Raw genomic sequence first — 442,230 nt, 5'->3', positions numbered from 1 at the left:
TGCTTGCCGGGCGCTTTCGTCGGCTTTCGGATGACGTAGCGTTTTTTTATAGGTCAATCCCAGCTTTTTAAGAGCTGGCCAAATGGCCTTCTGACAAACGCCAAAACGCTCTGCACGTTCTTTTTGGTAAGCATCTGGATATGGTTCAACATCTTTTATCAACTCGGATTTATCGATCTTTCGCTGACGCGTGGTCGATGCTTTTGACGCTATTTGATTAATCCAACGCAATACAGAGGCAGGGCCAATCCGAAATTGCTTCGCTGTTTGGCTTTGTTGAATAAACATATTTTATGCTGCACCCCCGGTGAAACGACAGATCCTCGCAACGCAAAATCATGCAGTTAGGCCTCATAAGAAAACTGTAAACCTGAGGTGAAAAGCATTTTCTACCAAAACTGGCTTGGCAAAACAGCATGACTCACTATTATTCAACAAAGCCTCGCTGTTTCTCGGATACTCAACCCTTCTTCTTCCCGTGTAGATATCACTTTACGTCTAAAATCAATTGAATAGCTCATTTAAATAATGTGTTCAAAATTAAGTCGTTTAGCTATATCTAGCCGAATATTCGGAACCTCCGTACATCGACGAGGTCGGAAAATGGGCCTATGAATAATTCAGGGAATTTTATCAAAGGATTGTTGTGTGTCGTTGTGTTGTCTCGATACCCGCAGTTATAGTAGTCGCGCATTTACGATTAATGTTTCTGGAACCTGTCGTTTCAGACCGGGAGATGATAGATGAGATCACTATTTAAAGTAACGCTGTTAGCGACGACGATGGCACTGACGCTGAATGCTAACTTGGTAATGGCAGCAGAAGCGACCAAAGCGTCCGATGCGGCCCCAGCGGCAAAATTCAAGAGCGATGAGGATGCCGCCGCTTATGCACTGGGGGCTTCCTTGGGGCGTTACATGGATAATTCCCTGAAAGAGCAAGAAAAACTGGGCATTACGCTGAATAAAGACCAGTTGATTGCCGGCGTTCAGGACGCGTTCGCTGACAAGAGCAAGCTGAGCGATGAAGAGATTGAGAAGACCCTGCAAGGTTTCGAAACGCGCGTGAAAACCGCAGCAGAAGCGAAAATGAAGCAGGATGCTAAAGAAAGCGCAGAAAAAGGTACCAAATTCCGTGATGCATTTGCCAAAGAAAAAGGCGTGAAGAAAACGGAATCTGGCCTGCTGTATCAGGTAGAAAAAGAGGGTACGGGCGCAGCGCCGAAAGAGAGCGATACCGTAGTGGTTAACTACAAAGGTACGCTGGTTGATGGTAGCGAGTTTGATAACTCTTACAAACGTGGCGAACCGCTCTCCTTCCGTCTTGACGGCGTTATCCCAGGCTGGACTGAAGGGCTGAAGCAGGTTAAAAAAGGCGGGAAAATCAAACTGGTTATTCCGCCAGAGTTAGCTTACGGCGAAAATGGCGTCCCGGGTATTCCGGCGAACTCTACGCTGGTGTTTGAAGTGGAACTGCTGGATATCAAGGCAGACGCTGATGCTAAACCGGCTGCTAAAGCAGAAAAACCTGCTGCCAAGAAAAGCGCAAAGTAAGCCGTGGTGGCTAACTAACAACATCCATCCTTATCCCTTCGTCCCCGGCGTAGGCCGGGGGCACGGTACAGAGGGTGTGCGTTTAGCGTGAAAGAGATTCGCGCTTGCACGGGAATGACAGCGTTAAGGCAGTTTGTCAGTCACGTAGCCGTGGGGTAGAGCCTGTTTAAGATTTTGTGTAAATGCCTTTCCTCAGAAGTGACCGTCAAGGCGGTCACCGAACTCGATATAGCCAACCGACATTACTTTGATAACAGCCAGCTATGCTTTTTTGCCGCATATCAGGGCATCTGTTGTAATCATTTTTAAGTCGGTTGGCTATAATAAAGCGACTCATTGCCATACGCCAGTCCTGTAAGGGCATCGTCCATTTCTGTGATGCCGCCTGGATTGCCAGCCATACGACCTTCTTCACCGAGTCATCAGTTGGGAACACCTTGCGTTTCTTGATTGCATGCCGGAGCACGCTGTTCAGTGATTCTATAGTGTTCGTCGTGTAGATTACCTTGCGAAGTTCCTGCGGGTACGAGAAGAATGTCGACAGGTTGGCCCAGTTTGACTGCCAGCTCCGGCTTATCTGCGGATAGCGGTGATCCCATGTCCCACCGAACGTCACCAGCGCCTGAAGCGCGGCCTCTTCGGCTGGAGCCTGATACACTGCTTTGAGGTCGCGTGTTACCGCCTTATAGTCCTTCCAGGCAACGAAGCGCAGACTGTTGCGCACCATGTGCACGATGCACAACTGGATGCGGGCTTCCGGGTAGACCGTGTTGATGGCATCCGGGAACCCTTTCAGGCCGTCCACACAGGCAATGAGGATGTCGGTCAGGCCACGGTTTTTCAGTTCTGTCAGCACGTTCAGCCAGAACTTTGCGCCTTCATTTTCGGCCAGCCACATCCCCAGTAGCTCTTTCTGGCCTTCGATATTGATACCCAGCGCCAGGAACACAGACTTATTGATAACGCGGCTGTCCTGCCGGACTTTCAGAACGATACAGTCAAGGTAAACAATGGGATAAACCGCATCCAGGGGGCGGTTTTGCCATTCAACAACCGGCTCCATAACGGCATCGGTGACCTTCGATACCAGGGCGGGTGAGACATCCGCGTCATACAGTTCTTTGAACGCAGCGGCAATTTTGCGGGTGGTCATCCCTTTGGCATACAACGATAAAATCTGGTTATCCATCCCGGTGATCCGGGTCTGGTTCTTCTTCACCAGTTGCGGTTCAAAGGAACCATCACGATCACGTGGTGTACGCAGTTCCAGCGGACCATCGCCGGTGGTAACAGTCTTTGTGGAGTAGCCATTGCGCGTGTTAGTTCCAGATTTGGACTGGGGCTTCTCATGCCCGAGGTGATGGGTCATTTCAGCATTAAGGGCAGCTTCAACGCTGATCTTTTTCAGCAGGCGATCAAACTGGTTGAGAGCGTCAGGGGTTTTGAGATTTTTGGCCAGCTCGTTAGCCAGAGCCTGTAACTGTTTTTCGTCCATAAAGTAACCTGCTTTTGATGTTGGATTGAACATATCAAAACTAGGCAATTACACAATCTCGTGTACAGGCTCTTGCATCATGCAGCAAATTGCCCTGGCACCGTCACTCTTGAGGATTAATATTGCCAGGAATAACACCTTGGGGTGAGAATTCACCGTAGGCTGCATTGACACTATGCTGCTTAACTGACGCTTGCATTAATGAACTCAGCTCATCCATGCGTTTTTGCAGTAACTCTTTTATTTGCGCTTCACTTTCTATGATTTCTCGCAAAATTTTGCGAAATTGCAACTGCATCACACTGTCCAGATTATCGGGAATCGGCATCTTGCTCAGATTCTTCACCGACTGGATGTAGATAATCTCTTGTTCGACCACTTCATCCCATGCGCCGTTGTTAGCAAGAGCCAATATATGTCGGCTCAGTAGCTGAAGTTGCTGATAATCCTTTAGCAGTTGCGAAGGCGTTGTCATTTATGCTGCTCCGCTCTGTACCGCTTGCGGTGTAGGGCCAATCTGGCGCCAAGCATCAGAGATGCTATTAAGCAATGTTTCAACTTCGTCGATAATTTTTGCATCATTATGCAAGTTAGCAATCATTAAACGTTGAACCATGTAATCATAAAGGGCTGCAAGGTTCTCTGCCAACTCACCGCCTTTTTCTATGTCCAAGCCCGCTTTAAGGCCATTCGTGATGATATCGATAGCTTTGGATAAAGCGTAACCTTTACCAACAATATCATTCTGCTGTAATAAAATCCGCGCACGGACCAACGCACTGCACGCACCGTCAAAAAGCAGAACAATGAGCTGATGTGGTCTGGCGCTCATCACACTGCTTTCCAGGCCAACTTGGGCATAGGCCTGGCTGCCATTTCTGCTGTACATCAGTGACTTTCTCCATTAACTACTTTTGCTTAAGGCAGCGAGTTGTGTTGCCAGATATTCGCTGGTGCTATTCATTTTAGAAACCAACATATCTAACTGGGCAAACTGCGCTTTATAGCGCGCAATAGTATCTTCGATACTTTGCTGAGTGCGATCGTAGGTTTTCTTAATGGTTTTCAGCGTCGCTGCAATACTGTCTTTGGCGGTTTGGATTGCCCCTTTGCTGGAATCAAGAACGTTGTCTAAATAATTAGTGACTTGTGTAGCGTAGCCGGTGGTTTTTCCGTCGCCGACGAAGAAATCTAATACCTGACTGGAATTATCTGTCAGTGCAGTTGTTAGCTTATCGCTATCAATCTCAAGCATGCCGGTTTTGGGGTTTTGTTTAACGCCCATTTCGTTAAGCGTACTGATATCCATACCGCTCTGAGCGGAGGAGATTTGTGTTTTCAATGAGGTCTGGATACCACGGACAGTCCTGTTACCAAGCAATACACCGTTACTGGTGCTTTGTGCATCAGAACCAGGATCTACCTCTGTGTATTTGGTCAAGGTACCAATTGTCGTCTGCAGTGCATTGTACGCATCGACGTAATTTTGAACGGCTGTCTTCATCGGCGCAATATCAATGGCGATTGATAATGTCTCTGATGAGTTCGTCGCTGTTTGGGATTTCAAGGTTAATGTAACGCCGTCAATAGCGTCAGAAATCGTGTTACTTTGACGCTCAATCGTCATGCCATTAAGCTTTATTGATGCATTTTGCGCGGCAGTCTGCTGCGTCATTGCACCACTGCCAGCACCTGTATCGGAGGTATAATTCAATTTGCTATTCAGCGTGTCATCACCGGTGACGCTGATAGTCATCTTGGCATCGCTGCCAGTGTCTTTGGCCGTGATAGACAAATAATAAGTATCGTCATCCACTTTGATGATACTCGCACCAACATTGCCATTAGCCTTATTAATTGCATCACGGATGCCCACTAATGATGTTTGGTTATCGGTCAGTTTGATTTCAAGTGGTTTATCCTGACCTGGCTGGCTGATAGTCAGGGTCCGGGTATTGTTTTCTGTCGCTGAACCCTGCTGTGCTGTATTGCTGGCAAACTCACCCGAGATCAAGGATTGCGCGGTAGCAAGTGTCTTCACTTCTACACTGTAATTGCCGTTAGTTGCTTTGCTATCCGTTGTTGCAGTGAAGGCGGTATTGGTGCTGCTGACACTGGTTTTATTGATGCTGCTTGCTTTGGTCAATGCTTCTGCGGCAGTGTTCAGCTTTTCTAGTGCACTCTTAAGGGTGTCAAAGGCTTTATCTCGGTTTTCGTAAAGCGTTTGTTGTGCCTTTACCGAGGTTAAGCGAGTCTGTTCATTGGTTGTTAATTTCGAAAGAATATCGCTCATTCCGCTGGTGGAACCTGTGGAGCTGATGCTTGCCATGGTAATTCCTTATGAATAGGTTAATGCCTTCTAGAAGCTTATCGGCAAATAATGAACAAAGTTTAAAGTTATGCTCATTTCTGGTGTACGGGGTTTCGGGGAGGGTGGCGTATCCTGCTGATTGATTTCGTGGATGATTTCAACAACAGAGAGGTGATACCCCATGAAAAAGTCTACCCTACAGCTCTCCGCAGAACCAGATATTGCCGGTGATCCCTTGCATGAACTCATTCGTAATGGTGCCAGGTAACTGATAGCTGCCGCCGTTGAGGTTGAGCTCGAAGCCATGCTGCAACAACATGCTGAACGCCGCCTTGACGACGGGCGTCATCCTGTCGTTCGTAACGGCTATTTGCCCCCGCGAACCATACAGACGGGTATTGGGGATGTTGAAATTAAAGTACCTAAGGTCAGGGAGCGCAGCGGCAACGGAATATGCTTCAACAGCGCGTTGTTGACGCCTTATCTGAAACCTGCAAAAAGCGTCGAAGAGTTGCTACCATGGCTGTACCTGCGAGGCATATCCACCGGTGATTTTCACGAAGCCCTGAGGGCGCTTCTCGGTGAAAAAGCTAATGGCCTCTCTGCCAGTACCATCAGCAGACTGAAACAGCAATGGCTTGAAGAGCACAGGCAATGGTGCCTGCGTGATTTAAGCGATACGCGCTATAGCCAAGCGATTTAATTTTGATTACACCATATGGACTGAGAACAAAATCTCTGTATCGCAACCACTCTCTCTTTTTTTGCTTTTTGCTTGTGCCCATTTATGCTCAATGGGGTTAAGATCTGGCGAATATGTAGGCAAATACTCCACCATATACCCTGCATCGATGATGACTTGTTGAATATTATGTTTTTTGTGAAAAGTTGCATTGTCCATCACGATTACCCTGTTTTTAGGGAGTACTGGGATAAGAACTTGTGTGACCCAAGAATAGAAAACATCGCTGTTAATATTGATATCAAATAATCCGATAGCAAACAGCGTTGTGCCTAATATAGCCAAGCGACATTATTTTGATAACAATTAGCTGTATTTTTTTGCCACATATCAGGGCATTGGCTGTAATCATTTTTAAGTCGTTTTTCTATAAAGCGCCGATAACATTTGTTCTTCCCTTGGCTCCCCAGTTCTTCAGGCCAAAACACCGTTGACCTTTTGGGGAATAGCCGTGAGTCCGTGGGGTATCGTGTGGAAAACCACTTTCATCAATAAAAACAATAGGTTTTCCTTTTTTTCATACTGTTGTATTTTTTGTTGAAATGCTTGCAGGGCGCTTTCTTCGGCTTTCGGATGAGGTAGAATTTTTTTTATAGGTCAATCCCAACTTTTTAAGAGCGTGCCAAATGGCCTTCTGACAAACGCCAAAACGCTCTGCACGTTCTTTTTGGTAAGCATCTGGATATGGTTCAACATCTTTTATCAACTCGGATTTATCGCTCTTTCGCTGACGCGTGGTCGATGCTTTTGACGCTATTTGATTAATCCAACGCGATACAGAGGCAGGGCCAATCCGAAATTGCTTCGCTGTTTCTCGGATACTCAACCCTTCTTCTTCCCGTGTAGATATCACTTTACGTCTAAAATCAATTGAATAGCTCATTTAAATAATGCAATCAAAATTAAGTCGTTTAGCTATACGTTTATTTCTGGGCCGATGGCATATACAGCCATGTCAGGCAAGATGATTGCCTTTGCCTGCTGGTCATTATCGGCGCCACTGAGCATGGACGTAAGGAGCTGGTTGCGGTCGAAGATGGTTATCGAGAGTCAGAAGCAAACTGGGCCGAACTTCTTAATGGCCTGCGAGCACGTGGCCTAACCGTATCTCCCAAGCTGGCTACGGGAGACGGTGCCCTTGGTTTTTGGAATACAATGGCAAAGATATTCCCGGACACGCAGCACCAACGCTGTTGGGTGCACAAAACCGCTAATGTGTTGGCTTCACTCCCCAAAGCCATGCAACCGAAAGTTAAGGCTGAGCTGCGGGAGGTTTGGCTAGCAAAGAGCCGCGATGCCGCTAATGAAGCCTTTGATGTTTTGTTGGCAAGGTTTTCAGCGAAGTATCCTGCAGCGATGAAGAAGCTGGAGAAAGCTCGAGAAGAACTGCTGGCATTCTACGACTTCCCGTCAGAGCACTGGGCGTCAATAAGAACGACAAATCCGATTGAATCGGCTTTTGCGACTGTGAGGCTACGAAGCAGACGCGCGAAGAACGATGGTTCGAGAGAAACAACCCTGTCAATGGTATTTAAGCTGCTCCAGTCAGCTCAGAAAAGCTGGAATCGACTAAGAGGATTTGACCTGCTGACCCTGGTTGTAAGCAACGTCCAATTTAAGGATGGAGAACAGATTCACGAAGCATCAGAGCGGAACGTAGCCTGATCGCCATACACCAGATTTGCTAATAACTCCAAAGTTTAGTATAATCTTTCAGCAGAACTGAGATGGCACGATGGCATCCGCTACAGCGTATTTTAATCAGTGTACTAGCTCAGACCTGATCTGACAGTTATCGATTATTTATACAGGTGTCTGTCAGATTACATCTGCTTCAGATTCTTTTCTGCCCAGATCCGTTTTCCATCGAGTAAAGTGGACATCGGCGTACGCCCGCAGCACATTTTTCCCTGATGAGTTCGCTCATTATTGTAATGCCACAACCAGTTGTCCAGATCTACCTGCAGGCTTTCCAGGTCTCCATATAACTTCTTGCCGAACGTAACCTGATAAAAATCCTGCAAAATGGTTTTATGGAAGCGCTCGCAGATGCCGTTCGTCTGCGGAGACATCGCCTTCGTTTTCGTGTGCCCGATATCGTTGATAGCCAGATAAAGCTGATAATCATGCTGCTCCACTTTACCACAGTACTCCGTACCCCTGTCGGTCAGTATTCTCAGCACCGGCAGTCCCTGAGCCTCGTAGAACGGGAGTACGCGATCATTGAGCAGGTCGGCGGCGGTGAGCGGTGTTTTATTCGTATACAGCTTGCAGTGTGCCACTTTCGAGTACGTATCCACGAACGTCTGCTGGTAGATACTGCCCACCCCCTTCAGATTGCACACGTAGAAGGTGTCCTGCGAGCCCAGATACCCGGGATGTGCCGTCTCGATTTCACCGCAGGCCTCATCATCGTGCGCCTTCTTCTCCAAGGCTGCGATTTGAGCGTCGGTAAGGACAATGCCTTCTCTGGCGACCTTTTCCTCAAGCGCCTTCAGGCGTTTACGGAAGTTCTCCAGGTCGTGTCGTTGCCAGATGGAGCGCACGCCGCTGCCGGAGATAAACACGCCTTTTTTACGCAGCTCATTACTGGTCCGGTGCTGCCCATGGGGCGGGAACTCAATAGCATAATCAACAACCGCGCGTTCAGTGGCTTCGTCGGCGCGGTTCTTCAGGTTCGGAACCCGGCGGTTCTGGTTAACCAGCGCATCAATGCCGCCTTCAGCAGCCAGTTCCTGATAACGGTAAAATGTATCGCGTGACACGCCCATGCTCTTGCAGGCTTTTGATACATTACCGAGTTCTTCGGCGAGATTGAGCAGGCCGGCTTTGTGTTTGATAATGGGATTGTTAGTATGAAGCATGAGAGTTACCTCGCGTTTTGTTTAAGGATTAGACACCCATATCAAAACCGGTAACTCTCAACCTTTCAAGGTCCAGTGTCAGATCTAGTCGCGACTAATACAAAGGAAATTTTAAAAAATCATTAAAGCTTCCGAAAGGAGCGCCGATATCAGGTAGGACGGTGATGAAACCGTGGGCGGCAGACGCTGTCCCCCTAACTGACTTGAATTGAAAAAGGAATACAACTATGGCAGTGATCAACACTAACAGCCTGTCGGTGGTAGCACAAAATAACCTGAATAAATCTTACTCCGCACTGGGGACATCTATTAAACGTCTGTCTTCAGGCTATCGCATCAACAGCGCTAAAGATGATGCAGCTGGTCAGGCGATTGCTAACCGTTTCACCGCGAACATCAAAGGTCTGACTCAGGCTGCTCGTAACGCCAACGACGGTATCTCAATCACGCAGACTGCTGAAGGTTCTCTGAACGAAATCAACGACAACCTGCAACGTATCCGTGAACTGTCTGTTCAGGCACAGAATGGTACTAACTCTGCATCTGACATCGACTCCATCCAGTCTGAAGTTAACCAACGTTTGGAAGAAATTGACCGCATTGCTTCTCAGACTCAGTTCAACGGTATCAAAATGCTGTCCAAAAGCAATGCTGATACGTCTATTTCCATCCAGGTCGGTGTTAACGATAAAGAAGCTATCAGCTTCATCCTGAAAGGCAACTCTGGCTGGAACAAATTTGATCCCGCTGGTTCTGCCGCTGCTTCTGGTGGCCAGGTTACTGTTGCCGGTAAAGGTACTGCTGCTGGTCAACGTCAAGTTGGCGCCAAAGGTGTTGACGTTTTGGGTACTACCGTATTGGCTGATGTGTACGCTGCACTGAAAGCCGTTGATACGCAACGTAGTGATCTGGGTGCGATTCAGAACCGTTTTGAATCCACCATCACTAACCTGAACAATACCGTAGCTAACCTGACTGATGCACGTAGCCGTATTGAAGATGCTAATGTGGCGACCGAAGTGTCTAACATGAGCAAAAACCAGATTCTGCAACAGGCTGGTACTGCTGTATTGGCTCAAGCTAACCAGGTTCCGCAGACTGTTCTGTCTCTGCTGCGTTAATTGAGCCTGTTTAAGATTTTGTGTAAATGCCTTTCCTCAGAAGTGACCGTCAAGGCGGTCACCGAACTCGATAATAAAGCGACTCATTGCCATACGTCAGTCCTGTAAGGGCATCGTCCATTTCTGTGATGCCGCCTGGATTGCCAGCCATACGACCTTCTTCACCGAGTCATCAGTCGGGAACACCTTGCGTTTCTTGATTGTGCATGCCGGAGCACGCTGTTCAGTGATTCTATAGCGTTCGTCGTGTAGATTACCTTGCGAAGTTCCTGCGGGTACGAGAAGAATGTCGACAGGTTGGCCCAGTTTGACTGCCAGCTCCTGCTTATCTGCGGATAGCGGTGATCCCATGTCCCACCGAACGTCTCCAGCGCCTGAAGCGCGGCCTCTTCGCTTGGAGCCTGATACACTGCTTTGAGGTCGCGTGTTACCGCCTTATCGTCCTTCCAGGCAACGAAGCGCAGACTGTTGCGCACCATGTGCACGATGCACAACTGGATGCGGGCTTCCGGGTAGACCGTGTTGATGGCATCCGGGAACCCTTTCAGGCCGTCCACACAGGCAATGAGGATGTCGGTCAGGCCACGGTTTTTCAGTTCTCTCAGCACGTTCAACCAGAACTTTGCGCCTTCATTTTCGGCCAGCCACATCCCCAGTAGCTCTTTCAGGACTTCGATATTGATACCCAGCGCCAGGAAAACAGACTTATTGATATAGCCAACCGACTTAAAAATGATTACAGCCAATGCCCTGATATGTGGTAAAAAAATACAGCTAATTGTTATCAAAATAATGTCGCTTGGCTATAACGCTGCTGTCCTGCCGGACTTTCAGAACGATACAGTCAAGGTAAACAATGGGATAAACCGCATCTAGGGAGCGATTTTGCCATTCAACAACCTGCTCCATAACGGCATCGGTGACCTTCGATACTAGGGCGGGTGAGACATCCGCGTCATATAGTCAACCGACTTAAAAATGATTACAGCCAATGCCCTGATATGTGGCAAAAAAATACAGCTAATTGTTATCAAAATAATGTCGCTTGGCTATACAGTTCTTTGAACGCAGCGGCAATTTCGCGGGTGCTCATCCCTTTGGCATACAACGATAAAATCTGGTTATCCATCCCGGTGAGCCGGGTCTAGTTCTTCTTCACCAGTTGCGGTTCAAAGGAAGCATCACGATCACGTGGTGTACGCAGTTCCAGCGGACCATCGCCGGTGGTAACAGTCTTTGTGGAGTAGCCATTGCGCGTGTTAGTTCCAGATTTGGACTGGTGCTTCTCATGCCCGAGGTGATGGGTCATTTCAGCATTAAGGGCAGCTTCAAGGCTGATCTTTTTCAGCAGGCGATCAAACTGGTTGAGAGCGTCAGGGGTTTTGAGATTTTTGGCCAGCTCGTTAGCCAGAGCCTGTAACTGTTTTTCGTCCATAAAGTAACCTGCTTTTGATGTTGGATTGAACATATCAAAATCAGGCAATTACACAATCTCGTGTACAGGCTCGCCTCCGGGCTGGCTTTTTTTGTTTAAAAGGGCTTTGTTGAATAAATCAGAACTTGTAACGACTGCGCCCCATACGGGTCGATTGTTACGTGATGCGAATACTGTTCGGCATTCCTAATAGCGTGATCAGGTTAAGCGCTTTGACCATGGCCATGGCTTCACCCACCTGACCATCGTAGTCTCTCAGACTTAGATAACCACCCAGAAGCCTTTTGAACCGGAACATGGCCGTTTCAGCCACTGAGCGCCGGTGATAGCCCACTTTCTTTTTCCAGATATCGTTACTACCGCTAATGCGCTGATTTGCAACAGCGTGGTTACGCTCGTGGTAGCGATCTTGCCAATATTGCGCCCCCCTTCGTGGCGGGATAAGCGGCCTTATTTTCTTCCTCAGCAGAGCATCATAGCAGTAAACTGTATCCTAAGCGCCGTCAGCCGATGCCTCTCTGATTTTCCGGTGGGTCTGGTTTATCAGCGCTGGTAGAGCTTGGGCATCAGTCGTACCACTGAGCGACAAATCCACACAGATAATCTCATGCGTCACACTGTCTACTGCCAGGTGCAGCTTACGCCATACCCTGCGTCTGTCGGCACCATGCTGCCGGACTTTCCATTCGCCTTCGCCAAAGACCTTCAGGCCGGTTCCATCAATGACCAGATGTGAGATTTCACCACGGGTTGGCGTTTTTATGCTGATGTTCACTGTCTTTGCTCGCTTGCTGAGCAGCGAATAGTCTGGACAATGGAGCGACAATTTAATCAGTTTAAAAATCGAGTCACCAAAGCCCTGTAAAGCCCTCAATGAAAGGCCAAACACGCGTTTCATCATCAGGACTGTGGTGATGGTCATATCTGAGTAGTGGAGCGGTCGTCCACGCCGTTCAGTAGTGTTTTTTTCCGTCCATGCAGCAATGGCTGATTCATCTAGCCATACGGTTAAAGAAGCGCGCTGCTTGAGGGCCTTGTTATAAGAGGGCCAGTTGGTGATTTTAAAATTTTGTTTTGCCATGGAGACCTGATTTTGAAACAACTGTGTTGATCTGCTCCGATGATTACCCAAAAGTTCTATTTATTCAACAAAGCCAATGTAATCCCACTTACCTACAGACGCTTTGCTAATTTCTGATACTTTGATATTCTTCATGCCTAAACCTTTTTCAGTAAATTCATTAAGCGCCGCTTACTACGGCGCTTTTATTTAGTTCATGGTTTATTCATTGGTATTAGTGGATTCTGATATGGTTTTTTTCGTAGCCATTTATTACACATTCCCATCTCTGTTACTTCCTGCAATACAGCGGCGATATCATCATTGATATAGCTCAAGATATCAGGAACTAATAAAGGAGGAATAATGTCTATCGTCGTTCCACGAATAAGTAATTCCATATTAAAGGCAGTGTTTTTTGAGCGATTTAATTTTTTAAATCCCTTAAGGCTAAGGTGAGCAGGTTTTATATGATGAATATTGTTAGAAATACCCATTTATCATTCCTTTTTCTGTAAACGTGTTCATCCGCCGAAAATATATTCGGTTTATATTGATACAGGCTAATTACAGGTTATCAGCGTCGTTTTCTGATAATCGGCATGCTTATATCCAGTACCTTTAAGGCTTTAAAATGCGTTAATCCCTCCCTGCGTAATTGCGCCGCTGCGCGGATTATTGCATCGTCAGGACTAATTGCCTCAATCATAACCTGTGCACTGCGTGTATAGCCTTTAGGTGTTACCGCATAGCCAAAAACCTGATACGATTTATTCCGTGTGATTTTACCGCGAAATATATCAGCCACGTTTCACCTTCATTACCTTTACGGTGTACTCATTCTCGTCAGCGTATGTTCCATTGCAGGTAATATCATTCATTAATCTACGGGCAAGCTTTGCAGCTTTGCCGGGAGAATTATATTTCAGTGGACTTTGATAATATTTCTCTTCCCCCGTCATTACGTTACGGAAGATAACGAGTATTTTATACATTTCTGTCCTCCACAATTCTCACAATATATTCATGCGTGACTGCTTCTCCGGCATTCTTATGCACATAAGCCATTTTCTGCGCGTCTTTCCATGCTGATTCTCGGGTATTGTAGCGTCCGTTATGCACCAGTTCGCGCCGGTCGCCAGCTTCGTGATTAATCAGGGTGATAATGAGCTTAAACATGCGTCACCTCACGAACTGGCAGACGGCCAGCAAAGGAGGCAACGAAATCACGCGCTATAGTGCGTCGTGCGCTTATGAAATCAGGGGCGGTGATTCCTCGCGGTGGGGTTTAGCCGACGCGTCAGAACGGCGTACAGCGAGAAAAAGCCAGACAAACTGAGGATGTGAGTGAATTGGGGTAGTAGCCATAAGGCAACCTCCGATAACAGCATAATCATTGCTATCGCCGAAGGTGGAATTCTTCATGGTGGCGATAGCCCAGACGGGGATTCCACTACCGGCGTTATCGGAGGCCGGCCAGCCCGAAAGCTGCCCCGCCTGAGCTACCATTGACTTGACGGAGTGATGCGTTATCTGTTCATGCCCGGTGATAACGTGCCCGGAGTGAACGCACCACGCCATAATCTGGCGCTCTGTGGCGTTGGTTGCGACGTAAAAAAAGACGCATGGCGCGTCTGTCGTCGCCGATAACATACACGGGGTGGAATGCCCGGCTGCCCATTGAGGGGCAACGTCTGGATTCTGCGATCCATCGGGCGCAGTTGTCAAACAGTATTTTTTATTATTTTTCGCGCATGGCATAGTGGTCTCGCTTTAGTTGTACTTCATGATGTAAGGTTTTCCGGCTCAAATGAAAACTATCCGGAGAGATGATCCCCAACCCTGCCTGTTTTTTCTGGTGATATTTTTATAGTGAGTCATGCTGTTTTGCCAAGCCAGTTTTGGTAGAAAATGCTTGTCACCTCAGGTTTACAGTTTTCTTATGAGGCCTAACTGCATGATTTTGCGTTGCGAGGATCTGTCGTTTCACCGGGGGTGCAGCATAAAATATGTTTATTCAACAAAGCCATTGATGTCCCTCATGCCGACCATCACGTGATGCGGATATTTGCTCTTTAATCCAGTGTTCGACTTCGCTTTCGATAAATGAAATTGAGCGAGTACCTATTTTTACCGAACGCGGGAAAGCATTTTTAGAAAGCTGCTTATACAGCCATGCTTTACTACGCTGCACGCGACGCAAGACCTCTTTTGCAGAAATAAGAGACTGATAAAAATCAGGATTATTCGTGTATTCCATGTTAATTCCTCGTGTTCTACTCAAGTACACAATGACTGTAAACACTAGGAATGCCCGATTCTAGTGATAATAGAATCTATCGAAATTAAAATTAATTCTACTGAAACCTTTTGGATTATATCGAAATAACAATGCACTTAAAAACTACGTTAAAATTATCTGAATGTGACATGGGATAATACATATAAAATTAAATTTTTTACAAATCAATATCTTATATATAAATTACATGAATTTAATATTGACATTTTGAATTAATGACAGGAAATTTCTGGTATTTAATGAGGTTTACAGGGGTTTGTAGGTGTACGCTGATGCTCCAACATCGGCGGAGAAATATTATCCTTTTTATTCAGTTCGTTACAATTAATCGATCGAAATTACTCGAAATTCGATCGAAATAATTACACCTCTGTCCACTCTGAGCCACGTACATCTCGGTACTTGTCGGTCATGGTTGCTGATTTATGCCCTAATAGTTTTTGTGCGTAGTCTTTCCCTTTCTCTTCAGTATATAAGCGAGCTGACAAACTTCTGATTTCATGAAAAGAGGGAGCAGTGCCTTCCCATTTCAACCCTGATCCACGACGCGCTTTCATAAATGCTTCAGATAATGTTCTCTTAGCGAGAACACTGTGTTTTTCATCCGCCACAATGTGAGATTTACCATTATTTAATATTCTTAATTGCTGAAGCACATCTAAAAGGGAAAGATTCAGACATTCAAGGCGGGTTGTTTCCGCGATGGCCAACATCATGCCCGTTTTTTCTTGTCTGACGTAAAGACGTCCATCCCGGTAATCACTCCAGCACATGCCCTGAACATCGCTTAGGCGTTGTCCTGTGAGTAGAGCCAGGTCAAGGCAGGGGCCAACCCATGCGGGTAATTTATCTGCTGCTTTACGGATAGCCTTCCAATCGTCCAACGTTATGCGCTCGCGTTGAATGTCTACACGCTGGTTGCGCGTAGCTTCGGCCGGATTGCTTTTGGTGACCCCTTCAGCAATGGCCTCACGAAACAAGTCAAGCAGCAATGTTCTGATGCGGTTTGCCATTGTCGGTTTTCCTGCCTTTACCCACTGATTAAGGAACGAGGCAATGTCTTTGGTTTCTACTTTATGAAGAACAAATTCCCCTAAATTGGCATTAACGGCTTTCAGGTATTTATGGTACTCGTTCATCGTTGTCAGCTTGAGTTTCCGTCCTTCGAGTATCGTCAGATAGCGTTCAGTCCATTCGCTAACTGTGGTCACCTGTGTGTCGTTGATGCGGTCAACGAGCGGTGACGGTTTTGATGAGCCATAAATCGCCATATTAGCGGCGATGGCTTGTGTAATGGCCTCTTGTCGATGGCGGCCCAGGCCATATTCTTTTCCGGTGCGTGGGTCGCGGTAGCAAAAATAGCCGCCATTGCGCGGTTGCAGGTTTGGCGGCAAATCGCGATTCTTATGGTTTCTCCGGCGTGCCATGTCTTATCCTCGATAACAGGGTGGGGTGAAGGGCGCTGGATGGGCCAATGTTTTTGTTCTGGGTGAGCTTGCAGGCGTTTTCCTCAACCAGATATTCGCGCCCATCTCGTATCGGTGCGGGAAAAATCATTCCGCTCCTGACCAATCGCCTGACGGTTTCCATACAACGCGGGCGGGGTTGCCGCCGATTCCACTCGGATAAGGTGATGTATGCCATAATTGACCTCTGCTAAAATTAAGCCACTGCGCCGTTCGTCATGACGGCGGGCAGGCGGGGGAATGACCAATCGAAGAAATGCGGGGGTGAAGGGGATTTCAGGCTGTAACAGCCTTGATTAAGGTGCTGGGGCAGGTCGTAGAGGCTTGCCTTGCTGTTCGAGGATAGCGATAAGCTTTCGGTATCCGTTTCGCAGCCATTTAACCCATTTATCCAGGTGGGTTTCTTGCGGGTGATAGCTCCCCATGAGGGCAGCATGACCATGACCCGCGAATGCATAATTCATGGGGTGCTCCTGTTTTTATATTGCTATTTGGGTGTCGTATGTCGCGTGACTCATGGTTTTCCAACTCAGGCCGTTATCTTTGGATAACATGCGCCAGTAGTGAGAAAGCCGCATTGATAAATAACCGGTTCGTCGTATGCGTCTTGCATGAATAAGTCCTTCACGGTATAAGCGTTTAAATAGCTTCTCCCGCTCCTTTATCCTGTTAGGTATTTTAGGTTTCATTCGTTGCTCCTCTCACGATGCAAGGCTGACGTGCTTCTGGTGGGTAAAATCGCCGTTCCAGTTGAGTTTCATGGGCACTTTGCCACGGCGGTAAAGGACGTAGAGGCGCTCAGCGCCTTTGCGAAGGAGTACCGGCTGGTGCTTAATGAAGTCATCGGCACCATGAACGCTAATCAGATGCTGGTGCTCAGTCAGGTATCTGTCGCGAGCGTAGGATGTTGCCCGCCAACGGGTACCGGATTGGCTTTCGTTGTAGAGCCAGTTACGGTCTGCTAACCAGTGGTTCACTTTCTGGGTGTTAACACCATTGAGCATTTTACAGAACTGGGTCGGGGTCATGCCCTCCTTGAACAGGCTCTTGAGGTCGTGGAGTTCTGCTTCCTGCTCTTTGTTGACCAATGCCAGTGCAGCTTCACTCTTTTTCGATTCCAGCAGGGCTTCCAGGGCGGAGATGTAGTTTTCCGGTAATGCGGGGACTGTGGTGATTGCCTGCGATTTTGAGGCAGCCAGTTGCTCCAGCTTATCAATCAGCGAACGACGAACTGCCTTCGACTCACGCGCTGCGACACGGAGAGCTTGTTTGAGCGTCATGTGGATAATCTCAGACTCAGTATTGTTCGTTTTTTGAACTACGGAAATTTCGTAGTGCTCTCCTTCAAGCTCATCTTTAATTTTTTCAACGAAGTCGTTATTGCGGATAGGTTTCTCTCCGTATTGCTTGCGCGTTTCGTTGACCATAATCAGCAACCGCTGAGAGTCGATTCCGTTGTCGCTACTTGTGGTTAAATTTTGCACGTTCATTAAATTTTGCACACAGATATACCTCGTTGGTTAAAACGATAATGGAACCCCGGCACGTTACCGGGGCGGGATTAGTGGTTAATGGGGCTTTGTTGAATAAATAGATTTTATGCTGGCAGTCCAGTGAAACGACGGATCCTCGCAACGCAAAATCATGCAGTTAGGCCTCATGAGAAAACTGTACACCTGAGGGGACAAGCATTTTCTACCAAAACTGGCGTGTCACAACAGCATTATTCCCTATTATTCAACAAAGCCGCCGTCATGATGAATGCCCCCCACTGGATCACGCTCTGAAGAGGTGGTTTATGGTGGGTTGTGCAGGATTCGAACCTGCGACCGAAATTTTTTATCTTATTGATTATAAATAATTTATTAAAAAGTGAATATACTGCGGCTCTTTTACGGCGCTTCCTCTGTCCGGGTGTAGTCGTCTAGCTCATAGCATTTTTAATGGCAGGTGCTTTTACCTTAGTTGGATCATCGGTTTTAAAGACCTTCAATCGTTTACTGAAGAACATCACTTCTGAGCCCTTATATCGATCTTGAGCACTGTAGTTTATTCCATAGACTAATGATGATGCCTTATACATACCTTGGATCTCAGGAGTATTATCGTAAGAAACAATCCATGGTGTTTTAATATCATTCTGTACTACTTTTGCAACATTAACATGGTCACCATGTTCATAATGGTTGATATATAATCCCTTACCTTTTATGTAATATGGCGGGTCTAAATATGTTAATGATTTCTTCGGCAATTGAACAACTATTTTTTTTATGAAATCAATTGCATCCATGTTATACAAGTCTATTCTTTCACGGTTTTTTGATATTTTCTTTATCCGAGAAATTAACTCACTTTTGTTATAGCGAGCATCAAGCTTCCATTGCCCTTCTTGATTTTTACCACCAATCACACCGCCTTTTAATATTCCAGAACGATTTGTTCTATTAAGAAAAAAGGAAGAAAAACCAATTGTTAGCATATCATGGCCTTTGGGATTATTAATTATTTCTTTCTGTTTGAACCACTCATTCATTGTGACTTCAGTTCCTTCAATTAAAGCACACAGGTGGTCTGCATTATTTAATACAGTGTGCCAAAAGGCATAAACAGAAATATTAATATCATTAAGAATGATTTTTTCAGCTACATTTAAATGTAAAAGCTTCAGCGCTAAACCAGCCCCTCCAGCATATGGCTCTGCATAATGTATAGGCGAAAGCTTATTATCTTCAATAATCCGAAGCATGAAATTTGAAAGCTTGCCTTTGCCGCCAGGATAGCGAAGTGGGGTGTTAAAACGCATATGATACCTCTAAATGGCTTTGTTGAATAAATAGATATTATGCTGCGTAGCCATAAAGGCTGCGGATTCCCTTGACGTAAAATCAGTATGTTAAATCCAGAGCGTGGTGATGCATCCCGGAGCGATCAGCATTTTAATCCCAAACAGGCGTGTCATAACAGCATGATCACCTATTATTCAACAAAGCCTAAAAACCGTTGTAGAACCCCGGCGCGATCCCGGGGCGGGATTAGTGATTAGTGGCGTTGCAGGAACTGGTTAATGTTCGCCTGTTGCCATTTTTCGAGCGCATGGGTTCTCCTTGCGTCAATGAGGTGTATGACTCTATGAACGCTTTTGCCGCCTCCACGTTGATAGCGTTTCCGTAGGCGCGCACTCGTCCCACGCGGTTGGTAACCCCATAAGCCAGCGGGAATGCGCCGGGTTCAACTGGCCGCCACTTTTCATCCCGGCACAGGAGCCAGTCAGCCTCTCGCCAGAAGCCGTTAACCGCACTGGGGTTGTCAGCCACACTACGCGCCCCAGCAATGCATTGAGCTGCACATTCGGGCATTCCCTGCCATCCTTCCCGTCCCGCGTGGTCGGCGTAGGCCACCCAGTACGCCCGGTCGCGGATATGCGGGGCACCGACGCCCGCAGACGGAAACGGCACACACCCGAAGGCGTAGTCCACGGCTTCCAGGTCAGCCTGTACAAGGTCGAACCAGAGGTTTGCATGGCTGCTTGCAACCTGTTCACCAAAAACGTACTCAGGGCGGCACTGGCTGATGAGCCAGTGAAAAGCGGGCCAGAGATGCCGCTCGTCATAAAACCCGCCGCCCTTGCCTGCCGCGCTGAAAGGCTGGCAGGGGCAACTGCCCGTCCACACGGGTTTATCATCGGGCCATCCTGCTTTTCGCAGGGCATACGACCATACGCCGATCCCGGCAAAGAAATGGCATTGCGTGTAGTTTTGTAAGTCATCGGGAGTGACATCCTCAATCGAACGTTCATCAACATCGCCTAGCGCAATATGACCGGCGGCAATCAGGTTTCTCAGCCACTGTGCTGCATAAGGGTCAATTTCGTTGTAGTAAACTGCTGCCATCATCCAGTCACCATGTATCGAATCCGGCAGGGACAGCACGGGGTAATGATGTAGTTATCTGCTCTGGTTATTTTTGTCATAACAATTTCTCCATAATTAAACGGATGTGGTTATCAGAGGGCTAACGGGTAAAACTTTGCAGATTGGCGGTCAGATCGCTTACACTTGGCTTAATACAGGAGGATCCGCTATGGGCCAGGTTGCATTTGATACATTGCAGGCGTCAGAAGAGCTTCAAACCGCCGGGCTTACCAGTCAGCAGGCCAAGGCGATTTCGCTCGTCGTACGCAAGTCTCATGAGGTGGCGGATGTTGCTACAAAGGCTGATATTGCCGAGGTAAAGCGCGATATCGCTGATGTCCGTAAGGATCTATCCGCAGAGATAGCCGATGTGCGTAAGGACCTGTCCGCAGAGATAGCCGATGTACGTAAGGACCTGTCCGCAGAGATAGCCGATGTACGTAAGGACCTGTCCGCAGAGATAGCAGATGTCCGTAAGGATATGACTGCCGGTTTTGATAAACTTGGCATGCAGATGACCATCCGACTTGGGCTAATGGTCGCCGCCGCTGTCAGCATCATTGCTGCCATTCTCAAAATGTGACGGTGTACTATACCCCTTGGGTCAGGCTGAACCTGATTGTGTACCCGCCCGACGACGTGCATGCACTCATGCTGCCACCTTGGATAATTTCCTGATAGCCTCAAGTTCGTTTTCAAGCTCAGCCAGAAACTGCCTTAACGCCTCCTCTATTTCAGCAACCCGTTTATCCTCCTGATGAATTCTCAACTGGTAATAGGCAAGGTCTGGCGGTAGCCTGTCGTCATAGCTGACAAAATCACACCATTTCCTGCCCGTACACATCATTTGGGCGTGCATCTGTAGGAGGTATTGGTTTTTCAGCTTACCGGTCTTGATGGTTTCTAAATGCGTCCATGTGTTGGGGCATTTTATTTCTATCAGGCCATCATTTCCGACCAGGCCATCAGGCGACGCCCCAAATCCTACGATCTCTGGATGGGGAATAAATCCCACTTCTGTAACTTCTGCGTCAAACTGGTTAAGCAGGTACATCTCCCGCGCCACCGGTTCAAGTTCAGTGCCGTGCTGCATGGCCGAGTTTGCGTAACTTTCTTCCACCTTTCCTGTTAGGCGCTGGCAGATAAGCTCTGCCATGTAGTTCTGGCGGCTGGCGGAATAGCCCGATTGGGTTTTTGCCATTACGTCAGACAGGCGACTGGCGGTCACGTTGCCACAACGGGCGGAAAACCATTCATCACTGCGCTGTTGCATGATCCACCTCGCTATATTCTGCATCGACGGGAATGCTTTTTTTGATGCGCTCCTTCTCTGCATTGCCGATAATCTGGCGCTCTTCGTGGGTCAGGTTTTTCCATGTTTCTGCGAAGACTTCCATGCTTAGCTGAGCCGCCTCTTCGCACCGGGCAATCAATGCCGGTCGGCGCTCGTCTGTTTGTTGTCCAACAACAACGCTTGCCGGGCTGCTTTCGATGATCCGCTCTGCTTCGTCGCTGTCGTAAATGCCAGCAAACCCAAATGCCATGCGTGCACACTGAATAAGTGACTTGTGGCGCAGCATACGGGTGGGGTGTGATTGCCACGGCTGGGTATTGCGCTTACACTCGCCCATGTATTCGGTGACTACAGTGGGGTGTTTGCGATCTTTGCGGTAAATCTTGCAGGTGCAAGCCCCCTCTTTCTTGTCGTAGCCGAATTCCATTCCGTCGAACTGAGGATGTTCGTTAATGATCCGCGCCCAACCATCTACACCAACAACCGGGACAATGCCGCCCTTATCAGGGAATGCGTAAATCTCTTTCGTCCACGGGTTAAGCCCGTACTGGTTGGCAACGATAAGTAGGGCGGTAAATTGCTCGTCCGTGACGTTACCCCCCTTGAACGCCGTATTCTTAAGGGTATTCATCAAGTCCGTACCGGGCTGCATACCGAGACGCTCAGCCAGCTTCCCTGCCATTGTTGTTAATGCCGTGCTCATGCTGCATCCTCCTCATCTCTCATTCTCAACCACAACTCCGTGGCGTATTCGTATTTTGCAAGCAGCTGAATAAATCTATCCGTGAATGTCTCAAGGGCTATTTGCTGCTCAGGGTCATTGGCCAGAATGTCAACCACGCTTTCGTCAACGCCGGTCATCCTGCGAATCGCAGTAAAAATTTCATCTTGCTTTACCCGTTTATCAGCAAACGCGTAATAGGTGTTAACCACATCCAAATCGGCATCTGAGAATGTCGAGATAATTTTTTCTATCTCTCGTTGTCCTGATTCGCTGATTTTCATATCGGGTTCCCCTTCTGATTAACCGTTGCAATAAGCTGCTCGAATAACCGTTGCAGCCCGCTTTTGTTTTTGAAGCTCTGGCCCGTGACGATATTTGAGCAGTGATGTTCGATTGACCGAATCGGGTAAAATTTAATTTCAGGACGCACGATGGGGGCGCCCGCGATAGTAAGTTCCATCGTGGCTTTCCTTAATTTGGATTGATGTATTAATTGATGCCGAAAAATATCGCCGAGGGTTAAATATTCATCTCTTTATGACAGGTTAAACCGTAATTTCAGCAACGAAATGACATGACGATAAATTTCACCGTGCTTATTGTCGTAATGGCGCTTATTAACTGCCGATTCGAATTCTTCAATAGTTCCAGAGAAGCACCCGCGCCTAACAATGACACTGCCGTCTTTCTTCCTGAATGCGGTTAGTACTCCGTTTTCTGAGCCAATGGGGGATAGGGTGATCCAGTCCGCATCGCCGTACACCCGCGCATCGCCGTACACCCACGCATCGTCGTACACCCGCGCATTGCCGGACACCCGCGCATCGCCGGACACCCGCGCATTGCCGTACACCCGCGCATTGCCGTACACCAGCGCATTGCCGTACACCAGCGCATTGCCGGACACCCGCGCATCGCCGTACACCCGCGCATTGCCGTACACCAGCGCATTGCCGGACACCCACGCATTGCCGTACACCCGCGCATTGCCGGACACCCACGCATTGCCGGACACCCGCGCATCGCCGTACACCCACGCATTCCCGTCCTGAGCCAGATTCGATTCTTTTTCTACCCAGCCGCCTAATTCGCCAGCTCGAACATTACCGAAGGCGATAAGCGCTTTAATGCGAAACAATTTGATGCCGAAAAACGCTTTCACTTCGGCAGTGAGTTCGAATTTTTTCATTTAAAATTCCCTGGATTCAGGCGTAAAAAAACCACCGTCCGATGGCGTTATTGAGTATGGGGGGGAGATTGCGGCGATAAGCGGATAATGGGAATGCTGAAAGTGTTTCAGTCATAGATACCCGTTAATTTTTTCACCTGCTTTTTAAGCCACTTATTTTCCTCCACCAGAAAGGCGATGGTTGATTTGTATACCAATGTTTCGTGGTCGTCATATGGGTGAGTATTGATGCTCATCAAATAACGTGAATCATTAATATTATTGCTGCCGTTGGTGACAGCGACCATGTCACCGAAATTAGGGTGATTGAAGGTCGTGATATAAGGTTTATTAAGTTGCATCATTCAATCCTCCGTTGGTTATCAAAATATTTTCGCTTCTCCCAATCTTCTCGACATTCTTTGCAGCAGAAATTACCCTCGGTTGGCCCCTCGCAATTATAGCAGCGCCCGTTAGCCGGTAATTCCTTCTCTCGATGATTGGTGCTCAGGTGTTGGCGAAAGGCTTCTTCGTTCTGGCTGGCTATATCTACATCATCTGCCATTTTTTATTAAATTCCCTGTACTCCTTTAAATCTTTCACATCAATGCATGGTATTAAGCCATTGGCGAAAACTATTTCACCATCAATAGTCTCGATAAAGCACCAGTTTTTAAATATCCAGGGTGAAACATTATTGTTTATGTCATTCTCTATGGCTGTTGGAAAATCTACGACGTTTTTATCTAGCCATTCCAAGGCATCACACCACTCATCATAATCAGAAGGGGCAATTGGTTTTAAGCATGCTTTAATCGTGGTCCGATTTTCATTTTCCATAAATACATACCTCAATCGTTTAATAACTTCCGGGTATTGTCCGTGAGTTGTGCTTGATATTTCTCAAGCATCCTCGCGGCATAAGCGAGTGCGTCCTCACGGTCGGAGAGGTCACCGATGGCCTGTAGCAAGCCGTCGCTGCCTCGGATATAGACGCTGAAAAAGTCAGGGGTATCATTCTATTGCATTAAATAGCCGCAGTCGTCTACAACGCCCGACAGGATGATATCAGTAACAATCGTCCCCGGCGCTATCAAGTGGTCGAATTCGTCAATGAGCTTTTGCATGGTGGCCTCCGTGTTAAGTACCTGCTTTGGTGACCCTCTCAGGCGGCGAGGGTCTCGGTGTACCCCTACAACGAGAAATTTAAATATGTTAAAATCAGTGTACCCCTACAATGCAAGAAAGGTTTAGACCGATGTCTGAAAAGAAAGCAGTTACCCCCCGGGAAAATTGATTGAGAAACACATGCCGGAAAAAGCTGTAAGACCTATACCGCAGCCGGAATATACACCACCGCCACCGAAGAAAACCGGAGGCTGACAACCATAAGGAATCGCTATGAGCAGAGATGAAATTAAAGACCGCATCCTGTACGGGTATTATCTTGAACAGTTGTACACCACCGCGACGGGGCGACTTGACCGACTCTTTTCGGTGTTAACGTTGATTTTCGGCTCAGCGATAGTGCTAAAAGCGAACCCATTTTTCTTTGGGGTGATGATCGTGATTATTTCAGCGGTGCAATCGACTTACCAATTTGGCAAGCAGTCCGCCGGAGCCGCGAAACAATCCTTTGAGTATCTTCGATTATTCACAAATGAAGCCCGGTTCAGTGATGCAGACCTGAAAGCAAAACTTATTGAACTTGAGAGCATCGATAACAACATCTGGTCTTGTCTGAAGCCTATAGCATTGCGGAAAACGCAAATAAAAATGGATCTTCCTGTTGAAAATCAAGAAAAGCTTTCCAGGCTATCAACGTTGTTACGGTTACTTTGTGGTTAAATATTACAAAAATTATCCTCTATGCGGTGAGTATTACCTTGCCGCAAATGTCCCCGCCTGTTTCCTGTCCCCCTCCTGAAATAACGCCACATTCTCCAGGCAGCACGCCCCCTACTCAAATTCAATGAACGGGCCGCGATGTATGCGTCTGCTTTGCTCTGGCGGTAATGCCATAGTCTGTTTTCGGTTTGCGGTACCAAATACGATGGCTAATACGCTTAACCCTGTCGTACTTTTCGGCGAAACGGTTAATTTGCTCTCTGAATCCAGCCAGTAAATTGAAATTAATTCGTGGCGCCCGTTTGCGCTTGAAGGCTAATTCGATTCGGTTAAGCGCTTTGCGTTTCTCTGGCTTCTGCCCCAATACCTTATAAATACGGGATGACACCAGTTCACGCCGGATCGCTTCTGCCTTGCGTCTGGCATGACGGCGAATAGCGGCGTTGGTTTTGCTAACACAATTAACGGGATTAACGGATTTACGGTAAATGATAGTAGCCATGCTCCCCTCCAATAGATGGTTTTGGTGGTGTGGTGAACGGGTATAGTCCTGGTGTTGGCTATAATTTTTATTCAGCCCACCACACCCCAAAAACATCTGGGCAAAGGTTCGGCACGTTGTCGGTGCCTTCCGTAGAGCGCGAGGCTCGTTTTGAAAGAGCGCTTAAAACAGAGCAGACTCATTAATCTGCTGTGGTTTAATGCCTGGTTTATTTCTCCACCTCAGGCGGCAGTGGTATCCTTGGCGCTCTCACACAACCAAGAAGGTTTTCTATGACTGATTACGACAATCTTTACCTTACGTTAAAGCATGATCTCATCAAGTTTTACGACACCAATGAATACGATATCAGAGAGAAACCATCTACTCTGAAAGTCCTTAAATGCCATACCCACTTACATCATTTGCTTTTAATCGAAATGGTTTTTAAAAATCATAGGGATAAATATAAAAAATCAATTTCTGATCTTTCTGGTATTAAAGCTCTGCATCACATGGTTTTCTTAAAAACCAACTGGAGACCAGAAGAAATAAGATCTACTTCAGTTCATGACCTGCTTTTTGTCCTTCAGGAAGAAATGAATTCTGAATATCTGCCGGAAGAAGAGCGCAAGTATCTAAAAACGATTTTAAACTACGACAATCCGCCAAAAATTGACTTAGCGAGTTACGCTGGTTGGTCGATAGGTGAAGGAGATCAGTATGTAAGGTCTGATCAGTAACAGCCTCAGCTTCTGTTATGCTCATCTTCAGTGAAGAAAGCTCACAGACTACACCGCGAATAGCTGAATCCTGAGATTTAACTATTCCGAGTTGGGCATTGTGCTTATCTTTCAACTCGTCAAGCAGCAGGCTCGCAATGTACATACTACCGGCTGAAAACACTGTGCTGATTGCGTCTTTATCAAAGCGCCGGGTCTCAATGGCGCTATTTGTATTTGTTACCATCTTCCATCTCCTCTTTCGTTAGCTATCCCAACCGCCGTCATGTTCGTGCGCCTCGGGCTGGCTACTTACGCTCAGGCAATCGGCGGGTAACTCGAGGTCTTGCCTGCCGGGGTATTGCCGTTGCGGGTTGGTGTTCCACCCACCGTCTAGCGTCCGATTGTGGGTCTTCTAGGAACATAATGTATCCATAGGGTACATTTGTCAAGCATAAAAAAACCCGCACTTGCGGGCTTTTATCAATAACCTTTCTTATTTAAGATAACGTCTTGCTTTTCCAGAAAAAATTACAGTACCTATTATTGAGCAACGACCATTTACTTGTATGTACTGTTCTGGCCAGTTTTTATTTAGTGCCTTCAAATATTTTTTGCCACTATCTTCAATAAGTCTCTTAAATGTAGCTTCACCCGAGTCAAGCAATAAAGCTATTACATCATCACCATGAATGGCTTCAACTTCTGGATCAACAAAAATCATATCGCCTGGCGAGTATTCTTCTATCATCGAGTCACCGACAACTCTTAAAATGTACGTCATCTCACTACAAGGAACAGGACATGGATACTGTTGCAAAAAGTTATCATCCTCTTCGGTATCTTGAATAGAAGTCCACGAACCAGCTTGTACCCAAGAGATGAGAGGAACCATTCGTATTGCAAGATTGGTTTCAGAGATGTTATTAACAGCAGCATGATTGCTTACCTGATGTTCGCTGTCTAGCCAGCCTACACCTAAAGAGAAACATTTTTCAATATGACGAGCTAAGTCATCACCTATTTTTTTTGTGGGGTTTTTCCCGATGATACGACTAACTTGAGTGGATTCACGGTCAATAAAAGCAGCGAAGGAATTATTTCCCCCAACACTATCACGAAGCTTTCTGGCGTTATCTCGCCTGATTTCATCATTAGTTTTCATATTGCCAACATTCTATCGATATGTATCAATCAGGTACAAGTGCCTTGCGTGTTCATTTTTATTCTGTATAATGTACCCAGGAGGTACCAATGAAAGAGTTTTGGGATACGTTAACAATCGCAGAGCAACATAAGCTTGCTCATAAAGTTGGCAGTAGCCGTGGATACTTGCGACTAATATTTAATGGTTACAAAAAAGTAGGTTTTTCTCTTGCCAGAAGTTTGGAGGAAGCAACCGATGGTGCTGTAACCAAAGCTCAATTACGTCCTGATATTTATGAAAACCTAGTGGGGGCACCACAGAAAGCTAAATATTATCAATACTTATCTGCCTAACCCGCAGTACCGCTCTTTACAACGGACACTCGTCCTACGGAAGCCACCGACAACGTGGCGAACGCAACATCCCACAGTAACAAACTCACTGTGACTGGCTCACGGCTTCGTCACGTCTGTTGATCACCAAAACACAGGTGCCGTGTCTCTACACGCGCATCCGATAACCTGTTTTTTTCAACAAGGAAATTATCACACATGAACCACGCAACACAAAGCAAGAAAGCCGCTCACATCGAGTCGGCGCTACTCAACAAGTTAGCCCTGATGGGACAGAAAGCCTTTGCCGCCGCCATGAACGTACCGGAGTACCAAGTCAGTCGCTGGAAGAACGGTCTGTTTCGACAGGTGAGTCTGATGTTAGCCGTGCTGAACTGCGGTGTTGCCGATGATGAAATGGCTGAGTTAGCCAAGCGGCTGGCGGGGTATCTGAGCAAAGAAAAAGCCGGTCAGTGGGAGAACACTTTTCCGGCTTAAAATTGCAACAACAAATTGATTTCAGGAGGAATTATGGCACGAAACAGCCGGAATTTCAAGCAAAAGGGCACCTGTCGCCATCATCCTGAACCCCAAACATTGATGCCAGAGGATGCGACGAAGAAATTCGCCGAACTCTTCCGCCTGCAACAACAACTTTACCTGGCTCTGCATGAGTCCGGGGAGAAACGCAAATGAGCATGTCATTGATGGCTAGGGCCATGAATATCAAAGTCGGTAACCCGATACGTAAGCTGGTTCTCCTGAAGCTGGCTGATAATGCCAATGACAAAGGGGAGTGCTGGCCTTCGTATCAGCATATTGCCGATCATTGTGAATGCAGTAAAAGCACTGTTCGAGATCACATTGATGCACTGGAAAAGGCGGGTTTGTTGGTAAAAGAAAATCGTACCGGTACGAATAATGGCAAGGGTAATGCATCCAATGTTTACTATCTGAAATTGGATAACCCTATGCCGACTACCAGCACACCCCCTGTGCCGGGAAATGGCACCCCTATGCCGGTAGGCGGCACACCCCCTATGCCGACAGGCGGCACCAGAATCAGTCACTCTTTTGAACCAGTCATAGAACCTAAAACCCCCTTACCCCCTACGGGTGAAAGTGTGAAGGGGGGTAAACCCTCCAAACGAAAATCAAACCCAATCAAATACGACGACTACCTGAACGCCTACAACGAAGCCGTGGGTGACAGACTGCCTCACGCTGTTGAAGCCAATGACGAGCGAAAACGGAAACTTGCTGCTCTGGTTAAATCTCTGGCCACGCCAAACCTGGACGGCTTTAGGTCCTACGTCAGGGCGTTTATGGCTGCTGCCAGGCCGTTCCACTTTGGCGACAACGATCGCGGCTGGGTGGCTAATTTTGATTACCTGCTTCAACGCAAGACCCTGACGAAAATCAGGGAGGGTACGCTATGAGACAGGATATCGAGGCCAGCGTGATTGGTGGTTTGCTGATCGGCGGTTTAACGCCAACGGCAACTGACGTTCTGGCAACGCTGGAGGCGGAAACCTTCGAGATCCCGATTTACAAACGAGCCTATGAGGTGATCCGTAAACAGGCTCGCACCAGAAACATGATTGATTCCCTGATGGTTGCCGAGGAATGTGGCGATGAGCATTTTGCCGACATCATGGAAACGGCGCGTAGCTGCCCCAGCGCTGCAAACCTGCGGGGCTATGCCGACACGGTGACTGAAATGTACCAGCGCCGGATGTTCGTTTCGGCTGTTGACGAGATGCGCGGGACAATCGGAAATTCATCGATTGAAGTGGCTACCGTGGCGATGGACGAACTTATCGGCAGACTGTCAGGCATTCGAAAGCCGAAGCAGGAAGTGAAGCCGGTTCGCCTTGGAGACATCATCTCCGAATACACCAACACGTTAGCGCGCCGCCTGAAAAACGGGGAAGAGTCCGACACGCTGAAAACAGGCATTGACGACTTGGACGCGATCACCGGGGGGATGAACGCTGAGGATTTAGTGATCGTCGCCGCCCGGCCCGGAATGGGGAAAACTGAACTGGCGCTTAAGGTCGCCGAAGGCGTGGCAAACCGGAAGTTACCCGGGGAGAACCAGCGGAGGGGCGTTCTGATTTTCAGCATGGAAATGAGTTCTCTACAGGTAGCTGAGCGTTCGATAGCCGGGGCAGGGCGGATGTCGGTAAGTCTGCTGCGTAACCCTTCAAACCTTGACGATGAGGGATGGGCGAGGATTGTTGACGGGATTAACCGACTGGCAGATCTTGACGTATGGGTCGTTGATGCTTGTCGCCTGACGGTGGAGGAAATCGTAGCCATTGCCAGGCGGCACAAACAGGAGCACCCAGCGCTATCGCTGATCATGGCAGACTATCTCGGGCTGATCGCCAAACCGAAAGCGGAGCGTAACGACCTTGCCATAGCCCATATCTCATGGAGCCTAAAGGCAATGGCCAAGACGCTGCGAACGCCAGTGATCGCGCTTGGTCAGCTATCACGAGACGTTGAGAAGCGACCTAACAAGCGCCCGACCAACGCCGATTTGCGTGACTCTGGCAGCCTTGAACAGGATGCCGACTCAATCATCATGCTCTACCGCGACGCGGTGTATAACGAGAATTCACCCGCCGCTCCATTCGCAGAAATCATCGTCACAAAAAACCGCTTTGGCTCACTCGGCACCGTCTATCAGCGATTCGTTAACGGTCATTTCATTGAGTGCGACCAGGACGAAGCGCGGGAGAAGTGCACGACAAGGCAGCAGACAGAAACCAGCGTACGCAGGTACGCAAAAGGCGCTGACGTCTAGGCAAACAAACAGGAGGAGTGATGAAAAGGGATACACGGAAAGCCGCTGAAAGAAGTTATGGGTTTTTAAAGCGAGGGAAACAGGAATGACAGCCTATCTAACAGAATGCATCGTGGGGCTGCTGGCAATGGCAGCCCTTTTGGTTTGGGTGGGTAAAAACGCCCCCCATGGTTAACCATAGCGATTGGAGGGGCGAGGTGTCGGTCAAGGTACTTCATCGACAGGACACAAAAAACCCGGCGCGGGGCCGGGTGGGGGGGTTAGTTCATTTTATTTTTGTCTGGCGAAGGAATGTCATGAAGAAGATTTAGTGGGAACTGGTCAGATAAGGAGATGGGTTGTATTTCAGATATGAGCCTGTTTAAGATTTTGTGTAAATGCCTTTCCTCAGAAGTGACCGTCAAGGCGGTCACCGAACTCGATAATAAAGCGACTCATTGCCATACGCCAGTCCTGTAAGGGCATCGTCCATTTCTGTGATGCCGCCTGGATTGCCAGCCATACGACCTTCTTCACCGACTCATCAGTCGGGAACACCTTGCGTTTCTTGATTGCATGCCGGAGCACGCTGTTCAGTGATTCTATAGCGTTCGTCGTGTAGATTACCTTGCGAAGTTCCTGCGGGTACGAGAAGAATGTCGACAGGTTGGCCCAGTTTGACTGCCAGATCCGGCTTATCTGCGGATAGCGCTGATCCCATGTCCCACCGAACGTCTCCAGCGCCTGAAGCGCGGCCTCTTCGGTTGGAGCCTGATACACTGCTTTGAGGTCGCGTGTTACCGCCTTATAGTCCTTCCAGGCAACGAAGCGCAGACTGTTGCGCACCATGTGCACGATGCACAACTGGATGCGGGCTTCCGGGTAGACCGTGTTGATGGCATCCGGGAACCCTTTCAGGCCGTCCACACAGGCAATGAGGATGTCGGTCAGGCCACGGTTTTTCAGTTCTGTCAGCACGTTCAGCCAGAACTTTGCGCCTTCATTTTCGGCCAGCCACATCCCCAGTAGCTCTTTCTGGCCTTCGATATTGATACCCAGCGCCAGGAACACAGACTTATTGATAACGCGGCTGTCCTGCCGGACTTTCAGAACGATACAGTCAAGGTAAACAATGGGATAAAGCGCATCCAGGGGGCGATTTTGCCATTCAACAACCTGCTCCATAACGGCATCGGTGACCTTCGATACCAGGGCGGGTGAGACATCCGCGTCATACAGCTCTTTGAACGCAGCGGCAATTTCGCGGGTGGTCATCCCTTTGGCATACAACGATAAAATCTGGTTATCCATCCCGGAGAGCCGGGTCTGGTTCTTCTTCAGCAGTTGCGGTTCAAAGGAAGCATCACGATCACGTGGTGTACGCAGTTCCAGCGGACCATCGCCGGTGGTAACAGTCTTTGTGGAGTAGCCATTGCGCGTGTTAGTTCCAGATTTGAACTGGTGCTTCTCATGCCCGAGGTGATGGGTCATTTCAGCATTAAGGGCAGCTTCAACGCTGATCTTTTTCAGCAGGCGATCAAACTGGTTGAGAGCGTCAGGGGTTTTGAGATTTTTGGCCAGCTCGTTAGCCAGAGCCTGTAACTGTTTTTCGTCCATAAAGTAACCTGCTTTTGATGTTGGATTGAACATATCAAAATCAGGCAATTACACAATCTCGTGTACAGGCTCTCAGATATTGATTTAACATCAATTCCAGCCTCCTTACCTTTCTTGATCACTTCACCATCAGAACTCCAAATTTCTGTGATCCCATTTGCTTTAGCAATGGATATTATTTGTCTATCGAATCGGATCTTATTAGCGGTTTGGTTTGAATTTATCTGTTTGGAAAACTGCTTAAACTCTTGAATAGATGGAAGTAATGAGCACTCTACTGCTGCTAACTCTTCAAAAGGAATTATTTCAAAACAGTTCATGCTCGATATTCTTTCTACGTGAGCGTGCTTGTTTCTTTCACCGTCAATTCCAAGCAAATACTCAGCAAGAACAGGTGCTGGTATCGCTATGGTGCCGCCTTGGCGTTCAATGTGCTCAAGAAGTGTTCGTGACCTCAATTCAAGATTTTCTATCTTTGAGAACCCATCATCACCAAGCAGGTTAGTGCTTGGTGAATTCTTTTCCATAAGGCAAATTAGGATGTTGGTGTCTACTATTATTTTTTTCAACTGAAACTCCTGTATTTCAGTATCAGCTCAGCCTGAGCTTCTATTTCACCCCATTTATTTGCAGGATCACTAGACAAGCGGCCAAGCCCTTCTGATAACGTTGTATCTTGAAGTTCAACGAATTTTTCTATTTTTAGGTTTTTCAATTTCCATACACCATCCTTTTTCTCGTGCTGAGAGTCTCCATACACTCTGATTTTTTTAAACAAATACTTAGCTAGCCTAACTGCATCAGGTTTCGTTGCGGTACAGATTAGTATCTCTCCACCATTCCCTCTAAGCCTTACTGAAACCAGGTCATGGTTCTTTTCAACGATGTGATACAACTCGCCTTGTATTTTTGTGTTTTTCTTTGTGACCAAGATTGGCTTATCGTCACTTATCGCTCTAATTGAGCTTAACAAGTTGTTATTAGAGTATATTTCTGCTGAAAAATTATCTTTTGATATGCGTTTTGCTAGTTTGCTCGTGTCAAGGTTTTCTATTATGTTTGCGCAAATGACGTTGTGCGATGTTGTGTTGGTTGTGTAAGTGTGAATTTCAACACATCCATCTGTGACCGCTTTGAATCTGACATCCTTTTCCTCTCCATAAAGCGTAGCGAGATCGGCAAGATAACCAGCCAGCTTATTCATTGGGATCTCGCTGGGGCTAATGCCGTTTATTACTAGTTTTAGGCTAAGTAACTCGCTCATAAAAACGCTCATAAAGTAAGAATGCTAAAACATCACTATAAAGCATACGCCTGTGTTGTAAACAACGTTCGGCCGCATCTCTGCGACCTCTCACCCACCTGCTTATGCCGTGGCTAGATTAGCCGCATTTTGGTTTCGACAGCCACACCAATGAGGCGGCAACTTCCATCGATCGGCACCATAGGCCATTGCGGGTGTAGACCCTTTAAGTATACCCCGCCTATGTTCACGAACCCCCTATGACACTGCATTTTCTTTCAAGCAGTGAGGACAGGTTGTATTAAAGGAAAGCATACCCATGAATAAGTTAACTCCCTATTTGAATGATATATCCACGATATTGAGTAACGCAGACAGGCCTGAGGTGGCGTTGTTACAACGCTATGAGATAACCTCAAGCGAGCAAAAAATTAACTTCATTCTATCACTTATTGGAAAGTTGATAGAGCAGGACAGAAGGCTTCGCGCCAGAAGTGGAGGGTGACATGGATAAAACACGCTTCCTGCTGCGTGATGAACGAATACGAAAAAACCTGAAAGCCTTTATTGATTCCCTGCCCACCGACCCACACCGCCCTCTCGAAATTACCGTCAACGATGCTAAACGGACATTACCGCAGAACGACCTGTTCCATGCGTTATGCACCGATGTTTCGCGTCAGGTGGTGTGGGCCGATAAACCCCGCCCGCTGCTGGACTGGAAGGCGCTGTTTGTCTCGGGACATGCCATCGCTACCGGCAGGCCGGGGGAGGTGGTGACGGGGCTGGAGGGGGAGTTTTGCAGCATCCGCGAGAGCACGGCTCAGATGGGCGTAAAGCGCATGAACAGTTTGATTGAGTATGCCCAGGCCTGGTCGGTCGGCAACGGCGTCAGGCGGCGGGAGGTGCGTTATTCCGGGGATTATTTTGGGAGAGTCGGATGAAGAAAACCAGTTTCAAGTACGACGGGTTAACCGGTGAAGAGGCGGAGCTACTCGTCAGGCACTACAAAGACAACGGCTATCGCGCTGCCAGGTCACTGAGCCGCGACCCCAAATACTGGGATGTCGTTGTCACCCTTCCCGAACAGCAGTACCTCAAACCAACACCACGCTCAATGCTCAACAAGGTGTGGGGGTAGATATGGCACTCAAATCACACACCAGACCAGAGCACAAGGACACATGGCGAACCCCGCCCGAGGTCTTCCAGGCGCTGGATGCGGAGTTTGGCTTCTACCTCGATGCCGCCGCGGACCACGACAATACCCTGTGTCGTCTGTATCTGACGCCAGAGGATGATGCCCTTGCCTGTGACTGGAGTAGCACCGGCGCCATCTTCTGCAATCCCCCGTACAGCAATATCCGCCCCTGGGTTGATAAAGCTGCTGAGCAGAGCCGCAAGCAGAATAAAACGGTCGTTATGCTGCTGCCTGCGGATACCTCGACGGGATGGTTCGCACTGGCTCAGAAAACGGTTGATGAGGTGCGCTTCATCACCGAAGGGCGATTGTCGTTTATCAGCGCTGAAACGGGCAAACAAGGCAAGGCGGGTAACAGCAAGGGCAGCGTGTTGTTCATCTGGCGACCGTGGCGCACAACCCCTAAAGGGATGACTACGGTAAGCAAGCACGCGCTGATTAACCGGATGTGGAGGTAGCTATGGCGAATCTTAAAAAAGAGGCCAGAGGCCGAGAGTGTCAGGTGAGGCTCTCGGGTATCTGTAACGGCAACACTGAAACCGTAGTGCTGGCCCATTACCGAATGTCCGGCATTTGCGGCACAGGCATGAAGCCTGACGACCTTTTTGGCGCATGGGCCTGTTCTGCCTGTCACGACGAAATCGACCGCCGCACGCGTATCACCGATGCCGATTATGCCCGGCTGCATCATCTGGAAGGCGTCATGCGCACACAGGTGATTTTACTGGCGCAGGGGAAGATTAAGCGATGACCGAATATCACCTGAAACTGCCGTGGCCACCATCGTTAAACACCTACTGGCGACACGCACGACATCGGCACTACATCAGCGAGAAAGGCAAAGCATACCGACAAGGCATCATCCAGATAATTCAACAGCAACACCTCGATATCAACACTCCCGCAAGACTGAAAATTTCCATTATCGCCCACGCGCCAGACAAACGACGCCGTGACCTCGACAACCTGCAAAAGGCGGTTTTCGATGCGCTCACGCACGCCGGATTCATGCTGGACGACGAGCAGATAGACGATTTCAGGGTAAAACGCGGGCAGCAAGAGCGTGGAGGCAGTCTGGATATCGTCATCACGGAATTGGAGGTGGCATGAAATTCCTTCACGACATCCTCAACCTCTTCACGCACATCACCTCAACTATCCAGCCAACGCATTATCGAGGCTGGGATGCCAGTCCTCGGAGGAAAGCCAAGTGAATTTAGAGTCGATACCGAAATACTTCTCACCGAAATCACCGAAACTTTCCGACGGATCCCCGGCAACACGAACAGACTCACTATCGATAACTGATGTGATGGCCGCCATTGGCATGACACACCAGGAGGGCGGTATAGGGTTAGATTTATTCCTGGCCAAGATTGGCGTCAGCAGCCCGGATAAAGCGATTGAGGGATTGGTAGGCATTGCTAATGGTCTGGCGGGACGACGCAGGCCTATCTCAGAACTCGATGAAGATACTAAATCGAAGCTACTGCAAGTGCTCGCAACGTTTGCATATCAGGACTATGCGCTTAGTGCTGCGAGCGTTAAACCGTGTCCAGATTGCACTGATGGGTTTATCGATACGGAGGTGTTTACGACAAAATCCCATATGCCACAGAGAGAAAAGGAATTCGTGAAGATGTCTGTATTCATGGAAGTAAAGGATTTCATCCCATCAGCTTATGAAGTGCATCGCAATGTGCGTGAAGTGGTTCGCGTGCAATGCCCGACATGCTGCGGTAAAGCGGTCGTCAGCAATTCATGTCGCTGCAAGGGAAGAGGGAAGGTAGTCGATGAAGTAGCAACCAGGGCTAACGGCGGATTGCCCGTCTACAAAGAGTGCCCGAAGTGCAAAGGGAATGGATACCGTAAAATGCCCTCTGAGAACGTCAGGCGAGCTGTGTGTTTGCAGGTGATGGAAGTATCACAACCAAGCTGGTCACGCCACTACAAGCCATTCTATGAGGCTATTGTGGGCGAATGCTTCAAAGAGGAATCAAAAGCATCTACCGCGCTGCATAAAATTACCCGATAGAAGCACGATTGCCACGGATGCATCATTTTAAAAGCAAGGTCTTGACATCTGAATGAAAATGCCCATAATGAGTCTAACAATGGCGAAATTGCATATTGTTGGTGGTGAGATAAACGAGGCGGCGCTCACCATGGAACCGCCAAGCGGGTATGTTCAGCCGATGGCTTGCTGCTCCCGCCGCATAGGCTGAGAGGTCTTGTTAACGGATAATACTCCGTCAAACCGCCTGAAAGGGGCGGTGCCAATTCAGGCACCAGCCTGACAGCTGGGGCTTTTTCCTGTTGACAGCTGCTGATTGCTGAATAAAATTATTCCGTCGCACATCTCGCTTGCTGTTTCGTCCATATCAGCTTGGCTTAGATGTGCGATAAGGCCCCGGTTAATGCCGGGGTTTTCGCTTTCTAGCGGTTTCTACTCTGGCTATCGATTTTGCATTTTGTACAGAAGCGCGACAGAAAATCGCAAAGCCCTGTTGTTTTATCATTGGAGCCTGATGAGTGAAGTAATGCGCTGAATTCTGATTCCAGCTGTTCAAATCTCTTCAGGTAATCGGTAGGGCTTAGCTCCTCGGACAGTCTGCGAAGATATTCAAACGCAAGTTGGCGGGCTGTTGGTTTATTGTTCATTGCGGTGTCCTTCTCGTTATGACTCGGCAGTTTGGTGCAGCACTCCACAGTAACACGACTTAATCATAATTCTTGTTTAATAAATATCCTAAGGCTGAGCTATTGCTCGGCCTTTTTGTTTCCTGTAAATCACACAGCGCCCACTTAGCGGGTGAGGCTATGACACGAATGAGCACTCTCTACAGCAGGCTTTCATACGGAAGCGGGACGGGCTTAATGGGCCTTGGCGCGTCTGCCAGAGCCTACGCCGCATCAACTACAGAGAGCGTATGGTTGCTTGCAGACAAAATGGCCGGGTTAACGCTCGGTGACTGGGCTATTATTGTCGGTATGGTCTGCACAATCGGCACTTTTGCTATCAACTGGTACTACCGCAGGAAGGAGTATCAGCTGAGGGAAAAAGGCGGTGCGTAATGTCAAAAGCAAGCAAACTCAGTGCGGCAATGCTGGCGCTCATCGCTGCTGGCGCGACTGCTCCCGTGATGATGGCGCAATTCCAGACTGAAAAAGAGGGGATGCGTATAAACGCTTATCCTGACGGCGGCGGCATCTGGACGATTTGCGGTGGCGTGACACGGGTAGATGGCAAGCCGGTAGTGAAGGGCATGAAGCTGACCGCCGGGCAGTGCGCAAAGATTGATGCCGCAGAACAGCAAAAGGCGCTCGATTGGGTGGATCGCAACGTTAAAGTGCCGCTCACTGAGACTCAGAAAGTCGGCATTGCCTCATTTTGTCCGTGGAATATCGGTCCCGGTAACTGCTTCACCTCAACGTTCTACCGCAAATTGAATGCCGGTGATCTCATTGGTGCCTGCAAAGAGATTAAGCGCTGGATTTGGGACGGAGGCAAAGATTGCCGTATCCGCGCCAATAACTGTTACGGGCAGATAGCGCGGCGTGACCAGGAGGCGGAATTATCGTGCTGGGGGCTGGGCGCATGAGGCTATATTTCTACGCCGCTCTCGTTGCTCTGCTGGCTACACTGTCATTTGGCGTCTACTACTACCACGACGCATACAGTGATAAAGCGAAAGACCTCGAAGCAGCAGAGCGGCAACAAAAGCAGGTCGAAACCATCGCTGGAAATCTGATCCAGTCGATGCGCATCTTCACCGCCATCACGCAGGCCAATCACGATGAAAAACAGCAGATACAGCAGCGGTCGGAAAATACCGGGGTTTACATCCGTGAAAAATTATCGACTGATGAGTGTGCTAGTCGGCCTGTTCCTGATAATGTCGTTAACAAGCTGCGAGAGCACGCGGACAGAATACGTAACGGCACCCGTCGTACCGATCCCCGCTGAACTTCTACAGGACTGCCCAGCGCCTGAAATCGCTCATCAAATGACATACGGCCAGAGCGTAGCGCTGAATGAAGAATTGCTGACCGTTATTGAGAAGTGTAACGCCGACAAGCGAAGCATTCGGGAAATCGAAGGATCCCGGAAGAATTTACCTGCCAGGTAGCTGTGCAACTCTGTGAAGAAGTGGCAAGGCTGTGAAACCAAACAATGAGGCTCGGTGAATCCGGGCTTTTTTTGTGTCTTGCAATATCCCCGCGCACCGAAAGCGCATCTAAAAACACCGAACCTGAACCTATGGAATGAGCCTTTGAGGGCGTCAGTTTGTGCTGGCGAGCCTTCGGTGGGCTGACGTTCTATTTCGGCAAAGGTTCATTTCATAGAAAAGGTAAACGCTATGACAGCATTAACGTTTAAAAATCACTCCGTGTCTACATATGATCGTGGAGACGGTGGCTTATGGTTCACCGCCCAGCAATCATCGAAAATGCTAGGTTATGCAAATGTAAAATCGGTGACCAATCTATACAACGCAAACAGTGACGAGTTTTCTCCAAGCATGACCGAGGTCATTGTTACAGTGACCTCGGGAAAATCAAAGGGTTGCGGAAACTTAAGAACAAAGACTCGTATTTTCTCGTTACGTGGCCTACATCTACTCGGTATGTTGGCAGAAACTGAGGTGGCAAAGGCACTTCGGCGCTGGGCTCTTGATCTGATGGAAAATGAGTACCAACCGAATGATGTGCGTCATACCATCCAGCAGATGCAGAATATCGTTGCTTCAGCTCGTAAAGCATCCGATGAAGATTCATCTGATGCCGGTCGCCGCTTACGTAAGCGCCAGGATGATCTCCCCGCGTTGGAAAAAGCACAGAAGTTGGTAACCGAAATAGGCCAGATATCCTTCGAGTTGATCGGAGGAGGCAAATAATGGAACAGATTCTCCAACCTCATGAGTTTTTCTGCTGGCGCGTTGCCGAAGCTTATATGTACTACCTGATGGCAACTAACCGTCGTCCCGTCTACCGTTACGAGACCGGTGATATAGAAGTGAGTCGTCATTTTTTGATGCCTTTGCTTGATGGCTATCTAGGAGACAGAAAACCACCAGAATGGCGAGCCAGGTTTTATGTGAAACTTATGACCCCATTCAGTGAAAAACCAGATCCACGAGCAATAATCTGCGTAGGCAAAGTTCCACAGTTAAATCAACGTGGCATCAAATATATGAACGCCTTGCTTCATGAGTTTGGAGACATGCTCTCGGATATTGCTGTTAAAGATGAGCGAGGCGTACTTGTTTTACCACCGGAAAGCGACTGGGCAAACCTGAAATTCAGCGATGTCTTTTTTGAATAAGGGAAGCCGAATGAAAGACTACACAGCATTCATTGAAAAGCATGTGGTCGCCGAACTGCTGAAACAGGGCTATGCGCCATCGGTCGCCCTGAAGGGGGCAGACAGGGCGCTAGATCACTACCGCTGTTCAAGCTCAGCATCAGGGAAGGGGAAGATGTTTGACGATTGCTTTCGCATAGCAAAGGCATGGGCGATGAAATACCAGCCCAAAAAGAAATGACGAAATCCAGGGCATTCTCCCGAGAGTGTTCGATATTTCATTCAGTAGCGTCACTCCCGTCGCTGTCCTGCTGTGTTAGCCAAGACCTGACTTCTCCTTGCAGTTAGCGCACAGAGGGGATCAATAACGGGATATACCGCGTTTCTCCGCACACCAAGGCGGGGTTATCGCTTATGTCAGTCTAACTGGAACTAAAGAGGGGGATGAGTCTTGAAAGGACCCCACATCTACAACAGCAGGTGGGACAAAGCGCGTGTTTCATTTTTGCGCGCTCATCCGTTATGCCGTATGTGCCACGAGCAGGGACGGATAACACCCGCTGTCGTTGTTGACCACATCATTCCGCACAAACTTAAAGAAGCGTTGAAGTCTGGCGACAAGGCGGCGATAGCAAAGGCACAAACATTATTCTGGAATAAAGAGAACTGGCAGGGACTGTGCGTCCCGCATCACTCATCGACTAAACAAAGAATGGAAAAGCGGGACAAGGTCATCGGCTGCGATGAGAATGGTATGCCTCTCGATCCCAATTCAGACTGGTTCAAACACAGCTAACCCCATAGGGGGGCGGGGGAAAAGTTCAGGGCGCTTGCTGTTCCTGACCGCCCGCCCTCCTCAACTTTAACGCTAACCCGATTTTTTTAGTTTTCAAGGTGCTCTCAAATGGCAGAAAAACGAAACCGCTCTGACAGTGCGACGGCGGCGATCCAGGCCATGAAAAATGCGACCGGGGACACCCTTCAGCCCCCGGCGCACGCGGGTTTGGAAAAAAAAGCCGAGCCTTTTTGGCATGACAATATTCGATCCAAAGCATTGGATAGCTGGACACCCGCTGACCTGTTAGCCGCTGTTGAGCTGGCAAATAATCAACACTATATCAACATGTTACGGCGTGATTTACGTAACGAAGAGCGCGTGCGCGGTGAGGCGAGAAACATGGTTGAAATTAAAGAATTGCGCAAACAAATCGTAGAATTACAGCGCGCGATTTTGGCACAGCGACGAGATCTGCAAATCCATTCCCACGCTACCAACGGTGAAAGCCGCGACCAGCGTAACAAAAACAGGAATGACAGGAACGCCAGAAGCACGGTCAGTGGTCATCAACGCGAAGACGATAATCTGATCGCGTTTCCAAAACATTAAGGGGCATTCATGACGCGAGGTGAGCGCGTGATAGCGTTCATTGAGCGCTATTGCATTGTGCCGGAAGGCAAGTTTATCGGACAGCCGATGAAGCTTGATGGCTTCCAGAAAGACTTTCTGCTTGATGTCTATGACAACCCGGTGGGCACCAGCAGGGCAATTTTAAGCATCGCCCGAAAGAACGGGAAAACCGGGTTAATTGCTGGAATACTTCTTGCTCACCTGGTTGGCCCAGAAGCGGTGCAAAACTCTCAGATCGTCAGTGGGGCGATGAGCCGAGAGCAGGCTGCGCTGGTCTTTAGCCTGTCGGTCAAAATGATTAATCTTAACCCCGCGCTACAGGACATTGTGCATATCATTCCCAGCGGTAAGCGGCTGATTGGTACCCCTTGTAATGTTGAGTACAAGGCGCTGGCCGCCGAGGGTAAAACCGCACACGGTCTTTCTCCAGTGCTGGCCATTCTGGATGAAGTGGGGCAGGTAGTAGGTCCGCGCAGTGATTTTGTTGACGCCATTGTTACCTCACAAGGGGCGCATGAGACACCTTTGCTGATTGCTATCAGTACCCAGGCGGCCAACGACGCCGACCTGTTGAGCGTGTGGATTGATGACGCGGCAACTTCTGGCGATCCACATATTGTTTGCCATGTGCATACTGCCGAAAAAGACGCCGACATTATGGATCGGGCTGCATGGCGTGCCGCTAATCCGGCGTTGGGAACCTTTCGTTCACTGGACGAGATGGAGCGCCGGGCAGAAGAGGCGACGAGGATGCCCAGCAGTGAAAATACCTTTCGTAATCTCAATCTAAATCAGCGCGTATCCACTGTGTCACCGTTCGTCTCCCGTAATGTTTGGGAAGCCAGTATTCTGAAGGACATTCGTCCGGGCATGATTGTTGGGGAGTGCTACGCGGGGCTCGACCTGTCAGAAAAGAACGACCTTACCGCGCTGGTGATTGTGGGACAGGATAAAGAGCGCGACTGGCTGGTATTCCCGTTCTTCTGGACACCGGGTAAGACCTTGCTCGACCGGGCCAGGCGAGATCGCGCCCCTTATGATGTTTGGGCCAGGCAAGGTTACCTCGAAACGACGCCGACTACCTCAGTGGAATATGATTTTGTGGTGCTAAAAATCGCAGAGTTACTCAGTGATTTTGATGTAAAAGCTATCGCCTTTGACCGCTGGCGTATCGATGTTTTCAAAAAAGAAGTAGACCGCATCGGGTTAACGCTTCCCCTGGTGGAATTCGGTCAGGGGTATCGGGATATGGCTCCCGCCATCGACACATTGGAAACTGTGTTACTCAACAACCGGCTTCGGCATGGTGATCATCCCGTGATGACGATGTGTGCCGCCAACGCCACGGTGATCAAAGACGCGGCGGGTAACCGCAAGATAGATAAATCCAAGGCGACAGGCCGCATGGATGGCATGGTGGCCCTCACGATGGCGATGGGGGCTGCAAACGGTGAAGTTGTCGATAGGGGTGGCGACTTTGAAGACTTTTTATATCAACCATTGAGCATGTAATGTCAGATACCCAATACTCGATAGACTTGCGTACCAACAATGGCTGGTGGGCGCGGGTGGCGTCATGGTTCGTCGGCGGCAGGCTGGTAACCCCAAATCAGGGATCGCAAACCGGCCCCGTTTCTGCGTCCGGCAGTCTCGGCGATTCCTTGATCAATGATGTACGCCTTCTGCAAATTTCTACCGTGTGGCGCTGTGTGTCATTGATTTCGACCTTAACGGCGAGTCTGCCATTAGATGTATTGAAAACAGACGGTAACGATAACCGTGCCAAGGTGGGGTTGGATAATCCACTGGCCAGGCTGCTGCGTTATTCTCCCAATCAATACATGACCGCGCAGGAGTTTCGCGAGTCAATGACTATGCAACTCTGTTTCTACGGTAATGCCTATGCGCTGATTGAGCGCAATGGGGTTGGCGATGTGGTTAGCCTTATCCCGCTGCTGTCGGCCAATATGGATGTCCGGCTGGAAGGGAAACGTATCGTTTATCGATACCAACGCGATCATGAATTTGCCACTTTCAGCCAGCGAGAAATTTTTCACCTGAAGGGTTTCGGGTTTAACGGGTTAGTGGGCTTATCTCCCATAGCGCATGCCTGTAAATCGGCTGGCGTAGCCGTAGCGATGGAAGATCAGCAGCGTGATTTTTACGCCAACGGCGCTAAGTCACCCAAGATCCTCTCTACAGGAGAGAGGGTACTTTCTAAAGACCAGCGCAAACAACTGGAACAGAACTTCAGGGAAATCGCTGGCGGTCCGGTAAAAAAACTATTGTGGATACTGGAGGCAAACTGTCAGGCTCATGATATCGGTGTGAGTCCGCAGGATGCCGAAACGATGGCGTCTCGTAAGTTCCAGGTCAGTGAACTGGCGCGATTCTTTGGTGTACCACCACACCTCGTAGGGGAGGTGGAAAAATCGACCAGCTGGGGAACTGGCATCGAGCAACAGAATCTGGGGTTCCTCCAGTACACACTGCAACCCTATATTTCACGCTGGGAAAACAGCATCCAGCGCTGGCTGTTAAAGCCGGAACAGGTGGGTGTTTATCATGCTGAACATAACCTTGATGGCCTGTTGCGGGGGGATTCAACTTCACGTGCTGCGTTTATGAAGGCCATGGGGGAATCCGGGTTGCGTACCATCAACGAAATGCGCCGACTGGATAACCTGCCCCCCCTACCGGGCGGCGATGTTGCCATGCGTCAGGCGCAATATGTGCCCATCACCGAACTGGGAACCAGCCACCAACGGCCTCGCGAAAGCGGGGTTTAGTTTTTTATGGGGTCAGCAATGCCAGACATTAACAAAACGCTTTCTTTTGAGCAGACAGAGATCAAGTTTGCCGGTGATGGCTCGAAGGGCATTTTTGAAGGGTACGCCTCTGTCTTTAACAACACCGACTCAGACGGCGACATCATCCTGCCCGGTGCCTTTAAAGGCGCGCTTGAAGCGCAGACGCGCAAGGTGGCGATGTTTTTCAATCACCGCACCTGGGAAATCCCGGTGGGTAAGTGGGAAGCACTACAGGAAGACACAAAAGGTCTCTTTGTGCGTGGGCAGCTCACGCCGGGTCACAGCGGCGCAAGCGACCTGAAAGCCGCCATGCAACACGGCACGGTTGAAGGAATGTCCGTGGGATTCTCGGTCAGCAAAGACGACTACAGCCTTGTCGCCAGCGGTGGGCGCATCTTCAAAAACGTCTCTCGCCTGCGCGAGGTCAGCGTATGCACCTTTCCGGCTAATGACCTGGCGGGGGTTTCCGCCATGAAAAGTGCTGAGGGGATAGAAACCCTTCGTGACGTGGAAAACTGGCTGAGGGATTCAGTCGGTGTCAGCAAGTCACAAGCAGTGGGGCTCATTGCCCGGTTCAAATCAGCCATTCGGAGCGAGTCCGAAAGCGACGAGAACAAAACCGACATTACCGCGCTTATCTCGCGCATCAATACATTTTCAGCCACGTTAGGAAATAACCATGTCCGAACTTGAACAAATCCAAAAGGCTCTGGAAGCATCACAGGCCAAAGTACAGCAACTGTTTGATGCCCAGAAAGCGGAAATCGAAAGCACTGGCCAGATCTCCAGACAATTGCAATCTGACATCGTCAAGGTGCAGGCCGAAATGACCCAATCTGGTCAACGCCTGTTTGACCTGGAACAGAAACTCTCCTCAGCGCCGGACGCCCCAGATGAGAAAAAATCGTTTTCTGAGCGCGCTGCTCAAGAGCTCACTAAGTCTTGGAATGGCAGCAAAGGCCGCTTTGAAGCCAATACCTTCAATAAGTCCCTTGGCAGTGATGCAGGGTCCGCGGGGGCGCTCATTCAGCCCATGCAAGTGTCGGGGATCGTCGTGCCGGGATTGCGCCGCCTGGTGATCCGCGATTTGCTGGCGCAAGGGCGTATTTCCAGCAACTCGCTGGAATATGTGCGCGAAAAGCTGTTTACCAATAGCGCCAGGCCAGTGAAAGAAAAAGCGCAAAAACCTGAATCAGATATCACCTTCGAAAAAGACACGGCCAACGTGAAAACCATCGCGCATTGGGTTCAGGCATCACGTCAGGTGATGGATGATGCGCCGATGCTGCAATCTTATGTAAACACCCGCCTGCTGTACGGTCTGGCACTGGTGGAAGAAGCTCAGCTGCTCAATGGCGATGGTGCCGGGGATAACCTCAAGGGGATTAATACCGTTGCCACGGCTTACGACACTACCTTAAACGTCAAGGGTGACACCAAATCTGACATGATCGCCCACGCGATCTTCCAGGTAACGGAGTCCGAGTTCAGTGCTTCCGGTATCATCCTCAATCCGCGTGACTGGCACAACATCGCGCTGCTAAAAGATGGCGATGGGCGCTATATCTTTGGCGGTCCGCAAGCCTTTGCCAGCAATATCATGTGGGGGTTGCCTGTGGTGCCCACCCGGGCACAGGCACAAGGTACCTTTACCGTTGGGGGGTTCGATTTGGCCTCCCAGGTCTGGGATCGCATGGATGCTACTATCGAGGTGAGTCGTGAAGATCGCGATAACTTTGTGAAAAACATGCTCACCATCCTATGTGAAGAGCGTCTGGCATTGGCACACTACCGACCACAGGCAATGATAAAAGGCGCTTTCGCGACCCCTGCTGGCAGCTAATCAACCCGGAGAGGGCGGTAAACGCCGCCCTGTTGAATGATGGCGATTAAGGTCACTGATGTTGTCCCTATAGAAGAGTTACGCCAGCATCTTGAGTATGACGATGAGGACAGAGATGCTCTGATACTGCGACAGGCTCAGTCATCCCTCGATTATTGCCTGCGCTTTTGTGATGAGCCGCGTTGGAAAGGCGTTAAAGATCTCCCCTCACAGATTGTTCAGGCAATGCTGTTATATCTCTGCGATGCGTTCGAGCACCGAGGCGCACAAACAGAAGTTCAGCTCTACACCAACCAACGGGCAGAAGACTTACTGTTTCAGGTGAGGAACTGGCGCGGAACGGAAGAGGTCTCCTGATGGCGATACGGTTAGCGCAAACCAGTGCACTCTATCAGTTCCCTGACCCCGGCGAACTGCGCCACAAAGTTTTTCTACGAAAACGCATTGATTTACCTGCGGCTGATATGGGAACGGTCTCCTCTTACTCAGAAACGTTTTGGACTAAAGCCAGGGTCAGGCAAGTAAGCGCAACAACCTGGTATGAGAGCGTTCAGATAAATCAGGTCATTACACATTATTTCACGATCCGCTTTCGCTCTGGACTGACTTCTGATTATGAAATTGTCCACAAAGAAAAAGTTTATGCCGTAAAGCGTTTTCGTGATCTGAATGAAGCAGGGAAATACATGCTACTTGAGTGCGAACAACTGACCGATGAATCAATCCCCCTGAGAGGCGGTAACGATGGCAACTCCCTATTTACACGTTGATTTTCAGCAACCGGAAGAGCTGGTTTTCAACCGCGCGAGGTTGCGACGGGCGTTTGTGAAGATCGGCCAGGTGCATATGCGTGATGCACGCCGTCTGGTGATGAAGCGCGGTAAGTCTGCGGCGGGGGATAATCCGTCATACCGCACTGGGAAATTGGCCCGTTCTATCGGCTATTACGTGCCGCGTGCGTCAAAACGGCGCGCCGGGTTGATGGTGCGTATTGCCCCAAACCAGAAAAACGGCAAGGGCAACCGGTTGATAAACGGGGCCTTCTATCCTGCGATCCTGTTCTATGGCGTACGCAAGGGGGCCACGCGCAAAAAAGGTCATCATCGCGGTGCCTCTGGTGAGCGTGGTTGGCGCATTGCTCCGCGCAATAACTTTATGGAACAGACATTGCAGAATAATAACGCCTGGACCCGTTATTACCTCGCCAGCGAACTGCGTAACTCCCTACGTACTCAGAGAAAATATAAAAAACGATGAAACTCACACCGATTATTGCGGCCCTACGCACCCACTGTCCGTACTTTGAAAACAGGGTTGGCGGGGCGGCACAGTTCAAGAGCCTGCCAGAAACCGGGAAATTACGTTTACCCGCCGCCTATGTGGTGCCGGGTGACGACGCTCCCGGCGAGCAAAAGAGCCAGACGGATTACTGGCAGGATCTAAGGGAAAGCTTTTCCGTCATCGTCATGCTGAGTAACGGACGTGATGAGCGCGGGCAGTGGGCGGCGTTCGACGTCGTCCATGATGTGCGGCATATGCTGTTCACCGCGCTGTTGGGATGGGAGCCTGAGCCTGGCGGCAATCCCGTCACCTATGACGGCGGCACCTTGCTGGACCTCAATCGTCATGAATTGATGTACCAGTTTGATTTTGTCGTTGATACCGAAATCAATGCCGAAGACACACGGCAATACGCCGAGCTGAATAATTTACCTGACTTACACACCGTGGCGATTGACGTGAATAAATCGTCAAACAGCGTTAATCCGAATATGGAGATAAACCTGAAATGATAGGTGCCCAACCAGAAATTGTTTTTATTAAACCCAAACACGGTCGAAAAGTGCCTATTCCACAATATATGCGCGATACCAAAGAGTATTTTGGTGAATATTTGCCAGAAGAAGGATTACGTGTTGAAAAAACGCTTTTTTGGATAAGAAGAAAACAGGACGATGATATTGAGGAAGTGAGTGAATCCGACCATCCCCCTCTTGCCATCAATCAAGAGACGATTGATCCCACAAAAAATAAGCTAAAAAAGGCTAAAGAGGAGACGCAGGAATGACCATTAGCTTTAATACCATGAACGCGAACCTGCGTGTGTCTGGGGTCTATACAGAAATGGATAACAGCGCTGCCAATACGATGCAAGCCAGCGGCCCGGCACTGCTCATTGGCCATGCATTACCGAATGCAAAAATGCCCCTGAATGCACCGATGATCATCCCCTCGTCAGAAATGATGCAACAGTTAGCCGGTCGGGGCAGCCAGTTGGACCGCATGGTGCAAGCCTACCGTCGGATTGATGCGATAGGTGAATTATTTGTCATTGCGGTACCTGCTGTACCTGAAACCAGGGGGACGAAAGCAACAGGCGAGATTGCCATTAGTGGCACCGCCACCGATCCCGGTGTCGTTACGCTGTATATCAGCAACCAGCGTATTTTATCTGCCGTCAAGAAATCGGATACCGCCAATACCGTTGCTGCCGCCCTTGGTAAAGCGATCAATGTCAACGAAGATTTGCCTGTCACCGCGGCAATTTCAGCGGGAAAAATCAGCTTGACCGCAAAGCATAGAGGGGCAACGGGCAATGATATTCCATTGATGCTGAACTATTATTCGCCGACAGGCGGTGAGAATACCCCTTCTGGTTTGAATATCAGTCTTACGCCAATGCGTGGTGGGGCTGGTTCGCCGAATATGGACAGTGTTATCGGCGCAATGGGTGACTTGTTATTTGATTTTATTGGCTTGCCTTTCTCCGATTCTGCCTCACTGGAAAAGATGGGCGCGGCGATGAACGACACCAACGGTCGCTGGAGTCCTTATCAGCCGTTGTACGGTCATGTTTATACTGCCAAAAAAGGGACGGTCGGCGAACTGATCGCTTTTGGCAATTCGTTTAATGATCCGCATCTCACTATCGCTGGATACGAACCTGCAATACAAACCGCGCTTGATGAACTGGTAGCGGCACGACTGGCACGGTGCGCGATATTTTTGCGTAATGACCCCGCCAGACCGACCCACACGGGCGAGTTAAACGGGGTGTTACCCGCACCGTCTGGCAAACGCTTCACCTTGACAGAGCAGCAATCCCTGCTTTCACACGGTATCGCCACCACCAATGTGGAAGGCGGCGTATTACGCCTTCAGCGCGATGTGACGACCTACCAGAAAAACCGTTACGGGGTGGCGGATAACAGCTATCTGGACAGTGAAACACTCTATACCAGCGCTTATATTTTGCGGCGATTGAAATCCGTCATAACCAGCAAGTACGGACGGCACAAACTGGCCGATGACGGTACCCGATTCGGGGCAGGTCAGGCGATTGCTACGCCCGCCGTGATTAAGGCCGAACTCTGTGCGGTGTATCGCCAGTTGGAAAATGAAGGGATTGTCGAAAATTTCGATGCTTTTCGTCAACATCTCATCGTTGAGCGCAACGCCAATGATCCCAACCGGATTGATGTGGTCTTTCCGGCGGATTATATCAATCAGCTGCGGGTATTTGCGTTGGTGAATCAATTCAGGCTGCAATATAACCAGGGTGAGGTGGGGTGATGACGGGAAAAAGAAGAATAGGCGGCACCTGCTATTTTAAGGTCGATGGGCAGCAACTCTCATTGAATGGCAGTGTGGAAGTGCCGATGAATCTCACCGTGAGAGAGGATGTGGTGGGGCTTGATGGCAGTGTGCATTACAAACAAACGCATCGTGCGCCTTATATCAAGGCGGAATTTAAGGTCGAGAGACAGTTTCCCCTCCAAAAACTCACCACAGCCGATGAAATGACCCTCACCGCTGAATTGGCTAACGGCATGGTTTATGTTCTGTCGGGCGCGTGGCTGTCGGGTGAATCTTCCTATAACGCTGACGAAGGTACGGTTGAGATGGAATTTCACGGAAATGAAGGATTTTATCAATGAAATCAATTACACTGAGCAAACCTATTCAGATACACAACGAAAAAATTTCAGTACTGGATATTCAGGAACCGACGTTTGATCAGGTCGAAAAGTTTGGCATTCCTTTCAGTTACTCTGAGCGAGGCGAGATGCGGCTGGATACCCGCTCCGCCCTGTCTTATTTGCCTGAACTGGCGGGGATCCCCCGCTCTTCTGCGCAACAGATGGCGCTACATGATGTCTTTCTCGCTTCAATGACCATCGTGAGTTTTTTTACCGGTGCCCAGAGCCTGGCAGTCTCAGACGACGATTCTACAACGTTGCCTGGTTCTGGCGCATAAACCCCTTCGAATTACGCCGACATCCGCTGAGTCAGTTTCTTGAACTGGAGGGAGAGGCTGTTCGCATCAATAAGGAACGACACAGTGGCGAATAGTTTTGAGTTAAAAGCGATCATCACTGCCGTTGATAAACTCTCCGCCCCGTTAAAGGGGATGCGGCGTGAAATGAAGTCCTTCAAAAAGGAGGTTAGCGCGGGATTGGCGGGGGCTGCTGCATTAGGGGCTGGCGTTGTTACTGCCATGGCAGGTCCCATCAAACAGGCGATAGACTTTGAATCAACAATGGCCGATATCCGCAAGGTGGTTGATTTTGATACGCCAGAACAATTCAGGCAGATGTCAGAAGATATCCTTAAGCTGTCGACAGTACTCCCCATGGCAGCCGATGGCATTGGGCAGATTGTGGCCGCGGGGGGGCAGGCGGGGATCGCGAAAGAAGAACTGATGTCCTTCGCCCAATCCGCGGTAAAAATGGGTATCGCCTTTGACCAGACGGCTGAGCAATCCGGGCAGATGATGGCACAGTGGCGGACGGCATTTCGGTTGACGCAAAATGATGTGGTCTCCCTTGCCGATAAAATCAATGACCTTGGCAACAACGGTCCCGCCAATGCCGCTAAAATTTCCGATATTGTGACCCGCATTGGCCCATTGGGTGAAGTCGCGGGCCTGGCATCGGGTGAAATTGCGGCACTTGGCGCAACCATTGCCGGGATGGGGGTTGAGTCAGATGTGGCGGCAACCGGCATCAAGAACTTTATGGTGGCGTTAACCAGGGGAAAATCCGCGACAACCTCGCAAAAAATAGCCTTAAGAGCCTTAAAAATAAGCCCCAAAAAACTCGCGACACAGATGCAGAAAGACGCAAAAGGCGCGATGCTGATGGTGCTAAAGGCAATAGAAAAAGTCCCTAAAGCAGAGCAAACCTCCTTATTAAATTCACTGTTTGGCACTGAATCACTTTCAGCCCTTGCCCCGCTGCTGACCAACCTTGAATTACTGGAAATTAATCTGGATAGGGTCGCAGACAAACAAAAGTACGGCGGCTCGATGCAGAAGGAATACGCCAGCCGTGCGGCCACCACGGCAAATGCTATCCAACTGTTTAAAAATCAGATGCACGTTGCGAGTGTCAGTCTGGGGTCAATTTTTTTGCCCACACTTGTTGAAGTGACAAAGAAAATCCAGCCGTTGATTGAACAATTTCGCACCTGGGTAAAAGCCCATCCAGAACTGATTAAATCCTTCGCCAGGTGGGGGGCTTATCTGCTGGGAACCGCGACAGCGGTAGGGGTTGTCACCCGTGCTTTCAGGCTTTTTAACAGTGTGATGAAAATGTCGACGCTGGGTAAGCTGGTCTCGTTAATGGTCATAGGCGGTGGGCTTATCGTCGATAATTGGGAAACCACGGGTCCAATGGTTAAAGAAGTCTGGCGAAATATTGACGGCGTAGCACAAGCCCTGGGGGGGTGGGAAAACATCCTGAAAGGCATTGTGGCATTTGTGGCGACAAAATGGGCGCTCGATATGGTTTCCTCTATTGGCAGCGTCACAAAAGAAATGCGTCAGCTAGGGAAGGCAACGAAGGCAACGGGGTTGTTTGGCCTGGGAAGTAAGGCAGGATTATACGGTGCAGTAGGGGCCATGCTCTATGACCCCGTGGAAAGCGCACTGGACAGTACCCTGGGCAAAACAGGAGCAGGAAAATGGATGAAGAACACGGGCCTGTTCCTCGCGTCTGACTGGACGCCGTTCTTTAACAAAGACAGGTATGAGCAATATCAGGCGGGTCTTGATGCCGCAAAAAGTCACGAAAATCCCCCGTCTGGCCCTCTCCCTTCCTCCCTGTCAGCGCGAGAAAGGGAGAATGTCGGTCTATTGGACTCCCCCTTGCGTCGAGATGAGCAGGCAAACCTGAAACTGACGGTGGATTTTCGCAATATGCTGACCGGCACGCAGGTGCAAACCGAAGGTAAGTCACCCTCGTGGTTTAACTATGACGTGGGTTATACCCGCTTCGCCAGACAATGACCGCTTCGGCGGTTTTTCTTTTTAAGGAGCGGTGATGATGAACTGGAAGGAGCAGCTGCGTCCTGCGTCTTTTCGTGGCGTACCGTTTCAGGTAGAGGACGACGAAGGGACGTTCGGACGGCGGGTACAGGTGCATGAATACCCCAATCGCGACAAGCCGTATACGGAAGATTTAGGCAGGGCAACGCGGCGCTTTACTATCAGCGCGTATCTGGTCGGTGATGATTTCTTCGAGGCCAGAGATCGGCTCATTGTGGCTATCGATACGCCGGGGCCGGGCACGCTGGTACACCCCTACTACGGTGAGATAGCCGTCTGTATTGACGGTGAAGTCAGAGTGAGCCATAGCGGACGAGAGGGGAGGATGTGCCGCGTCAGTTTTAGCGTGGTCGAAGCCGGTGAATTATCTTTCCCGACTGCGGGTATCGCCACCAGTCACACCCTGATTTCTTCCAGTTCCGCGCTCAATGATCGGATTGAGGCGGTTTTTGCTGATTTAGGCTTAAAAGGATTGGCCGATTTTGCACAGGCTGATGTGTTGGTACGAGCCAAAGAGATGATTGGCAATATCACCAACGCCTTTGACACTATCGATAGCGGGATCACGGCGGCTTCCCGCCTGCTACAGGGGGATATTTCGGTGATCTTGACGCCCGGCTCACCCGGTAAAAACCTGGTTGAATCGATACAGAAAATGTGGAGGGCGGGACGGCGTACCGCGCAGGATGCGTCCACACTGGCACAGCAAATCAGGACGCTATCCGGTGTGACGCTGGGGCATGATTTAGCGCCACGCGGCGTCTGGAAAAGCGACAGGCCAAGTATACAGTCTGAACGTAGGCGAAGTAATCGTATTGCCGCTTTGTTGCGTACCACGGCCATCCATGAGGCGACGTGGCGATTAACACAACTCCCCCCACCACGTACCGCTATGTTACCGGTTAATCAACGTGCAAAACGTCAGCTACAGGTCAATATTTCCCATCCCGCATTACACGCGGTTTCCCATACCGCAGGCAGTCACATTGAAGGACTCGCGGCGGTCACGTGGGAGGCGTTGGTCAGGGTGCGGGAAACGCTGAATCAGGCTATCGGGCACGAACAGGCGTTAACGCTTGACGATACGCTGTTCCTTGCCTTGCAACAGGTGAAAACCGATGCCAACCGGGATATTGCCACACGACTGGCACAAGTTGAAAAAACCGTCACCCGTACACCCGAAACGGTGCTGCCTGCGCTGGTTCTGGCGGCCAACTGGTATGACAACGCGGCACGGGAAACCGATATCACCCGCCGCAATACCGTTAACCATCCCGGTTTTGTGCCGGTACACCCCTTAAGGGTTCCTGCAAGATGAGCGATCATGTGATATTGCGCGTCAACGGGCGCGAATGGGGCGGTTGGACACGCGTCCAGATTTCAGCAGGGATAGAACGACTCTCACGCGATTTCAATGTCGAAATCACCCGCCAATGGCCGGGTGAATCAGGAAGCGTAGCGTTACAGCCCAGAATTAAAAAAGGTGAATTGGTCGACGTCCTCATCGGTCAGGATAAAGTCCTGACCGGCTGGATTGAAGCGATCCCGATACGCTATGACGCAAAAAGTATCAATGTTGGTATCAGTGGTCGCAGCAAGACGGCGGATTTAATCGATTGTGCTGCCCATACCACGCTTTTTACGGGCAACACCTTGCATCAGATAGCCTCAGCACTGGCAAAACCCTTTGGCATTAAGGTGATTAACCAGAAAGCCCCCCAAACGCCGCTACAGGCTTTTCAGGCGGATTATGGGGAAACCGTACACGAGGTACTCAACAAAGCGCTGGGAAGCCAACAGGCGCTCGCCTGGGACGATGAGGAAGGCAATCTATTGATTGGCACGGTCGGTAATGATCGTGCAACAACGGCGCTTGTCTGGGGTGAGAATATTCTCACCTGTGATACCGAACAGAGTATCCGTGAACGTTTTTCAGAATACCAGGTCGCAGGGCAACGGGTAGGTGATGACTCAGATCACGGCGAAGCCACACTGACAGCACTGCGCGCCAGAGCCAGGGATAGCCAGATAACGCGCTATCGTCCGCAACATATCCAGCAATCCGGTAATGCCACTGGGGCCAGCTGTCGCGCACGGAGTGAATTTGAAGCAAAGCAACGGGCAGCCAGAACCGAGGAAACGACCTATACCGTTCAAGGTTGGCGGCAAGGTGATGGCAGTCTGTGGAAACCTAACCAGCGGGTGATTGTGTTTGATCCGGTGCTGGGGTTTAACAACCGTGAACTGGTCATTAGCGAGGTGGTGTATACGCAGGATGAAGGCGGTACGTTATGTGAACTGCGAGTCGGGCCAGAAGCCGCCTATATTCCAGCGCTTGAGGAATTGAAAGCGCCAGACGACGAGGATTAGCGATTCGTCCTGTACCGATCACCCATTTTGGGGCATTGACCGCTTTTATTCTTTTGTTCAGCTGGAGACGTATTAAATGAAAAACGTTGTATCCATGCTACAGCGCAGCTTGTCGCGTCTATGGTCAAGGGCAGTCGTGCGAGGGGTAAATAGTGCCATGGCTTGCCAGCAGGTAGATATCGCAATGATAGCGGGCGAAACAAAAGCCGGTGTGGAATACCTTGAGCCTTACGGCTTTACCTCGACCGCGCATTCTGGCGCGGAAGGGGTTGCGCTATTTCTCGCTGGCGATCGGTCACACGGCATTGTCATTAACGTTGCAGACCGACGCTATCGGCTTAAGGGGCTGAAAGAAGGTGAAGTCGCCATTTATAGCGATGAAGGCGATAGCATCGTGCTTAAGCGTGGCCGGTTAATCGAAGCGACAACAGAGACGTTCATCCTGAATGCTAAAAACAAGGTGGTACTGAATACCGCCTTAATTGAAACATCGGGTGCAATCAAGGCGGAGAAATCGATTACGTCTGCGGCGGAGGTGCAAGATAAAATCGGTTCATTAAGCACAATGAGGAAACAGTACAACAGCCATGCGCATTCAGGCGATAGCGGCGGCATGACCGGTACACCTACTCAAGGGATGAAATAAGATGACCGGTATGCCTATTGAACATGATGACCGGGTAAGCCGTGCCGTGATTATCTCGCTGTTCACCTGGCGACGGGCTGAACAGGATGACGACACGGATACCCCGATGGGATGGTGGGGTGATACGTGGCCGACGGTACAAAATGACCGGATTGGCTCTCGATTGCATCTGCTGAAACGCACAACCTTAACCCCTCAGACGGCGCAAAAAGCGAAGGAATATATCGCTCAGGCGCTCAAGTGGATGACGGAGGACGGTGTAGCGCTTCGTGTTGATATTGAGGTAGTGCGCTCAGGTACCGATAGATTAAGCGCAACCGTCATCCTGACCTTACCTGACCATCACATAAAAACGATGCCCCTCAACAACCTGTGGAGCGTGATCCATGCAAACTAGCGGTTTTTCGCGCCCGACCCTGCCACAACTGATAGACACCGTTCGCGGTGATTTGCTGACACGATTTAACGAGGACGGTGTGTTACGCCGTCTGGATGCAGAGGTGTACGCCAGAGTGCAGGCGGCGGCCATTCACACCTTGTACGGAGATGTGATATATCGCTCGCACTCATTTCCAGACGTTCACATATAGACGATAATTACTATTATTTACAATGGTTTTTATGATTTACCCCTTCATTCTCATTTCCTTTTATTCACCCTCTTACAGTAAAATGTGTATAAACTTTCGCGTAAAACATTGAGGTAAATTGTGGGCGGAGACCTGAACAAACTTTCTGACAAACGGCTTAAAAATCTGATGGGAACGACCCGTGATAAACCTGAGTTCTTCGCAGATGGTGCAGGGCTTAGCGTGAGAGTGTCACCAGTCGGCGGCATTAGCTGGACGTTCACCTATCGTAACAACGGAGTGCTACAACGCATGACTCTCGGGCGCTATCCTGATATGAGTCTCAAACGGGCGAGGGAGAAGCGTGACGAGTGCCGTACATGGCTATCTGATGGTAAAGACCCAAAGCGCCAGCTTAAGCTCAAAAAACAAGAATCACTCAAGCCAGTAACGGTTAGGGATACAATTGAGTATTGGGTAAAACACTATGGGATTGAGAGAAGAGCAAAAATTATCAACGATACTGAAAGATGTAAAAAGCACATTTATCCATATATCGGTGACATGGCCTTGTCTGATTGTGAAACTCGCCATTGGTTGCAATGCTTTGACCGTATGAAAGATATTCCTGTGACGGCAGGAATGTTATTTCAACAATGCAAACAAGCACTAAAGTTTTGCAGAGTACGGAGGTATGCTGTCAGTGATGTGTTAGATGACTTAACTATATCTGATATAGGGAAGAAGGGAGGGAAAAGAGACAGGGTATTAAGTGATATTGAAATAGGGCAGTTATGGAAATTCGTAAATAATAAAAACGCGATATTACCTTATTATTCCATACTTATAAAAGTATTGATTGTATTTGGCTGTAGGAGTTGTGAAGCAAGATTATCCCGTTGGGATGAATGGGATTTAGATAACGGGTTATGGACTGTTCCTAAAGAGCATAGCAAAACTGAGACGCCTATAATTAGACCTATACCTGAAAAGATACGACCATGTATTGAGATATTGCGCGCCCATAACTTACGAACCGGGTATTTACTTGGTGAGCTAAAGACGCAGAACTGTACTTCATCAACAGGTAGAAAACTATGTAAAACTCTCGGTCATGATAAACACTGGACGCCTCACGATCTGCGCCGGACGCTGGCAACCAAGCTAAATGACATGGGGGTAATGCCGCATGTGGTAGAGCAGCTTCTAGGACATGCTATGCCGGGAGTCATGGGTATCTACAACCGTAGTCAGTACTTACCGGAGAAGCTTGACGCACTAAATCGGTGGATGGACAGACTCGATGAACTGGCGGCGAAGAGCGTACTACCAGGTGGATTAATTAAACGGTAGGTGAACGGGTTTTTATTTATTGAAAATATTTTCATGTCAAAAATAAATAGATGGAAATAGAGATAAATAAATCTGAATGTCCTATTCCAGGGTGAGGAAGAATAACTGCTTTTCCGCCCTGTTTACTTTCTTATCTAACTTTGAAAACATACTTAAAAATACTGAAATATGGAGATAATGAAATGGTTCATAAATACGTTTACCCCACGGAAGAAGAGCGCCGCAAGTTGCTTAATTCCGTCAACGAACCCTACGAACGTTTTATTCGTGAAGATGAAAGACATAAGCTTACCGCAATAGGAAAAATCAGTGCATGGAAGTGGGAACAGGAAGGGCGTTTTCCCAAGCGAATTAAACTTGGCGCAACCTCGAATGCGTGGCGCTTGAGCGAAGTGTTGCACTGGATGCAAGATCCGCCTGTCAGGGATTTAAGCAAAAACAAGCAACCTACCGTCAATTAAAAATAAGGTTTAGCCATGTTAACTATAATTTCCGGTAATAACCGGGACGGGTATCCCTGCGCCTTAAATAAAGTGAGCGATATATTCCAGAGTGGCATTTCTCTGTTTGAAACGGAGGGATTGGCAGACGTAGGAGAAGCCAGCCAGAAAGGAGGCTTCCCATTGGCTGGCTCATTGAGCAAAATATTTTGCTCAGTCAACGTGGCGAGTTCGTATAGTGCCGAGGTCACTGTATCGATGACCTCGGAGAATTTGGTGGGTTACATCAATTTGTTCTCGCCAAAATCGGCGAAAACCCTCACTAGCGCAAAATCTCGCCAACGTCGTAGCTCCATGCAAGGGGTCACTGTGACCTCTCGCAATGCAATCAATGAGTTAGAGTGCGGCTCTCTCATGGGGGTATGTGCGGGTAACTGTCTGAATATCAAAGTGAATTCGGCGTTTGTGCAGACGACAGGCAAAGAAAAAGGGCCACGTCCGGCCCTTCGAGTCATGCAGTTGATTACTTGTGAGGAATCGAACGAATTACACCATAATTCTCACTTGCAAGCTACCGGCAATCTGTCTTATAGTCGTGACCAGCACCTTAACAAAACGGGTGCCGGGTTTGGAATCCCGATCCATGAAGCGGACATCAGCCGCGATAAGCGGTTTTTTTGCGTCCGTAACCAGCGTTGCGCCCCTATAATGGTGGGACGTAGCGGGGGAGCGCTTGCGCTCGCCGGGTTCTTCGTGGCCGGTATTCCAACTCCGTTACGTCTCGCCACCCTGCTTGGAATCAGGGAGCGAGGTTCGATAGAACCCACGAAGGAGGCCACCGCTATGGTTGCTACCACCCAAACTCGCCCCGAGTTTATTGATACCTACTGGATTATCCCCGAATACTCATCTGAGCCCTACGGCAAAGTGTCGTTCACACGTCAAGATCGCTGCATCTACAATTCCCTGTTCAAAGACAGCCGCCTAATCTGGGCTGGACGTCAACCTGTGAATCGCTTCACTCAGGGTCTTAAAGACCCCAAGTCGCCAAAGCTGCCCGTCGAAGGCATAGAGGAAATCTCTACGGTTCTGGCAACCATAACGGAAATCGTTACCGTTCAGGGGGTGGCCCATGTCTAACTTCGTCGCCATCCAGAACACCGCTATGCCGGTAGTCGAGTACCAAGGCCAGCGTGTCGTCACCTTCGCCATGATTGATAAGGCGCATGGTCGCCCGAAGGGAACGGCAAGAAAAGCTTTTAATCGAAACCGTTGCCGCTTTACTGAAGGTAAGGATTTCTTCGATGTGACTCTGTCCGTTAAAGGGACCGAGTCGTTGCAGGGTGTTTTCCCCACGCGAACTCCGAAAGGGATGCTTGTCACCGAGCGGGGCTACCTGCTTCTGGTTAAGCCGTTTAACGATGAGTTGTCGTGGGATGTTCAAAACCAGATGGTCGAAGTCTACTTCCGCCGCAACACTCTGGGCGACCTCCGCCACGTCGAGATCCCCAGCCTCGAAGAGTTGCGCGAGATGCCAGCGGAGAAAGCCCAGCATATTGTTGCAAAGGCTGAGAAAGAATCCTCTCACTGTCACGGTAAACCCGGTAGTGCTGCCATGACCCTACGCAGCAAGGAATTAAAGCAGATACGTCCGGCAATCAGGACATTAATTGACCTGCATCAGATTTCTATCTGTGATTTGGGCGACTTTGCGAAGGGGGTTGCCTATGCGTAATACACCCATCCCTCTCGATACCGCCGCATACCGGGTAAGCGTGGCCTGTTCACTGTACGAGGTCATTCTTGATAAGGCTAATGATGAAAAATCTTCACCTGTACCCATCGACTTAATCAGTCTGGCTTGCGATCTCAACTCTGAAGTCAGCCGCTCACTAGAAGCGATGATGGAGGAGGAACATCATGGCTGATATCTACAACCAACTTATTCGCTACGATTTTCAGCGGATGGATACGGATAGCCTGAGGGAGGCCCGTAACCAGTACAGCGATGCGTTCGATGGCATTATGGCAGCACTGCGCACGATGGGCAGCATGGCGTTCTTGGCGCGCAGCAGTGATGCGTACGGCGATGACCTTGTCCTTGAAGATTTACGGACAGTAGCTGAATCATTGATGTACCTCCCGCGCATTGCTGAAGCGCTCAAATTTAATGAAATCGATGCAGATTTTGAACTCCGGAGCCGTGAAGGTCTGCCTGCATCCTGCAAAGCTAAAACGGAGGATGCCGCATGAGCCGCTATCACCTCGAGAATACCCCGGACGGCATCAACATCTCGCAGCACACCGCCGAACGCCTGTACGAACATGTAGCCCTCATCCCCTACGCTAACGTCATGACGCGCCTGGATGCCGGGGAATGGGACGATGACCTCGATTTGGCGTTTGAGATCACCCGTAAATGGGGGCAGTCCGACTACGACTATACCCACAATGACGTGCTGCTGCTCTGGCGCTGGGTGATTGCCTTTGCCTTTAACCATGAGCAGCGGGAAGCCAACGGCAGTGTGACTGTTGAGTGGAGGCCGGGCGAGTACCTGGAATGTGCGGTTTATCGCGGCGAATATGGCGCGATGAACCTTTATCTGTCCACTGAACGTTTCGCGATGGCTAACAACATTGAGGGGGCGTTGATTAAGAAATACGGCGCGGAACAGGGAACGATAAACGCCATCGAGTTCTATGCCGCAATGCGGGGTGAAAACGGCGGCCTCTCCGAGATGGGGCGTGAGGTGCTATCCGAGTTACACGATGGCTTTATCAAAACGCTGAACGATTCCGGGATGCCGGAAGCGCCAACCGCACATTGAGGGGGAAATATGACACTGGTAACAAAAAACTTCCGCCTTAATGCGCTGGCTAACCAGTATTCGGCGGTGCTGTATGACCATCTGACCAAGACCAATGGTGGGGAGCACTTTGTGATTGAAACTATACCCCCCATTGAAGTTCAGATAGTTGGTGGGGTGAAAGGTGTCCGTGACCTCGTGGATAGCTATTTTCTGGAAGCCTTGCAGCAGAACTACAGGCTATGGGAGGACGCTGCCATACGGTTATTGGAAAAGTGCGTCACCGAGTACGGATTGACGGCCCCCGGTGCTGAAATCTGGCAGTCGATGCTGGCGGATATGACGTCAACGCTCGGAGGTGGGGTATGACCACTTTTGTCGATGATGTCCGCCTCAAGGCCAGCGGGCATTGGGACCCAATTCTGGAGCGCCTCGGTATATCAACCAACCGCAAGGAAAGCGAATGTCCTCACTGTGGTGGTAATACCCGCTACCGCTTCGATGATTTGGAGGGACGAGGAACCTATCTTTGTTCGCACTGTGGGGCGGGTACAGGGCTGGATTTGGTGATGAAGGTGTTCCAGTGCAGCGCTCCTGAAGCCGCTGGAAAGGTAGCTGAAGCTATGGCAATGCCGTTGCCGGAACCAAAACAAGCCAAAGAGAAGCCTCAAACGGATATCGCCGGGAAAGTTGCGGCGCTGGCTGCAAAAGCCTCTACGGGGCAGTCTGCTTACCTTGCATCAAAGGGGCTTCAATGCCCCTTCCCGATACTGTCCGATGGATCGCTGCTGCTGGTACTGAAAAACGGCGCTGGCGCGACGACAGGCGCACAGGTGATTAAGCCCGATGGCAGTAAACGGCTGGTAGCCGGAACGGTGAAGAAAGGCGCTTTCTGCAAGGTCAATTCCGTTGAATCGACAGAAACGGTGATTATCGCCGAAGGGCTGGCAACGGCGCTTTCGGTTCAGCAGTTCCGCCCTGATGCGACAATTATCGCAGCGGTTGACGCCGGGAACCTGCTGCCAGCTGCTCAGGTGATGCGACAGCGTTGCCCGGATGCGCAGATCATCATCGCCGCAGATAACGACATTAAGCCCGATGAGCGCAACACGGGTAAGGAGAAGGCTGAGAGCGCCGCTACGGCTGTCTCTGGTTGGGTAACGTTGCCGCCGACTGACCATAAGGCCGACTGGGATGACTACCGCCAAAAAAACGGGCTAGCCGCCACCACAGAAGCATTTACCAGCGGGTTGTATCAGCCAAAGGGTTCCAGTATGAAAGAAGCAACAATCACGGTGATTAGGAGTGGCAAAGAAGACCGCCGCCCGGAACTGAGTCAGATGGCGGCAAGTCAACGTGGGGAACTGCTGGCTGCGCGTTATGGTCAGGTTGCGGTAAATCCAGAGAGCAATACAGCGTATTGTTATGATGGGACTGTCTGGCAAAAAATAGCCGATACTGACTTACAGCGCGATATGGTGGCAATCTTTAATGCGTACCAGACACCCTACACACCGACAGGCATCAAAAATGCTGTTGAAGCGATGAAACTACAGGTTCCGGTTATGGGTACTCCATCTGATGATCTTATCGGGTTCAGTAATGGTGTTTACGATTTAAAGAACAAACAATTCAGGCAGCACAATGGCGAAGACTGGTTATATAACCATAATGGCGTTGAATATATGTTGCCTGTACCTGGTGAAAACCTGAAAGATAACGCGCCTAATTTTTATAAATGGCTTGCACATTCAGCCGCTGACGGTGTGAAAAAGATGGATGCGATATTGGCGGCGCTCTATATGGTGCTGGCGAATCGTTATGACTGGCAACTGTTTATTGAAATCACGGGTAAAGGAGGCAGCGGGAAAAGTATTTTTACCCGGATTGCGACACTGTTAGCGGGTGAGCACAACACGGTAAGCGCCAACATGAAATCACTGGATGATGTTGGCGGACGGGCGCAACTGGTCGGTAAACGATTCATCATACTGCCGGATCAGGTTAAGTATGTGGGAGAGGGCGCAGGCATTAAAGCCATTACAGGGGGCGATCTGGTTGAGATTAATCCGAAGTATGAAAAACGGTTTAGTACACAGATTAAAGCCGTTGTGATTGCAACCAACAACGACCCGATGATATTAACCGAACATCAAGGCGGTATTGCACGGCGGCGGGTGATCTTCCCGTTCAATGCGGTAGTGGGTGATAAAGATCCGCTGATGGCAGACAAAATAGCCACTGAACTTCCCGTTATTATTCGTCATCTGCTGGCTAAATTTGCCAGCCAGGAAGAACATGCCAAGACGCTACTAACCGAGCAACGCAATTCTCAGGAAGCGCTGGTAGTTAAAGCTGAAACCAATTCAGTCATAGCGATGTGCGCCTCGTTGTACTTTATGGAAAAGGCGTGTGGTCTGATGATGGGTGGAGGAAAATGCATCCGCTCAGAACCGAAAACCTATCTGTACCACCTGTATAAAGAATATCTGGAATATTACGGGCTGGGGAAACCTCTCAGTGTACAAAATTTTAGTAAGGCGATGACGGAGGCCGCGATGGAATTCGGACGGGAGTATAAAACCCGATGCATCAAAGGGGTGACGCAAACCAACGTTCAGTTAACAGATTTAGTGAATGCATTTCTGCCACACACTTATGGCAATAGCATTCCCAATGAATGACCCCCTCCACCTATAAAGAGTTTACCCATAATGCTCTCTACCTTCTCTACCTAAAACCTATTAAAGCCAGACAGGAGAAGGGTTTCAGTGAGGTAGAGAGCGAAAGATTTACTCTCTACCTGTTGTCTACCTCTCTCTACCCAGCCATTTCGATTAGGTAGAGAGGGGTAGGGAGGAGGTAGAATAGAAAAATGGGCGTTCTCTACCCCTCAAAGCCGCGCCACTTCTGGCTTGAGCCGTTTAGGTAGAGAGGTAGAGGGGGAAAAGCCAAAACTTTCTAGGGGTGGGGGGTAAGCACTGAGCGCATGACTTCGATGTTAACGTATTGGCCAAAAATTAACCACATTTGCCAGCGTGAAGGCTTTCTCTTGGCTGGCAATCAATAGGGATGGGAAATGAAAAGATTGATGGAAATTAAACGCCGTGTTGATGATATTGCCGAGGACCTAAATAAGATGTATCCACGGTATAGGCAAGATAAAGCTATTAGCGATAAGGTTAGTGGACTGAAAGAATATGCTCAATCTGCCCTTAAAGAGATTCAAGGACAACTTAAGCGCGGAGAGTTAACTGATTTTGAAAGGGGATTTGTGGAGCCTGCTATTTACAATGCCTATATGAAAGGGATCACAAAAATAAGAAAAGGGTCAAGACCAAGCCAAGAACTCTGTGATTTTATTTTTGAGACAGACAACACGATAGGTTACTGGTTATGTGAAATTGAAGCATTTAAAAATAAAGAAATATAAATTATTTATTCTCATATTTACCCATACTACCCCTGTCTCTGATGGGGGGTTATTATTTCCATGTATATCTTGAACAGTGGCACTCAGACGTGATGTCACTACCAAAGTAAATCTGACCCACTTTGTGATTAATCCTCAGCGTCAGACAGAAGTGATTTAACGACCTAACTTTTCTCTGCATTGGTTGTATAAAAAGATTGAGAACGCGCCGTGGAATATTAATAATAGATAACCATGTTAAAATACCCCATCCTCTTTTGACATTAAGGCCCTATTATGCGGGATATTCAGCTTGTGCTTGAAAGGTGGGGAGCGTGGGCAGCAGATGACCGCATTGATGGTAAATGGAAGACCGCGTCGGTATTCATGAAGGGTGTTATTCCCTCCACGAAAAAATCACTCCCCAGTTGCTGTGATGATGACGGTATAAAGATAGATGCGGCTATTAGACGGCTAAAGCATTACAACAGTTATTACCATCAACTGATTCACATGCACTATTTTAAACGCCAGCCACAGCGCGCCATTGCTAACCGTCTCGGTATCTCACGGACAACGCTCATCAAGCGGCTACAGCCTGCTGAGGGCTTTGTTGAAGGCTGTCTGGCAATGGTTGATATCACCCTTGAGAGGGATAAATCGGTACAAAAGGAGAATATTTACGAGCACTAAAGATAAAAACAACCGCCTCTGGATAAATAAATGCTTTTCATATTCGTTCGTGAGCATTTATTTTTACTCACTTTAAATGGTAGTGTCAGTGATTATATTTATTTCTGCATTCGGCAGGTGTAAAATATTTTCTGTTCTGACATAACTATATCCTTGCAATACTTTTTGTGGTAGCGGCGGTTATCTTTCTGACAGTAACCGCTGCACTTTTTTCTGGTGTTGCAGGTTTATTTCCAAACAAACAGAGATGCCATGAAAAAATTAATTGAATTGCGCCAGCAAAAAACGGCGATTGCTGAACAGATGCGAACCCTATTAACGCAATCTGAACAGGAAAAACGCAGCCTGAATGACGAAGAAGCGAAACAGTTTGATGAATTACGCTCACAGGCTGATTCCCTGAATACCGATATTGCCCGCTATGAATCTATTGCTGAAGAAACACGATCCAAGGCTGATATCACTCCCCCGGCGAGCCAGCCGCTCACCAATGAAGAATTACGCCACTACGTGATGACGGGCGATACTCGCTCCTTATCAACCAGCGTACCGGCTGATGGCGGCTACACAGTTATTCCTGAACTCGACAAACAGATTATGCGCCGCCTGACGGCTCATTCCGATATGCGCCAGATTTGTACGGTGAAGCGGGTTCACAGCAACGAATATAAAAAACTCGTCTCTGTTGGGGGCGCGGCGGTAGCTCACGGCGAAGAAGGTAAGAAACGTGGCGAAACCGCGTCTCCGAAGCTGGAAGAAGTCAGCATCAAGCTCTTCCCGGTATATGCCTATCCGAAGACCACACAGGAAATTATTGATTTTAGCGATGTTGATATTTTCTCTTGGCTGACCGAGGAGATCGCCGAAACCTTCACCGAGACGGAAGAAACGGATTTGGTTACAGGTGATGGCAGCAAGAAGGCAAAAGGTTTTCTGGCCTATCCCCGTGATGCCAAAGCCGACAAGGAACGGGCATTCGGCACACTGGAAAAGCGGGTAACTGCCGCAACTGCGCCAACGTCCGATGAGCTAATCGACCTGATATTCAAGCTCAAGAAGCAATACCGCAAAAACGCCGTATGGGTGATGAACTCCAATACCGCAGCCCTGCTGCAAAAGCTGAAGAACGGTAACGGTGATTACATCTGGCGCGACCGGATGCAAGCGGGCGACCCCGATATGCTGTTGGGCCACCCGGTACATTACCTCGAATACATGCCGGATGCCGCAGCGGGTAAGCCCGTGTTGGCGGTTGGTGACTTCAAGCGCGGCTACACCATCGTTGATCATGAGACCGGCACCCGTACCCGTCCAGATGCGATCACCGAGCCGGGCTTCTTCAAGCTGCACACCAGTAAATATCTGGGCGGCGGGCTGGTTGACTCCAACGCTATCAAGGTGCTGGAAATCAAGGGGGCATAAGATGGCCTCGACGGATATCGAAATCCGCACAGCCACCCTTACCCGGAAAGACCAAACGCTGACCGGGTATGCGGTGAAGTGGAATAGCCGTTCACATGTGCTGTTCGATGAATTCGTTGAACAGTTCGCCCCCTATGCCTTCCGTGAGCATCTGGCGGCGGGTCAGGATGTGTTGGCGCTGTGGGAGCATGACCCCAAAAGTCTATTGGGCAGAACGGCTTCCGGTACACTGGCCTTGCATGAAGATGAAACGGGGCTGCACTTCGCCCTGAATCCCCCGGATACGCAGCTAGGCCGGGATGTGCTGACGATGGTAGAGCGTGGTGACATTACTGGGATGAGCTTTGCTTTTCGCTCACTCAAGGATGCATGGGATACCGCCAGCCAGCCGTACGTAAGAACGGTTCACTCTGCCGAGCTACGGGAAATTACGATCACCAGCCTTCCCGCTTACCCGGAAAGTGCAGTGGAGATAGCCAAGAGGTCACTGAGTCAATCAGCTAAAAATTTAGCCGATGACCGCCGCCGCTGGCTGCAATGGGTGGAGGTGTGAACATGTGGCCTTTTCGAGCTAAAAGCGAAGCCCGCAGCCTGACGATAGATGAGTTCCTTTCTCTGGCGGGCATCCCTAACTCCGCCTCCGGGGAATATGTATCGCCGATAACCGCAGAATCGCTACCCGCCGTGATGAATGCCGTCACGGTGATTAGTGAAGCCGTGGCAGCGATGCCTTGTTACCTGTATCGGGTAACACACCACGACGGACAGGAAGCGCGGGAATGGCTTAGTGACCACCCGGTTGATTACCTGCTGAACGAAGCGCCTAACGATTGCCAGACGGCCTACCAGTTCAAGCGGACGCTGATGCGCCATTGTCTGCTGAACGGTAATGCCTATGCCGTCATTGAATGGGGGAAGGACGGACAACCCAAGAGTTTGCACCCTTACCCACCGCAAGCCGTTACGGTGAACCAGATTGGCGACCATCGTTACGCCTACACGGTGACAGAGCCATACAGCGGCAAATTGAGAACTTATCTGCAATATGAGGTGCTGCATCTCAGATACGCCACTGATGATGGCTTTATGGGCCGCTCACCGATTACCCAATGCAGAGAAACGCTAGGACTTGGCCTAGCCCAACAGCGCCACGGAGCCAGCATCATGAAAGATGGAATGATGGCGGCGGGAATTATCAAGTCTGGTGATTGGCTGGATGATGCAAAGGGAGCCAAGGCCCTTCGAGCCTTAGACCGTTATAAAGGTGCGAGGAATGCGGGTAAAACGCCGATCCTCGAAGGCAACATGCAGTACGAAAAACTGGGGATGAGTAATCAGGATGCGGAATGGCTCGCCTCTCGCCGCATGACGATTGAGGACGTAGGCAGAATGTTCAATGTGAGTCCTATCTTCCTGCAAGAGTACAGCAACAGCACCTACAGCAATTTTAGTGAAGCGAGCCGCGCTTTCCTGACCATGACGATCCGTCCGTGGCTGACCAACTTTGAGCAGCAAATTAAAGCGGCGCTACTGGTGGAGTCCAGCATACCCGGTGTGCGCTATCAGATGGAATTTGATTCTGCTGACCTGCTGCGCTCGAACCCGCAAGAACGATTCCAGAGCTACGAGACAGCGATTAAGTCCGGAGTGATGAATCCCAATGAAGCGCGTGAGCGTGAAGGGCTATCTCCTCGTGAAGGTGGCGATGAGTTTAGTCAGGCTTGGCGGCAGTCCATGGAGGTGAAAAACGCCTATGGATAAGTCGGAAATCGGGCTGGATGAGATTAAACAGCACTGCCGGATAGAGGCGGAGTTTCAGGACGATGACAGTTTGCTAACGGCTTACGCTGAGGCGGCGCTGGAAGTCTGTCAGAAACATATTGGCAAGCAGTTTGGCGATGAGATGGCATTCACTCCGGCGCTAAAAGTGGGATGCCTGTTGCTCATTGGCTTCTGGTATGAAAGCAGAGAAGCCGTGAGTGCTGGCGATAAATCTAACGAGTTACCGTTTACCACAAAGACACTGTGGAATTATTACCGTGACGTGGGAATTTATTAATGCCGTATCAACCATTAAGGCGATGTACAGAGCCGGGATGCTTTAAGCGTGTGAAGTCCGGCAAGTGTGAACTGCATAAGCGGGCAGCTAACCGCCGACTGGATAAGCGCCGGGGAACTCATACCCAACGCGGCTATTCCAGCCAATGGGCAAAGTATCGCCTGATGTATCTCAATGAGCATCCGCTGTGTGTGATGTGTGAGAGCAAAGGGATCTATACCCCTGCCAAGGTTGTAGACCACATCATCCCGATTGATGGCGATAAGGATGTTCTGTTCTGGTGGCAAGAAAATCATCAAAGCCTCTGCATGAGTTGCCACTCTCGCAAAACGATAACGAAAGATCCGCTCACCAAGGAGCAGCGCAAGGCGGGCATGTTCCGCGAGCAGGAAGAGAAAGCGGCGCACCGTTGGGACTGGATATACGAGATTGATATTTAAGGGGAAGGGATGAGCAGGTCATTTGATATTAATGCGAGATACCGTTTCCCTGATATCGGGGAGCTCAATAAACGAGTGTTGTTTCGCAAACACCGCGATGAGCCAACGGGTGAAGCAGAGTTAAAAGATGTCTATACAGATGAGTACACAACATGGGGAAAGGTATCACCGGTAGGCGAAACTATCCGCATTGGTTCAGTACAAATCAATGACGTTATTACACATCGAGTTATCGTGCGCTACAGGAAGCAACTTTACAAGAGTAATCAGATAGTTGTTGATGATTGTATCTATAACATCAAAGGGGTAATTGATGTCAACTCAGCCAGGCGCTTTCTGGCGTTCTCATGTGAAGAGCAATCGGAAGAGAAAGTTAACAGGCGAAAATTTGGCGGTTTTGGTTATCAAAATGATGGGGTGGGGGCGTTTGAATGACGAATGGCTACCCCTGCCGGGACCGCCCGCCTCCTCAAATTTTTATGCGCGGCAATTTTTTGAAATGCAGAAATTTTATAGGAAACAGTAAGTTATGAAAAGATCACCTAAAGCACCTGACTACCTCGACGAGATAGCCGCTACAGAGTGGAAAGCCAAAGCAAAATTCATGGCAGAACGAGGAGATTTGAACCCGGCTGACTGGAACAGTCTTGAGTTATATTGCGTCAACTATTCCATTTACCGTAAAGCGATAGCGGACATTGCTGAGCGTGGTTTTTCGGTTGAAGGCAGCCGTGGCGCGGAGTCCCGCAATCCGTCGTTGGCAGCAAAGGCCGATGCCGAACGCATCATGATAAAAATGGCCTCCCTGCTGGGCTTTGACCCCGTATCCCGCCGCCGCAATCCGGTAGAGACTGAAGAAGAAGATGACATTGAGAAATTATTGAATGCCAGAAAATGCATGGCATAAATACGCTGAGGGGGTCATGAATGGCAATATTCCCGCCTGTAAACGCCTTAAAGAGGCTGCTGAAAGGTACTTTAAGGACCTGCGTAACCCCCTTTACCGCTTCGATACAGAGTCTGTAGCGCGCTTTATCGCGTTTGCCACCCTTTGCCCCCATGTCAAAGGACCGCTTCGAGGCCAACCGATTCATCTTGCGCCGTGGCAGCAATTCGCCCTCGCCAATATTATTGGTTTCAAGGATGCGGAAACAGGCAGGAGGAAATACCGCAGTGCCTACATTCAAGTACCGCGCAAAAACGCTAAATCAACACTGGCGGCGATCTTGGCTAACTACTTTCTCGTCATGGAGCAGGGGCAGCACGATATCTACACGGCAGCGGTAAGTCGAGACCAGGCACGAATTGTGTTTGACGATGCCCGCCAGATGAGTTTGATTTCTCCCGCGCTAAGAAAGCGGCTAACCATTCAGCAACACAAGATGATTTACCCCAAATCCCACAGCTTGCTAAAGCCGCTGGCGGCGAAAGCGTCCACCATCGAAGGGACAAACCCAAGCCTCGCCATAGTGGATGAATATCACCTACACCCAGATAACGCCGTGTACTCCGCACTTGAGCTTGGCATGGGCGCACGTCCCGAGGGGCTGCTGTTCGCTATCACCACAGCCGGAAGCAATGTGGTTTCCGCTTGTAAGCAGCATTACGACTACTGTTGCCAGATATTGGCGGGCGAAGAAACGAATGAGTCCCTGTTTGCGCTGATTTATGAACTCGACGACGAAAACGAAGTGGACGATCCCGATCAATGGATAAAGGCCAATCCCAACCTGAACGTATCCGTCGATCAGGCGGCACTGGTTGATACGATTCAGAAGGCGCGGGGCATTCCTTCGCAGTGGGTGGAGATGCTGACCAAACGCTTTAACCTCTGGTGTCAGGGGGCGACTCCATGGATGGGAACGGGCGCATGGGACGCCTGTAAAACTGACTACAGCGAGGAAGATCTCAACGGGAGGGATTGCTATGCCGGGCTGGATTTGTCGTCTACAGGCGATATCACCAGCGTCTGCTACGCCTTCCCCGGTGAAAATGACATATTGCTACTCACTCGTCACTACCTGCCAGAGGCACAGCTTGAGAACGTCGCCAACAAGAACCGGGCTATCTATCGCCAGTGGGCCAAAGCTGGCTGGATACGCACCACGAAGGGGGATTGCATCGACTATGACCGCATCCGGGATGACATTCTCAAGGACAGTGAACGATTCACTATCCGGCTGATTGGCTTTGATACATGGAACGCTACCCACCTGAGAACCCAGCTACAGGGCGCGGGACTGGATGTAGAGCCGTTCCCGCAAACCTATATGCGGTTCAGTCCGGTGGCCAAGTCTGCCGAGGTATTTGTTAACCGCCAGATTATCCGGCACAACGGCGATCCGGTGCTGGCATGGGCGATGGGTAACGTGGTGATGGAGAGTGACGCCAACGCCAATATCAAGCCGAACAAGAAGAAGTCCGCCAACAAGATTGACCCTGCGATCGCGTTCCTGATGGCGTTCGGTACGCTCCAGGCCGAGCATGAAGAGTTCGCCTACTCCTTGAGTGATGACCAGAAGCAACGACTTGCAGAATTCAGCGGGGTGTGAAGTGCTTAAACTACGGGAAAATCCCGGGGTTTATACCGGTGCAACGATTATTGCATCGCCGATAGGGATTTGAAATCCGCATGGGGGTGTGCCCAGATAACCTGTTGAATATCAATGACGATTTCGGATTTGTGCAGCGACCTAAGCGTGTGACTTAAAGTCACGTGGTTCAGAACTACGAAAGTTTTGTAGTGCAGAAAATAACCAACCCTCTTTAAGAGAGGAGCCTGTCCTCAACCGCGTCGCTAAAAGATACGTGGTTCATCCTTACCTGCCTGCTTTGTCAAAGCCTCTTCTCTGGCTGGCCTACCTAAGCGTCATATCTCCCCGGCATCCATGTCATCGCCGATGTGCCAGACATCTCCCTATTTCGATTTTTTCCCTCTCCCTGACTGATTTAGGCATTCAGATTCGTTCACTTTTCTGCATATTTGTTCAGGCAATTTTGGATAACACCATGTATAACATTATTGTGATTTTTGGCTTTTATATTAGTTAACTTTATGTTTTTAGTGTTTTTATTTTAGAAAATCACACCTTGTACGGCTATATCGATTATTTAGCGCGTAATATCTTGCCGGATTTAGCCGATGAAGACTGGTTGACCCGACATGGAAATATCAAGCGTTGTCCACGAAAAGGGGCCACCAAGGCGAGCGGATTTGTTCGGTGGGAGGGGGTACAACATGCCATATCGATGCCCGCTGACACTGAAATACACCGTGATGATGGTCAAATATACACCACAACGGCCCCAACAACATCCGCAAAGGGTGTACTTCGCGTGCCGATCATTGCAAAAAGCCGCGGTCAGGCGGGTAATTGCGAAGACGGTATCGCACTGCGTCTGGCAACCCCGATAACGGGACTGTCGTCTACCGGCTATGCCGATAACATCAGGACAGGCACCGATATTGAAGCGCTGGATAGCTGGCGACAACGCATCATGGCGCGCTGGTACGATACGCCGCAAGGGGGGGCGGATAGTGATTATGTTCGCTGGGCGAAAGAAGTCCTGGGAATAAGTCGGGCATGGACACATCGACACAAGAACGGTATCGGCACAGTTGGGGTCATGGTTGCCAGTGATGATGTAGACCATCCGGCCCCCACACAGGAAATATTAACTAAAGTCAAAGCGCACATCTTACCGCTTGCCCCCGTTGCCGGAAGTGGCTTAACGGTATTTCCCGTCACGGCAAAAACCGTTCTCATCTCGATAGCCTTATCAACCGATACGCCAGACATTCGGGCGGCAGTTATTGCTGAAATCAAAGCGTTCTTACATCGAGAAGGAGAACCCGGCAGCCAGCTTTTTCTCTCAAGGCTCGCTGAAGTGATTAGTCTTGCTACAGGTGAAGTCGCTCATCGCCTGATTGCGCCAACGGCAGACATTGAATTAACCCAGACGGAAGTACCGGTATTGGGTGAGCTCACGTGGGCAAAATATAAGGAATGAGCGTAATGAGTCAACTCGACGAGGAATACACACAGCTACTGCAATCGCTGTTACCGCCGGGGCCTGCATGGGATAAAGAAGATCCGCTCATTAAAGGGCTGGCACCGTCACTGGCACAGGCTCATCAACACGCCGATAGCCTGATGATTGAAATTAACCCGGCCCAATCGGTTGAATTAATTAATCGCTACGAAAAATTATGCGGGTTGCCGGACAAATGCCTGGCAAATAGACAGCAGACGACAGGAGAACGGCAACAAGTCCTTGATGCCAAGGTGAATACGGTGGGTGGTATAAGCGAAGCATTCTTTAAAAAGCAGTTAGAAATATTGGGTTATCCCACGGCAACAATAGAACAATTTCAACATCTTGACAGTACACCCGATCCGTCTTGGGGGGACAAGTGGCGCTACTACTGGCGAGTGAATATTCCTGCGCAAGCGAATGTCCGCTGGATGACCTGCATCAGTGATTGCCCCTCACCTATTCGCACGTGGGGAGACAGCGCCGTTGAATGCGTTATCAGACGCCAGTGTCCCTCCCATACCCACGTCATTTTTGCTTACCCAGAAGGAGCACGAGATGCATCGCATTGATACGCCGACGGCACAAAAAGATAAATTTGGTCAGGGGAAAAACGGGTTTACCAACGGCGATCCGACAACAGGAACACCGTCAACCCATTTGAACAGTGACATTTTTGATGCGCTACAGGAAGAGCCTTGCACGGTCATTGAGAAATCGGGCATTAAACTCGATAAAAACAGGCATGATCAGCTTTATGAAGCGATAAAAAAGTTAGCGAGTGATGCCGTTGATAAAGCAAAAGCAGAGTTGATTGGATCATTAAGACAAAAATTAACAAAAAATGAAAATGGCACTGACATCCCCGATAAAAATCAATTTGTGAAGAACCTCGGTTTAACGGAAACGGTAGATTGTGCAAAAAACGCACTGGATAAACGTACTGGCGGAACGGTCAATGGCAACATTATTTCACAGGGTGGCCAAATCGGACTGAAGGGGGATAACCGTAAGCATTTTATTCTCGCGAATGCTGATGGTAAAGTGTGCGCCTATATCTGGAAAGACAAGGGCGGTGATGGAATACACATCAATAACGGTATTGATGGCGGCGGCGATTATATTTTTCATAAAGATGGCGGTTTTCGTGCCCCTTCTTCCGTGTATGCCGGGGCGGCAAGAATGGCCGCTGACGGCAATATTCTCGGCAGCAAATGGGGTAATCAGTGGCTGGATGTTTACCTGAAAAAGACCTTCCAGCCCAAAAAAACCGGTGTAGTCGATATCGTAGAAACGGGGTCTGGTACAGGGTATTACTGGCGAAAATTTTCGGACGGGAAGATAGAAATTTTTGGGCGTCTGGATTCAACATATGGTGCGCCGCTTGATGTTGTTTTCCCGAAAGTATTTACCGAAATCCCGTTTCTTTTTGTGAAAGAAAATGGCGACCCCAAAATTAACGGCTGGGTGATGAGAGCCAGAAATTTGTCAAAAACAGGGTTTTCAGTGCAGTGGAATCTGTGGAGTGATTCCGGGCGGGGGCGTGCAATGGAGGTTTGCTATCATGCCATTGGGGGGTGAGAGAGTGCCTCCACCGCTATTGCCCCCCTTCAGGAGTAGACCCCGATATGGCCACGGAGGCAGAAAAGGCCCAGCTTGTCGCGTGGAAGAAATACCGTGTACTGCTAAACCAGGTGGATATCAGCACAGCGCCGGCTATCATCTTGCCGGAAGCGCCCGAAGGTGAAAAAACGGGGAATTAGCGTCGGTCGTCGAACAGAGTGGCCAGTTCATCATCGGACAGGCCGGTCGACATTTTGACGATGGTGCGTTCAACACCGTTGGCGATAAGTTGCCTTGCAATGTTGAGCGAGGCGCTATGCTCGCCTTCCTGGCGACCTTCCTGGCGACCTTCCTGGCGACCTTCCTGGCGACCTTCCTGGCGACCAAGAAGTATTCCTTTTTCAATGCCGCGTTGTTCACCTTTGGCTTCAAGCTGTTCTGCGATAGTCATCACGTCCTCCCGGTAATCCGTGGTTTTGGTGGCGATCCCCTGCAAGAACTGCTCGGCGTTCGAGGTATTGCCACGTTCGAGAATATAATACATCAAGCCCCGGAACTGCTCTTTGGGCACTGCCCATTGCTCAAGCAGACAGGCCAGCTCGTTAACCAGTTCCAGCATATCCCGTGTACGAATATGTTTCTGCACCAGCTCCAGCAGCGCTACCCGCCTATGCGTCAGGATTTCGTCATCCGGTATTGCGGTAATATCGACCAGCGGGAATGCCTGTGTATAGACTGATTCTGCCAGTTCAGGGTCAGCAAAGCAATCGAGCCATTGGGTGCTGTAGGGGTAGGGCGACGTGGTGCCGTGGTAGAACAGGAGCGGGATGACCACGGGCAAGGTCTCGTTGCCTTGCTCCAGGTGCCGCTGCATGGCTGCCATGCTATAACGCATTAAACGCCACGCCATCAACTTCTCGGGCCTACTCTGGTGCTCGATCAATGTGTAGATATAGCCTTTCCCCGTTTTTGTCTGCACGGAATAGAGCATATCCGAACACTGGGTGCGCAGGTCGTCTTCGATAAAACTGCCCGACTCCATTGCCAGCGTACTGAAATCGCAGCGTTCCCGTAGATGAGGCGGCAAATGGATTTCCAGAAAGTCTCGGGCGACCGTGATATCGCCGAGGAACTTTTTGAACAGGGAGTCATGTTGGGAGAGTGAGGATGTTGTCATTGGCGCAGTATACCTTGCTCAGGTTACGGTATGCCATCGGGATTTCCAGCTCGGGGTGAATGTGATTTTTCACGTCTAAGGAAGGGAGTCTGCAAGTCGAAATGGACGGTAACGTATTGATAAAAATGTCGTGTATTGTCGTGCTTTGTTGTTTTTTGTCGCCTATTTTTTGAGCACAAAAATAACATAAGCATATGATAAATATCATTTTATAACTTTAGAGCTTCGCTGATGCTCCATCACCAGCTATCACCCTTTACAGCCACTTATTAGCTAATATCGGAGCTTCAAACGAACAGTTAATCTTTTAAAGTGAATTACTTATCATATTTAATAATATCTCTGGAAATTTTTATTTTTTTATAAAATGTTGCTTGCTTTATTCCATCAAGTGATATATTTCTCTCCTAGCATAACGAAACAATATCATTATAAATCACACTTAGATCTTTATAGTTAGCTTTCCCATGCTCACTCAAAAGCTCTACCAGCAATGCAATTAGTTTCCAACTATTATTTTCCTGTATTGCCCTCTAGCATTATTTCGAATTCTTTTCCCTATTTAATATAACTCACAACCACCTAGCTTTGTTAAAATATTAGCCCAATCTTTATTTTTAACCTGCTGTTGTAAAGCAACATAAATCCTTTCTTTAACTTCAACAGGAACAATCCCTTCTCGCTGAAAAATATAAGCTGCCGTTAATGCTAAATCTGCTTCTACTCTTTTTTTTGCACTTGCATTTTTATACTCATCAAATAACTGTAGGTTTCTTGTTATAGCAGATCTTAACTTATGAACATTTTTTAACTGCTCAGTCGATAACTCTTTTTCGTTAATATCATAATCAAAGCCATACATTACCAGTGCAACTTCATGCGGCATAAGATATAGCTAAACGACTTAATTTTGATTACATTATTTAAATGAGCTATTCAATTGATTTTAGACGTAAAGTGATATCTACACGGGAAGAAGAAGGGTTGAGTATCCGAGAAACAGCGAAGCAATTTCGGATTGGCCCTGCCTCTGTATCGCGTTGGATTAATCAAATAGCGTCAAAAGCATCGACCACGCGTCAGCGAAAGAGCGATAAATCCGAGTTGATAAAAGATGTTGAACCATATCCAGATGCTTACCAAAAAGAACGTGCAGAGCGTTTTGGCGTTTGTCAGAAGGCTATTTGGCAAGCTCTTAAAAAGCTGGGATTGACCTATAAAAAAACTCTATGTCATCCGAAAGCCGACGAAAGCGCCCGGCAAGCATTTCAACAAAAAATACAACAGTATGAAAAAGAAGGTAAACCTATTGTTTTTATTGATGAAAGTGGTTTTCCACACGATACCCCACGGACTCACGGCTATTCTCCAAAAGGTCAACGGTGTTTTGGCCTGAAGAACTGGGGAGCCAAGGGAAGAACAAATGTTATCGGCGCGTTATTAGGCACAACGCTGTTTGCTATCGGATTATTTGATATCAATATTAACAGCGATGTTTTCTATTCCTGGGTCACACAAGTCCTTATCCCAGTACTCCCTAAAAACAGGGTAATCGTGATGGACAATGCAACTTTTCACAAAAAACATAATATTCAACAAGTCATCATCGATACAGGGTATATGGTGGAGCATTTGCCTACATATTCGCCAGATCTTAACCCCATTGAGCATAAATGGGCACAAGCAAAAAGCAAAAAAAGAGAGAGTGGTTGCGATACAGAGATTTTGTTCTCAGTCCATATGGTGTAATCAAAATTAAGTCGCTTGGCTATAATCTACACGACGAACGCTATAGAATCACTGAACAGCGTGCTCCGGCATGCAATCAAGAAACGCAAGGTGTTCCCGACTGATGACTCGGTGAAGAAGGTCGTATGGCTGGCAATCCAGGCGGCATCACAGAAATGGACGATGCCCTTACAGGACTGGCGTATGGCAATGAGTCGCTTTATTATCGAGTTCGGTGAGCGTCTTGACGGTCACTTCTGAGGAAAGGCATTTACACAAAATCTTAAACAGGCTCAAAGCGCCGATAACATTTGTTCTTCCCTTGGCTCCCCAGTTCTTCAGGCCAAAACACCGTTGACCTTTTGGGGAATAGCCGTGAGTCCGTGGGGTATCGTGTGGAAAACCACTTTCATCAATAAAAACAATAGGTTTACCTTCTTTTTCATACTGTTGTATTTTTTGTTGAAATGCTTGCCGGGCGCTTTCGTCGGCTTTCGGATGACGTAGCGTTTTTTTTATAGGTCAATCCCAGCTTTTTAAGAGCTTGCCAAATAGCCTTCTGACAAACGCCAAAACGCTCTGCACGTTCTTTTTGGTAAGCATCTGGATATGGTTCAACATCTTTTATCAACTCGGATTTATCGCTCTTTCGCTGACGCGTGGTCGATGCTTTTGACGCTATTTGATTAATCCAACGCGATACAGAGGCAGGGCCAATCCGAAATTGCTTCGCTGTTTCTCGGATACTCAACCCTTCTTCTTCCCGTGTAGATATCACTTTACGTCTAAAATCAATTGAATAGCTCATTTATAGCCAACCGACTTAAAAATGATTACAGCCAATGCCCTGATATGTGGCAAAAAATACAGCTAATTGTTATCAAAATAATGTCGCTTGGCTATAGGTTAAACGCTTAAAGTAAAAATATTTATCTTCTGTATTTACATTATCCATTTGTCACCTCAACTATAGCTAACAATTAATTAAGCACTCAATCTACTTCCCATGAATACATGCAAAATCATATGGCGAAGTCGGGTTTGCCTTATTTACATCTATATAATCAGCCCACCATTGAAGCATTAACTTCCTTTCTTCTATGTATTCAGATGTATTCAGATGTATGCATATATGAACCTTTAACATGTTTACGTTCAACGTGGCTTAATTGTCTTTCAATAGCATCATCATTCCACAGCTTTGATTCACTTAAAGCACCTCGCGCCATCGTTCTAAATCCATGTCCGCAAACTTCAGTTTTGGTGTCATATCCCATAACACGTAAAGCACTATTTATAGTATTCTCGCTCATTACTTTTTTGGGGTCATGGTCACTTGGAAATATAACCTCACGATTGCCACTCAATGTATATAGCTGTTGAAATACATTTAAAGCCTACTTACTGAGAGGAACGATATGTTCAGTTTTCATTTTCATTCCACGTTCAGAATGCTTTACGCCGGGTATGGGTTTACGGATACCGGGTATAGTCCATTCACTGCGATCAAAATCAATTTCATTCCACCGGGCAAACCGCATCTCACTTGAGCGAATAAAAGTCAGCAATGTTAATTCAACTGCAAGCCGCGTGATTAATCGCCCTCTGTAGTTCGATAGTCGTTCTAGAAGTTCAGGTATTCTTTTTGAGGGTAGTGCTGGATGATGGGTTGATTTAACGCTTAAAAGCGCTCCAGCCATATCATTGGCGGGATTAAATTGTAAAAGGTCATTCTGGACACCAAAACGCATAATTGCCGTCACACGCTGTTGAAGTCGCTGTGCAACGTCATGTTTACCAGCGGCATCGACAGCTTTAACCGGCATAAGGAGCTGGCTGGTTCTCAACGTTCTGGCATCAAGCTGACCAATCGAAGGGCTTTGTTGAATAAATAGAACTTTTGGGTAATCATCGGAGCAGATCAACACAGTTGTTTCAAAATCAGCTCTCCATGGCAAAACAAAATTTTAAAATCACCAACTGGCCCTCTTATAACAAGGCCCTCAAGCAGCGCTGTTCTCTAACCGTATGGCTAGATAAATCAGCCATTGCTGCATGGACGGAAAAAAACACTACTGAACGGCGTGGACGACCGCTCCACTACTCAGATATGGCCATCACTACAGTCCTGATGATGAAACGCGTGTTTGGCCTTTCATTGAGGGCTTTACAGGGCTTTGTTGACTCGATTTTTAAACTGATTAAATTGTCGCTGCATTGTCCAGACTATTCGCTGCTCAGCAAGCGAGCAAAGACAGTGAACATCAGCATAAAAACGCCAACCCGTGGTGAAATCTCACATCTGGTCATTGATGGAACCGGCCTGAAGGTCTTTGGCGAAGGTGAATGGAAAGTCCGGCAGCATGGTGCCGACAGACGCAGGGTATGGCGTAAGCTGCACCTGGCAGTAGACAGTGTGACGCATGAGATTATCTGTGCGGATTTGTCGCTCAGTGGTACGACTGATGCCCAAGCTCTACCGGCGCTGATAAACCAGACCCACCGGAAAATCAGAGAGGCATCGGCTAACGGCGCTTAGGATACAGTTTACTGCTATGATGCTCTGCTGAGGAAGAAAATAAGGCCGCTTATCCCGCCACGAAGGGGGGTGCAATATTGGCAAGATCGCTACCACGAGCGTAACCCCGCTGTTGCAAATCAGCGCATTAGCGGTAGTAACGATATCTGGAAAAAGAAAGTGGGCTATCACCGGCGCTCAGTGGCTGAAACGGCCATGTTCCGGTTCAAGAGGCTTCTGGGTGGTCATCTAAGTCTGAGAGACTACGATGCTCAGGTGGGTGAAGCCATGGCCATGGTCAAAGCGCTTAACCTGATCACGCTATTAGGAATGCCGAACAGTATTCGCATCACGTAACAATCGACCCGTATGGGCGCAGTCGTTACAGGTTCTGATTTATTCAACAAAGCCCAATCGAAGGGAAAACATACTGCTCGAGTGTCAGCAGTACACGACAGTGGTGGTCTTCACTCCATGTGAGATTACTTGCATGCCATTGTCTGGCGATGGTTTCAAATAAATATGCCCCCTCAATTTCAGCTTGTGCTCCCTTCTGTTCAACTTTTGGATCAATTCCTTGTGACAGTAGCTTCTTCGCAGTATCACGCTTTACTCGGGCTTCTGCGAGTGTGGTTGTGGGGTAAACACCGAAAGCAAGCCGATCCTCTTTCTTATCAGATGGACGGCGATATTTCATACGCCAGTATTTTGAACCTTTTGGGGATACTTCAAGGTACAACCCGCCGCCATCAGCCATCTTGTAGGCTCTGTCCTTTGGCTTTGCAGTATCAATTTGTCGAACATTAAGCTTCATTTTGGGGGCACAAATCCTGATCGAAGTGGGGTGCCCCCAATTATGCCCCCAAAGGGGGATAGACCACAAGATACCTGAAAAGACTAGTAAAGACAGTAATCTATTAGTTTATAAGGATTTTTTTGATAAAGGTAGACTTCAGAAAACGTCAAAAGAAGAGTGGTTTATGCCGAAGGCCGGACTCGAACCGGCACGTCTTTCAACGGTTGATTTTGAATCAACTGCGTCTACCGATTTCGCCACTTCGGCACTGAAGTAGTATGCGGAAAACGAGGTGCATTATACCGTTTGAGATTGATGACACAACACTATTCCGCACTCTGGCGCGTTGAATGCTGAAAAAAACAGCGCCAGCACACTTTTCTGCGCATTTTACCGGCACGCGATGACGTGCCGGATGCACTCAGCGTCGTGTTATAGCCAAGCGACTTAACTTTGATTACACTATATGGACTGAGAACAAAATCTCTGTATCGCAACCACTCTCTCTTTTTTTGCTTTTTGCTTGTGCCCATTTATGCTCAATGGGGTTGAGATCTGGCGAATATGTAGGCAAATACTCCACCATATACCCTGCATCGATGATGACTTGTTGAATATTATTTTTTTGTGAAAAGTTGCATTGTCCATCACGATTACCCTGTTTTTAGGGAGTACTGGGATAAGGACTTGTGTGACCCAGGAATAGAAAACATCGCTGTTAATATTGATATCAAATAATCCGATAGCAAACAGCGTTGTGCCTAATAAAGCGCCGATAACATTTGTTCTTCCCTTGGCTCCCCAGTTCTTCAGCCCAAAACACCGTTGACCTTTTGGGGAATAGCCGTGAGTCCGTGGGGTATCGTGTGGAAAACCACTTTCATCAATAAAAACAATAGGTTTACCTTCTTTTTCATACTGTTTTTTTTTGTTGAAATGCTTGCCGGGCGCTTTCGTCGGCTTTCGGATAACGTAGCGTTTTTTTATAGGTCAATCCCAGCTTTTTAAGAGCTGGCCAAATGGCCTTCTGACAAACGCCAAAACGCTCTGCACGTTCTTTTTGGTAAGCATCTGGATATGGTTCAACATCTTTCATCAACTCGGATTTATCGATCTTTCGCTGACGCGTGGTCGATGCTTTTGAGGCTATTTGATTAATCCAACGCGATACAGAGGCAGGGCCAATCCGAAATTGCTTCGCTGTTTCTCGGATACTCAACCCTTCTTCTTCCCGTGTAGATATCACTTTACGTCTAAAATCAATTGAATAGCTCATTTAAATAATGCAATCAAAATTAAGTCGTTTAGCTATAACAGCAGCAGCAGACTGATAACCATAAACAGCAGGCTCGGCACCAGCGCGCCCAGCAACGGTGGTAGACCATACACCAGACTGAGCTGACCAAATACCTTGTCCAGCACGTAAAACAGGAAGCCAAAGCTGATACCGGTGACGATACGCACGCCCGCAGGCACATTGCGCAATGGCCCAAAGATAAAGGAGAGCGCCATCAGCATCATCACCGCCACCGACAGCGGGGCGAACGTCTTGTTCCACATGTTCAGCTTGTAACGGCCCGCTTCCTGCCCGCTCTGCTTCAGATAGTTGATGTAGTCGTACAGGCCGCGAATCGAGAGTGCGTCCGGGTCCAGTGCCACGACGCAGAGTTTGTCTGGCGTCAGGGTGGTTTTCCACTCTCCGCTGATGGTCTGGCTGCCCGAAATCTGTTTGCCATCGCGCAGGTTAGATTCATCAACCTGAGAGAGTTGCCACAGCTTGGCATCGTCATCAAATTCCGCAGAGGCAGCGTAGCGCACGGAGAGCAGTTTTTGTTCCGGGTCGAACTGGTAGATATTCACTCCCGCCAGCTCTTTATCCCCCACCACACGTTCAATATAGATAAAGTCGTTGCCGTCTTTCGCCCACAGCCCGTTCTGGGTCGAGAGCATCGAGCCGCCGTACATCATCTGCGAGCGGTAGTTGTGCGCCATCTGTTCACCAGCAGGTGAAATCCATTCGCCAATCGCCATGGTAAGCAACACTAACGGAATAGCGGTTTTCATCACCGCCCCAGCAATCTGTAAGCGGGTAAAACCAGAGGCCTGCATGACCACCAGTTCGCTGCGTGTCGCCAGTGTCCCCAGCCCCAGCAGCGCACCGAGCAGCGCCGCCATCGGGAAAAAGATTTCAATATCCTTTGGCACGCTCAGCAGGGTATAGAGGCCCGCGCACAGTGCGGTATAGTCGCCGCGCCCTACTTTGCGCAGCTGATCGACAAACTTGATGATGCCCGAGAGCGAAACCAGCATGAACAACGTCATCATGATGGTATTAAAAATAGTTTTGCCGATATAGCGATCCAGTACCCCAAACATCAGGCGGCTCCTTGTACTTTCACCCGCGCGCGCAACCGGCGCAGAGGCACGCTGTCCCAGACATTAAGCAGCAACGCAATCCCGATATAGGCCAGATTGGTCAGCCAGATCCACACCATTGGGTCAATTTTCCCCTTGCTGACATTGGAACGCAGCGAGCTTTGCAACAGGAAGAAAATCAGATAAAGCAGCATGGCGGGCAACATGCTCAGCACGCGCCCTTGGCGTGGGTTTACCGCACTGAGCGGCACCACAATAATCGCCATGATCAGCACCGAAAGCACCAGCGTAATGCGCCAATGAAACTCGGCACGCACGGCGTTCTCATCCGACTGCCACAGCTGGCGCATCGTCATCTGTTCTACGCCGGTGTTCTGGAGCGACACATTCTGGTGCCCGATAACTGCCTGATAGTTGGTGAAATCCGTGATACGGAAATCCCTCAACATTGCCGTGCCTTCGTAGCGGGAGCCCTTGTTGAGCATCACCACCTGTGCACCGTTTTGGTCAACGTCCACACGCCCACGGTCGGCAATCACTACCGAAGGACGCGCGTTGCCGCTCGGGCGCAACTGTGCCAGAAACACATGCTCAAACTCCTGCCCTTTGACATCGCCGACAAACAGCACGGCATTGCCGCCCTGCGCCGATTGAAACTGGCCTTCCACCAGAGCCGCGACGCTCGGGTTGGCCTTGGCTTCTGCCATCACGATATCCTGATGGCGCGAAGACCATGGGCTGACCCACAGCGCATTGATCATCGCCACCGCACCGGTCATCACCGCCAGAATAAAGGCGGCCTTGAGCAGCACCGTTTTGCCCAGTCCACAGGCATACATAACGGTGATTTCGCTCTCGGTATACATGCGGCTGAATGTCATCAGCAGCCCTAAAAACAGGCTCAAGGGCAGAATGAGCTGCGCCATTTCAGGCACGCCCAGCCCCAGCAGGGAGAGCACTAAGTTTGCCGGAATTTCACCATCAACTGCCGCACCCAATATCCGCACCAGCTTCTGACAAAAGAAGATCAGTAACAGAATAAAAAGGATGGCCAGTTGGCTCTTAAAGGTTTCCCGTACCAGATATCGAATGATGATCACGCTTAATTAAACCTGTGAAAACTTGTCTTTTTGCAGGAAAGTCGATAATTTCATCGCTAACTCGCCATTTATACGCATTTGTGGCAACCTTTTTCGCTATGATGCATTACAGCATACCGCGCGCCCGGCGTTGTATCAGAACCTGCTTATCATCACCAAAACAGATTCGTCGCGCCGTTAAGATTAACACAGGTTAGGTAAGTGTAACGGCGGGAAAGTATTACGGAGTGTCACATTCTAGCCATTGGCACCGTCTTTGTCTTTAAGATTCAGGAGAGTACATGGAGTTCAGTGTAAAAAGCGGTAGCCCGGAAAAACAACGCAGTGCCTGCATTGTCGTCGGCGTGTTTGAGCCTCGCCGCCTGTCCCCTATTGCCGAACAATTGGACAAAATCAGCGACGGTTATATCAGCGCACTCCTGCGCCGCGGCGAGTTGGAAGGCAAAGTGGGGCAATCCCTACTGTTGCACTACGTGCCGAATATTCTGTCAGAACGTATTCTGCTGATTGGCTGCGGGAAAGAGCGTGAACTGGATGAGCGGCAATATAAGCAAATCATCCAAAAAACCATCAATGCGCTGAATGACACCGGCTCAATGGAAGCCGTTTGCTTCCTGACCGAGTTGCATGTCAAAGGACGCAACACCTATTGGAAAGTGCGTCAGGCGGTAGAGACAGCAAAAGAGACGCTCTACACCTTCGATCAGTTGAAAAGCAATAAGGTCGAACTGCGTCGTCCGCTGCGCAAACTGGTGTTCAATGTGCCAACGCGCCGTGAACTCACCAGTGGCGAGCGCGCCATTCAGCACGGACTTGCCATTGCCGCAGGCATCAAGGCCGCGAAAGATCTCGGCAATATGCCGCCGAATATCTGTAACGCTGGCTATCTGGCCTCGCAGGCACGTCAACTGGCGGACACCTACAGCCCGAACATCGTGACGCGCGTGATTGGCGAACAGCAGATGAAAGAGCTAGGCATGAACGCCTATCTGGCCGTTGGGCAAGGCTCGCAAAATGAATCGCTGATGTCAGTGATTGAGTACAAAGGCGATCCTAATCCGGAAAATCGCCCTATCGTGCTGGTTGGAAAAGGTCTGACCTTTGATTCCGGTGGTATCTCGATCAAGCCAGCCGACAGCATGGATGAAATGAAGTACGACATGTGCGGTGCCGCTACGGTATACGGCGTAATGCGCATGGCCGCCGAGCTGGCGCTGCCGCTGAATATTGTTGGGGTATTGGCTGGCTGTGAAAACATGGTTGATGGCCGCGCCTATCGTCCGTGCGATGTGTTAACTACCATGTCGGGTCAAACGGTTGAAGTGCTGAATACCGATGCCGAAGGCCGTTTGGTGCTGTGCGATGCACTGACCTATGTGGAACGCTACGAGCCGGAACTGGTGATTGATATCGCCACCCTGACCGGTGCCTGCGTGATCGCGCTCGGTCATCACCTTACCGGATTGATGTCGAACCATAACCCGCTGGCGCACGAACTGCTCGGAGCATCAGAGCAAGCGGGCGACCGCGCCTGGCGTTTGCCGATGGGCGATGAGTTTCAGGAGCAGTTGGAGTCGAACTTCGCCGATGTGGCGAACATCGGCGGACGTCCCGGCGGTGCAATTACCGCCGCGTGCTTCCTGTCGCGCTTTACCCGCAAATACAACTGGGCACACTTGGATATCGCGGGCACAGCCTGGCGTTCCGGTAAGGCTAAAGGGGCAACGGGCCGTCCAGTGGCCATGTTGTCGCAGTTCCTGCTTAATCGCGCCGGGTTAAATGACGTAGAATAAAAAGAGGCCGTTCTCTGTGGTCCTCGGCAACAGCCGGGGACCTCTTACAAGAAGTACGAGTTTCCTCTGCGAGCGATTCCCGCCTACGCAGGAATGACGGTAAGTTCGCGAGAATGAGAATAAGTTTGTAGGAATGCCTCAGAGAACAGACATTGTCAGCAACCTAGGGCCGGTTTATATCGTCCCCTCACCTACAGTAAACAATGAAAAACGCAACGTTCTACCTTCTCGAACACAGTGACGATGTCGATGGGCTTAGTGCCTGTGAGGCGCTGGCCTGCGAGCTGGCAGCGGAACGTTGGCGCAGCGGGCAGCGTGTGCTGATCGCCTGTGAAGATGAGCAGCAAGCGTTGCGACTGGACGATGCACTGTGGCAGCGCGACGCCAGCGCCTTTGTGCCGCATAACCTTGCTGGCGAAGGCCCGCGACAGGGCGCGCCCGTCGAGCTGGCCTGGCCTCAACGCCGGGGCAGCACCTCACGCGATGTGCTGATCAGCCTCCTGCCGCAGTTCGCAGATTTTGCCACCGCTTTCCATGAAGTGATAGACTTTGTCCCTCATGAAGAATCCCTGAAACCGTTGGCGCGCGATCGCTACAAAGCGTATCGCAGCTTCGGCTTTCAATTGACTACGGCGATGCCGCCAACGCACTGAATAGTAGACATAATGGATACCAAATATAACCCGAAAGATATCGAACAGCCGCTCTATGAGCGCTGGGAACAGCAAGGCTACTTTAAGCCAAACGGTGACACGAGTAAGGAAAGCTTCAGCATCATGATCCCGCCGCCGAACGTCACCGGCAGCTTGCATATGGGCCATGCGTTCCAACAAACCATTATGGATACCCTGATTCGCTATCAGCGTATGCAAGGGAAAAACACGCTGTGGCAGGCGGGTACTGACCATGCGGGTATCGCCACCCAGATGGTGGTTGAGCGTAAAATCGCTGCTGAAGAGGGCAAAACGCGCCACGATTATGGTCGCGATGCCTTTATCGAAAAAATCTGGCAATGGAAAGCAGAGTCCGGCGGCACCATTACCCGCCAAATGCGTCGTCTTGGTAACTCGCTGGACTGGGAGCGCGAGCGCTTCACCATGGATGAAGGTCTGTCCAACGCGGTGAAAGAGGTATTCGTTCGTCTGTATAAAGAAGACTTGATCTACCGTGGCAAGCGCCTGGTGAACTGGGACCCGAAACTGCGCACCGCCATCTCCGATCTGGAAGTGGAAAACCGCGAGAGCAAAGGCTCCATGTGGCACCTGCGCTACCCGCTGGCCGATGGCGCAAAAACCGCTGATGGCAAAGACTATTTGGTGGTCGCCACCACACGTCCGGAAACCGTGCTGGGGGATACCGGTGTTGCGGTCAACCCAGAAGATCCTCGTTACAAAGATCTGATCGGCAAGTTCCTGATCCTGCCGCTGGTGAATCGCAGTATTCCGATCGTCGCTGATGAACACGCCGACATGGAAAAAGGTACAGGCTGCGTGAAGATCACGCCGGCGCACGATTTTAACGACTATGAAGTCGGTAAACGTCACCAGTTGCCGATGATCAACATCCTGACGTTCGATGGAGACATCCGTCAGGAAGCTGAAGTGTTTGATACCAACGGCGAAGCCAGCACGGTATACAGCAACGACATTCCTGATTTCCTGCGTGGCGTCGAGCGTTTCGCCGCTCGTAAAGCGGTGGTTGCCAAGCTCGATGAGTTGGGCTTGCTCGATGAGATCAAACCGCACGATCTGACCGTTCCCTACGGCGATCGCGGCGGCGTGGTCATCGAACCGATGCTGACCGACCAGTGGTACGTGCGTGCTGGCGTACTGGCGAAACCGGCGGTGAAAGCGGTGGAAGATGGCCGTATCCAGTTTGTGCCGAAGCAGTACGAGAATATGTATTTTAGCTGGATGCGTGACATTCAGGACTGGTGTATCTCGCGCCAATTATGGTGGGGTCACCGTATTCCTGCGTGGTACGACAGCAGCGGCAAGGTTTATTACGTAGGCCGCGATGAAGCGGAAGTGCGCCGCGACTATCAGCTCGCCGACGCGGTTGAACTGCGCCAGGATGAAGACGTGCTGGACACCTGGTTCTCCTCCGGGCTGTGGACCTTCTCCACCCTCGGCTGGCCGGAACAGACGCCAGAGTTGAAAGCGTTCCATCCGAGCAGCGTGATGGTGAGCGGCTTCGACATCATCTTCTTCTGGATTGCGCGCATGATCATGCTGACCATGCACTTCGTGAAAGATGACGAAGGCAAACCGCAGGTACCGTTCCATACCGTCTACATGACCGGGCTTATCCGCGATGAAGAAGGGCAGAAGATGTCCAAGTCCAAAGGGAACGTGATCGATCCGCTGGACATGATAGACGGCATCTCGCTTGAGGCGCTGCTGGAAAAACGAACCGGCAACATGATGCAGCCGCAGCTGGCGGAGAAAATCCGCAAGCGTACCGAGAAACAGTTCCCGAACGGTATCGAACCGCACGGTACGGATGCCCTGCGCTTCACGCTGGCGGCACTTGCATCGACCGGTCGTGATATTAACTGGGACATGAAGCGTCTGGAAGGTTACCGCAACTTCTGTAACAAACTGTGGAACGCCAGCCGTTTTGTGCTGATGAACACCGAAGGGCAAGATTGCGGTTTTAACGGCGGTGAGAAAGTGCTGTCACTGGCCGATCGTTGGATTTTGGCCGAATTCAACCGCACGGTGAAAGCCTTCCGCGACGCGCTGGACGGTTACCGCTTCGATATTGCTGCCGGTATCCTGTATGAGTTCACCTGGAACCAGTTCTGTGACTGGTATCTGGAGCTGGCTAAACCGGTGATGAACGGTGGCAGCGAGGCGGAGCTGCGCGGCACGCGGCACACGCTGGTTACCGTGTTGGAAGCACTGCTGCGTCTGGCGCACCCGATCATTCCATTCATTACCGAAACCATCTGGCAGCAGGTCAAAGTACTGAAAGGCGTTACCGACGATACCATCATGCTGCAACCGTTTCCGACCTATGATGCCACCGCAGAAGATGCGCAGGCGCTGGCCGCTCTGGAATGGATCAAGCAGGCGATCACCGCCGTGCGTAATATTCGCGCCGAGATGAACATCGCGCCGGGTAAACCGCTCGATGTGCTGTTGCGTGATGCAACGCCGGAAACGCAACGCCGCGTGGAAGCGAACCGCAGCTTTATCCAAACCCTAGCGCGTTTGGCAAGCGTTCAACTGTTGCCTGCCGGTGAAAAAGGCCCGGTATCGGTCACTTCCCTGCTGGACGGCGCGGAGCTGCTGATCCCGATGCTGGATCTGGTCGATAAAGACGCAGAGCTGGAGCGTTTGGCGAAGGAAGTTGCCAAGGTTGAAGCGGAAATCAACCGCATCGACAGCAAGCTCTCCAATGAGGGCTTTGTTGCGCACGCACCAGAGGCAGTTATTGCCAAAGAGCGTGAAAAACGTGACGGCTATGCGGTAGCGAAAGCCAAACTATTGGAACAGCAGGCCACCATTGCCGCACTGTAATCCATAAGTATCTTGTGCGAATAAAAAGCCCGGGCCGCTAAGTCCGGGCTTAATGAGATGGTCACCCCCACTCTGTGAGCGGTACGCTGGCAGGGTGTTTTTCTTTCAGGAGAGGCCATCATGGAAAACGTTACTCTTATTGGTATCGATCTCGGTAAACATTCTTTCCACATTCATTGCCAGGATAAGTCAGGTAAGGCGCCTCTGCGTAAGAAGTTTACACGCACAAAGCTAATGCAGTTTTTGGCGACGTGCCTGTTATGGAAGCTTGTGCCAGGGCACACTTTATGGCGCGGCGTATCAATGATAGCGGCCATGAAGCAAAACTTATTTCTCCGCAGTTTGTGCGCCCGTTTATCAAGAGCAATAAAAATGATTTTGTTGATGCAGAGGCGATATGTGAAGCTGCATCGGGTCAGGGAATCTCTTATCAGAGATAAAGTAAAAACCACTAACCAGATCCACGGTTTTCTGCTGGAGTTTGGGATAAGCCTGCCAATCGGCGAGGCGGTAATAAAGCGACTGTCTCTGGTGCTGGCTGAGCACGAAACCCCCGAATATAGCCAAGCGACATTATTTTGATAACAATTAGCTGTATTTTTTGCCACATATCAGGGCATTGGCTGTAATCATTTTTAAGTCGGTTGGCTATATATGGTGGAGTATTTGCCTACATATTCGCCAGATCTTAACCCAATTGAGCATAAATGGGCACAAGCAAAAAAAGAGAGAGAGTGGTTGCGATACAGAGATTTTGTTCTCAGTCCATATGGTGTAATCAAAATTAAGTCGCTTTTCTATACAGCCATTCTAGCAACTCTTCGACGCTTTTTGCAGGTTTCAGATAAGGCGGCAACAACGCGCTGTTGAAGCATATTCCGTTGCCGCTGCGATACCTGACCTTGGCACTTTAATTTCAACATCCCCAATACCCGTCTGTATGGTTCGCTGTAGCAAATAGCCATTACGAACGACAGCATGACGCCCGTCGTCAAGGCGGCGTTCAGCATGTTGTTGCAGCATGGCTTCGAGCTCAACGTCAACGACGGCAGCTATTAGTTGCCTGGCACCATTACGAATGAGTTCATGCAAGGGATCAGCGGCAATATCTGGTTCTGCGGAGACTTGTAGGGTAGACTTTTTCATGGGGTATCATCTCTCTGTTGTTGAAATCATCCACGAAATCAATCAGCAGGATACGCCACCCTCCCCGAAACCCCGTACACCAGAAATGAGCATATAGCCAACCTACTTAAAAATGATTACAGCCAATGCCCTGATATGTGGCAAAAAATACAGCTAATTGTTATCAAAATAATGTCGCTTGGCTATAACTCCCGCTAATGTGTTGGCTTCACTCCCCAAAGCCATGCAACCGAAAGTTAAGGCTGAGCTGCGGGAGGTTTGGCTAGCAGAGAGCCGTGATGCCGCTAATGAAGCCTTTGATGTTTTGTTGGCAAGGTTTTCAGCGAAGTATCCTTCAGCGATGAAGAAGCTGGAGAAAGCTCGAGAAGAACTGCTGGCATTCTACGACTTCCCGTCAGAGCACTGGGCGTCAATAAGAACGACAAATCCGATTGAATCGGCTTTTGCGACTGTGAGGCTACGAAGCAGAGGCGCGAAGAACGGTGGTTCGAGAGAAACAACCCTGTCAATGGTATGGTATTTAAGCTGCTCCAGTCAGCTCAGAAAAGCTGGAACCGACTAAGAGGATTTGACCTGCTGACCCTGGTTGTAAGCAACGTCCAATTTAAGGATGGAGAACAGATTCACGAAGCATCAGAGCGGAACGTAGCCTGATCGCCATACACCAGATTTGCTAATATGTATTAGTCGCGACTAGATCTGACACTGGACCTTGAAAGGTTGAGAGTTACCGGTTTTGATATGGGTGTCTAATCCTTAAACAAAACGCGAGATAACTCTCATGCTTCATACTAACAATCCCATTATCTGTATTAGTCGCGACTAGATCTGACACTGGACCTTGAAAGGTTGAGAGTTACCGGTTTTGATATGGGTGTCTAATCCTTAAACAAAACGCGAGGTAACTCTCATGCTTCATACTAACAATCCCATTATCAAACACAAAGCCGGCCTGCTCAATCTCGCCGAAGAACTCGGTAACGTATCAAAAGCCTGCAAGAGCATGGGCGTGTCACGCGATACATTTTACCGTTATCAGGAACTGGCTGCTGAAGGCGCCATTGATGCGCTGGTTAACCAGAACCGCCGGGTTCCGAACCTGAAGAACCGCGCCGACGAAGCCACTGAACGCGCGGTTGTTGATTATGCTATTGAGTTCCCGCCCCATGGGCAGCACCGGACCTGTAATGAGCTGCGTAAAAAAGGCGTGTTTATCTCCGGCAGCGGCGTGCGCTCCATCTGGCAACGACACGACCTGGAGAACTTCCGTAAACGCCTGAAGGCGCTTGAGGAAAAGGTCGCCAGAGAAGGCATTGTCCTTACCGACGCTCAAATCGCAGCCCTAGAGAAGAAGGCGCACGATGATGAGGCCTGCGGTGAAATCGAGACGGCACATCCCGGGTATCTGGGCTCGCAGGACACCTTCTACGTGGGCAATCTGAAGGGGGTGGGCCGTATCTACCAGCAGACGTTCGTGGATACGTACTCGAAAGTGGCGCACTGCAAGCTGTATACGAATAAAACACCGCTCACCGCCGCCGACCTGCTCAATGATCGCGTACTCCCGTTCTACGAGGCTCAGGGACTGCCGGTGCTGAGAATACTGACCGACAGGGGTACGGAGTACTGTGGTAAAGTGGAGCAGCATGATTATCAGCTTTATCTGGCTATCAACGATATCGAGCATACGAAAACGAAGGCGATGTCTCCGCAGACGAACGGCATCTGCGAGCGCTTCCATAAAACCATTTTGCAGGATTTTTATCAGGTTACGTTCCGCAAGAAGTTATATGGAGACCTGGAAAGTCTGCAGGTAGCTCTGGACAACTGGTTATGGCATTACAATAATGAGCGAACTCATCAGGGAAAAATGTGCTGCGGGCGTACGCCGATGGCCACTTTACTCGATGGAAAACGGATCTGGGCAGAAAAGAATCTGAAGCAGATGTAATCTGACAGACACCTGTATAAATAATCGGTAACTGTCAGATCAGGTCTGAGCTAGTACACATAAAGTAACCTGCTTTTGATGTTGGATTGAACATATCAAAATCAGGCAATTACACAATCTCGTGTACAAGCTTCCCGAGAATTATTTCTGGTAGATGATCTCGACGCCTTCGTCGTCATCTTCGTCCCAGTCGTCATCCCATTCTTCTTCGGCTTCATTTTCCACCGCCGCCAGCTGTTCACGATGGTAGTCATCCCACATGAACTCAACTTTTTCAGGCCCTTTCTCTTCGATGGACATGGCTTTCGGCTGTGCTTCCAGGAAGTTCATCACATCCCAGCACAGTGCGTTGACGCCAGAACGGTTGGCAGCAGAGATCAGGTAGTATTTACCTTCCCAACCTAATGCTTCCGCAATCGCTTTGGCACGCTGTTCAGCATCCTCTTTCTCGATCAGATCGACCTTGTTGAACACCAACCAACGCGGTTTTTCTGCCAGAGAAGCGCTGTATTGTTGCAACTCATTGACGATCACTTTGGCATTTTCTACCGGATCGGATTCGTCGATCGGCGCAAGGTCGATCAGATGCAGCAGCACGCGACAGCGTTCTAGATGTTTGAGAAAACGAATCCCCAGACCAGCGCCTTCGGAAGCACCTTGGATCAACCCAGGAATATCGGCCACGACGAAGCTTTTCTCGCTGTCCATGCGCACCACACCCAGGCTAGGCACCAGTGTGGTGAAGGGATAATCCGCCACCTTGGGCTTAGCGGCAGACACCGCGCGAATGAACGTCGATTTACCGGCATTCGGCAGCCCCAGCATCCCAACATCCGCCAGCAGCAACAATTCCAGCATCAGAGAACGCTCTTCGCCTGCGGTACCGCTGGTTTTCTGGCGCGGCGCGCGGTTAACCGACGATTTGAAACGGGTATTACCCAGTCCGTGCCAGCCGCCTTTCGCCACCATCAAACGCTGCTCGTGGCGCGTCATATCATCCAGCACCTCTCCGGTGCTTTCGTCCAGCACACGCGTACCAATCGGCACCTTGATGGTGATATCTTTACCACGCTTGCCGGTGCAATCACGGCTTTGCCCGTTCTGACCGCGCTCTGCGCGATAAGATTTCTCAAAGCGAAAATCGATCAGCGTATTCAAGCTCTCATCCGCCAACAGATAAACGTCACCGCCGTCGCCGCCGTCGCCGCCGTCCGGACCACCATTGGGGATATATTTTTCACGACGGAAGCTGACACAGCCATTACCGCCGTCACCAGCCACCACCAGAATGGTAGCTTCATCTACAAACTTCATTCACTCTCTCCGCAACAACCCATAGAGATCACCGATCATCAGACGCCATGCATCAGGACATTGTCGGTGCTCTTTGGCGTGATGCTTTCATGGCATGAGGCGTGAATGATCGCCGCGCATCATGCAAAAAACGGAACGTAACAGAACCAGCCTCACAAGGGAGCGGCATTGTACCCGCTTCCCGCGTTGATTTCATCTGTATTAAAAATAAACAGCGCACACCACCATCGGTAGTGTCAGGCTAACACGCGTTACTTTGGCACCGGTATAGCCAAGCGACTTAATTTTGATTACACCATATGGACTGAGAACAAAATCTCTGTATCGCAACCACTCTCTCTTTTTTTGCTTGTGCCCATCTATGCTCAATGGGGTTAAGATCTGGCGAATATGTAAGCAAATACTCCACCATATACCCTGCATCGATGATGACTTGTTGAATATTATGTTTTTTGTGAAAAGTTGCATTGTCCATCACGATTACCCTGTTTTTAGGGAGTACTGGGATAAGGACTTGTGTGACCCAGGAATAGAAAACATCACTGTTAATATTGATATCAAATAATCCGATAGCAAACAGCGTTGTGCCTAATAACGCGCCGATAACATTTGTTCTTCCCTTGGCTCCCCCGTTCTTCAGGCCAAAACACCGTTGACCTTTTGGGGAATAGCCGTGAGTCCGTGGGGTATCGTGTGGAAAACCACTTTCATCAATAAAAACAATAGGTTTACCTTCTTTTTTATACTGTTGTTTTTTTTTGAAATGCTTGCCGGGCGCTTTTGTCGGCTTTCGGATGACGTAGCGTTTTTTTATAGGTCAATCCCAGCTTTTTAAGAGCTTGCCAAATGGCCTTCTGACAAACGCCAAAACGCTCTGCACGTTCTTTTTGGTAAGCATCTGGATATGGTTCAACATCTTTTATCAACTCGGATTTATCGCTCTTTCGCTGACGCGTGGTCGATGCTTTTGATTCTATTTGATTAATCCAACGCGATACAGAGGCAGGGCCAATCCGAAATTGCTTCGCTGTTTCTCGGATACTCAACCCTTCTTCTTCCCGTGTAGATATCACTTTACGTCTAAAATCAATTGAATAGCTCATTTAAATAATGTAATCAAAATTAAGTTGTTTAGCTATATCTGGCTGCATTAGCAGACGACAGCGAAAATGCGCTTCATCTCTGGCCGGGTGCCTTCCCGGAAAACATGATCAACGTCAAACGTAGCTCTCCGTCTGGTGCTCAGATGGCGATGGCACGCAATGACCCGGAGAAAATGCGTGCGCTTGCCGATGGCCGCGAACCGTGCAGGGGCATGGGCTGACAACAGAGAGGGGAATGTTATGGACTTTGCAGCACGTATCCGGACGCTTATTCAGCGCAACAGACAGCTAGCGAATGGCGCATCACCGAAAGACAGAATTCTGATTGAGCAGGAAAATAATAAGCTGGAAGCCGAACTTCACGGACGGAATGACGGCGGGCATTCAGGACAGTGGTTTTCTGTGGGCGGTGAGAGCGATACTTCTGAACCCGATATTTTCCTTCCCGGATCTTCTGGTGGCAATGACGTTTTGCCACCGCCGGTCATGTTGACCGGTGAGAAGCCCCGCGCAGTGGCGACGGTTATCACGCGCGTGGTTGAAGCACTGACCGGCGAGAAAAGCGGGGCCATTAACTTCACGTCAGGCTCTGTGTCGGTGAATTACAGCGATGTCGGCCCGTCACCGGTGCAGTCCGGGGCGCTGGCAGCGAACTACAGCGCGGAGTTTTTGACCCGGATCAACGTCCTGCCCGTTAAGGCTGTGGAGGGCGAAAGCGTTATGGTGGGCTCAGGTGGGCCGCTGGCTTATGTCAATAACCGCGCAGAACGCCGCAACCCACAGGCCGGGGCGGTAATGACGCCTCACCGTTACCAGTGCCGGAAGGTGAATTTTGACACATTCATTAATCATGACGATCTGGATGCATGGGCGCACCTTGAAAACTATCCAGAACTGGCAAAGGCGGCGGTTGATCAGCGCCGGAACCTTGACCGACTGTTAATTGGATTTAACGGTACGCACTATTCATCACCATCGAATCCCGAAACGTATCCAGAGCGCCATGATTGCGGCGTCGGCTGGCTGGAGGGAAGTGCTCGGACATTGGCGAAGGACGAGCCGGAATATAACCGCCTGTCCGTGTATGAGTCCTGGAACGAAGCCTACATGGTGGAGAGGTACGAAGCCGGTTGCCTGATTGATGGGATAGTCTGGAAAAAATAATCTCATTGTGGGTGTCGAGCACGTGTATTGATACTTTCGAATTCACCTCATGCTACACGAGAGAAGAATCTTCTGACCCGATAGAAATAGCGAGGTAAAATTGTACGGAATATTTCTTTACAAAGGTAGCAAGCATTATGTTCAGATGCCCACGTTGCGGCGCGTCAGGCCGTATCCGAACCAGTACAAAAATGAATGACACCAATACGGTACGACGCAAGTACTACCAATGTAACAATCTGGCGTGCGGTGTGTGCTTTACAACGATGGAAGCCTTCGAAAAGTTCACATCAAAGCAGAACAAAGGTGAGTCCGCGCTTCCTGATGATTTCATTCCACGTGATGCATTCCCCACATCACACTACGATAGTAAAGCAACTTAATCGATGACTACAAAAGCCCCGAAAAACGGGGCCATGACGTCATTTATAGCAGCCTTGTCTGTGCTTAACCAACAACGACGCCAGCTTGTCGCTTAAACGCTCGCACGCCTCAATATCCTTGATATCACGTAGTTTTACCTTCTCTGTTTTAGGTTCATCATCGCGAGTACAAAGACTGATTTCAATTTCAATATCGTTCCTGTTCAATAATCTCATGATAGCTCCTTGTTTCCTTGTTCTGCGCCTATTTGTTACTGGGGGGACAACTACCTTGACACTCACCGATTATGAATAACAATACGTATAACATAAATAGAAAATTTAACATTTATTAAAATCAAGTTATTGTTCTTATTTAAGTTTTTATAATTGATTAATTTATGTTACGAAGCCTACATGGTGGAACGGTATGAAGCAGGTTGCCTTATTGACGGGATTTCATGGCGAAGCTGATAAAATGCTGTATTTGAGCGGGTAGAGGGACTACATCCCTCTACTTGTTCTGGGTTGGATCCGAGATACGATCCAAACCGACGTAATTAACTGAAATGTGCTTGATAATGAATCAACTTAGCAATGTGAAAATATTTGTGGGGGCATAAAAAGGGGCATATTAAATTTTAATTAAATAAATAATCAATAAAAACAATTAATTGTTGTTTGTTTTGATTCTGCCTTCGCACCAAAAGCATATTTACAGAAGTCTTCCAAAGTTCACAATCACCCAGCAAACCCTCACCACTAAAGAAAATTCACTCTATAGCCAACCGACTTAAAAATGATTACAGCCAATGCCCTGATATGTGGCAAAAAAATACAGCTAATTGTTATCAAAATAATGTCGCTTGGCTATACTGGCGCATGAAGTACCGACGCCTAGGAGACAAAAAAGAGGATAAACTAGCTTTTGGGGTTTACCCCACAGTCTCATTGGCAGAGGCAAGAGCAAAACGGGATGAAGCCAAAAAGCTATTGGCAAAAAACGTAGATCCAAAGAAAGTTCAACAGGAGGAGATGGCCGAAGCAAAAGGAGAATTTACATTTGAGTACATTGCTCGAGAGTGGCATGCCAATAACAAGCGCTGGAGTGAAAGTACAAAAGCAGGATACTCAGCAATCTTGAGCGATATGTTTTCCCCTACATTGGTAGTGCAGATATTAGGCAATTGAAAACTCGCCAACTATTAGCTGTATAGCCAAGCGACTTAATTTTGGAGCCTGTTTAAGATTTTGTGTAAATGCCTTTCCTCAGAAGTGACCGTCAAGACGGTCACCGAACTCGATAATAAAGCGACTCATTGCCATACGCCAGTCCTGTAAGGGCATCGTCCATTTCTGTGATGCCGCCTGGATTGCCAGCCATACGACCTTCTTCACCGAGTCATCAGTCGGGAACACCTTGCGTTTCTTGATTGCATGCCGGAGCACGCTGTTCAGTGATTCTATAGCGTTCGTCGTGTAGATTACCTTGCGAAGTTCCTGCGGGTACGAGAAGAATGTCGACAGGTTGGCCCAGTTTGACTGCCAGCTCCGGCTTATCTGCGGATAGCGGTGATCCCATGTCCCACCGAACGTCTCCAGCGCCTGAAGCGCGGCCTCTTCGGTTGGAGCCTGATACACTGCTTTGAGGTCGCGTGTTACCGCCTTATAGTCCTTCCAGGCAACGAAGCGCAGGCTGTTGCGCACCATGTGCACGATGCACAACTGGATGCGGGCTTCCGGGTAGACCGTGTTGATGGCATCCGGGAACCCTTTCAGGGCGTCCACACAGGCAATGAGGATGTCGGTCAGGCCACGGTTTTTCAGTTCTGTCAGCACGTTCAGCCAGAACTTTGCACCTTCATTTTCGGCCAGCCACATCCCCAGTAGCTCTTTCTGGCCTTCGATATTGATACCCAGCGCCAGGAACACAGACTTATTGATAACGCAGCTGTCCTGCCGGACTTTCAGAACGATACAGTCAAGGTAAACAATGGGATAAACCGTATCCAGGGGGCGATTTTGCCATTCAACAACCTGCTCCATAACGGCATCGGTGACCTTCGATACCAGGGCGGGTGAGACATCCGCGTCATACAGTTCTTTGAACGCAGCGGCAATTTTGCGGGTGGTCATCCCTTTGGCATACAACGATAAAATCTGGTTATCCATCCCGGTGATCCGGGTCTGCTTCTTCTTCACCAGTTGCGGTTCAAAGGAACCATCACGATCACGTGGTGTACGCAGTTCCAGCGGACCATCGCCGGTGGTAACAGTCTTTGTGGAGTAGCCATTGCGCGTGTTAGTTCCAGATTTGGACTGGGGCTTCTCATGCCCGAGGTGATGGGTCATTTCAGCATTAAGGGCAGCTTCAACGCTGATCTTTTTCAGCAGGCGATCAAACGGGTTGAGAGCGTCAGGGGTTTTGAGATTTTTGGCCAGCTCGTTAGCCAGAGCCTGTAACTGTTTTTCGTCCATAAAGTAACCTGCTTTTGATGTTGGATTGAACATATCAAAATCAGGCAATTACACAATCTCGTGTACAGGCTCTTTGCTATCGGATTATTTGATATCAATATTAACAGCGATGTTTTCTATTCTTGGGTCACACAAGTCCTTATCCCAGTACTCCCTAAAAACAGTGTAATCGTGATGGACAATGCAACTTTTCACAAAAAACATAATATTCAACAAGTCATCATCGATACAGGGTATATGGTGGAGGATTTGCCTACATATTCGCCAGATCTTAACCCCATTGAGCATAAATGGGCACAAGCAAAAAGCAAAAAAAGAGAGAGTGGTTGTGATACAGAGATTTTGTTCTCAGTCCATATGGTGTAATCAAAATTAAGTCGCTTGGCTATAACAGTTCAGTACTGTTACCTAGTCCACAGCCCAGATCGCTGACGGTGTTGGGATTCTGATGGGCAATGCGGGCAACCAACTCCTGTGCCGGGCGGGTACGTTCGTTGACAAAGCGTAAATAGAGTGCGGGGTTCCAATCTTTCATCGTTGCTCCTGATGGGTAGCAGACGCGGCAGGGTGAAAACAGCATGCCAGATTTCTTTCTCTGGTGCTTGTGGGGATACGTTGCCTTTTATTTCCAACGTATTGCGCGAATATGTGCCGATTGATTGTGTCTCACCCACAAATCAGGGAAAATACCCGGCTAATACGTTTTTTCCCCACTTTGCCTGACGCGAACATCCTGATTCCGATGCTCTCGCAGGGTGGTTAACATAAGAAACCTGAAAATCATGTCTCCAAGTGAATACGCCCGCGAAGTTGCGAAACGCAGAACGTTCGCCATTATCTCTCACCCCGATGCCGGTAAAACCACCATTACCGAGAAGGTTCTGCTGTTCGGACAGGCCATTCAGACCGCCGGAACGGTGAAGGGGCGCGGTTCGAGCCAGCACGCTAAGTCAGACTGGATGGAGATGGAAAAGCAGCGTGGTATCTCCATCACCACTTCCGTGATGCAGATCCCGTATCGGGAGGCGCTGGTCAATCTGCTGGATACCCCGGGGCACGAAGATTTCTCTGAAGATACCTACCGCACGTTGACGGCAGTGGACTGCTGCCTGATGGTGATCGATGCTGCAAAAGGCGTCGAAGATCGTACCCGCAAGCTGATGGAAGTAACGCGTCTGCGTGATACACCAATCCTGACGTTCATGAACAAGCTTGACCGCGATATCCGCGATCCGATGGAGGTGTTGGATGAGGTCGAGAGTGAGCTGAAAATCGACTGTGCGCCGATCACCTGGCCGATTGGTTGCGGCAAGCTGTTCAAGGGCGTTTACCATCTGTACAAGGATGAAGCCTATCTTTATCAGAGCGGTAAGGGCCACACGATCCAGGAAGTGCGTATAGTCAAAGGGTTGAATAACCCGGATCTGGATAAAGCTGTCGGTGAAGATCTGGCCGCACAGCTGCGTGAAGAGCTGGAACTGGTGCAGGGCGCTTCTCATGAGTTTGAGCTGGAGGCTTTCCTGTCTGGTGCGTTGACGCCGGTGTTCTTCGGCACCGCGCTGGGTAACTTCGGTGTCGATCATATGCTGGATGGACTGCTCGCCTGGGCACCTGCGCCGATGCCGCGCAATACGGATACCCGCACCGTTACCGCGCAGGAAGAGAAATTCACTGGTTTCGTGTTCAAGATTCAGGCGAACATGGACCCAAAACACCGCGACCGCGTCGCCTTTATGCGTGTGGTGTCCGGCAAGTATGAAAAGAGCATGAAGCTGCGTCAGGTGCGTACCGGCAAGGATGTGGTCATTTCCGATGCGCTGACCTTTATGGCAGGTGACCGTTCTCATGTGGAAGAGGCATTCCCCGGCGATATCATTGGGTTGCATAACCACGGCACCATCCAGATTGGTGATACCTTTACCCAAGGTGAAGAGATGAAATTCACCGGTATCCCGAATTTTGCGCCGGAACTGTTCCGCCGTATCCATCTGCGTGATCCGTTAAAGCAGAAACAACTGCTCAAAGGGTTGGTGCAACTCTCGGAAGAGGGGGCAGTACAGGTGTTCCGCCCACTGGCCAACAACGATTTGATTGTCGGGGCTGTGGGCGTGTTGCAGTTTGACGTGGTGGTGGCGCGCTTGAAGTCAGAGTACAACGTGGAAGCCATCTATGAATCGGTCAACCTCTCCACCGCACGTTGGGTTGAGTGTGCCGATGCGAAGAAATTTGAAGAGTTCAAGAGCAAGAATGAATTGCATCTGGCGCTCGATGGTGGCGACAACCTAGCTTATGTGGCACCGACCATGGTGAATCTGAATTTGACGCAGGAACGCTACCCAGACGTCACTTTCTTCAAAACCCGAGAGCACTAATTTTCGGCTACTGCGGCTTAGTCGGTTAAAAAAACGGCGTTTAAAAGGATTCGGGCATAGCGTCCGGCTTTTTAAACGCCGGTTTTTTATCTATCAATAAGTTAATCTAATTTTGTTTAATTTCCTCTCGCCCTTTTTCCCCACGGAAAAATCCGAAATGCCGCCGGAAAGGGACTTTTCCTCCCTATTCCGCTAGTAATCGTCATTCCATGCACTATAGTTAATATCGCGTTAGCAATTAGTGAGTTTCACTGCTGGTGATAAATTATGTAGTGCGTTATATCGACTACGTGATATTTGGTAACGTTAAACGCCTGTTTTTTTGCTGCGTTGCATTGAGTGCCAATACCAGCGTGATTGATGTCCGCGTGGACCCTAGCAAAAGGAAATAATCGATGAAAAACATCCTTAACGCAAAAACGATGATGGCTGTTGTACTGGGTACTCTGCTGACGGCGGGGAACGCACTGGCAGAAGAGATGCTGGGGCAGAAAGTGCAGCAGGCGGCGACAACGACGGGTGCAAAGATTGACAGTTCTCTCCAGAAAGCCTCTGGGTATATGGATGACAGCACTGTCACCGCCAAGGTGAAAAGTGCCCTGATGGATGATAAGGGGATCGAGAGCGGAGATATTTCCGTCTCGACCACCAAAGGCGTGGTTACGCTGACCGGTTTTGTTCCTAGCCAGGCCGTGGCCGCACAGGCTGTCGCGGTGGCGATCAAGACCGAAGGCGTGCAGTCGGTGAGTGATAAACTGCAAATCAAGGATAACGCCACCCAGTCAGTGGATTCTTATACCGATGATGCGGTCATCACCAGCAGCATCAAGGCCAAACTGTTGGCTGATAAAATTGTGCCGTCGCGCCACGTGAAAGTGGAAACCCAGGAGGGGGTGGTGCAACTGAGCGGTAACGTGAAAAACACTGCTCAGTCAGCGCGTGCAGAGAGTATCACCAAGGCGGTATCTGGTGTGAAAAGTGTTAAAAATGATCTGACCGTCACCCATTAACGGGCCTGTTGCCCTTTAATGCTCACGTATTCGGCGGAGGGTAACCTCCGCCATCCTCAAGCCAATTAGCACTTGGTGTCGTAAGAATCAAACACAGGTGGAAACGCAGCGGTATGCGTAATTAACCTCAGGACGAGCGCCGCTCACCCTCATTAAGGCAAGGAGAGCGTATGTTTCGTTGGGGCATTATTTTTCTGGTGATTGCGCTGATTGCAACGGCGCTGGGATTCGCTGGACTGGCAGGGACCGCAGCGGGTGCGGCCAAAATTGTCTTCATTGTCGGGATCATTCTGTTTCTGGTCAGCCAGTTCGCGGGACGTAAGCGACCTTAGCTATACTATACCCATCATACTTCAAGTGACTGGTGCGTTGGCTGCGTTTGTTATCGGCCCATCCCTAGGCCTCACCTCTTACGAGGCCGCCGCCAGCGGCGTTCAAATTTGTTCCAGACAAATTTGTCCTTCACTTGGCGCTTTCCTGTAACTCGAATTATTTTGGGTATAGACGCACTCACAAGCGCCATTTATCTGAAATTTTAGTCTGCGCACGGGGTGTTAACGAAAATCAATCTGAACCATAATAAAATTGTCATCGTCACCCCGCATACTGTTTGCGATGCTTGCTGAACGTTGGTGTGATTACGATGCGGTTTGTTCGGGAGGTTCGTGATGAATAGCGATATCGTGGTAGGTCTATGGAAGCAGCTGAGAGGGAACTTCTGGGCGCTGTGGGCCGAGTGGTTTGACAGCGATTGTGCCTGGCTGGAAAGTAACAATGATTATCTTGCCGGCATCTTGCAGCAAGATTACAGCCTGCAAGAGGGCGATGAGCTGTCTGATACTACGGTGCAGGCGGGAAAGGGTTCGGCAACGCTGCACTGATTTAACGCTTACTGATTTTACGCCGCGCTTGTTTAACGTTGCGCGAAGGCCGCGTTATACTAAGGCATGGATCATTTCCTCAGGCCGTTTTCCTTTATAGATACCCATTGTCACTTTGATTTTCCGCCGTTGAGCGAAAATGAAGTGGCAAGTATTGCGCTCGCCGCAACGGCAGGGGTAACGTATATCTTGGTGCCTGCGGTGGAGTCCCGTTATTTTGCGCGCATCACGGCACTTTCTCGCACTCACTCAGCGATCTTTGCGGTGCTTGGCCTGCATCCACTCTATGTTGCCCATCATCAGGACAGCGATCTGGATCTGCTTGAACAGCAGCTACTCCAACGCGATGACAGGCTGATCGCGGTAGGGGAAATAGGGCTGGATTTGTATATGGCCGAGCCTCGTTTCGAACGCCAATGTGAACTTTTGGAAGCGCAACTGGCGCTGGCGAAGCGCTATGACTTGCCGGTGATGCTGCACTCGCGACGCACTCACGATCGTTTGGCGCAGTTATTACGCCGTATCGATGTGCCGCGTAAAGGCGTGGTGCATGGTTTTGCGGGCAGCGAGCAGCAGGCGCTGGCCTTTATCAAATTGGGTTACCGCATTGGCGTCGGTGGCACCATCACTTATCCACGCACCAATAAAACTCGTCAGGCGATTTCTCGCCTGCCTCTCGATAGCCTGTTGCTGGAAACCGATGCGCCTGATATGCCGATTAATGGTTTTCAGGGGCAACCCAATCGCCCCGAGCGCGCGGCCAATGTGTTTCATACCCTGTGTGAGCTGCGCTCAGAGCCGCCGGAAGTGATCGCAGACGCGTTATATCGCAACACTTGTCGCCTGTTTACCTTGCCCGGCATTGACGCCAACGGTAGGCTAGCAAACGCCGTTTCTCAAAGCGAGAAATAGCAACACCTTATTGCTACTCTGGTTAATAGTGCAAAAAATCGACGCTCTGCACCGCTACATCGCGCGATTGCTCGCAAACACGCTGCGCTCATAGCCAATGGATAGCGATTTATTATTGCTCAATGCGCAACAACGGCAGCAGCGCGGCGGTTTCTCGTTTTGAGAAAGCAACTGTCTTAAATCAGTAACAAGCAGGTAACCCGGTTGGCGTCACTCTTGCAAAAACACCCTGAACCAGGATGAACGATGATCCTTGTATTCCTCCTTTTATTCATGGTGTGGAGAGTAACATGACGCGTTTACTTGCAAGACGGCTACAACAATATAGCCAAGAGACTTAATTTTGATTACACCATATGGACTGAGAACAAAATCTCTGTATCGCAACCACTCTCTCTTTTTTTGCTTTTTGCTTGTGCCCATTTATGCTCAATTGGGTTAAGATCTGGCGAATATGTAGGCAAATACTCCACCATATACCGCCTTTGTTGAATAAATAGAACTTTTGGGTAATAATCGGAGCAGATCAACACAGTTGTTTCAAAATCAGGTCTCCATGGCAAAACAAAATTTTAAAATCACCAGCTGGCCCTCTTATAACAAGGCCCTCAAGCAGCGCTGTTCTCTAACCGTATGGCTAGATGAATCAGCCATTGCTGCATGGACGGAAAAAAACACTACTGAACGGCGTGGACGACCGCTCCACTACTCAGATATGACCATCACCACAGTCCTGATGATGAAACGCGTGTTTGGCCTTTCATTGAGGGCTTTACAGGGCTTTACAGGGCTTTACAGGGCTTTACAGGGCTTTGGTGACTCGATTTTTAAACTGATTAAATTGTCGCTCCATTGTCCAGACTATTCGCTGCTCAGCAAGCGAGCAAAGACAGTGAACATCAGCATAAAAACGCCAACTCGTGGTGAAATCTCACATCTGATCATTGATGGAACCGGCCTGAAGGTCTTTGGCGAAGGCGAATGGAAAGTCCGGCAGCATGGTGCCGACAGACGCAGGGTATAGCGTAAGCTGCACCTGGCAGTAGACAGTGTGACGCATGAGATTATCTGTGCGGATTTGTCGCTCAGTGGTACGACTGATGCCCAAGCTCTACCGGCGCTGATAAACCAGACCCACCGGAAAATCAGAGAGGCATCGGCTGACGGCGCTTAGGATACAGTTTACTGCTATGATGCTCTGCTGAGGAAGAAAATAAGGCCGCTTATCCCGCCACGAAGGGGGGCGCAATATTGGCAAGATCGCTACCACGAGCGTAACCCCGCTGTTGCAAATCAGCGCATTAGCGGTAGTAACGCTATCTGGAAAAAGAAAGTGGGCTATCACCGGCGCTCAGTGTCTGAAACGGCCATGTTCCGGTTCAAAAGGCTTCTGGGTGGTCATCTAAGTCTGAGAGACTACGATGGTCAGGTGGGTGAAGCCATGGCCATGGTCAAAGCGCTTAACCTGATCACGCTATTAGGAATGCCGAACAGTATTCGCATCACGTAACAATCGACCCGTATGGGGCGCAGTCGTTACAAGTTCTGATTTATTCAACAAAGCCGGTATATGGTGGAGTATTTGCCTACATATTCGCCAGATCTTAACCCAATTGAGCATAAATGGGCACAAGCAAAAAAAGAGAGAGTGGTTGCGATACAGAGATTTTGTTCTCAGTCCATATGGTGTAATCAAAATTAAGTCGCTTGGCTATATCTGATGCGTGTGATATTTACCCTTTTCCCTTTTCTGTTCTCGCTTTCTTCTCTCGCTGCCCCAACGGATTCCGCCGTGGAAATGTCGAAGGAGTCTGTGCAGAGCAATGGGCAGGGCAGTTGGTGGCAAAAAGCCAAATTTAATCTGTCAGAAACCTGGTCGAATTCGTCAAGTCAGGATCTCTATATCCCGGCTATCACTTGGCATAACCGCTGGACTTACGACAAAGAGAAAACCGACAAGTACAATGAACGTCCCTGGGGTGCAGGCTATGGTGTGTCACGTTTGGATGCCGACGGCGATTGGCACGGTCTGTACCTGATGGCGTTCAAGGATTCCTTCAACAAATGGGAGCCTATCGGCGGTTATGGATTTGAGAAACGCTGGACGCCTACCACGAATCCGGATTTCCAATTGGGTGCGGGTTTCACCGCTGGCGTTACTATGCGGGACAACTGGCACTATATCCCGATTCCGGCGCTATTGCCGCTGGTCTCGGTGAACTATCAGCGCCTCTCTTTTCAGGCGACCTACATTCCTGGCACCTACAACAACGGCAACGTCTTTTTTGCCTGGCTGCGCTGGCAAATCTGATTGTTGGTATATAAACCAAATGTAAACCGCATTGGTAGAGGATTATGCAGCCAATGACCTGATATGTGGCAAAAAATACAGCTAATTGTTATCAAAATAATGTCGCTTGGCTATATCCATCCCGGTGAGCCGGCTCTGGTTCTTCTTCACCAGCTGCGGTTCAAAGGAACCATCACGATCACGTGGTGTACGCAGTTTCAGCGGACCATCTCCGGTGGTAACAGTCTTTGTGGAGTAGCCATTGCGCGTGTTATAGACAACCGACTTAAAAATGATTACAGCCAATGCCCTGATATGTGGCAAAAAATACAGCTAATTGTTATCAAAATAATCTCGCTTGTCTATAGTTCCAGATTTGGACTGGTGCTTTTCATGCCCGAGGTGATGGGTCATTTCAGCATTAAGGGTAGCTTCAACGCTGATCTTTTTCAGCAGGCGATCAAACTGGTTGAGATCGTCAGGGGTTTTGAGATTTTTGGCCAGCTCGTTAGCCAGAGCCTGTAACTGTTTTTCGTCCATAAAGTAACCTGCTTTTGATGTTGGATTGAACATATCAAAACCAGGCAATTACACAATCTCGTGTACAGGCTCTAATAACGCGCCGATAACATTTGTTCTTCCCTTGGCTCCCCAGTTCTTCAGCCCAAAACACCGTTGACCTTTTGGGGAATAGCCGTGAGTCCATGGGGTATCGTGTGGAAAACCACTTTCATCAATAAAAACAATAGGTTTACCTCCTTTTTCATACTGTTGTATTTTTTGTTGAAATGCTTGCCGGGCGCTTTCGTCGGCTTTCGGATGACGTAGAGTTTTTTTATAGCTAAGCGACATTATTTTGATAACAATTAGCTGTATTTTTTGCCACATATCAGGGCATTGGCTGTAATCATTTTTAAGTCGGTTGGTTATATCACTTTACGTATAAAATCAATTGAATAGCTCATTTAAATAATGTAATCAAAATTAAGTCGTTTAGCTATATGTCACAGGGGGTGTGCGAGCAGCGAACTCTGCACAGCCAGATTGATGTCAGCGGGGCGGATGTCTACGTGGCGTCGTGCCGGGTTGGGACTGATCCAGTCTCCGCGCTATGGCGTGCGGCACTGGCTGGAAAGCGGTGAACTGGTGGAGGTTCTGCCTGAGATGCCGCCACCGGATATGCCGTTGTACATCATGTACCCTGCCGGGCATTTCTTGGCGCCGCGCGTCAGCGTGTTTATCGATTGGCTGCGGGAGTGCTTCGCGCGTCCCTTATAAGGTCAATATGACGATTTTTGCAGCAAACCCTGCACCCAAGCGGAAATAATCATTGACGTTGTTGAGAAAATCTCTAGAATTCGCCCCCGTGGTGACACGATGCAGATCGTGTGACTGCGTTGCGAAGGTGGTGGAATTGGTAGACGCGCTAGCTTCAGGTGTTAGTGTCCTTCGGACGTGAGGGTTCAAGTCCTTCTCTTCGCACCATTTCTTAATGCTTTTCCCTTCTTTTTTATTTCTTCGTGTCGATCAAACATTTTTCTTGGTACTGCATGACGTATTGTCCGTTATGGCCACGTCGTTTGGAATGCCACCACCAACGCGCTCAATCCGCCCGCCAGTGCAATGCAGGAAGGCAGCAGCAGGTAATGGCGCAAACGAGGATGGAACAGCATGACGGCGGTCGCCAGTAGCGCAATCGCTACGATCAGCTTCCAACTGTTGAGTTGAAGATCGAGCAGAGCAAGCAATGGCATCAGTGCTGCGGGTAGCAGAATACCCCAAGCACTGCTCAGGCGTTTACCCAGACACCAGCTGGCACTCCATAACCCGCATGCGGTAATCATTGCGGTTAGCATGGCTGTGCTCCTCTATGGATGATGAAACCCATGACTGATAATGATAACCACTATCGTATGTGAGTTTATATCATTTACGGACGGGCGTAAACCCCGGCAAGCGATGCCGGGGGAGTGGAGACAATGAAGGGAAACAAGCGGAGAGAGAATCAGTATAGCTAAGCGACATTATTTTGATAACAATTAGCTGTATTTTTTTGCCACATATCAGGGCATTGGATGTAATCATTTTTAAGTCGTTTGGCTATATTCCTGGCGAAAGGGAACCCGAACCGATACCGGGCTCTGTTCAAGCCCAGTAGCGCGGCGGATCGAATAATAGTTTCAGCGTGCACTTGTACACTGAAACTATTCTCGATTACACATCTTCCCGATGAGATTGCATGAAGTTTGTACAGCCAATCGTGCCGGGAGTAAAAACGGAATATGGTGAAATTAGAAAGTAATGCGGGTTATACGTTGGCGGAAGAGATAGCCAACAGTATCAGTCACGGTGCTGGCGTGGTGTTGGGGATTGTCGGGTTGGTGCTGCTGCTAGTGCAAGCGGTGGACAATGGCGCGACGAGCACAGCTATCGCCAGCTACAGTTTGTACGGCGGCACCATTATTCTGCTGTTTCTGGCCTCCACGCTCTACCATGCGATTCCCAGCCCACGGGCTAAACTCTGGCTCAAACGGTTCGATCACTGTGCCATCTATCTGTTGATAGCGGGCACCTACACGCCGTTTTTACTGGTGGGGTTGGATTCGCCGTTGGCGCATGGCTTGATGATTGTCATCTGGAGCATGGCGCTGGTTGGCGTGTTATTTAAACTGGCCTTTGCGCATCGTTTTGAAGTGCTGTCGCTGGTGACCTATCTGGTGATGGGGTGGCTGTCACTGATTGTGATTTATCAGTTGGTGCAGGTGTTAGCACCGGGTGGTGTCACCTTACTGGCGGTGGGCGGCACAGTGTATACCTTAGGCGTGGTTTTTTATGTGTGTAAACGTATCCCGTATAACCACGCCATCTGGCATGGCTTTGTGCTGGGTGGCAGTCTGTGCCATTTTCTGGCGATCTACCTTTACGTTTAGCCGCTAAATATCACTCTGGCACCGTTTCTTGATGAAACAGAAACGGTGCTCTGCGGTGAAATTATTCAGACAATGAATAAGGCAGTGGTTGCAGACTCAACTGACTTTCCGCTGCATCGCGCACGCGCAATACGCTATCCGCTTCCAGATCGTTATTCAGTACCGCTTGCACCCAAAGTGTGCCATCGCTTAACTGGCTGGCGGCGAGTATCGTACCGGTGCGACGCCAGTTTTCACCCATTTTCAGTTCTAGGTCTTCGCCCGCTTCTGGCACGCGCGGTGAAGTACCCGCTAGCCAATAGAGTGCCCGCTTGTTGGCGCCGCGAAATTTTGCCCGCGCCACTATCTCCTGACCTGTGTAGCAGCCTTTATTAAAACTGATGCCGTTAAGTGCCTGTATATTCGTTGCTTGCGGGATAAACTGCGCGCTGTTTACGTTGTCAATAATCGGCAGTGCGGATTCAATATCCAGTGCCAGCCACTGTTGACTGTCGGCCCATTGCACGTTGTCTGCCAGTGTGGCACTCAGCGCGGCGACACCTTCGTCGTTCAGTACCAAAAGAAAACGCTCAGCAGGAAGGGCAAAATGCAGCAGTGTACCGGAGGGGTGGCTGACAACGGGATGCTCACTGTCCGGTACTGCAGAGAAGACCTCGGCTAAAAGTTCGCGTATAGTGCTTCCCGTAGCACCGATAAGCTGGAGATTGTCCTCTGCGGTGATAGTGGTTTTGGCAAAGACGGCGTATTTTTTTAACTCGTTTAACTGCGTATCACGCAGATTGCGACGTACCAGATAGGCGAAGCCATCGTTGTGGGCAAACAGACGCAGTGCGCTCCACATTTTGCCCTTGGCATCACAATGGCCGCAAAGTACATGTTGATCGGGGGCTAACGCATTAACATCGGCCGTCACCTGGCCTTGCAGGTAAGTGCGAGTGTCCGGACCGGTAAGTGTCACCAGTGCCCAGTCATCAAGTGCTATCAGCGTAGCGGGAAGCTGCGCCGAGGCCGTGATGGCGTTTGATTTAACCGTTTGTGCAGCAAAGGGAAGTGGGGTAGCCATGTAACCATCCTCGCGAAGGTTTGCGTTTTGCCTAATGGTAAAAGAGCTTGCAGGGTTTGCAAGCAGTTATTCGTGCGACCCCATGATTTTCAGTTAGCATATTTGAAAGCGTTACTGAGCGTGCGCACGATCGATGACCTTCTGCGCGATACGCTGATATGCGCTAAAATATGTCAAAATGTTACATTTAGTTGAGTGTTCATCTAAAGATCCGAGTTACACTACACGTTGGCGTCGATAAAAAGTAGGAAAAGCAATGGATATCGATAATAAGGCGCGAATTCACTGGGCGTGCCGCCGAGGAATGCGAGAGTTGGATATCGCCATCATGCCTTTTTTTGAACATGAGTATGATGTGCTAAACGATGATGATAAACGCGCGTTTGTGCGCTTATTGCAGTGCGATGACCCTGACTTGTTCAACTGGTTGATGAACCACGGTGAACCGGAGGATGGGGAACTGAAACGCGTGATCTCTCTTATTCAGACGCGAAATAAAGATCGTGGCCCTGTGGCGCTGTGATTTACGCGTCTCTTGGCGCATGCAGGTATTTTCTTTGCTGGTGCACGGGTTGTTGCTGCTGTTGATTCTGCTGGCACCGTGGCCGGACGGTTATGCGGTGCTTTGGCTATCGCTAATGACGCTGGTGGTGTTCGGGTTTATCCGTAGTCAGCGTAATATCAAAGCGTGTCACGGTGAAATCGTGTTGCAGGCTGAAGCGAACCTTGAATGGCAGCATCATCGCTGGCGCATTATCCGCCGTCCTTGGATGTTGAAAAACGGCATATTACTGTCGCTGCGGCGCAGTGACGGCAAACGACGACAGCGGCTCTGGCTGGCATCCGACAACATGGATAAGCAGGAATGGCGGCATTTGCGTCAGTTGTTGTTGGAGAGTAAAGCGTGGGCGGAAGAAAACCCGGACGTGCACTAGGCTGTGTCCCTTAATTGCGTAACCGGCGGTAAAACAAGCGGATGCAGCCCAGTTTCACCATTGCTATAGCCAAGCGACTTAAAAATGATTACAACCAATGCCCTGATATGTGGCAAAAAAATACAGCTAATTGTTATCAAAATAATGTCGCTTGGCTATAGATAGTTTCTTGCCATTTTTTCATAACGTGTGGCGATCCGTCGATATTCCTTTAAACAGCCAAAACACCTTTCCACAACGTTGCGACGGCGATAAGCATCACGATCAAGTTGCGAGCGTCCATCTGAAGCCAGTTTTTCATTTGATTTTCGGGGAATAACCGTTTTTATCTCTCTTTTTTTCAACTCGTTACGTAGTGCATTCCCAGAGTAGGCTTTGTCAGCCAGTACTGCATGGCCACGACGCTTCATGCTGCCGTTCTGGCGTTGCACGCCAATTCCGTCCAGGAGTCGTAACGCAAACAGGCTTTCGTGACCCTGCCCAGCACTCAGTACGATGTTTAGTGGGATGCCGCTTTCGTCAGTCGCCATGTGGATTTTGGTGCCATAACCACCTCGTGAGCGACCCAGGCTATTATCGTTGGTAATATCGAGATGTTTTTTTGAGCGCCAGCTGTACATTTGAGCGCACGAATATTACTGCCATCCAGCGCAGTGGCTGACCAGTCAACAAGTCCATGAGCATCAAGAAATGAAAGTAACTTATTGAAAATAATCTTAATGATTCCAAACTTTGACCATCTATTGAAACGGTTATAAACGGTTTTCCATGGGCCGTAACGTTCAGGTAAATCACGCCATGGTGCGCCTGAACACAGTATCCAGAACATGCCGTTGAAGATTTTTCGATGTTCTGCCCACGGCCGGCCGGCCCGCGGAGATGTCAAAACGGTTGGCAACAAGGGCTCAATGATTGCCCATGCTTCATCAGAAAGATCGTAGCGAGCCATAATCAAAAGTGTCGTAGAAACAGATGGATACTATAGCTCAGGCAATTAAGGGACACAGCCTGGTTTCAGGTTCAGTCGGCAGCACGCTGCCGGCTGATGTCTATCGGGATATCTCCCGATAGACATCAGCTGCTCTGCCATTTCCTGTAAAATCTGCTCGCACCACTGCTGCAAGCGCTCATCGCTCAGGTCATACTGATTCACTTCATCATCAAGCGCCAGCCCGACAAAGTGTTTTCCATCTGGTGTGAGCGGCTTGGTGGTGATGAACTCATAGCCTTCGATGGGCCAATAGCCAATAAAGGTTGCGCCGCTCGTGGCCAGCTGCTGATGCAACATACTGAGGGCATCAAGGAACCATTCACCGTAGCCTAGCTGGTCACCCATGCCATACAGCGCAACGATTTTTCCTTGTAGATTCAACGAGGATAGCTGTCCCAAAATGGCTTCCCAATCCTCCTGAATTTCACCGAAATCCCACGTTGGGATACCCAGAATCAGGAATGCATACTCTTCCATCTTCTGCGGATCGACATCTTTTACGTTATGCAGGTCGACCAGCGATTCGCCCAAAATATCGCGAATCTTTTCCGCTGCCATCTCGGTGTAGCAGGTGCTGGAGCCGTAGAACAAACCAATTTTCATATGCAATTGCAGCGTGTTAAACAAACTTGCCACTAGCCTAACTGAATCTTACAGCGAGGTATATATCCGTCATACTTCAAGTTGCAGGTGCGTTGGCCGCGTTCACTTATAGCTAAGCGACTAAGCGACTTAATTTTGATTACATTATTTAAATGAGCTATTTAATTGATTTTAGACGTAAAGTGATATCTACACGGGAAGAAGAAGGGTTGAGTATCCGAGAAACAGCGAAGCAATTTCGGATTGGCCCTGCCTCTGTATCGCGTTGGATTAATCAAATAGCGTCAAAAGCATCGACCACGCGTCAGCGAAAGAGCGATAAATCCGAGTTGATAAAAGATGTTGAACCATATCCAGATGCTTACCAAAAAGAACGTGCAGAGCGTTTTGGCGTTTGTCAGAAGGCCATTTGGCCAGCTCTTAAAAAGCTGGGATTGACCTATAAAAAAACTCTACGTCATCCGAAAGCCGACGAAAGCGCCCGGCAAGCATTTCAACAAAAAATACAACAGTATGAAAAAGAAGGTAAGCTTATTGTTTTTATTGATGAAAGTGGTTTTCAAGACGATACCCCACGGATTCACGGCTATTCCCCAAAAGGTCAACGGTGTTTTGGCCTGAAGAACGGGGGAGCCAAGGGAAGAACAAATGTTATGAGCCTGTACACGAGATTGTGTAATTGCCTGGTTTTTATATGTTCAATCCAACATCAAAAGCAGGTTACTTTATGGACGAAAAACAGTTACAGGCTCTGGCTAACGAGCTGGCCAAAAATCTCAAAACCCCTGACGCTCTCAACCCGTTTGATCGCCTGCTGAAAAAGATCTGCGTTGAAGCTGCCCTTAATGCTGAAATGACCCATCACCTCGGGCATGAGAAGCACCAGTCCAAATCTGGAACTAACACGCGCAATGGCTACTCCACAAAGACTGTTACCACCGGCGATGGTCCGCTGGAACTGCGTACACCACGTGATCGTGATGCTTCCTTTGAACCGCAACTGGTGAAGAAGAACCAGACCTGGCTCACCGGGATGGATAACCAGATTTTATCGTTGTATGCCAAAGGGATGACCACCCACGAAATTGCCGCTGCGTTCAAAGAACTGTATGACGCGGATGTCTCACCCGCCCTGGTATCGAAGGTCACCGATGCCGTTATGGAGCAGGTTGTTGAATGGCAAAATCGCCCCCTGGATGCGGTTTATCCCATTGTTTACCTTGACTGTATCGTTCTGAAAGTCCGGCAGGACAGCCGCGTTATCAATAAGTCTGTGTTCCTGGCGCTGGGTATCAATATCGAAGGCCAGAAAGAGCTACTGGGGATGTGGCTGGCCGAAAATGAAGACGCAAAGTTCTGGCTAAACGTGCTGACAGAACTGAAAAACCGTGGCCTGACCGACATCCTCATTGCCTGTGTGGACGGCCTGAAAGGGTTCCCGGATGCCATCAACACGGTCTACCTGGAAGCCCGCATCCAGTTGTGCATCGTGCACATGGTGCGCAACAGTCTGCGCTTCGTTGCCTGGAAGGACTATAAGGCGGTAACACGCGACCTCAAAGCAGTGTATCAGGCTCCAACCGAAGAGGCCGCGCTTCAGGCGCTGGAGACGTTCGGTGGGACATGGGATCACCGCTATCCGCAGATAAGCCGGAGCTGGCAGTCAAACTGGGCCAACCTGTCGACATTCTTCTCGTACCCCCAGGAACTTCGCAAGGTAATCTACACGACGAACGCTATAGAATCACTGAACGGCGTGCTCCGGCATGCAATCAAGAAACGCAAGCTGTTCCCGACTGATGACTCGGTGAAGAAGGTCGTATGGCTGGCAATCCAGGCGGCATCACAGAAATGGACGATGCCCTTACAGGACTGGCGTATGGCAATGAGTCGCTTTATTATCGAGTTCGGTGACCGCCTTGACGGTCACTTCTGAGGAAAGGCATTTACACAAAATCTTAAACAGGCTCCTTTATTAGGCACAATGCTGTCTACTATCGGATTATTTGATATCAATATTAACAGCGATGTTTTCTATTCCTGGGTCACACAAGTCCTTATCCCAGTACTCCCTAAAAACAGTGTAATCGTGATGGACAATGCAACTTTTCACAAAAAACATAATATTCAACAAGTCATCATCGATGCAGGGTATATGGTGGAGTATTTGCCTACATATTCGCCAGATCTTAACCCCATTGAGCATAAATGGGCACAAGCAAAAAGCAAAAAAAGAGAGAGTGGTTGTGATACAGAGATTTTGTTCTCAGTCCATATGGTGTAATCAAAATTAAGTCGCTCGGCTATATCTTCCAGCCGTACACGGTGCGAACCGCCATCGAGCTTTTCTGCGTCAACCGGATTTTTTTGTGCTTTTTTTCCATAATCATACACAGTCATCAAGGATTAAGAGGCTTACTTACTCTACTGTGAAGCCATGAAGCCTGTCAGCGTCTTTCACATTGATTTGTTAGCCTTTCGCGTGAATAAGGAGAAAAATCGCCATGATCGAGACGGAAAGATTGATTCTGCGCCAATGGCGCGATGAAGATTACCCTATTTATGCACAATTGAATGCCGACCCGGAAGTGATGCGCTATTTCCCTGAGCTGATGTCGCGCGAAGAAAGCGATGCACAGATAGGCCGTTTCACAAGACATATTGCCAACAAAGGATGGGGCTTCTGGGCCGTGGAATTGAAATCAAGCGGCGAATTTATCGGCTTTATTGGTTTGCATAGGCAGCAGGAAGAGAGCGGCATTCTTCATGCGCCGCTTATCGAAGCGGGCTGGCGCTTACAGGCGCGGCAGTGGGGAAACGGCTATGCCACGGAAGGGGCAAAACGCGTAGTCCGTTATGCCTTTGAGCAACTTGAGTCACCAGAGGTCTACGCCTATACCCCGCTGCAACATATGGCTTCACAGCGTGTGATGATAAAGGCAGGCATGACCAACATCGGTGAAGATTTTAATTATCCCAAAATACCAGCGGGTCACGCACTAGAGTGGTTCTGTTTATACAAGATTACGCGATAGCAGCATCACACCTCGATATCCGCCCGATCGCCCTTCTCTTGCAGCCAGTTGCGGCGATCTTCCGAGCGTTTCTTCGCCAGCAGCATATCCATCACCGCCAGCGTTTCGTTCACATCGTCTTCGCTGATGGTGAGCTGCACCAAGCGGCGCGTATTGGGATCAAGTGTGGTTTCGCGCAGCTGTAGCGGGTTCATCTCGCCCAACCCTTTAAAACGTTGAACGTTAGGCTTGCCCTTCTTGCGCTTAAGCTGCTCCAACACCCCGGCTTTTTCTTCTTCATCCAGCGCATAGTACACCTCTTTACCCAGATCGATACGGTAGAGCGGCGGCATGGCGACGTACACATGGCCGCCTGCGACCAACGGGCGGAAATGGCGCACAAACAGCGCACACAGCAGCGTGGCGATGTGCAAACCGTCCGAGTCGGCATCCGCCAGAATACAGATCTTGCCATAGCGCAGCTGGCTGAGATCGTCGCTGTCGGGATCCATGCCGATTGCGACAGAAATATCATGCACTTCCTGCGAGGCCAGCACTTCATTGGAAGAGACTTCCCAAGTATTGAGGATCTTGCCCTTGAGCGGCATGATGGCCTGAAACTCACGCTCACGCGCCTGCTTGGCGGAGCCGCCCGCAGAATCCCCTTCCACTAGGAACAGTTCGGTTTTATTCAAATCCTGTGAGGTGCAGTCCGCCAGTTTCCCCGGCAACGCCGGGCCGCTGGTCAATTTCTTGCGCACCACTTTTTTGGCCGCGCGCATGCGACGCTGGGCACTGGAAATTGCTAATTCGGCCAGCATTTCAGCCTCTTGCACGTTCTGGTTCAGCCACAGGCTAAACGCATCCTTCACCACGCCAGACACAAACGCGGCGCACTGACGCGAAGAAAGGCGCTCTTTGGTCTGCCCGGCAAACTGCGTATCCTGCATCTTCACCGACAGCACATAAGCACAGCGTTCCCAGATATCTTCGGCACTGAGTTTCACGCCGCGCGGGAGAATATTGCGGAATTCGCAAAACTCACGCATGGCATCCAGCAAGCCCTGACGCAGGCCGTTAACGTGCGTTCCGCCTTGTACCGTGGGGATCAGATTGACGTAGCTTTCCGTCAGCAATTCGCCCCCTTCCGGCAGCCACAGCAACGCCCAGTCCACCGCTTCGGTATCGCCAGCGATAGCGCCGATAAACGGTTTTTCCGGCAGCGTCGGCAAACCGTTAACGGCTTCGCACAGGTAGTCGTTCAGGCCATCCTGATAGCACCAACGCTGTTCGGTATTGTTGACCTTGTCTTTAAAGGTGATTTCCACGCCGAGGCACAGCACCGCTTTGGCTTTCAATAAATGCGTCAGGCGCGAGACAGAAAAACGTGGGCTGTCAAAAAAGCTGGCATCCGGCCAGAAATGCACACGTGTACCGGTATTGCGCCGTCCGCAGGTGTCGCTCACCGTTAACGCTTGCACCTTCTCGCCGTTTTCGAAGGCAATGTCGTAAACCTGCCCGTCGCGGCGCACGGTCACTTCCACCCGTGAAGATAACGCGTTCACCACCGAGATGCCCACACCGTGCAAACCACCGGAGAACTGATAGTTTTTGTTGGAGAATTTCCCGCCAGCGTGCAGGCGACACAGAATCAGTTCAACGGCGGGCACCCCTTCTTCAGGGTGGATATCCACAGGCATACCACGGCCATCGTCAATCACTTCAAGTGACTGATCTTCATGCAGGATAACGTCAACACGGCGCGCATGGCCCGCCAGCGCTTCATCGACGCTGTTATCAATCACTTCCTGCCCCAAATGGTTGGGGCGTGTAGTATCGGTGTACATCCCCGGACGGCGGCGCACCGGTTCTAAGCCGCTGAGCACCTCAATGGCATCAGCGTTATAACTTGATTGACTCATATTCGCGTTAGTAGTTGTTTAAATGTGTAAAACGGAATGGCGCTGAGAGGATGCACTGCCCACGGACCACGCATTGTCGCTGTCCGTGTCAGTAAGGGCAGTGCAGTACAGAACGGGTCAATCGTCGCTCAATCCAAGGAAACGCACAATGGGGTCAAAATACTGTTCAACCCCAACAAAACTGTGGTTCCCACCCGATTCCACCGTCTGGCGACACACCGTGTAATACGCCACAGCCTGCCGATAATCCAGCACTTCATCCCCTGTCTGGAGCAAACACCACAGTAAATCCGGCGCCTCGAGTGATTCAATCTGCATCACTTTCAGGTCGTAAATATGCCGAGACTCTAGCACATATTCTTCACCTGTATAGGGGTTACGATATTCGCCGAGATGTTCCAGCAACAGTTCGAAGGGTTTTACCGCCGGATTGACGACCACGGCTGGCAAGATAAAACATTGCGACAGCCAGGTGGCATAATAGCCGCCCAGCGATGACCCCACCAAGCCGATGGGATGCCCCGCCCGCTCCATCACCAACGATTCCAACAGATCGGCCGCCTCCGCCGGATAGGGCGGCAGTTGCGGCACCAGCATCTCAATCTGGGGATGGTGCTGCGCCAGCCATGCAGCTAGCGCCGTCGCTTTGGCCGATTTAGGCGTACTGTTGAAACCATGGAGGTAGAGTAGCGTAGGCATTAATAGCCGTCCGAATCCATATCAGGCAAAAACTCGCTACCGCTCAGGCGGTAAACGCGCGTCTCCAGCGAACCGTCCGATAACAGATCCAAATAACGCCAGCCGGGCCCGACATCGTCAATGGTAAAGTTAGTGCAGTGTGGTTTGAACTGCACACAGGTGGAAGGCGTCGCCATCAGCCTGCGCCCGTTCCAGTCGAGATCCAGCTCTTGGTGAATATGCCCGCACAGCACATTTTTCACCTGCGGATAACGCGCCAGCACCGCATCCAGATGGTGCGCGTTACGTAGGCTGTGCTGATCGAGCCAAGTACAGCCTGAAGTCAGCGGATGATGATGTAACAGCAACAGCGCATGACGCTCTGGAAAACGCAACAGGCTGCGCTCCAGCCACTCGAGTTGATATTCACTCAATTCACCGTGGGGTTCGCCAAACACCTGGCTGTCTAATAAAATAATCTGCCATGCATCGCCCAACAGCACGTGCTTGGAAGGCGTAATGCCAGCTTGCGCCAGCACATCCACCATCGCAGGCTGGAAATCATGGTTTCCCGGCAGCCATACGCAAGGTGCGGATAGCTGCGCAATGCCGCGCGTGAAGTGATGATAGGCCTCCTGCGAATGATCCTGAGCAAGATCTCCCGTTGCCACAATAAGGTCAACATCCTGCCCCTGCGCCTGAATGGCAGACAGCACGGCATGGTAACTACGGTACGTGTTCACGCCGAGCAGAGTCTCGTGCTCGCCGGCAAACAAGTGGGTATCGGTTATTTGTAAAATCCTGATTCTGGCCCCACTCGCCACAGGAACTTTCAGCAGACTTTCCAAAAAATAGTATCCTTGGTTACTGAAATCTGTCTAACAGACTGGAATCGGCATTTCGCGGTGCCGATGCAAAACCATGCGCCAGGCAGTACCTTAGCCAATCAGCAAGAAACTGATTAATTTGATGCTTTTCATCACGTTGATGCAATTTTTTATTCGGGTAATCATAACGTGCTTTAAAACGGTAGATCTGCTGACTGGCACACACTTCCGCAACCAACGCGTCGTGGTAGAGTCGCACGCTTAACGTTGGCAGGCTCCAGTAGCTGACTGCGGGCGCAATCTGCTGGATTTCAACCAATGAGGTATAACGCGTGGACTCCACTATCGTTAAGCGATAGCTTGCACTATTTACATGATAAACCGCACTTTCTCCGACTTCATCCTTTCGCGGCAATAAACGGCGTAATTGTGCGAAATTCATTTCACACAGCCGTATCATGGCCGGAAAATCCGGGGTGTAGCGTTTCATCAGTTTACTCCGTCCACGCCTTTCTCAATTGCGTATGGTGCAACGCCAACCGTTGCAGCGCAATGACAGACGCCGCATTATCAATAATTCCACAATTCCACTTTCTACCTAGGCGTAGCTCTGTTCGCGGCTGACGACATGCACCCGAATGTCTTCATTCTCTTTGGCCAGACCGTGAATGCCCTGTGCGGCACGGGCATCGACTTCGCCCACCATCACCGCCAGACGCTCACTGGTGCCACCCGGGCTCGCAAGATAGCTGATAATCGGTTTACAGCGCCCAACGTTGAGACCTGCTTCTTCCTGCGCTTCACGTCGCGCCACCGCTTCCAGAGACTCACCTGACTCAATCATGCCGGCCACCAGTTCAAACAGCCACGGGGTCGGACTGGTGTCATAAGCGGCAATGCGGATCTGTTCAATCAACACCACTTCGTCCCGAACCGGATCGTAGGGCAGCAGCACAACCGCATGACCACGCTCCGGAATTTCCCGGCTGACTTCAGCGCTCATCTCACCGTTAAACAACCGATGACGAAAACGGTAGCGCTCGAGCGAAAAAAAACCTCGTACAGCGACTCTCGTGCAATAATTTCTACATCGTCTTTATGGAAAGTCGCCGGATGGGACGCAGACACAGCCATACCTCAACTCCTTGCGAGCAACAGCAGGTACGAGGATGTGTCTCATGTATCATGATGGACATCATACTTGCGATGCTTTGTGATAAATTGGATTAATAGAACACCTATTTGACCAAACGTTAGGGTCTGAGAGCAAATTAAACCCCCTAATGGGGTCGGTCAGGGGGAAGATGGCACGTTCAGCCAGCTTATCCTATTGGCACATTCTGATAGAATCTGCCGGATTCGTTTTTTGATAGCGCTATCTCCGCTACATCGTTGCCTTAGCTGCATAACAAGGAATGCACATGAAGAAATTGCTCCCTCTTCTTATTGGTCTGAGCCTGAGCGGCTTTAGCGCCGTGGGTCACGCGGAAAATCTGTTACAGGTCTATCAACAAGCTAAAACCACCAACCCGGATTTACACAGCTCGGCTGCCACCCGTGATGCCGCTTTCGAGAAAATCAACGAGGCTCGCAGCCCCCTCTTGCCACAACTCGGGCTCGGTGCTGACTACGGTTACACCAAAGGTTTTCGCGATAGCAATGGCGTGAACGGCAACGTTACCAGCGGTTCCTTGCAGTTGACCCAGACCCTGTTTGATATGTCGAAATGGTGCGCCCTGACGCTGCAAGAAAAGCAGGCGGGCATTCAAGATGTGACCTATCAGACCGCACAGCAGTCATTAATCCTAGATACGGCCACAGCTTATTTCAACGTGCTGCGCGCCATTGACGCGCTCTCCTACGTTAACGCCCAGAAACAGGCCATTTACCGCCAGCTCGATCAAACCACTCAGCGCTTTAATGTCGGTTTGGTCGCTATTACCGACGTACAAAACGCCCGTGCGCAATATGACAGCGTATTGGCCAACGAAGTGTCTGCTCGCAACACGCTGGATAACGCGCTGGAAAATCTGCGTCAGGTCAGCGGCAACTTCTATCCGCAACTGGCAGGGCTGAACATCACCCGATTCTCCACCGAGAAACCGGGGGCAATCGCCACCTTACTGAAAGACGCGGAAAACCATAACCTGAGCCTGTTGTCCGCTCGCTTGAGCCAGGATCTGGCGCGTGAGCAGATTCGTTCAGCGGAAACCGGCCATATGCCAACCTTGGATCTGACGGCTTCCTCCGGCGTCAGCAACACGCGTAACACCGGTTCCAATAATACCTCAAGGGATTTTGATGCAGGCCAAAACAAAATCGGCCTGTCATTAACCGTGCCGCTCTACAGCGGCGGTGCCACCAGCTCACGCGTAAAACAGGCACAGCACAGCTTTGTCAGCGCCAGCGAACTGCTGGAAAGCGCGCATCGCTCCGTGGTGCAGACCGTACGCTCCTCGTTTAACAATATTTCTGCCTCGATCAGCAGCATCAACGCTTACAAACAGGCCGAAGCGTCAGCGCAGAGCTCTCTGGACGCGATGGAAGCGGGCTATCAGGTGGGTACGCGTACCATCGTCGACGTGTTGGATGCCACCACCACGTTATATAACGCCAAGCAGCAGCTTTCTAACGCGCGTTATGACTACCTGATCAACCAGTTGAACATCAAGTCAGCGTTAGGCACCTTGAATGAAAACGACTTGCAGGCGCTGAACGGCGCGTTAGGTCAGGACGTTTCCACGTCACCAGTCTTTACTGACAGCAGCGCACCGGAGCCGAAAGCGCCGCGCGGCTAATCAGATCGCACGGTTCTGACGGTTGATAACCCAAAGGAGATACGCTGCGTATCTCCTTTGGGTTTGCCTTGGATTGATTCCACGCCGTCCAAGCGCGCAATAAAATGTATAGCAACGTAATGTATAGCAACGTAAAGAGCAGGCGTTCTGACAGGCGTAATGCTTTAAATTCAGCCAGCCATCCCCTATGCTAGTGCACACTTGGCACACCTTTGGCGTCGACGCCTTATCCTCTTGGATAACCACATGAAACATAAAGAAAATATACAGAAGGACGCTCTCCGAAAAGGGTGGCGCTCCTATCGTCTGGCACCGGTTGCGCTTGCGATCAGTGCTGCGTTTATTCTGGCCGGTTGCGAACAGACCGACGAAACCGTGTCGATGTATCAAAATGCGGATGACTGCTCGGCAGCGAACCCGTCCATGAGCGCACAGTGCACCACGGCGTACAACAACGCACTGAAAGAAGCCGAAAAAACCGCACCAAAATACGCCAGCAAAGAAGACTGCGTCGCAGAATTTGGCGAAGCGCAATGTACACCAGTACCGGATCAGGCAGGCACCGCCGCTCAGCCAACACAAACCAGTAGTTCTTGGATGCCGCTGATGGCCGCTTACATGATGGGCCGCATGATGAGTGGGGGCGCGGGCTTTGCCCAGCAGCCGCTGTTCTCTTCCCGCTCTCCGGCAAGTCCAGCCAACGGTCAGTTCGTTAACGCCAGCGGTAAAAGCTACGGCGCTGCCACTTCAGGTCGTACCGTTACCGTCCCCAAAACAGCACTGGCTTCTAAACCCGCTACCACTAACACCATCACCCGTGGTGGTTTTGGCGAAGACGTTGCCAAGCAGACCAGTATGCAACGTAGCAGCGCCAGCACCAGTTCCTCTTCTCGCAGTATGGGTGGCTGAGGGACATAAGCATGAAGCGCGTTGATATTGCCGAACGCCCGGATTGGCGTGAAAAGGCGACAAAGTTTGGTTTCAACTTTCACACCATGTACGGTGAGCCCTACTGGTGTGAAAATGCTTACTATCAGTTCACGTTGGTGCAGATTAAAGAGTTGGAAGCGGCAACTGCAGAACTGCACCAGATGTGTCTGCAAGTAGTCGAAAAGGTGGTCAGCAGCGATGCATTGCTGACCAAATTCTGCATTCCCAAGCACACATGGGAATTTGTCAGAAGCTCATGGCGCAGACAGCAGCCCTCACTTTACTCGCGCCTCGATCTGGCCTATGACGGAAAATCTATGGTCACCCCCATTTTTGCAACACTGATTTTTGACTAATGGTGGGCTTGATTCAATCTATCCGGCGTCTCTGTGGGCGAGATGCCCACGCCTCGATGAGTTCCGCGCCTGGTGAACCTGAAAAGGCCCTCGGCTTCAGTGAGCCATTTTTGTCGTCAGTTTTTTCAGCAGGCCGATATGCCGTTCATGTCATCAATAATCAGTCTTCGCAAAACCAGATTGGTAACTGCTATTTAATTACTTAATAATCAGTGTGTTGATGTAGTTCTATATAACATCAGGCCTGATGTTCATTGTGATTAGTTGTGATTGACCAGGCTATTCGCGCCAGTTTGTTTGCCAGAGCACAGGCGACAATATTTGAATGTTTGTTATCGAGTTGCCCACGAACCCATTCAGCAAGCTTGCCCTGCTGATGTTCAAGTCGCATCATGAATGAGCGGGCACATTGAACCAGAAGTTTGCGTAAATTTTTATCACCTCGTTTGCTTATCCCCAGCAGAGTCGGTTTGCCTCCTGTGCTGTATTGTCGCGGTACAAGCCCTGTGGAAGCTGCAAAATCCCTGCTACATGAAAATTGTTTTCCATCGCCGAGCTGTGATGAAAGTAAGCTGGCAGTAATCGGCCCGACCCCTAGAATTGTCATAATTCGCTGTGCAGTATCATCAGCTTTGATTGACTGATTTAATTCTGATTCTAGCGCTGCTATTTGCTCGACAAGGTAAAGATAGTGGGCATGTAACTTAACCAGCAGACGACTCAGGTATTCGGGGGTTTCGTGCTCAGCCAGCACCAGAGACAGTCGCTTTATTACCGGCTCGCCGATTGGCAGGCTTATCCCAAACTCCAGCAGAAAACCGTGGATCTGGTTAGTGGTTTTTACTTTATCTCTGATAAGAGATTCCGAGCCTGTACACGAGATTGTGTAATTGCCTGATTTTGATATGTTCAATCCAACATCAAAAGCAGGTTACTTTATGGACGAAAAACAGTTATAGCCAACCGACTTAAAAATGATTACACCCAATGCCCTGATATGTGGCAAAAAAATACAGCTAATTGTTATCAAAATAATGTCGCTTGGCTATAAAACGGTGCAGTTGCCTTACGACCCAACCGAAATTTTTACGTTGGAAAAGGGGGGAACGGAGTACCGTATGGTCAATGCGATTGAGGGGGTGGCCTCACGCATTGACGGTTATTATATTTTTATCATCCCTGTCGACGCGCCCTACAAGATCCAGTGTGCCGCGCGAGCCTGCCCTGAAGAACCGATAAGCAGGTTCCCCCTTAAAGGACACTCTTCTTTTATGAATGCCACCAAGGTGCATTTCGCTGGGGTGCTAAAATTTGTTCAACAGCAGCTGACTTTTTGGAGTAACGCCAGCGGCCATTTCATGCCTCCGGCTGGAGCCCGCCATGCGCTCTTGCCCTATATAAAATTGCTTTTACCTGAATCGCGTTTTGTCGATCATCGCTTTTTATAGCTAAACGACTTAATTTTGATTACATTATTTAAATGAGCTATTCAATTGATTTTAGGCGTAAAGTGATATCTACACGGGAAGAAGAAGGGTTGAGTATCCGAGAAACAGCGAAGCAATTTCGGATTGGCCCTGCCTCTGTATCGCGTTGGATTAATCAAATAGCGTCAAAAGCATCAACCACGCGTCAGCGAAAGAGCGATAAATCCGAGTTGATAAAAGATGTTGAACCATATCCAGATGCTTACCAAAAAGAACGTGCAGAGCGTTTTGGCGTTTGTCAGAAGGCCATTTGGCAAGCTCTTAAAAAGCTGGGATTGACCTATAAAAAAACGCTACGTCATCCGAAAGCCGACGAAAGCGCCCGGCAAGCATTTCAACAAAAAATACAACAGTATGGAAAAGAAGGAAAACCTATTGTTTTTATTGATGAAAATGGTTTTCCACACGATACCCCACGGACTCACGGCTATTCCCCAAAAGGTCAACGGTGTTTTGGCCTGAAGAACGGGGGAGCCAAGGGAAGAACAAATGTTATCGGCGCGTTATTAGGCACAACGCTGTTTGCTATCGGATTATTTGATATCAATATTAACAGCGATGTTTTCTATTCCTGGGTCACACAAGTCCTTATCCCAGTACTCCCTAAAAACAGTGTAATCGTGATGGACAATGCAACTTTTCACAAAAAACATAATATTCAACAAGTCATCATCGATGCAGGGTATATGGTGAAGTATTTGCCTACATATTCGCCAGATCTTAACCCCATTGAGCATAAATGGGCACAAGCAAAAAGCAAAAAAAGAGAGAGTGGTTGCGATACAGAGATTTTGTTCTCAGTCCATATGGTGTAATCAAAATTAAGTCTTTTAGCTATATTAGCTTCAGTCAGCTCAATGAACCGATTATTTCGCTGGCTCTCCGGCAGGTTGCACCTAGCCCGCATCCATACGCTCTCGTCGTTCACGACTGGTCTCATTTACAGTTTCGTACCCACAATGGGAAAGAAGAACGTTTGAAAATGATGCATGGTGGCGACGTCGGTTATGAACTACAAACCCGCCTACTGGTTGATGTTGCAAATGGTTTACCAATAGCGCCCCTGTCTCAAACTCTAACCGATAGGGCGGGTTGTCGTTCAACGCTAAGCGAGGGCTTGTCTGAGAGTCTGACTCATATGGATGCTTTGACGGCTGATATTGCCCGCGTTGAGTCTCTTGATATAGCAAACCGACTTAAAAATGATTACAGCCAATGCCCTGATATGTGGCAAAAAATACAGCTAATTGTTATCAAAATAATGTCGCTTTGCTATATTATCGAGTTGTTCAAAAACAGGCGGTGCTGCCGCGCTCGTCTGATGCTACCTCAGCTAGCCATGTCCTTTCTCCGGCTATAATGGATAATTCTATGGGGTTTAGCGCCAACATTTGGCATAATCATCAGGTTAAGGCGATATCACAGGAACAAGAACGTGAAATACTTGCTGATCTTCTTATTGGTACTGGCGATATTCATAATTTCCATTACATTGGGGGCGCACAACGAGCAGGTTGTCACCTTCAACTATCTGCTGGCACAGGGCGAATATCGTGTTTCCACGCTACTTGCTACGCTGTTTGCAGTCGGGTTTGTGCTGGGGTGGGTGATCTGCGGTTTATTCTACCTGCGATTGCGCATCACCCTCGGCCGTGCGCAACGTAAAATCAAACGCCTGGAACAGCAACAGTCTGTAACAGAGAGCGAAACGCCGCCATCTGTTTCCCACTAAGGATCCTCCTCTATGTTAGAACTGCTGTTTCTGTTATTGCCGCTGGCCGCCGCATACGGGTGGTACATGGGCCGCAGAAGTGCGCAGCAGGACAAGGAGCAGGAAGCCAACCGCTTGTCACGAGAGTATGTGACAGGCGTAAACTTTTTGCTTTCTAATCAGCAGGATAAAGCGGTGGAACTGTTCCTTGATATGTTCAAGGACGAGAGTAACACCTTCGAGGCTCATCTGACGCTGGGTAACCTGTTCCGCTCACGCGGTGAGCTCGACCGTGCTATTCGCATTCATCAGGCATTGACGGAAAGCGCTTCGTTATCGTTCGAACAGCGCCTGCTGGCGGTGCAGCAACTCGGGCGTGATTATATGGCCGCCGGGCTGTATGACCGTGCTGAAGAGATCTTCACCCAACTGGTGGATGAAGAGGATTTTCGTCGCAGCGCGCTTCAACAACTGTTGCAGATCTATCAGGCTACCAGCGACTGGCAGAAGGCGATCGATATTGCGGAAAAACTGGTCAAACTCGACCAGCCGCAGCTGAATACGGAAATCGCCCATTTCTACTGCGAACTTGCGCTGCAAGCGATGAGCAGTGACGATCTGGATAAAGCGTTGACGCTACTGAAAAAGAGTGCAGCAACGGATAAAGCGTGCGCTCGGGCTTCGATCATGATGGGGCGCATTCATATCGCTCAGGAGCGCTATGCGCCGGCGGTAGAGGTGCTCCAGCAGGTTCTGGAACAAGATAAAGCCTTTGTCAGTGAAACCCTGCCGCCGCTGGAAACCTGTTACCAGAACTTGCCTGCGTCGGAGGCATGGGAAGATTTTCTCAAACGCTGTGTTGAAGAGAATACCGGTGCCAGCGCCGATCTGATGTTGGCGGATATCCTAGAGCGCAAAGAAGGGGCTGAGGTGGCACAGGTCTACATCAACCGCCAGTTACAGCGTCACCCGACAATGCGTGTTTTCCATCGTCTGATGGATTTCCACCTGAGTGAAGCCGAAGATGGTCGAGCCAAAGAGAGCTTGCTGGTGCTGCGCGATATGGTCGGAGAACAGATACGCACCAAACCACGCTATAGCTGCCAGAAGTGTGGCTTCACCTCGCAATCCCTATACTGGCACTGTCCTTCATGCCGCTCATGGGCCAGCATCAAACCGATTCGTGGTCTGGACGGACAATAGCGTAAGGTGTGTCTTATGCTATTGCCTATTTTATAAAACACGATTTAGTTACAACATACTTATTATTGAAAGCACATTCACAGCGAACATCGCGCGAAATGCAGCGCGGTCCAGCAGGGTCGCTGGGCTTTCGCGGGAGAGAAGGGTAGAATGCGGCGGAAAATTTTCATACGCGGACCAATCTCACTCCACGGATTCAATCGCCAAGCAAAACTGAGGGCCACATGAGCGAACACATCACCCCACCACATGCCGTTACATCGCCAGTCGTTGTCGCATTAGATTATGCTGACCAGAATCAGGCATTGGCGTTTGTCGATCGCATTAACCCACAGGATTGTCGGTTGAAAGTGGGCAAAGAGATGTTTACCCTTTTCGGTCCACAATTTGTTAAGGCGTTACAGCAGCGCGGCTTTGACGTTTTTCTCGACCTCAAGTTTCACGATATCCCTAACACGGCCGCACATGCGGTGGCGGCTGCGGCAGAATTAGGTGTGTGGATGGTTAATGTCCATGCCAGTGGCGGTCGGCGGATGATGGAAGCGGCGAAAGCGGCATTGCAGCCCTTTGGCGCTGATGCGCCGTTGCTGATTGCCGTTACCGTGTTGACCAGCATGGAGGCGGACGATCTGCTGGCGTTAGGCATCACCGCGACACCGGCTCAGCAGGCTGAGCGCCTTGCGGTGCTGACCCGTGATTGTGGATTGGATGGTGTGGTGTGTTCTGCGCAGGAAGCACAGCGACTGAAGCAGGTTTGTGATAGCGCGTTCAAGTTGGTCACGCCGGGTATTCGCCCTGCGGGCAGCGCCAGTGGCGATCAGCGTCGTATTATGACGCCAGAACAGGCGCAGGCGGTAGGGGGTGATTATATGGTAATTGGGCGTCCGATCACCCAATCTGCCGATCCGGCGCACACGCTGGCGCAGATTCGGCATTCGTTGTTGGTGGGAGGGCAGGCATGACTGAGAGTAACAGTCGGTTGGTCTATTCCACCGATACCGGACGCATCAAGGAAGAACCCGCTCCGGTAAGGCGTGCCAAAGGCGACGGTGTAGTGCGCATTCAACGGCAAAGCAGCGGGCGCAAAGGAAAGGGCGTGTGTATTATCACGGGGCTCGATCTGGATGATGACGCGCTGACCGCGTTGGCCGCAGAACTGAAAAAGAAGTGTGGCTGTGGCGGTGCGGTCAAAGAAGGCACCATTGAGATCCAGGGCGATAAGCGCGATCTGCTAAAACAGCTATTGGAAGCAAAAGGATTGAAGGTCAAGCTGGGGGGCGGTTAATACAGAGTCTGACAGCAGGGAGACCCCTGCTGTCAGACTCTGTATTAATCGACCTGATGACCAATAATGCCGCCAATGGCCGCACCACCTAGCGTGCCCAGCGTGCCGCCACCGGTCAGGATTGCCCCGCCGACTGCGCCAGCCCCAGCGCCAATGGCGGTATTACGATCACGTTTGGACATGTTGGAACAGCCGCTGAGCGTCATGACGAGTGCTACGGCAAGGGTAGTAACGACGAAACCTTTTTCCACAACCATGGTGATCTCCTGATTTTTTCGCCCGCGACGGCGGGAAAATATCGCATTACACGATATTTGCACTACTTAATCTGACCTTGTCGGTCATTTCTTTCTTTATCTCAGTATAATCGTCGGAAGTACTCTGGGCAGGTGGAAAAATCCTAATTGCTTCGCACGAGATTTGCCGTAAATGCTGTTCGTACCATAACGGTGAGCGCGGTGATAAATGATTTCCCAGTCATATAGCCAAGCGACTTAATTTTGATTACACCATATGGACTGAGAACAAAATCTCTGTATCGCAACCACTCTCTTTTTTTGCTTGTGCCCATTTATGCTCAATGGGGTTAATATCTGGCGAATATGTAGGCAAATACTCCACCATATACCCTGCATCGATGATGACTTGTTGAATATTATGTTTTTTGTGAAAAGTTGCATTGTCCATCACGATTACCCTGTTTTTAGGGAGTACTGCGATAAGGACTTGTGTGACCCAGGAATAGAAAACATCGCTGTTAATATTGATATCAAATAATCCGATAGCAAACAGCGTTGTGCCTAATAAAGCGCCGATAACATTTGTTCTTCCCTTGGCTCCCCAGCTCTTCAGCCCAAAACACCGTTGACCTTTTGGGGAATAGCCGTGAGTCCGTGGGGTATCGTGTGGAAAACCACTTTCATCAATAAAAACAATAGGGTTACCTTCTTTTTCATACTGTTGTATTTTTTGTTGGAATGCTTGCCGGGCGCTTTCGTCGGCTTTCGGATGACGTAGAGTTTTTTTATAGGTCAATCCCAGCTTTTTAAGAGCTTGCAAAATGGCCTTCTGACAAACGCCAAAACGCTCTGCACGTTCTTTTTGGTAAGCATCTGGTAGGCTTTGTTGAATAAATAGAACTTTTGGGTAATCATCGGAGCAGAGCAAGACAGTTGTTTCAAAATCAGGTCTCCATGGCAAAACAAAATTTTAAAATCACCAACTGGCCCTCTTATAACAAGGCCCTCAAGCAGCGCGGTTCTCTAACCGTATGGCTAGATGAATCAGCCATTGCTGCATGGATGGAAAAAAACACTACTGAACGGCGTGGACGACCGCTCCACTACTCAGATATGGCCATCACCACAGTCCTGATGATGAAACGCGTGTTTGACCTTTCATTGAGGGCTTTACAGGGCTTTGGTGACTCGATTTTTAAACTGATTAAATTGTCGCTGCATTGTCCAGACTATTCGCTGCTCAGCAAGCGAGCAAAGACAGTGAACATCAGCATAAAAACGCCAACCCGTGGTGAAATCTCACATCTGGTCATTGATGGAACCGCCCTGAAGGTCTTTGGCGAAGGCGAATGGAAAGTCCGGCAGCATGGTGCCGACAGACGCAGGGTATGGCGTAAGCTGCACCTGGCAGTAGACAGTGTGACGCATGAGATTATCTGTGCGGATTTGTCGCTCAGTGGTACGACTGATGCCCAAGCTCTACCGGCGCTGATAAACCAGACCCACCGGAAAATCAGAGAGGCATCGGCTGACGGCGCTTAGGATACAGTTTACTGCTATGATGCTCTGGTGAGGAAGAAAATAAGGCCGCTTATCCCGCCACGAAGGGGGGCGCAATATTGGCAAGATCGCTACCACGAGCGTAACCCCGCTGTTGCAAATCAGCGCATTAGCGGTAGTAACGATATCTGGAAAAAGAAAGTGGGCTATCACCGGCGCTCAGTGGCTGAAACGGCCATGTTCCGGTTCAAAAGGCTTCTGGGTGGTCATCTAAGTCTGAGAGACTACGATGGTCAGGTGGGTGAAGCCATGGCCATGGTCAAAGCGCTTAACCTGATCACGCTATTAGGAATGCCGAACAGTATTCGCATCACGTAACAATCGACCCGTATGGGGCGCAGTCGTTACAAGTTCTGATTTATTCAACAAAGCCCATCTGGTATTGTTCAACATCTTTTATCAACTCGGATTTATCGATCTTTCACTGACGCGTGGTCGATGCTTTTGACGCTATTTGATTAATCCAACGCGATACAGAGGCAGGGCCAATCCGAAATTGCTTCGCTGTTTCTCGGATACTCAACCCTTCTTCTTCCGCTGTAGATATCACTTTACGTCTAAAATCAATTGAATAGCTCATTTAAATAATGTAATCAAAATTAAGTCGTTTAGCTATAAAGGGTAATGCGTAGCAGATCGTAGCAGGGTTTTTAGCCAGTTAGCCCATAGGTGCGGCACTCCGACTCCCCGACAATATCCTATCGGATGAAAGGGGGCGAATGATGTTAGAGAACTCAAACAGCAGGTGCTGGAGGCGAATCTGGCGCTGCCAGCGCATCAGCTGGTGACCCTTACCTGGGGAAATGTCAGTGCAGTCGATCGTCATCAGGGGCTGATGGTCATCAAACCGTCGGGGGTGGCTTACCCGGTGATGACCGCCGAAGATATGGTGGTGGAGCTGGCAACCGGGAGCGTGGTTGAAGGAAGCAAGAAGCCTTCATCAGATTCAGATACACATCGCGTGCTCTATCTGGCGTTTGATCAGATTGCTGGCATTGTGCATACGCACTCACGCCATGCGACAATTTGGGCGCAGGCGGGCAAAGATTTGCCGACCTTTGGCACCACCCATGCCGATTACTTTTATGGCGCAATCCCTTGCACCCGTCTGATGACAGACGCGGAGATCGACGGCTGCTATGAATGGGAAACGGGGAATGTGATTGTAGAAACCTTTCATCAACGCCGGCTTTCCCCTTTGGATATCCCCGCCGTGCTTGTCAACGCACATGGCCCCTTCGCCTATGGCATAAAGGAAAGCAGAGTGCCGCTGCAATCCTTACATCACTCAACCAGCGTTTGCGCTTTATAGATGCTCCGGTAATGCGCTAACCGAGCTTCAAAATAGGCTCTTTTTTCTGGTGGGATTTTCTGGGCGATTGTTTCTGCGCATATTTCGCGCTTCTGGCTTTCCATAAAGGCGACTGTCGATGCAGCAAAATCTGCATACTTGTCACTATATTCGAGAATCATCTTTTCAAAATTAATCATACCAACAGATCCTACCTTGTGGTCAGCACCATGCTGTATTAAAAATATACAACACCCTGTGCAAAGCACCTTGTAAGCGACACAGAAAAACATTGCAGCAGCTCACAAAGTGAGCAGTCAATTTTCCTATCACGCGATATGCAGGTAACGCTGGATGCCACGTTCCCAAATGCCGTATAGTTTGTCTTTGCTGACAGGTATAGATAAACGACTTAATTTTGATTACACTATATGGACTGAGAACAAAATCTCTGTATCGCAACCACTCTCTCTTTTTTTGCTTGTGCCCATTTATGCTCAATGGGGTTAAGATCTGGCGAATATGTAGGCAAATACTCCACCATAATACCCTGCATCGATGATGACTTGTTGAATATTGTGTTTTTTGTGAAAAGTTGCATTGTCCATCACGATTACCCTGTTTTTAGGGAGTACTGGGATAAGGACTTGTGTGACCCAGGAATAGAAAACATCGCTGTTAATATTGATATCAAATAATCCGATAGCAAACAGCGTTGTGCCTTATAAAGCGCCGAGCCTGTACACGAGATTGTGTAATTGCCTAGTTTTTATATGTTCAATCCAACATCAAAAGCAGGTTACTTTATGGACGAAAAACAGTTACAGGCTCTTGCTAACGAGCTGGCCAAAAATCTCAAAACCCCTGACGCTCTCAACCCGTTTGATCGCCTGCTGAAAAAGATCAGCGTTGAAGCTGCCCTTAATGCTGAAATGACCCATCACCTCGGGCATGAGAAGCCCCAGTCCAAATCTGGAACTAACACGCGCAATGGCTACTCCACAAAGACTGTTACCACCGGCGATGGTCCGCTGGAACTGCGTACACCACGTGATCGTAATGGTTCCTTTGAACCGCAACTGCTGAAGAAGAAGCAGACCCGGCTCACCGGGATGGATAACCAGATTTTATCGTTGTATGCCAAAGGGATGACCACCCGCAAAATTGCCGCTGCGTTCAAAGAACTGTATGACGCGGATGTCTCACCCGCCCTGGTATCGAAGGTCACCGATGCCGTTATGGAGCAGGTTGTTGAATGGCAAAATCGCCCCCTAGATGCGGTTTATCCCAGTTTACCTTGACTGTATCGTTCTGAAAGTCCGGCAGGACAGCCGCGTTATCAATAAGTCTGTGTTCTTGGCGCTGGGTATCAATATCGAAGGCCAGAAAGAGCTACTGAGGATGTGGCTGGCCGAAAATGAAGGTGCAAAGTTCTGGCTGAACGTGCTGACAGAACTGAAAAACCGTGGCCTGACCGACATCCTCATTGCCTGTGTGGACGGCCTGAAAGGGTTCCCGGATGCCATCAACACGGTCTACCCGGAAGCCCGCATCCAGTTGTGCATCGTGCACATGGTGCGCAACAGTCTGCGCTTCGTTGCCTGGAAGGACTATAAGGTGGTAACACGCGACCTCAAAGCAGTGTATCAGGCTCCAGCCGAAGAGGCCGCGCTTCAGGCGCTGGAGACGTTCGGTGGGACATGGGATCACCGCTGTCCGCAGATAAGCCGGAGCTGGCAGTCAAACTGGGCCAACCTGTCGACATTCTTCTCGTACCCGCAGGAACTTCGCAAGGTAATCTACACGACGAACGCCATAGAATCACTGAACAGCGTGCTCCGGCATGCAATCAAGAAACGCAAGGTGTTCCCGACTGATGACTCGGTGAAGAAGGTCGTATGGCTGGTAATCCAGGCGGCATCACAGAAATGGACGATGCCCTTACAGGACTGGCGTATGGCAATGAGTCGCTTTATTATCGAGTTCGGTGACCGTCTTGACGGTCACTTCTGAGGAAAGGCATTTACACAAAATCTTAAACAGGCTCTAATAAAGCGCCGATATAGCAAACCGACATTATTTTGATAACAGCCAGCTATGCTTTTTTGCCGCATATCAGGGCATCTGTTGTAATCATTTTTAAGTAGGTTGGCTATAGTTCATCTCATTGACCGTGAAGGTGACTCTATCGGGCATATGCGCACATTAAGCTCCCAAGGAATATGTTGGCTTATCCGGGGAAAGGAAGGGCATTGGGCCGAGTGGGGCGGTGACACCCGTAAAATTTGTGAAATTGCAGACGATCTGCCATTTGTAGCCAAGCGACATTATTTTGATAACAATTAGCTGTATTTTTTTGCCACATATCAGAGTATTGGCTGTAATCATTTTTAAGTCGGTTGGCTATAGTGACTGATCGCACGCTCAACCAAAGCGACAGCTTCATCGATATCAAACGGTTTTGGCAGGTAATCAAATGCACCCTGTTGGTAAGCGCTTACCTCAGCATCCAGATCGGAGTGCGCGGTCATAATAATCACTGGCAGCATCGGATGACGCTGTTTGATCTGTTGCAGCAGCGCCAGACCGTCCATGCCCGGCATGCGAATATCGGACAGCAGTACATCTGGCGTTTGGGTTGCCAGCGTGTGCAGCGCCTGATTTCCGTTATCAAAGGTGGCACAGGTCAACCCCGCCCCAGTGAGCGTGCGCTCCAGCACCCAATGGATGGAGCTATCGTCATCGACAATCCAGACTATCCCTCGTTGCATCGTGAACCTCACTGGCGAATGGGCAGGTAAACCGAGAATTCGGTATGGCCTAGCCAACTGTTAAATTCAATTTTTTCCGAATGCTGATCGATCAAGCTGCGCGCGATCGATAATCCCAGCCCAGTGCCGCCTTCGCGACCGCTTATAGCCAAGCGACATTATTTTGATAACAATTAGCTGTATTTTTTTGCCACATATCAGGGCATTGGCTGTAATCATTTTTAAGTCGCTTGTCTATACCATTGGGTAAAACAGCGTGTCTTGCAACTGTGCAGGGACGCCAGGACCATCGTCTTCGATATCAATACGCGCCGCCAAGCGATAGCGCATGCCGTGCAGCGTGAGTTGAAAAGCGGTGCGCGTGTGCAGCGTAATGGTGCCGCCTTCTTTACCCAGCGCCTGGAGCGCGTTGCGGGTAATGTTTAGCAGCACTTGGGCTTTGTTGAATAAATAGAACTTTTGGGTAATCATCGGAGCAGATCAACACAGTTGTTTCAAAATCAGGTCTCCATGGCAAAACAAAATTTTAAAATCACCAACTGGCCCTCTTATAACAAGGCCCTCAAGCAGCGCGCTTCTCTAACCGTATGGCTAGATGAATCAGCCATTGCTGCATGGACGGAAAAAAACACTACTGAACGGCGTGGACGACCGCTCCACTACTCAGATATGGCCATCACCACAGTCCTGATGATGAAACGCGTGTTTGGCCTTTCATTGAGGGCTTTACAGGGCTTTGGTGACTCGATTTTTAAACTGATTAAATTGTCGCTCCATTGTCCAGACTATTCACTGCTCAGCAAGCGAGCAAAGACAGTGAACATCAGCATAAAAACGCCAACCCGTGGTGAAATCTCACATCTGCTCATTGATGGAACCGGCCTGAAGGTCTTTGGCGAAGGCGAATGGAAAGTCCGGCAGCATGGTGCCGACAGACGCAGGGTATGGCGTAAGCTGCACCTGGCAGTAGACAGTGTGACGCATGAGATTATCTGTGCGGATTTGTCGCTCAGTGGTACGACTGATGCCCAAGCTCTACCGGCGCTGATAAACCAGACCCACCGGAAAATCAGAGAGGCATCGGCTGACGGCGCTTAGGATACAGTTTACTGCTATGATGCTCTGCTGAGGAAGAAAATAAAGCCGCTTATCCCGCCACGAAGGGGGGCGCAATATTGGCAAGATCGCTACCACGAGCGTAACCACGCTGTTGCAAATCAGCGCATTAGCGGTAGTATAGCCAAGCGACTTAATTTTGATTACACCATATGGACTGAGAACAAAATCTCTGTATCGCAACCACTCTCTCTTTTTTTGCTTTTTGCTTGTGCCCATTTATGCTCAATGGGGTTAAGATCTGGCGAATATGTAGGCAAATACTCCACCATATACCCTGCATCGATGATGACTTGTTGAATATTATGTTTTTTGTGAAAAGTTGCATTGTCCATCACGATTACCCTGTTTTTAGGGAGTACTGGGATAAGGACTTGTGTGACCCAGGAATAGAAAACATCGCTGTTAATATTGATATCAAATAATCCGATAGCAAACAGCGTTGTGCCTAATAAAGCGCCGATAACATTTGTTCTTCCCTTGGCTCCCCCGTTCTTCAGGCCAAAACACCGTTGACCTTTTGGGGAATAGCCGTGGGTCCGTGGGGTATCGTGTGGAAAACCACTTTCATCAATAAAAAACAATGGGTTTACCTTCTTTTTCATACTGTTGTATTTTTTGTTGAAATGCTTACCGGGCGCTTCCGTCGGCTTTCGGATGACGTAGTTTTTTTTATAGGTCAATCCCAGCTTTTTAAGAGCTTGCCAAATGGCCTTCTGACAAACGCCAAAACGCTCTGCACGTTCTTTTTGGTAAGCATCTGGATATGGTTCAACATCTTTTATCAACTCGGATTTATCGCTCTTTCGCTGACGCGTGGTCGATGCTTTTGACGCTATTTGATTAATCCAACGCGATACAGAGGCAGGGCCAATCCGAAATTGCTTCGCTGTTTCTCGGATACTCAACCCTTCTTCTTCCCGTGTAGATATCACTTTACGTCTAAAATCAATTGAATAGCTCATTTAAATAATGTAATCAAAATTAAGTCGTTTAGCTATAATTTGCGTGAACTTTGCGCCAGCAGCTGCTGGGCAGCCGGATTGGAATAGTGGATTGCCAAGTCGTTATCCAGTAATAAAATACTATTGATCAAAGAATTGAGGATCTGCCCAGCATCGGGCAGCGTGCCTGTTGCCATAACGCAGACTCCTGCACCCTCGCGGTGCATTGTAGTGTAGATGATGGATGTTACGTCGCAATGGCCAATATTGATGATAAAGAAATAAGGCCGGTGGTGAAAAAAGCCCATCCGAAGATGGGCTGAAAAGTTTCCACGGCAACAAAAACAAACTTCTTATATAGCCAAGCGATATTATTTTGATAACAATTAGCTGTATTTTTTTGCCACATATCAGGGCATTGGCTGTAATCATTTTTAAGTCGGTTGGCTATAATTCTGTTGATGCTCGCTCATGGCAGGGTTCAGCACGCCCACCACACCGAGGTAAATCATAGGTACGCAGTCGTTGATTAAACGCTGTAGTACAGTTCGAACTCAACCGGGTGCGGCGTCATGCGAACGCGATCGTTCTCTTCACGGCGCAGACCGATGTAAGCATCGATAGCGTCGTCAGTGAACACGCCGCCCGCCGTCAGGAATGCACGGTCAGCGTCCAGCGCGTTCAGTGCTTCTTCCAGAGAGCCTGCAACCTGTGGGATTTCATTCGGTTCTTCCGGCGGTAGATCGTACAGGTTTTTGTCCATGGCATCGCCAGGGTGGATCTTGTTCTTGATGCCATCCAGGCCAGCCATCAGCAGTGCTGCGAAGCACAGGTACGGGTTAGCCGCCGGGTCTGGGAAGCGTACTTCGATACGTGCAGCTTTCGGGCTGGAAACGAACGGGATACGGATAGAAGCAGAACGGTTACGTGCGGAGTACGCCAGCATTACAGGAGCTTCATAACCCGGAACCAAACGCTTGTAAGAGTTGGTGGTCGGGTTGGACAGGGCGTTGATCGCTTTAGCATGTTTGATGACACCGCCGATGTAGAACAGTGCTTCTTCAGACAGGCCAGCGTATTTGTCGCCGGAGAATTTGTTGGTGCCGCCTTTGGACAGGGACATATGGCAGTGCATGCCAGAGCCGTTGTCACCGAACATCGGTTTCGGCATAAAGGTGGCTGTTTTGCCGTAAGCGTGCGCTACGTTGTGAACAACGTATTTGTAGATCTGAATTTCGTCCGCTTTTTTGGTCATGGTGTTGAAGCGGGTTGCCACTTCGTTCTGACCAGCCGTTGCCACTTCGTGGTGGTGAGCTTCAACAACCAGACCCATTTGTTCCATTACCTGGCACATCTGAGAACGGATGTCTTGTGCGGAGTCAACCGGTGGAACAGGGAAGTAACCGCCTTTCACTGCCGGACGGTGGCCTTTGTTGCCGCCTTCGTATTTTGTGCCGGAGTTCCAGGCACCTTCGATGTCATCGATAGCAACGTGAGAGCCGGAGATGCTGGTGCCGAAACGAATGTCGTCAAACAGGAAGAATTCAGGTTCTGGTCCAAACAGAACGGTATCCGCGATACCGGTGGAGCGCAGGTACTCTTCAGCGCGTTTCGCGATGGAGCGCGGGTCGCGATCGTAACCTTGCATGGTGTTCGGTTCCAGAATGTCACAACGAATAATCAGCGTCGTGTCTTCATAGAACGGGTCCAGCACAGCGGTGCTTGCGTCAGGCATCAGCACCATGTCGGATTCGTTGATACCTTTCCAGCCACCAATGGAGGAGCCGTCGAACATTTTGCCTTCTTCGAAGAAATCAGCGCTAACCTGGTGAGCTGGAATGGTGACGTGCTGCTCTTTACCCTTGGTATCGGTAAAGCGTAAGTCGACGAATTTAACTTCGTGCTCGTTCAGCATCGTCAAAACATGTTCTGCGGACATACTTGGATCTCCCGATTTGTCATTTATCGTCGTGGAACGAATATCGTTATGGAATGATGTTTGTTACCGTAATAGGGTTTAGGCTAAAATCATGTCAACTCTACGCATGGGGTTGGGAGGCGTTGTTTTCAGGCTTTCATTGAAGGCAGTGCCTGCACCATTAGCGTTCGTTGCACTATTATGGTTCATAATCACCAAAATAGTGTACTGTTTGTGTGCGTTTGTTTACTTTCTCTGCGCCGTTGCACCGTGAAAGGGATCACAAAGCAAGCACCCCTAGGTTGTTTATCGCTTAGGAGTGTGATCTTGTTTGGTCCCTCGCTTAATCCGTGTACAATAGTGCGCTATTTCTAAGTGCTTGAGGCAAAGCTGTGATCGAGAATTTGCGTAACATTGCTATTATTGCGCACGTTGACCATGGGAAAACTACCCTAGTTGACAAGCTGCTACAACAATCTGGAACATTGGGTGAACGAAATGACGCCACTGAGCGCGTTATGGACTCCAACGATCTGGAAAAAGAACGCGGTATCACCATTCTGGCGAAAAACACCGCCATTAACTGGAGAGATTACCGTATCAATATCGTTGACACCCCAGGACACGCCGATTTCGGTGGTGAAGTGGAGCGTGTAATGTCCATGGTCGATTCAGTACTGCTGCTGGTAGACGCAATGGACGGCCCGATGCCCCAGACCCGTTTCGTTACCCAAAAAGCTTTTGACTATGGCCTGAAACCGATCGTGGTCATCAACAAAGTTGACCGTCCGCGCGCGCGCCCTGACTGGGTCGTCGATCAGGTGTTCGATCTGTTCGTCAACCTGGGTGCTACTGACGAGCAACTGGATTTCCCTATCGTTTACGCGTCTGCGTTGATGGGTATCGCCGGTTTGGATCACGAAGAGATGGTGGAAGACATGACGCCGCTGTTCGAAGCGATCGTCAAACACGTTGAAGCACCGAACGTCGATCTGGACGGTCCGCTGCAAATGCAAATCTCCCAGCTGGACTACAACAGCTATGTGGGTGTTATCGGTATCGGCCGTATCAAACGCGGTCGCGTTAAATTGAACCAGCAAGTGACGATTATCGATGCGGAAGGTAAACGCCGTAACGGTAAAGTGGGTCAGGTGTTGGGACATTTGGGTTTGCAACGTATCGAATCTAGCGTCGCAGAAGCGGGCGATATCATCGCTATCACCGGTCTGGGTGAACTGAACATCTCCGACACCATCTGTGATACCGCTAACGTTGAAGCTCTGCCTCCGCTGTCGGTGGATGAGCCGACCGTTACCATGTCTTTCGGGGTTAACACCTCGCCGTTCTGCGGTAAAGAAGGCAAGTTCGTGACCTCTCGTCAGATTCTGGATCGTCTGAAGAAAGAGCTGGTACACAACGTTGCGCTGCGCGTAGAAGAAACCGAAGACCCGGATACCTTCCGTGTGTCTGGTCGTGGCGAACTGCACCTGTCAGTGCTGATCGAAAACATGCGTCGTGAAGGTTTCGAACTGGCAGTTTCTCGCCCGAAAGTTATCTTCCGTGACATCGATGGTCGCCGTCAGGAACCCTTCGAACAAGTTACCGTCGATATCGAAGATCAGCATCAGGGTTCCGTTATGGAAGCGCTGGGCCTGCGTAAAGGCGAAATGCGTGACATGAACCCGGACGGTAAAGGCCGTGTGCGTCTGGATTACATCATTCCAAGCCGTGGTTTGATTGGCTTCCGTACCGACTTTATGACCATGACCTCCGGTACTGGCCTGCTGTACTCCACCTTTAGCCACTACGACGATGTGCGTCCGGGCGATATCGGCCAGCGTCAGAACGGTGTGCTGATCTCTAACGGTCAGGGTAAAGCGGTAGCCTATGCGCTGTTCAGCTTGCAGGAACGCGGCAAATTGTTCTTGGGCCACGGTGCAGAAGTGTATGAAGGCCAGATCATCGGTATTCACACCCGCTCCAATGACCTGACGGTTAACTGCCTGACAGGTAAAAAACTGACCAACATGCGTGCTTCCGGTACTGATGAAGCCACCGTGCTGGTGCCAGCGGTGAAAATGTCGCTGGAGCAAGCGTTGGAATTTATCGATGACGATGAATTGGTTGAAGTGACTCCGCAGTCTATTCGTCTGCGTAAACGTCACCTGACCGAAAATGATCGCCGTCGCGCCAACCGCGGGCCGAAAGAGGGCTAATCCGCCGCTCTTTACAAAACCGTTCTAGGGCCCTTTCAGGCGCCCTGCCTTTTTCCAATCCCGCCTGCCCGCCGTGAGTATTTCGTATACGTTTTAGTTATGTTCCTCCCTGTTCAGCCGCCATGTTTCCCGCTACAGTGAAAAAACAACCATGACGTCTGGAGGGCGAAATGCTTTATATCTTTGATTTGGTTAACGTTGTCATTGATATCGATTTCAACCGTGTGTTGGGCGTGTGGAGTAAGCTGAGCGGTGTGCCACTCGCCACGCTGAAAGAGCGCTTTACCATGGATGAAACCTTTGAACTGCATGAGCGTGGTGAGATCAGTGATGAAGAATTTTGTGCCCGACTGAGTCAGGAAATGGGCATGCTGCTGAGCTACGAGCAGTTTACGGCGGGCTGGCAGGCCATTTTTGTTGCGCTGCGTCCTGAGGTACTGGATGTGATGCAGCAGCTGCGCCAGCAAGGACATCGCGCCGTGATTTTGTCTAACACCAATCGCCTGCACTGCGCGCATTGGCCCGCCCTGTTTCCAGAAGTGGCCCATGCTGCTGATTATCCTATCTGTCACAGGATATCGGGATGCGTAAACCGGAGGCGAGAATTTATCAGTATAGCCAACCGACTTAAAAATGATTACAGCCAATGCCCTGATATGTGGAAAAAAATACAGCTAATTGTTATCAAAATAATGTCGCTTGGCTATAACGTTTGTGAGCAGCATCCAGCGTCCGATAAATTTACCGTGAGTATCGGTAAGGAGAACCACAACTAATCTGAGTGTCAGAGCTACGCCTGGCTGAACTTTCACTCGCCGTCCGGTGTTCTTGTCTTTCCGTTTCGCTTTTGCTGTTCGCGTTATGATCACGGATGTTTCCCCGATCTCCATATTGGCTTTTTTCCCTTTCCAGCCAACCTGTCCGTTTGCGATAAATGGCAGATCGTCTGCAATTTCACCAATTTTACGGGTGTCACCGCCCCACTCAGCCCGATGCCCTTCCTTTCCCCGGATAAGCCAACATATTCCCTGGGAGCTTAATGTGCGCATATGCCCGATAGAGTCACCTTCACGGTCAATGAGATGAACTAACTTCATTGGCTTTTTCCCGGTATCAAGAGACTCAACGCGGGCGATATCAGCCGTCAAAGCATCCATATGAGTCAGACTCTCAGACAAGCCCTCGGTTAGCGTTGAACGACAACTCGCCCTATCGGTTAGAGTTTGAGACAGGGGTGCTATTGGTAAACCATTTGCAGCATCAACCAGTAGGCGGGTTTGTAGTTCATAACCGACGTCGCCACCATGCGTCATTTTCAAACGTTCTTCTTTCCCATTGTGGGTACGAAACTGTAAATGAGACCAGTCGTAAACGACGGGAGCGTATGGATGCGGGCTAAGTTCAACCTGCCGGAGAGTCAGCGAAATAATCGGTTCATTGAGCTGAGTGAAGCTAATACGTTCATTATTAAAAAAACGCCAAACGGCTTGAGTAGTGGCGAATGTTGTTTTCTGCGCGCAGGCAAGGTCTTTAACGGCTGACGCCAATGGTGCTGGGGGAGTCATGTGTTGGTTAACCAGACGCTGATAACGCCGTTTAAGGCGGGCATCAATCCCGCCGATGGATAAGTTGAGATCATGCAGCAACGTAATAGCAGATATTGCAAAAGATGTGTAGATACCTATGCCATTAATGCCGATAACGAAGCCACCATTCGCTTTATGGCGGTGCATCCCGGCGTGCGGTGCAAAGGGCTGGGCACACTGGTAGCTATAGCTAAGCGACATTATTTTGATAACAATTAGCTGTATTTTTTTGCCCCATATCAGGGCATTGGCTGTAATCATTTTTAAGTCGGTTGGCTATATGACGTTGGAGTCCGTCGCGCGTCAGGAAGGCGTCAAGCGCGTGGTATGCAGCGCGCGGGAAGATGCCGTGGCGTTCTTTAGCAAGCTGGGCTTTTCCCTGCAAGGGGAGATCAGCGCACCGCAACCCCCCGTGCGTCATTATCTGATGACCAAACCCATTGCTTCACTGGAGATATCCTGCATCGCCCTGATTGGTGCACACAGTTGCAGCAAACCTAGTATGACCATATCCAGCTCAGTGAAAAAATGGGCGTGCGAATCAACCAATACACTGGGCAAAAATTTATCATCACCATGCTGGAAACGGGCAACCAGAATCCGCACCATACGCTGTTTGGCGGTAGCCTGTTTTCATTGGCGACGCTGAGGGGATGGGGACTGATTTGGTTATTGCTGCGTGAATGGCATCTGGGGAGCACCATCATTCTGGCCGATGCGCATATCCGTTACAGCTCGCCGATTACCGGCCGCCCCAGCGCAGTGGCCGTCTAGGCTCGCTGAGCAGCAACCTTACGCGTCTGGTGCGCGGGCTTAAAGCGCGCGTGCAGCTGAACGTTGAGCTGTTTGGCGATGATAAGGCCGGTGCGGTGTTTGAAGGCGTGTATATCGTGCTACCCGCGCAGCCTGCCGATCCCTTGGAACAAGGCGGCTCGGAAGCGGGGTAGCGGTACGGTCATTAGTGCGCGCTGCTCACTTCACCGTGTTGAATCTGCTGCCTTACGCCGGTGCCATCACTGGTTGTCCCCTGTAACAGACCGTTCAGCGTCGGTTTAAGCGGCGTGTTGGCGGCCAGATTTCCCGTTAAACTCAGCTGCAGATTGCTGTCGGCGCTGGAAAGGGTTTCAGGCGCTTGCCAGCCCCAGTGTGTCAAAGTATCCATCGGCACTGAACGCCCGGTTAATGACAGTGTGAACGCGCGGCCTGGCTGTTGCTCAATAGTGGCCTGCGCCTCGAGCAGACCACGTTGCGTAAATGCACTCAGTTCGGTAATGGCTATTTGCGCATCGCCGGCGTTTAGCGCGAGAGAAGGGCGGCGCACATCGAGTTTGTTGAAGGTGGCATCGCTGGCGTTCAGGTTCAGTGTACCCTGCCAAACGCCCCACTGGTGCTGACGCGCCAGCAACAGATTATTGCCGTAGCCATCCAGCGCGGTGAGCTGGAACGGGAAATCCGGGTTGATGTCGATGAGCAGGTTGCGGTTAGCGCGGAACTTCTTTACCTCAACATCTCTCAGCCAGTCCGGTAATGTCTTCTGCCAGCGCTCACGCCAGTCCATGGGCAGGGTATACTCCATCCCAGCGACCACGACTTCATTCAAGGTCAGACGGTGGTTATTGCGCGTCCACATGCCATCGGTGCGCATCAAACCGCCTTCCCAACGGGTTGTAAACTGTTTGATAGCCACCCCTTGCGGCGAAACGGCAAGGTTAACAATAGGGTCAATCAGGTGCATGCTTCCGTTGACGATGTCGCTGGCATTAAACGACAGCGTGCCGTCGTCGCTTTCCCAGCTGTGCTGGCGGAAGGTGATATTTTGCAACGTGACGTCGAGATCGCTAAACGCCCAGCCGGGCCCTTCAATGTGGGCATCCACCATATCGAAGCGGGAAACCGCTACCGAAGGCAGTTCGGCCACCGGCTGCCACAAATCTTCCAGCGATTTTGCGGTTTGTAAACGCACATTGCTCAGGCGCAGGTTATCCACCTGCCAACTGCCATCTTCTGCACGTCGGGCATTACCGGTTAACTGACCGCCCGCAACGTCTGTACCAAAATTGGTTAACGTGAGCTGGTTGTTGTTGATTTCACCCTGAATCAGCACCTGGCTGGCGGGAACGTCATTGAGGCGCAGCGAGCGAGCGCTGAGTTGAAAATTACCCTGCGTGCCGAGCAGATGTCCCTGTTCTGGCTGCCAGGGGGTGATGCCACCGTTAATTTGCTGCCCGTTCAGCGACCAATCACCGTCTTGCGATTGCAGCGCCATGGTGCGCAATTGCAGCACATCGGCCATGAACGGAACGGCAATGCTGTTGCCAGGCAGCAGATTTAAGGTACCGCCTTCCAGTTCCAGGCTGGCAAAGTGGCTCGGTTCTGTCAGCTGGCGTGCGCTTAAACCAAAGTATATTTTACGTGCCGCCAGGGTCAACGGCTGCCCTTTGACGCCAAAGGTGACATCGCTGAACAAGATATGGTCAGTTTCTGACCAGTTATGCTCGATTTTTCCCAGCGTTAACTGGTAGTCGGTATTGTCATTTACCCAAGAAGTGACGCGGTTTGCGGCCCAGTGGGTTTGCAACACAACGTACACGATGACCAGTGCCAACAGGGCTAGCAACAGCAAGGTGAGCAGTAGTTTCCCGAGAAATTTCATCGTATCAGTCCATGCCTTGTCATCGTGAGTACTTGTGTTATGCCGCAATTCTTCCTGCGTCTCAATACTTAACCGTGGTTACAGACAATAAAAAACGGCCAGTGTTTCCACACTGGCCATTTTATCATACCCAAGTTGGACGCTATTGCCTCTGCCTAGTTTTATTTTTCTTCGTGCGGGAAGACAAGATTAAGAACAATCGCGGTAATATAGCAAAACGACTTAATTTTGATTGCATTATTTAAATGAGCTATTCAATTGATTTTAGACGTAAAGTGATATCTACACGGGAAGAAGAAGGGTTGAGTATCCGAGAAACAGCGAAGCAATTTCGGATTGGCCCTGCCTCTGTATCGCGTTGGATTAATCAAATTAGAGGCTTTGTTGAATAAATCAGAACTTGTAACGACTGCGCCCCATACGGGTCGATTGTTACGTGATGCGAATACTGTTCGGCATTTCTAATAGCGTGATCAGGTTAAGCGCTTTGACCATGGCCATGGCTTCACCCACCTGAGCATCGTAGTCTCTCAGACTTAGATGACCACCCAGAAGCCTCTTGAACCGGAACATGGCCGTTTCAGCCACTGAGCGCCGGTGATACCCACTTTCTTTTTCCAGATATCGTTACTACCGCTAATGCGCTGATTTGCAACAGCGGGGTTACGCTCGTGGTAGCGATCTTGCCAATATTGCGCCCCCCTTCGTGGCGGGATAAGCGGCCTTATTTTCTTCCTCAGCAGAGCATCATAGCAGTAAACTGTATCGTAAGCGCCGTCAGCCGATGCCTCTCTGATTTTCCGGTGGGTCTGGTTTATAAGCGCCGGTAGAGCTTGGGCATCAGTCGTACCACTGAGCGACAAATCCGCACAGATAATCTCATGCGTCACACTGTCTACTGCCAGGTGCAGCTTACGCCATACCTGCGTCTGTCGGCACCATGCTGCCTGACTTTCCATTCGCCTTCGCCAAAGACCTTCAGGCCGGTTCCATCAATGACCAGATGTGAGATTTCACCATGGGTTGGCGTTTTTATGCTGATGTTCACTGTCTTTGCTCGCTTGCTGAGCAGCGAATAGTCTGGACAATGGAGCGACAATTTAATCAGTTTAAAAATCGAGTCACCAAAGCCCTGTAAAGCCCTCAATGAAAGGCCAAACACGCGTTTCATCATCAGGACTGTGGTGATGGTCATATCTGAGTAGTGGAGCGGTCGTCCACGCCGTTCAGTAGTGTTTTTTTCCGTCCATGCAGCAATGGCTGATTCATCTAGCCATACGGTTAGAGAAGCGCGCTGCTTGAGGGCCTTGTTATAAGAGGGCAAGTTGGTGATTTTAAAATTTTGTTTTGCCATGGAGACCTGATTTTGAAACAACTGTGTTGATCTGCTCCGATGATTACCCAAAAGTTCTATTTATTCAACAAAGCAGAATGCATGATCAAACGCAGCTTTGGTATACCAGAGTTTGGCTTTGTTGAATAAACATATTTTATGCTGCACCCCCGGTGAAACGACAGATCCTCGCAACGCAAAATCATGCAGTTAGGCCTCATAAGAAAACTGTAAACCTGAGGTGAAAAGCATTTTCTACCAAAACTGGCTTGGCAAAACAGCATGACTCACTATTATTCAACAAAGCCCCAGAGGTTCATAAAGTTAACACTTGGGGCATTTTGCTTGATAAAGCGTAACAGATCGGCGGCGGCGTGCGTATCTTTTCCAAATGCTGCTTTGGTTGCATTACCCAGCATCACATTATAGCAAACCGACTTAAAAATGATTACAACAGATGTCCTGATATGCGGCAAAAAAGTATAGCTGGCTGTTATCAAAATAATGTCGGTTTGCTATAGCAGCACAGCGCTCATCGTCGAACGGCATGAATGAGGAGCTCAGCGACATCTTTATTTAAGTCGTCGATGTCCACAATTTCGGTGGGCAATCCTGTGTATAAAGTGAGGGTATTTCGCGCAGGTCGCTACCAGCACGGGTGACAGCACGCCTGTCAAAACGGTTGTATTTTAACCACGCCACGCAGACTTCACTTTTCCTGTTGTGGTATGTTGATGCTGACTGTACACAACCGGGGCGGAAAAAGATGGACAGAGAAATGCTGGCAGAGTGGCTGCGGGATATTGCCCAACATATAGAAGGGGAAAGCCCACTGATTCGTGATGTCAGTGTGGATGATGCCCTTTCAGATGAGGGGCTGGCCAGAAAGATCATCACCATCACGTTCAATGCGCCTAGTCGTGCTCCACAGCCTGAAGAAAACGTCAGCGATATCCCCCGACACTAAAAACAGCGCGGACGATATAGCAAAGCGACTTAATTTTGATTACATCATATGGACTGAGAAGAAAATCTCTGTATCGCAACCACTCTCTCTTTTTTTGCTTTTTGCTTGTGCCCATTTATGCTCAATTGGGTTAAGATCTGGCGAATATGTAGGCAAATACTCCACCATATACCCTGCATCGATGATGACTTGTTGAATATTATGTTTTTTGTGAAAAGTTGCATTGTCCATCACGATTACCCTGTTTTTAGAGAGTACTGGGATAAGGACTTGTGTGACCCAGGAATAGAAAACATCGCTGTTAATATTGATATCAAATAATCCGATAGCAAACAGCGTTGTGCCTGAGCCTGTTTAAGATTTTGTGTAAATGCCTTTCCTCAGAAGTGACCATCAAGACGGTCACCGAACTCGATAATAAAGCGACTCATTGCCATACGCCAGTCCTGTAAGGGCATCGTCCATTTCTGTGATGCCGCCTGGATTGCCAGCCACGACCTTCTTCACCGAGTCATCAGTCGGGAACACCTTGCGTTTCTTGATTGCATGCAGGAGCACGCTGTTCAGTGATTCTATAGCCAAGCGACATTGTTTTGATAACAATTAGCTGTATTTTTTTGCCACATATCAGGGCATTGTCTGTAATCATTTTTAAGTCGGTTGGCTATACGAATGAGTTCATGCAAGGGATCACCGGCAATATCTGGTTCTGCGGAGACCTGTAGGGTAGACTTTTTCATGGGGTATCATCTCTCTGTTGTTGAAATCATCCACGAAATCAATCAGCAGGATACGCCACCCTCCCCGAAACCCCGTACACCAGAAATGAGCATAACTCGCGAAAGATCGATAAATCCGAGTTGATAAAAGATGTTGAACCATATCCAGATGCTTACCAAAAAGAACGTGCAGAGCGTTTTGGCGTTTGTCAGAAGGCCATTTGGCAAGCTCTTAAAAAGCTGGGATTGACCTATATAGCCAAGCGACATTATTTTGATAACAATTAGCTGTATTTTTTTGCCACATATCAGGGCATTGGCTGTAATCATTTTTAAGTCGGTTGGCTATAGCTGCCGTCGGGCGCGCTGGCATAATCAGGAATTTCCCCCAGATAGCGATATCCCTGCATGCGGTAAAAGGCTTCTGCCGGAGAACCCGCCTGAGTATCCAGATACAGCAGGCCACGATTGAGTTCAAAGGCGGTTGTTTCAAGCACCGACAGTAGTTTGCGGCCAATACCCTAGCGACGCACACGGCTGTGTACCAGCAGTTTTTGCACCTCTGCTCGGTTCAACCCATTGCTTTTCTGGCACAGTTCAAGCTGCACGCTTCCGATATAGCAAAGCGACTTAATTTTGATTACACCATATGGACTGAGAACAAAATCTCTGTATCGCAACCACTCTCTCTTTTTTTGCTTTTTGCTTGTGCCCATTTATGCTCAATGGGGTTAAGATCTGGCGAATATGTAGGCAAATACTCCAGCATACACCCTGCATCGATGATGACTTGTTGAATATTATGTTTTTTGTGAAAAGTTGCATTGTCCATCACGATTACACTGTTTTTAGGGAGTACTGGGATAAGGACTTGTGTGACCCAGGAATAGAAAACATCGCTGTTAATATTGATATCAAATAATCCGATAGCAAACAGCGTGGTGCCTAATAAAGCGCCGATAACATTTGTTCTTCCCTTGGCTCCCCCGTTCTTCAGGCCAAAACACCGTTGACCTTTTGGGGAATAGCCGTGAGTCCGTGGGGTATCGTGTGGAAAACCACTTTCATCAATAAAAACAATGGGTTTGCCTTCTTTTTCATACTGTTGTATTTTTTGTTGAAATGCTTGCCGGGCGCTTTCGTCGACTTTCGGATGACGTAGCGTTTTTTTATAGGTCAATCCCAGCTTTTTAAGAGCTTGCCAAATGGCCTTCTGACAAACGCCAAAACGCTCTGCACGTTCTTTTTGGTGAGCATCTGGATATGGTTCAACATCTTTTATCAACTCGGATTTATCGCTCTTTCGCTGACGCGTGGTCGATGCTTTTGACGCTATTTGATTAATCCAACGCGATACAGAGGCAGGGCCAATCCGAAATTGCTTCGCTGTTTCTCGGATACTCAACCCTTCTTCTTCCCGTGTAGATATCACTTTACGTCTAAAATCAATTGAATAGCTCATTTAAATAATGTAATCAAAATTAAGTCGTTTAGCTATACACCGGGTACGCATGTTTATTCACCAGCCCCACATCAACCACATAAACCACGTCAGCGAATACGAATGCAGCGTACAGAATCTGGAGGAGTTCGGGCAGAACGTGAAAGCCATCGCTGCCGATGTGCTGCAACTGGCAGACGACGCCGGGAAAAACGGCCCGGATATAGCCAACCGACTTAAAAATGATTACAGCCAATGCCCTGATATGTAGCAAAAAATACAGCTAATTGTTATCAAAATAATGTCGCTTGGCTATATCTTACGGATAACCCAGCCATTGGCCCTGATCTGACTCTGCATTACTGGCATCCTGGCAACAGCGTCAGCCATGATGACACGTTGCGCAGTTTGATAGGCGAAGGGTTCAATCCGGCGTATCTGGCCGAGGCCTGTAATTTGACGATTGAGCAGGTGTGGCAGCAGGCACAAGCGACTATCCAGCATGCTGCCCAGCATCCTCAACCTGTGGCTGATGCCGATTTGAATGCCCACATTCGTATTGTCGATGGTACGCGGATATTGGCAGACAATCGGGATGGCGATAGTGCGATGTGTGAGGCGTTTGCGGCGTTCATTGAACGCGAATACCCGTATACAGAGTGAGTCTCTAAATCGGGTGCGTGTCTGGCCGCCGCGTGGTGATTTCGGCGGGCAACGCAAGGGGCGCTGGCAAAGAGAAGGAGAGCCCGGTAAGGTGCTCCCCCTTTTTAATGCACTCTTGCGACAGTATCAGGAGACATGCTGCAAGAACTCACGCAACCGCTCACTGGGAGGATTAGTGATCAGCTCTTCAGGATCGCCATCTTGTGCGATACGGCCTTTATCAATGAAAATCAATCGTGAAGCGACTTTATGAGCGAATCCCACTTCGTGCGTAACGATGACCATGGTCATGCCTTCGTCCGCAAGATCTTTCATTACTGTCAGTACTTCGTGACGTAATTCTGGATCGAGTGCCGAGGTTGGCTCATCAAACAGCATCAGTTTGGGTTTGACGGCGAGTGAACGTGCAATTGCTACGCGCTGCTGCTGTCCGCCAGAAAGTTCGGACGGAAAGTGGTTCGCACGTTCAGGAAGGCCCACTTTCACCAACAGTTCCAGTGCCAACTTCTCGGCTTCCGCTTTGCTGGCTCCGCGTACGCGAATTGGACCAAATGCCACGTTTTCCAGCGCGGTCAGATGCGGGAAAAGATAAAATTGTTGAAACACCATACCTGCTTCCTGGCGGATAAGACGCTCATCAACTTTAGGATCGTTCACTTTCAGACCGTCGACAATCAGCCCACCGCTGGTAATTTCTTCCAGCTTATTGATGCAGCGCAGCAGCGTGGATTTACCGGAGCCTGAGGGGCCGATAATCACCACCACTTCACCCTGGTTGATATTCAGATTGATGTCATGCAACACCTTTGTCTGACCAAAGTGTTTAGAAACGTTCTTGAATTCAATCATATAATCTTAAGTTTTCTTTCCAGCTGACGCAAAATGAAACTCAGTACCAAGGTAATGACAAGGTAAATCACCGCAACCGCACTCCAGATTTCCAGTACGCGAAAATTGCCCGCAATGATTTCTTGCCCGGAACGCGTCAGTTCCGCCACGCCGATAACGATGAACAGCGAGGTATCTTTGATACTGATGATCCATTGGTTGCCTAATGGCGGTAACATCCGGCGCAACGCCAACGGTGCAATCACATGGCGTAGCGTATCGCGTTTTGATAACCCCAGTGCCAAACCCGCCTCACGAAACCCTTTGTGAATCGACAATACCGATCCGCGCGTAATTTCCGCGATATAGGCACCTGAGTTGATCATGATGGTGACTACCGCAGCAGCGAAGGGATCGATACGCACCGACGTCAGGATCATCGGCAAGGCGAAGTAAATAAACATGACTTGTACAACAATCGGTGTACCGCGGATGATTTCAATAAACACCAACGCGATCTTGTTGGAAATCCAACTCCCGTAGACGCGGGCAAAGCCCGCGACGACACCGATAACCAAGCCACCCAGCAGACCCAGCACGGAAATCAGCAAGGTCATTTTTGCCCCTTCTAACAGAAGTGGCAGAGAAGGCCAGATGGCACTCCAATCAAACTGCATGAACGTTCTCCAGACTGATACGGCAATTATTTCGGTTCAGTGCCGAACCATTTTTTATAAATTTCAGCATAGGTGCCGTTGTCACGCAGCGTTTGCAATGCCGCATTCACTCTTTCACGCAGTGCGCTGCCTTTCGGGAAGGCGACACCGTATTGCTGTGCCTTGATGGAATCACCCACCGCTTTAAACTGACCGCTGCCTGCTGTTTTGATGAAGTACAGGATATTCGGAGTATCATGCAGTACCGCATCGGCACGACCGACACCTAACTCCATGTAAGCATTGTCAATATTTGGGAACTGCCGCAGTTCTTTGGTCTTGATATTGGCCTTGGCGTAGTCAACTGAACCGGTACCACTTTTCACTGCCACTACTTTGCCCGCCAGATCCTGTTCACCCTGAATGCTGGCGTTATCTGATTTTACCATGACCAGCAAGCTGCTGTTGTAATAACCCTCAGAAAAATCGACGGCACGTTTACGTTCTTCCGTAATGGTGATGCCGGCCAGCGCCAAGTCAACGTTGCGGGTTTGCAGTGCAGGAATGATACCTGCGAAATCCATCGGTTTCAGGGTGTATTCCAGTTTCAACTCTTTAGCGATAGCGTCCCAGAGATAGATGTCAAAGCCGACGTATTTATCGCCTTGCTTGAACTCGAAGGGAACAAGCGCTGTGTCTGTGGCAACGATGAGAGGCTTGTCCGCCGCGTAGCTGGAAACGCTCATGGTCAGCGCCAGCGCTGCCAATGAGGCCTTAAGTACTGATTTCATCCGATCCTTCCTAATTAGCCGTTTGTGGGAAGCCTGTTTCAAGCAGGCACTACTAATAATAGTATTTAAGGAAAAAGCTGTAGAAACAGAGGGTTATATTTTATAACTCCTTGTTTTTATTCAGTGTCGCCAATGCATGCAAACGTCGCCTCCGGCACGGGACGCCGCTATGAATAACTGATTATGCTGCGAGACACAACCGTTGATTGTGTTTGAAGGGATAAAAGCTAACTTTTTGTACGAATTTTAAGAGGAAAATGGGCTTTGTTGAATAAACATATTTTATGCTGCACCCCCAGTGAAACGACAGATCCTCGCAACGCAAAATCATGCAGTTAGGCCTCATAAGAAAACTGTAAACCTAAGGTGAGAAGCATTTTATACCAAAACCGGCTGGCAAAACAGCATGACTCACTATTATTCAACAAAGCTAGGAAAATGTATGAATGGCAGGATAGATAAACCCTGATGGAATAGATAGGCCATCGCAACGCGATGTCGACGATGGCCTAATGCTAATTATTTATAGAATGCCACGGTTATTCTGCGATGTTGGCTTCGATAAACCACAGGAATTTATCCAGATCGCGAGAAGCTGCCGTTAACATATCCGCACTGTCTTCATCTTCTGTTTTCGCAATAGCACTGCGGACTTCGTTTGCGACAACGCTGTAACGCTCCGCCAATGCTTTCAGATGATCCTGTACACTGTGGATATTGGTCGGGTAGCTTTTCAGCGAGGTTTCTTTATTAATGACCTGCACTGTACCCAGTGCGACGCCACCCAGTTGTACTACGCGCTCTGCCAACGTATCCAGATGGTCGGTCAGTGCGGTACGAAAGCCATCTAGCATTTCGTGAACGGCGATGAAATTGGCACCGCGCATGTTCCAGTGGGCTTGCTTGGTGATCAATGACAAATCGATTAAATCGACAACTAACTTGTCCAACAGTTTGATGGTGGATGTTTTAACGTGCTCATTCAGATTATTGCGCGTATAGATATAGATGAGGTCGGATGCTGCTGCTTTTAGCAATTTAGCCGTAGCCATAAGGTATCTCCTCCTAATAAATGAAGTAATAATCTGACTGCTCAATGGAAATAACTATAGCAGAATTCGAAGCAGGCAATAACAAGGTAATACCTATTATAGAAATTGCCCATGCACTATGTAGGTGTATGTCTTTTTGACTGATTTTATTATAGAAATCCCACGTCATTATTATAGCAAATAACGATAATGAATGAGAATTATTTAGCTCTTATAATAACTTGTGCCTATTCTGGCGTCACTGTCATTTGCGATGCAATATATCTGAAAGGGGCCTTCTCTTGCCGCAGTCTGCCGCCTGCAAGAGAAGAAACGCGATTGAATTCTGAAGGGGGTGCGTGTCAGCTTTGGGCGCTATCAGTGATGCGTGCTCGTTTTGCTGTGAGCGTAGCACCGAGGGAAGCGGCGATGATACAAAACAGCGCTACCCATTGCGTCAGCAACAGGTGCTCACCGAGAAACAGAATCCCGGATAGGGCGGCAATGGCGGGTTCCATGCTCATCAATGTGCTGAAGGTTTTGGCGGGGAGACGGGTCAGTGCCATCATTTCCAGCGAGTAGGGCAGTGCCGTGGAGAGGATCGCGATGGCGATACCAAGCGGCAGAATGGCAGGGGAGAGCAATGAAGTATCTGCAAAATAAGCCCCCAGTGGGCAAAACACCACGGCCGCAACCAATGAGCCAATCGCCACTGTCGCCGGGCCATGGTTAGCGCCTGCGCTTTTTCCGAACACGATATATAACGCCCAGCAGGCACCTGCGCCGATGGCGCAGAGTGCGCCTTGCATATCGACGTTGGCAATGTCGTTATCTAGCGGTAATAGAAACCACATACCAGTTAGTGCCAAAAGGATCCAAAGGAAATCAAGCGCCCTACGCGACGAAAATAGGGCCACGGCCAGCGGGCCGGTAAATTCAAGCGCGACCGCTACACCCAGTGGAACAGTCCGAATAGAGAGATAAAACAAAAAGTTCATGCCACCGAGGGTCAGGCCGTATAGCAGCAGCGGTAATCGATTCCCCTGAATACGCATGCGCCACGGTTTAAAAACAATGCATAAAATCAGAGCTCCAAGCCCAAGGCGCAGCGCTGTAACGCCGGGAGCCCCTATCAGCGGAAACAGGTTTTTCGCTAAAGCAGCCCCACTTTGGATGGAAAGCATCGCAATCACGATAAGAAGAACAGGCAACAGCGTCGAGCCGCGCAAAGCAGATAAGGTCATCCTTTGGGCCTTGATAAACAGGGAAGAAGTCATGATGGTGTGAGAAAGTACGTCCATAAATTATGATCTTTTCCACACTAATTATAGTATAAATGATTTGTCGGCACTACGCTTAATTTAATTGGCTTTTATTTACGATATATTTATTTACGGTGTGGAATGAATTGCGGCCTGTATATTAACTGAATGCAACATTAAGATTTGTCTGTATTTTACTGTCGGGTGGAAATTAATTTTAGTTTCGTGGTCAGCATTTTTTAGTGATTATAAATCATTCTGTTACGTGTTTTATGAAAATTTTTATTACATTTGTAAGCGGTTTGATAAATATTTAATGCGCAGCACATCAGGTTTTTTTTATATTAAGTCTGCTTAAACTTCTTTCATAAGATGAATTCGAGGGGCTTTGTTGAATAAACATATTTTATGCTGCACCCCCGGTGAAACGACAGATCCTCGCAACGCAAAATCATGCAGTTAGGCTTCATAAGAAAACTGTAAACCTGAGGTGACAAGCATTTTCTACCAAAACTGGCTTGGCAAAACAGCATGACTCACTATTATTCAACAAAGCCAATTCGAGGCAGTATATGAAAAAATTTGCGTGTCTTTCCGCACTGGCTTGCGTATTTGCAGTAAGCGCAGGTTCCGAATTCGCCGGATATGCTCAGGGTGATGCCCAAGGCGTGGTGAACAAAGCGAAAGGTTTTAACCTTAAATACCGCTATGAGTTTGATGACAGCTAGGTTGGCGTAATCAGCTCCTTCACCTATCTGGAAGACAGCCAGTCCAACGACGCTTACTACAATAAAGGCCAATACATGGGCTTTACTGCGGGCCCGGCTTACCGTATCAATGATTGGGCAAGCGTCTATGGCGTGATTGGCCTGAGCCACGGTAAATACACTTACAATGCGGCAGACGGCACCGACCATAACGATGACTATAGCCAAGCGACTTAATTTTGATTACACCATAGGCTTTGTTGAATAAATAGATTTTATGCTGGCAGCCCAGCGAAACGACGGATCCTCGCAACGTAAAATCATGCAGTTAGGCCTCATGAGAAAAGTGTACACCTGAGATGACAAGCATTTTCAACCAAAACTGGCATGGAAAAACAGCATGATTACCTATTATTCAACAAAGCCTATGGTGTAATCAAAATTAAGTAGCTTGGCTATAAAAACAACCACGATGACCAATGAGATCAAAAATGAACGGCGCGGAAAATAGCGCAGTATAAAAGCGGGGTAAATCATCAGCATCATGCCATGGTCGCTAGGGAAGCTGTCGCGGGAGGCATCTTTAGTCGGCCAGCCGGTCAGTTCGCCAACCCAATTAATATCACTAAAGTATATCCAAGCGACATTATTTTGATAACAATTAGCTGTATTTTTTGCCACATATCAGGGCATTGGCTGTAATCATTTTTAAGTCGGTTGGCTATATCTGCCAGCCAGCAGGTTACTCCGCAGTTCCGGCCACTGGCGCTTCAGATGGTCGGGGAGTTCGCTCACGCTTATTCCGTCCACACCCGGCGCGCCTTTGTTGGCTTTTACTCTTTTCAGCGCCTGCTTCAGATTTTCTTGGTTGAGGATAACCTCCATGAGACTATCCCCGGACGACGGGCTTTCCCGCTCCGGTTATGTCTGGACGGTTTCAGCCCCTGATGGGGCAGGAGTCGGGGCTTCACCCCTTCTGCTCTCATCGGGGTCGCATTGCGTTTTCTGCTGCATGACCGTTCAGAACCTCCGGCGATACTCGCCACTCATCACTGTTCGGGCCTTCAGGTTTCCCCTACGCCCTCTGCTGACTTCTGCATAGCGATCAGCGCACCTCACGATGAGCTCAGTCCTGAATGCAGGACGCTATGCAGACCTCCCGGGGTAAGCCCGACCCCCTTCACCACACACCTGCCTGATTTACTCACTCGACCCTTGATGGTTATGGCCTTCGCGATCATATGCTCGCTCTGCCGATCGGATGAGCCTTGTATCAGGTTTCTGTTCGTCAGGTCATGGCTTTGCTCCACGCTTCCTTCAGACCCCACCTCGCGATGACGCCCTTGCACTTCGCTAGTCCTTCGCCACCATCAGGCTGTACAGGGGACTTTCACCCCCAAGCTGTCGGGCATGCCCGGCACACATAAAAAAGCCAGTCCAAGCTGCCCACGATTACGGTATTCATGCTGATATCATCTGTTTTTATTTCTGAAATACAACATGATTCTTTTCACAAGTTCAGCAATAAAAAAGACGAAGCCAGATACACCTATTAAAACACAAAAAATATTCCTGCTTTCCATTCCCCATGAAAACAGGATGGCCGTCACTAACGATAAGCAAGCCAGCAACCATGTTGGCAATCTGACTCTACTCATACCGCGCACCATATCTCGTATATCACCCATGCGAGAATGGCTGCGATTGATATCAGAAATAGTCCGGTAGATAGAGTGATACGTTTCATAATGTTGATATCTTGGAGTTATGCTCATTTCTGGTGTACGGGGTTTCGGGGAGGGTGGCCTATCCTGCTGATTGATTTCGTGGATGATTTCAACAACAGAGAGATGATACCCCATGAAAAAGTCTACCCTACAGGTCTCCGCAGAACCAGATATTGCCGGTGATCCCTTGCATGAACTCATTCGTAATGGTGCAAGGCAACTGATATAGCCAACCGACTTAAAAATGATTACAGCCAATGCCCTGATATGTAGCAAAAAATACAGCTAATTGTTATCAAAATAATGTCGCTTGGCTATAGCTGCCGCCGTTGAGGTTGAGCTCGAAGCCATGCTGCAACAACATGCTGAACGCCGCCTTGACGACGGGCGTCATGCTGTCGTTCGTAACGGCTATTTGCCATAGCGAACCATACAGACGGGTATTGGGGATGTTGAAATTAAAGTGCCTAAGGTCAGGGAGCGCAGCGGCAACGGAATATGCTTCAACAGCGCCTTGTTGCCGCCTTATCTGAAACGTGCAAAAAGCGTCGAAGAGTTGCTATAGCCAAGCGACTTAATTTTGATTACATTATTTAAATGAGCTATTCAATTGATTTTAGACGTAAAGTGATATCTACACGGGAAGAAGAAGGGTTGAGTATCCGAGAAACAGCGAAGCAATTTCGGATTGGCCCTGCCTCTGTTCGCGTTGGATTAATCAAATAGCGTCAAAAGCATCGACCACGCGTCAGCGAAAGAGCGATAAATCCGAGTTGATAAAAGATGTTGAACCATATCCAGATGCTTACCAAAAAGAACGTGCAGAGCGTTTTGGCGTTTGTCAGAAGGCCATTTGGCACGCTCTTAAAAAGCTGGGATTGACCTATAAAAAAACGCTACGTCATCCGAAAGCCGACGAAAGCGCCCGGCAAGCATTTCAATAAAAAATACAACAGTATGAAAAAAAGGTAAACCTATTGTTTTCATTGATGAAAGTGGTTTTCCACACGATACCCCACGGACTCACGGCTATTCCCCAAAAGGTCAACGGTGTTTTGGCCTGAAGAACGGGGGAGCCAAGGGAAGAACAAATGTTATCGGCGCGTTATTAGGCACCACGCTGTTTGCTATCGGATTATTTGATATCAATATTAACAGCGATGTTTTCTATTCCTGGGTCACACAAGTCCTTATCCCAGTACTCCCTAAAAACAGGGTAATCGTGATGGACAATGCAACTTTTCACAAAAAACATAATATTCAACAAGTCATCATCGATGCAGGGTATATGGTGGAGTATTTGCCTACATATTCGCCAGATCTTAACCCCATTGAGCATAAATGGGCACAAGCAAAAAAAGAGAGAGTGGTTGCGATACAGAGATTTTGTTCTCAGTCCATATGGTGTAATCAAAGTTAAGTCGCTTGGCTATATCTCCGACGCATCTTGAAGGAACGAATGCCGTATCAAAGAATGTCTCCCGTACAGGCAATGATGACTTTGACGCACTGGTTTTGCGCTACCTTACCGTTAATCATCCAGAGGGCAATCTGCAAAGCATACTTGAAAAGCTGAAAGCCCTTGCACCAAATTCGCCATTAACGTTAGACGCGCTGAGTAAAGCAATGAATGTCGCTAATGGGCTTTGTTGAATAAATAGAACTTTTGGGTAATCATCGGAGCAGATCAACACAGTTGTTTCAAAATCAGGTCTCCATGGCAAAACAAAATTTTAAAATCACCAACTGGCCCTCTTATAACAAGGCCCTCAAGCAGCGCGGTTCTCTAACCGTATGGCTAGATGAATCAGCCATTGCTGCATGGACGGAAAAAAACACTACTGAACGGCGTGGATGACCGCTCCACTACTCAGATATGGCCATCACCACAGTCCTGATGATGAAACGCGTGTTTGGCCTTTCATTGAGGGCTTTACAGGGCTTTGGTGACTCGATTTTTAAACTGATTAAATTGTCGCTCCATTGTCCAGACTATTCGCTGCTCAGCAAGCGAGCAAAGACAGTGAACATCAGCATAAAAACGCCAACCCGTGGTGAAATCTCACATCTGGTCATTGATGGAACCGGCCTGAAGGTCTTTGGCGAAGGCGAATGGAAAGTCCAGCAGCATGGTGCCGACAGACGCAGGGTATGGCGTAAGCTGCACCTGGCAGTAGACAGTGTGACGCATGAGATTATCTGTGCGGATTTGTCGCTCAGTGGTATGACTGATGCCCAAGCTCTACCGGCGCTGATAAACCAGACCCACCGGAAAATCAGAGAGGCATCGGCTAACGGCGCTTAGGATACAGTTTACTGCTATGATGCTCTGCTGAGGAAGAAAATAAGGCCGCTTATCCCGCCACGAAGGGGGGCGCAATATTGGCAAGATCGCTACCACGAGCGTAACCCCGCTGTTGCAAATCAGTGCATTAGCGGTAGTAACGATATCTGGAAAAAGAAAGTGGGCTATCACCGGCGCTCAGTGGCTGAAACGGCCATGTTCCGGTTCAAAAGGCTTCTGGGTGGTCATCTAAGTCTGAGAGACTACGATGGTCAGGTGGGTGAAGCCATGGTCATGGTCAAAGCGCTTAACCTGATCACGCTATTAGGAATGCCGAACAGTATTCGCATCACGTAACAATCGACCCGTATGGGGCGCAGTCGTTACAAGTTCTGATTTATTCAACAAAGCCTCGTTAATGGAAAGATGCGCAAAGATCCCGCGCATGCGGAATACGCAAATACGGTTCTCAGCAAAAAGGCCATGCAACTTGCAGGGACGAATATTTTATACACCACTATGAAATATTTTTCCCTACAGATGAGGAGAATACAGTTATAGAAAAATTCTAATATAATCATTACGTTGCTTTAGACATGAGCAGTGAGTGACCAACGCCACCTTTACAAGGTGGCAAGGAGCGCCTGTTTAGCGTTGATTTGTCCATTCCGACGACTGAATTTCACCATCATGCTCAATGACAAGTGAATGCACCGAGGCCATCGAATTTTTCGTTAAATACCATAACAGATAAGCCGTAATGATAAATACGACAACCAGTACGACATTCCTGAGACGCATGTTTTTTTTCTTTGGCCTGACACAAGGAGAAATCGCCAATGAATTGACAGGAATGGACGTCAGATTGATCAGCGAGGTTCTGTCATAAACAAACTGCCCGCACGACGTGTCGTACTGTGCCGTATAGAGTGTTTCGACTTCAGGGTGGGCGCCAAAAGCACCTTCCTCCACACCTGCCTGAGGCTCCTCAAAAGAAGGGGTCACCCCAAAACGGTATCCCAACTTAGGGATAGTCACGATGATTTGCTTATCTTTATCCTGCAAATTACGCCGCAGTGCGCGAATCACCTGCGCAATGCTTTGCGATGTTACATATCCCCCTTCCCACACACATGACAGAAAATCATCTTGTGATACGGGATGAGGATATCTTTCGCAAAGCAGAGCCAACACATCGGACTCCTTTTTCCTCAATTGATATAAGGTGTCACGACAGCTTAATGTTCTGAGCTTGGGGCTAAAAATGAAGCCAAGAAAGTAGATATTGCCATCATTCATTAAGCTAATGTTCATTTGCATATCCGCCTGATATTTTATCTAACAAAGGAATCCACCATCAGGGAATTCTCACTACAAACCATGGTGGCAGTAATTACCTCTCCTCCTTAAATTTCTACCACCAAGATACTCATCATCCATCCTTATGATAATCCACCATAAAAACGCACCTTGATTGTTTCATGCAGCAGCAAAAACATTTTATAAAAACGCGAAGTGGAAATAATAAAAACGATGTTTTGATTTCTAATACATTGCTTTTCATTAATACATTGTTTTTTCTTAATGCAATGCATACATGGTCATTGTAAATGCGAAGAATTAAAAACTGTTTAAAACTATTAATAACATTGCATCCAATCGATAAGACAAATCATATCAACATAAAAAACATTTAATAACCAAGTGTAACTATTATTTTCAATTAAGCTACAAAAAGAAAAAATGAGCCCAAATCAGATATAAAATCGTCATTTCACTGGCGATTCCCCGCGCAAGAAAAATCACGTAACAGCATGATTTTAAATACTCTCAAGTAGTGATAACGATGTGCCATCAAAAGACAATCAACACCATAACGGCTTTGTTGAATAAACATATTTTATGCTGCCCCCGGTGAAACGACAGATCCTCGCAACGCAAAATCATGCAGTTAGGCCTCATAAGAAAACTGTAAACCTGAGGTGACAAGCATTTTCTACCAAAACTGGCTTGGCAAAACAGCATGACTCACTATTATTCAACAAAGCCCACCATAACACCTTCACAAACTCCATGCGCAATCATTAAATAAAATGGATCCAATATCAATACGGGCTAATCTATTTTCCGATACTCGACTACTACTGGATATCTTTTAGAGATAAGTCATCAGACAAAATACATAGATATATATTACAATAATAATTTCCAAGTTCGGTTGTCACGCTTGGCCGTCAGCATATGTTATTTGGCTTTGAGCATAACACTGACTGAATTGAAAACATCTTACGAAGCCAATAAAAATAACAAAACATAATTTTAACATGAAAGCTGTCTTGTTGTGTTGGTTAGACATTGATATCCCCTCCCCTTTTTTCAAGATATGATTCATTTATGATATAGCACTATAATCTTCCGGATAGGGTTGCTCTTGCAAAAAACGATTCTTGCAAAACTTCCTTACCTCTCTCTGTAGATAATAAGGATGCGCCCAGATATCTCTCTCCGGGCGCAAGCGGAGCTTATCCATGGCTTTGTTGAATAAATCAGAACTTGTAACGACTGCGCCCCATACGGGTCGATTGTTACGTGATGCGAATACTGTTCGGCATTCACTAATAGCGTGATCAGGTTAAGCGCTTTGACCATGGCCATGGCTTCACCCACCTGACCATCGTAGTCTCTCAGACTTAGATGACCACCCAGAAGCCTTTTGAACCGGAACATGGCCGTTTCAGCCACTGAGCGCCGGTGATAGCCCACTTTCTTTTTCCAGATAGCGTTACTACCGCTAATGCGCTGATTTGCAACAGCGGGGTTACGCTCGTGGTAGCGATCTTGCCAATATTGCGCCCCCCTTCGTGGCGGGATAAGCGGCCTTATTTTCTTCCTCACCAGAGCATCATAGCAGTAAACTGTATCCTAAGCGCCGTCAGCCGATGCCTCTCTGATTTTCCGGTGGGTCTGGTTTATCAGCGCCGGTAGAGCTTGGGCATCAGTCGTACCACTGAGCGACAAATCCGCACAGATAATCTCATGCGTCACACTGTCTACTGCCAGGTGCAGCTTACGCCATACCCTGCGTCTGTCGGCACCATGCTGCCGGACTTTCCATTCGCCTTCGCCAAAGACCTTCAGGCCGGTTCCATCAATGACCAGATGTGAGATTTCACCACGGGTTGGCGTTTTTATGCTGATGTTCACTGTCTTTGCTCGCTTGCTGAGCAGTGAATAGTCTGGACAATGGAGCGACAATTTAATCAGTTTAAAAATCGAGTCAACAAAGCCCTGTAAAGCCCTCAATGAAAGGCCAAACACGCGTTTCATCATCAGGACTGTGGTGATGGCCATATCTGAGTAGTGGAGCGGTCGTCCACGCCGTTCAGTAGTGTTTTTTTCCGTCCATGCAGCAATGGCTGATTCATCTAGCCATACGGTTAGAGAACCGCGCTGCTTGAGGGCCTTGTTATAAGAGGGCCAGTTGGTGATTTTAAAATTTTGTTTTGCCATGGAGACCTGATTTTGAAACAACTGTGTTGATCTGCTCCGATGATTACCCAAAAGTTCTATTTATTCAACAAAGCCCTTATCCATGCCACCGGAAAGGTTGGTTGGTAACTTCCGATACCCCAGTAAAGGTCGTGCGCGTTTGCAAAATACCAGAGCCGGAATGGCTGACCCAGCACTCTTCCTTAATTGCAAAGCGATGTGATTTATAGCTAAACGACTTAATTTTGATTACATTGTTTAAATGAGCTATTCAATTGATTTTAGACGTAAAGTGATATCTACACGGGAAGAAGAAGGGTTGAGTATCCGAGAAACAGCGAAGCAATTTCGGATTGGCCCTGCCTCTGTTCGCGTTGGATTAATCAAATAGCGTCAAAAGCATCGACCACGCGTCAGCGAAAGAGCGATAAATCCGAGTTGATAAAAGATGTTGAACCATATCCAGATGCTTACCAAAAAGAACGTGCAGAGCGTTTTGGCGTTTGTCAGAAGGCCATTTGGCACGCTCTTAAAAAGCTGGGATTGACCTATAAAAAAACTCTACGTCATCCGAAAGCCGACGAAAGCGCCCGGCAAGCATTTCAACAAAAAATACAACAGTATGAAAAAGAAGGTAACCCTATTGTTTTTATTGATGAAAGTGGTTTTCCACACGATACCCTACGGACTCACGGCTATTCCCCAAAAGGTCAACGGTGTTTTGGCCTGAAGAACGGGGGAGCCAAGGGAAGAACAAATGTTATCGGCGCTTTATTAGGCACAACGCTGTTTGCTATCGGATTATTTGATATCAATATTAACAGCGATGTTTTCTATTCCTGGGTCACACAAGTCCTTATCCCAGTACTCCCTAAAAACAGGGTAATCGTGATGGACAATACAACTTTTCACAAAAAACATAATATTCAACAAGTCATCATCGATGCAGGGTATATGGTGGAGTATTTGCCTACATATTGGCCAGATCTTAACCCCATTGAGCATAAATGGGCACAAGCAAAAAGCAAAAAAAGAGAGGGTGGTTGCGATACAGAGATTTTGTTCTCAGTCCATATGGTATAATCAAAATTAAGTCGCTTGGCTATATCTTGATAGCCCACTATGCTGTGTCCCTTAATTGCATAACCGGCGGTAAAACAAGCGGATGCAGCCCAGTTTCACCATTGCTAGATAGTTTCTTGACATTTTTTCATAACGTGTGGCGATCCTTCGATATTCCTTTAAACGGCCAAAACACCTTTCCACAACGTTACGATGGCGATAAGCATCACGATCAAGTTGCGAGCGTCCATCTGAAGCCAGTTTTTCATTTGATTTTCGGGGAATAACCGTTTTTATCCCTCTTTTTTTCAAGTCGTTACGTAGTGCATTCCCAGAGTAGGCTTTGTCAGCCAGTACTGCATGGCCACGACGCTTCATGCTGCCGTTCTGGCGTTGCACGCCAATTCCGTCTAGGAGTCGTAACGCAAACAGGCTTTCGTGACCCTGCACAGCACTCAGTACGATGTTTAGCGGGATGCCGCTTCCGTCAGTCGCCATGTGGATTTTGGTGCCATAACCACCTCGTGAGGAGTTATTAGCAAATCAGGTGTATGGCGATCAGGCTACGTTCCGCTCTGATGCTTCGTGAATCTGTCCTCCATCCTTAAATTGGACGTTGCTTACAACCAGGGTCAGCAGGTCAAATCCTCTTAGTCGGTTCCAGCTTTTCTGAGCTGACTGGAGCAGCTTAAATACCATACCATTGACAGGGTTGTTTCTCTCGAACCACCGTTCTTCGCGCCTCTGCTTCGTAGCCTCACAGTCGCAAAAGCCGATTCAATCGGATTTGTCGTTCTTATTGACGCCCAGTGCTCTGACGGGAAGTCGTAGAATGCCAGCAGTTCTTCTTGAGCTTTCTCCAGCTTCTTCATCGCTGCAGGATACTTCGCTGAAAACCTTGCCAACAAAACATCAAAGGCTTCATTAGCGGCATCGCGGCTCTCTGCCAGCCAAACCTCCCGCAGCTCAGCCTTAACTTTCGGTTGCATGGCTTTGGGGAGTGAAGCCAACACATTAGCGGTTTTGTGCACCCAACAGCGTTGGTGCTGCGTGTCCGGGAATATCTTTGCCATTATTCCAAAAACCAAGGGCACCGTCTCCCGTAGCCAGCTTGGGAGATACGGTTAGGCCACGTGCTCGCAGGCCATTAAGAAGTTCGGCCCAGTTTGCTTCTGACTCTCGATAACCATCTTCGACCGCAACCAGCTCCTTACGTCCATGTTCAGTGACGCCGATAATGACCAGCAGGCAAAGGCAATCATCTTGCCTGACATGGCTGTATATGCCATCGGCCCAGAAATAAACGTAGCGCGTATCGCTTAAATCACGCAGGCACCATTGCCTGTGCTCTTCAAGCCACTGCTGTTTCAGTCTGCTGATGGTACTGGCAGAGAGGCCATTCGCTTTTTCACCGAGAAGCGCCCTCAGGGCTTCATGAAAATCACCGGTGGATATGCCTCGCAGGTACAGCCATGGTAGCAACTCTTCGACGCTTTTTGCACGTTTCAGATAAGGCGGCAACAACGCGCTGTTGAAGCATATTCCGTTGCCGCTGCGCTCCCTGACCTTAGGTACTTTAATTTCAACATCCCCAATACCCGTCTGTATGGTTCGCGGGGGCAAATAGCCGTTACGAACGACAGCATGACGCCCGTCGTCAAGGCGGCGTTCAGCATGTTGTTGCAGCATGGCTTCGAGCTCAACCTCAACGGCGGCAGCTACCAGTTGCCTGGCAGCATTACGAATGAGTTCATGCAAGGGATCACCGGCAATATCTGGTTCTGCGGAGACCTGTAGGGTAGACTTTTTCATGGGGTATCATCTCTCTGTTGTTGAAATCATCCACGAAATCAATCAGCAGGATACGCTACCCTCCCCGAAACCCCGTACACCAGAAATAAGCATAACTCCCCTAGTAGATAAAAATCCATTTTACCTATTCTATTCATTCAGAAAGCCTTCCAAATCCTTGAATTCCCGAGGCGTTATACCAAAAAGCGTTTTGATTTCTGTGGAGAAATGGGAGGACGATGCATAGCCGTTATTCCAAGCCACGGTCGCAATCGACTCATCATTCTCAATCAGTTGCAACGCACTGTATGCAGCTCGCCACATTCTGAGCTGTTTTTTCGGTCCACAGGTAAAAGCGTTATAACAAAGCTTTCTGAAATAAGATTCTGAAACACCATATTCTTTACAGGAATTATACAGCTTATGTGACTTCATGCTTTTACTGTTATCAAGAACTTGATCCAGCAAAAACTGAGCAACCCAGTAGCTCTCAATACCGCGAATGAAATGGCACAGTTTATTGATAACATCTGTGTCACTGATAAAGTCACGACAAAAAACCAAATCCATAAAACTCATTTGTGCGTTATCAATGACTGCGCAGAAGATTTTTTCTGTTTCGAAGAGGACCTTATGTTGTAAAGGCGCAGCATTCGCCCCCCATAGTCGAGAGGACTCTTTAAACCTGTATTCAGTGAAGGCTAAAAAGGTCGCCAGCTGGGTAATCAACGATCGTCCTACCAGCCATTTGCCATGAAGTGATAACTCAATAGCACTGTTTGACACCAATACCGCAGACTGATCTCCCGTGAAGGTGACGCGTTCCCGATTATTCATTATTGAAAAGGTGAATGTCGACTCTGGGGTTAATGGCCTGATAAAGAATAATGAGTTATTAACCCTAAAGGTCTCATCCGTGATAACTGAATCTTCAACCATTGCATTATAACCAGGAGTGTATTTATAATTTTGGAAGCTTGTATTAGTGGCAATACTCTTATTCTGAAGCTCTCTAGACATAGTGACCTCTGTATAATTCGCATGACATTTATAGAAAATTGCGCCAGCCATACTGAACTGCGCAGCTCATACGCTCTAGAATAATAGCGAGCCCACGATAGATATCTCTGCGGTGTGTAGGGCCATAATATTCACTTAAAAACTAGAGGTCAAGACACATCAAAAAATGTAAAAATAAATTAATCAAGATATTATATATATCACGCAAATATCATAATTATATTTAACTGAGCTACCAGGTAATACACGTCAGCTTTAAAATCACGAAATGTTATTTTTTATAAAATATATTAAATAACACGGCAGCCTATTGATATTAAATTAAAATAAATCACCCCCCCCCCCCTCTTTGCTTCAAAAATGAAAAACATAACAACAAATAAAAAATCAAAAAAAACTCAACGCCACATCATTGCCATATTCAATTAGGCCGCTATCATGTCTCTACATTTTTTCACTCGAATCTTTACAGAACCTTATAATCATACTTTGCTAAATGATATATCTAACCGTATCAGTAAATTTGAGCGTGAGTGTCATGGCTCACCCAAAAACATCATTGTAATCATACATAACTTCATTATTAATTATTAAGAGTAGGGGCTTTGTTGAATAAACATATTTTATGCTGCACCCCCGGTGAAACGACAGATCCTCGCAACGCAAAATCATGCAGTTAGGCCTCATAAGAAAACTGTAAACCTGATGTGATGAGCATTTTCTACCAAAACTGGCTGACAAAACAGCATGACTCACTATTATTCAACAAAGCCAAGAGTAGGGCGACACCAAGAATTGCCACTCATTTTAAAGGAACAAACTATTTAGGGTAGCCATATGGATGATATAGCTAAACGACTTAATTTTGATTACATTATTTAAATGAGCTATTCAATTGATTTTAGAGGTAAAGTGATATCTACACGGGAAGAAGAAGGGTTGAGTATCCGGGAAACAGCGAAGCAATTTCGGATTGGCCCTGCCTCTGTATCGCGTTGGATTAATCAAATAGCGTCAAAAGCATCGACCACGCGTCAGCGAAAGAGCGATAAATCCGAGTTGATAAAAGATGTTGAACCATATCCAGATGCTTACCAAAAAGAACGTGCAGAGCGTTTTGGCGTTTGTCAGAAGGCCATTTGGCAAGCTCTTAAAAAGCTGGGATTGACCTATAAAAAAAACGCTACGTCATCCGAAAGCCGACGGAAGCGCCCGGCAAGCATTTCAACAAAAAATACAACAGTATGAAAAAGAAGGCAAACCTATTGTTTTTATTGATGAAAGTGGTTTTCCACACGATACCCCACGGACTCACGGCTATTCCCCAAAAGGTCAACGGTGTTTTGGCCTGAAGAACGGGGGAGCCAAGGGAAGAACAAATGTTATCGGCGCGTTATTAGGCACAATGCTGTTTGCTATCGGATTATTTGATATCAATATTAACAGCGATGTTTTCTATTCTTGGGTCACACAAGTCCTTATCCCAGTACTCCCTAAAAACAGGGTAATCGTGATGGACAATGCAACTTTTCATAAAAAACATAATATTCAACAAGTCATCATCGATGCAGGGTATATGGTGGAGTATTTGCCTACATATTGGCCAGATCTTAACCCCATTGAGCATAAATGGGCACAAGCAAAAAGCAAAAAAAGAGAGAGTGGTTGCGATACAGAGATTTTGTTCTCAGTCCATATGGTGTAATCAAAATTAAGTCGCTTGGCTATACAGGCTCCCGGTTACGCAATTAAGGGACACAGCCTAGCCCTGATAGATATAGCTCACGCTCTCGACGCTCAATAAGCCCGGGAAGTTTCTTGCCACCACCTTGACTTCTTTCAACCATACAGATTTCAAATCCGAGTGGCCCGAACTCTTCCAGATCGGCTTTATTACGGTCAACAAGCTTGATGATGGTGTCATGATATTTCTTAACACCTTCAGTAATCACCATAGTATTCGCTACGAGATCAAGTTTCTTTATTTCCACTAATTGCATCGCTTATTTTCTTTTGGTGATAGAGCCTGCCTCGTAGACATGAGTGGCCCAAGAGGGGTTAGCGATGAAACCGCCACTCTGTCTCAGGCTCATATCCCGAAAGACTCTTGGTAGGATGCGTAGGCGAAAAAGAACCACGGACGGTGCCGAGGCCTCATTGAGTTAGGTTTACTAATTATCCATGCTTTAACAATGAAAAAAATTAAGCAGAACGCTTCACCCAATCTAAATCCACTACATTTTCAGTAATACCGCTAATCTTCCCTTTGGAACTATATTGCCACCATGACCAACTTTGACCTGCATTTTTCCAAGTCAAAGGAAGGTGGGGTGCCTCTACATTCCAGTTGGCAATCCAGAGAGGATAAATACTGAAATCATACTTATCCCATTTAACACCACTATCCCAATACGATGGTGAGCAATATATAAATGTAGCTTGGCAGGACAATTCTGAGTCTTTACTGAGAAAACTTAACAATGAATGCAAATTATCCGCCATTTGTTCTGGCGTTGCTGCTTCATTACGAGACTTTTCAACATCAATCGCCAGTGAGTTTTTGGTTGAATCAAACCCAACAGAAGATAACACCTTTTTGATATTATTAAACTGTTCCTGTGGTGTGCTGCTTAGCGCTCTGAAGTAGTGATAACAATTAACGTTAATATTTGCAAGTTTCGCATTATTCCAGTTTTCGACGAATTTAGGGTCTACATAAGTTCCCCCTTCCGTCATTTTTATAAATGCATGCTTGACACCGCTTTCAGCGACCTCCTCCCAGTCAATAGCTCCTTGCCATTTTGATACATCAATACCTTTATCGAAACAGTTATCATTATTAACAAGACTCATATTTACTCCTCATTATCAAATTGTGATATCAAACAAAGCTCACGTTCTACCGCCCGCCGACTAACCAGGCCCTTAGTATACCTTGCCGTCAACATACTTCCAGCGCCGAATCTCGTTACAGGCACCGGCTCTATCTCCGGAGTTATGCTCATTTCTGGTGTACGGGGTTTCGGGGAGGGTGGGGTATCCTGCTGATTGATTTCGTGGATGATTTCAACAACAGAGAGATGATACCCCATGAAAAAGTCTACCCTACAGGTCTCCGCAGAACCAGATATTGCCAAACGACTTAAAAATGATTACAACCAATGCCCTGATATGTGGCAAAAAAATACAGCTAATTGTTGGCTTTGTTGAATAAATCAGAACTTGTAACGACTGCGCCCCATACGGGTCGATTGTTACGTGATGCGAATACTGTTCGGCATTCCTAATAGCGTGATCAGGTTAAGCGCTTTGACCATGGCCATGGCTTCACCCACCTGACCATCGTAGTCTCTCAGACTTAGATGACCACCCAGAAGCCTTTTGAACCGGAACATGGCCGTTTCAGCCACTGAGCGCCGGTGATAGCCCACTTTCTTTTTCCAGATAGCGTTACTACCGCTAATGCGCTGATTTGCAACAGCGGGGTTACGCTCGTGGTAGCGATCTTGCCAATCTTGCGCCCCCCTTCGTGGCGGGATAAGCGGCCTTATTTTCTTCCTCAGCAGAGCATCATAGCAGTAAACTGTATCCTAAGCGCCGTTAGCCGATGCCTCTCTGATTTTCCGGTGGGTCTGGTTTATCAGCGCCGGTAGAGCTTGGGCATCAGTCGTACCACTGAGCGACAAATCCGCACAGATAATCTCATGCGTCACACTGTCTACTGCCAGGTGCAGCTTACGCCATACCCTGCGTCTGTCGGCACCATGCTGCCGGACTTTCCATTCGCCTTCGCCAAAGACCTTCAGGCCGGTTCCATCAATGACCAGATGTGAGATTTCACCACGGGTTGGCGTTTTTATGCTGATGTTCACTGTCTTTGCTCGCTTGCTGAGCAGCGAATAGTCTGGACAATGGAGCGACAATTTAATCAGTTTAAAAATCGAGTCACCAAAGCCCTGTAAAGCCCTCAATGAAAGGCCAAACATGCGTTTCATCATCAGGACTGTGGTGATGGGCATATCTGAGTAGTGGAGCGGTCGTCCACGCCGTTCAGTAGTGTTTTTTTCCGTCCATGCAGCAATGGCTGATTCATCTAGCCATACGGTTAGAGAAGCGCGCTGCTTGAGGGCCTTGTTATAAGAGGGCCAGCTGGTGATTTTAAAATTTTGTTTTGCCATGGAGAGCTGATTTTGAAACAACTGTGTTGATCTGCTCCGATGATTACCCAAAAGTTCTATTTATTCAACAAAGCCTCGAAAATGTGCAGGATGCCAGGTTTTCCATGTTGTGACATCGCAACGGCATGAAAACGATGGTGGTGTTGTTGCTGTCGTTGCCGAACGCGTTGCACGGTCTCTTCAGGCAAGCGCTGTGCGATGAAATCAGAAATCATCACCGCATCGGCATCATGCCACACATCATCTTCCAGTTTGTCCAGCAGCGCTGACATATAGCCAAGCGACTTAATTTTTGATTACACCGTATGGACTGAGAACAAAATCTCTGTATCGCAACCGCTCTCTCTTTTTTTGCTTGTGCCCATTTATGCTCAATGGGGTTAAGATCTGGCGAATATGTAGGCAAATACTCCACCATATACCCTGCATCGATGATGACTTGTTGAATATTATGTTTTTTGTGAAAAGTTGCATTGTCCATCACGATTACCCTGTTTTTAGGGAGTACTGGGATAAGGACTTGTGTGACCCAGGAATAGAAAACATCGCTGTTAATATTGATATCAAATAATCCGATAGCAAACAGCATTGTGCCTAATAACGCGCCGATAACATTTGTTCTTCCCTTGGCTCCCCCGTTCTTCAGGCCAAAACACCGTTGACCTTTTGGGGAATAGCCGTGAGTCCGTGGGGTATCGTGTGGAAAACCACTTTCATCAATAAAAACAATAGGTTTTCCTTCTTTTTCATACTGTTGTATTTTTTGTTGAAATGCTTGCCGGGCGCTTTCGTCGGCTTTCGGATGACGTAGCGTTTTTTTATAGGTCAATCCCAGCTTTTTAAGAGCTTGCCAAATGGCCTTCTGACAAACGCCAAAACGCTCTGCACGTTCTTTTTGGTAAGCATCTGGATATGGTTCAACATCTTTTATCAACTCGGATTTATCGCTCTTTCGCTGACGCGTGGTCGATGCTTTTGACGCTATTTGATTAATCCAACGCGATACAGAGGCAGGGCCAATCCGAAATTGCTTCGCTGTTTCTCGGATACTCAACCCTTCTTTTTCCCGTGTAGATATCACTTTACGTCTAAAATCAATTGAATAGCTCATTTAAATAATGTAATCAAAATTAAGTCGTTTATCTATACCTCGTTGGTTAAAACGATAATGGAACCCCGGCACGATACCGGGGCGGGATTAGGGGATTAGTGGCGTTGCAGGAACTGGTTAACGTTCGCCTGTTGCCATTTTTCGAGTGCATGGGTCATCACGCCGTAATGCTGCTGTGTGCTCTCTTCAAGCATCTGCTGCATCTCGCCCAGCACGATAGCTTCATCTTCACGATGACGCAGAACACGGCGTATCGTCTGCTTCTCAGCGTCGAAGATCGCACCCTTGAGCGTGTTGGTAATGCCGTAGATACGGCGGCACTCTTCGGCCAGCAGGGGGATTTGCCGGATTTCGAAGTGCTGAGGGGAGGGTACGCCCGTTACACGGCGCAGGGCATACCAGATGGCCTGTGTCTAGGCTCGGTCAAAATGAAAGCCGTTCGCCATGCTCCAGACCAGATGATTCAGGCAACGGGTATCATCATCGTTGAACAGTTCGGCGGCTTGGGGTGGGTATTGTGGGATCTTGGTTTCTTTGCCGAAGATATCCAGCACCCATTTGCGGAACTCTTTGGCGACGGGGGTACGAGCAAACATCGCTATCAGGTGCGCGCCGCGTAGGGAGAAGATGCGGATTTTGTTACGTAAATTGTCGTAACTCATTGATTTTAAAGAGACACTCAAATTAAGGGTATCGGTCATGCACGGGCTAAATTCGTCTACGTTGCGAGTATAAATTTGGGTGATGGCATCAGCTTTCTTGTATTCGAGCGCTTTAGCAAGCTCAGCGGAAGTGAACCAGATCTGCCCGTTGTGGGAGATGGTTTCAAGAACAGTATTACGGAACATTAAGGTTGTCATAGCAATGATTTCCTTTCTAGTTGAGGACAATCACCACCTAGAGGTACTAATCTCTGATATGGTGGCGAGCTGAATAGGGTTAGTACGACCGGCTAGAAAGGACCCGGCGAGCTTTTCAGCTCCCCCATCCAGCCCACCATTATTCTGACATGCCGGACTGACGCATAAAAAAACACGCTCTCGGCGTGTTATGCGCCTTTCTAGCTAAACCGGGGTACTAAACCCGACACCTGAATTTGCAGATGCAGATTGACTATAGCGCATGGGTTCTCCTTGCGTCAATGGGGCGGTGGGTTTCGGTTTATGGTTATACGAGTCCGCTGTTTGCGGCTTCTAACTCTGCAAGCAGGATGTCGTTGAATTTTTCCAGCGCCTTATAGCCAAGCGACTTAATTTTGATAATAATTAGTTGTACTAGCTCAGACCAGATCTGACAGTTACCGATTATTTATACAGGTGTCTGTCAGATTACATCTGGTTCAGATTCTTTTCTGCCCAGATCCGTTTTCCATCGAGTAAAGTGGCCATCGGCGTACGCCAGCAGCACATTTTTCCCTGATGAGTTCGCTCATTATTGTAATGCCACAACCAGCTGTCCAGAGCTACCTGCAGACTTTCCAGGTCTCCATATAACTTCTTGCGGAACGTAACCTGATAAAAATCCTGCAAAATGGTTTTATGGAAGCGCTCGCAGATGCCGTTCGTCTGCGGAGACATCGCCTTCGTTTTCGTTGATAGCCAGATAAAGCTGATAATCATGCTGCTCCACTTTACCACAGTACTCCGTACCCCTGTCGGTCAGTATTCTCAGCACCGGCAGTCCCTGAGCCTCGTAGAACGGGAGTACGCTATCATTGAGCAGGTCGGCGGCGGTGAGCGGTGTTTTATTCGTATACAGCTTGCAGTGTGCCACTTTCGAGTACGTATCCACGAACGTCTGCTGGTAGATACGGCCCACCCCCTTCAGATTGCCCACGTAGAAGGTGTCCTGCGAGCCCAGATACCCGGGATGTGCCGTCTCGATTTCACCGCAGGCCTCATCATCGTGCGCCTTCTTCTCCAGGGCTGAGATTTGAGCGTCGGTAAGGACAATGCCTTCTCTGGCGACCTTTTCCTCAAGCGCCTTCAGGCGTTTACGGAAGTTCTCCAGGTCGTGTCGTTGCCAGATGGAGCGCACGCCGCTGCCGGAGATAAACACGCCTTTTTTACGCAGCTCATTACTGGTCCGGTGCTGCCCATGGGGCGGGAACTCAATAGCATAATCAACAACCGTGCGTTCAGTGGTTTCGTCGGCGCGGTTCTTCAGGTTCGGAACCCAGCGGTTCTGGTTAACCAGCGCATCAATGCCGCCTTCAGCAGCCAGTTCCTGATAACGGTAAAATGTATCGCGTGACACGCCCATGCTCTTGCAGGCTTTTGATACGTTACCGAGTTCTTCGGCGAGATTGAGCAGGCCGGCTTTGTGTTTGATAATGGGATTGTTAGTATGAAGCATGAGAGTTACCTCGCGTTTTGTTTAAGGATTAGACACCCATATCAAAACCGGTAACTCTCAACCTTTCAAGGTCCAGTGTCAGATCTAGTCGCGACTAATACAAATTAGCTGTATTTTTTTGCCACATATCAGGGCATTGGCTGTAATCATTTTTAAGTCGGTTGGCTATAGTACTCGCCATATTCCTCCGTTTTCATGTGGTTGTCGTTGGCGATACGACCAATTTTGTTGGCTGAAACATTAAATATTTTGCCGATTTGCGTGGCGGTGTAGTGTTTTTTCCCAAGCACAGGTACTGGAATCACTTCATGTCCAGCGATCGGGTTGAATCAGTCCGGCGATATAGCCAACCGACATTATTTTGATAACAGCCAGCTATGCTTTTTTGCCACATATCAGGGCATCTGTTGTAATCATTTTTAAGTCGGTTGGCTATAACGGTTTGGCGTGCAGCATCGGAAAGTCCTGTAGCCCATTGGAAGGTTTTTTCGGCTATCTCCATCTGGATTTGCATGGCTCGGGCCTTGCGGTATTCCGGTAAGCCGCTGCCTTCGTCACGATGGGCGGACTTCATGCTGTAGCTGCCCTGCTGACGCAACGATGGCAAAACTTCTTCGTATACCCAATCCTGCACGCGTTCGGCAGAGGGAAGCTTGCTTTTCAGTATCAGGCGGTAGAGATCGGCCTCAGGCGCAAGTGCTACACCTTTGGGATAAACACCTAAATTCAATTCTAACGATTCGTTATAATCAAGCTTTATCAGATTCTTACAGTGGTCGGTTAGCGCTTTAGAGGGGTTTGTGTAGCCAAGTGCTTTAGCCAGTTCGACGGCGAAGAACACTGGCTTGCCTTGGTAGAGCGTTCCCTGTAGTTCGATATCTGAATCAGCAGACTTAAAAAGCATGAGCTGTGTTTTGGTGATTTTGGTCATAACAATTTTTCCATAATGAAACGGATGTGGTTAGAAGGGGATAACGGGTAAAATTTTGCAGATTGGCGGTCAGATCGCTTACACTTGGCTTAACACAGGAGGATCCGCTATGGGCCAAGTCGCATTTGATACTCAAGAGTTCGTCGAAACGCTGGAAAACGCAGGGTTGCCGAAAGACCAAGCCAAGGCGATATCTCTTGTTGTGCGAAAATCACACGAGGTAGCAGATCTTGCTACAAAGCGCGATCTCGACGATGTGCGCAAAGACCTGTCCGCTGATATCGCCGAAGTGAAGCGTGAGATAGCAGATGTCCGCAAGGACCTGTCCGCAGAGATAGCCGATGTCCGCAAGGACCTGTCCGCAGAGATAGCCGATGTCCGTAAGGACCTGTCCGCAGAGATATCCGATGTCCGTAAGGATATGACGACTCAAATATCCTTGGTTAGAAAGGACTTACAGCTTGAAATGGCGGGTATCCGCTCTGAGCAGAAGTTAATTCGCTGGATGCTGAGCGCTGGAGTTTTAGGTATTTTCTCTCTGGTTGTGAAAGCTTTTCTCGTCACCGCCCTCTAATTAATTATGCCACTACGGGTTGTTAGCTCAGCTGGTAGAGCAGTGGACTCTTATCTGTATTAGTCGGTCGCAGGGGCTTTGTTGAATAAACATATTTTATGCTGCACCCCCGGTGAAACGACAGATCCTCGCAACGCAAAATCATGCAGTTAGGCATCATAAGAAAACTGTAAACCTGAACTGAAAAGCATTTTCTACCAAAACTGGCTGGCAAAACAGCATGACTCACTATTATTCAACAAAGCCTTTCGTACCCACAATGGGAGAGAAGAACGTTTGAAAATGACGCATGGTGGCGACGTCGGTTATGAACTACAAACCAGCCTACTGCTTGATGCTGCAAATGGTTTACCAATAGAGCCCCTGTCTCAAACTCTAACCGATAGGGCGGGTTGTCGTTCAATGCTAACCGAGGGCTTGTCTGAGACTCTGACTCATATGGATGCTTTGACGGCTGATATAGCCAAGCGACATTATTTTGATAACAATTAGCTGTATTTTTTTGCCACATATCAGGGCATTGGCTGTAATCATTTTTAAGTCGGTTGACTATATCGCCCGCGTTGAGTCTCTTGATACCGGGAAGAAGTTAGTTCATCTCATTGACCGTGAAGGTGACTCTTCGGGCATATGTGCACATTAAGCTCCCTGGGAATATGTTGGCTTATCCGGAGAAAGTAAGGGCATCGGGCCGAGTGGGGCGGTGACACCCGTAAAATTGGTGAAATTGCAGACAATCTGCCATTTATCGCAAACGGACAGGTTGGCTGGAAAGGGAAAAAAGCCAATATGGAGATCGGGGAAACATCCGTGATCATAACGCGAACGGCTTTGTTGAATAATAGTGAGTCATGCTGTTTTGCCAGCCAGTTTTGGTAGAAAATGCTTGTCAGTTCAGGTTTACAGTTTTCTTATGATGCCTAACTGCATGATTTTGCGTTGCGAGGATCTGTCGTTTCACCGGGGGTGCAGCATAAAATATGTTTATTCAACAAAGCCAACGCGAACAGCAAAAGCGAAGCGGAAAGACAAGAACACCGGACGGCGAGTGAAAGTTCAGCCATGCGTAGCTCTGACACTCAGATTAGTTGTGGTTCGCCTTACCGATACTCACGGTAAATTTATCGGACGCTGGACGCTGCTCACAAACGTTAGCAACGAGCTCACCAGCGCGGAAGTCGCTCGCTGGTATTACTGGCGCTGGGGTATTGAATCCTTTTTTAAGCTGCTGAAAGGTGCCGGTCATGATGTAGAAAAATGCCTTCAGCGCAGTGCTGGTGCCCTGCTACGCAGGTTATTGATAGCTATAGCCAAACGACTTAAAAATGATTACAGCCAATGCCCTGATATGTGGCAAAAAAATACAGCTAATTGTTATCAAAATAATGTCGCTTGGCTATAGAACCAGCAGGTTGAATTTGCCAAGTTCCTAGGCTCTATCGTGATGACCTCCAAACCGTCGGTTTCGGGCGTGAGACCCTGCTCAGCGCGGCGGATACCGTGATCGATTTGGTGGCTAACGGTAAGTTGCGTCATGTGTTCCTAGTGGGGGGATGTGACGGCAGCCGCAGTGAACGCAGCTACTTCACCGATTTCACCCGTAGTGTTCCTGATGATTGCCTGATAATGACGCTGGCATGCGGCAAATATCGCTTTAACAAGCTGGACTTTGGCACGCTGGAAGGGTTACCGCGTCTGCTCGATGTCGGCCAGTGTAACGATGCCTACTCAGCCATCATTCTGGCCGTGAAACTGGCAGAAAAACTAGGCTGCGGCGTGAACGACCTGCCATTGAGCCTGATACTCTCCTGGTTTGAGCAAAAAGCCATCGTCATTCTGCTCACGTTGCTGTCGCTGGGCGTCAAAAACATCAGAACCGGTCCTACCGCCCCCGGCTTCCTGACGGATAACCTGCTGGCCGTACTGAACGAAAAATTCGGTATGCGTTCGATAACCACCGTAGAAGAAGACATCAACACTATTCTGTCCGCTTGAGAGCAATAGGATAACAAGCGGCGCGGCAACGCGTCGCTTGTGCTGTTTGGAGAGCACTCATGACACAACCGACCTCCGCATGCCCGAACCGCATGCAAGTTCACTCCATTCGTCAGGAAACGCCTGACGTCTGGACGCTTTCGCTGATTAATCACGATTTCTACCCCTATCGTCCGGGACAGTATGCACTGGTTTGCATTGCCAACGACCCCGATACCCTGCGCGCCTATACCCTCTCCTCACCCTCTCCTCAACCCTAGGATTAAGCCCGTTTATCACGCTGACGGTGCGGCGTGTAGAACAGGGGACGGCCTCAGGCTGGCTGACGCAGCAGGTCAACCTTGGCGAGTATCTGTGGTTTTCCGATGCACAAGGTGAATTTACCTGCGTCGATGCAGGTCATGCCGAACAGGAATGTTATCTGATGATGGCCGCAGGCTGTGGCGTTACGCCCATTATGTCGATGAGTCGCTGGTTATTGGCGCACCGCCCCAACGTTCACTTGCAGGTTATCTTTAATGTTCGTAACTCGCAGCAGGTGATTTTTGCCACGGAGTGGCAACGCCTTACAGAGCACTATCCATCACAGCTGACGTTGGTCGCCGAATTTGACGCCGAAACTGGTTTTCTCGCCGGAAGGTTAACACCTGAGTTACTGAAACAAGCCGTGCCGGATCTGGCACAGAGCATGGTGATGACCTACGGCCCTGCCCCTTATATGCAGCACGTTGCCGCACTGGTCACCGATGCTGGCGTCCCCACAACACGTTTTTACAAAGAGCAGTTCCAGATTGGTGCTGAATCACTGGAAGAGGACGGTGAGCAGTTGACGCTGACCATTCGCCAGCCGCTTAATACACTGCGTGTTCCGGTGGGCATCAGTCTGTTAGCTGCGTTGGAAAGCCACAAAATAACCGTTAATGCCGCCTGCCGCGCAGGCGTATGCGGCAGTTGCAAAACTAAAGTTCCGGCGATTACACCACCAGTAGCACCATGACGCTGACAGCAGAAGAGATTGCACAAGGCTATGTGCTCGCGTGCAGTTGCCAACTGCACGGTGATACGGTACTGGCGTAACCTAAGGCTTTGCCACACCCGCAACCGCTGGTGTGGGTTCCTTATAGGCCAATGCGATAATTTTTTTGACACAGGCATCTATAGAGTAGCGCAACATCACGTCGTCGCTGGCGTGGCGGGCCCTCTGACGGTAGGGAGCAGGATGCATAAGGAAATCAGCAATAGCATTCTGCCAAGCCGCAACATCATCACACGGCAACAATACGCCATTTTCCTGATGTCGGATAACATCCGGGATGCCTCCCACGTCACTCGCCATCACCGGGACGCCAAAATACATCGCCTCAACCAGTGCCATCCCAAAAGACTCATTACGTGAAGGCATCAACACCAGATCTGCATGCCGGTAGACGGCCGCAGCCGGAAACAGCTTGCCCGCCATCAGCACGTTATCTTGCAAACCATAGCGTGCAATCATCGCGTTGATAACCTTGTACTCAGGGCCATCACCAACGATCAGATAACGAAATGCATGGCCTGACTGCTTGAGTGCCGCCAACGCGGCCAACGCGGTATCATGTCCTTTTTCACCACGCAGCATACCGACCTGTACAATGACAGGCGACGTACCGGCCTCCAGCCAACATTGCACAGAGACAGGCAAAGGCCGCTCACTTTGAGCATGCAAGGTAGCAAAGTCAAACCCGGGTGCGACTACCTCAATTTTTTCATCACGACAGCCACCCGCCACCATCGCGCGCTTCATACCACTACTGGGCACCACCACCTGATCTGCCAGATAATTGGTGCTAAACGGCTTAATCCTGCTGGTAAGATAGGTTTTTTGCCGCACGAGCGTTGGCTTGTTCCAGGTCAGCTTGGTTGCCAGTGCAGCAATATTTGCATCATGCCCGCTGTGACTGACGACAAATAAGGGATGATATTCATTAATAAGCTGTCTGAAACGCCACAGCGAGGGGAAATGATAACTATTTCGAAATGTAATCGGGTATATTGGAATATGTTTTCCTGCGGCAAGTGTAGCGACTTCACTTGCCGGGCGACATGCCAATAGCACCTCAAAACCTAAATGTTGTAAAGCCTGTAATTGCATCATCGCTTGCAATTCCTGCCCGCCAACATGCTTAGAGGATTCCGTGTAGAGAATGCGTCTTCTCATAAATAAACCTAGTAAAAACAACCAGCACCTTACTCTCAAACGAGGATATGCACGGTGTGTATAACGTCTGGCGTAATTTTATGAGAGCGAAGCTAAACGGAAGGTAAATACTTTTTATACAGAAACGTATTTTCGAAAAATAAATACATAAAATGCCCAGGAACATTATTCTGGGCACGTTGTCGTTGCATAAAAAGAACCTCAGGTATAACGCTGACCTTTATGTAATGCAAATAATGAAGAAATAACCGGTGTGGTATAAAGAAACAACCGCCGTTTAAGCCAAGAGGTGTCTTCTCGCTCTTTGGTGCTGATACGTCCCAAGCGCCAAGTCAGATGTCGGGGCATGTTCATTCGTCGTTCGGTGGTGTAGAGATAGTCAAACCCTTGCGCTTGAGCAATGGCAGCGTAATCGTGGTTATAAAAACCCATAGGCCAGCAAAAATGGCGGCTACACGACCCCAGTCGCGCAAGCAGCGTTTCACGGCACAGACGCAGATCGGTTTCTAATGCGCAGTGGCGCTCAGCGGGATCGGTGATTTGCCTGTCCCAGCGCTGATGCGTATGGGTATGCGCGTGAAACTCCACTAACCCACTGGCTTGCATCTCTTCAATTTCAGACCAACGCATCATCACATCATCGGCATGGCCGGTGGCGACTTTTTCCTCACACTCTTTGTGAGAGAATGCAATCTCCGTCAGCTGGCGAACGGGTCCGTCGCCAATCTGGCTGGTAATCAGAAAAATATGCGCATGCAGCCCAAGATGTTTTAACACCGGAAACGCATAAACCCAATTATCTAAATAACCGTCGTCAAAGGTGATCATCACACTTTTACGCGGCAAAGGCTCTCCGCGGTAAAATCCTTCTAATTCAGCCGCAGTCACGGTTTTCCACCCAGCGCGCGCCAACCAGGTCATCTGTTCGATAAAGGTGCCGGGCGACAGCGTCACCAGCCCAAGTTTAGGGCCAACATGGTGATACATCAGGATGGGAATTGCACTTGCATTCATTCTATTACGCTCTTTTCTGTATGAGCTTGTTGACAGGCACAGCCTACCGTCGCCATTGGTGCGCTAATGTCATAACTAAAAATATAAAAACCTCTCATCTTCCCACACAAAACCTCAACCATTCATCACTATAACGCATTCACAACCTGTATTTTTTGATGCTATCGACGTGAAACCGCAGCATGATAGTCGCCGATACGGGCAGATTTGCTGTCTGTTATCCTTCGGTCCCGACAATTACAGCCACCCCGCCGCTTAACCGATATTTTGTGCTATTATTTATCCATTAGTCCGCTAATTAGCAAATTTTAACCCACGGCGATTGCATAAGTATCCTGCCGACGTTAACATTCGCGGTATCAATGTCTATTCAATTCTTGCGCATGAGTATTCAACTAAACAGCATTAACTGTTTCTATGGCGCGCATCAGGCGCTATTCGATGTCACCCTTGATTGTCCGGCTGGCGAAACGCTGGTGTTATTGGGTCCCAGCGGTGCGGGGAAAAGCTCGCTGCTGCGCGTATTGAACCTGCTGGAAATGCCACGTTCGGGCACGCTTTCCATTGCAGGCAACCAGTTTACGTTTGCACAGCCGCCGAGTGACGGTGCCATTCGTGAGTTGCGCCGCAATGTCGGCATGGTATTTCAACAATACAACCTGTGGCCACACCTGACCGTCACGCAAAACCTGACCGAGGCACCTTGTCGGGTATTGGGGTTGAGCAAAGACGAGGCGCTGGAACGTGCAGACAAACTGTTAACACGTTTACGCCTGCGCGATTTTGCCGATCGTTTCCCGCTGCATTTGTCCGGTGGGCAACAGCAACGCGTGGCGATTGCCCGCGCACTGATGATGGAACCCCAGGTGCTGCTGTTTGATGAACCAACGGCCGCGCTCGATCCTGAAATCACGGCCCAGGTGGTCGGTATTATTCAGGAACTGGCACAGACCGGCATCACCCAGGTGATCGTCACTCACGAAGTGGATTTTGCACGTAAAACTGCCAGCCGTGTGGTGTACATGGAAAATGGCTGTATTGTCGAACAGGGTGATGCGAGCCACTTTACTGCGCCGCAAACCGCTGAGTTCGCCAGTTATCTTTCTCATTGATGAACAAGATGGAAATAACAATGAAAAAATTACTCGTTGCAGCACTCCTCGCCAACGCCAGCGTTGCCGCCAGCGCCGCTGAAACCATCCGTTTCGCGACTGAAGCGTCTTACCCTCCGTTCGAATTCGTGGGCGATGATAACAAGATCCAAGGATTTGACGTCGATCTTGCCAATGCGCTGTGCAAAGAGATGAACGCCTCCTGTACGTTTAGCAATCAAGCCTTTGACAGCTTGATCCCAGGGCTTAAATTCCACCGTTATGAAGCGGTTATGGCGGGGATGGATATTACGCCGGAACGTCAGCAACAGGTTACCTTTAGCCAACCTTACTACGATAACTCTGCGCTGTTTATCGCACAGAAAGGCAAAGTGGCCGATATTGGTGCCCTGAAAGGTAAGCGCGTTGGCGTGCAAAACGGTACGACTCACCAAAAATACCTACTGGACCAACACAAAGATGTGACCACAGTGCCCTATGACAGCTATCAGAATGCCATTCTGGATCTGAAAAGCGGCCGTCTGGACGCGGTATTCGGTGACACTGCCGTGGTGAATGAGGGGCTGAAACAGAATGACCAGTTGGCTACCGTAGGCAGCAGCGTGACGGATAAAAACTACTTTGGTATCGGTTTGGGTATTGCGGTGCGTCAGGGTAGCGATGCACTGGTCAAACGCTTCAATGACGCGCTGGACAAAGTCAAACAGGATGGCACTTATCAGTCCATCTACAACAAATGGTTTCAGCAGTAATCTCGCTCAATGATTGAATTTCATCCTCTTGCAAGCGCCGCCAGCATGACCGTCGGCCTTGCCGTTTGTGCACTGGTACTCGGTTTGATTCTGGCGATGCTGTTTGCTGTCTGGGAAATGGCGCGCTGCAAGCCTGTTGCATGGTGTGGCGCAGCGTTAGTGACGCTGCTACGCGGTCTGCCGGAAATTCTGGTGGTGCTGTTTATCTATTTTGGTTCATCACAGTTGCTACTGATACTGGCAGATGGCTTTACGCTCAGTATTGGTGGCGCAGCGTATCCCATCAAGTTAAACATTGAGACGTTTGAAGTCAGCCCGTTTCTGTGCGGTGTGATTGCATTGGCGCTGCTGTATGCAGCCTATGCGTCACAAACGCTGCGCGGCGCGCTCAAAACGGTCCCGCAAGGGCAGCGCGAATCAGGGCAAGCCCTGGGTTTGAGTAAAGCAGCCACCTTCTTTCGTCTGATCATGCCGCAAATGTGGCGTCATGCCCTGCCCGGTCTCGGCAACCAATGGCTGGTATTGCTGAAAGATACCGCATTGGTGTCATTGATTAGCGTGAACGATCTGATGCTGCAAACCAAGAGCATCGCCACACGTACCCACGAGCCCTTTACTTGGTATGTGATTGCGGCAGCGATTTATCTGGTAATCACCTTGTTAAGTCAATACGTCCTCAAACGTATCGAACTGCGTACTACGCGCTTTGAACGGAGGCCGTCCTGATGCTTGCCTACTTACCTGAATTGCTCAAAGGGTTGCACACCAGCCTTAGCCTTACGCTAGTGGCGCTGATTGCCGCACTGGTTATCTCTTTGGTGCTGACGGCAGTGCTTGCGTTAAAAACACCGGTATTGTCGCTGCTATCCCGGGTGTACATCACGCTGTTTACCGGCACACCGCTGCTGGTGCAAATCTTCCTGATCTACTATGGTCCGGGCCAGTTTCCGGCAATCCAGCAGATCCCGTGGTTGTGGCACTTGCTCTCTCAACCCTGGCTGTGCGCCATGATTGCGCTGGCATTAAACAGCGCGGCCTATACTACGCAACTGTTTTACGGTGCCGTACGCGCCATACCTTCCGGGCAGTGGCAATCCTGTGCAGCGCTGGGTATGTCACCGGCACAAACATTGCGTATTTTGCTGCCCTATGCCTTCAAACGCGCCCTATCGTCCTATTCAAACGAAGTGGTGTTGGTGTTTAAAAGTACCTCGCTGGCTTATACCATCACGCTGATGGAGGTGATGGGTTACAGCCAACTGATGTATGGTCGTACCTACGATGTCGCCGTGTTCGGTGCCGCAGGGATTATTTATCTGTGCGTCAATGGGTTGTTAACATTGCTGATGCGACTCATCGAACGACGCGCACTGGCGTTTGAACACCGTATAGCTAAACGACTTAATTTTGATTACATTATTTAAATGAGCTATTCAATTGATTTTAGACGTAAAGTGATATCTACACGGGAAGAAGAAGGGTTGAGTATCCGAGAAACAGCGAAGCAATTTCGGATTGGCCCTGCCTCTGTATCGCGTTGGATTAATCAAATAGCGTCAAAAGCATCGACCACGCGTCAGCGAAAGAGCGATAAATCCGAGTTGATAAAAGATGTTGAACCATATCCAGATGCTTACCAAAAAGAACGTGCAGAGCGTTTTGGCGTTTGTCAGAAGGCCATTTGGCGGCTTTGTTGAATAATAGGTAATCATGCTGTTTTTCCATGCCAGTTTTGGTTGAAAATGCTTGTCATCTCAGGTGTACACTTTTCTCATGAGGCCTAACTGCATGATTTTACGTTGCGAGGATCCGTCGTTTCGCTGGGCTGCCAGCATAAAATCTATTTATTCAACAAAGCCCCATTTGGCAAGCTCTTAAAAAGCTGGGATTGACCTATAAAAAACTCTACGTCATCCGAAAGCCGACGAAAGCGCCCGGCAAGCATTTCAACAAAAAATACAACAGTATGAAAAAGAAGGTAAACCTATTGTTTTTATTGATGAAAGTGGTTTTCCACACGATACCCCACGGACTCACGGCTATTCCCCAAAAGGTCAACGGTGTTTTGGCCTGAAGAACGGGGGAGCCAAGGGAAGAACAAATGTTATCGGCGCTTTATTAGGCACAACGCTGTTTGCTATCGGATTATTTGATATCAATATTAACAGCGATGTTTTCTATTCCTGGGTCACACAAGTCCTTATCCCAGTACTCCCTAAAAACAGGGTAATCGTGATGGACAATGCAACTTTTCACAAAAAACATAATATTCAACAAGTCATCATCGATGCAGGGTATATGGTGGAGTATTTGCCTACATATTCGCCAGATCTTAACCCCATTGAGCATAAATGGGCACAAGCAAAAAGCAAAAAAAAGAGAGAGTGGTTGCGATACAGAGATTTTGTTCTCAGTCCATATGGTGTAATCAAAATTAAGTCGCTTGGCTATATCTCATACGCAACAGCGATCTTCCCGGTTTCACACCGGCACAGAAAAAACTGCTGGCTATTCTGGTGTTAAATCAGAGTGGTGTGCTCGATCTTCAGTCATTAAATCAGCAAAACGCCGTACCCGTACTGCCTGCGCAGCGCTTATGCCGTTTGTTGCGACTGGCGATTATTTTCGCCAGCCGTCGCCGTGATGACACCTTGCCTGAAAGCATCTTGCGGGCGGACGGCGATACCCTGCACATCCAGCTACCTGCTGGCTGGCTTGCCGCCCATCCCCTGTGCGCAGAAGCGCTGGAACAGAAAAGCCGTTGGCAGGGCTATGCCCACTGGCCATTGGTGATTGAGGAAGCCACGCCGTAACAGCGGTATTACTCCTTATCGCGCGCTTGCGCCAGCTGCGTGCGCAGATTCGCCAGATGGCTTTGCCCCTTTTGCATCCGCTCTTGCGCGCTGACCACTTTGCGCGCTGTTTCCCATTGCAGATCGTCCTGCGGCAGTTCCAGCAAGAAACGGCTGGGTTCTGGCCGCACCAGTTCGCCATACTGGCGACGCTCTTTGCACAGGGTCAAAACCAGCTCACGTCGCGCCCGTGTGATACCGACATACGCTAGGCGACGCTCTTCATCGACATTATCTTCGTCAATGCTGCTCTGGTGCGGCAGTAGTCCCTCCTCCATCCCCACCAGATACACATAGGGAAATTCCAACCCTTTTGAGGCGTGCAGGGTCATCAGCTGCACCTGATCCACCTCTTCTTCGCTTTCGCCGCGCTCCATCATATCGCGCAGGGTGAACCTCGTTACCACCTGTGTCAGCGTCATCGGTTCATCGAGCTCCGAGCCTGCCAGCATTTCCGTCATCCAGCTAAACAGCTGATTGACGTTTTTCATTCGCATTTCCGCCGCTTTCGGGCTGGTTGAGGTTTCATACAGCCAGCTTTCATAATCCAGCCCGTGGATGAGGTCGCGCACCGCCGCCACCGGTTCTCGCTCAGCCTGCTGGGCAATTTCCCGCATCCAGTGGGTAAAACGTTGCAGTGAGGACAACCCACGGCCAGACAGGTGTGCTTCCAGCCCTAAATCAAAACTGGCGGTAAACAGGCTTTTGTTGCGCACATTGGCCCACTCACCCAGTTTCTGTAGCGTCGCGGGGCCGATTTCTCGCTTAGGAGTGTTGACGATGCGCAGAAAGGCGCTGTCGTCATCCGCGTTGGTCAAAACGCGCAGATAGGCCAACAGATCTTTGATTTCCGGACGAGAAAAGAAGGAGGTACCGCCAGAGATGCGATAGGGAATGCGGTTTTGCATCAGCATCTTTTCGAACAGTCGCGACTGATGGTTGCCACGATAGAGGATGGCATAGTCACTGTACTGCGTCTTGTTGATAAAGTGATGGGCAATCAGTTCGCCCACCACCCGTCCCGCCTCGTGGTCTTCGTTGTTGGCGGTGATCACCTTCAGTTCACTGCCGTAGCCCAATTTCGAAAAGAGTTTTTTTTCAAATACGTGTGGGTTATTGGCGATCAGGATATTGGCCGCTTTGAGAATACGGCCCGAAGAACGGTAATTTTGCTCCAGCTTGATCACTTCAAGCTGAGGGAAATCCTGTGAAAGCAGTACCAGGTTTTGCGGACGGGCACCGCGCCAAGAGTAGATGGATTGGTCGTCATCGCCGACCACGGTAAAGCGTGCACGTGCACCAACCAGCAGTTTGATCAGCTCATACTGGCTGGTGTTGGTGTCCTGATACTCATCCACCAGCAGGTAGCGCAAGCGGTTTTGCCAGCGCTCACGCACCGCTTCATTGCGCTTGAACAGCAGCGTTGGCAACAGGATCAGATCGTCAAAATCCACTACATTACAGGCGCGCAAATGGTCGTGATACAGACCATAACAGTGCGCAAACAGCTTATCACGCTCCGACTGTGCCGATGCCGCCACCTGCGTCGGGTCCATCAGATCGTTTTTCCAGTTGGAAATGGTGGAGGTCAACTGCTGTAGCTGGGTTTTATCCCCTTCCAACCAGGTTTCCGTCAGTTCATTGAGCAGTGCGACCTGATCCTGATCGTCAAACAGCGAGAAGTTTGCCTTCATGCCCAACGCGGCATATTCCCGTTTAATGACCTCCAACCCCAGGGTGTGAAAGGTGGCGATCAGCAACCCACGCGTCTCCTTGCGCCCTAAGGTCTGCGCCACGCGCGCTTTCATTTCACGCGCAGCCTTGTTGCTAAAGGTCACCGCGGCGATATGACGCGCCTGATAGCCGCACTGACGGATCAGATGAGCAATCTTGTTGGTGATAACGCGCGTTTTGCCTGATCCCGCGCCAGCCAGCACCAGACAAGGGCCGGTGACAAATTCGACAGCATGTTGTTGACTGGGATTCAGGCGCATGACGTTCAACTCGTAATAAAAACGGAAGCCGATTGTAGCAGAAAGCCACGCAGATCTTGAGGGCCGGATTCGCCTTTACCGATCCACATCAGGCCTGCATCGTGCTACATTGCCAGCCATCGGCGTCGGCGTGAGGCCTGTTCAATTCACGCTTCTTAATCACATGAAAGGTATTCCCATGGCGAAAACGGCATCTGCACTGCATATTCTGGTCGATACAGAACAACAGGCGAATGATCTACTGGACCAATTGGCGCAAGGGGCAGACTTTCAGCAGTTAGCTAAAAAGCATTCTACCTGCCCGTCCAAACGGGATGGGGGCAATCTGGGTGAGTTCCGTCAGGGCGATATGGTGCCCGCTTTTGACAAGGCGGTATTTTCCTGCGAGTTGCTGAAACCCTTTGGACCGGTAAAAACCCAGTTCGGCTATCACATCATCAAGGTGCTGTACCGCAACTAAGCGTTCTGGCAACCGGCGTGCTGTTGCGCCGCGCAGTGTGCGCGGCGCGTACGGAGTGATTACTCCGTCATCATCAGCAGGCTGGTATTTCCCCCCGCTGCCGCCGTATTCACGCTGAGCACACGTTCATGCCATAACCGCTCCAGTGGGATCGTGTCACTGCCGGGTTCACAGCAGAGCAGAGGAATAATCGCCCCCGTCCATTGCGTAATCTGCTGATTAACCTCACGCAACATGTCGCTCTCGCCGTGACAGATAACCGCGCCAATATGTCCACTTTCCTGTTGCCATTCCGGCGTAAAACGGATGCGGCGCTGCACTTCCAGCGGCAAGCTGCCGGAAAGTTCACGTAACGCTGCACTGTCAGGCCATAATGCGTTACTGCCCACGGCCAGCAGCGCCGCCAGCTGGCGCAGCATATCGTCACTTTCCTGCGCCAGGCACAACACGTTATCGCGCGGTGTCAGCATATAGGTATTGCGTTCGCCAGTGGGTCCCGGCAGCGGGCGTATCACACCGCTGACAGCGCCCCAGGCACGGTAGCTCTTCGCCGCCTCGAACACCGCCAGCCGTCCCTGTTGTTGCGCCCAGTCAACCAGTAGCGCAAACCCAGCGCGTTCCGGCGTCGTCGCCAATGTGGCATTGATGCCCAATGCGTTGCTCGCTGTGCTGGGTTGGCCAAGCGGTGTTCTCTGCAAGCGTGGCAAATAGAGCGGCCCGCCCGCTTTCGGCCCTGAACCAGACAACCCTTCGCCTCCGAATGGCTGAACGCCGACCACAGCCCCCACCATATTGCGATTGACGTATTGGTTACCCACATGCGCCCGCTGCGTGATACGCGAAATGGTTTCATCAATCCGTGAATGGACGCCCAACGTGAGCCCATACCCCAAGGCGTTGATCTCCTCAATCAACGTATCCAGCCCCTCGCGCGCATAGCGCACCACGTGCAGCACCGGACCAAAGATCTCTTGTTGCAAGCTGGCTACCTGGTCCAGTTCAATCAGCGTCGGCAAGACAAAGGTGCCCTGTCGCCATGAGGCCCGGCACACCTGTGCGCCGAAAGCCGCCTGAAACACCGAATGCCCTTCCGCTTGCATCAGGTGAATATGCTGCTCGATCCGTTCGCGGGCTTCATCGTCGATCACCGGGCCGCAGTCCGTTGCCAAACTGTCGGGATTGCCCACGCGGAACTGCGCCATGGCGCCACGCAGCATGTTCAGTGTCGCTTCTGCAATGTCCTCCTGAAGACAGAGCAGACGCAGTGCTGAACAACGCTGCCCTGCGCTGTCAAAGGCGGAGGCAATGACATCGCTGACCACCTGCTCCGTCAGCGCGGACGAATCGACAATCATGGCATTCATCCCACCGGTTTCAGCGATCAGCACCGCAGGTTGCCCATGCGCATCCAACCGTTCTGCCAACGTGCGCTGCAAGCTCTTGGCAACCGCGGTCGATCCGGTAAACAGCACGCCATTGACGCGCGCATCGCGCACCAGCGCCGCACCGACGCGTTCCCCAGCGCCGGGCAGCAGCTGCAACACATCAGGCGCAATGCCAGCCTGATGCAGCAGTTGCACCGCCAACGCGGCAACCAGTGGTGTTTGCTCCGCCGGTTTTGCCAGTACCGCATTCCCCGCAGCCAGTGCGGCAGCAATCTGCCCAGTAAAAATGGCCAACGGGAAGTTCCACGGACTGATGCAAACTACCACACCCAGCGGGCAAACTTGTTCCGATGACACCGCCGCAGACTGCTGTGCATAATAGCGCAAGAAGTCCACCGCTTCGCGTATTTCAGCAATGGCATTTGGCACGGTTTTCCCCGCCTCGCGCACCAATAACCCGATGAACTGCGGATACGCGGCTTCCAGCAAGCTGGCAGCGCGTTGCAGGCTGGCAACCCGCTGCGGGAGCGACACCGTCGAGAACCGCTCTGCTGCCTGCACCGCACAGCCCAACGCAATGCGCACATCCTCCTCGCTGGCATCACGCACATATCCCACTATATCGTGCTGTTGGGCAGGATTGATCACTGGCCGAGCCGCCAGCGGTGATGATGCATTGACCATAATCGGTGCCGCATGCCGTACCTGCACGGCATCAGCGCTTAAGGCCGCTGCGAGCATTTCCAGACGGCGCTCATCGGTCAGATCTACGCCTTGCGCATTGCAACGCTCTGCACCGTAGATCTGAGCAGGTAGAGGAATTCGCGGATGCCGGCAGCCGGGAGCCCCCTCTTTGTATACCAGCGCCTGCACTTCAGCTATCGGGCTGGCAATCAGCTGCTCCAGTGGGACCTCCGCATCCGCAATACGGTTAACAAACGAGGTGTTGGCACCATTTTCCAATAGACGCCGCACCAAATAGGCAAGCAGGGTTTCATGGGTGCCGACGGGGGCATAGATCCGACAGGGGCGCGCCAGCTTGCCCTGTTCTTCGGGACCGACGACCTGCGAATAAAGCGCCTCCCCCATACCATGCAGGCATTGAAATTCATATTGCCCAGGGTAATAACTGTCACCGGCCAGCGTATACACCGCGCTCAGGGTATGAGCATTGTGGGTAGCGAACTGCGGGTAAATGGCATCCGGTTCCGCCAGCAGCTGGCGAGCGCAGGCCAGATAGGCGACATCGGTATAGACTTTACGGGTATAGACGGGGTAGTCCTCCAGACCCTCTACTTGCGTGCGTTTGATTTCGCTGTCCCAATAGGCACCTTTCACCAATCGCACCATCAGGCGTCGCTGGGTACGCTGTGCCAGATCGATAAGGAAATCAATCACAAACGGGCAGCGTTTCTGGTAGGCCTGCACCACAAAACCGATCCCTTTCCATCCCTCCAACGCAGGCTCATGACACAACCGCTCCAACAGATCGAGGGAGATCTCTAGCCGTTCGGCTTCTTCCGCATCAATATTAATGCCGATATCGTACTGCATCGCCTGCAACGTCAACGCCAACAAACGGGGATAGAGCATCTCCATGACGCGATCGTACTGCGCACGACTATAACGAGGATGCAGCGCCGACAGCTTGATGGAGATACCCGGCCCTTCATACACCCCACGCCCCTGAGATGCCCTGCCAATCGCATGAATCGCCTGCTGATAAGCGTTGAGGTAAGCCTCCGCATCCTGCTCGGTGAGGGCCGCTTCGCCCAGCATGTCATAGGAATAGCGAAATCCCTGCTGTTCCAGATGTTCCGCGTTAGACAGCGCCTCATCGATGGTTTCGCCAGTAACAAACTGCTCCCCCATCAGGCGCATCACGCGATCCATCCCCAATCGAATGACCGGCTCGCCCACCTTGTTAATCAGCTGCTTCAGGGTGTGTGCCAGACGCGTTTCACTGTGCGTCGCAACCAGCTTCCCGGTCAGCAGTAGTCCCCAGGTTGCCGCATTGACGAACAGCGATTGCCCTTTCCCCAAATGGGAATGCCAGTCACCGCTGCTGATCTTGTCACGAATCAGCGCATTGCGCGTTGAGGCATCGGGAATGCGCAGCAACGCTTCTGCCAGGCACATCAAAGCAATCCCCTCTGACGATGACAGGGAAAAGGCCTGTAATAAACTTTGCACCCGTCCCGCTCGCCCATGGGTCTGCTGTTCACGCCGCAGCGTCTGCGCCAGTCGATAGGCCAGCGCCTGCACCGCCGGTGCCATTGATGCCATCGGTTCTACCCGCTCGAGCAGTAACGGCACCATTTCACCCTCGGAACGGCGGTACGTCGCCGTGATAGCATCACGCTGCGGTGAACGGGGTAGCAGCGTTTGCGTGAAAGCTAAAAACGGCTGATAGCTTCCTTCCTGACGAGATTTCGGCATAATCTCCGGCGCACGTTGAAATGTTTTACCTTGCTCTGGTGTGATGTCAGGAGCCTTACTATCGCGCTCGACGGCGTCGAGATAGCAAAAAATGGCGTGCTCAATCAACCAATGCGATGTGCGATCAAGGCGCTGCGCTGTACGTTCGATACGATTGCGGGTCGCATCGTCAAGCTTTACCGCTATAGTGGAGAATCCCATCGTTTCACTCCAGTGAAGCCAAGATAATCATCGATAGTGAGGGATCGGATAACGTTGATTTGTTGAAGGTATGCCTTCGAAGCTTGGCCGTCGTTATCGGATCATGCAACTTGGTTTTCGCGAGTTGCCATAAGATGCAATGCAGTTAACAAGTGTATAATATTGGCGTGACGAGGAAATATAACGAATCGTTAACGCTTTGCATTATAAGAAAAAACAGGCTGCACGAGGGATGCGCTATCGTGCAGACTGCGCTTTACCTGACGTCGTTCCCGTCAGGTTATACCAAATGATTTGCCTTTATGCCCTAGCATGATGGGTATAGACAGGGCGCTTTAACTTGGAGATTCTAATGACAATGAGTACACCCATGTTGGTGACCTTTCTGGTGTATATCTTCGGAATGGTCTTGATCGGCCTAGTCGCCTATCGCTCAACCACCACCCTTGGCGACTATATCTTGGGCGGACGACGGATGGGCAGCGTGGTCACAGCACTTTCCGCAGGGGCTTCTGACATGAGTGGCTGGCTGCTGATGGGGTTGCCGGGCGCGATATTTATCTCCGGCATTTCTGAAAGCTGGATTGCTATCGGGCTGACTATCGGTGCTTACCTTAACTGGCGCTGGGTTGCAGGCCGCCTGCGCGTTCACACCGAGGTGAACCACAACGCGTTGACCTTGCCAGACTATTTCACCCACCGTTTCGAAGACACCAGAAAAATCCTGAGAGTCATTGCGGCCTTGATTATTCTGGTGTTTTTTACCATTTTCTGCGCTTCTGGCATCGTTGCCGGTGCCCGCTTGTTCGAAAGCACCTTTGGCATGAGCTACGCCACCTCATTGTGGGCCGGTGCGGCCGCTAGCATCGCCTATACCTTTATCGGTGGTTATCTGGCGGTAAGTTGGACGGATACGATACAGGCCACGCTGATGATTTTCGCCCTGATCCTGACACCGGTGATGGTGATTCTGGCGCTGGATGGCATCGATACGTCTCTGTTGGTTATCGCAGCGAAAAACCCGGCTAATCTGGATATGTTCAGGGGATTGGATGTCGTCGCCATCATCTCTCTGATGGGCTGGGGTCTGGGCTATTTTGGACAGCCGCACATTCTGGCGCGCTTTATGGCAGCAGATTCTCACCACACCATTCGCAGCGCACGCCGCATCAGCATGACCTGGATGATCCTGTGTCTCGCGGGTGCAGTGAGCGTGGGCTTCTTCGGTATCGCCTACTTTAGCAATCATCCGGAACAAGCGGGCAACGTCACCAACAATGCCGAGCGGGTATTTATTGAGCTTTCCATGTTGCTGTTTAACCCGTGGATCGCCGGTGTGTTACTTTCCGCTATTCTGGCGGCGGTAATGAGCACCCTGAGCTGTCAGCTGCTAGTCTGTTCCAGCGCCATTACCGAAGACTTGTACCGCCCCTTCTTCCGTCCCGGCGCTACGCAGCGCGAGCTGGTCTGGGTCGGTCGCATTATGGTGTTACTGATTGCCATCATTTCAATCGTGTTGGCCGCCAACCCGGAAAACCGCGTATTGGGGCTGGTTAGCTACGCTTGGGCCGGTTTTGGTGCCGCGTTTGGCCCGGTGATCCTGATTTCCCTGCTGTGGCCGCGCATGACGCGTAACGGTGCGCTGGTCGGTATGCTGATCGGGGCTGCCACAGTGATTATCTGGAAACAGAATGCCTGGTTTAATCTGTATGAAATCATCCCCGGCTTTCTCTTTGCCAGCTTGGCGATCTTTATCGTTAGCTTGATGGATCGTGCGCCCTCCAAAGCCGTCACCGATCGCTTCCAAAAAGCAGAAGCCCAGTTCCAAAGCCGTTAAGGAACAATGTGTTTCACGCATAAAAAAGGCGCAACCACGGTTGCGCCTTTTTTCATTGCCGAAGTAATGCGTTTATTCTTAGCCTGCAACCGCAATACGTTTCATGTCTTTCATGTAGCCACGCAGTTTCTGACCCACTGCTTCGATCGGGTGGTTACGGATTGCGTCATTATATCTAAACGACTTAATTTTGATTACATTATTTAAATGAGCTATTCAATTGATTTTAGAGGTAAAGTGATATCTACACGGAAAGAAGCAGGGTTGAGTATCCGAGAAACAGCGAAGCAATTTCGGATTGGCCCTGCCTCTGTATCGTGTTGGATTAATCAAATAGCGTCAAAAGCATCGACCACACGTCAGCGAAAGAGCGATAAATCCGAGTTGATAAAAGATGTTGAACCATATCCAGATGCTTACCAAAAAGAACGTGCAGAGCGTTTTGGCGTTTGTCAGAAGGCCATTTGGCAAGCTCTTAAAAAGCTGGGATTGACCTATAAAAAAACGCTACGTCATCCGAAAGCCGACGAAAGCGCCCGGCAAGCATTTCAACAAAAAATACAACAGTATGAAAAAGAAGGCAAACCTATTGTTTTTATTGATGAAAGTGGTTTTCCACACGATACCCCACGGACTCACGGCTATTCCCCAAAAGGTCAACGGTGTTTTGGGCTGAAGAACGGGGAGCCAAGGGAAGAACAAATGTTATCGGCGCGTTATTAGGCACAACGCTGTTTACTATCGGATTATTTGATATCAATATTAACAGCGATGTTTTCTATTCCTGGGTCACACAAGTCCTTATCCCAGTACTCCCTAAAAACAGGATAATCGTGATGGACAATGCAACTTTTCACAAAAAACATAATATTCAACAAGTCATCATCGATGCAGGGTATATGGTAGAGTATTTGCCTACATATTCGCCAGATTTTAACCCCATTGAGCATAGATGGGCACAAGCAAAAAAAGAGAGAGTGGTTGCGATACAGAGATTTTGTTCTCAGTCCATATGGTGTAATCAAAATTAAGTCGCCTGGCTATAACGTCGCGCAGTTGTGCATTATCTACGCTGGTAGCCGCCACCGACTTGCCGGTGTCGCCCGCTTGCAGTGAAGCCATGAATGCCTGTTTCAGCAACGGCACGGCGGCATTCGCGAACAGGTAGTTACCGTATTCTGCGGTATCAGAGATAACCACGTTCATTTCATACAGACGCTTACATGCAATGGTGTTCGCAATCAGCGGCAGTTCGTGCAGCGATTCGTAGTACGCGGATTCTTCGATGATGCCCGCGCTTACCATGGTTTCGAACGCCAGTTCCACACCGCCTTTAACCATCGCGATCATCAATACGCCGTGGTCAAAATACTCTTGCTCCGCGATTTTACCGTCGAACTGCGGGGCATTTTCAAATGCGGATTTACCGGTTTCTTCACGCCAGGTCAGCAGTTTATAGCCAAGCGACATTATTTTGATAACAATTATCTGTATTTTTTTGCCACATATCAGGGCATTGGCTGTAATCATTTTTAAGTCGGTTGGCTATATCCAAATTTCTGGAGGCAGACCGCAAGACTAGAGCGCTGGGCATGGTGCTGGAAGAAAAGTGCCGGAGGAGGTTTTCAGAGAGTCATTGAACCTGTTGGTGAATTTGCTTTTTTACTTTAAAAAGATAATCCAGTGAGACATAATGTCTCAACTTTAACCAGGAGATAACAGTGGAACAATGCCAACAACTGGATATGCTTCGACAGGCAAGGGAAATATATTCACAAGGTAAAATTGCTGAAATGCTGGGGGTATCGCGCAGAACAGTGAGGAGGTGGGAGGCAGGGGAAACACAATGCCCTGTTATGGTTTCCCCTGCCCTTAGGGAGTTGTTAAGAAGAGGCATGTGTAATGCTTCTGCCAACGACTACCAGTTTACTTTCATAGATCTGTTTGCCGGGATTGGAGGAATTAGAATGGGCTTCGAATCTCAAGGCGGAGAATGCGTATTCACCAGTGAATGGAATGAATTTTCTAAAAAGACGTACATAGAGAACTATGGTAACAGTCACCGATTTGTGGGAGATATCGTTCCGTTTTCGGCCTCTGATGTACCAGACCATGACGTGCTTCTTGGTGGGTTTCCCTGCCAGCCATTCAGTATTGCTGGAGTAAGCAAGAAGAACGCGCTCGGCAGGCCTCACGGATTCGAATGTACGACGCAAGGTACCCTGTTCTTTGATGTGGCACGCATCATTGCGGCCAAACAGCCAAAGGCGTTCCTGCTGGAAAACGTGAAGAACCTGATATCTCACAACAAGGGGAATACCTTCTCTGTTATTTTGCAAACATTGCGTGATGAGCTTGGGTATGAGGTTCATTACCGGATCATCGACGGCAAGCACTTCACACCACAGCATCGAGAAAGGATTATTATCGTAGGCTTCAGGGGGAAAACTGATTTTTCGTGGAATGACCTTGAATTTCCTGATAAAAATATTCAATTATTGTGCATTCTGCATAAAAATGATGGTAGTGAACCACTGCTGGAATGGGATGGTGACCGTTTCTTTGACCATAAAAGCCAGTCTGTTCAGGCAAAGTATACGTTAACACCGAAATTATGGGACTACCTGCAGACTTACGCGAAAAAACACAGGGCTGCGGGTAACGGTTTCGGATTCGGTATGGTTTATCCGGACAGCGTTACGCGTACGTTATCCGCACGGTATTACAAGGATGGTTCGGAAATACTCCTGTGGCAAAAGGATAAAGTCAGGCCTCGCAGACTGACGCCAAGGGAGTGTGCGCGATTGATGGGATTTCCTGATAACTTTAGAATACCGGTCAGTGATACGCAGGCGTATCGCCAGTTTGGTAACAGCGTCGTCATGCCTGTAATGCAGGAGGTCGCCCGCATCATGATCCCGCATGTCAAGGTGCTGATCGCAAAAGAACAGGATGACAACCCAACTCCATGGTCATCGCGTTACTGATGGCCGATATTGTTGACAGGGCAACGCGTAGCAGGATGATGTCCGGCATACGTGGGGGCAACACCAGACCTGAAATGCTTGTGCGCCGCCTGCTTCATCGTCAGGGGTTCCGGTTCCGTATTCATGGCAGTGGTCTGATTGGCAAGCCTGATATCGTGCTGTCTCGCTACCATGCGGTAGTGTTTGTGCATGGGTGTTTCTGGCATGGACACGACTGCCCGTTATTCAAATGGCCTAGAACACGCCCGGAATTCTGGCGTGATAAGATCGGGCTAAACCAGAAAAGAGACAATCAGGTGAGAGACGCTCTTATGTCTGATGGCTGGAGGGTTGGAATCGTATGGGAATGTGCCTTGCGCGGCGCTGGAAAAGATATCTATGGAGTAGCGCAGGATATTGCTGACTGGCTTTATAGCGATGCCAGATTATTCGAGGCAAGAAGATGAAGTCAGGGTATTTGTCTGATTATTTTGAAGGTGTTGCAGCCAAGCGACTGCGTTCCGTTGAGGTTGATACAAGGTGCTCAAACCAGCACGAATACAATGCCACCAAAGCAATGGAAAAATTCCTTGGCAGGCCCGGTAAAAAAGTGCAAATCCCTGCCCGGTTTATCTATCTTAATGACGATGACGCAGGTCCTCTGGTCGAGGATGCTTATCTTACCTACGGTGATCGACGGGCAGGAACTGTTGATAATAGGACAGGAAAGCCCAGAAGCGAGTATCGCCTATATTTCCCCACAACAAATGTGTCACTTAATTCCAGTGAAGGTGATTTGCTGGTTATTGCCAAAAAACGAGATGGTAACCTTATTGTAATCGTCGCAGAAAACGGATCCAGTATTGGAAGGCAGATTGAGTGGCTTTTTGGATTTTCAAAATTGAATCATCCAGGCTTTTCAGCAAGGTCTGAACTGGAGACTGAGCAGGACAGGATAGCGTTTTCCGCCAGAGTTGTTTTGGAAAATATAGGTATAGTCGTTGAGTCTCGAACTGACAGCTGTCTGGATGAGATGCTGGAGAAATTCCCGGCAGGCTTCCCATCGACGCGCGAGTTTTCAGCATACGCCAGATCAACGCTAGCCGATATTCATCCGATCGACAACCCGGACTCGGTTCTCATGACATGGATGGAACGCGAAGAAATTCTTTTTCGAACGCTGGAACGGTATCTGATAGCGGACAAGCTGTCGAAGGGGTTTTCACCAAAAGGGAATGGTATCGTTGACACTGATGGTTTTTTGCAATTTTCCCTGTCGGTGCAGAACAGACGAAAAAGTCGCGTTGGGCTGGCCCTTGAGAACCACCTTGAGATTATTTTCAAAGAAAACGGCATTCGTTACAGCCGGGGCGTTGTAACCGAGAACAGATGCAAACCCGATTTTCTGTTTCCTAGCATTGTCGAGTACCGCGATCCGGATTTCGCCCATTTCAACCTGACCATGCTGGGTGTGAAATCGACATGCAAGGATAGGTGGAGACAGATTCTTTCCGAAGCTTCACGTATACCGGCAAAGCATTTGTTGACTCTACAGCCAAGTATCAGCGAAAACCAGACGAAGGAAATGGCCACTGAAAACGTTCAACTTGTTGTCCCTGCCTTGCTGCATTCCACATATTCGTCCGAACAACAGAAGTGGCTAAAGGACCTGAATACGTTCATTCTGATGGTCAGGGAAAAGCAGTCAGGGTCGGCTTTGTTGAATAAATAGATTTTATGCTGGCAGCCCAGTGAAACGACAGATCCTCGCAACGTAAAATCATGCAGTTAGGCATCATGAGAAAAGTGTACACCTGAGATGTACAAGCATTTTCAACCAAAACTGGCATGGAAAAACAGCATGATTACCTATTATTCAACAAAGCCGTCAGGGTCATGAATTTTATTAGTCGCGACTAATACAGATTAAGGAACGAGGCAATGTCTTTGGTTTCTACTTTCTGAATCTGAAGAGCAAATTCCCCTAAATGGGCGTTAACGGCTTTCAGGTATTTATGGTACTCGCTCATCGTTTTCGGCTTGAGTTTCCGTCCTTCGAGTATCGTCAGATAGCGTTCAGTCCATTCGCTAACTGTGGTCGCCTGTGTGTCGTTGATGCGGTCAACGAGCGGTGATGGTTTTGATGAGCCATAAATCGCCATATTAGCGGCGATGGCTTGTGTAATGGCCTCCTGTCGATGGCGGCCCAGGCCATATTCTTTTCCGGTGCGCGGGTCACGGTAGCAAAAATAGCCGCCGTTGCGCGGTTGCAGGTTTGGCGGCAAATCGCGGTTCTTATGGCTTCTCCGGCGTGCCATGTTTTATCCTCGATAACAGGGCGGGATGAAGGTAACCTGATGAGCGAAGGTTTTTATTCTGGGTGAGCTTGCAGGCATTTTCCTCAACCAGATACTCGCGCCCATCTCGTATCGGTGCGGGAAAAATCATTCCGCTCCTGACCAATCGCCTGACGGTTTCCATACAACGCGGGCGGGGTTGCCGCCGATTCCACTCGGATAAGGTGATGTATGCCATAATTGACCTCTGCTAAAATTAAGCCACTGCGCCGTTCGTCATGACGGCGGGCAGGCGGGGGAATGACCAATCGAAGAAATGCGGGGTGAAGGGGATTTCAGGCTGTAACAGCCTTGGTTAAGGTGCTGGGGCAGGTCGTAGAGGCTTGCCTTGCTGTTCGAGGATAGCGATAAGCTTTCGGTATCCGTTTCGCAGCCATTTAACCCATTTATCCAAGTGGGTTTCTTCCGGGTGATAGCTCCCCATGAGGGCAGCATGACCCGCGAATGCATAATTCATGGGGTGCTCCTGTGATTTGTACTAGCTCAGACCTGATCTAACAGTTACCGATTATTTATACAGGTGTCTGTCAGATTACATCTGGTTCAGATTCTTTTCTGCCCAGATCCGTTTTCCATCGAGTAAACTGGCCATCGGCGTACGCCCGCAGCACATTTTTCCCTGATGAGTTCGCTCATTATTGTATAGTCAACCGACTTAAAAATGATTACAGCCAATGCCCTGATATGTGAAAAAAAATACAGCTAATTGTTATCAAAATAATGTCGCTTGGCTATATCTGTCGCGAGCGTAGGATGTTGCACGCCAGCGGATACCTGATTGGCTTTTGTTGTGTAGCCAGTTGCGCTCAGCGAGCCAGCCGTTAACCTTTTGGGTATTGATGCCGTTGAGCATTTTGCAGAACTGGGTTGGGGTCATGCCCTCCTTGAACAAGCTCTTGATGTCGTGAATCTCGGCGGCCTGCTCTTTGTTGACTAGTACCAGTGCAGCTTCACTCTTTTTCGATTCCAGCAAGGCTTCTAGGGCGGAGATGTAGTTTTCCGGCAAGGCAGGTATAGCCGCCAGTTTTTCGAGGTCATGCCAGCGTTTGATAACGCGCATACGGTGAACAGCGCTGTAACCTGTGAGCAGGCACTCGGTATGGTCGCGATCGAGCAGATACTCAGTTTGTTGACGATTCATGGAGTCCAGATAGATGTGCTCAAAAGTGAGCGCATCTTCTCCGAGGTCTACGAGCATCTTCTCGATATCACGTTTGACGTTCTTATGTTGCTTCTCTGTCAGTTCGGCTTTGTTGAATAATAGTGAGTCATGCTGTTTTGCCAGCCAGTTTTGGTAGAAAATGCTTGTTACCTCAGGTTTACAGTTTTCTTATGAAGCCTAACTGCATGATTTTGCGTTGCGAGGATCTGTCGTTTCACCGGTGGTGCAGCATAAAATATGTTTATTCAACAAAGCCCCACAACTGTGTTGATCTGCTCCGATGATTACCCAAAAGTTCTATTTATTCAACAAAGCCTATGATGGGTATAGCACGTTGATTTGTAAATTCTTCATGACTGCATCAATCAATTTTGACTTGTCCCTTGATTGAAGAATTAAATTAAAATATCAATATATTGATATTAAATGAAATTATATTTATTGATATTTAATGTACCCGATTAAATACCCGCATCAATTTATACCTCCTGTACGGTTCTTTTCAGGATTGAAACCTGCTAATCACTCACAAGCATTTATAGCCGATTCTAATTCCTTCTCGTAGCCTATACGCTGGTGACGTTCTGCACGTAGCGCGCGCATCTGCTGATCGATGGGCGCGCCTATATTTAACTGGTCAACGGCAAAAGCCGGTTTTGATACCTCGGCAGTTTTGCACGGTACCGGCACAGGAACTTTAACCTCGACATAAGCAGGATCAGGGCGCGGTGTTTCACCACAACCCACCAGCACCAAAACACCCACCAGAATTACGCGATTCATTTCGAACGCTCCCGCCGTAGCTCATCATCAAACGCCGCTGACGCCGCCGCGCATGCTTCACCCATGGTTTGTTCAGACAGAACGGCATTCGCGGCGGCATACTCCGTTTGTGCCGATTTGCGGGCTTCCTCTTGTTTTGCTTTTGCACTGGCTTCGCAGGTTGGCTAAAAGTTTTAATGCCGCCACGCCGTTGTTTTGGGCTGATATAGCCAAGCGACATTATTTTGATAACAATTAGCTGTATTTTTTTGCCACATATCAGGGCATTGGCTGTAATCATTTTTAAGTCGGTTGGCTATATCGCCGCATCCTGCTGGCGCTTCTCCGTTTTGCATGTTGTCAGCAGCACATTGAGGTTATCAATGGTGGGTTGGTAGTGGTGCGCAGCCAGCCAGGCACCCGCGTCGACGATGGACGCCAGCGCTAACAGGAAAACAACAAGTCGCGTAGCCGTGTTCATTTATCCAGCCCCCAGCAGGTTAATTCAGATTCCTGCTCGCACCGTTCAATCTGCCCGTAACAGTTGTTTGAGCGGATACGGCAATCTTTCCCACCGTCCCAAATCCAGCGCTTAATTTCTTTACAGGCACCAATCAAATCGCCTGCATTTAATTTGCGGTAGAACGTTGATGTGAAGCAATTAGCCGGGCCGATATTCCAAGGACAAAATGAGGCAATGCAGACTTTCTGAGGTTCGTTGAGCGGCACTCTATAGCCAACCAGACCAGCGACCGTATCGAGCGCACCGGGCAGATGTTGACTCTCGCCCAGCGCAAGGCCGCGCAGGGTGTCCTGGGCATGGTCTATCATCGTTGCCGCCTCACCGCTCGCCCGCAGGAGCGGGATAGCGTCGGGTAAGGTGCCGGTAAGCTAGCGCAGCCAGGGTTGCGATTGCGCCAGTGGGGCGGCCACATCGCCGAGACTGGTCAGTACGCCGGGTACGCGGGTCAGCGCCGCCACCGGATTGCTTTTCATCTGGCGCGCTACCCGGATGACGCTGGAGGCGGTTTGTAGTGCCGATTGCGCCTGCCGGGCAAAGCCCACCGCCTGGCGCAGCGTCTGCCCCAGCCCCGACGCGGGCAAGGCCGCCATCCAATCGGACCCGGCAGTGCCAGCCCTGCGCCTGCCTGCAACAACGCCGCCAGCCAGTCGCGGGTCGCGCTGCGAGTTTTTGGGGTGGTGCGTCGGATACCGATTGCCGCCCCCTCAACGATATTGTCCCCAAAGCCCATAAAGACCCGAGAGGGGCTATGAATACCCAGCGTCTCGCTAAACCAGTTTTTGATACTGCCGCCAAACTCGGTGATACTCTCTCTCGCCGCGGTCAGCTTGCTGCGAATACCGCTGACCAGTCCCTCAATCAGGTTGCGACCGAAATCGGTAAAATTGGCGGGTAACTCAATAGTAAAATAGCGCATAACCCCCGCGAACGCCTTATAGAACAGCCCCACCGGCGACCAGCTGATAATCAGCGCCGCGACGCCACCGATGCCGCCGGAAAACGCCTGTTTGATATCCGACCAGCGGGCTTTGAACCAGGCGCTAATGGGCCCCCAGTAGCGATAAATCAGGAAAGCGCCGACAGCAATACCGGTGATCAGCAGCCCAATGGGATTAAGCATCAGTGCCCGACCAATAAACAGCACGGCACGTCCTGCTATCATCAGGCCACGCACCAGTCCGCCGCCGAGCACCGCCCCCAGACGCAACGCGCTGCGTGAGAGTCGGCCCATGAGTCCGGCCAGACGGCGAAGGCTGCCACCCTAGCTAAAGGTGGCAGACATCAGTAACCCGCCGCTGCGAACTGTCTGAAAGCCTTTCCAAAGCGAGATAAATGGAGTGGCAACCAGGTTTAACACCATTCGCACACCCAATAGCCCGATTTTAAAGGCCAGCAATCCCCCAACAACACCGGCAATGCTTTGCACAAGTTGAGGGTTAGCCTGAACCCAGCTGTTGATCTGAGTTATCAAGGGCACAACCGTATCGACAAATCCGACGACTTGCGGTGTGAGCTGCTCCCCGATACTGATCCCCAAATCACTGCTGGCGATCATCAATTGCTTCATTTTCTCAATGGGCAATGCCAGGCGACGGGTGAAATCGCCTGCCAGCACGTCGGTGTCGGCGGCGTTAAGGGCTTCAGCACGGATAGTGCGGTACTTCTCCATATTGGCCAGCATCGGTCGCACAAACGCCATCACCTGCATATCGGCGAACAGTTCACCCAACCCAAAATTTTGCTGAAGGGCCAATAACGCCTTATCGCGAGCCTTATCGTCTTGCAGCGCCATCGCCGATTTAAATTGTGCCAGGGCTTGCGGACTTTTTTGCGCCAAATAGGTTTGCAGGGTATTCATCATCCCTTCAATCGGCGAAATGCCATACGCTTTTTGCTGCATTAATGACTTTTCAATATCGATATGCACATCGGCAAAGCGTTTTTTTGTTTCTGGGGCATACAGTTTTTCGAGAAAATTATTAAAATTATTCGCCGCTTTATCTGAACTACCCGCCCCAATTTTTGCCACCTGTAAGGCTGCCACCATCTCCGCAACGGCCTCCTTACCCTGGGCTACATTCGCCATTTGTGGGGCTAAATCGGGTAACCACTTCACCTGGTCAGCCATTTCAAACGATCCCGCTTTACCACCATAGGTCATGATGTTCTGTACGGCGGCGAAATCTTTGGCGGCGATGCCCAGCGACTGTTTGGTGGTAAAGGCGGCTTGCGCCCACAGCTCTGCCGGGGTTTTTGTGGCCGTGGCCGCGCGGGCAATACTGGGCAGGTAGGCGCGGAGATCATCTAAATCATCGATATTATTGCCAATCAGTGAGCTGCTTGCTGCCTGTAAATCGTCCTGGGTCTGAGTGTACTGCAGGCTCCAGGCACGAATATCCTTGCACAGTGCGTCGCGGGTTTTCGTGTTAAAGCCCGCCGTGATCGCCATATCGATCATGTTGTCCTGAAAGGACATGTACTTTTTTACTGACGGCTGAACGGCACCATAGGCCGCCCGAGCCATGCCGTAGCTCTCCAGTCCCTGACCGTAGATGTTCATGCGATTATCACGCAAGGCGGTGGCGGTGGCGCGTGTCAGGCGTGCCTGCTGACTTTCCAGTCGGGACAGGGTATGGCCAACGCGGGTCAGTTCACCGTTCAGGCGGCGGGCGGCATCTCCGTCAATGTCGCCGTATCGGCTAACCGCCCGCGTCAGCGATGCCTGACGCTGCTGTAGTTGGGTGGTCGCAGAACTTAGCCGTTCCAGTGCCCGTTGGGAATTCCCCATAACAGCCCGGAACGTGCCGTGCAGGGCGGCGGAGACGACAACACCAATTGAAAAACCACTCGCCATAAGGGTAAACTCACTAATAATGAATAAGGAGGGCAACCATGGAAACGCGTCTTAACATCTATAACGGGCTGATCGGTATGGTGGTGGCGGCATGTTACTGTTATGGCCTGTACTGGGTAATAGAGCCCATGGTGGCCAGAAGCGAGTCATGGATAACCATTTTTATGATGTCCGGCATCGCTACAGCGGTGATTGGCCTGGGTTTAGCCCTTCTCGCGTTCTGTTTTGGCCCCTTTATCGCACTGGCTTTTTTCGCCGCTGAAGGTTTTTTTCGCTTTCTTTTTTGGACTGTTCTCCGTACAATTTCACGCTTTATCTGTTCGCCCGCTTCCTTAAGGTAGCCCTCAAATTCCTCTACCGGCAGTCCGTCAATCTCACTGGGCTGCCAGCGAAACCACCTCGCCAGTAACGCCTCCGCCTTACGCAGTTGTCCCGGATACTGTATCCAGCCCCGCAAAGCCGCGAAATCGGCCATGCAATGCCTGGTAATCCGCCAGATCCATCTTGTCCAAATCTTCCGGTAACAGCCCGGTCATGCTGGCAACCAGCAATTCATCCAAATCTGATGGGTCCTGACTTTGCTTGCGTACCTGTTTCATGTCGCGCACGGTCAACCGACGCACGGTGACCTGGGTCAGCATCTCGCCGTTGGCCAGCGGATAGGGAAAACGCAGGGGGTAAGTGTCGTGCATAATAAGCTCCTGGGTTGAGAGGATTTCTTGACCCTGACAGTCTGTCCCCTGGCGCGGTCAGGGTCTTTTAAACACCATTAAGAATGGTGGGATAACTTTTCGATCGTCGTTGACTAGCACAGACGAACACGCTCGGAGGCGGTGTTGAAGTTGATGGTGCCAGACGATCCGCGACCGGCGATAGCCTGCGCAAAGGTGGTGCCAATCGGCGCATCCACATAGGCGATGGCCTTGAGCTTGTCGGCATAGGCCGCCAGCTCGGTGGTGGCCGAGGTCTGGGTACAATAGACTGGTGCAATCAAAATTTTGGCATCATAGCCCAGCAGATTATAAACATCGTCGAGTACCTTGATGCCGCTCCGTCGTCCGGCGGTATCGATACTGCCCAGAATATCTGCCGCCGTGACCTGACCGGTATCCAGATGATCGTAGCTGGCGATACAGGCTTCGCCTGCCGGGATAGCGCCGTTGGCTTGCCGTGTTAGCGTACCGCTCACCGGCTCAAGCCGATAATCCGTCTCTCGCCGATACGTAGTTTGGCTATCAGCACTTTTCAATACCAGTGCGCTCACGTACCCATAGCGAAGGTGGGCACGTTGATGCTGTGCATCAAATTTCAGCTCGCTTTCATCCACGTGCTGGGTGTGCCGTGTTGGATCCAGTACGTTGATAACCACCACCGTACCTGCCCCATGATCGTAAATCGCCCCCAGCGCCTGCGGTATCGTAAAACCGTCGATTTCCGGGCCAAACTGGGCGGCGTCCTTTTCTGACAGGCATTGTATCGGTTGATTCACCGCGCCCGTCGGGGCGGTGCCCATCAGTCCTATCACTGATGATTTGACGGCACGTACCGGACGGGGGCCGCGCTCGACCTCAATGGTTTCCGGGCCGTGTACATAGGGATCGCTCATGCTTTTTCTCCCTCCGTGCCCGGGCTGTCTGTTTTACGCTCGCCCGTCTTCTCTGGCGGCGAGGGGGTATTGGCGGGGCGGGATTTCACCGGACGCGCCGCCGGTTCAAGGTAGACCGGTTGCGCATCCAGGCGCATCAGATAGCCGAGGCACACCAGTGTCTGGGTGTACTCATGATCTTCCGGCATTTTCACTTCCCGCCCCGGCCAGAGCAGGACTTCCTGCAGCACCTCGCCGGTACGCAGGGTGACGCCACTGGGTGGGCCGTCATAACGAAACAGGGCCATCTTTATTGCTCCTCAGGGTTTATCTGGGTTAACGGGGGATTGTCTTCGGGGCTGTCGTTCTGGATAAAGACCGTCACGGTCTCAACAGTGAGCGCGTATTGCCACAGCCCCTCGGTCTGCCCCAAAAAGACCTCCTCGACCAGCCAGATATCACGCTGGCAGTCGGGTGGACGCCAGCCGCCCAGACACTGGCGCACCAGGTCAAGTACCGCCACCGCGCCGTCTTTGCCGTTAAGCTGCCTCACCACCACCGTGGCGGTCAGTCTGACGGTCTGCGGCTGAATAACCACGCCGATATCCTGCGTCTGGCCAAAGCGGGATTTGCCGTAGCTGACCAGCACAGCCCCGTGCGGATGATTCAGGCGGAACTGCTCAGGCCGTTCGGGGAAAAAATCCACATGCAGCCCCGGCAGCTGAAGGCGCAGTCGTTCAACCACCGCGCTCAGTAGGGTACGGGTATCCATTAGTAGCGCTCCAACAGGCCATCAGAGCCACCGAACTGCCGTTCCCGGCTGCGGACACGGTATTCCCCCGGCTCGGGCATATCCTTCTGTGTTGCCTGAATGCCCAGCGTCAGCTTGCCGTCGCGCAGCGCCACCAGGGTTTTCTCGGTAGCGCGGTAGCTTTCCTTGACCGCGTCCGGCAAGTCACCCTCAGGACTGCGGCGATAGAGGGCATGGCACACCAGATTCAGCGCCAAATCCTTAAGGACAGTAGGTAACTGCGTCAGCGGCAGGGTATAGCGCCCGCGCAGATGCGCATCAATCAGCTCGACCGCATACCGGATAGCCTCATTAACCACCGTTTCATTAACCACATCCGGTAGCGCCTGGCCTATCACCATCCCGTCCTGCGTCAGCTCAATCAGCGTCTGGCGGGGAATGACCGCCGCCACCTCATCAGGTGTGCAGTAATCCATCAGATACCTCGCACCATGCGGATAAGCTGACCTTCGGCAGTGGCCGCATCCAGCGCCGCCCCGACCGTCGAGGCCGGTAATGCGCCTTTTTCCAAAGCAGACTCCGGGATAACCCGACCCTGGTCATCGGATTTCAGTAACTCGCCGACACTGATGGCACTACCGGCCTCGACCGCCATAATGCCCAGGACATTGACCGGCACTGCATCGCCTTTTTTGCCTGCGATGTCAGCCACACCGAGTTCGGTACCGCTGCCTTTGAAAACCTTGCCAGATAACCCGACCAGTCGGTGCTGGGTTAACGCCTCGGCGGCAATCATTGTGGTGGTCAGTACCACCTGTTGGGTCACCATGACTCAGGCTCCTTTTACGTTGGTGATAAGATAACCGGCATCACTGCCTACCACTGCCACCTTGTAGATATCGGTGTAACGCACGTTCACCACCTTGCCGCCGACACTGTCGAACTTGTCGACCATCGGCATACCCTGACGGCGGAAGGTGTAACCGAACGACGGCTCGTGTTCATCGGCGCTGTCGCCGCTGGTCTGTGGCCCGGACACGTAATGCAGCATCACGTTGTCCTTCCACAGGTCGGAGACCTTTTTGCCGTCCTCGGCGATCGCCCGTGGCGCGCCGACCAGCACCTTGTCCACCTGGAACAGGTCCTTGAGGATCTCCTCGGTGATGCGCTTGCGCTCATTGGCACCGATGGCAGCCTGCAGCGCCGGGTGGAACCGCAGCAGGGCCATCACGGATGCACCAAGGGTGATCACGTTCGGACGCAGGCCGATGTTCTGGCGAACAACTTCCATGCCACCTTCAATATCCTTGAGGGGGTTGCTGTCCCTGGCTCCCCAACCGGTAGCGGCGGTGAGTTTTTTGACGGCATCCGCCGGGTAGATATTGATGCTCTGCGCCAATTCGGCGGCATACACCTCACGGCGCAGCTCAATGCCATTGGTGGCGCGGCGTGCGGCCTTGGCTTCCTCGTTGAACATCGACTCCGCCCGTTCCCGGTAATCTACGGGAGCGGCCAAATCATGTTCATCCAGCACGATATCCATCGCGTCCTGCTTTTCGCGGATCATGATATTGCTGTCGGCCCCCACGGCGCGCTGGGTTTCATACACCGCGAACACCCCTTTACCAAAGGTCGGCACTTTCGCCCCTTCCTTTTCCATATGGACCACTGGGAACAACTGCTCGCCGATAAAGGACGCGTTCCTGTAACCGCGCCCCACGGTGGTCAGTACCGGGTCAACGACGCGCTTCCCCTTGAGATAATCAGACATACTTTCTCCTTACAGGCAGCGCTTGACCGCCGCTTCATAGCTAATGTTTTCAGACGTCGCCAGGGCCTGCGCTTTCTGGTGCAGGGCCAGTTTGACGGGATCGGCATCGGCAAATTCTGTCGTATGCACGGTCGGCGAGCGGCGGTCTTTGGTCGCCACCTCACTGAAGTCAACCAGGGGTGCCGCACTTTTCAACAGAGAGCGAAACGCTTCGCCAAGCGGTTGAGTGATACTGCCTTCGGTATAACTGACCGGCTCTTCGCCGGCATCGGCGAAATTGAGCATCGCCACCATGACGCTCCGGGCGGCAGGGGCCAGACGCCCGTGGGTGACCAAATCGTCGGCGAAGGCGGCATTGGCGTGGTGCACCGCTTGCTGTCGCGCCTGACTGTCGGCCTGGCGACGGGCGTCAAACTGACGTTTCAGGTCGGCGTTCTGCTGCGTCAGGCGCTGCTTTTCTTTCTCATCCACGGTGTTGTCCTCAGTGTTGGGTGGAAGGATCGCTGCCGGAGCAGCAGTGGAAAATTCGGTAAACGCGGGGCGTGATGCAGACTCAATCTGGGCAGCGTCCCGCAGTGCGTCGATTTGCCAGCCGGGGATGACCTCGTCGGCAGCTTCACGACCAAATTTCTCGATAAAGAAGTCACGCAGTCGGGCGAACATTGACGCACTGGTGGTCAACCCCCAGTCGGCAAATTCGACCACGCCCTCTTCTGCCTTGGCAAATGAGGCGGTTTTGAGGCCCTTGATAGCGGGCGGCTGTGCACCCAGGAATCCCACATGGCGCAGATAATAGATGCCGGGTTTCGGGTTACTGGGGGAATCAGGGGTGTAGAAGGAGGAGGATATCTTCTTGAATCGCTTGTTGGCCACCAGTTCGGCAAACGCCGGGTCGACTTCGTGCGGCTCTGCCAGTACGTCACGTCCCTGTGTGCTCAGGCGCTTTACCCAACCGTAAGCCGGGTCATCGGTACGCGAATGCTCGACCACGATCGGGGCCTCGTGCAGCGACGGATCGTAAGCCTGAACCATGTCGCCGATCATTGACTCACTGAAATCGATCTTGCGGCCATGCATATCCGTATGTGTGCCCGCTTTAAAAATATGGAGTGTGCTCATGTCCCCTCCGGTCAATAGCATAGGTATCTACACATCATAAAGGGTTAAAAACCACCATAGCGAAGTGGGCAAGTTCTTACGGGGTATAGTCTGCTAATAACGTCAAGGTATTTAGCAGGATGGATAGTCCGGCAAGCAGCGCTGGGGCGCTTTCTTTACGCCCTCGTTTTTGTTGTCGTCCGGATAATCGGCAAATTAACTGACGGGCTGCCGCATTGTCGTCTCCTTCAGCGCGTTGCAGCCGCCATACCAGCACACATGCCATGCTAGCTATCAATAACCTGCGTAGCAGGGCACCAGCACTGCGCTGAAGCCATTTTTCTACATCATGAGCGGCACCTTTCAGTAGCTTAAAAAAGGATTCAATACCCCAGCGCCAGTAATACCAGCGAGCGACTTCCGCGCTGGTGATCTCGTTGCTAACGTTTGTGAGCAGCGTCCAGTGTCCGATAAATTTACCGTGATATCGGTAAGGCGAACCACAACTAATCTGAGTGTCAGAGCTACGCCTGGCTGAACTTTTACTCGCCGTCCTGTGCTCTTGTCTTTCCGCTTCGGTTTTGCTATTCGCGTTATGATCACGGATGTTTCCCCGATCTCCATATTGGCTTTTTTCCCTTTCCAGCCAACCTGTCCGTTTGCGATAAATGGCAGATCGTCTGCAATTTCACCAATTTTACGGGTGTCACCGCCCCACTCGGCCCGATGCCCTTCCTTTCCCCGGATAAGCCAACATATTCCCTGGGAGCTTAATGTGCGCATATGCCCGATAGAGTCACCTTCACGGTCAATGAGATGAACTAACTTCTTCCCGGTATCAAGAGACTCAACGCGGGCGATATAGCCAAACGACTTAAAAATAATTACAGCAAATACCCTGATATGTGGCAAAAAAATACAGCTAATTGTTATCAAAATAATGTCGCTTGGCTATATCAGCCGTCAAAGCATCCATATGAGTCAGAGTCTCAGACAAGCCCTCGGTTAGCATTGAACGACAACCCGCCCTATCGGTTAGAGTTTGAGACAGGGGCTCTATTGGTAAACCATTTGCAGCATCAAGCAGTAGGCTGGTTTGTAGTTCATAACCGACGTCGCCACCATGTGTCATTTTCAAACGTTCTTCTTTCCCATTGTGGGTACGAAACTGTAAATGAGACCAGTCGTGAACAACGGGAGCGTATGGATGCGGGCTAAGTGCAACCTGCCGGAGAGCCAGCGAAATAATCGGTTCATTGAGCTGACTGAAGCTAATACGTTCATTATTAAAAAAACGCCAAACGGCCTGAGTAGTGGCGAATGTTGTTTTCTGCGCGCAGGCAAGGTCTTTAACGGCTGACGCCAATGGTGCTGGGGGAGTCATGTGTTGGTTAACCAGACGCTGATAACGCCGGTTAAGGCGGGCATCAATCCCGCCGATGGATAAGTTGAGATCATGCAGCAACGTAATAGCAGATATTGCAAAAGATGTGTAGATACCTATGCCTCCGAAAGCTGGAGCTCTGCGATGATTGCGCAAGCTCTGCGTCTGCACGAAACGACGGTAAACCAACATATCAACGATTACGTCAACACTCGCAAACTTAAACCTGAAAACGGTGGGTCTGCAAGTCGGCTTTGTGCTGAAAAGACTGCGATCTTAATTAGCTATTTATCTCAACATCTCTTCCATCATACCCACGACATCGTGGCTTATGTCGAACATCGCTGGGCTATCCGATTCAGTATTCCCGGCATGAACAAGTGGTTGCACCGTCATGGTTTCTCCTACAAAAAACCGGCGGGCGTACCCCATAAATTCAGTGAAAAAAATCAGAAGCATTTCATTGAATATTATGAGAATTTAAAGAAAACAGCCGGCAATAAGCCGATTCTGTTTATCGATGCGGTTCATCCGACACAAGCCACAAAGCTCAGTTATGGATGGATACGAAAAGGGCATAAAAAGTCAGTTAAAACAACGGGAAGTCAAACCCGTCTGAATATACTGGGTGCGCTGAATCTGAGCGATATCGGCGGTACGGTTATTCACGATTACAAAACAATTAATGACTACAATATTGCTCGTTTTTTCATTGAGATACGCAAACGTTACCCTGATTACCGACAGAGAATCCATGTAATACTGGATGGTGCGGGTTATCACCGAACCCAATTGATTAAGGATTGGGCCTTTGTCGTGAACATAGAGCTTCACTATTTACCGCCTTACAGTCCGAATCTGAACGCGATAGAACGCCTGTGGAAAGTGATGAATGAGCATGCACGGAATAATCGCTATTTTGAAAACACCCGCGATTTTCGGGATGCAATATTCAATTTTTTCACCAATACGCTACCAGAAATAGCGGACTCGCTGACGTCCAGAATTCACGATCGTTTTCAGGTGCTCAAACCTGCATCTTGAGGTTTATTGGGTATAGCAATGGTGAAACTGGGCTGCATCCGCTTGTTTTACCGCCGGTTACGCAATTAAGGGACACAGCCTAGTCTGGGTAGTACAACGACAGCCCCATCAGCTTAAAAATCGAGTCAACGAAGCCCTGTAATGCCCGGAGCGACAGGTTAAACACCCGCTTCATCATCAGAACCGTGGTAATAGCCATATCGGTGTAGTGAAGCGGTCGGCCACGACCTTCAGGCTCTGCACGGTCAGTCCATGCAGCAACGGCTGTCTCATCGAGCCATACCGTAAGAGAGCCACGCAGCCTTAGTGCTTTGTTGTATTCAGGCCAGCTGGTGATTTTGAACTTTTGCTTTGCCATGGGAACACGATGCTGAAACGACTGTAGAGATCAGATCCGCCAATCACCTAAAAGTTCGATTTATTCAACAAAGCCTTTCAATGATCGTTGGTTTGAATATCCTAAACTAACTGCTAATATATTGGCTAGAGTTATTCAAGATCACAATAAGCAGGATACGAAAATGAAAAGCTCGAACTGGATTGCTGGGGTGTTAGTTGCGTCAACTATCATTATGACTGGATGTACTTCTTATTATCCGGTACAGCTGCGTCAGCAGCAGTTAAACAACAGCTACACGTATTATAAGCTTGATCCCCCTCTTTATGCAGGCGATGTCGTTCAATACAAACTAAAAAATGGCAGTCATGACACTATAACTATCCAGAGTATCAAGCCCCAGGGGCTGATCACGAGTTCAGGGCAATTTATCCCATATGAGGATATGGTCTCATTTGAGCGAAAAGATATTTCCAAAGGTAAAACGGCAGCCGCAGTAGGAGCTGGGGCTGCCGCTACTGTAGTGGTACTTGCTACCGTGTTTGCTATTACACTCGGGGCTGGCTTTGCTGCGATGATTGCTGGAACGGGAAGTTGAAACGAAATGGAGCGCTCACTACGGTAGACATTGAGCCGTTACAGGTTCGCTTCACGCCGTATCACGGCAAGTAGGGGCTCTGTCGCATTATTTGATCGTGTATTCAATATGTTGATTGCAATGTAAAATATCCGGTTTTGGATGTGGAATACAGTGGCTAAAGTTGATGTAAGATGCCCTTTTTGTGAACAGACATATCCTGTGAAAAAACACGCTTATGGCAAAAGTGGCCATCATCGTTACCGTTGTCAGCCATGCAAACGCACCTTCCAGCTCGATTATGCCTATCGTGCCTGTCAACCGGGAATATTAGGATGTGTCCCTTAATTGCTTGAGCTATAGTATCCATCTGTTTCTACGACACTTTTGATTATGGCTCGCTACGATCTTTCTGATGAAGCATGGGCAATCATTGAGCCCTTGTTGCCAACCGTTTTGACATCTCCGCGGACCGGCCGGCCGTGGGCAGAACACCGAAAAATCTTCAACGGCATGTTCTGGATACTGCGTTCAGGCGCACCATGGCGTGATTTACCTGAACGTTACGGCCCATGGAAAACCGTTTATAATCGTTTCAACAGATGGTCAAAGTCTAGAATCATTAACATTATTTTCAATAAGTTACTTTCATTTCTTGATGCTCATGGACTTGTTGACTGGTCAGCCACTGCGCTGGATGGCAGTAATATCCGTGCGCTCAAATGTGCGGCTGGCGCTCAAAAAAACATCTCGATATAGCCAACCGACTTAAAAATGATTACAGCCAATGCCGTGATATGTGGCAAAAAAATACAGCTAATTGTTATCAAAATAATGTCGCTTGGCTATATTACCAACGATAATAGCTTGGGTCGCTCACGAGGTGGTTATGGCACCAAAATCCACATGGCGACTGACGGAAGCGGCATCCCGCTAAACATCGTACTGAGTGCTGGGCAGGGTCACGAAAGCCTGTTTACGTTACGACTCCTGGACGGAATTGGCGTGCAACGCCGGAACGGCAGCATGAAGCGTCGTGGCCATGCAGTACTGGCTGACAAAGCCTACTCTGGGAATGCACTACGTAACGAGTTGAAAAAAAGAGGGATAAAAACGGTTATTCCCCGAAAATCAAATGAAAAACTGGCTTCAGATGGACGCTCGCAACTTGATCGTGATGCTTATCGCCGTCGCAACGTTGTGGAAAGGTGTTTTGGCCGTTTAAAGGAATATCGACGGATCGCCACACGTTATGAAAAAATGGCAAGAAACTATCTAGCAATGGTGAAACTGGGCTGCATCCGCTTGTTTTACCGCCGGTTACGCAATTAAGGGACACAGCCTAAAATACCTAACAGGATAAGAGAGCGGGAGAAGTTATTTAAGCGCTTATACCGTGAAGGGCTTAAGCGCGCAAAACGCATCCAACGAACCGGTTATTTATCAATGCGGCTATGTCGCTGCTGGCGCATGTTATCTAAAGATAACGGTCAGAGTTGGAAAACCATGAGTCACGCGACATACGATACACAAATAACACAATAATAAGAGCCTGTACACGAGATTGTGTAATTGCCTGATTTTGATATGTTCAATCCAACATCAAAAGCAGGTTACTTTATGGACGAAAAACAGTTACAGGCTCTGGCTAACGAGCTGGCCAAAAATCTCAAAACCCCTGACGCTCTCAACCAGTTTGATCGCCTGCTGAAAAAGATCAGCGTTGAGGCTGCCCTTAATGCTGAAATGACCCATCACCTCGGGCATGAGAAGCATCAGTCCAAATCTGGAACTATAGCCAAGCGACATTATTTTGATAACAATTAGCTGTATTTTTTTGCCACATATCACGGCATTGGCTGTAATCATTTTTAAGTCGCTTGCCTATATTGCAACCACTCTCTCTTTTTTTGCTTTTTGCTTGTGTCCATTTATGCTCAATGGGGTTAAGATCTGGCGAATATGTAGGCAAATACTCCACCATATACCCTGCATCGATGATGACTTGTTGAATGTTATGTTTTTTGTGAAAAGTTGCATTGTCCATCACGATTACCCTGTTTTTAGGGAGTACTGGGATAAGGACTTGTGTGACCCAGGAATAGAAAACATCGCTGTTAATATTGATATCAAATAATCCGATAGCAAACAGCGTTGTGCCTAATAACGCGCCGATAACATTTGTTCTTCCCTTGGCTCCCCCGTTCTTCAGGCCAAAACACCGTTGACCTTTTGGGGAATAGCCGTGAGTCCGTGGGGTATCATGTGGAAAACCACTTTCATCAATAAAAACAATAGATTTACCTTCTTTTTCATACTGTTGTTTTTTTGTTGAAATGCTTGCCGGGCGCTTTCGTCGGCTTTCGGATGACGTAGAGTTTTTTATATAGCCAAGCGACATTATTTTGATAACAATTATCTGTATTTTTTGCCACATATCAGGGCATTGGCTGTAATCATTTTTAAGTCGGTTGGCTATATCTACGGTAGCATGTGGGGCAATCAATGGCTGGACGCTTACCTGAGGAATACCTTCCAGCCCCAAAAAAACGGTTTAGTCGATATCGTAGAAACGGGGTCTGGTACAGGGTATTACTGGAGAAAATTTTCGGACGGGAAGATAGAAATTTTTGGGCGTCTGGATTCAACATATGGTGCGCCGCTTGATGTCGTTTTCCCGAAAGTATTTACCGAAATCCCGTTTCTTTTTGTGAAAGAAAATGGCGACCCAGAAGTTAACGGCTGGGTGATGAGAGCCAGAAATTTGTCAAAAACAGGGTTTTCAGTGCAGTGGAATCTGTGGAGTAATTCCGGGCGGGGGCGTGCAATGGAGGTTTGCTATCACTCCATTGGGGGTTGAGAGAGTGCCTCCACCGCTATTGCCCCCTTCAGGATGCGGTAGACCTCGATATGGCCACGGATGAAGAAAAAGCAGTGCTGACTGAATGGCAAAAATACGCGGTGCTGTTGAGTCGTGTTGATGTGAATGCCACTGACATTGAGTGGCCAGAACAACCGATGTGATTGCGGAGCAAACTAGGGCGCTCGGCTATGAGGTCGAGCGCATCATCAAGAGTAGGGAGCAGCTCGGGGTGAATGTGATTTGTCACACCTAAGGAAGAGAGTCGGCAAGTCGAAATAAGCGGTAAGTTATTGATAAAAATGTCGTGTATTGTCGTGCTTTGCTGTGTTTTGTCGCCTATTTTTTGAGCGATAAAGTCAAACAATATATTGATATTTATAGTTTTTATGTGTTTTAACTCTGCTGCTCCGTTAGCAGCGGCGGCAACGCAGAGGAGAATGGCGAATTAGACATGGCAACTCCCTGATATAGCCAACCGACTTAAAAATGATTACAACAGATGCCCTGATATGCGGCAAAAAAGCATAGCTGGCTGTTATCAAAATAATGTCGGTTGGCTATAATCCCGGCACTCCGGGAAACAATAATACGTTACACGCTGGCGCTGCTTAACCAGTACGGCGTTTGTTCCACCGCCTGACGACGGGTATTTTCCAGCACGCTGTCCACGCCCGAAGCAGGAAGATGCTTGATACCGTGCTCTACCGCACGCCACTGCGCGATAAAGGATTCGACGGTGGTTTCCGTATAGGCGCTGGAGAGCAGCATGAACGCATTGATGTTGCGTTGCAAACGCGCCAACTGCTGCTGGTAGTGCTCCGCATCCAGCGGGTGACTAAATACGGAGCGCAATTCCGCCATAGCGCGATCCAGCATCACGTCACAAAAGCGTTTATACGAGCCCATTAGGCGCATACGGCTTTTGTTATCCATATGTTCACGCCAGCTGTTGTTAACCAACCATGAGGTGAGCACTAACTTACTGTTCAGATAGTTGGCGTCATAACACACCTTCTCGGCATCCGTTTTACGTGCGACCTGCTCTTCCAGATGGGTGAGCGCCGCGCGGAACAGCGTGGTCACTTTGCGCGGTACCGCGCCCCCCACCAGCACCAGCATTTCACGCATCAACGCACTGGCTTCCAGCAATTGCACGCGCGCCTTGCGTTCACCGCGAGCCCACAGCTCTTCATGATATTGCCAGTGGGCCAAGGCATGCTCTAGCGTAGCGCCAATCGCCTGATCGATGGTGCTCTTTGCAGGCAGCGTCAACATACGTAGCGCCCGACATTCGCGCGGCACCGCACCTTGAGCCAGATGATAACCGTGGGCCGCTTTGCTCAGGTTGCCCTGGCGCATTCCCCCCCACTCCGCCAGCTCTTGCGACAGCGCCAGCAAATCATCGGTTTGCCCGGCTTTCAATTCCATCTCCAATTCCAAAATGGGCTCACTCAATTCACCAGCGGTGACTTCCCCCTGATCGAAGGCAATCTCAATCAAACTTTGGTGATAAGCGATAACCCACTGCTCACGCTGAAAATGGGTGCTAAACAGTGGATGCAGCGCCTGCGCAAGTGCTTCAACATCGCATTCTGGCGGCCAGACATCTGCGGGCAGCAACCGTATATCCAGAGTGGCATTCGCCAGCGGCACATTGTATTCAGGATGCTGATGCAGCCCACCGATCACCGTACCCGTGGTTTTCAGCGTCATTTCGTGCCGGCCGTTTTCACCGCGCACACGCAGCCCCATACCGAACTGACGCAGCGTGTTATCCGCCGTTTCATAATAGGTGTTGCTAAGCAGTCGCCCTTCCAGATGCTCGCTGTGGCCGTAGTCAGTTTGCCAGGCCGTCAGTTTGCGCGGCAGCGTAGCCGCCATGTCCGGATGCACAATAAACTTCAGTTCGATCTCTTCACTCATCATCATTTCAATCTAAAAAACATGACCTGCGGGTCGGATGCTGACAACCATTCATCAGCGACGGAAAATACGGATACTTGCTATATTACACCACCTTACCCCTAACGAGTTATGCTCATTTCTGGTGTACGGGGTTTCGGGGAGGGTGGCGTATCCTGCTGATTGATTTCGTGGATGATTTCAACAACAGAGAGATGATACCCCATGAAAAAGTCTACCCTACAGGTCTCCGCAGAACTAGATATTGCCGGTGATCCCTTGCATGAACTCATTCGTAATGGTGCCATGCAGCTGATAGCTGCCGCCGTTGAGGTTGAGCTCGAAGCCATGCTGCAACAACATGCTGAACGCCGCCTTGACGACGGGCGTCATGCTGTCGTTCGTAACGGCTATTTGCCACAGCGAAAGACGAACGGCATCTGCGAGCGCTTCCATAAAACCATTTTGCAGGATTTTTATCAGGTTACGTTCCGCAAGAAGTTATATGGAGACCTAGAAAGCCTGCAGGTAGATCTGGACAACTGGTTGTGGCATTACAATAATGAGCGAACTCATCAGGGAAAAATGGGCTTTGTTGAATAAACATATTTTATGCTGCACCCCCGGTGAAACGACAGATCCTCGCAACGCAAAATCATGCAGTTAGGCCTCATAAGAAAACTGTAAACCTGAGGTGACAAGCATTTTCTACCAAAACTGGCTTGGCAAAACAGCATGACTCACTATTATTCAACAAAGCCGGAAAAATGTGCTACGGGTGTACGCCGATGGCCACTTTACTCGATGGAAAACGGATCTGGGCAGAAAAGAATCTGAACCAGATGTAATCTGACAGACACTTGTATAAATAATCGGTAACTGTCAGATCAGGTCTGAGCTAGTACATATAATCTTAATTATCGCCGTCGTCTTGCACTGAAGGACGGGTGTTGAACCACAGATCGAGTTTCTGACGCAGTTTATCCACCCCTTCTTTTTTCAAGGAGGAGAAGGCTTCAACCTGAATATCTCCGCCAAACGCGAGCACGGCTTCACGCACAGCATTCAGTTGCGCTTTGCGCACACCGGAAGCCAGTTTATCGGATTTGCTGAGCAGAATGAGCACTGGCAGATCCACATCCACGGCCCATTCAATCATTAGCTGATCGAGATCTTTCAGCGGATGACGGATATCCATCAACACCACCAGTCCTTGCAGACAGGCACGTTTTTGCAGATATTCCCCCAGTGCTTTCTGCCATTTCCGCTTCATCTCTTCCGGAACTTCAGCATAGCCATAGCCGGGAAGGTCAGCCAGACGCACGCCGTCTGTGACTTCAAACAGGTTGATAAGCTGGGTTCGTCCCGGTGTTTTACTGGTGCGCGCTAGGCTTTTTTGGTTGGTCAGCGTGTTAAGCGCGCTGGATTTTCCCGCGTTCGAGCGTCCAGCAAACGCCACTTCAATACCGCTATCGGCAGGCAGGTGACGAATATCGGGCGCGCTGGTGACAAAATGCGTCACATTGTAGTTATGCGTCACGTTTGGGTTCTGTTGTTCGGTCACAATGGTTATTTCTCTCTGGATAAGGGGTTTTGGGTCTATTATACCTATAACTGACCCGAAACGCGGGGTTATCGGTCGCAGCGTGTAGCGCACAAGGCGAATTCGCCCAGTTAGCCGCACCAACCCTTTTTATTGCTGGCCTTTCTGCTAGGCTGTGTCCCTTAATTGCTTGAGCTATAGTATCCATCTGTTTCTACGACACTTTTGATTATGGCTCGCTACGATCTTTCTGATGAAGCATGGGCAATCATTGAGCCCTTGTTGCCAACCGTTTTGACATCTCCGCGGGCCGGCCGGCCGTGGGCAGAACATCGAAAAATCTTCAACGGCATGTTCTGGATACTGTGTTCAGGCGCACCATGGCGTGATTTACGGCTTTGTTGAATAAACATATTTTATGCTGCACCCCCGCTGAAACGACAGATCCTCGCAACGCAAAATCATGCAGTTAGGCCTCATAAGAAAACTGCAAACCTGAGGTGACAAGCATTTTCTACCAAAACTGGCTGGCAAAACAGCATGACTCACTATTATTCAACAAAGCCGTGATTTACCTGAACGTTACGGCCCATGGAAAACCGTTTATAACCGTTTCAATAGATGGTCAAAGTCTGGAATTATTAACATTATTTTCAATAAGTTACTTTCATTTCTTGATGCTCATGGAGTTGTTGACTGGTCAGCCACTGCGCTGGATGGCAGTAATATCCGTGCGCTCAAATGTGCGGCTGGCGCTCAAAAAAACATCTCGATATTACCAACGATAATAGTCTGGGTCGCTCACAAGGTGGTTATAGCACCAAAATCCACATGGCGACTGACAGAAGCGGCATCCTGCTAAACATCGTATAGCCAAGCGACATTATTTTGATAACAATTAGCTGTATTTTTTTGCCACATATCAGGGCATTTGCTGTAATCATTTTTAAGTCGGTTGGCTATACTGAGTACTGGGCAGGGTCACGAAAGCCTGTTTGCGTTACGACTCTTGGACGGAATTGGCGTGCAACGCCAGAACGGCAGCATGAAGCGTCGTGGCCATGCAGTACTGGCTGACAAAGCCTACTCTGGGAATGCACTACGTAACGAGTTGAAAAAAAGAGGGATAAAAACGGTTATTCCCCGAAAATCAAATGAAAAACTGGCTTCAGATGGACGCTCGCAACTTGATCGTGATGCTTATCGCCGTCGCAACGTTGTGGAAAGGTGTTTTGGCCGTTTAAAGGAATATCGACGGATCGTCACACGTTATGAAAAAATGGCAAGAAACTATCTAGCAATGGTGAAACTGGGCTGCATCCGCTTGTTTTACCGCAAGTTACGCAATTAAGGGACACAGCCTAGATTCCGCCGCAATTGTCTTCTGTTTACCTGAGAGTGTTGTTATGAAACAGCCGGTGAAAAATTCGGGCACCAAAGCCCCAGGCGCGAAGGCGTCGACATCGAAAGCCAAGAAAAAGACGCGCGCCGAGCTTAACAGCGAAGGCTGGGAGCGTAAACATCAAAAAAAACACAGTGGTTGCGGCGGGCAGTCGCGCGCATCCTGAGACAGTGGAGGCGGGCAAATCTGGCCAGAGCAAGATACGCGATCCTCGTATTGGGAGCAAAAAACAGGTCGCGCTGATCGTCAGTGATGACACGCCGAAAAGCGCAAAGCCCGCGAAAGCGGCCGTACCGGCTAAATCAGACACGCTGCTTGAAACACGGCTAACTCCTGAGCAGGAGCTGGCTCTGCTGGAAAATGACGATCGCCTCGATGCCCTGCTGGAACGTCTGGATAACGGCGAAACGCTGAGCAAAGATGAGCAGAAATGGGTGGACAGCACGCTCGATTATATCAATGCCCTGATGGATGAGCTGGGCATCAAAATGGATGATGAGGAAGAGGAAGAGGAAGCGCAGCAGGAAGACATTATGCAGCTCCTCAAACGTAATAACCCGAAAGACGTATTCTGATAGATGAAAGGGCTACTGTCTCTCATCTCGGTGTTGGTTGTCTGTTATCCGCTGTGCCTGTTGGTTAAACTGTGGCTGCTTTCCCGGCGTAAAACGCGACTACAGCGCACCGTGTTCGGGACAGGACAGCGTAAGCTGTCGCTGAAAAGCGCTGCCGGGAAATACAAGCGTAAGGAGTAACAGCATGCAAGATCAACACGTCGATTGGGATTTAGCCCTAATTCAAAAATACAACTATTCCGGGCCGCGTTACACCTCGTATCCCACGGCGCTCGAGTTTAACGAGCAGTATGATGATGCGGCATTCCGCCAGGCGATAGCGTGTTACCCTGAGCGGCCGCTGTCGCTCTATGTCCATATCCCGTTTTGTCATCGCCTGTGCTATTTCTGCGGTTGCAACAAGCTGGTGACGCACCAGCAGCACAAAGCAGAAGAATATCTTGATGTGCTGGCCGCGGAGATTCGCCAGCGCGCGCCGCTGTTTGCCGGGCGCATCGTCACGCAACTGCACTGGGGCGGCGGGACGCCGACCTATCTCAACAAAGATCAAATCAGCCGATTGATGGCGCTGCTGCGCGAGAACTTCCAGTTTGCAGATGAGGCGGAAATCTCGCTCGAGGTCGATCCCCGTGAAATCGAGCTGAATATCCTCGATCACCTGCGTGTGGAAGGCTTTAATCGCCTGAGCATGGGCGTGCAGGATTTCAACAAGGAAGTGCAACGTCTGGTGAATCGTGAGCAGGATGAGGCATTTATCTTTGCGCTAATTGAACGTGCCAAAGTGCTTGGCTTTACCTCCACCAATATAGACCTTATTTACGGTTTGCCGAAACAGACGCCGGAAAGCTTTGCGTTTACCTTGCAACGCGTTGCTGAGTTAAGTCCGCACCGGCTCAGCGTATTCAATTACGCCCATTTGCCGACGCTGTTTGCTGCCCAGCGTAAAATAAAAGATGCGGATTTACCGAGCCCCGCGCAAAAGCTGGAGATTCTGCGCCAAACCATTACCACGCTCACCCACTCGGGCTATCAGTTTATCGGCATGGATCACTTTGCTCGCCCAGACGATGAGCTGGCGCTGGCACAACGTGCCGGTAAATTGCACCGTAATTTTCAGGGTTACACCACGCAAGGTGACACTGACCTGCTGGGCATGGGAGTGTCGGCGATCAGCATGATTGGCGACAGCTACGCGCAAAATGAAAAGGTGCTGAAAACCTACTACGAAAAGGTGGGGGAGCAGGGCAATGCGTTGTGGCGCGGCTCGCGCTTGACGCACGATGACTGCATCCGTCGTGATGTGATCAAAAGTCTTATCTGTAATTTCCGTCTGGATTACGCAGCGATTGAAGCGGACTATGGCATCGATTGTCGCCTCTACTTCGCGGAAGATTTGCGCCTGCTGGCACCGTTGGTGCAGGATGGCCTAGCTGAATTGCACCCTACGGGGATCGTGGTAACAGCGAAAGGCCGCTTGTTGATTCGCAATATCTGCATGTGCTTTGACAGTTATCTACGTGCTAAAGCACGGACCCAGCAGTTCTCACGTGTGATTTGACGGTGTTTGTGACGGTAATTGCCTACATTAGCGACAATTACCGATTATGCCGTGTACGGCGTTGTAGAATGTCAAAAAAATTGTGAGTCTTTAAATTTTGCACACATTTTACCACTCACCTATCTGAGGTTATTAGGCTGTGTCCCTTAATTGCTTGAGCTATAGTATCCATCTGTTTCTACGACACTTTTGATTATGGCTCGCTACGATCTTTCTGATGAAGCATGGGCAATCATTGAGCCCTTGTTGCCAACCGTTTTGACATCTCCGCGGGCCGGTCTGTCGTGGGCAGAACATCGAAAAATCTTCAACGGCATGTTCTGGATACTGCGTTCAGGCGCACCATGGTGTGATTTACCTGAACGTTACGGCCCATGAAAAACCGTTTATAACCGTTTCAATAGATGGTCAAAGTCTGGAATCATTAACATTATTTTCAATAAATTACTTTCATTTCTTGATGCTCATGGACTTGTTGACTGGTCAGCCACTGCGCTGGATGGCAGTAATATCCGTGCGCTCAAATGTGCGGCTGGCGCTCAAAAAAACATCTCGATATTACCAACGATATAGCCAAGGTCGCTCACGAGGTGGTTATGGCACCAAAATCCACATGGCGACTGACGGAAGCGTCATCCCGCTAAACATCGTACTGAGTGCTGGGCAGGCTCACGAAAGCCTGTTTGCGTTACGACTCCTGGACGGAATTGGCGTGCAACTCCAGAACGGCAGCATGAAGCGTCGTGGCCATGCAGTAACGGATCGCCACACGTTATGAAAAAATGGCAAGAAAGTATCTAGCAATGGTGAAACTGGGGAGTTATGCTCATTTCTGGTGTACGGGGTTTCGGGGAGGGTGGCGTATCCTGCTGATTGATTTCGTGGATGATTTCAACAACAGAGAGATGATACCCCATGAAAAAGTCTACCCTACAGGTCTCCGCAGAACCAGATATTGCCGCTGATCCCTTGCATGAACTCATTCGTAATGGTGCTAGGCAACTGATAGCTGCCGCCGTTGAGGTTGAGCTCGAAGCCATGCTGCAACAACATGCTGAACGCCGCCTTGACGACGGGCGTCATGCTGTCGTTCGTAACGGCTATTTGCCACAGCGAACCATACAGACGGGTATTAGGGATGTTGAAATTAAAGTGCCTAAGGTCAGGGAGCGCAGCGGCAACGGAATATGCTTCAACAGCGCGTTGTTGACGCCTTATCTGAAACCTGCAAAAAGCGTCGAAGAGTTGCTACCATGGCTGTACCTGCGAGGCATATCCACCGGTGATTTTCACGAAGCCCTGAGGGCGCTTCTCGGTGAAAAAGCGAATGGCCTCTCTGCCAGTACCATCAGCAGACTGAAACAGCAATGGCTTGAAGAGCACAGGCAATGGTGCCTGCGTGATTTAAGCGATACGCGCTACGTTTATTTCTGGGCCGATGGCATATACAGCCATGTCAGGCAAGATGATCGCCTTTGCCTGCTGGTCATTATCGGCGTCACTGAGCATGGACGTAAGGAGCTGGTTGCGGTCGAAGATGGTTATCGAGAGTCAGAAGCAAACTGGGCCGAACTTCTTAATGGCCTGCGAGCACGTGGCCTAACCGTATCTCCGAAGCTGGCTACGGGAGACGGTGCCCTTGGTTTTTGGAATGCAATGGCAAAGATATTCCCGGACACGCAGCACCAACACTGTTGGGTGCACAAAACCGCTAATGTGTTGGCTTCACTCCCCAAAGCCATGCAACCGAAAGTTAAGGCTGAGCTGCGGGAGGTTTGGCTAGCAGAGAGCCGCGATGCCGCTAATGAAGCCTTTGATGTTTTGTTGGCAAGGTTTTCAGCGAAGTATCCTGCAGCGATGAAGAAGCTGGAGAAAGCTCGAGAAGAACTGCTGGCATTCTACGGCTTCCCGTCAGAGCACTGGGCGTCAATAAGAACGACAAATCCGATTGAATCGGCTTTTGCGACTGTGAGGCTACGAAGCAGAGGCGCGAAGAACGGTGGTTCGAGAGAAACAACCCTGTCAATGGTATTTAAGCTGCTCCAGTCTGCTCAGAAAAGCTGGAACCGACTAAGAGGATTTGAGCTGCTGACCCTGGTTGTAAGCAACGTCCAATTTAAGGATGGAGAACAGATTCACGAAGCATCAGAGCGGAACGTAGCCTGATCGCCATACACCAGATTTGCTAATAACTCGAAACTGGGCTGCATCCGCTTGTTTTACCACCGGTTACGCAATTAAGGGACACAGCCCAAGTTTTCTACCTTTATTTGGCTTTGTTGAATAATAGTGAGTCATGCTGTTTTGCCAAACCAGTTTTGGTAGAAAATGCTTGTCACCTCAGGTTTACAGTTTTCTTATGAGGCCTAACTGCATGATTTTGCGTTGCGAGGATCTGTCGTTTCACCGGGGGTGCAGCATAAAATATGTTTATTCAACAAAGCCCCTTTATTTCACAGACTAGGTGGTGGGAAAATCAGCGCGTTACTCTCCCGTTGTAGAAGGGGATACTGGCGATGTATTTTGACTGGTAGAACAATAACAGTAGTATGCTTATGAGAGGCTTTGTTGAATAATAGTGAGTCATGCTGTTTTGCCAGCCAGTTTTGGTAGAAAATGCTTGTCACCTCAGGTTTACAGTTTTCTTATGAGGCCTAACTACATGATTTTGCGTTGCGAGGATCTGTCGTTTCACCGGGGGTGCAGCATAAAATATGTTTATTCAACAAAGCCCTTATGAGACTGAAGTCTGAACACCCTCAATTTAATATTTATACTGAAGGTGGCTTTGTTGAATAAATAGAACTTTTGGGTAATCATCGGAGCAGATCAACACAGTTGTTTCAAAATCAGGTCTCCATGGCAAAACAAAATTTTAAAATCACCAACTGGCCCTCTTATAACAAGGCCCTCAAGCAGCGCTGTTCTCTAACCGTATGGCTAGATGAATCAGCCATTGCTGCATGGACGGAAAAAAACACTACTGAACGGCGTGGACGACCGCTCCACTACTCAGATATGGCCATCACCACAGTCCTGATGATGAAACGCGTGTTTGGCCTTTCATTGAGGGCTTTACAGGGCTTTGTTGACTCGATTTTTAAACTGATTAAATTGTCGCTCCATTGTCCAGACTATTCACTGCTCAGCAAGCGAGCAAAGACAGTGAACATCAGCATAAAAACGCCAACCCGTGGTGAAATCTCACATCTGGTCATTGATGGAACCGGCCTGAAGGTCTTTGGCGAAGGCGAATGGAAAGTCCGGCAGCATGGTGCCGACAGACGCAGGGTATGGCGTAAGCTGCACCTGGCAGTAGACAGTGTGACGCATGAGATTATCTGTGCGGATTTGTCGCTCAGTGGTATGACTGATGCCCAAGCTCTACCGGCGCTGATAAACCAGAGCCACCGGAAAATCAGAGAGGCATCGGCTGACGGCGCTTAGGATACAGTTTACTGTTACTGCTATGATGCTCTGCTGAGGAAGAAAATAAGGCCGCTTATCCCGCCACGAAGGGGGGCGCAATATTGGCAAGATCACTACCACGAGCGTAACCACGCTGTTGAAAATCAGCGCATTAGCGGTAGTAACGCTATCTGGAAAAAGAAAGTGGGCTATCACCGGCGCTCAGTGGCTGAAACGGCCATGTTCCGGTTCAAAAGGCTTCTGGGTGGTCATCTAAGTCTGAGAGACTACGATGGTCAGGTGGGTGAAGCCATGGCCATGGTCAAAGCGCTTAACCTGATCACGCTATTAGGAATGCCGAACAGTATTCGCATCACGTAACAATCGACCCGTATGGGGCGCAGTCGTTACAAGTTCTGATTTATTCAACAAAGCCACTGAGGGTGTGTATTCCCTAGTGTTTAACTATCTGTTTCTCTAACCCTTTGTGTTCGGGGTTTTTTAGTAACTGTCAGTGATAAATACCTCACTATCGCTAATAGAATAATACAAATAACTGGAAAAATAATCTGACCATAAGTACAGTTTACTTGCTGTATCTTATACTTGTACCCAAACTGATACGAAGGCGGTCATACTTTCCCAGATGCGATATATTATTGAAGGTATACTATTCGCACTTACAAGGATGTCGATATGTTAATAAAAAGTGAGCATGATGTTGAGGAAGTTATAAAAAAACAGCTTGAAGCAACGTTAAACACCCTTGAGACATTTACGTGGGCATACGTGGTCTTATCTAAAAAAGATATGTCATGTATCTTTGGTGTAACAAACTATCCAGATGAATGGGTCAAACATTACCGAGAAAATGGTCTTCAGTACACGGATCCAGTGGTAATTACTGCGCTAAAAAGGTTAACCCCTTTTCCTTGGAATGAAAAACTGATGGCCCATTCAGGGTATGACTTTGCAGAACTTTTCAATCAGGCCAGTGAATATGAGGTAGTTGATGGTTATACATTTGTCTTGCATGACTATAACAATAATCTTGTGACCTTATCTTTTATTATCCCTTCTGAACGCAAGACAATAATAATGAAAACGCTTTTGCAGAATAAAGGAGATATCTCAATGTTGTTGGCAGCGGTACACGAAACGTACCTGACGTTAACACCATTCTCCGAAAAAAAAACTGAGGATTCCAATAAAGCTAAGCAACTTACTAAAAGGGAAAGAGAAATTCTCTACTGGACTAGTGTCGGTAAGACATACCAAGAAACGGGGATTATTCTTGGCATAAAAGTGCGTACCGTTAAGTTCCATATGTTAAATATTGTTAAAAAAATGGGTGTCGCCAATGCCCGGCATGCTGTGCGTCTTGGCGTAGAGCTTCGTCTGATTCAACCGGTTAAGTAATGATTACTCAGCTATAAAAGACAGTGGCCATTCGTTCAGTACGTTTTCAAACTGAATGTTGTCCTTGCGTAATATTCTGTCTTTTAGTTCTTTCTGACTCATGAGATCGATATGACCCAGTAGCAGGTAGACGGGTTCATCTTTCTCAGAAACCCCGGTTTCCAGTACTGTAACATTCCAGCCTGATTTTCGGATGATGCTCATCATTGGGTGACTTGCAACAGCCAATATGCCGTCATAATGGTGACGTTGGGCATAGTTAATCAATGAAAGAAATAGGGCCAGAGTAATAGAGGACCTGTTACCAAGAAGTGAACTAACCCTATTTTTGTCCACAAAAAAACGGGTTGATTCAATGAACTTTCCTTCTGGTAAGTTAACTTCTTTAAAGAAAGAAGAAAACGTATCATTCAGCATATTATGGTGTTTGACATCTATAATTCTTGTGCCACAGATGATAACGCCATTTTTCATGCCAAATATATAATCTGTTTTCTCATTGTCAAATTTATCAAACTCTTTCCCATCAAAACAACTCACATCCCATTGTAGACGATCTTTAAATATGTTTTTACGTAAAGTAAATAAATCCTCAGTGTTTTCATTGCTTAGGGATAAGTAATTAACTCTGTAAATATTAAACATAATGTCACCTGTATCAATGTATAAAATGATTAAGTTCGGTAACATCAGTGAAGCTTTTCCAGTAGCATGCCGGGACTGAGCAATAATAGTTTTTTTAATTTTTCATTCCTACTAAAATCATTAATAAGAATAAGTCGAGAAGGGATAGCTACTTACTCCCCTCTTTCATTTTTATCTTTTCACTTCGAGTTTTACGCTAAAAAAACAATGTTGTTTGGTTTTTTATAATGATTATGATTGAGCTGTTAGATAATTATAGCCAATCGACATTATTTTGATAACAATTAGCTGTATTTTTTTGCCACATATCAGGGCATTGGCTGTAATCATTTTTAAGTCGGTTGGCTATAAGGGATGGCTACGCTGCGTAATATTTGTATTCGTAATATATACTCAACGTACTTCAAGATGCATCTGCCTATCCAGTAGAAGGGGTGGGCAGTAAGTCTTTCTCGCTGCCTTGCCGTGCATCTTGACGTTTATTGAGTATATACAAGAGATAAGATGGTATTAAGAAAATGCAAAAAAAATTCTAAACTGTCAAAAAGTTAATGTATTGCTATTCGTTTTTTTATTTCTACGCTTCTCTCGCTCCTTCATGATTCCTCAGTTTTCAACTGATTCAACCGCCCCACTGGATAAAGTTCAGCAGCGCTTTGGGAAAATAAACGTTCCCCTTTCAGACATGCCTCTCATCTGTAAGAAAAGTATCAAATCAATGTAATATTGAGAGAATTACAGGCTTTGTTGAATAAATAGAACTTTTGGGTAATCATCGGAGCAGATCAACACAGTTGTTTCAAAATCAGCTCTCCATGGCAAAACAAAATTTTAAAATCACCAACTGGCCCTCTTATAACAAGGCCCTCAAGCAGCGCTGTTCTCTAACCGTATGGCTAGATGAATCAGCCATTGCTGCATGGACGGAAAAAAACACTACTGAACGGCGTGGACGACCGCTCCACTACCCAGATATGGCCATCACCACAGTCCTGATGATGAAACGCGTGTTTGGCCTTTCATTGAGGGCTTTACAGGGCTTTGGTGACTCGATTTTTAAACTGATTAAATTGTCGCTCCATTGTCCAGACTATTCGCTGCTCAGCAAGCGAGCAAAGACAGTGAACATCAGCATAAAAACGCCAACCCGTGGTGAAATCTCACATCTGGTCATTGATGGAACCGGCCTGAAGGTCTTTGGCGAAGGCGAATGGAAAGTCCGGCAGCATGGTGCCGACAGACGCAGGGTAGGGCGTAAGCTGCACCTGGCAGTAGACAGTGTGACGCATGAGATTATCTGTGCGGATTTGTCGCTCAGTGGTACGACTGATGCCCAAGCTCTACCGGCGCTGATAAACCAGACCCACCGGAAAATCAGAGAGGCATCGGCTGACGGCGCTTAGGATACAGTTTACTGCTATGATGCTCTGGTGAGGAAGAAAATAAGGCCGGTTATCCCGCCACGAAGGGGCATAGGTATCTACACATCATAAAGGGTTAAAAACCACCATAACTAAGTGGGCAAGTTCTTCCGGGGTATAGTCTGCTAATATAGCCAAACGACTTAAAAATGATTACAGCCAATGCCCTGATATGCGGCAAAAAAGCATAGCTGGCTGTTATCAAAATAATGTCGGTTGGCTATACCTATGCACGAAGGGGGGCGCAATATTGGCAAGATCGCTACCACGAGCGTAACCCCGCTGTTGCAAATCAGCGCATTAGCGGTAGTAACGATATCTGGAAAAAGAAAGTGGGCTATCACCGGCGCTCAGTGGCTGAAACGGCCATGTTCCGGTTCAAAAGGCTTCTGGGTGGTCATCTAAGTCTGAGAGACTACGATGGTCAGGTGGGTGAAGCCATGGTCATGGTCAAAGCGCTTAACCTGATCACGCTATTAGGAATGCCGAACAGTATTCGCATCACGTAACAATCGACCCGTATGGGGCGCAGTCGTTACAAGTTCTGATTTATTCAACAAAGCCCCCATCATACTTCAAGTTGCAGGTGCGTTGTCTGCACTCGCTCACCCGAATCACTTACTTTAGTAAGCTCATCGGAATTCCCTCATTTGCCGCCTTCCTGTAACTCGAATTATTTAGGGTATATAAGAAAATCGTCTTAAACATCAACGGCGGTAGTCGCGGAAAGGGCCGTCACCCACAGAACGACGCTCGATAAGCGTTGGGTGAACCTCAATCATCTGCGCATCTTCGCGCTTACTGGTGATGCGATCGAGCAGCATGGTAAAAGCCGATTGGCCCAAACGCTCTTTTGGCTGGTGGATCGTGGTTAAGGCAGGCGTGAAATAACGTGCATGGCGAACATTATCGTAGCCAATCACGGAAATATCTTGCGGTACGCGTAGTCCGAGCTCATCTGCCGCGCAGATGGCGCCCATGGCCATGATGTCACCGCCGCAGAAAATAGCGGTCGGGCGCTGTTTCTGCGCCAAAATGTGGTGCATGGCTTTATAACCGGATTCCGGCTCGAAATCGCCCTGAACAATCCATTCATCGCGAACGGTGATATCCGCTTCCTGCAAGGCTTTGAGAAAACCCAGATAACGCCCGCTGCCCGTGTTGCGTTCCTGAATACCGGGAATAGCACCGATGTCTAGGTGGCCGCGTTCAATCAGGTAACGCCCAGCCAGATATCCTCCTTCAAAGGCGTTATCAATGATGGTGTCAGTGAAATCGCTGTGTGCCTGACCCCAATCCATCACTACCATGGGAATGATGCGGTAATCGGCCAACATGCTCAGCAGTTCAGGCGGATATTCCGCACACATTACCAACAGACCATCAACCCGTTTTTGCGCCAGCATGGAAAGATAGGCCCGCTGTTTTTCCAGGTTATTATGCGAGTTACACAGAATCAGGGTATAGCCTTTTGCATAACAACTGTTTTCAACCGCTTCGATAATTTCCGCAAAGTAGGGTGCTTCGCTCGAGGTGGCGAGCAGACCGATGGATTTGGTGTGGTTTACCTTTAAGCTCCGAGCCACTGCGCTCGGGGAGTAGTGTAATTCCTTGATGGCTTCCCGCACGGCCGTTTTGGTCTCTTCGGCGACGAAACGTGTTTTATTGATGACGTGAGAGACGGTTGTTGTTGAAACTCCAGCACGCTTTGCCACATCTTTGATCGTTGCCATCTAAACATGACTCCTGAACCTACTTGTTACGGCAGTATATAGTTTGTTAATCGTTTGCTTTTGCGTAATGTTCTCTTTCCGATGGTATAAACAGGATATCAGAAGGAGACTGCCGAAATACTTTGTACCTAAAGGGGACGCGTTGATCCCATCGAAGATGACGTGTTCGGACACCGACGCAGCGCACGGTAAACCCCGAATTTTGGCTGATTTGCCGCGAAAGTGAAAGGGATAATTGATTTAATTAGTGCAGCCGGGATCGGAGATTTTCCCTATAAAATGTGTAACAATGCTTTTTTGGCATCATTGTGCTGCGGGTAGTGGTGTGCAGGAAAGAACGGGGCATCCAGTGCGGCGGCAATTTTCACGCATTTCTGTGTTTCAAGGAGATAGAATGAATACTGATTTGAAAATGCCATTACTGACCACGGTTGGAGCGTTAGTCATGATCATGGTATTTAGCTTTGTTGCCGTGTTGAACTGATCGCGATTAAAATAAAGACAAGGTTGCATAGGTACCACGTGGTCTTTATTATCGCTAACGCGTCGATGTGCGATTAACGAATCGTTTGTGGTGTCACCACGCGACGTGCACCAGTGTAGTGTTCCTGCCAGTAGTCTTCGCTCAACTTACTGATCTTGATATCGGCACCGGTTCGCGGTGACTGAATAAATTTGCCATTGCCGAGATAAACCCCGACATGATCGGCGGTGCCGCGACCATTGATGCGAAAGAACACCAGATCGCCAAGCTCCAATTCACCCTTATTGATGGGCGCAGCATCGCGCAGGTGATAAATTTCATTGGCGGTGCGCGGGATAGGAATCTTCACCACATCTTTTAGGCATAGTAGACCAGACCGCTACAGTCGAAACCGCTGTAGGGCGAGTTACCCCCATTGATAAGGTGTACTAGCTCAGACCTGATCTGACAGTTACCGATTATTTATACAGGTGTCTGTCAGATTACATCTGGTTCAGATTCTTTTCTGCCCAGCTCCGTTTTCCATCGAGTAAAGTGGCCATCGGCGTACGCCCGCAGCACATTTTTCCCTGATGAGTTCGCTCATTATTGTAATGCCACAACCAGTTGTCCAGATCTACCTGCAGGCTTTCCAGGTCTCCATATAACTTCTTGCCGAACGTAACCTGATAAAAATCCTGCAAAATGGTTTTATGGAAGCGCTCGCAGGTGCCGTTCGTCTGCGGAGACATCGCCTTCGTTTTCGTATGCTCGATATCGTTGATAGCCAGATAAAGCTGATAATCATGCTGCTCCACTTTACCACAGTACTCCGTACCCCTGTCGGTCAGTATTCTCAGCACCGGCAGTCCCTGAGCCTCGTAGAACGGGAGTACGCGATCATTGAGCAGGTCGGCGGCGGTGAGCGGTGTTTTATTCGTATACAGCTTGCAGTGTGCCACTTTCGAGTACGTATCCACGAACGTCTGCTGGTAGATACGGCCCACCCCCTTCAGATTGCCCACGTAGAAGGTGTCCTGCGAGCCCAGATACCCGGGATGTGCCGTCTCGATTTCACCGCAGGCCTCATCATCGTGCGCCTTCTTCTCCAGGGCTGCGATTTGAGCGTCGGTAAGGACAATGCCTTCTCTGGCGACCTTTTCCTCAAGCGCCTTCAGGCGTTTACGGAAGTTCTCCAGGTCGTGTCGTTGCCAGATGGAGCGCACGCCGCTGCCGGAGATAAACACGCCTTTTTTACGCAGCTCATTACTGGTCCGGTGCTGCCCATGGGGCGGGAACTCAATAGCATAATCAACAACCGCGCGTTCAGTGGCTTCGTCGGCGCGGTTCTTCAGGTTCGGAACCCGGCGGTTCTGGTTAACCAGCGCATCAATGCCGCCTTCAGCAGCCAGTTCCTGATAACGGTAAAATGTATCGCGTGACACGCCCATGCTCTTGCAGGCTTTTGATACGTTACCGAGTTCTTCGGTGAGATTGAGCAGGCCGGCTTTGTGTTTGATAATGGGATTGTTAGTATGAAGCATGAGAGTTACCTCGCGTTTTGTTTAAGGATTAGACACCCATATCAAAACCGGTAACTCTCAACCTTTCAAGGTCCAGTGTCAGATCTAGTCGCGACTAATACAGATAAGGTTTACCGATTTGACTCACCAGCTTGTTCATCGCCGTCATTTTTGCATGCTGGTAACGGCGCTTATGCGCTTCGCTGAGCACCAACTCTTTGCCCGCTTTCTTGGCACCTAGTTTTATCGCCGCCGTTTTCTTCTCAGTGGCATCGGTGCCTTTTTTGAGCCCCTTTACCAGTTTTGCGGGAGTTGCGCTGTGGTAGCGTGATGACGTGGTTTTTGACGCCGTGCTCTTGGTCTCAACGTCAGCAGAGATCTTTTTATTGGCGGTCGTTTTGGTGGATTTCGTGTTTTGCGCGACTTTGGCTTTTTCCTGCGTCACCTTTTTCTTTGGTGGTTCTGGTGGGGTTTGTGGTTTTTTAGCGGTTTTGGTGGTCTGGTTTTTTTCAGGTGTTTGTCATCCGTGGAGTTATGCTCATTTCTGGTGTACGGGGTTTCGGGGAGGATGGCGTATCCTGCTGATTGATTTCGTGGATGATTTCAACAACAGAGAGATGATACCCCATGAAAAAGTCTACCCTACAGGTCTCCGCAGAACCAGATATTGCCGCTGATCCCTTGCATGAACTCATTCGTAATGCTGCCAGGCAGCTGATAGCTGCCGCCGTTGAGGTTGAGCTCGAAGCCATGCTGCAACAACATGCTGAACGCCGCCTTGACGACGGGCGTCATGCTGTCGTTTGTAACGGCTATTTGCCACCGCGAACCATACAGACGGGTATTGGGGATGTTAAAATTAAAGTGCCTAAGGTCAGGGAGCGCAGCGGCAACGGAATATGCTTCAACAGCGCGTTGTTGCCGCCTTATCTGAAACGTGCAAAAAGCGTCGAAGAGTTGCTACCATGGCTGTACCTGCGGGGCATATCCACCGGTGATTTTCACGAAGCCCTGAGGGCGCTTCTCTGTGAAAAAGCTAATGCCCTCTCTGCCAGTACCATCAGCAGACTGAAACAGCAGTGGCTTGAAGAGCACAGGCAATGGTGCCTGCGTGATTTAAGCGATACGCGCTACGTTTATTTCTGGGCCGATGGCATATATAGCCAAGCGACATTATTTTGATAACAATTAGCTGTATTTTTTGCCACATATCAGGGCATTGGCTGTAATCATTTTTAAGTCGGTTGGCTATAGATCACTCGGTGACGGTTGACCATTTTGGCGATCCGCAGGCGCTGGTAGAAAACACGCGGCTTGAGATGACGCGTAACCATGAGCATTACCAGTTTTTACGCTGGGGGCAAAAGGCGTTTCGTCATTTCCGCGTGGTGCCACCGGAGACTGGCATTTGCCATCAGGTCAATCTGGAGTATTTGTCTAACACCGTATGGTGTGAAACCGTGGAGGACAAATCCATCGCCTATCCCGACACACTGGTCGGTACCGATTCACACACCACCATGATTAACGGGTTAGGTGTGCTGGGGTGGGGCGTTGGTGGTATAGCTAAACGATTTAATTTTGATTACATTATTTAAATGAGCTATTCAATTGATTCTAGACGTAAAGTGATATCTACACGGGAAGAAGAAGGGTTGAGTATCCGAGAAACAGCGAAGCAATTTCGGATTGGCCCTGCCTCTGTATCGCGTTGGATTAATCAAATAGCGTCAAAAGCATCGACCACGCGTCAGCGAAAGAGCGATAAATCCGAGTTGATAAAAGATGTTGAACCATATCCAGATGCTTACCAAAAAGAACGTGCAGAGCGTTTTGGCGTTTGTCAGAAGGCCATTTGGCAAGCTCTTAAAAAGCTGGGATTGACCTATAAAAAAACGCTACGTCATCCGAAAGCCGACGAAAGCGCCCGGCAAGCATTTCAACAAAAAATACAACAGTATGAAAAAGAAGGTAAACCCATTGTTTTTATTGATGAAAGTGGTTTTCCACACGATACCCCACGGACTCACGGCTATTCCCCAAAAGGTCAACGGTGTTTTGGCCTGAAGAACTGGGGAGCCAAGGGAAGAACAAATGTTATCGGCGCTTTATTAGAGCCTGTTTAAGATTTTGTGTAAATGCCTTTCCTCAGAAGTGACTGTCAAGGCGGTCACCGAACTCGATAATAAAGCGACTCATTGCCATACGCCAGTCCTGTAAGGGCATCGTCCATTTCTGTGATGCCACCTGGATTGCCAGCCATACGACCTTCTTCACCGAGTCATCAGTCGGGAACACCTTGCGTTTCTTGATTGCATGCCGGAGCACGCTGTTCAGTGATTCTATAGCGTTCGTCGTGTAGATTACGTTGGCTTTGTTGAATAATAGTGAGTCATGCTATTTTTTCACCAATTTTTGGTAGAAAATGCTTATCACCTCAGGTTTACAGTTTTCTTATGAGGCCTAACTGCATGATTTTGCGTTGCGAGGATCTGTCGTTTCACCGGGGGTGCAGCATAAAATATGTTTATTCAACAAAGCCGGTTTCTCCTACAAAAAACCGGCGGGCGTACCCCATAAATTCAGTGAAGAAAATCAGAAGCATTTCATTGAATATTATGAGAATTTAAAGAAAAAAGCCAACAATGGGCTTTGTTGAATAATAGGTAATCATGCTGTTTTTGCATGCCAGTTTTGGTTGAAAATGCTTGTCATTTCAGGTGTACACTTTTCTCATGAGGCCTAACTGCATGATTTTACGTTGCGAGGATCCGTCGTTTCGCTGGGCTGCCAGCATAAAATCTATTTATTCAACAAAGCCCCAGCAATGAGCCGATTCTGTTTATCGATGCGGTTCATCCGACACAAGCCACAAAGCTCAGTTATGGATGGATATGAAAAGGGCATAAAAAGTCAGTTAAAACAACGGGAAGTCGAACCCGTCTGAATATACTGGGTGCGCTGAATCTGAGCGATATCGGCGGTACGGTTATTCACGATTACAAAAAAATTAATGACTACAACATTGCTCGTTTTTTCATTGAGATACGCAAACGTTACCCTGATTACCGACAGAGAATCCATGTAATACTGGACGGTGCGGGTTATCACCGAACCCAATTGATTAAGGATTGGGCCTTTGTCGTGAACATAGAGCTTCACTATTTACCGCCTTACAGTCCGAATCTGAACGCGATATAGCCAACCGACTTAAAAATGATTACAGCCAATGCCCTGATATGTGCCAAAAAAATACAGCTAATTGTTATCAAAATAATATCGCTTGGCTATAGAACGCCTGTGGAAAGTGATGAATGAGCATGCACGGAATAATCGCTATTTTGAAAACACCCGCGATTTTCAGGATGCAATATTCAATTTTTTCACCAATACGCTACCAGAAATAGCGGACTCGCTGACGTCCAGAATTCACGATTGTTTTCAGGTGCTCAAACCTGCATCTTGAGGTTTATTGGGTATATCAACTCGGATTTATCGATCTTTCGCTGACGCGTGGTCGATGCTTTTGACGCTATTTGATTAATCCAACGCGATACAGAGGCAGGGCCAATCCGAAATTGCTTCGCTGTTTCTCGGATACTCAACCCTTCTTCTTCCCGTGTAGATATCACTTTACGTCTAGAATCAATTGAATAGCTCATTTAAATAATGTAATCAAAATTAAGTCGTTTAGCTATACCAGCCGTGAATCAGTACCCTTGATTTCGCGCTCGTAGGCGCGGGCTTTCTCTTCATCAAACTGCCCTTCCCACTTCGCAACGACCAGTACGGCAAGCGCGTTGCCCACTACGTTCAGCGCCGTGCGCGCCATGTCCATGATGCGATCCACGCCGGCAATAAAGGCCAACCCCTCCAACGGAATGCCCACGCTGCCCAAGGTTGCCAACAGCACCACAAACGAGACACCCGGCACACCGGCAATCCCTTTGGAGGTCAGCATCAGGGTTAACACCAGTACAATCTCCCGCCACAGAGACAGATCAATGCAATAGAGTTGGGCAATGAAAATAGCAGCGATACTTTGGTACAGCGTAGAACCGTCCAAGTTAAACGAGTAGCCCGTCGGCACCACAAAACTGGTGATCGATTTTGGCGCGCCGTAAGCTTCCATCTTTTCAATGATGCGCGGCAACACAGTTTCTGAACTGGCGGTGGAGTAGGCTAGGATCAGTTCATCTTTCAAAATACGGATCAGCATAGTGACACGCAGACGGCACAAGCGTGCTACCCCCCCTAATACCACCAGCGTGAAGAACAGAATGGCGACATACACCAGAATCACCAGTTTGGCGAGCGGCCACAACGAAGCAAACCCGAAGTTGGCTATTGTCACCGAAATCAACGCAAACACCCCAACCGGCGCGTAGCGCATGATCATGTGAGTGACTTTAAACATGGTTTTCGATACGCCGCGAAACACGTTCAACAGCGGATCGCGATGCGCTTTGGGGAGCGACGACAGCCCCAGCCCAAACATGACGGAAAAGAAGATAATCGGCAATATATCGCCATTGGCAATCGCCGCAAAAATGTTGGGGGGGATGAGCGACAACACGGTCACCACCAAACTGTGCGACCCACTCTGCACCTGTTCGGTGGTCTTTTGGTACTGAGAGATGTCCACCGTGGTCAATGATGACATATCGATACTGTGACCGGGTTGGAACAGGTTTGCCAGCGTAATGCCAAGAATAATGGCAAAGGTGGTGATCACCTCAAAATAGACAATGGTCTTAAGACCAATACGCCCCAGCTTCTTGGCATCCCCAACCCCGGCGATGCCCACGATCAGCGTGGCAATCACAATCGGCACCACGATCATTTTGATTAGCCGGATAAAAATATCACCTGCGGGACTCAAAATGTTACTGATAAGCCACTGGCGCTCATCGGGGCTTTCATGCAGTACGGCACCAACAAGGATGCCAAGGAACAACGCAATAAGGATTTGCCAGGCTAGGCTGATTTTGATTGATTTCATAGTGAATTCCATTGCAAGACCACCCGGTGCCGCGAACGTACGGCCACAGCGCCTCTCTTCCGGTTGAACGGCGCACAAGGGTGGCTGAGATAAAATGTGACCAATGTGAATGCTGATGCAGTACATCTTGATAACCCTAGGTACGGTGCATACGTTTGAATACGGCCCGCAATAGTGCTGAATGGATTGACAAGTGACTGTATCTGAAAGCAAAACATCAGACATACGTTATTGTTATAGCCGAGGGATACTACTATCCCATTTCCGTGAGATCAAGCAGGCAAACAGCGTCAAAAGTCACAGTTATGTCAAAAAAATGTGATAAGACACTGAAAAGTGCGTGAAAAAAGCAGTTATAGCCAAGCGACTTAATTTTGATTACACCATATGGACTGAGAACAAAATCTCTGTATCGCAACCACTCTCTCTTTTTTTTGCTTTTTGCTTGTGCCCATTTATGCTCAATGGGGTTAAGATCTGGCGAATATGTAGGCAAATACTCCACCATATACCCTGCATCGATGATGACTTGTTGAATATTATGTTTTTTGTGAAAAGTTGCATTGTCCATCACGATTACCCTGTTTTTAGGGAGTACTGGGATAAGGACTTGTGTGACCCAGGAATAGAAAACATCGCTGTTAATATTGATATCAAATAATCCGATAGCAAACAGCGTTGTGCCTAATAAAGCGCCGATAACATTTGTTCTTCCCTTGGCTCCCCCGTTCTTCAGGCCAAAACACCGTTGACCTTTTGGGGAATAGCCGTGAGTCCGTGGGGTATCGTGTGGAAAACCACTTTCATCAATAAAAACAATAGGCTTACCTTCTTTTTCATACTGTTGTATTTTTTGTTGAAATGCTTGCCGGGCGCTTCCGTCGGCTTTCGGATGACGTAGAGTTTTTTTTTATAGGCCAATCCCAGCTTTTTAAGAGCTTGCCAAATGGCCTTCTGACAAACGCCAAAACGCTCTGCACGTTCTTTTTGGTAAGCATCTGGATATGGTTCAACATCTTTTATCAACTCGGATTTATCGCTCTTTCGCTGACGCGTGGTCGATGCTTTTGACGCTATTTGATTAATCCAACGCGATACAGAGGCAGGGCCAATCCGAAATTGCTTCGCTGTTTCCCGGATACTCAACCCTTCTTCTTCCCGTGTAGATATCACTTTACGTCTAAAATCAATTGAATAGCTCATTTAAATAATGTAATCAAAATTAAGTCGTTTAGTTATAAAGCCAGTAGAACGCGTTTCATTATATCTTCCCTGTTGAAATGATTAGACTTTATGTCTAGGTAATTATATGAAAATACGCAATAATGTTGAATTTATAAAACCAGAAATGGGGTCATATGGCTTTTTATTCTGTTAGTTTTTTTTGTTGAGGGGGTTCTGCTTTTGTATAGCAGGATGAATTTGAATGAGCGGATGATGCGCTGTCATTCAGTGTGTAGGACTCGTACGCAAGCGCTTATTTTGTTTTTCAATTTAATTGAATGATTATGACAGTTTTCTCTGATATTCACCTCCTAAAGATGGCGCTATGATTCATTCCATCAAAGGCAAATGGCCTTTATATCAAACATCGAACAGAGGGTTTATATCATGAACGTTATCAAAAAATTTGCCGCAGCTGTTGCTCTTGGTCTGGTTTCTTTTGGTAGCTTTGCTGCGCAAGACATCGGTACTGTGCAAGTGAGCGGTGCAGAAACGCTGAGCGCCTTTGAAGCTCAGGTAGCGGCAAAAGCGGAAGCAGCTGGCGCATCTTCGTACAAGATTGTTTCTGTAGCCGGTAACGATCAGCTGCGCGGTACCGCAATCCTGTACAAATGATTTCAAGATTGCGGTTTGATCTGCCAGTAAAGGGGGAGCGAAAGCTCCTTTTTTTGTGCGTGGATGTTCAACGTGTGCCGTCTGGCATCTGGTCCGGCTAAATTTCAGGCATAAAAAAATCAACCGTAACAGGTTGGTTTTCTTGGGATTATTTGGTCGGCACGAGAGGATTTGAACCTCCGACCCCTGACACCCCATGACAGTGCGCTACCAGGCTGCGCTACGTGCCGACGCTATGGGGCGCTATATTACCGTCTCCTGAACCGATTGCAATAGCCTGCTGGCGCGATCGCTTTAGATTTAGGCAGTTAGTTGGCAATAAATCGCCTTTCGCTGGTGAGTACCTGTAACAGCAGCTGTAAACTTGGTTTTTCATCACGCAATTTTTCACCGTCACTGTTGTAGGCATCGTAGCTGCCATTGGCTTCCAATTGGATGATCTGCTCTGGCGTTGTGATCATCAACGCACCGTGGTTGCCGTTCACCAGCCAGTTATTACGTCGCTGGGCCGCAAACAGGTCTTCCCCTTGCGCGTAGTCCGTGGCGGACGTTTTGACATGCAGCAGACGCTGCATCAAAGTGACCATAACGTCTTTTTGATCCGTCATTTTACTGATGGTCTGCGCAGGTGTACCCGGCCAATGTACCACCAGTGGGATCTGCCACTGTGAGCGACGGTAGCGGCTGCCTTTATCCTGTTCGCTGGATTTTGTCGTAATAATCACGACGGTATTATCCAGTTTGCCTTGGCTTTGCAACGTATTAAGTATTGCGCTGATGTTTTGATCGGTGGCTTTAGCATCCGTTAGGGCTCGGGCACCAGTGGTGCCAAGCTCAATATAAGAAAACCACGGCGATGTGGGTTGCGTACCGGTTTCCAGCCACGTCTGCCACTGTTGAACGGTATCAACATCACGTTGAGTTACCGGTACTGAAAGCGAAAAGTCTGACAGTAGTGCCTGGCGATAAAGCGGGTTATCAAAGCCGTTGCTTGAGAAAAGACCAAATTGATAGCCTTGTTGGTTCAGGGAACTCACCAACGCTGATGGCGTGCGTGCACTCAATACCCCATCCATGTAGGTGGTCGAGATACCATAGAACAGGTTGAACAGGCTACTTTGGGCATTCTGGCTGACATTGAAATGGTTGCTGAAGTGCACGTTCTCTTCTGCAAAACGCATCAACTGCGGCATACGGATGAGCGGCAGTTGATCTGCGACCACAATCAACAGATTGTAGCCGCTGCCGGCATCGCGGAACTGAATATTGTTCAGTGGGTATTCCAGCGTAATCGCCTCAGGGTTGCCCTGTAGGGCAATGCGTCGCTCATATGCTTGAGCGTCCAGCAGGCCGTGTTTTTCCAGAAATCGTCGCGCAGTCATCGGATAGGATAACGGCAATGTGGCGCGCTGCATGGTGATCGGTCGATAGAAGTTGGCATCGGCCCAGATATACATCATATGCGATGCGAAAAACGCACTGATAAATACCGCGGCGACCGGCATGCCAATGTGGTGACGGTTCAGACTACGCAGTTTTTGCCAGCACCAAGTGCCAAACAGCATCTCCACCATGAAAATCACGGGGATGCCGATAAACATCAGTTGCCAGTCACGGGCCAGGTCACTTTGTTCTGGATTGATCACCACCTTCCAGACGGTGAGATTCAAGTGCAGGTGGAAGCGGCTAAACACCTCCATATCCAGCAACAGCAGCGTCAGCCCTGCGGTTGCCAACGCCGCAGAAAGAAAACGCAGCAAACGCTGCGACATCACCACGAATGTCAAGGGAAAGACAATCAATAGGTAGACGGCAAAAACGATAAAACTAAAATGCCCCAGCCAGCTGACAAGGGCATAGCTACGGCCAAGTAACGATGAGGGCCAATCCGCCACGAACAGATAGCGGCTGCCCCCCCCCAGACTCAACAGGATGTTAAATAGCGCGAACCAATGCCCCCAACTGATCATCTGGGAAACTTTTTCGCGATAGTTGTGATGGTTGCTTACCATAGCCTCTGGTCGGTGTTAGTGCGCGTTATGGGTAGTGATGGATGCCTGCAACGCATCAGCAAAAGAACGAGCCAATACCTGACGCTGCTCCGGTGCTACGCTGGTGTTGATAAGATTGGTGACCATGTTGCCCAAAACCATCAAGGAGAGGTCAGTAGGGGTACGGTGTTTTCCCAATACGCTTACCAATTCGGAAAGCACTTGTTCGACGAGTTCGTCACTGTAACGGGATAATTGTGCCATAAAAGGGCGATTCTCAAGCTGATAAAGGGGAATATCTTACCGTAACGACCTGACGTTTTCCGCAATTTTATCATTTTAGCCTCAACCTCTGGTGGCTGGAGGCTTTCTCTTGCAGGGGACCTGCGTTGGTGTTTGAATACGCTCCTTGCCAAAAGGAGAGTTTATCATGAGTCTGGATATCGACCAGATTGCCTTGCATCAGCTTGTCAAACGTGATGAGCAAACGTTGGAGTTGGTGTTACGGGATTCGTTATTGGATGCCACCCCCGCCGTTGACGAGATGATGGCCGAGTTGCACCGCGTCTACAGTGCGAAAAACAAGGCCTACGGCGTGTTCGAGGAACAGAGCGAACTGGCCCATGCACTGCGTGGCTGCCGTAAAGGGGAGGAGGATTTCCTCGGGTTTAGTCGCGCGGCCACCGCGCGTTTGCGTGATGAACTGGCGAAATATCCCTTTTCGGAGGGGGGCATCGTGCTGTTCTGCCAATACCGCTATCTGGCGGTTGAGTACCTGCTGGTGGCGGTGCTGAGCAGTTGCAGCAGCATGCGCGTCAATGAACAGTTGGATATCAGCAGCACACACTATCTGGATATCCCCCATGCGGATATTGTGGCGCGTATCGATCTCACAGAATGGGAAACCAACCCGGAATCTCAACGCTATCTGACCTTCCTGAAAGGACGGGTCGGGCGCAAGGTCGCGGATTTCTTTATGGATTTCCTCGGTGCCAGCGCGGGGCTTGACGCCAAAGCGCAGAGTCGGGGCCTGTTGCAGGCGGTAGACGATTATTGTGCCGATGCGCAGCTGGATAAAAACGAGTGTCAGCAATACCGTCAGCAGGTATACAGCTATTGCAATGAGCAATTGCAGGCAGGGGAAGAGATAGAGGTTGCTGCGTTGTCGCAGGAACTACCGCCGTTGGGAGAGAAAACCTTCCATGCTTTTTCAGAAGAGCACGGCTATGAATTGGAAGAGAGTTTCCCGGCGGATCGCAGCACGCTGCGCCAGCTGACCAAGTATGCTGGCAGTGGCGGTGGGTTGACGATCAACTTTGATGCCATGCTGCTGGGCGAGCGTATCTTCTGGGATCCGACAACCGACACACTTACCATTAAAGGAACGCCGCCGAATTTGCGTGATCAGCTACAGCGCCGTTTAAGCAGCGGTGATAAATAAGCGACCAGAAAACGAAAAACGCCGCATAAGCGGCGTTTTTCTTATCGACATTCTTGCTTGCTAGGAAAACTCGCAGCGTCCCACGGATTTCCCCAAACGATTAAGCGCGAACGAAGTCGATGTGAGTCAGTTTCGGCTTGTAAGCGTGACGCTGAACAGCCTGAACTTTCACTTTTTCTTCTTTACCATCGACAACCAGGGTCAGAACTTCGCCGTAAAAACCTTCTTTAGCTTCTAGGTTTTTAACGCTGTCGTGATCCAAGGCGATAGATACCGGCGCTTCCGCACCACCGTAGATGATGGCTGGGAATTTGCTGGCTGCGCGCAGGCGGCGGCTCGCACCCTTACCCTGCTCTTTACGTACTTCTGCGTTAATAGTGATCATTATTTTCTCTATTTTAGAAAATACACCTGCTACAGGCGACCCAGCAACAGGTTAGGTTATTCGCAATGGAATGTATTATTCACAATGGAATGTATTATTCACAATGGAATGTATTATTCACAATGGAACAGATTTGCTTTTGCATGACAAAAGCGGCCTGCATTCTAACGGAATATCCGCGTGGCGGCAAATGAAACCGTGTTACGCCAGCTAGCGTAATTCATTGGCACGGCGAAAACGGCCTTCATAATCAAACAGTTTTTCCCTCACTTGCCAAAAGCCTTGCCGCTGTTTGCCTTGGCGTCGCGCCACGACAAAGTCCGGCGCACGCAGGGCGGCCTGTTGGCGCAAGATATCCTGTGCGGATTGCCATGTCAGCACTAGCCCCGGCGCACGTTGGTGCACCCGTAAAAACTGCTGAGTAAAGACGCGGCGCTGGGCAGGCGTATGCAGGCGAAAACGTTCGCTGACGTCAGCGCCGTCTCCATCAACATAGGTGATCTTTAGCCATTCACCTTTTTCATCCTGCCCGGTCGTCATCTGCATGCCGCTACAGCGCAGCACCAGAGCATCTTTCAAGTTGAGTGCGGCTTTTAGCATGTCGTCAGGATCGACACATAATGTGATCGCATTGGTGGCAACGACGTGCGGCAATGTCGTTTTCGGCACCACATTCCGGGCATACTTTAAAGCGGAAACGGTAATCGCACTGCGTTCGAACACCGTTGTCGTCTTCTTCATAGCCCTGGCAGCGGCGAGCATAGTGTTCGACAATATCACACTCCGCCGTGGTTTTTCCCCAAAACAGGTTGGCAAAACCGCACTGCGGGCAAAGCACCTGTACCGGCTGGCTCCCGCTGTGCGGTTTATGGCTGCCTACTTCCGGCATATACAAATCATGGGGATTCCCGGCGTAATCCAGAATCAGGCAATCCGTTTTTCCTAGCGATAGGCGCAGGCCGCGTCCAACGATCTGCTGATACAGGCTGACGGATTCCGTCGGGCGCAGGATAGCTATGACGTCAACGTGCGGCGCATCAAAGCCCGTCGTCAACACCGCCACATTGACCAGATAGTGCAACTGTTGCTGCTTAAAGGCAGCGATCAGCACATCGCGTTCTGCGGCAGGGGTTTCCCCGCTGATAAAAGAGGCTTTTTCTGAAGGCAACAGACCGTGTATTTCTAGGGCGTGCTCCACGGTCGCCGCAAAGATCATCACGCCTTTACGCTCGGTGCCGTAGCTGACAATCTGGGGCGTCACGCGCTGCTGCAGTCGTAATTCACGGTTGAGTTCCGCGTCGCTGAACAGACCGTGGGGCTGCACGCTCAAACGGCTGAAATCGTATTGCACTACTGGCATATCTAGGCGCTGCGGCGCTACCAGAAAGCCGTGTTTGATCATGTAACTCAGCGGGAGTTCATAGATACAGTCGCGAAACAGGCATTGTTCATCACCGCGAATCATGCCGTGGTAGTGATATTGATAAATCCAGCCTTTGCCCAAGCGGTAAGGCGTTGCGGTAAGGCCGAGCAGGCGCAGTGCGGGGTTTTGTGCGCGCAGGTGCGTAATGATTTGCTGATATTGACTGTCATCGTCATCGCTGATGCGGTGACATTCATCGATGATCAGTAGCGAGAACTGGGTAAAGGCAGGCAGATTTCGCGCCACGGATTGCACGCTGCCAAACACCACTTTGCCTTCGCTGCGGCGCTGGTTAAGTCCGGCTGCAAAAATGTCGGCATCCAATCCCCAGGCGCAATATTTAGCGTGATTCTGTTCAACCAGCTCTTTGACATGCGCCAGCACCAACACGCGCCCTCGCGCTAACCGCGCCAGTTCGGCAATCACCAGACTCTTTCCTGCGCCGGTGGGCAGTACGATCAGCGCAGGGTGTTGATATTGGCGAAAATAGGCCAGCGTGGCGGAAACTGCCTCCTGTTGATAGGGGCGTAAGGTGAACGCCATGGCTTAGTGTTGGCAGATCTTGCTGGCTGCCGTGTTAAACCCTGCGTCCTGTGGGATAAACTTGCCTTTGTTTGCCAGAAAATCCACCAGCATGGCCGCGCTCATGTCGGCAGCGGAGCAGGTATGAAAGCGTGCGTCGGCACCGAAACGCGCTTCAATGGCGGCAATCAGCCCCTCAGTGGTGTAGGATTCGGCAGAATCCAGCATCATATGCAGTACTTCATGACCGTGAATAGATGACATCGTGTGCTCCTGTAATAACCATGAAAATAAAAGATGTATTTATTCTATATTTTTGGCTTTGTTGAATAAATCAGAACTTGTAACGACTGCGCCCCATACGGGTCGATTGTTACGTGATGCGAATACTGTTCGGCATTCCTAATAGCGTGATCAGGTTAAGCGCTTTGACCATGGCCATGGCTTCACCCACCTGACCATCGTAGTCTCTCAGACTTAGATGACCACCCAGAAGCCTTTTGAACCGGAACATGGCCGTTTCAGCCACTGAGCGCCGGTGATAGCCCACTTTCTTTTTCCAGATAGCGTTACTACCGCTAATGCGCTGATTTGCAACAGCGTGGTTACGCTCGTGGTAGTGCTCTTGCCAATATTGCGCCCCCCCTTCGTGGCGGGATAAGCGGCCTTATTTTCTTCCTCAGCAGAGCATCATAGCAGTAAACTGTATCCTAAGCGCCGTCAGCCGATGCCTCTCTGATTTTCCGGTGGGTCTGGTTTATCAGCGCCGGTAGAGCTTGGGCATCAGTCGTACCACTGAGCGACAAATCCACACAGATAATCTCATGCGTCACACTGTCTACTGCCAGGTGCAGCTTACGCCATACCCTGCGTCTGTCGGCACCATGCTGCCGGACTTTCCATTCGCCTTCGCCAAAGACCTTCAGGCCGGTTCCATCAATGACCAGATGTGAGATTTCACCACGGGTTGGCGTTTTTATGCTGATGTTCACTGTCTTTGCTCGCTTGCTGAGCAGCGAATAGTCTGGACAATGGAGCGACAATTTAATCAGTTTAAAAATCGAGTCACCAAAGCCCTGTAAAGCCCTCAATGAAAGGCCAAACATGCGTTTCATCATCAGGACTGTGGTGATGGGCATATCTGAGTAGTGGAGCGGTCGTCCACGCCGTTCAGTAGTGTTTTTTTCCGTCCATGCAGCAATGGCTGATTCATCTAGCCATACGGTTAGAGAAGCGCGCTGCTTGAGGGCCTTGTTATAAGAGGGCCAGTTGGTGATTTTAAAATTTTGTTTTGTCATGGAGACCTGATTTTAAAACAACTGTGTTGATCTGCTCCGATGATTACCCAAAAGTTCTATTTATTCAACAAAGCCCTAATTGTTATCAAAATAATATCGCTTGGCTATATGGCTAAACGACTTAATTTTGATTACATTATTTAAATGAGCTATTCAATTGATTTTAGACGTAAAGTGATATCTACACGGGAAGAAGAAGGGTTGAGTATCCGAGAAACAGCGAAGCAATTTCGGATTGGCCCTGCCTCTGTATCGCGTTGGATTAATCAAATAGCGTCAAAAGCATCGACCACGCGTCAGCGAAAGATCGGCTTTGTTGAATAAATAGATTTTATGTGTATTAGTCGCGACTAGATCTGACACTGGACCTTGAAAGGTTGAGAGTTACCGGTTTTGATATGGGTGTCTAATTCTTAAACAAAACGCGAGGTAACTCTCATGCTTCATACTAACAATCCCATTATCAAACACAAAGCCGGCCTGTTCAATCTCGCCGAAGAACTCGGTATAGCCAAACGACTTAAAAATGATTACAGCCAATGCCCTGATATGTGGCAAAAAAATACAGCTAATTGTTATCAAAATAATGTCGCTTGGCTATAACGTATCAAAAGCCTGCAAGATCATGGGCGTGTCACGCGATACATTTTACCGTTATCAGGAACTGGCTACTGAAGGCGCCATTGATGCGCTGGTTAACCAGAACCGCCGGGTTCCGAACCTGAAGAACCGCACCGACGAAGCCACTGAACGCGCGGTTGTTGATTATGCTATTGAGTTCCCGCCCCATGGGCAGCACCGGACCAGTAATGAGCTGCGTAAAAAAGGCGTGTTTATCTCCGGCAGCGGCGTGCGCTCCATCTGGCAACGACACGACCTGGAGAACTTCCGTAAACGCCTGAAGGCGCTTGAGGAAAAGGTCGCCAGAGAAGGCATTGTCCTTACCGACGCTCAAATCGCAGCCCTGGAGAAGAAGGCGCACGATGATGAGGCCTGCGGTGAAATCGAGACGGCACATCCCGGGTATCTGGGCTCGCAGGACACCTTCTACGTGGGCAATCTGAAGGGGGTGGGCCGTATCTACCAGCAGACGTTCGTGGATACGTACTCGAAAGTGGCGCACTGCAAGCTGTATACGAATAAAACACCGCTCACCGCCGCCGACCTGCTCAATGATAGCGTACTCCCGTTCTACGAGGCTCAGGGACTGCCGGTGCTGAGAATACTGACCGACAGGGGTACGGAGTACTGTGGTAAAGTGGAGCAGCATGATTATCAGCTTTATCTGGCTATCAACGATATCGAGCATACGAAAACGAAGGCGATGTCTCCGCAGACGAACGGCATCTGCGAGCGCTTCCATAAAACCATTTTGCAGGATTTTTATCAGGTTACGTTCCGCAAGAAGTTATATGGAGACCTGGAAAGTCTGCAGGTAGATCTGGACAGCTGGTTGTGGCATTACAATACTGAGCGAACTCATCAGGGAAAAATGTGCTGCGGGCGTACGCCGATGGCCACTTTACTCGATGGAAAACGGAGCTGGGCAGAAAAGAATCTGAACCAGATGTAATCTGACAGACACCTGTATAAATAATCGGTAACTGTCAGATCAGGTCTGAGCTAGTACATTTTATGCTGGCAGCCCATCGAAACGACGGATCCTCGCAACGCAAAATCATGCAGTTAGGCCTCATAAGAAAACTGTAAACCTGAGGTGACAAGCATTTTCTACCAAAACTGGCTTCGCAAAACAGCATGACTCACTATTATTCAACAAAGCCCGTAAAATCATGCAATTAGGCCTAATGAGAAAAGTGTACACATGAGATGACAAGCATTTTCAACCAAAACTGGCATGGAAAAACAGCATGATTACCTATTATTCAACAAAGCCGATCTTTCGCTGACGCGTGGTCGATGCTTTTGACGCTATTTGATTAATCCAACGCGATACAGAGGCAGGGCCAATCCGAAATTGCTTCGCTGTTTCTCGGATACTCAACCCTTCTTCTTCCCATGTAGATATCACTTTACGTCTAAAATCAATTGAATAGCTCATTTAAATAATGTAATCAAAATTAAGTCGTTTAGCTATATCAGCCGTCAAAGCATCCATATGAGTCAGACTCTCAGACAAGCCCTCGGTTAGCGTTGAACGACAACCCGCCCTATCGGTTAGAGTTTGAGACAAGGGCGCTATTGGTAAACCATTTGTAGCATCAACCAGTAGGCTGGTTTGTAGTTCATAACCGACGTCGCCACCATGCGTCATTTTCAAACGTTCTTCTTTCCCATTGTGGGTACGAAACTGTAAATGAGACCAGTCGTGAACGACGAGAGCATATGGATGCGGGCTAAGTGCAACCTGCCGGAGAGCCAGCGAAATAATCGGTTCATTGAGCTGAGTGAAGCTAATACGTTCATTATTAAAAAAACGCCAAACGGCCTGAGTAGTGGCGAATGTTGTTTTCTGCGCGCAGGCAAGGTCTTTAACGGTTGACGCCAATGGTGCTGCGGGAGTCATGTGTTGCTTAACCAGACGCTGATATAGCAAAGCGACATTATTTTGATAACAATTAGCTGTATTTTTTTGCCACATATCAGGGCATTAGCTGTAATCATTTTTAAGTCGTTTGGCTATAACGCCGGTTAAGGCGGGCATCAATCCCGCCGATGGATAAGTTGAGATCATGCAGCAACGTAATAGCAGATATTGCAAAAGATGTGTAGATACCTATGGGTTAAGGCCGTGGAGCCTTTTTAGGTAGTGCATTTTTTTGCAAATTGACCGATTTTTTAGTCGATCGCATTTTTTTACCTCCCCTCTGTTAACCGCTTTTTTGTGCACTGAATTGTACTTTCTTTTGTTATATAACAAAAAGTTATGACAAATTTTTATCATTTTTTATGTGAGTGTAAGTGCCTATCTCATTGATTTTTATAGCAAACCGACTTAAAAATGATTACAGCTAATGCCCTGATATGTGGCAAAAAAATACAGCTAATTGTTATCAAAATAATGTCGCTTGGCTATAAGCATATAAAACCTTAAAAAACGCTTGCTTGAATATCCACCAGCAGTGCTATAGTCGAAGCGGCACAACATCATTCAACCGCGATCCCATAGGCTTTTAACGTGCATAACTTTCACCGTGTTCACGCGGCTAGGCACTTTGCTGCGCGTGACGTGAAAGGGTGCGAGATAAAAAAAGCACAGTCCACCGGACGCTTTTTCTTTTTTGCAGGAGTTGGTAATGGCTCAATTAGTCTCTCTGGAAAGTTTTCTCAATCAGGTTCAGCAGCGCGACCCGCATCAGCCGGAGTTTTCTCAAGCGGTCAGGGAAGTTTTCTCTACCCTGTGGCCGTTTCTGGAACAGAATCCGCGCTATGCAGAGCAAAGCCTGCTGGAACGTCTGGTCGAGCCAGAGCGTGTTATCCAGTTTCGCGTTGCCTGGACGGATGACAAAGGTCAGGTGCAGGTCAACCGCGCTTGGCGCGTGCAGTTCAGTTCCGCCATTGGTCCGTATAAAGGCGGGATGCGTTTCCACCCTTCGGTGAACCTCTCCATTCTCAAATTCCTCGGTTTCGAGCAAACCTTTAAAAACTCGCTGACCACGCTGCCAATAGGCGGTGGTAAAGGCGGTTCCGATTTTGATCCAAAGGGTAAAAGCCATGGTGAAGTGATGCGCTTCTGTCAGGCGCTGATCGCGGAACTGTATCGCCATCTGGGGCCGGATACTGACGTACCTGCCGGAGACATCGGTGTGGGCGGTCGTGAAGTGGGCTTTATGACCGGGATGATGAAAAAGCTGACCAACAACACCGCGTGTGTGTTTACCGGTAAAGGACTCTCTTTTGGCGGCAGTCTGATTCGCCCGGAAGCGACAGGGTATGGGCTAGTCTACTTCACGCAGGCGATGCTGGAGCGTCACGGCCTTGGGTTTGAGGGCATGCGTGTTGCAGTCTCCGGGTCCGGTAACGTGGCGCAGCATGCCATTGAAAAAGCGTTGTCTCTGGGTGCTCGTGTGATTACCGCTTCGGACTCCAACGGCACGGTCGCGGATGAGGCGGGCTTCACGCCGGAGAAACTGGCGCTGCTGGCGGATATCAAAAACCAACGTTATGGCCGTGTGAAGGATTACGCGCGCGAAGCCGGTCTTACATACCTGCCAGGCCAAACGCCGTGGAACGTGCCCGTGGACATCGCACTGCCGTGCGCCACGCAGAATGAGCTGGACCTGACCAGTGCCAAGACGCTGATTGCTAACGGGGTGAAAGCAGTGGCGGAAGGGGCCAATATGCCGACCACGATCGAAGCGACGGATGCCTTCCTGGAAGCCAATGTACTGTTTGCGCCGGGCAAAGCGGCAAACGCCGGTGGTGTCGCAACCTCTGGGCTGGAAATGGCACAGAATGCGGCGCGCATGGGCTGGAAAACGGAGAAAGTGGATGCGTGTTTGCACCACATCATGCTGGATATCCACCATGCGTGCGTAGATTTCGGCGGCGAAGGTCAATACACCAACTACGTGCGCGGCGCGAACATCGCGGGCTTTGTGAAAGTGGCAGATGCGATGCTGGCACAGGGCGTAGTGTGACGATATCGCCTCGTGAGGCTATCTCCGTCTGTATTAATGAGCGGGGATTTCTGTCTGCTCCGTGAAGGTTTCGTGCGCGTTAACCAACATGGATTTCTGCAACCATTGCAGCACGCGCCCAACACGAGGCGCTCAATCGCCGCCGCCTCGTGACTCTAGGCTTTTCGCGAGAAATCACGCCGCTACGCGTTACCTTCGGCGTTCGTGCCCGCTGTTCGGGCCGCTAGCGACGCGCTCCCGGCGCGGCGCTAGCTTTCGCAGCATCCATGCCACTCACCCGGCGGTCACGCCACCTCAGCGTGATTCTTTACGCGAGTGAAAGTCAAAGACGAAAACCCAGAGTAACTTTCAATCTGTCGGTGCATCAGCCTAGATATAGCTAAACGACTTAATTTTGATTGCATTATTTAAATGAGCTATTCAATTGATTTTAGACGTAAAGTGATATCTACACGGGAAGAAGAAGGGTTGAGTATCCGAGAAACAGCGAAGCAATTTCGGATTGGCCCTGCCTCTGTATCGCGTTGGATTAATCGGATATTTGCATTCTGAGGTAGGATCGCAGATTTAATCTGGTAATGGAATTCACACTATTTTGTGCAAAACATGGTTGACGATCACCTTTAGAGCATAGTACCGTTTCGTGCAAAAGATGGTTGGAGGCCAGAATGAACGACTTTACGGGATCAGCAGCTTTACAAGCTGACTTTATTTGGAAGAATGCAGAAGACCTGTGGGGTGACTTCAAGCATACAGACTTTCGCAAGATCATCTTGCCGTTTACCTTGCTGCGTCGTTTGGAGTGTGCGCTGGAGCCGACTCGCGAGGCGGTTAGGGATGCTTATAGCCTCTTCAAGGATTCTGATATCGAACTGGATACCGTACTGCGCTCGACGGCCATTTACCCCTTCTACAACACCTCTGAATACTCACTCGCTACGCTGGGTAACAGCAAGACTCGCCGCAATCTGGAAGACTATCTAGCCTTGTTTTCAGATAATGCTCGGGCTATTTTCGAGGAATTCGAATTCGGCAATACTGTGATCCGACTGGAGAAGGCTGGGCTGCTGTACAAGATTTTCCAGAACTTCGCCAAGATCGACCTGCATCCTGACGTACTGCCAGACCGGGTGATGAGCAATATCTATGAACACCTGATCCGCCGCTTTGGTGCCGAGGTCAACGAAGGGGCCGAGGACTTCATGACACCTCGTGACATCGTTCACCTAGCAACTGCGTTGTTGCTTGACCCGGATGATGCCCAGTTTGAGGCTAGCCCCGGTTTGATTCGCACCCTGTACGACCCGACTTGCGGTACGGGCGGATTCCTAACTGATGCGATGAACCATGTGGCAGGCTACGGCAGCCATTACAAAATACCTCCGGTACTAGTGCCGCACGGGCAAGAACTAGAACCGGAAACCCATGCAGTCTGCGTGGCCGGTATGCTGATCCGCCGCCTAGAGTTTGATCCTGGGCGCGACCTGTCCAAGAACATTCGCCAAGGCAGCACGCTCTCCAACGATCAGTTTGCCGGTGAGCGCTTCCACTACTGCTTGTCCAATCCGCCTTTCGGAAAGAAATGGGAGAAAGATAAAAAAGCCGTTGAGGATGAACACGAAAAAGGCGAGCTGGGCCGCTTAGGGCCGGGTCTGCCGAAGATCAGCGACAGCTCCATGTTGTTTTTGATGCACTTGGCCAGCAAGCTGGAACTGCCTGCCAATGGCGGTGGACGTGCGGCTATCGTGTTGTCGGGTTCGCCACTATTTAATGGTGCTGCCGCTTCCGGTGAATCGGAAATCCGCCGCTGGTTGCTGGAGAATGATCTAGTTGAAACTATTATAGCTTTGCCGACAGACTTGTTCTTCCGCACCAATATCGCCACTTATCTCTGGATACTGTCCAATAAAAAATTGGAGCAGCGCAAAGAGAAGGTGCAGCTGATCAACGCCACCAGTCTCTGGACTTCCATTAAGAATGAAGGCAACAAACGCCGAATCGTGAGCGATGATCAGCGCTGCCAGATCCTAGATATGTATGCTGCTGGAGAAACCGACAAACTCTCCAAAATGCTGGATTACCGGACTTTTGGTTATCGCCGTATCAAGGTGCTGCGCCCATTGCGAATGAAGTTGATTTTGGACCAAGAAGGGCTTGACCGACTGGTATCTGATTCTACGTGGCTGAAGCTGTCGTCCGCTCATCAATCCTTCTGGTTGGATGCAATCAAGCCGTTATCAGGACAAACCAAGGATTACAACTGGGCTGAAACCTTTGCTAAAGATGCTGCAAAGTCCGATAAGGCAAAGGCGCTCAAGGTAAAGGCAACCAAGACCCTTATCACCGCCTTGATCACCGCCTTTGGGCATAAAGACCCAGAAGCCGAGCCGGTTACGGATGCCAACGGCGAACTTGTGCCGGACGCCTATCTGGACGAGAGTTTTACCGATGCCAGAGATGGTCTGTTGGGCCGCGTCGGCTACGAGATCAATTTCAACCGCTTCTTCTACCAGTATGAGCCACCGCGCAAGCTGCACGATATTGACGACGAGCTGAAGCAGGTAGAAGCCGAGATAGCCGCACTACTGGCAGAGGTGGCGAGCGAATGAGCCAGTACAAAACGTATCATGCGTATAAGGATTCTGGCGTTGAGTGGATTGGGCAGGTGCCGGAGCATTGGGAGGTGAAGCCCATTTGCCGAGTAACCTCAGTCAATGATGATGCTTTGTCAGATTCAACCACTGGAACAACGCGCATTAGTTACGTCGATATATCGTCCGTAGGATATTTGGAGGGCATCAAGCAAGCTACGGAAATGGCTTTTGCAGATGCTCCGTCCAGAGCCAGACGCAAGGCATCTACTGGGGATGTAGTCGTTTCCACCGTAAGGACATACTTGAAGGCAGTTGCCGCAGTTACTGATGAGTATGCTGATTCTGTGTTCTCAACAGGATTTGCCGTTCTTCGTGCCCGCAAGTTGGAACAACCCTTCCTTAAATGGATGATTCTTAACGAACTTATTGTCCAGGCTATTGAAGCTCATTCTGAGGGGCTGAGCTATCCGGCAATAAATGCTTCTGCCTTAGTTAAGCTCAAAAGTGTCATCCCATCACCAGACGAACAAGCCATCATCTCTGCCACTCTCGACCGCGAAACCGCTCGTATTGATGCGCTGATTGGCAAGGCGGAACAAAGTATCACCTTGCTCAAAGAACGCCGGGCCGCCTTTATCACAGCCGCAGTTACCGGTCAGATTGATTTGCGAGGAGAATAATAAATGGGATCATCAGCACATCAAGAAAAGCACTTCCAGCACTACATCATCGGACGGCTGGTTGAACAGGGTTGGAAACTGGGAGAATCCAGGTTTTATGTGTACTAGCTCAGACCTGATCTGACAGTTACCGATTATTTATACAGGTGTCTGTCAGATTACATCTGGTTCAGATTCTTTTCTGCCCAGATCCGTTTTCCATCGAGTAAAGTGGCCATCGGCGTACGCCCGCAGCACATTTTTCCCTGATGAGTTCGCTCAGTATTGTAATGCCACAACCAGTTGTCCAGATCTACCTGCAGGCTTTCCAGGTCTCCATATAACTTCTTGCCGAACGTAACCTGATAAAAATCCTGCAAAATGGTTTTATGGAAGCGCTCGCAGATGCCGTTCGTCTGCGGAGACGTCGCCTTCGTTTTTGTATGCTCGATATCGTTGATAGCCAGATAAAGCTGATAATCATGCTGCTCCACTTTACCACAGTATAGCCAAGCGACTTAATTTTGATTACACCATATGGACTGAGAACAAAATCTCTGTATCGCAACCACTCTCTCTTTTTTTGCTTGTGCCCATTTATGCTCAATTGGGACTTTGTTGAATAATAGTGAATCATGCTGTTTTTCCAGCCAGTTTTGGTAGAAAATGCTTGTCACCTCAGGTTTACAGTTTTCTTATGAGGCCTAACTGCATGATTTTGCGTTGCGAGGATCTGTCGTTTCACCGGGGGTGCAGCATAAAATATGTTTATTCAACAAAGCCCTCAATTGGGTTAAGATCTGGCGAATATGTAGGCAAATACTCCACCATATACCCTGCATCGATGATGACTTGTTGAATATTATGTTTTTTGTGAAAAGTTGCATTGTCCATCACGATTACACTGTTTTTAGGGAGTACTGGGATAAGGACTTGTGTGACCCAGGAATAGAAAACATCGCTGTTAATATTGATATCAAATAATCCGATAGCAAACAGCGTTGTGCCTAATAACGCGCCGATAACATTTGTTCTTCCCTTGGCTCCCCCGTTCTTCAGGCCAAAACACCGTTGACCTTTTGGGGAATAGCCGTGAGTCCGTGGGGTATCGTGTGGAAAACCACTTTTATCAATAAAAGCAATAGGTTTGCTTTCTTTTTCATACTGTTGTATTTTTTGTTGAAATGCTTGCCGGGCGCTTTCGTCGGCTTTCGGATGACGTAGCGTTTTTTTATAGGTCAATCCCAGCTTTTTAAGAGCTTGCCAAATGGCCTTCTGACAAACGCCAAAACGCTCTGCACATTCTTTTTGGTAAGCATCTGGATATGGTTCAACATCTTTTATCAACTCGGATTTATCGATCTTTCGCTGACGTGTGGTCGATGCTTTTGACGCTATTTGATTAATCCAACGCGATACAGAGGCAGAGCCAATCCGAAATTGCTTCGCTGTTTCTCGGATACTCAACCCTTCTTTTTCCCGTGTAGATATCACCTTACGTCTAAAATCAATTGAATAGCTCATTTAAATAATGCAATCAAAATTAAGTCGTTTAGCTATAACGATTTTCTGCCAGATGTAACAAGGTCGTTGCCAAGTCACTCTACAATCGTTAGACTGAGTTTGTCATTAAAAATGAATAAGTGAATCAAAGTTAGTCTCATAAAAAGAAAGGTAGACTTATGAACCTGACGCAGCTTCGAATGTTCTGTCTGGTGGCGGAAACAGGCTCGGTGGCTCGCGCCGCCGAGTTGTTGCAGCGCGTTCCCTCCAACTTGACGACCCGATTGCGTCAACTGGAACAGGAATTAGGACGCGATCTGTTTATTCGCGAGAAACAGCGGCTGCGCTTGTCCCCGGTGGGGCACAATTTTCTCTGCTATGCAGAACGTATTTTGGCATTGAGTGAAGAAGCGATCAGCATGACACGCGCGGAGGAACCCACCGGCAATTTTCCCTTGGGGGCGATGGAGAGCCTCGCTGTGAGCCATCTGCCCGCGTTGCTGTCGGCCTACCATACACGCTACCCCGCAGTATCTGTCGTCCTGACCTGCTCGGTATCCAGTGATATCGTCGAGCGGGTAAGAGCCGGCACCCTGGCGACCGCGTTGGTAGACGGACCGATACAGGCCGACGAACTTAATGGGTGCGCTGCGTTTGACGAAATACTGGTGCTGGTTTCCGCCCTAGACCATGCGCCGATCGCTCATCCGCAGGATATAGCGGGCAGCACGCTGCTGGCTTTCCGCGCAGGCTGCACTTATCGACACAAATTAGAAAACTGGTTCCATCAGGCAGGCGTTACGCCCGGTCACACGCTTGACGTGACCTCCTATGCAGCGATGCTGGCCTGCGTCGCAAGTGGTGCCGGCGTGGCGTTGTTGCCACTATCGGTGCTGGACGCGCTGGCGGCACGCGATCGGGTACAACGCCATCTTCTGGCTGAGTCGCTTGCTAACGCATCCACCTGGCTGATATGGCGACGAGATGCCTTTGGCCCCAATGTGGAAGCCTTTAAGAAACTGATTATCGAGCAGTTCGATACATAAACGCACTTTCGCCTCTTGCGGGCACTATCGCGAGAGGCCATCCCATTATAGCCAACCGACTTAAAAATGATTACAGCCGATGCCCTGATATGTGGCAAAAAAATACAGCTAATTGTTATCAAAATAATGTCGCTTGGCTATACTGCAACTGCATTACCTATAGGAGCACACCATGAACATGATCAAAACCCGCGCCGCTGTCGCCTAGGGTCCTAATCAGCCGCTCTCGATTGAAGACGTTGATTTGATGCCGCCACAAAAAGGCGAAGTCCTAGTACGTATCGTCGCAACGGGCGTGTGCCACACCGATGCCTATACACTGTCTGGCAAAGATCCGGAAGGCGTATTTCCTGCCATTCTCGGGCACGAAGGCGGCGGTATCGTTGAAGCCATTGGCGAGGGCGTGACCAGCGTTGCCATCGGCGATCACGTAATTCCACTGTATACGCCAGAATGTGGCGAGTGTAAATTTTGTCGCTCCGGCAAAACCAACCTGTGCCAGTCGATTCGTAGCACCCAAGGCAAAGGATTGATGCCGGATGGCACCACGCGTTTCTTTAAAGAGGGTAAGCCGATTTTTCACTACATGGACACCTCCACCTTCGCGGAACTGACGGTAGTGCCTGAAATTTCCCTAGCGAAGATCAATAAGGAAGCGCCGCTGGAAGAAGTGTGCCTGCTCGGCTGTGGCGTAACCACCGGTATGGGTGCCGTACTGAATACGGCCAAGGTGAAACCCGGTGACAGTGTCGCCGTGTTCGGTTTGTGCGGTATCGGCCTGTCGGCGATTATCGGCGCACAGATGGCCGGGGCTGGACGCATCATCGGTATTGATATCAACGCCAGCAAGTTCGATCTGGCCCGTAAACTGGGGGCAACCGATCTGATCAACCCGAAAGATTACGACAAACCGATTCAGGATGTGATTGTTGAGCTGACCGATGGCGGCGTGGACTTCTCATTTGAATGCATTGGTAACGTTAACGTAATGCGTTCCGCACTAGGCTGTGTTCCTTAATTGCGTAACCGGCGGTAAAACAAGCGGATGCAGCCCAGTTTCACCATTGCTAGATAGTTTCTTGCCATTTTTTCATAACGTGTGGCGATCCGTCGATATTCCTTTAAACGGCCAAAACACCTTTCCACAACGTTGCGACGGCGATAAGCATCACGATCAAGTTGCGAGCGTCCATCTGAAGCCAGTTTTTCATTTGATTTTCGGGGAATAACCGTTTTTATCCCTCTTTTTTTCAACTCGTTACGTAGTGCATTCCCAGAGTAGGCTTTGTCAGCCAGTACTGCATGGCCACGACGCTTCATGCTGCCGTTCTGGCGTTGCACGCCAATTCCGTCCAGGAGTCGTAACGCAAACAGGCTTTCGTGACCCTGCCCAGCACTCAGTACGATGTTTAGCGGGATGCCGCTTCCGTCAGTCGCCATGTGGATTTTGGTGCCATAACCACCTCGTGAGCGACCCAGGCTATTATCGTTGGTAATATCGAGATGTTTTTTTGAGCGCACGGATATTACTGCCATCCAGCGCAGTGGCTGAGCAGTCAACAAGTCCATGAGCATCAAGAAATGAAAGTAACTTATTGAAAATAATGTTAATGATTCAAGACTTTGAGCATCTATTGAAACAGTTATAAACGATTTTCCATGGGCCGTAACGTTCAGGTAAATCACGCCATGGTGCACCTGAACACAGTATCCAGAACATGCCGTTGAAGATTTTTCGATGTTCTCGGGCGGCCCGCGGAGATGTCAAAACGGTTGGCAACAAGGGCTCAATGATTGCCCATGCTTCATCAGAAAGATCGTAGCGAGCCATAATCAAAAGTGTCGTAGAAACAGATGGATACTATAGCTCAAGCAATTAAGGGACACAGCCTAGTAGGAAAGTGTGTTTGAACATGATATCTCGTCTGATCCGGCTAGCTGTAAAATTTGCCATATACCGCTCAATCGCGGGAATGGCATCGCTCGTGCTCTTATTGGTACTTGATTCTTGTGGGTATGTCAAGCACTTGTGATCATCGAACGGTGTTTGTTCCCGGTCGCGACGAAACCGTTTGCGTTGCCGTCATCACGTGGGGCGCGCAAATGGGCAGATGTGCGTGGCGTCAACCTTCCATCATGTCAATGTGAAAGATCGTTGCGGTTTCTGGCAAGATCAGTAGACTGCGCCAAAATAATAAACAGTTGTACGCTGAAATTTCCCAGGCTCATTTTTTATGTCTACCCATTTGTCGCAATACCACTTGGTTGAACGCATCCAACACCAGATTGCTCATTGTTCCGGCCGTACCGCACTGCGTGAATGGTACGCCTCTGACGAAATGCAGCTTACCTGGTTTCAGGCCGGTGCGCGTATTCGTCGCATTGCCAGTGCACTGCTCTCGCTGGGGATTGATGCCCAAGAGCGTGTCGCGTTGTTCTCTCATAATTCCCTCAACTGGTCGCTGGCAGATCTCGCGACGCTGTACGTGCGTGGCGTGACCGTCCCGATTTATGCCACCAACACGGCGACACAGGCTGCGTTTATCATCAATGACGCGGATATTCGCACCATTTTTGTTGGTTCTCAGCCTCAGTATGATGCGATATTGGCGCTGCTGCCGGAGTGTCCGCAGCTTAAGCGCATCATCGTGCTCGATGATAATGTGAATCTGCATCACTGCCCGTTTGCGCTGACGCTGGCGGCGTTTGAGGCCGATGTGGATGACGCCTACTGGCAGCCTGCGCTGCAACAGCGCATTGATGAGCGTAATCTGGACGATCTCTTCACGTTGATCTACACCTCCGGCACGACCGGTGAGCCGAAAGGGGTGATGCTGGATTACGCCAACATGGCGATGGTGCTGAAGTTGCACGATGAGCGCCTGTGTGTGTCGCAGGACGATATCTCTCTGAGCTTCCTACCGCTCTCTCACGTGTTTGAGCGCGCCTGGTCGTTTTACATGATGCACACCGGTGCACAAAACGTCTATTTGACCGACACCAATCTGGTACGCAATGCGATGCAGGCCGTTTCACCGACGGTGATGTGTGCGGTGCCGCGTTTCTACGAGAAAGTGTATAGCGCCATTCACGAAAAAGTCGCGCAGGCACCCTGGCATCGTCGCACGCTGTTTAACTGGGCCATCGCGCAGGGACGCAAGGCGTTTCTGGCTCGTATTTCAGGTAAATCACGTTCACCGTTGCATGCGCTACTGCATCGCTTCGCCGATCGACTGGTGCTGACCAAGCTGCGCCACCTGCTGGGCGGTAAGATTCGCTTTATGCCTGCGGCTGGCGCGCATCTGGATGAGAATATCATTCTGTTTTTCCAGTCGATGGGCGTGCGCGTTATTTACGGTTACGGCATGACGGAAACCTGCGCCACGGTATCGTGCTGGGAAGCGGATAATGTGCGGCTGGGTTCGATCGGCACGCCGCTACCGGGTATCGAAGTGCGCATTGGTGACGAAAACGAAATACAGGTGCGCGGCGCTACGCTGATGCGCGGTTATTTCCGCCGTCCGCAGGAAACTGCTGAAGCCTTCACCGCCGATGGCTGGCTGAAAACCGGTGACGCCGGGAAGCTGGATGCCGAGGGTAACCTGTATATCACCGAGCGCCTGAAAGACTTGATGAAAACCTCCTGCGGAAAATATATTGCGCCGCAGCACTTGGAAGGCACCTTGGGTCAAGACCGCTTTATCGAACAGGTGGCGGTGATTGCCGATGCGCGCAAATACGTGTCTGCGTTGATTGTGCCTTGCTTTGAAGCACTGGAGGAGTACGCGGTATCGGCCAACCTCAAGTATCACGATCGCCTCGAATTGTTACGCCATAGCCACATTATCGAACTGTTTGAACAGCGTCTGCGTGAGATGCAAAAAGAGCTGTCACGTGTCGAACAGGTTAAGCGCTTTACCCTGCTGGCTTCCCCTTTCTCCATGGAGAGCGGGGAGTTAACGCCGACATTAAAACTGCGACGTAAGATCATCGTCCAGCGCTATCAGCTGGAAATTGATGCCATGTACGGCGAATAACCCAGAGTCACTTGCAGCGGATGAGGTACACGAATTTTTAACTTTATTTGCTGAAAATTTCCCGCTGCAATTGGCTGTCATCGCGAAATAATCACTACCCGCGATGACGCCGTTTAGCGTTTTATCTCAGTCGAACCCCTTCTGGCGGTGTAAACCCGTTTCCACTTGTTTGTTCCTCGCTTCACCCTTGTTTGCCTGTGCCATCGTCTAACGTTATGGTAATCGGCTATATTCAAATTCTGGATAAGACAATGACGCGTGTCGCGCTGTGATGCCAGTGCCGCGATGCCGCTCTCAGAACGAAAAGAGGCAATCCCATGGAGATGTTGTCAGGCGCCGAGATGGTGGTTCGATCGTTGATCGATCAGGGCGTGAAATATGTGTTCGGGTATCCGGGCGGGGCAGTATTGGATATTTACGATGCGCTACACACCGTGGGCGGTATTGACCATATTCTGGTGCGCCACGAGCAGGGTGCAGTGCACATGGCCGATGGTTACGCGCGCGCCACCGGTGATGTCGGCGTGGTGCTGGTCACCTCGGGTCCGGGTGCCACCAATGCGATTACCGGTATTGCCACCGCTTATATGGACTCCATCCCGATGGTGGTGTTGTCTGGGCAGGTAGCCACCTCGATTATCGGTTACGACGCGTTTCAGGAATGCGACATGGTCGGCATTTCTCGTCCGGTGGTGAAGCACAGTTTCTTGGTCAAACAGGCTGAAGATCTGCCCACGGTGCTGAAAAAGGTGTTCTATAGCCAACCGACTTAATTTTGATTGCACCATATGGACTGAGAACAAAATCTCTGTATCGCAACCACTCTCTCTTTTTTTGCTTTTTGCTTGTGCCCATTTATGCTCAATGGGGTTAAGATCTGGCGAATATGTAGGCAAATACTCCAGCATACACCCTGCATCGATGATGACTTGTTGAATATTATGTTTTTTGTGAAAAGTTGCATTGTCCATCACGATTACCCTGTTTTTAGGGAGTACTGGGATAAGGACTTGTGTGACCCAGGAATAGAAAACATCGCTGTTAATATTGATATCAAATAATCCGATAGCAAACAGCGTTGTGCCTAATAACGCGCCGATAACATTTGTTCTTCCCTTGGCTCTCCCGTTCTTCAGGCCAAAACACCGTTGACCTTTTGGGGAATAGCCGTGAGTCCGTGGGGTATCGTGTGGAAAACCACTTTCATCAATAAAAACAATAGGTTTTCCTTCTTTTTCATACAGTTGTTTTTTTGTTGAAATGCTTGCCGGGCGCTTTCGTCGGCTTTCGGATGACGTAGAGTTTTTTATAGGTCAATCCCAGCTTTTTAAGAGCTTGCCAAATGGCCTTCTGACAAACGCCAAAACGCTCTGCACGTTCTTTTTGGTAAGCATCTGGATATGGTTCAACATCTTTCATCAACTCGGATTTATCGATCTTTCGCTGACGCGTGGTCGATGCTTTTGACGCTATTTGATTAATCCAACGCGATACAGAGGCAGGGCCAATCCGAAATTGCTTCGCTGTTTCTCGGATACTCAACCCTTCTTCTTCCCGTGTAGATATCACTTTACGTCTAAAATCAATTGAATAGCTCATTTAAATAATGCAATCAAAATTAAGTCGTTTAGCTATATTGCCATTACGTCGCCGCAGGAATTGGAAAGCAAGCTGAGCGAAGCGCTGGCGGTGAAAAATCGTCTGGTGTTTGTGGATATCACTATCGACAGCAGTGAACACGTTTATCCGATGCAGGTACGCGGTGGCGGCATGGATGAAATGTGGTTAAGCAAAACGGAGAGGACCTGATCATGCGCCGGATTTTATCTGTATTATTGGAAAACGAATCTGGGGCATTGTCGCGTGTTGTCGGCCTGTTTTCCCAGCACGGGTATAATATCGAAAGCCTGACGGTGGCACCAACCGACGATCCAACGCTGTCGCGTATGACCATTCAGACGGTGGGCGATGCCAAGGTTATCGAACAGATTGAGAAGCAGCTGCACAAGCTGGTTGACGTGCTGCGCGTGAGCGAACTGGGGCAGGGTTCGCACGTTGAGCGTGAAATCATGCTGGTTAAACTGCAGGCCACGGGTTATGGCCGGGAAGAAGTGAAACACAGCACGGAAATTTTCCGTGGACAGATTGTGGATGTCACGGCAACGCTCTACACCGTGCAATTGGCGGGCACCAGTGACAAATTGGATGCGTTTCTGAGCGCGGTGCGTGACGTGGCTGAGATTATCGAGGTGCCGCGTTCGGGTATTGTCGGCGTATCACGCGGCGATAAGATTATGCGCTAATTTTCCTTCCGCTGATCTATGATAAAGAGGTTCACTGTGTCGGTGAGCTTTTTATTTTTCTCTCTATAACCGGCTTTGTTGAATAAATCAGAACTTGTAACAACTGCGCCCCATACGGGTCGATTGTTACGTGATGCGAATACTGTTCGGCATTCCTAATAGCGTGATCAGGTTAAGCGCTTTGACCATGGCCATGGCTTCACCCACCTGACCATCGTAGTCTCTCAGACTTAGATGACCACCCAGAAGCCTTTTGAACCGGAACATGGCCGTTTCAGCCACTGAGCGCCGGTGATAGCCCACTTTCTTTTTCCAGATAGCGTTACTACCGCTAATGCGCTGATTTGCAACAGCGGGGTTACGCTCGTGGTAGCGATCTTGCCAATCTTGCGCCCCCCTTCGTGGCGGGATAAGCGGCCTTATTTTCTTCCTCAGCAGAGCATCATAGCAGTAAACTGTATCCTAAGCGCCGTTAGCCGATGCCTCTCTGATTTTCCGGTGGGTCTGGTTTATCAGCGCCGGTAGAGCTTGGGCATCAGTCGTACCACTGAGCGACAAATCCGCACAGATAATCTCATGCGTCACACTGTCTACTGCCAGGTGCAGCTTACGCCATACCCTGCGTCTGTCGGCACCATGCTGCCGGACTTTCCATTCGCCTTCGCCAAAGACCTTCAGGCCGGTTCCATCAATGACCAGATGTGAGATTTCACCACGGGTTGGCGTTTTTATGCTGATGTTCACTGTCTTTGCTCGCTTGCTGAGCAGCGAATAGTCTGGACAATGGAGCGACAATTTAATCAGTTTAAAAATCGAGTCACCAAAGCCCTGTAAAGCCCTCAATGAAAGGCCAAACACGCGTTTCATCATCAGGACTGTGGTGATGGCCATATCTGAGTAGTGGAGCGGTCGTCCACGCCGTTCAGTAGTGTTTTTTTCCGTCCATGCAGCAATGGCTGATTCATCTAGCCATACGGTTAGAGAAGCGCGCTGCTTGAGGGCCTTGTTATAAGAGGGCAAGTTGGTGATTTTAAAATTTTGTTTTGCCATGGAGACCTGATTTTGAAACAACTGTGTTGATCTGCTCCGATGATTACCCAAAAGTTCTATTTATTCAACAAAGCCTCTATAACCCTGAACAACAATAAAGCGGTTGCTGATTGCCAGCTTCTGCGGTTAGATCTATACGATATCCATGCTTAAAATATGGACATCCTTATTTTTTATTTTCCAGCTTATTTAAAGGGGCTAACGTGAAACTGGATGAAATCGCGCGCCTTGCGGGCGTTTCACGCACTACTGCCAGCTACGTTATCAATGGCAAGGCCAAACAATACCGCGTCAGTGATAAAACGGTAGAAAAAGTGATGTCGGTGGTGCGTGAGCATAATTATCATCCCAATGCGGTGGCTGCTGGATTACGCGCTGGGCGTACCCGTTCTATCGGGCTGGTGATTCCGGATCTGGAAAACACCAGCTATACCAAAATTGCCAATTATCTGGAGTGTCAGGCGCGTCAGCGCGGTTATCAATTGCTGATTGCCTGCTCTGAAGATCAGCCGGATAACGAGATGCGCTGCATTGAGCATCTGCTGCAGCGTCAGGTTGATGCCATTATCGTGTCGACAGCGTTGCCTCCGGAGCATCCGTTCTATCAGCGTTGGGCTGGAGACAGCTTGCCGATTATCGCGTTGGATCGCGCGTTGGATCGCGAACATTTCACAAGTGTAGTGGGTGCCGATTGTGAGGATGCGGAAATGCTGGCGCAGGAACTGCGCAAGATTCCAGCGGAGTCAGTGCTCTACCTCGGGGCGTTACCGGAACTTTCGGTGAGTTTCCTGCGCGAACAAGGGTTTCGTATGGCGTGGGCAGAGGATCCGCGTCAGGTGAATTTCCTTTATGCCAACAGCTACGAACGCTCAGCGGCAGCGACGGCGTTTGAAGAGTATTTGCAGCATCACCCGATGCCGCAGGCGCTATTCACTACCTCGTTTCCGCTGTTGCAAGGGGTGATAGATATTGCGCTGAAGCAGAGCGGACGGCTGCCGAACAATTTGGCGATTGCCACGTTTGGTGACAACGAACTGCTCGATTTCCTCGAGTGCCCGGTGCTCTCCGTGGCGCAACGTCATCGCGAAGTGGCTGAGCGAGTGTTGGTGTTGGTGCTGGCAAGCCTCGATGAACCTAAGAAGCCCAAGCCCGGTTTGACGCGCATTCGGCGCAGTCTCTATCGGCGCGGTTCACTCAGTCGTCGTTAGTTTGGGATTATTCCTAATAAAAAGCCATCCGGTATCAGGATGGCTTTTTTGTTGCCTGTATTTGGCGGTAGTTGCGGTCTCGGCCTGACGTTCAGCCCGGTACGGCGACGCGAAACAGACGGCGGCAGTAATCGAGAAAATAGCCGTAGGCGACACCCATTACCATAGATATCAACACATTGCTGGTTACTGCTGCGACGATCTGCTGTGGATTGGCACCAATAAACCACAGGATGGCAACATACACCGGTGATTGAAAGCTGACGTAGGCAAACAGGTCTGCCAGATTTTTTACCCAAGTACCGTGCGTCATGAAGTGCTGAGACAGACGCAGGATACGATCGCGGTACAGGCCGTAGGGCCAAGCAATAACAATATTAACGGGGATCGACACCAGTCGCGAAGAGAGCGACTGCTGGAAGCTCATGCCAGACAGCAAGATCTCAATCAGCATACTCGTTATAAAACAGTAGATTACCATAGCGACTGTGTCCGCTACCGCACTACGCAATCGGGATTCAGGGGAGAACATGCAGAGAGACTCCGTTATAGCCAAGCGACATTATTTTGATAACAATTAGCTGTATTTTTTTGCCACATATCAGGGCATTGGCTGTAATCATTTTTAAGTCGGTTGGCTATATTTCAACATGAATGTTTTTGCTGAACCAACAACTTAAAACGGAATATCGTCGTCAAAGTCCATCGGAGCATTGTTCTGTTGACGCGGTGCTTGCTGTGCGCCGCCGCTGAAGGTCTGACTACCCTGAGGCTGCTGCGGTTGTCCCAAGCCACCCTGCGGTGCGTTGTTGCCTGCCGGGGCACCACCGCCCTGACGGCCGCCCAGCATCTGCATGGAGCCGGAAATGTCTACCACTACTTCCGTGGTATAACGATCCTGCCCGCTCTGATCCTGCCATTTACGCGTGCGCAGCTGACCTTCAATATACACCTGTGAGCCTTTGTGCAGGTATTCTCCAGCCACTTCAGCCAGCTTTCCGTACAGCGTGACGCGGTGCCATTCTGTGCGCTCTTTCTGCTCACCGGTCTGCTTGTCGCGCCAAGTATCTGACGTTGCCAGAGTCAGGTTAGCAACGGCACCACCGTTCGGCAGATAACGGACTTCCGGGTCTTGCCCCAGATTCCCGACAAGAATCACTTTATTAACGCCTCTGCTGGCCATGCTTGTGTCTCCTGATGAGTCAATACGTAAAGTCTAAGCCAGAAATCATAACATGCCTGCACTGTGCTGAGTACCCGCGATGTCGCATCCACACTTTTTTTATTGGTTACATTGTTGCATTAGAGTACTGGATATTTATTCAGTTTTTTGTTAGCCTGTTTCTTCTGCTTGTCCCCCCACTGAGCCGCCATCTGCGGTGCTAAAAAACGCAGCGGGTGTTTTTTTGTGTCATAATTGCACGTTTCGTACCGGTTATCTCCGCCTGCGGGATGATGAAAAATAGCGTTAACTCCGGGATGTATGTGAATGGATAAGATCGAAGTTCGTGGTGCCCGTACTCATAACCTCAAAAATATCAATCTGATAATTCCGCGCGATAAACTGATTGTGGTCACCGGGCTGTCGGGGTCCGGTAAATCGTCACTGGCGTTTGATACCCTGTATGCGGAAGGGCAGCGGCGCTACGTTGAATCGTTGTCTGCCTATGCGCGCCAGTTTCTCTCTTTAATGGAGAAGCCGGACGTCGATCATATCGAAGGGTTGTCACCGGCGATTTCCATTGAGCAAAAATCCACGTCCCATAACCCGCGCTCAACCGTGGGCACTATCACCGAGATTCACGACTATTTGCGTCTGCTCTTTGCCCGCGTGGGTGAGCCGCGCTGTCCGGATCACGATGTGCCGCTGGCGGCGCAGACCGTCAGCCAGATGGTGGATAACGTGCTGGCACAGCCGGAAGGTACTCGCCTGATGCTGCTCGCCCCCATTGTTAAAGATCGCAAAGGGGAGCACACCAAAACGCTGGAAAACCTGGCGACACAAGGTTATATCCGCGCCCGTATCGACGGCGAGGTGTGCGATCTTTCCGATCCGCCCAAGCTGGAATTACAGAAGAAACACACCATTGAGGTAGTCGTCGATCGTTTCAAAGTGCGTGAGGATTTGGCACAGCGTCTGGCGGAATCGTTTGAAACCGCGCTGGAGCTTTCCGGCGGTAGCGCTATTGTGGCGGATATGGATGATAGCAAGCAGCCCGAACTGCTGTTTTCCGCCAATTTCGCATGTCCGCAGTGTGGCTATAGCATGCATGAGCTGGAGCCGCGCATGTTCTCGTTCAACAATCCGGCTGGCGCTTGTCCGAGCTGTGATGGGTTGGGCGTGCAGCAGTTTTTCGATCCGGCACGTGTGGTGCAAAACGGTGAGCTGTCGTTGGCCGGCGGTGCGATTCGAGGCTGGGATCGACGTAACTTTTACTATTTTCAGATGCTGCGTTCATTGGCGGAGCATTATCGTTTTGATGTCGAGGCACCCTACGACAGCCTGAGTGAAAAAATTCGTCACGTCATTCTGTACGGTTCCGGTAAAGACACTATCGAGTTCAAATACATCAACGATCGTGGCGATACGTCCGTGCGACGCCATCCTTTCGAAGGCGTGTTGAACAGCATGGAACGGCGTTACAAGGAAACCGAATCAAGCGCAGTGCGCGAAGAACTGGCCAAGTTTATTAGTAACCGTCCTTGTGCCAGTTGCAGCGGTACGCGTCTGCGTAAGGAAGCGCGCCATGTGTTTGTCGAACAGACCACGCTGCCGCAGATTTCCGACATGAGCATCGGCCATGCGATGACGTTCTTCCAAAACATGAAGCTAAGTGGTCAGCGCGCGCAGATTGCTGAAAAAGTGTTGAAGGAGATCGGCGATCGCCTGAAATTCTTGGTGAACGTGGGATTGAACTACCTGTCGCTGTCGCGTTCTGCCGAAACGCTTTCCGGCGGTGAAGCACAGCGTATCCGACTGGCGAGCCAAATTGGTGCCGGGCTGGTGGGGGTGATGTATGTACTGGATGAACCTTCCATTGGCTTGCACCAGCGGGATAACGAACGCCTGTTGGAGACATTGATCCACCTACGCAATCTGGGCAACACAGTGATTGTAGTGGAGCATGATGAAGACGCCATTCGCGCGGCGGATCATGTGATTGATATCGGACCGGGGGCGGGGGTGCACGGCGGCCAGGTGGTAGCGGAAGGCTCAGTAGAACAGATCATGGCGGTGCCAGAATCGTTGACCGGCCAGTACCTGAGCGGTGAGCGAAAAATCTTAGTGCCGTCACAACGAGAGCCTGCCGATCCTACCAAAGTGCTGAAGCTGGTGGGGGCCAAAGGCAACAACCTGAAAGATGTCACGCTGACGCTACCCGTCGGGCTGTTCACCTGTATCACCGGTGTTTCTGGTTCCGGCAAATCGACGCTGATTAACGATACGCTGTTTCCGCTGGCGCAACGTCAGCTCAATGGCGCAACGCTGGCGGAACCGGCACCGTACCGTGAGATTCACGGCCTTGAACATTTTGATAAGGTGATCGATATCGATCAAAGTCCGATTGGGCGCACACCGCGTTCCAACCCGGCGACCTACACAGGCGTATTTACCCCCATCCGTGAACTTTTTGCCGGTGTGCCAGAAGCGAGAGGCCGCGGATACAACCCTGGGCGCTTTAGTTTCAACGTGCGCGGCGGGCGCTGTGAGGCCTGTCAGGGCGATGGCGTTATCAAAGTGGAGATGCACTTCCTGCCGGATATCTATGTGCCGTGCGATCAGTGCAAAGGCAAACGCTATAACCGTGAAACGTTGGAAATCAAATACAAGGGTAAAAGCATTCACGAAGTGCTGGAAATGACCATTGAAGAGGCGCGTGACTTCTTTGATGCTATTCCTGCCTTGGCGCGTAAGCTGCAAACCCTTATCGATGTGGGGCTTTCTTATATTCGTCTTGGGCAGTCGGCGACCACACTCTCCGGCGGTGAAGCACAGCGTGTGAAACTGTCCCGTGAGTTGTCCAAGCGAGGAACGGGGCAAACCCTGTATATTCTTGACGAGCCAACCACCGGGCTACATTTTGCCGATATTCAGCAATTGTTGGACGTGTTGCACCAGTTGCGCGATCAGGGAAACACCATTGTGGTGATTGAGCACAATCTGGATGTGATTAAAACCGCAGACTGGATTGTGGACCTTGGTCCGGAAGGGGGCTGCGGTGGCGGTCAAATACTGGTGTCCGGCACCCCGGAGACGGTTGCCAATTGCGAAGCATCGCACACTGCCCGTTTCCTCAAACCGATATTGGCGCGCAAGTAGTGCTGTTCACAACGCCCGGTATTGCGCTGGGCGTCGTGATTATAAGGCTATTCACGTTTACTTTTTATTTCGATAAACACCGCTTTCGTTGTCGTCCTGTTATTTCACGCTATTTTTCTTAGCGACAAATATCCTTTCTACAAGAATCACACGAGAAATATTTTCTATTTTCTCTGCATCTGACACGGTGCTTACCCTATTAAATATAGCCAAACGACTTAATTTTGATTGCATTATTTAAATGAGCTATTCAATTGATTTTAGACGTAAAGTGATATCTACACGGGAAGAAGAAGGGTTGAGTATCCGAGAAACAGCGAAGCAATTTCGGATTGGCCCTGCCTCTGTATCGCGTTGGATTAATCAAATAGCGCCAAAAGCATCGACCACGCGTCAGCGAAAGATTGATAAATCCGAGTTGATAAAAGATGTTGAACCATATCCAGATGCTCACCAAAAAGAACGTGCAGAGCGTTTTGGCGTTTGTCAGAAGGCCATTTGGCAAGCTCTTAAAAAGCTGGGATTGACCTATAAAAAAACGCTACGTCATCCGAAAGTCGACGAAAGCGCCCGGCAAGCATTTCAACAAAAAATACAACAGTATGAAAAAGAAGGAAAACCTATTGTTTTTATTGATGAAAGTGGTTTTCCACACGATACCCCACGGACTCACGGCTATTCCCCAAAAGGTCAACGGTGTTTTGGGCTGAAGAACGGGGGAGCCAAGGGAAGAACAAATGTTATCGGCGCGTTATTAGGCACAACGCTGTTTGCTATCGGATTATTTGATATCAATATTAACAGCGATGTTTTCTATTCCTGGGTCACACAAGTCCTTATCCCAGTACTCGGCTTTGTTGAATAATGGCTTTGTTGAATAAATAGAACTTTTGGGTAATCATCGGAGCAGATCAACACAGTTGTTTTAAAATCAGGTCTCCATGACAAAACAAAATTTTAAAATCACCAACTGGCCCTCTTATAACAAGGCCCTCAAGCAGCGCGCTTCTCTAACCGTATGGCTAGATGAATCAGCCATTGCTGCATGGACGGAAAAAAACACTACTGAACGGCGTGGACGACCGCTCCACTACTCAGATATGCCCATCACCACAGTCCTGATGATGAAACGCATGTTTGGCCTTTCATTGAGGGCTTTACAGGGCTTTGGTGACTCGATTTTTAAACTGATTAAATTGTCGCTCCATTGTCCAGACTATTCGCTGCTCAGCAAGCGAGCAAAGACAGTGAACATCAGCATAAAAACGCCAACCCGTGGTGAAATCTCACATCTGGTCATTGATGGAACCGGCCTGAAGGTCTTTGGCGAAGGCGAATGGAAAGTCCGGCAGCATGTTGCCGACAGACGCAGGGTATGGCGTAAGCTGCACCTGGCAGTAGACAGTGTGACGCATGAGATTATCTGTGTGGATTTGTCGCTCAGTGGTACGACTGATGCCCAAGCTCTACCGGCGCTGATAAACCAGACCCACCGGAAAATCAGAGAGGCATCGGCTGACGGCGCTTAGGATACAGTTTACTGCTATGATGCTCTGCTGAGGAAGAAAATAAGGCCGCTTATCCCGCCACGAAGGGGGGGCGCAATATTGGCAAGAGCACTACCACGAGCGTAACCACGCTGTTGCAAATCAGCGCATTAGCGGTAGTAACGCTATCTGGAAAAAGAAAGTGGGCTATCACCGGCGCTCAGTGGCTGAAACGGCCATGTTCCGGTTCAAAAGGCTTCTGGGTGGTCATCTAAGTCTGAGAGACTACGATGGTCAGGTGGGTGAAGCCATGGCCATGGTCAAAGCGCTTAACCTGATCACGCTATTAGGAATGCCGAACAGTATTCGCATCACGTAACAATCGACCCGTATGGGGCGCAGTCGTTACAAGTTCTGATTTATTCAACAAAGCCGTCCGGTGCTGCCCATGGGGCGGGAACTCAATAGCATAATCAACAACCGTGCGTTCAGTGGCTTCGTCGGCGCGGTTCTTCAGGTTCGGAACCCGGCGGTTCTGGTTAACCAGCACATCAATGCCGCCTTCAGCAGCCAGTTCCTGATAACGGTAAAATGTATAGCGTGACACGCCCATGCTCTTGCAGGCTTTTGATACGTTACCGAGTTCTTCGGCGAGATTGAGCAGGCCGGCTTTGTGTTTGATAATGGGATTGTTAGTATGAAGCATGAGAGTTACCTCGTGTTTTGTTTAAGGATTAGACACCCATATCAAAACCGGTAACTCTCAACCTTTCAAGGTCCAGTGTCAGATCTAGTCGCGACTAATACACATTAAGGCCGCCGAAGCAGCCTTGATAGCAGAAATACAGAATCGCCGATTAAATCGCCACCGGTGCCTTGATAGCAGGATGCGGATCGTAGCCTTCTATTTCGAAATCGTCGAACTGATAGTCAAACAGCGAGGCAGGACGGCGTTTAATGACCAATTTCGGCAGCGCTTTTGGCTCACGGCTTAGTTGCAAATGCGTCTGCTCCATATGGTTGTTGTACAGATGGGTGTCACCACCGGTCCAGACAAAGTCGCCGACTTCAAGGTCGCACTGCTGCGCCATCATATGCACCAGCAGTGCATAACTGGCAATATTGAACGGCAGACCGAGGAACACATCACACGAGCGCTGGTAAAGCTGACAGGAAAGTTTGCCATCCGCCACGTAGAACTGGAAAAACGCATGGCACGGTGCCAGCGCCATTTGATCTAACTCACCCACGTTCCAAGCAGAAACAATGATACGGCGTGAATTTTGATCCCGCTTTAACTGTTGCAGCACGGTTTGCAGTTGGTCAATTTGGCGACCATCCGCCGCACCCCAAGCGCGCCACTGCTTACCGTATACCGGCCCAAGATCGCCATTCTCATCGGCCCATTCATCCCAAATGCTAACTTTATTGTCGTGCAGATAGCCAACGTTGGTGTCACCGTTGAGGAACCACAACAGCTCGTGAATGATTGAGCGCAGATGGCAGCGCTTGGTGGTCACCAGCGGAAAACCGTCTTGCAGATTGAAACGCATCTGGTGGCCGAAAATCGATAAGGTTCCGGTGCCGGTTCTGTCTCCCTTCGGCGTTCCCTCATCAAGCACTTTCTGCATCAATTCCAGATACTGTTTCATTTCACCCTCACTACGCGATTAAAAAATTCACCGTGCAGCCTCCCGCTGATGTCAGCAAGGACGCCGCTCACGGCAAGTTATTGCTGTTTTTACGCCTTACGACGATAGGCCCAAACCATCATAAGGATACCGGCAAACACCATCGGCAGCGATAGAATCTGTCCCATGCTGATGAAATTACCGAACAGTCCAAGCTGAGCGTCCGGCTGACGGAAAAATTCGGTGACAATGCGGAACACACCGTAGCCAATCAAAAACAAGCCGGAAACTCTGCCCATTGGGCGCGGTTTACGAATAAACAGATTTAACAGAATAAACAGCGCAATACCTTCCAGCGCCATCTGATAAAGCTGGGAGGGATGGCGCGGCAACATGCCGTATTGATTGAAAATCGCCTGCCATTGAGGGTTGGTTACCGCCAGCATCAAATCTTCGCTGCGCGCTCCGGGGAACAGCATCGCCCACGGCGTATCGGTAGTGACGCGGCCCCACAGTTCGCCGTTGATAAAGTTACCCAAGCGCCCAGCACCCAGCCCGAAAGGAATCAGCGGAGCGATAAAATCGGCAACCTGAAAGAAGTGGCGCTTGGTACGACGGGCAAACCACAGCATGACGCAAATCACCCCAACCAGACCGCCGTGGAACGACATACCGCCATCCCACACTTTGAACAGGTAAAGCGGGTTGCTGATGAACGAGGGGAAAGCATAGAACAGGACATACCCCAGACGACCGCCCACGAACACCCCGAGGAATCCGAGGTAGAGCAGGTTTTCCACTTCTTCTTTCGTCCAGCCGCTACCCGGTTTATTCGCCCGGCGCACCGCCAGCCACATGGCAAACACAAAGCCCAGCAGATACATCAGCCCATACCAATGGAGCGAAACGGGTCCAAGGGAGAAAATCACCGGATCAAATTGAGGAAACGCCAAGTAACTCGTTGTCATCGATCACCACATGCTTGTTTGTTTTATCTCACGACGTTGTTTATCCCACGGTACGGGAAGTCGTAAAAGGGGAAACCTTGTTTGCCAGCGCCCTCTCAGCATTAACGCCTTGCGCACTGGCGGCGGTTGCGCATGATAGCACAGAGCAGTAGCTACGCAGCGTGCAAGCTCAGGAAAAGTTATGTAAACAGGATGTTACCATTGACACACTTTGTCAGCGCCCACCGCGGGCCAACGCCCTCAAACCGCGCTCTTCGAGGAAAAGTGCAATCCACTGGCGAACTTCGCTGGCGCTACGCGCCGCCAATAGATGTTGGGCCAGCGCTTGTACCTCAGTCAGCACCAATTGACGCAGCAGGTATTTTACCCGCGCGACGCTACGACCATTCATACTGAATGTGCGATAGCCCAACCCGGTCAATACCAGCGATCCCATGGCCTCACCGGCCATTTCGCCACAGACAGAGACTTCAAGATCAAGACGTTGGCATTCGCGAGCGATACCTGCCAGCGCCTGCAACATGGACGGATGCAGGCTGTCATAGGCTTTGTTGAATAAATAGAATTTTTGGGTAATCATCGGAGCAGATCAACACAGTTGTTTCAAAATCAGGTCTCCATGGCAAAACAAAATTTTAAAATCACCAGCTGGCCCTCTTATAACAAGGCCCTCAAGCAGCGCTGTTCTCTAACCGTATGGCTAGATGAATCAGCCATTGCTGCATGGACGGAAAAAAACACTACTGAACGGCGTGGACGACCGCTCCACTACTCAGATATGACCATCACCACAGTCCTGATGATGAAACGCGTGTTTGGCCTTTCATTGAGGGCTTTACAAGGCTTTGGTGACTCGATTTTTAAACTGATTAAATTGTCGCTCCATTGTCCAGACTATTCGCTGCTCAGCAAGCGAGCAAAGACAGTGAACATCAGCATAAAAACGCCAACCCGTGGTGAAATCTCACATCTGGTCATTGATGGAACCGGCCTGAAGGTCTTTGGCGAAGGCGAATGGAAAGTCCGGCAGCATGGTGCCGACAGACGCAGGGTATGGCGTAAGCTGCACCTGGCAGTAGACAGTGTGACGCATGAGATTATCTGTGCGGATTTGTCGCTCAGTGGTACGACTGATGCCCAAGCTCTACCGGCGCTGATAAACCAGACCCACCGGAAAATCAGAGAGGCATCGGCTGACGGCGCTTACGATACAGTTTACTGCTATGATGCTCTGCTGAGAAAGAAAATAAGGCCGCTTATCCCGCCACGAAGGGGGGCGCAATATTGGCAAGATCGCTACCACGAGCGTAACCACGCTGTCGCAAATCAGCGCATTAGCGGCAGTAACGCTATCTGGAAAAAGAAAGTGGGCTATCACCGGCGCTCAGTGGCTGAAACGGCCATGTTCCGGTTCAAAAGGCTTCTGGGTGGTCATCTAAGTCTGAGAGACTATGATGCTCAGGTGGGTGAAGCCATGGCCATGGTCAAAGCGCTTAACCTGATCACGCTATTAGGAATGCCGAACAGTATTCGCATCACGTAACAATCGACCCGTATGGGGCGCGGTCGTTACAAGTTCTGATTTATTCAACAAAGCCATTGACCTATAAAAAAACTCTACGTCATCCGAAAGCCGACGAAAGCGCCCGGCAAGCATTTCAACAAAAAATACAACAGTATGAAAAAGAAGGTAAGCCTATTGTTTTTATTGATGAAAGTGGCTTTCCACACGATACCCCACGGACTTACGGCTATTCCCAAAAAGGTCAACGGTGTTTTGGCCTGAAGAACGGGGGAGCCAAGGGAAGAACAAATGTTATCGGCGCTTTATTAGGCACAACGCTGTTTGCTATCGGATTATTTGATATCAATATTAACAGCGATGTTTTCTATTCCTAGGTCACACAAGTCCTTATCCCAGTACTCCCTAAAAACAGGGTAATCGTGATGGACAATGCAACTTTTCACAAAAAACATAATATTCAACAAGTCATCATCAATGCAGGGTATATGGTGGAGTATTTGCCTACATATTCGCCAGATCTTAACCCCATTGAGCATAAATGGGCACAAGCAAAAAGCAAAAAAAGAGAGAGTGGTTGCGATACAGAGATTTTGTTCTCAGTCCATATGGTGTAATCAAAATTAAGTCGCTTGGCTATAACAGCGACAAAGATAAAAAAATGATTTTTGATTACCTCCTTAAAAATCCAGCGAGCCATTTGTTTAGTAGCGACAATATCCGTTGTCAAGGTGATTACATTTATTTCAACAAGCCTATTTCACTGGTTCGACAGGGTGACGATCTCTTATTTATCAGCAATCCTATGGAAGGAAGGGCGATCTCTAGGGTGAAGATTGATGCACGTAGTGGAACCGGTGGGGAGTTCCGTGGTGAAACCGGCATGAAGGTTTTGCGAGACAAAACGCTAACATTCACGATGTCTGGCAGATCTATGCCAAAAAATGACCGCAAATCCGCAACGTAATATCAAGGCGATGCAAACAGGAAACGCTCTCGCTAATGCATTTAATGCGAATAAAAAAGAGGCCGCATTTTTACTGTATGGACAACACAGAGATCTTTTTAATGCATTCGTTACGGTGACGGGGGATTGCGTTTCTAAGTTCGACTATGCAGCTCTGGCCCATCCGACCCAATGGTACAGCGCTGAGGTGAGCAGAGAAAATGTGCATTCTAGGCTGTGTCCCTTAATTGCTTGAGCTATAGTATCCATCTGTTTTTACGACACTTTTGATTATGGCTCGCTACGATCTTTCTGATGAAGCATGGGCAATCATTGAGCCCTTGTTGCTAACCGTTTTGACATCTCCGCGAGCCGGCCGTGGGCAGAACATCGAAAAATCTTCAACGGCATGTTCTGGATACTGTGTTCAGGCGCACCATGGCGTGATTTACCTGAACGTTACGGCCCATGGAAAACCGTTTATAACCGTTTCAATAGATGGTCAAGAGCCTGTTTAAGATTTTGTGTAAATGCCTTTCCTCAGAAGTGACCGTCAAGGCGGTCACCGAACTCGATAATAAAGCGACTCATTGCCATACGCCAGTCCTGTAAGGGCATCGTCCATTTCTGTGATGCCGCTTGGATTGCCAGCCATACGACCTTCTTCACCGAGTCATCAGTCGGGAACACCTTGCGTTTCTTGATTGCATGCCGGAGCACGCTGTTCAGTGATTCTATAGCGTTCGTCGTGTAGATTATAGCCAACCGACTTAAAAATGATTACAACAGATGCCCTGATATGCGGCAAAAAAGCATAGCTGGCTGTTATCAAAATAATGTCGCTTGGCTATACCTTGCGAAGTTCCTGCGGGTACGAGAAGAATGTCGACAGGTTGGCCCAGTTTGACTGCCAGCTCCGGCTTATCTGCGGATAGCGGTGATCCCATGTCCCACCGAACGTCTCCAGCGCCTGAAGCGCGGCCTCTTCGGTTGGAGCCTGATACACTGCTTTGAGGTCGCGTGTTACCGCCTTATAGTCCTTTCAGGCAACGAAGCGCAGACTGTTGCGCACCATGTGCACGATGCACAACTGGATGCGGGCTTCCGGGTAGACCGTGTTGATGGCATCCGGGAACCCTTTCAGGCCGTCCACACAGCCAATGAGGATGTCGGTCAGGCCACGGTTTTTCAGTTCTTTCAGCACGTTCAGCCAGAACTTTGCACCTTCATTTTCGGCCAGCCACATCCCCAGTAGCTCTTTCTGGCCTTCGATATTGATACCCAGCGCCAGGAACACAGACTTATTGATAACGCGGCTGTCCTGCCAGACTTTCAGAACGATACAGTCAAGGTAAACAATGGGATAAACCGCATCCAGGGGACGATTTTGCCATTCAACAACCTGCTCCATAACGTCATCGGTGACCTTCGATACCAGGGCGGGTGAGACATCCGCGTCATACAGTTCTTTGAACGCAGCGGCAATTTCGCGGGTGGTCATCCCTTTGGCATACAACGATAAAATCTGCTTATCCATCCCGGTGAGCCGGGTCTGGTTCTTCTTCACCAGTTGCGGTTCAAAGGAAGCATCACGATCGCGTGGTGTACGCAGTTCCAGCGAACCATCGCCGGTGGTAACACTCTTTGTGGAGTAGCCATTGCGCGTGTTAGTTCCAGATTTGGACTGGAGCTTCTCATGCCCGAGGTGATGGGTCATTTCAGCATTAAGGGCAGCTTCAACGCAGATCTTTTTCAGCAGGCGATCAAACGGGTTGAGAGCGTCAGGGGTTTTGAGATTTTTGGCCAGCTCGTTAGCCAGAGCCTGTAACTGTTTTTCGTCCATAAAGTAACCTGCTTTTGATGTTGGATTGAACATATAAAAACCAGGCAATTACACAATCTCGTGTACAGGCTCTAATAAAGCGCCGATAACATTTGTTCTTCCCTTGGCTCCCCCGTTCTTCAGCCCAAAACACCGTTGACCTTTTGGGGAATAGCCGTGAGTCCGTGGGGTATCGTGTGGAAAACCACTTTCATCAATAAAAACAATAGGTTTACCTTCTTTTTTCATACTGTTGTATTTTTTGTTGAAATGCTTGCCGGGCGCTTTCGTCGGTTTTCGGATGACGTAGCGTTTTTTTATAGGCCAATCCCAGCTTTTTAAGAGCTTGCCAAATGGCCTTCTGACAAACGCCAAAACGCTCTGCACGTTCTTTTTGGTAAGCATCTGGATATTGTTCAATACCTTTTATCCACTCGGATTTATCGCTCTTTCGCTGACACGTGGTCGATGCTTTTGACGCTATTTGATTAATCCAACGCGATACAGAGGCAGGACCAATCCGAAATTGCTTCGCTGTTTCTCGGATACTCAACCCTTCTTCTTCCCGTGTAGATATCACTTTACGTCTAAAATCAATTGAATAGCTCATTTAAATAATGTAATCAAAATTAAGTTGTTTAGCTATATACCCGTGATCATTGAAGATGCTTGATTTTGCGCGGTAAGAAGATCATGCTCACCCACTATGAAGATATTTATTACCGACAAGCAAAAAGTTGAACTCGAACACCTTCATGACACCAGTCGTGATAAGCGTGTTTGTGATCGCATCAAAGCCGTCCTGCTGGCCTCCGAAGGCTAGAGCTCTGCGATGATTGCGCAAGCTCTGCGTCTGCACGAAACGACGGTAAACCAACATATCAACGATTACGTCAACACTCGCAAACTTAAACCTGAAAACGGTGGGTCTGCAAGTCGGCTTTGTACTGAAAAGACTGCGCTCTTAATCAGCTAGTTATCTCAACATCTCTTCCATCATACCCACGACATCGTGGCTTATGTCGAACATCGCTGGGCTATCCAATTCAGTATTCCCGGCATGAACAAGTGGTTGCACCGTCATGGTTTCTCCTACAAAAAACCGGCGGGCGTCCCCCATAAATTCAGTGAAGAAAATCAGAAGCATTTCATTGAATATTATGAGAATTTAAAGAAAACAGCCGGCAATGAGACGATTCTGTTTATCGATGCGGTTCATCCGACACAAGCCACAAAGCTCAGTTATGGATGGATACGAAAAGGGCATAAAAAGTCAGTTAAAACAACGGGAAGTCGAACCCGTCTGAATATACTGGGTGCGCTGAATCTGAGCGATATCGGCGGTACGCTTATTCACGATTACAAAACAATTAATGACTACAACATTGCTCGTTTTTTCATTGAGATACGCAAACGTTACCCTGATTACCGACAGAGAATCCATGTAATACTGGACGGTGCGGGTTATCACCGAGCCCAATTGATTAAGGATTGGGCCTTTGTCGTGAACATAGAGCTTCACTATTTACCGCCTTACAGTCCGAATCTGAACGCGATAGAACGCCTGCGGAAAGTGATGAATGAGCATACACGGAATAATCGCTATTTTGAAAACACCCGCGATTTTCGGGATGCAATATTCAATTTTTTCACCAATACGCTACCAGAAATAGCGGACTCGCTGACGTCCAGAATTCACGATCGTTTTCAGGTGCTCAAACCTGCATCTTGAGGTTTATTGGGTATATTGCGTCAGTGCTGTTGTGCCATTTGTTATTGCTCAACAGGTTTACCGCCAGGATCATCTCTTTCTGATCCCACCGGCATCAAGCCTCAACTTCAATGTCGGCGGCCTATAGCCGCCGACCGCTTTACACTTAACGCGCTACCACCATTGATGAAAATGATGCACTGGGCCAATCCCCTGCCCCACCTCCAATGAATCCGCCGCCAGTAATGCATGCTGGAGGTAATGCTTCGCTGCTTGCACCGTATTTTCCCAATCGTGGTGGCGGGGGCGTAGCGCCGTCAGCGCCGCAGACAACGCACATCCTGTACCATGAGTGTGGTGGGTGTTTACCCGTGGTGCGCAGAAACGTTGCGGTGCATGCCCACGTTGAAACAGCCAATCCGGACTCTCCGTGTCACTCAAGTGCCCCCCCTTGATCAACACCGCCTGGCATCCCATCTCCAGCAACCCCTGCCCTTGAGCTTTCATCTCTCTTTCTGTCGTCGCCGCATTGCACGCCAACAGCGCCGCCGCCTCCGACAGATTAGGGGTTATTAGTGAGACGCGCGGCAACAGCGTCTCACGAATCGCGGCGACCGCTTCAGGCGCCAGTAACGGATCGCCGCTTTTTGCCAGCATCACCGTGTCCAGCACAATATAAGGGACAGCATAGCGTTGCAGGCGTTCAGCAACGGCTTCAACAATATCACTTTGCGCCAGCATGCCGATCTTCGCGCTATCAATACGCACATCGCTCAATACAGAATCCAGTTGAGCCGCCACAAAGTCAGGTTCGATACGATAAACCGACTGCACACCCTGAGTATTTTGCGCCACCAGCGCAGTGATCACGCTGGTGCCATAGGCGCTCAGGGCAGAGAAGGTTTTTAGATCGGCCTGGATCCCGGCTCCACCGCTGGGATCGGTGCCTGCTATCGTTAACGCATTTATTCGGAGTGCGTTCTCTTTTATAAGGCACATGTCTGAGCCTCCTGAGGCAATAGCGCAAGCGCATCCAAAAATGCAGGTGTAAAACTGCCTGGCCCGTTGGACTGCGCGGCGGCACGCCCCCCTGCGTGCGCCATTACTGCACAGGCTGTCGCAACTTGAGACAACGCGTCTTCACCGCGGGCGCAGAATGCGGCAACGACGGCGGAGAGTGCACACCCGGTACCCACTACACGTGTCATCACCGGATGGCCACCGTTTATCGCCCAAACGCGCACACCGTCCGTGACGTAGTCCACCTCTCCCGTCACCGCCACCACGGTTGACCAGCACGCCGCCAGTTCGCGAGCGGCCGGGATGGCAGTAAAGGAAGCGTCATGGCTGTCAACGCCTCGGCCCTGCGAAGCGACGCCAGACAGCGCGATAATTTCCGAAGCATTACCGCGAATCGCCGCCGGTTTGCAAGGCAGCAATTCGCGCACAAAATCGGTGCGAAAGCGCAACCCGCCAACCGCGACAGGATCCAGCACCCAAGGTTTTCCCGCTTGATTAGCGCTATGTACAGCGGCCAACATAGCATCGGCACGCGTTGATTCTAAGGTGCCTACATTAATCAGAAGTGCATCGGCCAACGCAGCAAACTGTGCCGCCTCGCCCGGATCCACCACCATCGCCGGGGATGCCCCAAGCGCCAGCAACACATTGGCGGTAAAAGACTGGACCACATCGTTGGTCAGGCAATGGACTAACGGCGAAGCCGTTGAGAAATCGTGCAAAACTGCCGCAGCGTGGGCAGCAGAAAAATCGGTGTGCAGGTCGCTCATTATCACTCCCAACCAGCGTGCAAGAAGACGGTAGCCGATCGGAATACCGAGACTTCCCTACGCTGGCATTATCCAGATCAGGTGGTACGGGTATTTCTCAGCCTTCACAAAGAAGGGCACCCCGAGTCATCGCAACATCAATTTACTATGGTACTGTCACAGCAAAACATATTCAGGATAATCATCAAACAAGAGAGTGTAAATTGATTTGTATTCACCTCCCATCAAAGGACGATTGCCTGACCAGACATTCATTCACCGCTGAGTAAAAGCAAAGCTAAATGGTACGGGTTTTCACACTTGTCCCCCAATCCCCTTCCCTTCTGTGTATGCCGAGCTGGCATTATATTCTTCTCGGTTACGCTTATACCCTTAAATAATTAGCGTTATAGAAAAACGACTTAAAAATGATTACAGCCAATGCCCTGATATGTGGCAAAAAAATACAGCTAATTGTTATCAAAATAATGTCGCTTAGCTATACTGCTCCTATCACTAGGAACTGACTTTCCACCGTTAAGCAGCGGACTCAAGATGTTTTTTGGCGTCACCGTGTTCGCACTCTCACCAGAGACCAAATCTAACAGCAGCGTATTGTACTGAGCCTTCGCATCAGCAGCGGAAGCCTTTTGCATCGGCATACGCGAGGGGGTGGACGCATCACTTCCCCATTTCGTCGTGATGGCCTTGAATACGTCACCGAGACCGACAAATATAGGAGTTATGCTCATTTCTGGTGTACGGGGTTTCGGGGAGGGTGGCGTATCCTGCTGATTGATTTCGTGGATGATTTCAACAACAGAGAGATGATACCCCATGAAAAAGTCTACCCTACAGGTCTCCGCAGAACCAGATATTGCCGCTGATCCCTTGCATGAACTCATTCGTAATGGTGCCAGGCAACTGATAGCTGCCGCCGTTGAGGTTGAGCTCGAAGCCATGCTGCAACAACATGCTGAACGCCGCCTTGACGACGGGCGTCATGCTGTCGTTCGTAACGGCTATTTGCCACCGCGAACCATATAGACGGGTATTGGGGATGTTGAAATTAAAGTGCCTAAGGTCAGGGAGCGCAGCGGCAACGGAATATGCTTCAACAGCGCGTTGTTGCCGCCTTATCTGAAACGTGCAAAAAGCGTCGAAGAGTTGCTACCATGGCTGTACCTGCGAGGCATATCCACCGGTGATTTTCACGAAGCCCTGAGGGCGCTTCTCGGTGAAAAAGCTAATGGCCTCTCTGCCAGTACCATCAGCAGACTGAAACAGCAATGGCTTGAAGAGCACAGGCAGTGCTGCCTGTGTGATTTAAGCGATACGCGCTACGTTTATTTCTGGGCCGATGGCATATAGCTAAACGACTTAATTTTGATCACATTATTTAAATGAGCTATTCAATTGATTTTAAACGTAAAGTGATATCTACACGGGAAGAAGAAGGGTTGAGTATCCGAGAAACAGCGAAGCAATTTCGGATTGGCCCTACCTCTGTATCGCGTTGGATTAATCAAATAGCGTCAAAAGCATCGACCACGCGTCAGCGAAAGAGCGATAAATCCGAGTGGATAAAAGATGTTGAACCATATCCAGATGCTTACCAAAAAGAACGTGCAGAGCGTTTTGGCGTTTGTCAGAAGGCCATTTGGCAAGCTCTTAAAAAGCTGGGATTGACCTATAAAAAAAAACTCTACGTCATCCGAAAGCCGACGAAAGCGCCCGGCAAGCATTTCAACAAAAAATACAACAGTATGAAAAAGAAGGAAAACCTATTGTTTTTATTGATGAAAGTGGTTTTCCACATGATACCCCACGGACTCACGGCTATTCCCCAAAAGGTCAACGGTGTTTTGGCCTGAAGAACTGGGGAGGCAAGGGAAGAACAAATGTTATCGGCGCGTTATTAGGCACAACGCTGTTTGCTATCGGATTATTTGATATCAATATTAACAGCGATGTTTTCTATTCCTGGGTCACACAAGTCCTTATCAGCCTTCAAAGCATCCATATGAGTCAGACTCTCAGACAAGCCCTCGGTTAGCGTTGAACGACAACCCGCCCTATCGGTTAGAGTTTGAGACAGGGGCGCTATTGGTAAATCATTTGCAGCATCAACCAGTAGGCTGGTTTGTAGTTCATAACCGACGTCGCCACCATGCGTCATTTTCAAACGTTCTTCTTTCCCATTGTGGGTACGAAACTGTAAATGAGACCAGTCGTGAACGACGGGAGCGTATGGATGCGGGCTAAGTGCAACCTGCCGGAGAGCCAGCGAAATAATCGGTTCATTGAGCTGACTGAAGCTAATACGTTCATTATTAAAAAAACGCCAAACGGCCTGAGTAGTGGCGAATGTTGTTTTCTGCGCGCAGGCAAGGTCTTTAACGGCTGACGCCAATGGTGCTGGGGGAGTCATGTGTTGCTTAACCAGACGCTGATAACGCCGGTTAAGGCGGGCATCAATCCCGCCGATGGATAAGTTGAGAGCATGCAGCAACGTAATAGCAGATATTGCAAAAGATGTGTAGATACCTATGCCTTTTAAGCAGGGTTGCCCAGTCTGTGCAGCAGAATCTGTCGGGTGTGTGCCAGACGCTGCTGACGTAACGCACTCGGCAGCCACACCAGATTGTATAGCTAAACGACTTAATTTTGATTACATCATATGGACTGAGAACAAAATCTCTGTATCGCAACCACTCTCTCTTTTTTTGCTTTTTGCTTGTGCCCATTTATGCTCAATGGGGTTAAGATCTGGCGAATATGTAGGCAAATACTCCACCATATACCCTGCATCGATGATGACTTGTTGAATATTATGTTTTTTGTGAAAAGTTGCATTGTCCATCACGATTACCCTGTTTTTAGGGAGTACTGGGATAAGGACTTGTGTGACCCAGGAATAGAAAACATCGCTGTTAATATTGATATCAAATAATCCGATAGCAAACAGCGTTGTGCCTAATAACGCGCCGATAACATTTGTTCTTCCCTTGGCTCCCCAGTTCTTCAGGCCAAAACACCGTTGACCTTTTGGGGAATAGCCGTGAGTCCGTGGGGTATCGTGTGGAAAACCACTTTCATCAATAAAAACAATAGGCTTACCTTCTTTTTCATACTGTTGTATTTTTTGTTGAAATGCTTGCCGGGCGCTTTCGTCGGCTTTCGGATGGCGTAGAGTTTTTTTTATAGGTCAATCCCAGCTTTTTGAGAGCTTGCCAAATGGCCTTCTGACAAACGCCAAAACGCTCTGCACGTTCTTTTTGGTAAGCATCTGGATATGGTTCAACATCTTTTATCAACTCGGATTTATCGCTCTTTCGCTGACGCGTGGTCGATGCTTTTGACGCTATTTGATTAATCCAACGCGATACAGAGGCAGGGCCAATCCGAAATTGCTTCGCTGTTTCTCGGATACTCAACCCTTCTTCTTCCCGTGTAGATATCACTTTACGTTTAAAATCAATTGAATAGCTCATTTAAACAATGTAATCAAAATTAAGTCGTTTAGCTATATCGGATTTGTCAGGTGACAAAGGCGGGAATGCGTTTGGTTTTCCAGTCGTTATGAGGCAAACTGCAAAATGATTTGTCAGCCTTTATTCCCTCGCAGCGTGCCACGGTAGCGTAGGGGGAGAGACTGGCACAGTAGCATTTAGTTATTTCACTGATTTATTATGAGGCAAGCGTATGTTTACCGGCATTGTTCAAGGCACCGCGCCGGTGGTGTCCATCGATGAAAAAACGAACTTTCGCACGCATGTGGTAAAACTTCCTCCCGAATTACTGACCGACCTGGTGACAGGTGCCTCGATCGCCAATAACGGCTGCTGCCTGACGGTGACGGCAATTGATGGCGATAGGGTCAGTTTTGATTTAATGAAAGAGACGCTGCGTCTGACCAACCTGGGCGATATCACGCCGGGCGATCTGGTTAATATTGAACGTGCCGCAAAATACGGCGATGAGATTGGCGGACATGTTATGTCCGGGCACATTATGTGCACAGCCGAAGTGGTTAAAATTCTTACCTCGGAAAACAACCACCAGATTTGGTTCCGACTCTCCGATGAATCGCAGATGAAATATGTGCTGCACAAAGGTTTTATCGGGATTGATGGCATCAGTCTCACGGTGGGTGAGGTGACTCGCAGCCGTTTCTGCGTGCATTTGACTCCCGAAACACTGCAACGCACCACGCTCGGCCAGAAGCGATTGGGGAACCGGATCAATATCGAAATCGACCCGCAAACTCAGGCTGTGATCGACACGGTTGAACGTGTGCTGGCACAGCGTCAGGCACAAGAGGCCGCAACGGCAAATGCCGTGCAGAGCGCCTGAAGCCTGAGCTGAAAAGGCGATAAAAAATGCCGTACACCCTTGGCTGTACGGCGTTAAGCTGACCGAAATCAGCGCGCTCACGCACGCCACCTTCAATCCCTTGGGGGCTAAACAAGACCTGCCACAGTTGAATGTTTCACGCGCGAAACGCCCCGGCGCAGGCATTCAGGTAGTAACGGAACATACGGTTAAAACGCGGCGAATAACGGTCCGCTAACTGCGGCAAGCTGGCGACAAAGCGATCGTGCCAGGCCATCAAGGTTTTATCGTAATCGGCCCCAAAATTGTGCCAATCTTCCATCACCAGATAAGGTTCACTGCGTGCGGCAATGTTGCGCACGGAGGGCAGGCAATGTTGCGCACGGAGGGCAGGCAATGTTGCGCACGGAGGGCAGGCAGCCGTTTGGGAAGATATATTTGTTAATCTAGGGGGCAACCTGCGAATCGGTTTTATTTGCCCCAATGGTATGCAGCAGAAACAACCCTTCGGGTTTGAGATTTTTGCTGACGACGCGAAAGTACGTATCGTAATTTTTCGGTCCAACGTGCTCAAACATGCCGACAGACACGATGCGATCGAAATGTCGGTTAAGGTCACGATAATCCTGCAATTCAATGGTGACGTTGAGATCACTACAGCGTGCCCGAGCCAGTTTTTGCTGCTCACGCGAAATGGTCACTCCGTAAACCGATACGCCATAATGGCGTGCCGCATAGGCGGCCAGCCCGCCCCAGCCTCAGCCAATATCCAACAGGGTCATGCCTAGCTGAAGCTGAAGTTTTTCGCAAATCATGCGCAGTTTGGCCTGTTGCGCCTGTTCTAGGGTAGTGGCCTCTTTCCAGTAGCCGCAGGAGTATTGCATATGCGTGTCGAGCATCAGGCTAAACAGATCGTTGCCCAGATCGCATAGCCAACCGACTTAAAAATGATTACAGCCAATGCCCTGATATGTGGCAAAAAAATACAGCTAATTGTTATCAAAATAATGTCGCTTGGCTATATACGACGCGCCTTCAAAAAAGCGGCAGATATCGTTTTTGCGGCAAATTGCTTGTATTTGGCGTCTGCGATGATATGTGCTACCCCGTTGTTTAATCCCCTGAACTGGTTCAATACATCAGCAAGGCATAAATTGAGGCAGTCGATGCGGGTTGCCTCGGAGAACGCCAGCATCGTGCCTGTTTTCGCCTGCTTAATGTAAAGACGTCCGTCTTTGATATCCTCCCAGCGCAGTGCCTGTATATCCCCTAAACGTTGACCGGTGACTAACAAAAGCAAGGTCAAGGCAGGGGCCGAGCCATGCAGGTATAGCAAAACGACATTATTTTGATAACAATTAGCTGTATTTTTTTGCCACATATCAGGGCATTGGCTGTAATCATTTTTAAGTCGGTTGGCTATAATGTATCCGCGGCCTTGCGTATGAGCCTCCACGCATCCAGAGTTATGCGCTCACGTTGAATGTCTACACGCTGGTTGCGCGTAGCTTCGGCTGGATTGCTTTTGGTGACCCCTTCAGCAATGGCCTCACGAAACAAGTCAAGCAGCAATGTTCTGATGCGGTTTGCCATTGTCGGTTTTCCTGCCTTTACCCACTGATTAAGGAACGAGGCAATGTCTTTGGTTTCTACTTTCTGAAGAGCAAATTCCCCTAAATGGGCATTAACGGCTTTCAGGTATTTATGGTACTCGTTCATCGTTGTCGGCTTGAGTTTCCGTCCTTCGAGTATCGTCAGATAGCGTTCAGTCCATTCGCTAACTGTGGTCACCTGTGTGTCGTTGATGCGGTCAACGAGCGGTGATGGTTTTGATGAGCCATAAATCGCCATATTAGCGGCGAGGGCTTGTGTAATGGCCTCCTGTCGATGGCGGCCCAGACCATATTCTTTTCCGGTGCGTGGGTCGCGGTAGCAAAAATAGCCGCCATTGCGCGGTTGCAGGTTTGGCGGCAAATCGCGATTCTTATGGTTTCTCCGGCGTGCCATGTCTTATCCTCGATAACAGGGTGGGGTGAAGGGCGCTGGATGGGCCAATGTTTTTGTTCTGGGTGAGCTTGCAGGCGTTTTCCTCAACCAGATATTCGCGCCCATCTCGTATCGGTGCGGGAAAAATCATTCCGCTCCTGACCAATCGCCTGACGGTTTCCATACAGCGCGGACGGGGTTGCCGCCGATTCCACTCGGATAAGGTGATGTATGCCATAATTGACCTCTGCTAAAATTAAGCCACTGCGCCGTTCGTCATGACGGCGGGCAGGCGGGGGAATGACCAATCGAAGAAATGCGGGGGTGAAGGGGATTTCAGGCTGTAACAGCCTTGATTAAGGTGCTGGGGCAGGTCGTAGAGGCTTGCCTTGCTGTTCGAGGATAGCGATAAGCTTTCGGTATCCGTTTCGCAGCCATTTAACCCATTTATCCAGGTGAGTTTCTTCCGGGTGATAGCTCCCCATGAGGGCAGCATGACCCGCGAATGCATAATTCATGGGGTGCTCCTGTTATTATTGTGTTATTTGGGGCTTTGTTGAATAAATCAGAACTTGTAACGACTGCGCCCCATACGGGTCGATTGTTACGTGATGCGAATACTGTTCGGCATTCCTAATAGCGTGATCAGGTTAAGCGCTTTGACCATGACCATGGCTTCACCCACCTGACCATCGTAGTCTCTCAGACTTAGATGACCACCCAGAAGCCTTTTGAACCGGAACATGGCCGTTTCAGCCACTGAGCGCCGGTGATAGCCCACTTTCTTTTTCCAGATATCGTTACTACCGCTAATGCGCTGATTTGCAACAGCGGGGTTACGCTCGTGGTAGCGATCTTGCCAATATTGCGCCCCCCTTCGTGGCGGGATAAGCGGCCTTATTTTCTTCCTCACCAGAGCATCATAGCAGTAAACTGTATCCTAAGCGCCGTCAGCCGATGCCTCTCTGATTTTCCGGTGGGTCTGGTTTATCAGCGCCGGTAGAGCTTGGGCATCGGTCGTACCACTGAGCGACAAATCCACACAGATAATCTCATGCGTCACACTGTCTACTGCCAGGTGCAGCTTACGCCATACCCTGCGTCTGTCGGCACCATGCTGCCGGACTTTCCATTCGCTTTCGCCAAAGACCTTCAGGCCGGTTCCATCAATGACCAGATGTGAGATTTCACCACGGGTTGGCGTTTTTATGCTGATGTTCACTGTCTTTGCTCGCTTGCTGAGCAGCGAATAGTCTGGACAATGGAGCGACAATTTAATCAGTTTAAAAATCGAGTCACCAAAGCCCTGTAAAGCCCTCAATGAAAGGCCAAACACGCGTTTCATCATCAGGACTGTGGTGATGGTCATATCTGAGTAGTGGAGCGGTCGTCCACGCCGTTCAGTAGTGTTTTTTTCCGTCCATGCAGCAATGGCTGATTCATCTAGCCATACGGTTAGAGAAGCTCGCTGCTTGAGGGCCTTGTTATAAGAGGGCCAGTTGGTGATTTTAAAATTTTGTTTTGCCATGGAGACCTGATTTTGAAACAACTGTGTTGATCTGCTCCGATGATTACCCAAAAGTTCTATTTATTCAACAAAGCCGCTGGCGGGTTGTGGTAAAACCCCACATCCGGATCCGGTTTATGTCGAAGTGAAAGTACTCGTGCCGATACTGTGTAAAACTGCCGAGGTATCAAAACCGGCTTTCGCTGTAGACCAGTTAAAAATCGGTGCACCTATCGATCAGCAGATGCGGGCGCTACGTGCGGAACGTCACCAGCGCATTGGCTACGAGAAAGTGTTAGAATCGGCTATAAATGCTTGCGAGTAATTAGCAGGTTTCAATCCCCGAAAAAGAACCGTACATGAGGTGTAAATCAATGCAGGTACTTAATCGGGTATATTAATTAATATTATTTTATTTAATATCAATATCTTGATATTTTAATTTACCTAATGATGGAACTGATTAACATGGGCGAAGCTGTTGAACCTGCGGTACCGGACGAAGAAGTTCTCCTTGAGGTATTTCACCATCCGCTCCACCTTACCTTTGGTTCTGGCCCTTCGCGGGCGGCAGGCCCGTGGCAGGAAGCCATAGTGATCAGCCAGCAGCAGGAACCCGGAGTTGAACACCACCTTCCCGTTGTTATTTTTCAGCACTGCGGCTTTCTGGTTATCGACCAGCACGGTTTTCACGCTGCCGCCGAAGTAACGGAAGGCGCGAACCAGTGACTCATAGGTATGTTCAGCATCCTGTCATCTTTTGGTGCCGCGAAGACATGGAAGCGACGTGAGAACCCCAGCGTGTTAACCGCGAAGTTAACCCTGCATCGTTGCCCGGCAACCTCAGCCTCAACTTCCGCCCAGTCATGCTGAAGATGGTAACCGGGCTGAGTTTCGAAGCGAACCGTTTTCTTCGATGGCCGCATCTTACGCTTGGGCTGGATGTAGCGCAACATGGAGCGTCCACCGGTATAACCCATCGCTTTAATTTCCGCGAGGATGACCTCGCCGTTCCAGACGTTCTCTGCCATACGCATGTCGATATAGTCCATGAACGGCCTGAGTTTGGCCATTTTGTGGCGTGTTTTTCTGGCCGGAGGTTCCGGGTATTTCAGGTAGCGTCTGACAGTCCGCTCAGAGCAACCAACCTGAGTGGCAATATCGACAATATACGCACCCTGCTGGCGCATTTGCTTTATCATGTAAAAGTCCTCTCTGCTCAGCATACTGATGTCCTTTCTGGTGTGAGAATATCAAGGAAACAACATGTTGGGTGGAGCGGACAATCCAAATGGTGAATTACCGTCTTATATCACTGACGCTGACACTTTGGCATACAACGATAAAATCTGGTTCTCCATCCCGGAGATCCGGGTCTGGTTCTTCTTCACCAGTTGTGGTTCAAAGGAACCATCACGATCACGTGGTGTACGCAGTTCCAGCGGACCATCGCCAGTGGTATAGCCAAGCGACATTATTTTGATAACAATTAGCTGTATTTTTTTACCGCATATCAGGGTATCTGTTGTAATCATTTTTAAGTCGGTTGGCTATAACAGTTTTTGTGGAGTAGCCATTGCGCGTGTTAGGCTGTGTCCCTTAATTGCATAACTTCTTGTAAAAGAGGCGGATGCAGCCCAGTTTAACCATCGACAGATAATTCCTCGCCGTTTTGTCATAACGTGTGGCAATACGGCGGTATTCTTTTAATCGGCCAAAACATCTTTCCACTACATTGCGATGACGGTAAGCGTCACTGGCGAACCGTGAGCGCCCGTCAGAAGCCATTTTTTCATTCGTTTTTCGGGGGATGACTGCCTTTATCACCTTTCGTTTCAGCTCGTTGCGTAGTGCATGCCCTGAATAAGCTTTGTCAGCCAGCACCGCATAACCACGACGCTTCATGCTGCCATTCTGGCGCTGAACACCAATACCGTCCAGAAGACGTAATGCGAACTGGCTTTCGTGAGCCTGTCCGGGGCTCAGCAGGATGTTTAACGGGAGACCACTTCCGTCTGTTGCCTGATGGATTTTGGTGCCCAAACCACCGCGAGAGCGACCCAGACCGTTATCTCCGGCGATATCGGGATGTTTTTTTGAGCACCGGCAGCACATTTCAGCGCCCGGATATTACTGCCATTCAGCGCCGTGGCAGACCAGTCAACGAGACCATGCGCATCAAGAGCAGAAAGTAACCTGTTGAAAATAATGTTAATCACACCCAATTTTGACCACCGATTAAAGCGGTTATATACGGTTTTCCACGGACCATATCACTCAGGTAAATCACGCCATGAAGCACCTGAGCACAGAATCCAGAACATACCATTGATGATTTTACGATGTTCTACCCATGGACGTCCGGCACGTGGTATTGCTGGTTCAGCAGGCAGTAAAGACTGGATGATCATCCATGCTTCATCGGGAAGGTCGTAGCGAGCCATAGTTCAATATACTGTAGAAATATACGGTTACTATAACTCAGGCAATTAAGGGACACAGCCTGGATAACCTGCGATAACGAAGCTTCAGAATATCTGCATTCTGTCACACATCGATTTGCAGCCTCTAGGCTGATTCGTTCTGTGGTTGCAACAAGTTGAAATTGATTGGAAAAATGAGAATGCCTCGCCCCCGTTAACACACGGTGAATGAGCGTTATTTATGTGAATATCAAATAAACGCATGGTTTAATAACGCTCATCAGCAGTGAGCGGTGACCCTACTTAGGAGAGTGAAAATGGGGCTTTGTTGAATAAATCGAACTTTCAGGTGATTGGCGGATCTGATCGCTATAGTCGTTTCAGCATCGGGTTTCCATGGCAAAGCAAAAGTTTAAAATCACCAACTGGACCACCTACAACAACGCGCTCAGACAGCGCGGTTCATTGGTATAAAAATAGGAGTGACAGATGTGAAAGTATTACAATTATCGTATCATTACACAAAATCGCATGTATTTAATAGTGGTTCATCAGCTGTTAAGTTGGCTAGCTTAACAAAAAAAGATAAGGATATTCAGTTCGCTAGAAATATTCTTAACGCTAAAAACGAATCAATAAAAAAACTAAAAAACGTTGATTTTAAGTTATATGATTCAAAATTAAAGAAAAACCATAAGTTATTCTCTCGTCTTGTTTCTTTGAGTGTAAAAGATAGTCCTTTCTTTGAGGGGAAAAACTTTGACTTTGCAAATTCATTAAAAAAAGCAATAAGTGATTTTGAGAAAAATCCAAATAAAGCAATAAAAAAACACCTAAATGGTCATATTAATAATATAAATCCACATTCTAAAATTGGAAGAGGGTATATTTCTTATTTGGAGAATCGTAAATAGTATACAGAGCTGCTCGTGTATTCAATAAGTTGATGTAGCATCAAACGTAGTACTCGCGTTGGTCGTGTATTCAATATGGGCTTTGTTGAATAAATAGATTTTATGCTGGCAGCCCAGCGAAACGACGGATCCTCGCAACGTAAAATCATGCAGTTAGGCCTCATGAGAAAAGTGTACACTTGAGATGTACAAGCATTTTCAACCAAAACTGGCATGGAAAAACAGCATGATTACCTATTATTCAACAAAGCCATGATCAGGTTCTGTTGCTGGTGATTACGGTAGGAAAACGCGCCGGGGATGAGGTTTATAACCAGGCTGATAGTCGGTAGTGATGAGTATTTGAAAGTGTCATATTGGTGACGCCACTATAGTGACATGGTAGCGTCATCAATATGCTTTCATTTGCCTATTTTGTCACTTTGAATGCAGGATAAGTCATTAATTACAATAAGTTATATTTAATTCTACGTTCTTCTAAGCCGTAGGTCACTGGTTCGAATCCAGTAGGGCGTACCATTTAAAATCAATAAGTTAAGCAAGTTTCAGCCCCACATGATTTCCCTCTTGTGTTGTATTTGTGTCGTTACCATCTAGAAGTGAGTCTATTTTCTTCGCGTGTTCAGTGAGGTGGTTGGGTGCTAAGTGTGCATAACGGCGAACCATTTCGATAGATTCCCACCCTCCCATTTCCTGCAAAGCAGAAAGTGGAACGCCAGACTGAATCAACCAGCTTGCCCAAATGTGCCGCAAATCGTGGAAACGGAAATCTTCTATACCTGCACGTTTAAGTCCGACTTTCCATGCGCTATTATCGTCACACCGCATTTTACGTATAGCAGCTGTCTTGGTTCCGTCTGCTCTCGTTGCCGCTTTGGTGTGGACAAACACCCAGCGAGAATGCTTTCCGATCTACCCCTTCAACACCTTGCATGCTGTATCATTCAGAGCCACGCCAATAGCCTTACCCGCTTTTGCGTTCTCTGGATTGATCCAGGCAACCTTTCTCTGCATATCGACTTGCGACCACTCGAGATCGAGAATGTTTGAACGGCGTAACCCAGTCGACAGCGCGAAAACAACAACGGGCCTGATACTCTCCGGCATGCATTCGATCAGACGTGATGCTTCCTCTCTGGTCAACCAGCGTATGCGTTTACTAATCGGCTTCTTGGTTTTGATCACTGGCGCATTTTTTATCCACCCCCATTCGTTAGCGGCAGCGCGGAGCAAGGATCGCATAAAGGAAAGGTAATGGCTCTTTGTTCCGGCGCTGACTGGTTTATCCTTATATGCTGGTATCGCTTTTTCATTTCTGATTGCCGCGTTACGCTGTATAGCTAAACGACTTAATTTTGATTACATTATTTAAATGAGCTATTCAATTGATTTTAGACGTAAAGTGGGCTTTGTTGAATAATAGTGAGTCATGCTGTTTTTCCAGCCAGTTTTGGTAGAAAATGCTTGTCACCTCAGGTTTACAGTTTTCTTATGAGGCCTAACTGCATGATTTTGCGTTGTGAGGATCTGTCGTTTCACCGGGGGTGCAGCATAAAATATGTTTATTCAACAAAGCCCGTAAAGTGATATCTACACGGGAAGAAGAAGGGTTGAGTATCCGAGAAACAGCGAAGCAATTTCGGATTGGCCCTGCCTCTGTATCGCGTTGGATTAATCAAATAGCGTCAAAAGCATCGACCACGCGTCAGCAAAAGAGCGATAAATCCGAGTTGATAAAAGATGTTGAACCATATCCAGATGCTTACCAAAAAGAACGTGCAGAGCGTTTTGGCGTTTGTCAGAAGGCCATTTGGCAAGCTCTTAAAAAGCTGGGATTGACCTATAAAAAAACTCTACGTCATCCGAAAGCCGACGAAAGCGCCCGGCAAGCATTTCAACAAAAAATACAACAGTATGAAAAAGAAGGCAAACCTATTGTTTTTATTGATGAAAGTGGTTTTCCACACGATACCCCACGGACTCACGGCTATTCCCCAAAAGGTCAACGGTGTTTTGGCCTGAAGAACGGGGGAGCCAAGGGAAGAACAAATGTTATCGGGAGCCTGTTTAAGATTTTGTGTAAATGCCTTTCCTCAGAAGTGACCGTCAAGACGGTCACCGAACTCGATAATAAAGCGACTCATTGCCATACGCCAGTCCTGTAAGGGCATCGTTCATTTCTGTGATGCCACTTGGATTGCCAGCCATACGACCTTCTTCACCGAGTCATCAGTCGGGAACACCTTGGGTTTCTTGATTGCATGGGCTTTGTTGAATAAATCAGAACCTGTAACGACTGCGCCCCATACTGCTCGATTGTTACGTGATGCGAATACTGTTCGGCATTCCTAATAGCGTGATCAGGTTAAGCGCTTTGACCATGGCCATGGCTTCACCCACCTGACCATCGTAGTCTCTCAGACTTAGATGACCACCCAGAAGCCTTTTGAACCGGAACATGGCCGTTTCAGCCACTGAGCGCCGGTGATAGCCCACTTTCTTTTTCCAGATAGCGTTACTACCGCTAATGCGCTGATTTGAAACAGCGGGGTTACGCTCGTGGTAGCGATCTTGCCAATATTGCGACCCCCTTCGTGGCGGGATAAGCGGTCTTATTTTCTTCCTCAGCAGAGCATCATAGCAGTAAACTGTATCCTAAGCGCCGTCAGCCGATGCCTCTCTGATTTTCCGGTGGGTCTGGTTTATCAGCGCCGGTAGAGCTTGGGCATCGGTCGTACCACTGAGCGACAAATCCACACAGATAATCTCATGCGTCACACTGTCTACTGCCAGGTGCAGCTTACGCCATACCCTGCGTCTGTCGGCACCATGCTGCCGGACTTTCCATTCGCCTTCGCCAAAGACCTTCAGGCCGGTTCCATCAATGACCAGATGTGAGATTTCACCACGGGTTGGCGTTTTTATGCTGATGTTCACTGTCTTTGCTCGCTTGCTGAGCAGTGAATAGTCTGGACAATGGAGCGACAATTTAATCAGTTTAAAAATCGAGTCAACAAAGCCCTGTAAAGCCCTCAATGAAAGGCCAAACACGCGTTTCATCATCAGGACTGTGGTGATGGCCATATCTGAGTAGTGGAGCGGTCGTCCACGCCGTTCAGTAGTGTTTTTTTCCGTCCATGCAGCAATGGCTGATTCATCTAGCCATACGGTTAGAGAAGCGCGCTGCTTGAGGGCCTTGTTATAAGAGGGCCAGTTGGTGATTTTAAAATTTTGTTTTGCCATGGAGACCTGATTTTGAAACAACTGTGTTGATTTGCTCCGATGATTACCCAAAAATTCTATTTATTCAACAAAGCCGATTGCATGCCGGAGCACGCTGTTCAGTGATTCTATAGCGTTCGTCGTATAGATTACCTTGCGAAGTTCCTGCGGGTACGAGAAGAATGTCGACAGGTTGGCCCAGTTTGACTGCCACCTCCGGCTTATCTGCGGATAGCGGTGATCCCCATGTCCCACCGAATGCCTCGAGCGCCTGAAGCCATAGGTATCTACACATCATAAAGGGTTAAAAACCACCATAGCGAAGTGGGCAAGTTCTTCCGGGGTATAGTCTGCTAATAACGTCAAGGTATTTAGCAGGATGGATAGTCCGGCAAGCAGCGCTGGGGCGCTTTCTTTACGCCCTCGTTTTTGTTGTCGTCCGGATAATCGGCAAATTAACTGACGGGCTGCCGCATTGTCGTCTCCTTCAGCGCGTTGCAGCCGCCATACCAGCACACATGCCATGCTAGCTATCAATAACCTGCGTAGCAGGGCACCAGCACTGCGCTGAAGCCATTTTTCTACATCATGACCGGCACCTTTCAGCAGCTTAAAAAAGGATTCAATACCCCAGCGCCAGTAATACCAGCGAGCGACTTCCGCGCTGGTGAGCTCGTTGCTAACGTTTGTGAGCAGCGTCCAGCGTCCGATAAATTTACCGTGAGTATCGGTAAGGCGAACCACAACTAATCTGAGTGTCAGAGCTACGCCTGGCTGAACTTTTACTCGCCGTCCGGTGTTCTTGTCTTTCCGCTTCGCTTTTGCTGTTCGCGTTATGATCACGGATGTTTCCCCGATCTCCATATTGGCTTTTTTCCCTTTCCAGCCAACCTGTCTGTTTGCGATAAATGGCAGATCGTCTGCAATTTCACCAATTTTACGGGTGTCACCGCCCCACTCTGCCCGATGCCCTTCCTTTCCCCGGATAAGCCAACATATTCCCAGGGAGCTTAATGTGCGCATATGCCCGATAGAGTCACCTTCACGGTCAATGAGATGAACTAACTTCTTCCCGGTATCAAGAGACTCAACGCGGGCGATATCAGCCGTCAAAGCATCCATATGAGTCAGACTCTCAGACAAGCCCTCGGTTAGCGTTGAACGACAACCCGCCCTATCGGTTAGAGTTTGAGACAGGGGCGCTATTGGTAAACCATTTGCAGCATCAAGCAGTAGGCGGGTTTGTAGTTCATAACCGACGTCGCCACCATGCGTCATTTTCAAACGTTCTTCTTTCCCATTGTGGGTACGAAACTGTAAATGAGACCAGTCGCGAATGACGGGAGCGTATGGATGCGGGCTAAGTGCAACCTGCCGGAGAGCCAGCGAAATAATCGGTTCATTGAGCTGACTGAAGCTAATACGTTCATTATTAAAAAAACGCCAAACGGCCTGAGTAGTGGCGAATGTTGTTTTCTGCGCGCAGGCAAGGTCTTTAACGGCTGACGCCAATGGTGCTGGGGGAGTCATGTGTTGCTTAACCAGACGCTGATAACGCCGGTTAAGGCGGGCATCAATCCCGCCGATGGATAAGTTGAGATCATGCAGCAACGTAATAACAGATATTGCAAAAGATGTGTAGATACCTATGGTCACGGGGTGGGGGCGACTGCACACCCCGTGTCGGGCGGGTGCCACGCGAGTGGCAGAGATACAATGACGCTTTCGCGCACGAAATCTAACGCGGACATGGCATACATGTGATGCGACGTATCATCTAAACAGCATGACGGCCTGCGCCGTCTCACTGACTACAGTGTGAACCTGTCTGCATCACGCCATGCTGGAAACGCTTCACGGTAGCTTTGCAGCGCTTCCAGCGACAGCTCTGCGCTGATTTGCGCGGGCTGGTTCTCTGGTGCACGTGCGACGATCTCACCCAGCGGGTTGATTATCTGGCTGTCCCCCTGATAGCTGTGATCGTTGCCATCAGCGCCGACACGGTTGCACCCTGCCACATAGGCCTGATTTTCGATGGCGCGCACCGCGAGCAGCGTACGCCAATGGTGAGCGCGCGGGGCAGGCCAGTTCGCCACGTACAGTGCCAGATCGTAATCCTGGCGGTTGCGTGACCACACCGGGAAACGCAGGTCATAGCAAATCTGCGGCAATATCCGCCAGCCACGCCATTCGATAATCAGGCGTTCATGTCCGGCTTCAAAATGGTGGTGCTCATTGGCCATGCGAAACAGATGGCGTTTGTCATAGTGGTAAATGTCGCCCAGCGGTGAAACCAGCACAAAGCGATTTACTGCACCTTTTGGGGTGGAAACAGCAATGCTGCCGCCGATAAGCGCATTGGTCTCTTTGGCCCACTCCTGTAGCCAAGTTTCCACCACCGATTGTGACAGCCCCTTGCCCGCGGCATTCATGGCGAATCCGGTGGTAAACATTTCTGGCAGCACGATAAGATCGCTTCCGCGCACCGTTTCCAACTCGGCATCGAAATGGCTCAGGTTGGCTGGCCCATCAAGCCATACCAGAGGCTGTTGTAGTAGCGTGATAGTTAAAGTCGACATAAGCGCTCCGCCACCGCTTGTAAGGTAGATTCCTGTTTAGCAAAGCATAGCCGAATCAATTTGTTCGGGAAGGGATCGGCGCAGAAAACCGAGAGCGGGATCGCCGCCACGCCGGCGTGTTCCGTCAACCAACGACAGAAGGTGACATCATATCAAGATCAGAAATGGCACTGTAATCCGCCAGCAGGAAGTAAGTTCCTTCACAGGGCAGCACTTCAAAACGGCTGGCGGAGAGCGCATTGACCAGAAAATCACGGCGTGCCCTATAGAATTCCGACAGTTCCTGCCAGTGTTCTGGTGCATGGCGCAGCATATAGCTAAACGACTTAATTTTGATTGCATTATTTAAATGAGCTATTCAATTGATTTTAGACGTAAAGTGATATCTACACGGGAAGAAGAAGGGTTGAGTATCCGAGAAACAGCGAAGCAATTTCGGATTGGCCCTGCCTCTGTATCGCGTTGGATTAATCAAATATAGCCAACAGACTTAAAAATGATTACAACAGATACCATGATATGCGGCAAAAAAGCATATCTGGCTGTTATCAAAATAATGTCGGTTGGCTATATACCCAATAAACCTCAAGATGCAGGTTTGAGCACCTGAAAACAATCGTGAATTCTGGACGTCAGCGAGTCCGCTATTTCTGGTAGCGTATTGGTGAAAAAATTGAATATTGCATCCCGAAAATCGCGGGTGTTTTCAAAATAGCGATTATTCCGTGTATGCTCATTCATCACTTTCCACAGGCGTTCTATCGCGTTCAGATTCGGACTGTAAGGCGGTAAATAGTGAAGCTCTATGTTCACGACAAAGGCCCAATCCTTAATCAATTGGGCTCGGTGATAACCCGCACCGTCCAGTATTACATGGATTCTCTATCGGTAATCAGGGTAACGTTTACGTATCTCAATGAAAAAACGAGCAATGTTGTAGTCATTAATAGTTTTGTAATCGTGAATAACCGTACCGCCGATATCGCTCAGATTCAGCGCACCCAGTATATTCAGACGGGTTCGACTTCCCGTTGTTTTAACTGACTTTTTATGCCCTTTTCGTATCCATCCATAACTGAGCTTTGTGGCTTGTGTCGGATGAACCGCATCGATAAACAGAATCGTCTCATTGCCGGCTGTTTTCTTTAAATTCTCATAATATTCAATGAAATGCTTCTGATTTTCTTCACTGAATTTATGGGGTACGCCCGCCGGTTTTTTGTAGGAGAAACCATGACGGTGCAACCACTTGTTCATGCCGGGAATACTGAATCGGATAGCCCAGCGATGTTCGACATAAGCCACGATGTCGTGGGTATGATGGAAGAGATGTTGAGATAACTAGCTGATTAAGAGCGCAGTCTTTTCAGCACAAAGCCGACTTGCAGACCCACCGTTTTCAGGTTTAAGTTTGCGAGTGTTGACGTAATCGTTGATATGTTGGTTTACCGTCGTTTCGTGCAGACGCAGAGCTTGCGCAATCATCGCAGAGCTCCAGCCTTCGGAGGCCAGCAGGACGGCTTTGATGCGATCACAAACACGCTTATCACGACTGGTGTCATGAAGGTGTTCGAGTTCGGCTTTTTGCTTGTCGGTAATAAATATCTTCATAGCGGGTGAGCATGATCTTCTTACCGCGTAAAATCAAGCATCTTCAATGATCACGGGTATAGAATAAAATACTCACGAGGCATGTGATACACTTCGTTAGCATATCGCGGTATGGCATGCTGAATAATCAATCAGCACGGCTTGTTTTCGAACCACAATATTCATCAGGATAGACTATGTTGACGCTGCTGCATTTGCTCTCTTCCGTTGCACTACTGATATGGGGTACTCATATCGTACGCACGGGTATTATGCGAGTTTATGGCGCAACCCTGCGCCGTATATTGAGTGCCAGCATCAAGAAAACCAGCATGGCGTTTCTTGCAGGGATCGGCGTAACAGCATTGGTGCAAAGCAGTAACGCCACCGTGCTGCTGGCCATCTCTTTTGTGTCGCAGCAATTGATTGCCCTTTCCCCTGCATTGGTGATTATGCTGGGAGCGGATGTCGGTAGCGCGCTCATGGCGCGTATTCTGACATTCGACTTGGGCTGGCTTTCTCCCCTGTTGTTGCTCTGCGGGATCGTGGCATTTCTGTCTAACCGCAAGACTCGCATCGGCCAATTGGGCCGTGTGGGCATCGGCCTTGGATTGATCCTGCTGGCGCTGGAATTGATCGTCGCCGCAGCAGCCCCCATCACCCATTCCAGCGCAATTCTGGTGATTTTCACCTCCATTTCGGATGACACGCTATTGGCGCTGCTACTTGGAGCAGTTTTTGCCATGGTCAGCTATTCCAGCCTTGCCGCCGTACTGCTGACGGCTACGCTGGCGGCAACCGCACTGCTTCCGCTGAAAATGGCACTGTGCATTGTGATTGGCGCCAACCTCGGCAGCGGTGTGCTGGCGATACTCGGAGGACGCGGACAAAGTGCCAGCGCACGGCAATTGGTACTTGGCAGCATGTTGTTCAAGATTATCGGCTGCGTGTTGATTTTGCCTTGGCTGGCACCGCTAACACAATGGATAGGCAGCACGGATATCGCTTTTGACGAAGCAGTTATCTATTTTCATATCGTCTATAATCTGCTGCGCTGCCTGCTGATGCTGCCGCTGGTGACCAGCATGGCACGTCTGTGTCGTCGTTTGGTGCCCCATGAGGATATGAATAACGCCACCGCCGCACCGCGCTATCTCGACAACAGCGCACTGGATACCCCTTCGCTTGCCCTCGCCAATGCGGTACGCGAAACGCTGCGACTGGGCGACGTAGTGGCACAAATGCTGGAACGTTTTCGCCTGGTGTTATTGGGCGACAGAGAGCAAAAACGCGAGATCAGTCGCCTTGATGAAGAGGCCGACATGCTTCACAGTGCCATCAAGCTCTATCTGGCACAGATTCGTCAAGACGATTTGGGAGAGGAAGATTCGCGCCGTTGGGCGGAAGTGATCGATACGGCGTTGAACCTGAAACAAGCAGGCGGCATCCTCGAACATATTTCTTCATCGTTCACCAACAAGGCGCTGGATGCCCGGCTATCCTTATCCTCCGAAGGTATGGAAGAACTGCTGGCGCTGCATCAACGCCTTACCAGTTCCCTCTCGCTGGCGATGTCGGTGTTTCTCACCGGAGACATGACCAACGCCAAACGCCTGCGCCGAGCCAAGCACCGTTTGATTCTGCTGGGAAGACGCTACTCTCATGCACACGTTGAACGTTTACACCAACAAAATCCACAAAGTCTGGAAACCAGCTCACTGCATATGGGGTTGCTGGGGGATATTCGCCGTCTGAATTCACTGTTCTGTGCCGTGGCGTATCATGTGCTCGAACCGGACCCGGAAGATTCAGCAGAATAATCGTTGGTACAACGACAGAAGGGCAGCAAAAACGCTGCCCTTCTGCACATTTATAGCCAAGCGACTTAATTTTGATTACACCATATAGACTGAGAACAAAATCTCTGTATCGCAACCACTGAGCCTGTTTAAGATTTTGTGTAAATGCCTTTCCTCAGAAGTGACCGTCAAGGCGGTCACCGAACTCGATAATAACGCGACTCATTGCCATACGCCAGTCCTGTAAGGGCATCGTCCATTTCTGTGATGCTGCCTGGATTGCCAGCCATACGAGCTTTTTCACCGAGTCATCAGTCGGGAACACCTTGCGTTTCTTGATTGCATGCCGGAGCACGCTGTTCAGTGATTCTATAGCCAAGCGACATTATTTTGATAACAATTAGCTGTATTTTTTTGCCACATATCAGGGCATTGGCTGTAATCATTTTTAAGTCGGTTGGCTATATAGCGTTCGTCGTGTAGATTACGTTGCGAAGTTCCTGCGGGTACGAGAAAAATGTCGACAGGTTGGCCCAGTTTGACTGCCAGCTCCGGCTTATCTGCGGATAGCGGTGATCCCATGTCCCACCGAACGTCTCCAGCGCCTGAAGCGCGGCCTCTTCGGTTGGAGCATGATATAACCAAGCGACATTATTTTGATTGCAATTAGCTGTATTTTTTTGCAACATATCAGGGTATTGGATGTAATCATTTTTAAGTCGGTTGGCTATACACTGCTTTGAGGTCGCGTGTTACCGCCCTATAGTCCTTCCAGGCAACGAAGCGCAGACTGTTGCGCACCATGTGCACGATGCACAACTGGATGCGGGCTTCCGGGTAGACCGTGTTGATGGCATCCGGGAACCCTTTCAGACCGTCCACACAGGCAATGAGGATGTCGGTCAGGCCACGGTTTTTCAGTTCTGTCAGCACGTTCAGTCAGAACTTTGCGCCTTCATTTTCGGCCAGCCACATCCCCAGTAGCTCTTTCTGGCCTTCGATATTGATACCCAGCGCCAGGAACACAGACTTATTGATAACGCGGCTGTCCTGCCGGACTTTCAGAACGATACAGTCAAGGTAAACAATGGGATAAACCGCATCCAGGGGGCGATTTTGCCATTCAACAACCGGCTCCATAACGGCATCGGTGACCTTCGATATCAGGGCGGGTGAGACATCCGCGTCATACAGCTCTTTGAACGCAGCGGCAATTTCGCGGGTGGTCATCCCTTTGGCATACAACGATAAAATCTGGTTATCCATCCCGGTGAGCCGAGTCTGCTTCTTCTTCACCAGCTGCGGTTCAAAGGAAGCATCACGATCACGTGGTGTACACAATTCCAGCGGACCATCGCCGGTGGTAACAGTCTTTGTGGAGTAGCCATTGCGCGTGTTAGTTCCAGATTTGGACTGGTACTTCTCATGCCCGAGGTGATGGGTCATTTCAGCATTAAGGGCAGCTTCAACGCAGATCTTTTTCAGCAGGCGATCAAACTGGTTGAGAGCGTCAGGGGTTTTGAGATTTTTGGCCAGCTCGTTAGCCAGAGCCTGTAACTGTTTTTCGTCCATAAAGTATAGCCAACCGACTTAAAAATGATTACAGCCAATGCCCTGATATGTGGCAAAAAATACAGCTAATTGTTATCAAAATAATGTCGCTTGGCTATAACCTGCTTTTGATGTTGGATTGAACATATCAAAATTAGGCAATTACACAATCTCGTGTACAGGCTCCAACCACTCTCTCTTTTTTTGCTTTTTGCTTGTGCCCATTTATGCTCAATGGGGTTAAGATCTGGCGAATATGTAGGCAAATCCTCCACCATATACCCTGCATCGATGATGACTTGTTGAATATTATGTTTTTTGTGAAAAGTTGCATTGTCCATCACGATTACCCTGTTTTTAGGGAGTACTGGGGCTTTGTTGAATAAATAGATTTTATGCTGGCAGCCCAGCGAAACGACGGATCCTCGCAACGTAAAATCATGCAGTTAGGCCTCATGAGAAAAGTGTACACCTGAGATGACAAGCATTTTCAACCAAAACTGGCATGGAAAAACAGCATGATTACCTATTATTCAAGGCTTTGTTGAATAAATCAGAACTTGTAACGACTGCGCCCCATACGGGTCGATTGTTACGTGATGCGAATACTGTTCGGCATTCCTAATAGCGTGATCAGGTTAAGCGCTTTGACCATGGCCATGGCTTCACCCACCTGACCATCGTAGTCTCTCAGACTTAGATGACCACCCAGAAGCCTTTTGAACCGGAACATGGCCGTTTCAGCCACTGAGCGCCGGTGATAGCCCACTTTCTTTTTCCAGATAGCGTTACTACCGCTAATGCGCTGATTTGCAACAGCGTGGTTACGCTCGTGGTAGCGATCTTGCCAATATTGCGCCCCCCTTCGTGGCGGGATAAGCGGCCTTATTTTCTTCCTCAGCAGAGCATCATAGCAGTAAACTGTATCCTAAGCGCCGTCAGCCGATGCCTCTCTGATTTTCCGGTGGGTCTGGTTTATCAGCGCCGGTAGAGCTTGGGCATCAGTCGTACCACTGAGCGAGAAATCCGCACAGATAATCTCATGCGTCACACTGTCTACTGCCAGGTGCAGCTTACGCCATACCCTGCGTCTGTCGGCACCATGCTGCCGGACTTTCCATTCGCCTTCGCCAAAGACCTTCAGGCCGGTTCCATCAATGACCAGATGTGAGATTTCACCAGGGGTTGGCGTTTTTATGCTGATGTTCACTGTCTTTGCTCGCTTGCTGAGCAGCGAATAGTCTGGACAATGGAGCGACAATTTAATCAGTTTAAAAATCGAGTCACCAAAGCCCTGTAAAGCCCTCAATGAAAGGCCAAACACGCGTTTCATCATCAGGACTGTGGTGATGGTCATATCTGAGTAGTGGAGCGGTCGTCCACGCCGTTCAGTAGTGTTTTTTTCCGTCCATGCAGCAATGGCTGATTCATCTAGCCATACGGTTAGAGAACCGCGCTGCTTGAGGGCCTTGTTATAAGAGGGCCAGTTGGTGATTTTAAAATTTTGTTTTGCCATGGAGACCTGATTTTGAAACAACTGTGTTGATCTGCTCCGATGATTACCCAAAAGTTCTATTTATTCAACAAAGCCGCTGCGTTCAAAGAGCTGTATGACGCGGATGTCTCACCCGCCCTGCTATCGAAGGTCACCGATGCCGTTATGGAGCAGGTTGTTGAATGGCAAAACCGCCCCCTGGATGCGGTTTATCCCATTGTTTACCTTGACTGTATCGTTCTAAAAGTCCGGCAGGACAGCCGCGTTATCAATAAGTCTGTGTTCCTGGCGCTGGGTATCAATATCGAAGGCCAGAAAGAGCTACTGGGGATGTGGCTGGCCGAAAATGAAGGCGCAAAGTTCTGGCTGAACGTGCTGACAGAACTGAAAAACCGTGGCCTGACCGACATCCTCATTGCCTGTGTGGACGGCCTGAAAGGGTTCCCGGATGCCATCAACACGGTCTACCCGGAAGCCCGCATCCAGTTGTGCATCGTGCACATGGTGCGCAACAGTCTGCGCTTCGTTGCCTGGAAGGACTATAAGGCGGTAACACGCGACCTCAAAGCAGTGTATCAGGCTCCAACCGAAGAGGCCGCGCTTCAGGCGCTGGAGACGTTCGGTGGGACGTGGGATCACCGCTATTCGCAGATAAGCCGGAGCTGGCAGTCAAACTGGGCCAACCTGTCGACATTCTTCTCGTACCCGCAGGAACTTCGCAAGGTAATCTACACGACGAACGCTATATAACTAAACGACTTAAAAATGATTACAGCCAATGCCCTGATATGTGGCAAAAAAATACAGCTAATTGTTATCAAAATAATGTCGCTTGGCTATAGAATCACTGAACAGCGTGCTCCGGCATGCAATCAAGAAACGCAAGGTGTTCCCGACTGATGACTCGGTGAAGAAGGTCGTATGGCTGGCAATCCAGGCGGCATCACAGAAATGGACGATGCCCTTACAGAACTGGCGTATGGCAATGAGTCGCTTTATTATCGAGTTCGGTGACCGCCTTGACGGTCACTTCTGAGAAAGGCATTTACACAAAATCTTAAACAGGCTCAATAATAACAGGAGCACCCCATGAATTATGCATTCGCGGGTCATGCTGCCCTCATGGGAAGCTATCACCCGGAAGAAACCCACCTGGATAAATGGGTTCAATGGCTGAGAAACGGATATAGCTAAACGACTTAATTTTGATTACATTATTTAAATGAGCTATTCAATTGATTTTAGACGTAAAGTGATATCTACACGGGAAGAAGAAGGGTTGAGTATCCGAGAAACAGCGAAGCAATTTCGGATTGGCCCTACCTCTGTATCGCGTTGGATTAATCAAATAGCGTCAAAAGCATCGACCACGCGTCAGCGAAAGAGCGATAAATCCGAGTGGATAAAAGATGTTGAACCATATCCAGATGCTTACCAAAAAGAACGTGCAGAGCGTTTTGGCGTTTGTCAGAAGGCCATTTGGCAAGCTCTTAAAAAGCTGGGATTGACCTATAAAAAAAAACTCTACGTCATCCGAAAGCCGACGAAAGCGCCCGGCAAGCATTTCAACAAAAAATACAACAGTATGAAAAAGAAGGAAAACCTATTGTTTTTATTGATGAAAGTGGTTTTCCACATGATACCCCACGGACTCACGGCTATTCCCCAAAAGGTCAACGGTGTTTTGGCCTGAAGAACGGGGGAGGCAAGGGAAGAACAAATGTTATCGGCGCTTTATTAGGCACAACGCTGTTTGCTATCGGATTATTTGATATCAATATTAACAGCGATGTTTTCTATTCCTGGGTCACACAAGTCCTTATCCCAGTACTCCCTAAAAACAGGGTAATCGTGATGGACAATGCAACTTTTCACAAAAAACATAATATTCAACAAGTCATCATCGATGCAGGGTATATGGTGGAGTATTTGCCTACATATTCGCCAGATCTTAACCCCATTGAGCATAAATGGGCACAAGCAAAAAGCAAAAAAAGAGAGAGTGGTTGCGATACAGAGATTTTGTTCTCAGTCCATATGGTGTAATCAAAATTAAGTCGCTTGGCTATAAATGGCAGATCTTCTGCAATTTCACCAATTTTACGGGTGTCACCGACCCACTCGGCCCGATGCCCTTCCTTTCCCCGGATAATCCAACATATTCCTTGGGAGCTTAATGTGCGCATATGCCCGATAGAGTCACCTTCACGGTCAATGAGATGAACTAACTTCTTCCCGGTATCAAGAGACTCAACGCGGGCGATATCAGCCGTCAAAGCATCCATATGAGTCAGACTCTCAGACAAGCCCTCGGTTAGCGTTGAACGACAACCCGCCCTATCGGTTAGAGTTTGAGACAGGGGCGCTATTGGTAAACCATTTGCAGCATCAACCAGTAGGCGGGTTTGTAGTTCATAACCGACGTCGCCACCATGCGTCATTTTCAAACGTTCTTCTTTCCCATTGTGGGTACGAAATTGTAAATGAGACCAGTCGTGAACGACGAGAGCGTATGGATGCGGGCTAAGTGCAACCTGCCGGAGAGCCAGCGAAATAATCGATTCGTTGAGCTGAGTGAAGCTAATACGTTCATTATTAAAAAAACGCCAAACGGCCTGAGTAGTGGCGAATGTTGTTTTCTGCGCGCAGGCAAGGTCTTTAACGGCTGACGCCAATGGTGCTGCGGGAGTCATGTGTTGCTTAACCAGACGCTGATAACGCCGGCATCAATCCCGCCGATGGATAAGTTGAGATCATGCAGCAACGTAATAGCAGATATTGCAAAAGATGTGTAGATACCTATGACCTTAGCGTGAGGCGCTACTTCCAGAATATGGGTGGTTTTCCCACCCGGTGCAGCACACAGATCGAGAATATGTTCATTGTCCTGCGGCGCTAACCAGCGCACGCAACCTTGTGCAGAGACATCCTGCACGGTAACCCAGCCTTGCGCGAAGCCGGGTAGCAGGCTTACGGCACAAGGCTCGTTCAGCATGATGGCTTCGTCCTGTTCAGGATGTGGCTGAGCGGCGATACCTGCTTCAGTTAGCAGTGCTAAATAGTGTTCCCGTGTGTGGTGCAAACGGTTGACGCGCAACCACATTGGGGGACGCTGGTTGTTGGCCTCAACAATCTGCTACCACTGATGCGGATAGGCTTTCTTGAGGCGTGCTAATAGCCACTCGGGGTGAACGAAGCGCGACGCATGGTTAGCCGCGCGTTCATCCAGCAAATCGGCCTGCTGGCGTTGGAATTGGCGCAGTACGCCGTTAATCAACCCTTTGAGCTGTGGGCGCTTGAGTGCAACAGCACCGTTAACCGTTTCAGACAGCGCGGCATGGGCTGGGATGCGCGTGTGAGCGAGTTGATAGATGCCCACCATGATCAGGTTGTGCAACGTGCGCTGCTTCCCGGTCAGCGTTTTTGCCATCAACTGCTGAATTATCCACTCTAACTGTGGCAACACGCGTAATACGCCGAAGCACAGCTCTTGCAACAGGGCACGATCCTTTTCTGAGATATCACGCTGATATAGCCAACCGACATTATTTTGATAACAGCCAGCTATGCTTTTTTGCCGCATATCAGGGTATCTGTTGTAATCATTTTTAAGTCGGTTGGCTATACTGTGGCAGTAGTAAACTTAGCGACTGGCCTTTATCGAGCACCTAGCCGATAACGTTCGCGGCGATGGCGCTCAGATTGTATGTTGTTTTCATGGATAGTGATTGTCTGAAAAGGTAACGCGCCTGACATAACAGCAGACGCGATTCCTTTTAATGGATGAGTGTATTATGCCAGTACGTTGCCTAGAGTGAACCATTCGCGACGCGAATTGAGCAGATCCTGCACCGACATCGATTTTTTGCCCGCAGGTTGCAGTTGCAACAGGTTCAGTACGCCTTGCGCGGTAGCGACCTGTATACCTTGCTTGTCTGCACTGATGATCGTGCCGGGTTGTGCGCTATGGTTAGTGTCCAATGCGCTGGCTTTCCACACTTTAACTGGTTGTTCGTCAATGATGATATAGCTGACAGGCCAGGGATTGAAGGCACGAATGCAGCGTTCCAATTGCTCGGCACTGAGTGACCAATCAAGCTTAGCCTCTTCTTTGCTCAGTTTTTCAGCGTAAGTCGCCAGACTGTCATCTTGTTTTTCCGCGACAGCCGTTCCCTGCGCCAGTGATGCCAGCGTCGTCAGCAACCCCAGCGGGCCCAGTTCTGCCAAGCGATCGTACAGTGAGGCGCTGGTGTCTTGCGGCGTTATCGGGCATGACAGCTTATGCAGCATGGCTCCGGTATCCAACCCTGCATCCATTTGCATGATGGTTACACCGGTTTCAGCGTCTCCGGCCCAAAGCGAGCGTTGTATCGGTGCCGCACCGCGCCAGCGCGGTAGCAGCGAGCCGTGCACATTGATACAGCCTAGGCGCGGCATATCTAACACCGCCTGCGGCAGGATCAAGCCGTAGGCCACGACCACCATGATATCCACCTGTAAATCAGCGATCAGTTGCTGATTTTCTGCTGGGCGCAGCGATTTGGGCTGCAACACCGGGACGCCGTGCTGTTCAGACAACACTTTGACCGGGCTGGGCGTCAGTTTATTGCCTCGCCCTGCAGGACGATCGGGTTGGGTAAAAACACCCACCACCTGATGCGGTGAAGCCAGCAGAGCATCAAGGTGGCGCGCTGCAAAGTCAGGTGTACCCGCGAAAATAATGCGTAGGGAGCTTTCGGACACGGCGTTTCCTGCGGTAGTGATAAGATTATGGACGACCGTTTAGTCGGGCCATTTTTTCCAGCTTTTGGCGAATTCTCTGGCGTTTTAACGGCGAGAGATAATCAATAAACAGCTTGCCAACCAGATGGTCCATTTCGTGTTGGATACAGATTGCCAACAGGCCATCAGCTTCCAGCTCAAAGGGGTTACCTTCCCGGTCCAGCGCTTTGACCTTCACGCGCTCAGCGCGCGGCACCAGCGCACGGGTTTTAGGAATGGACAGACAACCCTCTTCAATACCGGTATCGCCGTCTTTTTCCAGCAGCTCTGGGTTGATCAACACCAAACGCTGATCGCGTTCTTCGGAAACGTCAATCACGATAATGCGCTGATGCACGTCCACCTGACTCGCAGCAAGGCCGATGCCTTCTTCTTCGTACATGGTGTCGAACATATCATCGACGATGCGCTGAATTTCTGCATTAACCTCTGCGACAGGTTTCGCGATAGTGCGAAGCCGCTCGTCTGGAAAATGTAATACCTGCAAAACTGACATAGTTGATTTCGATCTTTATCCGGTTGATGAAAGCGTATCTGGATCTATTCTAGATATTTCCGATTCTGATTGACAGCATTTGCCCTGTAAAGCGCAATGGCACAAGGATGAACGCATGCAGGACGTGGAGCTGTGGCTGCGGTTAATGAACGTGCGACGCCTCAACGCGCTGAAAACGGTGCAATTGGTGGAGCAATTGCATCCGCTGGCAGAGGTGACTGCCGAGGTACTGTCCGCGCAGGCCTTGTCGGAAGAGCAGGTCGCGCAATTTCTCACGCAGGATGAAAGTGAGTGTGAAACGGTATAGCCAAGCGACATTATTTTGATAACAATTAGCTGTATTTTTTGCCACATATCAGGGCATTGGCTGTAATCATTTTTAAGTCGGTTGGCTATATTACGCTGGCTGGAGGAACCGACTCACCATCTGCTCACGTACGCAGACTCGCGTTACCCCCCATATTGCGGCAGATACCTGCTTCTCCCCGGGCACTGTTTGTGCGTGGTATAGATAAACGACTTAATTTTGATCACATTATTTAAATGAGCTATTCAATTGATTTTAGACGTAAAGTGATATCTACACGGGAAGAAGAAGGGTTGAGTATCCGAGAAACAGCGAAGCAATTTCGGATTGGCCCTGCCTCTGTATCGCGTTGGATTAATCAAATAGCCTCAAAAGCATCGACCACGCGTCAGCGAAAGATCGATAAATCCGAGTGGATAAAAGATGTTGAACCATATCCAGATGCTTACCAAAAAGAACGTGCAGAGCGTTTTGGCGTTTGTCAGAAGGCCATTTGGCAAGCTCTTAAAAAGCTGGGATTGACCTATAAAAAAAACTCTATGTCATCCGAAAGCCGACGAAAGCGCCCGGCAAGCATTTCAACAAAAAATACAACAGTATGAAAAAGAAGTCAAACCTATTGTTTTTATTGATGAAAGTGGTTTTCCACACGATACCCCACGGACTCACGGCTATTCCCCAAAAGGTCAACGGTGTTTTGGCCTGAAGAACAGAGGAGCCAAGGGAAGAACAAATGTTATCGGCGCTTTATTAGGCACCACGCTGTTTGCTATCGGATTATTTGATATCAATATTAACAGCGATGTTTTCTATTCCTGGGTCACACAAGTCCTTATCCCAGTACTCCCTAAAAACAGGGTAATCGTGATGGACAATGCAACTTTTCACAAAAAACATAATATTCAACAAGTCATCATCGATGCAGGGTACATGGTGGAGTATTTGCCTACATATTCGCCAGATCTTAACCCCATTGAGCATAAATGGGCACAAGCAAAAAGCAAAAAAAGAGAGAGTGGTTGCGATACAGAGATTTTGTTCTCAGTCCATATGGTGTAATCAAAATTAAGTCGCTTGGCTATACCACCGGCGATGGTCCGCTGGAACTGCGTACACCACGTGATCGTGATGGTTCCTTTGAACCGCAGCTGGTGAAGAAGAACCAGACCCGGCTCTCCGGGATGGATAACCAGATTTTATCGTTGTATGCCAAAGGGATGACCACCCGCGAAATTGCCGCTGCGTTCAAAGAACTGTATGACGCGGATGTCTCACCCGCCCTGGTATCGCAGGTCACCGATGCCGTTATGGAGCAGGTTGTTGAATGGCAAAATCGCCCCCTGGATGCGGTTTATCCCATTGTTTACCTTGACTGTATCGTTCTGAAAGTCCGGCAGGACAGCAGCGTTATCAATAAGTCTGTGTTCCTGGCGCTGGGTATCAATATCGAAGGCCAGAAAGAGCTACTGGGGATGTGGCTGACCGAAAATGAAGGTGCAAAGTTCTGGCTGAACGTGCTGACAGAACTGAAAAACCGTGGCCTGACCGACATCCTCATTGGCTGTGTGGACGGCCTGAAAGGGTTCCCGGATGCCATCATCAACACGGTCTACCCGGAAGCCCGCATCCAGTTGTACATCGTGCACATGGTGCGCAACAGTCTGCGCTTCGTTGCCTGGAAGGACTATAAGGCGGTAACACGCGACCTCAAAGCAGTGTATCAGGCTCCAACCGAAGAGGCCGCGCTTCAGGCGCTGGAGACGTTCGGTGGGACATGGGATCACCGCTATCCGCAGATAAGCCGGAGCTGGCAGTCAAACTGGGCCAACCTGTCGACATTCTTCTCGTACCCGCAGGAACTTCGCAAGGTAATCTACACGACGAACGCTATAGAATCACTGAACAGCGTGCTCCGGCATGCAATCAAGAAACGCAAGGTGTTCCCGACTGATGACTCGGTGAAGAAGGTCGTATGGCTGGCAATCCAGGCGGCATCACAGAAATGGACGATGCCCTTACAGGACTGGCGTATGGCAATGAGTCGCTTTATTATCGAGTTCGGTGAGCGTCTTGACGGTCACTTCTGAGGAAAGGCATTTACACAACATCTTAAACAGGCTCAAAGCGCCGATAACATTTGTTCTTCCCTTGGCTCCTCTGTTCTTCAGGCCAAAACACCGTTGACCTTTTGGGGAATAGCCGTGAGTCCGTGGGGTATCGTGTGGAAAACCACTTTCATCAATAAAAACAATAGGTTTACCTTCTTTTTCATACTGTTGTATTTTTTGTTGAAATGCTTGCCGGGCGCTTTCGTCGGCTTTCGGATGACATAGAGTTTTTTTATAGGTCAATCCCAGCTTTTTAAGAGCTTGCCAAATGGCCTTCTGACAAACGCCAAAACGCTCTGCACGTTCTTTTTGGTAAGCATCTGGATATGGTTCAACATCTTTTATCCACTCGGATTTATCGATCTTTCGCTGACGCGTGGTCGATGCTTTTGACGCTATTTGATTAATCCAACGCGATACAGAGGCAGGGCCAATCCGAAATTGCTTCGCTGTTTCTCGGATACTCAACCTTTCTTCTTCCCGTGTAGATATCACTTTACGTCTAAAATCAATTGAATAGCTCATTTAAATGATGCAATCAAAATTAAGTTGTTTAGCTATAAGTGCAGCCCGGGCGCATCTTGCCTTGCCTGTTGCATCAGGTCACGCAAGTGTTGACGCTGTTGTTCCGTCAGTTTCACACCGTCAAACAGACCGCGCTGATTGATGGCGTTTCGCAAGGCTGCATCGCCAGAGTGCCAACCAGGCAGTGACGCACTATCGCTATCGGCTACTGATGCGTTAACGACACCGAACATCGGCAACGAAATGAGAGAGATTTTTATGTGCCGTAGCATTATCACCCCCCGGTACAATGCTCCAATCTGTGAATCAATGAACACAAGTCTAAACACCTTGCTGCAAACATGCGTCAGAGGATGTAAAACTACGTAAAGTCATGGAATAGCGTCGATCTATGACGTATTTTGCCCTTGGAGGTAGCCTAATCATGAACAAGATTCTGTTGGTGGATGACGACAAAGAGCTCACCGCTTTGTTGAAAGAGTTGCTCGAAATGGAAGGTTTTAACGTTGTCGTTGCCCACGATGGCGAACAGGCATTAAACGTATTGGACAATACGGTAGATTTGCTGTTGTTGGACGTCATGATGCCGAAGAAAAACGGCATCGATACCTTGAAAGAGGTACGGCAGCAGCATCAGACGCCCGTCATCATGCTAACCGCGCGCGGTAGCGAACTGGATCGAGTTTTGGGGCTGGAACTGGGGGCGGATGATTATCTGCCTAAACCGTTTAACGATCGTGAACTGGTGGCCCGTATTCGCGCCATTTTACGCCGCTCATCGTGGACCGAGCAGCAGCAAACCACGGATAACAGTTCACCGACCGTTGAAGTGGACGGTTTGCGCCTCAATCCGGGGCGCCAGGAAGCGAGCTTCGACACCGAAGTGCTGGATCTCACCGGCACCGAGTTCACGCTGCTCTACCTGTTGGCGCAGCGGTTGGGACAAGTGGTGTCGCGCGAGCATCTTAGTCAGGAAGTGCTGGGTAAACGTCTGACGCCGTTCGATCGTGCGATAGACATGCACATTTCCAATCTGCGACGTAAGCTGCCGGAGCGTAAAGACGGACAACCCTGGTTCAAGACGCTGCGCGGACGCGGTTATTTAATGGTATCAACAAGTTAAAATAGGTATCTGCGGCATGATCGACAGTTTGACTTCGCGCATTTTCGCCATTTTCTGGCTGACGCTGGCGTTGGTGCTAATGCTGGTGCTGATGTTGCCCAAGCTGGACTCACGTCAAATGACGGCGCTGTTGGAAAACGAGTATCGTCAGGGCGTGATGCTGGAACAGCATATCGAAGCCGATCTTGCCGCCGATCCGCCTAACGACCTGTTTTGGTGGCGACGCTTGTTTCACGTGATCGAAAAATGGTCACCGCCGGGGCAACGTCTGGTTTTCGTCACGAGTGAAGGGCGCATTTTCGGTACGCTGCAAAAAACCGAAATGCAGATTGTGCGTAACTTTATCGGCCAGTCTGATAATGCCGACCATCCGCAGAAGAAAAATTATGGTCGGCTCGAACTGCTCGGACCGTTTTCCGTGCGCGACGGTGAGGATAATTACCAGGTTTATCTGATCCGCATGGCAAACAGCCCGCAGTCCGATTTCATCAATCTGCTACTGGACCGCCCGCTGCTGTTACTCATTGTCACTATGCTTATCAGCACACCGCTGTTGCTTTGGCTGGCCTGGAGCCTGGCAAAACCTGCGCGTAAGCTGAAAATTGCGGCCGATGAAGTAGCGCAAGGCAACCTACGTCAACACCCCGAGCTGGAAGCCGGGCCGCAAGAGTTCCTCGCCACTGGTGTCAGCTTTAACCAAATGGTCAGCGCGCTGGAACGCATGGTTACCGCGCAACAACGTCTGCTTTCTGATATTTCCCATGAACTGCGCACACCGTTGACACGCTTGCAATTGGCTACCGCGCTGCTGCGCCGTCGTCAGGGTGAAAACAACGAGCTGAACCGCATTGAAACCGAAACGCAACGGCTGGACAGCATGATCAACGACCTGCTGGTGTTGTCGCGCAACCAGCACAAGAACGAGTTGGGGCGTGAATATATCCGCGCCGACGAACTGTGGGGAGACGTGCTGGATGACGCCCGCTTTGAAGCCGAGCAAATGGGTAAAACGCTGGACGTGCCCTATCCACCCGGCCCCTGGCCGCTGTTCGGCAACCGTTCCGCACTGGAAAGCGCTTTCGAAAATGTGGTGCGCAACGCCCTGCGTTACTCAAACACCCATATCAGCGTCGCCTTTGCCGTTGATAATCAAGGACTCACCATTAACGTTGACGATGATGGCCCCGGCATTAATCCGGAAGATCTCGAGCAAATCTTCCGCCCGTTCTATCGCACCGATGAGGCGCGTGATCGGGCGTCGGGCGGTACGGGGTTAGGGTTGGCGATTGTGGAGAATGCGATTAGGCAACATAAAGGCTGGGTTAAAGCAGGAGACAGTTCGTTAGGGGGGTTACGTCTGGCCATCTGGCTACCGCTGAACGAACGCTAAGCGCAGCTATACTCGTGGGGTACGGCGCGTTGCGCCGCCCCGCTAGCGCATACGCTGAATCACTTGCAGCAGTTCCGCGATCGCTGCTTCCCCACCATCGTCCAATACCGCCTTGCGCACGCAGCCGTTGGTGTGATCGGCCAGCAATTGATTGGCAACAGCATTAAGCGCAGAACGCGCCGCAGAAATCTGATTGAGGATATCAACGCAATAACGGTCTTGTTCGATCATCTGACCGATGCCGTTAACCTGACCGTTAATTCGGTTGAGCCGGTTCAGCAACGCTTTTTTACGCGGCTGAACCACACGGCAAACATCCGATTCATCGGCTGAACTGGCCGCTTCAGTGGCAGCGACACAAAACTCGCACTTACGACGCGGCGACGTCAAAGCCGAGTCCTTCGACAGTGTCGCGGAAGGCGTCTGGGTTGGCTTTTTCTGTCTCATTGTACTCCACGTTTACCAGACCGGTTTCCAGCGTGACCTGCACACCCTGAACCCCATTAAGCGCTTCCAGCGCGTTCTTGACCTTACTGGCGCAGCCGCTGCAGGACATACCTTGGACGTTGATTGTAACATAGGACATAAAATACTCTCCATTTCACATTGTGTGACACCGGGCGGAGCCGGAAGGCTCAGAATATCAGTCGCGCTGAGTCGGTTTCCAATGACGTAACAGCAGTGAATTGCTCAGCACGGAAATCGAACTGAGCGCCATGGCACTCCCGGCAATAACCGGATTCAGTAACGACAACGCCGCCAGCGGAATGCCCAGCAGGTTGTAGAAAAACGCAAAAAACAGATTCTGTTTCACCTTACCGAGCGTCGCGCGCGACAGGCTGATGGCATCCAGCAGGCTATCAAGGCGGTTACGCATCAGCACCACGTCCGCCGTATCCAGCGCAATGTCCGAGCCCGCGCCAATGGCGAAGCCTACATCTGCCGCTGCCAATGCAGGCGCATCATTGATACCGTCGCCCACCATACCCACACAGCGTCCATTGGCCTGAAGGCGCTGTATCTCCGCCGCTTTGTGCTCCGGCAACACCTGAGCCACCACGTTGGTGATCCCCACCTGTTTGGCAATCACCGCCGCCGCACGAGGATTATCCCCCGTCAACATCATGACCTCAATCCCCTGATGTTGCAGATCGGCGATTGCGGTACGTGCATCGTCGCGCACCTTATCTGCCAGCGCAATGTACCCCAATAGAAGGTCAGCGCGGGCCACGGCAATCACCGTTTTTCCCTGGGCTTCCAGTTTGGCAATCTGCGCCTGATCGAGCACGATATCATTTTCAGCCAGAAAACGCGGTGACCCCAACAGCCAGTTTTCACCGGCAACCTCGCCTTTTACCCCCCAGCCAATCACCGCCTGAAACTCACTCACCTCGACGGCTTCCACACCGGCTTCCCGCGCATGCTGCACCAGCGCTTGCCTGAGGGGATGCTCAGAATGCTGTTCGAGAGAAAGTGCGACGCGCAGCAGTTCAGCGTCGGCCACCGCAGCTTCTGGCAGTACGTCACTGACCGAAGGCTTACCTTCCGTGATGGTGCCAGTCTTATCCAGTACCAGTACCTGCAAACGCTGCACTTGCTCTAACGCATTGGCATTGCGGAACAAGATACCGGCACGCGCCCCTTGCCCAGTACCCACCATGATCGCCGTCGGCGTCGCTAACCCCAGCGCACAGGGGCAGGCAATCACCAGCACTGCTACCGCACTCACCAGGCTGGAGGCCAAATCCCCGCTGATAAACCAGTGTGTCAGACAGGTGAGCAGTGCGATCACCACCACCACCGGCACAAACACTGACGAGATTTTATCTGCCAACCGCTGCACTGCGGCTTTTGAGCCCTGAGCTTTTTCGACCATACGAATGATACGCGCCAGCGCCGTATTACTTCCCACACCGGTGGCTTTGACACGCAGCATACCGCTTTGGTTAAGCGTCGCGCCAAACACCTCGGCACCCACCGCTTTCACCACCGGTACACTCTCACCAGTGAGCATCGATTCATTGACCTCTGAGAGGCCATCGAGAATGACGCCGTCAACAGGAATACTCTCGCCGGGACGCACCACAAAGATATCGCCGCAGTGCAGGCTGGCTACATCGCGATCTTCAATTTCACCGTCCACCTCCACATGTGCGATGGGCGGTTGCAGGTTTAGCAAACCTTCAATGGCGGCACCGGTTTTGGTTTTCGCTCTGCTTTCCAACAGCTTGCCCAGCAGTACCAGCGTAATGATCGCGGCACTGGCTTCAAAATAGAGATGACCGTGCAGCGTGGTCAGCAACGTGAACAGACTGAACAAATAGGCCACGCTGGTCCCTAGCGTGACCAGCACATCCATGTTGGAGGTGCCGCTGCGTAATGCACTCCAGGCACGGCGGTAGAAATGGCGTCCGCTCCAGAACTGCACCGGCGTTGCCAGCAGTGCTTGCAACCAACCGGGCAGCAGATGCCCGCTGCCGAAAAACATCCCGACCATTTCCGCCATCAGCGGCACCGTGAGCACGACCGCAATCAGAAATTCCCGGCGTTCACGCTGCCACGCGCGTTCGCGTCGTGCACGTTCTTCGCCACGCTGACCGCCCTCGACGGCATGGGCTTGAAAGCCACCCAGCTCAACCGCACGCACCATCTGTTCCGGGCTAACCACGCCGGGGCGATAGCGAACACTGGCTCGGCTGCTGGCAAACAGTACCGTCGCATGTACATCCTGTAGTGCTTCAAGTGCCGCCTGAATACGTTCGGCACAGCGTTCGCTGCTCATGCCGGAAAGTTCCAACGTCAGAGTCTGTTCAACAACGTCAAAGCCGACTTTATGTATCGCAGCGACCACATCCTGCACCGTGCTGCTTTCCCCTTGCAGCCGAACACGCGCACGCTCGCTGGCGAAATTGACATTGGCTTCCACCCCCGGCAAGCTGTTTAACACGCGCTCAAGACGCACAGCACAGGCCGCGCAGGACATGCCGCTGATTGGAAGGTGCAATGAGAGAGGATCGCTTGCATTAGTCATTTCGTTGTTATCCTTAGACTTTCCGTTAAAAGGCGTCGATATACGCCTTGTCGGTGAGGGGATAACACTTCCCCTGATTTCGCTAACAATATACCTCATACGGGTATATTGTTAGCGAAATAGTGCTAAACATGTTTATACCCTAAATAATTCCAGTTGCAGGAGGGCGGCACGTTCAGTCGCATCACATCAGCGTGCAGATGCAAACAATCACGGTCAACAGAAGCCTGCCGTGATTCGAATTTCAGTCATCTGCCTGTTGTGTTTTGCTGCTCCTTCAGTAGAGTGAGCGTTATTTTCCGCTATAGCCAACCGACTTAAAAATGATTACAGCCAATGCCCTGATATGTGGCAAAAAATACAGTTAATTGTTATCAAAATAATGTCGCTTGGCTATATTTATCAGGGCAGTCAGTTTGAGCAAAGCGTGGTGTGACCGCTTTGTTCCTTGTCCGTCAAACAGGAAGTGATAATGAAAGGTGTTTCCTTATTGGCTGGCGCACTTGCACTTCTTTTCAGCGGCCAGGCGTTGAGTTCAGGTGATGACGTATGCGGATTTTCCGATGCCGAATGCGGCATTGCGGTCCTGCCTTATCTGGAGCCCAATAATGACACCCGCGTCAATCTGATCCTGCTGCAAAGCAGCCGTCATCATTTGGCCCTTCCACTGCCACAGCCATTGCCCGATCAGACACGAACCCGCGTGAATCCGTTTACTGCTTATCGCGTCATGGGGCTGACGGCCAGTGAGACCAGCGAGGACGACACCTCGGCGGACAGTGCGAATCAACCCTCACCGCTGGCCGCCAAGGCTAAACAGCTAAACCTTCCTCCCGAGGTGCAAGCGCAGATGGATACGCTGGCGCCGGAGGAAAATGAAGGACGTCATATCTCCAACGATACCAGCGCAGTAGAAGCCTTTTTTGATGTGCTGCTGGCAGATACCCAACTCACCGAACCACAGCGCATCCAGCTGGCACAAGCTCGCATCAACATGCTCTCCACCACCACGTTAGCCACCATGACTCGCGATCTCGCGACGCTGCCTGCGGATGGGCATACCGGAGAGCTCAAACAGTATTTGATTAACGCGGTGGCCTTTTATCAGGGTCTGTTTGAACAGGCCAACAGTGGTTTTCAGTCGCTAACCACGGCCAACCAGCCGTGGGTGGCCGAAACCACGCGCTACATGTTGATTCGCGTGTCGCTGAATCAGGCGATGGAAAATGCGCTGGATGAATACAACATGTTCAATGTCGATAAGGCGGATGATAGGACGTGAGATATTTAAACGGGAAACGTGCGATAAATGTGGATCTACCTAGGACAAACTGGATCTATCTGGGACAGGTAACAGTAATTAAGTTTCACTATGTGAAACAAGGAACAGTCATCGAGACGGCTTATCTTCATCTTCAAACAGATTGCCCTGGATGCGAGCCATCTCTTCTTTTTTAACGCGTTTGACCACCGAGTAAATCCACTGTAGCGAGACTTTGTATTTACGCGCCAGTGCGTGGTGGTTATGGCCGTTGAAGTCAGCAAATATCTCCCGGTCACGCTGGCTGACTTTCCATATCAGCCCCATTGGAAAATAGACATTTTGCCCGCCCCAGACCGCCATCATCTGACTGGCGACGGCATCGCCTATCTGGCTGGCAACAGCAGGGTCAACATCGATAATCTGCCTGACGGTCTGGGCGGTGTGCTCGGCCAGTTCAACCAGTAACTCTGGCCCTTTGCTACGAAAGGTATTCTCTAGCATGAGGTTGACCTCGCTACGCGTTTTTGCCACTGCTTGAGTTTTTCGATAACCTGGCTGGCCTGAGGGTTATCCAGCCAATAAGGCGAATCACAGCCGGTTTCCCGTTTAACAAAGTGAGCAAGGGCTTTCGCCGAGGCATCACGGACGATGCCATCATCGGCCATTGCCTGCCACAGGGCCTGTATAGCCAAGCGACTTAATTTTGATTACACCATATGGACTGAGAACAAAATCTCTGTATCGCAACCACTCTCTCTTTTTTGGCTTTTTGCTTGTGCCCATTTATGCTCAATGGGGTTAAGATCTGGCGAATATGTAGGCAAATACTCCAGCATATACCCTGCATCGATGATGACTTGTTGAATATTATGTTTTTTGTGAAAAGTTGCATTGTCCATCACGATTACCCTGTTTTTAGGGAGTACTGGGATAAGGACTTGTGTGACCCAGGAATAGAAAACATCGCTGTTAATATTGATATCAAATAATCCGATAGCAAACAGCGTGGTGCCTAATAAAGCGCCGATAACATTTGTTCTTCCCTTGGCTCCCCCGTTCTTCAGGCCAAAACACCGTTGACCTTTTGGGGAATAGCCGTGAGTCCATGGGGTATCGTGTGGAAAACCACTTTCATCAATAAAAACAACAGGCTTACCTTCTTTTTCATACTGTTGTATTTTTTGTTGAAATGCTTGCCGGGCGCTTTCGTCGGCTTTCGGATGACGTAGAGTTTTTTTATAGGTCAATCCCAGCTTTTTAAGAGCTTGCCAAATGGCCTTCTGACAAACGCCAAAACGCTCTGCACGTTCTTTTTGGTAAGCATCTGGATATGGTTCAACATCTTTTATAGCCAACCGACTTAAAAATGATTACAGCCAATGCCCTGATATGTGGCAAAAAATACAGATAATTGTTATCAAAATAATGTCGCTTGGCTATATCAGCGTCTGGTTAAGCAACACATGACTCCCCCAGCACCATTGGCGTCAGCCGTTAAAGACCTTGCCTGCGCGCAGAAAACAACATTCGCCACTACTCAGGCCGTTTGGCGTTTTTTTAATAATGAACGTATTAGCTTCAGTCAGCTCAATGAACCGATTATTTCGCTGGCTCTCCGGCAGGTTGCACTTAGCCCGCATCCATACGCTCTCGTCATTCGCGACTGGTCTCATTTACAGTTTCGTACCCACAATGGGAAAGAAGAACGTTTGAAAATGACGCATGGTGGCGACGTCGGTTATGAACTACAAACCCGCCTACTGCTTGATGCTGCAAATGGTTTACCAATAGCGCCCCTGTCTCAAACTCTAACCGATAGGGCGGGTTGTCGTTCAACGCTAACCGAGGGCTTGTCTGAGAGTCTGACTCATATGGATGCTTTGACGGCTGATATCGCCCGCGTTGAGTCTCTTGATACCGGGAAGAAGTTAGTTCATCTCATTGACCGTGAAGGTGACTCTATCGGGCATATGCGCACATTAAGCTCCCTGGGAATATGTTGGCTTATCCGGGGAAAGGAAGGGCATCGGGCAGAGTGGGGCGGTGACACCCGTAAAATTGGTGAAATTGCAGACGATCTGCCATTTATCGCAAACAGACAGGTTGGCTGGAAAGGGAAAAAAGCCAATATGGAGATCGGGGAAACATCCGTGATCATAACGCGAACAGCAAAAGCGAAGCGGAAAGACAAGAACACCGGACGGCGAGTAAAAGTTCAGCCAGGCGTAGCTCTGACACTCAGATTAGTTGTGGTTCGCCTTACCGATACTCACGGTAAATTTATCGGACGCTGGACGCTGCTCACAAACGTTAGCAACGAGCTCACCAGCGCGGAAGTCGCTCGCTGGTATTACTGGCGCTGGGGTATTGAATCCTTTTTTAAGCTGCTGAAAGGTGCCGGTCATGATGTAGAAAAATGGCTTCAGCGCAGTGCTGGTGCCCTGCTACGCAGGTTATTGATAGCTAGCATGGCATGTGTGCTGGTATGGCGGCTGCAACGCGCTGAAGGAGACGACAATGCGGCAGCCCGTCAGTTAATTTGCCGATTATCCGGACGACAACAAAAACGAGGGCGTAAAGAAAGCGCCCCAGCGCTGCTTGCCGGACTATCCATCCTGCTAAATACCTTGACGTTATTAGCAGACTATACCCCGGAAGAACTTGCCCACTTCGCTATGGTGGTTTTTAACCCTTTATGATGTGTAGATACCTATGCTTCGGAGGCCAGCAGGACGGCTTTGATGCGATCACAAACACGCTTATCACGACTGGTGTCATGAAGGTGTTCGAGTTCGGCTTTTTGCTTGTCGGTAATAAATATCTTCATAGTGGGTGAGCATGATCTTCTTACCGCGTAAAATCAAGCATCTTCAATGATCACGGGTATAAAATGCCATGACCATCGGTAATACAAATTGAAGATGCATCAAAAGATAAGGAAAGTGATATTCTGTCACTGACGTGCCGATTGCGGCGGCACAACCCGAAACGTTTAACTTGCAGTCCTTACGCACCTGATGCGCAGACGGGTCTGCCAACGAGGAGACGCTAATCGTGTCTGAACTGTCTCAACTTGCTCCCCAGCCTTTGTGGGATATTTTTGCCACCATCTGTTCCATTCCCCATCCTTCTTACCATGAAGAGGCGTTGGCGCAGCACATTTTAGCCTGGGCCAAAGGGCGTAATATTCACGCCGAGCGCGATGCAGTAGGAAATATCCTGCTGCGTAAAGCTGCGACGCCGGGGCTGGAAAACCGCAAAGCAGTGGTATTGCAGGCGCATCTGGATATGGTGCCGCAGAAAAACAATGACACCGTACACGATTTTACCACTGACCCTATCCAACCTTATGTGGATGGCGACTGGGTCAAAGCACGTGGCACTACGCTGGGTGCGGATAACGGTATTGGTATGGCCTCGGCGCTGGCGGTGCTGGCAGACGATCGCGTGAAACATGGACCGCTGGAAGTGCTGCTGACCATGACGGAAGAATCCGGTATGGATGGTGCCTTCGGCTTGCAGCCCAACTGGTTGCAGGGCGACATTCTGATCAATACCGATTCAGAAGAAGAAGGTGAAGTGTATATGGGCTGCGCCGGCGGGATCGATTTTATCACCCGTCTGCCGCTGACGCGCGAAGCGCTGCCCGCCGGTCTTTCCACCTTCAAACTGACGTTGAAAGGGCTAAAAGGCGGCCACTCCGGCTGCGATATTCATTTGGGCCTGGGTAACGCCAATAAACTGCTGGCACGTTTTCTGTTCCAGCATGCCGCGAAAACGGATATTCGCGTGTTGGATTTAAACGGCGGCACCCTGCGTAACGCCATTCCGCGTGAGGCCTTCGCCACGCTGGCCGTTCCGGCGGGCAACGTCGCCACGCTGAAAACGCTGGCAGAGCAGTATCTGGCAACGCTGCAACACGAACTGGCTGCCGTGGAGAAAAACCTGACGCTGGTACTGGAAGAAACCACCAGCGATGCTCTGTCGCTCACCGCCGAATCTCGCGATTGCCTGCTGGCCTTGCTGAATTCCACCCCGAATGGCGTCATTCGTATGAGTGATGAAGTCAAAGGCGTGGTGGAAACTTCGCTCAATCTGGGTGTGGTCACCATGAACGCAGAACAGTCAGAAATCGTCTGCTTGATCCGTTCGCTGATCGACAGCGGTAAAGATGCTGTGGTCGGAACGTTGACAGCATTGGGTCAGTTAGCGGGCGCTCACACCGCACCGAAAGGCGGCTACCCTGGCTGGAAACCGGATGCCCATTCACCGGTGATGCAACTGGTGCGTGAAACGTACCAGAAACTGTTCGACACCACGCCGAACGTCATGGTTATTCACGCCGGGCTTGAGTGTGGGTTATTTAAAAAGCCCTACCCGAACATGGACATGGTTTCCATTGGGCCCACCATTACCGGACCGCATTCACCCGATGAACAGGTTCACATCGCAAGCGTAGGCCGCTACTGGCAACTACTGACAGCGCTGCTGGCGGCTATCCCAGAAAAAGCGTAATCAAGGCGCGCCGGGGTATTTACTGCCACCGGCGCGTTAGTGACGTCACGTCCCATTACTCTAAATTCAGCAGCAGTTGGCGTTCCATTTGCGGATCGAGCAAAGTAACGTGCAACCCAACCAGCCTGACGCCTCGTGTCTGATGCCGCTCTTCCTAGGTTTGCCGCGCCAACCGCAGCAGATCCTGCTTATTCAGTTCAGGCCATACGTGTTCCTACGTGGTCTGGCAAAAATCATCGAACTTCAGTTTTACGCCCTGACGGGCGATATGCATATCCGGTTTCACACGCCGCAGACGCAATTCCAGTTCCTGATAGAGTTGTTCCACCAGCCCCTCGCACTCATGCCAATGGTGGATATCGGCAGCCAGCGTCTTTTCCACGCCCACAGATTTACGCAAGCGATCTGGAGAAGAGTTATAGCCAAACGACTTAAAAATGATTACATCCAATGCCCTGATATGTGGAAAAAATACAGCTAATTGTTATCAAAATAATGTCGCTTGACTATATCGCGCAGGCTGCCGCTGAGGTACGGGAACTGGTTGGGCATGCCTTGCCGGAACCGCGCATCGGCGTGATGATCGAAGTCCGGTCTATGCTGTTTTTGCTGCCGCACCTAGCCTCTCGTATCGATTTTGTCTCAGTAGGCACTAACGATCTGACCCAATATTTGCTGGCCGTAGATCGCAATAACCCGCATGTGGCATCACTCTATAGCCAACCGACTTAAAAATGATTACAGCCAATGCCCTGATATGTGGCAAAAAATACAGCTAATTGTTATCAAAATAATGTCGCTTTGCTATATGACAGCGGCTTTGTTGAATAAATCAGAACTTGTAACGACTGCGCCCCATACGGGTCGATTGTTACGTGATGCGAATACTGTTCGGCATTCCTAATAGCGTGATCAGGTTAAGCGCTTTGACCATGGCCATGGCTTCACCCACCTGACCATCGTAGTCTCTCAGACTTAGATGACCACCCAGAAGCCTTTTGAACCGGAACATGGCCGTTTCAGCCACTGAGCGCCGGTGATAGCCCACTTTCTTTTTCCAGATAGCGTTACTACCGCTAATGCGCTGATTTGCAACAGCGTGGTTACGCTCGTGGTAGCGATCTTGCCAATATTGCGCCCCCCTTCGTGGCGGGATAAGCGGCCTTATTTTCTTCCTCAGCAGAGCATCATAGCAGTAAACTGTATCGTAAGCGCCGTCAGCCGATGCCTCTCTGATTTTCCGGTGGGTCTGGTTTATCAGCGCCGGTAGAGCTTGGGCATCAGTCGTACCACTGAGCGACAAATCCGCACAGATAATCTCATGCGTCACACTGTCTACTGCCAGGTGCAGCTTACGCCATACCCTGCGTCTGTCGGCACCATGCTGCCGGACTTTCCATTCGCCTTCGCCAAAGACCTTCAGGCCGGTTCCATCAATGACCAGATGTGAGATTTCACCACGGGTTGGCGTTTTTATGCTGATGTTCACTGTCTTTGCTCGCTTGCTGAGCAGCGAATAGTCTGGACAATGGAGCGACAATTTAATCAGTTTAAAAATCGAGTCACCAAAGCCCTGTAAAGCCCTCAATGAAAGGCCAAACACGCGTTTCATCATCAGGACTGTGGTGATGGCCATATCTGAGTAGTGGAGCGGTCGTCCACGCCGTTCAGTAGTGTTTTTTTCCATCCATGCAGCAATGGCTGATTCATCTAGCCATACGGTTAGAGAAGCGCGCTGCTTGAGGGCCTTGTTATAAGAGGGCCAGTTGGTGATTTTAAAATTTTGTTTTGCCATGGAGACCTGATTTTGAAACAACTGTGTTGATCTGCTCCGATGATTACCCAAAAGTTCTATTTATTCAACAAAGCATAGGTCAATCCCAGCTTTTTAAGAGCTTGCCAAATGGCCTTCTGACAAACACCAAAACGCTCTGCACGTTCTTTTTGGTAAGCATCTGGATATGGTTCAACATCTTTTATCAACTCGGATTTATCGATCTTTCGCTGACGTGTGGTCGATGCTTTTGACGCTATTTGATTAATCCAACGCGATACAGAGGCAGGGTCAATCCGAAATTGCTTCGCTGTTTCTCGGATATTCAACCCTTCTTCTTCCTGTGTAGATATCACTTTACGTCTAAAATCAATTGAATAGCTCATTTAAATAATGTAATCAAAATTAAGTCGTTTATCTATAACTTATATAGTTAATTGTTTTTATTTGTTTTTCTGTGATCAGTTTTCACATTGGCTGGGGTGTATAAACTCGTCCTTTCGTTGCTGAATTTTTTCAGGATAGAGCCCTTTACGGCGATAATATTCAGCAGATGAATGTGATAAAGCCAAAACTACCAATAAAAAATCTACCACCAAGACTAAAATTCTGATACTATAAGTGAGATTAATTATCAATATCGTTTTAAACAATATAAAGGACATTCTATGCTTTCTATCGACTCTTTCTCTAATTCTATTCACCCTGATAATTTTTTGGAAAAAAAATCAGAATGTAAAAAAGATATAAATCAATCCCACTTTGCTTCCAGAGTAAGTAACATTAGTAATTCTAATCAGATTATAACTAATGACTCGATACCCTCTTTTCTTGTGCGCCCATGTGATTTAGATAAACAAAAAAATATATTGAGTGAAGTAAAAAACTTTTGTAATAAAATAGTAATATCGGCATATAATTATTTGCGTTCTATTGATGGCATTGATGAGTTTACCGGAGCGACAGGTCAGGTTTTACCACAATTTCATCAGTCATTATTATCGTTAAGTATTTTACTACCAGCTATTCCTTTGGTGGGGGTGGGTGCAAAAGGTGCTTTTGATGAATCAGTTGAAAGTTATAAGGTGATTTACCCTAAATTCATGAGGGATATTAAGGAAAAAAAACAAGAGGTTTTAGGTATATTACAACAAAACTTTGCTAAAGACGCTGCCAATAAGACGCTGATTGACGAGAGCGTTGAACCATTTTTTGATGTTTGGATTAATTGGTTACAAGGTGGAAATGAAAAGGAAAATATTGAAAATTTCCAACAACTGTGTACAACCTGGAAATTGTTGCATGAACAGAATAATTCTACTGCAAAGACACTTTATGCGGCTACAGAATATCAACGAATAAAACAAGACGTTCCGGTGGTGAAAATTGACCGCAATTTTTCACCATTACAAGCTACGGCAATGAGTTTAATGACAGGTGGAATGGTTGGGTTGTCTGCAAAATCAGTAGCAGATCTCGTGATGTCTCAAGGGATCAGCGGCGCTGAAGCAGTGAGTGATTTAGCCGGAATGCTCAGTAATATTCTACTTTTGCCAGCACAAATCATGATGACTGGATATGGGATTTCGCAAACCATTTCTGGATATCAGCGTGATAAGCTACTGCAAGAGAATCGTTCTTTATTAGAAAAGGACCACCAACCAGATATTATTAAAGAAAATATTGCACAATTAAAAGAAATAGCTGACCGTAAAATACATTATAACTATAAGCAAAGAATAGAGTATGGTACTGTCACTGCTGTTGGCCAGGCTGCGATGGCATTAAGTTCGTTAAGTGCACTCACTGGTGTTGGCAGCGCGGTAGGTTTTGTTCCTGCTTTAGTTGGCGCGCCAGCTACTATTTATGGCTCTTATATTCGAACAAGAACTAGGGTGCAAGAAGGAAAATATTTAGGTACTAAAGATGCTCAAAGCGTATCGGATAAAAGATTAAATTTTGAGAACTTGGCGAAATATCAAACCACAACCTCTATTGGCACAAATCAAATAACGCAATCACCTATAACAACGATTGATACTCTTAACACTGTTGTTAACGCTGCAACGAATGCAATGCTAGAGCAGCAAAAGATTGTAGCAGAAGTAAAATTACTCTCATTGATTCAAAAAACGATCAATAAAGCCAATAAGAATAATATTCAACTAACGGTGGCAGAATTGCATCAACAAGTAGACGCTACAGTGGGTAAATTACTTGATAGAATAATAAGGAGCCAGAAAAGTTTTATCAAACAACCAGGTAAGTATTTTATTCGACAACACACCTCGTTATTATCAGATGATCTAAAAATAATAAAGAGGATGCTTGATGATGGTGAATATAACGTCGGTTGTTTGGAGAGTAAATTAGACAAACAACAAGGGCGTTATAGTTTATTATCCAGATTAGAATATATGAAAGAAAAATATAATATTTCTTTATCAATCAAGACGAAAGAAAGAATATTAGAATCTAGCGTGCGCGATTTTTTGAAATTAACAAGTGAGAGAAAAGAAATCAAAGAAGCACTACAACATCAAGATGGTATTTCTGATAAATTATTTAATTGGAATGATTTACAAGAAATCATTCAACATGATGAAAAAGCGAAAGCCATTTACACGCAGCATCATAACCATTATTTTATTAAGCAATTGAAAAATGAAGGGAAATCCTTGAGGGATGATGCTTATGATAATATCATAAACGGATTGACGTCTAAATCAGCAATTGAACGAAGTATTAATAAAGTAATGATTTAATCGCTGATTTACCTTGGCACCGATAGTGGGATGGGGTTATCAGACGCAGAGGGTTTTTGCGCTAATTTAATGAAAACCAATCAGTTTTTATCTAAAAATGGGCTTTGTTGAATAATAGTGAGTCATGCTGTTTTTCCAGCCAGTTTTGGTAGAAAATGCTTGTCACCTCAGGTTTACAGTTTTCTTATGAGGCCTAACTGCATGATTTTGCGTTTCGAGGATCTGTCGTTTCACCGGGGGTGCAGCATAAAATATGTTTATTCAACAAAGCCGCAAAAAGCAAAAAAAGAGAGAGTGGTTGCGATACAGAGATTTTGTTCTCAGTCCATATGGTGTAATCAAAATTAAGTCTTTTAGCTATAACATTTGTTCTTCCCTTGGCTCCCCCGTTCTTCAGCCCAAAACACCGTTGACCTTTTGGGGAATAGCCGTGAGTCCGTGGGGTATCGTGTGGAAAACCACTTTCATCAATAAAAACAATAGGCTTACCTTCTTTTTCATACTGTTGTTTTTTTTGTTGAAATGCTTGCCGGGCGCTTTCGTCGGCTTTCGGATGACATAGAGTTTTTTTTATAGGTCAATCCCAGCTTTTTAAGAGCTTGCCAAATGGCCTTCTGACAAACGCCAAAACGCTCTGCACGTTCTTTTTGGTAAGCATCTGGATATGGTTCAACATCTTTTATCAACTCGGATTTATCGCTCTTTCGCTGCCGCGTGGTCGATGCTTTTGACGCTATTTGATTAATCCAACGCGATACAGAGGCAGGGCCAATCCGAAATTGCTTCGCTGTTTCTCGGATACTCAACCCTTCTTCTTCCCGTGTAGATATCACTTTACGTCTAAAATCAATTGAATAGCTCATTTAAATAATGTGATCAAAATTAAGTCGTTTAGCTATATTGAAACGGTTATAAACAGTTTTCCATGGGCCGTAACGTTCAGGTATAGCCAAGCGACATTATTTTGATAACAATTAGCTGTATTTTTTTGCCACATATCAGGGCATTGGCTGTAATCATTTTTAAATCGGTTGGCTATAACTCGCGCAATCTGGAGATTGTGATGCAAAGCCCGGCGATGGCTGCGCGTATTGATGCGTTGTACGCCCAGTTGTGGAACAGTGACTACGCGCAACTGATTCAACTGGATAAAGATTATCCAGCACCACGCCCCGGTGGGGCACATTGAGTCAAGGAAAAGCAAAAAAACGCCCCGAGGTTAGCGGGGCGTTTTCTGGTTAAAACGTTTTATAGTTAAACAACGTCATCATCGAGATGATGGGGGATGTTATTGTGATATAGGACATCAGCCCGATGGCATGTCGGTCAGGCCTAAATAAAGAAATTGATCAATGCAGCGCACAGAATCGCAGCAATGGCGGTTTGCGGAGAGTGACCCGCCGCTACGCCAAGCTCAGCGCCGTGTGTCACCGCAGAAATAAATGAATCTAGCATGGTACTTTCTCCTGAATCAGCGACACGATCATACTGCCGGCTTGTTTTATGTAAAGAACAAAATATCGACAATTTTGTGCGCTGGCTTGTAATTCCAAGCGATACCTATGAGGGCACGGTAAACGGAGCGTAAGCGTCACGCTTGTCATCGTTCTGGGTGTTGGCTGGGGGTGTCATTTTGGCGAAATGCGCGATATAGCTAAACGACTTAATTTTGATTACATTATTTAAATGAGCTATTCAATTGATTTTAGACGTAAAGTGATATCTACACGGGAAGAAGAAGGGTTGAGTATCCGAGAAACAGCGAAGCAATTTCGGATTGGCCCTGCCTCTGTATCGCGTTGGATTAATCAAATAGCGTCAAAAGCATCGACCACGCGTCAGCGAAAGAGCGATAAATCCGAGTTGATAAAAGATGTTGAACCATATCCAGATGCTTACCAAAAAGAACGTGCAGAGCGTTTTGGCGTTTGTCAGAAGGCCATTTGGCAAGCTCTTAAAAAGCTGGGATTGACCTATAAAAAAAACTCTATGTCATCCGAAAGCCGACGAAAGCGCCCGGCAAGCATTTCAACAAAAAAAACAACAGTATGAAAAAGAAGGTAAGCCTATTGTTTTTATTGATGAAAGTGGTTTTCCACACGATACCCCACGGGCTCACGGCTATTCCCCAAAAGGTCAACGGTGTTTTGGGCTGAAGAACGGGGGAGCCAAGGGAAGAACAAATGTTATCGGCGCTTTATTAGGCACAACGCTGTTTGCTATCGGATTATTTGATATCAATATTAACAGCGATGTTTTCTATTCCTGGGTCACACAAGTCCTTCTCCCAGTACTCCCTAAAAACAGTGTAATCGTGATGGACAATGCAACTTTTCACAAAAAACATAATATTCAATAAGTCATCATCGATGCAGGGTATATGCTGGAGTATTTGCCTACATATTCGCCAGATCTTAACCCAATTGAGCTAAATGGGCACAAGCAAAAAAAGAGAGAGTGGTTGCGATACAGAGATTTTGTTCTCAGTCAATATGGTGTAATCAAAATTAAGTCGCTTGGCTATAACTCACACTGCGTAGCACGCAGTGCAATACCGGCACGCTATGCTACGATGGCCGCTTACGGATATCTAGACTTCCACGATGTGAAATTACTATCGCAGCAACAACGCTGGACATCCCTTCGAGATGCCCTACAATCCCGGCCAGTAAACTTCTTTTCACCGTTTTTAAGCCGAGAACACCATGACGCCAGAGAGCCTGCCCATCGAACAGTATGACGACCTGCTTGCGGAAAAGACGGAACGTCTACAGCAGATGATGGTGCCCTTTGCTGCACCTGAACCAGAGGTGTTTCGTTCTCCAGTGAGTCATTACCGTATGCGGGCCGAATTTCGCATGTGGCACGAAGGGGACGATCTCTACCACATCATGTTCGATCAGCAGACCAAACAGCGGATCAGAGTCGATCAATTCCCTGCGGCCAGTGAGTTGATTAATCGACTCATGCCCATTCTGATCGATGCACTACGTAACGATGTGATACTGCGCCGCAAGCTGTTTCAGATTGATTATCTGTCGACGATGAGCGGTGAAGTGCTGGTGACGTTTATCTACCACAAGGCGTTAGATGACACGTGGCAACAGCAGGCACGCGCGCTGCGTGATGCACTGCGCGCTCAAGGATTCGCTCTGCAACTGATTGGTCGGGCTACAAAAACCAAAATCTGTCTCGACAGAGATTATGTCGATGAACACCTGCCCGTCGCCGGGTGTGAGATGATCTACCGCCAGGTGGAAAACAGCTTCACCCAGCCCAATGCCGCCATCAATATCCAAATGCTGGAGTGGGCGCTGAAGGCTACGGCGGGTTCAACCGGCGATCTGCTCGAACTTTATTGCGGTAACGGTAACTTCTCATTGCTATTGGCACGTAATTTCAATCGTGTATTAGCCACCGAAATCGCCAAACCGTCCGTCGCCGCAGCACAATTCAACATTGCCGCGAACCAGATTGATAACGTGCAGATTATCCGCATGGCAGTGGAAGAATTTACCCAAGCACTACAGGGTAAGCGTGAATTTACCCGTTTGCAGGGTATCGATTTGTCCGACTATCAGTGCGACACCATTTTTGTCGATCCGCCACGTAGCGGCCTAGACGACCAAACGCTGTCCATGGTGCAGGGTTACTCGCATATCCTCTACATCTCCTGCAACCCGGAAACCCTGTGCAACAACCTGACCCAACTCACGACGACGCACCGTATCACGCGTCTGGCACTGTTCGATCAGTTTCCCTACACCCACCATATGGAATGCGGCGTGCTGTTAGAAGAGAAGAAGGCGTGACCGCCTTCTCAGACTGGTGACAAAGCCCGTTGTTAGGTGTCCTGCGAGCCCAGATACCCGGGATGTGCCGTCTCGATTTCACCGCAGGCCTCATCATTGTGCGCCTTCTTCTCAAGGGCTGCGATTTGAGAGTCGGTAAGGAGAATGCCTTCTCTGGCGACCTTTTCCTCAAGCGCCTTCAGGCGCTTACGGAAGTTCTCCAGGTCGTGTCGTTGCCAGATGGAGCGCACGCCGCTGCCGGAGATAAACACGCTTTTTTTACGCAGCTCATTACTGGTCCGGTGCTGCCCATGGGCATAGGTATCTACACATCTTTTGCAATATCTGCTATTACGTTGCTGCATGATCTCAACTTATCCATCGGCGGGATTGATGCCCGCCTTAACCGGCGTTATCAGCGTCTGGTTAAGCAACACATGACTCCCCCAGCACCATTGGCGTCAGCCGTTAAAGACCTTGCCTGCGCGCAGAAAACAACATTCGCCACTACTCAGGCCGTTTGGCGTTTTTTTAATAATGAACGTATTAGCTTCACTCGGCTCAATGAACCGATTATTTCGCTGGCTCTCCGGCAGGTTGCACTTAGCCCGCATCCATACGCTCTCGTCGTTCACGACTGGTCTCATTTACAGTTTCGTACCCACAATGGGAAAGAAGAACGTTTGAAAATGACGCATGGTGGCGACGTCGGTTATGAACTACAAACCCGCCTACTGGTTGATGCTGCAAATGGTTTACCAATAGCGCCCCTGTCTCAAACTCTAACCGATAGGGCGGGTTGTCGTTCAACGCTAACCGAGGGCTTGTCTGAGAGTCTGACTCATATGGATGCTTTGACGGCTGATATCGCCCGCGTTGAGTCTCTTGATACCGGGAAGAAGTTAGTTCATCTCATTGACCGTGAAGGTGACTCTATCGGGCATATGCGCACATTAAGCTCCCAGGGAATATGTTGGCTTATCCGGGGAAAGGAAGGGCATCGGGCCGAGTGGGGCGGTGACACCCGTAAAATTGGTGAAATTGCAGACGATCTGCCATTTATCGCAAACGGACAGGTTGGCTGGAAAGGGAAAAAAGCCAATATGGAGATCGGGGAAACATCCGTGATCATAACGCGAACAGCAAAACCGAAGCGGAAAGACAAGAACACCGGACGGCGAGTGAAAGTTCAGCCAGGCGTAGCTCTGACACTCAGATTATAGCCAAGCGACATTATTTTGATAACAATTAGCTGTATTTTTTTGCTACATATCAGGGCATTGGCTGTAATCATTTTTAAGTCGGTTGGCTATAGTTGTGGTTCGCCTTACCGATACTCACGGTAAATTTATCGGACGCTGGACGCTGCTCACAAACGTTAGCAACGAGATCACCAGCGAGGAAGTCGCTCGCTGGTATTACTGGCGCTGGGGTATTGAATCCTTTTTTAAGCTGCTGAAAGGTGCCGGTCATGATGTAGAAAAATGGCTTCAGCGCAGTGCTGGTGCCCTGCTACGCTAGCATGGCATGTGTGCTGGTATGGCGGCTGCAACGCGCTGAAGGAGACGACAATGCGGCAGCCCATCAGTTAATTTGCCGATTATCCGGACGACAACAAAAACGAGGGCGTAAAGAAAGCGCCCCAGCGCTGCTTGCCGGACTATCCATCCTGCTAAATACCTTGACGTTATTAGCAGACTATACCCCGGAAGAACTTGCCCACTTCGCTATGGTGGTTTTTAACCCTTTATGATGTGTAGATACCTATGGCCCATGGGGCGGGAACTCAATAGCATAATCAACAACCGCGCGTTCAGTGGCTTCGTCGGCGCGGTTCTTCAGGTTCGGAACCCGGCGGTTCTGGTTAACCAGCGCATCAATGCCGCCTTCAGCAGCCAGTTCCTGATAACGGTAAAATGTATAGCGTGACACGCCCATGCTCTTGCAGGCTTTTGATACGTTACCGAGTTCTTCGGCGAGATTGAGCAGGCCGGCTTTGTGTTTGATAATGGGATTGTTAGTATGAAGCATGAGAGTTACCTCGCGTTTTGTTTAAGGATTAGACACCCATATCAAAACTGGTAACTCTCAACCTTTCAAGGTCCAGTGTCAGATCTAGTCGCGACTAATACACCTTAACAGAGGGGAAACATCACCTCAGGTTCGCTGCTACACGTCAGACGTATTCACTTCCTTCTCGTGTTCCTTTCTGTACCAGTAGTAAGCCCCTTTGGCAATCAGGCGTAATTGCAGCACCAAGCGTTCTTCCAATTGCCGCCGCTGCTCAAGTCCAACGTCCAACGCCTCTGCGCCAGCGCTAAACACTATCGTGACCATGGCTTCAGACTGGGCCTCCGCAAATTCACGCGGGATATGATTTTCCACTTCAAGATAGTCCGCCAGTTCCGCAATAAAATGCTGGATTTCACGGGCTACAGCAGCACGAAACGCGGCGGAGGTGCCCGAACGTTCACGCAACAACAGACGGAACGCATTGGGGTTGTTGCCAATGAACTCCATAAAGGTGGCGACCGATGTGCGGATAACGCTGCCGCTTTTGGCAATGCGCTGGCGTGCCTGTCGCATCAGCTGACGCAACATCAGGCCGCTTTCATCGACCATCGTCAAACCCAATTCATCGACATCGCGGAAGTGGCGATAAAAAGAGGTGGGAGCGATGCCCGCCTCACGCGCGACTTCACGCAAGCTCAGGCTGGCGAAACTCCGTTCGGCACTGAGTTGACTGAAAGCAGCTTCGATTAAGGAACGGCGAGTGCGTTCTTTTTGTTGTGCTCTGACACCCATATTTTGTGTTCCGACGCCCATATTCAGCTGACACCATCCGCTTTCCTCTCCAAGAAAGCACTATAGCAAACTTTACTTGCGACATACTGAGACAAAGTTTGCCATATTGAAAATGAGACAGAGTATTGTCATACCAGCAGCAGGGATAAATTGGGTTATGCACGCGGCAGTGTTACAATAGCGTTATCGGCTTGTATAAAAACAGGATTACCCTACCATGACACAACAAGCACAAACTCAGCAACCGTTTGATTATGATGCCATCATTATTGGTTCCGGCCCAGGCGGCGAAGGCGCGGCGATGGGGCTGGTAAAGCAAGGTGCCAGAGTGGCCGTCATCGAGCGCTATAACAACGTCGGCGGTGGGTGCACACACTGGGGAACCATCCCCTCCAAAGCGTTGCGCCATGCCGTCAGCCGCATCATCGAATTTAACCAGAACCCGCTGTACAGCGATAATGCACGCCCTATTCGCTCCTCGTTCTCCGATATCCTACGTCACGCAGACAGCGTCATCGGCCAGCAAACCCGTATGCGTCAGGGTTTTTACGAACGTAACCATTGCGAAATATTTTCAGGTGAAGCGCATTTCATCGATGAGCACACGGTTGCCGTGCAGTATCCCGATAATATGCAAGATACGCTTACGGCCGCTCACATTATCATTGCCACAGGATCACGCCCCTACCATCCGGCAAACGTAGACTTTGCACATCCCCGTATTTACGACAGCGATTCTATTCTGGAACTGGATCAAGAGCCCCAGCACGTGATTATTTATGGCGCAGGCGTGATTGGCTGTGAATATGCCTCAATCTTTCGTGGCCTGAGCGTAAAAGTGGATCTGATCAACACCCGCGATCGTCTGTTGGCGTTTCTCGATCAGGAAATGTCTGACGCCCTGTCCTACCATTTTTGGAACAATGGCGTTGTCATTCGCCATAACGAAGAGTTCGAATCGATCGAAGGCACCGCTGACGGCGTCATTGTTCACCTTAAATCCGGTAAAAAGATGAAAGCCGACCGCTTGCTGTACGCCAATGGGCGCACCGGCAACACGGAGACGTTAGGGCTGGAAAAAATCGGTTTGGTGCCCGACGGGCGCGGCCAGTTGAAAGTCAACAGCATGTACCAAACCGCGCTGGCACACATCTATGCGGTGGGCGATGTCATCGGCTATCCCAGCCTGGCTTCAGCGGCCTACGACCAAGGACGATTGGCGGTGCAGGCCATCGTCAAAGGCGATGCCAGTGCACGCCTGATCGAGGATATCCCAACGGGGATCTACACCATTCCGGAAATCAGTTCCGTAGGGAAAACCGAGCAGGAGCTTACGGCGATGAAAGTGCCCTATGAGGTTGGGCGCGCGCAGTTCAAACATCTGGCGCGGGCGCAAATCGTTGGCATGAACGTGGGAAGCCTGAAGATACTTTTTCACCGAGAAACCAGGCAAATCCTTGGTATTCACTGTTTTGGCGAGCGTGCAGCGGAGATTATTCACATCGGCCAGGCCATCATGGAGCAAAAAGGCGAAGGGAATACTATCGAATATTTCGTTAATACAACCTTTAATTACCCAACGATGGCCGAAGCTTACCGAGTGGCGGCACTTAATGGGTTAAACCGCCTGTTTTAATGCACTGTCCAAATGTGCTGCATATGTTCCCGCACCGCGTCCGCCAGCTGTTCATAGCGACCGCGCAGTGGCGATCCTGGGCGGTACACCAGCGCGACAGTTCGCTTCGGCTCCGGCTTGTAGCACGGTAAATAACAGACACCATCACGCTGGCGCTCATGAGGCACCGCCAGTGAAGGCAGCAAGGTGATCCCACTGCCTGCGGCAACCATGTTGCGCAACGTTTCTAGGCTGGTGGCGCGAAAATGCATATCTTCATCTGCCCCTGCCTGGAAGCAGAACCCCAATGCCTGATCGCGCAGGCAGTGCCCATATTCCAGCATCAGCAGTTTTTCACCTGCCAGATCGGACATAGCAACACGCTCACGGTTTGCCCACGGATGATCCTGATAAATTGCCAGTTTCATCGGTTCGTCAAACAGTGGTACTTCGATAAATGCTTCCAATTCCTTGACCATCGCGAGAATGGCGCAGTCCAGCTTGCCGCTATCCAGATGTGCCAGTAGTTGATGCGTCTGCTCTTCATGCAGGTACATTTCCAGCTTAGGAAACGTGCGATGCAGCATGGGAATGATATGCGGCAACAGGTAAGGCCCAACGGTGGGGATAAGCCCAATATGCAGTGGACCAGACATGGTCTCTCCCTGTTGGCTCGCCATCTCTTTAAGCACTTTGACTTCGCGCAGCACGGTCCTTGCCTGTTCGACTAGTAGCAAGCCAGCCTGAGTAAACAACACTTTTCTGCTGGTGCGCTCCAATAACATCACGCCAAGTTCATCTTCCAGTTTACGAATTTGACCGCTGAGTGTCGGTTGGCTGACATGACAGGAGTCCGCTGCACGCCGGAAATGACGGTGTTCAGCTAACGCCACCAGATACTCTAGATCCCGAATGTTCATTTATCATTATCCTTAACACGATAGCCAAAAACGATAGTTAGGATACCAATCAATGGTAAACCCTATCAACAAAGAAAACGTTTGGTTCCCGACAACAACGGTATCTTATCGGTTAAAAAATATAACCAGCGACGGCGTTAAGAAAATGAAATTTGTTTCACTATTGAAATTTTATAAAACCTTCAATGCTGGATAATCATAAGATGCCAAATATTAAAAACACACAAAGCCGACACACTTTACCGAGGTAGTGGTAATAACATAGCGCATCAATAATGACATAATTATTTTACCCTGCAACATATCAATGAAGCTTGAATAAAAAGTGGAATCGAGCCGGGCGCATCATACGCATCAGTAGCGAAATTTAGGCTGTGTCCCTTAATTGCTTGAGCTATAGTATCCATCTGTTTCTACGACACTTTTGATTATGGCTCGCTACGATCTTTCTGATGAAGCATGGGCAATCATTGAGCCCTTGTTGCCAACCGTTTTGACATCTCCGCGGGCCGGCAGGCCGTGGGCAGAACATCGAAAAATCTTCAACGGCATGTTCTGGATACTGTGTTCAGGCGCACCATGGCGTGATTTATAGCTAAACGACTTAATTTTGATCACATTGTTTAAATGAGCTATTCAATTGATTTTAGACGTAAAGTGATATAGCCAAGCGACATTATTTTGATAACAATTAGCTGTATTTTTTTGCCACATATCAGGGCATTGGCTGTAATCATTTTTAAGTCTGTTGGCTATATCAACAGTGCTCTGAGCAAGAAAGAGAGGCGCTGGTCGCGCATATCTTGCGTTACGGTATGGCCTCTGTGTTGTCTCAGTTGCGGATTTCATCGTCAGATGACGCAATGCCTGATGACCCCTCTGCTACCTGAATCTATACTGATGCCCTGTTTTTGCGGAGGGTGTACGCCCCGCTTGCCTGTCACTTTTTTCCCCTCTTTGTTCAGTTCCCGTTTCAACGTCAGCGCGCGTTTTAGTCCAATATATAACACCTAATCGCTAATTTAATCGGTAACGGTTATGCGTTATTAGGAAATTTATTGTTGTTTTTTTTATTATTGGAAACCAAGGCAACGGTGTGGATCATCGCCCGTCACCTTGGCGTGCGTTAATGCCGTTTATGGAGGATGTTGCGAATGGAAAAAGCATGGTTGACGCCCCAGGAGCTACTGGGTATAGCAGGTTTGCCAAAATCGAGACAGGGCCTTAACAAACGCGCCAGAGAAGAGGGCTGGGAAAAACGTAAACGAAAAGGGGTGCAAGGGCGGGCCGTTGAATATGCGCGAGAGAGTTTACCGCAGGAGGTGCGCAAACGGCTCCAGATTCGTGAAATGGAGGAAATGTCACCGCCAGCTTATACGACACTTGCCAAACCGCTGTTGGCTTCCTGGATTCAGATATTTGAAAAACTCTCGATCAACGAGCAGGAAGCGTTGATCGATTTTGTGCTGCGCGAAGGCGCGATTGCCATGTTGTCACGCCTCGAGATCGCAAGCGATCCCAACGCATCGACAACATAGCGCACGGACGTATTAATAATCGCGTTGAACGGCAATATGCGCCAAGCCTTCCAGTGCCTCACGGAAGGCGCTCGGCGGCAGCACTTGAAGCGAGGCAATCGCTTTATCCGCCTCTTGCTCTGCACGCTGTCGGGTGTATTCCAGCGAGCCGCACTGTTGCATGGCAGCAAGCACCGGTTCCAGAAGATGGCGACCATTGCCCTCTTCGATTGCCTTGCGGATCACCGCACATTGCTCGCTATTGCCGTTACGCATAGCGTGTAACAGCGGCAGCGTGGGTTTGCCTTCGTTCAGATCGTCACCGGTATTTTTACCTAAGGTTTTTCCGTCGGCGCTGTAATCCAGCAGATCGTCAATCAGTTGGAATGCCGTGCCGAGATAACGCCCGTATTCCTGCAACGCTTTTTCCTGCTCATCGGTGGCACCCGCCAGAATCCCAGATGCTTGCGCTGCGGCTTCGAAAAGGCGCGCTGTCTTACTGTAGATGACGCGCATGTAACTCTCTTCGGTGATATCCGGATCCTTACAGTTCATCAGCTGCAGCACTTCACCTTCAGCGATGACGTTGACCGCCTCAGACATCAGCGCCAGCACGCGCAGCGAGCCTAGGCTGGTCATCATCTGGAACGCGCGTGTATAGATGAAATCCCCAACCAGTACACTGGCAGCATTGCCGAAGGCGGCATTGGCCGTTTCCTTGCCACGACGCATATCAGATTCATCCACCACATCATCATGCAGCAGCGTGGCAGTGTGGATAAACTCAATCAATGCGGCGACTGTCACATGTTTATCACCTTCATACGCCAGCGCACGGGCGGCCAACACGGCTATCATGGGACGAATACGCTTCCCGCCACCACCGATAATGTAATTGCCAATCTGGTTGATAAGGACAACATCTGAATTGAGTTGTGCCAGAATAACGCCATTGACGTCGTTCATATCATGGGCAGCTAATGCTGTGATCTGTTCTAGATTCATATCTGTGCCAGTGCTTTTTCTGTACGCCGTGGTTAGGGTCGGTTCTATACCGGCTTCAATGGTTATTGTGGACTGATTGTACTTGAAAAATGGCACAGATAAATGGTCGTGTAGAACCTGTACTCTTTTTCTTCAATTCTCTCGAATCTGCACTTGTCATCGGTAGGTTTTTTGCATAGAATTCGCGCCCTATTGTGAATATTTATAGCGTGCTCGAATAATCAATATGAGTACGCGGAAAGCGGAGTTTTATATGTACGCAGTTTTCCAAAGTGGTGGCAAACAACACCGAGTAAGCGAAGGTCAAACCGTTCGCTTGGAAAAGCTGGACATCGCAACTGGTGAAGTTGTTGAATTTGACCAGGTTCTGATGGTTGCAGATGGTGAAGAAATCAAAATCGGCGTTCCTTTCGTCGATGGTGGCAAGATCAAGGCAGAAGTTGTTGCCCATGGTCGCGGTGAGAAAGTAACGATTGTTAAATTCCGTCGCCGTAAACACTACCGTAAGCAAGCGGGCCACCGTCAGTGGTTCACTGACGTGAAAATTACTGGCATCAGCGCTTAAGACTTAGGAGAGCGGATTAAATGGCACACAAAAAAGCTGGCGGCTCGACTCGTAACGGCCGCGATTCCAACGCACAACGCCTAGGCGTAAAACATTTCAGCGGTGAAAGTGTTCTGGCTGGCAACATCATCGTTCGTCAACGTGGTACTAAATTCCACGCTGGCACCAACGTAGGTTGCGGTAAAGACCACACTCTGTTTGCTTTGGCTGACGGTAAAGTTCAGTTTGAAGTTAAAGGCCCGAAAAACCGTAAATACATCAGCATCGTTGCTGAGTAACTTTTCGCGTCAGGTCTGACAGATATAAAGCCCCGCAATTCGTTGCGGGGCTTTATACATTTCCATATCCCTTCATCACCCGCAATAAACTGAGAGAACCATGCAGACGAAACAGCAGGCTGGCATTGGGCTGAGCCTAGCCTTGACGACGGCAGTATGCTGGGGTGCACTACCCATTGCCATGAAGCAGGTGCTTGTTGTCATGGAACCCTATACCGTGGTGTGGTATCGGTTTTTTATGGCCTCGATCGGGCTTGGGATCATTCTTTTCTCTCGTGGTCGGCTACCGCCGTTGCGTCTTTTTCGCCATCGGCGTTGGTGGGTGTTGCTGTTGATTGCCACTGGCGGGTTGCTGGGTAACTTTGTGCTGTTCAGCTCCTCACTCAAGTTTTTAAGCCCGACCACATCGCAAGTAATTGGACAACTTTCCCCGGTGGGAATGATGTTCGCCAGCGTGCTTATTCTGAAAGAGAAAATGCGTGGCACGCAGATTATCGGTGCCATCATGTTGCTGTACGGTATGTTGCTGTTTTTCAACGCCAGTCTGATCGAAATTTTTACCCGACTGACGGATTATACCCTTGGCGTGTTGTTGGGAATGGGTGCCGCTATGGTGTGGGTGAGTTACGGCGTGGCACAAAAAGTATTGCTGCGCCGCTTGTCCTCACAACAGATTTTACTGCTGCTGTATGTTCTGTGCGTATTGTGTATTACGCCGTGGGCGCACCCTGAGACCCTCTTTCAACTGACCCGCTGGCAGCTGATTTGTCTGCTTTTTTGCGGTTTGAATACACTGGTTGGCTATGGTGCATTGGCTGAGGCGATGGCTCGCTGGCAGGCGGCCCAGGTGAGTGCTATTATTACATTGACGCCGCTGTTCACGCTGTTGTTCTCTGACCTGCTGGCAATCCTGTGGCCGCTCTATTTTGCCACACCGGCGTTAAATCTGGTTGGTTATATCGGTGCGTTTGTGGTGGTCTCCGGGGCCATGTTTTCCGCGATTGGGCACCGTTTTTTTCCGGGAAGAAAACGCGATAATGTCATATAGCTAAACAACTTAATTTTGATTACATTATTTAAATGAGCTATTCAATTGATTTTAGAGGTAAAGTGATATCTACACGGGAAGAAGAAGGGTTGAGTATCCGAGAAACAGCGAAGCAATTTCGGATTGGCCCTGCCTCTGTATTGCGTTGGATTAATCAAATAGCGTCAAAAGCATCGACCACGCGTCAGCGAAAGAGCGATAAATCCGAGTTGATAAAAGATGTTGAACCATATCCAGATGCTTACCAAAAAGAACGTGCAGAGCGTTTTGGCGTTTGTCAGAAGGCCATTTGGCAAGCTCTTAAAAAGCTGGGATTGGCCTATAAAAAAACGCTACGTCATCCGAAAGCCGACGAAAGTGCCCGACAAGCATTTCAACAAAAAAACAACAGTATGAAAAAGAAAGCAAACCTATTGTTTTTATTGATGAAAGTGGTTTTCCACACGATACCCCACGGACTCACGGCTATTCCCCAAAAGGTCAACGGTGTTTTGGCCTGAAGAACGGGGGAGCCAAGGGAAGAACAAATGTTATCGGCGCTTTATTAGGCACAATGCTGTTTGCTATCGGATTATTTGATATCAATATTAACAGCGATGTTTTCTATTCCTGGGTCACACAAGTCCTTATCCCAGTACTCCCTAAAAACAGTGTAATCGTGATGGACAATGCAACTTTTCACAAAAAACATAATATTCAACAAGTCATCATCGATGCAGGGCATATGGTGGAGTATTTGCCTACATATTCGCCAGATCTTAACCCCATTGAGCATAAATGGGCACAAGCAAAAAAAGAGAGAGTGGTTGCGATACAGAGATTTTGTTCTCAGTCCAATATGGTGTAATCAAAATTAAGTCGCTTGGCTATAAACCATTTGCAGCATCAAGCAGTAGGCTGGTTTGTAGTTCATAACCGACGTCGCCACCATGCGTCATTTTCAAACGTTCTTCTTTCCCATTGTGGGTACGAAACTGTAAATGAGACCAGTCGTGAATGACGAGAGCGTATGGATGCGGGCTAAGTGCAACCTGCAAGAGAGCCAGCGAAATAATCGGTTCATTGAACTGACTGAAGCTAATACGTTCATTATTAAAAAAACGCCAAACGGCCTGAGTAGTGGCGAATGTTGTTTTCTGCGCGCAGGCAAGGTCTTTAACGGCTAACGCCAATGGTGCTGGGGGAGTCATGTGTTGATTAACCAGACGCTGATAACGCCGGTTAAGGCGGGCATCAATCCCGCCGATGGATAAGTTGAGATCGTGCAGCAACGTAATAGCAGATATTGCAAAAGATGTGTAGATACCTATGCCTTCGTGGCGGGATAAGCGGCCTTATTTTCTTCCTCAGCAGAGCATCATAAGCAGAGCATCATAGCAGTAAACTGTATCGTAAGCGCCGTCAGCCGATGCCTCTCTGATTTTCCGGTGGGTCTGGTTTATCAGCGCCGGTAGAGCTTGGGCATCAGCTGTACCACTGAGCGACAAATCCGCACAGATAATCTCATGCGTCACACTGTCTACTGCCAGGTGCAGCTTACGCCATACCCTGCGTCTGTCGGCACCATGCTGCCGGACTTTCCATTCGCCTTCGCCAAAGACCTTCAGGCCGGTTCCATCAATGACCAGATGTGAGATTTCACCACGGGTTGGCGTTTTTATGCTGATGTTCACTGTCTTTGCTCGCTTGCTGAGCAGCGAATAGTCTGGACAATGGAGCGACAATTTAATCAGTTTAAAAATCGAGTCACCAAAGCCCTGTAAAGCCCTCAATGAAAGGCCAAACACGCGTTTCATCATCAGGACTGTGGTGATGGTCATATCTGAGTAGTGGAGCGGTCGTCCACGCCGTTCAGTAGTGTTTTTTTCCGTCCATGCAGCAATGGCTGATTCATCTAGCCATACGGTTAGAGAACCGCGCTGCTTGAGGGCCTTGTTATAAGAGGGCCAGTTGGTGATTTTAAAATTTTGTTTTGCCATGGAGAGCTGATTTTGAAACAACTGTGTTGATCTGCTCCGATGATTACCCAAAAGTTCTATTTATTCAACAAAGCCGTTTAAAAGCACAAGTTTTTATTTTTTTACGTTAGTGCCGGATAAACGGCTAGAAGAATAACGTCCTTGCTGGATTGTGTGTGTACCAAGGTTGATAGTCTACAGATTGGTTTAATTGGGAGTTGGTCAAATGGCGGCTTTAGACAGTAAGTTGGACAACAAGAACAATAGTGACGTAAAGAACACCACGGCTGAGGACATTGTTCCAACCCCAATGGAGCGAGTCTATGGTTCGGTTGAACATATTCGGGCTGTTTCGTGGCTGTACGGCATTGACACTGTGCCTGCTGAATATTCGCGTACTTTAGTGCTTGGGTGTGAAGACGGATTAAACTTACTGCCTTTTGCCTCCGCTTACTCTTCTGCGCAGATCGTTGGGGTCGAATTAGCATCAGAGTCTCTCCCTGAAAAACAGAAAAATGCAGATATCCTGTTGCCGACCAACCTACATCTTTACAGTTTGTCTCTGGAGGCATTACTGGGCAACTCGTGGGAGAATTTTGATTACATCATTGTTCAGGGGAGCTTTTCTCTGCTTGCCAATGAGGTGACCGATCTCTTGCTGGCGTTTTTTCAACAAAAGTTGAGTGCGAAAGGCATTATTGCTCTAGATTGGTTTTGCCAGCCCGGAGCTAAATCCATGGAGGCACTACGCGATGCGATCCAGCTTTACAGTTGTCGGGGGGAAATTTTTACCGAGCAAGTCGCGCAGGGAAAAGCGATGTTGTCTTGGCTTAATCAGGTATCCCCGATGTCAATTGCTACCGAAAGCAGCCTTGGCTTACCGCTGAAGAAAGCGAATGTACTGTCAGACGATTTATTCATACACTATTTTCTGGAAAGCAAAAACGAACCCAGTTATTTAGTCGAATTTAATAACCGTATCGAAAATTGCGGTTTGGCCTACGTGGGTGATGTGAGGCCTGAAACAGAAACGCCCGATTTTTACAATAAAGCGTTAGATGAGCGGTGGCAGGATATCGCCTTTGGATGTGGAAAGGTGATGGGTCAACAATATTTGGATATTGCAGTAAATCGTAGTCAGCGTTTTAGTTTATTGGTATCGCAGAGTAGGGCTCCAGAAGTATCTGAACAGGTTGATTATTCCCGATTGGCGGATATGCGTTGGGCTGGAGGGTTCCACCGTCAGACTTCCGCTCTTCGTGTTATTCATAACTCGCTCGCCAGTCATGATGGTGTCGCTGTTTCTACAGACAATATTCTGACGATGTGTATCCTTGACACCCTCGGAGATGCTTGGCCGTATAGTGTCAGCTTTGACCAACTCGTCTTTCATTGTCGATTGCCAGATGATGATCCAGAATCGCCTTTTTCGGCCTATCTTGAGAAGAAAATAATCAATGCCCTGAAAGCGTTGCTGAATAAAGGCATCTCAAGCCTCCATTTTCAGTTGGACAAAGATCGCCACAGTTTGTGCAATGAGCACCAAGTTGCAGCTAGCGAGAGTGTTAAGCTCCAGTTGCAGAGTGCGCCAGGATCGCTGTCTGTGATTAATCTGTGGCAAGAAGTGGTGGAGCTTACGGAAGAAGAACGGGAACAACTGTTACTTCCAAGCTTAACCCTTACAGCAACCAACCGAACGTTGGTTGACAGCCTGCACCATAAAGGTGTGTTAAACGCATCTGCACTGGGCTGGAAACGCTATTATCAACAGGTCGCGCGCAATGCAGAATTGGTTGATCTTAATCGAGTACCTTGTGCGTTATTACTGTTCTCCAGCGATGTTTCGGCAGGGGGATTCTATACTCGCACCTTTGAACTCTTGGCCAATGAAACAGACACAAACGCTGCGAATCAGGATGAAGACTCGATAGATGGTGAGTTGGTTGTTGAAATCAATAGTCTTCTGATTAAAAGTAAAAATGAAAAAGCGATCGCGCTGGTAGAGCATGAACGAGAGCGACTTCTGAAAACAATAAATGGTTGTTATTATTTATCACGATTTTATCGGCGGGTTGCGGATGATGCATCAACTGCACTGATGCTAACGCGTATATTATCTTATAACTCAACGAGTTTATTTGTTTACTCAGAGTTGGCGATGGCGCTCTACCAACACCGAGTGTTTTGGACTGCAGGGCGGTTAGCCCGTGCAATTTTGTGCTGTAACCGGAAAAGCTCTCCAGATTGGTTTTTGCTTGGACTCTTACATAAAGAGAGTAAAACATTAGATCATGCCGAATACTGTACACGACAGGCGATGGCATTAGTGCCGAATAGTCAGCAAATCGTTGGTCTATTGGGGGGATGCTTTTACGAACAGGCAAAGACTGATGAGGGAATTGCGTTTCTACGTAAAGCGATAAGAGATCCAATTTCTGATTATTATGTCTACAGCCAATTGGCATTTATTCTTTCTCACAGTAAAAATGCGACGGCCCAAGAGCTTATTGATTGTCATTTGGCCTATCCCAAAGCAGAAATGGCATGGGCAGCGCATCAGACGTTCGAAGGTTATCGACCTCTCGACAAATCTCTCGATAGGAAACTGCGTATCGGTTTTGTATCTGGTGACCTTAGAGATTGGCATCCAGTGGGCTTTTTTTTCACACCGATTTGGGACAAGTTAGATCGGAAACAGTTTGAATTATACTGCTACAACAACAGCCCCTCTTATTTGCGTAATGCGGGTACGGATCACTTCGAAGCAACCGCAGATGCCTGGCGAGATATTCAACATGTCAACCCAATTGAATTAGCCGAGATGGTAAAGACGGATAAGATTGATATATTGATCGATCTTTCTGGGCATACCGGTTACAACTGGTTAAGCACCTTTGCGTTAAAAACCCGCGCCGATACAAATTTCTTGGGTCGGTTATCATGCTACCACGGGATTGCCTGTAATGGATTATTACGCGACTATTTTCCCTGTGGCGAAAGATCCCATGATTGAGGCGCAATTTACGGAAAAATTGATCTACCTTTCTTTGCCGAATAGTTTTGACAACAAGGAATCCACGATACCTGTCAACCCATTGCCTGCACTTAAGAACGGCTATTTCACCTTTGGCAGTTTCAATCGCCCGAATAAGGTCAATGATGATGAGTTAGATGCGTGGGCGGAGATATTAAAACGCGTTCCAACGTCAAGAATGCGTATTGGCAACATGCCGAGCGCTATTTGGGCTCACATTCTTGAGAACTTGCACCGCCGAGGTATTGATATCAGTCGAGTTAAGCTATTTGAAAACATGAGCTTAGCACATTATTTTCAGGCGCATAATGACGTCGATTTGTTGTTAGATACCTTCTCATTTACCGGCGGCACTGTTACAAATCATGCTGTATGGATGGAGTTATGCTCATTTCTGGTGTACGGGGTTTCGGGGAGGGTGGCGTATCCTGCTGATTGATTTCGTGGATGATTTCAACAACAGAGAGATGATACCCCATGAAAAAGTCTACCCTACAGGTCTCCGCAGAACCAGATATTGCCGCTGATCCCTTGCATGAACTCATTCGTAATGGTGCCAGGCAACTGATAGCTGCCGCCGTTGAGGTTGAGCTCGAAGCCATGCTGCAACAACATGCTGAACGCCGCCTTGACGACGGGCGTCATGCTGTCGTTCGTAACGGCTATTTGCCACCGCGAACCATACAGACGGGTATTGGGGATGTTGAAATTAAAGTGCCCAAGGTCAGGGAGCTCAGCGGCAACGGAATATGCTTCAACAGCGCGTTGTTGCCGCCTTATCTGAAACGTGCAAAAAGCGTCGAAGAGTTGCTACCATGGCTGTACCTGCGAGGCATATCCACCGGTGATTTTCACGAAGCCCTGAGGGCGCTTCTCGGTGAAAAAGCGAATGGCCTCTCTGCCAGTACCATCAGCAGACTGAAACAGCAATGGCTTGAAGAGCACAGGCAATGGTGCCTGCGTGATTTAAGCGATACGCGCTACGTTTATTTCTGGGCCGATGGCATATACAGCCATGTCAGGCAAGATGATTGCCTTTGCCTGCTGGTCATTATCGGCGTCACTGAACATGGACGTAAGGAGCTGGTTGCGGTCGAAGATGGTTATCGAGAGTCAGAAGCAAACTGGGCCGAACTTCTTAATGGCCTGCGAGCACGTGGCCTAACCGTATCTCCCAAGCTGGCTACGGGAGACGGTGCCCTTGGTTTTTGGAATGCAATGGCAAAGATATTCCCGGACACGCAGCACCAACGCTGTTGGGTGCACAAAACCGCTAATGTGTTGGCTTCACTCCCCAAAGCCATGCAACCGAAAGTTAAGGCTGAGCTGCGGGAGGTTTGGCTAGCAGAGAGCCGTGATGCCGCTAATGAAGCCTTTGATGTTTTGTTGGCAAGGTTTTCAGCGAAGTATCCTTCAGCGATGAAGAAGCTGGAGAAAGTTCGAGAAGAACTGTTGGCATTCTACAACTTCCCGTCAGAGCACTGGGCGTCAATAAGAACGACAAATCCGATTGAATCGGCTTTTGCGACTGTGAGGCTACGAAGCAGAGGCGCGAAGAACGGTGGTTCGAGAGAAACAACCCTGTCAATGGTATTTAAGCTGCTCCAGTCAGCTCAGAAAAGCTGGAACCGACTAAGAGGATTTGACCTGCTGACCCTGGTTGTAAGCAACGTCCAATTTAAGGATGGAGGACAGATTCACGAAGCATCAGAGCGGAACGTAGCCTGATCGCCATACACCAGATTTGCTAATAACTCGAAACTGGGCTGCATCCGCTTGTTTTACCACCGGTTACGCAATTAAGGGACACAGCCCAAGTTTTCTACCTTTATTTGGCTTTGTTGAATAATAGTGAGTCATGCTGTTTTGCCAAGCCAGTTTTGGTAGAAAATGCTTGTCACCTCAGGTTTACAGTTTTCTTATGAGGCCTAACTGCATGATTTTTCGTTGCGAGGATCTGTCGTTTCACCGGGGGTGCAGCATAAAATATGTTTATTCAACAAAGCCGGCTGGAACCTGAGAGTTTTTCAGTCGGGCACCCTTACTCAGCGGATCAATAGTTGCTATTGAGCCGCTATGCCACCGTAAAGCGATTGGACTAATGAATTAAGGATATCCACTTAATATGCAAGATAATTCTGTTGACCCTGTTAATGTTGCTGATGAAACCGTGCATCGCCCACAAATTGAAACGTCATATGCATCGCCGGTACATATCAAGGCGGTGGCCTATTTGTACGGTATCCATACGCCTGCAGTAGAAAAAGCCAGAGTACTTGAATTGGGCTGTGGTGCAGGGGATAACATACTGCCGTTTGTACTTGCTTATGAAAAGAGTCAGTCGGTTGGTATTGATCTGGATGATGCGCTGATTAGCCAAGGACAACATGCATTACGCACAATGTCAGTGCCAAATCTTCAGCTGGCGACCGCGAGGATTGATGAATTATTAAACAGTGAGTTAGGGGAATTTGATTACATCATCATTCATGGCCATTTCTCTACGATCAATAATGCAATGCGCTCGGCTCTATTAGAGTGGGTTAAACTGCATTTAACGCCCAAAGGGATAGTTTGCCTAGCGTGGAGTACTTATCCCGGTTATAAGGTTGCTGAAGTATTGCAGGATGCGCTGCAATTGCATAGCAGCCTGGCGCAAACGCCAGCAGAACAACTTGACAGTGCTCGTGCGATGCTAACTTTTATGTCTCTGGGACTGGCTGCAAAAAATACATTAAGTGAACCAATGTGTGAGCTGGTCAAACACGTTGAAACTAGCTCCGATTTAGCATTGAGTCTGAGGTATCTTCAGGGCTTGAATGAGCCATGCTATCTACTCGATTTCCATGCTATGGCTGCCGGTGCTGGATTTGCCTATGTAGGGGATCTTCTGCCTCATACCGAGATTGCGGGGTACTATGGTGGTGACGTTGAGAAACTGCATAATGCCATATGCCCGGGTGATAACAAGTTGCTGGGTCAGCAATACCTGGATTTTGCTGTTGGACGTAGCCATCGTTTTAGTTTGTTAGTGCCTGAACAGCGTGCAAAGGACATTCTGCCAACGCCTGATTTAGAGCGGTTGACGCATTTTCATTGGGCGGGGAGTTTTCAGCGAGGTGTAACTAACGAAGGCCATGTGACCAATGCGCATTATTCTGGCAGTGGTGTTGTTGTGCATATCAATCATGACTTGGCGCTGAACATGATGGATGTGATCAGTGATGCTTGGCCCCACAGTGTCAGTTTTGATCAATTGGTGTTTAATACCCGAGCACCAGAATATAATAAAGAAGATAAGCAGCATCAGCAGGATGTGTTGGATGCGCTTACAATGCTTTTTCGTAGTGGAATCGAGGGATTGCACTTTAGCCAGGAACAAGGGCGTTATAATAGTAGCTCATCGACATCAGTACAGCTCCTACCTTGTGTTGCTGCCTTATTGCGGGATAACGTACCCGCGCATACCGCTATCGGTGCTTTCAATCTCTGGCATGACAAGATTATGTTTACCTTTACTCAGCAAGAACAAGATTACCTGAGGCTGCTGTTATGCCAGAAATCTGACCTGCCACTTGACGCTGATTGCTACGAGTTCATGGAGCGTCTACGTATAGCTGGCGTGTTGTGGGGCAGCGTCCCTGCCTGGCAACATTATTTTCAGCAACTGCTGCAAGCATGTTCATCAAAGAGCGAGCGCTATCTCGGAGCATTGATCATGTATTGCAGTGAAACTAGCGTCGGGGGATATATCAGCCCGGATTCAGAAAAAGTGAAGAAGTCTCACCACAGTAAACGTGTGGCTGATGCCAGGCCAGTCGATAAAACGATACAACAGCAAATTAGAGACCTCATCAATATTAATGATTATGCGGCGGCTCGGAGCAAGGCTAAAGCGCTGGTCGAAGAAATGCCATCGAACATGTATTGCTGGTATCTGCTTGGGCAAACAAACTTAAAAACGGGGGCATATGACGAGGGGCTGGCTGCCTTGATGAAAACATTGTCGATGCATGCTACGAGCTGGAGTGTATACCAGGATGCTGCTTATGCCTTTTGGTATAGCTACCGACACTACTATGCCGGGCGTTTGGTACGCAAAATATTGCGTTGCGATCGTCGTAATGCAGGTGCATGGAATATGCTCAGCACCTTGTATAAAGACAGCAATGAGATGGCCCAAGCTGAATTTTGCGTTCGAAAGGCAGAACAATATGCGCCAGAAGAACCTAACATATTAAACAACCTGGCCAACCTGCTCAGCTCGCAAGGGCGGATGAGTGAAGCTGTGGACTGTTTTCGCCGTATGCGTGCTATTGCTCCTGATGACTGTGATTTATATAGCAGCTATCTTTTCACGCTGCTACACGATGTACGGGAAACGCCTAGGTCGCTTTATGCAGAGCACCGAGGGTATGGTGTATTGGTCGAGCAACGGGCACAACAGTATCATCGGCATTTCATCCCGAAAGGAACACGGGAACCTGGGCGTAAATTACGCGTCGGTTTCGTTTCTGGAGATCTATGGAATCACCAAGTGGCGAACTTCTTAAGGCCAATTTGGGAGAGTATCAATCGGGAGTACTTTGCGCTTTATGGCTTTGCGTCATCAAATAAGTACGACAATATTACTCAGTCCTTTGAGCAAACTGCTGACGGATGGCACGCTGTGTATTGCAAGAGTGATATAGAGTTAGCTGAGCTAATCCATGAGGAACAGATTGATATTCTGTTTGATCTTTCTGGTCATACTGCGTGTAATCGCTTGTCTATGTTTGCATTTAAACCTGCTCCCATACAGATAAGTTGGATTGGTTGTCCTGGCACCACAGGAATGTCAGCAATGGACTATTTCCTTATTTTTAATTTGGCTCCGGGAACGAAAAACTTCCAACAACAATTTGTGGAAAAACTGGTTTATCTGCGTAGCGAACTTCAATTTAAAAGTGTGAACAATAGCCCTGAAGTGAACGAATTACCCGCTATAAAACGTGGGGGATTCACGTTTGCTAGCATGAATCGTATACAAAAACTTAATGATTATATGTGCGATGCATGGGCCCAAATACTCAAGTCGGTACCCGATAGCCGAATGATTATCGCAGGTCTCTCTGGTAAACAAGACATTGCCATTTTGCGCGCTAAATTTGATAGCTATGGAATAGCGTCATCTCAACTTGTTTTTCATGAAAGGCTGTCATTAAGTGAGTACTTGGCGTTACATCATGAAATTGATTTATTGCTTGATACTTACCCTTACTCTGGAGGGACAACGACCAACTATGCGCTTTGGATGGGGGTGCCAACACTCATGTTGACGGGTGAAAACTACCATACATGGCAAGGTGTTGCTGCATTAAACGCACTGGGCTTAGAGGGATTTGTCGCTTCTTCAAAGCAAGAATACATCGAGCAAGCCATTAGCTGGTCAATTCGGCTTGATGAACTGAATCAATGCCGGCAGGCCTTACGGCCGCGTTTCATGGCGATTGAAAAACAAGGCGGGTCACCCTCACTGTACTTTGAGCAAATGATGCGAAGCGTCTGGATGAATTACTGTGATGGTAAACCTGCGCAAGCATGTGCATTCGGGTATTGATAAGTAGAGTAATCACCGCTCAAAATGTTATTATGTGACAAAGACCTTTGAGTTGTGATGTATGCTTGCAATGACATCTCAATATGTAATTGATGGCTGTACTCGCCATCAATTACAGCACAAAAGGTAAGGGCTAGCAAAAGTGGTGTGGTTCTCTGGTAGCGTAAGGCCAGGGCGGTAGCGTGCCTAAAAAAGATAAGAACGAATCGTGGAGAGCATTAGCGTGAAAAATATCTATGTCAATAGACCGCTGCTTCCTCCGTTGGAGGAGTTTGTTCCGTATCTAGAAAAAATCTGGGATAACAAGTGGTTAACTAACAATGGTCCATTTCACCAGCAGTTCGAGCAGCAATTGGCTGACTATTTGGGTGTCAAATACATCAGCGTTTTTTCCAACGGTACCCTAGCGTTGCTGACTGCATTACAAGTTTTACGCATTACGGGTGAAGTGATAACAACACCCTATTCTTTCGTTGCGACATCACACACGTTGTTGTGGAATGGTTTGACGCCTGTATTTGCTGATATCGACCCTAAAACGTGCAATATCAATCCAGAAAAAATTGAACAACTGATCACATCAGCGACATCAGCAATTTTACCTGTGCATTGCTACGGGATACCCGCAGATGTTGAACGTATTCAACAAATCGCAGATATTTATGGGTTGAAGGTCATTTATGATGCAGCACACGCTTTTGGTGTCAAAAAAGAGGGTGTCAGCATTCTTAATCATGGTGATTTATCAATACTGAGTTTTCATGCCACTAAGGTGTTTAACACCATTGAGGGTGGGGCAATTATTTGTCCTGATGAAAAAACAAAAAAATGGATTGATTATCTTAAGAATTTTGGTTTTACCGATGAAGTGACTGTTGTGGCGCCTGGAATTAATGGCAAAATGAATGAAGTTCAGTCAGCGTTTGGATTGTTACAGTTACAATATATCGACAAAGCGCTTGAGTTGAGAAAATCCATTTCTGAAAGGTACTGTCATTCATTATCGGATATAGAGGGTATCAGAATAGTTGATGTTCCTGACAATGTTGAATGGAACTATGCGTACTTTCCTATATTCATAGACAATCGCTACCCTTGTAGCAGAGACGCACTCTACAACAAAATGAAAGCTGCAGGTGTTTTTGCTCGCCGTTATTTCTACCCCCTGATCAGTGATTTTCCTATGTATAAGATGCATAAAAGGGGAGATCTCTCTGAGTCTGTCAGTATTGCCAATTCTGTACTGTGTATTCCTATCTATCCTGATTTAGAGATAGAAGAGCAGGAAAAAATCATCTCACTAATCAAAAATACAACAGCTGGAAACGATTAGCGCTGTATATTCGCTTTTTTGTCTTTTGGGTATGGAATGATTATATGAATCGTATTTTTATTGTTGGTGGTGATGGTCTGGCTCGCGAAGTCTATTCATATATAGATCGGATGATGCAAGCGGGTGAAAAAATCCAATTTAGTGGTTTTCTCGGACATAATGGATACGGCAATCTTGAAAATTATAAAGAATACAAAGAGTTGTATGTGTGTGACGTAGATGATTTTGTATTTGAGGAAAACGATTGTGCGGTGATCGGTGTAGCAAAGCCTGCTATAAGAAAAAGTATATATACTTATCTTAAGAACCGCGGCGTGAAAATGCCAAATATTATTGATCCATCATGTATTTTATTTCCACACAGTGTGCTTGGTGATGGTAATATTTTAGCCATACGAACTTTGATATCAACCAATGTTCATATTGGAAACGGAAATTTATTTAATGGTGGTGTCGAGGTTGGGCACGATGCTATTATTGGTGATTTTAATTTTATATCGCCTAACGTCCGTGTCCTTGGAAATGTTAAGGTTGGAAATGAAAATATTATTTCAACCTCTTCAGTTTTACTTCCTAAATCACGTATTGGAAACGAAAATACGATAGTTCCTATGTCTGTGGTTTATAAGGGGTGTGGTAATAACTGCTATATGTCCGGTAATCCGGCAGTTAAAGTAAATAATTGAGGTTTTGTTGAATAAACATATTTTATGCTGCAACCCCGGTGAAACGACAGATCCTCGCAACACAAAATCATGCATTTAGGCCTCATAAGAAAATTGTAAACCTGAGGTGACAAGCATTTCCTACCAAAACTGGCTGGAAAAACAGCATGACTCACTATTATTCAACAAAGCCAATAATTGATGATAATTGGAGCGACAGTCATGACTGAGAAAGAATTTTTATCAGAAGTTCAGGAATTATTGCAGACAGATGAAGTTTTGAGCATGGACACTCATCTGCCAAGTCTTGCTGACTGGGATTCGCTTTCTATCATGGCGATGATGGCATTTCTTGAGCGTAATTTCGGTGCCAAAACGACCATGGCCGATTATAAAAACATTAAAGACCTCCGCGAAATTGTAAAAATGGCAAATATCACGCTATGAGTGATTTTTTCAGCGGAAAGGTATTCCTTGTTACCGGAGCATCATCTGGCATCGGAGAATCAGTTACTTTGAAGTTGAACGCATTAGGTGCCAAGGTCATTGCTGTAGGCAGAAACCGGGAGCGATTAGAAAAAGTGCGAGTAAAGAGTCAATTCCCGCACCATATTTTCTCTGAAGTTAAAGAGTTGGCTGAAAATATTGAAACGATGTCGAGCTATGTTCAATCTTTGAAAGACCGCTATGGGAAAATGCAGGGCTTGGCGTGGTGTGCTGGCATCTCCGATATTGTGCCTTTACGAAGCCTCTCTTACGAAGGTATCAAGGATACGTTCGCGATTAATTATTTCTCACCGCTGATGATGGCTAAAGCTTTCTCCGATCGCCGTGTTAATAATAATGCAGGAAGTTCTATGGTTTTCGTGTCCAGTGTCGCAGCACAGTCGTGTGACAGAGGACATACCGAGTACGCGGGAAGTAAGGCCGCGCTCTGTGCATCGATCAGGTGCATAGCCAAAGAGTTGGCCCCCTCTAGAATCAGAGCCAATTGTGTTTTACCGTCAACGATAGATACGCCTTTAACAACAGCAATGATAGAAAAATACAACACTGAGCATCAACACTATCCAATGGGGATCGGGGCCGTTGATGATGTATCCGAAATGATAATTTTTTTACTTTCTGATAAGTCAGCTTGGATCACAGCTCAAAATTATGTTGTAGATTGTGGAAGTTTTTAATCAGAGAGGTCATTGATATGTCATTGTCAACGTTCAAGCATGCCAAGGTTTCTGCTATTTTTTGTGTTTTGCCAGAAAATCAAAAAAATATTGATGATGAAATTAAATTTTATGAAAATGATGCCGCCAAACTTAGCCGAAATAAAAAAATATTAGGTTTAGGCACACGTCATGTTGTACCCGATGGCGTTACAGCTGCTGATTTATGTGAGGCGGCTGCGCGAGTGCTGATAGAAAAGATGGATGTTGATGTCAATGAGATTGATACTCTCATTATGGCATCTATCAACCATGATTATATCGGAAACTCAGATGCATGTATTATTCAGGGGAAGTTAGGGCTATCTGAGGAGTGTGCTTGTTTCGACACCAGTGGCTTGGGATGTACCGATGCTATCTATGCGCTTTGGTTGGCGCATTCTCTGGTTGAAAGCGGGGCATCAAAAAAATGTTTAGTACTTGAAGGTTCTTCAAGTAGTCTTATTACAAATGTAAGAAACAGAAACGCAAATATGTTGTTTGGCGATGCGGGAGCCGCTATCTTAGTTGACCGCTCTGACAAAGAATATGAATCGTTTTTTCACCTAAAAAGTTTAGGCAAAGATTGGAAAAAAATTGTCACGCCAGCGGGGGGGGGCAGACTGCCTGTTCAACGTGATATTGTAGATTTGGAAATCATGGATCCTGTTGGAAACCCGTATCACTTGTCAGACTCGGTGATGCAAGGTGGTGATGTCTTTAAGTTTGCTATAGATAATGCACCTGACTCGATCAGTAAAGTTATTGAATATGCAAAAAGTAGCTACCAAGTAATTGATTTTTTTGCTATCCATCAGGCGAATGGACAAATTGTTAGAACTATTATTAACTATGCTGGGTTACCCAAAGATAAAGCTTCAGCTGAAACATTTTCTAAATATGGAAATTGTGGTGGCACATCTGTGTTGGTTAATTATTGCGACCAAATGTTTGGTAAAGTAAGTAATAGTACGCTTTTCGTTTCTTTCGGTGTTGGACTTTCGGTTGCGAGTTGTAAGCTGGATCTGTCCGATACGATAAACGGTGGTGTTACTTTATATAAAACACCTGACTGTATCCAATCAAGAGATGAGCTGATCTCTGAGTGGGTTAAATTTATAAAAAACGAAGATTGATTTTAAGTAAAGTACAATATAGAGGTTACCATGTCTAATTTTGAGAAATATAAATCTGCATTTGTTACAACGTTTGATATTGAGAATGAAAATGGCATTGAAGAACTTAAGTATCAATCTATCGAAGCGTGGGATTCAGTCGGTCACATGGGGTTGGTTGCTGCATTAGAAGATGACTTTGGCATTATGCTTGATACAGATGACATCGTTGATTTGAGTTCCTTCCAAAAAGGAATTGAAATACTTAAGAAGTATAATGTTGAAATTTGAGTGAGACAGCGATGAGTGACATCAGTATTCTGCGCGATCTTGGGCCTTTAGAGATCCAGAAATATCAACAAAATCGTTTTCCTTGTTTTTTTGTTGATGCTATTGAAGAAGCCATTCCTGGTAAAAGTGCTCGGGGATTTAAAAACTTTACTTACAATGAGTGGTTTTTCCCCGCTCATTTTGAGGACGAGCCTGTTGTTCCTGGTTTTATTCTTATCGAAACGCTGACACAAGTATTTTTGATGACTTTCTTAACAAAACCAGAGAATAAAGGGAAGAAAACAGGCTTCTTGTCTGTTAAAAATGCAAATTTTAAACAGAAGGTTATTTCAGGAAAACGTTTGGATATTGTGGCTGAACTTGATTCTTATTCCAGAGGGATTGCGAAAGGGAAATCTACTGGGTTTATCAATGGTGAGGTTGTTTGCCAAGTTGAGTTGGTTGTTGCTGTGCCTGATACGCTAAACCTATATCTTCCAAAGTAGATTTTATTTCGTAGGAGTTTCTCATTATGCGCGTCTCTGATTATGTGATGCAACGGCTGCACCAATCGGGTGTGAACGATCTATTTATGGTGACCGGTAGAGGTGTCCTGTATTTATCTGATGCTGCAGCTAAGCATCAGGAACTTAACTGTGTTTGCGTTCACCATGAGCAGGCTGGTGCTTACGCCGCCATGGCCTATTCCCAAGTGAATGGGGTATTAGGGGCTTGTTTGGTATCAACCGGTTGTGCAGCGACGAATGTGATAACCCCTGTGCTATGTGCTTGGCAAGATGATATTCCCATGGTCATTATTTCTGGGCAGAATACTTTAAAAGAAACAGTTGGTTATACAGGATTACCCATACGAACCTATGGCCAGCAAGAAGCTGACATCATTAGTTTGGTAAAACCAATTACCAAATATGCAGTAATGATCGATGATCCAACCAAAATTGCACTGGAAATGGATAAAGCGCTTTATATGGCCCAGCATGGACGCAAAGGACCTGTTTGGATTGATATCCCTTTAGATATTCAGAATATGCGCGTTGAGGAAGAGGAGCTTGAGCGTTATACACCCACTGAAGCTAAATTAAGTGCCTCACATGAAGATATTGATTGGCTGTGCGAAACGTTAGCTGGCGCTCAGCGGCCTGTTGTGGTCATTGGCAGCGGTGTTCGCTCGGCGGGAGCACAATCACTTTTCAGTGATTTCATCGAAAAAACGTCGATTCCTGTTGTATATTGCGCATCAGCTACAGATATTTATAAGTCCGAGCATCAATTATCCATTGGTGCTGTAGGCACAATGGCAACCAACCGGGCTGCAAATTTTGCTATGCAAAATTCTGATCTATTGGTCATCATTGGCGCTCGCATGACATCAATGACTACGGGATCTAATCCAGAAAAATTTGCTCGTGCGGCGCGTACTGTTGCTGTTGATATCGATGAAAACGAATTTCGCAAAGATAACTTGAAGGTTGAAAAGTTAATATTATCTGACGCGAGCGTTTTTTTAGAAAAAATCAATCAGAGAAACATTCTTGTTACCTGGAGTGATTGGGCTGAAAAATGCCTTCATTACAAAAAAATATTTCCCAAGTGCGAAGAAAAATATACAAAAAGCGACAAGATCGACCTGTACTATTTAGCTGATGTACTTTCGGAACATTTGGCTGATGACGCAGTTTTTGTGACTGACTCAGGCTTGGAAGGGTTGATTTTACCGACAACCATCTCGTTCCAGAAACAACAAAAATGCTTACATCCTGCTTCTCAAGGGGCTATGGGCTACGCGTTGCCTGCGGCTATCGGTGCCTATTTAAGCTCCCATAAGCAAGTGGTTACGGTGATTGGTGATGGCTCGATTATGATGAATTTGCAGGAGTTGCAAACAATAGCCTCCCACCAGTTGCCTATTAAAATCATTGTAGCTAATAATAATTGTTACGCGGTAATCAGAAAACGGCAGGTTGATTTATTCAGAACGCGCACCATTGGCACCGATGCGGATAATGGGGTGTCATGTCCAGATTTTTCAAAGGTGGCCCTGTGTTTTGGTCTTCATTATGAAAAAGTGGAAACGTCTGCAGATCTTAATGAAGCAATAGAGCGTGTTCTGAGTCACGACGGCCCCGTTATTTGTGAGGTCATGTGCCCTGAGGATCAAGAATATATTAATACATCGTATGTTCGCACCAGTAAAGGTCGCTTCGTCCAGCGTCCACTGGAAGATCAGGCACCATTTCTTGATCGTACGTTGTTTTTATCAGAAATGATCATTGACCCTATCGATCAATAAAATTTAGCTAAGAGGTCTGCTATGCCGGATGTGTTGTTAAAAAATGGAAAGTGTATTGGTAGTGGGAACCGACCGTATTTTATTGCTGAAGTTAACTCAAGCCACAATGGTGATATTGAAATAGCGCAGAAAATGATTGATAGCGCTAAAATGGCTGGGTGTGACTGTGTGAAATTCCAGTCTTGGTCTGCTGATTCGCTCTATTCAAAGGACTATTATGACAGTAATCCGATTGCAAAAAGAATCATTTCAAAATTCTCTCTTTCCGAAATTGAGTTATTAGAACTGGCAAAATACTGTCAGAGCGTAGGCATTGCATTTGCCTCAACGCCTTATTCTCGGTATGAAGTGGATTTTCTTGTAGATGAATGTGGAGTACCTTTTATCAAGGTAGCTTCGCAGGATGTGAATAACTATCCCTATCTTAAATACATCGCGAGTAAGCAAGTTCCTATTATTTTATCGACAGGGATGGCCGATATCGAAGAAGTGCACAAGGCTGTCGACGCCATTACATCACAGAATAATCAACAAATTATTCTATTGCACTGTGTGTCAATTTATCCTGCCGCACCGGAAACGATTAATCTTAATAATATTGTAGGTCTAAAAGCACTTTTTAAAGATTATCCCGTCGGTTTTTCTGATCATACATTAGATATAGAGATTCCAACGGCATCGATTGCGTTAGGAGCGACGGTCATTGAAAAGCATCTTACTCTGGATAAAACCAAAATGGGGATGGATAACAACATGGCCATTGAACCGGATGAGATGAAACAGTTGGTTGATCAATGTAATAATGTTTATCTGAGTATGGGAAGCGAAACTCGCGTCGTTTCTGCGCTAGAATTGGCTCAGCGTGAAAAGATGCGTCGTAGTGTGGTTTTTGTTCGAGATTTACCGGCCGGACATCAGCTGCAAATCGAAGATTTCGATGTTAAACGTCCTGGAACGGGTCTCGCCCCTGAGTGGATCGAGCAATTGGCAGGATTCACTCTGAAGAAGGATGTTAAAGCAGACAATTTAGTTTCTAGTGAAGATATTGTTGAAAAATTAAATTAACATGTATACTTGTACGGTTAACGGCGTGACAGTGAGGCGTTTTGTCTATCCTTATATTAACGCCAATATGTATTTCATCGTAGATAATGGACGAGCCATTGTCATCGATCCGCACCAGAGTGATGAGCTACACGCTTTATTAACATCACAGGATATCAATGATATCCTGATTTTGTTGACGCATGAGCATCCTGACCATACATCAGGGGTTAATTGGGTTCGGACATTTGCCGATTCTACGGTTATCTGTCAGGATTTTTGTGCTAAGAGTATAGCAATAGAAAAGAATAATCGCCCAGTGTTATTATTCTTTATCCTTGCTGAACAAGATAGAATCAATAATACCAATACGGCTGATGAATTTAATAAAATCTTCCCTCAATATGTATGTGTAGCGGATATAACCTTTTCTCAAGAGTACATTCACCAATGGCAAGGAAGAACAATAAAGTTTTTATCTACGCCAGGTCACTCTAAAGGGAGTGCAGTGATTATTTTTGATGAAATGATGATTTTTACCGGTGATTCGTTGTTGAAAAAAATCCCTGCTATCACGCGTTTCCCCGGTGGAAGTACAAAAGACTATAATAATATTACCCTACCTTTTCTAAAGTCATTAGATGAGGATATGCTTTGTTTTCCTGGTCATGGAGATGAAGGCACGCTTAAGGAGATATTTCATGATTTTTAACTTTTCTAAATATTCTGACAATACTGCCGTCGTTACTGAGCAAGGTAATACAGTCTCTTATCGAGAGATTGATGAACTTTGCTCCAGACTTGCTCAGAATTTAAAAAAAAGATCATTGATATTTAACTTGAGTGCTAACTGTTTGGGGTCATTAATCGGATATTTGATGGCATTAAAGTATGGCCATGTGTCATTAATGCTAAGTGAGTATATTAACGAGGAACAACTTAATAATTATATATCAATTTATCAGCCTGAATATATATATGTTCCTCAAGCTCTATCTGGCCGATTCTCCTATCCTGTCATTTATACAGCACATGAATATTCGTTGTTAAGCGTATCCAAGAAACAAACAGATATGCATGATGAATTGGCATTGCTGCTGACCACATCAGGCTCGACGGGGAGTCCAAAATTAGTACGACAAAGTTATAATAATTTGGCAGCTAATACTGCATCTATTGTTGAATATCTCAATATTACAGCCTCTGAACGGGCTATTACGTCATTGCCCATGAATTATACGTATGGGCTTTCGGTCATTAATTCTCATTTAAGTCGTGGGGCCAGTTTATTTCTTACGAAAACGACTGTGATGCAGAGAGACTTTTGGGCTCAGATGACACAATATCGCATTACGTCTTTAGCTGGCGTCCCTTTCACTTATGAGATGTTGAAAAGACTCCGTTTCACATCATTAGCATTGCCTGATTTAAAAACGCTGACGCAAGCAGGGGGAAAATTGTCTCCTGATTTGCACCGTGTCTTCGCGCATTATGCGAAGGATAACAATAAATCTTTTGTTGTAATGTACGGTGCTGCTGAAGCAACGGCTCGTATGGCGTACCTACCCTCTGATAAAGCTATCGATAAATGTGGCAGTATAGGTAAAGCTATCCCCGGCGGAGAATTTGCACTCTGTGATGAACGAGGAAACCTTATTGCCCAGGAGGGCGAGGTTGGTGAGCTGATTTATTGGGGAGACAATGTTGTATTAGGTTATGCGGAATGCCGTGAGGATCTTCAAAAGGGAAATGAATTCCAAGGGCGCCTTTCTACCGCTGATATTGCTCGCTTTGACAGTGAAGGATACTATTATGTTGTTGGACGGAAAAAACGGTTCCTCAAAATTTTTGGCAATCGAGTCGGTTTAGATGAGGTTGAAGTACAACTTCGTGACGCTTTTCCTGATATTCACTGTGCGTGCGCCGGCATTGATGACAAAATGTATGTATTTATTACGGATGATAGTGTTAGCGCCCAAGTCAAGCGTTTCTTGGTTGAGCAGACCCAACTGAATCATATCGCCTTCAAGATTATCACGCTCGACAGCATTCCAAAAAATGGAGCCGGAAAAACGCTCTATTCACAACTGGAAGCATATTATAATGCAATATGATGATATTCTTCACTCTTTGCCTTACTCACTTAATAGAGAAGAAAAGCGCACTTTGATTTTGCAGCGTTTATCCGATCTGACGGCGCACCATTATGCGCATTGTTTGGCTTATCATCGCATTTTGAATGGTTTGAACCTGGCACAGGTAAATTATCAGGCAGTTGAAGATATTCCTTTTATTCCTATTTCTTTATTCAAAGAGATGGCGCTTTCCAGCGTTGCTTCGGACCAGATCGTAAAAACCATGACATCCTCTGGAACTACGGGACAACGCGTTTCCAAGATCTTTCTGAATAAAGCAACGGCTGCTAATCAACAAAAGACTTTAGTAAAGATTGTTAATGATTTTATTGGCCCATCGCGATTGCCATTGTTGATTATCGATTCTCCATCGATCATGAAAGATCGTCGACTTTTTTCGGCCCGTGGCGCCGGTATCCTCGGTTTTTCGATTTTTGGTACTGATAGAACCTATGCGTTGGACGATAATATGGAGTTAGATTTTCCAACAATCCATGCTTTTCTGGATAAGCATCGTGGTAAACCTATCTTGCTGTTCGGTTTTACATTTATGGTATGGCAGCATTTCTATAAGCAGCTGCTTGCAAACGATAAAAAAATAGATCTCTCCTCTGGCATATTAATCCATGGTGGCGGTTGGAAAAAATTACAGTCTGAGGCAGTCTCTCCAGCTGGATTTGTTGCTGCATTGAATCAAGTTTGTGGCATACAACGCGTCCACGATTATTATGGGATGGTTGAACAAACCGGCTGTATCTACATGCAATGTGAAGAAGGCCATCTGCATGCCAGTATTTTCTCCGATATTATTATTCGCAATCACAACGATTTTTCGGTATGTGCTGAGGGAGAGCCGGGCATTATTCAGGTGCTGTCTCTGATCCCCGAATCATATCCTGGACACTCTCTTCTCACCGAAGATCGGGGAGTCATATTGGGAGAAGACAATTGCCCCTGTGGTCGTAAGGGCAAATACTTCAAGATTCTTGGGCGTTTAAAAAATGCTGAACTGCGAGGATGTAGTGATACCTATGCAGCACAATTTTGAGAACACATCTTTTTTGGTGGGGAATATCACTGCACTCCAGCAGATGAATAGTGTGCGCGCGCGCTCCCTGTTTGATGAAGAAATCATCGATTTTTTGAACAGTCTGGCAAAACGCTTATTCCTTAATCCATTAGCAAAAACCTACCCTGATGCGATTAGTTTTGCTTTTTGGTGCCGCAAGAGTTCTGTATTAGGAATGAAACAGGGATATCAGGATTTGTCGACCCGTTGTGGGCGTGGTATCGCATTTCATATTGCCCCCTCTAACGTTGCCGTCAACTTCGCCTACTCGCTGGTTGCAGGGCTGTTGAGTGGCAATGCGAATGTTGTCAGGGTGCCATCGCGTGATTTTCAGCAGGTAGAGATCATTTGTCACGAAATAAAGATGGCATTGCAAGAGCATCCGCAGATTTCACCTTATATTTGCCTGATACGTTACGATCGTGATAAAGCAACTAATGATTGGCTTTCTGCACGTTGTCATAGCCGGTTGATCTGGGGAGGTGACGCCACGATCATGGCGCTCCGCGAATCACCTATGCCAGCGCGAAGCATCGATATTACCTTCGCAAATCGTTATTCTTTTGCATTGGTGGATGCGGCTCATTATTTGTCAGTACCGGATAAACGTGCTGTAGCTGAACATTTTTATAATGATACTTTCTTGACGGATCAAAATGCCTGCACTTCGCCAGGGTTAATTATCTGGTTAGGTCGCGATGATGAGGTGAACTCGGCACGTGCGACGTTTTGGGCTGAATTTGAAGCATTTTCTCAGGAGAGATATATCCTTCAAGAAGCTGTTGCTATCAAAAAATTGACTCAGTTTTGCCTGTTGAGTAGTGCACGTGAAGGGGTAACGAAAGTATCTGGGGATAGAAATCTGGTTTATCGTGTCCAGTTGGACTCCCTAGATGAAAAAACGATGAGCTTCACTGGCGCTGGTGGCTATTTTATGGAGTATCTGGCGCATGATATAAGTGAAATATATCCTGTGTGTGATGAGCGCTGTCAGACAATCTCTGTGTTGGGAATAACCAATAACACGCTTGCTACCTTTCTTTCTCAGTATCACCCCAAAGGGGTCGATCGTATTGTTCCTATGGGAAGAAGTATGGACTTCAGTTTACAATGGGATGGTTATGATCTGATTTACACGCTCTCACGGACCATCAATCTTACACTCTAAAACTTGATCTGTTGTTGCCGCTCAATTCATTGAGATAAAGCAGTCAATAATTGTACTAGCTCAGACCTGATCTGACAGTTACCGATTATTTATACAGGTGTCTGTCAGATTACATCTGGTTCAGATTCTTTTCTGCCCAGCTCCGTTTTCCATCGAGTAAAGTGGCCATCGGCGTACGCCCGCAGCACATTTTTCCCTGATGAGTTCGCTCATTATTGTAATGCCACAACCAGTTGTCCAGATCTACCTGCAGACTTTCCAGGTCTCCATATAACTTCTTGCGGAACGTAACCTGATAAAAATCCTGCAAAATGGTTTTATGGAAGCGCTCGCAGATGCCGTTCGTCTGCGGAGACATCGCCTTCGTTTTCGTATGCTCGATATCGTTGATAGCCAGATAAAGCTGATAATCATGCTGCTCCACTTTACCACAGTACTCCGTACCCCTGTCGGTCAGTATTCTCAGCACCGGCAGTCCCTGAGCCTCGTAGAACGGGAGTACGCGATCATTGAGCAGGTCGGCGGCGGTGAGCGGTGTTTTATTCGTATACAGCTTGCAGTGTGCCACTTTCGAGTACGTATCCACGAACGTCTGCTGGTAGATACGGCCCACCCCCTTCAGATTGCCCACGTAGAAGGTGTCCTGTGAGCCCAAATACCCGGGATGTGCCGTCTCGATTTCACCGCAGGCCTCATCATCGTGCGCCTTCTTCTCCAGGGCTGCGATTTGAGCGTCGGTAAGGACAATGCCTTCTCTGGCGACCTTTTCCTCAAGCGCCTTCAGGCGTTTACGGAAGTTCTCCAGGTCGTGTCGTTGCCAGATGGAGCGCACGCCGCTGCCGGAGATAAACACGCCTTTTTTACGCAGCTCATTACTGGTCCGGTGCTGCCCATGGGGCGGGAACTCAATAGCATAATCAATAACCGTGCGTTCAGTGGCTTCGTCGGCGCGGTTCTTCAGGTTCGGAACCCGGCGGTTCTGGTTAACCAGCGCATCAATGCCGCCTTCAGCAGCCAGTTCCTGATAACGGTAAAATGTATCGCGTGACACGCCCATGCTCTTGCAGGCTTTTGATACGTTACCGAGTTCTTCGGCGAGATTGAGCAGGCCGGCTTTGTGTTTGATAATGTGTACTAGCTCAGACCTGATCTGACAGTTACCGATTATTTATACAGGTGTCTGTCAGATTACATCTGGTTCAGATTCTTTTCTGCCCTGATCCGTTTTCCATCGAGTAAAGTGGACATCGGCGTACGCCCGCAGCACATTTTTCCCTGATGAGTTCGCTCATTATTGTAATGCCACAACCAGTTGTCCAGATCTACCTGCAGGCTTTCCAGGTCTCCATATAACTTCTTGCCGAACGTAACCTGATAAAAATCCTGCAAAATGGTTTTATGGAAGCGCTCGCAGATGCCGTTCGTCTGCGGAGACATCGCCTTCGTTTTCGTATGCTCGATATCGTTGATAGCCAGATAAAGCTGATAATCATGCTGCTCCACTTTACCACAGTACTCCGTACCCCTGTCGGTCAGTATTCTCAGCACCGGCAGTCCCTGAGCCTCGTAGAACGGGAGTACGCGATCATTGAGCAGGTCGGCGGCGGTGAGCGGTGTTTTATTCGTATACAGCTTGCAGTGTGCCACTTTCGAGTACGTATCCACGAACGTCTGCTGGTAGATACGGCCCACCCCCTTCAGATTGCCCACGTAGAAGGTGTCCTGCGAGCCCAGATACCCGGGATGTGCCGTCTCGATTTCACCGCAGGCCTCATCATCGTGCGCCTTCTTCTCCAGGGCTGCGATTTGAGCGTCGGTAAGGACAATGCCTTCTCTGGCGACCTTTTCCTCAAGCGCCTTCAGGCGTTTACGGAAGTTCTCCAGGTCGTGTCGTTGCCAGATGGAGCGCACGCCGCTGCCGGAGATAAACACGCCTTTTTTACACAGCTCATTACAGGTCCGGTGCTGCCCATGGGGCGGGAACTCAATAGCATAATCAACAACCGTGCGTTCAGTGGCTTCGTCGGCGCGGTTCTTCAGGTTCGGAACCCGGCGGTTCTGGTTAACCAGCGCATCAATGGCGCCTTCAGCAGCCAGTTCCTGATAACGGTAAAATGTATCGCGTGACACGCCCATGCTCTTGCAGGCTTTTGATACGTTACCGAGTTCTTCGGCGAGATTGAGCAGGCCGGCTTTGTGTTTGATAATGGGATTGTTAGTATGAAGCATGAGAGTTACCTCGCGTTTTGTTTAAGGATTAGACACCCATATCAAAACCGGTAACTCTCAACCTTTCAAGGTCCAGTGTCAGATCTAGTCGCGACTAATACAGATTAAGCGATGACCGAATATCACCTGAAACTTCCTTATCCACCAAGCCTAAACACCTACTGGCGACACGCACGAGATCGGCACTACATCAGCGAGAAAGGCAAAGCATACCGACAAAGCATCATCCAGATAATTCAACAGCAACACCTCGATATCAACACCTCAGCAAGACTGAAAATTGCCATCACCGCCCACGCACCAAACAAACGACGCCGTGATCTCGATAACCTGCAAAAGGCGGTTTTCGATGCGCTCACGCATGCGGGCTTCATGCTGGACGACGAACAGATAGACGATTTCAGTGTAAAACGCGGGCAACAAGAGCGTGGAGGCAGTCTGGATATAGCCAAGCGACTTAATTTTGATTACACCATATGGACTGAGAACAAAATCTCTGTATCGCAACCACTCTCTCTTTTTTTGCTTTTTGCTTGTGCCCATTTATGCTCAATTGGGTTATAGCCAAGCGACATTATTTTGATAACAATTAGCTGTATTTTTTTACCACATATCAGGGCATTGGCTGTAATCATTTTTAAGTCGGTTGGTTATAAGATCTGGCGAATATGTAGGCAAATACTCCACCATATACCCTGCATCAATGATGACTTGTTGAATATTATGTTTTTTGTGAAAAGTTGCATTGTCCATCACGATTACCCTGTTTTTAGGGAGTACTGGGATAAGGACTTGTGTGACCCAGGAATAGAAAACATCGCTGTTAATATTGATATCAAATAATCCAATAGCAAACAGCGTTGTGCCTAATAACGCGCCGATAACATTTGTTCTTCCCTTGGCTCCCCCGTTCTTCAGCCCAAAACACCGTTGACCTTTTGGGGAATAGCCGTGAGTCCGTGGGGTATCGTGTGGAAAACCATTTTCATCAATAAAAACAATAGGTTTTCCTTCTTTTTCATACTGTTGTATTTTTTGTTGAAATGCTTGCCGGGCGCTTTCGTCGGCTTTCGGATGACGTAGCGTTTTTTTATAGGTCAATCCCAGCTTTTTAAGAGCTTGCCAAATGGCCTTCTGACAAACGCCAAAACGCTCTGCACGTTCTTTTTGGTAAGCATCTGGATATGGTTCAACATCTTTTATCAACTCGGATTTATCGATCTTTCGCTGACGCGTGGTTGATGCTTTTGACGCTATTTGATTAATCCAACGCGATACAGAGGCAGGGGCAATCCGAAATTGCTTCGCTGTTTCTCGGATACTCAACCCTTCTTCTTCCCGTGTAGATATCACTTTACGTCTAAAATCAATTAAATAGCTCATTTAAATAATGTAATCAAAATTAAGTCGTTTAGCTATATCGTCATCACGGAATTGGAGGACGCCTGATGTTTACCGATATCAACGCAGCGATTATCAGCTTTATCTGGCTATCAACGATATAGTCAACCGACTTAAAAATGATTACAGCCAATGCCCTGATATGTGGCAAAAAAATACAGCTAATTGTTATCAAAATAATGTCGCTTGGCTATATCGAGCATACGAAAACGAAGGCGATGTTTCCGCAGACGAACGGCATCTGCGAGCGCTTCCATAAAACCATTTTTCAGGATTTTTATCAGGTTACGTTCCGCAAGAAGTTATATGGAGACCTGGAAAGCCTGCAGGTAGATCTGGACAACTGGTTGTGGCATTACAATAATGAGCGAACTCATCAGGGAAAAATGTGCTGCGGGCGTACGCCGATGGTCACTTTACTCGATGGAAAACGGATATGGGCAGAAAAGAATCTGAACCAGATGTAATCTGACAGACACCTGTATAAATAATCGGTAACTGTCAGATCAGGTCTGAGCTAGTACAGATATTGATACCCAGCGCCAAGAATACAGACTTATTGATAACGCGGCTGTCCTGCCGGACTTTCAGAACGATACAGTCAAGGTAAACAATGGGATAAACCGCATCCAGAGGGCGATTTTGCCATTCAACAACCTGCTCCATAACGGCATCGGTGACCTTCGATACCAGGGCGGGTGAGACATCCGCGTCATACAGTTTTTTGAACGCAGCGGCAATTTCGCGGGTGGTCATCCCTTTGGCATACAACGATAAAATCTGGTTATCCATCCCGGTGAGCCTGGTCTGGTTCTTCTTCACCAGTTGCGGTTCAAAGGAACCATCACGATCACGTGGTGTACGCAGTTCCAGCGGACCATCGCCGGTGGTAACAGTCTTTGTGGAGTAGCCATTGCGCGTGTTAGTTCCAGATTTGGACTGGTGCTTCTCATGCCCGAGGTGATGGGTCATTTCAGCATTAAGGGCAGCCTCAACGCTGATCTTTTTCAGCAGGAGATCAAACGGGTTGAGAGCGTCAGGGGTTTTGAGATTTTTGGGCAGCTCGTTAGCCAGAGCCTGTAACTGTTTTTCGTCCATAAAGTAACCTGCTTTTGATGTTGGATTGAACATATCAAAATCAGGCAATTACACAATCTCGTGTACAGGCTCAAAAGGTCAACGGTGTTTTGGGCTGAAGAACGGGGGAGCCAAGGGAAGAACAAATGTTATCGGCGCTTTATTAGGCACAACGCTGTTTGCTATTGGATTATTTGATATCAATATTAACAGCGATGTTTTCTATTCCTGGGTCACACAAGTCCTTATCCCAGTACTCCCTAAAAACAGGGTAATCGTGATGGACAATGCAACTTTTCACAAAAAACATAATATTCAACAAGTCATCATCGATGCAGGGTATATGGTGGAGTATTTGCCTACATATTCGCCAGATCTTAACCCCATTGAGCATAAATGGGCACAAGCAAAAAGCAAAAAAAGAGAGAGTGGTTGCGATACAGAGATTTTCTTCTCAGTCCATTATGGTGTAATCAAAATTAAGTCGCTTGGCTATAACTGCCGCGATCGTTAGCGATCTTGCGGCGTTTTTCTGACTCGCGCCCAATAAAAAACGCCCCAGTCACCGAAGCGGCTAATACTCAGCCAAATCCGATTACGTGAAGTAAAAGGCCTGAAAGATAGAACATCTTACCTCTGTACCCTACGTCGTTAACTCTACCCTATTTTTTCGCCAGAACAAAGGTTTTTTTGTTGTTTAGTTTCATAAAAAATGGCTATGGGTCGAGCAAGTCACCCAATCCTGTAGTTTAATTACAGAAATGAATAACGTAATGCGCATTAAACGTTCAGTTGCAACACCCTGTTTTTCTGTACATTAATGCGCCTCATCCCAGTTTTTACCTTCGCCCACATCCACACGTAACGGAACGTTTAGTGACATACAACCTTCCATCAGGGTAGCGATCTTTTGTTTTGCTGCATCCAGCACCGACTCATGTACTTCGAACACCAATTCATCGTGTACCTGCATGATCATGTTCACCTGCGGCTGTTCTTGCTGTAGCCAACTATCGATCGCAATCATCGCTTTCTTGATGATATCGGCGGCAGTGCCCTGCATCGGGGCGTTAATGGCGGCACGTTCAGCTGCCTTGCGGCTCATCGCATTGCGTGAGTGGATATCCGGCAAATAGAGACGGCGCCCATCCAGCGTCTGCACGAACCCTTTCTCCGCACCTTCCTGACGGGTTCTTTCCATATACTCCTGCACGCCAGGGTAGCGCTCGAAATAGAGGTTCATATAGCGCTGCGACTCTGCACGGGGGATCCCCAACTGACGTGACAGACCGAAAGCACTCATGCCATAAATCAAACCAAAGTTGATGGCTTTGGCGCTGCGGCGCTGCTCTCCGGTGACGCGCTCCAGCGGCAAGCCAAAGACTTCTGCGGCGGTGGCGCGGTGAATGTCCAGCCCTTCAGCAAACGCGTTGAGCAACCCAGCGTCACCGGAAAGGTGCGCCATAATACGCAGTTCGATCTGAGAGTAGTCTGCCGCCACGATGCGATAGCCTTCAGGAGCAATAAACGCCTGACGAATGCGTCTCCCTTCATCGTTGCGTACCGGGATGTTTTGTAGATTGGGATCGCTGGAGGAAAGACGCCCCGTCGCCGTGACCGCCTGATGGTATGACGTGTGCACCCGCTGGGTCAGCGGATTGATCATCAGCGGCAGCCTGTCGGTGTAAGTCGATTTCAGTTTCGCCAGCCCACGATATTCCAGAATGCTTTTAGGCAGCGGATAGTCATGCGCCAGCTCTTCCAACACTTCTTCATTGGTGGAAGGGGCACCTTTCGGGGTTTTCTTTAGCACCGGCAGCTTTAGCTTATCGTATAAGATCCCCTGCAACTGCTTAGTGGAGGCAAGGTTAAACGCTTCACCGGCCAGTTCATGCACTTCGGTTTCAAGCTCAGCGAGACGTGTGGTCAGTTCCTGAGAATGCTGCGCCAAAATGCCCGCATCAATCAGTACCCCCTGACGCTCAATGCGTGACAACACCGGCACCAACGGCATATCAATATCACGGAACACCTTCACCAGTTCCCCTTGCTGTTGCAGCTTTTCCCACAGGGTTTGATGCAAATGCAAAGTGACATCCGCATCTTCTGCGGCATAGGTGCTGGCCTGTTCAACAGGAATCTGATTAAAGGTAAGCTGGTTCTTGCCTTTACCCGCAATCTCTTCAAACGAAATGGTTTTATGTTGCAGATAGCGTTCGGCCAAGCTGTCCATATAATGACGGCCTGCCACGCTGTTTAACACGTAAGACTCCACCATGGTGTCATACGCAATACCACGTAGCTCAATGTCATAACGCTTCATCACGCCCTGATCGAACTTCAGGTTCTGCCCAATTTTGCGCAGCGCGCTGTCTTCCAGCAGGGGTTTAAGCAATTCCAGTGTACGAGTTCTGTCGATTTGCTCCGGCGCATCCAGATAATCATGCGCCAACGGCAGATACGCCGCTTCACCCGGCCTCACCGCAAACGACATACCAATCAGATTGGCGCTCAGAGTATCCAAGCCGTCGGTTTCTGTATCAAACGCAAACTCTCCTGCCTTTTGGAGACGGGCAACCCACGACAGTAAGGTTTCTTCATCCTGAATAGTGATATAGTCTTCACGGCTCAAGGCAACAGTTGCTTCCGCTGGCGACTGTGGCTGCGTTTGTGCCGCAGGCGTTGGCTGCGGAACCGAAGATTGCCCCTTGCGACCTTGCATCCAGGTGCCGCTTTCCACATCGGCCATCCAGCGTTTGAAATCATAGCGCTTAAACAGCCCATGCAGCGCATCCACATCGGGTTCATTCACCGAGAGCTCAGTGCAGGTCAGCTCCAATTCGACGTCAGTTTTGATGGTCGCCAGCTGATAAGAGAGGTATGCCGCTTCTTTATGCTGTTCCAGCTTTTGCGCCATGGTCTTTGCGCCGCGAAAGGACAGCGTGGCGATTTTATCCAGATTACCGTACAGGGTATCTAATCCCCCCAACCCCTGGAGTAACGCCTGAGCCGTTTTTTCACCGACGCCCGGCACACCCGGAATATTATCCGATGCATCCCCCATCAGGGCCAGAAAATCGATAATCAGCTCCGGCGGAATACCGTATTTGTCGCAGACTTCCTGCGGCCCAAGCACCATATTGTTCATGGTGTTGATAAGCGTGATCGTCGGTGACACCAGTTGCGCCATATCTTTATCACCGGTGCTGATCAGTACCGGCGTACCCGCACTTTCTGCCTGACGCGCGAGCGTACCGATCACGTCATCCGCTTCCACACCGCCTACAGCCAACAAAGGCAACCCCATGGCACGCACCATCGCGTGCAGCGGCTCAATCTGCGCACGCAGATCGTCTGGCATCTGTGGGCGGTGCGCCTTGTAGTTTTCGAACAGTTCGTCGCGGAACGTTTTTCCTTTGGCATCAAACACCACAGCGACATGGCTGGGAGAGAACTGAAGCAACAGGCTGCGCAGCATATTCAGCACGCCATACATGGCACCTGTCGGCTCACCTGCGTTATTCGTCAAAGGAGGGAATGCGTGGTAGGCACGGTATAAATACGACGAGCCATCGACCAAAATTAACGGGTTTTGCGGAATCTGCACCATGTTCTGTTATGACCTATGTCGTCCATCATGGCGCTAAGCATGCCATAGCGCCATAAAAATACCGAGATTATTATTCAATAAGTTATAGCGTATCGATCGAAATTACTCGAAATTCGGTCGAAATTATTCAATCTCAGCCCACTCTGCCCCTCTTACATCTCGGTACTTATCGGTCATCTCGGATGACTTATGTCCTAGCAATTTTTGCGCATAATCCCTCCCTTTCTCATCGCTGTAAAGGCGCGCTGCCAAGCTTCTGATTTCATGAAATGGGGGAGGGTTACGTTCCCATGTTAATCCAGATGCCTTGCGAGCTTTCCGAAATCCAGCTGAGAGTGTTTTCGTAGAAAATTGCTCATGTCCTACATCGGCGACAATATGCGCTCCACCGTTGTTTAATCCCCTGAACTGGTTCAATACATCAGCAAGGCATAAATTGAGGCAGTCGATGCGGGTTGCCTCGGAGAACGCCAGCATCGTGCCTGTTTTCGCCTGCTTGATGTAAAGACGTCCGTCTTTGATATCCTCCCAGCGCAGTGCCTGTATATCCCCTAAACGTTGACCGGTGACTAAAGCAAGGTCAAGGCAGGGGCCGACCCATGCAGGTAAGGTATCCGCGGCCTTGCGTATGAGCCTCCACGCGTCCAGGGTTATGCGCTCACGTTGAATGTCTACACGCTGGTTGCGCGTAGCTTCGGCTGGATTGCTTTTGAATACCCCCTCAGCAATCGCTTCACGAAACAGGTCACGTAACAACGCTCTTATGCAGTTCGCCATTGTCACTTTCCCTGCGTTTACCCACTGATTAAGGAACGAGGCAATGTCTTTGGTTTCTACTTTATGAAGAACAAATTCCCCTAAATGGGCATTAACGGCCTTCAGGTATTTATGGTACTCGTTCATCGTTGTCGGCTTGAGTTTCCGTCCTTCGAGTATCGTCAGATAGCGTTCAGTCCATTCGCTAACTGTGGTCACCTGTGTGTCGTTGATGCGGTCAACGAGCGGTGACGGTTTTGATGAGCCATAAATCGCCATATTAGCGGCGAGGGCTTGTGTAATGGCCTCCTGTCGATGGCGGCCCAGGCCATATTCTTTTCCGGTGCGTGGGTCGCGGTAGCAAAAATAGCCGCCATTGCGCGGTTGCAGGTTTGGCGGCAAATCGCGGTTCTTATGGCTTCTCCGGCGTGCCATGTTTTATCCTCGATAACAGGGCGGGATGAAGGTAACCTGATGAGCGAAGGTTTTTATTCTGGGTGAGCTTGCAGGCATTTTCCTCAACCAGATACTCGCGCCCATCTCGTATCGGTGCGGGAAAAATCATTCCGCTCCTGACCAATCGCCTGACGGTTTCCATACAGCGCGGACGGGGTTGCCGCCGATTCCACTCGGATAAGGTGATGTATGCCATAATTGACCTCTGCTAAAATTAAGCCACTGCGCCGTTCGTCATGACGGCGGGCAGGCGGGGGAATGACCAATCGAAGAAATGCGGGGGTGAAGGGGATTTCAGGCTGTAACAGCCTTAGTTAACGTACTGATGCAGGTCGTAGAGGCTTGCCTTGCTGTTCGAGGATAGCGATAAGCTTTCGGTATCCGTTTCGCAGCCATTTAACCCATTTATCCAGGTGGGTTTCTTGCGGGTGATAGCTCCCCATGAGGGCAGCATGACCCGCGAATGCATAATTCATGGGGTGCTCCTGTTTTTATATTGCTATTTGGGTGTCGTATGTCGCGTGACTCATGGTTTTCCAACTCTGACCGTTATCTTTGGATAACATGCGCCAGTAGTGAGAAAGCCGCATTGATAAATAACCGGTTCGTCGTATGCGTTTTGCATGAATAAGTCCTTCACGGTATAAGCGTTTAAATAGCTTCTCCCGCTCCTTTATCCTGTTAGGTATTTTAGGTTTCATTCGTTGCTCCTCTCACGATGCAAGGCTGACGTGCTTCTGGTGGGTAAAATCGCCGTTCCAGTTGAGTTTCATGGGCACTTTGCCACGGCGGTAAAGGACGTAGAGGCGTTCAGCACCTTTATGCAGCAATACTGGCTGGTATTTAATGAAGTCGTTGGCACCGTGAACGCCAATCAGATGCTGGTGCTCAGTCAGGTATCTGTCGCGAGCGTAGGATGTTGCCCGCCAACGGGTACCGGATTGGCTTTCGTTGTAGAGCCAGTTACGGTCTGCTAACCAGTGGTTCACTTTCTGGGTGTTAACACCATTGAGCATTTTACAGAACTGGGTCGGGGTCATGCCCTCCTTGAACAGGCTCTTGAGGTCGTGGAGTTCTGCTTCCTGCTCTTTGTTGACCAATGCCAGTGCAGCTTCACTCTTTTTCGATTCCAGCAGGGCTTCCAGCGCAGAGATGTAGTTTTCCGGCAAGGCAGGTGTAGCCGCCAGTTTTTCTAGGTCATGCCAGCGTTTGATAACGCGCATACGGTGAACAGCGCTATAGCCGGTAAGCAGGCATTCGGTATGGTCGCGATCGAGTAAGAATTCCCGGTATTGTTGGCCGTTTTGGGGGTGTATCCAAAAATGGGCATACCCCTCCGGGTCTTCGCCCAGGTCAACGAGCATTGACTCGATGTCTCTCAATACGTGGAAATGTTTCTTATCGGTCAGCTCCGCAATCTCACGGCTGGACATGGTTACTGTTTGTGCAATGGTCAAATTTTGCATACAGATATACCTCGTTGGTTAAAACGATAATGGAACCCCGGCACGTTACCGGGGCGGGATTAGTGATTAGTGGCGTTGCAGGAACTGGTTAACGTTCGCCTGTTGCCATTTTTCGAGCGCATGGGTTCTCCTTGCGTCAATGAGGTGTATGACTCTATGAACGCTTTTGCCGCCTCCACGTTGATAGCGTTTCCGTAGGCGCGCAGTCGTCCCACGCGGTTGGTAACCCCATAAGCCAGCGGGAATGCGCCGGGTTCAACTGGCCGCCACTTTTCATCCCGGCACAGGAGCCAGTCAGCCTCTCGCCAGAAGCCGTTAACCGCACTGGGGTTGTCAGCCACACTACGCGCCCCAGCAATGCATTGAGCTGCACATTCGGGCATTCCCTGCCATCCTTCCCGTCCCGCGTGGTCGGCGTAGGCCACCCAGTACGCCCGGTCGCGGATATGCGGGGCACCGACGCCCGCAGACGGAAACGGCACACACCCGAAGGCGTAGTCCACGGCTTCCAGGTCAGCCTGTACAAGGTCGAACCAGAGGTTTGCATGGCTGCTTGCAACCTGTTCACCAAAAACGTACTCAGGGCGGCACTGGCTGATGAGCCAGTGAAAAGCGGGCCAGAGATGCCGCTCGTCATAAAACCCGCCGCCCTTGCCTGCCGCGCTGAAAGGCTGGCAGGGGCAACTGCCCGTCCACACGGGTTTATCATCGGGCCATCCTGCTTTTCGCAGGGCATACGACCATACGCCGATCCCGGCAAAGAAATGGCATTGCGTGTAGTTTTGTAAGTCATCGGGAGTAACATCCTCAATCGAACGTTCATCAACATCGCCTGGCGCAATATGACCGGCGGCAATCAGGTTTCTCAGCCACTGTGCTGCATAAGGGTCAATTTCGTTGTAGTAAACTGCTGCCATCATCCAGTCACCATGTATCGAATCCGGCAGGGACAGCACGGGGTAATGATGTAGTTATCTGCTCTGGTTATTTTTGTCATAACAATTTCTCCATAATTAAACGGATGTGGTTATCAGGGGGCTAACTTGTAAAATTTTGCAGGTTGGCGGTCAGATCGCTTACACTTGGCTTAACACAGGAGGATCCGCTATGGGCCAGGTTGCATTTGATACATTGCAGGCGTCAGAAGAGCTTCAAACCGCCGGGCTTACCAGTGAGCAGGCCAAGGCGATTTCGCTCGTCGTACGCAAGTCTCATGAGGTGGCTGATGTTGCTACCAAGGCTGATATCGCAGAGGTAAAGCGCGATATAGCTGACGTTCGTAAAGATATGGAGTTCCGCTTCGAGAAAACCGACGCGCAGATAGCCGATGTGCGTAAGGATCTGTCCGCAGAGATAGCCGACGTACGTAAGGACCTATCCGCAGAGATAGCCGATGTACGTAAGGATATTGACGCTCGCTTCGAGAAAAATGAAGCTCAGATGCAGGCTCGCTTTGAGAAAACTGAAGCGCAGATATCTTTAGTCCGCAAGGATTTACAGCTTGAGATGGCGGGTATCCGCTCTGAGCAGAAGTTAATTCGCTGGATGCTGAGTGCTGGAGTTTTGGGTATTCTCTCTCTGGTTGTGAAAGCTTTTCTCGTCACCGCCCTCTAATTAATTATACCACTACGGGTTGTTAGCTCAGTTGGTAGAGCAGTGGACTCTTAATCCATCGGTCGCAGGTTCGAATCCTGCACAACCCACCATGCTACCCCTTGCGTCGGGCTGAACCTGATTGCACGGCCGCACGACGACGTGCATGCACTCATGCTGCTACCCTGGATAATTTCCTGATAGCCTCAAGTTCGTTTTCAAGTTCAGCCAGGAACTGCCTTAACGCTTCCTCTATTTCAGCAACCCGTTTATCGTCCTGATGAATTCTCAACTGGTAATAGGCAAGGTCTGGCGGTAGCCTGTCGTCATAGCTGACAAAATCACACCATTTCCTGCCCGTACACATCATTTGGGCGTGCATCTGTAGGAGGTATTGGTTTTTCGGCTTACCGGTCTTGATGGTTTCTAAATGCGTCCATGTGTTGGGGCATTTTATTTCTATCAGGCCATCATTTCCGACCAGGCCATCAGGCGACGCCCCAAATCCTACGATCTCTGGATGGGGAATAAATCCCACTTCTGTAACTTCTGCGTCAAACTGGTTAAGCAGGTACATCTCCCGCGCCACCGGTTCAAGTTCAGTGCCGTGCTGCATGGCCGAGTTTGCGTAACTTTCTTCCACCTTTCCTGTTAGGCGCTGGCAGATAAGCTCTGCCATGTAGTTCTGGCGGCTGGCGGAATAGCCCGATTTGGTTTTTGCCATTACGTCAGACAGGCGACTGGCGGTCACGTTGCCACAACGGGCGGAAAACCATTCATCACTGCGCTGTTGCATGATCCACCTCGCTATATTCTGCATCGACGGGAATGCTTTTTTTGATGCGCTCCTTCTCTGCATTGCCGATAATCTGGCGCTCTTCGTGGGTCAGGTTTTTCCATGTTTCTGCGAAGACTTCCATGCTTAGCTGAGCCGCCTCTTCGCACCGGGCAATCAATGCCGGTCGGCGCTCGTCTGTTTGTTGTCCAACAACAACGCTTGCCGGGCTGCTTTCGATGATCCGCTCTGCTTCGTCGCTGTCGTAAATGCCAGCAAACCCAAATGCCATGCGTGCACACTGAATAAGTGACTTGTGGCGCAGCATACGGGTGGGGTGTGATTGCCACGGCTGGGTATTGCGCTTACACTCGCCCATGTATTCGGTGACTACAGTGGGGTGTTTGCGATCTTTGCGGTAAATCTTGCAGGTGCAAGCCCCCTCTTTCTTGTCGTAGCCGAATTCCATTCCGTCGAACTGAGGATGTTCGTTAATGATCCGCGCCCAACCATCTACACCAACAACCGGGACAATGCCGCCCTTATCAGGGAATGCGTAAATCTCTTTCGTCCACGGGTTAAGCCCGTACTGGTTGGCAACGATAAGTAGGGCGGTAAATTGCTCGTCCGTGACGTTACCCCCCTTGAACGCCGTATTCTTAAGGGTATTCATCAAGTCCGTACCGGGCTGCATACCGAGACGCTCAGCCAGCTTCCCTGCCATTGTTGTTAATGCCGTGCTCATGCTGCATCCTCCTCATCTCTCATTCTCAACCACAACTCCGTGGCGTATTCGTATTTTGCAAGCAGCTGAATAAATCTATCCGTGAATGTCTCAAGGGCTATTTGCTGCTCAGGGTCATTGGCCAGAATGTCAACCACGCTTTCGTCAACGCCGGTCATCCTGCGAATCGCAGTAAAAATTTCATCTTGCTTTACCCGTTTATCAGCAAACGCGTAATAGGTGTTAACCACATCCAAATCGGCATCTGAGAATGTCGAGATAATTTTTTCTATCTCTCGTTGTCCTGATTCGCTGATTTTCATATCGGGTTCCCCTTCTGATTAACCGTTGCAATAAGCTGCTCGAATAACCGTTGCAGCCCGCTTTTGTTTTTGAAGCTCTGGCCCGTGACGATATTTGAGCAGTGATGTTCGATTGACCGAATCGGGTAAAATTTAATTTCAGGACGCACGATGGGGGCGCCCGCGATAGTAAGTTCCATCGTGGCTTTCCTTAATTTGGATTGATGTATTAATTGATGCCGAAAAATATCGCCGAGGGTTAAATATTCATCTCTTTATGACAGGATGACAGGTTAAACCGTAATTTCAGCAACGAAATGACATGACGATAAATTTCACCGTGCTTATTGTCGTAATGGCGCTTATTAACTGCCGATTCGAATTCTTCAATAGTTCCAGAGAAGCACCCCCTATGTACCATTACCGTTTCATCCTTCTGCTTGAATGCGGTTAGAACTCCATTTTCTGAGCCAATGGGGGATAGGGTGATCCAGTCCGCATCGGTGGACACCCACGCATTGCCGGACACCCACGCATTGCCGTACACCCGCGCATTGCCGGACACCCGCGCATCGTCGTACACCCACGCATTGCCGTACACCCGCGCATGGCCGGACACCCACGCATTGCCGTACACCCGCGCATCGCCGTACACCCGCGCATTGCCGTACACCCGCGCATTGCCGGACACCCACGCATTGCCGGACACCCGCGCATTGCCGTACACCCGCGCATTGCCGGACACCCACGCATTGCCGTACACCCGCGCATCGCCGTACACCAGCGCATCGTCGAACACCCACGCATTCCCGTCCTGAGCCAGGTTCGATTCTTTTTTTACCCAGCCGCCTAATTCGCCAGCTCGAACATTACCGAAGGCGATAAGCGCTTTAATGCGAAACAATTTGATGCCGAAAAACGCTTTCACTTCGGCAGTGAGTTCGAATTTTTTCATTTAAAATTCCTTGGATTCAGGCGTAAAAAAACCACCGTCCGATGGCGTTATTGAGTATGGGGGGAAATTGCGGCGATAAACGGATAATGGGAATGCTGAAAGTGTTTCAGTCATGGATACCCGTTAATTTTTTCACCTGCTTTTTAAGCCACTTATTTTCTTCCGTCAGATAGGCAATGGTTGATTTGTATACCAATGTTTCGTGGTCGTCATATGGGTGAGTATTGATGCTCATCAAATAACGTGAATCATTAATATTATTGCTGCCGTTGGTGACAGCGACCATGTCACCGAAATTAGGGTGATTGAAGGTCGTGATATGAGGTTTATTAAGTTGCATCATTCAATCCTCCGTTGGTTATCAAAATATTTTCGCTTCTCCCAATTTTCTCGACATTCTTTGCAGCAGAAATTACCCTCGGTTGGCCCCTCGCAATTATAGCAGCGCCCGTTAACCGGTAATTCCTTCTCTCGATGATTGCTGCTCAGGTGTTGGCGAAAGGCTTCTTCGTTCTGGCTGGCTATATCTACATCATCTGCCATTTTTTATTAAATTCCCTGTACTCCTTTAAATCTTTCACATCAATGCATGGTATTAAGCCATTGGCGAAAACTATTTCACCATCAATAGTCTCGATAAAGCACCAGTTTTTAAATATCCAGGGTGAAACATTATTGTTTATGTCATTCTCTATGGCTGTTGGAAAATCTACGACGTTTTTATCTAGCCATTCCAAGGCATCACACCACTCATCATAATCAGAAGGGGCAATTGGTTTTAAGCATGCTTTAATCGTGGTCCGATTTTCATTTTCCATAAATACATACCTCAATCGTTTAATAACTTCCGGGTATTGTCCGTGAGTTGTGCTTGATATTTCTCAAGCATCCTCGCGGCATAAGCGAGTGCGTCCTCACGGTCGGAGAGGTCACCGATGGCCTGTAGCAAGCCGTCGCTGCCTCGGATATAGACGCTGAAAAAGTCAGGGGTATCATTCTGTTGCATTAAATAGCCGCAGTCGTCTACAACGCCCGACAGGATGATATCAGTAACAATCGTCCCCGGCGCTATCAAGTGGTCGAATTCGTCAATGAGCTTTTGCATGGTGGTCTCCGTGTTAAGTACCTGCTTTGGTGACCCTCTCAGGCGGCGAGGGTCTCGGTGTACCCCTACAACGAGAAATTTAAATATGTTAAAATCAGTGTACCCCTACAATGCAAGAAAGGTTTAGACCGATGTCTGAAAAGAAAGCAGTTACCCCCCCGGGAAAATTGATTGAGAAACACATGCCGGAAAAAGCTGTAAAACCTATACCGCAGCCGGAATATACACCACCGCCACCGAAGAAAACCGGAGGCTGACAACCATAAGGAATCGCTATGAGCAGAGATGAAATTAAAGACCGCATCCTGTACGGGTATTATCTTGAACAGTTGTACACCACCGCGACGGGGCGACTTGACCGACTCTTTTCGGTGTTAACGTTGATTTTCGGCTCAGCGATAGTGCTAAAAGCGAACCCATTTTTCTTTGGGGTGATGATCGTGATTATTTCAGCGGTGCAATCGACTTACCAATTTGGCAAGCAGTCCGCCGGAGCCGCGAAACAATCCTTTGAGTATCTTCGATTATTCACAAATGAAGCCCGGTTCAGTGATGCAGACCTGAAAGCAAAACTTATTGAACTTGAGAGCATCGATAACAACATCTGGTCTTGTCTGAAGCCTATAGCATTGCGGAAAACGCAAATAAAAATGGATCTTCCTGTTGAAAATCAAGAAAAGCTTTCCAGGCTATCAACGTTGTTACGGTTACTTTGTGGTTAAATATTACAAAAATTATCCTCTATGCGGTGAGTATTACCTTGCCGCAAATGTCCCCGCCTGTTTCCTGTCCCCCTCCTGAAATAACGCCACATTCTCCAGGCAGCACGCCCCCTACTCAAATTCAATGAACGGGCCGCGATGTATGCGTCTGCTTTGCTCTGGCGGTAATGCCATAGTCTGTTTTCGGTTTGCGGTACCAAATACGATGGCTAATACGCTTAACCCTGTCGTACTTTTCGGCGAAACGGTTAATTTGCTCTCTGAATCCAGCCAGTAAATTGAAATTAATTCGTGGCGCCCGTTTGCGCTTGAAGGCTAATTCGATTCGGTTAAGCGCTTTGCGTTTCTCTGGCTTCTGCCCCAATACCTTATAAATACGGGATGACACCAGTTCACGCCGGATCGCTTCTGCCTTGCGTCTGGCATGACGGCGAATAGCGGCGTTGGTTTTGCTAACACAATTAACGGGATTAACGGATTTACGGTAAATGATAGTAGCCATGCTCCCCTCCAATAGATGGTTTTGGTGGTGTGGTGAACGGCTATAGTCCTGGTGTTGGCTATAATTTTTATTCAGCCCACCACACCCCAAAAACATCTGGGCAAAGGTTCGGCACGTTGTCGGTGCCTTCCGTAGAGCGCGAGGCTCGTTGTAAAAAGAGCGGTTAAAACAGAGCAGACTCATTAATCTGCTGTGGTTTAATGCCTGGTTTAATTCTCCACCTCAGGCGGCAGTGGTATCCTTGGCGCTCTCACACAACCAAGAAGGTTTTCTATGACTGACTACGACAATCTTTACCTTACGTTAAAGCATGATCTCATCAAGTTTTACGACACCAATGAATACGATATCAGAGAGAAACCATCTACTCTGAAAGTCCTTAAATGCCATACCCACTTACATCATTTGCTTTTAATCGAAATGGTTTTTAAAAATCATAGGGATAAATATAAAAAATCAATTTCTGATCTTTCTGGTATTAAAGCTCTGCATCACATGGTTTTCTTAAAAACCAACTGGAGACCAGAAGAAATAAGATCTACTTCAGTTCATGACCTGCTTTTTGTCCTTCAGGAAGAAATGAATTCTGAATATCTGCCGGAAGAAGAGCGCAAGTATCTAAAAACGATTTTAAACTACGACAATCCGCCAAAAATTGACTTAGCGAGTTACGCTGGTTGGTCGATAGGTGAAGGAGATCAGTATGTAAGGTCTGATCAGTAACAGCCTCAGCTTCTGTTATGCTCATCTTCAGTGAAGAAAGCTCACAGACTACACCGCGAATAGCTGAATCCTGAGATTTAACTATTCCGAGTTGGGCATTGTGCTTATCTTTCAACTCGTCAAACAGCAGGCTCGCAATGTACATACTACCGGCTGAAAACACTGTGCTGATTGCGTCTTTATCAAAGCGCCGGGTCTCAATGGCGCTATTTGTATTTGTTACCATCTTCCATCTCCTCTTTCGTTAGCTATCCCAACCGCCGTCATGTTCGTGCGCCTCGGGCTGGCTACTTACGCTCAGGCAATCGGCGGGTAACTCGAGGTCTTGCCTGCCGGGGTATTGCCGTTGCGGGTTGGTGTTCCACCGTCTGGCTGAAGGCTGTCTGGTGGGTTGATGGGAGGAAGGATACGATATGTATCGAATGATGTAAATACCTTTTGTATCGAAAAATATCGATACAATCCGTACCCATATGAATATAAAGAGATTATTTTTAAAGTGAGGTGAAAGTGATGATGAAGAGTGAGGAAGGCTAAAATACGTTTAAAATTTTGTCATTTATCAATCTGTTAACTGCAAGTATAGAATTTATGAAGCGTCTTTCCTTGCTTTGAGCCATTTCTCTATCAATTGATCCATTTGGTCTTTTTTCTCACGTAGTTCTTTCAACATTTTTTCCTGTTCATCTTCAGGAAAAAAAGCAAATAGTTCAACTAGTGCTTTCTGTCTTGCTGTGAGGGCATCCTTCGTCAAAACGCTTGGATCGTAATCATCAGGCAGGCTCACACGGCCATCACTGTGCAGTACAACGTTACTCAAACCTAGAATTTGAAATATAGAAGCTATCTCTGTAAGAGATGGTTCTCTTCTACCATTAAGCCAATGACCTACCGCACCGGGAGTTTTTCCCAGCATGTTAGCTATTCTTTCTCTCGTAACGCCTCGCTCCTTCATGCGGTAGCGCACTAGTTCTGACCATTTATATCTCATACCTAGATTATTACGGATTGTATAGCCACCGACAAACGACATTACGTATGTATCTCTTGATTATTGTCGATACGATATGTATCATTGGGTCTGAACCAAATGGAGGCTCAAGTGAATAAGATTAAAGAAGTACGCAAATCATTGTGCCTTACACAATTTGATGTGGCTCAAGCGGCGGGATGTACTCCAGGCGCTATTGCCCACTATGAAAACGGAAGGCGAACTCTAAATATTTCGATGTGCAGAAAATTGATATTTGTCTTTAACAAATTTGGAGCAAACATCGGGATTGATGATTTGTTTCCGCCTGAAAATAACGCAGCTTAACCAGCAGTACCGCTCTTTACAACGGACCCTCGTCCTACGGAAGCCACCGACAACGTGGCGAACGCAACATCCCACAGTAACAAACTCACTGTGACTGGCTCACGGCTTCGTCACGTCTGTTGATCACCAAAACACAGGTGCCGTGTCTCTACACGCGCATCCGATAACCTATTTTTTTCAATAAGGAAAGTATCACAAATGCAACGTGCAAAAACACGCAAAAATTCTGCGGTTGAGTTCATTAGCCGTCACCTCGTTACAACAGCATATCAGGCGATTGTCCGGGTACGCCAGACCAACATCGCAAAAATGCTCGGTGTCGCCGATTCAACCGTCCTGCGCCGCTCAGAGAAGCTCACTGAGACGATGGATATCTTAGCCGCCAGTGGTGTGCAGGATTTTGTCTTCGAGGGAGAGAAGAAGATGCCGCTGGATGAATACCGCTATCTGCTTCGTTCAGCGATGGAGTTCGCGAAGTATCAACTGGAAGCGGCTGGATCTGTATCAGGCGACGAATGCCTTGCTGCATAGGAGGGGAACATGATGCAAGCACAAAAGAAAAAGCCGGTCAGTGGGAGAACACTTTTCCGGCTTAAAATTGCAACAACAAATTGATTTCAGGAGGAATTATGGCACGAAACAGCCGGAATTTCAAGCAAAAGGGCACCTGTCGCCATCATCCTGAACCCCAAACATTGATGCCAGAGGATGCGGCGAAGAAATTCGCCGAACTCTTCCGCCTGCAACAACAACTTTACCTGGCTCTGCATGAGTCCGGGGAGAAACGCAAATGAGCATGTCATTGATGGCTAGGGCCATGAATATCAAAGTCGGTAACCCGATACGTAAGCTGGTTCTCCTGAAGCTGGCTGATAATGCCAATGACAAAGGGGAGTGCTGGCCTTCGTATCAGCATATTGCCGATCATTGTGAATGCAGTAAAAGCACTGTTCGAGATCACATTGATGCACTGGAAAAGGCGGGTTTGTTGGTAAAAGAAAATCGTACCGGTACGAATAATGGCAAGGGTAATGCATCCAATGTTTACTATCTGAAATTGGATAACCCTATGCCGACTACCAGCACACCCCCTGTGCCGGGAAATGGCACCCCTATGCCGGTAGGCGGCACACCCCCTATGCCGACAGGCGGCACCAGAATCAGTCACTCTTTTGAACCAGTCATAGAACCTAAAACTCCCTTACCCCCTACGGGTGAAAGTGTGAAGGGGGGTAAACCCTCCAAACGAAAATCAAACCCAATCAAATACGACGACTACCTGAACGCCTACAACGAAGCCGTGGGTGACAGACTGCCTCACGCTGTTGAAGCCAATGACGAGCGAAAACGGAAACTTGCTGCTCTGGTTAAATCTCTGGCCACGCCAAACCTGGACGGCTTTAGGTCCTACGTCAGGGCGTTTATGGCTGCTGCCAGGCCGTTCCACTTTGGCGACAATGATCGCGGCTGGGTGGCTAATTTTGATTACCTGCTTCAGCGCAAAACGCTGACGAAAATCAGGGAGGGTACGCTATGAGACAGGATATCGAGGCCAGCGTGATTGGTGGTTTGCTGATCGGCGGTTTAACGCCAACGGCAACTGAGGTTCTGGCAACGCTGGAGGCGGAAACCTTCGAGATCCCGATTTACAAACGAGCCTATGAGGTGATCCGTAAACAGGCTCGCACCAGAAACATGATTGATTCCCTGATGGTTGCCGAGGAATGTGGCGATGAGCATTTTGCCGACATCATGGAAACGGCGCGTAGCTGCCCCAGCGCTGCAAACCTGCGGGGCTATGCCGACATGGTGACTGAGATGTACCAGCGCCGGATGTTCGTTTTGGCTGTTGACAAGCTGCGCGGGACAATCGGAAATTCATCGATTGAAGTGGCTACCGTGGCGATGGACGAACTTATCGGCAGACTGTCAGGCATTCGAAAGCCGAAGCAGGAAGTGAAGCCGGTTCGCCTTGGAGACATCATCTCCGAATACAGCAACACGTTAGCGCGCCGCCTGAAAAACGGGGAAGAGTCCGACACGCTGAAAACAGGCATTGACGACTTGGACGCGATCACCGGGGGGATGAACGCTGAGGATTTAGTGATCGTCGCCGCCCGGCCCGGAATGGGGAAAACTGAACTGGCGCTTAAGGTTGCCGAAGGCGTGGCAAACCGGAAGTTACCCGGGGAGAACCAGCGGAAGGGCGTTCTGATTTTCAGCATGGAAATGAGTTCTCTACAGGTAGCTGAGCGTTCGATAGCCGGGGCAGGGCGGATGTCGGTAAGTCTGCTGCGTAACCCTTCAAACCTTGACGATGAGGGATGGGCGAGGATTGTTGACGGGATTAACCGACTGGCAGATCTTGACGTATGGGTCGTTGATGCTTGTCGCCTGACGGTGGAGGAAATCGTAGCCATTGCCAGGCGGCACAAACAGGAGCACCCAGCGCTATCGCTGATCATGGCAGACTATCTCGGCCTGATCGCCAAACCGAAAGCGGAGCGTAACGACCTTGCCATAGCCCATATTTCATGGAGCCTAAAGGCAATGGCCAAGACGCTGCGAACGCCAGTGATCGCGCTTGGTCAGCTATCACGAGACGTTGAGAAGCGACCTAACAAGCGCCCGACCAACGCCGATTTGCGTGACTCTGGCAGCCTTGAACAGGATGCCGACTCAATCATCATGCTCTACCGCGACGCGGTGTATAACGAGAATTCACCCGCCGCTCCATTCGCAGAAATCATCGTCACAAAAAACCGATTCGGCTCACTTGGCACCGTCTACCAACGATTCGTTAATGGTCATTTCATTGAGTGCGACCAGGACGAAGCGCGGGAGAAGTGCACGACAAGGCAGCAGACAGAAACCAGCGTACGCAGGTACGCAAAAGGCGCTGACGTCTAGGCAAACAAACAGGAGGAGTGATGAAAAGGGATACACGGAAAGCCGCTGAAAGAAGTTATGGGTTTTTAAAGCGAGGGAAACAGGAATGACAGCCTATCTAACAGAATGCATCGTGGGGCTGCTGGCAATGGCAGCCCTTTTGGTTTGGGGGGGTAAAAACGCCCCCCATGGTTAACCATAGCAATTGGAGGGGCGAGGTGTCGGTCAAGGTACTTCATCGACAGGACACAAAAAACCCGGCGCGGGGCCGGGTGGGGGCCAAAATTGATGGGTATGTTCAGGATTCATGCGTAAAGTTATAAAGCTGAATTACAAGCATGCATATATGAGCAAATGAGGCAGCAGCTATCCCGATGGCAACCGTTGGCAGCATGTAGCCGTCGATACTTGAGATCAAAAGAACGCCAGCAAAGAAAAGCACACCAAGCTCAACAAAACTTAGTGCATACACGATGACTACAGAGGTCATGTATCCGTATTCTCGAATCTTACTTAACTTTCTGGTTCTGCTTCCTATCATAAACGTCATTCCTGCGATCAGGATTGCTATCATTGTTCCTGCATAAGATGACAATGCGGCACCAAGTCCATCTTTATGGGAAGAAAAAGACACGCCTGGCAGATAATGACGAAAAATAAAATATGAAGCAAAAACAAAGAGGTAAGGGATGGCTACAATGCAAATCCCGGGCATTATTTTGTTACGCATAACACCTCCACCGGATTTGTACTAGCGTGATAGTGTGCCTATTTGGCGATTAAAGCAGCTTACTATAGAGGATTTCATTTGTTTTTTTTGACTATAAAATGCATAAAAACCGATTTTCATATATCAATCCATTATATTGAAGTTTTCATTCCTGGCAAACTAGTAACGCCCCTATCTGTGTCGGGTGCGTGCTATGTACCTACACCCATCTGCTTATGCCGTGGCTAGATTAGCCGCATTTTGGTTTCGACAGCCACACCAATGAGGCGGCAACTTCCATCGATCGGCACCATAGGCCATTGCGGGTGTAGACCCTTTAAGTATACCCCGCCTATGTTCACGAACCCCCTATGACACTGCATTTTCTTTCAAGCAGTGAGGACAGGTTGTATTAAAGGAAAGCATACCCATGAATAAGTTAACTCCCTATTTGAATGATATATCCACGATATTGAGTAACGCAGACAGGCCTGAGGTGGCGTTGTTACAACGCTATGAGATAACCTCAAGCGAGCAAAAAATTAACTTCATTCTATCACTTATTGGAAAGTTGATAGAGCAGGACAGAAGGCTTCGCGCCAGAAGCGGAGGGTGACATGGATAAAACACGCTTCCTGTTGCGTGATGAACGAATACGAAAAAACCTGAAAGCCTTTATTGATTCCCTGCCCACCGACCCACACCGCCCTCTCGAAATTACCCTCAACGATGCTAAACGGACATTACCGCAGAACGACCTGTTCCATGCGTTATGCACCGATGTTTCGCGTCAGGTGGTGTGGGCCGATAAACCCCGCCCGCTGCTGGACTGGAAAGCGCTGTTTGTCTCGGGACATGCCATCGCTACCGGCAGGCCGGGGGAGGTGGTGACGGGGCTGGAGGGGGAGTTTTGCAGCATCCGCGAGAGCACGGCTCAGATGGGCGTAAAGCGCATGAACAGTTTGATTGAGTATGCCCAGGCCTGGTCGGTCGGCAACGGCGTCAGGCGGCGGGAGGTGCGTTATTCCGGGGATTATTTTGGGAGAGTCGGATGAAGAAAACCAGTTTCAAGTACGACGGGTTAACCGGTGAAGAGGCGGAGCTACTCGTCAGGCACTACAAAGACAACGGCTATCGCGCTGCCAGGTCACTGAGCCGTGACCCCAAATACTGGGATGTCGTTGTCACCCTTCCCGAACAGCAGTACCTCAAACCAACACCACGCTCAATGCTCAACAAGGTGTGGGGGTAGATATGGCACTCAAATCACACACCAGACCAGAGCACAAGGACACATGGCGAACCCCGCCCGAGGTCTTCCAGGCGCTGGATGCGGAGTTTGGCTTCTACCTCGATGCCGCCGCGGACCACGACAATACCCTGTGTCGTCTGTATCTGACGCCAGAGGATGATGCCCTTGCCTGTGACTGGAGTAGCACCGGCGCCATCTTCTGCAATCCCCCGTACAGCAATATCCGCCCCTGGGTTGATAAAGCTGCTGAGCAGAGCCGCAAGCAGAATAAAACGGTCGTTATGCTGCTGCCTGCGGATACCTCGACGGGATGGTTCGCACAGGCACAGAAAACGGTTGATGAGGTACGCTTCATCACCGAAGGGCGATTGTCGTTTATCAGCGCTGAAACGGGCAAACAAGGCAAGGCGGGTAACAGCAAGGGCAGCGTGTTGTTCATCTGGCGACCGTGGCGCACAACCCCTAAAGGGATGACCGTGGTAAGCAGGCACGCGCTGATTAACCGGATGTGGAGGTAGCTATGGCACTAAAACGCGATAAGCACGACGCGGTATTTTCTGAGCTTGTGCGCGAGAGAACCAACTGGCAGTGCGACTACTGCGGTAACTATTTTCACCACGACCACGGTAATCTCCATTGCTCCCACTTCAAGTCCCGCCGACACAAAGCGACCCGCTACCATCCCTTCAACGCCTTCGCACACTGCGCGGGCTGCCACCGTAAATTGGGTGAAGACCCGTATGAGTTCACGATGCACGCCAACATCACTTATGGGGAGATGGTCATTGACCGCGTAGCGCATCTGGCGGCAGTGCCGGTGCGGTTAAAGCCGTGGCAGATGGATGAGATTTATCAGCACATGAAAACTGAGCTCAAGCGACTGCGGGAATTACGCGCCGGCGGAAATATCTGGCGAATCGAGTTCACGCTACCACCCTGGTATCAGGAGGGCATTACTTATCGGATGGGGGAAGCGGCATGAGACAGCGTGTGCGACTGACGGCGGAAGATATCCCGCTTATCCGTGCGCTACTGGCCTCCGGTATGCCGGTGGCGGAGGTGGCGAGGAAATTCGAGACCAGCAAGCAGCATATCTACAGCATCCGGAACGGCAAAAACTGGGGGGCGGTAAAATGAGAGATATTCGATACCTGTTGACGGCATGGGGAAATTGGAGTGGCTCACGCATTGGCACCGAGTACAAGGCGGCATGGCCCCTCGTCACGGCAAGCTGCGATATCCGGCCCATGCTGTCTGATGCCGACGGTGAGACAGTTGACCGGGCGGTAGGGCGGCTCAAGCATTTCGACCCGCTGGGCTACGATATCGTGGTGGCGTATTACCGGGGGAAAGCGTCGTGCAGGGCGATAGCAAGAAAGCTTGAAAGTCGCCCAGATTATATCACTGCATGCCTTTCACGCGCTGAGGCCTACGTAGCAGGGAGAGTGGCTGGGCTTTTGGAGGTAGCTTGACGCAAAATGATATTCGGGTCTATATTCTTTCCTAGGTGCTCAAAACACCTTACGAACGGCTACCGCACCCGTTAGTCTTGCGGCTTTCTTGTGTCCATATTTCAGATATGGCCGAGTGTGGGTGAATAAAATACCTTCGGGGAATAAGCCCGCTTGCCTTCGTACAAGTTTTGAGCACTTGGCCGCCTGAGCCTCTCAGGTTTCCTCTCAAAAAGGATACGAAAATGACATGCAAACTTATTGATAACCTTCATGTTATTACTCATGGCAACATACCGGTTATTACTACTGAGTTACTGGCTAACTTGTATGGTGCCGAAGTGAACAGCATCCAACAAAATTTCAAGCGCAATGTGGAAAGATTCATTAATGGTAAGCATCTTTTCAAGCTGGAAGGGGATGAGCTTAGGGAATACAAGAACAGGCTGACAGAAAGTCAGTCAGTTGCAAAACACACGCGCAGCCTCATCCTTTGGACAGAGCGCGGAGCAGCAAGACACGCCAAGATGCTCGAGACAGATAAGGCATGGGAAGTATTCGAGCAACTGGAAGATTGCTACTTCAATCTGAAAGAATCGAAACATCTAACGTACAAAACAAAATCATTACCGGGAAAATTAAGCATTGAACAACAAGAAGCCATCAAACAGTTAGTGATTAATCGTGGTCGAAGCGTTCCGCAAGAGCATCAGGCAAAAGCAACCATCACGCTGTGGTCAGCACTGAAAAGCCACTTCGGTTGCAGCTATAAAGAAATTCCCGAAGATAATTTTACCGAGGCGTTATCTCTTGCCGCTCGTGTATCTATTGAGGGTGAATTCATCGGCAGAGCACCTTCACAAAATAGCTTACCTGCTATCTCTGGCAGAGTTGTTCTCGACTATGCAGATGGCAGTGTGACACGGACAGAGGTGGTCGCCTCCAATTGTTTTATAGGGGATATTGAAACACTATTAGAACACTTGGAAAAGCGTGGTGTCGTTGTGCTTACCAACGAAGATGAGCGCCGAAACTTCGTCAAAGAGAATCTGATGAGGCTGATTAACTGATCAAAAGATCAGCTAAAATCCTTGACTGTCCGGACGTCCGGACACATAATACCCCCATGCTGCGGCAAAAGCGCGCAGGACATTAAGCCTCAACTCACTTTGGTGGTTGGGGCTTTTTGCATCTGGAACTCTGGCGTAGATGGTTCGCGCGGATGCCTGAAGAGCATCAGGAGATAGTTCGATTCTATCGGGTTCCACCACATTTAAGGCTACGCTCCGGCGTGGCTTAAAAATAAAAAAGGGAGGCGTTTGTCCCGTCTCCCTTGATAATAGATTAAAACGCTTACCCCTTTTTCACAGGGGCATAAAGAGAGGTGAAACGCGATGGCCAAGTTCTCGTTTCGCAGGGATCATTATTAATCCTTTAGCATTTTATTCAGTTTATCAAGCTGTTCGGGAGACAAGTCTTTAAATTTTCGAGCAAAGACAAGCATTAACTCTTTGTTTTTATCCTCCGCATCAGACATATCAACTTTGAGTGATGGCTGAGAGATATCTGCCTGTTTTTTTAGTTCAAGCACTTCTTCATCGCTTAACCTACAAGCAGACGCTACGGCATCTATTAGTGAGTCAGGAATGGCTCGTTTACCTAATTCAATGGCAGACAGGTAAGCAGAACTGACACCCAGCATATCTGCCATGTTTTTTAGCACCATACCCCGATCTATCCTCAGTTTTCTAAGATATTTACCAAAACCAGTTACCATGTTGTGCCTCCTTGGAAACCTGAGATGATTATACAAGAATGAAATCAAAAATCAACTAATTTGATTTATTTATTCCACTCCTGTTAGGTGATTACAGAAGACTCAATCAGGCTGCGCTTATGCGTGGCTTTTTTATTTCCCCTTTCTATAACACACAGCGCCATCCCTGCCGGGAGGTGAGGGTATGACACGAATGAGCACTCTCTACAGCAGGCTTTCATACGGAAGCGGGACGGGCTTAATGGGCCTTGGCGCGTCTGCCAGAGCCTACGCCGCATCAACTACAGAGAGCGTATGGTTGCTTGCAGACAAAATGGCCGGGTTAACGCTCGGTGACTGGGCAATTATTGTCGGTATGGTCTGCACAATCGGCACTTTTGTAATCAACTGGTACTACCGCAGGAAGGAGTATCAGCTGAGGGAAAAAGGCGGTGCATGATGTCAAAAGCAAGCAAACTCAGTGCGGCAATGCTGGCGCTCATCGCTGCTGGCGTGACTGCTCCCGTGATGATGGCGCAATTCCAGACTGAAAAAGAGGGGATGCGTATAAACGCTTATCCTGACGGCGGCGGCATCTGGACGATTTGCGGTGGCGTGACACGGGTAGATGGCAAGCCGGTAGTGAAGGGCATGAAGCTGACCGCCGGGCAGTGTGCAAAGATTGATGCCGCAGAACAGCAAAAGGCGCTCGATTGGGTGGATCGCAACGTTAAAGTGCCGCTCACTGAGACTCAGAAAGTCGGCATTGCCTCATTTTGTCCGTGGAATATCGGTCCCGGTAACTGCTTCACCTCAACGTTCTACCGCAAATTGAATGCCGGCGATCTCATTGGTGCCTGCAAAGAGATTAAGCGCTGGATTTGGGACGGAGGCAAAGATTGCCGTATCCGCGCCAATAACTGTTACGGGCAGATAGCGCGGCGTGACCAGGAGGCGGAATTATCGTGCTGGGGGCTCGGCGCATGAGGCTATATTTCTACGCCGCTCTCGTTGCTCTGCTGGCTACACTGTCATTTGGCGTCTACTACTACCACGACGCATACAGTGATAAAGCGAAAGACCTCGAAGCAGCAGAGCGGCAACAAAAGCAGGCCGAAACCATCGCTGGAAATGTGATCCAGTCGATGCGCATCTTCACCGCCATCACACAGGCCAATCACGATGAAAAACAGCAGATACAGCAGCGGTCGGAAAATACCGGGGTTGACATCCGTGAAAAGTTATCGACTGATGAGTGTGCTGTTCGGCCTGTTCCTGATGATGTCGTTAGCAAGCTGCGAGAGCACGCGGACAGAATACGTAACGGCACCCGTCGTACCGATCCCCGCTGAACTTCTACAGGACTGCCCAGCGCCTGAAATCGCTCATCAAATGACATACGGCCAGAGCGTAGCGCTGAATGAAGAATTGCTGACCGTTATTGAGAAGTGTAACGCCGACAAGCGAAGCATTCGGGAAATCGAAGGATCCCGGAAGCATTTACCTGCCAGGTAGCTGTGCAACTCTGTGAAGAAGTGGCAAGGCTGTGAAACCAAACAATGAGGCTCGGTTAATCCGGGCTTTTTTTGTGTCTTGCAATATCCCCGCGCACCGAAAGCGCATCTAAAAACACCGAACCTGAACCTATGGAATGAGCCTTTGAGGGCGTCAGTTTGTGCTGGCGAGCCTTCGGTGGGCTGACGTTCTATTTCGGCAAAGGTTCATTTCATAGAAAAGGTAAACGCTATGAATAAATTATCGATAATCATAAGCGGCGTTGTGATCAAAACTGATCAATCAGGTTATTTTCGTCTGAATGATTTACAGAAAGCGGCTAAAAAATCAGAGGGGCAAAAGCGCTCAGAAAGAACATTTGAAATACATGAATTCATGCGCCGACCAGATACTAAGGGGTTGATAAGAGAGATAGAAAATGAAACTACGGGAAAACTCCGTAGTTTAGCCTTTTTCACTATTGAGGGGCGAAACGGTGGGACTTACGTGTGTAAAGAATTAGTTTACGCCTATGCTATGTGGATTAGCCCCAAATTCCACCTTCATGTTATACGCACGTTTGATGCAGCCGTTGCCAAAGAGCAGATACGTATTTCGTATCGTGATATGGCCCGGCTTGAGTACCGCCCATTGACCGATGCCATCAAGCACGAGCGTGAGGCACAGGGGAAAAACATTGCCCCTCATCACTTCAGCAACGAAGCTGACCTGATTAACCGCATTGCACTGGGTATGACATCCGCAAAATTTCGAGTCCACCATGAAATAGGTAAGAAAGGATCTCTCCGTGACTATCTGACGCCAGAGCAGATCCACTGCATTACCGAACTGCAACGCGCGAATACGGTATTCATTGGCATGGGATGGGACTTCGAGCAACGCAAAGCCACGCTGATGGGAATATTTAACAAAAACCATCGCCAACCGCTGATTGAAGAACAACACCGACTGGCGGCTTAGTATGACAAAAAGCGAAAGAGAAACCTTGAGGCCCGGTTAATCCGGGCCTTTTCATCGGTGCAGTGCATGCACCCATCACACGTCGGATCTTGTTTAGGAATGAGCCTTTGAGGAAGCAGCTGGCTAGTGCTGCCTTCGACGGGCTGATTTCCTATGCGCCAAAGGTTCATTACCTAAGTAAGGATAAGCACTATGCAAACAATCACCGTTCCGTTTCATGGAAATGCCCTGTATGTCGTTAACTGTAACGATGAACCCTATACCCCGATGCGCCCAATCATTGAGGGTATGGGGTTGGCATACCAGGGTCAGGCGGGTAAGTTGAAATCTCGCTTTGCCAAGGGGGTCATGGAAATCATGATCCCTACCCAAGGTGGCCCACAAAAAATGCTTTGTCTACAACTCCGCAAATTGGCTGCCTGGCTGGCCAGTATCCAGCCGAATAAAGTTAAGCCAGAAAGTCGCGACAAAGTGGTTCAGTATCAGGAGGAGTGCGATGACGTGCTCTATGAATACTGGACAAAAGGTCAGGTTACCAATCCCCGCAAGCGCAGCGTCATGCAGGAACTCAATGCCGCTTGCGCCGACTTAAAAACGGACAAAGCCGTTGCCAGCGTGTTTGGCACGGGATTGAACGAGTGGAAAGGCATTAAGGCGGCACATGCGAAGAAAATCAACGTGCTGATTGAAGAAGCGCAATTGCTGCTGACGTTTTAACTGGTGGTGAGTGACACAAAAGCATTGTCAATGAGTCTGCTAATTCAGCGGCAATGCTAGCCAACGTGAGGACCCGTAATGAAAACAATGAATTATAGTATGTTCGGTGTGAGTGTTTTCGCATGAAAGACTACACAGCATTCATTGAAAAGCATGTGGTCGCCGAACTGCTGAAACAGGGCTATGCGCCATCGGTCGCCCTGAAGGGGGCAGACAGGGCGCTAGATCACTACCGCTGTTCAAGCTCAGCATCAGGGAAGGGGAAGATGTTTGACGATTGCTTTCGCATAGCAAAGGCATGGGCGATGAAATACCAGCCCAAAAAGAAATGACGAAATCCAGGGCATTCTCCCGAGAGTGTTCGATATTTCATTCAGTAGCGTCACTCCCGTCGCTGTCCTGCTGTGTTAGCCAAGACCTGACTTCTCCTTGCAGTTAGCGCACAGAGGGGATCAATAACGGGATATACCGCGTTTCTCCGCACACCAAGGCGGGGTTATCGCTTATGTCAGTCTAACTGGAACTAAAGAGGGGGATGAGTCTTGAAAGGACCCCACATCTACAACAGCAGGTGGGACAAAGCGCGTGTTTCATTTTTGCGCGCTCATCCGTTATGCCGTATGTGCCACGAGCAGGGACGGATAACACCCGCTGTCGTTGTTGACCACATCATTCCGCACAAACTTAAAGAAGCGTTGAAGTCTGGCGACAAGGCGGCGATAGCAAAGGCACAAACATTATTCTGGAATAAAGAGAACTGGCAGGGACTGTGCGTCCCGCATCACTCATCGACTAAACAAAGAATGGAAAAGCGGGACAAGGTCATCGGCTGCGATGAGAATGGTATGCCTCTCGATCCCAATTCAGACTGGTTCAAACACAGCTAACCCCATAGGGGGGCGGGGGAAAAGTTCAGGGCGCTTGCTGTTCCTGACCGCCCGCCCTCCTCAACTTTAACGCTAACCCGATTTTTTTAGTTTTCAAGGTGCTCTCAAATGGCAGAAAAACGAAACCGCTCTGACAGTGCGACGGCGGCGATCCAGGCCATGAAAAATGCGACCGGGGACACCCTTCAGCCCCCGGCGCACGCGGGTTTGGAAAAAAAAGCCGAGCCTTTTTGGCATGACAATATTCGATCCAAAGCATTGGATAGCTGGACACCCGCTGACCTGTTAGCCGCTGTTGAGCTGGCAAATAATCAACACTATATCACCATGTTACGGCGTGATTTACGTAACGAAGAGCGCGTGCGCGGTGAGGCGAGAAACATGGTTGAAATTAAAGAATTGCGCAAACAAATCGTAGAATTACAGCGCGCGATTTTGGCACAGCGACGAGATCTGCAAATCCATTCCCACGCTACCAACGGTGAAAGCCGCGACCAGCGTAACAAAAACAGGAATGACAGGAACGCCAGAAGCACGGTCAGTGGTCATCAACGCGAAGACGATAATCTGATCGCGTTTCCAAAACATTAAGGGGCATTCATGACGCGAGGTGAGCGCGTGATAGCGTTCATTGAGCGCTATTGCATTGTGCCGGAAGGCAAGTTTATCGGACAGCCGATGAAGCTTGATGGCTTCCAGAAAGACTTTCTGCTTGATGTCTATGACAACCCGGTGGGCACCAGCAGGGCAATTTTAAGCATCGCCCGAAAGAACGGGAAAACCGGGTTAATTGCTGGAATACTTCTTGCTCACCTGGTTGGCCCAGAAGCGGTGCAAAACTCTCAGATCGTCAGTGGGGCGATGAGCCGAGAGCAGGCTGCGCTGGTCTTTAGCCTGTCGGTCAAAATGATTAATCTTAACCCCGCGCTACAGGACATTGTGCATATCATTCCCAGCGGTAAGCGGCTGATTGGTACCCCTTGTAATGTTGAGTACAAGGCGCTGGCCGCCGAGGGTAAAACCGCACACGGTCTTTCTCCAGTGCTGGCCATTCTGGATGAAGTGGGGCAGGTAGTAGGTCCGCGCAGTGATTTTGTTGACGCCATTGTTACCTCACAAGGGGCGCATGAGACACCTTTGCTGATTGCTATCAGTACCCAGGCGGCCAACGACGCCGACCTGTTGAGCGTGTGGATTGATGACGCGGCAACTTCTGGCGATCCACATATTGTTTGCCATGTGCATACTGCCGAAAAAGACGCCGACATTATGGATCGGGCTGCATGGCGTGCCGCTAATCCGGCGTTGGGAACCTTTCGTTCACTGGACGAGATGGAGCGCCGGGCAGAAGAGGCGACGAGGATGCCCAGCAGTGAAAATACCTTTCGTAATCTCAATCTAAATCAGCGCGTATCCACTGTGTCACCGTTCGTCTCCCGTAATGTTTGGGAAGCCAGTATTCTGAAGGACATTCGTCCGGGCATGATTGTTGGGGAGTGCTACGCGGGGCTCGACCTGTCAGAAAAGAACGACCTTACCGCGCTGGTGATTGTGGGACAGGATAAAGAGCGCGACTGGCTGGTATTCCCGTTCTTCTGGACACCGGGTAAGACCTTGCTCGACCGGGCCAGGCGAGATCGCGCCCCTTATGATGTTTGGGCCAGGCAAGGTTACCTCGAAACGACGCCGACTACCTCAGTGGAATATGATTTTGTGGTGCTAAAAATCGCAGAGTTACTCAGTGATTTTGATGTAAAAGCTATCGCCTTTGACCGCTGGCGTATCGATGTTTTCAAAAAAGAAGTAGACCGCATCGGGTTAACGCTTCCCCTGGTGGAATTCGGTCAGGGGTATCGGGATATGGCTCCCGCCATCGACACATTGGAAACTGTGTTACTCAACAACCGGCTTCGGCATGGTGATCATCCCGTGATGACGATGTGTGCCGCCAACGCCACGGTGATCAAAGACGCGGCGGGTAACCGCAAGATAGATAAATCCAAGGCGACAGGCCGCATGGATGGCATGGTGGCCCTCACGATGGCGATGGGGGCTGCAAACGGTGAAGTTGTCGATAGGGGTGGCGACTTTGAAGACTTTTTATATCAACCATTGAGCATGTAATGTCAGATACCCAATACTCGATAGACTTGCGTACCAACAATGGCTGGTGGGCGCGGGTGGCGTCATGGTTCGTCGGCGGCAGGCTGGTAACCCCAAATCAGGGATCGCAAACCGGCCCCGTTTCTGCGTCCGGCAGTCTCGGCGATTCCTTGATCAATGATGTACGCCTTCTGCAAATTTCTACCGTGTGGCGCTGTGTGTCATTGATTTCGACCTTAACGGCGAGTCTGCCATTAGATGTATTGAAAACAGACGGTAACGATAACCGTGCCAAGGTGGGGTTGGATAATCCACTGGCCAGGCTGCTGCGTTATTCTCCCAATCAATACATGACCGCGCAGGAGTTTCGCGAGTCAATGACTATGCAACTCTGTTTCTACGGTAATGCCTATGCGCTGATTGAGCGCAATGGGGTTGGCGATGTGGTTAGCCTTATCCCGCTGCTGTCGGCCAATATGGATGTCCGGCTGGAAGGGAAACGTATCGTTTATCGATACCAACGCGATCATGAATTTGCCACTTTCAGCCAGCGAGAAATTTTTCACCTGAAGGGTTTCGGGTTTAACGGGTTAGTGGGCTTATCTCCCATAGCGCATGCCTGTAAATCGGCTGGCGTAGCCGTAGCGATGGAAGATCAGCAGCGTGATTTTTACGCCAACGGCGCTAAGTCACCCAAGATCCTCTCTACAGGAGAGAGGGTACTTTCTAAAGACCAGCGCAAACAACTGGAACAGAACTTCAGGGAAATCGCTGGCGGTCCGGTAAAAAAACTATTGTGGATACTGGAGGCAAACTGTCAGGCTCATGATATCGGTGTGAGTCCGCAGGATGCCGAAACGATGGCGTCTCGTAAGTTCCAGGTCAGTGAACTGGCGCGATTCTTTGGTGTACCACCACACCTCGTAGGGGAGGTGGAAAAATCGACCAGCTGGGGAACTGGCATCGAGCAACAGAATCTGGGGTTCCTCCAGTACACACTGCAACCCTATATTTCACGCTGGGAAAACAGCATCCAGCGCTGGCTGTTAAAGCCGGAACAGGTGGGTGTTTATCATGCTGAACATAACCTTGATGGCCTGTTGCGGGGGGATTCAACTTCACGTGCTGCGTTTATGAAGGCCATGGGGGAATCCGGGTTGCGTACCATCAACGAAATGCGCCGACTGGATAACCTGCCCCCCCTACCGGGCGGCGATGTTGCCATGCGTCAGGCGCAATATGTGCCCATCACCGAACTGGGAACCAGCCACCAACGGCCTCGCGAAAGCGGGGTTTAGTTTTTTATGGGGTCAGCAATGCCAGACATTAACAAAACGCTTTCTTTTGAGCAGACAGAGATCAAGTTTGCCGGTGATGGCTCGAAGGGCATTTTTGAAGGGTACGCCTCTGTCTTTAACAACACCGACTCAGACGGCGACATCATCCTGCCCGGTGCCTTTAAAGGCGCGCTTGAAGCGCAGACGCGCAAGGTGGCGATGTTTTTCAATCACCGCACCTGGGAAATCCCGGTGGGTAAGTGGGAAGCACTACAGGAAGACACAAAAGGTCTCTTTGTGCGTGGGCAGCTCACGCCGGGTCACAGCGGCGCAAGCGACCTGAAAGCCGCCATGCAACACGGCACGGTTGAAGGAATGTCCGTGGGATTCTCGGTCAGCAAAGACGACTACAGCCTTGTCGCCAGCGGTGGGCGCATCTTCAAAAACGTCTCTCGCCTGCGCGAGGTCAGCGTATGCACCTTTCCGGCTAATGACCTGGCGGGGGTTTCCGCCATGAAAAGTGCTGAGGGGATAGAAACCCTTCGTGACGTGGAAAACTGGCTGAGGGATTCAGTCGGTGTCAGCAAGTCACAAGCAGTGGGGCTCATTGCCCGGTTCAAATCAGCCATTCGGAGCGAGTCCGAAAGCGACGAGAACAAAACCGACATTACCGCGCTTATCTCGCGCATCAATACATTTTCAGCCACGTTAGGAAATAACCATGTCCGAACTTGAACAAATCCAAAAGGCTCTGGAAGCATCACAGGCCAAAGTACAGCAACTGTTTGATGCCCAGAAAGCGGAAATCGAAAGCACTGGCCAGATCTCCAGACAATTGCAATCTGACATCGTCAAGGTGCAGGCCGAAATGACCCAATCTGGTCAACGCCTGTTTGACCTGGAACAGAAACTCTCCTCAGCGCCGGACGCCCCAGATGAGAAAAAATCGTTTTCTGAGCGCGCTGCTCAAGAGCTCACTAAGTCTTGGAATGGCAGCAAAGGCCGCTTTGAAGCCAATACCTTCAATAAGTCCCTTGGCAGTGATGCAGGGTCCGCGGGGGCGCTCATTCAGCCCATGCAAGTGTCGGGGATCGTCGTGCCGGGATTGCGCCGCCTGGTGATCCGCGATTTGCTGGCGCAAGGGCGTATTTCCAGCAACTCGCTGGAATATGTGCGCGAAAAGCTGTTTACCAATAGCGCCAGGCCAGTGAAAGAAAAAGCGCAAAAACCTGAATCAGATATCACCTTCGAAAAAGACACGGCCAACGTGAAAACCATCGCGCATTGGGTTCAGGCATCACGTCAGGTGATGGATGATGCGCCGATGCTGCAATCTTATGTAAACACCCGCCTGCTGTACGGTCTGGCACTGGTGGAAGAAGCTCAGCTGCTCAATGGCGATGGTGCCGGGGATAACCTCAAGGGGATTAATACCGTTGCCACGGCTTACGACACTACCTTAAACGTCAAGGGTGACACCAAATCTGACATGATCGCCCACGCGATCTTCCAGGTAACGGAGTCCGAGTTCAGTGCTTCCGGTATCATCCTCAATCCGCGTGACTGGCACAACATCGCGCTGCTAAAAGATGGCGATGGGCGCTATATCTTTGGCGGTCCGCAAGCCTTTGCCAGCAATATCATGTGGGGGTTGCCTGTGGTGCCCACCCGGGCACAGGCACAAGGTACCTTTACCGTTGGGGGGTTCGATTTGGCCTCCCAGGTCTGGGATCGCATGGATGCTACTATCGAGGTGAGTCGTGAAGATCGCGATAACTTTGTGAAAAACATGCTCACCATCCTATGTGAAGAGCGTCTGGCATTGGCACACTACCGACCACAGGCAATGATAAAAGGCGCTTTCGCGACCCCTGCTGGCAGCTAATCAACCCGGAGAGGGCGGTAAACGCCGCCCTGTTGAATGATGGCGATTAAGGTCACTGATGTTGTCCCTATAGAAGAGTTACGCCAGCATCTTGAGTATGACGATGAGGACAGAGATGCTCTGATACTGCGACAGGCTCAGTCATCCCTCGATTATTGCCTGCGCTTTTGTGATGAGCCGCGTTGGAAAGGCGTTAAAGATCTCCCCTCACAGATTGTTCAGGCAATGCTGTTATATCTCTGCGATGCGTTCGAGCACCGAGGCGCACAAACAGAAGTTCAGCTCTACACCAACCAACGGGCAGAAGACTTACTGTTTCAGGTGAGGAACTGGCGCGGAACGGAAGAGGTCTCCTGATGGCGATACGGTTAGCGCAAACCAGTGCACTCTATCAGTTCCCTGACCCCGGCGAACTGCGCCACAAAGTTTTTCTACGAAAACGCATTGATTTACCTGCGGCTGATATGGGAACGGTCTCCTCTTACTCAGAAACGTTTTGGACTAAAGCCAGGGTCAGGCAAGTAAGCGCAACAACCTGGTATGAGAGCGTTCAGATAAATCAGGTCATTACACATTATTTCACGATCCGCTTTCGCTCTGGACTGACTTCTGATTATGAAATTGTCCACAAAGAAAAAGTTTATGCCGTAAAGCGTTTTCGTGATCTGAATGAAGCAGGGAAATACATGCTACTTGAGTGCGAACAACTGACCGATGAATCAATCCCCCTGAGAGGCGGTAACGATGGCAACTCCCTATTTACACGTTGATTTTCAGCAACCGGAAGAGCTGGTTTTCAACCGCGCGAGGTTGCGACGGGCGTTTGTGAAGATCGGCCAGGTGCATATGCGTGATGCACGCCGTCTGGTGATGAAGCGCGGTAAGTCTGCGGCGGGGGATAATCCGTCATACCGCACTGGGAAATTGGCCCGTTCTATCGGCTATTACGTGCCGCGTGCGTCAAAACGGCGCGCCGGGTTGATGGTGCGTATTGCCCCAAACCAGAAAAACGGCAAGGGCAACCGGTTGATAAACGGGGCCTTCTATCCTGCGATCCTGTTCTATGGCGTACGCAAGGGGGCCACGCGCAAAAAAGGTCATCATCGCGGTGCCTCTGGTGAGCGTGGTTGGCGCATTGCTCCGCGCAATAACTTTATGGAACAGACATTGCAGAATAATAACGCCTGGACCCGTTATTACCTCGCCAGCGAACTGCGTAACTCCCTACGTACTCAGAGAAAATATAAAAAACGATGAAACTCACACCGATTATTGCGGCCCTACGCACCCACTGTCCGTACTTTGAAAACAGGGTTGGCGGGGCGGCACAGTTCAAGAGCCTGCCAGAAACCGGGAAATTACGTTTACCCGCCGCCTATGTGGTGCCGGGTGACGACGCTCCCGGCGAGCAAAAGAGCCAGACGGATTACTGGCAGGATCTAAGGGAAAGCTTTTCCGTCATCGTCATGCTGAGTAACGGACGTGATGAGCGCGGGCAGTGGGCGGCGTTCGACGTCGTCCATGATGTGCGGCATATGCTGTTCACCGCGCTGTTGGGATGGGAGCCTGAGCCTGGCGGCAATCCCGTCACCTATGACGGCGGCACCTTGCTGGACCTCAATCGTCATGAATTGATGTACCAGTTTGATTTTGTCGTTGATACCGAAATCAATGCCGAAGACACACGGCAATACGCCGAGCTGAATAATTTACCTGACTTACACACCGTGGCGATTGACGTGAATAAATCGTCAAACAGCGTTAATCCGAATATGGAGATAAACCTGAAATGATAGGTGCCCAACCAGAAATTGTTTTTATTAAACCCAAACACGGTCGAAAAGTGCCTATTCCACAATATATGCGCGATACCAAAGAGTATTTTGGTGAATATTTGCCAGAAGAAGGATTACGTGTTGAAAAAACGCTTTTTTGGATAAGAAGAAAACAGGACGATGATATTGAGGAAGTGAGTGAATCCGACCATCCCCCTCTTGCCATCAATCAAGAGACGATTGATCCCACAAAAAATAAGCTAAAAAAGGCTAAAGAGGAGACGCAGGAATGACCATTAGCTTTAATACCATGAACGCGAACCTGCGTGTGTCTGGGGTCTATACAGAAATGGATAACAGCGCTGCCAATACGATGCAAGCCAGCGGCCCGGCACTGCTCATTGGCCATGCATTACCGAATGCAAAAATGCCCCTGAATGCACCGATGATCATCCCCTCGTCAGAAATGATGCAACAGTTAGCCGGTCGGGGCAGCCAGTTGGACCGCATGGTGCAAGCCTACCGTCGGATTGATGCGATAGGTGAATTATTTGTCATTGCGGTACCTGCTGTACCTGAAACCAGGGGGACGAAAGCAACAGGCGAGATTGCCATTAGTGGCACCGCCACCGATCCCGGTGTCGTTACGCTGTATATCAGCAACCAGCGTATTTTATCTGCCGTCAAGAAATCGGATACCGCCAATACCGTTGCTGCCGCCCTTGGTAAAGCGATCAATGTCAACGAAGATTTGCCTGTCACCGCGGCAATTTCAGCGGGAAAAATCAGCTTGACCGCAAAGCATAGAGGGGCAACGGGCAATGATATTCCATTGATGCTGAACTATTATTCGCCGACAGGCGGTGAGAATACCCCTTCTGGTTTGAATATCAGTCTTACGCCAATGCGTGGTGGGGCTGGTTCGCCGAATATGGACAGTGTTATCGGCGCAATGGGTGACTTGTTATTTGATTTTATTGGCTTGCCTTTCTCCGATTCTGCCTCACTGGAAAAGATGGGCGCGGCGATGAACGACACCAACGGTCGCTGGAGTCCTTATCAGCCGTTGTACGGTCATGTTTATACTGCCAAAAAAGGGACGGTCGGCGAACTGATCGCTTTTGGCAATTCGTTTAATGATCCGCATCTCACTATCGCTGGATACGAACCTGCAATACAAACCGCGCTTGATGAACTGGTAGCGGCACGACTGGCACGGTGCGCGATATTTTTGCGTAATGACCCCGCCAGACCGACCCACACGGGCGAGTTAAACGGGGTGTTACCCGCACCGTCTGGCAAACGCTTCACCTTGACAGAGCAGCAATCCCTGCTTTCACACGGTATCGCCACCACCAATGTGGAAGGCGGCGTATTACGCCTTCAGCGCGATGTGACGACCTACCAGAAAAACCGTTACGGGGTGGCGGATAACAGCTATCTGGACAGTGAAACACTCTATACCAGCGCTTATATTTTGCGGCGATTGAAATCCGTCATAACCAGCAAGTACGGACGGCACAAACTGGCCGATGACGGTACCCGATTCGGGGCAGGTCAGGCGATTGCTACGCCCGCCGTGATTAAGGCCGAACTCTGTGCGGTGTATCGCCAGTTGGAAAATGAAGGGATTGTCGAAAATTTCGATGCTTTTCGTCAACATCTCATCGTTGAGCGCAACGCCAATGATCCCAACCGGATTGATGTGGTCTTTCCGGCGGATTATATCAATCAGCTGCGGGTATTTGCGTTGGTGAATCAATTCAGGCTGCAATATAACCAGGGTGAGGTGGGGTGATGACGGGAAAAAGAAGAATAGGCGGCACCTGCTATTTTAAGGTCGATGGGCAGCAACTCTCATTGAATGGCAGTGTGGAAGTGCCGATGAATCTCACCGTGAGAGAGGATGTGGTGGGGCTTGATGGCAGTGTGCATTACAAACAAACGCATCGTGCGCCTTATATCAAGGCGGAATTTAAGGTCGAGAGACAGTTTCCCCTCCAAAAACTCACCACAGCCGATGAAATGACCCTCACCGCTGAATTGGCTAACGGCATGGTTTATGTTCTGTCGGGCGCGTGGCTGTCGGGTGAATCTTCCTATAACGCTGACGAAGGTACGGTTGAGATGGAATTTCACGGAAATGAAGGATTTTATCAATGAAATCAATTACACTGAGCAAACCTATTCAGATACACAACGAAAAAATTTCAGTACTGGATATTCAGGAACCGACGTTTGATCAGGTCGAAAAGTTTGGCATTCCTTTCAGTTACTCTGAGCGAGGCGAGATGCGGCTGGATACCCGCTCCGCCCTGTCTTATTTGCCTGAACTGGCGGGGATCCCCCGCTCTTCTGCGCAACAGATGGCGCTACATGATGTCTTTCTCGCTTCAATGACCATCGTGAGTTTTTTTACCGGTGCCCAGAGCCTGGCAGTCTCAGACGACGATTCTACAACGTTGCCTGGTTCTGGCGCATAAACCCCTTCGAATTACGCCGACATCCGCTGAGTCAGTTTCTTGAACTGGAGGGAGAGGCTGTTCGCATCAATAAGGAACGACACAGTGGCGAATAGTTTTGAGTTAAAAGCGATCATCACTGCCGTTGATAAACTCTCCGCCCCGTTAAAGGGGATGCGGCGTGAAATGAAGTCCTTCAAAAAGGAGGTTAGCGCGGGATTGGCGGGGGCTGCTGCATTAGGGGCTGGCGTTGTTACTGCCATGGCAGGTCCCATCAAACAGGCGATAGACTTTGAATCAACAATGGCCGATATCCGCAAGGTGGTTGATTTTGATACGCCAGAACAATTCAGGCAGATGTCAGAAGATATCCTTAAGCTGTCGACAGTACTCCCCATGGCAGCCGATGGCATTGGGCAGATTGTGGCCGCGGGGGGGCAGGCGGGGATCGCGAAAGAAGAACTGATGTCCTTCGCCCAATCCGCGGTAAAAATGGGTATCGCCTTTGACCAGACGGCTGAGCAATCCGGGCAGATGATGGCACAGTGGCGGACGGCATTTCGGTTGACGCAAAATGATGTGGTCTCCCTTGCCGATAAAATCAATGACCTTGGCAACAACGGTCCCGCCAATGCCGCTAAAATTTCCGATATTGTGACCCGCATTGGCCCATTGGGTGAAGTCGCGGGCCTGGCATCGGGTGAAATTGCGGCACTTGGCGCAACCATTGCCGGGATGGGGGTTGAGTCAGATGTGGCGGCAACCGGCATCAAGAACTTTATGGTGGCGTTAACCAGGGGAAAATCCGCGACAACCTCGCAAAAAATAGCCTTAAGAGCCTTAAAAATAAGCCCCAAAAAACTCGCGACACAGATGCAGAAAGACGCAAAAGGCGCGATGCTGATGGTGCTAAAGGCAATAGAAAAAGTCCCTAAAGCAGAGCAAACCTCCTTATTAAATTCACTGTTTGGCACTGAATCACTTTCAGCCCTTGCCCCGCTGCTGACCAACCTTGAATTACTGGAAATTAATCTGGATAGGGTCGCAGACAAACAAAAGTACGGCGGCTCGATGCAGAAGGAATACGCCAGCCGTGCGGCCACCACGGCAAATGCTATCCAACTGTTTAAAAATCAGATGCACGTTGCGAGTGTCAGTCTGGGGTCAATTTTTTTGCCCACACTTGTTGAAGTGACAAAGAAAATCCAGCCGTTGATTGAACAATTTCGCACCTGGGTAAAAGCCCATCCAGAACTGATTAAATCCTTCGCCAGGTGGGGGGCTTATCTGCTGGGAACCGCGACAGCGGTAGGGGTTGTCACCCGTGCTTTCAGGCTTTTTAACAGTGTGATGAAAATGTCGACGCTGGGTAAGCTGGTCTCGTTAATGGTCATAGGCGGTGGGCTTATCGTCGATAATTGGGAAACCACGGGTCCAATGGTTAAAGAAGTCTGGCGAAATATTGACGGCGTAGCACAAGCCCTGGGGGGGTGGGAAAACATCCTGAAAGGCATTGTGGCATTTGTGGCGACAAAATGGGCGCTCGATATGGTTTCCTCTATTGGCAGCGTCACAAAAGAAATGCGTCAGCTAGGGAAGGCAACGAAGGCAACGGGGTTGTTTGGCCTGGGAAGTAAGGCAGGATTATACGGTGCAGTAGGGGCCATGCTCTATGACCCCGTGGAAAGCGCACTGGACAGTACCCTGGGCAAAACAGGAGCAGGAAAATGGATGAAGAACACGGGCCTGTTCCTCGCGTCTGACTGGACGCCGTTCTTTAACAAAGACAGGTATGAGCAATATCAGGCGGGTCTTGATGCCGCAAAAAGTCACGAAAATCCCCCGTCTGGCCCTCTCCCTTCCTCCCTGTCAGCGCGAGAAAGGGAGAATGTCGGTCTATTGGACTCCCCCTTGCGTCGAGATGAGCAGGCAAACCTGAAACTGACGGTGGATTTTCGCAATATGCTGACCGGCACGCAGGTGCAAACCGAAGGTAAGTCACCCTCGTGGTTTAACTATGACGTGGGTTATACCCGCTTCGCCAGACAATGACCGCTTCGGCGGTTTTTCTTTTTAAGGAGCGGTGATGATGAACTGGAAGGAGCAGCTGCGTCCTGCGTCTTTTCGTGGCGTACCGTTTCAGGTAGAGGACGACGAAGGGACGTTCGGACGGCGGGTACAGGTGCATGAATACCCCAATCGCGACAAGCCGTATACGGAAGATTTAGGCAGGGCAACGCGGCGCTTTACTATCAGCGCGTATCTGGTCGGTGATGATTTCTTCGAGGCCAGAGATCGGCTCATTGTGGCTATCGATACGCCGGGGCCGGGCACGCTGGTACACCCCTACTACGGTGAGATAGCCGTCTGTATTGACGGTGAAGTCAGAGTGAGCCATAGCGGACGAGAGGGGAGGATGTGCCGCGTCAGTTTTAGCGTGGTCGAAGCCGGTGAATTATCTTTCCCGACTGCGGGTATCGCCACCAGTCACACCCTGATTTCTTCCAGTTCCGCGCTCAATGATCGGATTGAGGCGGTTTTTGCTGATTTAGGCTTAAAAGGATTGGCCGATTTTGCACAGGCTGATGTGTTGGTACGAGCCAAAGAGATGATTGGCAATATCACCAACGCCTTTGACACTATCGATAGCGGGATCACGGCGGCTTCCCGCCTGCTACAGGGGGATATTTCGGTGATCTTGACGCCCGGCTCACCCGGTAAAAACCTGGTTGAATCGATACAGAAAATGTGGAGGGCGGGACGGCGTACCGCGCAGGATGCGTCCACACTGGCACAGCAAATCAGGACGCTATCCGGTGTGACGCTGGGGCATGATTTAGCGCCACGCGGCGTCTGGAAAAGCGACAGGCCAAGTATACAGTCTGAACGTAGGCGAAGTAATCGTATTGCCGCTTTGTTGCGTACCACGGCCATCCATGAGGCGACGTGGCGATTAACACAACTCCCCCCACCACGTACCGCTATGTTACCGGTTAATCAACGTGCAAAACGTCAGCTACAGGTCAATATTTCCCATCCCGCATTACACGCGGTTTCCCATACCGCAGGCAGTCACATTGAAGGACTCGCGGCGGTCACGTGGGAGGCGTTGGTCAGGGTGCGGGAAACGCTGAATCAGGCTATCGGGCACGAACAGGCGTTAACGCTTGACGATACGCTGTTCCTTGCCTTGCAACAGGTGAAAACCGATGCCAACCGGGATATTGCCACACGACTGGCACAAGTTGAAAAAACCGTCACCCGTACACCCGAAACGGTGCTGCCTGCGCTGGTTCTGGCGGCCAACTGGTATGACAACGCGGCACGGGAAACCGATATCACCCGCCGCAATACCGTTAACCATCCCGGTTTTGTGCCGGTACACCCCTTAAGGGTTCCTGCAAGATGAGCGATCATGTGATATTGCGCGTCAACGGGCGCGAATGGGGCGGTTGGACACGCGTCCAGATTTCAGCAGGGATAGAACGACTCTCACGCGATTTCAATGTCGAAATCACCCGCCAATGGCCGGGTGAATCAGGAAGCGTAGCGTTACAGCCCAGAATTAAAAAAGGTGAATTGGTCGACGTCCTCATCGGTCAGGATAAAGTCCTGACCGGCTGGATTGAAGCGATCCCGATACGCTATGACGCAAAAAGTATCAATGTTGGTATCAGTGGTCGCAGCAAGACGGCGGATTTAATCGATTGTGCTGCCCATACCACGCTTTTTACGGGCAACACCTTGCATCAGATAGCCTCAGCACTGGCAAAACCCTTTGGCATTAAGGTGATTAACCAGAAAGCCCCCCAAACGCCGCTACAGGCTTTTCAGGCGGATTATGGGGAAACCGTACACGAGGTACTCAACAAAGCGCTGGGAAGCCAACAGGCGCTCGCCTGGGACGATGAGGAAGGCAATCTATTGATTGGCACGGTCGGTAATGATCGTGCAACAACGGCGCTTGTCTGGGGTGAGAATATTCTCACCTGTGATACCGAACAGAGTATCCGTGAACGTTTTTCAGAATACCAGGTCGCAGGGCAACGGGTAGGTGATGACTCAGATCACGGCGAAGCCACACTGACAGCACTGCGCGCCAGAGCCAGGGATAGCCAGATAACGCGCTATCGTCCGCAACATATCCAGCAATCCGGTAATGCCACTGGGGCCAGTTGTCGCGCACGGAGTGAATTTGAAGCAAAGCAACGGGCAGCCAGAACCGAGGAAACGACCTATACCGTTCAAGGTTGGCGGCAAGGTGATGGCAGTCTGTGGAAACCTAACCAGCGGGTGATTGTGTTTGATCCGGTGCTGGGGTTTAACAACCGTGAACTGGTCATTAGCGAGGTGGTGTATACGCAGGATGAAGGCGGTACGTTATGTGAACTGCGAGTCGGGCCAGAAGCCGCCTATATTCCAGCGCTTGAGGAATTGAAAGCGCCAGACGACGAGGATTAGCGATTCGTCCTGTACCGATCACCCATTTTGGGGCATTGACCGCTTTTATTCTTTTGTTCAGCTGGAGACGTATTAAATGAAAAACGTTGTATCCATGCTACAGCGCAGCTTGTCGCGTCTATGGTCAAGGGCAGTCGTGCGAGGGGTAAATAGTGCCATGGCTTGCCAGCAGGTAGATATCGCAATGATAGCGGGCGAAACAAAAGCCGGTGTGGAATACCTTGAGCCTTACGGCTTTACCTCGACCGCGCATTCTGGCGCGGAAGGGGTTGCGCTATTTCTCGCTGGCGATCGGTCACACGGCATTGTCATTAACGTTGCAGACCGACGCTATCGGCTTAAGGGGCTGAAAGAAGGTGAAGTCGCCATTTATAGCGATGAAGGCGATAGCATCGTGCTTAAGCGTGGCCGGTTAATCGAAGCGACAACAGAGACGTTCATCCTGAATGCTAAAAACAAGGTGGTACTGAATACCGCCTTAATTGAAACATCGGGTGCAATCAAGGCGGAGAAATCGATTACGTCTGCGGCGGAGGTGCAAGATAAAATCGGTTCATTAAGCACAATGAGGAAACAGTACAACAGCCATGCGCATTCAGGCGATAGCGGCGGCATGACCGGTACACCTACTCAAGGGATGAAATAAGATGACCGGTATGCCTATTGAACATGATGACCGGGTAAGCCGTGCCGTGATTATCTCGCTGTTCACCTGGCGACGGGCTGAACAGGATGACGACACGGATACCCCGATGGGATGGTGGGGTGATACGTGGCCGACGGTACAAAATGACCGGATTGGCTCTCGATTGCATCTGCTGAAACGCACAACCTTAACCCCTCAGACGGCGCAAAAAGCGAAGGAATATATCGCTCAGGCGCTCAAGTGGATGACGGAGGACGGTGTAGCGCTTCGTGTTGATATTGAGGTAGTGCGCTCAGGTACCGATAGATTAAGCGCAACCGTCATCCTGACCTTACCTGACCATCACATAAAAACGATGCCCCTCAACAACCTGTGGAGCGTGATCCATGCAAACTAGCGGTTTTTCGCGCCCGACCCTGCCACAACTGATAGACACCGTTCGCGGTGATTTGCTGACACGATTTAACGAGGACGGTGTGTTACGCCGTCTGGATGCAGAGGTGTACGCCAGAGTGCAGGCGGCGGCCATTCACACCTTGTACGGCTATATCGATTATTTAGCGCGTAATATCTTGCCGGATTTAGCCGATGAAGACTGGTTGACCCGACATGGAAATATCAAGCGTTGTCCACGAAAAGGGGCCACCAAGGCGAGCGGATTTGTTCGGTGGGAGGGGGTACAACATGCCATATCGATGCCCGCTGACACTGAAATACACCGTGATGATGGTCAAATATACACCACAACGGCCCCAACAACATCCGCAAAGGGTGTACTTCGCGTGCCGATCATTGCAAAAAGCCGCGGTCAGGCGGGTAATTGCGAAGACGGTATCGCACTGCGTCTGGCAACCCCGATAACGGGACTGTCGTCTACCGGCTATGCCGATAACATCAGGACAGGCACCGATATTGAAGCGCTGGATAGCTGGCGACAACGCATCATGGCGCGCTGGTACGATACGCCGCAAGGGGGGGCGGATAGTGATTATGTTCGCTGGGCGAAAGAAGTCCTGGGAATAAGTCGGGCATGGACACATCGACACAAGAACGGTATCGGCACAGTTGGGGTCATGGTTGCCAGTGATGATGTAGACCATCCGGCCCCCACACAGGAAATATTAACTAAAGTCAAAGCGCACATCTTACCGCTTGCCCCCGTTGCCGGAAGTGGCTTAACGGTATTTCCCGTCACGGCAAAAACCGTTCTCATCTCGATAGCCTTATCAACCGATACGCCAGACATTCGGGCGGCAGTTATTGCTGAAATCAAAGCGTTCTTACATCGAGAAGGAGAACCCGGCAGCCAGCTTTTTCTCTCAAGGCTCGCTGAAGTGATTAGTCTTGCTACAGGTGAAGTCGCTCATCGCCTGATTGCGCCAACGGCAGACATTGAATTAACCCAGACGGAAGTACCGGTATTGGGTGAGCTCACGTGGGCAAAATATAAGGAATGAGCGTAATGAGTCAACTCGACGAGGAATATACACAGCTACTGCAATCGCTGTTACCGCCGGGGCCTGCATGGGATAAAGAAGATCCGCTCATTAAAGGGCTGGCACCGTCACTGGCACAGGCTCATCAACACGCCGATAGCCTGATGATTGAAATTAACCCGGCCCAATCGGTTGAATTAATTAATCGCTACGAAAAATTATGCGGGTTGCCGGACAAATGCCTGGCAAATAGACAGCAGACGACAGGAGAACGGCAACAAGTCCTTGATGCCAAGGTGAATACGGTGGGTGGTATAAGCGAAGCATTCTTTAAAAAGCAGTTAGAAATATTGGGTTATCCCACGGCAACAATAGAACAATTTCAACATCTTGACAGTACACCCGATCCGTCTTGGGGGGACAAGTGGCGCTACTACTGGCGAGTGAATATTCCTGCGCAAGCGAATGTCCGCTGGATGACCTGCATCAGTGATTGCCCCTCACCTATTCGCACGTGGGGAGACAGCGCCGTTGAATGCGTTATCAGACGCCAGTGTCCCTCCCATACCCACGTCATTTTTGCTTACCCAGAAGGAGCACGAGATGCATCGCATTGATACGCCGACGGCACAAAAAGATAAATTTGGTCAGGGGAAAAACGGGTTTACCAACGGCGATCCGACAACAGGCACACCGTCAACCCATTTGAACAGTGACATTTTTGATGCGCTACAGGAAGAGCCTTGCACGGTCATTGAGAAATCGGGCATTAAACTCGATAAAAACAGGCATGATCAGCTTTATGAAGCGATAAAAAAGTTAGCGAGTGATGCCGTTGATAAAGCAAAAGCAGAGTTGATTGGATCATTAAGACAAAAATTAACAAAAAATGAAAATGGCACTGACATCCCCGATAAAAATCAATTTGTGAAGAACCTCGGTTTAACGGAAACGGTAGATTGTGCAAAAAACGCACTGGATAAACGTACTGGCGGAACGGTCAATGGCAACATTATTTCACAGGGTGGCCAAATCGGACTGAAGGGGGATAACCGTAAGCATTTTATTCTCGCGAATGCTGATGGTAAAGTGTGCGCCTATATCTGGAAAGACAAGGGCGGTGATGGAATACACATCAATAACGGTATTGATGGCGGCGGCGATTATATTTTTCATAAAGATGGCGGTTTTCGTGCCCCTTCTTCGGTGTATGCCGGAGCGGCAAGGATAGCCTCTGACGGCAATATCTACGGTAGCATGTGGGGCAATCAATGGCTGGACGCTTACCTGAGGAATACCTTCCAGCCCAAAAAAACCGGTGTAGTCGATATCGTAGAAACGGGGTCTGGTACAGGGTATTACTGGCGAAAATTTTCGGACGGGAAGATAGAAATTTTTGGGCGTCTGGATTCAACATATGGTGCGCCGCTTGATGTTGTTTTCCCGAAAGTATTTACCGAAATCCCGTTTCTTTTTGTGAAAGAAAATGGCGACCCCAAAATTAACGGCTGGGTGATGAGAGCCAGAAATTTGTCAAAAACAGGGTTTTCAGTGCAGTGGAATCTGTGGAGTGATTCCGGGCGGGGGCGTGCAATGGAGGTTTGCTATCATGCCATTGGGGGGTGAGAGAGTGCCTCCACCGCTATTGCCCCCCTTCAGGAGTAGACCCCGATATGGCCACGGAGGCAGAAAAGGCCCAGCTTGTCGCGTGGAAGAAATACCGTGTACTGCTAAAGCAGGTGGATATCAGCACAGCGCCGGCTATTGAGTGGCCGGAAGCGCCCGAAGGTGAAAAAACGGGGAATTAGCGTCGGTCGTCGAACAGAGTGGCCAGTTCATCATCGGACAGGCCGGTCGACATTTTGACGATGGTGCGTTCAACACCGTTGGCGATAAGTTGCCTTGCAATGTTGAGCGAGGCGCTATGCTCGCCTTCCTGGCGACCTTCCTGGCGACCTTCCTGGCGACCTTCCTGGCGACCTTCCTGGCGACCTTCCTGGCGACCTTCTTGGCGACCGAGGTAAATGCCTTCTTGCCGACCAAGAAGTATTCCTTTTTCAATGCCGCGTTGTTCACCTTTGGCTTCAAGCTGTTCTGCGATAGTCATCACGTCCTCCCGGTAATCCGTGGTTTTGGTGGCGATCCCCTGCAAGAACTGCTCGGCGTTCGAGGTATTGCCACGTTCGAGAATATAATACATCAAGCCCCGGAACTGCTCTTTGGGCACTGCCCATTGCTCAAGCAGACAGGCCAGCTCGTTAACCAGTTCCAGCATATCCCGTGTACGAATATGTTTCTGCACCAGCTCCAGCAGCGCTACCCGCCTATGCGTCAGGATTTCGTCATCCGGTATTGCGGTAATGTCGACCAAAGGGAATGCCTGTGTATAGACTGATTCTGCCAGTTCAGGGTCAGCAAAGCAATCGAGCCATTGGGTGCTGTAGGGGTAGGGCGACGTGGTGCCGTGGTAGAACAGGAGCGGGATGACCACGGGCAAGGTCTCGTTGCCTTGCTCCAGGTGCCGCTGCATGGCTGCCATGCCATAACGCATTAAACGCCACGCCATCAACTTCTCGGGCCTACTCTGGTGCTCGATCAATGTGTAGATATAGCCTTTCCCCGTTTTTGTCTGCACGGAATAGAGCATATCCGAACACTGGGTGCGCAGGTCGTCTTCGATAAAGCTACCTGACTCCATCGCAAGGGTGCTGAAATCGCAGCGTTCCCGCAGATGAGGGGGCAGATGGATTTCCAGAAAGTCTCGGGCGACCGTGATATCGCCGAGGAACTTTTTGAACAGGGAGTCATGTTGGGAGAGTGAGGATGTTGTCATTGGCGCAGTATACCTTGCTCAGGTTAGGGTATGCCATCGGGATTTCCAGCTCGGGGTGAATGTGATTTTTCACGTCTAAGGAAGGGAGTCTGCAAGTCGAAATGGACGGTAACGTATTGATAAAAATGTCGTGTATTGTCGTGCTTTGTTGTGTTTTGTCGCCTGTTTTTTGAGCGATAAAGTCATTTAATGCATTGATATTAATAGTTTTTATGTATTTTAATTCTGCTACGCATGCCATAGCGCCATAAAAATACCGAGATTATTATTCAATAAGTTATAGCGTATCGATCGAAATTACTCGAAATTCGGTCGAAATTATTCAATCTCAGCCCACTCTGCCCCTCTTACATCTCGGTACTTATCGGTCATCTCGGATGACTTATGTCCTAGCAATTTTTGCGCATAATCCCTCCCTTTCTCATCGCTGTAAAGGCGCGCTGCCAAGCTTCTGATTTCATGAAATGGGGGAGGGTTACGTTCCCATGTTAATCCAGATGCCTTGCGAGCTTTCCGAAATCCAGCTGAGAGTGTTTTCGTAGAAAATTGCTCATGTCCTACATCGGCGACAATATGCGCTCCACCGTTGTTTAATCCCCTGAACTGGTTCAATACATCAGCAAGGCATAAATTGAGGCAGTCGATGCGGGTTGCCTCGGAGAACGCCAGCATCGTGCCTGTTTTCGCCTGCTTGATGTAAAGACGTCCGTCTTTGATATCCTCCCAGCGCAGTGCCTGTATATCCCCTAAACGTTGACCGGTGACTAAAGCAAGGTCAAGGCAGGGGCCGACCCATGCAGGTAAGGTATCCGCGGCCTTGCGTATGAGCCTCCACGCGTCCAGGGTTATGCGCTCACGTTGAATGTCTACACGCTGGTTGCGCGTAGCTTCGGCTGGATTGCTTTTGAATACCCCCTCAGCAATCGCTTCACGAAACAGGTCACGTAACAACGCTCTTATGCAGTTCGCCATTGTCACTTTCCCTGCGTTTACCCACTGATTAAGGAACGAGGCAATGTCTTTGGTTTCTACTTTATGAAGAACAAATTCCCCTAAATGGGCATTAACGGCCTTCAGGTATTTATGGTACTCGTTCATCGTTGTCGGCTTGAGTTTCCGTCCTTCGAGTATCGTCAGATAGCGTTCAGTCCATTCGCTAACTGTGGTCACCTGTGTGTCGTTGATGCGGTCAACGAGCGGTGATGGTTTTGATGAGCCATAAATCGCCATATTAGCGGCGAGGGCTTGTGTAATGGCCTCCTGTCGATGGCGGCCCAGGCCATATTCTTTTCCGGTGCGTGGGTCGCGGTAGCAAAAATAGCCGCCATTGCGCGGTTGCAGGTTTGGCGGCAAATCGCGGTTCTTATGGCTTCTCCGGCGTGCCATGTTTTATCCTCGATAACAGGGCGGGATGAAGGTAACCTGATGAGCGAAGGTTTTTATTCTGGGTGAGCTTGCAGGCATTTTCCTCAACCAGATACTCGCGCCCATCTCGTATCGGTGCGGGAAAAATCATTCCGCTCCTGACCAATCGCCTGACGGTTTCCATACAGCGCGGACGGGGTTGCCGCCGATTCCACTCGGATAAGGTGATGTATGCCATAATTGACCTCTGCTAAAATTAAGCCACTGCGCCGTTCGTCATGACGGCGGGCAGGCGGGGGAATGACCAATCGAAGAAATGCGGGGGTGAAGGGGATTTCAGGCTGTAACAGCCTTAGTTAACGTACTGATGCAGGTCGTAGAGGCTTGCCTTGCTGTTCGAGGATAGCGATAAGCTTTCGGTATCCGTTTCGCAGCCATTTAACCCATTTATCCAGGTGGGTTTCTTGCGGGTGATAGCTCCCCATGAGGGCAGCATGACCCGCGAATGCATAATTCATGGGGTGCTCCTGTTTTTATATTGCTATTTGGGTGTCGTATGTCGCGTGACTCATGGTTTTCCAACTCTGACCGTTATCTTTGGATAACATGCGCCAGTAGTGAGAAAGCCGCATTGATAAATAACCGGTTCGTCGTATGCGTTTTGCATGAATAAGTCCTTCACGGTATAAGCGTTTAAATAGCTTCTCCCGCTCCTTTATCCTGTTAGGTATTTTAGGTTTCATTCGTTGCTCCTCTCACGATGCAAGGCTGACGTGCTTCTGGTGGGTAAAATCGCCGTTCCAGTTGAGTTTCATGGGCACTTTGCCACGGCGGTAAAGGACGTAGAGGCGTTCAGCACCTTTACGCAGCAATACTGGCTGGTATTTAATGAAGTCGTCGGCACCGTGAACGCCAATCAGATGCTGGTGCTCAGTCAGGTATCTGTCGCGAGCGTAGGATGTTGCCCGCCAACGGGTACCGGATTGGCTTTCGTTGTGTAGCCAGTGGCGCTCAGCGAGCCAGCCGTTAACCTTTTGGGTATTGACGCCGTTGAGCATTTTACAGAACTGGGTCGGGGTCATGCCCTCCTTGAACAGGCTCTTGAGGTCGTGGAGTTCTGCTTCCTGCTCTTTGTTGATCAGTTTTAGCTGCTGGGTTTCCTCTGCTAATTCGGCAGCGAGGCGCAGTGCATCGGGGTATGTTTGCGGGATAGCGGGGGTCTTGGCGTGTTCTTCCAGCTCACGCCAGCGCTTGGCGACTTTATGGCGAAGCTCAATGCTGTACCCCATGACGAGCGTCATTGTCAGGTCTTTGTCAAGCAAAAACTCCTGATAGGTGCGTCCTTTGCTGTCTTTGTAATCGGCGGAAAAGTCCTCCGATTGAATATTGAGCGCCTCGAACATCTTGCGGCAGTCTTCCAGCACGTGTTTATGCTGCTTTTCGGTCAGCTCCGCAATCTCACGGCTGGACATGGTTACTGTTTGTGCAATGGTTAAATTTTGCATACAGATATACCTCGCTGGTTAAAACGATAATGGAACCCCGGCACGTTACCGGGGCGGGATTAGTGATTAGTGGCGCTGAAGGAACTGGCTAACGTTAGCCTGTTGCCATTTTTCGAGCGCGTGGGTCATCACACCGTAATGCTGCTGCGTGCTTTCTTCAAGCATCTGCTGCATCTCTCTGAGCACGATAGCTTCAGGTAGAACTGACTGAAGAGGCATTGGCAGCTCTAGCCAGCCAGAAACTCTTCACTTTTATGAAGGATGAAACGATATTCGAAGATCCAAAAAGTAACAAACCATGGGCCAGTGCTGACGCAATTAGAAAAAAAGCATGGGTTCCTACATTGCGAAAGGCAGGTATTCGATACAGAAACCTATATCAGACCAGGCATACATTCGCCACAAGCCATATCAGTCAGGGGACAAACTTGTTCTGGCTTGCGACTCAAATGGGACATAAATGACCAGAGATGCTTTCCCGTCACTACGGCTCATATCTGAAGGAATATGATGGACAAACAAGCCTGAAGAAGATAACAATATAATCCATGTCTGAATTATTGGCCGCAATTTGTGTCCATTTCATGGAACGAGGTACAAACATGGCAAATCCAATAACCAAACTAAAAAAATAAACGTAGTAAAATTTCGTGGACTAAAAAATATAAATATAGAATTTGGTTCTCGCCTAACTGTTATTTGTGGTAAAAATGGCACTTCTAAATCAACAATTCTTGGTATTGTCGCCTAGATTTTTAGTTTTACAAAAGACTTGTCCAAGAACCCCGAGTTTGATTTAACACAATATAAGACATTAACTAATGGCAGCTTCAAGTCAGCTTTCAGTGAACATTTTAGACTTTCAGAAAAATTTGATACTGCTGGTTCAATGGAAGTCAGAATTAGTGTTTATGATGGCGCATCTAACAAACATCTTGAAAAGCTAACATTGGGTCTATATGACTACAGTGACAGGGATAAATCAAGGCCAATAGTCAGGGGTAATGATTCCATTCAAGGGAAAAACCAAAGTAGAAATGTCACCCATCCTGTTATTTTTTTAAGCTTAGCCAGGCTTCTCCCTATTACTCTCCGAACTGATTACTCAACAAGGGATGTTCAGTATCTTAATGAAAATTCTGATGATATAAGAATAATGAGCAATCAACTCTTACTTAAAAATAATGGGTGCTCAGTAACAGCCACGAAAGGGACGATTGATTCAATGGTCGTGCATGGCGATAATTATGACCACCAATCAGTTTCTGTTGGTGAAGATAATGTAGGACAATTAATTCAAGCAATATTTTCATTTAAAAGGCTGAAAGAACTTTATGCTGATTATCATGGAGGTATTTTATTAATTGATGAAGCGGACGCAGGCCTCTTCCCTGCTGCTCAGTTAGAATTAATTAACATCCTAGCTAAAGCAGCTAAAAAATATGATTTGCAAATAATCATGACTTCTCACTCACCATTAATAATTGAAGGTATTTTCAATCGTTCTAAACAAGATGCCAACGTATTTAAAACAATATACCTAACAGACACTTATGGTGATATAAAAACAAAGGATAATCTATCTTGGGCTGATATCAATGCTGATTTGCATGTTGAAACTGTAAAAATCAATGATGAGATTAGCCTTCCAAAAGCTAACGTTTATTTTGAAGATAAAGAAGGTTTCGATTTTTTCAAGCAATTGATAAATAATAGAAAAATAAACAAAATATTGAACACATTAGGAAATATAAATATTAGCTGTACTGCTATCTTAGATTTAATGGCAAGAAAAATTCCTGAGTTTACTATTAAAAGCCTAGTGATCTTAGACGGTGATGTTGCTCTCGATAACAGTGATAATGCAAAAAAAAGCAAAAAAAGAGAGAAGCTTATGCTTGCTTCCAAGCATTCTTCCTCCAGATCAAATGATTTTTGAATTCTTATATAATTTACCTCCTGATGACACATATTGGAACAATAATAATGGATTTACAAAACCAGTATTTATGAGAATAACTCAAGATATAATTACAACGCTAAACATAGGTAACCACCCTATTGATTTACAAAATTCGATAGAGAATTATAAAAAATCAAACAAAAACCATGGCGGAGTGGTTAGAAAACTATTTAAAGATTTTGCCCATACACGTGAGTTCCTGGAACAAGTAAAAGGGCGTGTTAAAGATAATCCCTATCGATATTGGGTCGATAAACACTTATTGGAATCCGATAGTTTCAAGCATGAATTAATCAAAAATCTTAAAATTATTATGACAAATGGACATGGCGTTGACTCTGCTACTATCACTTCGTATCTGTCTGGCAACTGATTGATTGCAAAGGGCTTTATGTGATGTCCATAAAGCCCTTTTTTTGATATACTTTAGAACTGACATTTAGAGGTATCATATGCGTTTTAACACCCCACTTCGCTATCCTGGCGGCAAAGGCAAGCTTTCAAATTTCATGCTTCGGATTATTGAAGATAATAAGCTTTCGCCTATACATTATGCAGAGCCATATGCTGGAGGGGCTGGTTTAGCGCTGAAGCTTTTACATTTAAATGTAGCTGAAAAAATCATTCTTAATGATATTAATATTTCTGTTTATGCCTTTTGGCACACTGTATTAAATAATGCAGACCACCTGTGTACTTTAATTGAAGGAACTGAAGTCACAATGAATGAGTGGTTCAAACAGAAAGAAATAATTAATAATCCCAAAGGCCATGATATGCTAACAATTGGTTTTTCTTCCTTTTTTCTTAATAGAACAAATCGTTCTGGAATATTAAAAGGCGGTGTGATTGGTGGTAAAAATCAAGAAGGGCAATGGAAGCTTGATGCTCGCTATAACAAAAGTGATTTAATTTCTCGGATAAAGAAAATATCAAAAAACCGTGAAAGAATAGACTTGTATAACATGGATGCAATTGATTTCATAAAAAATAGTTGTTCAATTGCCTAAGAAATCATTAACATATTTAGACCCGCCATATTACATAAAAGGTAAGGGATTATATATCAACCATTATGAACATGGTGACCATGTTAATGTTGCAAAAGTAGTACAGAATGATATTAAAACACCATGGATTGTTTCTTACGATAATACTCCTGAGATCCAAGGTATTTATAAGGCATCATCATTAGTGTATGGAATAAACTACAGTGCTCAAGAGCGATATAAGGGCTCAGAAGTGATGTTCTTCAGTAAACGATTGAAGGTCTTTAAAACCGATGATCCAACTAAGGTAAAAGCACCTGCCATTAAAAATGCTATGAGCTAGACGACTACACCCGGACAGAGGAAGCGCCGTAAAAGAGCCGCAGTAAATTCACTTTTTAATAAATTATTTATAATCAATAAGATAAAAAATTTCGGTTGCAGGTTCGAATCCTGCACAACCCACCATGCTACCCCTTTTGTCAAGCGGAACGGCTTTGTTGAATAATAGGTAATCATGCTGTTTTTCCATGCCAGTTTTGGTTGAAAATGCTTGTCATCTCAGGTGTACACTTTTCTCATGAGGCCTAACTGCATGATTTTACGTTGCGAGGATCCGTCGTTTCGCTGGGCTGCCAGCATAAAATCTATTTATTCAACAAAGCCGATGCAATATTCAATTTTTTCACCAATACGCTACCAGAAATAGCGGACTCGCTGACGTCCAGAATTCACGATCGTTTTCAGGTGCTCAAACCTGCATCTTGAGGTTTATTGGGTATATCATTAACAACAAAAATGACAACAAAATATTCCTAAAAATATTCTATTCTTTATGGTTATGATTTTTATAGAAAAAATAATGCACCTCAGAATGTCCTACTTAGATGGGGTTTTATTACGATTGGAACCAGTCATCAGCTGATTCCCACGTCTCCTGTAGTATTTCGCTAACACAAGTGAATGTGATTAATGAAGCCCCGGCACGATCCCGGGGCGGGATTAGTGATTAGTGGCGCTGCAGGAACTGGCTAACGTTCGCCTGTTGCCATTTTTCGAGCGCATGGGTTCTCCTTGCGTCAATGGGATGGTTTATTGTGCTATTTACCACGTATCCCTGTTTTTCACCCTGACGCAGCGGAAATCCTCCAGTTTCACCTTATCGCCGAACGACTTACCTGTCTCCTTAGGCTTAAAGAGCAGTTTTTCGCATTCTGACATGGTGAGTTTCACCTTAGAGAACCGTAGCCACTGAACATCCAGTCCGGCGGGCTTTTTGATAGTTGCCGTTATTTTGTACATTAATTCTCTCCGAGGTTGTTTATGTGTCTGACGACAATTAAAACGGTGAAAAAAGTGACATAAAAAGCAGGGTCAGGGGGCTAACTTGTAAAATTTTGCAGGTTGGCGGTCAGATCGCTTACACTTGGCTTAATACAGGAGGATCCGCTATGGGCCAGGTTGCATTTGATACATTGCAGGCGTCAGAAGAGCTTCAAACCGCCGGGCTTACCAGTGAGCAGGCCAAGGCGATTTCGCTCGTCGTACGCAAGTCTCATGAGGTGGCGGATGTGGCTACCAAGCGTGACCTTGACGACGTTCGTAAGGAAATTGACGCCCGCTTCGATAAGGTTGACGCACGCTTCGAGAAAACTGAGGCGCAGATAGCCGATGTCCGCAAGGACCTGTCCGCAGAGATAGCCGATGTGCGTAAGGATATTGGCCAGATAGACAAGCGACTAGATTTTTCCGAAAAGCGATTTGACCGTCTTGAAATTAAATTTGACCGTCTTCAATGGTTCTTACTGGCGGGTATTCTGAGTTTGTTGTTTAAAGACGTACTTCCGAAACTGTGGGGCGGTTAAAGATGTCTGCTAGTGATTTCTACCACTCGTTTCCATACCTCAAGTGCCATGACGAAGCCCGCGGTCAGACCAAACCCTATCACCCAGGATAATGTCAGCGTGGCTAATACGAGAGCGAGTGTTTTATTAATGCTGGCAATGAATTCTTTCATCAGTAACCCCCTCATGCTGCTACCTTGGCTAACTGTCTAATAACCTCAAGTTCGTTTTCAAGCTCAGTCAGAAACTGCCTTAACGCCTCCTCTATTTCAGCAACCCGTTTATCGTCCTGATGAATTCTCAACTGGTAATAGGCAAGGTCTGGCGGTAGCCTGTCGTCATAGCTGACAAAATCACACCATTTCCTGCCCGTACACATCATTTGGGCGTGCATCTGTAGGAGGTATTGTTTTTTCGGCTTACCTGTCTTGATGGTTTCTAAATGCGTCCATGTGTTGGGGCATTTTATTTCTATCAGGCCATCATTTCCGACCAGGCCATCAGGCGACGCCCCAAATCCTACGATCTCTGGATGGGGAATAAATCCCACTTCTGTAACTTCTGCGTCAAACTGGTTAAGCAGGTACATCTCCCGCGCCACCGGTTCAAGTTCAGTGCCGTGCTGCATGGCCGAGTTTGCGTAACTTTCTTCCACCTTTCCTGTTAGGCGCTGGCAGATAAGCTCTGCCATGTAGTTCTGGCGGCTGGCGGAATAGCCCGATTTGGTTTTTGCCATTACGTCAGACAGGCGACTGGCGGTCACGTTGCCACAACGGGCGGAAAACCATTCATCACTGCGCTGTTGCATGATCCACCTCGCTATATTCTGCATCGACGGGAATGCTTTTTTTGATGCGCTCCTTCTCTGCATTGCCGATAATCTGGCGCTCTTCGTGGGTCAGGTTTTTCCATGTTTCTGCGAAGACTTCCATGCTTAGCTGAGCCGCCTCTTCGCACCGGGCAATCAATGCCGGTCGGCGCTCGTCTGTTTGTTGTCCAACAACAACGCTTGCCGGGCTGCTTTCGATGATCCGCTCTGCTTCGTCGCTGTCGTAAATGCCAGCAAACCCAAATGCCATGCGGGCACACTGAATAAGTGACTTGTGGCGCAGCATACGGGTGGGGTGTGATTGCCACGGCTGGGTATTGCGCTTACACTCGCCCATGTATTCGGTGACTACAGTGGGGTGTTTGCGATCTTTGCGGTAAATCTTGCAGGTGCAAGCCCCCTCTTCCTTGTCGTAGCCGAATTCCATGCCGTCGAACTGCGGATGTTCGTTAATGATCCGCGCCCAACCATCTACACCAACAACCGGGACAATGCCGCCCTTATCAGGGAATGCGTAAATCTCTTTCGTCCACGGGTTAAGCCCGTACTGGTTGGCAACGATAAGTAGGGCGGTAAATTGCTCGTCCGTGACGTTACCCCCCTTGAACGCCGTATTCTTAAGGGTATTCATCAAGTCCGTACCGGGCTCCATCCCGAGACGTTCAGCCAGCTTCCCTGCCATTGTTGTTAATGCCGTGCTCATGCTGCATCCTCCGTGCTGTTCTGCCTGTTATAAATCCAAAAAGCCCGCTCAACCTTCACACGGTGGAAAATGGCGTCGAATACTCGCTGACTCTCGGCTTCCTGATAATCAACATCGCTATCTTCCATGTACTCACAGGCTAGCGATGTGTAAGCATCAGGGCAGTGCTTTCTAAGCGGTTCACGAAACCTTTCGATAGACTTCTCCGCCAATTGCTCAGCCTCTGCGTAACAGTCCTCTGTGATTTCAGGCGGCATTTCTTCCATGATTTTGCGAATAGCCTGTATCGTTGATGGATTAAGCATTGGGGTTCCCCTTCTGATTAACCGTTTCAATAAGCTGCTCGAATAACCGTTGCAGCCCGCTTTTGTTTTTGAAGCTCTGGCCCGTGACGATATTTGAGCGGTGATGTTCGATTGACCGAATCGGGTCAAATTTAATTTCAGGACGCACGATGGGGGCGCCCGCGATAGTAAGTTCCATCGTGGCTTTCCTTAATTTGGATTGATGTATTAATTGATGCCGAAAAATATCGCCGAGGGTTAAATATTCATCTCTTTATGACAGGATGACAGGTTAAACCGTAATTTCAGCAACGAAATGACATGACGATAAATTTCACCGTGCTTATTGTCGTAATGGCGCTTATTAACTGCCGATTCGAATTCTTCAATAGTTCCAGAGAAGCACCCCCTATGTACCATTACCGTTTCATCCTTCTGCTTGAATGCGGTTAGAACTCCATTTTCTGAGCCAATGGGGGATAGGGTGATCCAGTCCGCATCGGCGGACACCCACGCATTGCCGGACACCCGCGCATCGTCGTACACCCACGCATTGCCGTACACCCGCGCATCGCCGTACACCCGCGCATTGCCGTCCTGAGCCAGGTTCGATTCTTTTTTTACCCAGCCGCCTAATTCGCCAGCACGAACATTACCGAAGGCGATAAGCGCTTTAATGCGAAACAATTTGATGCCGAAAAACGCTTTCACTTCGGCAGTGAGTTCGAATTTTTTCATTTAAAATTCCCTGGATTCAGGCGTAAAAAAACCACCGTCCGATGGCGTTATTGAGTATGGGGGGGAGATTGCGGCGATAAGCGGATGATGGGAATGCTGAAAGTGTTTCAGTCATGGATACCCGTTAATTTTTTCACCTGCTTTTTAAGCCACTTATTTTCCTCCACCAGAAAGGCGATGGTTGATTTGTATACCAATGTTTCGTGGTCGTCATATGGGTGAGTATTGATGCTCATCAAATAACGTGAATCATTAATATTATTGCTGCCGTTGGTGACAGCGACCATGTCACCGAAATTAGGGTGATTGAAGGTCGTGATATAAGGTTTATTAAGTTGCATCATTCAATCCTCATTTGGTTATCAAAATATTTTCGCTTCTCCCAATCATTCTCGACATTCTTTGCAGCAGAAATTACCCTCGGTTGGCCCCTCGCAATTATAGCAGCGCCCGTTAACCGGTAATTCCTTCTCTCGATGATTGGTGCTCAGGTGTTGGCGAAAGGCTTCTTCGTTCTGGCTGGCTATATCTACATCATCTGCCATTTTTTATTAAATTCCCTGTACTCCTTTAAATCTTTCACATCAATGCATGGTATTAAGCCATTGGCGAAAACTATTTCACCATCAATAGTCTCGATAAAGCACCAGTTTTTAAATATCCAGGGTGAAACATTATTGTTTATGTCATTCTCTATGGCTGTTGGAAAATCTACGACGTTTTTATCTAGCCATTCCAAGGCATCACACCACTCATCATAATCAGAAGGGGCAATTGGTTTTAAGCATGCTTTAATCGTGGTCCGATTTTCATTTTCCATAAATACATACCTCAATCGTTTAATAACTTCCGGGTATTGTCCGTGAGTTGTGCTTGATATTTCTCAAGCATCCTCGCGGCATAAGCGAGTGCGTCCTCACGGTCGGAGAGGTCACCGATGGCCTGTAGCAAGCCGTCGCTGCCTCGGATATAGACGCTGAAAAAGTCAGGGGTATCATTCTGTTGCATTAAATAGCCGCAGTCGTCTACAACGCCCGACAGGATGATTTCAGCAGAATTAGGTAATATAGCCCAAGCTACATAGTCGTCGGTGTGGTAAGTCTGTAGGTGTCCAGCAACCCACCCTATGAAACATAGAAAGAAACCATTTTCATCAAAGGAGCCATTGACAAGATTATACCCTTCTCACCTGCTCACGATTAGGTAATGATTCGCTGTGGGATCATAAGTTGGGCTAATTGGGGATGACTTGAAGCTTAATTCGTACATTAATAATTCCTCACTTGTATAAAGTTCGTTCATATGAGTTAACATTCTGCCTTGCTCTGGCGGTAATGCCATACTCCGTTTTTAGCTTGCTGTACCAGATGCGATGATGTAATAAAAAAGCCGAACCAGGTGGCTTGTCTAATGTATGTGCCGGGATATTTATCCACGCCCGGCGCGTGGTTTCCCTGCTTTCCACAGACAAAGGAACCTGATAACCTGGTTATTCCACAGACAATTTAAGGAAATGGCTCAGTTTACTGTCAGGGTCGAGCTGCATGATGCAGATTCTGAAGACTATGATAACCTGCATGAAAAAATGGGCAGAAATGGTTACTCCAAAGAGATAAATTCAAATAGGAAAACCTATCAACTGCCAAATGCAGAATACATATGCGATAAGAATATGAGTAAATCCGATGTTAGGGATGAAGTTTTGGAAATCGCCAAAAAGGTAAAGCCTCGCCCTGATGTGTTAGTCACAAAATCTGATGGAAGAGCCTGGAGTCTGAACAGGGTTTAGTCGTCCTGACCTTTCTCCCTCTTCCCGATTCCTGATTCGCATTCTGACTCACTTGATGGCGGCGTTGTTTGTCCGCCAATTTTGGTGTTTCCAACTTTAGTCGGTCGGTTAAAATAACCAATCTCATTGAAATTAATAAATGCATCAATGAGGGTTGTGGTGTTTTCCAATGCTGAAACATTCCCTAACTCAACATTTCCAAGGAACGGATAAAAGAATTCACCCAACTTTCTGCGATACTCTTTCATGTCATCGTTTTGCATACTTACCTCGCTGTTACGTTAACTGACTTGCTGTGACCTGCTGGGGATATGACGACTTGCTGCAGGCAATAAGACCGCTCCTCAAACTTTACGAACACCCCACGATGTATGCGTCTGCCTTGCTCTGGCGGTAATGCCATACTCGGTTTTCGGCTTGCTGTACCAGATGCGATGGTTAAGACGCTTAACCATGTCGTACATTTCGGCGAAACGGTTAATTTGCTCTCTGAATCCAGCCAGTAAATTGAAATTAATTCGTGGCGCACGTTTGCGCTTGAAAGCCACTTCAATTCGGTTAAGCGCTTTGCGTCTTTCTGGCTTCTGACCTAAAGCTTTATCGATGCGTGATACCAGCAGTTCACGCCGGATGGCTTCTGCCTTGCGTCTGGCATGACGGCGAATAGCGGCGTTGGTTTTGCTAACACAATTAACGGGATTAACGGATTTACGGTAAATGATAGTAGCCATGCTCCCCTCCAATAGATGGTTTTGGTGGTGTGGTGAACGGGTATAGTCCTGGTGTTGGCTATAATTTTTATTCAGCCCACCACACCCCAAAAACATCTGGGCAAAGGTTCGGCACGTTGTCGGTGCCTTCTGTAGAGCACGAGGCTCGTTGTAAAAAGAGCGGTTAAAACAGAGCAGACTCATTAATTTTCTGTGGTTTAATGCCTGGTTTACTTCTCCACCTCAGGCGGCAGTGGTTCCTGCTATTCCCCAACAGGCAGGAATGCGTTAATCTGGATATCCCCAACAGTCAGAAGAGAATTCAAAGTGATCGCTGAATTATCTGTGGCCATGGCTGCAATTCGTGAAACTGCGCAACTTGCCAAACTGATCAATGACGCCAAAACCGAGGCCGAAGTAAACGCTGCGGTTAATGAGTTAAATTCAAAACTTGCGTCTATTCAGTGTGAATGCGTATTTCTCGTTGAGCTCGTGGGCACTTACCAAGAAATGAATACATCTCTCAAAGCAAAAATTGCAGAGTTCGAAAACTTTAAAGTTCAGGCGGTAGATTATTCTCTGAATAAAGTTGATTCGGGTACGCTTGTTTATTCGAAGAATATTGTTTTGAGTGATGGTGAGACCGCGGTGAATGCCTGCCCACATTGTTTTCATCAAAATAAAATATCGATACTTCAGCCTGGCGTAACGACTACGGCGATGAGTGGATTTCATGTTCATTACTGCCCCGAATGTAAAAATGACTTCAAGATGAATAAACTCCCTCCCAAGAAACCGACACAGGTTGCCGGATACGGATCCCGATTTAGCGGAGGTGGTCGATAAATTTGAGCAACCAGCTTGCTCTTACTACCAGTCTGGCATTGTGTTGGGGATACAGATTGTTAAAGAGCGAAGCGTCCAGTAGGGCGCTTTTTTGTTGTCTACTAAATCACCACAACCGCCGTCATGTTCGTGTGCCTCGGGCTGGCTACTTACGCTCAGGCAATCGGCGGGTAACTCGAGGTCTTGCCTGCCGGGGTATTGCCGTTGCGGGTTGGTGTTCCACCGTCTGGCTGAAGGCTGTCTGGTGGGGTGATGGGATTAAGTATACATAATGGTTTTTTAATGTAAATTACATTATGTATACTTTTTGTGTGAGAAAGTTTATCCTACTGATTTTTATGATAATTTATTTCTGTTCTATGAATTAGGGGAAAAGGGATATGAAAATTAGAAGGGAGTATCGCAATAACCACTATTTAATTAATATTATAGCACTTTTTGTTTTCTTTTTTTGTACATCTCTTCAAAAAGAGCATCATAGTGTGTCTTTTTGATCTTCATCTCTACAAGAAAACGCTTAGCTTCGACTTCAGGTAAGTCATCAAACAGCTTGAGAAGTTCTAGCTTTTCCTCAGTCAAGGTGGGTATAGAGGATGTTGTAGGAGACATGGCTTCACGCTCATTATCTACCAATAATGAGCCATCATTATTAAGAATGAGTTTGTTCAAACCCAAGATCGCCATTATCTTACAAAAATCCTCTATTCGAGGCTCACGCCGTCCATTTAGCCAGTGACTAATTCCACCCTTTGTGACACCCAAGCGTTCCGCTAACTCATCTTGTGTTATGCGCAAAGCCCTCATCCGGGCTTTAGCGACTTCATGCCATTTAGCTCTTTCCATTTCTTTATTATACGCTTTGTATAAAAACCAATAAATACACATAATGGATAATCATGTTGTGCAATCTGATTACGTTATGTATACTTGCCACTTGGAGGTATACATGAACAAATTACGGCAATTCAGGAACCGAGTTCACTTAACTCAGACAGAGCTCGCAAAAATGATGGGATGTACCCCTAGAGGCATTTGCCACTATGAACACGGTAGACGAAACATAGATATCAAGTTAGCTCATAAGATAGTTCAGGTAATTAATTCAAAAGGTATATCAATAGGGTTAGATGATCTTTTTCCGTCCGTAAATAAGATTGCCTAACCAGCAGCACCGCTCTTTACAACGGACACTCGTCCTACGGAAGCCACCGACAACGTGGCGAACTCAACATCCCACAGTAACAAACTCACTGTGACTGGCTCACGGCTTCGTCACGTCTGTTGATCACCAAAACACAGGTGCCGTGTCTCTACACGCGCATCCGATAACCTGTTTTTTTCAACAAGGAAAGTATCACAAATGGACATCACAAGTACACGCAAGAAAGCACGCCAGATTGAATCGCAGCTTCTAAGCAAGCTGGCGTTATTCGGTCAGAGAAAGTTCGCTGATTTTCTGAACCTGGACGAATCCCAGATAAGCCGGATGAAAGTCGCCAAGGGGAAGGAGAAGCACTCGTTTTTCGGGCTGATGAGTCTGGCTCTAGCGATTCTGGAATGGGGAGTTAACGACGACGAGCTGGCGCATTTGGCTAAGCAAGTCGCGCTGATTCTGACAAAGAAAAAATCCCCACTGGCAGGTGAGGATTCAGGGCAATACTCAATCGATTTCTGAGGTAATTATACATGCAATTATCTACGACAGTAAACCCAACAATGAGTAGCCGTGAGATAGCCGATCTTGTGCGGAAAGAACACAAGAACGTTTTACGCGTTATTCGTGACCTTATTGGCGGTGGAATTTTAGCCGCTCAAATTGAGCCACTAAAATTTGAGTATCGAGGGCAACAATTTGACTATTACGAACTGAACAAACGGGACAGTCTAGTGCTGGTTGCCAGATTATCCCCTGAGTTCACCGCCGCAGTAGTTGACCGCTGGCAGGAGTTGGAATCACTCACTCAACTACCAACGGATTACCTGTCCGCCCTAAAAGCATTGACGGCAGAGGTTGAACAGCGCCAGCAGTTAGAAAACCAGTTAGCTATCGCCGCGCCAAAGGTCGAGTTTGCTGATCGTGTCGGTGAGGCTGCTGGCGTGCTCATCGGCAACTACGCGAAAACCGTAGGACTCGGCCCCAACAAGCTCTTTGCGTGGCTGCGCGATAAGCGGGTGCTGATCGCTTCTGGCGCTCGCCGCAACGTCCCGATGCAGGAGTACATGGATAGAGGTTATTTCACTGTCCGTGAGACGCCCGTAGACACCAATCACGGCATTCAAATCTCATTCACGACGAAGATCACCGGCAAGGGCCAGCAATGGCTGACGCGGAAGATGCTTGATGCGGGTCTTCTGAAAGCCGTGGGGAACGCCGCATGAACGCTGCTGAGATATATCAATTTCCCGGCCCTGAGCAGGGGCAACAGGAGCCTCGCGTGGCTGACACTGATGATGGCTTCATCATGCTGGCGATGGAGCTTTACGAAGAACTGATCGGCGCTAATCTGACTCGCAATCAAGCCAAGATGGCACACGCTGTATGCCGAAAGACATACGGCTTCAAGAAGAAAATGGATCGCATTGCTGACAGTCAATTAGCCGAGCTTTGCAGAATCAGCAGGCCAAAGGCCAACATTGCCAAAAATGAGCTTATCGCCATGAAAGTTCTGGTGAAAGACGGAAGCAAAATTGGCCCAAACAAAAACATATCAGAATGGGAGATCCCGGAGTGTTCCCAAATAGATAACATTGTTACCAAATCGGGAACAAAAAATGTTACCAAATTGGATACACCGAGTGTTACCAAAACGGAACACACAAAAGATATCTTTAAAGATAAAATAAATAATACCCCCTTACCCCCTACGGGTGAAAGTGTGAAGGGGGGTAAACCCTCTAAACGAAAATCAAACCCAATCAAATACGACGACTACCTGAACGCTTACAACGAAGCCGTGGGTGACAGACTGCCTCACGCTGTTGAAGCCAATGACGAGCGAAAACGGAAACTTGCTGCTCTGGTTAAATCTCTGGCCACGCCAAACCAGGACGGCTTCAAGTCTTACGTCAGGGCGTTTATGGCTGCTGCCAGGCCGTTCCACTTTGGCGACAATGATCGCGGCTGGGTGGCTAATTTTGATTACCTGCTTCAACGCAAGACCCTGACGAAAATCAGGGAGGGTACGCTATGAGACAGGATATCGAGGCCAGCGTGATTGGTGGTTTGCTGATCGGCGGTTTAACGCCAACGGCAACTGAGGTTCTGGCAACGCTGGAGGCGGAAACCTTCGAGATCCCGATTTACAAACGAGCCTATGAGGTGATCCGTAAACAGGCTCGCACCAGAAACATGATTGATTCCCTGATGGTTGCCGAGGAATGTGGCGATGAGCATTTTGCCTACATCATGGAAACGGCGCGTAGCTGCCCCAGCGCTGCAAACCTGCGGGGCTATGCCGACATGGTGACTGAGATGTACCAGCGCCGGATGTTCGTTTCGGCTGTTGACAAGCTGCGCGGGACAATCGGAAATTCATCGATTGAAGTGGCTACCGTGGCGATGGACGAACTTATCGGCAGACTGTCAGGCATTCGAAAGCCGAAGCAGGAAGTGAAGCCGGTTCGCCTTGGAGACATCATCTCCGAATACACCAACACGTTAGCGCGCCGCCTGAAAAACGGGGAAGAGTCCGACACGCTGAAAACAGGCATTGACGACTTGGACGCGATCACCGGGGGGATGAACGCTGAGGATTTAGTGATCGTCGCCGCCCGGCCCGGAATGGGGAAAACTGAACTGGCGCTTAAGGTTGCCGAAGGCGTGGCAAACCGGAAGTTACCCGGGGAGAACCAGCGGAGGGGCGTTCTGATTTTCAGCATGGAAATGAGTTCTCTACAGGTAGCTGAGCGTTCGATAGCCGGGGCAGGGCGGATGTCGGTAAGTCTGCTGCGTAACCCTTCAAACCTTGACGATGAGGGATGGGCGAGGATTGTTGACGGGATTAACCGACTGGCAGATCTTGACGTATGGGTCGTTGATGCTTGCCGCCTGACGGTGGAGGAAATCGTAGCCATTGCCAGGCGGCACAAACAGGAGCACCCAGCGCTATCGCTGATCATGGCAGACTATCTCGGGCTGATCGCCAAACCGAAAGCGGAGCGTAACGACCTTGCCATAGCCCATATCTCATGGAGCCTAAAGGCAATGGCCAAGACGCTGCGAACGCCAGTGATCGCGCTTGGTCAGCTATCACGAGACATTGAGAAGCGACCTAACAAGCGCCCGACCAACGCCGATTTGCGTGACTCTGGCAGCCTTGAACAGGATGCCGACTCAATCATCATGCTCTACCGCGACGCGGTGTATAACGAGAATTCACCCGCCGCTCCATTCGCAGAAATCATCGTCACAAAAAACCGCTTTGGCTCACTCGGCACCGTCTATCAGCGATTCGTTAACGGTCATTTCATTGAGTGCGACCAGGACGAAGCGCGGGAGAAGTGCACGACAAGGCAGCAGACAGAAACCAGCGTACGCAGGTACGCAAAAGGCGCTGACGTCTAGGCAAACAAACAGGAGGAGTGATGAAAAGGTGCAGGAGTAACGAAAATATGCAGGTGGTGCCCATATCGGGAGGCATGCAGATCCTGCACGCTATAATCAGTGAGTTACGATGAAATTGGTGGTACCTAAATCGATTGGGCAACTACCCAGGAATTTGAGGTAGTTCGAAATGCTGGGAATAGGGCACAAAAAACCCGGCGCGGGGCCGGGTGGGGGCCAAAATTGATGGGTATGTTCAGGATTCATGCGTAAAGTTATAAAGCTGAATTACAAGCATGCATATATGAGCAAATGAGGCAGCAGCTATCCCGATGGCAACCGTTGGCAGCATGTAGCCGTCGATACTTGAGATCAAAAGAACGCCAGCAAAGAAAAGCACACCAAGCTCAACAAAACTTAGTGCATACACGATGACTACAGAGGTCATGTATCCGTATTCTCGAATCTTACTTAACTTTCTGGTTCTGCTTCCTATCATAAACGTCATTCCTGCGATCAGGATTGCTATCATTGTTCCTGCATAAGATGACAATGCGGCACCAAGTCCATCTTTATGGGAAGAAAAAGACACGCCTGGCAGATAATGACGAAAAATAAAATATGAAGTAAAAACAAAGAGGTAAGGGATGGCTACAATGCAAATCCCGGGCATTATTTTGTTACGCATAACACCTCCAGCGGATTTGTACTAGCGTGATAGTGTGCCTATTTGGCGATTAAAGCAGCTTACTATAGAGGATTTCATTCTTGTGAAGCAATAACTCATTTCCTCAGCAATTTCGGCATTTGTGGCCTTTTCAATGATTGCTGAAAGATGACCCTTTTCTGATAGATAATGCTCTGAAAGGATATCACCAGCCTCTTCTCTAGCTCTCATGCTAATTTCAGAGTAAGGAGGATTTGGATTGTTTACAATGTCTCTTGTCGCTGATTTGATATCCCTTCTGTGCTTTGGTTTGATTATCACCTCAATGGAATCAAATAGCTCATCTTCAATGTCCTTGGCCCCTAACGCTCTCATTATATCGACAAATATCGTGGTGTTAGACTCTATTTTGACTGTGGTTCTGCCTATGAAGCTCATTGTCATAACATCTTTCTTTGTTGTGCTTTTCATCAGTGGTTCTAGTTGCACCTTGGATCCATCTTCGATAGCAATATTTTTACCATGTAAAAAATCTATTAAATCAGTGGTAGTCGGTCCATAAACTGTCCTTGCAAATCCGATAACATCTTCGTCTACGAAAACGAATGCGGGAAAGCCAAGAGATTCATCATCCGCGAGGCTTTTTTTAATATCCTCTATGGAAGCGCTTGACCTGTTTATTTTTTGTATAAGACTGTTGTCGTTTGTTTTTGTAAAAAGAAATGTTTTATTATCAATGTTATGAAGATAAAGATAGTCAGCACCATGAGATAATGAATTACTATGAGTTGCCTGATGAAGGAGAAAATCAAGCATTTTTATCCCCGACTTATCTTTACTTTTGTTTTTTTGACTATAAAATGCATAAAAACCGATTTTCATATATCAATCCATTATATTGAAGTTTTCATTCCTGGCAAACTAGTAACGCCCCTATCTGTGTCGGGTGCGTGCTATGTACCTACACCCATCTGCTTATGCCGTGGCTAGATTAGCCGCATTTTGGTTTCGACAGCCACACCAATGAGGCGGCAACTTCCATCGATCGGCACCATAGGCCATTGCGGGTGTAGACCCTTTAAGTATACCCCGCCTATGTTCACGAACCCCCTATGACACTGCATTTTCTTTCAAGCAGTGAGGACAGGTTGTATTAAAGGAAAGCATACCCATGAATAAGTTAACTCCCTATTTGAATGATATATCCACGATATTGAGTAACGCGGACAGGCCAGAGGTGGCGTTGTTACAACGCTATGAGATAACTCATGGCGAGCAAAAAATCAACTTCATTCTATCACTTATTGGAAAGTTGATAGAGCATGACAGAAGGCTTCGCGCCAGAAGCGGAGGGTGACATGGATAAAACACGCTTCCTGCTGCGTGATGAACGAATACGAAAAAACCTGAAAGCCTTTATTGATTCCCTGCCCACCGACCCACACCGCCCTCTCGAAATTACCGTCAACGATGCTAAACGGACATTACCGCAGAACGACCTGTTCCATGCGTTATGCACCGATGTTTCGCGTCAGGTGGTGTGGGCCGATAAACCCCACTCGCTGCTGGACTGGAAGGCGCTGTTTGTCTCGGGACATGCCATCGCTACCGGCAGGCCGGGGGAGGTGGTGACGGGGCTGGAGGGGGAGTTTTGCAGCATCCGCGAGAGCACGGCTCAGATGGGCGTAAAGCGCATGAACAGTTTGATTGAGTATGCCCAGGCCTGGTCGGTTGGCAACGGTGTCAGGCGGCGGGAGGTGCGTTATTCCGGGGATTATTTTGGGAGAGTCGGATGAAGAAAACCAGTTTCAGGTACGACGGCTTAACCGGTGAAGAGGCGGAGCTACTCGTCAGGCACTACAAAGACAACGGCTATCGCGCTGCCAGGTCACTGAGCCGCGACCCCAAATATTGGGATATCGTTGTCACCCTTCCCGAACAGCAGTACCTCAAACTAACACCACGCTCAATGCTCAACAAGATGTGGGGGTAGCTATGGCACTCAAATCACACACCAGACCAGAGCACAAGGACACATGGCGAACCCCGCACGAGGTCTTCCAGGCGCTGGATGCGGAGTTTGGCTTCTACCTCGATGCCGCCGCGGACCACGACAATACCCTGTGTCGTCTGTATCTGACGCCAGAGGATGATGCCCTTGCCTGTGACTGGAGTAGCACCGGCGCCATCTTCTGCAATCCCCCGTACAGCAATATCCGCCCCTGGGTTGATAAAGCTGCTGAGCAGAGCCGCAAGCAGAATAAAACGGTCGTTATGCTGCTGCCTGCGGATACCTCGACGGGATGGTTCGCACAGGCACAGAAAACGGTTGATGAGGTGCGCTTCATCACCGAAGGGCGATTGTCGTTTATCAGCGCTGAAACGGGCAAACAAGGCAAGGCGGGTAACCGCAAGGGCAGCGTGTTGTTCATCTGGCGACCGTGGCGCACAACCCCTAAAGGGATGACTACGGTAAGCAGGCACGCGCTGATTAACCGGATGTGGGGGTAGATATGGCACTAAAACGCGATAAGCACGACGCGGTATTTTCTGAGCTTGTGCGCGAGAGAACTAACTGGCAGTGCGACTATTGCGGTAACTATTTTCACCACGACCACGGTAATCTCCATTGCTCCCACTTCAAGTCCCGCCGACACAAAGCGACCCGCTACCATCCCTTCAACGCCTTCGCACACTGCGCGGGCTGCCACCGTAAATTGGGTGAAGACCCGTATGAGTTCACGATGCACACCAACATCACTTATGGGGAGATGCTCATTGACCGCGTGGCGCATCTGGCGGCAGTGCCGGTGCGGTTAAAGCCGTGGCAGATGGATGAGATTTATCAGCACATGAAAACTGAGCTCAAGCGACTGCGGGAATTACGCGCCGGCGGAAATATCTGGCGAATCGAGTTCACGCTACCACCCTGGTATCAGGAGGGCATTACTTATCAGATGGGGGAAGCGGCATGAGACAGCGTGTGCAACTGACGGCGGAAGATATTCCGCTTATCCGGACACTGTTGGCCTCCGGTATGCCAGTGGCGGAGGTGGCGAGGAAATTTGATACCAGCAAGCAGCATATCTACAGCATCCGGAACGGCAAAAACTGGGGCGCGGTGAAATGAGAGATATACAACAGGTTATGGAGCGCTGGGGCGCATGGGCGGCAGATAACCGAGAAGATGTTTGCTGGCCTCCTGTTGCTGTGGGTTTTTCCGGGCTTATTCCGTCAAGGGTTCTTAGTCGCATTCAGTGCTGTGATGATGATGGACTCATTATTTCTAACGTTATGGCCGGGTTACGCAGTAAACATCCAGTGACCCATAACCTGTTGTTTGATTATTACGTGTTCGGCAAAACATTTATGCAATTGGCTCACGAGAACCATTGCTCTGATACGTACATAGGCAAGAAGCTACAGAACGCCGAGGGCGTCATTGACGGGTATCTCATGGCGTTAGATATCAATTTAGAAATGGACAAATACGTCAGGCGGGAGTTCGTAGCTTGACGACACTCGATATCCGGGGCTATATTCCCTGTGCAGCCGCAAAATCGGTTGTCGGGATTGGAACTCCGGATATCAACAGACACATAGCTGCGTTGGCGGTCTTAAAGGTCATCTGGTTTCAGATATTTGTAATTTTTCTCCAACTCGGTAAGCCTCTCCATCATTTCTTTGTGCATTTTTTCTTGTTTTTCGGCATGCCTCTTAAATTCATATTTTAGTGAAAAATCGACTTCTTTTTCTGTTAAATTCCAAGGTTCCTTTCTTTCTATGGCGCGGTGAATAGCAGCTTCAATCGCTGCCACAGCCTCGGCATTAACCGATCTTTTGTTCTCCTTTGCTAGAGAATGAAGCTGATCTTTCAACTCCAAGGAAAGCCTGATGTGTATTGTAGGTTCTCTTTTCATGGAAAAATTCCTGTCAATATTTTGTTGACACTATAGCCATTGGCTACTAAATTAACAATGGTAGCCATTGGCTATTGCCTTAAAGGGTGAACCATGCAAAATGAAGTCAGGCCACCGCAAGTAAATGTCCGTATGCCAGAAATCTTACGGGATACGATCAGAAAATTAGCTTGTTTAAATGGAAGATCTATGAACTCAGAGATTGTGCAAGTTCTTAAGGAACATGCCCACAAAAATAGTAAAGTCCTAACTGCGCTAACAGCTAGGACTCTTAATTTGCCCTAATCCACACAAGGATAAAAGACATGTCGATTTTAGCAAGGGCAGTGACTGAATGCACGCCAAAAAACGCAAATATTAATTTCACTTTTGAAGATTATCAGATAAGAATCATTATGAAAGATGGAAATCTGTGGTTTGTTGCATCTGATGTTTGCAGGGCTGTCGAACTAGATAACACGTCTATTCGCAAGTTAGACGATGATGAAAAGGATCTGCATTCAATGCAGACCCCGGGAGGAATTCAGGACATATCAGTAATATCAGAATCTGGTCTATACACCCTTATTCTTCGCTGCCGGGATGCGGTAAGGCAGGGAACCTTACCGTGGCGTTTCCGTAAGTGGGTAACAAACGAAGTCCTGCCAACGATCCGTAAGACTGGTAGCTACGAGAGAAACCTAGCAGTAGAACCGTTGTCACCTAACGATATGAGCAACCTTACTCGCCTTGTCTGGCTAATGACCAATGGCATGAAGTTCGAGAGAGCGTGGAACGCGGGTGTATGGCACTGCTTGCGCTCTGTAACCGGTAGACCATCACCGGAACCCTTCTCAGTAAATGATTTGCCAGCTCTCGGTGAAGAATGTCGCAGGCTGTTGAAAGTTACTTCGAGATTTAACTCGGTAGTCTACGACTTCGAGAAAGAGGTTATCCGCTCGGTAGTCAGGCGGCGTGGCAACATGGAGTCGATGGTCGAAAAGATGACAGGCCAAATGCTGGAATTTCAGGATAATGAACGCGACGGAATGCTCGCGCTGGATAAGTTATGTGAGTCCGGTGTAAAAGATTTACTTTATCGCCAATAAGGTCTTTACGATCGTAAAAAACGCAATATCATGGTAAGAGTGACTACTACGTCATGATACTTATCGAATTCAGGCCCCAGCCTGACAGCTGGGGCTTTTTGCTATTGACAGCGACTGATTGCTGAATAAAATCATCGGGTCGCACATCTCGCTTGTTGTTCCCTCCATATCAGTTTGGCTTAGATGTGCGATAAGGCCCCGGTTAATGCCGGGGTTTTCGCTTTCTAGCGGTTTCTACTCTGGCTATCGATTTTGCATTTTGTACAGAAGCGCGACAGAAAATCGCAAAGCCCTGTTGTTTTATCATTGGAGCCTGATGAGTGAAGTAATGCGCTGAATTCTGATTCCAGCTGTTCAAATCTCTTCAGGTAATCGGTAGGGCTTAGCTCCTCGGACAGTCTGCGAAGATATTCAAACGCAAGTTGGCGGGCTGTTGGTTTATTGTTCATTGCGGTGTCCTTCTCGTTATGACTCGGCAGTTTGGTGCAGCACTCCACAGTAACACGACTTAATCATAATTCTTGTTTAATAAATATCCTAAGGCTGAGCTATTGCTCGGCCTTTTTGTTTCC

Annotated in this window: 495 protein-coding genes, 5 tRNA genes, 127 pseudogenes and 1 riboswitch (1 of these 628 cut by a window edge); of the genes and pseudogenes, 335 read left to right on the top strand and 292 right to left on the bottom strand. The window is 48.9% G+C overall.

What is annotated here, in order from left to right; genetic code table 11:
• Positions 1–288: the 5' portion of an IS630 transposase-related protein gene (locus tag ACD630_RS11675; protein WP_430359142.1), read on the bottom strand. Its footprint begins 129 nt before the window's first position; 288 of the gene's 417 nt are visible here — the first part of the coding sequence; it begins with the start codon at positions 286–288; its stop codon lies off the left edge, out of view.
• A 455-nt stretch (positions 289–743) separates the two neighbouring features.
• Between ACD630_RS11675 and fkpA the strand changes: the two genes are divergently transcribed.
• A complete protein-coding gene (fkpA, locus tag ACD630_RS11670) occupies positions 744–1,553 on the top strand; it encodes an FKBP-type peptidyl-prolyl cis-trans isomerase (RefSeq protein WP_430359141.1) in 810 nt (269 codons plus the stop codon).
• A 319-nt stretch (positions 1,554–1,872) separates the two neighbouring features.
• Here the strand turns inward: fkpA and ACD630_RS11665 are convergent.
• The 4 genes and pseudogenes from ACD630_RS11665 to fliD all read right to left on the bottom strand — a co-directional run.
• Positions 1,873–3,048 (bottom strand): annotated as a pseudogene (locus ACD630_RS11665) (IS256 family transposase); the annotation flags it as partial.
• A gap of 103 nt (positions 3,049–3,151) precedes the next feature.
• Entirely contained in the window at positions 3,152–3,523 is a 372-nt protein-coding gene (gene fliT / locus ACD630_RS11660) for a flagella biosynthesis regulatory protein FliT (protein ID WP_430359140.1), read from the bottom strand.
• The gene (gene fliS / locus ACD630_RS11655) at positions 3,524–3,937 is read right to left on the bottom strand and encodes a flagellar export chaperone FliS (protein WP_430359139.1); all 414 of its coding nucleotides are present in this window, start codon (positions 3,935–3,937) and stop codon (positions 3,524–3,526) included. It lies immediately after the preceding gene.
• Positions 3,938–3,952: 15 nt separating this feature from the next.
• A complete protein-coding gene (gene fliD / locus ACD630_RS11650; RefSeq protein WP_430359138.1) occupies positions 3,953–5,377 on the bottom strand; it encodes a flagellar filament capping protein FliD in 1,425 nt (474 codons plus the stop codon).
• 163 nt (positions 5,378–5,540) lie between these two features.
• On the opposite strand from fliD, the pseudogene ACD630_RS11645 reads away from it, so the two are divergent.
• Positions 5,541–6,047, top strand: a pseudogene (locus ACD630_RS11645) (transposase); the annotation flags it as partial.
• Positions 6,048–6,068: 21 nt separating this feature from the next.
• Here the strand turns inward: ACD630_RS11645 and ACD630_RS11640 are convergent.
• The 3 genes from ACD630_RS11640 to ACD630_RS11630 form a co-directional block, all read right to left on the bottom strand.
• Positions 6,069–6,386 (bottom strand): transposase, encoded by a 318-nt coding sequence (locus tag ACD630_RS11640; protein ID WP_430357859.1) that lies wholly within the window; start codon positions 6,384–6,386, stop codon positions 6,069–6,071.
• An 82-nt stretch (positions 6,387–6,468) separates the two neighbouring features.
• Positions 6,469–6,594, bottom strand: a complete 126-nt coding sequence (locus ACD630_RS11635; RefSeq protein WP_430359999.1) for a hypothetical protein — start codon at positions 6,592–6,594, stop codon at positions 6,469–6,471.
• Positions 6,595–6,618: 24 nt separating this feature from the next.
• The gene (locus ACD630_RS11630; protein ID WP_430359137.1) at positions 6,619–6,984 is read right to left on the bottom strand and encodes an IS630 transposase-related protein; all 366 of its coding nucleotides are present in this window, start codon (positions 6,982–6,984) and stop codon (positions 6,619–6,621) included.
• Positions 6,985–7,019: 35 nt separating this feature from the next.
• On the opposite strand from ACD630_RS11630, the pseudogene ACD630_RS11625 reads away from it, so the two are divergent.
• A pseudogene (locus ACD630_RS11625) lies at positions 7,020–7,766 on the top strand (IS256 family transposase); the annotation flags it as partial.
• Between the two features lie 158 nt (positions 7,767–7,924).
• Here ACD630_RS11625 and ACD630_RS11620 read toward each other — a convergent pair.
• Complete coding sequence (locus ACD630_RS11620; protein WP_430359136.1) at positions 7,925–8,965, bottom strand: IS481 family transposase; 1,041 nt, start codon at positions 8,963–8,965, stop codon at positions 7,925–7,927.
• Positions 8,966–9,192: 227 nt separating this feature from the next.
• On the opposite strand from ACD630_RS11620, the gene ACD630_RS11615 reads away from it, so the two are divergent.
• On the top strand, positions 9,193–10,086 hold the full coding sequence (locus ACD630_RS11615) for a flagellin (protein WP_430359135.1): 894 nt from the start codon (positions 9,193–9,195) through the stop codon (positions 10,084–10,086).
• A 96-nt stretch (positions 10,087–10,182) separates the two neighbouring features.
• On the opposite strand, the pseudogene ACD630_RS11610 reads toward ACD630_RS11615, so the two are convergent.
• The 15 genes and pseudogenes from ACD630_RS11610 to ACD630_RS11540 all read right to left on the bottom strand — a co-directional run bounded on the left by ACD630_RS11610 (position 10,183) and on the right by ACD630_RS11540 (position 20,245).
• Positions 10,183–11,521: pseudogene (locus tag ACD630_RS11610) on the bottom strand (IS256 family transposase).
• A 157-nt stretch (positions 11,522–11,678) separates the two neighbouring features.
• A pseudogene (locus ACD630_RS11605) lies at positions 11,679–12,602 on the bottom strand (IS5 family transposase).
• A gap of 194 nt (positions 12,603–12,796) precedes the next feature.
• Positions 12,797–13,078 (bottom strand): hypothetical protein, encoded by a 282-nt coding sequence (locus tag ACD630_RS11600; RefSeq protein WP_430359134.1) that lies wholly within the window; start codon positions 13,076–13,078, stop codon positions 12,797–12,799.
• Positions 13,079–13,158: 80 nt separating this feature from the next.
• Positions 13,159–13,389, bottom strand: coding sequence for a hypothetical protein (locus ACD630_RS11595; protein ID WP_430359133.1), 231 nt, complete (start codon positions 13,387–13,389; stop codon positions 13,159–13,161).
• 179 nt (positions 13,390–13,568) lie between these two features.
• A complete protein-coding gene (locus ACD630_RS11590; RefSeq protein WP_430359132.1) occupies positions 13,569–13,760 on the bottom strand; it encodes a hypothetical protein in 192 nt (63 codons plus the stop codon).
• Complete coding sequence (locus ACD630_RS11585) at positions 13,753–13,818, bottom strand: hypothetical protein (RefSeq protein ID WP_430359998.1); 66 nt, start codon at positions 13,816–13,818, stop codon at positions 13,753–13,755. The genes ACD630_RS11590 and ACD630_RS11585 overlap by 8 nt, the downstream gene beginning before the upstream one ends.
• A gap of 14 nt (positions 13,819–13,832) precedes the next feature.
• A complete protein-coding gene (locus ACD630_RS11580; protein ID WP_430359131.1) occupies positions 13,833–14,234 on the bottom strand; it encodes an ash family protein in 402 nt (133 codons plus the stop codon).
• A gap of 364 nt (positions 14,235–14,598) precedes the next feature.
• The gene (locus ACD630_RS11575; protein ID WP_430359130.1) at positions 14,599–14,841 is read right to left on the bottom strand and encodes a helix-turn-helix transcriptional regulator; all 243 of its coding nucleotides are present in this window, start codon (positions 14,839–14,841) and stop codon (positions 14,599–14,601) included.
• A gap of 404 nt (positions 14,842–15,245) precedes the next feature.
• Positions 15,246–16,310: a phage integrase Arm DNA-binding domain-containing protein gene (locus tag ACD630_RS11570; RefSeq protein ID WP_430359129.1), complete on the bottom strand. Its 1,065-nt coding sequence runs from the start codon at positions 16,308–16,310 to the stop codon at positions 15,246–15,248.
• Entirely contained in the window at positions 16,288–16,473 is a 186-nt protein-coding gene (locus ACD630_RS11565; protein WP_252120483.1) for an excisionase, read from the bottom strand. Before ACD630_RS11565 ends, ACD630_RS11570 begins: the two co-directional genes overlap by 23 nt.
• A gap of 172 nt (positions 16,474–16,645) precedes the next feature.
• Complete coding sequence (locus tag ACD630_RS11560; RefSeq protein WP_430359128.1) at positions 16,646–16,813, bottom strand: protease FtsH-inhibitory lysogeny factor CIII; 168 nt, start codon at positions 16,811–16,813, stop codon at positions 16,646–16,648.
• Between the two features lie 15 nt (positions 16,814–16,828).
• A complete protein-coding gene (locus tag ACD630_RS11555; protein ID WP_430359127.1) occupies positions 16,829–17,038 on the bottom strand; it encodes a hypothetical protein in 210 nt (69 codons plus the stop codon).
• 12 nt (positions 17,039–17,050) lie between these two features.
• Positions 17,051–17,851 carry a phage antirepressor KilAC domain-containing protein gene (locus tag ACD630_RS11550; RefSeq protein ID WP_430359126.1) on the bottom strand — a complete coding sequence of 267 codons (801 nt, stop codon included), beginning with the start codon at positions 17,849–17,851 and terminating at the stop codon, positions 17,051–17,053.
• Between the two features lie 422 nt (positions 17,852–18,273).
• Positions 18,274–19,155, bottom strand: a complete 882-nt coding sequence (locus ACD630_RS11545) for a DNA adenine methylase (RefSeq protein WP_430359125.1) — start codon at positions 19,153–19,155, stop codon at positions 18,274–18,276.
• 229 nt (positions 19,156–19,384) lie between these two features.
• Positions 19,385–20,245 (bottom strand): DNA cytosine methyltransferase, encoded by an 861-nt coding sequence (locus tag ACD630_RS11540; protein ID WP_430359997.1) that lies wholly within the window; start codon positions 20,243–20,245, stop codon positions 19,385–19,387.
• 187 nt (positions 20,246–20,432) lie between these two features.
• Between ACD630_RS11540 and ACD630_RS11535 the strand changes: the two genes are divergently transcribed.
• Positions 20,433–20,846 (top strand): DUF1640 domain-containing protein, encoded by a 414-nt coding sequence (locus tag ACD630_RS11535; protein ID WP_430359124.1) that lies wholly within the window; start codon positions 20,433–20,435, stop codon positions 20,844–20,846.
• A gap of 66 nt (positions 20,847–20,912) precedes the next feature.
• On the opposite strand, the gene ACD630_RS11530 is transcribed toward ACD630_RS11535, so the two are convergent.
• From ACD630_RS11530 to ACD630_RS11495, 8 genes are all read right to left on the bottom strand, one after another.
• Complete coding sequence (locus ACD630_RS11530) at positions 20,913–21,536, bottom strand: lambda exonuclease family protein (RefSeq protein ID WP_430359123.1); 624 nt, start codon at positions 21,534–21,536, stop codon at positions 20,913–20,915.
• The gene (bet, locus tag ACD630_RS11525) at positions 21,520–22,260 is read right to left on the bottom strand and encodes a phage recombination protein Bet (protein ID WP_430358851.1); all 741 of its coding nucleotides are present in this window, start codon (positions 22,258–22,260) and stop codon (positions 21,520–21,522) included. Before bet (ACD630_RS11525) ends, ACD630_RS11530 begins: the two co-directional genes overlap by 17 nt.
• Positions 22,257–22,562, bottom strand: coding sequence for a hypothetical protein (locus tag ACD630_RS11520; RefSeq protein ID WP_430358850.1), 306 nt, complete (start codon positions 22,560–22,562; stop codon positions 22,257–22,259). The genes bet (ACD630_RS11525) and ACD630_RS11520 overlap by 4 nt, the downstream gene beginning before the upstream one ends.
• Complete coding sequence (locus ACD630_RS11515) at positions 22,559–22,741, bottom strand: hypothetical protein (protein ID WP_430358849.1); 183 nt, start codon at positions 22,739–22,741, stop codon at positions 22,559–22,561. The genes ACD630_RS11520 and ACD630_RS11515 overlap by 4 nt, the downstream gene beginning before the upstream one ends.
• Before the next feature lie 75 nt (positions 22,742–22,816).
• Positions 22,817–23,470, bottom strand: coding sequence for a hypothetical protein (locus tag ACD630_RS11510; protein ID WP_430359122.1), 654 nt, complete (start codon positions 23,468–23,470; stop codon positions 22,817–22,819).
• 107 nt (positions 23,471–23,577) lie between these two features.
• The gene (locus ACD630_RS11505; RefSeq protein ID WP_430359121.1) at positions 23,578–23,814 is read right to left on the bottom strand and encodes a hypothetical protein; all 237 of its coding nucleotides are present in this window, start codon (positions 23,812–23,814) and stop codon (positions 23,578–23,580) included.
• Positions 23,811–24,014 carry a hypothetical protein gene (locus tag ACD630_RS11500; protein WP_430359120.1) on the bottom strand — a complete coding sequence of 68 codons (204 nt, stop codon included), beginning with the start codon at positions 24,012–24,014 and terminating at the stop codon, positions 23,811–23,813. The genes ACD630_RS11505 and ACD630_RS11500 overlap by 4 nt, the downstream gene beginning before the upstream one ends.
• Positions 23,999–24,289: a hypothetical protein gene (locus tag ACD630_RS11495; RefSeq protein WP_430358805.1), complete on the bottom strand. Its 291-nt coding sequence runs from the start codon at positions 24,287–24,289 to the stop codon at positions 23,999–24,001. The genes ACD630_RS11500 and ACD630_RS11495 overlap by 16 nt, the downstream gene beginning before the upstream one ends.
• A 561-nt stretch (positions 24,290–24,850) precedes the next feature.
• On the opposite strand from ACD630_RS11495, the gene ACD630_RS11490 reads away from it, so the two are divergent.
• Positions 24,851–25,297, top strand: a complete 447-nt coding sequence (locus tag ACD630_RS11490) for a hypothetical protein (RefSeq protein WP_430357718.1) — start codon at positions 24,851–24,853, stop codon at positions 25,295–25,297.
• A gap of 121 nt (positions 25,298–25,418) precedes the next feature.
• On the opposite strand, the gene ACD630_RS11485 is transcribed toward ACD630_RS11490, so the two are convergent.
• Positions 25,419–25,799 (bottom strand): antitermination protein, encoded by a 381-nt coding sequence (locus ACD630_RS11485; RefSeq protein ID WP_430358844.1) that lies wholly within the window; start codon positions 25,797–25,799, stop codon positions 25,419–25,421.
• A 272-nt stretch (positions 25,800–26,071) separates the two neighbouring features.
• Here ACD630_RS11485 and ACD630_RS11480 point away from each other — a divergent pair, with 272 nt between their 5' ends.
• Positions 26,072–26,521 (top strand): ECs1072 family phage-associated protein, encoded by a 450-nt coding sequence (locus ACD630_RS11480; protein WP_430358843.1) that lies wholly within the window; start codon positions 26,072–26,074, stop codon positions 26,519–26,521.
• A 475-nt stretch (positions 26,522–26,996) separates the two neighbouring features.
• Here the strand turns inward: ACD630_RS11480 and ACD630_RS11475 are convergent, their stop codons facing one another.
• Positions 26,997–27,665 (bottom strand): LexA family protein, encoded by a 669-nt coding sequence (locus ACD630_RS11475; protein ID WP_430359119.1) that lies wholly within the window; start codon positions 27,663–27,665, stop codon positions 26,997–26,999.
• Positions 27,666–27,754: 89 nt separating this feature from the next.
• On the opposite strand from ACD630_RS11475, the gene ACD630_RS11470 reads away from it, so the two are divergent.
• The 5 genes from ACD630_RS11470 to ACD630_RS11450 all read left to right on the top strand — a co-directional run bounded on the left by ACD630_RS11470 (position 27,755) and on the right by ACD630_RS11450 (position 30,791).
• On the top strand, positions 27,755–28,000 hold the full coding sequence (locus tag ACD630_RS11470; protein WP_291971013.1) for a transcriptional regulator: 246 nt from the start codon (positions 27,755–27,757) through the stop codon (positions 27,998–28,000).
• Between the two features lie 198 nt (positions 28,001–28,198).
• Positions 28,199–28,477: a CII family transcriptional regulator gene (locus ACD630_RS11465; RefSeq protein WP_430357713.1), complete on the top strand. Its 279-nt coding sequence runs from the start codon at positions 28,199–28,201 to the stop codon at positions 28,475–28,477.
• A 33-nt stretch (positions 28,478–28,510) separates the two neighbouring features.
• On the top strand, positions 28,511–28,675 hold the full coding sequence (locus tag ACD630_RS11460; RefSeq protein WP_430359118.1) for a hypothetical protein: 165 nt from the start codon (positions 28,511–28,513) through the stop codon (positions 28,673–28,675).
• Complete coding sequence (locus ACD630_RS11455) at positions 28,672–29,418, top strand: helix-turn-helix domain-containing protein (protein WP_430358838.1); 747 nt, start codon at positions 28,672–28,674, stop codon at positions 29,416–29,418. The genes ACD630_RS11460 and ACD630_RS11455 overlap by 4 nt, the downstream gene beginning before the upstream one ends.
• A complete protein-coding gene (locus ACD630_RS11450) occupies positions 29,415–30,791 on the top strand; it encodes a replicative DNA helicase (protein WP_430359117.1) in 1,377 nt (458 codons plus the stop codon). The genes ACD630_RS11455 and ACD630_RS11450 overlap by 4 nt, the downstream gene beginning before the upstream one ends.
• A gap of 387 nt (positions 30,792–31,178) precedes the next feature.
• On the opposite strand, the gene ACD630_RS11445 is transcribed toward ACD630_RS11450, so the two are convergent.
• From ACD630_RS11445 to ACD630_RS11430, 4 genes and pseudogenes are all read right to left on the bottom strand, one after another.
• Positions 31,179–32,387 (bottom strand): IS256 family transposase, encoded by a 1,209-nt coding sequence (locus ACD630_RS11445; protein WP_430359996.1) that lies wholly within the window; start codon positions 32,385–32,387, stop codon positions 31,179–31,181.
• The gene (locus ACD630_RS11440) at positions 32,297–32,956 is read right to left on the bottom strand and encodes a type II toxin-antitoxin system VapC family toxin (protein WP_430359116.1); all 660 of its coding nucleotides are present in this window, start codon (positions 32,954–32,956) and stop codon (positions 32,297–32,299) included. Before ACD630_RS11440 ends, ACD630_RS11445 begins: the two co-directional genes overlap by 91 nt.
• Positions 32,953–33,651: a hypothetical protein gene (locus ACD630_RS11435; protein ID WP_430357708.1), complete on the bottom strand. Its 699-nt coding sequence runs from the start codon at positions 33,649–33,651 to the stop codon at positions 32,953–32,955. The genes ACD630_RS11440 and ACD630_RS11435 overlap by 4 nt, the downstream gene beginning before the upstream one ends.
• Before the next feature lie 113 nt (positions 33,652–33,764).
• Positions 33,765–33,872, bottom strand: a pseudogene (locus ACD630_RS11430) (LexA family transcriptional repressor); the annotation flags it as partial.
• Positions 33,873–34,136: 264 nt separating this feature from the next.
• On the opposite strand from ACD630_RS11430, the gene ACD630_RS11425 reads away from it, so the two are divergent.
• Genes ACD630_RS11425 through ACD630_RS11405 form a run of 5 tightly spaced genes read left to right on the top strand, consistent with a single transcriptional unit; the run spans position 34,137 to position 35,941 of the window.
• Positions 34,137–34,574, top strand: a complete 438-nt coding sequence (locus ACD630_RS11425) for a recombination protein NinB (protein WP_430357707.1) — start codon at positions 34,137–34,139, stop codon at positions 34,572–34,574.
• Entirely contained in the window at positions 34,571–34,771 is a 201-nt protein-coding gene (locus ACD630_RS11420) for a hypothetical protein (RefSeq protein ID WP_430358834.1), read from the top strand. The genes ACD630_RS11425 and ACD630_RS11420 overlap by 4 nt, the downstream gene beginning before the upstream one ends.
• A gap of 2 nt (positions 34,772–34,773) precedes the next feature.
• A complete protein-coding gene (locus ACD630_RS11415; RefSeq protein ID WP_430359115.1) occupies positions 34,774–35,289 on the top strand; it encodes a phage N-6-adenine-methyltransferase in 516 nt (171 codons plus the stop codon).
• A 2-nt stretch (positions 35,290–35,291) separates the two neighbouring features.
• Positions 35,292–35,582 (top strand): DUF1364 domain-containing protein, encoded by a 291-nt coding sequence (locus ACD630_RS11410; RefSeq protein ID WP_430359114.1) that lies wholly within the window; start codon positions 35,292–35,294, stop codon positions 35,580–35,582.
• Positions 35,579–35,941, top strand: a complete 363-nt coding sequence (locus tag ACD630_RS11405; protein ID WP_430359113.1) for a RusA family crossover junction endodeoxyribonuclease — start codon at positions 35,579–35,581, stop codon at positions 35,939–35,941. The genes ACD630_RS11410 and ACD630_RS11405 overlap by 4 nt, the downstream gene beginning before the upstream one ends.
• Before the next feature lie 45 nt (positions 35,942–35,986).
• Here ACD630_RS11405 and ACD630_RS11400 read toward each other — a convergent pair whose 3' ends face one another.
• Complete coding sequence (locus ACD630_RS11400) at positions 35,987–36,154, bottom strand: hypothetical protein (RefSeq protein ID WP_430359112.1); 168 nt, start codon at positions 36,152–36,154, stop codon at positions 35,987–35,989.
• On the opposite strand from ACD630_RS11400, the gene ACD630_RS11395 reads away from it, so the two are divergent.
• Positions 36,144–36,866: an antitermination protein gene (locus tag ACD630_RS11395; RefSeq protein ID WP_430359995.1), complete on the top strand. Its 723-nt coding sequence runs from the start codon at positions 36,144–36,146 to the stop codon at positions 36,864–36,866. The genes ACD630_RS11400 and ACD630_RS11395 overlap by 11 nt on opposite strands.
• Before the next feature lie 401 nt (positions 36,867–37,267).
• On the opposite strand, the gene ACD630_RS11390 is transcribed toward ACD630_RS11395, so the two are convergent.
• On the bottom strand, positions 37,268–37,492 hold the full coding sequence (locus ACD630_RS11390) for a YdiH family protein (RefSeq protein ID WP_430357765.1): 225 nt from the start codon (positions 37,490–37,492) through the stop codon (positions 37,268–37,270).
• A 159-nt stretch (positions 37,493–37,651) separates the two neighbouring features.
• On the opposite strand from ACD630_RS11390, the gene ACD630_RS11385 reads away from it, so the two are divergent.
• The 50 genes and pseudogenes from ACD630_RS11385 (at position 37,652) to ACD630_RS11140 (ending at position 74,534) form a co-directional block, all read left to right on the top strand.
• Positions 37,652–37,906: a phage holin gene (locus ACD630_RS11385; RefSeq protein ID WP_430357700.1), complete on the top strand. Its 255-nt coding sequence runs from the start codon at positions 37,652–37,654 to the stop codon at positions 37,904–37,906.
• Positions 37,906–38,433 carry a lysozyme gene (locus ACD630_RS11380; protein WP_430359111.1) on the top strand — a complete coding sequence of 176 codons (528 nt, stop codon included), beginning with the start codon at positions 37,906–37,908 and terminating at the stop codon, positions 38,431–38,433. The genes ACD630_RS11385 and ACD630_RS11380 overlap by 1 nt, the downstream gene beginning before the upstream one ends.
• The gene (locus tag ACD630_RS11375) at positions 38,430–38,798 is read left to right on the top strand and encodes a hypothetical protein (RefSeq protein WP_430360137.1); all 369 of its coding nucleotides are present in this window, start codon (positions 38,430–38,432) and stop codon (positions 38,796–38,798) included. Before ACD630_RS11380 ends, ACD630_RS11375 begins: the two co-directional genes overlap by 4 nt.
• The gene (lysC, locus tag ACD630_RS11370) at positions 38,698–38,961 is read left to right on the top strand and encodes an Rz1-like lysis system protein LysC (protein WP_430359818.1); all 264 of its coding nucleotides are present in this window, start codon (positions 38,698–38,700) and stop codon (positions 38,959–38,961) included. The genes ACD630_RS11375 and lysC (ACD630_RS11370) overlap by 101 nt, the downstream gene beginning before the upstream one ends.
• A 231-nt stretch (positions 38,962–39,192) precedes the next feature.
• Positions 39,193–39,729: a BRO-N domain-containing protein gene (locus tag ACD630_RS11365; RefSeq protein ID WP_430357764.1), complete on the top strand. Its 537-nt coding sequence runs from the start codon at positions 39,193–39,195 to the stop codon at positions 39,727–39,729.
• Positions 39,729–40,157, top strand: a complete 429-nt coding sequence (locus ACD630_RS11360) for a hypothetical protein (RefSeq protein ID WP_430357763.1) — start codon at positions 39,729–39,731, stop codon at positions 40,155–40,157. The genes ACD630_RS11365 and ACD630_RS11360 overlap by 1 nt, the downstream gene beginning before the upstream one ends.
• A gap of 10 nt (positions 40,158–40,167) precedes the next feature.
• Positions 40,168–40,377 carry a hypothetical protein gene (locus ACD630_RS11355; RefSeq protein WP_430358827.1) on the top strand — a complete coding sequence of 70 codons (210 nt, stop codon included), beginning with the start codon at positions 40,168–40,170 and terminating at the stop codon, positions 40,375–40,377.
• A 210-nt stretch (positions 40,378–40,587) separates the two neighbouring features.
• Complete coding sequence (locus tag ACD630_RS11350) at positions 40,588–40,932, top strand: HNH endonuclease (RefSeq protein ID WP_430357695.1); 345 nt, start codon at positions 40,588–40,590, stop codon at positions 40,930–40,932.
• A 108-nt stretch (positions 40,933–41,040) separates the two neighbouring features.
• Positions 41,041–41,523, top strand: a complete 483-nt coding sequence (locus ACD630_RS11345; protein WP_430359110.1) for a terminase — start codon at positions 41,041–41,043, stop codon at positions 41,521–41,523.
• A 9-nt stretch (positions 41,524–41,532) separates the two neighbouring features.
• On the top strand, positions 41,533–43,056 hold the full coding sequence (locus ACD630_RS11340) for a terminase large subunit (protein ID WP_430357693.1): 1,524 nt from the start codon (positions 41,533–41,535) through the stop codon (positions 43,054–43,056).
• Positions 43,056–44,333: a phage portal protein gene (locus tag ACD630_RS11335; protein WP_430357692.1), complete on the top strand. Its 1,278-nt coding sequence runs from the start codon at positions 43,056–43,058 to the stop codon at positions 44,331–44,333. The genes ACD630_RS11340 and ACD630_RS11335 overlap by 1 nt, the downstream gene beginning before the upstream one ends.
• An 18-nt stretch (positions 44,334–44,351) precedes the next feature.
• Entirely contained in the window at positions 44,352–45,047 is a 696-nt protein-coding gene (locus ACD630_RS11330) for an HK97 family phage prohead protease (RefSeq protein ID WP_430357691.1), read from the top strand.
• Positions 45,034–46,197, top strand: coding sequence for a phage major capsid protein (locus ACD630_RS11325; RefSeq protein ID WP_430357690.1), 1,164 nt, complete (start codon positions 45,034–45,036; stop codon positions 46,195–46,197). The genes ACD630_RS11330 and ACD630_RS11325 overlap by 14 nt, the downstream gene beginning before the upstream one ends.
• Before the next feature lie 36 nt (positions 46,198–46,233).
• Entirely contained in the window at positions 46,234–46,554 is a 321-nt protein-coding gene (locus ACD630_RS11320; RefSeq protein ID WP_430357689.1) for a head-tail connector protein, read from the top strand.
• On the top strand, positions 46,554–46,967 hold the full coding sequence (locus ACD630_RS11315) for a phage head closure protein (RefSeq protein ID WP_430357688.1): 414 nt from the start codon (positions 46,554–46,556) through the stop codon (positions 46,965–46,967). The genes ACD630_RS11320 and ACD630_RS11315 overlap by 1 nt, the downstream gene beginning before the upstream one ends.
• Entirely contained in the window at positions 46,942–47,454 is a 513-nt protein-coding gene (locus ACD630_RS11310) for a hypothetical protein (protein ID WP_430357687.1), read from the top strand. Before ACD630_RS11315 ends, ACD630_RS11310 begins: the two co-directional genes overlap by 26 nt.
• Positions 47,451–47,990, top strand: a complete 540-nt coding sequence (locus tag ACD630_RS11305; protein WP_430357686.1) for a phage tail terminator protein — start codon at positions 47,451–47,453, stop codon at positions 47,988–47,990. The genes ACD630_RS11310 and ACD630_RS11305 overlap by 4 nt, the downstream gene beginning before the upstream one ends.
• Entirely contained in the window at positions 47,987–48,265 is a 279-nt protein-coding gene (locus tag ACD630_RS11300; protein ID WP_430357685.1) for a DUF2635 domain-containing protein, read from the top strand. The genes ACD630_RS11305 and ACD630_RS11300 overlap by 4 nt, the downstream gene beginning before the upstream one ends.
• Positions 48,262–49,770 (top strand): phage tail sheath subtilisin-like domain-containing protein, encoded by a 1,509-nt coding sequence (locus tag ACD630_RS11295; RefSeq protein WP_430357684.1) that lies wholly within the window; start codon positions 48,262–48,264, stop codon positions 49,768–49,770. Before ACD630_RS11300 ends, ACD630_RS11295 begins: the two co-directional genes overlap by 4 nt.
• Entirely contained in the window at positions 49,770–50,135 is a 366-nt protein-coding gene (locus ACD630_RS11290) for a phage tail tube protein (RefSeq protein WP_430357682.1), read from the top strand. Before ACD630_RS11295 ends, ACD630_RS11290 begins: the two co-directional genes overlap by 1 nt.
• A complete protein-coding gene (locus ACD630_RS11285; RefSeq protein WP_430357681.1) occupies positions 50,132–50,455 on the top strand; it encodes a phage tail assembly protein in 324 nt (107 codons plus the stop codon). The genes ACD630_RS11290 and ACD630_RS11285 overlap by 4 nt, the downstream gene beginning before the upstream one ends.
• An 84-nt stretch (positions 50,456–50,539) precedes the next feature.
• On the top strand, positions 50,540–52,486 hold the full coding sequence (locus tag ACD630_RS11280; protein WP_430357680.1) for a phage tail tape measure protein: 1,947 nt from the start codon (positions 50,540–50,542) through the stop codon (positions 52,484–52,486).
• Positions 52,487–52,520: 34 nt separating this feature from the next.
• A complete protein-coding gene (locus ACD630_RS11275; RefSeq protein WP_430357679.1) occupies positions 52,521–53,843 on the top strand; it encodes a DNA circularization protein in 1,323 nt (440 codons plus the stop codon).
• Entirely contained in the window at positions 53,840–54,895 is a 1,056-nt protein-coding gene (locus ACD630_RS11270; protein WP_430357678.1) for a phage baseplate assembly protein, read from the top strand. The genes ACD630_RS11275 and ACD630_RS11270 overlap by 4 nt, the downstream gene beginning before the upstream one ends.
• A gap of 76 nt (positions 54,896–54,971) precedes the next feature.
• Positions 54,972–55,541 carry a phage baseplate assembly protein V gene (locus ACD630_RS11265; RefSeq protein ID WP_430357677.1) on the top strand — a complete coding sequence of 190 codons (570 nt, stop codon included), beginning with the start codon at positions 54,972–54,974 and terminating at the stop codon, positions 55,539–55,541.
• 10 nt (positions 55,542–55,551) lie between these two features.
• Positions 55,552–55,938: a phage GP46 family protein gene (locus ACD630_RS11260; RefSeq protein WP_430358826.1), complete on the top strand. Its 387-nt coding sequence runs from the start codon at positions 55,552–55,554 to the stop codon at positions 55,936–55,938.
• Positions 55,928–56,122 (top strand): annotated as a pseudogene (locus tag ACD630_RS11255) (baseplate J/gp47 family protein); the annotation flags it as partial. The gene ACD630_RS11260 and the pseudogene ACD630_RS11255, both read left to right, overlap by 11 nt.
• 129 nt (positions 56,123–56,251) lie before the next feature.
• Positions 56,252–57,463, top strand: coding sequence for a tyrosine-type recombinase/integrase (locus ACD630_RS11250; RefSeq protein ID WP_430359109.1), 1,212 nt, complete (start codon positions 56,252–56,254; stop codon positions 57,461–57,463).
• Positions 57,464–57,603: 140 nt separating this feature from the next.
• On the top strand, positions 57,604–57,924 hold the full coding sequence (locus tag ACD630_RS11245) for a helix-turn-helix transcriptional regulator (RefSeq protein WP_430359108.1): 321 nt from the start codon (positions 57,604–57,606) through the stop codon (positions 57,922–57,924).
• 15 nt (positions 57,925–57,939) lie between these two features.
• Positions 57,940–59,043: a hypothetical protein gene (locus tag ACD630_RS11240; RefSeq protein WP_430359107.1), complete on the top strand. Its 1,104-nt coding sequence runs from the start codon at positions 57,940–57,942 to the stop codon at positions 59,041–59,043.
• Positions 59,036–59,638: an ORF6N domain-containing protein gene (locus ACD630_RS11235; protein WP_430359106.1), complete on the top strand. Its 603-nt coding sequence runs from the start codon at positions 59,036–59,038 to the stop codon at positions 59,636–59,638. The genes ACD630_RS11240 and ACD630_RS11235 overlap by 8 nt, the downstream gene beginning before the upstream one ends.
• Complete coding sequence (locus ACD630_RS11230; RefSeq protein ID WP_430359994.1) at positions 59,631–59,831, top strand: hypothetical protein; 201 nt, start codon at positions 59,631–59,633, stop codon at positions 59,829–59,831. Before ACD630_RS11235 ends, ACD630_RS11230 begins: the two co-directional genes overlap by 8 nt.
• On the top strand, positions 59,824–60,156 hold the full coding sequence (locus ACD630_RS11225; RefSeq protein WP_430359105.1) for a hypothetical protein: 333 nt from the start codon (positions 59,824–59,826) through the stop codon (positions 60,154–60,156). Before ACD630_RS11230 ends, ACD630_RS11225 begins: the two co-directional genes overlap by 8 nt.
• Positions 60,153–60,731, top strand: a complete 579-nt coding sequence (locus tag ACD630_RS11220; RefSeq protein ID WP_430359104.1) for a hypothetical protein — start codon at positions 60,153–60,155, stop codon at positions 60,729–60,731. The genes ACD630_RS11225 and ACD630_RS11220 overlap by 4 nt, the downstream gene beginning before the upstream one ends.
• A 15-nt stretch (positions 60,732–60,746) precedes the next feature.
• The gene (locus ACD630_RS11215) at positions 60,747–61,079 is read left to right on the top strand and encodes a hypothetical protein (RefSeq protein WP_430359993.1); all 333 of its coding nucleotides are present in this window, start codon (positions 60,747–60,749) and stop codon (positions 61,077–61,079) included.
• Positions 61,076–63,394 (top strand): toprim domain-containing protein, encoded by a 2,319-nt coding sequence (locus tag ACD630_RS11210; protein WP_430359103.1) that lies wholly within the window; start codon positions 61,076–61,078, stop codon positions 63,392–63,394. Before ACD630_RS11215 ends, ACD630_RS11210 begins: the two co-directional genes overlap by 4 nt.
• A 395-nt stretch (positions 63,395–63,789) precedes the next feature.
• Positions 63,790–64,143: a hypothetical protein gene (locus tag ACD630_RS11205; protein ID WP_430359102.1), complete on the top strand. Its 354-nt coding sequence runs from the start codon at positions 63,790–63,792 to the stop codon at positions 64,141–64,143.
• Between the two features lie 276 nt (positions 64,144–64,419).
• Entirely contained in the window at positions 64,420–64,815 is a 396-nt protein-coding gene (locus ACD630_RS11200; protein WP_430359101.1) for an antiterminator Q family protein, read from the top strand.
• A gap of 252 nt (positions 64,816–65,067) precedes the next feature.
• The gene (locus tag ACD630_RS11195) at positions 65,068–66,237 is read left to right on the top strand and encodes a phage major capsid protein (protein ID WP_430359100.1); all 1,170 of its coding nucleotides are present in this window, start codon (positions 65,068–65,070) and stop codon (positions 66,235–66,237) included.
• Position 66,238: 1 nt separating this feature from the next.
• Entirely contained in the window at positions 66,239–66,790 is a 552-nt protein-coding gene (locus ACD630_RS11190; RefSeq protein ID WP_430359099.1) for an HK97 family phage prohead protease, read from the top strand.
• A complete protein-coding gene (locus tag ACD630_RS11185) occupies positions 66,775–67,998 on the top strand; it encodes a phage portal protein (protein ID WP_430359098.1) in 1,224 nt (407 codons plus the stop codon). Before ACD630_RS11190 ends, ACD630_RS11185 begins: the two co-directional genes overlap by 16 nt.
• Positions 67,991–68,296 carry a head-tail connector protein gene (locus ACD630_RS11180; RefSeq protein WP_430359097.1) on the top strand — a complete coding sequence of 102 codons (306 nt, stop codon included), beginning with the start codon at positions 67,991–67,993 and terminating at the stop codon, positions 68,294–68,296. Before ACD630_RS11185 ends, ACD630_RS11180 begins: the two co-directional genes overlap by 8 nt.
• The gene (locus tag ACD630_RS11175; RefSeq protein ID WP_430359096.1) at positions 68,296–68,736 is read left to right on the top strand and encodes an HNH endonuclease; all 441 of its coding nucleotides are present in this window, start codon (positions 68,296–68,298) and stop codon (positions 68,734–68,736) included. Before ACD630_RS11180 ends, ACD630_RS11175 begins: the two co-directional genes overlap by 1 nt.
• 9 nt (positions 68,737–68,745) lie before the next feature.
• Positions 68,746–69,171, top strand: a complete 426-nt coding sequence (locus tag ACD630_RS11170; RefSeq protein WP_430359095.1) for a phage head closure protein — start codon at positions 68,746–68,748, stop codon at positions 69,169–69,171.
• A gap of 94 nt (positions 69,172–69,265) precedes the next feature.
• Positions 69,266–69,643, top strand: a complete 378-nt coding sequence (locus ACD630_RS11165; RefSeq protein ID WP_430359094.1) for a phage terminase small subunit P27 family — start codon at positions 69,266–69,268, stop codon at positions 69,641–69,643.
• Between the two features lie 16 nt (positions 69,644–69,659).
• Entirely contained in the window at positions 69,660–71,288 is a 1,629-nt protein-coding gene (locus tag ACD630_RS11160; RefSeq protein ID WP_430359093.1) for a terminase large subunit, read from the top strand.
• Positions 71,289–71,826: 538 nt separating this feature from the next.
• Entirely contained in the window at positions 71,827–72,747 is a 921-nt protein-coding gene (locus tag ACD630_RS11155; protein ID WP_430359092.1) for a baseplate J/gp47 family protein, read from the top strand.
• A 5-nt stretch (positions 72,748–72,752) separates the two neighbouring features.
• Entirely contained in the window at positions 72,753–73,343 is a 591-nt protein-coding gene (locus ACD630_RS11150; protein WP_430358824.1) for a YmfQ family protein, read from the top strand.
• Complete coding sequence (locus tag ACD630_RS11145; RefSeq protein ID WP_430359091.1) at positions 73,330–74,352, top strand: hypothetical protein; 1,023 nt, start codon at positions 73,330–73,332, stop codon at positions 74,350–74,352. The genes ACD630_RS11150 and ACD630_RS11145 overlap by 14 nt, the downstream gene beginning before the upstream one ends.
• Positions 74,353–74,399: 47 nt before the next feature.
• Positions 74,400–74,534 (top strand): tail fiber assembly protein, encoded by a 135-nt coding sequence (locus ACD630_RS11140; RefSeq protein ID WP_430359090.1) that lies wholly within the window; start codon positions 74,400–74,402, stop codon positions 74,532–74,534.
• On the opposite strand, the gene ACD630_RS11135 is transcribed toward ACD630_RS11140, so the two are convergent.
• The gene (locus ACD630_RS11135) at positions 74,531–75,511 is read right to left on the bottom strand and encodes an Rpn family recombination-promoting nuclease/putative transposase (RefSeq protein ID WP_430359089.1); all 981 of its coding nucleotides are present in this window, start codon (positions 75,509–75,511) and stop codon (positions 74,531–74,533) included. The two genes, ACD630_RS11140 and ACD630_RS11135, sit on opposite strands and share 4 nt — an antisense overlap.
• Before the next feature lie 562 nt (positions 75,512–76,073).
• A complete protein-coding gene (locus ACD630_RS11130; protein ID WP_430359088.1) occupies positions 76,074–76,397 on the bottom strand; it encodes a hypothetical protein in 324 nt (107 codons plus the stop codon).
• A gap of 41 nt (positions 76,398–76,438) precedes the next feature.
• On the opposite strand from ACD630_RS11130, the gene ACD630_RS11125 reads away from it, so the two are divergent.
• The 3 genes and pseudogenes from ACD630_RS11125 to ACD630_RS11115 form a co-directional block, all read left to right on the top strand.
• Positions 76,439–77,260, top strand: coding sequence for an IS630 family transposase (locus tag ACD630_RS11125; protein ID WP_430359087.1), 822 nt, complete (start codon positions 76,439–76,441; stop codon positions 77,258–77,260).
• Entirely contained in the window at positions 77,185–77,364 is a 180-nt protein-coding gene (locus ACD630_RS11120) for a hypothetical protein (protein ID WP_430359086.1), read from the top strand. Before ACD630_RS11125 ends, ACD630_RS11120 begins: the two co-directional genes overlap by 76 nt.
• Positions 77,282–77,500: pseudogene (locus ACD630_RS11115) on the top strand (transposase); the annotation flags it as partial. The gene ACD630_RS11120 and the pseudogene ACD630_RS11115, both read left to right, overlap by 83 nt.
• Here the strand turns inward: ACD630_RS11115 and ACD630_RS11110 are convergent.
• Both ACD630_RS11110 and ACD630_RS11105 read right to left on the bottom strand, forming a co-directional pair.
• On the bottom strand, positions 77,429–77,656 hold the full coding sequence (locus ACD630_RS11110; RefSeq protein ID WP_430359992.1) for a transposase: 228 nt from the start codon (positions 77,654–77,656) through the stop codon (positions 77,429–77,431). The pseudogene ACD630_RS11115 and the gene ACD630_RS11110 overlap by 72 nt on opposite strands.
• A 25-nt stretch (positions 77,657–77,681) precedes the next feature.
• A complete protein-coding gene (locus ACD630_RS11105; RefSeq protein ID WP_430359085.1) occupies positions 77,682–78,047 on the bottom strand; it encodes an IS630 transposase-related protein in 366 nt (121 codons plus the stop codon).
• On the opposite strand from ACD630_RS11105, the gene ACD630_RS11100 reads away from it, so the two are divergent.
• Positions 78,035–78,157, top strand: coding sequence for a hypothetical protein (locus ACD630_RS11100; protein WP_430359084.1), 123 nt, complete (start codon positions 78,035–78,037; stop codon positions 78,155–78,157). The genes ACD630_RS11105 and ACD630_RS11100 overlap by 13 nt on opposite strands.
• 79 nt (positions 78,158–78,236) lie before the next feature.
• On the opposite strand, the pseudogene ACD630_RS11095 reads toward ACD630_RS11100, so the two are convergent.
• Positions 78,237–79,191: pseudogene (locus ACD630_RS11095) on the bottom strand (tyrosine-type recombinase/integrase); the annotation flags it as partial.
• Between ACD630_RS11095 and ACD630_RS11090 the strand changes: the two are divergent.
• A pseudogene (locus tag ACD630_RS11090) lies at positions 79,191–80,114 on the top strand (IS5 family transposase). The pseudogenes ACD630_RS11095 and ACD630_RS11090 sit on opposite strands and share 1 nt — an antisense overlap.
• 52 nt (positions 80,115–80,166) lie before the next feature.
• On the opposite strand, the pseudogene ACD630_RS11085 reads toward ACD630_RS11090, so the two are convergent.
• From ACD630_RS11085 to lptF, 7 genes and pseudogenes are all read right to left on the bottom strand, one after another.
• Positions 80,167–80,571 (bottom strand): annotated as a pseudogene (locus ACD630_RS11085) (tyrosine-type recombinase/integrase); the annotation flags it as partial.
• 167 nt (positions 80,572–80,738) lie between these two features.
• A tRNA-Leu gene (locus ACD630_RS11080) sits at positions 80,739–80,820 on the bottom strand.
• A gap of 59 nt (positions 80,821–80,879) precedes the next feature.
• Positions 80,880–81,086 carry a hypothetical protein gene (locus tag ACD630_RS11075; protein WP_430359083.1) on the bottom strand — a complete coding sequence of 69 codons (207 nt, stop codon included), beginning with the start codon at positions 81,084–81,086 and terminating at the stop codon, positions 80,880–80,882.
• Positions 81,011–81,441: pseudogene (locus ACD630_RS11070) on the bottom strand (transposase). The gene ACD630_RS11075 and the pseudogene ACD630_RS11070 overlap by 76 nt, the downstream one beginning before the upstream one ends.
• A 25-nt stretch (positions 81,442–81,466) precedes the next feature.
• Complete coding sequence (locus ACD630_RS11065) at positions 81,467–81,829, bottom strand: IS630 transposase-related protein (protein ID WP_430359082.1); 363 nt, start codon at positions 81,827–81,829, stop codon at positions 81,467–81,469.
• A gap of 32 nt (positions 81,830–81,861) precedes the next feature.
• Complete coding sequence (gene lptG / locus ACD630_RS11060) at positions 81,862–82,929, bottom strand: LPS export ABC transporter permease LptG (RefSeq protein ID WP_430359081.1); 1,068 nt, start codon at positions 82,927–82,929, stop codon at positions 81,862–81,864.
• Entirely contained in the window at positions 82,929–84,029 is a 1,101-nt protein-coding gene (gene lptF, locus ACD630_RS11055; RefSeq protein WP_430359080.1) for an LPS export ABC transporter permease LptF, read from the bottom strand. The genes lptG and lptF overlap by 1 nt, the downstream gene beginning before the upstream one ends.
• 281 nt (positions 84,030–84,310) lie before the next feature.
• Here lptF and pepA point away from each other — a divergent pair, with 281 nt between their 5' ends.
• The 5 genes and pseudogenes from pepA to ACD630_RS11030 all read left to right on the top strand — a co-directional run bounded on the left by pepA (position 84,311) and on the right by ACD630_RS11030 (position 90,216).
• Positions 84,311–85,822, top strand: coding sequence for a leucyl aminopeptidase (gene pepA / locus ACD630_RS11050; RefSeq protein ID WP_430359079.1), 1,512 nt, complete (start codon positions 84,311–84,313; stop codon positions 85,820–85,822).
• 203 nt (positions 85,823–86,025) lie between these two features.
• The gene (locus ACD630_RS11045; protein WP_430359078.1) at positions 86,026–86,475 is read left to right on the top strand and encodes a DNA polymerase III subunit chi; all 450 of its coding nucleotides are present in this window, start codon (positions 86,026–86,028) and stop codon (positions 86,473–86,475) included.
• A 12-nt stretch (positions 86,476–86,487) separates the two neighbouring features.
• The gene (locus ACD630_RS11040) at positions 86,488–89,346 is read left to right on the top strand and encodes a valine--tRNA ligase (protein ID WP_430359077.1); all 2,859 of its coding nucleotides are present in this window, start codon (positions 86,488–86,490) and stop codon (positions 89,344–89,346) included.
• 120 nt (positions 89,347–89,466) lie between these two features.
• A pseudogene (locus ACD630_RS11035) lies at positions 89,467–89,901 on the top strand (IS110 family transposase); the annotation flags it as partial.
• A 99-nt stretch (positions 89,902–90,000) separates the two neighbouring features.
• Positions 90,001–90,216: a transposase gene (locus tag ACD630_RS11030; protein WP_430359076.1), complete on the top strand. Its 216-nt coding sequence runs from the start codon at positions 90,001–90,003 to the stop codon at positions 90,214–90,216.
• Here ACD630_RS11030 and ACD630_RS11025 read toward each other — a convergent pair.
• Positions 90,140–90,492 (bottom strand): annotated as a pseudogene (locus ACD630_RS11025) (transposase); the annotation flags it as partial. The gene ACD630_RS11030 and the pseudogene ACD630_RS11025 overlap by 77 nt on opposite strands.
• Positions 90,493–90,685: 193 nt before the next feature.
• On the opposite strand from ACD630_RS11025, the pseudogene ACD630_RS11020 reads away from it, so the two are divergent.
• Both ACD630_RS11020 and ACD630_RS11015 read left to right on the top strand, forming a co-directional pair.
• Positions 90,686–91,146 (top strand): annotated as a pseudogene (locus ACD630_RS11020) (transposase); the annotation flags it as partial.
• Between the two features lie 256 nt (positions 91,147–91,402).
• Positions 91,403–92,443 (top strand): IS481 family transposase, encoded by a 1,041-nt coding sequence (locus ACD630_RS11015; RefSeq protein ID WP_430359075.1) that lies wholly within the window; start codon positions 91,403–91,405, stop codon positions 92,441–92,443.
• A gap of 141 nt (positions 92,444–92,584) precedes the next feature.
• Here the strand turns inward: ACD630_RS11015 and cgtA are convergent, their stop codons facing one another.
• The 4 genes and pseudogenes from cgtA to ACD630_RS10995 form a co-directional block, all read right to left on the bottom strand.
• The gene (cgtA, locus tag ACD630_RS11010) at positions 92,585–93,757 is read right to left on the bottom strand and encodes an Obg family GTPase CgtA (RefSeq protein ID WP_430359074.1); all 1,173 of its coding nucleotides are present in this window, start codon (positions 93,755–93,757) and stop codon (positions 92,585–92,587) included.
• A 201-nt stretch (positions 93,758–93,958) separates the two neighbouring features.
• Positions 93,959–94,126: a hypothetical protein gene (locus ACD630_RS11005; RefSeq protein ID WP_430359073.1), complete on the bottom strand. Its 168-nt coding sequence runs from the start codon at positions 94,124–94,126 to the stop codon at positions 93,959–93,961.
• Between the two features lie 28 nt (positions 94,127–94,154).
• Positions 94,155–94,553, bottom strand: a pseudogene (locus tag ACD630_RS11000) (IS630 family transposase); the annotation flags it as partial.
• Positions 94,498–94,860, bottom strand: coding sequence for an IS630 transposase-related protein (locus ACD630_RS10995; protein ID WP_430359072.1), 363 nt, complete (start codon positions 94,858–94,860; stop codon positions 94,498–94,500). The gene ACD630_RS10995 and the pseudogene ACD630_RS11000, both read right to left, overlap by 56 nt.
• 240 nt (positions 94,861–95,100) lie before the next feature.
• Here ACD630_RS10995 and ACD630_RS10990 point away from each other — a divergent pair, with 240 nt between their 5' ends.
• A complete protein-coding gene (locus ACD630_RS10990) occupies positions 95,101–96,024 on the top strand; it encodes a P2 family phage major capsid protein (RefSeq protein WP_430359071.1) in 924 nt (307 codons plus the stop codon).
• Between the two features lie 137 nt (positions 96,025–96,161).
• Positions 96,162–96,407, top strand: coding sequence for an ogr/Delta-like zinc finger family protein (locus ACD630_RS10985; RefSeq protein WP_430359070.1), 246 nt, complete (start codon positions 96,162–96,164; stop codon positions 96,405–96,407).
• A 39-nt stretch (positions 96,408–96,446) separates the two neighbouring features.
• Here ACD630_RS10985 and ACD630_RS10980 read toward each other — a convergent pair whose 3' ends face one another.
• Complete coding sequence (locus tag ACD630_RS10980; RefSeq protein WP_430359069.1) at positions 96,447–96,623, bottom strand: hypothetical protein; 177 nt, start codon at positions 96,621–96,623, stop codon at positions 96,447–96,449.
• A gap of 636 nt (positions 96,624–97,259) precedes the next feature.
• Here ACD630_RS10980 and ACD630_RS10975 point away from each other — a divergent pair.
• Positions 97,260–97,597: pseudogene (locus tag ACD630_RS10975) on the top strand (tyrosine-type recombinase/integrase); the annotation flags it as partial.
• Between the two features lie 58 nt (positions 97,598–97,655).
• Here the strand turns inward: ACD630_RS10975 and ACD630_RS10970 are convergent.
• Positions 97,656–98,864 carry an IS256 family transposase gene (locus ACD630_RS10970; protein ID WP_430359991.1) on the bottom strand — a complete coding sequence of 403 codons (1,209 nt, stop codon included), beginning with the start codon at positions 98,862–98,864 and terminating at the stop codon, positions 97,656–97,658.
• A gap of 60 nt (positions 98,865–98,924) precedes the next feature.
• Here ACD630_RS10970 and ACD630_RS10965 point away from each other — a divergent pair, with 60 nt between their 5' ends.
• On the top strand, positions 98,925–99,230 hold the full coding sequence (locus ACD630_RS10965; protein WP_430359068.1) for a transposase: 306 nt from the start codon (positions 98,925–98,927) through the stop codon (positions 99,228–99,230).
• A 22-nt stretch (positions 99,231–99,252) separates the two neighbouring features.
• Here the strand turns inward: ACD630_RS10965 and ACD630_RS10960 are convergent.
• Positions 99,253–99,399, bottom strand: a pseudogene (locus tag ACD630_RS10960) (trans-aconitate 2-methyltransferase); the annotation flags it as partial.
• Between the two features lie 247 nt (positions 99,400–99,646).
• Here ACD630_RS10960 and prfC point away from each other — a divergent pair.
• The 5 genes from prfC (at position 99,647) to ACD630_RS10935 (ending at position 104,039) form a co-directional block, all read left to right on the top strand.
• A complete protein-coding gene (gene prfC, locus ACD630_RS10955) occupies positions 99,647–101,236 on the top strand; it encodes a peptide chain release factor 3 (RefSeq protein WP_430359067.1) in 1,590 nt (529 codons plus the stop codon).
• Positions 101,237–101,631: 395 nt separating this feature from the next.
• Positions 101,632–102,246 (top strand): molecular chaperone OsmY, encoded by a 615-nt coding sequence (osmY, locus tag ACD630_RS10950; RefSeq protein WP_430359066.1) that lies wholly within the window; start codon positions 101,632–101,634, stop codon positions 102,244–102,246.
• A 170-nt stretch (positions 102,247–102,416) separates the two neighbouring features.
• Positions 102,417–102,578 carry a DUF1328 family protein gene (locus ACD630_RS10945; protein WP_430359065.1) on the top strand — a complete coding sequence of 54 codons (162 nt, stop codon included), beginning with the start codon at positions 102,417–102,419 and terminating at the stop codon, positions 102,576–102,578.
• Between the two features lie 336 nt (positions 102,579–102,914).
• On the top strand, positions 102,915–103,127 hold the full coding sequence (locus ACD630_RS10940; protein ID WP_430359064.1) for a CsbD family protein: 213 nt from the start codon (positions 102,915–102,917) through the stop codon (positions 103,125–103,127).
• A 66-nt stretch (positions 103,128–103,193) separates the two neighbouring features.
• On the top strand, positions 103,194–104,039 hold the full coding sequence (locus tag ACD630_RS10935) for a TatD family hydrolase (protein WP_430359063.1): 846 nt from the start codon (positions 103,194–103,196) through the stop codon (positions 104,037–104,039).
• A gap of 267 nt (positions 104,040–104,306) precedes the next feature.
• On the opposite strand, the gene ACD630_RS10930 is transcribed toward ACD630_RS10935, so the two are convergent.
• Together ACD630_RS10930 and ACD630_RS10925 are read right to left on the bottom strand one after the other, a co-directional pair.
• Complete coding sequence (locus tag ACD630_RS10930) at positions 104,307–104,462, bottom strand: hypothetical protein (protein WP_430359062.1); 156 nt, start codon at positions 104,460–104,462, stop codon at positions 104,307–104,309.
• A complete protein-coding gene (locus tag ACD630_RS10925) occupies positions 104,387–104,572 on the bottom strand; it encodes a transposase (RefSeq protein WP_430359061.1) in 186 nt (61 codons plus the stop codon). Before ACD630_RS10925 ends, ACD630_RS10930 begins: the two co-directional genes overlap by 76 nt.
• Positions 104,573–104,595: 23 nt before the next feature.
• On the opposite strand from ACD630_RS10925, the pseudogene ACD630_RS10920 reads away from it, so the two are divergent.
• Together ACD630_RS10920 and pagP are read left to right on the top strand one after the other, a co-directional pair.
• A pseudogene (locus tag ACD630_RS10920) lies at positions 104,596–105,549 on the top strand (IS5 family transposase).
• A gap of 210 nt (positions 105,550–105,759) precedes the next feature.
• Complete coding sequence (pagP, locus tag ACD630_RS10915; protein WP_430359060.1) at positions 105,760–106,350, top strand: lipid IV(A) palmitoyltransferase PagP; 591 nt, start codon at positions 105,760–105,762, stop codon at positions 106,348–106,350.
• A 114-nt stretch (positions 106,351–106,464) separates the two neighbouring features.
• Here pagP and ACD630_RS10910 read toward each other — a convergent pair.
• Positions 106,465–106,869 (bottom strand): annotated as a pseudogene (locus ACD630_RS10910) (transposase); the annotation flags it as partial.
• Between the two features lie 48 nt (positions 106,870–106,917).
• Entirely contained in the window at positions 106,918–107,217 is a 300-nt protein-coding gene (locus ACD630_RS10905) for a transposase (RefSeq protein WP_430359059.1), read from the bottom strand.
• A gap of 174 nt (positions 107,218–107,391) precedes the next feature.
• On the opposite strand from ACD630_RS10905, the gene ACD630_RS10900 reads away from it, so the two are divergent.
• Both ACD630_RS10900 and ACD630_RS10895 read left to right on the top strand, forming a co-directional pair.
• Positions 107,392–107,607, top strand: coding sequence for a LysR substrate-binding domain-containing protein (locus ACD630_RS10900; RefSeq protein ID WP_430359058.1), 216 nt, complete (start codon positions 107,392–107,394; stop codon positions 107,605–107,607).
• A gap of 121 nt (positions 107,608–107,728) precedes the next feature.
• A tRNA-Leu gene (locus ACD630_RS10895) sits at positions 107,729–107,814 on the top strand.
• Between the two features lie 80 nt (positions 107,815–107,894).
• Here ACD630_RS10895 and ACD630_RS10890 read toward each other — a convergent pair.
• Together ACD630_RS10890 and ACD630_RS10885 are read right to left on the bottom strand one after the other, a co-directional pair.
• Entirely contained in the window at positions 107,895–108,185 is a 291-nt protein-coding gene (locus ACD630_RS10890; protein WP_264627130.1) for a DUF1435 domain-containing protein, read from the bottom strand.
• Between the two features lie 70 nt (positions 108,186–108,255).
• Positions 108,256–108,414 carry a hypothetical protein gene (locus tag ACD630_RS10885; RefSeq protein WP_430359057.1) on the bottom strand — a complete coding sequence of 53 codons (159 nt, stop codon included), beginning with the start codon at positions 108,412–108,414 and terminating at the stop codon, positions 108,256–108,258.
• A 197-nt stretch (positions 108,415–108,611) separates the two neighbouring features.
• Here ACD630_RS10885 and trhA point away from each other — a divergent pair, with 197 nt between their 5' ends.
• The gene (gene trhA, locus ACD630_RS10880) at positions 108,612–109,259 is read left to right on the top strand and encodes a PAQR family membrane homeostasis protein TrhA (protein WP_430359056.1); all 648 of its coding nucleotides are present in this window, start codon (positions 108,612–108,614) and stop codon (positions 109,257–109,259) included.
• Between the two features lie 61 nt (positions 109,260–109,320).
• Here trhA and ygfZ read toward each other — a convergent pair whose 3' ends face one another.
• Positions 109,321–110,322, bottom strand: coding sequence for a tRNA-modifying protein YgfZ (gene ygfZ, locus ACD630_RS10875; protein ID WP_430359055.1), 1,002 nt, complete (start codon positions 110,320–110,322; stop codon positions 109,321–109,323).
• 256 nt (positions 110,323–110,578) lie between these two features.
• Here ygfZ and sdhE point away from each other — a divergent pair, with 256 nt between their 5' ends.
• The gene (sdhE, locus tag ACD630_RS10870) at positions 110,579–110,845 is read left to right on the top strand and encodes an FAD assembly factor SdhE (protein WP_430359054.1); all 267 of its coding nucleotides are present in this window, start codon (positions 110,579–110,581) and stop codon (positions 110,843–110,845) included.
• The gene (locus ACD630_RS10865) at positions 110,826–111,257 is read left to right on the top strand and encodes a protein YgfX (RefSeq protein ID WP_430359053.1); all 432 of its coding nucleotides are present in this window, start codon (positions 110,826–110,828) and stop codon (positions 111,255–111,257) included. Before sdhE ends, ACD630_RS10865 begins: the two co-directional genes overlap by 20 nt.
• Before the next feature lie 155 nt (positions 111,258–111,412).
• Here the strand turns inward: ACD630_RS10865 and ACD630_RS10860 are convergent.
• Together ACD630_RS10860 and fldB are read right to left on the bottom strand one after the other, a co-directional pair.
• A protein-coding gene (locus ACD630_RS10860; protein WP_430359052.1) for an IS5 family transposase occupies positions 111,413–112,206 on the bottom strand; the annotation gives its coding sequence in 2 pieces (ribosomal slippage) (positions 111,413–111,861 and positions 111,861–112,206; 795 coding nt in all).
• 138 nt (positions 112,207–112,344) lie between these two features.
• Positions 112,345–112,851, bottom strand: a pseudogene (fldB, locus tag ACD630_RS10855) (flavodoxin FldB); the annotation flags it as partial.
• A 152-nt stretch (positions 112,852–113,003) separates the two neighbouring features.
• Between fldB and ACD630_RS10850 the strand changes: the two are divergent.
• The 4 genes from ACD630_RS10850 (at position 113,004) to ACD630_RS10835 (ending at position 115,886) form a co-directional block, all read left to right on the top strand.
• Positions 113,004–113,669, top strand: a complete 666-nt coding sequence (locus tag ACD630_RS10850) for an IS630 transposase-related protein (protein WP_430359051.1) — start codon at positions 113,004–113,006, stop codon at positions 113,667–113,669.
• Positions 113,579–114,787: an IS256 family transposase gene (locus ACD630_RS10845; RefSeq protein WP_430359990.1), complete on the top strand. Its 1,209-nt coding sequence runs from the start codon at positions 113,579–113,581 to the stop codon at positions 114,785–114,787. Before ACD630_RS10850 ends, ACD630_RS10845 begins: the two co-directional genes overlap by 91 nt.
• Before the next feature lie 48 nt (positions 114,788–114,835).
• Positions 114,836–115,135, top strand: coding sequence for a transposase (locus ACD630_RS10840; RefSeq protein WP_430359050.1), 300 nt, complete (start codon positions 114,836–114,838; stop codon positions 115,133–115,135).
• 220 nt (positions 115,136–115,355) lie between these two features.
• Complete coding sequence (locus ACD630_RS10835; protein WP_430359049.1) at positions 115,356–115,886, top strand: GNAT family N-acetyltransferase; 531 nt, start codon at positions 115,356–115,358, stop codon at positions 115,884–115,886.
• Positions 115,887–115,891: 5 nt separating this feature from the next.
• On the opposite strand, the gene parE is transcribed toward ACD630_RS10835, so the two are convergent.
• The 5 genes and pseudogenes from parE to nudF form a co-directional block, all read right to left on the bottom strand.
• Positions 115,892–117,787: a DNA topoisomerase IV subunit B gene (gene parE, locus ACD630_RS10830; protein WP_430359048.1), complete on the bottom strand. Its 1,896-nt coding sequence runs from the start codon at positions 117,785–117,787 to the stop codon at positions 115,892–115,894.
• Between the two features lie 117 nt (positions 117,788–117,904).
• Complete coding sequence (yqiA, locus tag ACD630_RS10825) at positions 117,905–118,486, bottom strand: esterase YqiA (protein WP_430359047.1); 582 nt, start codon at positions 118,484–118,486, stop codon at positions 117,905–117,907.
• Positions 118,486–119,313: a 3',5'-cyclic-AMP phosphodiesterase gene (gene cpdA / locus ACD630_RS10820; RefSeq protein ID WP_430359046.1), complete on the bottom strand. Its 828-nt coding sequence runs from the start codon at positions 119,311–119,313 to the stop codon at positions 118,486–118,488. Before cpdA ends, yqiA begins: the two co-directional genes overlap by 1 nt.
• Positions 119,314–119,329: 16 nt before the next feature.
• Positions 119,330–119,785 carry a DUF1249 family protein gene (locus tag ACD630_RS10815; RefSeq protein ID WP_430359989.1) on the bottom strand — a complete coding sequence of 152 codons (456 nt, stop codon included), beginning with the start codon at positions 119,783–119,785 and terminating at the stop codon, positions 119,330–119,332.
• Position 119,786: 1 nt separating this feature from the next.
• Positions 119,787–120,426: pseudogene (nudF, locus tag ACD630_RS10810) on the bottom strand (ADP-ribose diphosphatase).
• Positions 120,427–120,713: 287 nt separating this feature from the next.
• Here nudF and tolC point away from each other — a divergent pair.
• The 3 genes and pseudogenes from tolC to ACD630_RS10795 form a co-directional block, all read left to right on the top strand.
• Positions 120,714–122,090 (top strand): outer membrane channel protein TolC, encoded by a 1,377-nt coding sequence (tolC, locus tag ACD630_RS10805; protein WP_430359045.1) that lies wholly within the window; start codon positions 120,714–120,716, stop codon positions 122,088–122,090.
• Positions 122,091–122,336: 246 nt separating this feature from the next.
• The gene (locus ACD630_RS10800; RefSeq protein WP_430359044.1) at positions 122,337–122,999 is read left to right on the top strand and encodes a DUF1190 family protein; all 663 of its coding nucleotides are present in this window, start codon (positions 122,337–122,339) and stop codon (positions 122,997–122,999) included.
• A gap of 11 nt (positions 123,000–123,010) precedes the next feature.
• Positions 123,011–123,331, top strand: a pseudogene (locus ACD630_RS10795) (glutathionylspermidine synthase family protein); the annotation flags it as partial.
• A 283-nt stretch (positions 123,332–123,614) separates the two neighbouring features.
• On the opposite strand, the pseudogene ACD630_RS10790 reads toward ACD630_RS10795, so the two are convergent.
• A pseudogene (locus tag ACD630_RS10790) lies at positions 123,615–124,241 on the bottom strand (IS110 family transposase); the annotation flags it as partial.
• A 109-nt stretch (positions 124,242–124,350) separates the two neighbouring features.
• Here ACD630_RS10790 and ACD630_RS10785 point away from each other — a divergent pair.
• From ACD630_RS10785 to yciH, 7 genes are all read left to right on the top strand, one after another.
• Complete coding sequence (locus ACD630_RS10785; protein ID WP_430359043.1) at positions 124,351–124,824, top strand: hypothetical protein; 474 nt, start codon at positions 124,351–124,353, stop codon at positions 124,822–124,824.
• A gap of 32 nt (positions 124,825–124,856) precedes the next feature.
• Complete coding sequence (locus ACD630_RS10780; RefSeq protein WP_430359042.1) at positions 124,857–125,678, top strand: IS630 family transposase; 822 nt, start codon at positions 124,857–124,859, stop codon at positions 125,676–125,678.
• Entirely contained in the window at positions 125,603–126,223 is a 621-nt protein-coding gene (locus ACD630_RS10775) for a hypothetical protein (protein ID WP_430359041.1), read from the top strand. Before ACD630_RS10780 ends, ACD630_RS10775 begins: the two co-directional genes overlap by 76 nt.
• Before the next feature lie 75 nt (positions 126,224–126,298).
• Complete coding sequence (locus ACD630_RS10770) at positions 126,299–126,595, top strand: LapA family protein (RefSeq protein WP_430359040.1); 297 nt, start codon at positions 126,299–126,301, stop codon at positions 126,593–126,595.
• 12 nt (positions 126,596–126,607) lie between these two features.
• Positions 126,608–127,777: a lipopolysaccharide assembly protein LapB gene (gene lapB, locus ACD630_RS10765; protein WP_430359039.1), complete on the top strand. Its 1,170-nt coding sequence runs from the start codon at positions 126,608–126,610 to the stop codon at positions 127,775–127,777.
• Between the two features lie 224 nt (positions 127,778–128,001).
• Positions 128,002–128,739 (top strand): orotidine-5'-phosphate decarboxylase, encoded by a 738-nt coding sequence (pyrF, locus tag ACD630_RS10760; RefSeq protein ID WP_430359038.1) that lies wholly within the window; start codon positions 128,002–128,004, stop codon positions 128,737–128,739.
• Positions 128,736–129,062, top strand: a complete 327-nt coding sequence (yciH, locus tag ACD630_RS10755; protein WP_430359037.1) for a stress response translation initiation inhibitor YciH — start codon at positions 128,736–128,738, stop codon at positions 129,060–129,062. Before pyrF ends, yciH begins: the two co-directional genes overlap by 4 nt.
• Positions 129,063–129,106: 44 nt before the next feature.
• Here yciH and osmB read toward each other — a convergent pair whose 3' ends face one another.
• The 3 genes from osmB to ACD630_RS10740 all read right to left on the bottom strand — a co-directional run bounded on the left by osmB (position 129,107) and on the right by ACD630_RS10740 (position 130,229).
• Positions 129,107–129,319, bottom strand: a complete 213-nt coding sequence (gene osmB, locus ACD630_RS10750; protein WP_430359036.1) for an osmotically-inducible lipoprotein OsmB — start codon at positions 129,317–129,319, stop codon at positions 129,107–129,109.
• A gap of 143 nt (positions 129,320–129,462) precedes the next feature.
• Positions 129,463–129,633 (bottom strand): hypothetical protein, encoded by a 171-nt coding sequence (locus tag ACD630_RS10745; RefSeq protein WP_430359035.1) that lies wholly within the window; start codon positions 129,631–129,633, stop codon positions 129,463–129,465.
• Positions 129,567–130,229 carry an IS630 family transposase gene (locus ACD630_RS10740; protein ID WP_430359034.1) on the bottom strand — a complete coding sequence of 221 codons (663 nt, stop codon included), beginning with the start codon at positions 130,227–130,229 and terminating at the stop codon, positions 129,567–129,569. The genes ACD630_RS10745 and ACD630_RS10740 overlap by 67 nt, the downstream gene beginning before the upstream one ends.
• A 26-nt stretch (positions 130,230–130,255) precedes the next feature.
• Between ACD630_RS10740 and ACD630_RS10735 the strand changes: the two are divergent.
• A pseudogene (locus tag ACD630_RS10735) lies at positions 130,256–131,179 on the top strand (IS5 family transposase).
• Between the two features lie 103 nt (positions 131,180–131,282).
• On the opposite strand, the gene ACD630_RS10730 reads toward ACD630_RS10735, so the two are convergent.
• Positions 131,283–131,441, bottom strand: a complete 159-nt coding sequence (locus ACD630_RS10730; protein ID WP_430359033.1) for an IS630 transposase-related protein — start codon at positions 131,439–131,441, stop codon at positions 131,283–131,285.
• 144 nt (positions 131,442–131,585) lie between these two features.
• On the opposite strand from ACD630_RS10730, the pseudogene araD reads away from it, so the two are divergent.
• A pseudogene (araD, locus tag ACD630_RS10725) lies at positions 131,586–132,110 on the top strand (L-ribulose-5-phosphate 4-epimerase AraD); the annotation flags it as partial.
• A 35-nt stretch (positions 132,111–132,145) separates the two neighbouring features.
• Here araD and ACD630_RS10720 read toward each other — a convergent pair.
• Together ACD630_RS10720 and ACD630_RS10715 are read right to left on the bottom strand one after the other, a co-directional pair.
• A complete protein-coding gene (locus ACD630_RS10720; protein WP_430359032.1) occupies positions 132,146–132,352 on the bottom strand; it encodes a DNA polymerase III subunit theta in 207 nt (68 codons plus the stop codon).
• Between the two features lie 227 nt (positions 132,353–132,579).
• Positions 132,580–132,793, bottom strand: a pseudogene (locus tag ACD630_RS10715) (transposase).
• A gap of 165 nt (positions 132,794–132,958) precedes the next feature.
• On the opposite strand from ACD630_RS10715, the pseudogene ACD630_RS10710 reads away from it, so the two are divergent.
• Positions 132,959–134,165, top strand: a pseudogene (locus ACD630_RS10710) (IS256 family transposase).
• Between the two features lie 192 nt (positions 134,166–134,357).
• Here the strand turns inward: ACD630_RS10710 and ACD630_RS10705 are convergent.
• From ACD630_RS10705 to ACD630_RS10695, 3 genes and pseudogenes are all read right to left on the bottom strand, one after another.
• Complete coding sequence (locus ACD630_RS10705) at positions 134,358–134,540, bottom strand: hypothetical protein (RefSeq protein WP_430359031.1); 183 nt, start codon at positions 134,538–134,540, stop codon at positions 134,358–134,360.
• An 11-nt stretch (positions 134,541–134,551) separates the two neighbouring features.
• Positions 134,552–134,923: pseudogene (locus ACD630_RS10700) on the bottom strand (response regulator); the annotation flags it as partial.
• Positions 134,924–134,931: 8 nt separating this feature from the next.
• Positions 134,932–135,358, bottom strand: a pseudogene (locus ACD630_RS10695) (ATP-binding protein); the annotation flags it as partial.
• Positions 135,359–135,433: 75 nt separating this feature from the next.
• On the opposite strand from ACD630_RS10695, the pseudogene ACD630_RS10690 reads away from it, so the two are divergent.
• Positions 135,434–136,159 (top strand): annotated as a pseudogene (locus tag ACD630_RS10690) (IS5 family transposase); the annotation flags it as partial.
• A gap of 23 nt (positions 136,160–136,182) precedes the next feature.
• On the opposite strand, the gene ACD630_RS10685 reads toward ACD630_RS10690, so the two are convergent.
• The 4 genes and pseudogenes from ACD630_RS10685 to glnA all read right to left on the bottom strand — a co-directional run bounded on the left by ACD630_RS10685 (position 136,183) and on the right by glnA (position 138,922).
• The gene (locus ACD630_RS10685) at positions 136,183–137,004 is read right to left on the bottom strand and encodes an IS630 family transposase (protein WP_430359030.1); all 822 of its coding nucleotides are present in this window, start codon (positions 137,002–137,004) and stop codon (positions 136,183–136,185) included.
• Between the two features lie 35 nt (positions 137,005–137,039).
• Positions 137,040–137,180, bottom strand: a pseudogene (gene glnL, locus ACD630_RS10680) (nitrogen regulation protein NR(II)); the annotation flags it as partial.
• Between the two features lie 50 nt (positions 137,181–137,230).
• The gene (locus ACD630_RS10675) at positions 137,231–137,392 is read right to left on the bottom strand and encodes a hypothetical protein (protein WP_430359029.1); all 162 of its coding nucleotides are present in this window, start codon (positions 137,390–137,392) and stop codon (positions 137,231–137,233) included.
• A gap of 120 nt (positions 137,393–137,512) precedes the next feature.
• Positions 137,513–138,922 carry a glutamate--ammonia ligase gene (gene glnA / locus ACD630_RS10670; RefSeq protein WP_430359028.1) on the bottom strand — a complete coding sequence of 470 codons (1,410 nt, stop codon included), beginning with the start codon at positions 138,920–138,922 and terminating at the stop codon, positions 137,513–137,515.
• A 371-nt stretch (positions 138,923–139,293) separates the two neighbouring features.
• On the opposite strand from glnA, the gene typA reads away from it, so the two are divergent.
• Both typA and ACD630_RS10660 read left to right on the top strand, forming a co-directional pair.
• Positions 139,294–141,117 (top strand): ribosome-dependent GTPase TypA, encoded by a 1,824-nt coding sequence (gene typA, locus ACD630_RS10665; RefSeq protein WP_430359027.1) that lies wholly within the window; start codon positions 139,294–139,296, stop codon positions 141,115–141,117.
• A 170-nt stretch (positions 141,118–141,287) separates the two neighbouring features.
• Positions 141,288–141,733: pseudogene (locus tag ACD630_RS10660) on the top strand (HAD family hydrolase); the annotation flags it as partial.
• A gap of 58 nt (positions 141,734–141,791) precedes the next feature.
• Here ACD630_RS10660 and ACD630_RS10655 read toward each other — a convergent pair.
• Positions 141,792–142,763, bottom strand: coding sequence for a hypothetical protein (locus ACD630_RS10655; RefSeq protein WP_430359026.1), 972 nt, complete (start codon positions 142,761–142,763; stop codon positions 141,792–141,794).
• A 42-nt stretch (positions 142,764–142,805) separates the two neighbouring features.
• Between ACD630_RS10655 and ACD630_RS10650 the strand changes: the two are divergent.
• A pseudogene (locus tag ACD630_RS10650) lies at positions 142,806–143,650 on the top strand (YiiD C-terminal domain-containing protein); the annotation flags it as partial.
• A gap of 11 nt (positions 143,651–143,661) precedes the next feature.
• On the opposite strand, the gene ACD630_RS10645 reads toward ACD630_RS10650, so the two are convergent.
• Positions 143,662–145,356: an AsmA family protein gene (locus ACD630_RS10645; protein ID WP_430359025.1), complete on the bottom strand. Its 1,695-nt coding sequence runs from the start codon at positions 145,354–145,356 to the stop codon at positions 143,662–143,664.
• Positions 145,357–145,601: 245 nt separating this feature from the next.
• Here ACD630_RS10645 and ACD630_RS10640 point away from each other — a divergent pair, with 245 nt between their 5' ends.
• On the top strand, positions 145,602–145,748 hold the full coding sequence (locus ACD630_RS10640; protein WP_430359024.1) for an IS630 transposase-related protein: 147 nt from the start codon (positions 145,602–145,604) through the stop codon (positions 145,746–145,748).
• Positions 145,749–145,788: 40 nt separating this feature from the next.
• On the opposite strand, the pseudogene ACD630_RS10635 reads toward ACD630_RS10640, so the two are convergent.
• Positions 145,789–146,710: pseudogene (locus tag ACD630_RS10635) on the bottom strand (IS5 family transposase).
• Between the two features lie 272 nt (positions 146,711–146,982).
• A complete protein-coding gene (locus ACD630_RS10630; RefSeq protein WP_430359023.1) occupies positions 146,983–147,189 on the bottom strand; it encodes a hypothetical protein in 207 nt (68 codons plus the stop codon).
• Between the two features lie 221 nt (positions 147,190–147,410).
• Here ACD630_RS10630 and ACD630_RS10625 point away from each other — a divergent pair, with 221 nt between their 5' ends.
• Positions 147,411–147,656: a hypothetical protein gene (locus ACD630_RS10625; RefSeq protein WP_430359022.1), complete on the top strand. Its 246-nt coding sequence runs from the start codon at positions 147,411–147,413 to the stop codon at positions 147,654–147,656.
• A gap of 39 nt (positions 147,657–147,695) precedes the next feature.
• On the opposite strand, the gene ACD630_RS10620 is transcribed toward ACD630_RS10625, so the two are convergent.
• The 3 genes and pseudogenes from ACD630_RS10620 to ACD630_RS10610 form a co-directional block, all read right to left on the bottom strand.
• Positions 147,696–147,968, bottom strand: coding sequence for a transposase (locus tag ACD630_RS10620; protein ID WP_430359988.1), 273 nt, complete (start codon positions 147,966–147,968; stop codon positions 147,696–147,698).
• A 68-nt stretch (positions 147,969–148,036) separates the two neighbouring features.
• Positions 148,037–148,235: pseudogene (locus ACD630_RS10615) on the bottom strand (IS256 family transposase); the annotation flags it as partial.
• Positions 148,229–148,396, bottom strand: a complete 168-nt coding sequence (locus ACD630_RS10610; protein ID WP_430359021.1) for a hypothetical protein — start codon at positions 148,394–148,396, stop codon at positions 148,229–148,231. The gene ACD630_RS10610 and the pseudogene ACD630_RS10615, both read right to left, overlap by 7 nt.
• A 120-nt stretch (positions 148,397–148,516) precedes the next feature.
• On the opposite strand from ACD630_RS10610, the gene ACD630_RS10605 reads away from it, so the two are divergent.
• Positions 148,517–148,663: an IS630 transposase-related protein gene (locus ACD630_RS10605; RefSeq protein WP_430359020.1), complete on the top strand. Its 147-nt coding sequence runs from the start codon at positions 148,517–148,519 to the stop codon at positions 148,661–148,663.
• 59 nt (positions 148,664–148,722) lie between these two features.
• On the opposite strand, the pseudogene ACD630_RS10600 reads toward ACD630_RS10605, so the two are convergent.
• Both ACD630_RS10600 and ACD630_RS10595 read right to left on the bottom strand, forming a co-directional pair.
• A pseudogene (locus ACD630_RS10600) lies at positions 148,723–148,992 on the bottom strand (GNAT family N-acetyltransferase); the annotation flags it as partial.
• 23 nt (positions 148,993–149,015) lie between these two features.
• Positions 149,016–149,837: an IS630 family transposase gene (locus ACD630_RS10595; RefSeq protein WP_430359019.1), complete on the bottom strand. Its 822-nt coding sequence runs from the start codon at positions 149,835–149,837 to the stop codon at positions 149,016–149,018.
• Positions 149,838–149,871: 34 nt separating this feature from the next.
• Between ACD630_RS10595 and ACD630_RS10590 the strand changes: the two genes are divergently transcribed.
• On the top strand, positions 149,872–150,087 hold the full coding sequence (locus ACD630_RS10590) for a DUF2800 domain-containing protein (RefSeq protein ID WP_430359987.1): 216 nt from the start codon (positions 149,872–149,874) through the stop codon (positions 150,085–150,087).
• A gap of 44 nt (positions 150,088–150,131) precedes the next feature.
• Positions 150,132–150,479: pseudogene (locus ACD630_RS10585) on the top strand (M3 family metallopeptidase); the annotation flags it as partial.
• Positions 150,480–150,605: 126 nt separating this feature from the next.
• Here ACD630_RS10585 and glnQ read toward each other — a convergent pair.
• From glnQ to rhtA, 5 genes are all read right to left on the bottom strand, one after another.
• Positions 150,606–151,328 (bottom strand): glutamine ABC transporter ATP-binding protein GlnQ, encoded by a 723-nt coding sequence (glnQ, locus tag ACD630_RS10580; RefSeq protein WP_430359018.1) that lies wholly within the window; start codon positions 151,326–151,328, stop codon positions 150,606–150,608.
• Complete coding sequence (gene glnP / locus ACD630_RS10575) at positions 151,325–151,984, bottom strand: glutamine ABC transporter permease GlnP (RefSeq protein WP_430359017.1); 660 nt, start codon at positions 151,982–151,984, stop codon at positions 151,325–151,327. The genes glnQ and glnP overlap by 4 nt, the downstream gene beginning before the upstream one ends.
• A 26-nt stretch (positions 151,985–152,010) precedes the next feature.
• On the bottom strand, positions 152,011–152,754 hold the full coding sequence (gene glnH / locus ACD630_RS10570; RefSeq protein WP_430359016.1) for a glutamine ABC transporter substrate-binding protein GlnH: 744 nt from the start codon (positions 152,752–152,754) through the stop codon (positions 152,011–152,013).
• Between the two features lie 539 nt (positions 152,755–153,293).
• A complete protein-coding gene (gene dps / locus ACD630_RS10565) occupies positions 153,294–153,806 on the bottom strand; it encodes a DNA starvation/stationary phase protection protein Dps (protein ID WP_430359015.1) in 513 nt (170 codons plus the stop codon).
• A 341-nt stretch (positions 153,807–154,147) separates the two neighbouring features.
• Positions 154,148–155,029 carry a threonine/homoserine exporter RhtA gene (gene rhtA, locus ACD630_RS10560; protein ID WP_430359986.1) on the bottom strand — a complete coding sequence of 294 codons (882 nt, stop codon included), beginning with the start codon at positions 155,027–155,029 and terminating at the stop codon, positions 154,148–154,150.
• A 590-nt stretch (positions 155,030–155,619) separates the two neighbouring features.
• Here rhtA and ACD630_RS10555 point away from each other — a divergent pair.
• Positions 155,620–155,976: pseudogene (locus tag ACD630_RS10555) on the top strand (Ail/Lom family outer membrane beta-barrel protein); the annotation flags it as partial.
• 189 nt (positions 155,977–156,165) lie between these two features.
• Here the strand turns inward: ACD630_RS10555 and ACD630_RS10550 are convergent.
• From ACD630_RS10550 to ACD630_RS10540, 3 genes are all read right to left on the bottom strand, one after another.
• Entirely contained in the window at positions 156,166–156,435 is a 270-nt protein-coding gene (locus ACD630_RS10550) for a hypothetical protein (RefSeq protein WP_430360135.1), read from the bottom strand.
• A gap of 27 nt (positions 156,436–156,462) precedes the next feature.
• Positions 156,463–156,639 carry a hypothetical protein gene (locus tag ACD630_RS10545; protein WP_430359014.1) on the bottom strand — a complete coding sequence of 59 codons (177 nt, stop codon included), beginning with the start codon at positions 156,637–156,639 and terminating at the stop codon, positions 156,463–156,465.
• Between the two features lie 587 nt (positions 156,640–157,226).
• On the bottom strand, positions 157,227–157,529 hold the full coding sequence (locus ACD630_RS10540) for a hypothetical protein (RefSeq protein WP_430359013.1): 303 nt from the start codon (positions 157,527–157,529) through the stop codon (positions 157,227–157,229).
• A 259-nt stretch (positions 157,530–157,788) separates the two neighbouring features.
• Here ACD630_RS10540 and ACD630_RS10535 point away from each other — a divergent pair.
• The 6 genes and pseudogenes from ACD630_RS10535 to ACD630_RS10510 form a co-directional block, all read left to right on the top strand.
• Positions 157,789–158,043: pseudogene (locus tag ACD630_RS10535) on the top strand (transposase); the annotation flags it as partial.
• Positions 158,044–158,078: 35 nt separating this feature from the next.
• On the top strand, positions 158,079–158,207 hold the full coding sequence (locus tag ACD630_RS10530) for a hypothetical protein (RefSeq protein WP_430359010.1): 129 nt from the start codon (positions 158,079–158,081) through the stop codon (positions 158,205–158,207).
• Positions 158,162–158,425: an IS630 transposase-related protein gene (locus ACD630_RS10525; RefSeq protein WP_430359985.1), complete on the top strand. Its 264-nt coding sequence runs from the start codon at positions 158,162–158,164 to the stop codon at positions 158,423–158,425. Before ACD630_RS10530 ends, ACD630_RS10525 begins: the two co-directional genes overlap by 46 nt.
• A gap of 32 nt (positions 158,426–158,457) precedes the next feature.
• On the top strand, positions 158,458–158,901 hold the full coding sequence (locus ACD630_RS10520; protein WP_430359984.1) for an IS630 family transposase: 444 nt from the start codon (positions 158,458–158,460) through the stop codon (positions 158,899–158,901).
• Between the two features lie 5 nt (positions 158,902–158,906).
• Positions 158,907–159,134, top strand: coding sequence for a hypothetical protein (locus ACD630_RS10515; protein WP_430359012.1), 228 nt, complete (start codon positions 158,907–158,909; stop codon positions 159,132–159,134).
• 64 nt (positions 159,135–159,198) lie between these two features.
• Positions 159,199–160,122, top strand: a pseudogene (locus ACD630_RS10510) (IS5 family transposase).
• 291 nt (positions 160,123–160,413) lie between these two features.
• On the opposite strand, the gene ACD630_RS10505 reads toward ACD630_RS10510, so the two are convergent.
• Positions 160,414–161,064: a winged helix-turn-helix domain-containing protein gene (locus ACD630_RS10505; protein WP_430359011.1), complete on the bottom strand. Its 651-nt coding sequence runs from the start codon at positions 161,062–161,064 to the stop codon at positions 160,414–160,416.
• A gap of 1,286 nt (positions 161,065–162,350) precedes the next feature.
• Positions 162,351–163,275: pseudogene (locus tag ACD630_RS10500) on the bottom strand (IS5 family transposase).
• Between the two features lie 241 nt (positions 163,276–163,516).
• Here ACD630_RS10500 and ACD630_RS10495 point away from each other — a divergent pair.
• Together ACD630_RS10495 and ACD630_RS10490 are read left to right on the top strand one after the other, a co-directional pair.
• Positions 163,517–163,645 carry a hypothetical protein gene (locus ACD630_RS10495; RefSeq protein ID WP_430359010.1) on the top strand — a complete coding sequence of 43 codons (129 nt, stop codon included), beginning with the start codon at positions 163,517–163,519 and terminating at the stop codon, positions 163,643–163,645.
• Positions 163,600–164,337 (top strand): IS630 family transposase, encoded by a 738-nt coding sequence (locus ACD630_RS10490; protein WP_430359983.1) that lies wholly within the window; start codon positions 163,600–163,602, stop codon positions 164,335–164,337. Before ACD630_RS10495 ends, ACD630_RS10490 begins: the two co-directional genes overlap by 46 nt.
• Before the next feature lie 51 nt (positions 164,338–164,388).
• On the opposite strand, the pseudogene ACD630_RS10485 reads toward ACD630_RS10490, so the two are convergent.
• The 3 genes and pseudogenes from ACD630_RS10485 to ACD630_RS10475 form a co-directional block, all read right to left on the bottom strand.
• Positions 164,389–164,844: pseudogene (locus ACD630_RS10485) on the bottom strand (IS5 family transposase); the annotation flags it as partial.
• Between the two features lie 30 nt (positions 164,845–164,874).
• A pseudogene (locus tag ACD630_RS10480) lies at positions 164,875–166,128 on the bottom strand (IS256 family transposase).
• A 129-nt stretch (positions 166,129–166,257) separates the two neighbouring features.
• Positions 166,258–167,178, bottom strand: a complete 921-nt coding sequence (locus tag ACD630_RS10475; protein WP_430359009.1) for a helix-turn-helix domain-containing protein — start codon at positions 167,176–167,178, stop codon at positions 166,258–166,260.
• An 831-nt stretch (positions 167,179–168,009) separates the two neighbouring features.
• On the opposite strand from ACD630_RS10475, the gene ACD630_RS10470 reads away from it, so the two are divergent.
• From ACD630_RS10470 to ACD630_RS10460, 3 genes and pseudogenes are all read left to right on the top strand, one after another.
• Entirely contained in the window at positions 168,010–168,375 is a 366-nt protein-coding gene (locus tag ACD630_RS10470) for an IS630 transposase-related protein (RefSeq protein WP_430359008.1), read from the top strand.
• Positions 168,299–168,724: pseudogene (locus ACD630_RS10465) on the top strand (transposase); the annotation flags it as partial. The gene ACD630_RS10470 and the pseudogene ACD630_RS10465, both read left to right, overlap by 77 nt.
• Before the next feature lie 32 nt (positions 168,725–168,756).
• Positions 168,757–168,879 (top strand): hypothetical protein, encoded by a 123-nt coding sequence (locus ACD630_RS10460; protein ID WP_430359007.1) that lies wholly within the window; start codon positions 168,757–168,759, stop codon positions 168,877–168,879.
• Here ACD630_RS10460 and ACD630_RS10455 read toward each other — a convergent pair.
• The 9 genes and pseudogenes from ACD630_RS10455 to ACD630_RS10415 all read right to left on the bottom strand — a co-directional run bounded on the left by ACD630_RS10455 (position 168,876) and on the right by ACD630_RS10415 (position 175,702).
• Positions 168,876–169,127, bottom strand: coding sequence for a hypothetical protein (locus tag ACD630_RS10455; protein ID WP_430359006.1), 252 nt, complete (start codon positions 169,125–169,127; stop codon positions 168,876–168,878). The genes ACD630_RS10460 and ACD630_RS10455 overlap by 4 nt on opposite strands.
• Positions 169,128–169,329: 202 nt before the next feature.
• Positions 169,330–169,980 carry a glycoside hydrolase family 25 protein gene (locus ACD630_RS10450; RefSeq protein WP_430359005.1) on the bottom strand — a complete coding sequence of 217 codons (651 nt, stop codon included), beginning with the start codon at positions 169,978–169,980 and terminating at the stop codon, positions 169,330–169,332.
• Between the two features lie 2 nt (positions 169,981–169,982).
• Positions 169,983–170,124, bottom strand: a pseudogene (locus tag ACD630_RS10445) (glycoside hydrolase family protein); the annotation flags it as partial.
• Between the two features lie 257 nt (positions 170,125–170,381).
• Positions 170,382–171,305 (bottom strand): annotated as a pseudogene (locus tag ACD630_RS10440) (IS5 family transposase).
• Between the two features lie 56 nt (positions 171,306–171,361).
• Positions 171,362–171,571: pseudogene (locus ACD630_RS10435) on the bottom strand (ATPase RavA stimulator ViaA); the annotation flags it as partial.
• Entirely contained in the window at positions 171,520–172,416 is an 897-nt protein-coding gene (locus ACD630_RS10430) for an IS630 family transposase (RefSeq protein ID WP_430359004.1), read from the bottom strand. The gene ACD630_RS10430 and the pseudogene ACD630_RS10435, both read right to left, overlap by 52 nt.
• A gap of 413 nt (positions 172,417–172,829) precedes the next feature.
• Positions 172,830–173,264, bottom strand: a complete 435-nt coding sequence (locus ACD630_RS10425) for a BRO-N domain-containing protein (protein WP_430359003.1) — start codon at positions 173,262–173,264, stop codon at positions 172,830–172,832.
• Positions 173,265–173,744: 480 nt separating this feature from the next.
• A pseudogene (locus tag ACD630_RS10420) lies at positions 173,745–174,771 on the bottom strand (IS481 family transposase).
• A 301-nt stretch (positions 174,772–175,072) separates the two neighbouring features.
• The gene (locus ACD630_RS10415) at positions 175,073–175,702 is read right to left on the bottom strand and encodes a BRO-N domain-containing protein (RefSeq protein ID WP_430359002.1); all 630 of its coding nucleotides are present in this window, start codon (positions 175,700–175,702) and stop codon (positions 175,073–175,075) included.
• Positions 175,703–175,811: 109 nt separating this feature from the next.
• Here ACD630_RS10415 and ACD630_RS10410 point away from each other — a divergent pair, with 109 nt between their 5' ends.
• The 6 genes and pseudogenes from ACD630_RS10410 (at position 175,812) to hcr (ending at position 179,348) form a co-directional block, all read left to right on the top strand.
• Complete coding sequence (locus ACD630_RS10410) at positions 175,812–176,276, top strand: coiled-coil domain-containing protein (protein ID WP_430359001.1); 465 nt, start codon at positions 175,812–175,814, stop codon at positions 176,274–176,276.
• 282 nt (positions 176,277–176,558) lie between these two features.
• On the top strand, positions 176,559–176,768 hold the full coding sequence (locus ACD630_RS10405; RefSeq protein ID WP_430359000.1) for a hypothetical protein: 210 nt from the start codon (positions 176,559–176,561) through the stop codon (positions 176,766–176,768).
• Positions 176,755–176,919, top strand: coding sequence for a hypothetical protein (locus ACD630_RS10400; RefSeq protein ID WP_430358999.1), 165 nt, complete (start codon positions 176,755–176,757; stop codon positions 176,917–176,919). The genes ACD630_RS10405 and ACD630_RS10400 overlap by 14 nt, the downstream gene beginning before the upstream one ends.
• A 285-nt stretch (positions 176,920–177,204) precedes the next feature.
• Positions 177,205–177,678: a hypothetical protein gene (locus tag ACD630_RS10395; RefSeq protein WP_430358998.1), complete on the top strand. Its 474-nt coding sequence runs from the start codon at positions 177,205–177,207 to the stop codon at positions 177,676–177,678.
• Between the two features lie 53 nt (positions 177,679–177,731).
• Positions 177,732–178,271: pseudogene (locus ACD630_RS10390) on the top strand (hydroxylamine reductase); the annotation flags it as partial.
• Positions 178,272–178,330: 59 nt separating this feature from the next.
• Positions 178,331–179,348, top strand: a pseudogene (hcr, locus tag ACD630_RS10385) (NADH oxidoreductase).
• Position 179,349: 1 nt separating this feature from the next.
• On the opposite strand, the gene ACD630_RS10380 reads toward hcr, so the two are convergent.
• The gene (locus ACD630_RS10380) at positions 179,350–180,468 is read right to left on the bottom strand and encodes a glycosyltransferase (protein ID WP_430358997.1); all 1,119 of its coding nucleotides are present in this window, start codon (positions 180,466–180,468) and stop codon (positions 179,350–179,352) included.
• A 201-nt stretch (positions 180,469–180,669) separates the two neighbouring features.
• The gene (locus tag ACD630_RS10375; RefSeq protein ID WP_430358996.1) at positions 180,670–181,482 is read right to left on the bottom strand and encodes a polysaccharide deacetylase family protein; all 813 of its coding nucleotides are present in this window, start codon (positions 181,480–181,482) and stop codon (positions 180,670–180,672) included.
• A gap of 383 nt (positions 181,483–181,865) precedes the next feature.
• Between ACD630_RS10375 and artP the strand changes: the two genes are divergently transcribed.
• From artP to ACD630_RS10340, 7 genes and pseudogenes are all read left to right on the top strand, one after another.
• On the top strand, positions 181,866–182,594 hold the full coding sequence (gene artP / locus ACD630_RS10370) for an arginine ABC transporter ATP-binding protein ArtP (RefSeq protein WP_430359982.1): 729 nt from the start codon (positions 181,866–181,868) through the stop codon (positions 182,592–182,594).
• 20 nt (positions 182,595–182,614) lie between these two features.
• On the top strand, positions 182,615–183,346 hold the full coding sequence (gene artJ, locus ACD630_RS10365; RefSeq protein ID WP_430358995.1) for an arginine ABC transporter substrate-binding protein: 732 nt from the start codon (positions 182,615–182,617) through the stop codon (positions 183,344–183,346).
• 9 nt (positions 183,347–183,355) lie between these two features.
• Positions 183,356–184,072 (top strand): arginine ABC transporter permease ArtQ, encoded by a 717-nt coding sequence (artQ, locus tag ACD630_RS10360; protein WP_430358994.1) that lies wholly within the window; start codon positions 183,356–183,358, stop codon positions 184,070–184,072.
• Positions 184,072–184,770 (top strand): arginine ABC transporter permease ArtM, encoded by a 699-nt coding sequence (gene artM / locus ACD630_RS10355; RefSeq protein WP_430358993.1) that lies wholly within the window; start codon positions 184,072–184,074, stop codon positions 184,768–184,770. The genes artQ and artM overlap by 1 nt, the downstream gene beginning before the upstream one ends.
• Positions 184,771–185,043, top strand: a complete 273-nt coding sequence (locus tag ACD630_RS10350) for an IS630 transposase-related protein (RefSeq protein ID WP_430358992.1) — start codon at positions 184,771–184,773, stop codon at positions 185,041–185,043.
• Positions 185,044–185,302: 259 nt separating this feature from the next.
• Positions 185,303–185,869 (top strand): IS630 family transposase, encoded by a 567-nt coding sequence (locus ACD630_RS10345; protein WP_430359981.1) that lies wholly within the window; start codon positions 185,303–185,305, stop codon positions 185,867–185,869.
• Positions 185,797–186,159, top strand: a pseudogene (locus ACD630_RS10340) (guanosine-5'-triphosphate,3'-diphosphate pyrophosphatase); the annotation flags it as partial. The gene ACD630_RS10345 and the pseudogene ACD630_RS10340, both read left to right, overlap by 73 nt.
• A gap of 8 nt (positions 186,160–186,167) precedes the next feature.
• Here the strand turns inward: ACD630_RS10340 and rep are convergent.
• Positions 186,168–188,192 carry a DNA helicase Rep gene (rep, locus tag ACD630_RS10335; RefSeq protein WP_430358991.1) on the bottom strand — a complete coding sequence of 675 codons (2,025 nt, stop codon included), beginning with the start codon at positions 188,190–188,192 and terminating at the stop codon, positions 186,168–186,170.
• Positions 188,193–188,370: 178 nt separating this feature from the next.
• On the opposite strand from rep, the gene ppiC reads away from it, so the two are divergent.
• Positions 188,371–188,652, top strand: a complete 282-nt coding sequence (gene ppiC, locus ACD630_RS10330) for a peptidylprolyl isomerase PpiC (RefSeq protein WP_252320717.1) — start codon at positions 188,371–188,373, stop codon at positions 188,650–188,652.
• 59 nt (positions 188,653–188,711) lie between these two features.
• Here ppiC and putA read toward each other — a convergent pair whose 3' ends face one another.
• Positions 188,712–192,677: a trifunctional transcriptional regulator/proline dehydrogenase/L-glutamate gamma-semialdehyde dehydrogenase gene (gene putA, locus ACD630_RS10325; protein ID WP_430358990.1), complete on the bottom strand. Its 3,966-nt coding sequence runs from the start codon at positions 192,675–192,677 to the stop codon at positions 188,712–188,714.
• Between the two features lie 352 nt (positions 192,678–193,029).
• Here putA and putP point away from each other — a divergent pair, with 352 nt between their 5' ends.
• Positions 193,030–194,514, top strand: coding sequence for a sodium/proline symporter PutP (putP, locus tag ACD630_RS10320; protein WP_430358989.1), 1,485 nt, complete (start codon positions 193,030–193,032; stop codon positions 194,512–194,514).
• 78 nt (positions 194,515–194,592) lie between these two features.
• Here putP and ACD630_RS10315 read toward each other — a convergent pair.
• A pseudogene (locus ACD630_RS10315) lies at positions 194,593–194,685 on the bottom strand (hypothetical protein); the annotation flags it as partial.
• Positions 194,686–194,721: 36 nt separating this feature from the next.
• Between ACD630_RS10315 and ACD630_RS10310 the strand changes: the two are divergent.
• Both ACD630_RS10310 and ACD630_RS10305 read left to right on the top strand, forming a co-directional pair.
• Positions 194,722–195,237: an IS630 transposase-related protein gene (locus ACD630_RS10310; RefSeq protein ID WP_430358988.1), complete on the top strand. Its 516-nt coding sequence runs from the start codon at positions 194,722–194,724 to the stop codon at positions 195,235–195,237.
• Positions 195,177–195,545, top strand: a complete 369-nt coding sequence (locus ACD630_RS10305; RefSeq protein WP_430358987.1) for a transposase — start codon at positions 195,177–195,179, stop codon at positions 195,543–195,545. The genes ACD630_RS10310 and ACD630_RS10305 overlap by 61 nt, the downstream gene beginning before the upstream one ends.
• 13 nt (positions 195,546–195,558) lie before the next feature.
• Here the strand turns inward: ACD630_RS10305 and ACD630_RS10300 are convergent.
• Positions 195,559–195,969: pseudogene (locus ACD630_RS10300) on the bottom strand (ketol-acid reductoisomerase); the annotation flags it as partial.
• 290 nt (positions 195,970–196,259) lie between these two features.
• On the opposite strand from ACD630_RS10300, the gene dcm reads away from it, so the two are divergent.
• Genes dcm through ACD630_RS10285 form a run of 3 tightly spaced genes read left to right on the top strand, consistent with a single transcriptional unit; the run spans position 196,260 to position 199,212 of the window.
• The gene (gene dcm / locus ACD630_RS10295; protein WP_430358986.1) at positions 196,260–197,501 is read left to right on the top strand and encodes a DNA (cytosine-5-)-methyltransferase; all 1,242 of its coding nucleotides are present in this window, start codon (positions 196,260–196,262) and stop codon (positions 197,499–197,501) included.
• A complete protein-coding gene (locus tag ACD630_RS10290) occupies positions 197,483–197,947 on the top strand; it encodes a very short patch repair endonuclease (protein ID WP_430358985.1) in 465 nt (154 codons plus the stop codon). Before dcm ends, ACD630_RS10290 begins: the two co-directional genes overlap by 19 nt.
• On the top strand, positions 197,944–199,212 hold the full coding sequence (locus ACD630_RS10285) for a type II restriction endonuclease (protein WP_430358984.1): 1,269 nt from the start codon (positions 197,944–197,946) through the stop codon (positions 199,210–199,212). The genes ACD630_RS10290 and ACD630_RS10285 overlap by 4 nt, the downstream gene beginning before the upstream one ends.
• 184 nt (positions 199,213–199,396) lie before the next feature.
• Here ACD630_RS10285 and ACD630_RS10280 read toward each other — a convergent pair whose 3' ends face one another.
• The 10 genes and pseudogenes from ACD630_RS10280 to ACD630_RS10235 all read right to left on the bottom strand — a co-directional run.
• Positions 199,397–199,798, bottom strand: coding sequence for a phage integrase Arm DNA-binding domain-containing protein (locus ACD630_RS10280; RefSeq protein WP_430358983.1), 402 nt, complete (start codon positions 199,796–199,798; stop codon positions 199,397–199,399).
• Positions 199,776–199,961: an excisionase gene (locus ACD630_RS10275; RefSeq protein WP_430359962.1), complete on the bottom strand. Its 186-nt coding sequence runs from the start codon at positions 199,959–199,961 to the stop codon at positions 199,776–199,778. Before ACD630_RS10275 ends, ACD630_RS10280 begins: the two co-directional genes overlap by 23 nt.
• A 171-nt stretch (positions 199,962–200,132) precedes the next feature.
• Positions 200,133–200,294 carry a protease FtsH-inhibitory lysogeny factor CIII gene (locus ACD630_RS10270; RefSeq protein ID WP_367273023.1) on the bottom strand — a complete coding sequence of 54 codons (162 nt, stop codon included), beginning with the start codon at positions 200,292–200,294 and terminating at the stop codon, positions 200,133–200,135.
• Between the two features lie 75 nt (positions 200,295–200,369).
• Positions 200,370–200,480: pseudogene (locus ACD630_RS10265) on the bottom strand (IS481 family transposase); the annotation flags it as partial.
• A gap of 69 nt (positions 200,481–200,549) precedes the next feature.
• Positions 200,550–201,080 (bottom strand): Rha family transcriptional regulator, encoded by a 531-nt coding sequence (locus tag ACD630_RS10260; RefSeq protein ID WP_430359980.1) that lies wholly within the window; start codon positions 201,078–201,080, stop codon positions 200,550–200,552.
• Between the two features lie 441 nt (positions 201,081–201,521).
• The gene (locus tag ACD630_RS10255; protein WP_430358982.1) at positions 201,522–201,782 is read right to left on the bottom strand and encodes a hypothetical protein; all 261 of its coding nucleotides are present in this window, start codon (positions 201,780–201,782) and stop codon (positions 201,522–201,524) included.
• Complete coding sequence (locus tag ACD630_RS10250; protein ID WP_430358981.1) at positions 201,733–202,062, bottom strand: hypothetical protein; 330 nt, start codon at positions 202,060–202,062, stop codon at positions 201,733–201,735. Before ACD630_RS10250 ends, ACD630_RS10255 begins: the two co-directional genes overlap by 50 nt.
• 15 nt (positions 202,063–202,077) lie before the next feature.
• Positions 202,078–202,242 (bottom strand): hypothetical protein, encoded by a 165-nt coding sequence (locus ACD630_RS10245; RefSeq protein ID WP_430358980.1) that lies wholly within the window; start codon positions 202,240–202,242, stop codon positions 202,078–202,080.
• Positions 202,239–202,526 (bottom strand): annotated as a pseudogene (locus ACD630_RS10240) (lysozyme); the annotation flags it as partial. The gene ACD630_RS10245 and the pseudogene ACD630_RS10240, both read right to left, overlap by 4 nt.
• 386 nt (positions 202,527–202,912) lie before the next feature.
• A pseudogene (locus ACD630_RS10235) lies at positions 202,913–205,072 on the bottom strand (phage tail tape measure protein); the annotation flags it as partial.
• A gap of 104 nt (positions 205,073–205,176) precedes the next feature.
• On the opposite strand from ACD630_RS10235, the gene ACD630_RS10230 reads away from it, so the two are divergent.
• Positions 205,177–205,479 carry a hypothetical protein gene (locus tag ACD630_RS10230; protein ID WP_430358206.1) on the top strand — a complete coding sequence of 101 codons (303 nt, stop codon included), beginning with the start codon at positions 205,177–205,179 and terminating at the stop codon, positions 205,477–205,479.
• A gap of 78 nt (positions 205,480–205,557) precedes the next feature.
• Here the strand turns inward: ACD630_RS10230 and ACD630_RS10225 are convergent, their stop codons facing one another.
• The 11 genes and pseudogenes from ACD630_RS10225 to ACD630_RS10175 all read right to left on the bottom strand — a co-directional run bounded on the left by ACD630_RS10225 (position 205,558) and on the right by ACD630_RS10175 (position 211,808).
• Positions 205,558–205,830: a phage tail assembly protein gene (locus ACD630_RS10225; protein ID WP_010615536.1), complete on the bottom strand. Its 273-nt coding sequence runs from the start codon at positions 205,828–205,830 to the stop codon at positions 205,558–205,560.
• Positions 205,831–205,946: 116 nt separating this feature from the next.
• Positions 205,947–206,240 (bottom strand): annotated as a pseudogene (locus tag ACD630_RS10220) (phage tail sheath subtilisin-like domain-containing protein); the annotation flags it as partial.
• A 500-nt stretch (positions 206,241–206,740) separates the two neighbouring features.
• A complete protein-coding gene (locus tag ACD630_RS10215; RefSeq protein ID WP_430358979.1) occupies positions 206,741–207,031 on the bottom strand; it encodes a hypothetical protein in 291 nt (96 codons plus the stop codon).
• Positions 207,032–207,033: 2 nt separating this feature from the next.
• Positions 207,034–207,495 (bottom strand): Gp37 family protein, encoded by a 462-nt coding sequence (locus tag ACD630_RS10210; protein WP_430358978.1) that lies wholly within the window; start codon positions 207,493–207,495, stop codon positions 207,034–207,036.
• Positions 207,495–207,950, bottom strand: a complete 456-nt coding sequence (locus ACD630_RS10205; protein WP_430358212.1) for a gp436 family protein — start codon at positions 207,948–207,950, stop codon at positions 207,495–207,497. Before ACD630_RS10205 ends, ACD630_RS10210 begins: the two co-directional genes overlap by 1 nt.
• Positions 207,950–208,303, bottom strand: coding sequence for a capsid cement protein (locus ACD630_RS10200; RefSeq protein ID WP_430358213.1), 354 nt, complete (start codon positions 208,301–208,303; stop codon positions 207,950–207,952). Before ACD630_RS10200 ends, ACD630_RS10205 begins: the two co-directional genes overlap by 1 nt.
• 3 nt (positions 208,304–208,306) lie before the next feature.
• A complete protein-coding gene (locus ACD630_RS10195) occupies positions 208,307–209,245 on the bottom strand; it encodes a hypothetical protein (RefSeq protein WP_430358214.1) in 939 nt (312 codons plus the stop codon).
• A gap of 9 nt (positions 209,246–209,254) precedes the next feature.
• On the bottom strand, positions 209,255–210,364 hold the full coding sequence (locus ACD630_RS10190; protein WP_430358977.1) for a peptidase: 1,110 nt from the start codon (positions 210,362–210,364) through the stop codon (positions 209,255–209,257).
• Between the two features lie 76 nt (positions 210,365–210,440).
• The gene (locus ACD630_RS10185; RefSeq protein WP_430358597.1) at positions 210,441–210,629 is read right to left on the bottom strand and encodes a hypothetical protein; all 189 of its coding nucleotides are present in this window, start codon (positions 210,627–210,629) and stop codon (positions 210,441–210,443) included.
• Between the two features lie 77 nt (positions 210,630–210,706).
• Positions 210,707–211,279, bottom strand: coding sequence for a hypothetical protein (locus ACD630_RS10180; protein ID WP_430358976.1), 573 nt, complete (start codon positions 211,277–211,279; stop codon positions 210,707–210,709).
• Positions 211,266–211,808: a hypothetical protein gene (locus tag ACD630_RS10175; RefSeq protein ID WP_430358975.1), complete on the bottom strand. Its 543-nt coding sequence runs from the start codon at positions 211,806–211,808 to the stop codon at positions 211,266–211,268. Before ACD630_RS10175 ends, ACD630_RS10180 begins: the two co-directional genes overlap by 14 nt.
• Here ACD630_RS10175 and ACD630_RS10170 point away from each other — a divergent pair.
• A complete protein-coding gene (locus ACD630_RS10170; RefSeq protein WP_430358974.1) occupies positions 211,800–212,771 on the top strand; it encodes an IS630 family transposase in 972 nt (323 codons plus the stop codon). The two genes, ACD630_RS10175 and ACD630_RS10170, sit on opposite strands and share 9 nt — an antisense overlap.
• A gap of 82 nt (positions 212,772–212,853) precedes the next feature.
• Here ACD630_RS10170 and ACD630_RS10165 read toward each other — a convergent pair.
• Positions 212,854–213,129: pseudogene (locus ACD630_RS10165) on the bottom strand (transposase); the annotation flags it as partial.
• 163 nt (positions 213,130–213,292) lie between these two features.
• Between ACD630_RS10165 and ACD630_RS10160 the strand changes: the two are divergent.
• From ACD630_RS10160 to ACD630_RS10140, 5 genes and pseudogenes are all read left to right on the top strand, one after another.
• Positions 213,293–213,706 (top strand): hypothetical protein, encoded by a 414-nt coding sequence (locus tag ACD630_RS10160; RefSeq protein WP_430358973.1) that lies wholly within the window; start codon positions 213,293–213,295, stop codon positions 213,704–213,706.
• A gap of 153 nt (positions 213,707–213,859) precedes the next feature.
• A pseudogene (locus ACD630_RS10155) lies at positions 213,860–214,015 on the top strand (IS1 family transposase); the annotation flags it as partial.
• A 63-nt stretch (positions 214,016–214,078) separates the two neighbouring features.
• Positions 214,079–215,017 (top strand): annotated as a pseudogene (locus ACD630_RS10150) (IS5 family transposase).
• A 15-nt stretch (positions 215,018–215,032) separates the two neighbouring features.
• Positions 215,033–215,230: a hypothetical protein gene (locus tag ACD630_RS10145; protein ID WP_430359979.1), complete on the top strand. Its 198-nt coding sequence runs from the start codon at positions 215,033–215,035 to the stop codon at positions 215,228–215,230.
• A gap of 75 nt (positions 215,231–215,305) precedes the next feature.
• Positions 215,306–215,497: pseudogene (locus tag ACD630_RS10140) on the top strand (IS256 family transposase); the annotation flags it as partial.
• Here ACD630_RS10140 and ACD630_RS10135 read toward each other — a convergent pair.
• A complete protein-coding gene (locus ACD630_RS10135; protein ID WP_430359978.1) occupies positions 215,478–216,086 on the bottom strand; it encodes an IS630 family transposase in 609 nt (202 codons plus the stop codon). The pseudogene ACD630_RS10140 and the gene ACD630_RS10135 overlap by 20 nt on opposite strands.
• 90 nt (positions 216,087–216,176) lie before the next feature.
• Between ACD630_RS10135 and ACD630_RS10130 the strand changes: the two genes are divergently transcribed.
• Both ACD630_RS10130 and ACD630_RS10125 read left to right on the top strand, forming a co-directional pair.
• Positions 216,177–216,545 (top strand): hypothetical protein, encoded by a 369-nt coding sequence (locus ACD630_RS10130; RefSeq protein ID WP_430358972.1) that lies wholly within the window; start codon positions 216,177–216,179, stop codon positions 216,543–216,545.
• A 26-nt stretch (positions 216,546–216,571) separates the two neighbouring features.
• Positions 216,572–216,709, top strand: a pseudogene (locus ACD630_RS10125) (tail fiber assembly protein); the annotation flags it as partial.
• A gap of 249 nt (positions 216,710–216,958) precedes the next feature.
• Here the strand turns inward: ACD630_RS10125 and ACD630_RS10120 are convergent.
• Positions 216,959–217,090 carry a hypothetical protein gene (locus ACD630_RS10120; protein ID WP_430358971.1) on the bottom strand — a complete coding sequence of 44 codons (132 nt, stop codon included), beginning with the start codon at positions 217,088–217,090 and terminating at the stop codon, positions 216,959–216,961.
• A 49-nt stretch (positions 217,091–217,139) separates the two neighbouring features.
• Positions 217,140–218,471 carry an inorganic triphosphatase gene (locus ACD630_RS10115; protein ID WP_430359977.1) on the bottom strand — a complete coding sequence of 444 codons (1,332 nt, stop codon included), beginning with the start codon at positions 218,469–218,471 and terminating at the stop codon, positions 217,140–217,142.
• Positions 218,472–218,675: 204 nt separating this feature from the next.
• Here ACD630_RS10115 and ACD630_RS10110 point away from each other — a divergent pair.
• A pseudogene (locus ACD630_RS10110) lies at positions 218,676–218,876 on the top strand (IS256 family transposase); the annotation flags it as partial.
• Positions 218,877–219,038, top strand: a pseudogene (locus tag ACD630_RS10105) (integrase core domain-containing protein); the annotation flags it as partial.
• A 325-nt stretch (positions 219,039–219,363) separates the two neighbouring features.
• Here ACD630_RS10105 and yihA read toward each other — a convergent pair.
• Positions 219,364–220,014 (bottom strand): ribosome biogenesis GTP-binding protein YihA/YsxC, encoded by a 651-nt coding sequence (gene yihA / locus ACD630_RS10100; RefSeq protein ID WP_430358970.1) that lies wholly within the window; start codon positions 220,012–220,014, stop codon positions 219,364–219,366.
• Positions 220,015–220,224: 210 nt separating this feature from the next.
• Between yihA and ACD630_RS10095 the strand changes: the two are divergent.
• The 8 genes and pseudogenes from ACD630_RS10095 to ACD630_RS10060 all read left to right on the top strand — a co-directional run.
• Positions 220,225–220,386 (top strand): annotated as a pseudogene (locus tag ACD630_RS10095) (transposase); the annotation flags it as partial.
• Between the two features lie 172 nt (positions 220,387–220,558).
• Positions 220,559–221,344 (top strand): annotated as a pseudogene (locus ACD630_RS10090) (IS5 family transposase); the annotation flags it as partial.
• Positions 221,345–221,418: 74 nt separating this feature from the next.
• A complete protein-coding gene (gene yihI, locus ACD630_RS10085; protein ID WP_430359976.1) occupies positions 221,419–221,970 on the top strand; it encodes a Der GTPase-activating protein YihI in 552 nt (183 codons plus the stop codon).
• 184 nt (positions 221,971–222,154) lie between these two features.
• Positions 222,155–223,528, top strand: a complete 1,374-nt coding sequence (gene hemN, locus ACD630_RS10080) for an oxygen-independent coproporphyrinogen III oxidase (RefSeq protein WP_430358969.1) — start codon at positions 222,155–222,157, stop codon at positions 223,526–223,528.
• A gap of 195 nt (positions 223,529–223,723) precedes the next feature.
• Positions 223,724–224,285, top strand: a pseudogene (locus tag ACD630_RS10075) (IS5 family transposase); the annotation flags it as partial.
• Between the two features lie 158 nt (positions 224,286–224,443).
• Entirely contained in the window at positions 224,444–225,694 is a 1,251-nt protein-coding gene (locus tag ACD630_RS10070; protein ID WP_430358968.1) for an IS256 family transposase, read from the top strand.
• A 693-nt stretch (positions 225,695–226,387) separates the two neighbouring features.
• Positions 226,388–227,317 (top strand): annotated as a pseudogene (locus ACD630_RS10065) (IS5 family transposase).
• 315 nt (positions 227,318–227,632) lie between these two features.
• A complete protein-coding gene (locus ACD630_RS10060) occupies positions 227,633–228,355 on the top strand; it encodes a helix-turn-helix transcriptional regulator (protein WP_430358967.1) in 723 nt (240 codons plus the stop codon).
• 3 nt (positions 228,356–228,358) lie between these two features.
• Here ACD630_RS10060 and ACD630_RS10055 read toward each other — a convergent pair whose 3' ends face one another.
• Complete coding sequence (locus ACD630_RS10055) at positions 228,359–229,000, bottom strand: acyl-homoserine-lactone synthase (RefSeq protein ID WP_430358966.1); 642 nt, start codon at positions 228,998–229,000, stop codon at positions 228,359–228,361.
• An 815-nt stretch (positions 229,001–229,815) separates the two neighbouring features.
• On the opposite strand from ACD630_RS10055, the pseudogene ACD630_RS10050 reads away from it, so the two are divergent.
• Positions 229,816–230,472: pseudogene (locus ACD630_RS10050) on the top strand (IS5 family transposase); the annotation flags it as partial.
• 25 nt (positions 230,473–230,497) lie between these two features.
• Here the strand turns inward: ACD630_RS10050 and ACD630_RS10045 are convergent.
• Entirely contained in the window at positions 230,498–230,626 is a 129-nt protein-coding gene (locus ACD630_RS10045; RefSeq protein WP_430358965.1) for a hypothetical protein, read from the bottom strand.
• Between the two features lie 40 nt (positions 230,627–230,666).
• On the opposite strand from ACD630_RS10045, the pseudogene ACD630_RS10040 reads away from it, so the two are divergent.
• Positions 230,667–230,930 (top strand): annotated as a pseudogene (locus ACD630_RS10040) (IS5/IS1182 family transposase); the annotation flags it as partial.
• A 198-nt stretch (positions 230,931–231,128) separates the two neighbouring features.
• On the opposite strand, the gene purR reads toward ACD630_RS10040, so the two are convergent.
• Both purR and ACD630_RS10030 read right to left on the bottom strand, forming a co-directional pair.
• On the bottom strand, positions 231,129–232,154 hold the full coding sequence (gene purR, locus ACD630_RS10035) for an HTH-type transcriptional repressor PurR (protein WP_430358964.1): 1,026 nt from the start codon (positions 232,152–232,154) through the stop codon (positions 231,129–231,131).
• Between the two features lie 272 nt (positions 232,155–232,426).
• Positions 232,427–232,573: a hypothetical protein gene (locus tag ACD630_RS10030; protein WP_430360134.1), complete on the bottom strand. Its 147-nt coding sequence runs from the start codon at positions 232,571–232,573 to the stop codon at positions 232,427–232,429.
• Between ACD630_RS10030 and ACD630_RS10025 the strand changes: the two genes are divergently transcribed.
• The gene (locus ACD630_RS10025) at positions 232,549–232,638 is read left to right on the top strand and encodes a YnhF family membrane protein (RefSeq protein WP_430359975.1); all 90 of its coding nucleotides are present in this window, start codon (positions 232,549–232,551) and stop codon (positions 232,636–232,638) included. The genes ACD630_RS10030 and ACD630_RS10025 overlap by 25 nt on opposite strands.
• Before the next feature lie 73 nt (positions 232,639–232,711).
• Here the strand turns inward: ACD630_RS10025 and ACD630_RS10020 are convergent.
• The 3 genes and pseudogenes from ACD630_RS10020 to ACD630_RS10010 all read right to left on the bottom strand — a co-directional run.
• Positions 232,712–233,052: pseudogene (locus ACD630_RS10020) on the bottom strand (C40 family peptidase); the annotation flags it as partial.
• Positions 233,053–233,120: 68 nt separating this feature from the next.
• Positions 233,121–234,161, bottom strand: a complete 1,041-nt coding sequence (locus ACD630_RS10015) for an IS481 family transposase (protein WP_430358963.1) — start codon at positions 234,159–234,161, stop codon at positions 233,121–233,123.
• Between the two features lie 94 nt (positions 234,162–234,255).
• On the bottom strand, positions 234,256–234,585 hold the full coding sequence (locus ACD630_RS10010) for a hypothetical protein (protein WP_430358962.1): 330 nt from the start codon (positions 234,583–234,585) through the stop codon (positions 234,256–234,258).
• A 182-nt stretch (positions 234,586–234,767) separates the two neighbouring features.
• Between ACD630_RS10010 and ACD630_RS10005 the strand changes: the two are divergent.
• From ACD630_RS10005 to ACD630_RS09995, 3 genes and pseudogenes are all read left to right on the top strand, one after another.
• Positions 234,768–235,316: pseudogene (locus ACD630_RS10005) on the top strand (transposase); the annotation flags it as partial.
• A gap of 68 nt (positions 235,317–235,384) precedes the next feature.
• Positions 235,385–235,705, top strand: a pseudogene (locus ACD630_RS10000) (aconitase family protein); the annotation flags it as partial.
• Positions 235,706–235,738: 33 nt separating this feature from the next.
• Positions 235,739–236,266 carry an IS630 transposase-related protein gene (locus tag ACD630_RS09995; RefSeq protein ID WP_430358961.1) on the top strand — a complete coding sequence of 176 codons (528 nt, stop codon included), beginning with the start codon at positions 235,739–235,741 and terminating at the stop codon, positions 236,264–236,266.
• 22 nt (positions 236,267–236,288) lie between these two features.
• Here ACD630_RS09995 and ACD630_RS09990 read toward each other — a convergent pair.
• Positions 236,289–236,507: pseudogene (locus ACD630_RS09990) on the bottom strand (transposase); the annotation flags it as partial.
• A gap of 115 nt (positions 236,508–236,622) precedes the next feature.
• Between ACD630_RS09990 and ACD630_RS09985 the strand changes: the two are divergent.
• A complete protein-coding gene (locus ACD630_RS09985) occupies positions 236,623–236,799 on the top strand; it encodes a winged helix-turn-helix domain-containing protein (protein WP_430358960.1) in 177 nt (58 codons plus the stop codon).
• 167 nt (positions 236,800–236,966) lie between these two features.
• Positions 236,967–237,606: pseudogene (locus ACD630_RS09980) on the top strand (IS630 family transposase); the annotation flags it as partial.
• Here ACD630_RS09980 and ACD630_RS09975 read toward each other — a convergent pair.
• From ACD630_RS09975 to ACD630_RS09960, 4 genes are all read right to left on the bottom strand, one after another.
• Positions 237,590–237,802, bottom strand: coding sequence for an IS630 transposase-related protein (locus ACD630_RS09975; RefSeq protein WP_430358959.1), 213 nt, complete (start codon positions 237,800–237,802; stop codon positions 237,590–237,592). The pseudogene ACD630_RS09980 and the gene ACD630_RS09975 overlap by 17 nt on opposite strands.
• A 32-nt stretch (positions 237,803–237,834) precedes the next feature.
• Positions 237,835–239,142 (bottom strand): glutamate/aspartate:proton symporter GltP, encoded by a 1,308-nt coding sequence (gene gltP / locus ACD630_RS09970; RefSeq protein ID WP_430359974.1) that lies wholly within the window; start codon positions 239,140–239,142, stop codon positions 237,835–237,837.
• A 253-nt stretch (positions 239,143–239,395) separates the two neighbouring features.
• Entirely contained in the window at positions 239,396–239,992 is a 597-nt protein-coding gene (locus ACD630_RS09965; protein WP_430359973.1) for an IS630 family transposase, read from the bottom strand.
• Positions 239,875–240,345 carry an IS630 transposase-related protein gene (locus ACD630_RS09960; protein WP_430358958.1) on the bottom strand — a complete coding sequence of 157 codons (471 nt, stop codon included), beginning with the start codon at positions 240,343–240,345 and terminating at the stop codon, positions 239,875–239,877. The genes ACD630_RS09965 and ACD630_RS09960 overlap by 118 nt, the downstream gene beginning before the upstream one ends.
• Positions 240,346–240,753: 408 nt before the next feature.
• Here ACD630_RS09960 and ACD630_RS09955 point away from each other — a divergent pair, with 408 nt between their 5' ends.
• Positions 240,754–240,981 carry a YdgH/BhsA/McbA-like domain containing protein gene (locus ACD630_RS09955; RefSeq protein ID WP_430358957.1) on the top strand — a complete coding sequence of 76 codons (228 nt, stop codon included), beginning with the start codon at positions 240,754–240,756 and terminating at the stop codon, positions 240,979–240,981.
• Between the two features lie 153 nt (positions 240,982–241,134).
• On the opposite strand, the gene ACD630_RS09950 is transcribed toward ACD630_RS09955, so the two are convergent.
• From ACD630_RS09950 to ACD630_RS09940, 3 genes are all read right to left on the bottom strand, one after another.
• A tRNA-Pro gene (locus ACD630_RS09950) sits at positions 241,135–241,211 on the bottom strand.
• 78 nt (positions 241,212–241,289) lie between these two features.
• Positions 241,290–242,993 (bottom strand): LPS biosynthesis-modulating metalloenzyme YejM, encoded by a 1,704-nt coding sequence (gene yejM / locus ACD630_RS09945; RefSeq protein ID WP_430358956.1) that lies wholly within the window; start codon positions 242,991–242,993, stop codon positions 241,290–241,292.
• 15 nt (positions 242,994–243,008) lie between these two features.
• Positions 243,009–243,236: a YejL family protein gene (locus ACD630_RS09940; protein WP_430358955.1), complete on the bottom strand. Its 228-nt coding sequence runs from the start codon at positions 243,234–243,236 to the stop codon at positions 243,009–243,011.
• A gap of 166 nt (positions 243,237–243,402) precedes the next feature.
• Between ACD630_RS09940 and yejK the strand changes: the two genes are divergently transcribed.
• Positions 243,403–244,413: a nucleoid-associated protein YejK gene (gene yejK, locus ACD630_RS09935; RefSeq protein ID WP_430358954.1), complete on the top strand. Its 1,011-nt coding sequence runs from the start codon at positions 243,403–243,405 to the stop codon at positions 244,411–244,413.
• Positions 244,414–244,513: 100 nt separating this feature from the next.
• Here the strand turns inward: yejK and rplY are convergent, their stop codons facing one another.
• The 4 genes and pseudogenes from rplY to ACD630_RS09915 all read right to left on the bottom strand — a co-directional run bounded on the left by rplY (position 244,514) and on the right by ACD630_RS09915 (position 248,041).
• A complete protein-coding gene (gene rplY / locus ACD630_RS09930) occupies positions 244,514–244,798 on the bottom strand; it encodes a 50S ribosomal protein L25 (RefSeq protein WP_430358953.1) in 285 nt (94 codons plus the stop codon).
• A gap of 210 nt (positions 244,799–245,008) precedes the next feature.
• Positions 245,009–246,764 (bottom strand): annotated as a pseudogene (locus ACD630_RS09925) (DEAD/DEAH box helicase).
• Positions 246,765–246,767: 3 nt separating this feature from the next.
• Positions 246,768–247,007 carry a YecH family metal-binding protein gene (locus ACD630_RS09920; RefSeq protein WP_430358952.1) on the bottom strand — a complete coding sequence of 80 codons (240 nt, stop codon included), beginning with the start codon at positions 247,005–247,007 and terminating at the stop codon, positions 246,768–246,770.
• A gap of 109 nt (positions 247,008–247,116) precedes the next feature.
• A pseudogene (locus ACD630_RS09915) lies at positions 247,117–248,041 on the bottom strand (IS5 family transposase).
• Between the two features lie 144 nt (positions 248,042–248,185).
• On the opposite strand from ACD630_RS09915, the gene ACD630_RS09910 reads away from it, so the two are divergent.
• Together ACD630_RS09910 and ACD630_RS09905 are read left to right on the top strand one after the other, a co-directional pair.
• Complete coding sequence (locus tag ACD630_RS09910) at positions 248,186–248,365, top strand: IS630 transposase-related protein (RefSeq protein WP_430358951.1); 180 nt, start codon at positions 248,186–248,188, stop codon at positions 248,363–248,365.
• Between the two features lie 114 nt (positions 248,366–248,479).
• Positions 248,480–249,614: pseudogene (locus tag ACD630_RS09905) on the top strand (IS481 family transposase).
• A gap of 309 nt (positions 249,615–249,923) precedes the next feature.
• Here the strand turns inward: ACD630_RS09905 and ACD630_RS09900 are convergent.
• Positions 249,924–250,103 (bottom strand): IS630 transposase-related protein, encoded by a 180-nt coding sequence (locus ACD630_RS09900; protein ID WP_430358950.1) that lies wholly within the window; start codon positions 250,101–250,103, stop codon positions 249,924–249,926.
• Entirely contained in the window at positions 250,104–250,598 is a 495-nt protein-coding gene (locus ACD630_RS09895; protein ID WP_430358949.1) for a hypothetical protein, read from the bottom strand.
• Between the two features lie 700 nt (positions 250,599–251,298).
• Here ACD630_RS09895 and gdhA point away from each other — a divergent pair.
• The 4 genes from gdhA to ACD630_RS09875 all read left to right on the top strand — a co-directional run bounded on the left by gdhA (position 251,299) and on the right by ACD630_RS09875 (position 255,916).
• Positions 251,299–252,642, top strand: a complete 1,344-nt coding sequence (gdhA, locus tag ACD630_RS09890; protein WP_430358948.1) for an NADP-specific glutamate dehydrogenase — start codon at positions 251,299–251,301, stop codon at positions 252,640–252,642.
• 411 nt (positions 252,643–253,053) lie between these two features.
• Positions 253,054–253,194: an IS630 transposase-related protein gene (locus ACD630_RS09885; RefSeq protein ID WP_430358947.1), complete on the top strand. Its 141-nt coding sequence runs from the start codon at positions 253,054–253,056 to the stop codon at positions 253,192–253,194.
• A 116-nt stretch (positions 253,195–253,310) separates the two neighbouring features.
• A complete protein-coding gene (locus ACD630_RS09880; protein WP_430358946.1) occupies positions 253,311–255,251 on the top strand; it encodes a type I restriction-modification system subunit M in 1,941 nt (646 codons plus the stop codon).
• A complete protein-coding gene (locus ACD630_RS09875) occupies positions 255,248–255,916 on the top strand; it encodes a hypothetical protein (RefSeq protein ID WP_430360133.1) in 669 nt (222 codons plus the stop codon). Before ACD630_RS09880 ends, ACD630_RS09875 begins: the two co-directional genes overlap by 4 nt.
• 158 nt (positions 255,917–256,074) lie before the next feature.
• On the opposite strand, the pseudogene ACD630_RS09870 reads toward ACD630_RS09875, so the two are convergent.
• The 3 genes and pseudogenes from ACD630_RS09870 to ACD630_RS09860 form a co-directional block, all read right to left on the bottom strand.
• A pseudogene (locus ACD630_RS09870) lies at positions 256,075–256,401 on the bottom strand (integrase core domain-containing protein); the annotation flags it as partial.
• Positions 256,402–256,413: 12 nt separating this feature from the next.
• Positions 256,414–256,572 (bottom strand): hypothetical protein, encoded by a 159-nt coding sequence (locus tag ACD630_RS09865; protein WP_430358945.1) that lies wholly within the window; start codon positions 256,570–256,572, stop codon positions 256,414–256,416.
• Between the two features lie 91 nt (positions 256,573–256,663).
• The gene (locus ACD630_RS09860; protein WP_430358944.1) at positions 256,664–257,419 is read right to left on the bottom strand and encodes an IS630 family transposase; all 756 of its coding nucleotides are present in this window, start codon (positions 257,417–257,419) and stop codon (positions 256,664–256,666) included.
• A 158-nt stretch (positions 257,420–257,577) separates the two neighbouring features.
• Here ACD630_RS09860 and ptrR point away from each other — a divergent pair, with 158 nt between their 5' ends.
• The 3 genes and pseudogenes from ptrR to ACD630_RS09845 all read left to right on the top strand — a co-directional run.
• Positions 257,578–258,444 carry a putrescine utilization regulator PtrR gene (gene ptrR, locus ACD630_RS09855; RefSeq protein ID WP_430358943.1) on the top strand — a complete coding sequence of 289 codons (867 nt, stop codon included), beginning with the start codon at positions 257,578–257,580 and terminating at the stop codon, positions 258,442–258,444.
• A 66-nt stretch (positions 258,445–258,510) separates the two neighbouring features.
• Complete coding sequence (locus ACD630_RS09850) at positions 258,511–258,660, top strand: hypothetical protein (protein WP_430358942.1); 150 nt, start codon at positions 258,511–258,513, stop codon at positions 258,658–258,660.
• 13 nt (positions 258,661–258,673) lie between these two features.
• Positions 258,674–259,453, top strand: a pseudogene (locus ACD630_RS09845) (alcohol dehydrogenase catalytic domain-containing protein); the annotation flags it as partial.
• Between the two features lie 5 nt (positions 259,454–259,458).
• Here ACD630_RS09845 and ACD630_RS09840 read toward each other — a convergent pair.
• A pseudogene (locus tag ACD630_RS09840) lies at positions 259,459–260,275 on the bottom strand (IS5 family transposase).
• Positions 260,276–260,678: 403 nt separating this feature from the next.
• On the opposite strand from ACD630_RS09840, the gene ACD630_RS09835 reads away from it, so the two are divergent.
• Together ACD630_RS09835 and ACD630_RS09830 are read left to right on the top strand one after the other, a co-directional pair.
• A complete protein-coding gene (locus ACD630_RS09835) occupies positions 260,679–262,481 on the top strand; it encodes an AMP-dependent synthetase/ligase (protein WP_430358941.1) in 1,803 nt (600 codons plus the stop codon).
• A gap of 317 nt (positions 262,482–262,798) precedes the next feature.
• Positions 262,799–263,239, top strand: a pseudogene (locus ACD630_RS09830) (thiamine pyrophosphate-binding protein); the annotation flags it as partial.
• Here ACD630_RS09830 and ACD630_RS09825 read toward each other — a convergent pair.
• From ACD630_RS09825 to ACD630_RS09815, 3 genes and pseudogenes are all read right to left on the bottom strand, one after another.
• Positions 263,193–263,336: a hypothetical protein gene (locus tag ACD630_RS09825; RefSeq protein ID WP_430358940.1), complete on the bottom strand. Its 144-nt coding sequence runs from the start codon at positions 263,334–263,336 to the stop codon at positions 263,193–263,195. The pseudogene ACD630_RS09830 and the gene ACD630_RS09825 sit on opposite strands and share 47 nt — an antisense overlap.
• A gap of 32 nt (positions 263,337–263,368) precedes the next feature.
• A pseudogene (locus tag ACD630_RS09820) lies at positions 263,369–263,692 on the bottom strand (transposase); the annotation flags it as partial.
• Between the two features lie 25 nt (positions 263,693–263,717).
• On the bottom strand, positions 263,718–264,080 hold the full coding sequence (locus ACD630_RS09815; protein ID WP_430358939.1) for an IS630 transposase-related protein: 363 nt from the start codon (positions 264,078–264,080) through the stop codon (positions 263,718–263,720).
• 36 nt (positions 264,081–264,116) lie between these two features.
• Between ACD630_RS09815 and ACD630_RS09810 the strand changes: the two are divergent.
• Both ACD630_RS09810 and ilvN read left to right on the top strand, forming a co-directional pair.
• Positions 264,117–264,290, top strand: a pseudogene (locus ACD630_RS09810) (acetolactate synthase 3 large subunit); the annotation flags it as partial.
• A 2-nt stretch (positions 264,291–264,292) separates the two neighbouring features.
• Positions 264,293–264,784: an acetolactate synthase small subunit gene (ilvN, locus tag ACD630_RS09805; RefSeq protein WP_430359972.1), complete on the top strand. Its 492-nt coding sequence runs from the start codon at positions 264,293–264,295 to the stop codon at positions 264,782–264,784.
• 126 nt (positions 264,785–264,910) lie between these two features.
• On the opposite strand, the pseudogene ACD630_RS09800 reads toward ilvN, so the two are convergent.
• Positions 264,911–265,834, bottom strand: a pseudogene (locus tag ACD630_RS09800) (IS5 family transposase).
• A 203-nt stretch (positions 265,835–266,037) separates the two neighbouring features.
• Here ACD630_RS09800 and cra point away from each other — a divergent pair.
• Positions 266,038–267,042 (top strand): catabolite repressor/activator, encoded by a 1,005-nt coding sequence (gene cra, locus ACD630_RS09795; protein WP_430358938.1) that lies wholly within the window; start codon positions 266,038–266,040, stop codon positions 267,040–267,042.
• A 91-nt stretch (positions 267,043–267,133) separates the two neighbouring features.
• Here cra and ACD630_RS09790 read toward each other — a convergent pair whose 3' ends face one another.
• Positions 267,134–267,574 (bottom strand): L-alanine exporter AlaE, encoded by a 441-nt coding sequence (locus ACD630_RS09790; protein ID WP_430359971.1) that lies wholly within the window; start codon positions 267,572–267,574, stop codon positions 267,134–267,136.
• A 144-nt stretch (positions 267,575–267,718) separates the two neighbouring features.
• Entirely contained in the window at positions 267,719–268,225 is a 507-nt protein-coding gene (locus tag ACD630_RS09785; RefSeq protein WP_430358937.1) for a single-stranded DNA-binding protein, read from the bottom strand.
• 306 nt (positions 268,226–268,531) lie between these two features.
• Between ACD630_RS09785 and uvrA the strand changes: the two genes are divergently transcribed.
• From uvrA to ACD630_RS09770, 3 genes and pseudogenes are all read left to right on the top strand, one after another.
• The gene (gene uvrA, locus ACD630_RS09780) at positions 268,532–271,363 is read left to right on the top strand and encodes an excinuclease ABC subunit UvrA (protein ID WP_430358936.1); all 2,832 of its coding nucleotides are present in this window, start codon (positions 268,532–268,534) and stop codon (positions 271,361–271,363) included.
• A gap of 241 nt (positions 271,364–271,604) precedes the next feature.
• Complete coding sequence (locus tag ACD630_RS09775) at positions 271,605–272,228, top strand: IS630 transposase-related protein (RefSeq protein WP_430358935.1); 624 nt, start codon at positions 271,605–271,607, stop codon at positions 272,226–272,228.
• Between the two features lie 76 nt (positions 272,229–272,304).
• Positions 272,305–273,229 (top strand): annotated as a pseudogene (locus ACD630_RS09770) (IS5 family transposase).
• A 51-nt stretch (positions 273,230–273,280) separates the two neighbouring features.
• Here ACD630_RS09770 and ACD630_RS09765 read toward each other — a convergent pair.
• The 4 genes and pseudogenes from ACD630_RS09765 to ACD630_RS09750 form a co-directional block, all read right to left on the bottom strand.
• Positions 273,281–273,556: pseudogene (locus ACD630_RS09765) on the bottom strand (helix-turn-helix domain-containing protein); the annotation flags it as partial.
• 151 nt (positions 273,557–273,707) lie between these two features.
• Positions 273,708–274,502, bottom strand: coding sequence for a thymidylate synthase (gene thyA / locus ACD630_RS09760; RefSeq protein ID WP_430358934.1), 795 nt, complete (start codon positions 274,500–274,502; stop codon positions 273,708–273,710).
• Positions 274,503–274,591: 89 nt separating this feature from the next.
• Positions 274,592–275,449, bottom strand: coding sequence for a prolipoprotein diacylglyceryl transferase (gene lgt / locus ACD630_RS09755; protein ID WP_430358933.1), 858 nt, complete (start codon positions 275,447–275,449; stop codon positions 274,592–274,594).
• A gap of 214 nt (positions 275,450–275,663) precedes the next feature.
• Complete coding sequence (locus ACD630_RS09750; RefSeq protein ID WP_430358932.1) at positions 275,664–276,029, bottom strand: putative PEP-binding protein; 366 nt, start codon at positions 276,027–276,029, stop codon at positions 275,664–275,666.
• 39 nt (positions 276,030–276,068) lie between these two features.
• Between ACD630_RS09750 and ACD630_RS09745 the strand changes: the two genes are divergently transcribed.
• The 4 genes and pseudogenes from ACD630_RS09745 to ACD630_RS09730 form a co-directional block, all read left to right on the top strand.
• Positions 276,069–276,992, top strand: coding sequence for an IS5 family transposase (locus ACD630_RS09745; RefSeq protein ID WP_430358931.1), 924 nt, complete (start codon positions 276,069–276,071; stop codon positions 276,990–276,992).
• Positions 276,993–277,048: 56 nt separating this feature from the next.
• Positions 277,049–277,588: pseudogene (locus tag ACD630_RS09740) on the top strand (IS630 family transposase).
• Complete coding sequence (locus ACD630_RS09735; protein ID WP_430358930.1) at positions 277,513–277,938, top strand: hypothetical protein; 426 nt, start codon at positions 277,513–277,515, stop codon at positions 277,936–277,938. The pseudogene ACD630_RS09740 and the gene ACD630_RS09735 overlap by 76 nt, the downstream one beginning before the upstream one ends.
• Positions 277,939–278,210: 272 nt before the next feature.
• A pseudogene (locus ACD630_RS09730) lies at positions 278,211–278,428 on the top strand (transposase); the annotation flags it as partial.
• A gap of 29 nt (positions 278,429–278,457) precedes the next feature.
• Here the strand turns inward: ACD630_RS09730 and ACD630_RS09725 are convergent.
• The 3 genes and pseudogenes from ACD630_RS09725 to ACD630_RS09715 all read right to left on the bottom strand — a co-directional run bounded on the left by ACD630_RS09725 (position 278,458) and on the right by ACD630_RS09715 (position 280,349).
• A pseudogene (locus ACD630_RS09725) lies at positions 278,458–279,760 on the bottom strand (IS256 family transposase).
• Positions 279,761–279,808: 48 nt separating this feature from the next.
• Complete coding sequence (locus tag ACD630_RS09720; RefSeq protein WP_430358929.1) at positions 279,809–279,988, bottom strand: transposase; 180 nt, start codon at positions 279,986–279,988, stop codon at positions 279,809–279,811.
• Positions 279,972–280,349, bottom strand: coding sequence for an IS630 transposase-related protein (locus ACD630_RS09715; protein WP_430358928.1), 378 nt, complete (start codon positions 280,347–280,349; stop codon positions 279,972–279,974). The genes ACD630_RS09720 and ACD630_RS09715 overlap by 17 nt, the downstream gene beginning before the upstream one ends.
• 96 nt (positions 280,350–280,445) lie before the next feature.
• Between ACD630_RS09715 and ACD630_RS09710 the strand changes: the two are divergent.
• Positions 280,446–281,471, top strand: a pseudogene (locus tag ACD630_RS09710) (IS630 family transposase).
• Between the two features lie 153 nt (positions 281,472–281,624).
• Here the strand turns inward: ACD630_RS09710 and thiD are convergent.
• Together thiD and thiM are read right to left on the bottom strand one after the other, a co-directional pair.
• Complete coding sequence (thiD, locus tag ACD630_RS09705; protein ID WP_430358927.1) at positions 281,625–282,449, bottom strand: bifunctional hydroxymethylpyrimidine kinase/phosphomethylpyrimidine kinase; 825 nt, start codon at positions 282,447–282,449, stop codon at positions 281,625–281,627.
• Positions 282,437–283,240, bottom strand: a complete 804-nt coding sequence (thiM, locus tag ACD630_RS09700) for a hydroxyethylthiazole kinase (RefSeq protein WP_430358926.1) — start codon at positions 283,238–283,240, stop codon at positions 282,437–282,439. Before thiM ends, thiD begins: the two co-directional genes overlap by 13 nt.
• 37 nt (positions 283,241–283,277) lie before the next feature.
• Positions 283,278–283,374: riboswitch (TPP riboswitch) on the bottom strand.
• A 682-nt stretch (positions 283,375–284,056) separates the two neighbouring features.
• On the opposite strand from thiM, the pseudogene ACD630_RS09695 reads away from it, so the two are divergent.
• From ACD630_RS09695 to ACD630_RS09685, 3 genes and pseudogenes are all read left to right on the top strand, one after another.
• A pseudogene (locus ACD630_RS09695) lies at positions 284,057–284,587 on the top strand (transposase); the annotation flags it as partial.
• A gap of 35 nt (positions 284,588–284,622) precedes the next feature.
• Positions 284,623–285,093 (top strand): IS630 transposase-related protein, encoded by a 471-nt coding sequence (locus ACD630_RS09690; RefSeq protein ID WP_430358925.1) that lies wholly within the window; start codon positions 284,623–284,625, stop codon positions 285,091–285,093.
• Entirely contained in the window at positions 284,976–285,275 is a 300-nt protein-coding gene (locus ACD630_RS09685; protein ID WP_430359970.1) for a transposase, read from the top strand. The genes ACD630_RS09690 and ACD630_RS09685 overlap by 118 nt, the downstream gene beginning before the upstream one ends.
• Here ACD630_RS09685 and ACD630_RS09680 read toward each other — a convergent pair.
• From ACD630_RS09680 to ACD630_RS09670, 3 genes are all read right to left on the bottom strand, one after another.
• Positions 285,165–285,731 carry a hypothetical protein gene (locus ACD630_RS09680; protein WP_430358924.1) on the bottom strand — a complete coding sequence of 189 codons (567 nt, stop codon included), beginning with the start codon at positions 285,729–285,731 and terminating at the stop codon, positions 285,165–285,167. The two genes, ACD630_RS09685 and ACD630_RS09680, sit on opposite strands and share 111 nt — an antisense overlap.
• Before the next feature lie 159 nt (positions 285,732–285,890).
• Positions 285,891–286,424, bottom strand: a complete 534-nt coding sequence (locus ACD630_RS09675) for an IS630 family transposase (protein WP_430359969.1) — start codon at positions 286,422–286,424, stop codon at positions 285,891–285,893.
• Entirely contained in the window at positions 286,348–286,713 is a 366-nt protein-coding gene (locus ACD630_RS09670) for an IS630 transposase-related protein (RefSeq protein ID WP_430358923.1), read from the bottom strand. Before ACD630_RS09670 ends, ACD630_RS09675 begins: the two co-directional genes overlap by 77 nt.
• A 211-nt stretch (positions 286,714–286,924) precedes the next feature.
• Here ACD630_RS09670 and ACD630_RS09665 point away from each other — a divergent pair, with 211 nt between their 5' ends.
• Positions 286,925–287,575 carry a riboflavin synthase subunit alpha gene (locus ACD630_RS09665; protein WP_430358922.1) on the top strand — a complete coding sequence of 217 codons (651 nt, stop codon included), beginning with the start codon at positions 286,925–286,927 and terminating at the stop codon, positions 287,573–287,575.
• Positions 287,576–287,714: 139 nt separating this feature from the next.
• On the opposite strand, the pseudogene ACD630_RS09660 reads toward ACD630_RS09665, so the two are convergent.
• Positions 287,715–288,480, bottom strand: a pseudogene (locus ACD630_RS09660) (class I SAM-dependent methyltransferase); the annotation flags it as partial.
• Between the two features lie 21 nt (positions 288,481–288,501).
• Between ACD630_RS09660 and ACD630_RS09655 the strand changes: the two are divergent.
• A complete protein-coding gene (locus ACD630_RS09655; protein ID WP_430358921.1) occupies positions 288,502–288,777 on the top strand; it encodes a hypothetical protein in 276 nt (91 codons plus the stop codon).
• 196 nt (positions 288,778–288,973) lie between these two features.
• Here ACD630_RS09655 and ACD630_RS09650 read toward each other — a convergent pair whose 3' ends face one another.
• The 7 genes and pseudogenes from ACD630_RS09650 to ACD630_RS09620 all read right to left on the bottom strand — a co-directional run bounded on the left by ACD630_RS09650 (position 288,974) and on the right by ACD630_RS09620 (position 293,491).
• A complete protein-coding gene (locus ACD630_RS09650; protein ID WP_430358920.1) occupies positions 288,974–289,561 on the bottom strand; it encodes a phage integrase Arm DNA-binding domain-containing protein in 588 nt (195 codons plus the stop codon).
• Entirely contained in the window at positions 289,539–289,724 is a 186-nt protein-coding gene (locus ACD630_RS09645; protein ID WP_252120483.1) for an excisionase, read from the bottom strand. The genes ACD630_RS09650 and ACD630_RS09645 overlap by 23 nt, the downstream gene beginning before the upstream one ends.
• Before the next feature lie 172 nt (positions 289,725–289,896).
• Positions 289,897–290,058, bottom strand: coding sequence for a protease FtsH-inhibitory lysogeny factor CIII (locus ACD630_RS09640; protein ID WP_367273023.1), 162 nt, complete (start codon positions 290,056–290,058; stop codon positions 289,897–289,899).
• Positions 290,059–290,144: 86 nt separating this feature from the next.
• A pseudogene (locus tag ACD630_RS09635) lies at positions 290,145–291,068 on the bottom strand (IS5 family transposase).
• Between the two features lie 438 nt (positions 291,069–291,506).
• Positions 291,507–292,273, bottom strand: a pseudogene (gene istA / locus ACD630_RS09630) (IS21 family transposase); the annotation flags it as partial.
• A 102-nt stretch (positions 292,274–292,375) separates the two neighbouring features.
• Positions 292,376–292,504: pseudogene (locus tag ACD630_RS09625) on the bottom strand (transposase); the annotation flags it as partial.
• 142 nt (positions 292,505–292,646) lie between these two features.
• Positions 292,647–293,491: pseudogene (locus ACD630_RS09620) on the bottom strand (IS5 family transposase).
• A 470-nt stretch (positions 293,492–293,961) separates the two neighbouring features.
• Between ACD630_RS09620 and ACD630_RS09615 the strand changes: the two are divergent.
• Entirely contained in the window at positions 293,962–294,384 is a 423-nt protein-coding gene (locus tag ACD630_RS09615; protein WP_430358919.1) for a hypothetical protein, read from the top strand.
• Between the two features lie 534 nt (positions 294,385–294,918).
• On the opposite strand, the pseudogene ACD630_RS09610 reads toward ACD630_RS09615, so the two are convergent.
• Positions 294,919–295,719 (bottom strand): annotated as a pseudogene (locus ACD630_RS09610) (site-specific integrase); the annotation flags it as partial.
• 209 nt (positions 295,720–295,928) lie between these two features.
• On the opposite strand from ACD630_RS09610, the gene ACD630_RS09605 reads away from it, so the two are divergent.
• The gene (locus tag ACD630_RS09605; protein WP_430358918.1) at positions 295,929–296,549 is read left to right on the top strand and encodes an IS630 transposase-related protein; all 621 of its coding nucleotides are present in this window, start codon (positions 295,929–295,931) and stop codon (positions 296,547–296,549) included.
• Here ACD630_RS09605 and ACD630_RS09600 read toward each other — a convergent pair.
• The 6 genes and pseudogenes from ACD630_RS09600 to ACD630_RS09575 form a co-directional block, all read right to left on the bottom strand.
• Positions 296,478–296,648, bottom strand: a pseudogene (locus tag ACD630_RS09600) (IS256 family transposase); the annotation flags it as partial. The gene ACD630_RS09605 and the pseudogene ACD630_RS09600 overlap by 72 nt on opposite strands.
• Positions 296,649–296,703: 55 nt before the next feature.
• Positions 296,704–297,627 (bottom strand): annotated as a pseudogene (locus ACD630_RS09595) (IS5 family transposase).
• Positions 297,628–297,702: 75 nt separating this feature from the next.
• Positions 297,703–297,880 (bottom strand): annotated as a pseudogene (locus ACD630_RS09590) (transposase); the annotation flags it as partial.
• Between the two features lie 20 nt (positions 297,881–297,900).
• Entirely contained in the window at positions 297,901–299,217 is a 1,317-nt protein-coding gene (locus ACD630_RS09585; RefSeq protein WP_430358917.1) for a transposase, read from the bottom strand.
• Positions 299,218–299,417: 200 nt separating this feature from the next.
• Complete coding sequence (locus tag ACD630_RS09580) at positions 299,418–300,185, bottom strand: amidohydrolase (protein WP_430358916.1); 768 nt, start codon at positions 300,183–300,185, stop codon at positions 299,418–299,420.
• Positions 300,173–300,498: pseudogene (locus tag ACD630_RS09575) on the bottom strand (aminotransferase class I/II-fold pyridoxal phosphate-dependent enzyme); the annotation flags it as partial. The gene ACD630_RS09580 and the pseudogene ACD630_RS09575, both read right to left, overlap by 13 nt.
• Before the next feature lie 36 nt (positions 300,499–300,534).
• On the opposite strand from ACD630_RS09575, the gene ACD630_RS09570 reads away from it, so the two are divergent.
• On the top strand, positions 300,535–300,666 hold the full coding sequence (locus ACD630_RS09570) for an IS630 transposase-related protein (protein ID WP_430358526.1): 132 nt from the start codon (positions 300,535–300,537) through the stop codon (positions 300,664–300,666).
• A 104-nt stretch (positions 300,667–300,770) separates the two neighbouring features.
• On the opposite strand, the pseudogene ACD630_RS09565 reads toward ACD630_RS09570, so the two are convergent.
• Positions 300,771–301,796: pseudogene (locus ACD630_RS09565) on the bottom strand (IS630 family transposase).
• Between the two features lie 176 nt (positions 301,797–301,972).
• Here ACD630_RS09565 and ACD630_RS09560 point away from each other — a divergent pair.
• Positions 301,973–303,595: a Na/Pi cotransporter family protein gene (locus ACD630_RS09560; RefSeq protein WP_430358915.1), complete on the top strand. Its 1,623-nt coding sequence runs from the start codon at positions 301,973–301,975 to the stop codon at positions 303,593–303,595.
• 154 nt (positions 303,596–303,749) lie between these two features.
• Here ACD630_RS09560 and ACD630_RS09555 read toward each other — a convergent pair.
• The 3 genes and pseudogenes from ACD630_RS09555 to ACD630_RS09545 all read right to left on the bottom strand — a co-directional run bounded on the left by ACD630_RS09555 (position 303,750) and on the right by ACD630_RS09545 (position 306,641).
• Positions 303,750–305,146 (bottom strand): annotated as a pseudogene (locus tag ACD630_RS09555) (IS256 family transposase).
• Positions 305,147–305,211: 65 nt separating this feature from the next.
• Positions 305,212–305,556 carry a transposase gene (locus ACD630_RS09550; protein ID WP_430358914.1) on the bottom strand — a complete coding sequence of 115 codons (345 nt, stop codon included), beginning with the start codon at positions 305,554–305,556 and terminating at the stop codon, positions 305,212–305,214.
• A 161-nt stretch (positions 305,557–305,717) separates the two neighbouring features.
• Positions 305,718–306,641: pseudogene (locus ACD630_RS09545) on the bottom strand (IS5 family transposase).
• A gap of 72 nt (positions 306,642–306,713) precedes the next feature.
• Between ACD630_RS09545 and ACD630_RS09540 the strand changes: the two are divergent.
• The 3 genes and pseudogenes from ACD630_RS09540 to ACD630_RS09530 all read left to right on the top strand — a co-directional run.
• Positions 306,714–307,656: pseudogene (locus ACD630_RS09540) on the top strand (IS256 family transposase); the annotation flags it as partial.
• A 186-nt stretch (positions 307,657–307,842) separates the two neighbouring features.
• Positions 307,843–308,313 carry an IS630 transposase-related protein gene (locus ACD630_RS09535; RefSeq protein ID WP_430358913.1) on the top strand — a complete coding sequence of 157 codons (471 nt, stop codon included), beginning with the start codon at positions 307,843–307,845 and terminating at the stop codon, positions 308,311–308,313.
• Positions 308,196–308,666 carry an IS630 family transposase gene (locus ACD630_RS09530; RefSeq protein ID WP_430359968.1) on the top strand — a complete coding sequence of 157 codons (471 nt, stop codon included), beginning with the start codon at positions 308,196–308,198 and terminating at the stop codon, positions 308,664–308,666. Before ACD630_RS09535 ends, ACD630_RS09530 begins: the two co-directional genes overlap by 118 nt.
• A gap of 748 nt (positions 308,667–309,414) precedes the next feature.
• Here ACD630_RS09530 and rsmB read toward each other — a convergent pair.
• From rsmB to def, 3 genes and pseudogenes are all read right to left on the bottom strand, one after another.
• A pseudogene (gene rsmB / locus ACD630_RS09525) lies at positions 309,415–310,288 on the bottom strand (16S rRNA (cytosine(967)-C(5))-methyltransferase RsmB); the annotation flags it as partial.
• Positions 310,289–310,412: 124 nt separating this feature from the next.
• A complete protein-coding gene (gene fmt / locus ACD630_RS09520) occupies positions 310,413–311,363 on the bottom strand; it encodes a methionyl-tRNA formyltransferase (protein WP_430358912.1) in 951 nt (316 codons plus the stop codon).
• Between the two features lie 25 nt (positions 311,364–311,388).
• Positions 311,389–311,898 (bottom strand): peptide deformylase, encoded by a 510-nt coding sequence (gene def / locus ACD630_RS09515; protein ID WP_430358911.1) that lies wholly within the window; start codon positions 311,896–311,898, stop codon positions 311,389–311,391.
• A 115-nt stretch (positions 311,899–312,013) separates the two neighbouring features.
• Between def and ACD630_RS09510 the strand changes: the two genes are divergently transcribed.
• The 4 genes and pseudogenes from ACD630_RS09510 to ACD630_RS09495 form a co-directional block, all read left to right on the top strand.
• The gene (locus ACD630_RS09510) at positions 312,014–312,205 is read left to right on the top strand and encodes a hypothetical protein (protein WP_430358910.1); all 192 of its coding nucleotides are present in this window, start codon (positions 312,014–312,016) and stop codon (positions 312,203–312,205) included.
• 236 nt (positions 312,206–312,441) lie between these two features.
• Complete coding sequence (locus tag ACD630_RS09505; protein WP_430358909.1) at positions 312,442–312,807, top strand: IS630 transposase-related protein; 366 nt, start codon at positions 312,442–312,444, stop codon at positions 312,805–312,807.
• Positions 312,731–313,264 carry an IS630 family transposase gene (locus ACD630_RS09500; RefSeq protein WP_430359967.1) on the top strand — a complete coding sequence of 178 codons (534 nt, stop codon included), beginning with the start codon at positions 312,731–312,733 and terminating at the stop codon, positions 313,262–313,264. The genes ACD630_RS09505 and ACD630_RS09500 overlap by 77 nt, the downstream gene beginning before the upstream one ends.
• A 26-nt stretch (positions 313,265–313,290) precedes the next feature.
• Positions 313,291–314,292 (top strand): annotated as a pseudogene (locus ACD630_RS09495) (IS256 family transposase); the annotation flags it as partial.
• Here ACD630_RS09495 and ACD630_RS09490 read toward each other — a convergent pair.
• Positions 314,221–314,838, bottom strand: a complete 618-nt coding sequence (locus tag ACD630_RS09490; protein ID WP_430358908.1) for an IS630 transposase-related protein — start codon at positions 314,836–314,838, stop codon at positions 314,221–314,223. The pseudogene ACD630_RS09495 and the gene ACD630_RS09490 sit on opposite strands and share 72 nt — an antisense overlap.
• Positions 314,839–314,870: 32 nt before the next feature.
• The gene (locus ACD630_RS09485; RefSeq protein WP_430358907.1) at positions 314,871–315,110 is read right to left on the bottom strand and encodes a hypothetical protein; all 240 of its coding nucleotides are present in this window, start codon (positions 315,108–315,110) and stop codon (positions 314,871–314,873) included.
• Positions 315,111–315,262: 152 nt separating this feature from the next.
• Here ACD630_RS09485 and cpxR point away from each other — a divergent pair, with 152 nt between their 5' ends.
• Both cpxR and cpxA read left to right on the top strand, forming a co-directional pair.
• The gene (cpxR, locus tag ACD630_RS09480) at positions 315,263–315,961 is read left to right on the top strand and encodes an envelope stress response regulator transcription factor CpxR (protein ID WP_430358906.1); all 699 of its coding nucleotides are present in this window, start codon (positions 315,263–315,265) and stop codon (positions 315,959–315,961) included.
• Between the two features lie 16 nt (positions 315,962–315,977).
• Positions 315,978–317,351 (top strand): envelope stress sensor histidine kinase CpxA, encoded by a 1,374-nt coding sequence (gene cpxA / locus ACD630_RS09475; RefSeq protein ID WP_430358905.1) that lies wholly within the window; start codon positions 315,978–315,980, stop codon positions 317,349–317,351.
• A gap of 42 nt (positions 317,352–317,393) precedes the next feature.
• Here the strand turns inward: cpxA and ACD630_RS09470 are convergent, their stop codons facing one another.
• From ACD630_RS09470 to ACD630_RS09460, 3 genes are all read right to left on the bottom strand, one after another.
• Entirely contained in the window at positions 317,394–317,633 is a 240-nt protein-coding gene (locus ACD630_RS09470) for a metal-sensitive transcriptional regulator (protein WP_430358904.1), read from the bottom strand.
• A gap of 88 nt (positions 317,634–317,721) precedes the next feature.
• Complete coding sequence (locus ACD630_RS09465) at positions 317,722–317,937, bottom strand: heavy-metal-associated domain-containing protein (RefSeq protein WP_430358903.1); 216 nt, start codon at positions 317,935–317,937, stop codon at positions 317,722–317,724.
• A gap of 57 nt (positions 317,938–317,994) precedes the next feature.
• Positions 317,995–320,355, bottom strand: coding sequence for a heavy metal translocating P-type ATPase (locus ACD630_RS09460; protein WP_430358902.1), 2,361 nt, complete (start codon positions 320,353–320,355; stop codon positions 317,995–317,997).
• A 499-nt stretch (positions 320,356–320,854) separates the two neighbouring features.
• On the opposite strand from ACD630_RS09460, the gene ACD630_RS09455 reads away from it, so the two are divergent.
• Positions 320,855–321,664, top strand: coding sequence for a hypothetical protein (locus ACD630_RS09455; RefSeq protein WP_430358901.1), 810 nt, complete (start codon positions 320,855–320,857; stop codon positions 321,662–321,664).
• A 108-nt stretch (positions 321,665–321,772) separates the two neighbouring features.
• Here ACD630_RS09455 and ACD630_RS09450 read toward each other — a convergent pair whose 3' ends face one another.
• From ACD630_RS09450 to ACD630_RS09440, 3 genes and pseudogenes are all read right to left on the bottom strand, one after another.
• Complete coding sequence (locus ACD630_RS09450) at positions 321,773–322,147, bottom strand: Mor transcription activator family protein (RefSeq protein WP_430358900.1); 375 nt, start codon at positions 322,145–322,147, stop codon at positions 321,773–321,775.
• A pseudogene (locus ACD630_RS09445) lies at positions 322,141–322,332 on the bottom strand (regulatory protein GemA); the annotation flags it as partial. The gene ACD630_RS09450 and the pseudogene ACD630_RS09445, both read right to left, overlap by 7 nt.
• A 21-nt stretch (positions 322,333–322,353) precedes the next feature.
• Entirely contained in the window at positions 322,354–323,001 is a 648-nt protein-coding gene (locus ACD630_RS09440) for an IS630 family transposase (protein WP_430358899.1), read from the bottom strand.
• Between the two features lie 36 nt (positions 323,002–323,037).
• On the opposite strand from ACD630_RS09440, the gene ACD630_RS09435 reads away from it, so the two are divergent.
• Positions 323,038–324,345, top strand: coding sequence for a transposase (locus ACD630_RS09435; protein WP_430358898.1), 1,308 nt, complete (start codon positions 323,038–323,040; stop codon positions 324,343–324,345).
• 17 nt (positions 324,346–324,362) lie between these two features.
• Here ACD630_RS09435 and ACD630_RS09430 read toward each other — a convergent pair.
• A pseudogene (locus ACD630_RS09430) lies at positions 324,363–324,473 on the bottom strand (IS630 family transposase); the annotation flags it as partial.
• Positions 324,474–324,700: 227 nt separating this feature from the next.
• Between ACD630_RS09430 and pepD the strand changes: the two are divergent.
• Positions 324,701–326,161 carry a beta-Ala-His dipeptidase gene (gene pepD / locus ACD630_RS09425; RefSeq protein ID WP_430358897.1) on the top strand — a complete coding sequence of 487 codons (1,461 nt, stop codon included), beginning with the start codon at positions 324,701–324,703 and terminating at the stop codon, positions 326,159–326,161.
• A gap of 55 nt (positions 326,162–326,216) precedes the next feature.
• On the opposite strand, the pseudogene ACD630_RS09420 reads toward pepD, so the two are convergent.
• Positions 326,217–326,567 (bottom strand): annotated as a pseudogene (locus ACD630_RS09420) (DNA polymerase IV); the annotation flags it as partial.
• 104 nt (positions 326,568–326,671) lie between these two features.
• Between ACD630_RS09420 and ACD630_RS09415 the strand changes: the two are divergent.
• Positions 326,672–326,878: pseudogene (locus tag ACD630_RS09415) on the top strand (putative PEP-binding protein); the annotation flags it as partial.
• Complete coding sequence (locus tag ACD630_RS09410) at positions 326,862–327,065, top strand: hypothetical protein (RefSeq protein ID WP_430358896.1); 204 nt, start codon at positions 326,862–326,864, stop codon at positions 327,063–327,065. The pseudogene ACD630_RS09415 and the gene ACD630_RS09410, both read left to right, overlap by 17 nt.
• Here the strand turns inward: ACD630_RS09410 and ACD630_RS09405 are convergent.
• Positions 327,033–327,956, bottom strand: coding sequence for an IS5 family transposase (locus ACD630_RS09405; protein WP_430358895.1), 924 nt, complete (start codon positions 327,954–327,956; stop codon positions 327,033–327,035). The genes ACD630_RS09410 and ACD630_RS09405 overlap by 33 nt on opposite strands.
• 56 nt (positions 327,957–328,012) lie before the next feature.
• Entirely contained in the window at positions 328,013–328,321 is a 309-nt protein-coding gene (locus tag ACD630_RS09400; RefSeq protein ID WP_430358894.1) for an IS630 transposase-related protein, read from the bottom strand.
• Between the two features lie 282 nt (positions 328,322–328,603).
• On the opposite strand from ACD630_RS09400, the gene ACD630_RS09395 reads away from it, so the two are divergent.
• Entirely contained in the window at positions 328,604–330,700 is a 2,097-nt protein-coding gene (locus tag ACD630_RS09395) for a hypothetical protein (protein WP_430358893.1), read from the top strand.
• Between the two features lie 415 nt (positions 330,701–331,115).
• Here ACD630_RS09395 and ACD630_RS09390 read toward each other — a convergent pair.
• Both ACD630_RS09390 and ACD630_RS09385 read right to left on the bottom strand, forming a co-directional pair.
• A pseudogene (locus ACD630_RS09390) lies at positions 331,116–331,172 on the bottom strand (hypothetical protein); the annotation flags it as partial.
• A 25-nt stretch (positions 331,173–331,197) separates the two neighbouring features.
• Complete coding sequence (locus tag ACD630_RS09385; RefSeq protein ID WP_430358890.1) at positions 331,198–331,563, bottom strand: IS630 transposase-related protein; 366 nt, start codon at positions 331,561–331,563, stop codon at positions 331,198–331,200.
• A gap of 101 nt (positions 331,564–331,664) precedes the next feature.
• Here ACD630_RS09385 and ACD630_RS09380 point away from each other — a divergent pair, with 101 nt between their 5' ends.
• Positions 331,665–331,889: a hypothetical protein gene (locus ACD630_RS09380; protein ID WP_430358892.1), complete on the top strand. Its 225-nt coding sequence runs from the start codon at positions 331,665–331,667 to the stop codon at positions 331,887–331,889.
• Between the two features lie 143 nt (positions 331,890–332,032).
• Here the strand turns inward: ACD630_RS09380 and ACD630_RS09375 are convergent, their stop codons facing one another.
• On the bottom strand, positions 332,033–332,155 hold the full coding sequence (locus tag ACD630_RS09375) for a YshB family small membrane protein (RefSeq protein WP_430358891.1): 123 nt from the start codon (positions 332,153–332,155) through the stop codon (positions 332,033–332,035).
• Positions 332,156–332,386: 231 nt separating this feature from the next.
• Between ACD630_RS09375 and ACD630_RS09370 the strand changes: the two genes are divergently transcribed.
• Genes ACD630_RS09370 through trmA form a run of 4 tightly spaced genes read left to right on the top strand, consistent with a single transcriptional unit; the run spans position 332,387 to position 334,512 of the window.
• Positions 332,387–332,752 carry an IS630 transposase-related protein gene (locus ACD630_RS09370; protein ID WP_430358890.1) on the top strand — a complete coding sequence of 122 codons (366 nt, stop codon included), beginning with the start codon at positions 332,387–332,389 and terminating at the stop codon, positions 332,750–332,752.
• The gene (locus ACD630_RS09365) at positions 332,676–333,059 is read left to right on the top strand and encodes a transposase (RefSeq protein ID WP_430359966.1); all 384 of its coding nucleotides are present in this window, start codon (positions 332,676–332,678) and stop codon (positions 333,057–333,059) included. The genes ACD630_RS09370 and ACD630_RS09365 overlap by 77 nt, the downstream gene beginning before the upstream one ends.
• 21 nt (positions 333,060–333,080) lie before the next feature.
• Positions 333,081–333,440 carry a hypothetical protein gene (locus ACD630_RS09360; RefSeq protein ID WP_430358889.1) on the top strand — a complete coding sequence of 120 codons (360 nt, stop codon included), beginning with the start codon at positions 333,081–333,083 and terminating at the stop codon, positions 333,438–333,440.
• A complete protein-coding gene (gene trmA, locus ACD630_RS09355; protein WP_430358888.1) occupies positions 333,406–334,512 on the top strand; it encodes a tRNA (uridine(54)-C5)-methyltransferase TrmA in 1,107 nt (368 codons plus the stop codon). The genes ACD630_RS09360 and trmA overlap by 35 nt, the downstream gene beginning before the upstream one ends.
• Positions 334,513–334,547: 35 nt before the next feature.
• Here the strand turns inward: trmA and ACD630_RS09350 are convergent.
• Positions 334,548–334,808, bottom strand: a pseudogene (locus ACD630_RS09350) (IS481 family transposase); the annotation flags it as partial.
• Between the two features lie 39 nt (positions 334,809–334,847).
• Here ACD630_RS09350 and ACD630_RS09345 point away from each other — a divergent pair.
• From ACD630_RS09345 to ACD630_RS09335, 3 genes are all read left to right on the top strand, one after another.
• On the top strand, positions 334,848–335,714 hold the full coding sequence (locus tag ACD630_RS09345) for a hypothetical protein (RefSeq protein ID WP_430358887.1): 867 nt from the start codon (positions 334,848–334,850) through the stop codon (positions 335,712–335,714).
• Positions 335,715–335,796: 82 nt separating this feature from the next.
• Positions 335,797–336,012 carry a hypothetical protein gene (locus ACD630_RS09340; protein ID WP_430358886.1) on the top strand — a complete coding sequence of 72 codons (216 nt, stop codon included), beginning with the start codon at positions 335,797–335,799 and terminating at the stop codon, positions 336,010–336,012.
• 1 nt (position 336,013) lies between these two features.
• The gene (locus ACD630_RS09335; protein WP_430358885.1) at positions 336,014–336,244 is read left to right on the top strand and encodes a hypothetical protein; all 231 of its coding nucleotides are present in this window, start codon (positions 336,014–336,016) and stop codon (positions 336,242–336,244) included.
• Between the two features lie 17 nt (positions 336,245–336,261).
• Here the strand turns inward: ACD630_RS09335 and ACD630_RS09330 are convergent.
• Together ACD630_RS09330 and fabR are read right to left on the bottom strand one after the other, a co-directional pair.
• A pseudogene (locus ACD630_RS09330) lies at positions 336,262–336,522 on the bottom strand (helix-turn-helix domain-containing protein); the annotation flags it as partial.
• Positions 336,523–336,660: 138 nt separating this feature from the next.
• The gene (fabR, locus tag ACD630_RS09325) at positions 336,661–337,296 is read right to left on the bottom strand and encodes an HTH-type transcriptional repressor FabR (protein WP_196907442.1); all 636 of its coding nucleotides are present in this window, start codon (positions 337,294–337,296) and stop codon (positions 336,661–336,663) included.
• A gap of 217 nt (positions 337,297–337,513) precedes the next feature.
• Between fabR and sthA the strand changes: the two genes are divergently transcribed.
• Entirely contained in the window at positions 337,514–338,932 is a 1,419-nt protein-coding gene (gene sthA / locus ACD630_RS09320; protein ID WP_430358884.1) for a Si-specific NAD(P)(+) transhydrogenase, read from the top strand.
• On the opposite strand, the gene oxyR is transcribed toward sthA, so the two are convergent.
• A complete protein-coding gene (gene oxyR / locus ACD630_RS09315) occupies positions 338,929–339,831 on the bottom strand; it encodes a DNA-binding transcriptional regulator OxyR (protein WP_430358883.1) in 903 nt (300 codons plus the stop codon). The genes sthA and oxyR overlap by 4 nt on opposite strands.
• A 430-nt stretch (positions 339,832–340,261) precedes the next feature.
• Here oxyR and ACD630_RS09310 point away from each other — a divergent pair.
• Together ACD630_RS09310 and ACD630_RS09305 are read left to right on the top strand one after the other, a co-directional pair.
• Positions 340,262–340,423, top strand: a pseudogene (locus tag ACD630_RS09310) (transposase); the annotation flags it as partial.
• 562 nt (positions 340,424–340,985) lie between these two features.
• A complete protein-coding gene (locus ACD630_RS09305; protein WP_430358882.1) occupies positions 340,986–341,369 on the top strand; it encodes a DNA-binding protein in 384 nt (127 codons plus the stop codon).
• A 12-nt stretch (positions 341,370–341,381) separates the two neighbouring features.
• Here ACD630_RS09305 and ispB read toward each other — a convergent pair whose 3' ends face one another.
• Positions 341,382–342,353, bottom strand: coding sequence for an octaprenyl diphosphate synthase (ispB, locus tag ACD630_RS09300; protein WP_430358881.1), 972 nt, complete (start codon positions 342,351–342,353; stop codon positions 341,382–341,384).
• Between the two features lie 253 nt (positions 342,354–342,606).
• Between ispB and rplU the strand changes: the two genes are divergently transcribed.
• The 6 genes and pseudogenes from rplU (at position 342,607) to ACD630_RS09270 (ending at position 345,159) form a co-directional block, all read left to right on the top strand.
• Positions 342,607–342,918, top strand: coding sequence for a 50S ribosomal protein L21 (gene rplU / locus ACD630_RS09295; RefSeq protein WP_222159511.1), 312 nt, complete (start codon positions 342,607–342,609; stop codon positions 342,916–342,918).
• 20 nt (positions 342,919–342,938) lie between these two features.
• Entirely contained in the window at positions 342,939–343,196 is a 258-nt protein-coding gene (gene rpmA / locus ACD630_RS09290; protein WP_430358880.1) for a 50S ribosomal protein L27, read from the top strand.
• 100 nt (positions 343,197–343,296) lie between these two features.
• Positions 343,297–344,244, top strand: coding sequence for a DMT family transporter (locus tag ACD630_RS09285; protein ID WP_430358879.1), 948 nt, complete (start codon positions 343,297–343,299; stop codon positions 344,242–344,244).
• 32 nt (positions 344,245–344,276) lie between these two features.
• Positions 344,277–344,744, top strand: coding sequence for an IS630 transposase-related protein (locus ACD630_RS09280; RefSeq protein ID WP_430358878.1), 468 nt, complete (start codon positions 344,277–344,279; stop codon positions 344,742–344,744).
• A pseudogene (locus ACD630_RS09275) lies at positions 344,657–344,983 on the top strand (transposase); the annotation flags it as partial. The gene ACD630_RS09280 and the pseudogene ACD630_RS09275, both read left to right, overlap by 88 nt.
• Before the next feature lie 38 nt (positions 344,984–345,021).
• Positions 345,022–345,159 (top strand): hypothetical protein, encoded by a 138-nt coding sequence (locus tag ACD630_RS09270; protein ID WP_430358877.1) that lies wholly within the window; start codon positions 345,022–345,024, stop codon positions 345,157–345,159.
• Here the strand turns inward: ACD630_RS09270 and ACD630_RS09265 are convergent.
• Together ACD630_RS09265 and ACD630_RS09260 are read right to left on the bottom strand one after the other, a co-directional pair.
• On the bottom strand, positions 345,111–345,515 hold the full coding sequence (locus ACD630_RS09265) for a hypothetical protein (RefSeq protein ID WP_430358876.1): 405 nt from the start codon (positions 345,513–345,515) through the stop codon (positions 345,111–345,113). The two genes, ACD630_RS09270 and ACD630_RS09265, sit on opposite strands and share 49 nt — an antisense overlap.
• A 43-nt stretch (positions 345,516–345,558) precedes the next feature.
• Positions 345,559–346,223: pseudogene (locus ACD630_RS09260) on the bottom strand (IS5 family transposase); the annotation flags it as partial.
• Positions 346,224–346,449: 226 nt separating this feature from the next.
• On the opposite strand from ACD630_RS09260, the gene ACD630_RS09255 reads away from it, so the two are divergent.
• The 17 genes from ACD630_RS09255 to ACD630_RS09175 all read left to right on the top strand — a co-directional run bounded on the left by ACD630_RS09255 (position 346,450) and on the right by ACD630_RS09175 (position 367,147).
• A complete protein-coding gene (locus ACD630_RS09255) occupies positions 346,450–349,215 on the top strand; it encodes a methyltransferase regulatory domain-containing protein (RefSeq protein WP_430358875.1) in 2,766 nt (921 codons plus the stop codon).
• Positions 349,166–349,675, top strand: a complete 510-nt coding sequence (locus ACD630_RS09250) for a hypothetical protein (RefSeq protein ID WP_430358874.1) — start codon at positions 349,166–349,168, stop codon at positions 349,673–349,675. Before ACD630_RS09255 ends, ACD630_RS09250 begins: the two co-directional genes overlap by 50 nt.
• Before the next feature lie 38 nt (positions 349,676–349,713).
• A complete protein-coding gene (locus tag ACD630_RS09245; protein ID WP_430358873.1) occupies positions 349,714–350,964 on the top strand; it encodes an IS256 family transposase in 1,251 nt (416 codons plus the stop codon).
• A 397-nt stretch (positions 350,965–351,361) separates the two neighbouring features.
• The gene (locus ACD630_RS09240) at positions 351,362–354,835 is read left to right on the top strand and encodes a methyltransferase regulatory domain-containing protein (protein WP_430358872.1); all 3,474 of its coding nucleotides are present in this window, start codon (positions 351,362–351,364) and stop codon (positions 354,833–354,835) included.
• Between the two features lie 223 nt (positions 354,836–355,058).
• Positions 355,059–356,168: a DegT/DnrJ/EryC1/StrS family aminotransferase gene (locus ACD630_RS09235; protein ID WP_430358871.1), complete on the top strand. Its 1,110-nt coding sequence runs from the start codon at positions 355,059–355,061 to the stop codon at positions 356,166–356,168.
• A 44-nt stretch (positions 356,169–356,212) separates the two neighbouring features.
• Positions 356,213–356,854: a hypothetical protein gene (locus ACD630_RS09230; protein WP_430358870.1), complete on the top strand. Its 642-nt coding sequence runs from the start codon at positions 356,213–356,215 to the stop codon at positions 356,852–356,854.
• A gap of 201 nt (positions 356,855–357,055) precedes the next feature.
• On the top strand, positions 357,056–357,280 hold the full coding sequence (locus tag ACD630_RS09225) for a phosphopantetheine-binding protein (RefSeq protein ID WP_430358869.1): 225 nt from the start codon (positions 357,056–357,058) through the stop codon (positions 357,278–357,280).
• A complete protein-coding gene (locus ACD630_RS09220; protein ID WP_430358868.1) occupies positions 357,277–358,017 on the top strand; it encodes an SDR family NAD(P)-dependent oxidoreductase in 741 nt (246 codons plus the stop codon). Before ACD630_RS09225 ends, ACD630_RS09220 begins: the two co-directional genes overlap by 4 nt.
• 17 nt (positions 358,018–358,034) lie before the next feature.
• Complete coding sequence (locus ACD630_RS09215) at positions 358,035–359,171, top strand: 3-oxoacyl-ACP synthase III family protein (RefSeq protein ID WP_430358867.1); 1,137 nt, start codon at positions 358,035–358,037, stop codon at positions 359,169–359,171.
• Between the two features lie 30 nt (positions 359,172–359,201).
• Complete coding sequence (locus ACD630_RS09210; RefSeq protein WP_430358866.1) at positions 359,202–359,441, top strand: acyl carrier protein; 240 nt, start codon at positions 359,202–359,204, stop codon at positions 359,439–359,441.
• A gap of 11 nt (positions 359,442–359,452) precedes the next feature.
• Complete coding sequence (locus tag ACD630_RS09205; protein WP_430358865.1) at positions 359,453–359,926, top strand: 3-hydroxyacyl-ACP dehydratase FabZ family protein; 474 nt, start codon at positions 359,453–359,455, stop codon at positions 359,924–359,926.
• 26 nt (positions 359,927–359,952) lie between these two features.
• Positions 359,953–361,731 (top strand): thiamine pyrophosphate-binding protein, encoded by a 1,779-nt coding sequence (locus ACD630_RS09200; RefSeq protein WP_430358864.1) that lies wholly within the window; start codon positions 359,953–359,955, stop codon positions 361,729–361,731.
• 21 nt (positions 361,732–361,752) lie between these two features.
• Positions 361,753–362,796, top strand: a complete 1,044-nt coding sequence (locus tag ACD630_RS09195) for an N-acetylneuraminate synthase family protein (protein WP_430358863.1) — start codon at positions 361,753–361,755, stop codon at positions 362,794–362,796.
• A 67-nt stretch (positions 362,797–362,863) separates the two neighbouring features.
• Complete coding sequence (locus ACD630_RS09190) at positions 362,864–363,487, top strand: MBL fold metallo-hydrolase (RefSeq protein WP_430358862.1); 624 nt, start codon at positions 362,864–362,866, stop codon at positions 363,485–363,487.
• On the top strand, positions 363,477–364,889 hold the full coding sequence (locus ACD630_RS09185; RefSeq protein WP_430358860.1) for an AMP-binding protein: 1,413 nt from the start codon (positions 363,477–363,479) through the stop codon (positions 364,887–364,889). Before ACD630_RS09190 ends, ACD630_RS09185 begins: the two co-directional genes overlap by 11 nt.
• Positions 364,876–365,958, top strand: a complete 1,083-nt coding sequence (locus tag ACD630_RS09180) for an acyl-protein synthetase (protein ID WP_430359965.1) — start codon at positions 364,876–364,878, stop codon at positions 365,956–365,958. The genes ACD630_RS09185 and ACD630_RS09180 overlap by 14 nt, the downstream gene beginning before the upstream one ends.
• Positions 365,942–367,147 carry an acyl-CoA reductase gene (locus tag ACD630_RS09175; RefSeq protein WP_430358859.1) on the top strand — a complete coding sequence of 402 codons (1,206 nt, stop codon included), beginning with the start codon at positions 365,942–365,944 and terminating at the stop codon, positions 367,145–367,147. Before ACD630_RS09180 ends, ACD630_RS09175 begins: the two co-directional genes overlap by 17 nt.
• Positions 367,148–367,256: 109 nt before the next feature.
• On the opposite strand, the gene ACD630_RS09170 is transcribed toward ACD630_RS09175, so the two are convergent.
• Positions 367,257–368,297, bottom strand: coding sequence for an IS481 family transposase (locus ACD630_RS09170; protein WP_430359964.1), 1,041 nt, complete (start codon positions 368,295–368,297; stop codon positions 367,257–367,259).
• A 38-nt stretch (positions 368,298–368,335) separates the two neighbouring features.
• Entirely contained in the window at positions 368,336–369,376 is a 1,041-nt protein-coding gene (locus ACD630_RS09165) for an IS481 family transposase (protein ID WP_430358858.1), read from the bottom strand.
• A gap of 111 nt (positions 369,377–369,487) precedes the next feature.
• On the opposite strand from ACD630_RS09165, the pseudogene ACD630_RS09160 reads away from it, so the two are divergent.
• Positions 369,488–369,817: pseudogene (locus ACD630_RS09160) on the top strand (RusA family crossover junction endodeoxyribonuclease); the annotation flags it as partial.
• A 26-nt stretch (positions 369,818–369,843) separates the two neighbouring features.
• Here the strand turns inward: ACD630_RS09160 and ACD630_RS09155 are convergent.
• Together ACD630_RS09155 and ACD630_RS09150 are read right to left on the bottom strand one after the other, a co-directional pair.
• A complete protein-coding gene (locus ACD630_RS09155; protein ID WP_430358857.1) occupies positions 369,844–370,011 on the bottom strand; it encodes a hypothetical protein in 168 nt (55 codons plus the stop codon).
• Positions 369,980–370,759, bottom strand: coding sequence for an IS630 family transposase (locus ACD630_RS09150; RefSeq protein WP_430358856.1), 780 nt, complete (start codon positions 370,757–370,759; stop codon positions 369,980–369,982). Before ACD630_RS09150 ends, ACD630_RS09155 begins: the two co-directional genes overlap by 32 nt.
• A gap of 212 nt (positions 370,760–370,971) precedes the next feature.
• Here ACD630_RS09150 and ACD630_RS09145 point away from each other — a divergent pair.
• Positions 370,972–371,244: pseudogene (locus ACD630_RS09145) on the top strand (integrase core domain-containing protein); the annotation flags it as partial.
• A gap of 37 nt (positions 371,245–371,281) precedes the next feature.
• Here ACD630_RS09145 and ACD630_RS09140 read toward each other — a convergent pair.
• Positions 371,282–371,875: pseudogene (locus ACD630_RS09140) on the bottom strand (IS256 family transposase); the annotation flags it as partial.
• Positions 371,876–371,900: 25 nt separating this feature from the next.
• Between ACD630_RS09140 and ACD630_RS09135 the strand changes: the two are divergent.
• On the top strand, positions 371,901–372,368 hold the full coding sequence (locus ACD630_RS09135; protein WP_430358855.1) for a transposase: 468 nt from the start codon (positions 371,901–371,903) through the stop codon (positions 372,366–372,368).
• Positions 372,369–372,671: 303 nt separating this feature from the next.
• On the opposite strand, the gene polA is transcribed toward ACD630_RS09135, so the two are convergent.
• The 7 genes from polA to ACD630_RS09100 form a co-directional block, all read right to left on the bottom strand.
• Positions 372,672–375,464 (bottom strand): DNA polymerase I, encoded by a 2,793-nt coding sequence (gene polA, locus ACD630_RS09130; protein ID WP_430358854.1) that lies wholly within the window; start codon positions 375,462–375,464, stop codon positions 372,672–372,674.
• A 123-nt stretch (positions 375,465–375,587) separates the two neighbouring features.
• On the bottom strand, positions 375,588–376,655 hold the full coding sequence (locus ACD630_RS09125) for a phage integrase Arm DNA-binding domain-containing protein (RefSeq protein ID WP_430358820.1): 1,068 nt from the start codon (positions 376,653–376,655) through the stop codon (positions 375,588–375,590).
• A complete protein-coding gene (locus ACD630_RS09120) occupies positions 376,633–376,818 on the bottom strand; it encodes an excisionase (RefSeq protein ID WP_430359962.1) in 186 nt (61 codons plus the stop codon). Before ACD630_RS09120 ends, ACD630_RS09125 begins: the two co-directional genes overlap by 23 nt.
• A gap of 172 nt (positions 376,819–376,990) precedes the next feature.
• The gene (locus tag ACD630_RS09115; protein WP_430358819.1) at positions 376,991–377,152 is read right to left on the bottom strand and encodes a protease FtsH-inhibitory lysogeny factor CIII; all 162 of its coding nucleotides are present in this window, start codon (positions 377,150–377,152) and stop codon (positions 376,991–376,993) included.
• A gap of 15 nt (positions 377,153–377,167) precedes the next feature.
• Complete coding sequence (locus ACD630_RS09110; RefSeq protein WP_430358818.1) at positions 377,168–377,377, bottom strand: hypothetical protein; 210 nt, start codon at positions 377,375–377,377, stop codon at positions 377,168–377,170.
• Positions 377,378–377,389: 12 nt separating this feature from the next.
• Positions 377,390–378,142 carry a Rha family transcriptional regulator gene (locus ACD630_RS09105; protein WP_430358853.1) on the bottom strand — a complete coding sequence of 251 codons (753 nt, stop codon included), beginning with the start codon at positions 378,140–378,142 and terminating at the stop codon, positions 377,390–377,392.
• Between the two features lie 59 nt (positions 378,143–378,201).
• Positions 378,202–379,062, bottom strand: coding sequence for a DNA cytosine methyltransferase (locus tag ACD630_RS09100; RefSeq protein WP_430359963.1), 861 nt, complete (start codon positions 379,060–379,062; stop codon positions 378,202–378,204).
• 187 nt (positions 379,063–379,249) lie between these two features.
• On the opposite strand from ACD630_RS09100, the gene ACD630_RS09095 reads away from it, so the two are divergent.
• Positions 379,250–379,756: a coiled-coil domain-containing protein gene (locus ACD630_RS09095; RefSeq protein WP_430358852.1), complete on the top strand. Its 507-nt coding sequence runs from the start codon at positions 379,250–379,252 to the stop codon at positions 379,754–379,756.
• A 16-nt stretch (positions 379,757–379,772) separates the two neighbouring features.
• A tRNA-Lys gene (locus ACD630_RS09090) sits at positions 379,773–379,848 on the top strand.
• A 59-nt stretch (positions 379,849–379,907) separates the two neighbouring features.
• Here ACD630_RS09090 and ACD630_RS09085 read toward each other — a convergent pair.
• The 9 genes from ACD630_RS09085 to ACD630_RS09045 all read right to left on the bottom strand — a co-directional run bounded on the left by ACD630_RS09085 (position 379,908) and on the right by ACD630_RS09045 (position 383,596).
• Entirely contained in the window at positions 379,908–380,531 is a 624-nt protein-coding gene (locus tag ACD630_RS09085; protein WP_430357727.1) for a lambda exonuclease family protein, read from the bottom strand.
• Positions 380,515–381,255, bottom strand: coding sequence for a phage recombination protein Bet (bet, locus tag ACD630_RS09080; RefSeq protein WP_430358851.1), 741 nt, complete (start codon positions 381,253–381,255; stop codon positions 380,515–380,517). The genes ACD630_RS09085 and bet (ACD630_RS09080) overlap by 17 nt, the downstream gene beginning before the upstream one ends.
• Complete coding sequence (locus tag ACD630_RS09075; RefSeq protein WP_430358850.1) at positions 381,252–381,557, bottom strand: hypothetical protein; 306 nt, start codon at positions 381,555–381,557, stop codon at positions 381,252–381,254. The genes bet (ACD630_RS09080) and ACD630_RS09075 overlap by 4 nt, the downstream gene beginning before the upstream one ends.
• On the bottom strand, positions 381,554–381,736 hold the full coding sequence (locus ACD630_RS09070) for a hypothetical protein (protein WP_430358849.1): 183 nt from the start codon (positions 381,734–381,736) through the stop codon (positions 381,554–381,556). The genes ACD630_RS09075 and ACD630_RS09070 overlap by 4 nt, the downstream gene beginning before the upstream one ends.
• A gap of 59 nt (positions 381,737–381,795) precedes the next feature.
• Complete coding sequence (locus ACD630_RS09065; RefSeq protein WP_430358848.1) at positions 381,796–382,491, bottom strand: hypothetical protein; 696 nt, start codon at positions 382,489–382,491, stop codon at positions 381,796–381,798.
• A 106-nt stretch (positions 382,492–382,597) separates the two neighbouring features.
• On the bottom strand, positions 382,598–382,834 hold the full coding sequence (locus ACD630_RS09060; protein WP_430358847.1) for a hypothetical protein: 237 nt from the start codon (positions 382,832–382,834) through the stop codon (positions 382,598–382,600).
• On the bottom strand, positions 382,831–383,034 hold the full coding sequence (locus tag ACD630_RS09055) for a hypothetical protein (RefSeq protein ID WP_430358846.1): 204 nt from the start codon (positions 383,032–383,034) through the stop codon (positions 382,831–382,833). The genes ACD630_RS09060 and ACD630_RS09055 overlap by 4 nt, the downstream gene beginning before the upstream one ends.
• On the bottom strand, positions 383,019–383,309 hold the full coding sequence (locus tag ACD630_RS09050; RefSeq protein ID WP_430358805.1) for a hypothetical protein: 291 nt from the start codon (positions 383,307–383,309) through the stop codon (positions 383,019–383,021). Before ACD630_RS09050 ends, ACD630_RS09055 begins: the two co-directional genes overlap by 16 nt.
• An 11-nt stretch (positions 383,310–383,320) precedes the next feature.
• The gene (locus ACD630_RS09045; protein ID WP_430357719.1) at positions 383,321–383,596 is read right to left on the bottom strand and encodes a hypothetical protein; all 276 of its coding nucleotides are present in this window, start codon (positions 383,594–383,596) and stop codon (positions 383,321–383,323) included.
• A 131-nt stretch (positions 383,597–383,727) separates the two neighbouring features.
• On the opposite strand from ACD630_RS09045, the gene ACD630_RS09040 reads away from it, so the two are divergent.
• Together ACD630_RS09040 and ACD630_RS09035 are read left to right on the top strand one after the other, a co-directional pair.
• Positions 383,728–383,853, top strand: a complete 126-nt coding sequence (locus ACD630_RS09040; protein ID WP_430358845.1) for a hypothetical protein — start codon at positions 383,728–383,730, stop codon at positions 383,851–383,853.
• An 18-nt stretch (positions 383,854–383,871) separates the two neighbouring features.
• A complete protein-coding gene (locus ACD630_RS09035; protein ID WP_430357718.1) occupies positions 383,872–384,318 on the top strand; it encodes a hypothetical protein in 447 nt (148 codons plus the stop codon).
• A gap of 121 nt (positions 384,319–384,439) precedes the next feature.
• Here ACD630_RS09035 and ACD630_RS09030 read toward each other — a convergent pair whose 3' ends face one another.
• Positions 384,440–384,820 (bottom strand): antitermination protein, encoded by a 381-nt coding sequence (locus ACD630_RS09030; protein WP_430358844.1) that lies wholly within the window; start codon positions 384,818–384,820, stop codon positions 384,440–384,442.
• Between the two features lie 273 nt (positions 384,821–385,093).
• Between ACD630_RS09030 and ACD630_RS09025 the strand changes: the two genes are divergently transcribed.
• Entirely contained in the window at positions 385,094–385,543 is a 450-nt protein-coding gene (locus ACD630_RS09025; protein WP_430358843.1) for an ECs1072 family phage-associated protein, read from the top strand.
• Positions 385,544–386,132: 589 nt separating this feature from the next.
• Here ACD630_RS09025 and ACD630_RS09020 read toward each other — a convergent pair.
• On the bottom strand, positions 386,133–386,576 hold the full coding sequence (locus tag ACD630_RS09020) for a helix-turn-helix domain-containing protein (RefSeq protein WP_430358842.1): 444 nt from the start codon (positions 386,574–386,576) through the stop codon (positions 386,133–386,135).
• Positions 386,577–386,633: 57 nt separating this feature from the next.
• On the opposite strand from ACD630_RS09020, the gene ACD630_RS09015 reads away from it, so the two are divergent.
• The 5 genes from ACD630_RS09015 to ACD630_RS08995 all read left to right on the top strand — a co-directional run bounded on the left by ACD630_RS09015 (position 386,634) and on the right by ACD630_RS08995 (position 389,771).
• Positions 386,634–386,861: a helix-turn-helix transcriptional regulator gene (locus tag ACD630_RS09015; RefSeq protein WP_430358841.1), complete on the top strand. Its 228-nt coding sequence runs from the start codon at positions 386,634–386,636 to the stop codon at positions 386,859–386,861.
• Positions 386,862–387,059: 198 nt separating this feature from the next.
• Complete coding sequence (locus tag ACD630_RS09010; protein ID WP_430358840.1) at positions 387,060–387,392, top strand: hypothetical protein; 333 nt, start codon at positions 387,060–387,062, stop codon at positions 387,390–387,392.
• 98 nt (positions 387,393–387,490) lie between these two features.
• A complete protein-coding gene (locus ACD630_RS09005) occupies positions 387,491–387,655 on the top strand; it encodes a hypothetical protein (RefSeq protein ID WP_430358839.1) in 165 nt (54 codons plus the stop codon).
• Positions 387,652–388,398, top strand: coding sequence for a helix-turn-helix domain-containing protein (locus ACD630_RS09000; protein WP_430358838.1), 747 nt, complete (start codon positions 387,652–387,654; stop codon positions 388,396–388,398). Before ACD630_RS09005 ends, ACD630_RS09000 begins: the two co-directional genes overlap by 4 nt.
• Positions 388,395–389,771, top strand: a complete 1,377-nt coding sequence (locus ACD630_RS08995) for a replicative DNA helicase (RefSeq protein ID WP_430358837.1) — start codon at positions 388,395–388,397, stop codon at positions 389,769–389,771. Before ACD630_RS09000 ends, ACD630_RS08995 begins: the two co-directional genes overlap by 4 nt.
• Before the next feature lie 277 nt (positions 389,772–390,048).
• Here the strand turns inward: ACD630_RS08995 and ACD630_RS08990 are convergent, their stop codons facing one another.
• A complete protein-coding gene (locus ACD630_RS08990; protein WP_430358836.1) occupies positions 390,049–390,480 on the bottom strand; it encodes a hypothetical protein in 432 nt (143 codons plus the stop codon).
• 224 nt (positions 390,481–390,704) lie between these two features.
• Positions 390,705–390,812 (bottom strand): annotated as a pseudogene (locus tag ACD630_RS08985) (LexA family transcriptional repressor); the annotation flags it as partial.
• A gap of 264 nt (positions 390,813–391,076) precedes the next feature.
• Here ACD630_RS08985 and ACD630_RS08980 point away from each other — a divergent pair.
• The 8 genes and pseudogenes from ACD630_RS08980 (at position 391,077) to ACD630_RS08945 (ending at position 394,432) form a co-directional block, all read left to right on the top strand.
• Positions 391,077–391,514 carry a recombination protein NinB gene (locus ACD630_RS08980; RefSeq protein ID WP_430358835.1) on the top strand — a complete coding sequence of 146 codons (438 nt, stop codon included), beginning with the start codon at positions 391,077–391,079 and terminating at the stop codon, positions 391,512–391,514.
• A complete protein-coding gene (locus tag ACD630_RS08975; RefSeq protein WP_430358834.1) occupies positions 391,511–391,711 on the top strand; it encodes a hypothetical protein in 201 nt (66 codons plus the stop codon). The genes ACD630_RS08980 and ACD630_RS08975 overlap by 4 nt, the downstream gene beginning before the upstream one ends.
• Before the next feature lie 2 nt (positions 391,712–391,713).
• Positions 391,714–392,229, top strand: coding sequence for a phage N-6-adenine-methyltransferase (locus tag ACD630_RS08970; protein ID WP_430358833.1), 516 nt, complete (start codon positions 391,714–391,716; stop codon positions 392,227–392,229).
• Positions 392,230–392,231: 2 nt separating this feature from the next.
• Complete coding sequence (locus ACD630_RS08965; RefSeq protein ID WP_430358832.1) at positions 392,232–392,693, top strand: hypothetical protein; 462 nt, start codon at positions 392,232–392,234, stop codon at positions 392,691–392,693.
• Positions 392,690–392,848 (top strand): helix-turn-helix domain-containing protein, encoded by a 159-nt coding sequence (locus ACD630_RS08960; protein ID WP_430358831.1) that lies wholly within the window; start codon positions 392,690–392,692, stop codon positions 392,846–392,848. Before ACD630_RS08965 ends, ACD630_RS08960 begins: the two co-directional genes overlap by 4 nt.
• Complete coding sequence (locus tag ACD630_RS08955; RefSeq protein ID WP_430358830.1) at positions 392,845–393,183, top strand: antiterminator Q family protein; 339 nt, start codon at positions 392,845–392,847, stop codon at positions 393,181–393,183. Before ACD630_RS08960 ends, ACD630_RS08955 begins: the two co-directional genes overlap by 4 nt.
• 224 nt (positions 393,184–393,407) lie before the next feature.
• Positions 393,408–393,749: pseudogene (locus tag ACD630_RS08950) on the top strand (ORF6N domain-containing protein); the annotation flags it as partial.
• Between the two features lie 607 nt (positions 393,750–394,356).
• Positions 394,357–394,432, top strand: a tRNA-Phe gene (locus tag ACD630_RS08945).
• Positions 394,433–394,588: 156 nt separating this feature from the next.
• Here the strand turns inward: ACD630_RS08945 and ACD630_RS08940 are convergent.
• Positions 394,589–394,939, bottom strand: a complete 351-nt coding sequence (locus ACD630_RS08940; RefSeq protein ID WP_430358829.1) for a helix-turn-helix domain-containing protein — start codon at positions 394,937–394,939, stop codon at positions 394,589–394,591.
• 184 nt (positions 394,940–395,123) lie between these two features.
• Here ACD630_RS08940 and ACD630_RS08935 point away from each other — a divergent pair, with 184 nt between their 5' ends.
• The 30 genes from ACD630_RS08935 to ACD630_RS08790 all read left to right on the top strand — a co-directional run bounded on the left by ACD630_RS08935 (position 395,124) and on the right by ACD630_RS08790 (position 416,850).
• Complete coding sequence (locus ACD630_RS08935; RefSeq protein WP_430358828.1) at positions 395,124–395,378, top strand: phage holin; 255 nt, start codon at positions 395,124–395,126, stop codon at positions 395,376–395,378.
• Positions 395,378–395,905 (top strand): lysozyme, encoded by a 528-nt coding sequence (locus tag ACD630_RS08930; RefSeq protein ID WP_430357699.1) that lies wholly within the window; start codon positions 395,378–395,380, stop codon positions 395,903–395,905. Before ACD630_RS08935 ends, ACD630_RS08930 begins: the two co-directional genes overlap by 1 nt.
• Positions 395,902–396,270 carry a hypothetical protein gene (locus ACD630_RS08925; protein ID WP_430360124.1) on the top strand — a complete coding sequence of 123 codons (369 nt, stop codon included), beginning with the start codon at positions 395,902–395,904 and terminating at the stop codon, positions 396,268–396,270. Before ACD630_RS08930 ends, ACD630_RS08925 begins: the two co-directional genes overlap by 4 nt.
• On the top strand, positions 396,170–396,433 hold the full coding sequence (gene lysC, locus ACD630_RS08920) for an Rz1-like lysis system protein LysC (RefSeq protein ID WP_430359959.1): 264 nt from the start codon (positions 396,170–396,172) through the stop codon (positions 396,431–396,433). Before ACD630_RS08925 ends, lysC (ACD630_RS08920) begins: the two co-directional genes overlap by 101 nt.
• Positions 396,434–396,664: 231 nt before the next feature.
• On the top strand, positions 396,665–397,393 hold the full coding sequence (locus ACD630_RS08915) for a KilA-N domain-containing protein (RefSeq protein ID WP_430357698.1): 729 nt from the start codon (positions 396,665–396,667) through the stop codon (positions 397,391–397,393).
• Between the two features lie 192 nt (positions 397,394–397,585).
• Positions 397,586–398,110, top strand: a complete 525-nt coding sequence (locus ACD630_RS08910; RefSeq protein WP_430357697.1) for a phage antirepressor N-terminal domain-containing protein — start codon at positions 397,586–397,588, stop codon at positions 398,108–398,110.
• Positions 398,111–398,232: 122 nt separating this feature from the next.
• Positions 398,233–398,442, top strand: coding sequence for a hypothetical protein (locus tag ACD630_RS08905; protein ID WP_430358827.1), 210 nt, complete (start codon positions 398,233–398,235; stop codon positions 398,440–398,442).
• A 210-nt stretch (positions 398,443–398,652) separates the two neighbouring features.
• Complete coding sequence (locus ACD630_RS08900; protein WP_430357695.1) at positions 398,653–398,997, top strand: HNH endonuclease; 345 nt, start codon at positions 398,653–398,655, stop codon at positions 398,995–398,997.
• 108 nt (positions 398,998–399,105) lie between these two features.
• Entirely contained in the window at positions 399,106–399,588 is a 483-nt protein-coding gene (locus ACD630_RS08895; RefSeq protein ID WP_430357694.1) for a terminase, read from the top strand.
• 9 nt (positions 399,589–399,597) lie between these two features.
• Positions 399,598–401,121 (top strand): terminase large subunit, encoded by a 1,524-nt coding sequence (locus ACD630_RS08890; protein WP_430357693.1) that lies wholly within the window; start codon positions 399,598–399,600, stop codon positions 401,119–401,121.
• Complete coding sequence (locus ACD630_RS08885; protein ID WP_430357692.1) at positions 401,121–402,398, top strand: phage portal protein; 1,278 nt, start codon at positions 401,121–401,123, stop codon at positions 402,396–402,398. The genes ACD630_RS08890 and ACD630_RS08885 overlap by 1 nt, the downstream gene beginning before the upstream one ends.
• An 18-nt stretch (positions 402,399–402,416) precedes the next feature.
• A complete protein-coding gene (locus ACD630_RS08880) occupies positions 402,417–403,112 on the top strand; it encodes an HK97 family phage prohead protease (RefSeq protein ID WP_430357691.1) in 696 nt (231 codons plus the stop codon).
• Positions 403,099–404,262, top strand: a complete 1,164-nt coding sequence (locus ACD630_RS08875; RefSeq protein ID WP_430357690.1) for a phage major capsid protein — start codon at positions 403,099–403,101, stop codon at positions 404,260–404,262. The genes ACD630_RS08880 and ACD630_RS08875 overlap by 14 nt, the downstream gene beginning before the upstream one ends.
• A 36-nt stretch (positions 404,263–404,298) precedes the next feature.
• A complete protein-coding gene (locus ACD630_RS08870; protein WP_430357689.1) occupies positions 404,299–404,619 on the top strand; it encodes a head-tail connector protein in 321 nt (106 codons plus the stop codon).
• Complete coding sequence (locus ACD630_RS08865; RefSeq protein ID WP_430357688.1) at positions 404,619–405,032, top strand: phage head closure protein; 414 nt, start codon at positions 404,619–404,621, stop codon at positions 405,030–405,032. Before ACD630_RS08870 ends, ACD630_RS08865 begins: the two co-directional genes overlap by 1 nt.
• Positions 405,007–405,519 carry a hypothetical protein gene (locus tag ACD630_RS08860; RefSeq protein ID WP_430357687.1) on the top strand — a complete coding sequence of 171 codons (513 nt, stop codon included), beginning with the start codon at positions 405,007–405,009 and terminating at the stop codon, positions 405,517–405,519. Before ACD630_RS08865 ends, ACD630_RS08860 begins: the two co-directional genes overlap by 26 nt.
• Complete coding sequence (locus tag ACD630_RS08855) at positions 405,516–406,055, top strand: phage tail terminator protein (RefSeq protein WP_430357686.1); 540 nt, start codon at positions 405,516–405,518, stop codon at positions 406,053–406,055. The genes ACD630_RS08860 and ACD630_RS08855 overlap by 4 nt, the downstream gene beginning before the upstream one ends.
• Positions 406,052–406,330 (top strand): DUF2635 domain-containing protein, encoded by a 279-nt coding sequence (locus ACD630_RS08850; protein WP_430357685.1) that lies wholly within the window; start codon positions 406,052–406,054, stop codon positions 406,328–406,330. The genes ACD630_RS08855 and ACD630_RS08850 overlap by 4 nt, the downstream gene beginning before the upstream one ends.
• Positions 406,327–407,835, top strand: a complete 1,509-nt coding sequence (locus tag ACD630_RS08845) for a phage tail sheath subtilisin-like domain-containing protein (RefSeq protein ID WP_430357684.1) — start codon at positions 406,327–406,329, stop codon at positions 407,833–407,835. Before ACD630_RS08850 ends, ACD630_RS08845 begins: the two co-directional genes overlap by 4 nt.
• Positions 407,835–408,200 (top strand): phage tail tube protein, encoded by a 366-nt coding sequence (locus ACD630_RS08840; RefSeq protein ID WP_430357682.1) that lies wholly within the window; start codon positions 407,835–407,837, stop codon positions 408,198–408,200. Before ACD630_RS08845 ends, ACD630_RS08840 begins: the two co-directional genes overlap by 1 nt.
• Complete coding sequence (locus tag ACD630_RS08835; RefSeq protein WP_430357681.1) at positions 408,197–408,520, top strand: phage tail assembly protein; 324 nt, start codon at positions 408,197–408,199, stop codon at positions 408,518–408,520. Before ACD630_RS08840 ends, ACD630_RS08835 begins: the two co-directional genes overlap by 4 nt.
• Before the next feature lie 84 nt (positions 408,521–408,604).
• Positions 408,605–410,551: a phage tail tape measure protein gene (locus ACD630_RS08830; protein ID WP_430357680.1), complete on the top strand. Its 1,947-nt coding sequence runs from the start codon at positions 408,605–408,607 to the stop codon at positions 410,549–410,551.
• Positions 410,552–410,585: 34 nt separating this feature from the next.
• Complete coding sequence (locus ACD630_RS08825) at positions 410,586–411,908, top strand: DNA circularization protein (RefSeq protein ID WP_430357679.1); 1,323 nt, start codon at positions 410,586–410,588, stop codon at positions 411,906–411,908.
• Positions 411,905–412,960: a phage baseplate assembly protein gene (locus tag ACD630_RS08820; protein WP_430357678.1), complete on the top strand. Its 1,056-nt coding sequence runs from the start codon at positions 411,905–411,907 to the stop codon at positions 412,958–412,960. The genes ACD630_RS08825 and ACD630_RS08820 overlap by 4 nt, the downstream gene beginning before the upstream one ends.
• Before the next feature lie 76 nt (positions 412,961–413,036).
• On the top strand, positions 413,037–413,606 hold the full coding sequence (locus tag ACD630_RS08815) for a phage baseplate assembly protein V (RefSeq protein WP_430357677.1): 570 nt from the start codon (positions 413,037–413,039) through the stop codon (positions 413,604–413,606).
• A gap of 10 nt (positions 413,607–413,616) precedes the next feature.
• Entirely contained in the window at positions 413,617–414,003 is a 387-nt protein-coding gene (locus tag ACD630_RS08810) for a phage GP46 family protein (protein ID WP_430358826.1), read from the top strand.
• Positions 413,993–415,063: a baseplate J/gp47 family protein gene (locus tag ACD630_RS08805; protein WP_430358825.1), complete on the top strand. Its 1,071-nt coding sequence runs from the start codon at positions 413,993–413,995 to the stop codon at positions 415,061–415,063. Before ACD630_RS08810 ends, ACD630_RS08805 begins: the two co-directional genes overlap by 11 nt.
• Before the next feature lie 5 nt (positions 415,064–415,068).
• Positions 415,069–415,659, top strand: a complete 591-nt coding sequence (locus ACD630_RS08800; RefSeq protein ID WP_430358824.1) for a YmfQ family protein — start codon at positions 415,069–415,071, stop codon at positions 415,657–415,659.
• Entirely contained in the window at positions 415,646–416,668 is a 1,023-nt protein-coding gene (locus ACD630_RS08795) for a hypothetical protein (RefSeq protein ID WP_430358823.1), read from the top strand. The genes ACD630_RS08800 and ACD630_RS08795 overlap by 14 nt, the downstream gene beginning before the upstream one ends.
• A 47-nt stretch (positions 416,669–416,715) precedes the next feature.
• Positions 416,716–416,850, top strand: coding sequence for a tail fiber assembly protein (locus ACD630_RS08790; RefSeq protein WP_430358822.1), 135 nt, complete (start codon positions 416,716–416,718; stop codon positions 416,848–416,850).
• Here ACD630_RS08790 and ACD630_RS08785 read toward each other — a convergent pair.
• From ACD630_RS08785 to ACD630_RS08755, 7 genes are all read right to left on the bottom strand, one after another.
• Positions 416,847–417,875, bottom strand: a complete 1,029-nt coding sequence (locus ACD630_RS08785; RefSeq protein ID WP_430358821.1) for an Rpn family recombination-promoting nuclease/putative transposase — start codon at positions 417,873–417,875, stop codon at positions 416,847–416,849. The genes ACD630_RS08790 and ACD630_RS08785 overlap by 4 nt on opposite strands.
• 318 nt (positions 417,876–418,193) lie before the next feature.
• Positions 418,194–419,261: a phage integrase Arm DNA-binding domain-containing protein gene (locus ACD630_RS08780; protein ID WP_430358820.1), complete on the bottom strand. Its 1,068-nt coding sequence runs from the start codon at positions 419,259–419,261 to the stop codon at positions 418,194–418,196.
• Positions 419,239–419,424: an excisionase gene (locus tag ACD630_RS08775; RefSeq protein WP_430359962.1), complete on the bottom strand. Its 186-nt coding sequence runs from the start codon at positions 419,422–419,424 to the stop codon at positions 419,239–419,241. The genes ACD630_RS08780 and ACD630_RS08775 overlap by 23 nt, the downstream gene beginning before the upstream one ends.
• Positions 419,425–419,596: 172 nt before the next feature.
• Positions 419,597–419,758 (bottom strand): protease FtsH-inhibitory lysogeny factor CIII, encoded by a 162-nt coding sequence (locus ACD630_RS08770; protein ID WP_430358819.1) that lies wholly within the window; start codon positions 419,756–419,758, stop codon positions 419,597–419,599.
• Between the two features lie 15 nt (positions 419,759–419,773).
• Positions 419,774–419,983 (bottom strand): hypothetical protein, encoded by a 210-nt coding sequence (locus ACD630_RS08765; protein ID WP_430358818.1) that lies wholly within the window; start codon positions 419,981–419,983, stop codon positions 419,774–419,776.
• A gap of 12 nt (positions 419,984–419,995) precedes the next feature.
• Entirely contained in the window at positions 419,996–420,745 is a 750-nt protein-coding gene (locus ACD630_RS08760; protein WP_430358817.1) for a Rha family transcriptional regulator, read from the bottom strand.
• A gap of 66 nt (positions 420,746–420,811) precedes the next feature.
• On the bottom strand, positions 420,812–420,964 hold the full coding sequence (locus tag ACD630_RS08755; protein ID WP_430358816.1) for a hypothetical protein: 153 nt from the start codon (positions 420,962–420,964) through the stop codon (positions 420,812–420,814).
• On the opposite strand from ACD630_RS08755, the pseudogene ACD630_RS08750 reads away from it, so the two are divergent.
• The 5 genes and pseudogenes from ACD630_RS08750 to ACD630_RS08730 all read left to right on the top strand — a co-directional run.
• Positions 420,940–421,290, top strand: a pseudogene (locus tag ACD630_RS08750) (integrase); the annotation flags it as partial. The gene ACD630_RS08755 and the pseudogene ACD630_RS08750 sit on opposite strands and share 25 nt — an antisense overlap.
• 26 nt (positions 421,291–421,316) lie before the next feature.
• Complete coding sequence (locus tag ACD630_RS08745) at positions 421,317–421,496, top strand: AAA family ATPase (RefSeq protein WP_430358815.1); 180 nt, start codon at positions 421,317–421,319, stop codon at positions 421,494–421,496.
• A 21-nt stretch (positions 421,497–421,517) separates the two neighbouring features.
• A complete protein-coding gene (locus tag ACD630_RS08740) occupies positions 421,518–422,684 on the top strand; it encodes an AAA family ATPase (protein ID WP_430358814.1) in 1,167 nt (388 codons plus the stop codon).
• Positions 422,644–423,081, top strand: coding sequence for a hypothetical protein (locus ACD630_RS08735; RefSeq protein WP_430358813.1), 438 nt, complete (start codon positions 422,644–422,646; stop codon positions 423,079–423,081). The genes ACD630_RS08740 and ACD630_RS08735 overlap by 41 nt, the downstream gene beginning before the upstream one ends.
• A 79-nt stretch (positions 423,082–423,160) precedes the next feature.
• Positions 423,161–424,040 (top strand): annotated as a pseudogene (locus tag ACD630_RS08730) (DNA adenine methylase).
• A gap of 63 nt (positions 424,041–424,103) precedes the next feature.
• Here ACD630_RS08730 and ACD630_RS08725 read toward each other — a convergent pair.
• The 3 genes from ACD630_RS08725 to ACD630_RS08715 all read right to left on the bottom strand — a co-directional run bounded on the left by ACD630_RS08725 (position 424,104) and on the right by ACD630_RS08715 (position 424,999).
• Positions 424,104–424,229: a hypothetical protein gene (locus ACD630_RS08725; protein WP_430358695.1), complete on the bottom strand. Its 126-nt coding sequence runs from the start codon at positions 424,227–424,229 to the stop codon at positions 424,104–424,106.
• A 366-nt stretch (positions 424,230–424,595) separates the two neighbouring features.
• On the bottom strand, positions 424,596–424,667 hold the full coding sequence (locus tag ACD630_RS08720) for a DinI-like family protein (protein WP_430359961.1): 72 nt from the start codon (positions 424,665–424,667) through the stop codon (positions 424,596–424,598).
• Positions 424,668–424,801: 134 nt separating this feature from the next.
• On the bottom strand, positions 424,802–424,999 hold the full coding sequence (locus ACD630_RS08715; protein WP_430358812.1) for a DUF1187 family protein: 198 nt from the start codon (positions 424,997–424,999) through the stop codon (positions 424,802–424,804).
• A 149-nt stretch (positions 425,000–425,148) separates the two neighbouring features.
• Here ACD630_RS08715 and ACD630_RS08710 point away from each other — a divergent pair, with 149 nt between their 5' ends.
• Entirely contained in the window at positions 425,149–425,562 is a 414-nt protein-coding gene (locus ACD630_RS08710; RefSeq protein WP_430358811.1) for a DUF1640 domain-containing protein, read from the top strand.
• Here ACD630_RS08710 and ACD630_RS08705 read toward each other — a convergent pair.
• The 10 genes from ACD630_RS08705 to ACD630_RS08660 all read right to left on the bottom strand — a co-directional run bounded on the left by ACD630_RS08705 (position 425,559) and on the right by ACD630_RS08660 (position 429,103).
• Positions 425,559–425,714 carry a hypothetical protein gene (locus ACD630_RS08705; RefSeq protein ID WP_430358810.1) on the bottom strand — a complete coding sequence of 52 codons (156 nt, stop codon included), beginning with the start codon at positions 425,712–425,714 and terminating at the stop codon, positions 425,559–425,561. The two genes, ACD630_RS08710 and ACD630_RS08705, sit on opposite strands and share 4 nt — an antisense overlap.
• An 11-nt stretch (positions 425,715–425,725) precedes the next feature.
• Positions 425,726–426,349, bottom strand: a complete 624-nt coding sequence (locus ACD630_RS08700) for a lambda exonuclease family protein (RefSeq protein WP_430358809.1) — start codon at positions 426,347–426,349, stop codon at positions 425,726–425,728.
• Positions 426,333–427,073 carry a recombinase RecT gene (locus ACD630_RS08695; RefSeq protein WP_430357726.1) on the bottom strand — a complete coding sequence of 247 codons (741 nt, stop codon included), beginning with the start codon at positions 427,071–427,073 and terminating at the stop codon, positions 426,333–426,335. Before ACD630_RS08695 ends, ACD630_RS08700 begins: the two co-directional genes overlap by 17 nt.
• Entirely contained in the window at positions 427,070–427,378 is a 309-nt protein-coding gene (locus ACD630_RS08690; RefSeq protein ID WP_430357725.1) for a hypothetical protein, read from the bottom strand. Before ACD630_RS08690 ends, ACD630_RS08695 begins: the two co-directional genes overlap by 4 nt.
• A complete protein-coding gene (locus tag ACD630_RS08685; protein WP_430358808.1) occupies positions 427,371–427,556 on the bottom strand; it encodes a hypothetical protein in 186 nt (61 codons plus the stop codon). The genes ACD630_RS08690 and ACD630_RS08685 overlap by 8 nt, the downstream gene beginning before the upstream one ends.
• A 59-nt stretch (positions 427,557–427,615) precedes the next feature.
• The gene (locus ACD630_RS08680; RefSeq protein ID WP_430358807.1) at positions 427,616–428,095 is read right to left on the bottom strand and encodes a hypothetical protein; all 480 of its coding nucleotides are present in this window, start codon (positions 428,093–428,095) and stop codon (positions 427,616–427,618) included.
• A 107-nt stretch (positions 428,096–428,202) separates the two neighbouring features.
• Positions 428,203–428,439 carry a hypothetical protein gene (locus tag ACD630_RS08675; RefSeq protein WP_430357722.1) on the bottom strand — a complete coding sequence of 79 codons (237 nt, stop codon included), beginning with the start codon at positions 428,437–428,439 and terminating at the stop codon, positions 428,203–428,205.
• 42 nt (positions 428,440–428,481) lie between these two features.
• Positions 428,482–428,640 carry a hypothetical protein gene (locus tag ACD630_RS08670; protein WP_430358806.1) on the bottom strand — a complete coding sequence of 53 codons (159 nt, stop codon included), beginning with the start codon at positions 428,638–428,640 and terminating at the stop codon, positions 428,482–428,484.
• Positions 428,625–428,915, bottom strand: coding sequence for a hypothetical protein (locus ACD630_RS08665; RefSeq protein WP_430358805.1), 291 nt, complete (start codon positions 428,913–428,915; stop codon positions 428,625–428,627). The genes ACD630_RS08670 and ACD630_RS08665 overlap by 16 nt, the downstream gene beginning before the upstream one ends.
• Positions 428,916–428,926: 11 nt before the next feature.
• Positions 428,927–429,103, bottom strand: coding sequence for a hypothetical protein (locus ACD630_RS08660; protein WP_430358804.1), 177 nt, complete (start codon positions 429,101–429,103; stop codon positions 428,927–428,929).
• Between the two features lie 505 nt (positions 429,104–429,608).
• Between ACD630_RS08660 and ACD630_RS08655 the strand changes: the two genes are divergently transcribed.
• Positions 429,609–429,884 carry a hypothetical protein gene (locus tag ACD630_RS08655; protein WP_430358803.1) on the top strand — a complete coding sequence of 92 codons (276 nt, stop codon included), beginning with the start codon at positions 429,609–429,611 and terminating at the stop codon, positions 429,882–429,884.
• Here the strand turns inward: ACD630_RS08655 and ACD630_RS08650 are convergent.
• Together ACD630_RS08650 and ACD630_RS08645 are read right to left on the bottom strand one after the other, a co-directional pair.
• A complete protein-coding gene (locus tag ACD630_RS08650) occupies positions 429,881–430,147 on the bottom strand; it encodes a hypothetical protein (protein WP_430358802.1) in 267 nt (88 codons plus the stop codon). The genes ACD630_RS08655 and ACD630_RS08650 overlap by 4 nt on opposite strands.
• An 81-nt stretch (positions 430,148–430,228) precedes the next feature.
• Positions 430,229–430,615 (bottom strand): antitermination protein, encoded by a 387-nt coding sequence (locus tag ACD630_RS08645; protein WP_430358801.1) that lies wholly within the window; start codon positions 430,613–430,615, stop codon positions 430,229–430,231.
• A gap of 306 nt (positions 430,616–430,921) precedes the next feature.
• Here ACD630_RS08645 and ACD630_RS08640 point away from each other — a divergent pair, with 306 nt between their 5' ends.
• A complete protein-coding gene (locus tag ACD630_RS08640) occupies positions 430,922–431,440 on the top strand; it encodes a hypothetical protein (protein ID WP_430358800.1) in 519 nt (172 codons plus the stop codon).
• 426 nt (positions 431,441–431,866) lie between these two features.
• Here ACD630_RS08640 and ACD630_RS08635 read toward each other — a convergent pair whose 3' ends face one another.
• A complete protein-coding gene (locus ACD630_RS08635) occupies positions 431,867–432,325 on the bottom strand; it encodes a helix-turn-helix domain-containing protein (protein ID WP_430358799.1) in 459 nt (152 codons plus the stop codon).
• Position 432,326: 1 nt separating this feature from the next.
• Here ACD630_RS08635 and ACD630_RS08630 point away from each other — a divergent pair, with 1 nt between their 5' ends.
• From ACD630_RS08630 to ACD630_RS08610, 5 genes are all read left to right on the top strand, one after another.
• Positions 432,327–432,602, top strand: coding sequence for a helix-turn-helix transcriptional regulator (locus tag ACD630_RS08630; RefSeq protein ID WP_430358798.1), 276 nt, complete (start codon positions 432,327–432,329; stop codon positions 432,600–432,602).
• A 198-nt stretch (positions 432,603–432,800) separates the two neighbouring features.
• Entirely contained in the window at positions 432,801–433,115 is a 315-nt protein-coding gene (locus ACD630_RS08625) for a CII family transcriptional regulator (RefSeq protein ID WP_430358797.1), read from the top strand.
• Positions 433,116–433,126: 11 nt separating this feature from the next.
• Positions 433,127–433,819 carry a phage antirepressor KilAC domain-containing protein gene (locus ACD630_RS08620; protein ID WP_430358796.1) on the top strand — a complete coding sequence of 231 codons (693 nt, stop codon included), beginning with the start codon at positions 433,127–433,129 and terminating at the stop codon, positions 433,817–433,819.
• Positions 433,820–433,875: 56 nt separating this feature from the next.
• Positions 433,876–434,631 carry a replication protein gene (locus ACD630_RS08615; protein WP_430358795.1) on the top strand — a complete coding sequence of 252 codons (756 nt, stop codon included), beginning with the start codon at positions 433,876–433,878 and terminating at the stop codon, positions 434,629–434,631.
• Positions 434,628–436,004 (top strand): replicative DNA helicase, encoded by a 1,377-nt coding sequence (locus ACD630_RS08610; protein ID WP_430358794.1) that lies wholly within the window; start codon positions 434,628–434,630, stop codon positions 436,002–436,004. The genes ACD630_RS08615 and ACD630_RS08610 overlap by 4 nt, the downstream gene beginning before the upstream one ends.
• Positions 436,005–436,239: 235 nt before the next feature.
• Here ACD630_RS08610 and ACD630_RS08605 read toward each other — a convergent pair whose 3' ends face one another.
• From ACD630_RS08605 to ACD630_RS08595, 3 genes and pseudogenes are all read right to left on the bottom strand, one after another.
• Positions 436,240–436,671: a hypothetical protein gene (locus ACD630_RS08605; protein WP_430358793.1), complete on the bottom strand. Its 432-nt coding sequence runs from the start codon at positions 436,669–436,671 to the stop codon at positions 436,240–436,242.
• 21 nt (positions 436,672–436,692) lie between these two features.
• A complete protein-coding gene (locus ACD630_RS08600; RefSeq protein WP_430358792.1) occupies positions 436,693–437,532 on the bottom strand; it encodes a protein rexA in 840 nt (279 codons plus the stop codon).
• Between the two features lie 104 nt (positions 437,533–437,636).
• Positions 437,637–437,744, bottom strand: a pseudogene (locus ACD630_RS08595) (LexA family transcriptional repressor); the annotation flags it as partial.
• 264 nt (positions 437,745–438,008) lie between these two features.
• Here ACD630_RS08595 and ACD630_RS08590 point away from each other — a divergent pair.
• Genes ACD630_RS08590 through ACD630_RS08565 form a run of 6 tightly spaced genes read left to right on the top strand, consistent with a single transcriptional unit; the run spans position 438,009 to position 440,166 of the window.
• Complete coding sequence (locus tag ACD630_RS08590) at positions 438,009–438,446, top strand: recombination protein NinB (protein WP_430359960.1); 438 nt, start codon at positions 438,009–438,011, stop codon at positions 438,444–438,446.
• Positions 438,443–438,643 (top strand): hypothetical protein, encoded by a 201-nt coding sequence (locus ACD630_RS08585; RefSeq protein WP_430358791.1) that lies wholly within the window; start codon positions 438,443–438,445, stop codon positions 438,641–438,643. Before ACD630_RS08590 ends, ACD630_RS08585 begins: the two co-directional genes overlap by 4 nt.
• A 2-nt stretch (positions 438,644–438,645) precedes the next feature.
• Positions 438,646–439,161, top strand: coding sequence for a phage N-6-adenine-methyltransferase (locus ACD630_RS08580; RefSeq protein ID WP_430358790.1), 516 nt, complete (start codon positions 438,646–438,648; stop codon positions 439,159–439,161).
• 2 nt (positions 439,162–439,163) lie between these two features.
• The gene (locus ACD630_RS08575) at positions 439,164–439,625 is read left to right on the top strand and encodes a hypothetical protein (protein ID WP_430358789.1); all 462 of its coding nucleotides are present in this window, start codon (positions 439,164–439,166) and stop codon (positions 439,623–439,625) included.
• Positions 439,622–439,780 (top strand): helix-turn-helix domain-containing protein, encoded by a 159-nt coding sequence (locus tag ACD630_RS08570; protein WP_430358788.1) that lies wholly within the window; start codon positions 439,622–439,624, stop codon positions 439,778–439,780. Before ACD630_RS08575 ends, ACD630_RS08570 begins: the two co-directional genes overlap by 4 nt.
• Entirely contained in the window at positions 439,777–440,166 is a 390-nt protein-coding gene (locus tag ACD630_RS08565; protein WP_430358787.1) for an antiterminator Q family protein, read from the top strand. Before ACD630_RS08570 ends, ACD630_RS08565 begins: the two co-directional genes overlap by 4 nt.
• 101 nt (positions 440,167–440,267) lie before the next feature.
• On the opposite strand, the gene ACD630_RS08560 is transcribed toward ACD630_RS08565, so the two are convergent.
• Positions 440,268–440,570 carry an Arc family DNA-binding protein gene (locus ACD630_RS08560; RefSeq protein ID WP_430358786.1) on the bottom strand — a complete coding sequence of 101 codons (303 nt, stop codon included), beginning with the start codon at positions 440,568–440,570 and terminating at the stop codon, positions 440,268–440,270.
• A gap of 93 nt (positions 440,571–440,663) precedes the next feature.
• On the opposite strand from ACD630_RS08560, the gene ACD630_RS08555 reads away from it, so the two are divergent.
• Entirely contained in the window at positions 440,664–440,855 is a 192-nt protein-coding gene (locus ACD630_RS08555; RefSeq protein ID WP_430358785.1) for an Arc family DNA-binding protein, read from the top strand.
• 20 nt (positions 440,856–440,875) lie between these two features.
• A complete protein-coding gene (locus ACD630_RS08550) occupies positions 440,876–441,658 on the top strand; it encodes a BRO-N domain-containing protein (RefSeq protein WP_430358784.1) in 783 nt (260 codons plus the stop codon).
• A 224-nt stretch (positions 441,659–441,882) separates the two neighbouring features.
• Here the strand turns inward: ACD630_RS08550 and ACD630_RS08545 are convergent, their stop codons facing one another.
• A complete protein-coding gene (locus tag ACD630_RS08545; RefSeq protein ID WP_430357765.1) occupies positions 441,883–442,107 on the bottom strand; it encodes a YdiH family protein in 225 nt (74 codons plus the stop codon).
• Positions 442,108–442,230 lie beyond the last annotated feature (123 nt).

Source organism: Symbiopectobacterium sp. RP, assembly GCF_050472005.1.
Classification (GTDB): domain Bacteria; phylum Pseudomonadota; class Gammaproteobacteria; order Enterobacterales; family Enterobacteriaceae; genus Symbiopectobacterium.
The sequence above is the reverse complement of the archived record's forward strand: the minus strand, read 5'-3'. Positions and strand labels throughout refer to the sequence as shown.

Coding starts and splice junctions, on each gene's coding strand:
- glnA (WP_430359028.1), bottom strand. CDS start 138,922: ATGTCCGCAGAACATGTTTTGACGATGCTGAACGAGCACGAAGTTAAA.
- ACD630_RS08600 (WP_430358792.1), bottom strand. CDS start 437,532: ATGAAAATCGGTTTTTATGCATTTTATAGTCAAAAAAACAAAAGTAAA.
- ACD630_RS11495 (WP_430358805.1), bottom strand. CDS start 24,289: ATGGAAAATGAAAATCGGACCACGATTAAAGCATGCTTAAAACCAATT.
- ACD630_RS09060 (WP_430358847.1), bottom strand. CDS start 382,834: ATGATGCAACTTAATAAACCTCATATCACGACCTTCAATCACCCTAAT.
- ACD630_RS09735 (WP_430358930.1), top strand. CDS start 277,513: ATGGGCACAAGCAAAAAGCAAAAAAAGAGAGAGTGGTTGCGATACAGA.
- ACD630_RS10730 (WP_430359033.1), bottom strand. CDS start 131,441: ATGAGCTATTCAATTGATTTTAGACGTAAAGTGATATCTACAGCGGAA.
- gdhA (WP_430358948.1), top strand. CDS start 251,299: ATGGCTCAATTAGTCTCTCTGGAAAGTTTTCTCAATCAGGTTCAGCAG.
- ACD630_RS09125 (WP_430358820.1), bottom strand. CDS start 376,655: ATGGCACGCCGGAGAAGCCATAAGAACCGCGATTTGCCGCCAAACCTG.
- ACD630_RS11575 (WP_430359130.1), bottom strand. CDS start 14,841: ATGGAATACACGAATAATCCTGATTTTTATCAGTCTCTTATTTCTGCA.
- pagP (WP_430359060.1), top strand. CDS start 105,760: ATGCGTGTGATATTTACCCTTTTCCCTTTTCTGTTCTCGCTTTCTTCT.
- ACD630_RS11425 (WP_430357707.1), top strand. CDS start 34,137: ATGGATAAAACACGCTTCCTGCTGCGTGATGAACGAATACGAAAAAAC.
- ACD630_RS11375 (WP_430360137.1), top strand. CDS start 38,430: ATGAGGCTATATTTCTACGCCGCTCTCGTTGCTCTGCTGGCTACACTG.
- ACD630_RS08690 (WP_430357725.1), bottom strand. CDS start 427,378: ATGCTTAATCCATCAACGATACAGGCTATTCGCAAAATCATGGAAGAA.
- ppiC (WP_252320717.1), top strand. CDS start 188,371: ATGGCGAAAACGGCATCTGCACTGCATATTCTGGTCGATACAGAACAA.
- ACD630_RS10250 (WP_430358981.1), bottom strand. CDS start 202,062: ATGATTACAGCCAATGCCCTGATATGTGGCAAAAAAATACAGCTAATT.
- ACD630_RS09750 (WP_430358932.1), bottom strand. CDS start 276,029: ATGATTACCCAAAAATTCTATTTATTCAACAAAGCCTATGACAGCCTG.
- ACD630_RS11195 (WP_430359100.1), top strand. CDS start 65,068: ATGAAAAAATTAATTGAATTGCGCCAGCAAAAAACGGCGATTGCTGAA.
- ACD630_RS11505 (WP_430359121.1), bottom strand. CDS start 23,814: ATGATGCAACTTAATAAACCTTATATCACGACCTTCAATCACCCTAAT.
- ACD630_RS11275 (WP_430357679.1), top strand. CDS start 52,521: ATGATGAACTGGAAGGAGCAGCTGCGTCCTGCGTCTTTTCGTGGCGTA.
- ACD630_RS11510 (WP_430359122.1), bottom strand. CDS start 23,470: ATGAAAAAATTCGAACTCACTGCCGAAGTGAAAGCGTTTTTCGGCATC.
- ACD630_RS09225 (WP_430358869.1), top strand. CDS start 357,056: ATGACTGAGAAAGAATTTTTATCAGAAGTTCAGGAATTATTGCAGACA.
- sthA (WP_430358884.1), top strand. CDS start 337,514: ATGACACAACAAGCACAAACTCAGCAACCGTTTGATTATGATGCCATC.
- ACD630_RS10885 (WP_430359057.1), bottom strand. CDS start 108,414: ATGATTACATCCAATGCCCTGATATGTGGCAAAAAAATACAGCTAATT.
- ACD630_RS10685 (WP_430359030.1), bottom strand. CDS start 137,004: ATGAGCTATTCAATTGATTTTAGACGTAAAGTGATATCTACACGGGAA.
- ACD630_RS10290 (WP_430358985.1), top strand. CDS start 197,483: ATGGTCATCGCGTTACTGATGGCCGATATTGTTGACAGGGCAACGCGT.
- artQ (WP_430358994.1), top strand. CDS start 183,356: ATGATTGAATTTCATCCTCTTGCAAGCGCCGCCAGCATGACCGTCGGC.
- ACD630_RS11150 (WP_430358824.1), top strand. CDS start 72,753: ATGAGTCAACTCGACGAGGAATACACACAGCTACTGCAATCGCTGTTA.
- ACD630_RS09815 (WP_430358939.1), bottom strand. CDS start 264,080: ATGAGCTATTCAATTGATTTTAGACGTAAAGTGATATCTACACGGGAA.
- ACD630_RS10540 (WP_430359013.1), bottom strand. CDS start 157,529: ATGAGCATAACTCCAAGATATCAACATTATGAAACGTATCACTCTATC.
- parE (WP_430359048.1), bottom strand. CDS start 117,787: ATGAGTCAATCAAGTTATAACGCTGATGCCATTGAGGTGCTCAGCGGC.
- ACD630_RS10450 (WP_430359005.1), bottom strand. CDS start 169,980: ATGAGTCTTGTTAATAATGATAACTGTTTCGATAAAGGTATTGATGTA.
- ACD630_RS10270 (WP_367273023.1), bottom strand. CDS start 200,294: ATGAATTATGCATTCGCGGGTCATGCTGCCCTCATGGGGAGCTATCAC.
- cpxA (WP_430358905.1), top strand. CDS start 315,978: ATGATCGACAGTTTGACTTCGCGCATTTTCGCCATTTTCTGGCTGACG.
- putA (WP_430358990.1), bottom strand. CDS start 192,677: ATGGGATTCTCCACTATAGCGGTAAAGCTTGACGATGCGACCCGCAAT.
- yejM (WP_430358956.1), bottom strand. CDS start 242,993: ATGGTAAGCAACCATCACAACTATCGCGAAAAAGTTTCCCAGATGATC.
- ACD630_RS10990 (WP_430359071.1), top strand. CDS start 95,101: ATGGACTTTGCAGCACGTATCCGGACGCTTATTCAGCGCAACAGACAG.
- rplU (WP_222159511.1), top strand. CDS start 342,607: ATGTACGCAGTTTTCCAAAGTGGTGGCAAACAACACCGAGTAAGCGAA.
- ACD630_RS09085 (WP_430357727.1), bottom strand. CDS start 380,531: ATGCAACAGCGCAGTGATGAATGGTTTTCCGCCCGTTGTGGCAACGTG.
- ACD630_RS08605 (WP_430358793.1), bottom strand. CDS start 436,671: ATGCGTAACAAAATAATGCCCGGGATTTGCATTGTAGCCATCCCTTAC.
- ACD630_RS09880 (WP_430358946.1), top strand. CDS start 253,311: ATGAACGACTTTACGGGATCAGCAGCTTTACAAGCTGACTTTATTTGG.
- ACD630_RS09095 (WP_430358852.1), top strand. CDS start 379,250: ATGGGCCAGGTTGCATTTGATACATTGCAGGCGTCAGAAGAGCTTCAA.
- ACD630_RS08700 (WP_430358809.1), bottom strand. CDS start 426,349: ATGCAACAGCGCAGTGATGAATGGTTTTCCGCCCGTTGTGGCAACGTG.
- ACD630_RS10995 (WP_430359072.1), bottom strand. CDS start 94,860: ATGAGCTATTCAATTGATTTTAGACGTAAAGTGATATCTACACGGGAA.
- ACD630_RS09215 (WP_430358867.1), top strand. CDS start 358,035: ATGTCATTGTCAACGTTCAAGCATGCCAAGGTTTCTGCTATTTTTTGT.
- ACD630_RS10130 (WP_430358972.1), top strand. CDS start 216,177: ATGTGGGGCAATCAATGGCTGGACGCTTACCTGAGGAATACCTTCCAG.
- ACD630_RS08855 (WP_430357686.1), top strand. CDS start 405,516: ATGAAACTCACACCGATTATTGCGGCCCTACGCACCCACTGTCCGTAC.
- ACD630_RS08765 (WP_430358818.1), bottom strand. CDS start 419,983: ATGAAACCTAAAATACCTAACAGGATAAAGGAGCGGGAGAAGCTATTT.
- ACD630_RS09000 (WP_430358838.1), top strand. CDS start 387,652: ATGAGCATGTCATTGATGGCTAGGGCCATGAATATCAAAGTCGGTAAC.
- ACD630_RS09720 (WP_430358929.1), bottom strand. CDS start 279,988: ATGAAAAAAGAAGGTAAACCTATTGTTTTTATTGATGAAAGTGGTTTT.
- ACD630_RS10055 (WP_430358966.1), bottom strand. CDS start 229,000: ATGTTTAATATTTACAGAGTTAATTACTTATCCCTAAGCAATGAAAAC.
- ACD630_RS09230 (WP_430358870.1), top strand. CDS start 356,213: ATGAATCGTATTTTTATTGTTGGTGGTGATGGTCTGGCTCGCGAAGTC.
- ACD630_RS09975 (WP_430358959.1), bottom strand. CDS start 237,802: ATGAGCTATTCAATTGATTCTAGACGTAAAGTGATATCTACACGGGAA.
- ACD630_RS08800 (WP_430358824.1), top strand. CDS start 415,069: ATGAGTCAACTCGACGAGGAATATACACAGCTACTGCAATCGCTGTTA.
- ispB (WP_430358881.1), bottom strand. CDS start 342,353: ATGAATCTAGAACAGATCACAGCATTAGCTGCCCATGATATGAACGAC.
- cpxR (WP_430358906.1), top strand. CDS start 315,263: ATGAACAAGATTCTGTTGGTGGATGACGACAAAGAGCTCACCGCTTTG.
- ACD630_RS11415 (WP_430359115.1), top strand. CDS start 34,774: ATGGCACTCAAATCACACACCAGACCAGAGCACAAGGACACATGGCGA.
- ACD630_RS10210 (WP_430358978.1), bottom strand. CDS start 207,495: ATGGATACCCGTACCCTACTGAGCGCGGTGGTTGAACGACTGCGCCTT.
- lapB (WP_430359039.1), top strand. CDS start 126,608: ATGTTAGAACTGCTGTTTCTGTTATTGCCGCTGGCCGCCGCATACGGG.
- ACD630_RS11225 (WP_430359105.1), top strand. CDS start 59,824: ATGGCTGATATCTACAACCAACTTATTCGCTACGATTTTCAGCGGATG.
- ACD630_RS08545 (WP_430357765.1), bottom strand. CDS start 442,107: ATGAACAATAAACCAACAGCCCGCCAACTTGCGTTTGAATATCTTCGC.
- ilvN (WP_430359972.1), top strand. CDS start 264,293: ATGCGCCGGATTTTATCTGTATTATTGGAAAACGAATCTGGGGCATTG.
- bet (WP_430358851.1), bottom strand. CDS start 22,260: ATGAGCACGGCATTAACAACAATGGCAGGGAAGCTGGCTGAGCGTCTC.
- rplY (WP_430358953.1), bottom strand. CDS start 244,798: ATGATCACTATTAACGCAGAAGTACGTAAAGAGCAGGGTAAGGGTGCG.
- ACD630_RS10215 (WP_430358979.1), bottom strand. CDS start 207,031: ATGGCCCTGTTTCGTTATGACGGCCCACCCAGTGGCGTCACCCTGCGT.
- purR (WP_430358964.1), bottom strand. CDS start 232,154: ATGGCAACGATCAAAGATGTGGCAAAGCGTGCTGGAGTTTCAACAACA.
- ACD630_RS08820 (WP_430357678.1), top strand. CDS start 411,905: ATGAGCGATCATGTGATATTGCGCGTCAACGGGCGCGAATGGGGCGGT.
- ACD630_RS08805 (WP_430358825.1), top strand. CDS start 413,993: ATGCAAACTAGCGGTTTTTCGCGCCCGACCCTGCCACAACTGATAGAC.
- ACD630_RS11015 (WP_430359075.1), top strand. CDS start 91,403: ATGCTTCATACTAACAATCCCATTATCAAACACAAAGCCGGCCTGCTC.
- ACD630_RS08670 (WP_430358806.1), bottom strand. CDS start 428,640: ATGGCAGATGATGTAGATATAGCCAGCCAGAACGAAGAAGCCTTTCGC.
- ACD630_RS08725 (WP_430358695.1), bottom strand. CDS start 424,229: ATGGAAAAACAGCATGATTACCTATTATTCAACAAAGCCGTTCCGCTT.
- ACD630_RS09465 (WP_430358903.1), bottom strand. CDS start 317,937: ATGTCCTATGTTACAATCAACGTCCAAGGTATGTCCTGCAGCGGCTGC.
- thyA (WP_430358934.1), bottom strand. CDS start 274,502: ATGAAACAGTATCTGGAATTGATGCAGAAAGTGCTTGATGAGGGAACG.
- ACD630_RS09505 (WP_430358909.1), top strand. CDS start 312,442: ATGAGCTATTCAATTGATTTTAGACGTAAAGTGATATCTACACGGGAA.
- ACD630_RS11200 (WP_430359101.1), top strand. CDS start 64,420: ATGCGGGATATTCAGCTTGTGCTTGAAAGGTGGGGAGCGTGGGCAGCA.
- ACD630_RS10430 (WP_430359004.1), bottom strand. CDS start 172,416: ATGAGCTATTCAATTGATTTTAGACGTAAAGTGATATCTACACGGGAA.
- ACD630_RS09690 (WP_430358925.1), top strand. CDS start 284,623: ATGAGCTATTCAATTGATTTTAAACGTAAAGTGATATCTACACGGGAA.
- ACD630_RS09165 (WP_430358858.1), bottom strand. CDS start 369,376: ATGCTTCATACTAACAATCCCATTATCAAACACAAAGCCGGCCTGCTC.
- ACD630_RS09120 (WP_430359962.1), bottom strand. CDS start 376,818: ATGGAAACCGTCAGGCGATTGGTCAGGAGCGGAATGATTTTTCCCGCA.
- ACD630_RS11220 (WP_430359104.1), top strand. CDS start 60,153: ATGAGCCGCTATCACCTCGAGAATACCCCGGACGGCATCAACATCTCG.
- ACD630_RS11165 (WP_430359094.1), top strand. CDS start 69,266: ATGAAAAGATCACCTAAAGCACCTGACTACCTCGACGAGATAGCCGCT.
- sdhE (WP_430359054.1), top strand. CDS start 110,579: ATGGATATCGATAATAAGGCGCGAATTCACTGGGCGTGCCGCCGAGGA.
- ACD630_RS09280 (WP_430358878.1), top strand. CDS start 344,277: ATGAGCTATTCAATTGATTTTAGAGGTAAAGTGATATCTACACGGGAA.
- ACD630_RS11630 (WP_430359137.1), bottom strand. CDS start 6,984: ATGAGCTATTCAATTGATTTTAGACGTAAAGTGATATCTACACGGGAA.
- yciH (WP_430359037.1), top strand. CDS start 128,736: ATGACTGAGAGTAACAGTCGGTTGGTCTATTCCACCGATACCGGACGC.
- ygfZ (WP_430359055.1), bottom strand. CDS start 110,322: ATGGCTACCCCACTTCCCTTTGCTGCACAAACGGTTAAATCAAACGCC.
- ACD630_RS11190 (WP_430359099.1), top strand. CDS start 66,239: ATGGCCTCGACGGATATCGAAATCCGCACAGCCACCCTTACCCGGAAA.
- ACD630_RS10705 (WP_430359031.1), bottom strand. CDS start 134,540: ATGATTACAGCCAATACTCTGATATGTGGCAAAAAAATACAGCTAATT.
- ACD630_RS11435 (WP_430357708.1), bottom strand. CDS start 33,651: ATGAGCGAGTTACTTAGCCTAAAACTAGTAATAAACGGCATTAGCCCC.
- ACD630_RS09860 (WP_430358944.1), bottom strand. CDS start 257,419: ATGAGCTATTCAATTGATTTTAGACGTAAGGTGATATCTACACGGGAA.
- lysC (WP_430359818.1), top strand. CDS start 38,698: ATGAGTGTGCTAGTCGGCCTGTTCCTGATAATGTCGTTAACAAGCTGC.
- ACD630_RS08990 (WP_430358836.1), bottom strand. CDS start 390,480: ATGCGTAACAAAATAATGCCCGGGATTTGCATTGTAGCCATCCCTTAC.
- ACD630_RS09640 (WP_367273023.1), bottom strand. CDS start 290,058: ATGAATTATGCATTCGCGGGTCATGCTGCCCTCATGGGGAGCTATCAC.
- ACD630_RS08790 (WP_430358822.1), top strand. CDS start 416,716: ATGGCCACGGAGGCAGAAAAGGCCCAGCTTGTCGCGTGGAAGAAATAC.
- ACD630_RS10415 (WP_430359002.1), bottom strand. CDS start 175,702: ATGACCAAAATCACCAAAACACAGCTCATGCTTTTTAAGTCTGCTGAT.
- ACD630_RS08965 (WP_430358832.1), top strand. CDS start 392,232: ATGGCACTAAAACGCGATAAGCACGACGCGGTATTTTCTGAGCTTGTG.
- ACD630_RS09835 (WP_430358941.1), top strand. CDS start 260,679: ATGTCTACCCATTTGTCGCAATACCACTTGGTTGAACGCATCCAACAC.
- ACD630_RS08590 (WP_430359960.1), top strand. CDS start 438,009: ATGGATAAAACACGCTTCCTGCTGCGTGATGAACGAATACGAAAAAAC.
- ACD630_RS09535 (WP_430358913.1), top strand. CDS start 307,843: ATGAGCTATTCAATTGATTTTAGACGTAAAGTGATATCTACACGGGAA.
- ACD630_RS08795 (WP_430358823.1), top strand. CDS start 415,646: ATGCATCGCATTGATACGCCGACGGCACAAAAAGATAAATTTGGTCAG.
- ACD630_RS11445 (WP_430359996.1), bottom strand. CDS start 32,387: ATGGACGAAAAACAGTTACAGGCTCTGGCTAACGAGCTGGCCAAAAAT.
- ACD630_RS11325 (WP_430357690.1), top strand. CDS start 45,034: ATGTCCGAACTTGAACAAATCCAAAAGGCTCTGGAAGCATCACAGGCC.
- fliD (WP_430359138.1), bottom strand. CDS start 5,377: ATGGCAAGCATCAGCTCCACAGGTTCCACCAGCGGAATGAGCGATATT.
- ACD630_RS08655 (WP_430358803.1), top strand. CDS start 429,609: ATGGCTCAGTTTACTGTCAGGGTCGAGCTGCATGATGCAGATTCTGAA.
- ACD630_RS08995 (WP_430358837.1), top strand. CDS start 388,395: ATGAGACAGGATATCGAGGCCAGCGTGATTGGTGGTTTGCTGATCGGC.
- ACD630_RS11465 (WP_430357713.1), top strand. CDS start 28,199: ATGAACCACGCAACACAAAGCAAGAAAGCCGCTCACATCGAGTCGGCG.
- ACD630_RS08610 (WP_430358794.1), top strand. CDS start 434,628: ATGAGACAGGATATCGAGGCCAGCGTGATTGGTGGTTTGCTGATCGGC.
- ACD630_RS08760 (WP_430358817.1), bottom strand. CDS start 420,745: ATGCAAAATTTAACCATTGCACAAACAGTAACCATGTCCAGCCGTGAG.
- ptrR (WP_430358943.1), top strand. CDS start 257,578: ATGAACCTGACGCAGCTTCGAATGTTCTGTCTGGTGGCGGAAACAGGC.
- ACD630_RS10930 (WP_430359062.1), bottom strand. CDS start 104,462: ATGGGCACAAGCAAAAAGCAAAAAAAGAGAGAGTGGTTGCGATACAGA.
- ACD630_RS09245 (WP_430358873.1), top strand. CDS start 349,714: ATGAAAAAGTCTACCCTACAGGTCTCCGCAGAACCAGATATTGCCGCT.
- ACD630_RS09075 (WP_430358850.1), bottom strand. CDS start 381,557: ATGAAAATCAGCGAATCAGGACAACGAGAGATAGAAAAAATTATCTCG.
- ACD630_RS08925 (WP_430360124.1), top strand. CDS start 395,902: ATGAGGCTATATTTCTACGCCGCTCTCGTTGCTCTGCTGGCTACACTG.
- ACD630_RS08715 (WP_430358812.1), bottom strand. CDS start 424,999: ATGTACAAAATAACGGCAACTATCAAAAAGCCCGCCGGACTGGATGTT.
- ACD630_RS10640 (WP_430359024.1), top strand. CDS start 145,602: ATGAGCTATTCAATTGATTTTAGACGTAAAGTGATATCTACACGGGAA.
- ACD630_RS11240 (WP_430359107.1), top strand. CDS start 57,940: ATGTTAACTATAATTTCCGGTAATAACCGGGACGGGTATCCCTGCGCC.
- ACD630_RS09785 (WP_430358937.1), bottom strand. CDS start 268,225: ATGGCCAGCAGAGGCGTTAATAAAGTGATTCTTGTCGGGAATCTGGGG.
- ACD630_RS08635 (WP_430358799.1), bottom strand. CDS start 432,325: ATGTGTATTTATTGGTTTTTATACAAAGCGTATAATAAAGAAATGGAA.
- osmY (WP_430359066.1), top strand. CDS start 101,632: ATGAAAAACATCCTTAACGCAAAAACGATGATGGCTGTTGTACTGGGT.
- ACD630_RS08675 (WP_430357722.1), bottom strand. CDS start 428,439: ATGATGCAACTTAATAAACCTTATATCACGACCTTCAATCACCCTAAT.
- ACD630_RS11270 (WP_430357678.1), top strand. CDS start 53,840: ATGAGCGATCATGTGATATTGCGCGTCAACGGGCGCGAATGGGGCGGT.
- ACD630_RS08975 (WP_430358834.1), top strand. CDS start 391,511: ATGAAGAAAACCAGTTTCAAGTACGACGGGTTAACCGGTGAAGAGGCG.
- ACD630_RS08880 (WP_430357691.1), top strand. CDS start 402,417: ATGCCAGACATTAACAAAACGCTTTCTTTTGAGCAGACAGAGATCAAG.
- ACD630_RS11170 (WP_430359095.1), top strand. CDS start 68,746: ATGAGCAGGTCATTTGATATTAATGCGAGATACCGTTTCCCTGATATC.
- ACD630_RS08960 (WP_430358831.1), top strand. CDS start 392,690: ATGAGACAGCGTGTGCGACTGACGGCGGAAGATATCCCGCTTATCCGT.
- ACD630_RS10275 (WP_430359962.1), bottom strand. CDS start 199,961: ATGGAAACCGTCAGGCGATTGGTCAGGAGCGGAATGATTTTTCCCGCA.
- ACD630_RS11540 (WP_430359997.1), bottom strand. CDS start 20,245: ATGATGGCAGCAGTTTACTACAACGAAATTGACCCTTATGCAGCACAG.
- ACD630_RS11490 (WP_430357718.1), top strand. CDS start 24,851: ATGAGCAGAGATGAAATTAAAGACCGCATCCTGTACGGGTATTATCTT.
- ACD630_RS08895 (WP_430357694.1), top strand. CDS start 399,106: ATGGCAGAAAAACGAAACCGCTCTGACAGTGCGACGGCGGCGATCCAG.
- ACD630_RS09650 (WP_430358920.1), bottom strand. CDS start 289,561: ATGGCACGCCGGAGAAACCATAAGAATCGCGATTTGCCGCCAAACCTG.
- oxyR (WP_430358883.1), bottom strand. CDS start 339,831: ATGAACATTCGGGATCTAGAGTATCTGGTGGCGTTAGCTGAACACCGT.
- ACD630_RS08580 (WP_430358790.1), top strand. CDS start 438,646: ATGGCACTCAAATCACACACCAGACCAGAGCACAAGGACACATGGCGA.
- ACD630_RS10530 (WP_430359010.1), top strand. CDS start 158,079: ATGAGCTATTCAATTGATTTTAGACGTAAAGTGATATCTACACGGGAA.
- ACD630_RS11555 (WP_430359127.1), bottom strand. CDS start 17,038: ATGAAACCTAAAATACCTAACAGGATAAAGGAGCGGGAGAAGCTATTT.
- ACD630_RS10745 (WP_430359035.1), bottom strand. CDS start 129,633: ATGGGCACAAGCAAAAAAAGAGAGTGGTTGCGATACAGAGATTTTGTT.
- ACD630_RS11285 (WP_430357681.1), top strand. CDS start 50,132: ATGAAATCAATTACACTGAGCAAACCTATTCAGATACACAACGAAAAA.
- ACD630_RS11515 (WP_430358849.1), bottom strand. CDS start 22,741: ATGGAACTTACTATCGCGGGCGCCCCCATCGTGCGTCCTGAAATTAAA.
- ACD630_RS11265 (WP_430357677.1), top strand. CDS start 54,972: ATGAAAAACGTTGTATCCATGCTACAGCGCAGCTTGTCGCGTCTATGG.
- ACD630_RS09375 (WP_430358891.1), bottom strand. CDS start 332,155: ATGCTAGATTCATTTATTTCTGCGGTGACACACGGCGCTGAGCTTGGC.
- ACD630_RS10205 (WP_430358212.1), bottom strand. CDS start 207,950: ATGGATTACTGCACACCTGATGAGGTGGCGGCGGTCATTCCCCGCCAG.
- cgtA (WP_430359074.1), bottom strand. CDS start 93,757: ATGAAGTTTGTAGATGAAGCTACCATTCTGGTGGTGGCTGGTGACGGC.
- ACD630_RS11470 (WP_291971013.1), top strand. CDS start 27,755: ATGAAAGAGTTTTGGGATACGTTAACAATCGCAGAGCAACATAAGCTT.
- ACD630_RS09100 (WP_430359963.1), bottom strand. CDS start 379,062: ATGATGGCAGCAGTTTACTACAACGAAATTGACCCTTATGCAGCACAG.
- ACD630_RS08625 (WP_430358797.1), top strand. CDS start 432,801: ATGGACATCACAAGTACACGCAAGAAAGCACGCCAGATTGAATCGCAG.
- ACD630_RS10285 (WP_430358984.1), top strand. CDS start 197,944: ATGAAGTCAGGGTATTTGTCTGATTATTTTGAAGGTGTTGCAGCCAAG.
- ACD630_RS09995 (WP_430358961.1), top strand. CDS start 235,739: ATGAGCTATTCAATTGATTCTAGACGTAAAGTGATATCTACACGGGAA.
- pyrF (WP_430359038.1), top strand. CDS start 128,002: ATGAGCGAACACATCACCCCACCACATGCCGTTACATCGCCAGTCGTT.
- artP (WP_430359982.1), top strand. CDS start 181,866: ATGAGTATTCAACTAAACAGCATTAACTGTTTCTATGGCGCGCATCAG.
- ACD630_RS09900 (WP_430358950.1), bottom strand. CDS start 250,103: ATGAGCTATTCAATTGATTTTAGACGTAAAGTGATATCTACATGGGAA.
- ACD630_RS11360 (WP_430357763.1), top strand. CDS start 39,729: ATGGAACAGATTCTCCAACCTCATGAGTTTTTCTGCTGGCGCGTTGCC.
- glnH (WP_430359016.1), bottom strand. CDS start 152,754: ATGAAATCAGTACTTAAGGCCTCATTGGCAGCGCTGGCGCTGACCATG.
- ACD630_RS09885 (WP_430358947.1), top strand. CDS start 253,054: ATGAGCTATTCAATTGATTTTAGACGTAAAGTGATATCTACACGGGAA.
- ACD630_RS09020 (WP_430358842.1), bottom strand. CDS start 386,576: ATGTCGTTTGTCGGTGGCTATACAATCCGTAATAATCTAGGTATGAGA.
- ACD630_RS10310 (WP_430358988.1), top strand. CDS start 194,722: ATGAGCTATTCAATTGATTTTAGAGGTAAAGTGATATCTACACGGAAA.
- gltP (WP_430359974.1), bottom strand. CDS start 239,142: ATGAAATCAATCAAAATCAGCCTAGCCTGGCAAATCCTTATTGCGTTG.
- ACD630_RS09485 (WP_430358907.1), bottom strand. CDS start 315,110: ATGCTACGGCACATAAAAATCTCTCTCATTTCGTTGCCGATGTTCGGT.
- ACD630_RS08660 (WP_430358804.1), bottom strand. CDS start 429,103: ATGCAACAGAATGATACCCCTGACTTTTTCAGCGTCTATATCCGAGGC.
- ACD630_RS09010 (WP_430358840.1), top strand. CDS start 387,060: ATGCAACGTGCAAAAACACGCAAAAATTCTGCGGTTGAGTTCATTAGC.
- ACD630_RS09570 (WP_430358526.1), top strand. CDS start 300,535: ATGAGCTATTCAATTGATTTTAGACGTAAAGTGATATCTACACGGGAA.
- ACD630_RS09050 (WP_430358805.1), bottom strand. CDS start 383,309: ATGGAAAATGAAAATCGGACCACGATTAAAGCATGCTTAAAACCAATT.
- ACD630_RS11335 (WP_430357692.1), top strand. CDS start 43,056: ATGTCAGATACCCAATACTCGATAGACTTGCGTACCAACAATGGCTGG.
- ACD630_RS09850 (WP_430358942.1), top strand. CDS start 258,511: ATGATTACAGCCGATGCCCTGATATGTGGCAAAAAAATACAGCTAATT.
- ACD630_RS08980 (WP_430358835.1), top strand. CDS start 391,077: ATGGATAAAACACGCTTCCTGTTGCGTGATGAACGAATACGAAAAAAC.
- ACD630_RS08875 (WP_430357690.1), top strand. CDS start 403,099: ATGTCCGAACTTGAACAAATCCAAAAGGCTCTGGAAGCATCACAGGCC.
- ACD630_RS11450 (WP_430359117.1), top strand. CDS start 29,415: ATGAGACAGGATATCGAGGCCAGCGTGATTGGTGGTTTGCTGATCGGC.
- ACD630_RS08970 (WP_430358833.1), top strand. CDS start 391,714: ATGGCACTCAAATCACACACCAGACCAGAGCACAAGGACACATGGCGA.
- ACD630_RS08825 (WP_430357679.1), top strand. CDS start 410,586: ATGATGAACTGGAAGGAGCAGCTGCGTCCTGCGTCTTTTCGTGGCGTA.
- ACD630_RS09025 (WP_430358843.1), top strand. CDS start 385,094: ATGACTGACTACGACAATCTTTACCTTACGTTAAAGCATGATCTCATC.
- ACD630_RS11135 (WP_430359089.1), bottom strand. CDS start 75,511: ATGACAACATCCTCACTCTCCCAACATGACTCCCTGTTCAAAAAGTTC.
- ACD630_RS10505 (WP_430359011.1), bottom strand. CDS start 161,064: ATGAATGATGGCAATATCTACTTTCTTGGCTTCATTTTTAGCCCCAAG.
- ACD630_RS08870 (WP_430357689.1), top strand. CDS start 404,299: ATGATGGCGATTAAGGTCACTGATGTTGTCCCTATAGAAGAGTTACGC.
- ACD630_RS11295 (WP_430357684.1), top strand. CDS start 48,262: ATGACCATTAGCTTTAATACCATGAACGCGAACCTGCGTGTGTCTGGG.
- ACD630_RS10495 (WP_430359010.1), top strand. CDS start 163,517: ATGAGCTATTCAATTGATTTTAGACGTAAAGTGATATCTACACGGGAA.
- ACD630_RS08850 (WP_430357685.1), top strand. CDS start 406,052: ATGATAGGTGCCCAACCAGAAATTGTTTTTATTAAACCCAAACACGGT.
- ACD630_RS10845 (WP_430359990.1), top strand. CDS start 113,579: ATGGACGAAAAACAGTTACAGGCTCTGGCTAACGAGCTGGCCAAAAAT.
- ACD630_RS11475 (WP_430359119.1), bottom strand. CDS start 27,665: ATGAAAACTAATGATGAAATCAGGCGAGATAACGCCAGAAAGCTTCGT.
- ACD630_RS09395 (WP_430358893.1), top strand. CDS start 328,604: ATGCTTTCTATCGACTCTTTCTCTAATTCTATTCACCCTGATAATTTT.
- ACD630_RS09370 (WP_430358890.1), top strand. CDS start 332,387: ATGAGCTATTCAATTGATTTTAGACGTAAAGTGATATCTACACGGGAA.
- ACD630_RS10470 (WP_430359008.1), top strand. CDS start 168,010: ATGAGCTATTCAATTGATTTTAGAGGTAAAGTGATATCTACACGGGAA.
- ACD630_RS11310 (WP_430357687.1), top strand. CDS start 46,942: ATGGCAACTCCCTATTTACACGTTGATTTTCAGCAACCGGAAGAGCTG.
- ACD630_RS11260 (WP_430358826.1), top strand. CDS start 55,552: ATGCCTATTGAACATGATGACCGGGTAAGCCGTGCCGTGATTATCTCG.
- ACD630_RS09385 (WP_430358890.1), bottom strand. CDS start 331,563: ATGAGCTATTCAATTGATTTTAGACGTAAAGTGATATCTACACGGGAA.
- ACD630_RS08755 (WP_430358816.1), bottom strand. CDS start 420,964: ATGCCTCTTCAGTCAGTTCTACCTGAAGCTATCGTGCTCAGAGAGATG.
- ACD630_RS10200 (WP_430358213.1), bottom strand. CDS start 208,303: ATGGTGACCCAACAGGTGGTACTGACCACCACAATGATTGCCGCCGAG.
- trhA (WP_430359056.1), top strand. CDS start 108,612: ATGGTGAAATTAGAAAGTAATGCGGGTTATACGTTGGCGGAAGAGATA.
- ACD630_RS09490 (WP_430358908.1), bottom strand. CDS start 314,838: ATGAGCTATTCAATTGATTTTAGACGTAAAGTGATATCTACACGGGAA.
- ACD630_RS08955 (WP_430358830.1), top strand. CDS start 392,845: ATGAGAGATATTCGATACCTGTTGACGGCATGGGGAAATTGGAGTGGC.
- ACD630_RS10780 (WP_430359042.1), top strand. CDS start 124,857: ATGAGCTATTCAATTGATTTTAGGCGTAAAGTGATATCTACACGGGAA.
- fliT (WP_430359140.1), bottom strand. CDS start 3,523: ATGACAACGCCTTCGCAACTGCTAAAGGATTATCAGCAACTTCAGCTA.
- ACD630_RS09655 (WP_430358921.1), top strand. CDS start 288,502: ATGATTACAGCCAATGCCCTGATATGTGGCAAAAAAATACAGCTAATT.
- lptG (WP_430359081.1), bottom strand. CDS start 82,929: ATGTTTGGGGTACTGGATCGCTATATCGGCAAAACTATTTTTAATACC.
- ACD630_RS08555 (WP_430358785.1), top strand. CDS start 440,664: ATGCAAAATGAAGTCAGGCCACCGCAAGTAAATGTCCGTATGCCAGAA.
- ACD630_RS11065 (WP_430359082.1), bottom strand. CDS start 81,829: ATGAGCTATTCAATTGATTTTAGACGTAAAGTGATATCTACACGGGAA.
- ACD630_RS08935 (WP_430358828.1), top strand. CDS start 395,124: ATGACACGAATGAGCACTCTCTACAGCAGGCTTTCATACGGAAGCGGG.
- ACD630_RS08570 (WP_430358788.1), top strand. CDS start 439,622: ATGAGACAGCGTGTGCAACTGACGGCGGAAGATATTCCGCTTATCCGG.
- ACD630_RS09335 (WP_430358885.1), top strand. CDS start 336,014: ATGGCATGTGTGCTGGTATGGCGGCTGCAACGCGCTGAAGGAGACGAC.
- polA (WP_430358854.1), bottom strand. CDS start 375,464: ATGGTGCAGATTCCGCAAAACCCGTTAATTTTGGTCGATGGCTCGTCG.
- ACD630_RS10980 (WP_430359069.1), bottom strand. CDS start 96,623: ATGAGATTATTGAACAGGAACGATATTGAAATTGAAATCAGTCTTTGT.
- ACD630_RS10785 (WP_430359043.1), top strand. CDS start 124,351: ATGATTACACCCAATGCCCTGATATGTGGCAAAAAAATACAGCTAATT.
- ACD630_RS10900 (WP_430359058.1), top strand. CDS start 107,392: ATGTCTACGTGGCGTCGTGCCGGGTTGGGACTGATCCAGTCTCCGCGC.
- ACD630_RS10015 (WP_430358963.1), bottom strand. CDS start 234,161: ATGCTTCATACTAACAATCCCATTATCAAACACAAAGCCGGCCTGCTC.
- ACD630_RS11130 (WP_430359088.1), bottom strand. CDS start 76,397: ATGCCGCATGAAGTTGCACTGGTAATGTATGGCTTTGATTATGATATT.
- thiD (WP_430358927.1), bottom strand. CDS start 282,449: ATGTGCCTTATAAAAGAGAACGCACTCCGAATAAATGCGTTAACGATA.
- ACD630_RS11230 (WP_430359994.1), top strand. CDS start 59,631: ATGCGTAATACACCCATCCCTCTCGATACCGCCGCATACCGGGTAAGC.
- ACD630_RS09105 (WP_430358853.1), bottom strand. CDS start 378,142: ATGCAAAATTTGACCATTGCACAAACAGTAACCATGTCCAGCCGTGAG.
- ACD630_RS11530 (WP_430359123.1), bottom strand. CDS start 21,536: ATGCAACAGCGCAGTGATGAATGGTTTTCCGCCCGTTGTGGCAACGTG.
- ACD630_RS11380 (WP_430359111.1), top strand. CDS start 37,906: ATGTCAAAAGCAAGCAAACTCAGTGCGGCAATGCTGGCGCTCATCGCT.
- ACD630_RS10395 (WP_430358998.1), top strand. CDS start 177,205: ATGATTTTGCGTTGCGAGGATCTGTCGTTTCACCGGGGGTGCAGCATA.
- ACD630_RS08815 (WP_430357677.1), top strand. CDS start 413,037: ATGAAAAACGTTGTATCCATGCTACAGCGCAGCTTGTCGCGTCTATGG.
- ACD630_RS11075 (WP_430359083.1), bottom strand. CDS start 81,086: ATGGGCACAAGCAAAAAGCAAAAAAAGAGAGAGTGGTTGCGATACAGA.
- ACD630_RS08630 (WP_430358798.1), top strand. CDS start 432,327: ATGGATAATCATGTTGTGCAATCTGATTACGTTATGTATACTTGCCAC.
- ACD630_RS10225 (WP_010615536.1), bottom strand. CDS start 205,830: ATGCACGACACTTACCCCCTGCGTTTTCCCTATCCGCTGGCCAACGGC.
- glnP (WP_430359017.1), bottom strand. CDS start 151,984: ATGCAGTTTGATTGGAGTGCCATCTGGCCTTCTCTGCCACTTCTGTTA.
- ACD630_RS10940 (WP_430359064.1), top strand. CDS start 102,915: ATGAATAGCGATATCGTGGTAGGTCTATGGAAGCAGCTGAGAGGGAAC.
- hemN (WP_430358969.1), top strand. CDS start 222,155: ATGCAAGATCAACACGTCGATTGGGATTTAGCCCTAATTCAAAAATAC.
- ACD630_RS11330 (WP_430357691.1), top strand. CDS start 44,352: ATGCCAGACATTAACAAAACGCTTTCTTTTGAGCAGACAGAGATCAAG.
- ACD630_RS09240 (WP_430358872.1), top strand. CDS start 351,362: ATGCAAGATAATTCTGTTGACCCTGTTAATGTTGCTGATGAAACCGTG.
- ACD630_RS09270 (WP_430358877.1), top strand. CDS start 345,022: ATGGGCACAAGCAAAAAAAGAGAGAGTGGTTGCGATACAGAGATTTTG.
- ACD630_RS10025 (WP_430359975.1), top strand. CDS start 232,549: ATGAATACTGATTTGAAAATGCCATTACTGACCACGGTTGGAGCGTTA.
- glnQ (WP_430359018.1), bottom strand. CDS start 151,328: ATGATTGAATTCAAGAACGTTTCTAAACACTTTGGTCAGACAAAGGTG.
- ACD630_RS10775 (WP_430359041.1), top strand. CDS start 125,603: ATGGGCACAAGCAAAAAGCAAAAAAAGAGAGAGTGGTTGCGATACAGA.
- ACD630_RS11160 (WP_430359093.1), top strand. CDS start 69,660: ATGAATGGCAATATTCCCGCCTGTAAACGCCTTAAAGAGGCTGCTGAA.
- ACD630_RS11460 (WP_430359118.1), top strand. CDS start 28,511: ATGGCACGAAACAGCCGGAATTTCAAGCAAAAGGGCACCTGTCGCCAT.
- ACD630_RS08905 (WP_430358827.1), top strand. CDS start 398,233: ATGAAAGACTACACAGCATTCATTGAAAAGCATGTGGTCGCCGAACTG.
- ACD630_RS11210 (WP_430359103.1), top strand. CDS start 61,076: ATGACCACTTTTGTCGATGATGTCCGCCTCAAGGCCAGCGGGCATTGG.
- ACD630_RS11385 (WP_430357700.1), top strand. CDS start 37,652: ATGACACGAATGAGCACTCTCTACAGCAGGCTTTCATACGGAAGCGGG.
- ACD630_RS08865 (WP_430357688.1), top strand. CDS start 404,619: ATGGCGATACGGTTAGCGCAAACCAGTGCACTCTATCAGTTCCCTGAC.
- dps (WP_430359015.1), bottom strand. CDS start 153,806: ATGGCTACGGCTAAATTGCTAAAAGCAGCAGCATCCGACCTCATCTAT.
- ACD630_RS10800 (WP_430359044.1), top strand. CDS start 122,337: ATGAAACATAAAGAAAATATACAGAAGGACGCTCTCCGAAAAGGGTGG.
- yqiA (WP_430359047.1), bottom strand. CDS start 118,486: ATGCCTACGCTACTCTACCTCCATGGTTTCAACAGTACGCCTAAATCG.
- ACD630_RS10135 (WP_430359978.1), bottom strand. CDS start 216,086: ATGTCGCTTGGCTATATAAAAAACTCTACGTCATCCGAAAGCCGACGA.
- ACD630_RS10610 (WP_430359021.1), bottom strand. CDS start 148,396: ATGAAAAAGTCTACCCTACAGGTCTCCGCAGAACCAGATATTGCCGGT.
- ACD630_RS09940 (WP_430358955.1), bottom strand. CDS start 243,236: ATGGCACAATTATCCCGTTACAGTGACGAACTCGTCGAACAAGTGCTT.
- ACD630_RS11590 (WP_430359132.1), bottom strand. CDS start 13,760: ATGTTTAAGCTCATTATCACCCTGATTAATCACGAAGCTGGCGACCGG.
- ACD630_RS11235 (WP_430359106.1), top strand. CDS start 59,036: ATGTCTAACTTCGTCGCCATCCAGAACACCGCTATGCCGGTAGTCGAG.
- ACD630_RS10060 (WP_430358967.1), top strand. CDS start 227,633: ATGTTAATAAAAAGTGAGCATGATGTTGAGGAAGTTATAAAAAAACAG.
- ACD630_RS08775 (WP_430359962.1), bottom strand. CDS start 419,424: ATGGAAACCGTCAGGCGATTGGTCAGGAGCGGAATGATTTTTCCCGCA.
- ACD630_RS10595 (WP_430359019.1), bottom strand. CDS start 149,837: ATGAGCTATTCAATTGATTTTAGACGTAAAGTGATATCTACACGGGAA.
- ACD630_RS08835 (WP_430357681.1), top strand. CDS start 408,197: ATGAAATCAATTACACTGAGCAAACCTATTCAGATACACAACGAAAAA.
- ACD630_RS10410 (WP_430359001.1), top strand. CDS start 175,812: ATGGGCCAAGTCGCATTTGATACTCAAGAGTTCGTCGAAACGCTGGAA.
- ACD630_RS09185 (WP_430358860.1), top strand. CDS start 363,477: ATGATTTTTAACTTTTCTAAATATTCTGACAATACTGCCGTCGTTACT.
- rep (WP_430358991.1), bottom strand. CDS start 188,192: ATGCGCCTGAATCCCAGTCAACAACATGCTGTCGAATTTGTCACCGGC.
- ACD630_RS10380 (WP_430358997.1), bottom strand. CDS start 180,468: ATGAGAAGACGCATTCTCTACACGGAATCCTCTAAGCATGTTGGCGGG.
- rhtA (WP_430359986.1), bottom strand. CDS start 155,029: ATGACCTTATCTGCTTTGCGCGGCTCGACGCTGTTGCCTGTTCTTCTT.
- ACD630_RS09250 (WP_430358874.1), top strand. CDS start 349,166: ATGGATTATTACGCGACTATTTTCCCTGTGGCGAAAGATCCCATGATT.
- ACD630_RS08785 (WP_430358821.1), bottom strand. CDS start 417,875: ATGACAACATCCTCACTCTCCCAACATGACTCCCTGTTCAAAAAGTTC.
- ACD630_RS10675 (WP_430359029.1), bottom strand. CDS start 137,392: ATGTGGCAAAAAAATACAGCTAATTGTTATCAAAATAATATCGCTTGG.
- ACD630_RS10190 (WP_430358977.1), bottom strand. CDS start 210,364: ATGAGCACACTCCATATTTTTAAAGCGGGCACACATACGGATATGCAT.
- ACD630_RS08565 (WP_430358787.1), top strand. CDS start 439,777: ATGAGAGATATACAACAGGTTATGGAGCGCTGGGGCGCATGGGCGGCA.
- ACD630_RS10985 (WP_430359070.1), top strand. CDS start 96,162: ATGTTCAGATGCCCACGTTGCGGCGCGTCAGGCCGTATCCGAACCAGT.
- ACD630_RS08550 (WP_430358784.1), top strand. CDS start 440,876: ATGTCGATTTTAGCAAGGGCAGTGACTGAATGCACGCCAAAAAACGCA.
- ACD630_RS10935 (WP_430359063.1), top strand. CDS start 103,194: ATGGATCATTTCCTCAGGCCGTTTTCCTTTATAGATACCCATTGTCAC.
- ACD630_RS11040 (WP_430359077.1), top strand. CDS start 86,488: ATGGATACCAAATATAACCCGAAAGATATCGAACAGCCGCTCTATGAG.
- ACD630_RS11600 (WP_430359134.1), bottom strand. CDS start 13,078: ATGGGTATTTCTAACAATATTCATCATATAAAACCTGCTCACCTTAGC.
- ACD630_RS11180 (WP_430359097.1), top strand. CDS start 67,991: ATGGATAAGTCGGAAATCGGGCTGGATGAGATTAAACAGCACTGCCGG.
- ACD630_RS11395 (WP_430359995.1), top strand. CDS start 36,144: ATGGCCGCCATTGGCATGACACACCAGGAGGGCGGTATAGGGTTAGAT.
- ACD630_RS09220 (WP_430358868.1), top strand. CDS start 357,277: ATGAGTGATTTTTTCAGCGGAAAGGTATTCCTTGTTACCGGAGCATCA.
- ACD630_RS08910 (WP_430357697.1), top strand. CDS start 397,586: ATGCAAACAATCACCGTTCCGTTTCATGGAAATGCCCTGTATGTCGTT.
- ACD630_RS11545 (WP_430359125.1), bottom strand. CDS start 19,155: ATGCGTTTTAACACCCCACTTCGCTATCCTGGCGGCAAAGGCAAGCTT.
- ACD630_RS08845 (WP_430357684.1), top strand. CDS start 406,327: ATGACCATTAGCTTTAATACCATGAACGCGAACCTGCGTGTGTCTGGG.
- ACD630_RS11315 (WP_430357688.1), top strand. CDS start 46,554: ATGGCGATACGGTTAGCGCAAACCAGTGCACTCTATCAGTTCCCTGAC.
- prfC (WP_430359067.1), top strand. CDS start 99,647: ATGTCTCCAAGTGAATACGCCCGCGAAGTTGCGAAACGCAGAACGTTC.
- ACD630_RS09405 (WP_430358895.1), bottom strand. CDS start 327,956: ATGGCAAAACAAAATTTTAAAATCACCAACTGGCCCTCTTATAACAAG.
- ACD630_RS09055 (WP_430358846.1), bottom strand. CDS start 383,034: ATGGCAGATGATGTAGATATAGCCAGCCAGAACGAAGAAGCCTTTCGC.
- ACD630_RS08915 (WP_430357698.1), top strand. CDS start 396,665: ATGAATAAATTATCGATAATCATAAGCGGCGTTGTGATCAAAACTGAT.
- ACD630_RS11560 (WP_430359128.1), bottom strand. CDS start 16,813: ATGAATTATGCATTCGCGGGTCATGGTCATGCTGCCCTCATGGGGAGC.
- ACD630_RS11420 (WP_430358834.1), top strand. CDS start 34,571: ATGAAGAAAACCAGTTTCAAGTACGACGGGTTAACCGGTGAAGAGGCG.
- ACD630_RS09155 (WP_430358857.1), bottom strand. CDS start 370,011: ATGATTACAGCCAATGCCCTGATATGTGGTAAAAAAATACAGCTAATT.
- ACD630_RS11205 (WP_430359102.1), top strand. CDS start 63,790: ATGAAAAGATTGATGGAAATTAAACGCCGTGTTGATGATATTGCCGAG.
- ACD630_RS08710 (WP_430358811.1), top strand. CDS start 425,149: ATGGGCCAGGTTGCATTTGATACATTGCAGGCGTCAGAAGAGCTTCAA.
- ACD630_RS08560 (WP_430358786.1), bottom strand. CDS start 440,570: ATGAAAAGAGAACCTACAATACACATCAGGCTTTCCTTGGAGTTGAAA.
- putP (WP_430358989.1), top strand. CDS start 193,030: ATGACAATGAGTACACCCATGTTGGTGACCTTTCTGGTGTATATCTTC.
- ACD630_RS10645 (WP_430359025.1), bottom strand. CDS start 145,356: ATGAAATTTCTCGGGAAACTACTGCTCACCTTGCTGTTGCTAGCCCTG.
- ACD630_RS09205 (WP_430358865.1), top strand. CDS start 359,453: ATGAGTGACATCAGTATTCTGCGCGATCTTGGGCCTTTAGAGATCCAG.
- fkpA (WP_430359141.1), top strand. CDS start 744: ATGAGATCACTATTTAAAGTAACGCTGTTAGCGACGACGATGGCACTG.
- ACD630_RS08840 (WP_430357682.1), top strand. CDS start 407,835: ATGACGGGAAAAAGAAGAATAGGCGGCACCTGCTATTTTAAGGTCGAT.
- ACD630_RS09920 (WP_430358952.1), bottom strand. CDS start 247,007: ATGTCATCTATTCACGGTCATGAAGTACTGCATATGATGCTGGATTCT.
- ACD630_RS09745 (WP_430358931.1), top strand. CDS start 276,069: ATGGCAAAACAAAATTTTAAAATCACCAGCTGGCCCTCTTATAACAAG.
- ACD630_RS10160 (WP_430358973.1), top strand. CDS start 213,293: ATGAAAAGCTCGAACTGGATTGCTGGGGTGTTAGTTGCGTCAACTATC.
- ACD630_RS11105 (WP_430359085.1), bottom strand. CDS start 78,047: ATGAGCTATTCAATTGATTTTAGACGTAAAGTGATATCTACACGGGAA.
- ACD630_RS11300 (WP_430357685.1), top strand. CDS start 47,987: ATGATAGGTGCCCAACCAGAAATTGTTTTTATTAAACCCAAACACGGT.
- ACD630_RS09955 (WP_430358957.1), top strand. CDS start 240,754: ATGAACGTTATCAAAAAATTTGCCGCAGCTGTTGCTCTTGGTCTGGTT.
- ACD630_RS08780 (WP_430358820.1), bottom strand. CDS start 419,261: ATGGCACGCCGGAGAAGCCATAAGAACCGCGATTTGCCGCCAAACCTG.
- ACD630_RS10350 (WP_430358992.1), top strand. CDS start 184,771: ATGAGCTATTCAATTGATTTTAGACGTAAAGTGATATCTACACGGGAA.
- ACD630_RS09560 (WP_430358915.1), top strand. CDS start 301,973: ATGTTGACGCTGCTGCATTTGCTCTCTTCCGTTGCACTACTGATATGG.
- fabR (WP_196907442.1), bottom strand. CDS start 337,296: ATGGGTGTCAGAGCACAACAAAAAGAACGCACTCGCCGTTCCTTAATC.
- ACD630_RS11320 (WP_430357689.1), top strand. CDS start 46,234: ATGATGGCGATTAAGGTCACTGATGTTGTCCCTATAGAAGAGTTACGC.
- ACD630_RS08810 (WP_430358826.1), top strand. CDS start 413,617: ATGCCTATTGAACATGATGACCGGGTAAGCCGTGCCGTGATTATCTCG.
- ACD630_RS09070 (WP_430358849.1), bottom strand. CDS start 381,736: ATGGAACTTACTATCGCGGGCGCCCCCATCGTGCGTCCTGAAATTAAA.
- ACD630_RS09715 (WP_430358928.1), bottom strand. CDS start 280,349: ATGAGCTATTCAATTGATTTTAGACGTAAAGTGATATCTACACGGGAA.
- ACD630_RS09285 (WP_430358879.1), top strand. CDS start 343,297: ATGCAGACGAAACAGCAGGCTGGCATTGGGCTGAGCCTAGCCTTGACG.
- ACD630_RS11485 (WP_430358844.1), bottom strand. CDS start 25,799: ATGGCTACTATCATTTACCGTAAATCCGTTAATCCCGTTAATTGTGTT.
- ACD630_RS10255 (WP_430358982.1), bottom strand. CDS start 201,782: ATGAATCGCGTAATTCTGGTGGGTGTTTTGGTGCTGGTGGGTTGTGGT.
- ACD630_RS10455 (WP_430359006.1), bottom strand. CDS start 169,127: ATGCAATTAGTGGAAATAAAGAAACTTGATCTCGTAGCGAATACTATG.
- ACD630_RS09065 (WP_430358848.1), bottom strand. CDS start 382,491: ATGAAAAAATTCGAACTCACTGCCGAAGTGAAAGCGTTTTTCGGCATC.
- pepA (WP_430359079.1), top strand. CDS start 84,311: ATGGAGTTCAGTGTAAAAAGCGGTAGCCCGGAAAAACAACGCAGTGCC.
- ACD630_RS11620 (WP_430359136.1), bottom strand. CDS start 8,965: ATGCTTCATACTAACAATCCCATTATCAAACACAAAGCCGGCCTGCTC.
- ACD630_RS10070 (WP_430358968.1), top strand. CDS start 224,444: ATGAAAAAGTCTACCCTACAGGTCTCCGCAGAACCAGATATTGCCGCT.
- ACD630_RS09195 (WP_430358863.1), top strand. CDS start 361,753: ATGCCGGATGTGTTGTTAAAAAATGGAAAGTGTATTGGTAGTGGGAAC.
- ACD630_RS08930 (WP_430357699.1), top strand. CDS start 395,378: ATGTCAAAAGCAAGCAAACTCAGTGCGGCAATGCTGGCGCTCATCGCT.
- ACD630_RS09775 (WP_430358935.1), top strand. CDS start 271,605: ATGAGCTATTCAATTGATTTTAGACGTAAAGTGATATCTACACGGGAA.
- ACD630_RS08885 (WP_430357692.1), top strand. CDS start 401,121: ATGTCAGATACCCAATACTCGATAGACTTGCGTACCAACAATGGCTGG.
- ACD630_RS08680 (WP_430358807.1), bottom strand. CDS start 428,095: ATGAAAAAATTCGAACTCACTGCCGAAGTGAAAGCGTTTTTCGGCATC.
- ACD630_RS09450 (WP_430358900.1), bottom strand. CDS start 322,147: ATGCTAGAGAATACCTTTCGTAGCAAAGGGCCAGAGTTACTGGTTGAA.
- ACD630_RS09410 (WP_430358896.1), top strand. CDS start 326,862: ATGTGGCATCACTCTATAGCCAACCGACTTAAAAATGATTACAGCCAA.
- ACD630_RS08940 (WP_430358829.1), bottom strand. CDS start 394,939: ATGGTAACTGGTTTTGGTAAATATCTTAGAAAACTGAGGATAGATCGG.
- ACD630_RS08645 (WP_430358801.1), bottom strand. CDS start 430,615: ATGGCTACTATCATTTACCGTAAATCCGTTAATCCCGTTAATTGTGTT.
- ACD630_RS11345 (WP_430359110.1), top strand. CDS start 41,041: ATGGCAGAAAAACGAAACCGCTCTGACAGTGCGACGGCGGCGATCCAG.
- ACD630_RS10030 (WP_430360134.1), bottom strand. CDS start 232,573: ATGGCATTTTCAAATCAGTATTCATTCTATCTCCTTGAAACACAGAAA.
- ACD630_RS11175 (WP_430359096.1), top strand. CDS start 68,296: ATGCCGTATCAACCATTAAGGCGATGTACAGAGCCGGGATGCTTTAAG.
- ACD630_RS11480 (WP_430358843.1), top strand. CDS start 26,072: ATGACTGATTACGACAATCTTTACCTTACGTTAAAGCATGATCTCATC.
- ACD630_RS11290 (WP_430357682.1), top strand. CDS start 49,770: ATGACGGGAAAAAGAAGAATAGGCGGCACCTGCTATTTTAAGGTCGAT.
- ACD630_RS09030 (WP_430358844.1), bottom strand. CDS start 384,820: ATGGCTACTATCATTTACCGTAAATCCGTTAATCCCGTTAATTGTGTT.
- ACD630_RS11455 (WP_430358838.1), top strand. CDS start 28,672: ATGAGCATGTCATTGATGGCTAGGGCCATGAATATCAAAGTCGGTAAC.
- ACD630_RS09580 (WP_430358916.1), bottom strand. CDS start 300,185: ATGTCGACTTTAACTATCACGCTACTACAACAGCCTCTGGTATGGCTT.
- ACD630_RS11580 (WP_430359131.1), bottom strand. CDS start 14,234: ATGTTATCGGCGACGACAGACGCGCCATGCGTCTTTTTTTACGTCGCA.
- ACD630_RS10460 (WP_430359007.1), top strand. CDS start 168,757: ATGGGCACAAGCAAAAAGCAAAAAAAGAGAGAGTGGTTGCGATACAGA.
- ACD630_RS09960 (WP_430358958.1), bottom strand. CDS start 240,345: ATGAGCTATTCAATTGATTTTAGACGTAAAGTGATATCTACACGGGAA.
- ACD630_RS08585 (WP_430358791.1), top strand. CDS start 438,443: ATGAAGAAAACCAGTTTCAGGTACGACGGCTTAACCGGTGAAGAGGCG.
- ACD630_RS09040 (WP_430358845.1), top strand. CDS start 383,728: ATGTCTGAAAAGAAAGCAGTTACCCCCCCGGGAAAATTGATTGAGAAA.
- rpmA (WP_430358880.1), top strand. CDS start 342,939: ATGGCACACAAAAAAGCTGGCGGCTCGACTCGTAACGGCCGCGATTCC.
- ACD630_RS10840 (WP_430359050.1), top strand. CDS start 114,836: ATGCTGTCTACTATCGGATTATTTGATATCAATATTAACAGCGATGTT.
- ACD630_RS09665 (WP_430358922.1), top strand. CDS start 286,925: ATGTTTACCGGCATTGTTCAAGGCACCGCGCCGGTGGTGTCCATCGAT.
- uvrA (WP_430358936.1), top strand. CDS start 268,532: ATGGATAAGATCGAAGTTCGTGGTGCCCGTACTCATAACCTCAAAAAT.
- ACD630_RS11365 (WP_430357764.1), top strand. CDS start 39,193: ATGACAGCATTAACGTTTAAAAATCACTCCGTGTCTACATATGATCGT.
- ACD630_RS08575 (WP_430358789.1), top strand. CDS start 439,164: ATGGCACTAAAACGCGATAAGCACGACGCGGTATTTTCTGAGCTTGTG.
- ACD630_RS11570 (WP_430359129.1), bottom strand. CDS start 16,310: ATGGCACGCCGGAGAAACCATAAGAATCGCGATTTGCCGCCAAACCTG.
- artM (WP_430358993.1), top strand. CDS start 184,072: ATGCTTGCCTACTTACCTGAATTGCTCAAAGGGTTGCACACCAGCCTT.
- ACD630_RS09645 (WP_252120483.1), bottom strand. CDS start 289,724: ATGGAAACCGTCAGGCGATTGGTCAGGAGCGGAATGATTTTTCCCGCA.
- ACD630_RS10835 (WP_430359049.1), top strand. CDS start 115,356: ATGATCGAGACGGAAAGATTGATTCTGCGCCAATGGCGCGATGAAGAT.
- ACD630_RS09035 (WP_430357718.1), top strand. CDS start 383,872: ATGAGCAGAGATGAAATTAAAGACCGCATCCTGTACGGGTATTATCTT.
- ACD630_RS10230 (WP_430358206.1), top strand. CDS start 205,177: ATGGAAACGCGTCTTAACATCTATAACGGGCTGATCGGTATGGTGGTG.
- lysC (WP_430359959.1), top strand. CDS start 396,170: ATGAGTGTGCTGTTCGGCCTGTTCCTGATGATGTCGTTAGCAAGCTGC.
- ACD630_RS11400 (WP_430359112.1), bottom strand. CDS start 36,154: ATGGCGGCCATCACATCAGTTATCGATAGTGAGTCTGTTCGTGTTGCC.
- def (WP_430358911.1), bottom strand. CDS start 311,898: ATGTCAGTTTTGCAGGTATTACATTTTCCAGACGAGCGGCTTCGCACT.
- ACD630_RS09175 (WP_430358859.1), top strand. CDS start 365,942: ATGCAGCACAATTTTGAGAACACATCTTTTTTGGTGGGGAATATCACT.
- ACD630_RS09455 (WP_430358901.1), top strand. CDS start 320,855: ATGAAAGGTGTTTCCTTATTGGCTGGCGCACTTGCACTTCTTTTCAGC.
- ACD630_RS11145 (WP_430359091.1), top strand. CDS start 73,330: ATGCATCGCATTGATACGCCGACGGCACAAAAAGATAAATTTGGTCAG.
- ACD630_RS10375 (WP_430358996.1), bottom strand. CDS start 181,482: ATGAATGCAAGTGCAATTCCCATCCTGATGTATCACCATGTTGGCCCT.
- ACD630_RS10720 (WP_430359032.1), bottom strand. CDS start 132,352: ATGATTAATTTTGAAAAGATGATTCTCGAATATAGTGACAAGTATGCA.
- ACD630_RS09005 (WP_430358839.1), top strand. CDS start 387,491: ATGGCACGAAACAGCCGGAATTTCAAGCAAAAGGGCACCTGTCGCCAT.
- ACD630_RS09875 (WP_430360133.1), top strand. CDS start 255,248: ATGAGCCAGTACAAAACGTATCATGCGTATAAGGATTCTGGCGTTGAG.
- ACD630_RS10185 (WP_430358597.1), bottom strand. CDS start 210,629: ATGGCATGTGTGCTGGTATGGCGGCTGCAACGCGCTGAAGGAGACGAC.
- ACD630_RS09200 (WP_430358864.1), top strand. CDS start 359,953: ATGCGCGTCTCTGATTATGTGATGCAACGGCTGCACCAATCGGGTGTG.
- ACD630_RS11410 (WP_430359114.1), top strand. CDS start 35,292: ATGGCGAATCTTAAAAAAGAGGCCAGAGGCCGAGAGTGTCAGGTGAGG.
- osmB (WP_430359036.1), bottom strand. CDS start 129,319: ATGGTTGTGGAAAAAGGTTTCGTCGTTACTACCCTTGCCGTAGCACTC.
- ACD630_RS11120 (WP_430359086.1), top strand. CDS start 77,185: ATGGGCACAAGCAAAAAGCAAAAAAAGAGAGAGTGGTTGCGATACAGA.
- ACD630_RS11615 (WP_430359135.1), top strand. CDS start 9,193: ATGGCAGTGATCAACACTAACAGCCTGTCGGTGGTAGCACAAAATAAC.
- ACD630_RS11305 (WP_430357686.1), top strand. CDS start 47,451: ATGAAACTCACACCGATTATTGCGGCCCTACGCACCCACTGTCCGTAC.
- ACD630_RS09045 (WP_430357719.1), bottom strand. CDS start 383,596: ATGCAAAAGCTCATTGACGAATTCGACCACTTGATAGCGCCGGGGACG.
- ACD630_RS09305 (WP_430358882.1), top strand. CDS start 340,986: ATGGAAAAAGCATGGTTGACGCCCCAGGAGCTACTGGGTATAGCAGGT.
- ACD630_RS10945 (WP_430359065.1), top strand. CDS start 102,417: ATGTTTCGTTGGGGCATTATTTTTCTGGTGATTGCGCTGATTGCAACG.
- ACD630_RS11390 (WP_430357765.1), bottom strand. CDS start 37,492: ATGAACAATAAACCAACAGCCCGCCAACTTGCGTTTGAATATCTTCGC.
- yejK (WP_430358954.1), top strand. CDS start 243,403: ATGAGTCTGGATATCGACCAGATTGCCTTGCATCAGCTTGTCAAACGT.
- ACD630_RS11340 (WP_430357693.1), top strand. CDS start 41,533: ATGACGCGAGGTGAGCGCGTGATAGCGTTCATTGAGCGCTATTGCATT.
- ACD630_RS10905 (WP_430359059.1), bottom strand. CDS start 107,217: ATGTGGCAAAAAATACAGCTAATTGTTATCAAAATAATGTCGCTTAGC.
- ACD630_RS09510 (WP_430358910.1), top strand. CDS start 312,014: ATGCAGGACGTGGAGCTGTGGCTGCGGTTAATGAACGTGCGACGCCTC.
- ACD630_RS11535 (WP_430359124.1), top strand. CDS start 20,433: ATGGGCCAGGTTGCATTTGATACATTGCAGGCGTCAGAAGAGCTTCAA.
- ACD630_RS10170 (WP_430358974.1), top strand. CDS start 211,800: ATGCAGCAACGTAATAGCAGATATTGCAAAAGATGTGTAGATACCTAT.
- ACD630_RS11405 (WP_430359113.1), top strand. CDS start 35,579: ATGACCGAATATCACCTGAAACTGCCGTGGCCACCATCGTTAAACACC.
- ACD630_RS08890 (WP_430357693.1), top strand. CDS start 399,598: ATGACGCGAGGTGAGCGCGTGATAGCGTTCATTGAGCGCTATTGCATT.
- ACD630_RS10405 (WP_430359000.1), top strand. CDS start 176,559: ATGACGCATGGTGGCGACGTCGGTTATGAACTACAAACCAGCCTACTG.
- thiM (WP_430358926.1), bottom strand. CDS start 283,240: ATGAGCGACCTGCACACCGATTTTTCTGCTGCCCACGCTGCGGCAGTT.
- ACD630_RS11045 (WP_430359078.1), top strand. CDS start 86,026: ATGAAAAACGCAACGTTCTACCTTCTCGAACACAGTGACGATGTCGAT.
- ACD630_RS08685 (WP_430358808.1), bottom strand. CDS start 427,556: ATGGAACTTACTATCGCGGGCGCCCCCATCGTGCGTCCTGAAATTAAA.
- ACD630_RS08695 (WP_430357726.1), bottom strand. CDS start 427,073: ATGAGCACGGCATTAACAACAATGGCAGGGAAGCTGGCTGAACGTCTC.
- ACD630_RS10850 (WP_430359051.1), top strand. CDS start 113,004: ATGAGCTATTTAATTGATTTTAGACGTAAAGTGATATCTACACGGGAA.
- ACD630_RS11140 (WP_430359090.1), top strand. CDS start 74,400: ATGGCCACGGAGGCAGAAAAGGCCCAGCTTGTCGCGTGGAAGAAATAC.
- ACD630_RS10280 (WP_430358983.1), bottom strand. CDS start 199,798: ATGGCACGCCGGAGAAGCCATAAGAACCGCGATTTGCCGCCAAACCTG.
- ACD630_RS11520 (WP_430358850.1), bottom strand. CDS start 22,562: ATGAAAATCAGCGAATCAGGACAACGAGAGATAGAAAAAATTATCTCG.
- ACD630_RS09670 (WP_430358923.1), bottom strand. CDS start 286,713: ATGAGCTATTCAATTGATTTTAAACGTAAAGTGATATCTACACGGGAA.
- ACD630_RS11030 (WP_430359076.1), top strand. CDS start 90,001: ATGGTGGAGTATTTGCCTACATATTCGCCAGATCTTAACCCAATTGAG.
- ACD630_RS08620 (WP_430358796.1), top strand. CDS start 433,127: ATGCAATTATCTACGACAGTAAACCCAACAATGAGTAGCCGTGAGATA.
- ACD630_RS09360 (WP_430358889.1), top strand. CDS start 333,081: ATGCTGGAGTATTTGCCTACATATTCGCCAGATCTTAACCCAATTGAG.
- ACD630_RS10425 (WP_430359003.1), bottom strand. CDS start 173,264: ATGTTCCGTAATACTGTTCTTGAAACCATCTCCCACAACGGGCAGATC.
- ACD630_RS11500 (WP_430359120.1), bottom strand. CDS start 24,014: ATGGCAGATGATGTAGATATAGCCAGCCAGAACGAAGAAGCCTTTCGC.
- lgt (WP_430358933.1), bottom strand. CDS start 275,449: ATGACAACGAGTTACTTGGCGTTTCCTCAATTTGATCCGGTGATTTTC.
- ACD630_RS10475 (WP_430359009.1), bottom strand. CDS start 167,178: ATGGCTGGCGCAATTTTCTATAAATGTCATGCGAATTATACAGAGGTC.
- ACD630_RS10195 (WP_430358214.1), bottom strand. CDS start 209,245: ATGTCTGATTATCTCAAGGGGAAGCGCGTCGTTGACCCGGTACTGACC.
- ACD630_RS10545 (WP_430359014.1), bottom strand. CDS start 156,639: ATGGAGGTTATCCTCAACCAAGAAAATCTGAAGCAGGCGCTGAAAAGA.
- ACD630_RS10970 (WP_430359991.1), bottom strand. CDS start 98,864: ATGGACGAAAAACAGTTACAGGCTCTGGCTAACGAGCTGGCCAAAAAT.
- ACD630_RS09400 (WP_430358894.1), bottom strand. CDS start 328,321: ATGAGCTATTCAATTGATTTTAGACGTAAAGTGATATCTACACAGGAA.
- bet (WP_430358851.1), bottom strand. CDS start 381,255: ATGAGCACGGCATTAACAACAATGGCAGGGAAGCTGGCTGAGCGTCTC.
- ACD630_RS09015 (WP_430358841.1), top strand. CDS start 386,634: ATGGAGGCTCAAGTGAATAAGATTAAAGAAGTACGCAAATCATTGTGC.
- fliS (WP_430359139.1), bottom strand. CDS start 3,937: ATGTACAGCAGAAATGGCAGCCAGGCCTATGCCCAAGTTGGCCTGGAA.
- ACD630_RS11565 (WP_252120483.1), bottom strand. CDS start 16,473: ATGGAAACCGTCAGGCGATTGGTCAGGAGCGGAATGATTTTTCCCGCA.
- ACD630_RS08665 (WP_430358805.1), bottom strand. CDS start 428,915: ATGGAAAATGAAAATCGGACCACGATTAAAGCATGCTTAAAACCAATT.
- ACD630_RS11355 (WP_430358827.1), top strand. CDS start 40,168: ATGAAAGACTACACAGCATTCATTGAAAAGCATGTGGTCGCCGAACTG.
- ACD630_RS09210 (WP_430358866.1), top strand. CDS start 359,202: ATGTCTAATTTTGAGAAATATAAATCTGCATTTGTTACAACGTTTGAT.
- ACD630_RS10115 (WP_430359977.1), bottom strand. CDS start 218,471: ATGAGTGAAGAGATCGAACTGAAGTTTATTGTGCATCCGGACATGGCG.
- ACD630_RS09150 (WP_430358856.1), bottom strand. CDS start 370,759: ATGAGCTATTTAATTGATTTTAGACGTAAAGTGATATCTACACGGGAA.
- ACD630_RS08650 (WP_430358802.1), bottom strand. CDS start 430,147: ATGCAAAACGATGACATGAAAGAGTATCGCAGAAAGTTGGGTGAATTC.
- ACD630_RS10890 (WP_264627130.1), bottom strand. CDS start 108,185: ATGCTAACCGCAATGATTACCGCATGCGGGTTATGGAGTGCCAGCTGG.
- ACD630_RS10245 (WP_430358980.1), bottom strand. CDS start 202,242: ATGAACACGGCTACGCGACTTGTTGTTTTCCTGTTAGCGCTGGCGTCC.
- ACD630_RS08705 (WP_430358810.1), bottom strand. CDS start 425,714: ATGAAAGAATTCATTGCCAGCATTAATAAAACACTCGCTCTCGTATTA.
- ACD630_RS08860 (WP_430357687.1), top strand. CDS start 405,007: ATGGCAACTCCCTATTTACACGTTGATTTTCAGCAACCGGAAGAGCTG.
- tolC (WP_430359045.1), top strand. CDS start 120,714: ATGAAGAAATTGCTCCCTCTTCTTATTGGTCTGAGCCTGAGCGGCTTT.
- ACD630_RS09190 (WP_430358862.1), top strand. CDS start 362,864: ATGTATTTCATCGTAGATAATGGACGAGCCATTGTCATCGATCCGCAC.
- trmA (WP_430358888.1), top strand. CDS start 333,406: ATGACGCCAGAGAGCCTGCCCATCGAACAGTATGACGACCTGCTTGCG.
- ACD630_RS11125 (WP_430359087.1), top strand. CDS start 76,439: ATGAGCTATTCAATTGATTTTAGACGTAAAGTGATATCTACACGGGAA.
- ACD630_RS09115 (WP_430358819.1), bottom strand. CDS start 377,152: ATGAATTATGCATTCGCGGGTCATGCTGCCCTCATGGGGAGCTATCAC.
- ACD630_RS09910 (WP_430358951.1), top strand. CDS start 248,186: ATGAGCTATTCAATTGATTTTAGACGTAAAGTGATATCTACACGGGAA.
- ACD630_RS11185 (WP_430359098.1), top strand. CDS start 66,775: ATGGGTGGAGGTGTGAACATGTGGCCTTTTCGAGCTAAAAGCGAAGCC.
- ACD630_RS09825 (WP_430358940.1), bottom strand. CDS start 263,336: ATGGGCACAAGCAAAAAGCAAAAAAAGAGAGAGTGGTTGCGATACAGA.
- ACD630_RS08770 (WP_430358819.1), bottom strand. CDS start 419,758: ATGAATTATGCATTCGCGGGTCATGCTGCCCTCATGGGGAGCTATCAC.
- ACD630_RS09110 (WP_430358818.1), bottom strand. CDS start 377,377: ATGAAACCTAAAATACCTAACAGGATAAAGGAGCGGGAGAAGCTATTT.
- dcm (WP_430358986.1), top strand. CDS start 196,260: ATGCTTCGACAGGCAAGGGAAATATATTCACAAGGTAAAATTGCTGAA.
- artJ (WP_430358995.1), top strand. CDS start 182,615: ATGAAAAAATTACTCGTTGCAGCACTCCTCGCCAACGCCAGCGTTGCC.
- ACD630_RS09790 (WP_430359971.1), bottom strand. CDS start 267,574: ATGTTCTCCCCTGAATCCCGATTGCGTAGTGCGGTAGCGGACACAGTC.